The organism is Pseudomonas sp. 273 (assembly GCF_029201425.1).
Taxonomy (GTDB): Bacteria; Pseudomonadota; Gammaproteobacteria; order Pseudomonadales; family Pseudomonadaceae; genus Pseudomonas; species Pseudomonas delhiensis.
Genome location: NZ_CP116775.1, coordinates 954,849 through 1,392,162 on the forward strand (window position 1 = coordinate 954,849; position 437,314 = coordinate 1,392,162).

Annotated in this window: 440 protein-coding genes, 6 tRNA genes and 17 pseudogenes; 255 read left to right on the plus strand and 208 right to left on the minus strand. The window is 66.8% G+C overall.

The genetic code is table 11. The features are described 5' to 3' along the window. Positions 1 to 52: 52 nt before the first annotated feature. From PKO50_RS04510 to plsB, 3 genes are all read right to left on the minus strand, one after another. The gene (locus tag PKO50_RS04510; protein WP_275628931.1) at positions 53 to 2,281 is read right to left on the minus strand and encodes a polysaccharide biosynthesis tyrosine autokinase; all 2,229 of its coding nucleotides are present in this window, start codon (positions 2,279 to 2,281) and stop codon (positions 53 to 55) included. 34 nt (positions 2,282 to 2,315) lie between these two features. Next, positions 2,316 to 2,762 (minus strand): low molecular weight protein-tyrosine-phosphatase, encoded by a 447-nt coding sequence (locus PKO50_RS04515; protein WP_275628932.1) that lies wholly within the window; start codon positions 2,760 to 2,762, stop codon positions 2,316 to 2,318. Positions 2,763 to 2,958: 196 nt separating this feature from the next. After that, on the minus strand, positions 2,959 to 5,451 hold the full coding sequence (gene plsB, locus PKO50_RS04520) for a glycerol-3-phosphate 1-O-acyltransferase PlsB (protein ID WP_275628933.1): 2,493 nt from the start codon (positions 5,449 to 5,451) through the stop codon (positions 2,959 to 2,961). Between the two features lie 301 nt (positions 5,452 to 5,752). On the opposite strand from plsB, the gene PKO50_RS04525 reads away from it, so the two are divergent. The 5 genes from PKO50_RS04525 (at position 5,753) to PKO50_RS04545 (ending at position 10,839) form a co-directional block, all read left to right on the plus strand. Then, positions 5,753 to 6,676, plus strand: a complete 924-nt coding sequence (locus tag PKO50_RS04525) for an ATP-binding cassette domain-containing protein (protein ID WP_275628934.1) — start codon at positions 5,753 to 5,755, stop codon at positions 6,674 to 6,676. Beyond that, entirely contained in the window at positions 6,673 to 7,407 is a 735-nt protein-coding gene (locus PKO50_RS04530; protein ID WP_275628935.1) for an ABC transporter permease subunit, read from the plus strand. The genes PKO50_RS04525 and PKO50_RS04530 overlap by 4 nt, the downstream gene beginning before the upstream one ends. A 10-nt stretch (positions 7,408 to 7,417) precedes the next feature. After that, entirely contained in the window at positions 7,418 to 9,259 is a 1,842-nt protein-coding gene (locus PKO50_RS04535) for a Gldg family protein (RefSeq protein ID WP_275628936.1), read from the plus strand. 10 nt (positions 9,260 to 9,269) lie between these two features. Then, positions 9,270 to 10,241, plus strand: a complete 972-nt coding sequence (locus PKO50_RS04540) for a DUF4340 domain-containing protein (protein WP_275628937.1) — start codon at positions 9,270 to 9,272, stop codon at positions 10,239 to 10,241. Positions 10,242 to 10,629: 388 nt separating this feature from the next. Continuing rightward, on the plus strand, positions 10,630 to 10,839 hold the full coding sequence (locus PKO50_RS04545; RefSeq protein ID WP_043249868.1) for a cold-shock protein: 210 nt from the start codon (positions 10,630 to 10,632) through the stop codon (positions 10,837 to 10,839). A gap of 112 nt (positions 10,840 to 10,951) precedes the next feature. Here the strand turns inward: PKO50_RS04545 and PKO50_RS04550 are convergent, their stop codons facing one another. The 4 genes from PKO50_RS04550 to PKO50_RS04565 all read right to left on the minus strand — a co-directional run bounded on the left by PKO50_RS04550 (position 10,952) and on the right by PKO50_RS04565 (position 16,683). Then, on the minus strand, positions 10,952 to 11,335 hold the full coding sequence (locus tag PKO50_RS04550) for a hypothetical protein (RefSeq protein WP_275628938.1): 384 nt from the start codon (positions 11,333 to 11,335) through the stop codon (positions 10,952 to 10,954). 11 nt (positions 11,336 to 11,346) lie between these two features. After that, complete coding sequence (locus tag PKO50_RS04555) at positions 11,347 to 12,156, minus strand: putative RNA methyltransferase (protein ID WP_109936096.1); 810 nt, start codon at positions 12,154 to 12,156, stop codon at positions 11,347 to 11,349. 170 nt (positions 12,157 to 12,326) lie between these two features. Next, positions 12,327 to 13,475, minus strand: a complete 1,149-nt coding sequence (dapE, locus tag PKO50_RS04560; protein ID WP_275628939.1) for a succinyl-diaminopimelate desuccinylase — start codon at positions 13,473 to 13,475, stop codon at positions 12,327 to 12,329. A 598-nt stretch (positions 13,476 to 14,073) separates the two neighbouring features. Further along, a complete protein-coding gene (locus tag PKO50_RS04565; protein ID WP_275628940.1) occupies positions 14,074 to 16,683 on the minus strand; it encodes a glycosyltransferase in 2,610 nt (869 codons plus the stop codon). Positions 16,684 to 16,898: 215 nt separating this feature from the next. Here PKO50_RS04565 and tcdA point away from each other — a divergent pair, with 215 nt between their 5' ends. Next, positions 16,899 to 17,717, plus strand: coding sequence for a tRNA cyclic N6-threonylcarbamoyladenosine(37) synthase TcdA (gene tcdA / locus PKO50_RS04570; RefSeq protein WP_275628941.1), 819 nt, complete (start codon positions 16,899 to 16,901; stop codon positions 17,715 to 17,717). A 277-nt stretch (positions 17,718 to 17,994) separates the two neighbouring features. Here the strand turns inward: tcdA and PKO50_RS04575 are convergent, their stop codons facing one another. The 4 genes and pseudogenes from PKO50_RS04575 to PKO50_RS04590 all read right to left on the minus strand — a co-directional run bounded on the left by PKO50_RS04575 (position 17,995) and on the right by PKO50_RS04590 (position 21,112). Next, complete coding sequence (locus PKO50_RS04575; RefSeq protein WP_275628942.1) at positions 17,995 to 18,414, minus strand: SufE family protein; 420 nt, start codon at positions 18,412 to 18,414, stop codon at positions 17,995 to 17,997. Then, on the minus strand, positions 18,411 to 19,508 hold the full coding sequence (locus tag PKO50_RS04580) for a cysteine desulfurase (RefSeq protein WP_275628943.1): 1,098 nt from the start codon (positions 19,506 to 19,508) through the stop codon (positions 18,411 to 18,413). The genes PKO50_RS04575 and PKO50_RS04580 overlap by 4 nt, the downstream gene beginning before the upstream one ends. Positions 19,509 to 19,697: 189 nt before the next feature. Further along, positions 19,698 to 20,731, minus strand: a pseudogene (gene dapD / locus PKO50_RS04585) (2,3,4,5-tetrahydropyridine-2,6-dicarboxylate N-succinyltransferase). A 30-nt stretch (positions 20,732 to 20,761) separates the two neighbouring features. After that, on the minus strand, positions 20,762 to 21,112 hold the full coding sequence (locus PKO50_RS04590; protein WP_275628944.1) for an ArsC family reductase: 351 nt from the start codon (positions 21,110 to 21,112) through the stop codon (positions 20,762 to 20,764). Positions 21,113 to 21,301: 189 nt separating this feature from the next. On the opposite strand from PKO50_RS04590, the gene PKO50_RS04595 reads away from it, so the two are divergent. Further along, positions 21,302 to 22,963, plus strand: a complete 1,662-nt coding sequence (locus tag PKO50_RS04595; RefSeq protein WP_275628945.1) for a Na+/H+ antiporter — start codon at positions 21,302 to 21,304, stop codon at positions 22,961 to 22,963. A gap of 296 nt (positions 22,964 to 23,259) precedes the next feature. Here PKO50_RS04595 and dapC read toward each other — a convergent pair whose 3' ends face one another. From dapC to map, 3 genes are all read right to left on the minus strand, one after another. Next, a complete protein-coding gene (gene dapC / locus PKO50_RS04600) occupies positions 23,260 to 24,456 on the minus strand; it encodes a succinyldiaminopimelate transaminase (RefSeq protein ID WP_275628946.1) in 1,197 nt (398 codons plus the stop codon). Positions 24,457 to 24,468: 12 nt separating this feature from the next. Beyond that, complete coding sequence (locus PKO50_RS04605; RefSeq protein ID WP_275628947.1) at positions 24,469 to 27,171, minus strand: [protein-PII] uridylyltransferase; 2,703 nt, start codon at positions 27,169 to 27,171, stop codon at positions 24,469 to 24,471. Between the two features lie 141 nt (positions 27,172 to 27,312). Then, the gene (map, locus tag PKO50_RS04610) at positions 27,313 to 28,095 is read right to left on the minus strand and encodes a type I methionyl aminopeptidase (protein ID WP_275628948.1); all 783 of its coding nucleotides are present in this window, start codon (positions 28,093 to 28,095) and stop codon (positions 27,313 to 27,315) included. A gap of 303 nt (positions 28,096 to 28,398) precedes the next feature. On the opposite strand from map, the gene rpsB reads away from it, so the two are divergent. From rpsB to PKO50_RS04730, 24 genes are all read left to right on the plus strand, one after another. Further along, a complete protein-coding gene (rpsB, locus tag PKO50_RS04615) occupies positions 28,399 to 29,139 on the plus strand; it encodes a 30S ribosomal protein S2 (protein ID WP_089391579.1) in 741 nt (246 codons plus the stop codon). A 123-nt stretch (positions 29,140 to 29,262) separates the two neighbouring features. After that, positions 29,263 to 30,132 (plus strand): translation elongation factor Ts, encoded by an 870-nt coding sequence (gene tsf / locus PKO50_RS04620; RefSeq protein WP_089391580.1) that lies wholly within the window; start codon positions 29,263 to 29,265, stop codon positions 30,130 to 30,132. Positions 30,133 to 30,336: 204 nt separating this feature from the next. Further along, entirely contained in the window at positions 30,337 to 31,074 is a 738-nt protein-coding gene (pyrH, locus tag PKO50_RS04625; protein ID WP_009616635.1) for a UMP kinase, read from the plus strand. 1 nt (position 31,075) lies between these two features. Beyond that, positions 31,076 to 31,633, plus strand: coding sequence for a ribosome recycling factor (frr, locus tag PKO50_RS04630; RefSeq protein WP_275628949.1), 558 nt, complete (start codon positions 31,076 to 31,078; stop codon positions 31,631 to 31,633). 16 nt (positions 31,634 to 31,649) lie between these two features. Next, positions 31,650 to 32,405, plus strand: a complete 756-nt coding sequence (uppS, locus tag PKO50_RS04635; RefSeq protein ID WP_275628950.1) for a polyprenyl diphosphate synthase — start codon at positions 31,650 to 31,652, stop codon at positions 32,403 to 32,405. Continuing rightward, a complete protein-coding gene (locus tag PKO50_RS04640) occupies positions 32,399 to 33,214 on the plus strand; it encodes a phosphatidate cytidylyltransferase (RefSeq protein WP_275628951.1) in 816 nt (271 codons plus the stop codon). The genes uppS and PKO50_RS04640 overlap by 7 nt, the downstream gene beginning before the upstream one ends. Beyond that, positions 33,211 to 34,401: a 1-deoxy-D-xylulose-5-phosphate reductoisomerase gene (gene ispC / locus PKO50_RS04645; protein WP_275628952.1), complete on the plus strand. Its 1,191-nt coding sequence runs from the start codon at positions 33,211 to 33,213 to the stop codon at positions 34,399 to 34,401. Before PKO50_RS04640 ends, ispC begins: the two co-directional genes overlap by 4 nt. 22 nt (positions 34,402 to 34,423) lie before the next feature. Next, positions 34,424 to 35,776, plus strand: a complete 1,353-nt coding sequence (gene rseP / locus PKO50_RS04650) for an RIP metalloprotease RseP (RefSeq protein ID WP_275628953.1) — start codon at positions 34,424 to 34,426, stop codon at positions 35,774 to 35,776. A 73-nt stretch (positions 35,777 to 35,849) separates the two neighbouring features. Beyond that, positions 35,850 to 38,237, plus strand: coding sequence for an outer membrane protein assembly factor BamA (bamA, locus tag PKO50_RS04655; protein ID WP_275628954.1), 2,388 nt, complete (start codon positions 35,850 to 35,852; stop codon positions 38,235 to 38,237). Positions 38,238 to 38,285: 48 nt separating this feature from the next. Further along, the gene (locus tag PKO50_RS04660; protein ID WP_109935171.1) at positions 38,286 to 38,789 is read left to right on the plus strand and encodes an OmpH family outer membrane protein; all 504 of its coding nucleotides are present in this window, start codon (positions 38,286 to 38,288) and stop codon (positions 38,787 to 38,789) included. Then, positions 38,789 to 39,850 (plus strand): UDP-3-O-(3-hydroxymyristoyl)glucosamine N-acyltransferase, encoded by a 1,062-nt coding sequence (gene lpxD / locus PKO50_RS04665; RefSeq protein WP_275628955.1) that lies wholly within the window; start codon positions 38,789 to 38,791, stop codon positions 39,848 to 39,850. The genes PKO50_RS04660 and lpxD overlap by 1 nt, the downstream gene beginning before the upstream one ends. 48 nt (positions 39,851 to 39,898) lie before the next feature. Continuing rightward, positions 39,899 to 40,339, plus strand: a complete 441-nt coding sequence (fabZ, locus tag PKO50_RS04670) for a 3-hydroxyacyl-ACP dehydratase FabZ (RefSeq protein WP_009616653.1) — start codon at positions 39,899 to 39,901, stop codon at positions 40,337 to 40,339. Then, positions 40,336 to 41,112, plus strand: a complete 777-nt coding sequence (gene lpxA, locus PKO50_RS04675) for an acyl-ACP--UDP-N-acetylglucosamine O-acyltransferase (RefSeq protein ID WP_109935169.1) — start codon at positions 40,336 to 40,338, stop codon at positions 41,110 to 41,112. Before fabZ ends, lpxA begins: the two co-directional genes overlap by 4 nt. 2 nt (positions 41,113 to 41,114) lie before the next feature. Continuing rightward, positions 41,115 to 42,257 carry a lipid-A-disaccharide synthase gene (gene lpxB, locus PKO50_RS04680; protein WP_275628956.1) on the plus strand — a complete coding sequence of 381 codons (1,143 nt, stop codon included), beginning with the start codon at positions 41,115 to 41,117 and terminating at the stop codon, positions 42,255 to 42,257. Next, positions 42,257 to 42,868, plus strand: a complete 612-nt coding sequence (rnhB, locus tag PKO50_RS04685; protein ID WP_275628957.1) for a ribonuclease HII — start codon at positions 42,257 to 42,259, stop codon at positions 42,866 to 42,868. Before lpxB ends, rnhB begins: the two co-directional genes overlap by 1 nt. 97 nt (positions 42,869 to 42,965) lie before the next feature. Then, the gene (gene dnaE, locus PKO50_RS04690) at positions 42,966 to 46,499 is read left to right on the plus strand and encodes a DNA polymerase III subunit alpha (RefSeq protein WP_275628958.1); all 3,534 of its coding nucleotides are present in this window, start codon (positions 42,966 to 42,968) and stop codon (positions 46,497 to 46,499) included. Between the two features lie 116 nt (positions 46,500 to 46,615). After that, positions 46,616 to 47,566 carry an acetyl-CoA carboxylase carboxyltransferase subunit alpha gene (locus tag PKO50_RS04695; protein ID WP_109935165.1) on the plus strand — a complete coding sequence of 317 codons (951 nt, stop codon included), beginning with the start codon at positions 46,616 to 46,618 and terminating at the stop codon, positions 47,564 to 47,566. Between the two features lie 311 nt (positions 47,567 to 47,877). Further along, complete coding sequence (tilS, locus tag PKO50_RS04700; RefSeq protein WP_346770514.1) at positions 47,878 to 49,179, plus strand: tRNA lysidine(34) synthetase TilS; 1,302 nt, start codon at positions 47,878 to 47,880, stop codon at positions 49,177 to 49,179. Positions 49,180 to 49,348: 169 nt separating this feature from the next. After that, a complete protein-coding gene (locus PKO50_RS04705) occupies positions 49,349 to 50,977 on the plus strand; it encodes a CTP synthase (protein WP_089394583.1) in 1,629 nt (542 codons plus the stop codon). A 2-nt stretch (positions 50,978 to 50,979) separates the two neighbouring features. After that, entirely contained in the window at positions 50,980 to 51,825 is an 846-nt protein-coding gene (kdsA, locus tag PKO50_RS04710) for a 3-deoxy-8-phosphooctulonate synthase (RefSeq protein WP_275628959.1), read from the plus strand. Between the two features lie 191 nt (positions 51,826 to 52,016). After that, complete coding sequence (gene eno / locus PKO50_RS04715) at positions 52,017 to 53,306, plus strand: phosphopyruvate hydratase (RefSeq protein WP_089394581.1); 1,290 nt, start codon at positions 52,017 to 52,019, stop codon at positions 53,304 to 53,306. Between the two features lie 75 nt (positions 53,307 to 53,381). Beyond that, positions 53,382 to 53,660, plus strand: a complete 279-nt coding sequence (gene ftsB / locus PKO50_RS04720) for a cell division protein FtsB (RefSeq protein WP_024128518.1) — start codon at positions 53,382 to 53,384, stop codon at positions 53,658 to 53,660. Then, on the plus strand, positions 53,657 to 54,370 hold the full coding sequence (gene ispD / locus PKO50_RS04725) for a 2-C-methyl-D-erythritol 4-phosphate cytidylyltransferase (protein ID WP_109935161.1): 714 nt from the start codon (positions 53,657 to 53,659) through the stop codon (positions 54,368 to 54,370). Before ftsB ends, ispD begins: the two co-directional genes overlap by 4 nt. A 4-nt stretch (positions 54,371 to 54,374) precedes the next feature. Next, positions 54,375 to 54,947, plus strand: a complete 573-nt coding sequence (locus PKO50_RS04730) for a hypothetical protein (protein ID WP_275628960.1) — start codon at positions 54,375 to 54,377, stop codon at positions 54,945 to 54,947. 428 nt (positions 54,948 to 55,375) lie between these two features. Here the strand turns inward: PKO50_RS04730 and yedF are convergent, their stop codons facing one another. The 3 genes from yedF to PKO50_RS04745 all read right to left on the minus strand — a co-directional run bounded on the left by yedF (position 55,376) and on the right by PKO50_RS04745 (position 57,775). Further along, positions 55,376 to 55,624 (minus strand): sulfurtransferase-like selenium metabolism protein YedF, encoded by a 249-nt coding sequence (gene yedF / locus PKO50_RS04735; protein WP_009616683.1) that lies wholly within the window; start codon positions 55,622 to 55,624, stop codon positions 55,376 to 55,378. Further along, positions 55,590 to 56,816, minus strand: coding sequence for a selenium metabolism membrane protein YedE/FdhT (yedE, locus tag PKO50_RS04740; protein ID WP_109935159.1), 1,227 nt, complete (start codon positions 56,814 to 56,816; stop codon positions 55,590 to 55,592). The genes yedF and yedE overlap by 35 nt, the downstream gene beginning before the upstream one ends. Before the next feature lie 68 nt (positions 56,817 to 56,884). Next, the gene (locus PKO50_RS04745; RefSeq protein WP_275628961.1) at positions 56,885 to 57,775 is read right to left on the minus strand and encodes a LysR substrate-binding domain-containing protein; all 891 of its coding nucleotides are present in this window, start codon (positions 57,773 to 57,775) and stop codon (positions 56,885 to 56,887) included. 190 nt (positions 57,776 to 57,965) lie between these two features. Here PKO50_RS04745 and PKO50_RS04750 point away from each other — a divergent pair, with 190 nt between their 5' ends. The 8 genes and pseudogenes from PKO50_RS04750 (at position 57,966) to rpoS (ending at position 65,003) form a co-directional block, all read left to right on the plus strand. Continuing rightward, on the plus strand, positions 57,966 to 59,078 hold the full coding sequence (locus tag PKO50_RS04750; RefSeq protein WP_275628962.1) for an S-(hydroxymethyl)glutathione dehydrogenase/class III alcohol dehydrogenase: 1,113 nt from the start codon (positions 57,966 to 57,968) through the stop codon (positions 59,076 to 59,078). 49 nt (positions 59,079 to 59,127) lie between these two features. Next, on the plus strand, positions 59,128 to 59,976 hold the full coding sequence (gene fghA, locus PKO50_RS04755; protein WP_089394575.1) for an S-formylglutathione hydrolase: 849 nt from the start codon (positions 59,128 to 59,130) through the stop codon (positions 59,974 to 59,976). Between the two features lie 56 nt (positions 59,977 to 60,032). Then, positions 60,033 to 60,506 carry a 2-C-methyl-D-erythritol 2,4-cyclodiphosphate synthase gene (ispF, locus tag PKO50_RS04760; protein ID WP_275628963.1) on the plus strand — a complete coding sequence of 158 codons (474 nt, stop codon included), beginning with the start codon at positions 60,033 to 60,035 and terminating at the stop codon, positions 60,504 to 60,506. Continuing rightward, positions 60,503 to 61,561, plus strand: a complete 1,059-nt coding sequence (gene truD, locus PKO50_RS04765; RefSeq protein WP_275628964.1) for a tRNA pseudouridine(13) synthase TruD — start codon at positions 60,503 to 60,505, stop codon at positions 61,559 to 61,561. Before ispF ends, truD begins: the two co-directional genes overlap by 4 nt. Then, positions 61,549 to 62,306 (plus strand): annotated as a pseudogene (surE, locus tag PKO50_RS04770) (5'/3'-nucleotidase SurE). The gene truD and the pseudogene surE overlap by 13 nt, the downstream one beginning before the upstream one ends. A 22-nt stretch (positions 62,307 to 62,328) precedes the next feature. Then, positions 62,329 to 62,963: pseudogene (locus PKO50_RS04775) on the plus strand (protein-L-isoaspartate(D-aspartate) O-methyltransferase). A 65-nt stretch (positions 62,964 to 63,028) separates the two neighbouring features. After that, positions 63,029 to 63,906 (plus strand): annotated as a pseudogene (locus tag PKO50_RS04780) (peptidoglycan DD-metalloendopeptidase family protein). Positions 63,907 to 64,001: 95 nt separating this feature from the next. Then, positions 64,002 to 65,003: an RNA polymerase sigma factor RpoS gene (gene rpoS, locus PKO50_RS04785; protein ID WP_009616703.1), complete on the plus strand. Its 1,002-nt coding sequence runs from the start codon at positions 64,002 to 64,004 to the stop codon at positions 65,001 to 65,003. A 748-nt stretch (positions 65,004 to 65,751) separates the two neighbouring features. Here rpoS and fdxA read toward each other — a convergent pair. From fdxA to PKO50_RS04925, 28 genes are all read right to left on the minus strand, one after another. Further along, entirely contained in the window at positions 65,752 to 66,075 is a 324-nt protein-coding gene (fdxA, locus tag PKO50_RS04790; protein ID WP_074985513.1) for a ferredoxin FdxA, read from the minus strand. A gap of 66 nt (positions 66,076 to 66,141) precedes the next feature. Continuing rightward, positions 66,142 to 68,742 carry a DNA mismatch repair protein MutS gene (gene mutS / locus PKO50_RS04795; RefSeq protein WP_177412036.1) on the minus strand — a complete coding sequence of 867 codons (2,601 nt, stop codon included), beginning with the start codon at positions 68,740 to 68,742 and terminating at the stop codon, positions 66,142 to 66,144. A gap of 19 nt (positions 68,743 to 68,761) precedes the next feature. After that, positions 68,762 to 69,742, minus strand: coding sequence for a tyrosine-type recombinase/integrase (locus PKO50_RS04800; protein WP_275628965.1), 981 nt, complete (start codon positions 69,740 to 69,742; stop codon positions 68,762 to 68,764). 10 nt (positions 69,743 to 69,752) lie between these two features. Beyond that, entirely contained in the window at positions 69,753 to 69,956 is a 204-nt protein-coding gene (locus PKO50_RS04805) for a DUF4224 domain-containing protein (RefSeq protein WP_109933395.1), read from the minus strand. Positions 69,957 to 70,002: 46 nt separating this feature from the next. Continuing rightward, the gene (locus PKO50_RS04810) at positions 70,003 to 70,167 is read right to left on the minus strand and encodes a hypothetical protein (RefSeq protein WP_153899563.1); all 165 of its coding nucleotides are present in this window, start codon (positions 70,165 to 70,167) and stop codon (positions 70,003 to 70,005) included. Continuing rightward, complete coding sequence (locus PKO50_RS04815) at positions 70,164 to 70,691, minus strand: hypothetical protein (protein WP_275628966.1); 528 nt, start codon at positions 70,689 to 70,691, stop codon at positions 70,164 to 70,166. Before PKO50_RS04815 ends, PKO50_RS04810 begins: the two co-directional genes overlap by 4 nt. Continuing rightward, on the minus strand, positions 70,688 to 70,957 hold the full coding sequence (locus tag PKO50_RS04820; protein ID WP_003158880.1) for a hypothetical protein: 270 nt from the start codon (positions 70,955 to 70,957) through the stop codon (positions 70,688 to 70,690). Before PKO50_RS04820 ends, PKO50_RS04815 begins: the two co-directional genes overlap by 4 nt. Next, positions 70,950 to 71,393, minus strand: a complete 444-nt coding sequence (locus tag PKO50_RS04825) for a hypothetical protein (RefSeq protein ID WP_237759474.1) — start codon at positions 71,391 to 71,393, stop codon at positions 70,950 to 70,952. The genes PKO50_RS04820 and PKO50_RS04825 overlap by 8 nt, the downstream gene beginning before the upstream one ends. Before the next feature lie 40 nt (positions 71,394 to 71,433). Further along, positions 71,434 to 71,715, minus strand: coding sequence for a hypothetical protein (locus PKO50_RS04830; protein ID WP_275628967.1), 282 nt, complete (start codon positions 71,713 to 71,715; stop codon positions 71,434 to 71,436). Next, positions 71,708 to 72,322 carry a hypothetical protein gene (locus PKO50_RS04835; RefSeq protein WP_275628968.1) on the minus strand — a complete coding sequence of 205 codons (615 nt, stop codon included), beginning with the start codon at positions 72,320 to 72,322 and terminating at the stop codon, positions 71,708 to 71,710. Before PKO50_RS04835 ends, PKO50_RS04830 begins: the two co-directional genes overlap by 8 nt. Next, positions 72,322 to 72,543 (minus strand): hypothetical protein, encoded by a 222-nt coding sequence (locus PKO50_RS04840; protein WP_275628969.1) that lies wholly within the window; start codon positions 72,541 to 72,543, stop codon positions 72,322 to 72,324. The genes PKO50_RS04835 and PKO50_RS04840 overlap by 1 nt, the downstream gene beginning before the upstream one ends. Beyond that, a complete protein-coding gene (locus PKO50_RS04845; protein ID WP_275628970.1) occupies positions 72,540 to 72,764 on the minus strand; it encodes a hypothetical protein in 225 nt (74 codons plus the stop codon). Before PKO50_RS04845 ends, PKO50_RS04840 begins: the two co-directional genes overlap by 4 nt. Beyond that, positions 72,764 to 73,684 (minus strand): hypothetical protein, encoded by a 921-nt coding sequence (locus tag PKO50_RS04850; RefSeq protein ID WP_275628971.1) that lies wholly within the window; start codon positions 73,682 to 73,684, stop codon positions 72,764 to 72,766. The genes PKO50_RS04845 and PKO50_RS04850 overlap by 1 nt, the downstream gene beginning before the upstream one ends. Continuing rightward, on the minus strand, positions 73,681 to 73,899 hold the full coding sequence (locus tag PKO50_RS04855) for a hypothetical protein (RefSeq protein WP_275628972.1): 219 nt from the start codon (positions 73,897 to 73,899) through the stop codon (positions 73,681 to 73,683). Before PKO50_RS04855 ends, PKO50_RS04850 begins: the two co-directional genes overlap by 4 nt. Before the next feature lie 57 nt (positions 73,900 to 73,956). After that, complete coding sequence (locus tag PKO50_RS04860; RefSeq protein ID WP_275628973.1) at positions 73,957 to 74,670, minus strand: DNA cytosine methyltransferase; 714 nt, start codon at positions 74,668 to 74,670, stop codon at positions 73,957 to 73,959. Between the two features lie 75 nt (positions 74,671 to 74,745). After that, positions 74,746 to 74,994, minus strand: a complete 249-nt coding sequence (locus PKO50_RS04865) for a hypothetical protein (RefSeq protein WP_275628974.1) — start codon at positions 74,992 to 74,994, stop codon at positions 74,746 to 74,748. Further along, a complete protein-coding gene (locus tag PKO50_RS04870) occupies positions 74,991 to 75,533 on the minus strand; it encodes a hypothetical protein (protein ID WP_275628975.1) in 543 nt (180 codons plus the stop codon). Before PKO50_RS04870 ends, PKO50_RS04865 begins: the two co-directional genes overlap by 4 nt. Beyond that, positions 75,530 to 77,113 (minus strand): YqaJ viral recombinase family protein, encoded by a 1,584-nt coding sequence (locus tag PKO50_RS04875; protein ID WP_275628976.1) that lies wholly within the window; start codon positions 77,111 to 77,113, stop codon positions 75,530 to 75,532. Before PKO50_RS04875 ends, PKO50_RS04870 begins: the two co-directional genes overlap by 4 nt. A 2-nt stretch (positions 77,114 to 77,115) precedes the next feature. Continuing rightward, the gene (gene bet / locus PKO50_RS04880; protein WP_275628977.1) at positions 77,116 to 77,904 is read right to left on the minus strand and encodes a phage recombination protein Bet; all 789 of its coding nucleotides are present in this window, start codon (positions 77,902 to 77,904) and stop codon (positions 77,116 to 77,118) included. Then, a complete protein-coding gene (locus tag PKO50_RS04885) occupies positions 77,901 to 78,359 on the minus strand; it encodes an HNH endonuclease signature motif containing protein (protein WP_009616744.1) in 459 nt (152 codons plus the stop codon). Before PKO50_RS04885 ends, bet begins: the two co-directional genes overlap by 4 nt. 165 nt (positions 78,360 to 78,524) lie before the next feature. Beyond that, positions 78,525 to 78,680 carry a hypothetical protein gene (locus PKO50_RS04890; protein WP_275628978.1) on the minus strand — a complete coding sequence of 52 codons (156 nt, stop codon included), beginning with the start codon at positions 78,678 to 78,680 and terminating at the stop codon, positions 78,525 to 78,527. Positions 78,681 to 78,786: 106 nt separating this feature from the next. Next, positions 78,787 to 79,164 (minus strand): hypothetical protein, encoded by a 378-nt coding sequence (locus PKO50_RS04895; protein ID WP_275628979.1) that lies wholly within the window; start codon positions 79,162 to 79,164, stop codon positions 78,787 to 78,789. Further along, on the minus strand, positions 79,161 to 79,340 hold the full coding sequence (locus PKO50_RS04900; RefSeq protein ID WP_275628980.1) for a hypothetical protein: 180 nt from the start codon (positions 79,338 to 79,340) through the stop codon (positions 79,161 to 79,163). Before PKO50_RS04900 ends, PKO50_RS04895 begins: the two co-directional genes overlap by 4 nt. Further along, complete coding sequence (locus tag PKO50_RS04905; protein WP_275628981.1) at positions 79,337 to 79,663, minus strand: hypothetical protein; 327 nt, start codon at positions 79,661 to 79,663, stop codon at positions 79,337 to 79,339. Before PKO50_RS04905 ends, PKO50_RS04900 begins: the two co-directional genes overlap by 4 nt. A 96-nt stretch (positions 79,664 to 79,759) precedes the next feature. Then, complete coding sequence (locus tag PKO50_RS04910; RefSeq protein ID WP_275628982.1) at positions 79,760 to 80,767, minus strand: hypothetical protein; 1,008 nt, start codon at positions 80,765 to 80,767, stop codon at positions 79,760 to 79,762. A 141-nt stretch (positions 80,768 to 80,908) separates the two neighbouring features. Continuing rightward, positions 80,909 to 81,166, minus strand: coding sequence for a hypothetical protein (locus tag PKO50_RS04915; protein ID WP_275628983.1), 258 nt, complete (start codon positions 81,164 to 81,166; stop codon positions 80,909 to 80,911). Positions 81,167 to 81,200: 34 nt separating this feature from the next. Continuing rightward, positions 81,201 to 81,527 carry a hypothetical protein gene (locus tag PKO50_RS04920; protein WP_275628984.1) on the minus strand — a complete coding sequence of 109 codons (327 nt, stop codon included), beginning with the start codon at positions 81,525 to 81,527 and terminating at the stop codon, positions 81,201 to 81,203. Between the two features lie 202 nt (positions 81,528 to 81,729). Continuing rightward, on the minus strand, positions 81,730 to 81,936 hold the full coding sequence (locus PKO50_RS04925; protein ID WP_275628985.1) for a hypothetical protein: 207 nt from the start codon (positions 81,934 to 81,936) through the stop codon (positions 81,730 to 81,732). A gap of 598 nt (positions 81,937 to 82,534) precedes the next feature. On the opposite strand from PKO50_RS04925, the gene PKO50_RS04930 reads away from it, so the two are divergent. After that, on the plus strand, positions 82,535 to 83,164 hold the full coding sequence (locus tag PKO50_RS04930) for a hypothetical protein (RefSeq protein WP_275628986.1): 630 nt from the start codon (positions 82,535 to 82,537) through the stop codon (positions 83,162 to 83,164). An 83-nt stretch (positions 83,165 to 83,247) separates the two neighbouring features. Here the strand turns inward: PKO50_RS04930 and PKO50_RS04935 are convergent, their stop codons facing one another. Further along, positions 83,248 to 83,688, minus strand: a complete 441-nt coding sequence (locus tag PKO50_RS04935; protein ID WP_275628987.1) for a type II toxin-antitoxin system YafO family toxin — start codon at positions 83,686 to 83,688, stop codon at positions 83,248 to 83,250. Positions 83,689 to 83,696: 8 nt separating this feature from the next. After that, a complete protein-coding gene (locus PKO50_RS04940) occupies positions 83,697 to 84,239 on the minus strand; it encodes a hypothetical protein (protein WP_275628988.1) in 543 nt (180 codons plus the stop codon). A gap of 242 nt (positions 84,240 to 84,481) precedes the next feature. On the opposite strand from PKO50_RS04940, the gene PKO50_RS04945 reads away from it, so the two are divergent. From PKO50_RS04945 to PKO50_RS04960, 4 genes are all read left to right on the plus strand, one after another. After that, on the plus strand, positions 84,482 to 84,718 hold the full coding sequence (locus tag PKO50_RS04945; protein ID WP_275628989.1) for a hypothetical protein: 237 nt from the start codon (positions 84,482 to 84,484) through the stop codon (positions 84,716 to 84,718). A 44-nt stretch (positions 84,719 to 84,762) separates the two neighbouring features. Further along, a complete protein-coding gene (locus PKO50_RS04950) occupies positions 84,763 to 84,996 on the plus strand; it encodes a hypothetical protein (RefSeq protein ID WP_275628990.1) in 234 nt (77 codons plus the stop codon). Between the two features lie 113 nt (positions 84,997 to 85,109). Next, the gene (locus tag PKO50_RS04955; protein WP_275628991.1) at positions 85,110 to 85,574 is read left to right on the plus strand and encodes an ImmA/IrrE family metallo-endopeptidase; all 465 of its coding nucleotides are present in this window, start codon (positions 85,110 to 85,112) and stop codon (positions 85,572 to 85,574) included. After that, positions 85,571 to 85,981, plus strand: coding sequence for a hypothetical protein (locus PKO50_RS04960; RefSeq protein ID WP_275628992.1), 411 nt, complete (start codon positions 85,571 to 85,573; stop codon positions 85,979 to 85,981). Before PKO50_RS04955 ends, PKO50_RS04960 begins: the two co-directional genes overlap by 4 nt. 17 nt (positions 85,982 to 85,998) lie before the next feature. Here PKO50_RS04960 and PKO50_RS04965 read toward each other — a convergent pair whose 3' ends face one another. The 5 genes from PKO50_RS04965 to PKO50_RS04985 all read right to left on the minus strand — a co-directional run bounded on the left by PKO50_RS04965 (position 85,999) and on the right by PKO50_RS04985 (position 88,697). Next, positions 85,999 to 86,244: a hypothetical protein gene (locus PKO50_RS04965; RefSeq protein ID WP_275628993.1), complete on the minus strand. Its 246-nt coding sequence runs from the start codon at positions 86,242 to 86,244 to the stop codon at positions 85,999 to 86,001. A gap of 178 nt (positions 86,245 to 86,422) precedes the next feature. Next, a complete protein-coding gene (locus PKO50_RS04970; RefSeq protein ID WP_058071195.1) occupies positions 86,423 to 87,325 on the minus strand; it encodes a hypothetical protein in 903 nt (300 codons plus the stop codon). A gap of 67 nt (positions 87,326 to 87,392) precedes the next feature. After that, positions 87,393 to 87,659, minus strand: coding sequence for a hypothetical protein (locus tag PKO50_RS04975; protein WP_058071194.1), 267 nt, complete (start codon positions 87,657 to 87,659; stop codon positions 87,393 to 87,395). 50 nt (positions 87,660 to 87,709) lie between these two features. Beyond that, a complete protein-coding gene (locus tag PKO50_RS04980; protein ID WP_275628994.1) occupies positions 87,710 to 87,898 on the minus strand; it encodes a hypothetical protein in 189 nt (62 codons plus the stop codon). Positions 87,899 to 87,947: 49 nt separating this feature from the next. After that, the gene (locus tag PKO50_RS04985) at positions 87,948 to 88,697 is read right to left on the minus strand and encodes a S24 family peptidase (RefSeq protein WP_275628995.1); all 750 of its coding nucleotides are present in this window, start codon (positions 88,695 to 88,697) and stop codon (positions 87,948 to 87,950) included. 87 nt (positions 88,698 to 88,784) lie between these two features. Here PKO50_RS04985 and PKO50_RS04990 point away from each other — a divergent pair, with 87 nt between their 5' ends. The 31 genes and pseudogenes from PKO50_RS04990 to PKO50_RS05140 all read left to right on the plus strand — a co-directional run bounded on the left by PKO50_RS04990 (position 88,785) and on the right by PKO50_RS05140 (position 107,592). Continuing rightward, on the plus strand, positions 88,785 to 88,997 hold the full coding sequence (locus PKO50_RS04990; RefSeq protein ID WP_275628996.1) for a YdaS family helix-turn-helix protein: 213 nt from the start codon (positions 88,785 to 88,787) through the stop codon (positions 88,995 to 88,997). Between the two features lie 2 nt (positions 88,998 to 88,999). Next, on the plus strand, positions 89,000 to 89,311 hold the full coding sequence (locus tag PKO50_RS04995; RefSeq protein WP_275628997.1) for a CII family transcriptional regulator: 312 nt from the start codon (positions 89,000 to 89,002) through the stop codon (positions 89,309 to 89,311). Position 89,312: 1 nt separating this feature from the next. Continuing rightward, positions 89,313 to 89,504: a hypothetical protein gene (locus PKO50_RS05000; protein WP_275628998.1), complete on the plus strand. Its 192-nt coding sequence runs from the start codon at positions 89,313 to 89,315 to the stop codon at positions 89,502 to 89,504. A gap of 3 nt (positions 89,505 to 89,507) precedes the next feature. After that, complete coding sequence (locus PKO50_RS05005; protein WP_275628999.1) at positions 89,508 to 89,906, plus strand: GIY-YIG nuclease family protein; 399 nt, start codon at positions 89,508 to 89,510, stop codon at positions 89,904 to 89,906. Between the two features lie 32 nt (positions 89,907 to 89,938). Further along, complete coding sequence (locus tag PKO50_RS05010) at positions 89,939 to 90,754, plus strand: hypothetical protein (RefSeq protein WP_275629000.1); 816 nt, start codon at positions 89,939 to 89,941, stop codon at positions 90,752 to 90,754. Next, a complete protein-coding gene (locus PKO50_RS05015; RefSeq protein ID WP_275629001.1) occupies positions 90,744 to 92,147 on the plus strand; it encodes a DnaB-like helicase C-terminal domain-containing protein in 1,404 nt (467 codons plus the stop codon). Before PKO50_RS05010 ends, PKO50_RS05015 begins: the two co-directional genes overlap by 11 nt. A 115-nt stretch (positions 92,148 to 92,262) precedes the next feature. Further along, the gene (locus PKO50_RS05020) at positions 92,263 to 92,475 is read left to right on the plus strand and encodes a hypothetical protein (protein ID WP_275629002.1); all 213 of its coding nucleotides are present in this window, start codon (positions 92,263 to 92,265) and stop codon (positions 92,473 to 92,475) included. Continuing rightward, on the plus strand, positions 92,468 to 92,743 hold the full coding sequence (locus PKO50_RS05025) for a hypothetical protein (protein ID WP_275629003.1): 276 nt from the start codon (positions 92,468 to 92,470) through the stop codon (positions 92,741 to 92,743). The genes PKO50_RS05020 and PKO50_RS05025 overlap by 8 nt, the downstream gene beginning before the upstream one ends. Next, positions 92,736 to 93,140, plus strand: a complete 405-nt coding sequence (locus PKO50_RS05030) for a recombination protein NinB (RefSeq protein WP_275629004.1) — start codon at positions 92,736 to 92,738, stop codon at positions 93,138 to 93,140. The genes PKO50_RS05025 and PKO50_RS05030 overlap by 8 nt, the downstream gene beginning before the upstream one ends. 106 nt (positions 93,141 to 93,246) lie before the next feature. Next, positions 93,247 to 93,888, plus strand: a complete 642-nt coding sequence (locus tag PKO50_RS05035; protein ID WP_275629005.1) for a recombination protein NinG — start codon at positions 93,247 to 93,249, stop codon at positions 93,886 to 93,888. Next, positions 93,888 to 94,130 carry a hypothetical protein gene (locus PKO50_RS05040; RefSeq protein WP_023127609.1) on the plus strand — a complete coding sequence of 81 codons (243 nt, stop codon included), beginning with the start codon at positions 93,888 to 93,890 and terminating at the stop codon, positions 94,128 to 94,130. Before PKO50_RS05035 ends, PKO50_RS05040 begins: the two co-directional genes overlap by 1 nt. 70 nt (positions 94,131 to 94,200) lie before the next feature. Then, on the plus strand, positions 94,201 to 94,773 hold the full coding sequence (locus PKO50_RS05045; protein ID WP_275629006.1) for a hypothetical protein: 573 nt from the start codon (positions 94,201 to 94,203) through the stop codon (positions 94,771 to 94,773). Between the two features lie 178 nt (positions 94,774 to 94,951). After that, positions 94,952 to 95,137, plus strand: a pseudogene (locus PKO50_RS34060) (putative holin); the annotation flags it as partial. Positions 95,138 to 95,251: 114 nt separating this feature from the next. Next, complete coding sequence (locus tag PKO50_RS05055; RefSeq protein WP_275629007.1) at positions 95,252 to 95,578, plus strand: phage holin family protein; 327 nt, start codon at positions 95,252 to 95,254, stop codon at positions 95,576 to 95,578. Then, complete coding sequence (locus tag PKO50_RS05060) at positions 95,575 to 95,832, plus strand: hypothetical protein (protein WP_043270573.1); 258 nt, start codon at positions 95,575 to 95,577, stop codon at positions 95,830 to 95,832. The genes PKO50_RS05055 and PKO50_RS05060 overlap by 4 nt, the downstream gene beginning before the upstream one ends. Positions 95,833 to 95,963: 131 nt before the next feature. Continuing rightward, positions 95,964 to 96,188 carry a hypothetical protein gene (locus PKO50_RS05065; RefSeq protein ID WP_275629008.1) on the plus strand — a complete coding sequence of 75 codons (225 nt, stop codon included), beginning with the start codon at positions 95,964 to 95,966 and terminating at the stop codon, positions 96,186 to 96,188. Positions 96,189 to 96,262: 74 nt separating this feature from the next. After that, complete coding sequence (locus tag PKO50_RS05070; protein WP_275629009.1) at positions 96,263 to 96,862, plus strand: hypothetical protein; 600 nt, start codon at positions 96,263 to 96,265, stop codon at positions 96,860 to 96,862. A 2-nt stretch (positions 96,863 to 96,864) separates the two neighbouring features. Further along, a complete protein-coding gene (locus PKO50_RS05075; protein WP_275629010.1) occupies positions 96,865 to 98,349 on the plus strand; it encodes a terminase in 1,485 nt (494 codons plus the stop codon). A gap of 8 nt (positions 98,350 to 98,357) precedes the next feature. Then, positions 98,358 to 99,782: a DUF4055 domain-containing protein gene (locus PKO50_RS05080; protein WP_275629011.1), complete on the plus strand. Its 1,425-nt coding sequence runs from the start codon at positions 98,358 to 98,360 to the stop codon at positions 99,780 to 99,782. Next, entirely contained in the window at positions 99,772 to 100,818 is a 1,047-nt protein-coding gene (locus PKO50_RS05085; protein ID WP_275629012.1) for a minor capsid protein, read from the plus strand. Before PKO50_RS05080 ends, PKO50_RS05085 begins: the two co-directional genes overlap by 11 nt. A gap of 98 nt (positions 100,819 to 100,916) precedes the next feature. Next, on the plus strand, positions 100,917 to 101,627 hold the full coding sequence (locus PKO50_RS05090) for a hypothetical protein (protein ID WP_275629013.1): 711 nt from the start codon (positions 100,917 to 100,919) through the stop codon (positions 101,625 to 101,627). Between the two features lie 14 nt (positions 101,628 to 101,641). Then, entirely contained in the window at positions 101,642 to 102,619 is a 978-nt protein-coding gene (locus PKO50_RS05095; RefSeq protein WP_058172781.1) for a major capsid protein, read from the plus strand. A gap of 48 nt (positions 102,620 to 102,667) precedes the next feature. Further along, positions 102,668 to 103,261: a hypothetical protein gene (locus tag PKO50_RS05100; protein WP_275629014.1), complete on the plus strand. Its 594-nt coding sequence runs from the start codon at positions 102,668 to 102,670 to the stop codon at positions 103,259 to 103,261. Positions 103,262 to 103,300: 39 nt separating this feature from the next. Next, on the plus strand, positions 103,301 to 103,693 hold the full coding sequence (locus PKO50_RS05105; protein WP_058172783.1) for a hypothetical protein: 393 nt from the start codon (positions 103,301 to 103,303) through the stop codon (positions 103,691 to 103,693). Positions 103,694 to 103,696: 3 nt separating this feature from the next. Next, complete coding sequence (locus PKO50_RS05110) at positions 103,697 to 104,077, plus strand: glutamate 5-kinase (protein ID WP_275629015.1); 381 nt, start codon at positions 103,697 to 103,699, stop codon at positions 104,075 to 104,077. Between the two features lie 2 nt (positions 104,078 to 104,079). After that, positions 104,080 to 104,634 carry an HK97 gp10 family phage protein gene (locus PKO50_RS05115; protein ID WP_275629016.1) on the plus strand — a complete coding sequence of 185 codons (555 nt, stop codon included), beginning with the start codon at positions 104,080 to 104,082 and terminating at the stop codon, positions 104,632 to 104,634. After that, a complete protein-coding gene (locus tag PKO50_RS05120) occupies positions 104,631 to 105,035 on the plus strand; it encodes a phage tail terminator-like protein (protein WP_058172786.1) in 405 nt (134 codons plus the stop codon). The genes PKO50_RS05115 and PKO50_RS05120 overlap by 4 nt, the downstream gene beginning before the upstream one ends. Positions 105,036 to 105,093: 58 nt before the next feature. Then, on the plus strand, positions 105,094 to 106,263 hold the full coding sequence (locus tag PKO50_RS05125; RefSeq protein ID WP_275629017.1) for a phage tail tube protein: 1,170 nt from the start codon (positions 105,094 to 105,096) through the stop codon (positions 106,261 to 106,263). Positions 106,264 to 106,323: 60 nt separating this feature from the next. Next, complete coding sequence (locus PKO50_RS05130; RefSeq protein ID WP_275629018.1) at positions 106,324 to 106,815, plus strand: hypothetical protein; 492 nt, start codon at positions 106,324 to 106,326, stop codon at positions 106,813 to 106,815. Between the two features lie 119 nt (positions 106,816 to 106,934). Continuing rightward, positions 106,935 to 107,150: a hypothetical protein gene (locus PKO50_RS05135; RefSeq protein ID WP_275629019.1), complete on the plus strand. Its 216-nt coding sequence runs from the start codon at positions 106,935 to 106,937 to the stop codon at positions 107,148 to 107,150. A gap of 265 nt (positions 107,151 to 107,415) precedes the next feature. Further along, entirely contained in the window at positions 107,416 to 107,592 is a 177-nt protein-coding gene (locus PKO50_RS05140) for a hypothetical protein (protein ID WP_275629020.1), read from the plus strand. On the opposite strand, the gene PKO50_RS05145 is transcribed toward PKO50_RS05140, so the two are convergent. Further along, positions 107,589 to 107,849, minus strand: coding sequence for a hypothetical protein (locus tag PKO50_RS05145; protein ID WP_275629021.1), 261 nt, complete (start codon positions 107,847 to 107,849; stop codon positions 107,589 to 107,591). The two genes, PKO50_RS05140 and PKO50_RS05145, sit on opposite strands and share 4 nt — an antisense overlap. A gap of 20 nt (positions 107,850 to 107,869) precedes the next feature. Further along, complete coding sequence (locus tag PKO50_RS05150) at positions 107,870 to 108,175, minus strand: Arc family DNA-binding protein (protein ID WP_275629022.1); 306 nt, start codon at positions 108,173 to 108,175, stop codon at positions 107,870 to 107,872. Positions 108,176 to 108,241: 66 nt separating this feature from the next. Between PKO50_RS05150 and PKO50_RS05155 the strand changes: the two genes are divergently transcribed. The 11 genes from PKO50_RS05155 to PKO50_RS05205 all read left to right on the plus strand — a co-directional run bounded on the left by PKO50_RS05155 (position 108,242) and on the right by PKO50_RS05205 (position 120,723). Continuing rightward, entirely contained in the window at positions 108,242 to 108,382 is a 141-nt protein-coding gene (locus PKO50_RS05155) for an Arc family DNA-binding protein (protein ID WP_275629023.1), read from the plus strand. 77 nt (positions 108,383 to 108,459) lie between these two features. Continuing rightward, complete coding sequence (locus tag PKO50_RS05160; RefSeq protein WP_275629024.1) at positions 108,460 to 109,380, plus strand: antA/AntB antirepressor family protein; 921 nt, start codon at positions 108,460 to 108,462, stop codon at positions 109,378 to 109,380. Positions 109,381 to 109,469: 89 nt separating this feature from the next. Further along, a complete protein-coding gene (locus tag PKO50_RS05165) occupies positions 109,470 to 110,252 on the plus strand; it encodes a hypothetical protein (RefSeq protein ID WP_275629025.1) in 783 nt (260 codons plus the stop codon). 56 nt (positions 110,253 to 110,308) lie between these two features. Next, entirely contained in the window at positions 110,309 to 113,581 is a 3,273-nt protein-coding gene (locus tag PKO50_RS05170) for a phage tail length tape measure family protein (RefSeq protein WP_275629026.1), read from the plus strand. Continuing rightward, the gene (locus PKO50_RS05175) at positions 113,581 to 114,042 is read left to right on the plus strand and encodes a transposase (RefSeq protein WP_275629027.1); all 462 of its coding nucleotides are present in this window, start codon (positions 113,581 to 113,583) and stop codon (positions 114,040 to 114,042) included. The genes PKO50_RS05170 and PKO50_RS05175 overlap by 1 nt, the downstream gene beginning before the upstream one ends. Beyond that, positions 114,039 to 114,527 carry a DUF1833 family protein gene (locus tag PKO50_RS05180; RefSeq protein ID WP_275629028.1) on the plus strand — a complete coding sequence of 163 codons (489 nt, stop codon included), beginning with the start codon at positions 114,039 to 114,041 and terminating at the stop codon, positions 114,525 to 114,527. Before PKO50_RS05175 ends, PKO50_RS05180 begins: the two co-directional genes overlap by 4 nt. 3 nt (positions 114,528 to 114,530) lie before the next feature. Next, entirely contained in the window at positions 114,531 to 114,938 is a 408-nt protein-coding gene (locus tag PKO50_RS05185) for a hypothetical protein (RefSeq protein ID WP_275629029.1), read from the plus strand. Further along, the gene (locus PKO50_RS05190; RefSeq protein ID WP_275629030.1) at positions 114,910 to 117,645 is read left to right on the plus strand and encodes a host specificity factor TipJ family phage tail protein; all 2,736 of its coding nucleotides are present in this window, start codon (positions 114,910 to 114,912) and stop codon (positions 117,643 to 117,645) included. Before PKO50_RS05185 ends, PKO50_RS05190 begins: the two co-directional genes overlap by 29 nt. Positions 117,646 to 117,705: 60 nt before the next feature. Then, positions 117,706 to 119,535 (plus strand): hypothetical protein, encoded by a 1,830-nt coding sequence (locus tag PKO50_RS05195; protein ID WP_275629031.1) that lies wholly within the window; start codon positions 117,706 to 117,708, stop codon positions 119,533 to 119,535. A 334-nt stretch (positions 119,536 to 119,869) separates the two neighbouring features. Then, positions 119,870 to 120,346, plus strand: a complete 477-nt coding sequence (locus PKO50_RS05200; protein ID WP_275629032.1) for a hypothetical protein — start codon at positions 119,870 to 119,872, stop codon at positions 120,344 to 120,346. Then, entirely contained in the window at positions 120,343 to 120,723 is a 381-nt protein-coding gene (locus tag PKO50_RS05205; protein ID WP_275629033.1) for a hypothetical protein, read from the plus strand. Before PKO50_RS05200 ends, PKO50_RS05205 begins: the two co-directional genes overlap by 4 nt. Before the next feature lie 169 nt (positions 120,724 to 120,892). On the opposite strand, the gene PKO50_RS05210 is transcribed toward PKO50_RS05205, so the two are convergent. Further along, complete coding sequence (locus PKO50_RS05210) at positions 120,893 to 121,327, minus strand: hypothetical protein (protein ID WP_275629034.1); 435 nt, start codon at positions 121,325 to 121,327, stop codon at positions 120,893 to 120,895. Positions 121,328 to 121,370: 43 nt separating this feature from the next. Further along, complete coding sequence (locus tag PKO50_RS05215; protein ID WP_058070567.1) at positions 121,371 to 121,655, minus strand: hypothetical protein; 285 nt, start codon at positions 121,653 to 121,655, stop codon at positions 121,371 to 121,373. Positions 121,656 to 121,771: 116 nt separating this feature from the next. On the opposite strand from PKO50_RS05215, the pseudogene PKO50_RS05220 reads away from it, so the two are divergent. After that, positions 121,772 to 122,031, plus strand: a pseudogene (locus PKO50_RS05220) (hypothetical protein). 187 nt (positions 122,032 to 122,218) lie between these two features. Here PKO50_RS05220 and PKO50_RS05225 read toward each other — a convergent pair. From PKO50_RS05225 to PKO50_RS05330, 22 genes are all read right to left on the minus strand, one after another. Next, a complete protein-coding gene (locus PKO50_RS05225) occupies positions 122,219 to 123,481 on the minus strand; it encodes a site-specific integrase (protein WP_346770494.1) in 1,263 nt (420 codons plus the stop codon). Then, positions 123,478 to 123,675 (minus strand): hypothetical protein, encoded by a 198-nt coding sequence (locus PKO50_RS05230; protein WP_064584059.1) that lies wholly within the window; start codon positions 123,673 to 123,675, stop codon positions 123,478 to 123,480. The genes PKO50_RS05225 and PKO50_RS05230 overlap by 4 nt, the downstream gene beginning before the upstream one ends. Continuing rightward, positions 123,672 to 123,866, minus strand: a complete 195-nt coding sequence (locus PKO50_RS05235) for a hypothetical protein (protein WP_275629036.1) — start codon at positions 123,864 to 123,866, stop codon at positions 123,672 to 123,674. Before PKO50_RS05235 ends, PKO50_RS05230 begins: the two co-directional genes overlap by 4 nt. A 119-nt stretch (positions 123,867 to 123,985) precedes the next feature. Next, positions 123,986 to 124,501, minus strand: a complete 516-nt coding sequence (locus PKO50_RS05240) for a hypothetical protein (protein WP_275629037.1) — start codon at positions 124,499 to 124,501, stop codon at positions 123,986 to 123,988. Beyond that, positions 124,498 to 124,620 (minus strand): hypothetical protein, encoded by a 123-nt coding sequence (locus PKO50_RS05245; protein WP_275629038.1) that lies wholly within the window; start codon positions 124,618 to 124,620, stop codon positions 124,498 to 124,500. The genes PKO50_RS05240 and PKO50_RS05245 overlap by 4 nt, the downstream gene beginning before the upstream one ends. Next, complete coding sequence (locus PKO50_RS05250; protein ID WP_275629039.1) at positions 124,613 to 124,810, minus strand: hypothetical protein; 198 nt, start codon at positions 124,808 to 124,810, stop codon at positions 124,613 to 124,615. The genes PKO50_RS05245 and PKO50_RS05250 overlap by 8 nt, the downstream gene beginning before the upstream one ends. Beyond that, a complete protein-coding gene (locus PKO50_RS05255) occupies positions 124,807 to 125,250 on the minus strand; it encodes an XF1762 family protein (protein ID WP_275629040.1) in 444 nt (147 codons plus the stop codon). Before PKO50_RS05255 ends, PKO50_RS05250 begins: the two co-directional genes overlap by 4 nt. Then, positions 125,247 to 127,082, minus strand: a complete 1,836-nt coding sequence (locus PKO50_RS05260; RefSeq protein ID WP_275629041.1) for a DNA cytosine methyltransferase — start codon at positions 127,080 to 127,082, stop codon at positions 125,247 to 125,249. The genes PKO50_RS05255 and PKO50_RS05260 overlap by 4 nt, the downstream gene beginning before the upstream one ends. Next, the gene (locus tag PKO50_RS05265; RefSeq protein ID WP_275629042.1) at positions 127,079 to 128,149 is read right to left on the minus strand and encodes an RNA-directed DNA polymerase; all 1,071 of its coding nucleotides are present in this window, start codon (positions 128,147 to 128,149) and stop codon (positions 127,079 to 127,081) included. Before PKO50_RS05265 ends, PKO50_RS05260 begins: the two co-directional genes overlap by 4 nt. Before the next feature lie 322 nt (positions 128,150 to 128,471). Next, positions 128,472 to 128,834 carry a four helix bundle protein gene (locus tag PKO50_RS05270; RefSeq protein ID WP_275629043.1) on the minus strand — a complete coding sequence of 121 codons (363 nt, stop codon included), beginning with the start codon at positions 128,832 to 128,834 and terminating at the stop codon, positions 128,472 to 128,474. Between the two features lie 14 nt (positions 128,835 to 128,848). Further along, the gene (locus PKO50_RS05275; protein WP_275629044.1) at positions 128,849 to 129,511 is read right to left on the minus strand and encodes a hypothetical protein; all 663 of its coding nucleotides are present in this window, start codon (positions 129,509 to 129,511) and stop codon (positions 128,849 to 128,851) included. 62 nt (positions 129,512 to 129,573) lie between these two features. Then, positions 129,574 to 130,191 (minus strand): DUF1566 domain-containing protein, encoded by a 618-nt coding sequence (locus tag PKO50_RS05280; RefSeq protein ID WP_275629045.1) that lies wholly within the window; start codon positions 130,189 to 130,191, stop codon positions 129,574 to 129,576. Further along, the gene (locus tag PKO50_RS05285) at positions 130,188 to 130,832 is read right to left on the minus strand and encodes a hypothetical protein (protein ID WP_275629046.1); all 645 of its coding nucleotides are present in this window, start codon (positions 130,830 to 130,832) and stop codon (positions 130,188 to 130,190) included. Before PKO50_RS05285 ends, PKO50_RS05280 begins: the two co-directional genes overlap by 4 nt. Positions 130,833 to 130,898: 66 nt before the next feature. After that, a complete protein-coding gene (locus PKO50_RS05290) occupies positions 130,899 to 131,708 on the minus strand; it encodes a DUF2303 family protein (protein ID WP_275629047.1) in 810 nt (269 codons plus the stop codon). A gap of 45 nt (positions 131,709 to 131,753) precedes the next feature. After that, the gene (locus tag PKO50_RS05295) at positions 131,754 to 132,101 is read right to left on the minus strand and encodes a hypothetical protein (protein ID WP_275629048.1); all 348 of its coding nucleotides are present in this window, start codon (positions 132,099 to 132,101) and stop codon (positions 131,754 to 131,756) included. A gap of 221 nt (positions 132,102 to 132,322) precedes the next feature. After that, positions 132,323 to 132,559, minus strand: a complete 237-nt coding sequence (locus PKO50_RS05300) for a pyocin activator PrtN family protein (protein ID WP_267853251.1) — start codon at positions 132,557 to 132,559, stop codon at positions 132,323 to 132,325. Continuing rightward, positions 132,556 to 132,924, minus strand: a complete 369-nt coding sequence (locus PKO50_RS05305; protein ID WP_275629049.1) for a hypothetical protein — start codon at positions 132,922 to 132,924, stop codon at positions 132,556 to 132,558. Before PKO50_RS05305 ends, PKO50_RS05300 begins: the two co-directional genes overlap by 4 nt. Further along, positions 132,921 to 133,205, minus strand: coding sequence for a hypothetical protein (locus PKO50_RS05310; RefSeq protein WP_275629050.1), 285 nt, complete (start codon positions 133,203 to 133,205; stop codon positions 132,921 to 132,923). The genes PKO50_RS05305 and PKO50_RS05310 overlap by 4 nt, the downstream gene beginning before the upstream one ends. Before the next feature lie 11 nt (positions 133,206 to 133,216). Further along, on the minus strand, positions 133,217 to 133,786 hold the full coding sequence (locus tag PKO50_RS05315) for a deoxynucleotide monophosphate kinase (protein ID WP_275629051.1): 570 nt from the start codon (positions 133,784 to 133,786) through the stop codon (positions 133,217 to 133,219). After that, a complete protein-coding gene (locus tag PKO50_RS05320) occupies positions 133,783 to 134,091 on the minus strand; it encodes a hypothetical protein (RefSeq protein WP_275629052.1) in 309 nt (102 codons plus the stop codon). Before PKO50_RS05320 ends, PKO50_RS05315 begins: the two co-directional genes overlap by 4 nt. Then, positions 134,088 to 134,297 (minus strand): hypothetical protein, encoded by a 210-nt coding sequence (locus tag PKO50_RS05325; RefSeq protein WP_275629053.1) that lies wholly within the window; start codon positions 134,295 to 134,297, stop codon positions 134,088 to 134,090. The genes PKO50_RS05320 and PKO50_RS05325 overlap by 4 nt, the downstream gene beginning before the upstream one ends. Before the next feature lie 82 nt (positions 134,298 to 134,379). Continuing rightward, positions 134,380 to 135,153 carry a S24 family peptidase gene (locus PKO50_RS05330; protein ID WP_052154701.1) on the minus strand — a complete coding sequence of 258 codons (774 nt, stop codon included), beginning with the start codon at positions 135,151 to 135,153 and terminating at the stop codon, positions 134,380 to 134,382. Positions 135,154 to 135,258: 105 nt separating this feature from the next. Between PKO50_RS05330 and PKO50_RS05335 the strand changes: the two genes are divergently transcribed. The 23 genes from PKO50_RS05335 (at position 135,259) to PKO50_RS05445 (ending at position 151,872) form a co-directional block, all read left to right on the plus strand. Next, the gene (locus PKO50_RS05335) at positions 135,259 to 135,492 is read left to right on the plus strand and encodes a YdaS family helix-turn-helix protein (RefSeq protein ID WP_033949974.1); all 234 of its coding nucleotides are present in this window, start codon (positions 135,259 to 135,261) and stop codon (positions 135,490 to 135,492) included. Further along, positions 135,489 to 135,794 carry a hypothetical protein gene (locus PKO50_RS05340; protein ID WP_275629054.1) on the plus strand — a complete coding sequence of 102 codons (306 nt, stop codon included), beginning with the start codon at positions 135,489 to 135,491 and terminating at the stop codon, positions 135,792 to 135,794. Before PKO50_RS05335 ends, PKO50_RS05340 begins: the two co-directional genes overlap by 4 nt. A gap of 166 nt (positions 135,795 to 135,960) precedes the next feature. Then, entirely contained in the window at positions 135,961 to 136,461 is a 501-nt protein-coding gene (locus PKO50_RS05345; protein ID WP_275629055.1) for a phage regulatory CII family protein, read from the plus strand. Next, positions 136,454 to 136,666, plus strand: a complete 213-nt coding sequence (locus PKO50_RS05350; RefSeq protein WP_275629056.1) for a TraR/DksA C4-type zinc finger protein — start codon at positions 136,454 to 136,456, stop codon at positions 136,664 to 136,666. Before PKO50_RS05345 ends, PKO50_RS05350 begins: the two co-directional genes overlap by 8 nt. After that, positions 136,659 to 137,357 (plus strand): Rha family transcriptional regulator, encoded by a 699-nt coding sequence (locus PKO50_RS05355; protein ID WP_275629057.1) that lies wholly within the window; start codon positions 136,659 to 136,661, stop codon positions 137,355 to 137,357. Before PKO50_RS05350 ends, PKO50_RS05355 begins: the two co-directional genes overlap by 8 nt. Continuing rightward, positions 137,338 to 139,869 (plus strand): bifunctional DNA primase/polymerase, encoded by a 2,532-nt coding sequence (locus PKO50_RS05360; protein WP_275629058.1) that lies wholly within the window; start codon positions 137,338 to 137,340, stop codon positions 139,867 to 139,869. The genes PKO50_RS05355 and PKO50_RS05360 overlap by 20 nt, the downstream gene beginning before the upstream one ends. Positions 139,870 to 140,130: 261 nt before the next feature. Beyond that, on the plus strand, positions 140,131 to 140,493 hold the full coding sequence (locus PKO50_RS05365) for a hypothetical protein (RefSeq protein WP_275629059.1): 363 nt from the start codon (positions 140,131 to 140,133) through the stop codon (positions 140,491 to 140,493). After that, entirely contained in the window at positions 140,490 to 141,053 is a 564-nt protein-coding gene (locus PKO50_RS05370) for a hypothetical protein (protein ID WP_275629060.1), read from the plus strand. The genes PKO50_RS05365 and PKO50_RS05370 overlap by 4 nt, the downstream gene beginning before the upstream one ends. Positions 141,054 to 141,246: 193 nt before the next feature. Further along, positions 141,247 to 141,615, plus strand: coding sequence for a putative holin (locus PKO50_RS05375; protein WP_267853238.1), 369 nt, complete (start codon positions 141,247 to 141,249; stop codon positions 141,613 to 141,615). Then, positions 141,608 to 141,898, plus strand: a complete 291-nt coding sequence (locus PKO50_RS05380; RefSeq protein WP_275629061.1) for a phage holin family protein — start codon at positions 141,608 to 141,610, stop codon at positions 141,896 to 141,898. The genes PKO50_RS05375 and PKO50_RS05380 overlap by 8 nt, the downstream gene beginning before the upstream one ends. Before the next feature lie 2 nt (positions 141,899 to 141,900). After that, entirely contained in the window at positions 141,901 to 142,647 is a 747-nt protein-coding gene (locus PKO50_RS05385; RefSeq protein ID WP_275629062.1) for a hypothetical protein, read from the plus strand. Positions 142,648 to 142,883: 236 nt separating this feature from the next. Continuing rightward, the gene (locus tag PKO50_RS05390) at positions 142,884 to 143,414 is read left to right on the plus strand and encodes a terminase small subunit (RefSeq protein ID WP_064584032.1); all 531 of its coding nucleotides are present in this window, start codon (positions 142,884 to 142,886) and stop codon (positions 143,412 to 143,414) included. A 43-nt stretch (positions 143,415 to 143,457) separates the two neighbouring features. Next, positions 143,458 to 145,344, plus strand: coding sequence for a terminase gpA endonuclease subunit (locus PKO50_RS05395; protein WP_275629063.1), 1,887 nt, complete (start codon positions 143,458 to 143,460; stop codon positions 145,342 to 145,344). A gap of 9 nt (positions 145,345 to 145,353) precedes the next feature. Continuing rightward, positions 145,354 to 145,569 (plus strand): hypothetical protein, encoded by a 216-nt coding sequence (locus PKO50_RS05400; protein ID WP_275629064.1) that lies wholly within the window; start codon positions 145,354 to 145,356, stop codon positions 145,567 to 145,569. A 2-nt stretch (positions 145,570 to 145,571) separates the two neighbouring features. Further along, positions 145,572 to 147,182 (plus strand): phage portal protein, encoded by a 1,611-nt coding sequence (locus tag PKO50_RS05405; protein WP_275629065.1) that lies wholly within the window; start codon positions 145,572 to 145,574, stop codon positions 147,180 to 147,182. Positions 147,183 to 147,184: 2 nt separating this feature from the next. Then, a complete protein-coding gene (locus PKO50_RS05410) occupies positions 147,185 to 148,411 on the plus strand; it encodes a S49 family peptidase (protein WP_275629066.1) in 1,227 nt (408 codons plus the stop codon). 11 nt (positions 148,412 to 148,422) lie between these two features. Beyond that, positions 148,423 to 148,773 (plus strand): head decoration protein, encoded by a 351-nt coding sequence (locus tag PKO50_RS05415; RefSeq protein WP_275629067.1) that lies wholly within the window; start codon positions 148,423 to 148,425, stop codon positions 148,771 to 148,773. A gap of 15 nt (positions 148,774 to 148,788) precedes the next feature. Next, on the plus strand, positions 148,789 to 149,820 hold the full coding sequence (locus PKO50_RS05420) for a major capsid protein (protein ID WP_275629068.1): 1,032 nt from the start codon (positions 148,789 to 148,791) through the stop codon (positions 149,818 to 149,820). A gap of 1 nt (position 149,821) precedes the next feature. Beyond that, positions 149,822 to 150,073 carry a hypothetical protein gene (locus PKO50_RS05425; RefSeq protein ID WP_275629069.1) on the plus strand — a complete coding sequence of 84 codons (252 nt, stop codon included), beginning with the start codon at positions 149,822 to 149,824 and terminating at the stop codon, positions 150,071 to 150,073. A gap of 2 nt (positions 150,074 to 150,075) precedes the next feature. Beyond that, positions 150,076 to 150,396 (plus strand): hypothetical protein, encoded by a 321-nt coding sequence (locus tag PKO50_RS05430; RefSeq protein WP_275629070.1) that lies wholly within the window; start codon positions 150,076 to 150,078, stop codon positions 150,394 to 150,396. Further along, positions 150,393 to 150,833, plus strand: coding sequence for a hypothetical protein (locus tag PKO50_RS05435; RefSeq protein ID WP_275629071.1), 441 nt, complete (start codon positions 150,393 to 150,395; stop codon positions 150,831 to 150,833). Before PKO50_RS05430 ends, PKO50_RS05435 begins: the two co-directional genes overlap by 4 nt. Before the next feature lie 47 nt (positions 150,834 to 150,880). Beyond that, positions 150,881 to 151,096, plus strand: coding sequence for a glycogen branching protein (locus PKO50_RS05440; protein ID WP_275629072.1), 216 nt, complete (start codon positions 150,881 to 150,883; stop codon positions 151,094 to 151,096). A 29-nt stretch (positions 151,097 to 151,125) separates the two neighbouring features. Continuing rightward, a complete protein-coding gene (locus PKO50_RS05445; RefSeq protein ID WP_275628825.1) occupies positions 151,126 to 151,872 on the plus strand; it encodes a hypothetical protein in 747 nt (248 codons plus the stop codon). 22 nt (positions 151,873 to 151,894) lie between these two features. On the opposite strand, the gene PKO50_RS05450 is transcribed toward PKO50_RS05445, so the two are convergent. Then, complete coding sequence (locus PKO50_RS05450) at positions 151,895 to 152,242, minus strand: hypothetical protein (RefSeq protein ID WP_275628826.1); 348 nt, start codon at positions 152,240 to 152,242, stop codon at positions 151,895 to 151,897. 217 nt (positions 152,243 to 152,459) lie between these two features. Between PKO50_RS05450 and PKO50_RS05455 the strand changes: the two genes are divergently transcribed. From PKO50_RS05455 to PKO50_RS05490, 8 genes are all read left to right on the plus strand, one after another. After that, positions 152,460 to 155,738: a tape measure protein gene (locus PKO50_RS05455; RefSeq protein WP_275628827.1), complete on the plus strand. Its 3,279-nt coding sequence runs from the start codon at positions 152,460 to 152,462 to the stop codon at positions 155,736 to 155,738. After that, positions 155,738 to 156,163: a hypothetical protein gene (locus PKO50_RS05460; RefSeq protein ID WP_275628828.1), complete on the plus strand. Its 426-nt coding sequence runs from the start codon at positions 155,738 to 155,740 to the stop codon at positions 156,161 to 156,163. Before PKO50_RS05455 ends, PKO50_RS05460 begins: the two co-directional genes overlap by 1 nt. After that, the gene (locus PKO50_RS05465) at positions 156,154 to 156,459 is read left to right on the plus strand and encodes a hypothetical protein (RefSeq protein ID WP_275628829.1); all 306 of its coding nucleotides are present in this window, start codon (positions 156,154 to 156,156) and stop codon (positions 156,457 to 156,459) included. The genes PKO50_RS05460 and PKO50_RS05465 overlap by 10 nt, the downstream gene beginning before the upstream one ends. A gap of 66 nt (positions 156,460 to 156,525) precedes the next feature. Beyond that, positions 156,526 to 160,035: a hypothetical protein gene (locus PKO50_RS05470; protein ID WP_275629073.1), complete on the plus strand. Its 3,510-nt coding sequence runs from the start codon at positions 156,526 to 156,528 to the stop codon at positions 160,033 to 160,035. A 61-nt stretch (positions 160,036 to 160,096) separates the two neighbouring features. Further along, positions 160,097 to 161,056 (plus strand): hypothetical protein, encoded by a 960-nt coding sequence (locus PKO50_RS05475; protein WP_275629074.1) that lies wholly within the window; start codon positions 160,097 to 160,099, stop codon positions 161,054 to 161,056. A gap of 68 nt (positions 161,057 to 161,124) precedes the next feature. Beyond that, positions 161,125 to 161,820, plus strand: coding sequence for a hypothetical protein (locus PKO50_RS05480; protein WP_275628831.1), 696 nt, complete (start codon positions 161,125 to 161,127; stop codon positions 161,818 to 161,820). Positions 161,821 to 161,974: 154 nt separating this feature from the next. Continuing rightward, positions 161,975 to 163,582, plus strand: a complete 1,608-nt coding sequence (locus PKO50_RS05485) for a hypothetical protein (protein WP_275629075.1) — start codon at positions 161,975 to 161,977, stop codon at positions 163,580 to 163,582. Continuing rightward, complete coding sequence (locus PKO50_RS05490) at positions 163,582 to 163,818, plus strand: hypothetical protein (RefSeq protein WP_275629076.1); 237 nt, start codon at positions 163,582 to 163,584, stop codon at positions 163,816 to 163,818. Before PKO50_RS05485 ends, PKO50_RS05490 begins: the two co-directional genes overlap by 1 nt. On the opposite strand, the gene PKO50_RS05495 is transcribed toward PKO50_RS05490, so the two are convergent. Further along, complete coding sequence (locus PKO50_RS05495) at positions 163,819 to 163,971, minus strand: hypothetical protein (RefSeq protein ID WP_275629077.1); 153 nt, start codon at positions 163,969 to 163,971, stop codon at positions 163,819 to 163,821. Positions 163,972 to 164,062: 91 nt separating this feature from the next. On the opposite strand from PKO50_RS05495, the gene PKO50_RS05500 reads away from it, so the two are divergent. Then, complete coding sequence (locus PKO50_RS05500) at positions 164,063 to 164,476, plus strand: cell wall hydrolase (protein ID WP_275629078.1); 414 nt, start codon at positions 164,063 to 164,065, stop codon at positions 164,474 to 164,476. Between the two features lie 20 nt (positions 164,477 to 164,496). Here PKO50_RS05500 and PKO50_RS05505 read toward each other — a convergent pair whose 3' ends face one another. Continuing rightward, positions 164,497 to 164,682 (minus strand): hypothetical protein, encoded by a 186-nt coding sequence (locus PKO50_RS05505; RefSeq protein WP_275629079.1) that lies wholly within the window; start codon positions 164,680 to 164,682, stop codon positions 164,497 to 164,499. 124 nt (positions 164,683 to 164,806) lie between these two features. Between PKO50_RS05505 and lysC the strand changes: the two genes are divergently transcribed. Further along, a complete protein-coding gene (lysC, locus tag PKO50_RS05510) occupies positions 164,807 to 165,058 on the plus strand; it encodes an Rz1-like lysis system protein LysC (RefSeq protein WP_275630426.1) in 252 nt (83 codons plus the stop codon). A gap of 72 nt (positions 165,059 to 165,130) precedes the next feature. Here the strand turns inward: lysC and PKO50_RS05515 are convergent, their stop codons facing one another. Together PKO50_RS05515 and PKO50_RS05520 are read right to left on the minus strand one after the other, a co-directional pair. Continuing rightward, positions 165,131 to 165,844, minus strand: a complete 714-nt coding sequence (locus tag PKO50_RS05515) for a hypothetical protein (RefSeq protein WP_275629080.1) — start codon at positions 165,842 to 165,844, stop codon at positions 165,131 to 165,133. Positions 165,845 to 165,876: 32 nt separating this feature from the next. Then, the gene (locus tag PKO50_RS05520; RefSeq protein ID WP_275629081.1) at positions 165,877 to 166,287 is read right to left on the minus strand and encodes an Arc family DNA-binding protein; all 411 of its coding nucleotides are present in this window, start codon (positions 166,285 to 166,287) and stop codon (positions 165,877 to 165,879) included. Between the two features lie 281 nt (positions 166,288 to 166,568). Between PKO50_RS05520 and PKO50_RS05525 the strand changes: the two genes are divergently transcribed. Continuing rightward, entirely contained in the window at positions 166,569 to 167,456 is an 888-nt protein-coding gene (locus tag PKO50_RS05525; protein ID WP_275629082.1) for a BRO family protein, read from the plus strand. Between the two features lie 137 nt (positions 167,457 to 167,593). Here the strand turns inward: PKO50_RS05525 and PKO50_RS05530 are convergent, their stop codons facing one another. After that, a complete protein-coding gene (locus PKO50_RS05530) occupies positions 167,594 to 167,950 on the minus strand; it encodes an SLOG family protein (protein ID WP_275629083.1) in 357 nt (118 codons plus the stop codon). A gap of 382 nt (positions 167,951 to 168,332) precedes the next feature. Between PKO50_RS05530 and PKO50_RS05535 the strand changes: the two genes are divergently transcribed. From PKO50_RS05535 to recX, 3 genes are all read left to right on the plus strand, one after another. Further along, positions 168,333 to 168,845 carry a CinA family protein gene (locus PKO50_RS05535; protein ID WP_109937112.1) on the plus strand — a complete coding sequence of 171 codons (513 nt, stop codon included), beginning with the start codon at positions 168,333 to 168,335 and terminating at the stop codon, positions 168,843 to 168,845. Between the two features lie 87 nt (positions 168,846 to 168,932). Then, positions 168,933 to 169,994, plus strand: coding sequence for a recombinase RecA (gene recA / locus PKO50_RS05540; protein WP_109937113.1), 1,062 nt, complete (start codon positions 168,933 to 168,935; stop codon positions 169,992 to 169,994). Between the two features lie 8 nt (positions 169,995 to 170,002). Then, positions 170,003 to 170,467, plus strand: coding sequence for a recombination regulator RecX (gene recX / locus PKO50_RS05545; protein ID WP_275629084.1), 465 nt, complete (start codon positions 170,003 to 170,005; stop codon positions 170,465 to 170,467). Between the two features lie 476 nt (positions 170,468 to 170,943). On the opposite strand, the gene PKO50_RS05550 is transcribed toward recX, so the two are convergent. Next, entirely contained in the window at positions 170,944 to 172,035 is a 1,092-nt protein-coding gene (locus PKO50_RS05550) for an LOG family protein (RefSeq protein ID WP_089394567.1), read from the minus strand. Between the two features lie 85 nt (positions 172,036 to 172,120). Next, positions 172,121 to 173,542, minus strand: coding sequence for an MBL fold metallo-hydrolase (locus PKO50_RS05555; RefSeq protein ID WP_109937115.1), 1,422 nt, complete (start codon positions 173,540 to 173,542; stop codon positions 172,121 to 172,123). 128 nt (positions 173,543 to 173,670) lie between these two features. Between PKO50_RS05555 and PKO50_RS05560 the strand changes: the two genes are divergently transcribed. Beyond that, positions 173,671 to 176,076, plus strand: a complete 2,406-nt coding sequence (locus PKO50_RS05560) for a xylulose 5-phosphate 3-epimerase (protein ID WP_275629085.1) — start codon at positions 173,671 to 173,673, stop codon at positions 176,074 to 176,076. 14 nt (positions 176,077 to 176,090) lie between these two features. Here PKO50_RS05560 and PKO50_RS05565 read toward each other — a convergent pair whose 3' ends face one another. Then, the gene (locus PKO50_RS05565) at positions 176,091 to 176,312 is read right to left on the minus strand and encodes a DUF3820 family protein (protein WP_109937117.1); all 222 of its coding nucleotides are present in this window, start codon (positions 176,310 to 176,312) and stop codon (positions 176,091 to 176,093) included. 10 nt (positions 176,313 to 176,322) lie between these two features. After that, positions 176,323 to 176,730 (minus strand): quorum-sensing-regulated virulence factor family protein, encoded by a 408-nt coding sequence (locus PKO50_RS05570; RefSeq protein WP_109937118.1) that lies wholly within the window; start codon positions 176,728 to 176,730, stop codon positions 176,323 to 176,325. A gap of 167 nt (positions 176,731 to 176,897) precedes the next feature. Between PKO50_RS05570 and PKO50_RS05575 the strand changes: the two genes are divergently transcribed. After that, on the plus strand, positions 176,898 to 177,638 hold the full coding sequence (locus tag PKO50_RS05575) for a tRNA-uridine aminocarboxypropyltransferase (RefSeq protein WP_109937119.1): 741 nt from the start codon (positions 176,898 to 176,900) through the stop codon (positions 177,636 to 177,638). A 3-nt stretch (positions 177,639 to 177,641) separates the two neighbouring features. Here the strand turns inward: PKO50_RS05575 and PKO50_RS05580 are convergent, their stop codons facing one another. Continuing rightward, a complete protein-coding gene (locus PKO50_RS05580; protein ID WP_275629086.1) occupies positions 177,642 to 178,523 on the minus strand; it encodes a DMT family transporter in 882 nt (293 codons plus the stop codon). 226 nt (positions 178,524 to 178,749) lie between these two features. Here PKO50_RS05580 and erdR point away from each other — a divergent pair, with 226 nt between their 5' ends. Further along, positions 178,750 to 179,400 carry a response regulator transcription factor ErdR gene (gene erdR, locus PKO50_RS05585; protein WP_089394560.1) on the plus strand — a complete coding sequence of 217 codons (651 nt, stop codon included), beginning with the start codon at positions 178,750 to 178,752 and terminating at the stop codon, positions 179,398 to 179,400. 81 nt (positions 179,401 to 179,481) lie between these two features. Then, complete coding sequence (locus PKO50_RS05590; RefSeq protein ID WP_089394559.1) at positions 179,482 to 179,853, plus strand: diacylglycerol kinase; 372 nt, start codon at positions 179,482 to 179,484, stop codon at positions 179,851 to 179,853. Positions 179,854 to 179,957: 104 nt separating this feature from the next. Here PKO50_RS05590 and PKO50_RS05595 read toward each other — a convergent pair whose 3' ends face one another. Further along, a complete protein-coding gene (locus PKO50_RS05595) occupies positions 179,958 to 180,884 on the minus strand; it encodes a LysR family transcriptional regulator (protein WP_275629087.1) in 927 nt (308 codons plus the stop codon). 234 nt (positions 180,885 to 181,118) lie between these two features. On the opposite strand from PKO50_RS05595, the gene fpr reads away from it, so the two are divergent. Both fpr and PKO50_RS05605 read left to right on the plus strand, forming a co-directional pair. Continuing rightward, a complete protein-coding gene (fpr, locus tag PKO50_RS05600) occupies positions 181,119 to 181,895 on the plus strand; it encodes a ferredoxin-NADP reductase (protein WP_089394557.1) in 777 nt (258 codons plus the stop codon). Positions 181,896 to 182,010: 115 nt separating this feature from the next. After that, entirely contained in the window at positions 182,011 to 183,342 is a 1,332-nt protein-coding gene (locus tag PKO50_RS05605) for an IS4 family transposase (RefSeq protein ID WP_275629088.1), read from the plus strand. 296 nt (positions 183,343 to 183,638) lie between these two features. Here PKO50_RS05605 and tsaA read toward each other — a convergent pair whose 3' ends face one another. From tsaA to rimO, 5 genes are all read right to left on the minus strand, one after another. Beyond that, positions 183,639 to 184,334, minus strand: a complete 696-nt coding sequence (tsaA, locus tag PKO50_RS05610; RefSeq protein WP_275629089.1) for a tRNA (N6-threonylcarbamoyladenosine(37)-N6)-methyltransferase TrmO — start codon at positions 184,332 to 184,334, stop codon at positions 183,639 to 183,641. Positions 184,335 to 184,374: 40 nt separating this feature from the next. Then, positions 184,375 to 185,145 (minus strand): SDR family oxidoreductase, encoded by a 771-nt coding sequence (locus PKO50_RS05615; RefSeq protein ID WP_275629090.1) that lies wholly within the window; start codon positions 185,143 to 185,145, stop codon positions 184,375 to 184,377. An 85-nt stretch (positions 185,146 to 185,230) separates the two neighbouring features. Then, positions 185,231 to 185,596: a DUF2784 domain-containing protein gene (locus PKO50_RS05620; RefSeq protein WP_109937124.1), complete on the minus strand. Its 366-nt coding sequence runs from the start codon at positions 185,594 to 185,596 to the stop codon at positions 185,231 to 185,233. Between the two features lie 15 nt (positions 185,597 to 185,611). Further along, complete coding sequence (locus PKO50_RS05625) at positions 185,612 to 186,073, minus strand: DUF1456 family protein (RefSeq protein WP_275629091.1); 462 nt, start codon at positions 186,071 to 186,073, stop codon at positions 185,612 to 185,614. 222 nt (positions 186,074 to 186,295) lie between these two features. Next, positions 186,296 to 187,618, minus strand: a complete 1,323-nt coding sequence (rimO, locus tag PKO50_RS05630) for a 30S ribosomal protein S12 methylthiotransferase RimO (protein ID WP_089394080.1) — start codon at positions 187,616 to 187,618, stop codon at positions 186,296 to 186,298. Positions 187,619 to 187,868: 250 nt separating this feature from the next. Here rimO and PKO50_RS05635 point away from each other — a divergent pair, with 250 nt between their 5' ends. After that, the gene (locus PKO50_RS05635; protein WP_109932199.1) at positions 187,869 to 189,773 is read left to right on the plus strand and encodes a potassium transporter Kup; all 1,905 of its coding nucleotides are present in this window, start codon (positions 187,869 to 187,871) and stop codon (positions 189,771 to 189,773) included. Between the two features lie 645 nt (positions 189,774 to 190,418). Here the strand turns inward: PKO50_RS05635 and PKO50_RS05640 are convergent. The 5 genes from PKO50_RS05640 to PKO50_RS05660 all read right to left on the minus strand — a co-directional run bounded on the left by PKO50_RS05640 (position 190,419) and on the right by PKO50_RS05660 (position 195,450). Further along, entirely contained in the window at positions 190,419 to 190,982 is a 564-nt protein-coding gene (locus PKO50_RS05640) for a cytochrome b (protein WP_089394078.1), read from the minus strand. Positions 190,983 to 191,101: 119 nt separating this feature from the next. Continuing rightward, entirely contained in the window at positions 191,102 to 192,382 is a 1,281-nt protein-coding gene (locus PKO50_RS05645; protein ID WP_275629092.1) for an AcvB/VirJ family lysyl-phosphatidylglycerol hydrolase, read from the minus strand. Between the two features lies 1 nt (position 192,383). Next, the gene (gene mprF / locus PKO50_RS05650; RefSeq protein ID WP_275629093.1) at positions 192,384 to 195,017 is read right to left on the minus strand and encodes a bifunctional lysylphosphatidylglycerol flippase/synthetase MprF; all 2,634 of its coding nucleotides are present in this window, start codon (positions 195,015 to 195,017) and stop codon (positions 192,384 to 192,386) included. Between the two features lie 163 nt (positions 195,018 to 195,180). Then, positions 195,181 to 195,257, minus strand: a tRNA-Met gene (locus PKO50_RS05655). Positions 195,258 to 195,373: 116 nt separating this feature from the next. Then, positions 195,374 to 195,450: transfer RNA gene (locus PKO50_RS05660), tRNA-Met, on the minus strand. 212 nt (positions 195,451 to 195,662) lie between these two features. Here PKO50_RS05660 and dinB point away from each other — a divergent pair. The 5 genes from dinB (at position 195,663) to gcvT (ending at position 203,088) form a co-directional block, all read left to right on the plus strand. Then, a complete protein-coding gene (gene dinB / locus PKO50_RS05665) occupies positions 195,663 to 196,724 on the plus strand; it encodes a DNA polymerase IV (RefSeq protein WP_109936791.1) in 1,062 nt (353 codons plus the stop codon). A gap of 112 nt (positions 196,725 to 196,836) precedes the next feature. Beyond that, a complete protein-coding gene (locus PKO50_RS05670) occupies positions 196,837 to 198,363 on the plus strand; it encodes a sigma-54-dependent transcriptional regulator (RefSeq protein ID WP_089394074.1) in 1,527 nt (508 codons plus the stop codon). Positions 198,364 to 198,628: 265 nt separating this feature from the next. Next, complete coding sequence (gene gcvH / locus PKO50_RS05675; protein WP_043271120.1) at positions 198,629 to 199,006, plus strand: glycine cleavage system protein GcvH; 378 nt, start codon at positions 198,629 to 198,631, stop codon at positions 199,004 to 199,006. 14 nt (positions 199,007 to 199,020) lie between these two features. Then, entirely contained in the window at positions 199,021 to 201,882 is a 2,862-nt protein-coding gene (gcvP, locus tag PKO50_RS05680; protein ID WP_275629094.1) for an aminomethyl-transferring glycine dehydrogenase, read from the plus strand. 93 nt (positions 201,883 to 201,975) lie between these two features. After that, entirely contained in the window at positions 201,976 to 203,088 is a 1,113-nt protein-coding gene (gene gcvT, locus PKO50_RS05685) for a glycine cleavage system aminomethyltransferase GcvT (protein ID WP_275629095.1), read from the plus strand. Between the two features lie 294 nt (positions 203,089 to 203,382). Here gcvT and PKO50_RS05690 read toward each other — a convergent pair whose 3' ends face one another. The 4 genes and pseudogenes from PKO50_RS05690 to PKO50_RS05705 form a co-directional block, all read right to left on the minus strand. Beyond that, entirely contained in the window at positions 203,383 to 203,784 is a 402-nt protein-coding gene (locus tag PKO50_RS05690; RefSeq protein ID WP_109936794.1) for an META domain-containing protein, read from the minus strand. Beyond that, positions 203,781 to 204,221, minus strand: coding sequence for a hypothetical protein (locus PKO50_RS05695; protein ID WP_109936795.1), 441 nt, complete (start codon positions 204,219 to 204,221; stop codon positions 203,781 to 203,783). The genes PKO50_RS05690 and PKO50_RS05695 overlap by 4 nt, the downstream gene beginning before the upstream one ends. A gap of 73 nt (positions 204,222 to 204,294) precedes the next feature. Beyond that, entirely contained in the window at positions 204,295 to 205,284 is a 990-nt protein-coding gene (locus PKO50_RS05700) for a 2-hydroxyacid dehydrogenase (RefSeq protein ID WP_275629096.1), read from the minus strand. Positions 205,285 to 205,292: 8 nt separating this feature from the next. Next, positions 205,293 to 208,072 (minus strand): annotated as a pseudogene (locus PKO50_RS05705) (response regulator). A 140-nt stretch (positions 208,073 to 208,212) separates the two neighbouring features. On the opposite strand from PKO50_RS05705, the gene PKO50_RS05710 reads away from it, so the two are divergent. Both PKO50_RS05710 and PKO50_RS05715 read left to right on the plus strand, forming a co-directional pair. Next, positions 208,213 to 208,923, plus strand: a complete 711-nt coding sequence (locus tag PKO50_RS05710; RefSeq protein WP_275629097.1) for a response regulator transcription factor — start codon at positions 208,213 to 208,215, stop codon at positions 208,921 to 208,923. Continuing rightward, positions 208,901 to 210,280 carry a sensor histidine kinase gene (locus PKO50_RS05715; protein WP_275629098.1) on the plus strand — a complete coding sequence of 460 codons (1,380 nt, stop codon included), beginning with the start codon at positions 208,901 to 208,903 and terminating at the stop codon, positions 210,278 to 210,280. Before PKO50_RS05710 ends, PKO50_RS05715 begins: the two co-directional genes overlap by 23 nt. Before the next feature lie 22 nt (positions 210,281 to 210,302). Here PKO50_RS05715 and PKO50_RS05720 read toward each other — a convergent pair whose 3' ends face one another. Further along, a complete protein-coding gene (locus tag PKO50_RS05720) occupies positions 210,303 to 212,531 on the minus strand; it encodes a TonB-dependent receptor (protein ID WP_275629099.1) in 2,229 nt (742 codons plus the stop codon). A 332-nt stretch (positions 212,532 to 212,863) separates the two neighbouring features. Here PKO50_RS05720 and cysM point away from each other — a divergent pair, with 332 nt between their 5' ends. From cysM to mazG, 4 genes are all read left to right on the plus strand, one after another. Next, on the plus strand, positions 212,864 to 213,763 hold the full coding sequence (gene cysM / locus PKO50_RS05725) for a cysteine synthase CysM (protein ID WP_109936800.1): 900 nt from the start codon (positions 212,864 to 212,866) through the stop codon (positions 213,761 to 213,763). A gap of 1 nt (position 213,764) precedes the next feature. Beyond that, positions 213,765 to 215,129, plus strand: coding sequence for a 23S rRNA (uracil(1939)-C(5))-methyltransferase RlmD (gene rlmD / locus PKO50_RS05730; protein ID WP_275629100.1), 1,365 nt, complete (start codon positions 213,765 to 213,767; stop codon positions 215,127 to 215,129). Between the two features lie 90 nt (positions 215,130 to 215,219). Then, a complete protein-coding gene (gene relA / locus PKO50_RS05735) occupies positions 215,220 to 217,478 on the plus strand; it encodes a GTP diphosphokinase (protein ID WP_275629101.1) in 2,259 nt (752 codons plus the stop codon). After that, entirely contained in the window at positions 217,471 to 218,304 is an 834-nt protein-coding gene (gene mazG, locus PKO50_RS05740) for a nucleoside triphosphate pyrophosphohydrolase (RefSeq protein ID WP_275629102.1), read from the plus strand. The genes relA and mazG overlap by 8 nt, the downstream gene beginning before the upstream one ends. Before the next feature lie 544 nt (positions 218,305 to 218,848). Here the strand turns inward: mazG and PKO50_RS05745 are convergent. Next, complete coding sequence (locus PKO50_RS05745; protein ID WP_275629103.1) at positions 218,849 to 219,781, minus strand: aspartyl/asparaginyl beta-hydroxylase domain-containing protein; 933 nt, start codon at positions 219,779 to 219,781, stop codon at positions 218,849 to 218,851. A 164-nt stretch (positions 219,782 to 219,945) separates the two neighbouring features. Here PKO50_RS05745 and PKO50_RS05750 point away from each other — a divergent pair, with 164 nt between their 5' ends. After that, positions 219,946 to 220,485: a DUF2058 domain-containing protein gene (locus PKO50_RS05750; RefSeq protein WP_109935659.1), complete on the plus strand. Its 540-nt coding sequence runs from the start codon at positions 219,946 to 219,948 to the stop codon at positions 220,483 to 220,485. 57 nt (positions 220,486 to 220,542) lie between these two features. Here the strand turns inward: PKO50_RS05750 and PKO50_RS05755 are convergent, their stop codons facing one another. From PKO50_RS05755 to purM, 3 genes are read right to left on the minus strand one after another with little or no spacing between them, the layout of a single operon-like run. Next, positions 220,543 to 221,259, minus strand: a complete 717-nt coding sequence (locus PKO50_RS05755) for a DUF3108 domain-containing protein (protein WP_275629104.1) — start codon at positions 221,257 to 221,259, stop codon at positions 220,543 to 220,545. A 10-nt stretch (positions 221,260 to 221,269) separates the two neighbouring features. After that, positions 221,270 to 221,920 (minus strand): phosphoribosylglycinamide formyltransferase, encoded by a 651-nt coding sequence (gene purN / locus PKO50_RS05760; RefSeq protein ID WP_275629105.1) that lies wholly within the window; start codon positions 221,918 to 221,920, stop codon positions 221,270 to 221,272. Further along, complete coding sequence (purM, locus tag PKO50_RS05765) at positions 221,920 to 222,981, minus strand: phosphoribosylformylglycinamidine cyclo-ligase (RefSeq protein ID WP_275629106.1); 1,062 nt, start codon at positions 222,979 to 222,981, stop codon at positions 221,920 to 221,922. The genes purN and purM overlap by 1 nt, the downstream gene beginning before the upstream one ends. Before the next feature lie 214 nt (positions 222,982 to 223,195). Between purM and PKO50_RS05770 the strand changes: the two genes are divergently transcribed. Together PKO50_RS05770 and hda are read left to right on the plus strand one after the other, a co-directional pair. Then, complete coding sequence (locus PKO50_RS05770; RefSeq protein WP_275629107.1) at positions 223,196 to 224,236, plus strand: DUF2066 domain-containing protein; 1,041 nt, start codon at positions 223,196 to 223,198, stop codon at positions 224,234 to 224,236. 146 nt (positions 224,237 to 224,382) lie between these two features. Continuing rightward, positions 224,383 to 225,090: a DnaA regulatory inactivator Hda gene (hda, locus tag PKO50_RS05775; protein ID WP_009616904.1), complete on the plus strand. Its 708-nt coding sequence runs from the start codon at positions 224,383 to 224,385 to the stop codon at positions 225,088 to 225,090. 575 nt (positions 225,091 to 225,665) lie between these two features. On the opposite strand, the gene PKO50_RS05780 is transcribed toward hda, so the two are convergent. Genes PKO50_RS05780 through arsC form a run of 3 tightly spaced genes read right to left on the minus strand, consistent with a single transcriptional unit; the run spans position 225,666 to position 227,032 of the window. Continuing rightward, on the minus strand, positions 225,666 to 226,085 hold the full coding sequence (locus PKO50_RS05780) for a DUF2069 domain-containing protein (RefSeq protein ID WP_109935654.1): 420 nt from the start codon (positions 226,083 to 226,085) through the stop codon (positions 225,666 to 225,668). Continuing rightward, positions 226,086 to 226,682 carry an NAD(P)H:quinone oxidoreductase gene (wrbA, locus tag PKO50_RS05785; protein ID WP_009616906.1) on the minus strand — a complete coding sequence of 199 codons (597 nt, stop codon included), beginning with the start codon at positions 226,680 to 226,682 and terminating at the stop codon, positions 226,086 to 226,088. Then, positions 226,679 to 227,032 (minus strand): arsenate reductase (glutaredoxin), encoded by a 354-nt coding sequence (arsC, locus tag PKO50_RS05790; RefSeq protein WP_109935653.1) that lies wholly within the window; start codon positions 227,030 to 227,032, stop codon positions 226,679 to 226,681. Before arsC ends, wrbA begins: the two co-directional genes overlap by 4 nt. A gap of 113 nt (positions 227,033 to 227,145) precedes the next feature. Between arsC and PKO50_RS05795 the strand changes: the two genes are divergently transcribed. Next, entirely contained in the window at positions 227,146 to 228,375 is a 1,230-nt protein-coding gene (locus PKO50_RS05795; RefSeq protein WP_109935652.1) for a YihY family inner membrane protein, read from the plus strand. A gap of 158 nt (positions 228,376 to 228,533) precedes the next feature. Further along, positions 228,534 to 228,731: a hypothetical protein gene (locus PKO50_RS05800; protein WP_109935833.1), complete on the plus strand. Its 198-nt coding sequence runs from the start codon at positions 228,534 to 228,536 to the stop codon at positions 228,729 to 228,731. 3 nt (positions 228,732 to 228,734) lie between these two features. Here PKO50_RS05800 and PKO50_RS05805 read toward each other — a convergent pair whose 3' ends face one another. Together PKO50_RS05805 and PKO50_RS05810 are read right to left on the minus strand one after the other, a co-directional pair. Then, entirely contained in the window at positions 228,735 to 229,133 is a 399-nt protein-coding gene (locus PKO50_RS05805; RefSeq protein ID WP_275629108.1) for a hypothetical protein, read from the minus strand. Positions 229,134 to 229,311: 178 nt separating this feature from the next. Continuing rightward, a complete protein-coding gene (locus tag PKO50_RS05810; RefSeq protein WP_109935650.1) occupies positions 229,312 to 230,724 on the minus strand; it encodes a PilZ domain-containing protein in 1,413 nt (470 codons plus the stop codon). A gap of 30 nt (positions 230,725 to 230,754) precedes the next feature. Between PKO50_RS05810 and PKO50_RS05815 the strand changes: the two genes are divergently transcribed. Continuing rightward, positions 230,755 to 231,225 (plus strand): TlpA disulfide reductase family protein, encoded by a 471-nt coding sequence (locus PKO50_RS05815; protein WP_109935649.1) that lies wholly within the window; start codon positions 230,755 to 230,757, stop codon positions 231,223 to 231,225. After that, a complete protein-coding gene (locus tag PKO50_RS05820) occupies positions 231,225 to 231,500 on the plus strand; it encodes an acylphosphatase (RefSeq protein ID WP_109935648.1) in 276 nt (91 codons plus the stop codon). Before PKO50_RS05815 ends, PKO50_RS05820 begins: the two co-directional genes overlap by 1 nt. A 34-nt stretch (positions 231,501 to 231,534) precedes the next feature. Here PKO50_RS05820 and PKO50_RS05825 read toward each other — a convergent pair whose 3' ends face one another. The 3 genes from PKO50_RS05825 to PKO50_RS05835 all read right to left on the minus strand — a co-directional run bounded on the left by PKO50_RS05825 (position 231,535) and on the right by PKO50_RS05835 (position 235,718). Beyond that, entirely contained in the window at positions 231,535 to 232,485 is a 951-nt protein-coding gene (locus PKO50_RS05825; RefSeq protein ID WP_275629109.1) for a hypothetical protein, read from the minus strand. Positions 232,486 to 232,493: 8 nt separating this feature from the next. Beyond that, positions 232,494 to 234,209 (minus strand): proline--tRNA ligase, encoded by a 1,716-nt coding sequence (locus PKO50_RS05830; protein ID WP_109935646.1) that lies wholly within the window; start codon positions 234,207 to 234,209, stop codon positions 232,494 to 232,496. Between the two features lie 171 nt (positions 234,210 to 234,380). Beyond that, a complete protein-coding gene (locus tag PKO50_RS05835) occupies positions 234,381 to 235,718 on the minus strand; it encodes an OprD family porin (protein ID WP_275629110.1) in 1,338 nt (445 codons plus the stop codon). 705 nt (positions 235,719 to 236,423) lie between these two features. On the opposite strand from PKO50_RS05835, the gene PKO50_RS05840 reads away from it, so the two are divergent. Both PKO50_RS05840 and PKO50_RS05845 read left to right on the plus strand, forming a co-directional pair. Beyond that, positions 236,424 to 236,846: an HIT domain-containing protein gene (locus PKO50_RS05840; RefSeq protein ID WP_089394045.1), complete on the plus strand. Its 423-nt coding sequence runs from the start codon at positions 236,424 to 236,426 to the stop codon at positions 236,844 to 236,846. 5 nt (positions 236,847 to 236,851) lie between these two features. Continuing rightward, positions 236,852 to 237,058, plus strand: a complete 207-nt coding sequence (locus PKO50_RS05845; RefSeq protein WP_089394044.1) for a SlyX family protein — start codon at positions 236,852 to 236,854, stop codon at positions 237,056 to 237,058. A 982-nt stretch (positions 237,059 to 238,040) separates the two neighbouring features. Here PKO50_RS05845 and PKO50_RS05850 read toward each other — a convergent pair. The 3 genes and pseudogenes from PKO50_RS05850 to PKO50_RS05855 all read right to left on the minus strand — a co-directional run bounded on the left by PKO50_RS05850 (position 238,041) and on the right by PKO50_RS05855 (position 239,324). Next, positions 238,041 to 238,271, minus strand: coding sequence for a cold-shock protein (locus PKO50_RS05850; RefSeq protein ID WP_134163507.1), 231 nt, complete (start codon positions 238,269 to 238,271; stop codon positions 238,041 to 238,043). A gap of 60 nt (positions 238,272 to 238,331) precedes the next feature. After that, a pseudogene (locus tag PKO50_RS34065) lies at positions 238,332 to 238,637 on the minus strand (cold shock domain-containing protein membrane protein); the annotation flags it as partial. Positions 238,638 to 238,853: 216 nt separating this feature from the next. Continuing rightward, positions 238,854 to 239,324: a Dps family protein gene (locus PKO50_RS05855; protein WP_275629111.1), complete on the minus strand. Its 471-nt coding sequence runs from the start codon at positions 239,322 to 239,324 to the stop codon at positions 238,854 to 238,856. 217 nt (positions 239,325 to 239,541) lie between these two features. Here PKO50_RS05855 and PKO50_RS05860 point away from each other — a divergent pair, with 217 nt between their 5' ends. From PKO50_RS05860 to PKO50_RS05935, 16 genes are all read left to right on the plus strand, one after another. Beyond that, a complete protein-coding gene (locus PKO50_RS05860; RefSeq protein WP_109935641.1) occupies positions 239,542 to 239,805 on the plus strand; it encodes a zinc ribbon domain-containing protein in 264 nt (87 codons plus the stop codon). A gap of 43 nt (positions 239,806 to 239,848) precedes the next feature. Then, complete coding sequence (gene aspS / locus PKO50_RS05865) at positions 239,849 to 241,627, plus strand: aspartate--tRNA ligase (RefSeq protein WP_275629112.1); 1,779 nt, start codon at positions 239,849 to 239,851, stop codon at positions 241,625 to 241,627. A gap of 65 nt (positions 241,628 to 241,692) precedes the next feature. After that, the gene (locus PKO50_RS05870; protein ID WP_009616929.1) at positions 241,693 to 242,439 is read left to right on the plus strand and encodes a YebC/PmpR family DNA-binding transcriptional regulator; all 747 of its coding nucleotides are present in this window, start codon (positions 241,693 to 241,695) and stop codon (positions 242,437 to 242,439) included. 84 nt (positions 242,440 to 242,523) lie between these two features. Continuing rightward, positions 242,524 to 243,048, plus strand: a complete 525-nt coding sequence (ruvC, locus tag PKO50_RS05875; RefSeq protein ID WP_089394039.1) for a crossover junction endodeoxyribonuclease RuvC — start codon at positions 242,524 to 242,526, stop codon at positions 243,046 to 243,048. A 26-nt stretch (positions 243,049 to 243,074) separates the two neighbouring features. Beyond that, positions 243,075 to 243,680: a Holliday junction branch migration protein RuvA gene (gene ruvA / locus PKO50_RS05880; RefSeq protein ID WP_043267535.1), complete on the plus strand. Its 606-nt coding sequence runs from the start codon at positions 243,075 to 243,077 to the stop codon at positions 243,678 to 243,680. 3 nt (positions 243,681 to 243,683) lie between these two features. Further along, positions 243,684 to 244,748, plus strand: a complete 1,065-nt coding sequence (gene ruvB, locus PKO50_RS05885) for a Holliday junction branch migration DNA helicase RuvB (RefSeq protein ID WP_109935638.1) — start codon at positions 243,684 to 243,686, stop codon at positions 244,746 to 244,748. 52 nt (positions 244,749 to 244,800) lie between these two features. After that, positions 244,801 to 245,247 (plus strand): tol-pal system-associated acyl-CoA thioesterase, encoded by a 447-nt coding sequence (gene ybgC, locus PKO50_RS05890; RefSeq protein ID WP_074981475.1) that lies wholly within the window; start codon positions 244,801 to 244,803, stop codon positions 245,245 to 245,247. 1 nt (position 245,248) lies between these two features. Continuing rightward, positions 245,249 to 245,944, plus strand: coding sequence for a protein TolQ (gene tolQ / locus PKO50_RS05895; protein WP_109935637.1), 696 nt, complete (start codon positions 245,249 to 245,251; stop codon positions 245,942 to 245,944). A gap of 18 nt (positions 245,945 to 245,962) precedes the next feature. Then, positions 245,963 to 246,427 carry a protein TolR gene (tolR, locus tag PKO50_RS05900; protein ID WP_089394036.1) on the plus strand — a complete coding sequence of 155 codons (465 nt, stop codon included), beginning with the start codon at positions 245,963 to 245,965 and terminating at the stop codon, positions 246,425 to 246,427. Further along, on the plus strand, positions 246,427 to 247,476 hold the full coding sequence (tolA, locus tag PKO50_RS05905; RefSeq protein WP_275629113.1) for a cell envelope integrity protein TolA: 1,050 nt from the start codon (positions 246,427 to 246,429) through the stop codon (positions 247,474 to 247,476). The genes tolR and tolA overlap by 1 nt, the downstream gene beginning before the upstream one ends. A gap of 53 nt (positions 247,477 to 247,529) precedes the next feature. After that, positions 247,530 to 248,774, plus strand: coding sequence for a Tol-Pal system beta propeller repeat protein TolB (gene tolB, locus PKO50_RS05910; RefSeq protein WP_218281440.1), 1,245 nt, complete (start codon positions 247,530 to 247,532; stop codon positions 248,772 to 248,774). Positions 248,775 to 248,826: 52 nt separating this feature from the next. Then, positions 248,827 to 249,333, plus strand: coding sequence for a peptidoglycan-associated lipoprotein Pal (gene pal, locus PKO50_RS05915; RefSeq protein ID WP_009616943.1), 507 nt, complete (start codon positions 248,827 to 248,829; stop codon positions 249,331 to 249,333). 6 nt (positions 249,334 to 249,339) lie between these two features. Beyond that, a complete protein-coding gene (gene ybgF, locus PKO50_RS05920; RefSeq protein ID WP_109935634.1) occupies positions 249,340 to 250,164 on the plus strand; it encodes a tol-pal system protein YbgF in 825 nt (274 codons plus the stop codon). Between the two features lie 444 nt (positions 250,165 to 250,608). After that, positions 250,609 to 251,256 carry a 7-carboxy-7-deazaguanine synthase QueE gene (queE, locus tag PKO50_RS05925; protein WP_089394032.1) on the plus strand — a complete coding sequence of 216 codons (648 nt, stop codon included), beginning with the start codon at positions 250,609 to 250,611 and terminating at the stop codon, positions 251,254 to 251,256. A 24-nt stretch (positions 251,257 to 251,280) separates the two neighbouring features. After that, positions 251,281 to 251,955, plus strand: a complete 675-nt coding sequence (gene queC / locus PKO50_RS05930; protein WP_275629114.1) for a 7-cyano-7-deazaguanine synthase QueC — start codon at positions 251,281 to 251,283, stop codon at positions 251,953 to 251,955. 59 nt (positions 251,956 to 252,014) lie between these two features. After that, positions 252,015 to 252,090 (plus strand) — tRNA-Lys (locus PKO50_RS05935). A gap of 54 nt (positions 252,091 to 252,144) precedes the next feature. On the opposite strand, the gene PKO50_RS05940 is transcribed toward PKO50_RS05935, so the two are convergent. The 3 genes from PKO50_RS05940 to PKO50_RS05950 all read right to left on the minus strand — a co-directional run bounded on the left by PKO50_RS05940 (position 252,145) and on the right by PKO50_RS05950 (position 256,605). Then, complete coding sequence (locus PKO50_RS05940; protein WP_275629115.1) at positions 252,145 to 253,041, minus strand: TauD/TfdA family dioxygenase; 897 nt, start codon at positions 253,039 to 253,041, stop codon at positions 252,145 to 252,147. 191 nt (positions 253,042 to 253,232) lie between these two features. Then, the gene (locus PKO50_RS05945) at positions 253,233 to 254,135 is read right to left on the minus strand and encodes a TauD/TfdA family dioxygenase (RefSeq protein ID WP_275629116.1); all 903 of its coding nucleotides are present in this window, start codon (positions 254,133 to 254,135) and stop codon (positions 253,233 to 253,235) included. A gap of 70 nt (positions 254,136 to 254,205) precedes the next feature. Beyond that, entirely contained in the window at positions 254,206 to 256,605 is a 2,400-nt protein-coding gene (locus tag PKO50_RS05950) for a TonB-dependent receptor (RefSeq protein WP_275629117.1), read from the minus strand. 345 nt (positions 256,606 to 256,950) lie between these two features. Between PKO50_RS05950 and PKO50_RS05955 the strand changes: the two genes are divergently transcribed. Continuing rightward, a complete protein-coding gene (locus PKO50_RS05955) occupies positions 256,951 to 257,871 on the plus strand; it encodes a LysR family transcriptional regulator (RefSeq protein WP_109932312.1) in 921 nt (306 codons plus the stop codon). Between the two features lie 782 nt (positions 257,872 to 258,653). On the opposite strand, the gene PKO50_RS05960 is transcribed toward PKO50_RS05955, so the two are convergent. After that, the gene (locus tag PKO50_RS05960) at positions 258,654 to 259,715 is read right to left on the minus strand and encodes an ABC transporter substrate-binding protein (protein WP_109933588.1); all 1,062 of its coding nucleotides are present in this window, start codon (positions 259,713 to 259,715) and stop codon (positions 258,654 to 258,656) included. A gap of 241 nt (positions 259,716 to 259,956) precedes the next feature. On the opposite strand from PKO50_RS05960, the gene PKO50_RS05965 reads away from it, so the two are divergent. From PKO50_RS05965 to PKO50_RS05975, 3 genes are all read left to right on the plus strand, one after another. Then, entirely contained in the window at positions 259,957 to 261,561 is a 1,605-nt protein-coding gene (locus PKO50_RS05965; RefSeq protein ID WP_275629118.1) for an ABC transporter permease, read from the plus strand. After that, a complete protein-coding gene (locus PKO50_RS05970; protein WP_089393134.1) occupies positions 261,558 to 262,385 on the plus strand; it encodes an ABC transporter ATP-binding protein in 828 nt (275 codons plus the stop codon). The genes PKO50_RS05965 and PKO50_RS05970 overlap by 4 nt, the downstream gene beginning before the upstream one ends. 128 nt (positions 262,386 to 262,513) lie before the next feature. After that, the gene (locus tag PKO50_RS05975; protein ID WP_275629119.1) at positions 262,514 to 264,124 is read left to right on the plus strand and encodes an arylsulfatase; all 1,611 of its coding nucleotides are present in this window, start codon (positions 262,514 to 262,516) and stop codon (positions 264,122 to 264,124) included. Positions 264,125 to 264,594: 470 nt separating this feature from the next. Here the strand turns inward: PKO50_RS05975 and PKO50_RS05980 are convergent, their stop codons facing one another. The 3 genes and pseudogenes from PKO50_RS05980 to PKO50_RS05990 all read right to left on the minus strand — a co-directional run bounded on the left by PKO50_RS05980 (position 264,595) and on the right by PKO50_RS05990 (position 266,548). Further along, on the minus strand, positions 264,595 to 264,996 hold the full coding sequence (locus PKO50_RS05980; protein ID WP_009616955.1) for a biopolymer transporter ExbD: 402 nt from the start codon (positions 264,994 to 264,996) through the stop codon (positions 264,595 to 264,597). Position 264,997: 1 nt separating this feature from the next. Next, a complete protein-coding gene (locus PKO50_RS05985) occupies positions 264,998 to 265,714 on the minus strand; it encodes a MotA/TolQ/ExbB proton channel family protein (RefSeq protein WP_275629120.1) in 717 nt (238 codons plus the stop codon). A 31-nt stretch (positions 265,715 to 265,745) separates the two neighbouring features. Continuing rightward, a pseudogene (locus tag PKO50_RS05990) lies at positions 265,746 to 266,548 on the minus strand (energy transducer TonB). A 375-nt stretch (positions 266,549 to 266,923) separates the two neighbouring features. On the opposite strand from PKO50_RS05990, the gene PKO50_RS05995 reads away from it, so the two are divergent. Further along, a complete protein-coding gene (locus tag PKO50_RS05995; protein ID WP_275629121.1) occupies positions 266,924 to 267,673 on the plus strand; it encodes a class II aldolase and adducin N-terminal domain-containing protein in 750 nt (249 codons plus the stop codon). Here PKO50_RS05995 and PKO50_RS06000 read toward each other — a convergent pair. The 3 genes from PKO50_RS06000 to PKO50_RS06010 form a co-directional block, all read right to left on the minus strand. Further along, positions 267,661 to 268,689 carry a GlxA family transcriptional regulator gene (locus PKO50_RS06000; protein ID WP_089393128.1) on the minus strand — a complete coding sequence of 343 codons (1,029 nt, stop codon included), beginning with the start codon at positions 268,687 to 268,689 and terminating at the stop codon, positions 267,661 to 267,663. The genes PKO50_RS05995 and PKO50_RS06000 overlap by 13 nt on opposite strands. A gap of 112 nt (positions 268,690 to 268,801) precedes the next feature. After that, the gene (locus PKO50_RS06005) at positions 268,802 to 270,463 is read right to left on the minus strand and encodes a choline dehydrogenase (RefSeq protein ID WP_275629122.1); all 1,662 of its coding nucleotides are present in this window, start codon (positions 270,461 to 270,463) and stop codon (positions 268,802 to 268,804) included. Between the two features lie 11 nt (positions 270,464 to 270,474). Continuing rightward, complete coding sequence (locus PKO50_RS06010; protein WP_275629123.1) at positions 270,475 to 271,629, minus strand: aromatic ring-hydroxylating dioxygenase subunit alpha; 1,155 nt, start codon at positions 271,627 to 271,629, stop codon at positions 270,475 to 270,477. 217 nt (positions 271,630 to 271,846) lie between these two features. Here PKO50_RS06010 and nadA point away from each other — a divergent pair, with 217 nt between their 5' ends. After that, on the plus strand, positions 271,847 to 272,905 hold the full coding sequence (gene nadA, locus PKO50_RS06015) for a quinolinate synthase NadA (protein WP_089393125.1): 1,059 nt from the start codon (positions 271,847 to 271,849) through the stop codon (positions 272,903 to 272,905). Between the two features lie 239 nt (positions 272,906 to 273,144). Here the strand turns inward: nadA and PKO50_RS06020 are convergent, their stop codons facing one another. Beyond that, entirely contained in the window at positions 273,145 to 274,581 is a 1,437-nt protein-coding gene (locus tag PKO50_RS06020) for a M48 family metalloprotease (RefSeq protein ID WP_109936544.1), read from the minus strand. A gap of 203 nt (positions 274,582 to 274,784) precedes the next feature. Between PKO50_RS06020 and PKO50_RS06025 the strand changes: the two genes are divergently transcribed. Both PKO50_RS06025 and PKO50_RS06030 read left to right on the plus strand, forming a co-directional pair. After that, positions 274,785 to 275,036 carry a sulfurtransferase TusA family protein gene (locus tag PKO50_RS06025; protein WP_089393123.1) on the plus strand — a complete coding sequence of 84 codons (252 nt, stop codon included), beginning with the start codon at positions 274,785 to 274,787 and terminating at the stop codon, positions 275,034 to 275,036. Between the two features lie 50 nt (positions 275,037 to 275,086). Continuing rightward, positions 275,087 to 276,165 (plus strand): annotated as a pseudogene (locus PKO50_RS06030) (AI-2E family transporter). A gap of 32 nt (positions 276,166 to 276,197) precedes the next feature. Here the strand turns inward: PKO50_RS06030 and PKO50_RS06035 are convergent. The 3 genes from PKO50_RS06035 to PKO50_RS06045 all read right to left on the minus strand — a co-directional run bounded on the left by PKO50_RS06035 (position 276,198) and on the right by PKO50_RS06045 (position 278,704). Beyond that, complete coding sequence (locus tag PKO50_RS06035; protein WP_275629088.1) at positions 276,198 to 277,529, minus strand: IS4 family transposase; 1,332 nt, start codon at positions 277,527 to 277,529, stop codon at positions 276,198 to 276,200. Positions 277,530 to 277,645: 116 nt separating this feature from the next. After that, entirely contained in the window at positions 277,646 to 278,119 is a 474-nt protein-coding gene (locus PKO50_RS06040) for a peroxiredoxin (RefSeq protein ID WP_275629124.1), read from the minus strand. A 27-nt stretch (positions 278,120 to 278,146) separates the two neighbouring features. Further along, positions 278,147 to 278,704, minus strand: a complete 558-nt coding sequence (locus tag PKO50_RS06045) for a glycine cleavage system protein R (protein WP_058072912.1) — start codon at positions 278,702 to 278,704, stop codon at positions 278,147 to 278,149. Between the two features lie 171 nt (positions 278,705 to 278,875). Here PKO50_RS06045 and dapA point away from each other — a divergent pair, with 171 nt between their 5' ends. From dapA to PKO50_RS06080, 7 genes are all read left to right on the plus strand, one after another. After that, positions 278,876 to 279,754, plus strand: a complete 879-nt coding sequence (dapA, locus tag PKO50_RS06050; RefSeq protein ID WP_089393120.1) for a 4-hydroxy-tetrahydrodipicolinate synthase — start codon at positions 278,876 to 278,878, stop codon at positions 279,752 to 279,754. Positions 279,755 to 279,766: 12 nt separating this feature from the next. Continuing rightward, the gene (gene bamC / locus PKO50_RS06055) at positions 279,767 to 280,963 is read left to right on the plus strand and encodes an outer membrane protein assembly factor BamC (RefSeq protein ID WP_089393119.1); all 1,197 of its coding nucleotides are present in this window, start codon (positions 279,767 to 279,769) and stop codon (positions 280,961 to 280,963) included. Beyond that, positions 280,902 to 281,660, plus strand: coding sequence for an MBL fold metallo-hydrolase (locus PKO50_RS06060; RefSeq protein WP_089393118.1), 759 nt, complete (start codon positions 280,902 to 280,904; stop codon positions 281,658 to 281,660). The genes bamC and PKO50_RS06060 overlap by 62 nt, the downstream gene beginning before the upstream one ends. 31 nt (positions 281,661 to 281,691) lie before the next feature. After that, the gene (gene purC / locus PKO50_RS06065) at positions 281,692 to 282,402 is read left to right on the plus strand and encodes a phosphoribosylaminoimidazolesuccinocarboxamide synthase (protein WP_009620599.1); all 711 of its coding nucleotides are present in this window, start codon (positions 281,692 to 281,694) and stop codon (positions 282,400 to 282,402) included. A 95-nt stretch (positions 282,403 to 282,497) separates the two neighbouring features. Then, a tRNA-Ser gene (locus PKO50_RS06070) sits at positions 282,498 to 282,587 on the plus strand. A gap of 330 nt (positions 282,588 to 282,917) precedes the next feature. Then, a complete protein-coding gene (locus tag PKO50_RS06075) occupies positions 282,918 to 283,166 on the plus strand; it encodes a type II toxin-antitoxin system Phd/YefM family antitoxin (protein ID WP_275629125.1) in 249 nt (82 codons plus the stop codon). A gap of 6 nt (positions 283,167 to 283,172) precedes the next feature. Further along, complete coding sequence (locus PKO50_RS06080) at positions 283,173 to 283,514, plus strand: type II toxin-antitoxin system RelE/ParE family toxin (RefSeq protein ID WP_089393116.1); 342 nt, start codon at positions 283,173 to 283,175, stop codon at positions 283,512 to 283,514. Positions 283,515 to 283,591: 77 nt separating this feature from the next. On the opposite strand, the gene PKO50_RS06085 is transcribed toward PKO50_RS06080, so the two are convergent. The 3 genes and pseudogenes from PKO50_RS06085 to PKO50_RS06095 form a co-directional block, all read right to left on the minus strand. Next, positions 283,592 to 283,888 carry an immunity protein Tsi6 family protein gene (locus PKO50_RS06085; protein WP_275629126.1) on the minus strand — a complete coding sequence of 99 codons (297 nt, stop codon included), beginning with the start codon at positions 283,886 to 283,888 and terminating at the stop codon, positions 283,592 to 283,594. A 41-nt stretch (positions 283,889 to 283,929) separates the two neighbouring features. After that, entirely contained in the window at positions 283,930 to 284,130 is a 201-nt protein-coding gene (locus tag PKO50_RS06090) for a hypothetical protein (RefSeq protein ID WP_139210215.1), read from the minus strand. A gap of 277 nt (positions 284,131 to 284,407) precedes the next feature. Next, positions 284,408 to 285,243 (minus strand): annotated as a pseudogene (locus PKO50_RS06095) (5'-nucleotidase, lipoprotein e(P4) family). 281 nt (positions 285,244 to 285,524) lie between these two features. Between PKO50_RS06095 and PKO50_RS06100 the strand changes: the two are divergent. After that, entirely contained in the window at positions 285,525 to 286,574 is a 1,050-nt protein-coding gene (locus PKO50_RS06100; RefSeq protein ID WP_275629127.1) for a diguanylate cyclase, read from the plus strand. Here the strand turns inward: PKO50_RS06100 and PKO50_RS06105 are convergent. The 3 genes from PKO50_RS06105 to PKO50_RS06115 all read right to left on the minus strand — a co-directional run bounded on the left by PKO50_RS06105 (position 286,562) and on the right by PKO50_RS06115 (position 287,905). Further along, positions 286,562 to 286,933, minus strand: a complete 372-nt coding sequence (locus tag PKO50_RS06105; protein WP_275629128.1) for a hypothetical protein — start codon at positions 286,931 to 286,933, stop codon at positions 286,562 to 286,564. The two genes, PKO50_RS06100 and PKO50_RS06105, sit on opposite strands and share 13 nt — an antisense overlap. A 75-nt stretch (positions 286,934 to 287,008) precedes the next feature. After that, positions 287,009 to 287,350 carry a carboxymuconolactone decarboxylase family protein gene (locus tag PKO50_RS06110; protein WP_089393110.1) on the minus strand — a complete coding sequence of 114 codons (342 nt, stop codon included), beginning with the start codon at positions 287,348 to 287,350 and terminating at the stop codon, positions 287,009 to 287,011. Between the two features lie 72 nt (positions 287,351 to 287,422). Continuing rightward, a complete protein-coding gene (locus PKO50_RS06115) occupies positions 287,423 to 287,905 on the minus strand; it encodes a GreA/GreB family elongation factor (protein ID WP_109936595.1) in 483 nt (160 codons plus the stop codon). 128 nt (positions 287,906 to 288,033) lie between these two features. Here PKO50_RS06115 and PKO50_RS06120 point away from each other — a divergent pair, with 128 nt between their 5' ends. After that, positions 288,034 to 288,486 carry a hypothetical protein gene (locus PKO50_RS06120; protein ID WP_275629129.1) on the plus strand — a complete coding sequence of 151 codons (453 nt, stop codon included), beginning with the start codon at positions 288,034 to 288,036 and terminating at the stop codon, positions 288,484 to 288,486. Between the two features lie 6 nt (positions 288,487 to 288,492). Here PKO50_RS06120 and PKO50_RS06125 read toward each other — a convergent pair whose 3' ends face one another. Beyond that, on the minus strand, positions 288,493 to 288,933 hold the full coding sequence (locus PKO50_RS06125) for an RcnB family protein (protein WP_275629130.1): 441 nt from the start codon (positions 288,931 to 288,933) through the stop codon (positions 288,493 to 288,495). Between the two features lie 289 nt (positions 288,934 to 289,222). Between PKO50_RS06125 and PKO50_RS06130 the strand changes: the two genes are divergently transcribed. The 4 genes from PKO50_RS06130 (at position 289,223) to rmuC (ending at position 292,535) form a co-directional block, all read left to right on the plus strand. After that, on the plus strand, positions 289,223 to 289,591 hold the full coding sequence (locus PKO50_RS06130) for an antitoxin Xre/MbcA/ParS toxin-binding domain-containing protein (protein WP_043271094.1): 369 nt from the start codon (positions 289,223 to 289,225) through the stop codon (positions 289,589 to 289,591). Next, positions 289,592 to 290,362 (plus strand): RES family NAD+ phosphorylase, encoded by a 771-nt coding sequence (locus tag PKO50_RS06135; protein ID WP_275629131.1) that lies wholly within the window; start codon positions 289,592 to 289,594, stop codon positions 290,360 to 290,362. A gap of 75 nt (positions 290,363 to 290,437) precedes the next feature. Next, positions 290,438 to 290,644 (plus strand): hypothetical protein, encoded by a 207-nt coding sequence (locus PKO50_RS06140; protein ID WP_109936600.1) that lies wholly within the window; start codon positions 290,438 to 290,440, stop codon positions 290,642 to 290,644. 526 nt (positions 290,645 to 291,170) lie between these two features. Continuing rightward, entirely contained in the window at positions 291,171 to 292,535 is a 1,365-nt protein-coding gene (gene rmuC, locus PKO50_RS06145) for a DNA recombination protein RmuC (RefSeq protein WP_275630427.1), read from the plus strand. A gap of 328 nt (positions 292,536 to 292,863) precedes the next feature. Here rmuC and PKO50_RS06150 read toward each other — a convergent pair whose 3' ends face one another. Beyond that, entirely contained in the window at positions 292,864 to 293,751 is an 888-nt protein-coding gene (locus PKO50_RS06150) for a metal-dependent hydrolase (protein ID WP_109936601.1), read from the minus strand. Between the two features lie 10 nt (positions 293,752 to 293,761). Next, positions 293,762 to 295,537 (minus strand): SDR family oxidoreductase, encoded by a 1,776-nt coding sequence (locus tag PKO50_RS06155; protein ID WP_275629132.1) that lies wholly within the window; start codon positions 295,535 to 295,537, stop codon positions 293,762 to 293,764. Positions 295,538 to 295,877: 340 nt separating this feature from the next. Here PKO50_RS06155 and PKO50_RS06160 point away from each other — a divergent pair, with 340 nt between their 5' ends. Next, positions 295,878 to 296,699, plus strand: coding sequence for a MerR family transcriptional regulator (locus tag PKO50_RS06160; protein ID WP_275629133.1), 822 nt, complete (start codon positions 295,878 to 295,880; stop codon positions 296,697 to 296,699). 128 nt (positions 296,700 to 296,827) lie between these two features. Here the strand turns inward: PKO50_RS06160 and PKO50_RS06165 are convergent, their stop codons facing one another. Next, positions 296,828 to 297,742, minus strand: coding sequence for a LysR substrate-binding domain-containing protein (locus tag PKO50_RS06165; protein ID WP_275629134.1), 915 nt, complete (start codon positions 297,740 to 297,742; stop codon positions 296,828 to 296,830). Between the two features lie 81 nt (positions 297,743 to 297,823). Between PKO50_RS06165 and PKO50_RS06170 the strand changes: the two genes are divergently transcribed. Further along, on the plus strand, positions 297,824 to 298,282 hold the full coding sequence (locus tag PKO50_RS06170) for a DMT family transporter (protein WP_109936604.1): 459 nt from the start codon (positions 297,824 to 297,826) through the stop codon (positions 298,280 to 298,282). 1 nt (position 298,283) lies between these two features. Here PKO50_RS06170 and PKO50_RS06175 read toward each other — a convergent pair whose 3' ends face one another. After that, the gene (locus PKO50_RS06175; protein WP_275629135.1) at positions 298,284 to 299,543 is read right to left on the minus strand and encodes an MgtC/SapB family protein; all 1,260 of its coding nucleotides are present in this window, start codon (positions 299,541 to 299,543) and stop codon (positions 298,284 to 298,286) included. A 347-nt stretch (positions 299,544 to 299,890) separates the two neighbouring features. Beyond that, positions 299,891 to 303,370, minus strand: coding sequence for a hybrid sensor histidine kinase/response regulator (locus PKO50_RS06180; RefSeq protein ID WP_275629136.1), 3,480 nt, complete (start codon positions 303,368 to 303,370; stop codon positions 299,891 to 299,893). Between the two features lie 251 nt (positions 303,371 to 303,621). Between PKO50_RS06180 and PKO50_RS06185 the strand changes: the two genes are divergently transcribed. From PKO50_RS06185 to PKO50_RS06195, 3 genes are all read left to right on the plus strand, one after another. Then, positions 303,622 to 304,191, plus strand: a complete 570-nt coding sequence (locus PKO50_RS06185; protein ID WP_089393099.1) for a GNAT family protein — start codon at positions 303,622 to 303,624, stop codon at positions 304,189 to 304,191. A 9-nt stretch (positions 304,192 to 304,200) separates the two neighbouring features. Continuing rightward, positions 304,201 to 305,061: an AraC family transcriptional regulator gene (locus PKO50_RS06190; RefSeq protein WP_275629137.1), complete on the plus strand. Its 861-nt coding sequence runs from the start codon at positions 304,201 to 304,203 to the stop codon at positions 305,059 to 305,061. Positions 305,062 to 305,525: 464 nt separating this feature from the next. Continuing rightward, entirely contained in the window at positions 305,526 to 307,400 is a 1,875-nt protein-coding gene (locus PKO50_RS06195; protein WP_275629138.1) for an MFS transporter, read from the plus strand. 49 nt (positions 307,401 to 307,449) lie between these two features. Here the strand turns inward: PKO50_RS06195 and PKO50_RS06200 are convergent, their stop codons facing one another. The 4 genes from PKO50_RS06200 to rdgC form a co-directional block, all read right to left on the minus strand. Further along, positions 307,450 to 307,659 (minus strand): cold-shock protein, encoded by a 210-nt coding sequence (locus tag PKO50_RS06200; protein ID WP_009620558.1) that lies wholly within the window; start codon positions 307,657 to 307,659, stop codon positions 307,450 to 307,452. Positions 307,660 to 307,853: 194 nt separating this feature from the next. Next, positions 307,854 to 308,168 (minus strand): quaternary ammonium compound efflux SMR transporter SugE, encoded by a 315-nt coding sequence (sugE, locus tag PKO50_RS06205; protein ID WP_109936608.1) that lies wholly within the window; start codon positions 308,166 to 308,168, stop codon positions 307,854 to 307,856. A gap of 139 nt (positions 308,169 to 308,307) precedes the next feature. Next, positions 308,308 to 309,252 (minus strand): bile acid:sodium symporter family protein, encoded by a 945-nt coding sequence (locus tag PKO50_RS06210; protein ID WP_109936609.1) that lies wholly within the window; start codon positions 309,250 to 309,252, stop codon positions 308,308 to 308,310. A gap of 62 nt (positions 309,253 to 309,314) precedes the next feature. Continuing rightward, a complete protein-coding gene (rdgC, locus tag PKO50_RS06215) occupies positions 309,315 to 310,235 on the minus strand; it encodes a recombination-associated protein RdgC (RefSeq protein WP_109936610.1) in 921 nt (306 codons plus the stop codon). Positions 310,236 to 310,416: 181 nt separating this feature from the next. Here rdgC and PKO50_RS06220 point away from each other — a divergent pair. The 7 genes and pseudogenes from PKO50_RS06220 to PKO50_RS06250 all read left to right on the plus strand — a co-directional run bounded on the left by PKO50_RS06220 (position 310,417) and on the right by PKO50_RS06250 (position 313,676). Next, positions 310,417 to 310,492, plus strand: a tRNA-Val gene (locus PKO50_RS06220). Between the two features lie 15 nt (positions 310,493 to 310,507). Further along, a tRNA-Asp gene (locus tag PKO50_RS06225) sits at positions 310,508 to 310,584 on the plus strand. A gap of 232 nt (positions 310,585 to 310,816) precedes the next feature. After that, positions 310,817 to 311,515, plus strand: a pseudogene (locus tag PKO50_RS06230) (FKBP-type peptidyl-prolyl cis-trans isomerase); the annotation flags it as partial. Between the two features lie 406 nt (positions 311,516 to 311,921). Then, positions 311,922 to 312,347: a YkvA family protein gene (locus tag PKO50_RS06235; protein WP_109936612.1), complete on the plus strand. Its 426-nt coding sequence runs from the start codon at positions 311,922 to 311,924 to the stop codon at positions 312,345 to 312,347. 170 nt (positions 312,348 to 312,517) lie between these two features. Further along, positions 312,518 to 312,838, plus strand: a complete 321-nt coding sequence (locus PKO50_RS06240) for a helix-turn-helix transcriptional regulator (protein WP_109936613.1) — start codon at positions 312,518 to 312,520, stop codon at positions 312,836 to 312,838. Beyond that, positions 312,835 to 313,200 carry a hypothetical protein gene (locus PKO50_RS06245; protein WP_009620544.1) on the plus strand — a complete coding sequence of 122 codons (366 nt, stop codon included), beginning with the start codon at positions 312,835 to 312,837 and terminating at the stop codon, positions 313,198 to 313,200. Before PKO50_RS06240 ends, PKO50_RS06245 begins: the two co-directional genes overlap by 4 nt. Further along, entirely contained in the window at positions 313,197 to 313,676 is a 480-nt protein-coding gene (locus tag PKO50_RS06250; RefSeq protein WP_275629139.1) for a sel1 repeat family protein, read from the plus strand. Before PKO50_RS06245 ends, PKO50_RS06250 begins: the two co-directional genes overlap by 4 nt. A 7-nt stretch (positions 313,677 to 313,683) precedes the next feature. On the opposite strand, the gene PKO50_RS06255 is transcribed toward PKO50_RS06250, so the two are convergent. Then, entirely contained in the window at positions 313,684 to 315,432 is a 1,749-nt protein-coding gene (locus PKO50_RS06255) for a GGDEF domain-containing protein (RefSeq protein ID WP_275629140.1), read from the minus strand. Between the two features lie 96 nt (positions 315,433 to 315,528). Beyond that, on the minus strand, positions 315,529 to 317,610 hold the full coding sequence (locus PKO50_RS06260) for a carboxy terminal-processing peptidase (RefSeq protein WP_109936616.1): 2,082 nt from the start codon (positions 317,608 to 317,610) through the stop codon (positions 315,529 to 315,531). Positions 317,611 to 317,762: 152 nt separating this feature from the next. Between PKO50_RS06260 and PKO50_RS06265 the strand changes: the two genes are divergently transcribed. Further along, positions 317,763 to 318,725 carry an NAD(P)H-quinone oxidoreductase gene (locus PKO50_RS06265; RefSeq protein WP_275629141.1) on the plus strand — a complete coding sequence of 321 codons (963 nt, stop codon included), beginning with the start codon at positions 317,763 to 317,765 and terminating at the stop codon, positions 318,723 to 318,725. Positions 318,726 to 319,028: 303 nt separating this feature from the next. On the opposite strand, the gene PKO50_RS06270 is transcribed toward PKO50_RS06265, so the two are convergent. From PKO50_RS06270 to PKO50_RS06295, 6 genes are all read right to left on the minus strand, one after another. Beyond that, positions 319,029 to 319,682 (minus strand): HAD family hydrolase, encoded by a 654-nt coding sequence (locus PKO50_RS06270; RefSeq protein WP_089393087.1) that lies wholly within the window; start codon positions 319,680 to 319,682, stop codon positions 319,029 to 319,031. Beyond that, positions 319,682 to 320,677 (minus strand): ABC transporter ATP-binding protein, encoded by a 996-nt coding sequence (locus PKO50_RS06275; RefSeq protein WP_089393086.1) that lies wholly within the window; start codon positions 320,675 to 320,677, stop codon positions 319,682 to 319,684. The genes PKO50_RS06270 and PKO50_RS06275 overlap by 1 nt, the downstream gene beginning before the upstream one ends. Continuing rightward, positions 320,674 to 321,462: an ABC transporter permease gene (locus tag PKO50_RS06280; protein WP_275629142.1), complete on the minus strand. Its 789-nt coding sequence runs from the start codon at positions 321,460 to 321,462 to the stop codon at positions 320,674 to 320,676. The genes PKO50_RS06275 and PKO50_RS06280 overlap by 4 nt, the downstream gene beginning before the upstream one ends. Continuing rightward, entirely contained in the window at positions 321,446 to 322,288 is an 843-nt protein-coding gene (locus PKO50_RS06285) for an ABC transporter permease subunit (RefSeq protein ID WP_275629143.1), read from the minus strand. The genes PKO50_RS06280 and PKO50_RS06285 overlap by 17 nt, the downstream gene beginning before the upstream one ends. Beyond that, positions 322,285 to 323,094, minus strand: coding sequence for an alkaline phosphatase family protein (locus PKO50_RS06290; protein WP_275629144.1), 810 nt, complete (start codon positions 323,092 to 323,094; stop codon positions 322,285 to 322,287). The genes PKO50_RS06285 and PKO50_RS06290 overlap by 4 nt, the downstream gene beginning before the upstream one ends. A gap of 66 nt (positions 323,095 to 323,160) precedes the next feature. Further along, a complete protein-coding gene (locus PKO50_RS06295) occupies positions 323,161 to 324,219 on the minus strand; it encodes an extracellular solute-binding protein (protein ID WP_275629145.1) in 1,059 nt (352 codons plus the stop codon). Positions 324,220 to 324,568: 349 nt separating this feature from the next. Between PKO50_RS06295 and PKO50_RS06300 the strand changes: the two genes are divergently transcribed. Beyond that, on the plus strand, positions 324,569 to 325,285 hold the full coding sequence (locus tag PKO50_RS06300; protein ID WP_089393081.1) for a UTRA domain-containing protein: 717 nt from the start codon (positions 324,569 to 324,571) through the stop codon (positions 325,283 to 325,285). A 295-nt stretch (positions 325,286 to 325,580) separates the two neighbouring features. On the opposite strand, the gene PKO50_RS06305 is transcribed toward PKO50_RS06300, so the two are convergent. From PKO50_RS06305 to minC, 5 genes are all read right to left on the minus strand, one after another. After that, positions 325,581 to 326,870, minus strand: a complete 1,290-nt coding sequence (locus PKO50_RS06305) for a M18 family aminopeptidase (protein WP_275629146.1) — start codon at positions 326,868 to 326,870, stop codon at positions 325,581 to 325,583. A gap of 304 nt (positions 326,871 to 327,174) precedes the next feature. Further along, a complete protein-coding gene (locus tag PKO50_RS06310; protein WP_275629147.1) occupies positions 327,175 to 327,810 on the minus strand; it encodes an RluA family pseudouridine synthase in 636 nt (211 codons plus the stop codon). A 66-nt stretch (positions 327,811 to 327,876) separates the two neighbouring features. Continuing rightward, the gene (gene minE, locus PKO50_RS06315) at positions 327,877 to 328,131 is read right to left on the minus strand and encodes a cell division topological specificity factor MinE (RefSeq protein WP_009620516.1); all 255 of its coding nucleotides are present in this window, start codon (positions 328,129 to 328,131) and stop codon (positions 327,877 to 327,879) included. Next, positions 328,128 to 328,943, minus strand: a complete 816-nt coding sequence (gene minD / locus PKO50_RS06320; RefSeq protein WP_109936627.1) for a septum site-determining protein MinD — start codon at positions 328,941 to 328,943, stop codon at positions 328,128 to 328,130. Before minD ends, minE begins: the two co-directional genes overlap by 4 nt. A 60-nt stretch (positions 328,944 to 329,003) precedes the next feature. Next, the gene (gene minC, locus PKO50_RS06325; RefSeq protein WP_109936628.1) at positions 329,004 to 329,861 is read right to left on the minus strand and encodes a septum site-determining protein MinC; all 858 of its coding nucleotides are present in this window, start codon (positions 329,859 to 329,861) and stop codon (positions 329,004 to 329,006) included. Between the two features lie 159 nt (positions 329,862 to 330,020). Here minC and PKO50_RS06330 point away from each other — a divergent pair, with 159 nt between their 5' ends. Next, a complete protein-coding gene (locus PKO50_RS06330) occupies positions 330,021 to 330,950 on the plus strand; it encodes a lipid A biosynthesis lauroyl acyltransferase (RefSeq protein WP_275629148.1) in 930 nt (309 codons plus the stop codon). A gap of 122 nt (positions 330,951 to 331,072) precedes the next feature. Continuing rightward, positions 331,073 to 332,221: a patatin-like phospholipase family protein gene (locus PKO50_RS06335; protein ID WP_109937340.1), complete on the plus strand. Its 1,149-nt coding sequence runs from the start codon at positions 331,073 to 331,075 to the stop codon at positions 332,219 to 332,221. A 235-nt stretch (positions 332,222 to 332,456) separates the two neighbouring features. Here PKO50_RS06335 and PKO50_RS06340 read toward each other — a convergent pair whose 3' ends face one another. The 4 genes from PKO50_RS06340 to PKO50_RS06355 all read right to left on the minus strand — a co-directional run bounded on the left by PKO50_RS06340 (position 332,457) and on the right by PKO50_RS06355 (position 336,198). Next, positions 332,457 to 333,314 (minus strand): pirin family protein, encoded by an 858-nt coding sequence (locus PKO50_RS06340; protein WP_275629149.1) that lies wholly within the window; start codon positions 333,312 to 333,314, stop codon positions 332,457 to 332,459. A gap of 110 nt (positions 333,315 to 333,424) precedes the next feature. Continuing rightward, positions 333,425 to 334,255, minus strand: coding sequence for a VacJ family lipoprotein (locus tag PKO50_RS06345; RefSeq protein ID WP_109936631.1), 831 nt, complete (start codon positions 334,253 to 334,255; stop codon positions 333,425 to 333,427). Further along, the gene (locus tag PKO50_RS06350) at positions 334,256 to 335,602 is read right to left on the minus strand and encodes a serine/threonine protein kinase (protein WP_109936632.1); all 1,347 of its coding nucleotides are present in this window, start codon (positions 335,600 to 335,602) and stop codon (positions 334,256 to 334,258) included. Between the two features lie 110 nt (positions 335,603 to 335,712). After that, entirely contained in the window at positions 335,713 to 336,198 is a 486-nt protein-coding gene (locus tag PKO50_RS06355; protein WP_275629150.1) for a GNAT family N-acetyltransferase, read from the minus strand. Positions 336,199 to 336,368: 170 nt separating this feature from the next. Here PKO50_RS06355 and PKO50_RS06360 point away from each other — a divergent pair, with 170 nt between their 5' ends. Then, positions 336,369 to 336,740 (plus strand): hypothetical protein, encoded by a 372-nt coding sequence (locus tag PKO50_RS06360; protein WP_109936634.1) that lies wholly within the window; start codon positions 336,369 to 336,371, stop codon positions 336,738 to 336,740. Between the two features lies 1 nt (position 336,741). On the opposite strand, the gene PKO50_RS06365 is transcribed toward PKO50_RS06360, so the two are convergent. Next, entirely contained in the window at positions 336,742 to 338,325 is a 1,584-nt protein-coding gene (locus PKO50_RS06365; RefSeq protein WP_275630428.1) for a beta (1-6) glucans synthase, read from the minus strand. Positions 338,326 to 338,601: 276 nt separating this feature from the next. On the opposite strand from PKO50_RS06365, the gene PKO50_RS06370 reads away from it, so the two are divergent. From PKO50_RS06370 to PKO50_RS06415, 10 genes are all read left to right on the plus strand, one after another. Next, positions 338,602 to 339,459 (plus strand): glycine betaine ABC transporter substrate-binding protein, encoded by an 858-nt coding sequence (locus PKO50_RS06370; RefSeq protein WP_109936635.1) that lies wholly within the window; start codon positions 338,602 to 338,604, stop codon positions 339,457 to 339,459. 514 nt (positions 339,460 to 339,973) lie between these two features. Then, positions 339,974 to 340,285 carry a DUF485 domain-containing protein gene (locus PKO50_RS06375; RefSeq protein WP_089393139.1) on the plus strand — a complete coding sequence of 104 codons (312 nt, stop codon included), beginning with the start codon at positions 339,974 to 339,976 and terminating at the stop codon, positions 340,283 to 340,285. Further along, positions 340,282 to 341,937 (plus strand): cation acetate symporter, encoded by a 1,656-nt coding sequence (locus tag PKO50_RS06380; protein WP_275629151.1) that lies wholly within the window; start codon positions 340,282 to 340,284, stop codon positions 341,935 to 341,937. The genes PKO50_RS06375 and PKO50_RS06380 overlap by 4 nt, the downstream gene beginning before the upstream one ends. A gap of 78 nt (positions 341,938 to 342,015) precedes the next feature. Next, complete coding sequence (locus PKO50_RS06385) at positions 342,016 to 343,806, plus strand: DUF294 nucleotidyltransferase-like domain-containing protein (RefSeq protein WP_275629152.1); 1,791 nt, start codon at positions 342,016 to 342,018, stop codon at positions 343,804 to 343,806. After that, entirely contained in the window at positions 343,803 to 344,429 is a 627-nt protein-coding gene (locus tag PKO50_RS06390) for a 3'-5' exonuclease (RefSeq protein WP_109936638.1), read from the plus strand. The genes PKO50_RS06385 and PKO50_RS06390 overlap by 4 nt, the downstream gene beginning before the upstream one ends. Before the next feature lie 146 nt (positions 344,430 to 344,575). Continuing rightward, positions 344,576 to 344,728 (plus strand): DUF3309 family protein, encoded by a 153-nt coding sequence (locus PKO50_RS06395; protein WP_009620484.1) that lies wholly within the window; start codon positions 344,576 to 344,578, stop codon positions 344,726 to 344,728. Positions 344,729 to 344,842: 114 nt separating this feature from the next. Next, complete coding sequence (locus PKO50_RS06400) at positions 344,843 to 345,148, plus strand: hypothetical protein (RefSeq protein WP_089393064.1); 306 nt, start codon at positions 344,843 to 344,845, stop codon at positions 345,146 to 345,148. Positions 345,149 to 345,276: 128 nt separating this feature from the next. Further along, positions 345,277 to 346,089, plus strand: coding sequence for an SDR family oxidoreductase (locus PKO50_RS06405; RefSeq protein ID WP_275629153.1), 813 nt, complete (start codon positions 345,277 to 345,279; stop codon positions 346,087 to 346,089). 233 nt (positions 346,090 to 346,322) lie between these two features. Next, entirely contained in the window at positions 346,323 to 346,748 is a 426-nt protein-coding gene (locus PKO50_RS06410) for a hypothetical protein (protein WP_089393062.1), read from the plus strand. Between the two features lie 17 nt (positions 346,749 to 346,765). Beyond that, positions 346,766 to 347,095, plus strand: a complete 330-nt coding sequence (locus PKO50_RS06415; RefSeq protein WP_089393061.1) for a YnfA family protein — start codon at positions 346,766 to 346,768, stop codon at positions 347,093 to 347,095. 305 nt (positions 347,096 to 347,400) lie between these two features. Here PKO50_RS06415 and PKO50_RS06420 read toward each other — a convergent pair whose 3' ends face one another. The 4 genes from PKO50_RS06420 to PKO50_RS06435 form a co-directional block, all read right to left on the minus strand. After that, entirely contained in the window at positions 347,401 to 347,631 is a 231-nt protein-coding gene (locus tag PKO50_RS06420; RefSeq protein ID WP_109937343.1) for a YheU family protein, read from the minus strand. A gap of 78 nt (positions 347,632 to 347,709) precedes the next feature. Next, complete coding sequence (locus tag PKO50_RS06425) at positions 347,710 to 348,912, minus strand: osmoprotectant NAGGN system M42 family peptidase (RefSeq protein ID WP_275629154.1); 1,203 nt, start codon at positions 348,910 to 348,912, stop codon at positions 347,710 to 347,712. Further along, positions 348,909 to 350,681 carry an N-acetylglutaminylglutamine synthetase gene (gene ngg, locus PKO50_RS06430; RefSeq protein WP_275629155.1) on the minus strand — a complete coding sequence of 591 codons (1,773 nt, stop codon included), beginning with the start codon at positions 350,679 to 350,681 and terminating at the stop codon, positions 348,909 to 348,911. The genes PKO50_RS06425 and ngg overlap by 4 nt, the downstream gene beginning before the upstream one ends. A gap of 63 nt (positions 350,682 to 350,744) precedes the next feature. After that, positions 350,745 to 352,514, minus strand: coding sequence for an N-acetylglutaminylglutamine amidotransferase (locus PKO50_RS06435; protein ID WP_275629156.1), 1,770 nt, complete (start codon positions 352,512 to 352,514; stop codon positions 350,745 to 350,747). 141 nt (positions 352,515 to 352,655) lie between these two features. Here PKO50_RS06435 and PKO50_RS06440 point away from each other — a divergent pair, with 141 nt between their 5' ends. Beyond that, positions 352,656 to 353,126 (plus strand): MarR family transcriptional regulator, encoded by a 471-nt coding sequence (locus tag PKO50_RS06440; protein WP_275629157.1) that lies wholly within the window; start codon positions 352,656 to 352,658, stop codon positions 353,124 to 353,126. 271 nt (positions 353,127 to 353,397) lie between these two features. Here PKO50_RS06440 and PKO50_RS06445 read toward each other — a convergent pair. Together PKO50_RS06445 and mnmC are read right to left on the minus strand one after the other, a co-directional pair. Further along, a pseudogene (locus PKO50_RS06445) lies at positions 353,398 to 354,146 on the minus strand (sulfite exporter TauE/SafE family protein). A gap of 38 nt (positions 354,147 to 354,184) precedes the next feature. Continuing rightward, a complete protein-coding gene (gene mnmC, locus PKO50_RS06450; RefSeq protein WP_275629158.1) occupies positions 354,185 to 356,143 on the minus strand; it encodes a bifunctional tRNA (5-methylaminomethyl-2-thiouridine)(34)-methyltransferase MnmD/FAD-dependent 5-carboxymethylaminomethyl-2-thiouridine(34) oxidoreductase MnmC in 1,959 nt (652 codons plus the stop codon). Between the two features lie 107 nt (positions 356,144 to 356,250). Here mnmC and pap point away from each other — a divergent pair, with 107 nt between their 5' ends. Further along, entirely contained in the window at positions 356,251 to 357,741 is a 1,491-nt protein-coding gene (gene pap / locus PKO50_RS06455; protein WP_275629159.1) for a polyphosphate:AMP phosphotransferase, read from the plus strand. A 16-nt stretch (positions 357,742 to 357,757) separates the two neighbouring features. Beyond that, a complete protein-coding gene (locus PKO50_RS06460) occupies positions 357,758 to 358,090 on the plus strand; it encodes a tryptophan synthase subunit beta (protein WP_109933603.1) in 333 nt (110 codons plus the stop codon). Positions 358,091 to 358,451: 361 nt separating this feature from the next. Here the strand turns inward: PKO50_RS06460 and lapD are convergent. After that, positions 358,452 to 360,400: pseudogene (gene lapD / locus PKO50_RS06465) on the minus strand (cyclic di-GMP receptor LapD). Positions 360,401 to 360,409: 9 nt separating this feature from the next. Beyond that, positions 360,410 to 361,105, minus strand: coding sequence for a cysteine protease LapG (gene lapG / locus PKO50_RS06470; RefSeq protein WP_109933605.1), 696 nt, complete (start codon positions 361,103 to 361,105; stop codon positions 360,410 to 360,412). A gap of 191 nt (positions 361,106 to 361,296) precedes the next feature. On the opposite strand from lapG, the gene PKO50_RS06475 reads away from it, so the two are divergent. From PKO50_RS06475 to PKO50_RS06490, 4 genes are read left to right on the plus strand one after another with little or no spacing between them, the layout of a single operon-like run. After that, entirely contained in the window at positions 361,297 to 362,421 is a 1,125-nt protein-coding gene (locus PKO50_RS06475; RefSeq protein WP_275629160.1) for an efflux RND transporter periplasmic adaptor subunit, read from the plus strand. Continuing rightward, positions 362,418 to 365,507, plus strand: a complete 3,090-nt coding sequence (locus PKO50_RS06480) for a multidrug efflux RND transporter permease subunit (RefSeq protein ID WP_275629161.1) — start codon at positions 362,418 to 362,420, stop codon at positions 365,505 to 365,507. Before PKO50_RS06475 ends, PKO50_RS06480 begins: the two co-directional genes overlap by 4 nt. Positions 365,508 to 365,553: 46 nt before the next feature. Next, a complete protein-coding gene (locus PKO50_RS06485) occupies positions 365,554 to 366,246 on the plus strand; it encodes a heavy metal response regulator transcription factor (RefSeq protein WP_275629162.1) in 693 nt (230 codons plus the stop codon). After that, positions 366,243 to 367,661 carry a heavy metal sensor histidine kinase gene (locus tag PKO50_RS06490; RefSeq protein WP_275629163.1) on the plus strand — a complete coding sequence of 473 codons (1,419 nt, stop codon included), beginning with the start codon at positions 366,243 to 366,245 and terminating at the stop codon, positions 367,659 to 367,661. The genes PKO50_RS06485 and PKO50_RS06490 overlap by 4 nt, the downstream gene beginning before the upstream one ends. Before the next feature lie 3 nt (positions 367,662 to 367,664). Here the strand turns inward: PKO50_RS06490 and PKO50_RS06495 are convergent, their stop codons facing one another. After that, positions 367,665 to 368,066, minus strand: a complete 402-nt coding sequence (locus tag PKO50_RS06495; RefSeq protein WP_109933610.1) for a YbaN family protein — start codon at positions 368,064 to 368,066, stop codon at positions 367,665 to 367,667. 9 nt (positions 368,067 to 368,075) lie between these two features. Further along, a complete protein-coding gene (locus tag PKO50_RS06500; RefSeq protein ID WP_089393041.1) occupies positions 368,076 to 368,663 on the minus strand; it encodes a YecA family protein in 588 nt (195 codons plus the stop codon). Between the two features lie 843 nt (positions 368,664 to 369,506). On the opposite strand from PKO50_RS06500, the gene recQ reads away from it, so the two are divergent. The 6 genes from recQ to PKO50_RS06530 all read left to right on the plus strand — a co-directional run bounded on the left by recQ (position 369,507) and on the right by PKO50_RS06530 (position 377,222). Beyond that, a complete protein-coding gene (gene recQ, locus PKO50_RS06505) occupies positions 369,507 to 371,651 on the plus strand; it encodes a DNA helicase RecQ (RefSeq protein ID WP_109932674.1) in 2,145 nt (714 codons plus the stop codon). A gap of 85 nt (positions 371,652 to 371,736) precedes the next feature. Then, positions 371,737 to 372,021, plus strand: coding sequence for a hypothetical protein (locus PKO50_RS06510; protein WP_109932672.1), 285 nt, complete (start codon positions 371,737 to 371,739; stop codon positions 372,019 to 372,021). A 34-nt stretch (positions 372,022 to 372,055) separates the two neighbouring features. Then, entirely contained in the window at positions 372,056 to 373,213 is a 1,158-nt protein-coding gene (locus PKO50_RS06515) for a GGDEF domain-containing protein (RefSeq protein WP_275629164.1), read from the plus strand. 94 nt (positions 373,214 to 373,307) lie between these two features. After that, positions 373,308 to 374,324 carry a DUF2804 domain-containing protein gene (locus PKO50_RS06520; protein WP_275629165.1) on the plus strand — a complete coding sequence of 339 codons (1,017 nt, stop codon included), beginning with the start codon at positions 373,308 to 373,310 and terminating at the stop codon, positions 374,322 to 374,324. A 94-nt stretch (positions 374,325 to 374,418) separates the two neighbouring features. Further along, positions 374,419 to 374,853, plus strand: a complete 435-nt coding sequence (slyA, locus tag PKO50_RS06525) for a transcriptional regulator SlyA (protein WP_109932667.1) — start codon at positions 374,419 to 374,421, stop codon at positions 374,851 to 374,853. Positions 374,854 to 375,134: 281 nt separating this feature from the next. Next, positions 375,135 to 377,222, plus strand: a complete 2,088-nt coding sequence (locus PKO50_RS06530) for a FimV/HubP family polar landmark protein (RefSeq protein WP_275629166.1) — start codon at positions 375,135 to 375,137, stop codon at positions 377,220 to 377,222. Positions 377,223 to 378,001: 779 nt separating this feature from the next. Here the strand turns inward: PKO50_RS06530 and PKO50_RS06535 are convergent. Further along, positions 378,002 to 380,188, minus strand: coding sequence for a patatin-like phospholipase family protein (locus tag PKO50_RS06535; protein ID WP_109936433.1), 2,187 nt, complete (start codon positions 380,186 to 380,188; stop codon positions 378,002 to 378,004). A 65-nt stretch (positions 380,189 to 380,253) separates the two neighbouring features. Here PKO50_RS06535 and PKO50_RS06540 point away from each other — a divergent pair, with 65 nt between their 5' ends. The 3 genes from PKO50_RS06540 to PKO50_RS06550 all read left to right on the plus strand — a co-directional run bounded on the left by PKO50_RS06540 (position 380,254) and on the right by PKO50_RS06550 (position 382,290). Next, positions 380,254 to 380,538, plus strand: coding sequence for a SelT/SelW/SelH family protein (locus PKO50_RS06540; RefSeq protein WP_009620440.1), 285 nt, complete (start codon positions 380,254 to 380,256; stop codon positions 380,536 to 380,538). Between the two features lie 106 nt (positions 380,539 to 380,644). Next, positions 380,645 to 381,643, plus strand: a complete 999-nt coding sequence (rfaD, locus tag PKO50_RS06545; RefSeq protein WP_275629167.1) for an ADP-glyceromanno-heptose 6-epimerase — start codon at positions 380,645 to 380,647, stop codon at positions 381,641 to 381,643. Between the two features lie 161 nt (positions 381,644 to 381,804). Continuing rightward, positions 381,805 to 382,290, plus strand: a complete 486-nt coding sequence (locus PKO50_RS06550; protein WP_275629168.1) for a hypothetical protein — start codon at positions 381,805 to 381,807, stop codon at positions 382,288 to 382,290. A 454-nt stretch (positions 382,291 to 382,744) separates the two neighbouring features. Here PKO50_RS06550 and PKO50_RS06555 read toward each other — a convergent pair. The 3 genes and pseudogenes from PKO50_RS06555 to PKO50_RS06565 all read right to left on the minus strand — a co-directional run bounded on the left by PKO50_RS06555 (position 382,745) and on the right by PKO50_RS06565 (position 384,824). Continuing rightward, positions 382,745 to 383,592 (minus strand): annotated as a pseudogene (locus PKO50_RS06555) (DMT family transporter). A 66-nt stretch (positions 383,593 to 383,658) separates the two neighbouring features. Further along, positions 383,659 to 384,000 carry a tRNA-binding protein gene (locus PKO50_RS06560; RefSeq protein WP_089393024.1) on the minus strand — a complete coding sequence of 114 codons (342 nt, stop codon included), beginning with the start codon at positions 383,998 to 384,000 and terminating at the stop codon, positions 383,659 to 383,661. Between the two features lie 62 nt (positions 384,001 to 384,062). Further along, complete coding sequence (locus PKO50_RS06565; RefSeq protein ID WP_275629169.1) at positions 384,063 to 384,824, minus strand: AraC family transcriptional regulator; 762 nt, start codon at positions 384,822 to 384,824, stop codon at positions 384,063 to 384,065. Positions 384,825 to 384,948: 124 nt separating this feature from the next. On the opposite strand from PKO50_RS06565, the gene PKO50_RS06570 reads away from it, so the two are divergent. After that, on the plus strand, positions 384,949 to 385,761 hold the full coding sequence (locus PKO50_RS06570) for a UDP-2,3-diacylglucosamine diphosphatase (RefSeq protein WP_275629170.1): 813 nt from the start codon (positions 384,949 to 384,951) through the stop codon (positions 385,759 to 385,761). Further along, on the plus strand, positions 385,758 to 386,780 hold the full coding sequence (locus tag PKO50_RS06575) for a glycosyltransferase family 1 protein (RefSeq protein ID WP_275629171.1): 1,023 nt from the start codon (positions 385,758 to 385,760) through the stop codon (positions 386,778 to 386,780). The genes PKO50_RS06570 and PKO50_RS06575 overlap by 4 nt, the downstream gene beginning before the upstream one ends. A gap of 3 nt (positions 386,781 to 386,783) precedes the next feature. Here PKO50_RS06575 and PKO50_RS06580 read toward each other — a convergent pair whose 3' ends face one another. Continuing rightward, on the minus strand, positions 386,784 to 387,035 hold the full coding sequence (locus PKO50_RS06580; protein WP_009620418.1) for a hypothetical protein: 252 nt from the start codon (positions 387,033 to 387,035) through the stop codon (positions 386,784 to 386,786). 210 nt (positions 387,036 to 387,245) lie between these two features. Here PKO50_RS06580 and PKO50_RS06585 point away from each other — a divergent pair, with 210 nt between their 5' ends. Then, positions 387,246 to 388,370, plus strand: a complete 1,125-nt coding sequence (locus tag PKO50_RS06585) for a GNAT family N-acetyltransferase (RefSeq protein ID WP_275629172.1) — start codon at positions 387,246 to 387,248, stop codon at positions 388,368 to 388,370. A gap of 91 nt (positions 388,371 to 388,461) precedes the next feature. Here the strand turns inward: PKO50_RS06585 and PKO50_RS06590 are convergent, their stop codons facing one another. The 6 genes from PKO50_RS06590 to PKO50_RS06615 form a co-directional block, all read right to left on the minus strand. Beyond that, entirely contained in the window at positions 388,462 to 388,728 is a 267-nt protein-coding gene (locus PKO50_RS06590; protein WP_089393019.1) for a DUF2790 domain-containing protein, read from the minus strand. Positions 388,729 to 389,252: 524 nt separating this feature from the next. Continuing rightward, the gene (locus tag PKO50_RS06595) at positions 389,253 to 389,717 is read right to left on the minus strand and encodes a transposase (RefSeq protein WP_275629173.1); all 465 of its coding nucleotides are present in this window, start codon (positions 389,715 to 389,717) and stop codon (positions 389,253 to 389,255) included. A gap of 138 nt (positions 389,718 to 389,855) precedes the next feature. Continuing rightward, positions 389,856 to 391,688 carry an ABC transporter ATP-binding protein gene (locus PKO50_RS06600; RefSeq protein ID WP_275630429.1) on the minus strand — a complete coding sequence of 611 codons (1,833 nt, stop codon included), beginning with the start codon at positions 391,686 to 391,688 and terminating at the stop codon, positions 389,856 to 389,858. A 72-nt stretch (positions 391,689 to 391,760) separates the two neighbouring features. Beyond that, positions 391,761 to 392,321, minus strand: coding sequence for a peptidylprolyl isomerase (locus PKO50_RS06605; protein WP_275630430.1), 561 nt, complete (start codon positions 392,319 to 392,321; stop codon positions 391,761 to 391,763). Between the two features lie 30 nt (positions 392,322 to 392,351). Next, positions 392,352 to 393,143, minus strand: coding sequence for an alpha/beta hydrolase (locus PKO50_RS06610; RefSeq protein ID WP_275629174.1), 792 nt, complete (start codon positions 393,141 to 393,143; stop codon positions 392,352 to 392,354). 15 nt (positions 393,144 to 393,158) lie between these two features. Further along, positions 393,159 to 394,082: a LysR family transcriptional regulator gene (locus PKO50_RS06615; RefSeq protein ID WP_109934399.1), complete on the minus strand. Its 924-nt coding sequence runs from the start codon at positions 394,080 to 394,082 to the stop codon at positions 393,159 to 393,161. 55 nt (positions 394,083 to 394,137) lie between these two features. Between PKO50_RS06615 and PKO50_RS06620 the strand changes: the two genes are divergently transcribed. The 4 genes from PKO50_RS06620 to rarD all read left to right on the plus strand — a co-directional run bounded on the left by PKO50_RS06620 (position 394,138) and on the right by rarD (position 397,370). Then, a complete protein-coding gene (locus PKO50_RS06620) occupies positions 394,138 to 394,452 on the plus strand; it encodes a 3-phosphoglycerate kinase (RefSeq protein WP_109934398.1) in 315 nt (104 codons plus the stop codon). Between the two features lie 149 nt (positions 394,453 to 394,601). Continuing rightward, positions 394,602 to 395,201, plus strand: a complete 600-nt coding sequence (locus tag PKO50_RS06625) for an FMN-dependent NADH-azoreductase (protein ID WP_275629175.1) — start codon at positions 394,602 to 394,604, stop codon at positions 395,199 to 395,201. Between the two features lie 403 nt (positions 395,202 to 395,604). Then, on the plus strand, positions 395,605 to 396,468 hold the full coding sequence (locus PKO50_RS06630; RefSeq protein ID WP_275629176.1) for a carboxylate/amino acid/amine transporter: 864 nt from the start codon (positions 395,605 to 395,607) through the stop codon (positions 396,466 to 396,468). Beyond that, positions 396,465 to 397,370 carry an EamA family transporter RarD gene (gene rarD, locus PKO50_RS06635; RefSeq protein WP_109934395.1) on the plus strand — a complete coding sequence of 302 codons (906 nt, stop codon included), beginning with the start codon at positions 396,465 to 396,467 and terminating at the stop codon, positions 397,368 to 397,370. Before PKO50_RS06630 ends, rarD begins: the two co-directional genes overlap by 4 nt. 849 nt (positions 397,371 to 398,219) lie before the next feature. Here the strand turns inward: rarD and PKO50_RS06640 are convergent. From PKO50_RS06640 to PKO50_RS06660, 5 genes are all read right to left on the minus strand, one after another. After that, complete coding sequence (locus PKO50_RS06640) at positions 398,220 to 398,822, minus strand: C40 family peptidase (protein WP_089393656.1); 603 nt, start codon at positions 398,820 to 398,822, stop codon at positions 398,220 to 398,222. 368 nt (positions 398,823 to 399,190) lie between these two features. Further along, positions 399,191 to 399,598 carry an NUDIX domain-containing protein gene (locus tag PKO50_RS06645; RefSeq protein ID WP_275629177.1) on the minus strand — a complete coding sequence of 136 codons (408 nt, stop codon included), beginning with the start codon at positions 399,596 to 399,598 and terminating at the stop codon, positions 399,191 to 399,193. A gap of 8 nt (positions 399,599 to 399,606) precedes the next feature. Next, positions 399,607 to 400,137, minus strand: a complete 531-nt coding sequence (locus PKO50_RS06650; protein ID WP_109936934.1) for a dihydrofolate reductase family protein — start codon at positions 400,135 to 400,137, stop codon at positions 399,607 to 399,609. Positions 400,138 to 400,234: 97 nt separating this feature from the next. Continuing rightward, complete coding sequence (locus tag PKO50_RS06655) at positions 400,235 to 401,554, minus strand: mechanosensitive ion channel family protein (RefSeq protein WP_275629178.1); 1,320 nt, start codon at positions 401,552 to 401,554, stop codon at positions 400,235 to 400,237. A 138-nt stretch (positions 401,555 to 401,692) separates the two neighbouring features. After that, positions 401,693 to 403,057, minus strand: a complete 1,365-nt coding sequence (locus tag PKO50_RS06660) for an MFS transporter (protein WP_109936936.1) — start codon at positions 403,055 to 403,057, stop codon at positions 401,693 to 401,695. A gap of 134 nt (positions 403,058 to 403,191) precedes the next feature. Here PKO50_RS06660 and PKO50_RS06665 point away from each other — a divergent pair, with 134 nt between their 5' ends. Next, positions 403,192 to 404,556 (plus strand): DEAD/DEAH box helicase, encoded by a 1,365-nt coding sequence (locus PKO50_RS06665; protein WP_275629179.1) that lies wholly within the window; start codon positions 403,192 to 403,194, stop codon positions 404,554 to 404,556. A gap of 299 nt (positions 404,557 to 404,855) precedes the next feature. On the opposite strand, the gene PKO50_RS06670 is transcribed toward PKO50_RS06665, so the two are convergent. Continuing rightward, entirely contained in the window at positions 404,856 to 406,676 is a 1,821-nt protein-coding gene (locus tag PKO50_RS06670) for an acyl-CoA dehydrogenase C-terminal domain-containing protein (RefSeq protein WP_275629180.1), read from the minus strand. A gap of 150 nt (positions 406,677 to 406,826) precedes the next feature. Here PKO50_RS06670 and PKO50_RS06675 point away from each other — a divergent pair, with 150 nt between their 5' ends. The 4 genes from PKO50_RS06675 to PKO50_RS06690 all read left to right on the plus strand — a co-directional run bounded on the left by PKO50_RS06675 (position 406,827) and on the right by PKO50_RS06690 (position 409,248). Next, positions 406,827 to 407,243, plus strand: coding sequence for a MarR family winged helix-turn-helix transcriptional regulator (locus PKO50_RS06675; RefSeq protein WP_275629181.1), 417 nt, complete (start codon positions 406,827 to 406,829; stop codon positions 407,241 to 407,243). A gap of 76 nt (positions 407,244 to 407,319) precedes the next feature. Continuing rightward, positions 407,320 to 408,516, plus strand: a complete 1,197-nt coding sequence (locus PKO50_RS06680; protein ID WP_275630431.1) for an MFS transporter — start codon at positions 407,320 to 407,322, stop codon at positions 408,514 to 408,516. Next, entirely contained in the window at positions 408,513 to 408,635 is a 123-nt protein-coding gene (locus PKO50_RS06685; RefSeq protein WP_275629182.1) for a hypothetical protein, read from the plus strand. The genes PKO50_RS06680 and PKO50_RS06685 overlap by 4 nt, the downstream gene beginning before the upstream one ends. A 58-nt stretch (positions 408,636 to 408,693) precedes the next feature. Further along, positions 408,694 to 409,248, plus strand: coding sequence for a glutathione peroxidase (locus tag PKO50_RS06690; protein WP_089393648.1), 555 nt, complete (start codon positions 408,694 to 408,696; stop codon positions 409,246 to 409,248). Between the two features lie 902 nt (positions 409,249 to 410,150). Here the strand turns inward: PKO50_RS06690 and PKO50_RS06695 are convergent. The 3 genes and pseudogenes from PKO50_RS06695 to PKO50_RS06705 form a co-directional block, all read right to left on the minus strand. Next, positions 410,151 to 411,429, minus strand: a pseudogene (locus tag PKO50_RS06695) (outer membrane protein transport protein). 176 nt (positions 411,430 to 411,605) lie between these two features. Next, positions 411,606 to 412,085 (minus strand): hypothetical protein, encoded by a 480-nt coding sequence (locus tag PKO50_RS06700; RefSeq protein ID WP_089393646.1) that lies wholly within the window; start codon positions 412,083 to 412,085, stop codon positions 411,606 to 411,608. 250 nt (positions 412,086 to 412,335) lie between these two features. Next, complete coding sequence (locus PKO50_RS06705) at positions 412,336 to 413,190, minus strand: sulfurtransferase (protein WP_109932442.1); 855 nt, start codon at positions 413,188 to 413,190, stop codon at positions 412,336 to 412,338. Positions 413,191 to 413,296: 106 nt separating this feature from the next. On the opposite strand from PKO50_RS06705, the gene PKO50_RS06710 reads away from it, so the two are divergent. After that, positions 413,297 to 414,094 carry a lysophospholipid acyltransferase family protein gene (locus PKO50_RS06710; RefSeq protein WP_275629183.1) on the plus strand — a complete coding sequence of 266 codons (798 nt, stop codon included), beginning with the start codon at positions 413,297 to 413,299 and terminating at the stop codon, positions 414,092 to 414,094. Between the two features lie 6 nt (positions 414,095 to 414,100). Here PKO50_RS06710 and PKO50_RS06715 read toward each other — a convergent pair whose 3' ends face one another. After that, complete coding sequence (locus PKO50_RS06715; protein WP_275630432.1) at positions 414,101 to 415,159, minus strand: SMP-30/gluconolactonase/LRE family protein; 1,059 nt, start codon at positions 415,157 to 415,159, stop codon at positions 414,101 to 414,103. Between the two features lie 141 nt (positions 415,160 to 415,300). On the opposite strand from PKO50_RS06715, the gene rnd reads away from it, so the two are divergent. The 3 genes from rnd to PKO50_RS06730 all read left to right on the plus strand — a co-directional run bounded on the left by rnd (position 415,301) and on the right by PKO50_RS06730 (position 417,886). Further along, complete coding sequence (gene rnd, locus PKO50_RS06720) at positions 415,301 to 416,434, plus strand: ribonuclease D (RefSeq protein WP_275629184.1); 1,134 nt, start codon at positions 415,301 to 415,303, stop codon at positions 416,432 to 416,434. Then, positions 416,431 to 416,724 (plus strand): YcgL domain-containing protein, encoded by a 294-nt coding sequence (locus PKO50_RS06725; RefSeq protein WP_043312776.1) that lies wholly within the window; start codon positions 416,431 to 416,433, stop codon positions 416,722 to 416,724. Before rnd ends, PKO50_RS06725 begins: the two co-directional genes overlap by 4 nt. 229 nt (positions 416,725 to 416,953) lie before the next feature. Beyond that, positions 416,954 to 417,886 (plus strand): D-2-hydroxyacid dehydrogenase, encoded by a 933-nt coding sequence (locus PKO50_RS06730; protein ID WP_109932438.1) that lies wholly within the window; start codon positions 416,954 to 416,956, stop codon positions 417,884 to 417,886. A gap of 32 nt (positions 417,887 to 417,918) precedes the next feature. On the opposite strand, the gene PKO50_RS06735 is transcribed toward PKO50_RS06730, so the two are convergent. Continuing rightward, positions 417,919 to 418,512 carry a nitroreductase family protein gene (locus PKO50_RS06735; protein ID WP_109932436.1) on the minus strand — a complete coding sequence of 198 codons (594 nt, stop codon included), beginning with the start codon at positions 418,510 to 418,512 and terminating at the stop codon, positions 417,919 to 417,921. A gap of 211 nt (positions 418,513 to 418,723) precedes the next feature. Between PKO50_RS06735 and PKO50_RS06740 the strand changes: the two genes are divergently transcribed. Continuing rightward, complete coding sequence (locus tag PKO50_RS06740; RefSeq protein ID WP_089393640.1) at positions 418,724 to 419,173, plus strand: YcgN family cysteine cluster protein; 450 nt, start codon at positions 418,724 to 418,726, stop codon at positions 419,171 to 419,173. Between the two features lie 439 nt (positions 419,174 to 419,612). Here PKO50_RS06740 and PKO50_RS06745 read toward each other — a convergent pair whose 3' ends face one another. Beyond that, entirely contained in the window at positions 419,613 to 421,664 is a 2,052-nt protein-coding gene (locus PKO50_RS06745; protein ID WP_275629185.1) for a S9 family peptidase, read from the minus strand. 98 nt (positions 421,665 to 421,762) lie between these two features. Between PKO50_RS06745 and PKO50_RS06750 the strand changes: the two genes are divergently transcribed. From PKO50_RS06750 to PKO50_RS06760, 3 genes are all read left to right on the plus strand, one after another. After that, a complete protein-coding gene (locus tag PKO50_RS06750; RefSeq protein ID WP_089393638.1) occupies positions 421,763 to 422,239 on the plus strand; it encodes an MFS transporter in 477 nt (158 codons plus the stop codon). A 172-nt stretch (positions 422,240 to 422,411) separates the two neighbouring features. Further along, positions 422,412 to 423,185, plus strand: a complete 774-nt coding sequence (locus PKO50_RS06755) for a class II glutamine amidotransferase (RefSeq protein WP_275629186.1) — start codon at positions 422,412 to 422,414, stop codon at positions 423,183 to 423,185. 13 nt (positions 423,186 to 423,198) lie between these two features. Continuing rightward, positions 423,199 to 423,723 (plus strand): DUF2937 family protein, encoded by a 525-nt coding sequence (locus tag PKO50_RS06760; protein WP_009623586.1) that lies wholly within the window; start codon positions 423,199 to 423,201, stop codon positions 423,721 to 423,723. A 119-nt stretch (positions 423,724 to 423,842) separates the two neighbouring features. On the opposite strand, the gene PKO50_RS06765 is transcribed toward PKO50_RS06760, so the two are convergent. Continuing rightward, positions 423,843 to 424,472, minus strand: coding sequence for a cysteine hydrolase family protein (locus PKO50_RS06765; protein ID WP_275629187.1), 630 nt, complete (start codon positions 424,470 to 424,472; stop codon positions 423,843 to 423,845). Positions 424,473 to 424,593: 121 nt separating this feature from the next. Between PKO50_RS06765 and PKO50_RS06770 the strand changes: the two genes are divergently transcribed. Then, entirely contained in the window at positions 424,594 to 425,547 is a 954-nt protein-coding gene (locus PKO50_RS06770) for a helix-turn-helix domain-containing protein (RefSeq protein ID WP_275629188.1), read from the plus strand. A gap of 292 nt (positions 425,548 to 425,839) precedes the next feature. On the opposite strand, the gene aceK is transcribed toward PKO50_RS06770, so the two are convergent. From aceK to cysK, 4 genes and pseudogenes are all read right to left on the minus strand, one after another. Then, positions 425,840 to 427,564 carry a bifunctional isocitrate dehydrogenase kinase/phosphatase gene (gene aceK / locus PKO50_RS06775; RefSeq protein ID WP_275629189.1) on the minus strand — a complete coding sequence of 575 codons (1,725 nt, stop codon included), beginning with the start codon at positions 427,562 to 427,564 and terminating at the stop codon, positions 425,840 to 425,842. A 115-nt stretch (positions 427,565 to 427,679) separates the two neighbouring features. Further along, positions 427,680 to 428,573, minus strand: coding sequence for a DMT family transporter (locus tag PKO50_RS06780; RefSeq protein WP_109936145.1), 894 nt, complete (start codon positions 428,571 to 428,573; stop codon positions 427,680 to 427,682). Positions 428,574 to 429,005: 432 nt separating this feature from the next. After that, positions 429,006 to 430,099: pseudogene (locus tag PKO50_RS06785) on the minus strand (polyamine ABC transporter substrate-binding protein). Positions 430,100 to 430,273: 174 nt separating this feature from the next. After that, entirely contained in the window at positions 430,274 to 431,248 is a 975-nt protein-coding gene (gene cysK / locus PKO50_RS06790) for a cysteine synthase A (protein ID WP_109936143.1), read from the minus strand. 285 nt (positions 431,249 to 431,533) lie between these two features. Here cysK and PKO50_RS06795 point away from each other — a divergent pair, with 285 nt between their 5' ends. The 3 genes from PKO50_RS06795 (at position 431,534) to PKO50_RS06805 (ending at position 434,856) form a co-directional block, all read left to right on the plus strand. Then, complete coding sequence (locus PKO50_RS06795; protein WP_009623574.1) at positions 431,534 to 432,379, plus strand: MoxR family ATPase; 846 nt, start codon at positions 431,534 to 431,536, stop codon at positions 432,377 to 432,379. Positions 432,380 to 432,492: 113 nt separating this feature from the next. Further along, positions 432,493 to 433,674, plus strand: a complete 1,182-nt coding sequence (locus PKO50_RS06800; RefSeq protein WP_275629190.1) for a VWA domain-containing protein — start codon at positions 432,493 to 432,495, stop codon at positions 433,672 to 433,674. A gap of 162 nt (positions 433,675 to 433,836) precedes the next feature. Next, on the plus strand, positions 433,837 to 434,856 hold the full coding sequence (locus tag PKO50_RS06805) for an AraC family transcriptional regulator (RefSeq protein ID WP_275629191.1): 1,020 nt from the start codon (positions 433,837 to 433,839) through the stop codon (positions 434,854 to 434,856). A 393-nt stretch (positions 434,857 to 435,249) separates the two neighbouring features. Here the strand turns inward: PKO50_RS06805 and PKO50_RS06810 are convergent, their stop codons facing one another. Together PKO50_RS06810 and csiR are read right to left on the minus strand one after the other, a co-directional pair. After that, positions 435,250 to 436,293: a class I SAM-dependent methyltransferase gene (locus PKO50_RS06810; RefSeq protein ID WP_275629192.1), complete on the minus strand. Its 1,044-nt coding sequence runs from the start codon at positions 436,291 to 436,293 to the stop codon at positions 435,250 to 435,252. Positions 436,294 to 436,534: 241 nt separating this feature from the next. Continuing rightward, a complete protein-coding gene (gene csiR / locus PKO50_RS06815; RefSeq protein ID WP_176450341.1) occupies positions 436,535 to 437,236 on the minus strand; it encodes a DNA-binding transcriptional regulator CsiR in 702 nt (233 codons plus the stop codon). Between the last annotated feature and the right edge of the window lie 78 nt (positions 437,237 to 437,314).

Sequence of the window (437,314 nt, forward strand, 5' to 3'; positions counted from 1 at the left end):
GCCCGCTATGCGGACGGGTATATGGATAAGGCCTTCCCTGGCCTTTCCTCAATCAGGCTTTGTCTGATTTGTATTCGTAGTGGTAATAGCCGTAGCCGCCATAGCCGTAGGAGGCCGAGGCACGTTTCTCTACGCCGTTGAAGATGGCGCCCTTGAGTTCGATGCCGTTCTGTGCGAAGCGGCGGATGGTCAATTCGATTTCCCGTGCCGGGTTCAGGCCGAAGCGGGTGACGATCAGGCTGGTGCCGGACTGACGGCCGACGATGGCTGCGTCGGTGACCGCCAGCAGCGGCGGAGTATCCAGGATCACCAGATCGAAATGCTGGCTGGCCTCTTCGAGGAAGGCCGTGAAATTGGGGTGCATCAGCAGTTCGGACGGGTTCGGCGGGATCTGGCCGCGCGGGATGAAGTGGAATCCCTCGATCTCGGTGGTGCGTACAGCGGTATTGAGGTCGCAGCGCTTGACCAGGATGTCGGACAGACCATTTTCTTCCCCGCTATTGAGCACCTTGTGCAGGTAACCCTTGCGCATGTCCACGTCCACCAGCAGCACGCGTTGGCCGGTCTGGGCGATGACGGCTGCCAGGTTGGAGGAAACGAAGGTCTTGCCCACCGCGGGGCTGGGGCCGGAAATCATCAGGCGGTTGTTGCCGGCTTCCAGCATGGCGAAGTGCAGGCTGGTGCGCAGGCTGCGCAGGGACTCGATGGCCAGGTCGGTGGGGTGGCTGATGGCGAGCAGAGGAGCTGCCTTGGCTGCGCGGCCACGGCCCTTGTCGCGTCTGTCTTCCTCGGCCTTCTGCAGAACGCTGTAGGGGATCGAGGCATAGACGGGCAGGCCCAGTTGCTCGATGGCGTCTGGCGTTTCGATACCGCGATTCAATGCCTTGCGCAGCAGGACCAGGCCGACGGCGAAGAACAGGCCCAGTAGCGTGGCTACTAGGACAATCATGGCTTTCTTGGGTTTGACCGGCTTAGTGATATCGACATCCGCGGAGTCAATGATGCGGACGTTACCTACCGCGCCCGCGCGCATGACGTCCAACTCCTGGGCCTTGTTCAGCAGTTGGGTGTAGATGGCGGTGCTGACTTCAACGTCGCGAGTCAGGCGCAACAGTTCCTGCTGGGTTTCCGGTAGACCTTCGACTTTGTGGGTGAGACCGTTCTGTTTCGAAGTCAATTCGCCGATCTGGGTCTGCAGGGCTTGGTAAGCCGGGTGCTGGCGAGTGAACTTGCGGTCCATTTCCGCTTGTTGCAGTTTCAGTTCGGAGATGTTGGTGTCCAGCGCCACAATCTGGTCGAGCAGGGCCTTGGTTTCCAGGCTGATGTCCGCGGATTTGGACTTGGTTTGATAGGCGCTCAGGGCATCCTCAGCCTTTTCCAACTCGCGGCGTACATCGGGCAGTTGGCCGCGCAGGAATTCCAGGCTGGAAGCTGCCTCCGCGGAAGCACGCTCCACGTTCTGCCGGACGTAGAGCTTGCTGATCTCATCCAGTACCTGCAGGGCGCGGGCCGGTTCGTCGTTTTCCAGCGACAGGCTGATGATGCCGGACTCCTTGCCGGTCTCGGCGACGTTCAGGTTGTCCTGGTAGCGCAGGATGGTGGTCAGGCGGCGTTCGCGCGTCACATTGAAGTGCGTGCCGGGGTTGGCATGCAGCGCCTCGACCTGGATTTTTACGCCATGCTGGTCATAGGCTTCGCCTACCTTGCCCTCGACAAGCACATTGTCGTCATCGTCCAGCAGGGTATAGGTGCCATGCTCGCCAGCGATCAGCGTGAGAGTTTTTTCCAGCAGAGCAGTCGGCACATCGAGCTGGAAGACCTTCAGTTCCTCCCCACCCCAGCCAAAACGGCTCAGGCCGAACAGCGGTGTCGCGATTTCATCCGGAGTCTCCGGACTGAAGTGTCGAGCCAGGAAGCCCCCGACCACCGGAAACCGCGACGGCTCCACCACGATATTCAGCTTGAGGTTATCTACCGCCTTGCCAATAACCGCGCGCGAAGTCAGCAGTTGAATCTCTGTAATGGCCTCCGACTGTGCCCCCAGCAGGTCGCCCATATCCGACAATCCGGGAATGCTGGGCTTTTTCTGCTCCACCTGCACGATCGCATCCGATCGGTAGATCGGCGTAGCCAGCAGCGCATAGGCAACGCCCACGGCCATGAAGCCCGCGGTGATGCCGGCGATCAGCCATTTGTGGTCGATCAGGGTGCCGAGCAGACCTAGCAGGTCGATCTCGTCATCGTCTTTGTCGTGAATGGCTACCGGGGCTTGCTGTTGCATGGGCGTGCTTCTTTTGCTTCTTCGTCAGTGAGGCTTAGCGGTTCGGGCGAATGCGTTTGGCCCAGGCGTCGACGCCCTGTTCGATCAGCGCGTAGGCGTGCTCGAACACGGCTGTGCTCTGGCGGTAGGGGTCGGGGACTTCCAGGTCTTCCTGCCACTTGCCGAGCAGGAAGGTCTTGCCGCGGGCTTCCGGGGCGATCTGGGTGACGCCTTGCAGGTGGCGCTTTTCCATGACCAGGACCAGGTCGGATTCGCGCAGCAGGCTGGAAGTCAGTTGGCGGGCACGGTGTTCGTGCGGCTCCTCGCCGTGTTGCTGGAGAACGGCCAGGGCATGTTTTTCGATGGGTTTGTCGACCAAGGCGCCGAGGCCAGCGGAGCTGACCTGGATGTCGCTGCCGGCCAGGCGCTGGCGCAGCAGATGTTCTGCGGTAGGGCTGCGGCATATGTTGCCGACGCAGACGACCAGAATCCGTTTGAACACAGGGACTTCCTTGATCCTACAGACGTGTATGTATGAAGGCGGGGAATGTAAGAGTCGGGGCTTTCTGAGTCAAGGCTGGCAATCGGAATGTGACGAGTTTCAGATTCTTCCAGGCGTGGCCATGTGCCATGCCGTTGCTGCCTTACAGCGCGGACAGCCGTTTGTCGGCTGGCTGTCCGCGGGGGAGGGGGGATGCCTATTCGGCGTTTGCCTGAGGGGCCTCCTGGGGCGGCCGTTCCAACGCTACCTGCCGGATCGATAGCCGAATCTCCGCCGGCAACACCCGCTTGGCGGCGCCTTCGACGACTTCGCCGAGCTTCTCGTGGTAGCTCAGCTTGCCTGCCTCGTCCTTGCGCAGCACGCGCTGCTCGAGCAGGGCCTGGATGAAGTTGCGGAACAGCGTCTTGTCGAAGAACTCCGGGGCGTTCAGGCCGTGGAGGATGGACAGGCGCTGGGCCATGACGGTGCACAGGTTCTCCAGCTCCTCGGCGCTGAGCTGGCGCTGGCCGGCGTTGAGCAGCAGGGCGATGGCCATGTAGAAGCGTTGCAGCGTCTGGGTGATGGCGCGGGCCAGCAGCGTCAGCAGCACGTATTCGCGCGAGCTGGGGGCCGGGCGCACGTAGGCGTCGCCGTCCTGCTTCAGCAGGTTCTGCTCCACCAGCGCAGCCAGCCACTGGTCGATCACGGTGTCGAGCTGGTCCAGGTCCCAGCGGATGAACAGTTCCTGCTGCAGGAAGGGGTAGAGCGCGCGGGTGTAGTTCAGCAACTGCTCGCGGCTGATCCGCGCGTTGCTCTGGAAGAAGCTGGCGATCAGCGCCGGCAGGGCGAATACGTGCAGGACGTTGTTGCGGTAGTAGGTCATGAGGACGGCGTTCTGCTCGTCCAGGTAGAGGATGCGGCCCAGGGCGTCCTTCTGTTCGGACAGCAGGTTCATGCTCTTCACGTATTCGATCAGCGCCTTGCCGTCGCCGTCGGGCAGGGTGGCGCTGGGCGAGTAGGGCACCTTGCGCAGCAGCGCCAGGTAGAGGTCGAGCACGCGCTCCAGGGCGCGTTCGTCCAGGGCCAGGCGGCTGGTGGAGAGCAGCGCCAGGGCCACCAGGTTGACCGGGTTGATGGCCGCCGCGTCGTTGAGGTGGCGGGCCACTTCGCGGGCCAGCTGGTTGGTGGCATCCGGCAGCCAGGTGGGGCGGTACTCCGGCCCCAGTTCCTGCTTGCGCCAGCCGGGTTCGTGCTGGTCGAGGAAGCTGTCCAGGTGGATCGGCTCGCCGAAGTTCACCCACACCTGGCCGAAGCGCTGGCGCAGCGCGCCCACCACCTTGAACAGGTCGAAGATGGACTCCTTCTTCTTCGCCGCGCCGCGCAGCTCGCCCAGGTAGGTGCGGCCTTCGAGCACGCGCTCGTAGCCGATGTACACCGGGACGAAGACGATCGGCCGGCGCGAGTCGCGCAGGAAGCTGCGCAGGGTGATGGCGAGCATGCCGGTGCGCGGATGCAGCATGCGCCCGGTGCGCGAGCGGCCGCCTTCGACGAAGTATTCGGTGGAGAAACCGCGGCTGAACAGGGTGTGCAGGTACTCGTTGAACACCGCGGTGTACAGCTGGTTGCCCTTGAAGCTGCGGCGCATGAAGAAGGCCCCGCCGCGGCGCAGGATGGAGCCCACCACCGGCATGTTGAGGTTGATGCCGGCGGCGATGTGCGGCGGCGTCAGGCCGTTGCGGAACAGCAGGTAGGACAGCAGCAGGTAGTCGATGTGGCTGCGGTGGCAGGGCACGTAGACGATCTCGTTGCCCTGGGCCACGTCCTGCACGCGCTCGATGTGGTTGACCCGCACGCCCTCGTAGAGCTTGTTCCAGAACCAGGTGAGGGTGACTTCGAGGAAGCGGATCACCGGGTAGGACACGTCCGCGGCGATCTCGTTGGCGTAGCGCAGGGCCAGGGCCTCGGCCTTTTCCTGGGTGATGTGCTGGGTGTCGACCTCTTCCTGGATCGCCTGGCGCACCAGGGGCGCGCGCAGCAGGCCCTTGACCAGGGTGCGGCGGTGCGAGAGGTCCGGGCCGATGACCGCGGTCTTCTGGTTGCGGAAGTGCACCCGCAGGATGCGCTGGACCATGCGCAGGGTGCGCTCCTGGCCCTTGCCCTGGTCGACCAGCTCGCGCAGGTGGATGGGGGCGGAGAACTGCACCCGCGTCTTGCGCCCGAGGATGAGGATGCGCGCCAGCTTGCGCAGGCGCCCAGTCACCGCCCAGTTGTCGGCGAACAGCAGCTTCCAGGCGCTCTTCTCGCTGTCTGGGGACTGCCCCCAGAACACGCTGACCGGGACGATCTGCGCATCGTCCACGCCGTTCTGGCCGATGGCCGCGAGCATCCGCACCAGCGCCGGCGGCGCCCCGCGCTTGTCCTGGCGGCCGAGCCAGTCGGGCTCCGGCGTCAGGTAGAAGAAGGCCGCCGGCTCGATGCTGCTGCCCACCGCCACCGGCATCACCGGGCGCGGCAGGCCGGCCTTGCGGCATTCCGTGTCGACTACCGCCAGGTCGCTCACCGAAGGCTGCTGCAGCACGTAGAGCACCGGCTTGCTGCGGTCGATCTTCAGGCTCAGGGACGACTGGTTGATGGTTTCCGAGCGCACCCAGAGGTAGAGCAGGCGGCGCAGGACGCCAAAACCGAAGCGGCGGAACGGGTAACGGGGCATACGGGCTCGCAGGCAGTTTGACGGGGCTCGGTGGCGACCGAGCGGACGCTAGTGTGCCGCAACGGCACCGCCGGCAAAAGGGCGGGAAGGCTGGCCCCGGGGCTGGTCGCGGCGCCTTCTCCCTGAAAGGATGGCAGCATTCCTGAAAAAAAATTTCATGCACGACGACGTACTTTTTCGTCACAGTCTCCATCTTGCACTGCCACCCGTCGGTTCCTATAGTCCCGGCGGCATTTGTAGGAGCCTGTCTCCACTGCGTGTTGCGAGTGTCGAGGCGGCTCTTGGCGCAACGGTGAGAGAAATGATCGAAATAAGCAGACTCACGAAGCGATTCGCGCAGCACACCGCGGTGGACGACCTGTCCTTCAGTGTGCAACCGGGGGAAGTCCTGGGCTTTCTCGGCCCCAACGGCGCCGGCAAGTCCACCACCATGAAGATGCTCACCGGGTTCCTCGCCCCCACCTCGGGCACCGCGAGCATCCATGGCTTCGACATCCAGACGCAGACCCTGCAGGCCCAGCGCCTGATCGGCTACCTGCCCGAGGGCGCGCCCTGCTATGGCGACATGCGCGTGCGCGGCTTCCTCGAGTTCATCGCCGAGGTGCGCGGCTACCGCGGCGCGCAGAAGCGCGAGCGGGTGGCGCGGGTGGTCGGGCAACTGGAGCTGGAGCGCGTCCGCGAGCAGTCCATCGAGACCCTCTCCAAGGGCTTCAAGCGCCGCGTCGGCGTGGCCCAGGCGATTCTCCACGACCCGCGGGTGCTGATCCTCGACGAGCCCACCGACGGCCTCGACCCGAACCAGAAGCACCAGGTCCGCGAGCTGATCCGTGGCCTGGCGCGGGACCGCATCGTCATCATCTCCACCCACATCCTCGAGGAGGTCACCGCGGTCTGCACCCGCGCCGTGGTGATCGCCAACGGCCGCCTGCTGGCAGACGGCACGCCCTTCGAGCTGGAAAGCCGCTCGCGCTACCACCAGGCGGTGACCCTGGTCGCCGACGACGAGCTGGACCGCGCGGCCCTGGCCGCCCTGCCGGGCGTGGCGGCGCTGGAGGAGAACCCGCTGGAGCGCAGCCTGACGCTGCTGGCCAGGCCGGGCGAGGTGATCTTCCCGCAGGTGAACGCGCTGATCGCCGAGCGTGGCTGGCGCATCCGCGAACTGGACGTGGAGCGTGGCCGCCTCGACGAGGTGTTCCGCAGCCTGACCAAGGGGGAAGCGGCATGAAGCAGTTGCCGGTGATCTTCAAGCGCGAGCTGGCGAGCTACTTCGCCACCCCGCTGGCCTACGTCTTCATCGTCATCTTCCTGGTCCTGTCAGGGGTTTTCACCTTCTACCTGGGCAATTTCTACGAGCGTAACCAGGCGGATCTGACAGCCTTTTTCAACTTCCATCCCTGGCTCTATCTGTTCCTCATCCCGGCGCTGGCCATGCGCCTGTGGGCCGAGGAGCGCAAGTCCGGTTCCATCGAGCTGCTGATGACCCTGCCGATCACCCGCTTCGAGGCGGTCACCGGCAAGTTCCTCGCCGCCTGGGTGTTCGCCGGCATCGCCCTGCTGCTGACCTTCCCCATGGTGCTCACGGTCAACTACCTGGGCGAGCCGGACAACGGCGCCATCCTCGCCGGCTACCTCGGCAGCTGGCTGCTGGCCGGCGGCTACCTGGCCATCGGCTCGTGCATGTCGGCGCTGGCCAAGAACCAGGTGATCGCCTTCATCCTCGCCGTGGTGATGTGCTTCGTGTTCATCGTCAGCGGCTTCCCCCTGGTGCTCGACGCCTTCAACGCCTGGGCCCCGCAATGGCTGCTGGACGCGGTGGCCTCGATGAGCTTCCTGACGCGCTTCGACGCGATCAGCAAGGGCGTCATCGACCTGCGCGACCTGCTGTTCTTCGCCAGCCTGATCGTCGCCTGGCTCGCCGCCACCGCGGTGGTGGTCGACCTGAAGAAAGCCGACTGAGGAAGCCCGCATGAAGAAACTGATGTATTCCGCCGCCGGGCTGCTGGTCATCGCCCTGCTGTTCCTGGCCTTCAACCTGGTCTCCGGGCTGGCCTTCACCGGTGCGCGCCTGGACCTGACGCAGCAGAAGCTCTACACCATCTCCGACGGCACGAAGAAGGTCCTGGGCTCCATCGGCGAGCCGATCAACCTGTACTTCTTCTTCTCCGACAAGGGCAGCAAGGACCTGGTCCCGCTGCGCAACTACGCCAAGCGCGTGGAGGAGCTGCTCAAGGCCTACGAGCGCGAGGCCGACGGCAAGATCCGCCTGCACGTCATCGACCCGCAGCCGTTCTCCGAGGAAGAGGACAAGGCCGCCGAGTTCGGCCTGCAGGCGGTGCCGCTGAACCAGGGCGGCGACACCCTGTACTTCGGCCTGGCCGGCACCGATGCCCTGGACAACACCCAGGTGATCCCGTTCTTCCAGCCGGACCACGAGGAATTCCTGGAGTACGACGTCAGCCGCCTGGTCAACGCCCTGGCGCACCCCAAGCGGCCGGTGGTGGGCGTGCTCAGCACCCTGCAGATGACCGGCGGCTTCGACATGCAGACGCAGCAGCCCAGCTCGCCCTGGATGCTGCTCGACGAGGTGCGCCAGCAGTTCGACCTGAAGAGCCTCAAGCCCGACGTCGACGCCATCCCGGACGACGTCAGCGTGCTGTTGCTGGTGCACCCCAAGCACCTGCCGCAGCAGACGCTCTACGCCATCGACCAGTTCGTGCTGCGTGGCGGCAAGCTGCTGGTCTTCGTCGACCCCTTCAGCGAAGCCGACAAGTCCTCGCCCATGGCCGCGCTGGACGGCCCCGGCGACCAGGCTTCGGACCTCGAACCGCTGTTCAGGGCGTGGGGCGTGCAGCTGCTGCCGGGCAAGGTGCTCGGCGACGGCAGCTACGCCATGTCGGTAAGCATGGGCCAGGGCCAGGGCCAGCGCGCCGCGCACCACCCGGCCTGGCTGAACCTCGACGCCAGGGCCCTGGACGCCGACGACGTGAGCACCGCCGGGCTGGAGAACCTGACCCTGGCCACCGCCGGCATCCTGGAGCCGCTCAAGGACGCGAAGACCCGCTTCACTCCGTTGGTCCGCAGCTCGACCCTTGCCATGCCCTTCGACGCCCAGCGCTTCGCCGGCCTGCGCGATCCCGGCGAGCTGATGGCCCAGCTCAAGCCCACCGGCCAGCGCTACGCCATGGCCGCACGGATCCAGGGGCCGGCGCAGAGCGCCTTCCCCAATGGCATCGAAGGCCGCAAGGATGGCCTGAAGAGCGCCGACAACATCAACGTCATCGCCGTGGCCGATACCGACCTGCTCACCGACCGCATGTGGGTGCAGGTGCAGGACTTCTTCGGCCAGCGCGTGCCGCAGCCCTGGGCCGACAACGCCAGCTTCGTGATCAACGCGCTGGACAACCTGGCCGGCTCCGACGCGCTGATCAGCGTGCGCTCGCGCGGGCGCTTCAGCCGCCCGTTCACGGTGGTGGACGAACTGCAGCGCCAGGCCGAGACGCGCTTCCGCGAGAAGGCCGACGCGCTCAAGGCGCGCCTGGCGGACACCGAGCAGAAACTCGCCGCGCTGCAGAACCAGGACCCGGCCAAGGTCCTGGAGCTGACCCCCGAGCAGCAGGGCGCGGTGCAGCAGTTCATCCAGGAGCGGGTGCGCATCCGCAAGGAGCTGCGCGACGTGCAGTTCCAGCTCAACGCGGACATCGAGTCCCTGGGCCGCACCCTGAAAATCGTCAACATCGCCGCCGTGCCGCTGCTGCTGACCCTGGGCGTGCTCGCCCTGTGGTGGTGGCGCCGCCGGCGCCAGGCCTGAGGAGGCGACCATGCAGCGCAAGAGTCTGATCCTGCTGGTGGCCCTGGTGCTGGCGCTCGGCGGCCTCTACGCCTGGCTGCAGCGCGAGCCGGAGCGCGTGGCGCCGAAGGAGGCGCGCTATTTCCCGGGCCTGGATGCGCAGCAGGTGAGCGCGGTGACGGTGCGCCGCCCCGGCCAACCGGACATCCGCGTGGCGCGCCAGGACGGGCGCTGGGTGATGCCGGCCAAGGCCGGCTACCCGGCGGCCGGGCGCCTGGTCGGCGACCTGCTGCACGACCTGGCGCAGGCGCGCAAGGTCGAGGCGAAGACCCGCGAGCCGGCCAACTTCGCCCAGCTCGGCGTCGCCGACCAGGGCGAGGGCGCCGCCGTGCGCCTGAGCCTGGAACGCAGCGGCGGCGCGCCCCTGGACCTGTTGGTGGGCAAGGCCGCGCAGCAGGGCGGGCGCCTGGTGCGCCAACCCGGCGACGACCAAGTATGGCTGATCGACAAGGACCTGCGCCTGCCGCCCGACGAGCTGGACTGGCTGGACCGGCGCATCACCAGCATCCCCTTCGAGAAGATCGCCGAGGTGTCGGTGAGCTACCCCGGCGGGGAAACCCTGACGGTGTTCCGCGACCAGGCCGGGGAGCCCAACCTGCGGGTGCGCCAGTTGCCCAGGGATGCCAAGCTCGCCTACGAGTCCATCGCCAACGGCATGGCCACGCCCTTCGGCGGGCTGACCTTCAGCGAAACGGCGCCGCTGGACCAGGTGCAGTTCAAGGGGCCGACGCGGCTGAACCTGGCGCTCAGGACCCTCGACGGCGGCAGCCTGGGTGGGCGCGTGCTGGAGCAGGGCGGGCAGAACTGGCTGTTGCTGGAGCGCATCGAGGGCTTCGCCGACGGGCAGATCCAGGCGCGCAAGGGCTGGGCCTATCGCATCGAGCCCAATCAATACGAGGCGCTGGCCCGGCACCTGGCCGATTTCACCACGAAGAAACCTTGAGTGTCCGGCATTGCCGGCCGGAGGAAATTCCGGCCGGCAGCCGTTGCCTGCCAGTGCGTAAATGTGCACTACAGCACACTCGGAATGACAAAACTTACATCTCCCTTATATCGCCAGAACGCACCAAAATGGCCTTGGAAGCCCCGTAGAATGGCACTTTGGCCAGATTGGCGAGGGTGCCGGCACGAAGACGAAAAAGTGCTTTCCAGCTGTAACTTTTGATTTATATACTCGGGATCGCGGTCGTCATTGGGGTGTTATTCGAATTGCCCATCCAGCGGCTAAGGCCCTGGACGGTCAACGCGGACAACCTTCCGCCTGTCGAGCCGTTGCAGTCCTCATTCCCGGGGGCCACCCAAAAAATAATAGCAAGTTGGAGAGTGTGGTAATGGCTGATCGTGAGGTCGGAACCGTCAAGTGGTTCAATGACGCCAAGGGTTATGGATTCATTCAACGCGACAGCGGTCCGGACGTTTTCGTCCACTACCGCGCCATTCGTGGCGAAGGTCACCGCTCCCTGGTCGAAGGCCAGAAAGTGGAGTTCTCGGTGATCCAGGGTCAGAAAGGCCTCCAGGCGGAAGACGTCGCCAAGGTCTGAGCCCCCGAAATCAAAGGCCCGTCGCGAGACGGGCCTTTGTTTTCCAGCCGGCGCCTGGCGCACGGCTGTTCAATGACGGCGCCGCGTACCGCGGAAGCGCCGCTTTCGTGCTTCAGCCGGTACGCCAGGTGATCTCGGCCACGCCCTCGGCGGTCACCTTCAGCCAGCGGTCGGCGTCTTCCTCGCCCTGTTCCTCGCTCCAGCCGCCCGGCGCGCAGCGCACCTCCACGCCCAGCGCGGCGTTGGCCGCCTTCGCGCAGGCCAGGTCGTCGTCCCAGGGCGTGGCGTCGCTTTCGATGAACAGGCTGTGCCACTTGCCCACCGCCTGTGGCAGCCAGGTCAGCGGGATCATCCCGCGCGGGCTGTCGGCCAGGCACTTGAAGGTCTCGCCCTGGCGCCGCCAGTCGCTGCAGGGGCCCAGCGCCTCGGCCAGCCAGGCGCCGACGGCGGCCTGGTCGGCGTCCTTCAGGTAGATCTCGATATCCGGTTGGCGCATGGGCGTCCTCGTCAGGGGGTTTGGCGTTCCAGCCAATCGTAGCGTACCGCCACCGTGACCTCGAAGGGCTCGGCGAGGATGCGCTCGCGGCGCTGCGGGTTGACCCGCCAGCCGTGCGGCGTCATCGCCAGCAGTGTCTCTCGGGCTTCGCGGCTGTCCAGGGCCAGGCGGAAATTCAGGCTTTCCGTATGGGCCAGGGCCAGGCTCGGCGGCAGGTCGGCCAGGTGCTTGTCGTCGACGTACTCGCGCACCTCGTCGTACAGGCGCTGGCGCAGTTCCAGCAGGTGGTCGCGGGCCGGGCCCAGGCGCAGCACGCCGCCACCGGCCGGCAGCAGGCGGGCCGCCTCGTTCCAGTCGATGGGGCTGAACACGCTGGCCAGCAACTGGCAGCTGGCGTCGGCCAGGGGCACCCGGGCCATGCTGGCGACCATCCAGGTCAGTTGCGGGGCGCGGCGGCAGGCGGCCTTCACCGCCTCGCGGGAGATGTCCAGGGCGTAGCCGTCGCTGTCGGGCAGGGCCTGGGCCAGTTGCGCGGTGTAGTAGCCCTCGCCGCAGCCGATGTCGAGCCAGCGTGCCGGTGCGCGTTCGGCGGCGAGCTCGGCCAGGCGCCGGGCCAGCGGGGCGTAGTGGCCGGCGCCGAGGAACTGGCGGCGGGCCTCGACCATGGCGGCGTTGTCGCCCGGGTCGCGGCTCTTCTTGTGCTGCACCGGCAGCAGGTTCAGGTAGCCCTGGCGGGCGCGGTCGAAGCTGTGCCCGGCGGGGCACTTCACGCCGTTGTCGAGGCGCTCCAGGGGCGCCTGGCAGATCGGGCAGGTGAGCATTTCAGTCCTTGCGCTGCGTGCGCAGCGGGCTCAGCACCGTGAGCAGCGGCAGGCTGCGCTGGCGCAGGTTGAGCTGGTAGCTGCGCAGGGCGTAGCGGCGCTCGGGGCCGGCGTCGGCGGTGGGATGTCGGGTTGGGTGGCGGCCAGGCAGAAGCCTTTCTTCACGTCGCTCATGCCAGCAGCCGCACCAGGGTCTGGTAGTAGATTTCGCTGAGCAGGTCGAGGTCGCTGGCCAGCACCCGCTCGTTGACCTGGTGGATGGTGGCGTTGACCGGGCCCAGCTCGACCACCTGGGTACCCAGGGTGGCGATGAAGCGGCCGTCGGAGGTGCCGCCGGAGGTGGAGGGCTGGGTCTTGCGCCCGGTCACCGCCTGGATGCTGGCGGCCACGGCGTCGAGCAGCTCGCCCGGTTCGGTGAGGAACGGCAGGCCGGACAGCGCCCAGTCGATATGCCAGTCCAGGCCGTGCTTGTCGAGGATGGCGGCGACGCGCTGCTGCAGCCCCTCCGGGGTGGATTCGGTGGAGAAGCGGAAGTTGAACACCACCACCAGCTCGCCGGGGATGACGTTGGTGGCGCCGGTGCCGCCGTTGATGTTGGAAATCTGGAAGCTGGTCGGCGGGAAGAAGGCGTTGCCGTCGTCCCAGTGCTCGGCGGCCAGTTCGGCCAGGGCCGGGGCGGCCAGGTGGATGGGGTTCTTCGCCAGGTGCGGGTAGGCCACGTGGCCCTGTACGCCGCGTACCCTGAGGACGGCGCCGAGGGAGCCGCGGCGGCCGTTCTTCACCACGTCGCCCACCAGGGTGGTGCTCGACGGCTCGCCGACGATGCACCAGTCCAGGCGCTCGTTGCGCGCGCGCAGGCGCTCGACCACGGCCTTGGTGCCGTGCTGGGCCGGGCCTTCCTCGTCGCTGGTGATCAGGTAGGCGATGCTGCCGCGGTGGTCCGGGTGCTCGGCGACGAAGCGCTCGGTGGCGATGATCATGGCCGCCAGGCTGCCCTTCATGTCCGCCGCGCCGCGTCCGCAGAGCATGCCGTCGGCGTCGATCCGGGCGTCGAACGGCAGGTGCTGCCAGGCCTGCTCGGGGCCGGTGGGGACCACGTCGGTGTGCCCGGCGAAGCACAGCACCGGGCCTGCGCCACCGTCGCGGCCGGCGCGGCGGGCCCAGAAGTTGTCCACTTCTTCGATGCGCATCGGCTCCAGGTCGAAGCCGCAGGCGGCCAGGCGCTGCATCATCAGCTGCTGGCAGTCGGCATCGACGGGGGTGACGGAGGGCCGGCGGATCAGCTCGCAGGCGAGGGCCAGGGTCGGCGACAGGGACATGGGCAAGGCATCCAGGGTGAAACGGAAAAGGCGCACATCTTAAAGCAAAAGCGCGGGGCCGGCGCGTCGTCCGGTCGCACCGGGGGCCTACAAGGTGTGCGGTGTGTTGGATGGCGCGGGCCCTGCCCGCGATTTCGCGCGCAGGGCGCGCTCCTACAGGGGAATGGTGCGGTGGGGCGGCGTAGGAGCGGATCTTATCCGCGAAACGCGCCGGAACCACCGGGTATCGCGGACAAGGTCCGCTCCTACAGGGGGATACCGTGCCTCACGGCGAACTGTAGGAGCGGGCCCTGCCCGCGATTTCGCGCGCAGGGCGCGCTCCTACAGGAGAATGGTGCGGTGGGGTGGCGTAGGAGCGGATCTTATCCGCGAAACGCGCCGGAACCGCCGGCTATCGCGGACAAGGTCCGCTCCTACAGGGGAATGGTGCGGTGGGGCGGCGTAGGAGCGGATCTTATCCGCGAAACGCGCCGGAACCACCGGGTATCGCGGACAAGGTCCGCTCCTACAGGGGGATACCGTGCCTCACGGCGGATTGTAGGAGCGGGCCCTGCCCGCGATTTCGCGCGCAGGGCGCGCTCCTACAGAGGCACGGTGCTCAACCCACCTGCTCGGACCCGCTCAGCACCTCTTCCTCGCGTGGGCGCGGCAGCGAGGAGAGCAGGGCCATGATCAGCGCCGCCAGGTAGGGCAGCGACTGCACCAGCAGCATCACCACCCAGAACATCAGGTCCGGGCTGGGCACGCCCTGCACCAGCACGATGCCCAGGGCCGCGCCCCACAGCAGGAGCATGATGAACACTTCCTCGCGGGCCTCCGCCAGGGCCACCAGCAGGCCGTGGCTGGAGCGCATCTTCGGCGTGCGGAAGAAGGGGATGGAACGGGTGACGAAGCCGTACAGCACCGCCTTGGCGATGGTGTGCGACAGCGACAGCCCGGCCAGCGCGGCGAACAGTGCGTCGCGCAGGTTCACGCCCACGGTGCGGCGGTAGAGGAAGAGGATCTTGCCGACCTTGAAGGCGAACAGCGTCAGCGGCAGGATCGCGAAGATCAGCAGCGGCGGGTCGACGCGCTTGGGCACGATGATCATCGCCGCCGACCAGAGCAGCGCGCCGAGGGTGAAGAAGATGTTCATGCCGTCGGCGATCCACGGCAGCCAGCCGGCCACGAAGTGGTAGCGCTGGCCGCCGGTCAGCTTGCTGCCGTCCGGGCCGCGGCCGCGCAGCAGGGCGTCGGTGTGGCGCTTCATGATCTGGATGGCGCCGTAGGCCCAGCGGAAGCGCTGTTTCTTGAAGTCGATGAAGGTGTCGGGCATCAGGCCCTTGCCGTAGCTGCGCTCGAAGTAGGCCGCCGAGAGGCCGCGCTCGAACACCCGCAGGCCCAGCTCGGCGTCCTCGGTGATGCACCATTCGGCCCACTTCAGCTCGTCCAGCACCTGGCGCCGGACCATGGTCATGGTGCCGTGCTCGATGATCGCGTCGCGGTCGTTGCGGGTGACCATGCCGATGTGGAAGAAGCCCTTGTACTCGGCGTAGCAGAGGCGCTTGAAGGTGTTCTCGTGCTGGTCGCGGTAGTCCTGGGGCGACTGCACCACGGCGATCTGCGGGTCGGCGAAGTGCGGCACCATGTGCTTGAGCCAGTCCGGCTCGACGCAGTAGTCGGAGTCGATCACCGCGATCACCTCGGCGTCGGGCGCGACGAACTGCAGCGCGTAGTTCAGCGCGCCACCCTTGAAGCCGGCCAGGGGCGCCACGTGGAAGAAGCGGAAGCGCGGGCCGAGCAGTTCGCAGTGGGCCTGCACCGGCTCCCACACCGCCGGGTCCTTGGTGTTGTTGTCGATCACCAGGACCTCGAAGTCCGGGTAGTCGAGCTTCGCCAGGGCGTTCAGCGTCTCCTTGAGCATTTCCGGCGGCTCGTTGTAGCAGGGCACGTGGATGGAGACCTTGGGCCGGTAGGCGTCGGCCGCGGTGACCGGCAGGAACAGGCGGCGGCGCTTGCGCGTCCATACCGCCTCGGCCAGCTCGTGGGCCTCGGTGAACAGCACTATCACCACGCCCAGCGCACCGATGCCCAGCAGCACGCCGACGGTGATGCTGAACCAGGTGCTGTACTGCTGGCTGTAGTCGTAGCCGATCCACACCAGGATGGACGCGCAGACGAACGAGACCACGGCGAGGAAGGTCCGCCCGCGCTGGCGCAGGGCGCTGCTGTCGATCAGCAGCAGGGTGAAGGTGAGCAGCGCCAGCACCACCGAGGCGATGGCCAGCACGCGCCACTTGGGAATGGCCACCACCGGGCCCTGGAAGTTGAACTTGGGCTGGCGCGCGGCGTTGAACACGCCCCAGTAGGCGCCCACCGAGCCTTCGTCGGTGTACTTCCACGGCTGGTCGAAGGCTTCGACCACGAAGTAGTTGTAGCCCTTCTTGTTCAGCGCGTTGGTCAGCTCGCGCAGGAAGATGGCCTGGTCCGCCTGGGTGGCGGTGGCGCCGCCGCGCATGCGGCCGTTGCTGGGCCAGCCGACCTCGGCCAGCAGCAGCGGTTTTTTCGGGAACTTCAGGCGCAGGTCGCGGGCGCGCTCCAGGACGAACTGCACCGAGTCCTGCATGGGCACGAATTCCCAGTAGGGCAGTACGTGGGCGGCGATCAGGTCGACGTGCCGGGCCAGTTCCGGGTACTTCTCGTAGATGTGCCACTGCTCGGCGGTGGTCACCGGCACCTTCACCGCGGCGCGGACGCGGTCGAGGTAGCCGATCAGCTGGTCCTTGGTGACTTCGCGGCGGAACAGCGCCTCGTTGCCGACTATCACCCGCACCACGCTGCGCGAGCGGTTGGCGATCTCGATGCCGCGGGCGATCTCCGCCTCGTTCTCGGCCTCGTCGGCGCTGATCCAGATGCCCAGGCTGACGCGCATCCCGTACTCCTCGGCGAGGAAGGGGATGTCGGCCAGGCTGCCCTTGGTCGAGTAGGTACGGATGTTCTCGGTCATCCGCGAGACCAGCTCCAGGTCCGAGCGGATTTCCTCGTCGCTGGGGAAGCGGCCGCTCTGCGGGCTCTGGTCCAGGCGGAAGGGCGAGAAGGAGAAGCCGGAGATGCTTTCCGGCCAGTCCGGCGCGCTCACCGGGCGGTTGTACAGGGCCCAGACGCCGGTGAGCAGGGCGGCCAGGGCGACCAGGACGACCAGGTTGAGGCCGAATTTGCGTGATGGCATGGAGCGATCGGGTTCCTGTCGGTGTTTCGGGGCCGGGAACGGGTCGGCGCGCATCCTACCCCGCACCCCCCTGGGTGTATAGCTCCCGTCCGGCGCCCCGGGGCCGGCGTAGAATGTCAGCAGCGCCCGGCAGCGGTCTTGCCGGGGGTCAATTCGGCCGGCCCTGGCGCCCGCCTTCCTATAGAATGCCGGGCGTTTTTTGCGGAGACACTGTGATGGTAGTGGACGATCAGCGTTTCGGGGGCATCGCCCGCCTCTACGGCACCCAGGGGCTGGAGCGCCTGGCCGCGGCCCACGTGGCGGTGGTCGGCATCGGCGGTGTCGGCTCCTGGGCGGCCGAGGCCCTGGCGCGCACCGGCGTCGGCGAGATTTCCCTGTTCGACCTGGACGACGTCTGCGTGACCAACACCAACCGCCAGGTCCACGCCCTGGACGGCGCCGTGGGCAAGCCCAAGGTGGAGGTGATGGCCGAACGCATCCGCGCCATCAACCCGGCGTGCAAGGTCCACGCGGTGGCCGACTTCGTCACCCGCGAGACCATGGCCGAGTGCATCACCCCCGACATGGACTTCGTCATCGACTGCATCGACAGCGTGCCGGCCAAGGCGGCGCTGATCGCCTGGTGCAAGCGGCGCAAGATCCAGATCGTCACCACCGGCGGCGCCGGCGGCCAGGTCGATCCGACCCAGGTCCAGGTGGCCGACCTGAACAAGACCTTCAACGACCCGCTGGCGGCCAAGGTGCGCTCGCTGCTGCGCCGCGACTACAACTTCTCGCGCACGCCGGGCCGCCACTACAGCGTGCCCTGCGTGTTCTCCACCGAGCAGTTGCGCTACCCCAAGCCGGACGGCAGCGTCTGCCAGGCCAAGGGCTTCGTCGGCGAAGGGGTGAAGCTGGACTGTGCGGGTGGTTTCGGGGCGGTGATGATGGTTACGGCCACCTTTGGCATGGCTGCGGCGGCGAGGGCTGTGGATAAGTTGGTGGCGGGGGCGCGGCGGCCTTCGGAGCGTAGCGCGGCTGGAAATCCCTTGTAGAAGCGAGCCTGCTCGCGAATGGCGACGTCAAGCTCGGCTCCGGAGCGATGTCGAAGTCTGCACCCTCTCCCCAGCCCTCTCCCTGAAGGGAGAGGGGGCATGTCCGTGCCGACGGACAGGCATGGTTTCAACCTGCAGTTTCGTGTCCGGCTAATACCGAGATATCCGACTCTGCCCAACGGTCCCCTCTCCCTTCAGGGAGAGGGTTAGGGAGAGGGGCGGTGTACCAGCCAGCACTTTGATAGCCGGCGAATACCGTTCGCGAGCAAGCTCGCTCCTACGAACGGCGGTGTGTACCGATCAGCTCCTGCATCCGTTTCAGCACCGCATTCAAGCCATTGCTGCGTGACGGGGAGAGTTGGCGGCCCAGGCCGAGGTCGCTGAACCACTGCCCCAGGTCCAGTTGCGCCAGTTCCTCCCCCGGCAACCCCTGCACCCGCACCAGCAGCAGCGCGATCAGCCCGCGCAACAGCCGCGCATCGCTGCTCGCGCGGAAATGCCAGGCGCCATCTCGCTGTTCCGCCACCAGCCACACCAGGCTTTCGCAGCCGTGGACGCGGTTGGCTTCGTTGCGCTCTTCCTCGCCCAGGGGTTCCAGCTTGTCGCCCCACTGCATCAGCAGGCGCGCGCGCTGTTCCCAGGAAGGCTGGCCGGTGAAGGCCCCCAGCGCCTGGAGGGCAGCTTCGGGCAGGCTCATCGCAGCAGCTCCAGGGCGCCGTCCAGGGCATGGAAGAAGCGTTCCAGGTCGGCGCCGTCGTTGTACAGGCCCAGGGAGACGCGGATGGCGCCGGGCAGGCCCAGGCGCTTGAGCAGCGGCATGGCGCAGTGGTGCCCGGCGCGCACCGCCACGCCCTGTTCGGTGAGCAGGTGGGCGAGGTCGGCGCTGTGCACGTCCCGCACCACGAAGCTGGCCAGCGCCGCCTGAGGCTCGCCCAGCAGGCGCACGCCGTCGCGGGCGCGCAGGCCAGCCAGCAGTTGCGCATGCAGCACGGCCTCGTGGGCGGCCAGCTCCGCGGCGTCCTGGCGGGCCAGCCAGTCCAGGCTGGCACCCAGGCCGATCACCGCGCCAATGGCCGGGGTACCGGCCTCGAAGCCCAGCGGTGCCGGGCGGAAGTGCGCGCTCTGGTAGTCGGCGTTCTGCACCATCTCGCCACCGAACTGCCAGTGGCGCAGGCGCGCCAGCGCCTCCGTGCGGCCCCAGAGCAGGCCCAGGCCCTCGGGGCCGTAGAGCTTGTGGCTGGAGAACACGTAGAAGTCGCAACCCAGGGCGGACAGGCTGTGGCGGCCATGGACCACGCCCTGGGCGCCGTCCACCACGCTCAGCGCACCCTGGGCGCGGGCCAGGGCCAGCAGTTCCGGCAGGGGCTGCCAGGTGCCGAGTACGTTGGATAACTGGCTGACGGCCAGCAGCCGGGTGCGCGGGCCGATCAGTTGCCGGGCGACCTCGAGGTCGATCACCCCGCGGTCGTCCAGCGGCAGCACCACCAGCTTCGCCCCGCGGCGCAGCGCCAGTTGCTGCCAGGGCAGCAGGTTGGCGTGGTGCTCCAGGGCGCTGACGGCGATCTCGTCGCCTTCGCCGAACAGCGGCTCCAGGCCGTAGGCCAGCAGGTTCAGTGCCTCGGTGGCGCCATGGGTGAACACCAGCTGTTCCGGGCTGCCCGCATCCAGCCAGTGCGCCAGGCGCGTACGCGTCGCCTCGAAGGCGCGGGTGGCGCGCTCGCCGGGCAGGTGCTGGGCGCGGTGCACGTTGGCGGCGCCGCTGGCGTAGTAGCCGGCCAGGGCGTCGAGCATGGCCTGGGGCTTCTGCGCGGTGGCGGCGCTGTCCAGGTAGGTCTGCTCCTCGGCCGCCAGCGCGGCGAGGGCAGGGAAGGCGGAGCGCCAGGGGAATGAATGGACATGCTGGCCTCAGGCTGCAGGCCCCAGGCTGCAGGCAAGAGCGCTCTTGCCTGGCGCTTGCAGCCTGCAGCCTGTCGCCGCTCGTCAGTTATGCGCGTGCAGCGCTTCGTTCAGCTCGATGGCGGTCTTGTTGGTCTTGCACTCCACCGCGCCGGTCTGGGAGTTGCGGCGGAACAGCAGGTCCGGCTGGCCGGCCAGCTCGCGGCCCTTGACCACCTTGACCAGGTTGTTCTGGTCGTCCAGCAGGGCGATCTTGGTGCCGGCGGTGACGTACAGGCCGGCCTCGACGATGTTGCGGTCGCCCAGCGGGATGCCGATGCCGGCGTTGGCGCCGATCAGGCAGCCTTCGCCGACGCTGATGACGATGTTGCCGCCGCCGGACAGGGTGCCCATGGTCGAGCAGCCGCCGCCCAGGTCCGAGCCCTTGCCGACGAACACGCCGGCGGAGACGCGGCCTTCGATCATGCCCGGGCCTTGGGTACCGGCGTTGAAGTTGACGAAGCCTTCGTGCATCACGGTGGTGCCTTCACCGATGTAGGCACCCAGGCGCACGCGGGCGGTGTCGGCGATGCGCACGCCGGCCGGGACCACGTAGTCGGTCATTTTCGGGAACTTGTCCACCGAGAAGACTTCCAGCAGCTTGCCCTTCAGGCGCGCTTCCAGTTGCAGCTCGGCCAACTCGGCCAGGTCGACCGCGCCGATGTTGGTCCAGGCCACGTTCGGCAGCAGCGGGAAGATGCCCGACAGGTTGACGCCGTGCGGCTTGACCAGGCGGTGCGAGAGCAGGTGCAGCTTCAGGTAGGCCTCGGGGTGGAGGCGGGGGCCGCGTCTTCGGCCAGCAGGGTGGCGACCAGCGGCTTCTGGCTCTCGGCCAGGCGGTTGAGCAGCGCGGCCTGGGCCGGGGCCAGGGTCTTCAGGGCGTCGGCCAGCTGGTAGGCCTGCTGGTTGCTGAAGGCGATGGCCTGGTTGCCGGCTTCGTAGCCGAGGATCGGCGCGACGGCGGCGACCAGCTCGGCGGCCGGGTTCAGCAGCGGTTGCGCGTAGAAGACTTCCAGCCAGGCGTCCTGGCGGTTCTGGGTGCCGACGCCGAAGGCCAGGCTGAACAGGGATTGGGACATGTGCGGTTCCTCGAAAAACGGTGGAAGGTGTCAGGCCAGCGCAGCGGCGTAGGCGTCGGGCTTGAAGCCGACCAGGGTGCGGTCGCCGAGGTCGAGCACCGGGCGCTTGATCATCGACGGCTGGGCGAGCATCAGCTCGATGGCGCGGGCTTCGTCGAGGTCGGCCTTCTGCGCCTCGTCGAGCTTGCGGAAGGTGGTGCCGGCGCGGTTGAGGACCGTCTGCCAGCCGTGCTCGGCGCACCATTGCTGCAGGTGCGCGCGGTCTATTCCGCTAGTCTTGTAGTCGTGGAAGGCATACTCGACGCCATGTTCCTCCAGCCAGGTGCGGGCTTTCTTCATGGTGTCGCAGGCCTTGATTCCGTAGATGGTCCGCTGGGTCACGGGCGGCGCTCCTCGTCGTTCCTTTGGCAAGCGCGGGATTATGCCATTTTCCCGCGAAGTTGCGGGTGGCGGGGAAGGCGCGGCGGACCTTTCGTCATTGCAATAGTCTATTGCTCGACCGGGAGCTGATGGAAAGCATCTCTGGATGTTTCAATGTGGCGCCGCGAACTGACGACCGGGAGATCGTCGATGCAAACCGTGTATACCGTGCTCATCCTCTTGCTGGTGGTCGGGGGCACCCGCCTGGTGGCGCAGTTGCTGCCCTTGCCGCTGCCGCTGATCCAGATCGCCTCGGGGGCGATCCTGGCCTGGCCCAGCCTGGGGTTGCACGTGGCGCTGGACCCGGAACTGTTCATGTTCCTGTTCATCCCGCCGCTGCTGTTCGCCGACGGCTGGCGCATGCCCAAGGGCGAGTTCTGGCAGATGCGCTGGCCGATCCTGACGCTGGCCTTCGCCCTGGTGCTGTTCACCGTGGCCGGCGGCGGGGCCTTCATCCACCTGCTGATTCCCGAGATTCCCTGGGCCGCCGCCTTCGCCCTGGCCGCGGTGCTGTCGCCCACCGACGCCCTGGCGGTGTCGGCCATCGCCCAGAACCGCCTGCCGCGGCGGCTGATGCACGTGCTGCAGGGCGAGGCGCTGATGAACGACGCCTCGGGCCTTGTGGCCTTCAAGTTCGCCATCGCGGCGGCCATGACCGGGGCCTTCTCGCTGCTCGACGCCAGCCTCAGCTTCCTCCTCGTGGCCATCGGCGGCCTGGCCTGCGGCGTGGTGCTGAGCTGGCTGCTGGGGCGCATCCGCGGCTGGATGATCCGCCGCGGCTGGGACGACCCGGCCACCCACGTGGTGCTGATGCTGCTGCTGCCGTTCGCCGTGTACATGGTCGCCGAGGAGTTCGGCGTGTCCGGCATTCTCGCGGCGGTGGCGGCGGGCATGATGCAGAGCTGGACCGACTTGCTGCCGCGGCAGACCAACACCCGCGTGCTCAACCGCAGCGTCTGGTCGATGCTGGAGTTCGCCTTCAACGGCGTGGTGTTCCTGCTGCTGGGCCTGCAGCTGCCGGACATCCTCAAGTCGGTGACGCACCACGCCGGCGACAGCCTGTGGCGTTCCTCGCTGCTGCTGTTCTACGTGCTGGCGGTGTACGCGGTGCTGATCCTGCTGCGCTTCGCCTGGGTCTGGTGCTACTGGAAGCTGTCGCTGCGCTTCGAGCGCTGGTGGGGCATCGAGCTGGGCGGCAAGCCCGGCGAGCCGGTGCTGCGGCTGTCGGCGATCTCGGCGCTGGGCGGGGTGCGCGGGGCGGTGACCCTCGCCGGCGTGCTCTCGGTGCCGCTGCTGCTGGGCAGTGGCGAGCCCTTCCCGCAGCGCGACCTGATCATCTTCATCGCCGCCGGGGTGATCCTGGTCTCGCTGCTGGCGGCCACCCTGGGCCTGCCGGTCCTGCTCAAGGGCCTGCCGGTGGCCAGCAACGACCAGTCGGAGCTGGAGTTCCGCTCGGTATGGCGGCACACGGCGGTGGCGGCCATCCACATGCTGGAGAAGGAGGAAATGCCGGCCGGCGAGAAGGTGGATGCCGAGGAGGCGACGCGTCTGGCGGAGGTGAAGGCGCGGCTGATGGCCGAGTACCGCCAGCAGCTGGACCCGGCGCCGGACAGCGCCGAGGCCCGGCAGCGCGCGCGCAGCCTGGAGGTGGCCGACCAGGCCCTGCGCATCAAGGCGCTGCGTACCCAGCGCCTGGAGTTGTACCGCCTGCGCCGGGAGAACCTGGTGGACGACGAGACCATGCGCAAGGTGCTGGCCGACCTGGACTCCCAGGAGGCCTGGCTGACCAGCAAGGCTGCGCGCTGGGTGTAGGGCGGCTACAGGCGGCAGGCGGCAGGCGGCAGGCGGCTTCGAGCTTGACCACGGCGCAGGCTGAAGCCCAGGTGAAACGGCGTATAACCGCGAACGGTTATACGCCCTACGTCAAGGGTGGGCTCGGCGTAGGGCGAATAACGCTCCGCGTTATCCGCCGTTTGGCCTTGGCTACAGGCGGCTCCGAGGTTGACCTGGGCGTAGGAGGCTCTTCGTAGGAGCGAGCTTGCTCGCGAACAGACTCCGCTGCGGGTCCGTTCGCGAGCAAGCTCGCTCCTACAGGGGCGGGGAGGGCGTTACCTGGCCTGGACGAACCGCTTGATCCGCTCGGCCGCTTCCACGCACTCGGCCAGCGGGGCCACCAGGGCCATGCGCACGCGGTTGGCGCCGGGGTTCTCGCCGTCCACTTCGCGCGACAGGTAGGAGCCCGGCACCACGGTGACGTGCTGTTGGTCGAACAGGCCGCGGCAGAACTCGGTGTCGGCGATGGGCGTCTTCGCCCACAGGTAGAAGCTGCCGTCCGGGCGCTGCACGTCGAGCACGCCCTGGAGGATGTCCAGCACCGCGTCGAACTTCTCGCGGTACAGGTCGCGGTTGGCGCGCACGTGGTCCTCGTCCTGCCAGGCGGCGATGCTGGCCAGTTGCGTCTGCACCGGCATGGCGCAGCCGTGGTAGGTGCGGTAGAGGAGGAATTTCTTCAGCACCTCGGCGTCGCCGGCGACGAAGCCCGAGCGCAGGCCCGGCAGGTTGGAGCGCTTGGACAGGCTGTGGAACACCACGCAGCGCCTGAAGTCCGAGCGGCCCAGCTCGGCGCAGGCGCTGAGCAGGCCGGGCGGCGGGTTGCCTTCGTCGAAGTACAGCTCGCTGTAGCACTCGTCGGCGGCGATCAGGAAGTCGTACCGGTCGGCCAGGGCGATCAGCTTCTTCAGGGTGTCCATGGGCACCAGCGCGCCGGTGGGGTTGCCCGGGGAGCAGAGGAAGAGGATCTGGCAGCGCTGCCAGACCTCCGCCGGCACCGCGTCGAAGTCCGGGTTGAAGCCGTTCCCGGCGCGGCAGGCCAGGTAGTGCGGCTGGGCGCCGGCCAGCAGGGCCGCGCCTTCGTAGATCTGGTAGAAGGGGTTGGGGCTGACCACCAGGCCCTGTTGGCCGCGGTCGACCACGGCCTGGGTGAAGGCGAACAGCGCCTCGCGGGTGCCGTTCACCGGCAGCACGTGGCGCGCCGCGTCCAGCCAGCCGGCGGGGACGCCGAAGCGGCGCCCGCACCAGGCGGCGATGGCTTCGCGCAGGGCCGGCAGGCCCAGGGTGGTCGGGTATACCGCCAACTGGTCGAGGTTGTCGGCCAGGGCCTTGGCCACGAACGCGGGCGAGCGGTGCTTGGGCTCGCCGATGGACAGCGCGATGTGCGGCAGCCCGGCCGGCGGCTGGGCGCCGGCGAGCAGGGCGCGGAGCTTCTCGAAGGGGTAGGGCTGGAGCAGGTCGAGGTCTGGGTTCATGTAAGTCGCTCGTCAGATGCTGATGCGGACCGGAACGGTTTCCTGGCCGTTGGCCTGTGACAGTTGCTCGACCAGGGCTGCCTGCAGTCGCTTGCACAGGTCCGGGTCGGAGAGTGGCTGGTTGTGCGCGTCGGTGACGTAGAACACGTCCTCCACGCGCTCGCCGAGGGTGGCGATCTTGGCGTTCTGCACCGACAGGTCGAAGTCCAGGAACAGCCCGCCGATGCGCGCCAGCAGGCCCGGGCGGTCGGGGGCGATGACCTCGAGCACGCTGACCTGGCGCGAGGCGTCGGTGGAGATGGTCACCAGCGGCGCGAAGGCGAAGTGCTTGAGCTGCCGGGGCACGCGGCGCTGGATGATGGTCGGGTAGTCGTCGGGGTTCTTCAGCGCGTCCACCAGGCCCTGGCGGATTTCGGCGATCCGCTGGGGATTGTCGCCGATCGAGCCGCCATCGGCGTCCAGCACTATGTAGGTGTCGAGGGTGAACAGGCTGGTGGAGGTGATGATCCGCGCGTCCTGGATGTTCAGGTTGAGCTGGTCCATCGCCGCCACGGTCACGGCGAAGAAGTCGTGCTGGTCGGCGGCGTAGATGAAGATCTGGGTGCCGCCCTCGAACTCGCGCTGGGTGGTTTCCTTGATCAGCACCAGCGGCGTGCCGTCGTGCGGGTGCTGGAGGATGGCCTCGGTGTGCCAGGCCACGTCGGCGGCGCTGTGGCGCAGGAAGTAGTCGTCGCCCAGCTGGCTCCAGAGCTGCTCGGCGTCGTCCTGGTCGATGCCGTCGCGGACCAGGATGTCGATGGCCGCGCTCTGCGTCTGGCGGATCTGCTCCTCGCGGTCCAGCGGGTTCTCCAGGCCGCGGCGCAGGGCGCGCTTGGTCTCGGTGTAGAGCTGGCGCAGCAGGCTGGCGCGCCAGGAGTTCCACAGGCTCGGGTTGGTGGCGTTGATGTCGGCCACGGTGAGCACGTAGAGGTAGTCCAGGCGCGTCTGGTCGCCCACCAGCTGGGCGAAGTCGAAGATCACCTGCGGGTCGGAGAGGTCCTTGCGCTGCGCGGTGGTGGACATCACCAGGTGGTTCTGCACCAGCCAGCTGACCAGTTGGGTGTCCCACTGCGGCAGTTGGTGGCGCTGGCAGAACAGCTCGGCGTCCACCGCGCCCAGTTCGGAGTGGTCGCCGCCGCGGCCCTTGGCGATGTCGTGGTAGAGGCCGGCGAGGTAGATCAGCTCCGGCTTGGGCAGGCGCTCCATGATCTTGCTGGCCAGTGGGTACTTCTCGGCCATGTCCGGGCGCTGCAGCTTGCGCAGGTGCTTGATCAGGTTGAGGGTGTGCGCGTCCACCGTATAGATGTGGAACAGGTCGTGCTGCATCTGCCCGATGATCAGGCCGAACTCCGGCAGGTAGCGGCCGAGGATGCCGTAGCGGTTCATCCGCCGCAGGTTGCGGTGGATGCCTTCCTTGCACTTGAACAGCTCGATGAACAGGCTGGTGTTGCGGATGTCGTGGCGGAAGTCGTCGTCGATCAGGTGCCGGCTGTCGCGCAGCAGGCGGATGGTGTCGGCGCGCACGCCCTTGATCTCCGGGTGCTGGGCCATCAGCACGAAGATTTCCAGCAGGGCGAAGGGGGTGCGCTTGAAGACGTTGGCGTTGGTCACCTCCAGGTAGCCGTCGCGGACCTGGAAGCGGCTGTTCAGCGGCGTCACATTGCCGCCTTCGCCGGCGCGCAGGATGACCTCCTCGAAGTGTTGCATGATCAGGTCGTTCAGCTCGGAGACCGCCATCACCACCCGGTAGTACTTCTGCATGAAGCGCTCGACGGCCAGCTTGGCGTCGCTGTCCTGGTAGCCGAGCATGCCGGCGATGCGCCGCTGGTGGTCGAACAGCAGGCGGTCCTCGGCGCGCCCGGCGAGCATGTGCAGGGCATAGCGGACCTTCCAGAGGAACTCCTGGCAGGAGGCCAGCACGCTGGACTCGCTTTCCACCAGGAAGCCTTCCTTGACCAGCGCGTGCAGGTTGAGGCTGCCGAAATGGCGGCGGGCCACCCAGAGGATGGTCTGGATGTCGCGCAGCCCGCCGGGGGAGCCCTTCACGTTGGGCTCCAGGTTGTATTCGGTGTCGTTGTACTTGGTGTGGCGGTGGATCTGTTCCTTGCGCTTGGCCATGAAGAACTGCCCGCTCGGCCACATCTGGCTGGGCGCGGTGGCCTCGAGCATGCGCAGGCGCAGGTGGTCGGGGCCGGAGATGGTCCGGCACTCCATCAGGTTGGTCACCACCGTCAGGTCGGCGCGCGCCTCCTCGGCGCATTCGGCCACCGATCGCACGCTCTGGCCGACTTCCAGGCCGATGTCCCAGAGCAGGGTGAGGAAGCCCTCGATGGGCTCGCGGAAGACTTCCTGGTCCTCGCTGTCGAGCAGGATCAGGATGTCGATGTCCGAGTGCGGGTGCAGTTCGCCACGGCCGTAGCCACCCACCGCCACCAGGGCGATGTCGGCGTCCTCGCTCCAGTCCAGGCGCTGCCAGGCCTGCTGCAGGATCTGGTCGACGAACCAGGCGCGGTCCTCGATCAGCCGGCGGATGTCGCGGCCGCCGTTGAAGCGCGCGTCCAGCACCTCGTTGGCCTGGCGGATGGCCTTCTTGAAGGCGGGGATGGGGCTGGATTTCAGGGCCAGTTCCGCCTGGAACTGCCCGCGGTCGAACAACTCGGGATCCACCTGCGGCATGGCGGCCTTCCTAATGCTGGGATGGGGGAGGGCAGGGGCAAGAGACCGGCCGGGCCTGGGCGCGTGGCGCCAGGCCCGGCGCTGGTGCCGGGCCGGGTTTTCTATGTTCTACCCAGCCGTCGGCGAGATTGCAAACGCCGCTCACGCGTTGGTGCGCGGGAAGCTCTCGTCGTTGCGCAGGGTGAGGATCTCGTAGCCGTCGGCGGTCACCAGCACGGTGTGCTCCCACTGGGCGGAAAGCTTGCGGTCCTTGGTGATGGCGGTCCAGCCGTCGCCCAGCAGGCGGGTTTCCGGGCGGCCCTGGTTGATCATCGGCTCGATGGTGAAGATCATCCCTTCCTTGAGCTCCAGGCCGGTGCCGGCGCGGCCGTAGTGCAGCACCTGGGGCTCCTCGTGGAACACCTTGCCGATGCCGTGGCCGCAGTACTCGCGCACCACCGAGAAGCCGTTCTTCTCGGCGTACTTCTGGATCACCTCGCCGATGTCGCCCAGGCGCGCGCCGGGCTTGACCACGGCGATGCCCTTGTACATGCATTCCTGGGTGATCTGGCACAGGCGGTCGGCCCATTCCGGGGTCTTGCCGACCAGGAACATCTTGCTGGTGTCGCCGTGGTAGCCGTCCTTGATGACGGTGATGTCGATGTTGACGATGTCGCCTTCCTTGAGCGGCTTCTCGTTGGGGATGCCGTGGCAGACCACGTGGTTGATCGAGGTGCAGATGGACTTGGGGAAGCCCTTGTAGTTCAGGGGCGCGGGGATGGCCTGCTGGACGTTGACTATATAGTCGTGGCAGATGCGGTCCAGTTCGTCGGTGGTGACCCCGGGCTTGACGTGCTCGCCGATCATTTCCAGCACCTCGGCGGCCAGGCGGCCGGCGATGCGCATTTTCTCGATGTCTTCGGGCGTCTTGATGGTGACGGTCATAGAATTCTCGGACGCGGGCGGAAAAGGGCAATGGTAACAGTTTCGAGGGCGGCAGGCTGCAGGCGGCAGGCTACAGGCAGGAGCGGGGGTGTAGCGGGGCGCTTTGCGCTTGGCCTGCAGCCTACCGCCTGTAGCCTGCAGCAGCTTTCTGTGATATAAAGCGCCCCGCTTTTGCAGGCTATGGCCTGTTCAAGCCTAACCCACACATGCATCGACACGATGACCTGGGTGCCTTCTCGCCACGTGCGGAGGGTTGGTCATTGGGATGCATGGAGGCCCAACCCGACTTATCGAGGAACTATCATGTCCCAAGTCAACATGCGCGATATGCTGAAGGCCGGTGTGCACTTCGGCCACCAGACCCGCTACTGGAACCCGAAAATGGGCAAGTTCATTTTCGGCGCGCGCAACAAGATCCACATCATCAACCTGGAAAAGACCCTGCCGATGTTCAACGAGGCCCTGACCTTCGTTGAGCGCCTGGCCTCGGGCAAGAACAAGATCCTGTTCGTCGGCACCAAGCGTTCCGCCGGCAAGATCGTTCGCGAAGAAGCCGCCCGTTGCGGCATGCCGTACGTCGACCACCGTTGGCTGGGCGGCATGCTCACCAACTACAAGACCATCCGTCAGTCGATCAAGCGCCTGCGCGAGCTGGAAACCCAGCAGCAGGACGGCACCTTCGACAAGCTGACCAAGAAAGAAGCCCTGATGCGCACCCGTGATCTGGAAAAACTGGATCGCAGCCTGGGCGGCATCAAGGACATGGGCGGCCTGCCGGACGCCCTGTTCGTGATCGACGTCGACCACGAGCGCATCGCCATCACCGAAGCCAACAAGCTGGGTATCCCGGTCATCGGCATCGTCGATACCAACAGCAGCCCGGAAGGCGTCGACTACGTCATCCCCGGTAACGATGACGCCATCCGTGCCGTGCAACTCTACCTGAGCTCGATGGCTGAAGCCGTACTGCGCGGCAAGCAGAACGCCGTGGGCGGCGCCGACGAGTTCGTCGAGGAAGCGCCGGCCGAATCCGCCGAAGGCTGATTCCGGGGCGTCCAGACGTCCAGCGGTGCGCAAAAAGGGGCCTGGCCCCCTTTTTGCCACTCCCGAATTCCGCCCGGCCCGCCGGGCGATCTGGTTTTGAGAGCAACTCAAGAGGATTTGCAAATGGCAGAGATCACTGCAGCACTGGTTAAAGAACTGCGCGAGCGCACCGGCCAGGGCATGATGGAGTGCAAGAAGGCCCTGGTTGCCGCTGAAGGCGACATCGAGAAGGCCATCGACGACATGCGCGCTTCGGGCGCCATCAAGGCTGCCAAGAAGGCCGGCAACATCGCCGCCGAAGGTTCCATCGCGGTGAAAGTGGCCGACGACGCCAAGGCCGCCACCATCATCGAAGTCAACTCGCAGACCGACTTCCTGGCCCTGCAGGACGACTTCAAGAACTTCGTCGCCGCCAGCCTGGACAAGGCTTTCGCGCAGAAGCTGACCGACGCCGCTCCGCTGATCGCCGAGCAGGAGTCCGCCCGTGAGGCCCTGGTCGCCAAGTGCGGCGAGAACGTCAACATCCGTCGTCTGGCCCGCGCCGAAGGCGACGTGGTTGGCGCCTACCTGCACGGCCACCGCATCGGCGTACTGGTCACCCTGAAAGGCGGCAACGCCGAACTGGCCCGTGACATCGCCATGCACGTGGCTGCCAGCAACCCGCAGTTCCTGGACCCGTCGCAGGTTTCCGAGGACGCCGTGGCCAAGGAAAAGGAAATCTTCCTGGCGCTGAACGCCGACAAGATCGCCGGCAAGCCGGAGAACATCGTCGAGAACATGGTCAAGGGCCGTATCGCCAAGTTCCTCGCCGAAGCCAGCCTGGTCGAGCAGGCGTTCGTCAAGGACCCGGAAGTCAAGGTCGGCGACCTGGCCAAGAAAGCCGGTGCTGAAATCGTCTCCTTCATTCGTTTCGAAGTAGGCGAAGGCATCGAGAAGGTCGAGGCCGACTTCGCTGCCGAGGTTGCTGCTCAAGTAGCTGCATCCAAGCAATAAGACGGTTTCCACCGTCGCCCCGGAAGAGGCTGCCCGCTCGCGCGTGCGGCCTCTTCGTCAAAGTGGGGAGGCCATTCGGGGCGGTCTCCGCGGCTTCGCACCGTTCGTCGGCTCGCGGCGCTGCTAGCCTGGTAGGGCCAGGCTTCCCCGACAGGCGCCCGGTCAGGCGCCCCGCATTCCACATCGCCGCAGGAGAAAAAGGTCATGGCTCAGCAGCTGAGCGCACGTCAACCTCGCTATAAACGCATTCTTCTAAAACTGAGCGGCGAAGCCCTGATGGGCAGCGAAGAGTTCGGTATCGACCCGAAAGTCCTGGACCGCATGGCCCTGGAGATCGGCCAGCTGGTCGGCATCGGCGTCCAGGTCGGCCTGGTCATCGGCGGCGGCAACCTGTTCCGCGGCGCGGCCCTGTCGGCGGCCGGCATGGACCGCGTCACCGGCGACCACATGGGCATGCTGGCCACCGTGATGAACGGCCTGGCCATGCGCGACGCCCTGGAGCGCTCGAACATCACCGCCATCGTCATGTCGGCCATCAGCATGGTCGGCGTCACCGACCATTACGACCGCCGCAAGGCCATGCGCCACCTCGCCAGCGGCGAAGTGGTGATCTTCTCCGCCGGTACCGGCAACCCCTTCTTCACCACCGATTCCGCCGCCTGCCTGCGCGCCATCGAAATAGATGCTGACGTGGTGCTGAAGGCGACCAAGGTCGATGGTGTGTACACTGCCGATCCGTTCAAGGACCCGAACGCCGAGAAGTTCGAGCGCCTGACCTACGATGAAGTGCTCGACCGCAAGCTGGGCGTGATGGACCTGACCGCCATCTGCCTGTGCCGCGACCAGAAAATGCCGCTGCGGGTGTTCAACATGAACAAGCCGGGCGCGCTGCTGAATATTGTTGTTGGTGGTGCCGAGGGCACCCTGATCGAGGAGGATTGACATGATCAACGAGATCAAGAAAGAAGCGCAGGAGCGCATGGGCAAGACCCTGGAGGCCCTGGGCCACGCCTTCGCCAAGATCCGCACCGGCCGTGCGCACCCGAGCATCCTGGACAGCGTCATGGTGTCCTACTACGGCTCCGACACCCCGCTGCGCCAGGTCGCCAACGTCACCGTCGAGGATTCCCGCACCCTGGCCCTGAACGTGTTCGACAAGAGCATGATCCAGGCGGTCGAGAAGGCCATCATGACTTCCGACCTGGGCCTGAACCCGGCCACCGCCGGCACCACCATCCGCGTGCCGATGCCGGCCCTGACCGAGGAAACCCGCAAGGGCTTCACCAAGCAGGCCCGCGCCGAGGCCGAGCAGGCCCGCGTCTCCGTGCGCAACATCCGCCGCGACGCCCTGGCCCAGCTCAAGGACCTGCAGAAGGAAAAGGAAATCAGCGAGGACGAAGAGCGTCGCGCCGGGGACGAGGTGCAGAAGCTCACCGACAAGTTCGTCGCCGAGATCGACAAGGCCCTCGAGGCCAAGGAAGCGGATCTGATGGCCGTCTGACGGCCAGGTTGCAGTCATGGACAAGACCAAGCTGGTGGCCGCGGTGCCACGTCACGTGGCCATCATCATGGACGGCAACAACCGCTGGGCGAAGAAGCGTCTGCTGCCCGGCGTCGCCGGGCACAAGGCCGGCGTCAGCGCGGTTCGTGCGGTGGTCAAGACCTGCGCCGAGGCCGGTGTCGAGGTTCTGACGCTGTTCGCCTTCTCCAGCGAGAACTGGCAGCGCCCGGTCGACGAGGTCGGCGCGCTCATGGAACTGTTCCTCATGGCCCTGCGCCGCGAGGTGCGCAAGCTCGACGAGAACGGCATCCGCCTGCGCATCATCGGCGACCGCAGCCGCTTCCATCCGGAGCTGCAGGCCGCCATGCGCGAGGCGGAGAACCTCACGGCCGGCAACAAGGGGCTGCTGCTGCAGGTGGCGGCCAACTACGGCGGCCAGTGGGACATCACCCAGGCCGCCCAGCGCCTGGCCCGCGAAGTGCAGGCCGGGCACCTGGCGCCGGACGACATCAGCCCCGAGCTGATCCAGGGGTGCCTGACCACCGGCGACCAGCCGCTGCCGGACCTGTGCATCCGCACCGGCGGCGAGCACCGCATCAGCAACTTCCTGCTGTGGCAGCTGGCCTACGCCGAGCTGTACTTCTCCGATCTCTACTGGCCGGACTTCAAGAGCGCGGCGATGCGCGAAGCGCTGGCCGACTACGCCACCCGCCAGCGTCGCTTCGGCAAGACCAGCGAGCAGGTGCAGGCCGAGGTCCCCCCGTCATGCTGAAACAACGGATCCTCACGGCGCTGGTGCTGCTGCCCGTCGCGCTGGGTGGTTTCTTCCTCCTCGATGGCGCCGCCTTCGCGCTGTTCATCGGCCTGGTGGTGACCCTCGGCGCCTGGGAATGGGCACGCCTGGCCGGCTACAACGAACAGCCGGCCCGCGTCGGCTATGCCGGCGTGGTCGCGTTGCTCATGCTGCTGTTGTACTGGCTGCCGCAGCTGGCCGGCGCCGTGCTGCTGCTGGCGGTGCTCTGGTGGCTGCTGGCGACCGTGATGGTGCTGACCTACCCGGACAGCGCCTCCAGCTGGGGCGGCCGCTGGCGCCGCCTGCTGATCGGCCTGCTGATCCTGCTGCCGGCGTGGCAGGGCCTGGTAGTGCTCAAGCAGTGGCCGCTGGCCAACTGGCTGATCGTCGCGGTCATGGTCCTGGTCTGGGCCGCCGACATCGGCGCCTACTTCTCCGGCAAGGCCTTCGGCAAGCGCAAGCTGGCGCCGCGGGTCAGCCCCGGCAAGAGCTGGGAAGGCTTCTACGGCGGCCTGGCGCTGAGCCTGGCGATCACCTTCGCGGTGGCCATCTACCGCGACTGGTCGGTGCGCGAACTGCTGCTGGCGCTGCCCTGCGCGGCCGTGGTGGTGGCGCTTTCGGTGGTCGGCGACCTGACCGAGAGCATGTTCAAGCGCGAAGCGGGCCTGAAGGACAGCAGCAACCTGCTGCCGGGCCACGGCGGCGTCCTCGACCGCATCGACAGCCTCACCGCGGCCATCCCGGTCTTCACCGTGCTGCTCTGGGCCACCGGTTGGGGTACGCCATGAGCGCGCCGCAGCAGGTCTGCGTGCTGGGTGCCACCGGCTCCATCGGCCTGAGTACCCTGGACGTCCTCGCGCGGCATCCGCAGCGTTACAGCGTCTTCGCCATCACCGGGCACTCCCGCCTCGCCGAGCTGGAAGCCCTGTGCCTGGCCCATCGGCCGCGCTTCGCGGTGGTCGCCAGCGACGAGCAGGCTCGCCACCTGCAGGGTGCCCTGCGGGCGGCCGGCCTGGAGACCCGCGTGCTGGTGGGCGAGCCGGGGTTGTGCGAGGTCGCTGGCCATCCCGAGGTGGACGTGGTCATGGCCGCCATCGTCGGCGCGGCCGGCCTCAAGCCGACACTGGCGGCGGTGCAGGCCGGCAAGCGCGTGCTGCTGGCCAACAAGGAGGCGCTGGTGATGTCCGGCGCCCTGTTCATGCACGAGGTGCAGGCCCATGGCGCGGTGCTGCTGCCGATCGACAGCGAGCACAATGCCATCTTCCAGTGCATGCCCGGCGACTACGCCCGCGGCCTGGGTGCGGTCGGCGTGCGGCGCATCCTGCTGACCGCCTCCGGCGGCCCGTTCCGCGAGACGCCGCTGGAGCGGCTGGCGGAGGTCTCCCCGGAGCAGGCCTGCGCCCACCCCAACTGGTCCATGGGGCGGAAGATCTCCGTCGACTCGGCCAGCATGATGAACAAGGGGCTGGAGCTGATCGAGGCCTGCTGGCTGTTCGATGCCTCGCCGTCGAAGGTCGAGGTGGTGATCCACCCGCAGAGCGTGATCCATTCCCTGGTCGACTACGTGGATGGCTCGGTGCTCGCCCAGCTGGGCAACCCCGACATGCGCACGCCCATCGCCCACGCCCTGGCCTGGCCCGAGCGCATCGACTCCGGGGTATCCCCGCTGGATTTGTTCAGCATCGCCCGCCTGGACTTCCAGGCGCCCGACGAGCAGCGCTTCCCCTGCCTGCGCCTGGCGCGCCAGGCGGCCGAGGCGGGCGGCAGCGCGCCGGCGATGCTCAATGCCGCCAACGAGGTGGCGGTGGCCGCATTCCTCGAACGGCGCATCCGTTTCACCGAGATCGCGGTTATCATCGACGAGGTGCTGAACCGCGAGGCGGCCACGCCGGTCGAAAGCCTCGACGTGGTGCTGGAGGCCGACCGCCGCGCGCGCGAAGCCGCGCAGGCCTGGTTGCACGGGCGGGCTCGCTAGGCCCTGAGCCTTGGAGGTAGAGATGAGCGCACTTTACATGGTCGTCGGGTTGATCATCGCCCTCGGCGTCCTGGTGACATTCCACGAGTTCGGCCACTTCTGGGTGGCGCGCCGCTGTGGGGTCAGGGTGCTGCGCTTCTCGGTGGGCTTCGGCACGCCCCTGGTGCGCTGGCACGACCGCCACGGCACCGAGTTCGTGGTGGCCGCCATCCCGCTGGGTGGCTACGTGAAGATGCTCGACGAGCGCGAGGGCGAAGTGCCCCTCGACCAGCTCGACCAGGCCTTCAACCGCAAGACGGTGTTCCAGCGCATCGCCATAGTCGCGGCGGGCCCGGTGGCCAACTTCCTGCTGGCCATCCTGTTCTTCTGGATCCTCGCCATGCTGGGCACCCAGCAGGTGCGCCCGGTCATCGGCGCCATCGTGCCCGACAGCCCGGCGGCGCTGGGCGGCCTGGCCGCCGGCCAGGAAGTGCTGGCGGTGGACGGCGAGCCGGTGGACGGCTGGGCGGCGGTCAACCTGCGCCTGGTGCGGCGCCTGGGCGAGACCGGCGAGCTGGCCGTCAGCGTGCGCGAGCCGGGCTCCTCGGCCCAGAGCCTGCACCAGTTGCCGATCAAGGCCTGGCTGAAGAGCGCCGACAACCCCGACCCCATCGGCGGCCTGGGCATCCAGCCGTGGCGCCCGGCGATGCCGCCGGTGATCGCCGAGCTGGACCCGCAGGGCCCGGGCAAGGCCGCGGGCCTGGCCATCGGCGACCGTCTGCTGCGGGTGGACGGCCAGGCGGTGGACGACTGGCAGCAGGTGGTCGACAAGGTGCGTGCCCGTCCGGAGCAGTCGGTGAGCATCGCCCTGCTGCGCGACGGCCAGGAGCGTGAGCTGACGCTGAAATTGGCGGCCAAGGGCGAGGGCAAGGCCCGTGCCGGTTACCTGGGGGCCGGTGTCGCCGGCGGCCAGTGGCCGGCGGAAATGCTCCGCGAAGTCCGCTTCGGCCCGGGCGCCGCGGTGGGGGAGGCGCTCTCCCGGACCTGGTCGATGAGTCTGCTAACCCTGGATTCTCTAAAGAAAATGGTGCTGGGCCAGCTCTCGGTAAAAAACTTGAGCGGGCCGATAACCATTGCTAAAGTGGCGGGCGCTTCAGCCCAGTCCGGCGTAGGGGATTTTCTGCATTTCCTCGCCTATCTGAGCATAAGTTTGGGGGTTCTCAACCTGTTGCCGATTCCCGTCCTCGATGGCGGGCATCTGTTGTTCTACCTGGTCGAGTGGGTGCGTGGCCGCCCATTGTCAGAGCGGGTCCAGGCTTGGGGGATGCAGATCGGCATCAGCCTGGTCGTTGGGGTCATGTTGCTGGCCCTGGTCAACGATCTGAGTCGACTGTAGCTGCCATTGGGTTTCGGATCTGCCGCCTCACGCGGCAGATTCTTTATTTGTCAGTTGGAAAAAAAAGGACTCCATGAAACGCTTTCTGTTACCCGCGGCTCTTTCCGCGTTGATGATCGCCCAGGTTCACGCAGAGTCCTTCACAGTTTCCGACATCCGCGTCAACGGCCTGCAGCGCGTATCCGCGGGTAGTGTATTCGCCGCCCTGCCGCTGAACGTCGGCGACCAGATCGACGACCGCCGTCTGGTCGAGGCGACCCGCTCGCTGTTCAAGACCGGCTTCTTCCAGGATATCCACCTCGGCCGCGATGGCAACGTGCTGGTCATCGACGTGGTCGAGCGCCCGTCGATCTCCAGCATCGAGATCGAAGGCAACAAGGCCATCAGCACCGAAGACCTGATGAAGGGCCTCAAGCAGTCGGGTCTGGCCGAAGGCGAGATCTTCCAGCGCGCCACCCTCGAAGGCGTGCGCAACGAGCTGCAGCGCCAGTACGTGGCCCAGGGCCGCTACTCGGCCAACATCGAGACCCAGGTCACCCCGCAGCCGCGCAACCGCGTGGCGCTGAAGATCACCGTCAACGAAGGCACGGTCGCGGCCATCGCCCACGTCAACGTGGTCGGCAACACCGTGTTCTCCGACGAGGACCTGACCGGCCTGTTCGAGCTGAAGACCACCAACTGGCTGTCCTTCTTCAAGAACGACGACAAGTACTCCCGCGAGAAGCTCTCCGGCGACCTGGAGCGCCTGCGCTCCTACTACCTGGACCGCGGCTACATCCACATGGACATCGCCTCCACCCAGGTGTCCATCACCCCGGACAAGAAACACGTCTACATCACCGTCAACATCAACGAGGGCGAGAAGTACAAGGTCCGCGAGGTGAAACTGACCGGCGACCTCAAGGTGCCGGAAGAAGAGATCAAGAAGCTGATGCTGGTCGAGCCGGGCCAGGTGTTCTCGCGCAAGGTGATGACCTCCACCTCCGACCTGATCACCCGCCGCCTGGGCAACGAGGGCTACACCTTCGCCAACGTCAACGGCGTGCCCGAAGCGCACGACGACGACAAGACCGTGTCCATCACCTACGTGGTCGACCCGGGCAAGCGCGCCTACGTCAACCGCATCAACTACCGCGGCAACACCAAGACCGAAGACCAGGTGCTGCGCCGCGAGATGCGCCAGATGGAAGGCGGCTGGGCCTCCACCTACCTGATCGACCAGTCCAAGCAGCGCCTGGAGCGCCTGGGCTACTTCAAGACGGTCAACGTCGAGACCCCGGCGGTGCCCGGCACCGACGACCAGGTGGACGTCAACTACAGCGTGGAAGAGCAGCCCTCCGGCTCCATCACCGCCAGCATCGGCTTCGCCCAGGACGCGGGCCTGATCCTCGGCGGCTCGATCAGCCAGAACAACTTCCTGGGTACCGGCAACAAGGTCAGCATCGGCCTGACCAAGTCCGACTACCAGACCCGCTACAACTTCGGCTTCGTCGACCCCTACTGGACCGTCGACGGCGTGAGCCTGGGCTACAACGCCTTCTACCGCAAGACCGACTACGACAAGCTCGACGTCGACGTCTCCGACTACTCGGTGAACAGCCTCGGCGCCGGCGTCAGCATCGGCTACCCGATCAGCGAGACCTCGCGCCTGACCTACGGCCTGACCGTGCAGCGCGACACCATCGACACCGGTGCCTACACCGTCGACGAGATCTTCGACTTCCTCGAGAAGGAAGGCGACAACTTCACCAACTTCAAGGCCTCCATCGGCTGGTCCGAATCCACCCTGAACAAGGGCGTGCTGGCGACCCGCGGCCATTCCCAGAGCCTGGTGCTGGAGTCGACCATCCCCGGCAGCGACCTGTCGTTCTACAAGCTGGACTACCGCGGCCAGATCTTCGCGCCGCTGTCCGACACCTACACCATGCGCTTCCACACCGAGCTGGGCTACGGCGATGGCTACGGCTCCACCGACCGCCTGCCGTTCTACGAGAACTACTACGCCGGCGGCTTCAACTCGGTGCGCGGCTTCAAGGACAGCTCCCTCGGCCCGCGCAGTACGCCGAGTGTCGCCGACCCCGCGACCAGCATCGCAGCGGGTGGACCTGACGCCCGTGGCCGCTACACCGACCCGGACCAGGACCCGCAGGCCTTCGGTGGTAACGTGATGATCACCGGCGGCGCCGAATTGCTGTTCCCGCTGCCCTTCGTCAAGGACCAGAGCCAGCTGCGTACCGTCCTGTTCTGGGACGTGGGCAACGTGTTCGACTCCGACTGCCCGCTGTCCAGCACCCAGGGCTGCGACGGCATCAAGCTCAACGACATGGCCATGTCCGTGGGCGTGGGCCTGACCTGGATCACCGCGCTGGGCCCGCTGAGCTTCAGCCTCGGTACCCCGATCAAGAAGCCGGACAACGCGGAAACCCAGATCTTCCAGTTCTCCCTGGGGCAGACCTTCTAATTCGCCGTATTGTTGTATAGACAACCTAGCTTTGTGCAGGAGTGCAATGTGCGTAAGTTGACCCAGTTCGTCCTGATCACCGCCGCCCTGATGGCGAGCCCCGCGTTCGCCGACATGAAGATCGCGGTGCTCAACTACCAGATGGCACTCCTCGAGTCCGATGCGGCCAAGCAGTATGCCGTCGACGCCGAGAAGAAGTTCGGCCCGCAGCTGACCAAGCTGCGCGCCCTGGAAAGCGACGCCAAGGCCCTGCAGGACAAGCTGGTCAACGGCGGCAGCAAGCTGTCCCAGTCCGAGCGCGACAAGGCCGAGAACGACTTCAAGCAGAAGGCCCGTGACTTCCAGTTCCAGTCCAAGGAGCTGAACGAAGCCAAGGCCTCCGCCGACCGCGAGATGCTCAAGAAGCTCAAGCCGAAGCTGGACCAGGCCGTCGAGGAAACCATCAAGAAGGGCGGCTACGACCTGGTGGTCGAGCGCGGCGCGGTGGTCGACGTCAAGCCCCAGTACGACATCACCCGCCAGGTCATCGAGCGGATGAACCAGCTGCGCTGATGATGAGCCCGCGGTCCCATACCCTCGCCGAACTGGCAGCGCAGCTCCAGGCGGAGCTGCGCGGCGACCCGGCCGTGGTCATCCACGGCCTGGCCACCCTGCAGGACGCAGGCCCCGAGCAACTGAGCTTCCTGGCCAACCCACAGTACCGCAAGTTCCTGGTCGACAGCCGGGCCGGCGCGGTGCTGCTCACCGCCGCCGATGCCGAAGGCTTCGCCGGCAACGCGCTGGTGGTGCCCGACCCCTACCTGGCCTACGCCGGGCTGTCGCACCAGTTCGATCCCAAGCCCAGGGCGCCCGCCGGCATCCACCCCACCGCGGTGGTCGATGCCAGCGCCAGCGTCGATCCCACGGCCAGCATCGGCCCCTACGTGGTGATCGAGGCCGGCGCGCAGATCGGCGCCGGCGTCACTCTCGGCGCCCACTGCTTCGTCGGCGCGCGCAGCGTGATCGGCGACGGCGGCTGGCTGGCCCCGCGCGTGACCCTCTACCACGACGTGCGCATCGGCAAGCGCGTGGTCATCCAGTCCGGCGCCGTGCTCGGCGGCGAAGGCTTCGGCTTCGCCAAGCAGCAGGGCGTCTGGCAGAAGATCGCGCAGATCGGCGGGGTGACCGTCGGCGACGACGTCGAGATCGGCGCCAACACCACCATCGACCGTGGTGCGCTGTCCGATACCCTGGTTGGCAACGGCGTCAAGCTGGACAACCAGATCATGATCGCGCACAACGTGCAGATCGGCGATCACACCGCCATGGCCGGCTGCTGCGGGATTTCCGGCAGCGCCAAGATCGGCAGGCATTGCATGCTCGCCGGCGGCGTCGGCCTGGTCGGGCACATCGAGATCTGCGACAACGTCTTCGTCACCGGCATGACCATGGTCACCCGCTCGATCACCGAGCCGGGCGCCTACTCATCCGGCACGGCCATGCAGCCCGCCGCTGAATGGAAGAAGAGCGCCGCCCGTATTCGCCAGCTCGACGACATGGCCCGTCGTCTGCAACAGCTGGAAAAGCGCCTGGCCGCCGTGACCCCGAGCGGAGACACTCCATCTGATGCGTGAGTCACGCATTTTTTGGCGTTTCCCTTTTCTGAACAGGCTCCCCTGAACATGATGGACATCAACGAGATTCGCGAATACCTGCCTCATCGCTACCCTTTCCTGCTGGTGGACCGGGTGGTGGAGCTGGACATCGAGGGCAAGCGCATTCGCGCCTACAAGAATGTCAGCATCAATGAGCCCTTCTTCAACGGCCACTTCCCGCAGCACCCGATCATGCCCGGCGTGCTGATCATCGAGGCCATGGCCCAGGCGGCCGGCATCCTCGGCTTCAAGATGCTCGACGTGAAGCCGGCCGACGGCACCCTGTACTACTTCGTCGGCTCCGACAAGCTGCGCTTCCGCCAGCCGGTGCTGCCGGGCGACCAACTGAACCTGCATGCCCAGTTCATCAGCGTGAAGCGCGGCATCTGGAAGTTCGACTGCCACGCCACCGTCGATGACAAGCCGGTGTGCTCGGCCGAAATCATCTGTGCGGAACGCAAACTATGAGTTTGATCGATCCTCGCGCCATCATCGATCCGCGGGCAAGGCTGGCCGACGACGTAGAGGTGGGCCCCTGGTCCATCGTCGGGCCGGATGTGGAAATCGGCGAAGGTACGGTGATCGGTCCGCACGTGGTGCTCAAGGGCCCCACGAAGATCGGCAGACACAACCGGATTTTCCAGTTCTCCAGCGTCGGCGAGGACACTCCCGACCTGAAGTACAAGGGTGAGGCGACGCGCCTGGTGATCGGCGACCACAACGTGATCCGCGAGGGTGTGACCATCCACCGCGGCACCGTCCAGGACCGCTCGGAAACCACCATCGGCGACCACAACCTGTTCATGGCCTACGTCCACGTCGGCCATGACAGCGTGATCGGCAACCACTGCATCCTGGTCAACAACACCGCGCTGGCCGGGCACGTGCACGTGGACGACTGGGCGATCCTCTCCGGCTACACCCTGGTCCACCAGTTCTGCCGCATCGGCGCCCACAGCTTCTCCGGCATGGGCACCGCCATCGGCAAGGACGTACCGGCCTACGTGACCGTCTTCGGCAACCCCGCCGAGGCGCGCAGCATGAACTTCGAGGGCATGCGCCGCCGCGGCTTCAGCGCCGAGGCCATCCATGCCCTGCGCCGGGCCTACAAGGTGGTGTACCGCCAGGGCCTGACCGTGGAGGAGGCGCTCGCCGAGCTGGCCGAATCCGCCGCGCAGTTCCCGGAAGTCGCGGTGTTCTGCGCTTCCATCCAGAGCGCCACCCGCGGCATCACCCGCTGACCATGGCTGCGGGCACCGGCAAGCTGCGCGTCGCCCTGGTGGCGGGCGAGGCCTCGGGGGACATCCTCGGCGCCGGCCTGATGCAGGCCCTGCGCGAGCGCCATCCCGAGGTCGAGTTCATCGGCGTGGGCGGTGCGCGCATGCAGGCCCAGGGCCTGGTCTCGGAATTCCCCATGGAGCGCCTGGCGGTCATGGGCCTGGTCGAGGTTCTCGGCCGCCTGCGCGAGTTGCTGAAGCGCCGCAAGGACCTGATCCGTACCCTGATACTCGCGCGCCCCGACGTCTTCATCGGCATCGACGCGCCGGACTTCAACCTCGGCCTGGAACTGCAACTGCGCCGCGCCGGCATCCGCACCGTGCACTACGTCAGCCCCTCGGTCTGGGCCTGGCGGCAGAAGCGCGTGCTGAAGATCAAGCAGGCCTGCGACCTGATGCTGGCGCTGTTCCCCTTCGAGGCGAGGTTCTACGAGGAGCACGGCGTGCCGGTGCGCTTCGTCGGCCACCCGCTGGCCAACACCATCCCCCTGGAAGCCGACCGCGCCGCCGCGCGCGCGCAGCTCGGGCTGCCGGCCGACGCCCAGGTGGTGGCGCTGCTGCCGGGTAGCCGGGGCGGCGAGGTGGGCAAGCTCGGTGCGCTCTTCCTCGACACCGCCGAACGCCTGCTGCAACAGCGGCCGGGCCTGCGCTTCGTGCTGCCCTGCGCCAGCCCCGAGCGGCGCGTGCAACTGGAGCAGATGCTGCAGGGCCGCCAGTTGCCGCTGCAACTGCTCGACGGCCAGTCCCACGAGGCCCTGGCCGCCTGCGACGCGGTACTGATCGCCTCCGGCACCGCCACCCTCGAGGCGCTGCTGTACAAGCGGCCGATGGTGGTCGCCTACAAAGTCGCGCCGCTGACCTACAAGATCCTCAAGCGCCTGGTGAAGAGCCCCTACGTCTCGCTGCCCAACCTGCTCGCCGGGCGCCTGCTGGCCCCCGAGCTGATCCAGGACGCGGCGACCCCCGAGGCCCTGGCGCAACACCTGCTGCCGCTGCTGGACGACGGCAGCGCGCAGACCGAATCCTTCGACGCCATCCACCGCGCCCTGCGCCAGGATGCGTCCGCGCAGGCCGCCGAAGCGGTGCTCGCCCTGGTGGAGAAACGCTGATGCAGATGGGCCTGGATTTTGACCTGGTCGAGGAACTGGTGGCCGGTGTCGACGAGGTGGGCCGCGGCCCGCTCTGCGGCCCGGTGGTCACCGCCGCGGTGATCCTCGACCCGGCGCGGCCGATCATCGGTCTGAACGACTCGAAGAAGCTCAGCGAGGTGCGCCGCGAGGCGCTGTTCGACGAAATCCGCGAGAAGGCCCTGGCCTGGTGCATCGCCCGCGCCGAGGTCGAGGAAATCGACCAGTTGAACATCCTCCACGCCACCATGCTCGCCATGCAGCGCGCGGTGGAAGGCCTGAGCGTCATTCCGAAACTGGCGCTGATCGACGGCAACCGCTGCCCGAAACTCAGGGTGCCGGCGGCCCCGGTGGTGCAGGGCGATGCCAAGGTGCCGGCCATCGCCGCCGCCTCCATCCTGGCCAAGGTCTCCCGCGACCGCGAGATGCAGGAAATGGAAGCCCTCTATCCCGGCTACGGCATCGGCGGGCACAAGGGCTACCCGACCCCGGTGCACCTGGAGGCGCTCAAGCGCCTGGGCCCGACGCCCATCCACCGGCGCTCCTTCGCCCCGGTGCGCGTGCTGCTGGAAAGCCCGACCGGCATCTTCTGAGCGCCACACGGCGGCAGTGGCGATCTGAAGCCTGTAGCTTTGCGGAGCGGGCCGGTACAATCGGCCGCTTATCGTTTCCGTGTTGCATAGGACCGTCATGACCGCCTCTTTCGTCCACCTGCGTCTGCACTCCGAGTACTCCCTGGTCGACGGCCTGGTCAGGGTCAAACCGTTGTGCAAGGCGGTGGCCGGCGCCGGCATGCCGGCAGTGGCGATCACCGACCAGAGCAACATGTGCTCGCTGGTGAAGTTCTACAAGACCGCCATGGGCGCCGGCATCAAGCCGATCTGCGGCGCCGACATCTGGCTGGCCAGCCGTGACGAGGACGGTCCGCTCAGCCGCCTGTCGCTGCTGGCGATGAACGCCAAGGGCTACCGCAACCTCACCGAACTCATCTCCCGCGGCTGGCAGGACGGCCAGCGCAACGGCGAGATCATCATCGAGCGCGACTGGCTGAAGCAGGCCGCCGAGGGCCTGATCGCACTGTCCGCGGCCAAGGAAGGGGAGATCGGCCAGGCCCTGCTCAGCGGCGACGACGCCCTGGCCGACTCGCTGCTGGCCGAATGGATGGAAGTCTTCCCGGACCGCTTCTACCTGGAAGTGCAGCGCACCGCGCGGGTCAACGACGAGGAGCACCTGCACGCCGCCGTGGCCCTGGCCGAGCGCAGCGGCGCGCCGCTGGTGGCCACCAACGACGTGCGCTTCATCAAGCAGGACGACTTCGAGGCCCACGAGACCCGCGTGTGCATCGGTGAAGGCCGCGCCCTGGACGACCCGCGCCGTTCGCGCAACTACTCCGACCAGCAGTACCTGAAGACCCCGGCGGAAATGGCCGAGCTGTTCAGCGACCTGCCCGAGGCCCTGGAGAACACCGTCGAGATCGCCAGGCGCTGCAACATCGAGGTGCAGCTGGGCAAGTACTTCCTGCCCAACTTCCCGATTCCCATCGAAGGCATGGACATCAACGACTACCTGCGCCATGTCTCCTACGAAGGGCTGGAGGAGCGCCTGGAGGTGCTGCTGCCCAAGGACACGCCGAACTACGAGGAAAAGCGCCAGGTCTACGTCGACCGCCTGGAGTTCGAGCTGGGCACCATCATCCAGATGGGCTTCCCCGGCTACTTCCTGATCGTGATGGACTTCATCAAGTGGGCCAAGAACAACGGCGTGCCGGTGGGCCCCGGCCGGGGTTCGGGCGCAGGTTCCCTGGTGGCCTACGTGCTGAAGATCACCGACCTCGACCCGCTGGCCTACGACCTGCTGTTCGAACGCTTCCTCAACCCCGAACGTATCTCCATGCCCGACTTCGACGTGGACTTCTGCATGGAAGGCCGCGACCGGGTGATCGACTACGTGGCCGACGCCTACGGGCGCAACGCGGTGAGCCAGATCATCACCTTCGGCTCCATGGCCGCGAAGGCGGTGGTGCGCGACGTGGCGCGGGTGCAGGGCAAGTCCTATGGCCTGGCCGACAAGCTGTCGAAGATGATCCCCTTCGAAGTCGGCATGACCCTGGACAAGGCCTTCGAGCAGGAAGAGATGCTTCGCGACTTCCTCAAGTCCGACGAGGAAGCCCAGGAAATCTGGGACATGGCCCTGAAGCTGGAAGGCGTCACCCGTGGTACCGGCAAGCACGCCGGCGGCGTGGTGATCGCGCCGACCAAGCTCACCGACTTCTCGCCGATCGCCTGCGACGAGGAAGGCGGCGGCCTGGTGACCCAGTTCGACAAGGACGACGTGGAAGCCGCCGGCCTGGTGAAGTTCGACTTCCTCGGCCTGCGCACCCTGACCATCATCAAGTGGGCGATGGAGATCATCCATCGCATCCAGCGCAAGGCCGGCGTCGCCGAGGCGGAGCTGGTCGACATCGACCGCATCGCGCTGGACGACAAGAAGACCTACGACCTGCTGCAGAAGGCCGAGACCACCGCGGTGTTCCAGCTGGAATCGCGCGGCATGAAGGAGCTGATCAAGAAGCTCAAGCCGGACTGCCTGGAAGACCTGATCGCACTGGTGGCGCTGTTCCGTCCCGGCCCGCTGCAGTCGGGCATGGTGGACGACTTCATCAACCGTAAGCACGGTCGCGAGGAAATCTCCTACCCGCACCCGGACTACCAGTACGCCGGCCTCGAACCGGTACTCAAGCCCACCTACGGCATCATCCTGTACCAGGAACAGGTGATGCAGATCGCCCAGGTGATGGCCGGCTACACCCTCGGCGGCGCCGACATGCTGCGACGCGCCATGGGCAAGAAGAAGCCCGAGGAGATGGCAAAGCAGCGCGGCGGCTTCATCGAGGGCTGCGCCAACAACGGCATCGACGGCAACCTCGCGGGCAACATCTTCGACCTGGTGGAAAAGTTCGCCGGCTACGGCTTCAACAAGTCGCACTCGGCCGCCTACGGCCTGGTTTCCTACCAGACCGCCTGGCTGAAGACCCACTGGGCGGCGCCCTTCATGGCCGCGGTACTCACCGCGGATATGCAGAACACCGACAAGGTGGTGACGCTGATCGAAGAATGCCGGCACATGAAGCTGCGCATCGTCGCCCCGGACGTGAACAACTCCGAGTTCCGCTTCACCGTCGACGACGACAACCAGATCGTCTACGGCCTGGGCGCGATCAAGGGCGTCGGCGAAGGCCCGGTGGAAGCCATCACCGAATGCCGCAACGAGGGTGGGCCGTTCAAGGACCTGTTCGACTTCTGCGACCGCATCGACCTCAAGCGCATCAACAAGCGTACCCTCGATGCGCTGATCCGCGCCGGCGCCCTGGACCGCCTGGGCCCGTACTTCCATGACGAGCCCAAGGCCTACCTGGCCGACATCGACCGCAACCGCGCGGTGCTGCTGGCGTCCATGGAGGAAGCCATCCAGGCCGCCGAGCAGACCGCGCGCAGCCACGACAGCGGCCACATGGACCTGTTCGGCGGGCTGTTCGCCGAGCCCGAGGCGGACGTCTACGCCAACCACCGCAAGGCCAAGGAACTCACCCTCAAGGAACGCCTGAAAGGCGAGAAGGACACCCTCGGCCTGTACCTCACCGGCCACCCGATCGACGAGTACGAGGGCGAGGTGCGCCGCTTCGCCCGCCAGCGCATCGTCGAACTGAAGCCGGCGCGCGACACCCAGACCGTGGCCGGGCTGATCGTCAACCTGCGGGTGATGAAGAACAAGCGCGGCGACAAGATGGGCTTCGTCACCCTCGACGACCGTTCCGGGCGCATCGAGGCCTCGCTGTTCGCCGAGGCCTTCGCCGCCAACCAGGGCCTGCTGCAGACCGACGCCATGGTGGTGATCGAGGGCGAGGTCAGCCAGGACGACTTCTCCGGCGGCCTGCGCCTGCGCGCCAAGCGCATCATGGGCCTGGAGGAGGCGCGCACCGCGCTGGCCGAGAGCCTGCGGCTGAAGGTCGCGGCGGACGCGCTCAAGGGCGACCGCCTGCGCTGGCTGGCCGACCTCTGCACCCGCCACCGCGGCAACTGCCCGGTGACCGTCGACTACAGTTCCAGCGACGCCCGTGCCCTGCTGCAGTTCGGTGACGACTGGCGCATCGACCCGGCCGATGCGCTGATTCAAGCCCTGCGTGACCAGTTCGGGCGCGACAACGTCTTCCTCAACTACCGCTAGCGTGAGCCGGTGGCCCCGTGCCGCCGCCCGCCAGTCTCGACCCTGGGCGCCCGATACCGTAAGGTAGGGCGCCATACGGACCAGGCCCTGCCGCCATTCAGCACGACGGATAGCCCATGAACCCGAACTTCCTCGATTTCGAACAGCCGATCGCCGACATGCAAGCCAAGATCGAAGAGCTGCGTCTGGTCGGCAACGACAACTCCATCAACATCAGCGATGAAATCGCCCGCCTGGAAGACAAGAGTCGCGCGCTGACCGAGAACATCTTCGGCAACCTGAGCAGCTGGCAGATCGCCCAGCTCGCGCGCCACCCGCGCCGGCCCTACACCCTGGACTACATCGAGCACATCTTCAGCGAGTTCGAAGAGCTGCACGGCGACCGCCACTTCGCCGACGACGCCGCCATCGTCGGTGGCGTCGCTCGCCTGGACGACCAGCCGGTGATGATCATCGGCCACCAGAAGGGCCGCGAAGTGCGCGAGAAGGTGCGCCGCAACTTCGGCATGCCGCGCCCCGAAGGCTACCGCAAGGCCTGCCGCCTGATGGAAATGGCCGAACGCTTCAAGATGCCGATCCTGACCTTCATCGACACCCCCGGGGCCTACCCGGGCATCGACGCCGAAGAGCGCGGCCAGAGCGAGGCCATCGCCTGGAACCTGCGCGTGATGGCGCGCCTGAAGACGCCGATCATCGCCACCGTCATCGGCGAGGGCGGCTCCGGCGGCGCCCTGGCCATCGGCGTCTGCGACAACCTGAACATGCTGCAGTACTCCACCTACGCGGTGATCTCCCCGGAAGGCTGCGCCTCGATCCTCTGGCGCACCGCCGAAAAGGCCCCGGAAGCCGCCGAGGCCATGGGCATCACCGCGGCCCGCCTGAAGGACCTGGGCATCGTCGACACCGTGATCCCCGAGCCCCTGGGCAGCGCCCACCGCGACCCGGCCGCCGCTGCGCAGAACATCCGCAACGCCATCAAGGCGCAACTGGGCGCCCTCAAGGGCCTGAGCGTCGACGAACTGCTGGCGCGCCGCTACGAGCGGCTGATGAGCTACGGGATTGCCTGACGGCGGCGGCAGGCTTCAGGCGGTAGGCTGCAGGCAAGAGCGAAGAGCACGCCCCCGGCAGGATGACGCCTCACTCCCAAACCGCTCCGAACAGCCCCCTCTCCCTTCAGGGAGAGGGTTGGGGAGAGGGAACAGCGTCAATCCCCCACGCCGCAGCTACCGGAAAACTCCATTCGCGAGCAAGCTCGCTCCTACGAAGAGCCTGCGGAGCCGCCGGTTATGCCATACGCTCTTCGCCTGTAGCCTGTAGCCTGTAGCCTGTAGCCTGTAGCCTGTAGCCTGTAGCCTGTAGCCGCCCTCATGCCCCTACGATCCCGCCTGCTCACCGCCCTGGCCCCTGGCGCCAGGTCCCTGCATGGCGGGTGGGCTTCTCCGGCGGGCTGGATTCCACGGTGCTGCTGCACCTGCTGGCCGAGCTGGCCAGGATCGAGTCCCTGCCGCCGCTCTCCGCCATTCACGTCCACCACGGCCTGCAGGCCGCGGCCGATGCCTGGCCGGCGCACTGCGAGGCGTTCTGCCTTGAGCTGGGCGTGCCGCTGGCGGTCGAGCGGGTGACGGTACCGGCGGGCGCCAGCCTGGAGCAGGCCGCGCGCCGCGCACGCTACGAGGCTTTTGCGAAACACCTGAAAACGGGCGACTGCCTGCTGGCCGCCCAGCACCGCGACGACCAGGCCGAGACCCTGCTGTTCCGCCTATTGCGTGGCGCCGGTGTGCGCGGGCTGGCCGGCATGCCGACGGCCCGGCCGCTGGGCGCCGGCATGTTGCTGCGGCCGCTGCTGGATGTCTCCCGCGCCGAACTCGAAGCCTACGCCCTCGAACATGGCCTGCGCTGGATCGAGGACCCGTCCAACGCCGACACCGGTTTCGCCCGCAACTACCTGCGCGAGCGCGTGCTGCCGCTGCTCGCTGAGCGCTGGCCGCAGGCGCCGGGCAACATCGCCCGCAGCGCCGCGCACCTGGCCGAGGCCGAGGCGCTGCTGGCCGAACTGGCGCAGCAGGACCTGGCCGCGGCGCGGCCCGGCAACCCATTCGGCTGGCTGGACGTGCCCTCGCTGGCCCTGGCGCCGCTGCTGGCGCTCGGCGAAAGCCGCCAGCGCAATGCCTTGCGCCACTGGCTGGCGCCCTTCGCGCCGATGCCGGACAGCGCCCACTGGGCCGGCTGGCAGGCCCTGCGCGATGCCGCCGGGGATGCCGAACCGGTCTGGCGCCTGGCCACAGGCGAGTTGCAGCGCAGCAGCGGGCGGCTCTGGTGGCTGTCCGGTGCCTGGTTGCAGGAGGCAGCGTGCGAGCTGAACTGGGACGACCCGACGCAGCCCCTGGCGCTGCCCGGCAATGGCCTTCTGCACCTGGAAGGTGCACCGCCCGTCGGGCCGCTGCGGGTGAGCCTGCGCCGCGGCGGCGAGCGGCTGGAACTGGCCCGGCGCGGCCATCGCGACCTCAAGCGGCTGCTCAACGAAAGCGCCGTGCCGGCCTTCGTCCGGCCGCGGCTGCCGCTGCTCTGGCGTGGTGGGCAACTGCTCGGCGCGGCCAACCTGCCGGCGCTGCGCCGGGCCGGCGAGACGGGCTGGCGCCTGTGCTGGACGCCCCCGACGAGTGACCCGGGTTTGAGATGAAAGGGCCTTTCCGGTAGACTACGCTCCCGTCTTGTACCGCTCCCGCCGATTCCCACGGAATCAGCGGGAGTACGCTATTTTGAGCGGCATGCGCCGCGGTTTGGGCCGCGGCCCATTCATCGCTTCCCCGGCGGCACAGCCGCCTAAACGCTGACATTCAGGGCTTTTCATGACGCGCTACATCTTCGTCACGGGTGGTGTTGTTTCTTCATTGGGGAAAGGCATCGCCTCGGCTTCCTTGGCTGCCATTCTGGAAGCGCGTGGCTTGAAGATCACGATGCTCAAGCTGGACCCCTACATCAACGTCGATCCGGGCACCATGAGCCCGTTCCAGCACGGCGAGGTGTTCGTCACCCACGACGGCGCGGAAACCGACCTCGACCTGGGCCACTACGAGCGCTTCGTGCGCACCACCATGACCCAGAACAACAACTTCACCACCGGCCGCGTCTACATGGACGTGCTGCGCAAGGAGCGCCGCGGCGACTACCTCGGCGCCACCGTGCAGGTGATCCCGCACATCACCGACGAGATCAAGCGTCGCATCATCAAGGGCGCCGGCGATGCCGACGTGGCCCTGGTGGAAGTCGGCGGCACCGTCGGCGACATCGAGTCGCAGCCGTTCCTCGAGGCGATCCGCCAGCTGCGCGTGGAAATCGGCTCGCGCCGCGCCATGCTCATGCACCTGACCCTGGTCCCGTACATCGCCACCGCCGGCGAGACCAAGACCAAGCCGACCCAGCACTCGGTCAAGGAACTGCGCTCCATCGGCCTGCAGCCGGACGTGCTGGTCTGCCGCTCCGACCACCCGGTGGACGTCTCCTCGCGCCGCAAGATCGCCCTCTTCACCAACGTCGAAGAGCGCGCGGTCATCTCCCTGGAAGACGTCGACACCATCTACCGCATCCCCTCGGTGCTGCACGCCCAGGGCCTGGACGACATCGTCGTCGAGCGCTTCGGCCTGGAGTGCGGCCCGGCCGACCTGTCCGAGTGGGACCGCGTGGTCGACGCCAAGCTCAACCCCGAGCGCGAAGTCACCATCGCCATGGTCGGCAAGTACATGGAACTGCTCGACGCCTACAAGTCGCTGATCGAGGCCATGACCCACGCCGGCATCCAGAGCCGCACCAAGGTCAACCTGCGCTACATCGACTCCGAGGACATCGAGCAGCAGGGCACCGGCCTGCTCGACGGCGCCGACGCCATCCTGGTCCCGGGCGGCTTTGGCCTGCGCGGCGTGGAAGGCAAGATCACCGCCGTGCAGTACGCCCGCGAGAACAAGGTCCCCTACCTGGGCATCTGCCTGGGCATGCAGGTGGCGGTCATCGAATACGCCCGTAACGTACTGGGCTGGAAAGACGCCAACTCCACCGAGTTCGACAAGGCCAGCGGCCACCCGGTGGTCGGCCTGATCACCGAATGGCAGGACTCCACCGGCGCCACCGAAGTGCGCACCGAGGCCTCCGACCTGGGCGGCACCATGCGCCTGGGCGCCCAGGAATGCCAGCTCGAAGCCGGCACCCTGGTCCACGACTGCTACGGCAAGGACGTGATCGTCGAGCGCCACCGCCACCGCTACGAAGTGAACAACAACCTGCTGCCGCAACTGCGGGAAGCCGGCCTGAAGATTTCCGGCCGCTCCGGCGACGGCGCCCTGGTCGAAGTGGTCGAGGCCCCGGACCATCCGTGGTTCGTCGCCTGCCAGTTCCACCCGGAGTTCACCTCCACCCCGCGTGATGGCCACCCGCTGTTCAGCGGCTTCGTCAACGCCGCCCTGAAGCAAGCCGGGAAGGCCTGAGCATGACCCAGAAGATCATCCGCGTCGGCGACATCCAGATCGGCAACGAACTGCCCTTCGTGCTGTTCGGCGGCATGAACGTGCTGGAGTCGCGCGACCTGGCCATGCAGGTCTGCGAGGAATACGTGCGGGTGACCGAGAAGCTCGGCATCCCCTACGTGTTCAAGGCCAGCTTCGACAAGGCCAACCGCTCGTCCATGCACTCCTTCCGCGGCCCGGGCATGGAAGAGGGGCTGAAGATCTTCGAAGAGATCAAGCGGACCTTCAAGGTGCCGGTGATCACCGACGTCCACGAGCCCTTCCAGGCCGCCCCGGTGGCCGAAGTGTGCGACATCATCCAGCTGCCGGCCTTCCTCTCGCGGCAGACCGACCTGGTGGTGGCCATGGCCCGCACCGGCGCGGTGATCAACATCAAGAAGGCCCAGTTCCTCGCGCCCCAGGAGATGAAACACATCCTGGCCAAGTGCGAGGAGGCCGGCAACGACCAACTGATCCTCTGCGAGCGTGGCTCCTCCTTCGGTTACAACAACCTGGTGGTGGACATGCTCGGCTTCGGCATCATGAAGCAGTTCCAGTACCCGGTGTTCTTCGACGTCACCCACGCCCTGCAGATGCCGGGCGGGCGCGCCGATTCCGCCGGCGGCCGCCGCGCCCAGGTCACCGACCTGGCCAAGGCCGGCATGAGCCAGGGCCTGGCCGGCCTGTTCCTGGAGGCCCATCCGGACCCCGAGCACGCCAAGTGCGACGGTCCGTGCGCCCTGCGCTTGAACAAGCTCGAGCCTTTCCTGTCCCAGCTCAAGCAGCTGGACGACCTAGTGAAGCATTTCCCCACCATCGAGACCGCCTGAGAACCTGACAATGTCTGCCTGCGCTTGCCCATGCTGCGTTGGAAACAATCGAAAAGATGCTCATTTACTCTATGTAAACTGCGCTTTTTCGCTTGCTTCCGCCTTGCCTGGGCTGCGCTCGGCGAGACCTTGAACAGGTTCTAAAGTCTCACCAGCCGCCCCGTTTATCTATCTTCGGAGTGTTATCAATAATGGCAAAGATCGTCGACATCAAGGGCCGTGAGGTCCTGGACTCCCGCGGCAACCCGACCGTTGAAGCGGACGTGATCCTGGACAACGGCATCGTCGGCAGCGCCTGCGCCCCGTCCGGTGCTTCCACCGGTTCCCGCGAGGCACTCGAACTGCGCGATGGCGACAAGAGCCGTTACCTGGGTAAAGGCGTGCTGAAGGCCGTGGCCAACATCAACGGCCCGATCCGCGACCTGCTGCTGGGCAAGGACCCGGTCGAGCAGAAGGCGCTGGACCAGGCGATGATCGAACTCGACGGCACCGACAACAAGGCCAAGCTGGGCGCCAACGCCATCCTGGCCGTGTCCCTGGCTGCCGCCAAGGCTGCCGCACAGGCCAAGGGCGTACCGCTGTATGCGCACATCGCCGACCTGAACGGCACCCCGGGCGTGTACTCCATGCCGGTGCCGATGATGAACATCATCAACGGCGGCGAGCATGCCGACAACAACGTCGACATCCAGGAGTTCATGGTCCAGCCGGTCGGCGCCAAGACCTTCGCCGACGCCCTGCGCATGGGCGCCGAGATCTTCCACCACCTCAAGGCCGTGCTGAAGGCCCGTGGCCTGAGCACCTCGGTGGGCGACGAAGGCGGTTTCGCCCCGAACCTGGCGTCCAACGAAGAAGCCCTGGCCGCCATCTCCGAAGCCGTGGCCAACGCCGGCTACAAGCTGGGTGACGACGTGACCCTGGCCCTGGACTGCGCCTCCAGCGAGTTCTTCAAGGACGGCAAGTACGACCTCGAAGGCGAAGGCAAGGTGTTCGACGCCGCCGGTTTCGCCGACTACCTGGCCGGCCTGGCCGAGCGCTTCCCGATCATCTCCATCGAAGACGGCATGGACGAGTCCGACTGGGCGGGCTGGAAGGTCCTCACCGACAAGATCGGCGGCAAGGTCCAGCTGGTCGGCGACGACCTGTTCGTGACCAACACCAGGATCCTCAAGGAAGGCATCGAGAAGGGCATCGGCAACTCCATCCTGATCAAGTTCAACCAGATCGGCTCGCTGACCGAGACCCTCGAAGCCATCCAGATGGCCAAGGCCGCCGGCTACACCGCGGTGATCTCGCACCGCAGCGGTGAAACCGAGGACAGCACCATCGCCGACCTGGCCGTAGGCACCGCCGCCGGCCAGATCAAGACCGGCTCGCTGTGCCGTTCCGACCGCGTGTCCAAGTACAACCAGCTGCTGCGCATCGAAGAGCAGCTGGGCGCCAAGGCGCCGTACCGTGGTCGCGCGGAATTCCGCGGCTGACGCTAGTCTGGTACGGTGAAGGGGTGGCAGGAGCCACCCCTTCGCACATGGAGCCCACAATTGCGTCTCAGTAAGCTGCGCAGCCCCTACTGGCTGTTCCTCGTCCTGCTCCTGGGCCTCGCCGGCCTGCAGTATCGCCTGTGGGTGGGGGACGGCAGCCTGGCGCAGGTGCGCGAGCTGGAGAAGCAGATCGCCGACCAGCAGGGCGAGAACCAGCGCCTGCTCGAGCGCAACCGCATCCTCGAGGCCGAGGTGGCGGAACTGAAGAAAGGCACCGAGACGGTCGAGGAGCGTGCCCGCCACGAGCTCGGCATGGTCAAGGACAAGGAAACCCTCTACCAGCTGGCGCAATGAAATTCCGCGACATCTCCCTGCCGGCCTTCTGGGCCGTGATCCCCGCCGCGGGCATTGGCTCGCGCATGCGCGCCGATCGCCCCAAGCAATACCTCGACCTCGCCGGTCGCAGCATCCTCGAACACACCCTCGACTGCTTCCTCGGCCATCCCATGCTCAAGGGCCTGGTGGTTTGCCTGGCGCCTGACGACCCCTGGTGGCCGGAGCTGCCCTGCGCCGCCGACCCGCGCATCCTGCGCGCCGAAGGCGGCTGCGAGCGCGCCGACTCGGTGCTCAACGGCCTGCTGCTGCTCAACGAACAGGGCGCCGCCAGCGACGACTGGGTGCTGGTGCACGACGCGGCGCGGCCGAACCTCAGCCGTGGCGACCTCGATCGCCTGCTGGGCGAGCTGGAGAACGACGCCGTCGGCGGCCTGCTCGGCGTGCCGGCGCGGGATACGCTCAAGCGCGTCGGCGCCGATGGCCGGGTGCTGGAAACCGTCGACCGCAGCGTGGTCTGGCAGGCCTACACGCCGCAGATGTTCCACCTCGGCGCCTTGCACCGCGCCCTGGCCGACGCCCTGGTGGCGGGCGCCGCCATCACCGACGAAGCCTCGGCGATGGAGTGGGCCGGCAGCGCGCCGAAGATGGTCGAGGGCCGCGCCGACAACATCAAGGTCACCACCCCGGAAGACCTGCAGCGGCTGCAACGGACTTTCGGAAAACGCTGAAACCATGAAGCGCCTTGCGAGGTTCCTGCCCAGGCTCGAAGGCGACTTGCACCGCATCCTGCGCTGGGCCGGCGACGGCTGGCGCATGCCCTGGCTGTGCCTGGGCCTGGCGCTGCTGGGTACCTGCAGCGCCGCCTACCCGATCACCTCAGTGGTGGTGCCGGCGGTCCTCGTGGCGCCACGGCGCTGGGCCGGCATAGCGCTGAGCGCCGCCCTGGGCAGCGCACTGGGGGCCCTGCTGCTGACGATCGTCCTGCACCACATGGGCTGGGCCAGCCTGTACGCCCACTTCCCGCAATTGCTGCAGGACCCGAGCTGGGCGCGGGTGATGGACTGGACCCACCGCTACGGCCTGCTGGCGCTGTTCCTGGTGTCCATCTCGCCATTGCCGCAGACGCCGGCGCTGGTGGTGCTGTCCAACGTGCCGCTGCACTATCCCGGCGTGCTGCTGGCGATCTTCACCGGCAAGCTGCTCAAGTACCTGGCGTTCGCCTGGGTCGGTTCGCGCTTCCCCGGGCGCATCCACGCCTTCCTGCACCGCCACGGCCGCCATGCCGGCCGTGGCGATTCGGCCTAGAGACGGCGCGCCGGGATATCCGGCCATCGCGAACGAGAAACGCCATGCCGCACGGCAACCTGTAGGAGCGGACTCCGTCCGCGATTTCGCGCGCAGGGCGCGCTCCTACAAGGGGATGGTGCGGCGGGGCAGCGTAGGAGCGGATCTCATCTGCGAACCGCGCCGATACGTCCGGCTATCGCGGAAAAGTTCCGCTCCTACGGGGGGAGGGATATACCGTGCCTCATGGCAATTGTAGGAGCGGGCCCTGCCCGCGAATCGCGCGCAGGGCGCGCTCCTACAGGGGATGGTGCGGAGGGGCAGCGTAGGAGCGGATCTCATCCGCGAACCGCGCCGATACGTCCGACTATCGCGGACAAGGTCCGCTTCCGCAGGGGCAGGCTTTTCGCTCTTGCCTGCCGCTTGCAGCCTGCCGCCTGCCGCCGCTTTCACCCCAACAACGGCACCTCGATGAGGAAGCGGAACAGCGCGCCATGCTGCTCCACCGCCAGGCAGTTGTAGCCGTGGCGCTTGGTGTCCTCGGGGATGCCGTGCACCGACTGCGAGCAGTCGGTGACTACCTCCAGCAGGTCGCCCGGCTTCAGCGTCTCCAGGGTTTCCAGGGTGGCGATGGCGTTGTACGGGCAATGCTCGCCGCGCAGGTCAAGCGACAGCGTCGGCGTCTTGTTCGCGCTCATTGGCGGTTTTCCTCGAACGGGTGAAACGGTTGGCGTTCAGCTGCACCAGCAGCATGCACAGCGCAAGGCCGGCGAAGGTCAGCAGCAGGCCGCCGCCGGGGCCGAAGATCTGCAGCAGGTTGAGCTTGGGATAGGGCAGGGCGAGTGCGCTGCCCAGCGAATCCCAGTACACCGCCACTAGGGTGCCGCCGATCACGTTGCCGACGCCGACCACCCAGAAATGCACCTGGCCTTCCATCGAGCGGTACATCCAGCCGGTCTCGCAGCCGCCGGCGAGGACGATGCCGATGCCGAACAGCACACCGCCGATCACCGCGTTGGGGCCCATCCAGAAGGTCTTCGGCGCCACGCCCAGGTGGATCGCCGCGAAGGTGCCGACGCAGGCCGCGGCCATGCCCAGCAGGATGCCGAAGGCTGCCTTGGTTCTGCCGGTGGTCCAGAGGTCGCGGGCGGCGCTGGTGAAGCAGATCTGCGCGCGCTCGATCAGGCCGCCGAACAGCAGGCCGAACAGGGTGGCCAGGCCTAGCACCAGGGACACCTCGAAGCGCCAGGCGGCGAACAGCGCGGCCACGGCCAGCACCGCCAGGCCCAGGCGCCATTGCACCTTGGCGCGGCGGGCCAGGCTCGCCGCGTCGGGCAGGCTGGCGGCCTTGCCGGTGACCTTCAGCGGCGTGCGCAGGAACGGCAGCAGGCTCAGCTTCACGCCGAACCAGGCGCCGATCACGGTGGACAGCATGAAGGCCCAGGCATGCACCGAGAACATCGGGATGCCGGTGAAGAAGGCCGCCAGGTTGCAGCCCATGGCCAGGCGCGCGCCGAAGCCGGCGACGATGCCACCCACCAGGCCCTGCAGCAGGCGCCGCCGGCTGGTCGGCCAGCGCAGGCTGACGTTGCCGGCCCAGAGCGCGCAGCACAGCGCGCCGAGGAACATGCCGATGATCATCACGCCGTCGATGCGGTCCAGCGGCGTGCCCTGCAGGCCGATGATCTTGAAGTAGCTCCAGTCCTGCACCGGCACGCCGAACCAGGACAGCACGTGGCCGCCCCAGCGGGTGAATTCCCCGGTGACGGCCCAGAAGGTCCCGGTCAGGGCGAAGTAGTAGGCGGAGGCGACGCCGAGCGCGACCAGCGTCGGCAGTGGCGACCAGAAGCGCAGCAGGTAGCGTTCGCGGAAGGCGGCAAGAGTGGGCATGACGGCATCCTTGGCAGGGTAGCGGGTAAAACGACAAGTTTAACCGAATCGCCGGAACCAGCCTTGCCTCAGGGCATGCCGGGGTGGATGCGCTGCAGGCCATCCTTGAGGAAGTCCACCAGCTGGCGCACCTTCGGCGACAGGTGCCGCTGCTGCGGGTAGAGCGCCCAGACCGCGGTGTTCGGCGGCTGATGGTCCGCCAGCAGGGAGACCAGGCGGCCGCTGCGCAGGTGTTCCAGCACGTAGTAGTCCGGCAGCTGGCACAGGCCGAAGCCGCGCAGCGCGGCGTCGAGCACCGCCTGGCCGCTGTTGCAGCGCCAGTTGCCCTGGACCCGGTGCTGCGTCTCGCGGCCGTCCTCCAGGAAGCTCCACAGGTCGCTGCTGCCCACCAGGCAGTTGTGCTGCGCCAGTTCCGCCGGCGACTGCGGCGCGCCGTGGTGTTCCAGGTAGCCGGGCGTGGCGCACAGGTACATCACCCGCGGCGCCAGGCGCGTGGCCACCAGGCGCGAGTCGCTCAGGCGGCCGAGGCGGATGGCCAGGTCGAACCCCTCGTGGAGCAGGTCGAGCTGGCGGTTGGACAGCTCGATGTCCACCCGCAACTGCGGGTAGTCGGCCATGAAGGCATTCACCAGCGGCACCACGAAGCGCTCTCCGTAGGCCACCGCGCAGGTCATGCGCAGCAGGCCCTTGGGTTCGGCGGAGAGGTCGCTGACCGCCCGCAGCGCCTCGTCGCGGGCATCCTGCAGGCGCTGGCAGTGCTGCAGGAAGGTCTGCCCTGCCTCGCTCAGCGAAACGCGCCGGGTGCTGCGGTAGAGCAGGCGGGCCTGCAGGCGCTCCTCCAGCCGGGCGATCTGCCGGCTGACATGGGAGGAGGAGACGCCCAGGCGTTCGGCGGCGGCGGTGAACTGCCCGGTTTCCGCCACCGCGACGAATTCGTCGAGGCCTTCCCAGCGATTCATCTGGATTATCCCTGCATGGCAATAATGTTTTGATTATTGCCTGATTATTTCTTTCCAGGCACTTTTCTACACTTTCAAGGCTGTGCCCCGCGCTTTTCGCCGGGGCCGCCCGGTTTCCGCCGGCGTCCTTCGCCGGCCGCTTCCGCCCCGCAGGCGGAAGCCCATGCATCAACCCGCCAGGAGTTCCGAGATGATCAAGTCCCGTGCCGCCGTCGCCTTCGCCCCCAACCAGCCGCTGCAGGTGGTCGAGGTGGACGTGGCGCCGCCGAAGAAGGGCGAGGTGCTGGTACGCATCGTCGCCACCGGGGTCTGCCACACCGACGCCTACACCCTGTCCGGCCAGGATTCCGAAGGCGTGTTCCCGTGCATCCTCGGCCACGAGGGTGGCGGCATCGTCGAAGCGGTGGGCGAGGGCGTGACCTCGCTGCAGGTCGGCGACCACGTGATCCCGCTGTATACCGCCGAATGCCGCGAGTGCAAGTTCTGCAAGTCCGGCAAGACCAACCTCTGCCAGGCCGTGCGCGCCACCCAGGGCAAGGGCCTGATGCCCGACGGCACCTCGCGCTTCTCCTACAACGGCCAGCCGGTCTACCACTACATGGGCTGCTCGACCTTCTCCGAGTACACCGTGCTGCCGGAAATCTCCCTGGCGAAGATTCCCAAGGACGCGCCGCTGGAGAAGGTCTGCCTGCTCGGCTGCGGCGTCACCACCGGCATCGGCGCCGTGCTCAACACCGCCAAGGTGGAAGAGGGCGCCACCGTGGCCATCTTCGGTCTGGGCGGCATTGGCCTGGCGGCAATCATCGGCGCCAGGATGGCCAAGGCCTCGCGGATCATCGCCGTCGACATCAACCCGGCCAAGTTCGACATCGCCAGGGAACTGGGCGCCACCGACTTCGTCAACCCGAAGGACCACCAGAAGCCGATCCAGGACGTCATCGTCGAGATGACCGACGGCGGCGTGGACTACTCCTTCGAGTGCGTCGGCAACGTGCAGCTGATGCGCGCGGCGCTGGAGTGCTGCCACAAGGGCTGGGGCGAGTCGACCATCATCGGCGTCGCCGGCGCCGGCCAGGAGATCAGCACCCGGCCGTTCCAGCTGGTCACCGGCCGCGTCTGGCGCGGTTCGGCGTTCGGCGGCGTGCGCGGCCGTACCGAGCTGCCCAGCTACGTGGAGAAGGCGCAGAAGGGCGAAATCCCGCTGGACACCTTCATCACCCACACCATGGGCCTGGACAAGATCAACGAGGCCTTCGAGCTGATGCACGAAGGCAAGAGCATCCGCTCCGTCATCCACTATTGATCGAGCCGCCGGGGCCACGGCCCCGGCTTCACGACACAAGGAGACTGCCATGACGGAATCCATCGAACTGCTCAGCAGCCAGAAGAGCTTCGGCGGCTGGCACCAGCGCTACCGCCACCATTCCCCGACGCTCGGCTGCGACATGGTGTTCGCCATCTACCTGCCGCCCCAGGCCGAGCCCGAGGCCGGCCTGCCGGTGCTCTACTGGCTGTCGGGGCTGACCTGCACCGACGAGAACTTCATGCAGAAGGCCGGCGCCCAGCGCCTGGCCGCCGAGCTGGGCCTGGTGATAGTGGCGCCGGACACCAGCCCGCGCGGCCCCGAGGTGCCCGGTGACGCGGAAGGCGCCTGGGACTTCGGCCTGGGCGCGGGCTTCTACCTCAACGCCACCCAGCAGCCCTGGGCGCGCAACTACCGCATGCACGACTACGTGGTGCACGAGCTGCCGGCGCTGATCGAGGACAACTTCCCGGTCTCCGCCCGCCGCGGCATCGCCGGCCACTCCATGGGCGGCCATGGCGCGCTGGTCTGCGCGCTGCGCAACCCGGGGCGCTACCAGTCGCTGTCGGCCTTCGCGCCGATCAGCCATCCCAGCGACTGCCCTTGGGGCCAGAAGGCCTTCGGCCGCTACCTGGGCGAGGACCGCAAGGCCTGGGCCGAATGGGACGCCTGCGAGCTGCTGGCCGGCGCCGGCGAGCGCCTGCCGATCCTGGTGGACCAGGGCGAGCGCGACGACTTCCTCGCCACCCAGCTCAAGCCCGAGGCCCTGCGCCAGGCGGCGGAAGCGGCGGGGCACCCGCTGGAGCTGCGCCTGCACCCGGGCTACGACCACAGCTACTACTTCATCGCCAGCTTCATCGACGACCACCTGCGCCACCATGCGCGGGCGCTGTCCTGAAGGCGCCGCGGCTTTCCGGTAGAATCGACGCCCTGACTGACTCAGGGCGTTTTTCTATGCGTATCGGCCATGGCTACGACGTGCACCGCTTCGGCGAGGGCGACTTCATCACCCTCGGCGGCGTGCGCATTCCCCACAAGTTCGGGCTCATCGCCCACTCCGACGGCGACGTGCTGCTGCACGCGCTGAGCGATGCGCTGCTCGGCGCCTGCGCCCTGGGCGACATCGGCAGGCACTTCCCGGACACCGACCCGCGCTTCAAGGGCGCCGACAGCCGCGCGCTGCTGCGCCACGTGGTGACCCTGGTGCACGAGAAGGGCCATGTGATCGGCAACGTCGACGCCACCATCATCGCCCAGGCGCCGAAGATGGCGCCGCACATCGAGGCCATGCGCGCCGCCATCGCCGAGGACCTGCAGGTCGATATCGAACAGGTCAACGTCAAGGCCACCACCACCGAGAAGCTCGGCTTCACCGGGCGCGAGGAAGGCATCGCGGTGCACGCCGTCGCCCTGCTGGTCCGTCCATGACCGAACTGGAGCTGCTGGGCCCGCGCGCCCATGGCGAGCCCTGCGGCCGCGCGGTGCTCAAGGCGGTGGCCGAGGACTTCCAGGTCGACGAGGTGCTGGACATCCCGCTGTCCGGCGAGGGCGAGCACCTCTGGCTGTGGGTGGAAAAGCGCGGGCTGAACACCGAGGAGGCCGCGCGCCGCCTGGCCCGTGCGGCCGGGGTGTCGCAGCGGCTGATCAGCTACGCCGGGCTCAAGGACCGCCAGGCCCTGACGCGCCAGTGGTTCAGCCTGCACCTGCCGGGCAAGGCCGACCCCGACCTGGCCGCGGCCGAGGACGACAGCCTGCGCATCCTCAAGCGCACCCGCCACCAGCGCAAGCTGCAGCGCGGCGCCCATGCGGCCAACGGCTTCACCCTGCGCCTGACGCAGTTGCAGGGTGAGCATGAGGCACTCGACGAGCGGCTGCGGTGTATCGCTGCCGAGGGCGTGCCCAACTATTTCGGCAGCCAGCGCTTCGGCTTCGACGGCGGCAACGTCGTGGATGCCCGCAGCTGTGCCGAGCGCGGCATCCTGCCCGGGCAGCGCAACCTGCGTTCGCGCCTGCTCTCGGCCGGGCGCAGCTACCTGTTCAACCGGGTGCTGGCGCGACGGGTGGCCGACGGCAGCTGGAACCGCGCCCAGGTCGGCGACCTGCTGGCCTTCACCGACAGCCGCAGTTTCTTCCCGGCGGGCCAGGCGGAATGCGACGACCCGCGCCTGGCCGCCCTCGACCTGCACCCCACCGGGCCGCTCTGGGGCCAGGGCGCCTCGCCGGCCGGCGACGCCAGCGGCGAGCTGGAAAATATCGTGGCGGCCGCGGAGGTGGCGCTTTGCCAGTGGCTGGGCAATGCTGACCTGGCGCACGAACGGCGCATCCTGCGCCTCCCCATCCAGGCCCTGGCATGGCATTATCCGGCCCCTGACATTCTGCAACTGGAATTCGTCCTGCCGGCAGGCTGCTTCGCCACCGTCGTCGTGCGCGAGCTGGTCGAGCTGGTACCGGCAGGGCAAACGGAAAACCCATGCGCATACTGATTGCCAACGACGACGGGGTGAACGCACCCGGTATCGCCGCGCTTTACGACGCGCTGAGCGAAGATGCCGAATGCGTGGTGGTCGCTCCCGAACAGGATCGCAGCGGCGCCAGCAGCTCGCTGACCCTGGACCGGCCGCTGCACGCGCAGCGGCTGAGCAATGGATTCATCGGCATCGACGGCACGCCGACCGACTGCGTGCACCTGGGCCTCAACGGCCTGCTGGAGACGCTGCCGGACATGGTCGTCTCGGGCATCAACCTGGGCGCCAACCTGGGCGACGACGTGCTCTATTCCGGCACCGTGGCCGCCGCCATCGAGGGCCGCTTCCTGGCGCGCCCGGCGTTCGCCTTCTCGCTGCTCTCGCGCCAGCCGGACAACCTCTACAGCGCCATGCACTTCGCCCGCCTGCTGGTGCAGAACCACGAGCGGCTCGAGCTGCCGCCGCGCACCGTGCTCAACGTCAACATCCCGAACCTGCCGCTGGAGCGCATCCGCGGCATCCAGCTGACCCGCCTGGGCCATCGCAAGCGCGCCGCGGCGCCGGTCCGGGTGGTCAACCCGCGGGGCGCGAAGGCTACTGGATCGCGGCGGCCGGCGACGCCGAGGACGGCGGCGAGGGCACCGACTTCCATGCGGTGATGCAGGGCTACGTCTCGGTCACGCCGCTGCAACTGGACCGAACCTTCCGCGAGGCGTTCAATGGACTGCAGGACTGGATCGGAGGGCTGGACCATGGCCGATGAACTGAGTCGCCGCGGTATCGGCATGACTTCCCAGCGTACCCGCGAACGGCTGATCCAGCGCCTGTACGAGGAAGGCCTGTCCAACGCCCGGGTGCTCGAGGTGATCCGCCGCACGCCACGCCACCTGTTCGTCGACGAGGCGCTGTCGCACCGCGCCTACGAGGATACGGCGCTGCCCATCGGCCACAATCAGACCATCTCGCAACCCTTCATGGTGGCGCGGATGACCGAACTGCTGCTGGCCGCCGGCCCCTGGACAAGGTACTGGAGATCGGCACCGGCTCCGGCTACCAGACCGCGGTGCTGGCGCAACTGGTCGAGCGGGTCTTCTCCGTCGAGCGGATTCAGGCGCTGCAGGACCGCGCCAAGGAGCGACTTGCGGAGCTAAACCTGAGAAATGTTGTCTTTCGCTGGGGGGATGGCTGGGAAGGCTGGTCGGCGCTGGCACCGTACAACGGTATCATCGTCACCGCGGCAGCCGCCGAGGTCCCGCAGGCGCTGCTCGACCAGCTGGCGCCGGGCGGGCGCCTGGTGATCCCGGTGGGCAGCGGCGAAGTGCAGCAACTGATGCTGATCGAGCGCACCGGCGACGGATTCGACCGGCGCGTGCTGGACTCGGTGCGCTTCGTTCCCCTGCTCAACGGCCCCCTGGGCTGAGCGGCGGCGGGAGCGCCGTCGCACGGCCAGGGGGAGCATAACGGCGAGATGCCGGCACATATTCGATGGATAAGGGGGAAGGGGTGAGCCCTATCGCGGCCCAGAAACAATGGATCTGGATTCGGAGCGGCGTCCGCTTGCTGCTGGCGGCAGCATTCTGTTCCCTGCTCGCGGCCTGCGCATCCTCCTCCGGGGGCAAGGTCAAGGTGGTCGACCGCAACCAGGCCGACCGCACGCCGGCGACCACCAGCGGCCAGTACGTGGTGCGCCGCGGCGACACCCTGTACTCCATCGCCTTCCGCTACGGCTGGGACTGGAAGGCCCTGGCCGCGCACAACAACATCCCGCCGCCCTACACCATCCGCCCGGGGCAGGCCATTCGCTTCGGCGGTGCCGGCTCCAGTACGGCGGCACAGCCGGTGGTCGCCAAAACCGCGCCGTCCGTCGTGCCAGTGGTGGCCGGCAAGCCCACCGCCGGTTCTCCGGCACCGGCCAAGCCCGCGCCCGCGGCCACCGTCAGCAATACGACACCCCCGCCAGCAGTGCTCCTTCCCAGGCTTCGGGCAAGGGCGCGGAGGGCTGGATGTGGCCGACCAATGGCACTTTGATAGGCCGCTTTGCATCAAACGGCAGTTTGAATAAAGGGATTGATATAGCCGGGCAATTGGGCCAGCCTGTCCTGGCTGCGTCGAATGGCACGGTTGTGTACGCCGGTAGTGGTTTGCGGGGCTACGGCGAACTCGTGATCATCAAGCACAGCGATACCTACGTGAGTGCCTACGGCCACAACCGCAGGCTGCTCGTTCGGGAAGGGCAACAGGTCAAAGTCGGGCAGAGCATTGCCGAGATGGGCTCCACAGGCACGGACCGGGTGAAGCTGCACTTCGAGATTCGCCGTCAGGGCAAACCCGTGGACCCCTTGCAATACCTGCCACCTCGTTGATCGACCGCCGCATCCCGCGTGGGTGAGCGGGCTTGGACGTCCCAAGGATATGGATTCGTCCGGGCTTGTTGTCGAACTCAGCAAGGGATAACGACATGGCACTCAAAAAAGAAGGGCCGGAGTTTGACGTGGATGACGAGCTGCTGCTTCTGGAGCCCGCCATCACATTCGACGAGTCACTTGCCGAAGAGCAGGTCTCACTTCAGGTCACCGGCAAGGCAAGCTCGCTGTCATCGAAGCAGCACAAGCACATCGATTACAGCCGCGCGCTGGATGCCACCCAGCTCTACCTCAACGAAATCGGTTTTTCCCCCCTGCTGACTCCCGAGGAGGAGGTCCACTTCGCGCGGCTCGCGCAAAGGGGCGATCCCGCCGGGCGTCGGCGCATGATCGAAAGCAACCTGCGCCTGGTGGTGAAGATCGCCCGGCGCTACGTCAACCGCGGCCTGTCCCTGCTCGACCTGATCGAGGAAGGCAACCTGGGGTTGATCCGGGCGGTGGAGAAGTTCGATCCGGAACGGGGTTTCCGCTTCTCCACCTACGCGACGTGGTGGATTCGCCAGACCATCGAACGGGCCATCATGAACCAGACCCGCACCATCCGCCTGCCGATCCACGTGGTCAAGGAACTCAACGTCTACCTGCGCGCGGCCCGCGAGCTGACGCACAAGCTGGACCACGAGCCGTCCCCCGAGGAAATCGCCAACCTGCTGGAGAAGCCGGTCGACGAGGTCAAGCGCATGCTCGGCCTCAACGAGCGGGTGACTTCGGTGGACGTGTCCCTCGGCCCGGATTCGGACAAGACGCTGCTGGACACCCTGACCGACGACCGTCCCACCGACCCCTGCGAACTGCTGCAGGATGACGACCTGAGCCAGAGCATCGACCAGTGGCTGTCCGAGCTGACCGACAAGCAGCGCGAGGTGGTGATACGCCGCTTCGGCCTGCGCGGCCACGAAAGCAGCACCCTGGAAGAAGTCGGCCAGGAAATCGGCCTGACCCGCGAGCGGGTGCGGCAGATCCAGGTCGAGGCGCTCAAGCGCCTGCGGGAAATCCTGGAGAAGAACGGTCTGTCGAGCGACGCGCTATTCCAGTAAGGCACCACCCGTAGCGAAAAAAGCCCGGAGCATCCCTCCGGGCTTTTTCGTCTGTGGCGTACCTGCCGCGGTTCGCGCGCAGGGCGCCGCTCGTGAATGCAGCGTAGGAGCGGACTCCGTCCGCGATTCCGTCGGCAAGGCCGGCGCCTGATCCGGCACGGCGATGGGTATCGCTTCGCTCGACCCATCCTACGAGGAGCGCTCCATACCTCCTCGCTGAAGCCGCATTGTAGGGCGCATAACGCCTACGGCGTTATCCGCCATTGTCCGCCGGTGTTGCGGCTAACGGCGGATAACCGCGAACGGTTATACGCCCAACGGAATTCCCGTTTCCCTGCCCGTTGGAGCAGGCGAGACAGCACTTTTTAAGTTTGGTTTTGTAAGCCATCGCTTACATATGCTGTGAGCCTTTGACGATTCGGCCTGCCGGTCAGGGGCTCTTTTTCCTGGCTTTTATAATTAACTTATTGAATAAAAAGGATTTTATTTTTGCCTGCGCTCGACCTGCACATCGCCGGGTGCGACCCGCAGCCGCTTGCGGCGTTCGTACGGATGGCTAATATCACTCCTGCGTACAGGGAATGACGCAGGCCGACAGGGATGCCGGTCGGGACGTCGCGGGATGCGACTCATCAGGATGATGGGGTAGGGAAAAAAGGGCGGGCCATCCCGCCCCTTTTTTTGCCTGCGAAAAAGTGCCGTCACAGATGGTACAAGGCCCGCGCTAGGCGGGCCTTGGAGGAAGCGGTCAACGCTCCAGGTGCTTGAGCTTGTCGGCGACGCCGTCCCACTCTTCCGCGTCCGGCAACGAGTCCTTCTTCTCGGTGATGTTCGGCCAGACCTCGGCCAGATCCTTGTTCAGCTCGATGAATTCCTGCATGTTCTCCGGCACTTCGTCTTCGGAGAAGATCGCCTGGGCCGGGCATTCCGGTTCGCAGAGCGCGCAGTCGATGCACTCATCCGGGTGAATGACCAGGAAGTTCGGGCCTTCGTAGAAGCAGTCCACCGGGCAGACTTCCACGCAGTCGGTGTATTTGCACTTGATGCAGTTGTCGGTGACGACGAAGGTCATTTTCTAGTTCTCTCCTCAGGCGGGCGGCTAAGCGCGCGCGATTCTAGCAGCTTGTTCCGCTATCCGTCAGATTCGCGTCTTCCATGCATATAACAAATCGAGCGCCTGGCGTGGGCTCAGGTCATCGGGTTTGAGGCGTGCGAGCTCGTCGATCAGCGGGTGCGGCAGGCTGGCGAACAGGTCGCTCTGCATCGGCGCGGTGGGCTTGCCGGCCTCCTGGCGGGGGGCCTCATGGGGCAGGCTGGTGGTCTCCAGGCGTGCCAGGTGCTCGCGGGCGCGCAGGATCACCGGGCCGGGCACGCCGGCCAGCTGCGCCACCGCCAGGCCGTAGCTCTGGCTCGCCGGGCCGGGCAGCACGTGGTGCAGGAAGACGATGCGCTCGTTGTGCTCGGTGGCGTTCAGGTGCACGTTGGCCACCACCGGCTCGCTCTCCGGCAGCACTGTCAGCTCGAAGTAGTGGGTGGCGAACAGGGTGAAGGCGCGCAGGTGCGCCAGGTGCTCGGCGGCCGACCAGGCCAGCGACAGGCCGTCGAAGGTGCTGGTGCCGCGGCCCACTTCGTCCATCAGCACCAGGCTGCGGTCGGTGGCGTTGTGCAGGATGTTGGCGGTTTCGCTCATTTCCACCATGAAGGTGGAACGGCCGCCGGCGAGGTCGTCGGAGGAGCCGATACGGGTGAAGATGCGATCCACCAGCGACAGCTCGCAGCGCGCCGCCGGGACGAAGCTGCCGATATGCGCTAGCAGCACAATCAGTGCCGTTTGCCGCATATAGGTGGATTTACCGCCCATGTTCGGACCGGTGATCACCAGCATGCGGGTGTCTTCGTCGAGCTTCAGGTCGTTGGCCACGAAGGGCGTTTCCAGCACCTGCTCCACCACCGGGTGGCGGCCCTGCTCGATGAGGATGCCCGACTCCTCGACGAAGCGCGGGCGGTTCAGGTCGAGGTTCAGCGCGCGCTCGGCCAGGTTGGCCAGCACGTCCAGTTCGGCCAGGGCGGCGGCGGTGTCCTGCAGCGGCGCCAACTGGGCGATCAGCAGTTCCACCAGTTCCTCGTAGAGCTGCTTCTCCCGCGCCAGGGCGCGGCTCTGGGCGGACAGCGCCTTGTCCTCGAAGGCCTTCAGCTCCGGGGTGATGAAGCGTTCGGCGCCTTTCAGCGTCTGCCGCCGCTGGTAGTCGGCCGGCGCCTGCTCGGCCTGCATGCGCGGCAGCTCGATGTAGTAGCCGTGGATGCGGTTGTAGCCGACCTTCAGGCCCGACAGCCCGGTACGTTCCTTCTCGCGGATCTCCAGGTCCATCAGGTACTGGCCGGCGTTCTCGCTGAGGGTCTGCAGCTCGTCCAGCTCGGCATCGTAGCCGCGCTTGATGACGCCGCCGTCGCGGATCACCGCCGGCGGGTTGTCGATGATCGCCCGGGCCAGCAGCTCGGCCAGTTCCGGGTAGGTGCGGATGCTCGCGGCCAGCTCGCCCAGGTGCGGGGCCTCCAGCTCGGTCATGCCGCGCTGCAGCTCCGGCAGGGCGGCCAGGGCGTCGCGCAGGCGCGCCAGGTCGCGCGGGCGGGCGTTGCGCAGACCGATACGGGCGAGGATGCGCTCGACGTCACCGATTTCCTTCAGCTGTGGCTGCAGGGTCTCGAAGCGGTAGCGTTCCAGCAGGCAGGCGATCGACTCCTGGCGCGCCTCCAGCACGGCGCGGTCGCGCAGCGGGCGGTTCAGCCAGCGGGTCAGCAGGCGGCTGCCCATGGCGGTCTGGCAACGGTCCACCACCGATTGCAGGGTGTTGTCGCGGCCGCCGGAGAGGTTGGTGTCCAGCTCCAGGTTGCGGCGGCTGGCGCCGTCGAGGATGACGGTGTCGTCCAGGCGCTCGTGGCGCAGGCTGCGCAGGTGCGGCAGGGCGGTGCGCTGGGTTTCCTTGGCGTAGGCCAGCAGGCAGCCGGCGGCGCCGATGGCCAGGGTCAGGTCCTGGCAGCCGAAGCCCTTCAGGTCCTGGGTGGCGAACTGCTGGCAGAGGCTCTTGAACGCCGAGTCGCGGTCGAAGTCCCAGGGCGCGCGGCGCCGCACGCCACGGCGCTTCTCCGCCGGCAGGCCGGCGGGCCAGTCGTCGGGGATCAGCAGTTCCGCGGGGTTCAGGCGCTCCAGCTCGGCCAGCAGGGTTTCCCAGCCGCGGATTTCCTGGACGCTGAAGCGGCCGCTGGTGATGTCCAGCACCGCCAGGCCGAACAACCGCTCGTCGCCGAGCAGGGCGGCCAGCAGGTTGTCGCGGCGCTCGTCGAGCAGCGCCTCGTCGCTGACCGTACCGGGGGTGATGATGCGCACCACCTGGCGTTCCACCGGGCCCTTGCTGGTGGCCGGGTCGCCGATCTGTTCGCAGATGGCCACCGACTCGCCCAGCTTGACCAGCTTGGCCAGGTAGCCCTCCACGGCGTGGAAGGGGATGCCGGCCATGGGAATCGGCGTGCCGGCGGACTGGCCGCGGGTGGTGAGGGTGATGTCGAGCAGCTTGGCGGCCTTCTTCGCGTCCTCGTAGAACAGCTCGTAGAAGTCGCCCATGCGGTAGAACAGCAGTTGTTCCGGGTGCTGTCTCTTCAGCTTCCAGTACTGTTGCATCATCGGGGTGTGAGCCGCAAGCCCATCGCCATTGGGCTCCGGGAAGGTCTGTCTTTTTGACATAGGGGTATTTGTCTAATACTCAGCGCACTTTGATGGGCATTGTCGGGGCCTGAGCGATCTTCGGCAACCGCCCGCGGAGGTATCGCGCAGTCATCTTAGGATCGGAATGGCCGCCAAGGGTTTGGGCGTTCTTGCCTTCCTTGTCGGCATCCGTCAAGGACTTCGCCCTGATGTCGTGGATGGTAACGTCGGTGATACCCGTCCTCTCGCGCAGCACTCTGAAGGCCATCTTCACCGTGGCGTAGCTGACGGGCTTGCCGGCGCGCGAGCAGAACAGCGTGAGGGTGCGGACCTTTCGTGGCAGCGCCTTTGCCCGAGCAATCACCTCTTCGAGGTCTGGCGTCATGGCCACTATGAGCTTGGCGCCAGTCTTCTGCTGGGTGAACGCCACGCCATCCGGGGAGATGTCACTCAGGTGGATGGACAGCACGTCGCTGATGCGCTGGCCGGTCAGGTAAGCCATTTCGAGGATGCACCTGATGTAAGGGCTGGCCGCATTGAGCAAAGCCGCGAACTCCCCGTCCGTGATGTAGCGATCGCGCCTTCCCTCCTCGTGGCGGCTAACCCCAACGCAGGGGTTCGAGTCCACCTCCTGCCACTCCAGCCCATAGCCGAAGATGATCCGGGCAACGGACAGAATCCGGTTACACATGTTTGGCGTGTCTACCAGGTCCGCCTTCACCGCCGCGATGTGCTTCGGCATGACCTGCTTCGGGTTGAACTCGGCGAAGATATCCTTCAGGCGCTCCGCCGCCGCTTCATACTGCAGCACGGTGTTGGCCGCCAGCTTCTTCTTTTTGAAGTGGTACTTCATGGCTCGGTCGATCAGGTCCGGCATGCCTCCCTGAGTTGCCTGCGACATTTTGCGGGCATACTCCAGAAGCGATTCCTGGTAGTCCTCGCCTAGGCGCAACCACTTTCCTTTTCGCACCAGGTAGTAGGCCCCGTGCTTGTGGTACATGCATTGCGGCAAGTGCCGGTCCTTCTTTCTCGGGCGCATGCCTCCCTCCTCACGAGCCCGTCAAGCGCAGGCGCGGCTCTTTCTTCTGCTGCTGATTTGATCCTAGTCGGGAAAGCACAACCTCCCGCAGAACCTTGGGGCGACCATCGGCGCCGACCACGTAGCCGAAACGATGCTCGTCGAGCCAGCGAATTTGCGCGCTGGCACGGGTGCGTCCTGTCAGGTCGGCCACCTCTTCAGGTGTCATGAACATGGCAATACCTCATCGCGCCGCTGGTGCGGCGATGGTGGAATGGTGATCAGAACTTCGGCTGCAGGTAGAACCAGCGACCGCGGATGAACTCGGCGCGCTCAGCCCGGGAAGGCCAGCGCTGGCCGATGGCGCCGCACTTGCTGCAGCGGATGTGCAGGGGTGTCGTGAAGGTCCAGACGTGGCGGTCTGGAGGGCACGGTGGGTCGCTCATTTCCCGCCTCCTTCCAGGGCTGCGTCGATAATCCTGTCGATCTCGTCGCAGTGGTCGTAGATGTCGTTCGGGTGGCTGCCATTCTTCACGCCGCTGACCATGTTCACGAGGTCGCGGGTGAGAGGGCGGATGTTTCCGTCCACTTCTGCATGCACGGCCTGGAGCGCAACCTGCATCTGCTCAATCCGCTCCTTCATGAGCCATATCTTGTTCTCGTGCAGGTACTGCCATGCCTGAAGCGCAGCGTCTTGCTCGCCGATCCAGTGAGTGGCATCGTCCTTCAGCCATTCATCGAACGACTCGTAAACGATCTCCTTGAACCACTTCTTGTAGTGCTCGGCTATTTCTTGCTGTCGCACTTCAAGCCTTCGCAGCCGCTCTACCTCGGAAATCAGCCCGAGGATGGCCTGGAGGTTGGCGGCGCTGCGGAACTCAGTGATGGCCGCAGAGTGTTCGAGACTGGGGGTTCCATGCAGTGCAGAAGCCCGTTCCGCCAGTTCCTTCAGCTTGGTGATGTCGGTCATGGCCGAATCTCCAGGGCACCCTTGAGCAGCCAGCGGGCCAGACGCTCACGCCATGTCATATACCGAGACTCGCCGCGAGCATTGGTTATCAGAAGACCAGGGAAGTCCTCGGACACGCGCACAGCATGTTTGTCGAGCGCGTGCGATGCTTCATGCAGGACGTGCTTCGCCTCGGCCTCATGCTTCGGGCCGTTGTAGCTAAGGCACTGGGCGGCACCCTGGCACTTGCTGGCCAGTTCGGATTCATAGGAAATTTCGTCAGGCACGGTCGTTCTCCTCAAGGCGCTTCCAGCCTTCCTGATCATCCTCGCGGCCGCCCCATTCGATCTCGGGCTTGCTCCAACTCTTGATCAGGCCATCGACGCCCACCTTGAAGATGATGTAGTCGCCATAGCCGTTCTCGGTCGGGCAGAGGAAGTCGTCCGGTACGTAGTAGCCGGCCCACTGGGCGACACGTTGCCGGTTGTCATCGAGCAGCCAATACTGACCGGCATCGCAGACCTTGTAGTGGATGTCGGCGATCATGCCGGCCGGCCAGTCCATCACCATGCCATCTTCCAGGCGGATCACTGGACACCAGAGGTCGTCACGACGGAACGGCACCAGAGAGCCGTCACTGTCCTCCTGCCCGTTGATCTTGGCGTCTTCCCAATAGCGCACTTCGGCGCTCACTTCGATGTAGGTTGCTTGAATGTCAGGCACGGTAATGCCTCCCATATGGGTGTGCGGTTAAGGGGAAGGGTTACGGCTGGAGAAGGGCGCGGAGTTCGTCGGCAAGATCGGATGCAATGGATGCACTTGGTGATCCAATCGCGTCGTACTCGATGTGATCCTGCAAGCGCTTCAATAGCTCGATTGGCACCAGCACCTGGTCGGCGGGGATTTTGTAGAGCGGCACATCGTAGCTATGCGCAACCCTGGCCGGAGATCCGCCGAACTCGATGTTGTGCTCCCTGATTCGATTCAGGATCGTTGATGTCGGGTTTCCACTCTGCGCCCAGGAATGAGGCTTAAGTTCAGGCATGGCCGTCTCCCTGCTTCCCCTCGCTGAGCAGAGTACGCAGTTCTTCCATCACTTGCCCGGCGTAGTATTCACCAGCATCAACAGGCGCATGACCGTCGCCGATGCCGTGGGAATCGACCGCCGATCCGCACATGCAATGGCCTTCACTGAAATCCCCGTGCTCCATCAGTTCGAGCCACTTGCGCAACAGCCTCTCGCTCACCACCTTGCCGTTGAGGCGCGCTAGTTCGTCGAGGCAGTCGTTCCAGCCTTCGGCTTGATCCTTAAGTGAGTGATGCGCATAGGTCGGAGGCGCGAATCGATCCGGCACAACAACCACCCTTGCGCGCAGGTCTTCAACCTTGCGCGTCAGCTGCTCGACCTCGCTCTGCCGGTGCTTGGCGCCCATACGGCGCCCTTCGTCGTAGCCGGACTGGTAGCTGTTGGCGTCGGACTGCAAGGCTTTGACCTGATCCCTGAGCGCCTGGGCCTCGGCCTTGGCCAGCACCAGGTCGGTGATGGCTCGAAGCATCGGATCGACGCCGGGGTAGCTGGTGAAGCCGAGCAGAGACATGATCGCGCTCAGGTCGAGCGATGCAGACTCGAATGCGGCTTTGTAGTTGGGCATTAAGCACCTCCCTGATCTGGCTCTTCCAGCCGCAGCGTGGCGACAACTGCGCCATCGCAGGTGATATCGAAGCTGCCGCCGTGGTGCTTGAGCTTGTCGATCACAGCCTTCAGTACGTCGCTGGTGACGTCCTTCGGTGTGCCAGTGAACGAGTCGCCGGCCCTGTTCACGCGACCGGCCATGATGCGGCCAGCGATGGCGGTGCAGGCTATGCGGATCATTCAGCACCTCCCTGCGCCGGCCGGCGCGCTGCGTACTTATCGGAAACCCAGTACCTATCCGGCCTGCCAAGGCGGCGCAGATACCCCGGCTCAGTGCGGCCAATTACCTCCCGCGTGCTCACGTCCTCCCATATCGAGCAATCACGCTCAGGACTGGGATGTACATTGCGCGGGCCGATGATGCCGAAGAACTCGGCTTTGCTGACTTCGACGAAGGCCATCACACCCCCTCCTTGCCGGGCGCGGCGGCTATGTACGCATCCAGCAACTTCTGCGTATCGGTGCGGGCGACGCCCTTGTACAGCAGCGCCATCACGGCATCATGCATTGCCTCCGTCTCGCGAACCGGGATCAGGGCATAACCCTCCGGCACGCTGTGCTGAGCCTGGGCGGGCGTGGCGGCGTAGAGCTGATTTTTACCTTTCGGAAGAAGTCTTTTCCCATGGAAATTGTAGGGGCCATAGTCCCTGTCAATGACTTCTACCCAAGCCACCGGCTCCTGCCCCTCCAACTCGGCGAGCCTGGCCTGGGCGGCGTCATGCGCTTCGCACTTCTCCAGCATGTAGCGCAGTGATGCGAGCAGTTCGCCTTTGTCCGGGTTCATACCGATGTCGTGGCCGATGGCTTCCCACGCTTCCAGCACGGTGATCACCTCAGAGCGGAAACCGGCGTACCAGAGCTTGACCGCCTCTTCCTTGGCGAGCGGGTAGCCAAGTCCGGCTGCTTCAAGTTCGTCCTCAGTCGGAAGTTCCGGCGCCGGGGAGGGTTGCGCCTCGGCTAAAACATTCAGCACGCGCCCTTCTGCATCCTGGCGAGTGACGGCAAGGATGGCGCCGGAGTCGTTCAGGGTTACGACAACTTCGTCCCATGCCAGGGAGGGTTGCGCCAGGGCGGCGCGGGCTTGTGCGCAGCTGCACCTCCGATCACGGAACCCATTAAGTTCTGGATCGCAGGCAGGATTGCAGGGCGGCCAGTGCGGAAGCGCCTCCCGCTCCTGCGCGCCCTCAGCCTGCTCCGCAAGAACCTGCTGTGCCATCCAGATTTCGTTCCCAGTGATGTAGACCTGGGTGAAGTCACCCTTGATCGCCTTGCCGCTGTAGAGGCCGGCGATGTGTCGGATCAGTTCCATTGCCATGGTCATGGTTTCGTCCTCGTATGCTTGGCGATGAACTCAGCAGCCTCTGTGCTCAGCTGCTGGCCGCCGATTCCGTTGGTGAGGTGGGATTTCAGGCGTCGGATCAGGTCGAGGGCCTGCTGATGGAACAGGGCTTCCTCCAACTGGGCCTGGTAATGCGCGTGCGGGTTAGCGCAAAGCTCAGCGATTCGGTGCTGAGCCGCGGATTCGTCGAGGGGCATGGGGTAACCTCGTGCCGTAGTGGCGCAATGGCAGGGAGTGGGGTAGGTCAGGCGGCCTCAGAGCCAGCCTTCAGAAAGCATCGAGAATGCTGCAGCAGCCACGCGCGGGTCTTGGCCGTCTCCAATGGCGCGGTTCCGGTCCATCCGATCGGCCATCCCATCAGGCTTTCCCAGAAATCCGGGTTCACATACAGCTTGCCGATGGGCGTTCCACGCAATTTGTTCTTGCTGCCGCCCACCTCCTGGAAGGTTCCGCCCCAGTGGCTGGAGCCATGGCATGGAGTCGGCCAGGATCCACGTCCGCTTGCGGAAGTGGTCGGCGCCGATGTCGTCAGATCCGAGCACACACCATCGCGCATCGAACCCCAGTTCGGCCAGGTCCCCGAGAACTCTGCCAAGCCCTCGATGAGGCAGCTCTGCCGCGTTTTCCAGGAACGCGAATCGGGGCTGTACCTCGCGAAGGATGCGGGGTACTTCCACCCATAGCCCGCTGGCCTCTCCCTCGATCCCTTCCTTTGTCCCGGCGCGGCTGATGTCCGTGCAGGGAAACCCTGCCGATACCAGGTCAACAAGGCCGTGCCATGGGCGTCCGTCGAAGGAACGAACATCGTCCCAGATGGGGAATGGTGGAAGGTGTCCTTCATTTTGGCGCTGCATGAGTCGGCGCGCGCGGTAGGGATTGATTTCCACGGCACACATGGTTCGCCAGCCAAGCAACTTGCCGGCGAGAATTCCCCCACCAGCGCCCGCGAAAAGTGCCAGCTCATTCATGGTTTCTCCAGGTAGAGCGCCGCCGCGCCGCGAGTGCAGCGGATGGCGAAATTGGTGTGTGACATGGCGGCGTGACTAGTAGCTGGTCAACTCGGCCAGGGACTCGTCGTCGAGGCGATCTGCGCCATGGATGAGGCGTTGGATCACGTCCTGCGGCTCGTCGATACCAAGCCGTGCCATGGTGCGAATCAGCGCCATGTCCGTGGACTTGTAGAGGTCCAGGCTGATGCGGCGGGAGAGGAGGCGAGCAAGACGCTCCTCCTCCTTCATCCTGTCCCGCTCCCTCTTTTCGGCTTGGCGCTGGGCGGCGGTCTTGGCGGTCATTGCGACACCCCAAGCGTGATGCCGAACTCGCGGGCGATCTTGCGCACCGTGGTCTCGCTGACGCCGCAGCGGATAGCACAGGTCGCAACCCCGAGATGGGCGTAGGCTTCGATCTTGGGCGCCAGTGCTCGACGCGCCTCGGCCATCTTGTCCGACTTCGACTTGGCCAGTTCGGCGACATCCGGGAAGACGATGTTGTTCTCGAAGCACAGGGCCATGAACAGCATCTTGCCGATGCCGGCGGTTTCTCTGGCCTGGGTTCTGGACTGGCCGAGTTCGGCGGCCACCTTGATCAGTTCGATCAGCCTCGCCTCTTCCTCGATGGTGATGCGGTGCTTCTTGGGCGCTTCCCGGCGGCGCGGAGGTTTCGGAGTAGCCGTGACAACCTGCCGTGACGGGAAGGGGATGCGCTCGACGAAGCCTGGGAGTTCGGTGATGTGTCCACCTCCGGCCAGGTACTGCTCAACCTGGCCGGCCAGTTGCTCCCGCCGATCTTCCAGAGGATGGCGGGTGCGGTAGTCGATGGGGATCATGCTCATGCTGCGACCTGCTGCCCGGCCTGTGCCTGCTGGATGTGGGCGATCAGCGCTGCACAAATACGCTGGAAGTCGGCGGCGCGGTACAGCACCGCTGCACGCTCGCGGCCGGCTGGCTCAAAGCCGATGGAGCGAAGGAAGTCGGCAGTCAGCGCGAAGCCTAGGCGGTTGTTGATGTCGCCCAGCTTGATGCGCTGGCCGTCGTCCTCCGTCGGCGTAACTACGGCCACCGGCACCGTCTGGCGCTGCGGCACTGGCTCGGCAGCAGGCTGCGTTACTGTCGCAGCGCGCTTCTCTTCCAGGCGCTTCTGCTCGGCTTCGTGCTCAGTGATCCTAGACTTTACTGTCGCCACCAGGTCATCACTGGGCTTCAGTACCAGTTGCTGCAGGTCGGCGAACAGGGATGCATGATCCCCGGCCAGTTCGTCGAAGCTGCGCAGATTGGCGCGGATGCCGTCGGCCACCTGGCTGGCTTCGATCTTCGCCCTGGCCAGCTCGGTGTTTGCAGCGTCCTGCAGGCTGGCGACGGTCTTCTTGCCCTTGATGGCGCCGGCGAAGTCAGCAGTGATTGCCGGCATCACGACTCGGCTGCCCAGCGTCTCGTTGATCTGCGCGATGTGCTCACGCAATGCGGTGCCGGCCTTGGTGACGATGTCGGTGCGGATTTTCTCCTTCCGAGTTTTCACCAGCTTGTCGAGTTCCAGGCGCTTGGCGCGGGCCTCGGCGGAAATCTCGTCGATGGCGCGGAAGAGGGCGTCGATGCTCTCGGTCTGGCTCAGCGCATGCTGCTTGGCGGCTGCCAGGCGTTCCTCGACGTCGCCGCACCATTTCACCGTCTGCTCGGCGTTGGCAAAGTCCTGGTCGGTCTGCAGCTCGGTGTTGATGCCCTTGAAGATCGCCAGGGCGTGTTCCTTGAAGGCATCGAGGTTGCTGGCGGTGACCATACCGGTGACTTCGATGCGCAGCGCTGGCAGAGCGCCGGGGGCACGGCCAACGGCTTCTACCTTGGCTTCCTGCGGGGAGAACTCGGCCAGGTCCTGCTCGAACTGTGCCCAGCCAGCCAGCAGTTGCTCACGGCGCCCGGCCACCGGGCGGTATTCCATCTGAACCATGTTGTCCTCGGAGCCGTCGGAGCAGACGAAGATCGCACGCTCAGCTCCGGTGACCAGCAACTGCTGTTCCAGCTGCCAGTAGTAGTGCGGCTCCAGGTCTCCGGCGCGCACTTTCTCGGCCAAGCCTTCGTTCCACAGCTTGTGCTCGAACACCACGGTGCCGAGCGAGTCCATGCCGTCCACGCTGGCGAGCAGGTTGCCCTCAGTGGCCACAACCGGGAACAGGTCTTCGCCGATCTGGGCCTCAATGATCGCGCGGGCCAGAGCCTCGGTCTCGTGGCCGCGGTCGAACAGTCGCTGCTGGGACTCGCTGACTTCCGGTACGATGCCGGTCCTCTTCTGCTTCAGCAGGTCGCTGCGCGACTGGTACTTCGAGGCGCCCATCATCGCCGGCGCCTCGGAGGCAGTGAAGTAGTTGGCTCGCAGGGCGTGCCACTCCGGCGCGCCCTGGGTGACGTTGTGGATCTGCATGATCATTCTCCTTCGATGGGATCGAGCGCCTTGATCTGGGCGACCTGCTCATCGCTCAGGACGTATTTGCTGCTGATGGTGTTGATCAGGTGGTCGGGCGACGTCTTGCTCTGCTCGATGGCTTGGCGCCATTTCGGCAGGTTCTCGGCCAGCTGTTCGTCGGTGTAGGCCGGTTTGTCCTGCTCCAACTTCGGCGACAGAGGCGTGATGTCCTTCTCGCCAACGATACGTTCGGCTTCATCCTGGTCGAAGATGCCGGTGTAACCGAAAGCCAGGCGAGCCGCCTGGATCATTGTCTTGTGGCGCATGAAGCGTTTGGTATGTGTCTGCCAGGGGCCGTCTACCTGGTAGCCGTTGTCTTTCTTGAATGGCGCGCGGTACACCTCGTCCAGGTACTCGCGGATGGTGATCGGGCGGCTTCGATCCTTGCGATAGATAACGCACTCCATCCACTCGGGCGCCGGGTTCTTAGCGCCTTCCATTGTTACCATGCTGTCTGACTGCCGAAATTCCATGCCATCGAACTGTGGGTGCTCGTTGATGATGCGCGACCAGCCATCCACGCCAACCACCGGAACGATGCCGTTCTGCTTGTCAGGGAAGGCATAGATCTCCTTCGTCCATGGGTTCAGGCCATATTGGTTGGCTACCACCATCAGGGCAGTCATCTGCGCGTCGGTGACCTGCCCTTTGAAGGCTGTGGCCTTTAGGGTTTCGATTAGCTGTGATCCGTCGCCCATATCGAGGCGGTCGGCCAGCTTCTGCGTGAGGGTAGTAAGTGCAGTGGTCATGCTTTGGCCTCGTGGTTCAAATGCTCCCAGCGTTTCCCGTTTAGGATCATGCTGATGAGTGATTGGGTGACACCGTGCTGCCTTGCCAGGGCGTACTGATTGGCATCCTTGGATCGCGGGCGGTAGGCGTCGCGAATCGCATTGATCTGTTCTTCGGTTAGCTTGGAGTTGCCGACAAGTTCGCCACGCACTCGGCGACCTCTATCGGTCATATCGTTCATGTTTTCCTGAGTCGTCCCCGGCTCGAGGTGATCCGGATTGACACAGGAAGGGTTGTCGCACTTGTGCCGAATCACGACTCCCTTGATTTGTTCCGGCTCGATTCCGGATGCCATGCAATAGGCGAGTCGATGCGCAAGGATTTGGCGCCCCTTGTACTGGGTGCGACCGTAGCCCGTTCGCATCTTCCCGCCGGCGTGTTCGATGCACTCAGCGCGGATTGTGATTGCGTTCACGATGAGTCCTTGCCGCGCGGCGCGCAGCTGGTAGAGGGAAGGGGGAGGCGCTTACGGCGCCACTCGGCCAGGTCGCTCGGGCGTATAGCAGGGCGCTCCGAGCCTTGGCTGCCGGGGTTTTTCACACCTGGCACTATCCGGCTGATCCAGTCGCAGATATCCGGTTTACCGGCCCGCTGCGCTCGGGTGCGTGATTGGGTACTGAGGCGACTCGATGCTGTACCGCCCCGTGATGGAGTCAGCGAACTCGATGGCCTTGAAGAACAGCAACATGGAAACGATGGCGAGGATCAGGCCGTTGCGGAGGGCTTTCTTCATCATGGCGTCACCATCCCCACAAAAGCCCAGGCGAAGGCCAGAACGCTGCCAAGAAAAAGGCCGCCGAAGATGATGGTCTTGGCGGCCTTGGTAAGGTCGATAGTGATGGTCATTCGCTTGCCTCCTCGAACAGACGGTTGGCGTCCCAGAAGACTTCGGATGCTTCGCTTGGCGTGGCGTATTCCGAGAATCGGTAGTCGCCGTCATGGCTATAGTCCCAGCCAAGCTGAAAGCTGCCGATGCTGCCGTCGTCTCGCCTATGGACGCGGAACAGGCTCACGTAGCTGTGGCATACGAAGCTGGGCTGCTCAAACATATCGCTCTCCGGCTTGAAGTGCTGGAAGCTCGGGTGATCCTGGTAGATGTACAGGTAGACGCACCAACGGTTTTCGTTGGTGATGCCAGAAAGATGCCTACTCACAACAACGCAAAACCCTTTGCCTTCGCGCTTCCATTCATCCTTGTGACGCCAGTTTTCCATGTTCATGACGCCTCCTGCACCTGACGCGCGGTTACCTTCTTCGGCGAACCACGGTAACCATCGCGGGCCGCTTCAATGGTCGCCTCGGTGATCGCCTGGGACTTGCTGACAGCTTCCAGGGTTATTCCGTACACCGGCAGTCGTAGCGTTTTCGGGTAGGTCAGTTCGACGTAGTACCTCATGCTGCACGCTCCATGATGATCTGCTCGGCCAGGGCGACGATGTGTTCGCGAAGCCTGGCGTGGTAGATGGCCGATGCAAGCTCTTGGTTTTCCTGTTCCAGGGCGATGAGGATTTGCACCACTGGACATTCTCGACCGCCGAGTTCTCCCAGCAGTTCCATGACCGCATCAGCGAAGCCCTGGACGACATTCGGTCGCGTCTTGGTGAAGAACAGGACGTTGTCGGCGTCGTTGCCCTTGAGCAGTTGTGCCACCTGTTCGGTGAGGTATTCGCGGCGGAGCGAGTCTTCTTCCTCCGCCTTGAAGTGCTGGACTGCGTTCATGGCTTCCTCCTGGGAGAAATTAGGGCGAACGCCGGGCACTTCCCCGGATGTGTCAGGTCTGGCTGCGCTAGCCCCTCGACTCGTTCGCTGTTCTGGTCATTCGTCGACTTCGACGAACTCGCCTTCGGAATTCAGCTGGTACCAGGTGTCCGGCTTGATGCCGTCCTGTCCGGCGATGGCTGCCTTGATGTGTACGATTCGGGCGTAGTCATCGTCCCACGCATCGGTGTCGCGGTAACAGAGAACGATGGCGCTGCCGGCGGATGCCCTGGCTTTGCCTTCGATGCCGGTGGCCAGAGCCACCGAGTGCCGGCCGGTGCTCGACGCCGCGCCCTGGTAGCCGGTGCTCGACGCCGCGCCCTGGTCGCCGGTGCTCGACGCCGCGCCCTGGTAGCCGGTGCTCGACGCCGCGCCCTGGTAGCCGGTGCTCGACGCCGCGCCCTGGTAGCCGGTGCTCGACGCCGCGCCGTAGTCGCCGGTGCTCGACGCCGCGCCCTGGTCGCCGGTGCTCGACGCCGCGCCCTGGTCGCCGGTGCTCGACGCCGCGCCCTGGTAGCCGGTGCTCGACGCCGCGCCCTGGTCGCCGGTGCTCGACGCCGCGCCCTGGTAGCCGGTGCTCGACGCCGCGCCCTGGTAGCCGGTGCTCGACGCCGCGCCGTAGTCGCCGGTGCTCGACGCCGCGCCCTGGTCGCCGGTGCTCGACGCCGCGCCGTAGTCGCCGGTGCTCGACGCTGGCGACTCAGGATCAACTGGCGTACAGCGGCTGGTAGTGTACTCGATGGCCGCCTTCACCAGGCCCGCGATGGTCAACTCGGCCTTGATGGATATCTTGCGGCTGGCGACCTTCGAATCGCCGTCGTGGCGACTCAGGTCGCCGGACTGCTCGACCAGCGCGAAGCGGCTACCTACAGGGTGGTAGTAGCCCAGCACATCCAGCGGATACTCGCAGGCGTGGAAGCCGGAGGCACATGCCTCGACATCCCCTTCGTGCTTGTAGGTGCCGCCGATCTCGAACTGGTAGCCCCGGCAGGTCAGGTCTTGTTTGAAGCCCTTGTAGGCGGTGACGATCTCTTCAGCAGCCTCGGTCTTTTTCTTGCGGGTCATGGTGCGTTCCTTTTGAGTGCGGATGCCCTTGGCCGAGGGCTGGTGCGCGCTTTCGGCTGCCGGCGATGCGTCGGCATGCGAAAGAGGGCGAAAAGAAGCCCGCATGAAGCGGGCTAAGAGGTGGCGTCCTTGCCGGGGAAGTCAGTCGGCTGGATCATCCGGCAGATGCATCCACTTGGTTGGAACTTCACTGCCTTCCAAGCGATTTGCGTCAGGCCATTGAGTGAACCAGGACTCGGAGAAGAGTGTCTCTTCGTCCATGGAATCAATCTCTGCCTGAGTCAGGTGAAATGCGTCTGCCGACGTGTAACTGGCAATGAACTGACCGCGGTGTTGGTGCCAAACTAGAATCTCTGTCCCATCCTTCGGCGCCGTTTCAATCGGTTGCCAATCGCTCATCTCGTCTCCAGTGTGTGTATGCGCAAGGGCGCGGTTAGGTGGTGGCCTTGTCGATTGCAGCGCGAGCAATACACCACGCGCATTCCTGCTCGCCGTTATCGATACAGTCGTGATAAGCCGGAGCTTCTTCGCTAATGACCAGTTCGAGAGCCGAGAGAAGATCGGGAGCCGCAGCAATTAGGCGAGCATCAGCCATGTCTTGCTCAGCATCGTCCGCGTGGTAGCAGTAGTCGGGAATCTCCGCGATCAGCTTGTTGTTCTGGTTGCAGAAGATCTCGCAGATCTGGGTTTCTTTGGTGTCGCCGTAGCGCAGAACACTGGCCTCGGAAAGAATCCAAGGACCGGGACGGTGCTTGCTCATCTCTTTCTCCTGACTGTGCGGAGCCATGGGGGAGCGGACCGAGAGGCTTATGCGCCTCTAACCGCCGTATCTGTTGCGGCGCGATCCGCTGGCAGCTAACCGGTGTTCGCGTTCCGGCCGATCAGCTCGCCCGCTGGCTTGGTCATGTGCTGCTCACTGGCGAAGATGCGGCAGCCCCGCATAGGCTTGAAGAACTGGTACATCACGCATGCATCCGCACGGTGATGTAGCCGTTGCTGGCGACTACGTGGTCCCAGCGTTTGAACCAGATGAGGTCGCCGAACTTCTTCATGGCGGCCTGACGTACTTTGATCAGTACGTCTTCCGGTGTTTCGCCGTCTTCCGGCAGTGCGAGCCAGTCAAGGCGCTCGCCGTTGCTCAGGTGTCCATCGACGTTGAACTTGGCCATCTAACGTTACTCCTGGTTGGTTTCCCAGATGCCACCCTCTGGATGGCATCGAGGAAATCGGTGTTCTCCGCGTTCGCCTAACTGGGCTTCTACAACCCGCGGGTGGTGCTTCTGGTGTCGTGTTAACCGTGGCGCCGGCATGCCGCACGCTGCAGTCGTCTTTCCTGGGCACCGTTACCCGCCACCTGTGCCTGGGCGATGATTTCTGTTCTCACTGCAAGCGCTTTCGGCGCCTGTCCGCTGTGCCGGTACTGATCCCCGTTCTCAAGGGCTCCGGCAGGGAGCGTTAGCAGTGCAGACCCTCGGCGCGCGATTCCAGATGCAGCGCGTCAGCTTTGAGCCTGGCCGGCTACCAGAGGCCGGCATGGGTTCCCGAATTGTGAAAAGAGCGTTCCGGCTTCGCCGAGGCATCTCTGCCTTGCCAGCGCGGTGGATTGCGTTGGTGTGAGGTGAATATAGGAGTTCCTATTTTACGAGTCAATAGGAACTCCTATAAATTTCTCGCAAGAAGTCGAAAGCTCCTGCAAGTCGATGCAGGTCTGTGTCATGAGCGGCGTTGGCGGTTAGAATCCGCCGCTAAAGATGGAGGCGAATTGCCATGGAAAACGACGAGAAGAAGTGCCCGTTCTGCGCTGAGGCGATCAAGGCCGAAGCTATCAAGTGCAAACACTGCGGCTCGATGCTGAGCGCCAGTCCTTCAGTCAGGGTTCCAGCTAAAGGGGGAATTGGGCCTTTGGGATGGACAGTGGCTATCGTGCTGGTCGGGGGAGCGGTGTTCCTCGGCTACGGTGCATATATCAACTCAACGCCAGAGGGGGCTGCTCGTAGCCGGGCGCGAGCAGCGATTGAGCTTTGCCATAAGGACCTGGATCGATGGCCTAAAGGAAGCCAAGAGTGGCAGATCGTCTACGGTGCCTGCGAAAAACTAGAGAACGATCTCAGAACAGGTAACCTGGCTAGGTACGGAAATAGCCAATCCAGCGAGCCGAAGCTGAAGGAGTATCCAGCGGCGAAAGGAAACAGGATGGATCTACAGGTTGGACAGCAATCTGCCCCGCTTAAGTCCGCTGTTCCACTACGCGATTCTCCGGACCTGACCGCAGCGGTAGTCCGAGAGACTAAGCGTGGGGAGCGACTTACCGTGCACGAGATCAAGGATGGCTGGATTCAGGTATCCGCAGATCCTGCTCGAAAGGAATGGGCGATGCCGGAGCTGTTGGACTGGTGACCGAGCACCTGCATGAGGAGGCGCCGTTCTAGATCGGGCAGCGGGGCGGGCTCAGGATTCGGCATCAGGCGGGGAGGGGTGGATCAGTATTTATCGCGGAATCGGCTTGCGACACGAGCAAGGCAGGTCATCATCTCGCGCTGGCGAGCCTTGCCATGGGCGTCAGGGTGAAGGAGGGCAAGCAGGGAGTAGCGGTTTTCCTCGAATAGCCCCTGGACGTAAACCAGGGCGGCGTCCTGTTGCGGAGCACCGTTCGGGCAGGTTCTGTCACGCTGAGGTCGGTTGACCGGGAATACCGTGGGCGGAATAGCGATGTGGATGTGCATCAGGCCGGCGCGATAAGCCTCCTGCGGCACGACATATGGCACATCGCGCCCGAAATAGGGTGGCAGCCAGAGACGATCAGATTCGATGTAGCGGGCAAAGTCGCGGCAGAGGCCATCAAGGAGAGAAGGAAAATCCTTCAGGACGTCCTGGAAGAGCTCGGCGTAGGTTTCTGGATTGAACTCGACAATCACCGCCATCCTGGTGATCAGCTCACCAGGCGATGCAGGCGTTCGGTACCGAGGTCGGCCAGAGATTTGAGTCCTTCACCGCTTACGTCACTCTGGAAGACTTCAGGAATGGTGATTTGCTGCTTGAAGAGAATCTCGTTCTGCACGGCCATTGCGCGAACCTTAGCCAGATTGCGGCGCAGGGCGTCGTACTCTTCGCCGATTACTGGCAGGCTGGACAGTGCGCTGTCCGCAGGTACGGCTTCTTCGAGCTGGCGCAAGGTCTGCACGATCTCGGTGAAGGGCTGTTCATTGATCAACGAGTCAGGCACCTTCTGCTCCAGCATGATCTTGCAGGAAGCCTCAAGGGTGTCGCGAAGTTGGCCGAGAGCGGCCATGGCGCGCTTAATGCGTTCGCGAATCTTGGCCTTCTGGGCAAGTTCCTGCTGCTGGTGTTGCCTGCCGGCCTTCTGGCTGTCCAATTGGGGGGTTGCAGCTGCCAATTGGGCGCACGAGGTCGAAACGCTCAGCGCCAGGCTGAGCATCGCCACCTTGGAGAAAGGAACCTTCGTGCGGGCCATGCGGCTCTCCCGAGCAAACTACGAGCCAAAGCATATATCTAGTGGCACTACAACTCAATGCGAGGCCTGGGCTACCTGGCCCGAACTGCAGATTAAATTCAGCTATAACCCGCATGGTTACTGGATCGGAACCTGGCCCAACACCTTGGCCTAGAAACGAGAAGCCCGCCCGGGGTGGCCGGATTCGTCGTCAGGCATCCTCACCCCATCAGGTACAATCCCTCCCTCAAACCGGAGGGCTTATGAGCTACAACCTTGCAAACCTACCGATGGACGAACGCCGGGCGATGGAAGACGAGAAGTCGGAGTTGTTCGCCTACTGGCAGCAGAACCTGGACAGAGCGAAGGGAGAGGCCGCGCGCATCCTGGGCGAGAAGGATCGGCGGAAGGGGAAGTGGCGGGAGTGGGCCGCAGAGCAGATCGAGGCCCTACAGCCCGAGCAGTATCGGGAGATGGTCAAGAGGGAAGTGGGGCGCTGAGGCGAGAAACAGCCATGTCATCTACTGAAGACCTCGAACTACAGATGCGCGAAGCCCTGGGCATAGTCCCGGCGAGAAAGAAGACGACAAAGGACGCCAGCAGGCCGGTTGGCGGCTACTTGGTGGTCTTGAGCGTGAGGGAAGCCAGCGGCCCGGCGTTCCGCTTCGAGCACCGCTCGCGGAGCATCAGCCGGACCGAGGCAATATTGGCGGCCGAGAAGCAGGCCAAGGCGCAGGGGCTGCGGCCCTGGGCGCTGCTGGACGTCGAGCAGTTCTGACTCATACTGCCCTTGCAAACAATGCCAATTGCGCCCAAATTGACTATTATGGCGGTGCAAGCATAATGTCGCCGCCAAAAGCTTGTCATCATCCATAGAGAGAGGAGGGACGCATGAGATACAGCACCGCGCTTGACGTCCTGAAGGCTCATTGGGACTTCAAGCTTCCAGTCGACCCCATCGCCATTGCCGAGAGGATGGGCATTGAGGTTCAGGCAGGTTCGCCGCTTGACCGCGAAAGCGGCCATTACAGCTATCGCGATGGTGATCCGCTGATTACCTACAATCCTGCTGATTCCACAGTACGCCGTCGCTTCACGGTAGCTCATGAGATCGGGCATCACATAAATGGCGATGTTGACGCCCCACGTGATACCGACAAGCAGATGAGCGCTAGCGTGCGCGACCCTAGAGAGGTTGCGGCAAACCGCTTTGCTGCATCGCTTCTGATGCCTGCCGCCTTGGTGAAGCACATGATTTTCGAAGAGAAAGTTGCCGATCTTAAAAAGCTGGCCGCTACCTTCGGTGTTTCGACCGCCGCAATGGAATATCGCCTGAGAAACCTCGGCATCCTATGAGCAACGACGACCAGGGATTGGCCGAAGGCGAAAGCTCCGTAGATCCAAGAATCCTTCAGAACTATCTGAGAAAGGAGATTTGGCGCTTCGAATGGGAGCAGAAGCTGGCCCGGCGAGCCATGCAATTGGTTGGGTTTTTCTACCTTATGCTGGTTGGGTTCATCTTTCTCGGTAATGGTCGCTTCGTCTTTGGGAAGTGGTATGTCGTGCTCAGTTTTAAGTCCCATGCAGCCACTGACATTCCTATCATTCTGGCTTTGGCATCTATACCAACGGTCCTGCTCATAGCTTTGATGCGTTACTTCCACCATCGGGAGAAAGCATCAGAGGGGCAGGACTCGCCGCTGCCATTGAGCATGCAAACGGCAAAGGACCTTCTCGACATCATGAAGGACCAAAAGCAGTAGCCCGCAGCGGGGCTTTGCTATCTCTCTTCTTCGCGCGCGATCAGCTCCACCAGCGCCTCCGAAATGAAGTCCGCGTTCTCGATCAGCGTCTCCAGGTGGAGCTTCACGGCATCGAAGGTCTCGGTCGAGCCTCGTTGCTCAACCCAGATCGCCAGCTCTTCGACAGCCGAGCCAATGGCGTTGATGTTCAGGTTGAGGCGGTAGAGCAGGGCAGGGAGAGGGGAGGGGAGGGGAGGGGAGGGGAGGGGAGGGGAGTCGGCCATGGTAACCTCCAGAGCGGAGGACTCAGCTTAGGCCGGAAACGAAAAGGCCGCACTCAATGGCGCGGCCTTGTCCTGATAGCTGCTGTCTTCCCAGCTCCAGGGCAGGGAAAATTTACCAAAACGAGTAGGACGGTCAAGGGGCAGAAACGAAAAGCCCCGCGGGTGCGGGGCTCAGATCTTACTGAAGCTGAGGCGGCTCTTTGTATGAAGAGATGGCAATCTGCGCGAAGGATACAGGCAGCGCCTTGTCCTTCACCTTTCCTTTCAGGTAGGTCTCAAACTTCCCGGCCCCCACATAGACTTCCCGGAACCATCTTCTGAATTCGCCCAGGGCAGACTCCGGATAGCAATTGGATTCCTGTGGATTCGAGAGCGCCTGAGGGAAGTATTCCGGATAGTTGTGGGCGTACTTGATGCGTGGGCCGAAGGTCTGCTCAAGGCCTGAGTCGTTCCAGTGCCTGGCCCAGTGCTGGCCGACGCTGATGTCCGGAACGAAGCTGCTGTCGATATGGAGCCCGCTCTGCCCGAGATGCACCACCATGTCGGCGATCTCTTTGAAGACGCCGAAGTACCCGGCCGGAGCTGCGTTGTACACCAGGGACATCCGGTCATGGAATTGCTTCCACTGGGATGGTACGTGGTTGTCAGGATCGTATCCGACCTGAGCGTAAATGAAGTCTCGGAGCGCCTTCCCGGCCAGAAGGCGGAAATTCATCAGCGCTTCTTCTTTCCGATTCTGCCCCGCATCGAATGCGTAGTACTCCAGAATCGCCAAGCAAACGCCGTCCGGATAGGCATTGAAGGCGCCAGAGCTATCAGTCACAGCGGTATATGGGCGCTCGTAGTAGAGACCATGCGTGCCAAGGATCTCCTGAATCCTAGCGATGGCAGGCTTGTTGGTATCCCAGTTCGCTGCGACGTCCTGAATCACCTTGTGGTGAACGCCGCAAAGACGAGCTAAGCCCCTCCCATTGAGGAATGGCGTGCCATCCGAAAGGACGCCCATCCCAATCCCATTCACTTCGGCCTGTTTGTCGATGGCCAGCGGCATTTGGCTGGCGGGCATTGGCACACCTTTCATGCTTAACTCCTTGTTTTACATGCAATTATCCTGGCGGTCTGCATCCATCACTCCCCCACGATCTGCCTTAGCTATCGTCCTTCGCTTTTGCCGGCGCAGAGAACCACTTGCGGAACCACCAACCAACCAGCCCCATGATGGCTCCGCTGATGAGCTTCATGATGAGTGCGTCGTCACTGGGGTTGCGAAGCAGGAAAAGAGACACGCCGAAAATCGCCACCGCTGAAATCAGGGCAGCAAGCCATGCTTTCCTGAAAATCACGCCGATCACGATACCGATCACCCAGGCAACCGGATCAAGGAATGATGCGACGATCAGCGCAAAGGTCGACATAGACAAGGCCTCCAGTGTGACTAATCAGTTCCCCATGATCTGCCTATAGCTCACGAGAAGAGTGGCCGGAGGACAGCCCAGTAGAGCGGCCAGATGCCAGATAGAAATTCATTCACAGGCAGAGCAATCATCCAATTCCACCAGTTGTAGTGGTAGTCGTCGAAGAACGTCAGCTTGATGAAGGTGCCGACGTTGCCGATCCAGTAGATTGCCCAGAGAACGACTTTCAGCCAGTCCATTGCCACTCCTTGTCTGTCTACAAATCCCCGCCGCGCCAGATGACCTGGCTCAGAACTTCTGCCCATTCCAGCCGTAGATCACCTGGGCGAAGATCGTCAGTTCTTCCTCGCGCTCGGCGGCAATTTCAACCGGCTTGTACCGATCGTTGTCCGAAAGGATTGTGAGCCCATCCAGGTGCCGCTGAATCCTCTTGATTTGCAACTGCCTCCCCATCAGGAAGAAGTAGATGGCATCGCATTCGACCGAGGTGATGCCCACGTCTACCAGCAGGGGATCGCCATTCTTGATGGTCGGCGACATGCTGTCGCCCCGGCCGGAAATCAGCTTGATGTTCTCGACCGCCGTGTAGACCAGGTTCTGGCGCACCCAGGCCGCGTCTAGCGTCATTGAATCGACGATGTTGTGCAGGTCTGGCGGCTCGGTCCCAGGCCCCATCGAGCCGGCTACATCGAAGCGATCGATGCTTACCTTGGATCGATAGCTGCTGATTTTCTGGGCGAGAGGAGCGGGAAGCGAGGAAACATCAATCCCGTCCTGATCCAAGTGCCTTACATCCAGATTCTCAGAGCCGGATGGCGGATTCTGAGAATCTACGACCATTGCACCCTCTTCTCGCTCCAACCAAAGCGCGCTTATTCCACAAGCTTTCGCAATGCTGGCGTTGTATGAGGAGGAGACGGATTTGCCTCTCTCAAGGTCTGAGATCGAGGTTTGAGTGATGCCAACGGCCTTGGCCAATCCAGCCTGGGTGAGCTTGGCATACCGGCGCGCGGCCTTTAAACGGTCTTTGTATTCCATCACAGCCTTATATAGGTGCGCCTATATCCTTGCAAACAGGATTGCCTATGTGTAGATTTATAGGAAATCCTATAAGGAGGATTGGCGATGAATGTTTTCGAGCGCCTTGTTGAGCACTTCCATGGTCAGGTGAAGACCGCCGAAGCGCTCGGAGTGAAGCAAGGCACCGTATCTGGCTGGGTGTCCGGCCGACACGGCATGAGCGCTGTAACTGCGCTTCGTGCAGAGGCTGAAACCCTTGGCGCGTTCAAGGCTATTGAGCTGTGCCCGGCGCTTAGCCGCGCCTCTATGGCCGCCTAACCATGACCGCCAACCAATTAAGCCCTGACCTGGACACAAGGGCACGGGACTTCGAAGCGCTGCTCTTGAGCAGGCTTTTGTCCGTTGGGCAGAGGACCGTGGCCGACGCAATCGGCGTGAGCGAGTCCACGGTCAGCCGCTGGAAGGAAGGCGAGATCGAGCGCTGGTGCAAGGTGCTTGCGCATCTCGGCCTGCAGCTGGTGCCTGAGCAGGCGGTGGTGGTGAACGCGGACTATCTGCGCTCGCTGGAGACGCTGGCAGAGCTTGGGCTGCGCGCCGAGAAGAAGCGGCCGGGCCCGCTGGGGTGGGACTGAAATGGTCCGCCAACGCCTCACCGCTGAAGACTATGCCGCCATGGCAGTCGCTGCTGAAGAGCTGGTGGAACGGAGCGTTGGCGTTCGGAAGGAAATGAACAAGGCCCTGAGCGAGCGCTACAGGGCCTTGTCGGTGCGTGGCTCGGTGGCAGCCGAGAAACGCGTGGAAATGCAACTGACACAGGAAGCATAACCCATGAATTACGGGTTCATCTACTGCCTGTCCAATCCCTCGATGCCTGGCATCTACAAGGTTGGAAAGACTGATCGTGCACCATCACAGCGGTGCTTCGAGCTCTCCAATTCAACATCGGTCCCCGAGCCTTTCGACATTCTGTTCTACGTCGAAGTGGATAGCGCCCTCCAGACGGAACGCGCTCTGCATCGTGAGCTTGATGCAGTTCGGGTATCTCCGAATCGTGAGTTTTTCCACTGCAACCCGCTGGTTATCTACAACTGGCTGCTCAGCAACTGCGATATCGAAACTGAATGGCTGGACGGCGATATGCAATACGAGCTGATCAAGGAGCGGGAGGCTAAGGCTGCCACCGCGACTTCCCAGTTGGCTCCAACTGAAACTGGGGAGGACTGGTAATGGCACGAGCTCGCAATATCAAGCCGGGAATCATGGCCAACGAAGACCTAGCAGAGCTAGATCCTCTCACTCGCCTGCTGTTCATCTACCTCTGGATGCTGGCCGACCGGGAGGGGCGTCTTGAGGATCGCCCGAAGCGGATCAAGGCCGAGGCTCTTCCCTACGACAACGTAGATGCTGACCTGATGCTGGATAACCTCGCCAAGGCCGGGTTCATTCATCGTTATGAGATTGCCGAGGCCAAGCTCATTCAGGTGCTGAACTTTGCCAAGCATCAGACACCTCATGTCCGCGAGCAGGCAAGCTCTCTTCCTGGCAATGCCCCTGAGCAGCCAAAGAAAGAACAAGGCACAACCAAGGCAGTGCCTGAGCACAACCAAGGCAGTGCCGAGCAATCGCCAGGATCGCCTGATTCTCTGATTTCGGATTCTCTGATTCCAGAGAAAGAGCATGTCGACGCTGACGCCTCGACCCATGCCGATCCGCAGCAAGCAGCAGAGCAAGAGCCGGACTCCGGCCAGACCGCCCAGCTGTTCCAGCTTGATCGCATCCCCTACGAGAAAATTCGCGACCTGTACAACCAGATCCTTGGTGGGAAGCTCAAGCGCTGCATGGGCGTCACCGAGGCACACCGCAAGCACATCCGCGCTGCGTACAACCTGAAGCTCGACGGAGGATTCCCAGTCCGCGATGGCGGCCTGTCGTTTTGGGAAGGGCTGTTCAACGACGTCCTGGATTGCCCATTCATGCTGGGCAACAACAACCGCGGGTGGCGCGCTGACTTCGAGTTCCTGACCACTGCCAGCAAGATTCAGCGCTTCATGGAGGGCAAGTACGATGCTGCATGAGCGCCCCCTGATCGCCATGGAAGCCGAGCACGGCGTTCTCGGCGCCCTGATGAAGCGCCCCGATCTCTGCGAAATCGTCGGTGCCTTCCTGTCGCCGGCCGACTTCAGCGAAGCTGACAACGCCCTGCTGTACACGATGATCCTCGGCTGCCACTCCAAGAAGGTTGTCCCTGATCCGCTGTCCCTGGCTGAAGTCCGTGCAGAGCTGCCCAGTGGCGAATACACGATGGTCTACGCCACCGAGATATGGCAGAACGTCGCCAGCGCCGCCAACGCCGAGAGTTATGCACGCGTCGTGGTCGAGCGCTCCAGGGCGCGTAACCTCTATGCCGCTGGAGAGCGCCTGATGGAAATCGCCATGCAGCGCGGCAAGATTCCGGAGCAGATCGCCGAGGCACAGAGCATCGTTCTTGATCTCAACGCCCAGGACGAAACGCCTGACGTTGTGACGCTGCGCGAGGCCATGCTGCCCGTCTTCGACGAGATGGAAACCCGCTGGAGAGGAACTCAGTCGGTTGGTCTGAAGTTCAACCTGCCCGACCTGGATGCGGTTGTTCAAGGCCTACGCCCGGGGAACCTGGCGATCATCGCCGGTCGTCCTGGAACCGGTAAGACCGTTCTCGGAGTTGGGCTGGCCGATGAGATTGCCGTTCGGAACCAGGGAGCAGCACTGATCTTCTCGCTGGAGATGTCGCAGGCCGAACTTGCGAAACGTTCGCTTGCTGCTCTGTCCGGCGTCTCCCAGGCAGCCATTGATTCCGGCAAGGCCCTGGAATGCGAAGACTCCATCACCCGCATGACGGCTGCCGTGAACCAGGTTGCCAATGGGGACGTCCGCATTTGCGACAAGGGTGCCCTGACGTTCAGCCGCATCTGCTCCATTGCACGTTTCCAGCACCGCGCCAAGCCGCTCAGCCTGATTGTGATCGATTACTTGGGCCTGATCGCTCCGGAGCCGAATAGTCGGCACCAGAACCGCAACCAAGAGCTTGGCGCGATCAGCCGCGGACTGAAGGCGCTGGCCAAGGAACTTGGAATCCCTGTCGTGGCGCTGGCGCAGCTCAACCGGAGCATCGAAACCCGCGCCGACGCCAAACCGAAGATGAGCGACCTGCGCGACTCCGGCGAGATCGAGCAGGACGCCGACGTAATCATCATGGCGCACCGCGACATGAACTCTCCGCAGGGCCAGAACGGAATCACCGAACTCGACGTCGTGAAGTGCCGGCACGCGAAGCCAGGTTTCTGCCTGCTGCAGTTCCAGGGTGAATTCGCCCGGTTCGTTAGCTGCGCCCAGGCGCGAGAAGAACAGCAGGAGCAGCAGGTGCGTCCGCAACGGAAGTCCGCCCGCTCCATGGTCGCCGACTTCAAACCGCGAGGTGCCCAACAATGAAACGCTCCTGGAACGTCATCATCCCCGGCCGCGCGCCCTTCGTGATGATCCTGATGGAAGACTGCGACCCGCTCGCAGTGGTTCGTTCGATTTGGCCGACTGCGGAGGTGGAGTGATGGCTGTTCTCATTCCTGCAGCGAAGCATCCCGCCGACCTGGTTGCCCTGCGCGACGAGATCGCCATGCGCACTCTGCAGACGCTCATCATGAAAGGCACTTGGGGCGTCACTGGCGACGATGGCACCCATATGCCCTACAAGAACATGCGCGAGTACAGCAGGGCTGCCTACGAATTCGCGGACCAGATGCTGGAGGCGCGCAATGTCTGACTTCATTGATCGCCTCAACAGCCCGACAACTCAGGTATCTGACGGCCCCCTTCCCGGCAAGAAAGGCTGGGGCAAGGCTCCGTTCTGCGGGAACAAGGCCCACTACTTCGAGCTCATCTACGCCGACAGTATCGGCCCGCATGGGCGCGAGAAGTACTGGGTAGCTCTCTGCGGTGTGGATGCCGTCACCGCGGACAGGGTGCCGATGTTCTCGGCCGGCAGTTGGAAGCGCTGCAAGAACTGCGAGCGGAGGGCGAATAATGGCTAACCCCCGATTCCCCATCCGCAACGAGACCGACCGCCAGCGCGCCATAGCGATCCTGCAGCGCATCGACCTGGCCGAAGGAAAGACCTGGAGCCTGCATGACGAAGCCCGCAGTGACGCGCAGAACAGGCGCATGTGGGCCATGTTGCGCGACATCTCCAACCAAGTGGAGTGGTACGGCCGGAAGCTGGACGACGAGAGCTGGAAGCACATCTTCAGCGCCGCGGTTCAGCAGCAGGATGCCGTTCCGGGCATCAACGGTGGGTTCGTGGTCCTGGGCGTCTCCACCCGCAAGCAATCCAAGAAGTGGTTCAACGAGATGTTCCTGGTGATGGAAGCTTTCTCGGCCGAGCACGGCGTGAAGTTCACCACGCGGGATTACTGGGAGGGTGCGGCATGAGCAAGTTCACCATCTTCCTTCTCGGTATGACCTTTTTGTCGCTCATCACTGGTCAGATTTCATCGGCTCTTTGGTTCGCCTCGGCTGCGCTGATTTGGGAGTTCGTATGAACCTATCTACCCGCCAGCCCCGCCCGAAAAAGTGCCAGAACACCGAATGCGGCACCAAGTTCATCCCGCAGCGCCTGGGGCAGCGCGTGTGCTCCCCAGCCTGCGCCCTGGCCACCAAGGACAAGCACCAGGCTCCGGCCAGGAAGGCCATCGCCGACCGCAACCGCCGGGAGATCAAGGCGCGGAAGGAGAAGCTGAAGAGTCACAGCGACTTCGTGAAGGACGCCGAGAAAGCGGTTCGCGACTACCGCCGCACCTACGAGCTGTCCATCGGTAGTGGCTGCATCAGCTGCGGGAAGTCTCAGGCAGAGATCCAGGCGGCCCAGGGGTGGAAGACCGGTGGCGCCTTCGATGCCGGTCACTTCCTCGGTAAGGGAGCCCGTCCTGAGCATCGCCTGGAGCCGTCCAACATATGGCTGCAATGTAAAGCCTGTAACGCCGGCTCCAGCAAGTACGCCAGGAAGGGGCTGACCGTTTCCCAAGGGTTCCGTGAGGGCCTGATCGAACGCATCGGCCTGGAGGCGGTAGAGGCCCTGGAAGCCGATCACCAGCCTCGCAAATACACCAACGATGAGCTGAAGGCCATCACGGCCGAGTACCGCGCCAAGCTGCGCGAACTGAAGAAGAGGACTGCCTGATGTGCCTTTGGCTTGCCGTGACTGTGAACGGTGAATGCATCGATTGCGCGACCGATACCGACGAGCTCGCCGCAGCAATTGGCTGCCAGATTGCGGATCTGGTTTCCATGTCTGGCGATGCCATGGAGGGCCAGCAGTGTCTTTGCGACCTGGATACTGAAAAGACCGCCTTGAAGTTCGGGTTCTCGGTCAATTGGGCTCCAGAGTTCGGTGAGGTCGAAATCTTCAAGGTGACGGGATGAATTTCGAAGACTGGATCGCCCAGCAATGGGCAATCCTTCGAGAGTACGGGCTGATCAAGGGGGAAGGGGAATGATCTACACCAGCGTTCTTGCCGCGGTCGTATCGGCTCTCGCCGCCGAGACCATCGACAACACCAGCAAGCAGGCCTGGCAGAAGCTCTACCGGCCTGGGTATCAGGATGGGCTTGATCTAGCCACGCTCGCCGGCCGAGGAATAGAACTGGCGCGCAATGACGTGGATTGCTGGGTATTCGCCCGCCTGCACAGCCAGCTCAAGCCAAGGCATTGGGATGCCCTGGTGGCGCGCTACAGCACGCACAAAGCAAGGAAGATTCAGTCCATTGGCCGACTCTGCCCTCTGATCGCCAGCCATGCACCGCAGCTGTTTATTCAGAAAGCAGTGACGGCTTGGGCGATTCCTCCACTCCGGGGCGCTGAGGGAAAGCGCTCGACCGACATGATTGTTCTCAAGGACATTTTCTACGACATGAACACCTGGGATCTGGATGGTCGGCCGGAATCAACTCGTCGTCGCTGGAGGGGTGACATCCGCAAGAAGCTGGATGAGATGGAGGAAGAAGCTGTGATCGCCGCCGGAGAGATTCTGACAGCCGAGGGGCTGCTATTCGAAGCGGTGGCATAGGGCTATTGCAATTAGCGATCATATGAGCGATATTTTATTCATCCTGCCGATCTTGCGTATGAAGGATTGGCAATAAATAAACCCGGCCCAAGAGCCGGGTTTTCCATTTCTGGAGTAGCCAATGTCCGATACCGGAGCCGCAGCAGTCGTCGGCCTGATCGGCATCAGCGGCGCATCCATGTTCCCCGGCATTGACCTGAACGCGGTGATCGGCGCTTTCGCCGGCGCCATGTTCTTCGTCGTCTATGCCAAGGATCTCTCCCATTGGGGGCGTCTGGGGTACTTCATCGCCTCATGGATCGTGGGGTACTACGTTGCCAGCGAAGCGGTAGGGCGCGACTGGGCCAAGACATCCGGCCTCGTCGCCTTCGGTGGCGCGCTTTTCTGCGTCGTGGTGGGCACCAGCTTGCTGGAGTGGGTGCAGGGGGTAAGACGCCAGGTTGGCTCCGCTTCATCGCGGACCGCTTTGGAGGTCGCAATGGTTGATCCCTGGGCGTTGGGCGCTGCGTTCATCTGCAGTGCCATTTGCGTTCGCATCGCCGCTTACCGCAGGGAAGGTGCACGCTACCGGGCTGGCGTTTCGCTACTAGCCTACCTGCTGTGTGTAGGGACCGGCTGCTACTCGCTCTCGGTCTACCTCGACATGCTGCATGGCCACCCCCAACCGAGCCTTTCCCCCTGGCTGCTGATCATCCTGCTGGTTCTCGCTGTGCTGGTATACCGGGCCCGCGGAAACGTAGCCAGGATCATCCGCATCGACTGGGACCAGCGCTGGAATGGCGCTGAGCGCCGGAGGGCGAAATGAGCGCAGACCTCAAGGTCGTTCAGTTCCAGCGCGAAGGCTGGAGAGACGCAGTTCAGGCCCTTGAGAGCGTCATCGAACAGCTGAAGAGCGGCGATCTTTCTCCCTGCGAGATTGGCGCACTGGCGATGATGGGCGAGAACGGTCAGGTCGAGATATTCGGATTCGGTCCCAAGGCAGACGACCTCCAAGTTCTGGCCATGTTCAGGCTGGGCGAGGCTTCTTGGATGGATTACGTGCTCTCACGGGAAGACTGATGCCGAGGCCCATGACTGATCGAGCACAATTTCAGGAGCGCCGAGTCGGAGGGCGCGTGATGGCAATCCATTCCGTCATTATGACTGTTCGGTTATCGTGAAGGCTCAATTGTTCCTGCAGAGGATCGAGAATGGCGAGCCGACACGAAGAAACCAGGGAAGAGGTGTTCAGGGCGAAGGATGATTCCGGAAGGGAGTACACCATCGTCCGATACCAAGAATGGATCATTGATTTTGATGGTGACCGTATTCCATCGCTTGCTAGATACGCTCTGGCAACTGGCGGAGCCGTAAACCGAATCGATAACGATACCTTCGAAATAGTCAGCCTTGGTATCGAGGTAAAGCGCGCCTGAGCCGCTGTATTCACTCCAAGGCTATGCCCCGCTCAGGCGGGGTTTTTTATTTACAAGCAGCGATAGGGATCAATATGGACGCCAAGCAACCTGACTGGGAGGCAATCGAACGCGCCTACCGGGCGGGCGCTTTGTCCATTCGCGCTATCGCTGAGCGACAGGGTGTCAGTGACACTGCCATCCGCAAGCGTGCCAAAGCCGGTGGATGGGAGAGAGACCTATCCGAGCAGGTCCGCAAGGAAGTTCGCAACAAGTTGGTTCGCGGCGAGGTTCGCGATGACCAACCTGCGAACCCTGAGAACGATGCCGAGATCATCGAGGAGGCAGCCCAGGAGGGCGCCACCGTAGTTCGCTCGCATCGGCGCGACATTCGCAAGGCCGCGAACCTTGCTGATCTGCTGATGGACGACCTGCTGCTGACCATCCGCAAGCGGGAAGAGATCGAGGACGCGATCGAGGACGAGACGCGCGAGGACAAGAACGGAATGCGCCGGGCCAGCATGCTCGCCGCGGTGGCGCTCCCCAGCAATGCCAAGACCTTGTTCCAGCTGTCCTCTGCCATGAAGAACCTGCAAATCCTGGAGCGCCAGGCATTCGGCCTGGACGACAAGGACACCCCGACCGATTCGGACGAGCTGTCCAAACTGATGGATGAGCTATCGAAGGAAGCCTAAGCATGAAACCCGAGCACTTGAAGCTGCTCAGGGACAAGCAATGGCGCCTGAACAACCTCTACTTCATCACGGACCGGCACGGTAAGAAGGTCCGGTTCCGGATGACGCCGGAGCAACTCGATTACTTCGAGGGGTTGCATACCCGGAACATTATCTTGAAGGCCCGGCAATTGGGCTTCACGACTGAGCAATGCATCATCCAACTGGATGCGGCGCTGTTCGAGTCGGCCAAGTGCGCACTGATCGCTCACACGCTGAACGACGCCAAGCGCCTGTTCCGCGAGAAGGTGAAGTACGCCTACGACCATCTGCCTGAGCAGATCAGGAAGGCGAACCCTGCGAGGAATGATGCGGCCGGTGAGCTGGTATTCGCCAAGGGCGGCTCGCTGTACGTCAGCACCTCGTTCCGCGGCGGCACCTTGCGTTACCTGCACGTCTCTGAGTTCGGGAAGATCTGCGCCAAATACCCGGACAAGGCCCGGGAGATTGTCACTGGCGCCTTCGAGGCGGTGGCCGCTGATTGCGTCGTCACCATTGAGTCGACGGCAGAAGGTCGGGCCGGCTACTTCTTCGACTTCAGCCAGGCGGCGGAGAAACAGAAGATCACCGGCGCGCCGCTGGGCAAGCTGGACTGGAAGTTCTTCTTCTTCCCGTGGTGGCGGAGCCCTGAGTACCAGGTTGAGCCGCTTGCACCTGCACCGCAGCGCCTGCAGGACTACTTCAGGGAGCTTGAGGCCAAGCACGGCATAAAGCTGAGCGAAGGCCAGAAGGCCTGGTACGTCGCCAAGGAGCGCACCCTCGGCGACGACATGAAGCGGGAATACCCGTCGACGCCGGCGGAGGCCTTCCAGCAGTCGGTCGAGGGCGCCTACTACGCCAAGCAATTCGCCAAACTCTACGCCGCCAAGCGCATTGGCCAACTGCCCGACAACAGCCATCAGCCGGTTCACACCTTCTGGGACATCGGCGTTGGCGATTCCACCGCGATCTGGTTCGTTCGGGAAGTTGGCGAAGAGTTCCACGTCGTCGACTACTACGAGAACAGCGGCGAAGGCCTGCGGCACTACATGAAGGTGCTGAAGGACAAGGCCTACCAGTACGGCGAACACTGGGGGCCGCACGACATCGATAACCGCGAGTTCGGCAGCGACGGCAAGACACGCCGTGAATTGGCGAAGGAAGGCTACGAGATCGACGGCCAGCGATACGCTATCAAGTTCAACGTGGTCCCGAAGCTGGGTGTCGACGAAGGCATCGAGCAGGTCCGCGAGATTCTGCCGCGCTGCGCCTTCGACGAGGCGATGTGCGAAGAGGGCCTGAACGCCCTGGAGAACTACCGCAAGGAGTGGGACGAGAAGCACGGGTGCTGGAAGGACAAGCCCCTGCATGACTGGTCTTCCCACGGATCAGATGCATTCCGTTATTTCGCTGTGGCGAAGACCAAGCGGTCCACGGTCAAGCACGTACCTGTGACATTCACTTTCTGAGGCCACCCATGCCGAACTTCACTCCCCGGGCAGAGTATTCGGAGGCCTTGCCCGGCTGGCTGCTGGTCAAGCGCTGTGTGGCCGGCGCACGCGAAGTGCGCAAGCACGACGAATACCTGCCGATGCCTGATCCGGAGAACAAGTCTCCCGAGAACCTGGCACGCTACAAGCAGTACAAAAAGCGGGCGATGTTCCTGAACATCACTGGCCGCACGCGCACCGGCCTGCTGGGCGCGGTATTCCGCAAGACTGCCGAGCTGACTCTGCCAGCCGGAGTTGAATATCTGAAGGAGAACGCCAGCGGCGACGGCACGAGCCTGGAGCAACTGTCGAAGGACTCCGTAGGTGAGTGCCTGGATACTGGGCGCGGTGGATTCTTGGTGGATTTTCCGGCCGTCGAAGGCGTTTCCTCGATGGCGGACATGCAGGGGCGCCGCGCCCTGATTCACCACTACGGTGCCGAATCGATCATCGACTGGGATGAACAGGTCATCGACGGCGTGAAGCGCCTGGTCTATGTGTGTCTGCTTGAGTGCGTATCGGAGTTCAGCGTCGAGAATCTGGAACGGACCACCGGTACTCAATATCGCGTTCTATTGCTGGTCGGCGGCCGATACGTTCAGCGCGTCTATGCAGAGGATGGGAAGAGCTACACAGAGACGCAGCCGCTCGATAAGAACGGCAAACCCTTCGATCACATCCTGTTCAGCTTCTACGGCTCCCAGAACAATGACGCCAGCATCGACAAGTCGCCGCTTGAAGACTTGGCCGACGTGAACATCCTCCACTATGGCAACAGCGCCACGGTGGAAGAGAGCGGCTTCATCAGCAGCCAGCCCACGCTGTTCATCACCACTGACATCGATGCGGACTCGTTCGCCAAGCTGAACCCGAACGGCATCCACATTGGCTCTACCAGAGGATTCAATCTCGGCAAGACCGGATCGGCCGACCTTGTTCAGGCGGAAGAGAGCCAGCTTGCCCGCACGCTGATGAAGGACAAGGAAGAGCAGATGCTGATGATCGGCGCCCGCATCGTCCAGAAGGCAGGCGGCGCTGAGACAGCCGAGGCCGTGCGCATCCGCTACAGCTCTGACAACAGCGTGTTGGGAACCATTGCCGGAAACGTGTCTGAGGCCTTGAAGCGAGCAATTCTCGACGCCGAGCGCTTCATGATTGGCGAGCCAGACGATGCCGGGACGGTGTTCTGGCTCAATCAGTCGTTCTTCGACGAGACGATGACCGCCCAGGACATCCTGGCCCAGGTCCAACTGTGGCAGCAGGGCATCATCGCCAAGTCGGATGTGCGCACCAACCTGCGCCAGGGCGGCGTCCTGGAGGCGGATCGCAGCGACGAACTGATCGACGAGGAACTGGAACAGCAGCCGCCGGTAACGGGTGACGGCCTTGAAGGTGGCGGAGATGAGCAGTGACGGCTATCTGTCCGATGCTGCTACCCGCCACCAGGTCCATGTCCAGCACTATGCCGGGGGTAGCCTAAAGCGCCTGGCCAAGTTCATAACGAAGGCCATCAGCACCGCCAAATCGCGCGTATCAGAGGGCTTGAGCCGTTATGGTACCCAGCGGTACGAGAAGCAGATTTCGACGCTCCAGGGCGATTTGGCGCAGATCTACGGTGAGATGAAGCGGCAGGCCGTGCTCGACCTGACTGATTTCGCCGGCTACGAAGCCGAGTTCAACATGACTCTGCTGGGCAAGGTCGTGAAGACGGTTGTCCAGTTGAACAAGCCGAGCATCGAGCAGGTGACCGCGGCGGCACTGGCTGACCCGCTAGACCTGGAGGTCGGCAAGGGCCGGCAGCGCATCAGCATCGCCGGCGCGCTCGACCAGTACGGCACGAAGAAGAGCGCCGAGATCATCAGCGAGATCCGCATGGGCTCGGCGCTTGGCGAGACGACTGGGCAGATTACCCGCCGGCTCACCTCCCTGGGCGTGCAGCAGCGCGACCAGGCCGGGGCACTGGTGCGGACCATGACCAACCATATCGCCACCTCGGCGCGGGCGCAGGTCATGGCCGACAACGACGACATTCTCAAGGGAAAACGTCGTGTCGCCACGCTCGATAGCAGGACAACGCCTCTCTGCCGAGCACTGGACGGCACTGTGGTGCCCATGACCGCGCCGTCGCCGCCGTTCCACTGGAGCTGCCGGACCACTGAGATACCGGTGCTCAAGGATGAGTTTGCTCGGGATATCCCTGGCTCGACTCGCCCAGCTGTTGGCCCGGACGGCGCCGAGCAGGTGAGCAGCAAGACAACCTATGGCGAATGGCTCTCCAGGCAGCCGGCAGCGTTCCAGGAGGACGTGCTTGGCCCTGCCCGCTACAAGCTGTTCAGCAAGGGCGAGCTGACCATAGACCGGTTTGTCGACGACGACGGCCGGACCTTGACGCTCAAAGAGTTACGCGAGCGTGAGCCCATGGCCTTTGAACGTGCTGGCATGAATTGATCTATCCGCAGCACCAACAGACATATCCAAGCCCTGGCCGAGCCGGGGCTTTTTTGTATCCGCAGGCAGGGCCTGCTCAACGTCTCTGGGAGACAGCAATGACCTTGAAATACCAGATTGACAGCCTCGAAGGCCTCGATGAATCCATCCAGGCCATGTACGCAGAGAAGGATGGAAAGTTTGTCCTGGCCATCGAGGGCCTGCCGCAGCAGGAGGACGTGTCCGGCCTGAAGGCCAAAGTCCAAGAGCTGCTGGATGAGAAGAAGGTCGAAGCCGACAAGCGCAAGGCAGCAGAAGAGCAGGCTCGCCTGGAGCGCGAGGAGGCCCTGCGCAAGTCGGGCAACGTCGAGGAGCTCGAAAAGTCCTGGTCGGAGAAGTACAGCCGCCGAGAGGCCGAACTGACCTCCGCCCTGGAAACTGAGCGCACCACCCTGCAAGGCCAGATCCGGGATCTGACCGTGGGGCGCACAGCAACCGAGATCGCCACCACCCTGGCTGTCCCTGGAAGCGCCAAGGCATTGCTTCCCCATATCGAACGCCGGCTGAGCGTCGAGCAGCGCGACGGCAAACCCACCGTTGTCGTACTGGACGCCGCCGGCAAGCTCTCCGCGGCAACTCTGGATGAGCTGAAAGCAGAATTCACCAACGATCCGGCCTTCGCGCCGCTGATCGCTGGCAGCAAGGCATCTGGCGGCGGGGCCGGCGGTGCTGGAAAAGGCGGCGGGGCCGCGAAAGGCAACATCGGCGGTACCAAAGAGGAGCGCCTGGCAGCGATTTCTAGCCGGTTCCCCGACCTTCCAGTCAAGTAAAAGGAGCTACACCCATGTCCCTGTCGCAAATGCAGGTTTTCAACGAGTACATCATGCCGGCGACCATCGAGACGCTGGATCAGATGCTCGTTGCGTTCAACGCCGCCAGCCGCGGCGCCATCGTGCTGTCCCCGGACGGCTTCACCGGCGACTTCCTCCAGGAGTCGTTCTTCCAGACCCTGGCCGCTGCCCAACGCCGCGTGGATCGCTACGCCGCTAACGGTGCCGCACCGATCACCGACCTGACCGAGCTGAAAAACACCTCGGTGAAGGTGGCTGGCGGCTTCGGCCCGGTTCGCTACGAGCCGTCGCAGATGACCTGGCTGGAGCGCCCGACCGCCCAAGGCATCGAAGTGGCATCCCGCGCGTTCGCCGAGATCCTGCTGAAGGACCAGCTGAACACCGCCATCGCCGCCCTGGTGGCCGCGATCACCGCCCAGGCTGCAGCCGTCAATGACGTATCGGCGACTGCCGGCATCAGCCAGGCCGGCCTGAACAACGCTCACGCGAAGTTCGGCGATGCCAGCCAGAACCTGATCACCCAGGTGATGCAGGGCACCACCTACCACAAGCTGATCGGCCAGGCCCTGGCTAACAGCGAACAGCTGTTCCAGGCCGGTAACGTTCGCGTGGTGGACATCCTGGGCAAGGTGTCTGTGGTCACCGACGCCCCGGCGCTTATGCAGGCCGGCGCGGGTGAGGATCCTGACCTGGAGATCATCCTCTCGCTCGTGCAGGGTGCGGCACTGGTCCACGATGGTCGCGACCTGATCAGCAACGTCTCGACCACCAACGGCAAGGAACGCATCGAGACCACCCTGCAGGTCGACTACACCTTCGGCCTGGGCCTCAAAGGCTATACCTGGGACCAAACCAACGGCGGCAAGTCCCCGACCGATGCCGAGATCGCTACTGGCTCGAACTGGGACAAGACGGCCACCAGCATCAAGCACACCGCCGGCGTCGCTCTGATCGGTGACGCTTCCAAGTAACGCTGATGGCGGGCCAGGTGTAATGCCTGGCCCGCCGAGGGCTATTGCATGAGCAAGAACAATATCTGGTACCTGCCAGGGCCATTTCATCGGTACCAGGAAGACGTGAAGGCGCTGGCCAAGGAACATGGACTGGTCATCGTAGATGCGAACGTGGCGCCCAACCGCAATGGAGAGGCCGACGACGTGCCCAAGGTCACCATTCGCGAAGGCCTGCGCCAGGCGATCGTGGTTGTCGAGGCTGATGACCCGAGTCGGGACGCTATCGATCGTCTGACTGCCGAATTGGCGTCTGTCGGCGTGATCGTTGAGTCGTTCGCAGCGCAGCGACTGGAGCGCCCTGAAGGCGAGCTGGGTGAAACCGCCGAGCGACTGTTCCAGGTTCTGGAAGCCGTCAATGCAGGCATCTCTAGGCTGCAGCGCGAACGCGACGGCGAATTCGAGAAGGCCGATCTGCTGCAAAAGCAGGTGGATGATCTGCTGGCTCAGGCGGTTAAGCGCGAGAATGAGGCCGAAGAGGATCGTGAAGCCATGGATGTGGCTGAACTGAAGGCGCGCCTCGACGAGGCCGGCGTCACCTACCGCGCCAACGCCTCGAAGGAATCGCTGCAAAAACTGGTCGCCGAACTCGGGCAGCAGTAACCCCTGGACTCTAGTCCAATTCATTCAAGCGGAGGCCTGATGGCTATCTACATCACCGTGGCCGACGTGGATGAAATCCTCGGGGCTGACTGGGCGCCTGACGCCGACAAGGACGAAGCGGTCTTCGAGGCAAACGCCTATCTGACCGCCCTGAACCTGGTCGGCATCGACATGGACAGCATCCCTGATGATGTGAAGCAGGCCGGTGCCCGGCTGGCCAAGTGTGCCTCCCAAGGCAAGCTATACCAGCAGCAGACCGAGGGATCGCTTGAGGCGAAGATGGTCAAGGCCGGCTCGGTTACGACCAGCAAGACGTTCGGATCGATTGACCTGACCAGTACCGCCGCGCAGCCTGCATGCGTGCAGTTGGCCCTGGCCTTGCTCACGCCCTGGCGCAGCAATCCCTTCGCATTCCGTGTGGACAGGGGATAGGACATGGGCCTTCGAGACGATATCCAGGCCGACCTGGCCGAGGCCTTTGACGAAGACCTAGCAGACGCTGTTTCCACATTCACAGGGAGCTACATGGGGCCTGGCGTCTGGGATCCGGTCAGCGAAACGACCACTGCCCAGCCTGTCACCTACACAGGCCGCGGCGTGCTCGACAGCTACGACAGCCGGCGCATCGACGGCCTCAACATCCTGGTGGGCGACGTGCTGCTGATCTGCCTGACAAACGAGGTCACCGACAAGCCGGCAGTGGGGCACCAGATCACTGTCGGCGACCTGATCACGGGCGATCCGGTCACGTACCGAGTCGTCAATCCCGGTATCGACCCGGCCAAGGCGCATTACGAAATCCAACTGAGGAAGTGACCATGGCCAAGGGGAGAACATGGAGCACGCCTCCCTCGATGTTTCGCGAGAAGATCGATTCAGCAGTAGCTGAGCGAACTCGCGTTATCGCTATGGCCATGCTTCAAGAGGTAGTTCTGAGGTCTCCGGTTGGAAACCCTGACCTGTGGAAGGTCAATCAGGAGCGCAAGGCTAACAACATAGCGATGGCCGACGCATACGACACCATGGCTGCGCAACTGGGCAACAAGAAGCTGACCAAGAAGGAGCGCGAGCAGAACTTCTTCGTGAAAGACCTGGCCGCCGGCAAGGGGTATGTCGGCGGCCGCTTCAGGGCCAACAACATCGTGACAGTTGGCGACCCGAGCTATGCGCAGACCGATTCCGTTGATCCATCAGGCGCTACCACGATCAGCAATGGCGCAACTGTGATTCAGTCGGTAGGGCCTTATTCGGTCGTCTACATCCAGAACAACCTCCCATACAGCGAGGCCCTTGAGGACGGTCATTCGACTCAAGCGCCTGGTGGCATCTATGCCGTGTCGTTCCATGGCGTTTCCCAGGCCTATAGCTCATGACCTTCGAACAGATCCGTGCAGTCATCATCGGGCGCATGCAGGACTGGGCAGGAATCCCTTCTGCGAACATCGATTACCCGAATAATTCCCAGCCGTTTGACACTGCGGGGAAAAGCATCTGGGCACGCCTGACGGATATCCCTGGCCTGTCCAGTGCGCCGGAGATTGGCATCGGCCCATGTGTGCGTCGAACTGGGATAGTCATCATTCAACTGTTCGTGCCCAGCTATAGCGGCACACTAGCTATCACCAAGGCAGCCGACACCCTGGTGGAGCACTTCCAGTTCTACACGGCGCCAGAAGGACCGCTCGACTTCTTCGCAGCCTCTGCCAGCGTCATCGGTGATGACGGAAACAACTGGTACCAAGTGAATATCCAGATTCCATACCGGGCCTACTGAGGCCTCCCTTCCACCGCCAGCCCGGCGGTTTTTTTCGCCTACACAGGAGAATCGCCCCATGAGTTCTGGCGCGAAGGTCCAGCTCGCCTGGATCAAAGAGGTAACCCCCGGCGTCACCCCGGCCGGCAACTGGAACACGCTGACCCGCATCAGCAACGGCGTGACTCCGACCTACAACACCGAGGAAAACAACGAAATCGGCGCCGACCGGATGGCCCAGGGCACCGCCCAGACCACCGTGGACGTGGGCGGTGACATCGAGACGAAATGGCGCTATGGCGCGCTCGACGAGTTCATGGCCTCGTGCTTCGGCAAGGCCTGGGCCGCCAACGTGCTGACCATGGGGAATGACCGAATCACCTTCTCCCTGGCCACCTACGCGGCGGACATCGGCGTGGCTGGCATCGCCCGCGGCGCCCAGGTCGCCACCATAGCCTTTGACTTCCCCGGAGACAACGAGGTTACCGTCACCACGACCTTCGCTGCCCGCGACTGGGCGGACAAGGCCGACGACACCTCCTACATCGTCAGCGCCCAGCCTGAGGCCTCGCAACGCCGCTTCGGCTTCAAGGACATCAGCGGCCTGAAGATCGACGGCATCCAAGTGGGTGAGGACAACGCCTGCGTCGATTCCTTCACCCTGCAGTTCGACAACGCCGTTCAGACTCAGCGCTGCATCGGCAACGGCAACCCGTTCCCGGGCAATATCATCCCTACGACCTTCACTCCGTCTGGATCGATCACTATCGCCTGGTCGAAGCTGGCCTACCAGAACTGGAAGAAGCAGCAGACCGGCGATGCGATCAGCCTGGAGTTCACCATCAGCAACGCCGATGGCGGCTATTCCATCCTGCTGCCGGAGCTCGAGGTCAGCGGTGGCTGGCCCGACGCCGGTGCTCAGGAGATCGTGCAGGTCGAACTGAACTACACCGGCCGCCGTGTGCCGCCCACCATCACGCGCCTGCCGGCGCCGGTGACCATCGCGAGCGTCACCGTCACCCCGGACACCGTTTCGGTAGCCGTCGGCGACGAGGTGGACCTGGAAGCCGCCGTGCTGCCGGTCGGCGCGAGCCAGACCGTCACCTGGTCTTCCTCGGACACCACCAAGGCGACCGTCAGCGAGACTGGCCTGGTCACCGGTGTTGCCGTCGGCAGCGCCACTATCACCGCCACCAGCGTGGCCGATCCTACCAAAACCGACACCTGCGCGATCACCGTAACCGCGTAATTCACCTTGCCTGGCGCGCCCTGCGGTGCGCGTCGGGCCTTTTTACCGCAGAGGAACACCATGGCCATCACCCTGAAGAAGAAACCCGAGCTCGACCTCAATGGCACCCGCTGGGTGCACTTCAAGCTGGACGAGGAGGGCGAGCACCTGCTGCTGGTTGACATGGAGGATGGCGCCGACCTTTCGCTACTGGTCTGTTCCACCGCCAACCCGCTGTTCCGCTCGCACCATGCCCTAATCCAGCGCCATATGGCCTCGATCGATGCGCAGGCCCGCGTCGGCACTCGCGACTTCAACCCCGTCATCTTGGAGCCGGTCAAATTCGACTCCATGGACGACATGCTGATCGGCTTGGTCGCCAAGCACCTGATCCGGGATTGGAAAGGTGTGCAGGAGGAGGAAGAGAAGGGCGTTCCTGCCGAGTACACCCCGGAGCGTGGGCGCGTGCTGCTCGGCCAGTATCCGGAGTTGTACTGGTCCGCCCTGAAGGTCGGCACCGATATCGCCACCAGGGCCGCAGAACGCACCCAGGAGACTGTGGGAAAGTCCTGAGCGCATATCGCTGGGCCAGGGAGTGGGCTGGGCCAGACAATGAGAAGAAGCGCTGGCAGCACGAGCGATTCAAGCTGCCGGTTCCACCCGAGCCAAAGATAGATGAGGTCTGTGCGGAGGTGCTGGAAGCGTACAACCGAATCAGCCGGGGGCGGCAGTACATCGGCATGATCGGCGCCCCCGCAGCGCTCTCTCATCGCGATATCGACGCCTATCTCCAGAGGTTTCCCACTGCAATCCCCCGCGAGGAAGTAGAGGAAGCCGTCCTCGCCCTCGATGATGAGTTCCGTGCTCAATGGGCAGCGGAGAACGAGAAGAAGGAGCAGAAGGACTGACCTGGCTCCAGATGAAAAGCAAAAGCCCCGAGCGTTCGCAGCGCCCGGGGCTTTTTGTTTCCACCCCTTGGAAGGACAAGGAGCAGAACATACGTGGATTTTAACGTTAACCGAGAGGTGCGCAAAGTGTTTGAGCTTCTCGCTTCTAACCAGAGCCTGCGCAGGCTGGCCTGGGGCTTTTGGTTCGTCGCGATGGTGTGGGCGCTCCCGCCACTGGTCGCGGCCATCCGCTGGTGGTGAAGGCGCCATGACGAAGGAGAAGACAATGCACGCCGAGCTAGAGGAAAGCGTCATTCGAATGGCAGCGATGCTGAAGAGTGGCGCCTGGGGTCCCATGAACCTCACCGGCCCCGCGGCTGATCTGCACGAGGAAATCACCCGGCTGCACATGGACCTGGAAGAGGTTGCGGCCGAGCGGGATGGGCTGACAAAGCCAGATTAAATCTGGCCAGTGATTTCGAAGATTCGCTGACGCCCCTTTGGCGTCAGATGCTCAGAGCCGGTGAATCGCAATCTATACCTGCCGCTCGTCATCTTGGTGACGATGCAGTTGATGAGTCCGTCGGCGGCTAGTTGGTGGGCCGCTTCGTAGTCGAGCGATTGCATGAATTCGACATGCTGATCCGGTGAGTAGCTGTCGAACTGCAGGAGCGTTTCATCGAGCCGGTCTTGGCGTGGATTGTGAATCGTAACGGACATGGCCTCATCCTTGGTTGCGGCTAGTTGTTTGGCGAGCTGAGCATCTTCAGCAAGATTTCCAACAGCTTCTCCAGTTCCGCCCGGCTTTCCGGCCTAGACATGCGATTGGCCCAGGCCTTGGCGGCCTCATCTGTCGTTGAGAATCCCATTTCCCGCAGATCGCCGCCGAAGCCTGAGTCGTTCGGTATCTGGGTTTTCCTGAAGCTCTCTTCCAGGCGAGCGACTAGCTCGGCGTTGACCGAGCGGCGATTGGCATCTGCGGAGGCCTTGAGCTGCTCATACAGCGGGTATGGCAGCCTGAATTGTGAGCGGTAGATTTCATCCATGTCACTAGGTTGACACTACGGAAAGTGGTTCGTATAGTGACTGAGTGTCACTAGTCGGAGGCTGAAATGAAGCAGATGACCAGAACCCAGGTCAGGATTCCGAGCGACCTGATGGACTGGGTAAAGCAGCAGGCGAAAGAGCAGAACCGCTCCATGAACAGCCAGTTGGTGGAGCTCCTGTCGCAACTGAAGCGGCAGGCGGCCTGATGGCCAGAAACGAAGAAGCCCCAGGTGCTGGAACACCTAGGGCTTCGGGTGTGAAAACTTTGGAAGGAGTTCACGAGATGAATGCTACCGCAATTTCAGTAGAAAACAACGTCCAGAGCGAGACGGAGCAGGCCGTGCCTGTCTTTGTTGGCACTCTCAGGGACGAAAAGGCGCAGTTGGTGGATGCGCGCTCGCTGCATCGCTTTCTTTCAGTGGATGCGCGCTTCAACGACTGGGCTACTCGGCGCATTGCCGAATACGGCTTCCAGGATGGGGAGGACTTTTACTCATTTCTGAGTAAAAGCTCCGGTGGACGTCCGAGCCGCGAATACCACATCACCCTGGACATGGCCAAGGAACTGTCGATGGTGGAGCGCAACGACAAGGGACGCCAGGCGCGCCGTTACTTCATCGCTTGCGAGAAGCGCCTGCAGCAGATCGCCCCGCAAGATGTCGCCACCATCCGCGGCCAGACCATCGGCACCGACGGCTTCCATTGCCTCGCTGCCGTCCTGGATGGAAAGCTTCGCCTGCTGAAGGGCGGCGCCAAGCGTGCGGCGAAGAACCACATCTGGCAACAGGTGCATCGGGCGTTCAGCGTGGTGCGCGCCGAGGACATCCCGGCAGAGCAGTTGGACAGCGCTCGGAACTTCATCGCCTCGTACAGCGTGAAGGAAGGGGAGTGGTTGCCGAGGCAGGAAAAGCCCGGCGCCTTCGTGCTGGATCAATACGCAGCGCGGTACGTTGACAACCTCATCCACTACACCTATTGGGTGTGCTACCGCTGGGATCAGGGTATTGGCAGCGCGGTGAAGGCTTTGAACCCGAAGTTCCACGCCCAAACCTGGGAGTTCTTCCGGGAGATGCAGAATAGTGCGGAGATGTTCGAGAGAGCGGCGCCAGAGCTGGTTGCATATTTTCGCAACCGCGAAGGGAGTGCATTACGTCCGCAGGACTGCATCGCCAAGGGCTGCCCGGTAGGTCATCCGGCCGACTGATCGACATCGTAAAGTCCAAAACCCAGCCCAGGCTGGGTTTTGGTGCTGGTGGCATGGTAGATTCTGCGCCTCAATGGAATGGAGGCGCTATGCGAATTCTAATCACTCTTATCATCGCATCAATATTAACCGCATGTGCCTCACAAGGCGGCGTAGCAGGAAAAAATCAAATATATGCGCCATTTGCTGAAGTTAAGAGTCCTTCCTCGCTAAGAGCTATAAGCCCTGCCGAACTGATATCCATTGCTAAATCGCTCGGAGGGGCGCAAGGTAAATTTGAAACCAATGAGGCATATTTCAAAAGGGTTGGAAAAGTCGGCGATTTTGAAGTGTGCAAAAAGATATCTGATGCAAATCTGAAGTTTGATCAGGCAACCGGGATGACCAGTTATAATGAGTATCTATATGATGCTCAGATAGCGGGATATCGTGACTCCCCTTCCGATATTGTCTCTAATGTTGATGTTTTAATTCCCGCGGTTGACGTCGCTTTTAACTCGGAAAAGGTAGGGCAATATGAAGGTCAGAATGCATTTGGAGCTACCGCCTCGGTAGAGGTTTTTAGCGCGGATAGCGTTCATCTGGTTTTTGATCCTATACCAAAAAAACCTCTTCTGTTTTTGAATCCATTCCTGTTTTCTGATCCCTGGAGTGGAGCAAAAGATGGAAATTATTCAATATGTATAACGTCAGTTCCTGTTGCTCCGTACTACATGGAATCTGTCAGGGGTGGGAGCCCTACGCTATCCAATCCGAATGATGGTGTCGTTTACCACCGCTTTTTTAGGGTGAAAATCGCCGGGATGAGTATCGTTGACTCTCAAGGGAAAGTGGTTCCTGTCCGCGTTGGAATAAGCCCTGGCGCAATGTAGCCAAGAGAATTTTTATAAACCCGCTTCGGCGGGTTTTTTATTGGCCGGAGAAAAATATGGCGGATGAAAGTCGCCTCAGCATAACCATTGACTCGCGTGGTGCTGAGAAGAATGCCGACAACCTCAGCGATGCCCTGGATCGCGTAGAGGAGAGCGGGAACGAGGCCTCTGCCAGCACCTCTCGGCTGAGCGAAGTAACGCTGAAGCTCGGCTCGAACATGAGCAAGGCCGCAGCCGCCACGGTGGCTTCGCTTTCTCGCATCGAGAGTGCAACCGTATCCACCAGTGCTCAGCTGACGGCTCTTGTCTCGCGCTCTGTCGCGCTTGAGAGCGCCATGACGGCCGTAGGCCAGGGCGTCGGTCGGCTCGACTCCGGGATCACCCAATCGAACGCCCAACTCGGCCAGTTGAACACCCAGATGGCGCATCTGGTCACGACTTTCGGCTCCTTCTCGCAAGGGCAAAGCGCAATCAACGCGCAGCTGACCCGCATCGCCGCGAACATGTCGCAGGCGGCCGATGAGGCACAGAACCTTGACCAGGCGACCAGTCGGGTTGGGCGCAGTTCTCGCTCGACGGAACAGAGCATCGACGAAGAGCGGGCCGGCTTGGTGAAGCTGCTCGGGCAGATCAACCCGACGGTTGCCGCACTTGATCGCCTGGACGCGATGCAGGAGAAGCTCGCCCGATACAAGAAGCTCGGCCTGGTCGATGCGGAAACCGTGGCAGAGGCGAACGCCCGGCTTAAGGCCATGCGTGACGCCTTGAGCGATACGTCCGATGGACTGAATAAAACCGGCCTGTCGGCCAAGCAGATGGCCAACAACCTGCGCATGCTGCCGGCGCAGATCACCGACATCACTGTTGGTCTAGCAAGCGGACAGGCGCCGTTCACGGTCCTGCTGCAGCAGGGCGGCCAGCTCAAGGATATGTTCGGCGGCATAGGTCCTGCTGCGAAGGCGGTGGGCGGCTATGTTGCTGGGTTGGTCAATCCGTTCACCCTGGCGGCCGCGGCTGTCGGCGCCCTTGGCGTGGCCTATTACCAGGGTTCCGAGGAAACGGAGCGCCTCACGACTGCCATCATTGCGAACGGGAATGCAATTGGATCTAGCGCTGACCAATTGGCAAACTTTGCGCGCCAGGTTGGCGCTGGCGATGCCACGATTGCTGCCGCTTCCGACGCAATCGCGCAGTTGGCTGAGGGCGGTAATCGGCTTACTGGCCTATATCCAAAAATCGCATCTGCTGCTCTTAGTTGGTCCAAGCAGACCGGCCAATCCGTTCAGGACGTAATCGGTAACTTCAATGACTTGGCAAAGAATCCAGCCCAAGCAGTCAAGAAGCTGGACGATCAGTTCAACTTCCTGACCGCTAGTCAGTACGCGAATATTCAGACTCTCCTTGAGCAAAAACGCACCACGGAAGCGGCTACGGTAGCTACGGAGACATTTGCTGATGTCATGGATAGGCGTGCTGGGAATATCAAGGAAAACCTCGGCGACGTTGAGCGAGCATGGCAGGCTATTACCAGGGAAGCCGCCAAGGCCTGGAATGCAATGCTCGATGTTGGGCGCGCCAAGACTCTTGAGCAGCAGCTCGATGATGTGGAGACGAAACTAGCCAATGCACAGAAAGGAATATCCACTAGCGGGAGAGCGAAAAACCAGCTTGGACTTCCAGTCGATAGTGTTTCTACGTTAGAGGCGGAACGTGATCGTCTAAAGATTGCAATTCAGGAACGTAATCTTGGAGTTGAGACGGAGAGACTTAGGGCCGAGGGCGAGGCGCGGTCGAAGAAGTTTATCGATGCTACTAATAGCGCGTACAACTCGACACTTCCGCAAGTTAAAAAGCTTCAGGACCTGCTCGATGACCTCAAAAAACAGCATGATGAGAATGCAAAGAATGGGGCGGTTGATGCGGTAACGGAGACCAAGTACGCGACTGCACGGAAGAACATCGAGCAGCAGATCGCCGACATCAAGGAGCGTGAGGCCAAGAAGAACGCGCCGAAGGGGCAGAACAAGGGCGTTGCCGAGGCGGAAAACACCTTTGCTCGCCTGTATGGCCAGTACGACCCAGCGGCCCAGGCCGCCCGGGCGCTGACCAAAGAGCAGACACAACTCGATCTGGCGCTGAGCAAGGGCAAGATCACCCAGGAAGAGTACGGCAAGGCGCTGGCGCAGGCTTCGATGAACTACTCCGCGGCGATCAAGGGGGCTCAGGGGCTCACCCAGGCCGAACAGTATCGGGCTCAGCTTCAGAAGCAGTTGGACAGCGAGAAATCCCAGTACAGCCTTGAAGCGGCCGGCGTCGGCATGGGCGACCTGCAGTTCGAAAGGATGCAGAAGCGTATCCAGCTCGAGCAGCAAACCAACGACCGCATCAAGCAGCTTAGAACCGAGCTCGCGAATGCGACGACCGCCAAACAGCGGGAGGAACTGCAGAAAGAGATCGATCAGGAAAACGAGTTCTTGCCGAAGAGATTGGCAGCTCTGCAAAACGGATTTGCCCAGTACGACGAGGCAATCAGGAATCCCATCAATGGCTGGACCGCTGCCATCCAGAACTTCGGCGACCAGGCGGCAAACATCGCCGGGCAGGTGCAGAGCACTTTCGAGTCCGCCTTCAATACCATCACCGGAGACATCACCAGCAGCATCATGGAAGGCGGTCTTTCCATGAAAACGTTGGGCAGCATTGGGCAATCGGTGGCGAAGGATGTCATCGAAGGCTTCGTCAAGATTGGAGTTCAGATGCTGGCGAACGCCGCGCTTAGCTCCACGCTGCAGGCTGCCGAGGTGGCCAAGGCCGCCACCACGGGTGGAGCAATTGCAACTGCCATGACGCCCGCCGCCGGTATGGCGTCTATCGCCTCATTTGGCGGTGCGGCAGCGGCCGGCCTTGCTGCCATGACTGCGGCGCTGCCAAAGATGTTCTCGCTGATCGGCTTCGCGGATGGCGGTTTCGTGAGCGGCCCTGGCACATCTCGCTCCGACAGCATCCCGGCTATGCTGAGCAACGGAGAGTTCGTGGTGAATGCTGCCGCCACGCGCCGTAACCGCGCGCTGCTGGAAGCGATCAACTCCAACGACAGGACGATAACGTCGAGCGGATCGTCCGCCGGATCGGCTCCTGTAGGGGGTTACAACGTCGACATTTACAACTACGGCCCGACTCCAGTTGAAACAAACATGGGAGATGACGGGCGCCTGAAGGTGATCATCAGGGCGGTTGAGGATCACCTGACCAACAGCATCTACTCCGGCACTGGCAAAATGAACGGGGCTGTGGAATCGGCCTATGGACTGAAGAGGAGGGGCGGCTGATGGCTGAGAACATCCAGTACCCATCCCAGCTGCCGCCGCCGCTACAGGACAGCTACGGCCTGACCACGGCGGACCCGAAGCTGAGCACCACGCTGGTAACTGGTCGCGTGAGAGAGCGCCGCCGGTTCACCACGGTGCCGACGACGGTTAGCGTCCGCTGGAACATGGACCAGACGCAAGCCTCCTACTTCGAGACCTGGTTCCGGGAAATCCTGGTGGACGGTTCGCTGTGGTTCGATGCTCCGCTGAAGACGCCATTGGGGTTCGAACTGTACAGCTGCCGAATCCGCGGCATGTACTCCGGGCCGACGCTGGTGCAGGTCAACCGCTGGGAGTTCACGGCCACGCTGGAACTGAAGAAGCGTCCGATGATGCCGGACGGGTGGGTTAACTTCCCGGACCTCTGGTTCAACATGAACCTGGTAGACCTTGCCGTGAACAGGGAATGGCCTGAAGCATGACGATCCTTGAGCGTGTGTATGCCTCTGGTGGTCCGGAGGTGGCGATTGCCACCCTGGAACTGTCCTGTGACGCCTGGGCGGATTCGCTGTTCCTGTGCCAGGGGTTTGAGGATCAGGTGTTCACCACCGAGGACGCCAGGACGGTGACCTTCCAGGCTGCCGGCATCGACGTGGCGATTCCGAAGCGGGACAACTCCGGCGCGCAGGAAGTTGGCTTCGCCATCGACAACGTGACCGGGGAAGCTCAGCAGCGAATCGATGCCGCACTGGATGCTGGCGCGAAGATTTTCTTGACGCTGCGCATCTTCCTCGACACCGACCGCAGTGGACCTGCAGAGCCGCCCTACCGGATGGTCGTGAAGAGCGGAAAGTGCTCGGCGGCCACTCTTGAGGTGACGGCCGGGTACTACGACCTGATCAATACCGCATGGCCGCGGGACGTGTACACCACGACCTTCGCGCCTGGCCTCAAGTACATCGGCTGATCCATGTTCGACAGATACCTGACGGCCACCTACGTCGAAGGTGGTCGCGCCTGGCCGCACGTGGATTGCTGGGGGCTGGTGATTCTCGCGCGCTGCGAACTGTTCGGGCTGCCGCGTTTGAGCGACTTCGGCGCAGTCACCCGGCACACGCCGGTCGACATGCAGCGCGCCTACCGTGCCGAGGTGGAACGCGCCCTGGTCGAGTGTCGTCCTGGGCCTGGAGTAATCGCTGCCGCCATGCGCGGGGTGATGTGCATCCACGTCGGCCTGGTGGTGGAGAAGGAAGGCCGCCTGCGCGTGCTGGAGATCAACCCTCGCTCCACCCCGTCCCTCCCGCTCCTCGAAGATTTCGAGGCGCGCTACCTGCGAGTGATCTACTACCGTGATCGAGATCTATCCGTCGCGCCTTGAGGGCGAGCCGCTGGAGCGGCACCCGATCATCCGGCCGGTGACCATCCGTGACTGGCTGGTGGCCAACGTGCCGAGCTTCGGCGACCGTGAGGTGCATCCGATCAGCATCGGCCTGATCCCTGCGGAATTCGCCTGCCGGTCCGACCTGACCGAACGCCAGATCAACGCGGAAGAGCGCGTGGTCCCAGCGGAGGACTGGGCGGACACGCTGCTACAGCCGCAGGACACGCTCCGCATCTACATCGAGCCTAGGGGCACCGATCCGTTCACCATCACCGTCGCGCTGTTCAAGGGCGCGCAGTCGGTGTTCAGGTCGTTCATGCCGAAGATACCGGGTGTTTCTTCGGTTCCTGGTTCTGGCGAGTCGCTGACCGATTCCAATGCAGATGCGAACAAGGTCAAGCTGGGCGATGTGATCCCCGAGTTGGCTGGGAATCCGAAGCGTTACCCGGACTATCTCGTGCCGCCAAGGAAGTATTTCGCCGGCCCCCGTGAACAGTGGATGGAAGTGCTGCTGTGTGTCGGGAAAGGTGAGTACCAAATTCCAGCCAGTTCGGTGCTGATCGGCGATACCGCGCTGCTCGCCCTGGGCGCCGATGCGCGTTACACCATCTACGGTCCAGGTGAGGACCTGTCTGCCGAGACCGGAGCCGAGTGGTGGCACACCGCGACGGAAGTGGGAGCTACTTCCACCGGTACGGCCGGCCTGGAGCTGACGGTGGCCACCGACGTAACGCAATCGCCCACCGCGAGCGCGTACCAGTTCAGCGGATTCACGATCACCATCCCGACCGGCCAGGGCTCCTTCCCCGAGGACTGGGAGGAAGGTCAGGTAATCCGGGTGATCGCACCCTACAGCTACACGGTCACCGATGGGACGCCGCGCGACGTGATCACCGGCCCGCTCGGTATGCTCAATGCCGAACCGGGTGATGAGATCGAGGTAGTGGGCGTCAACGGCGGTTTCTACACGGTCGAAGACTTCGATGTCTCCACAGGGATGACGCTGGACTACGAGTGGGGCGATCCGGCTGACCAACTGGCGCTGGGTACTGGCCTGGCTACCATCGGGCCGAAGGGACTGCTCTACCGCATCGTGACGATCAGCGAAGACCTGCAGGTCATCACCGTCGAGCGCCTGGACTCCAGTGGTTCCACCGATACTGGCTGGCCTGGGTTCGATGCCATGACCAGTTCGTCGGCGGTCATCAGCCTGGACCTGAGCGGTTCCGAGGGCGGTTACCGCGGGCCGTTCCCAGCCTGCCCGGAGTACGAGAAGACCTCTCTCATTGAGGTTGACGTGTTCATGCCGGAAGGCCTCTGTGGTGTGGGCCGGGAAGGGCAGTTCTACCAAATCAGTGTCTTCTACGACGTGGAGTGGAGGGATATGGCTGTCGGCGGCGCCTGGACCGTGGTCAGCTTCAGCCATGCGGGGAACTCACTCGACCAGCAGGGGTTCACCGACCAGATCGCGCTGCCCTATGCCATGCGTCCCGAGGTTCGCATCCGCAAGGTATTCGTCAACCAAGGTGGTAATTCGACGAGCGAGTACCGCGATACCGCGCAATGGTATGGGCTGCGCGCCAAGATGCAGGGGAAAACCAGCTACGCCGGAGTCACCACTATCGCGGTCAAGGTAAGGTCCTCTGACCGCATCTCCTCGATGACGGACAACAAGATATCGATGAGGCCGGTGCGCATCTTGCCAACGCGCAGTGGTGGGGCGTGGACAAGCCCGCAACCAACTCGCGACATCGTGCCCTGGGTGGCCTATGTCGCGAAGTCCATCGGGTACACCGATGCGGACCTGGACTTGGCCCAGCTCGATGCCCTGGATGCCATCTGGAAGTCCAGGGGAGACACCTACGACATCGCGATCACCGATGCCGGGACGGTAAAGAGCAACATCGAGGATGCATTGGACGCTGGATTCGCCGAGCTGACGATTAAGCGCGGCAAGATCTCACCCGTGCGCGACCAGCCGCGGTCGTCGTTCGATCACATGTACACGCCGCAGAACATGACCGAGGCGCTGGTACGGAGCTTCACCGCTCCAGGGCCTGACGATTATGACGGCGTGGATGTTGAGTACACCGACCGCGACACCTGGGAAACGGCAACAGTCGAATGCCGCATCGCCGGCGATGTTGGAAGGAAAGTCGAGAAGATCAAGGCGCCGGGCGTCATCGACCGAGACCGCGCGTATCGAATTGGCATGCGGCGCCGGATGGTGCAGCTATACCGCCGCTGGGATTACACCTGGTCGACGGAACTGGATGCGCTCAACAGCGATTATCTCAGCTACTGCGTAGTGGCAGACGACGTGCCTGGGTACGCGCAGAGCGCGCTACTGCTGTCGTATCAGATTTTGTCCGGCGGGGTGGTTCAGTTGGAATCCAGCGAGCCGCTGGACTGGTCATCCACTGCCCCGCACGTCGTGGCGGTGCGCCGGCCTGATGGAACTGTTTCTGGTCCTTACGTTGCGACACGGCTGGATGACTACACGCTCACCATCCCATCCCTGGACTTCACCCCGGATGTCTCGTGGGATATCGAGCCACCGCACCTGCTGTTCGGCTCCTTCTTCCGTTGGGCTTATCCGGTTCTGATCACCTCAATCGAGCCCGACAGCAATGTTGGCGCCTCGGTATCCGCTGTGAACTACGACTCGCGCATCTATCAATACGACGACGCGACCGCCCCATAACAACCGAACAACCTCCCTGAACCCGCCACCTGGCGGGTTTTTGCATTCTGGAGCACACGCATGGCTTACACGCCTTTCAATACCGGTAACCCGATTGGCACCTGGGGCTCAGTCGATCCACGCGATCTGGTGGACAACGCGGCCATTCTTGACCGGTGGGTGAATGACCAGACGATCACCCAATGGCGCGATAGATTTGGCGTGCAGCGTCTGACCTGGAACGGCATGGAGATCGCCTTCCAGCAGGCTCAGGATGATCGGCAGGATGCTTTCGACGCCGAGCAAGCCGAGCATCAGGCCGATTTCGATGCCGCCCAAGTGCAGCGCGAGTCGGAATTCAATGCGTTCCTGCTGGCATCCGGATATCAATTCATCGGCGATTACGACACCGATGGCCCGCTGACCATCACCCAGGTCAATCAGATTTTCAGTAAGGACGGCGAGTTCTGGCGCGCCGGCGCCGCACTGACGCTGCCTTACACCACGGTGAATGATTGGGAGATCGACGAAGCAAACTTTGTGTCGGTCGGCGATGCGGCATTGCGCCAAGAGTTGGCCGAGGATGATGGCGCAAACAAGGTTGGTTGGTCTCGCCATTCGCTTTCCAGCGCGATCTCCAATGTCCATCAGGCCCTGGATGGTCTGGAACTCAACCTGTGGGAATTTGCCGGGTTCATCACCAGCAAACCCACTGCAGACCCGGCGACCTGGGACTGGAGTCCGGCCATCAACGCGGCGAATGCGGTGATTACCTCACTCTCACCAAACGGTGGTGCCATCTTTGCGCCGCGTGGCAGCTATGGTCTTGGTTCGACGGCTGTCATCAACGGGCTCGGCCGCGTGCTAAAAGGCGAAGGCGTACACGCTACAACCTTCGTCGCCTTGCATACCGGCGATGTGATCAACTTCACGGAATCCAGCTATTGCACCATCAAGGAGCTGAAGGTCATCGGTACCGCTGGCGCCACGCAGAAAGGCGTGTTCTTTCCATATCGCACCGATATCGGCGTCACCCTGCAAAACCGCATTCTCGATGTGCAGGTTGAGAAATGCGCGCACGGTATCTATCTGGAAAACCCGGTGCACTGCTCGGTTGAGCGGGCGCGCACGCTGGATGACAACGTGCTGTCGGGCCTCACCTCGCAGTTCGTGGCTGGAGTCGGCGCTGGCCAGGGTGGCACCAACCTCAACCTGCGCTCCTGCTGGTTCCAATGCGCTGTCACGGGGGAGGCCTGCGCGATCTTCTCCAACTGGCAACCGGTAATCGATGGCTGTCAATTCGAACGCGGACGGACAGGCCTGCATTTGCGTTCCGTTCCGGGTGCCACCATCCTCTCGCCGCAGTTCGAAGACAACGGCCAGCACATGCTACTGGAAGGCTGCACCAATCCGATTGTCCTCACGCCGACGCTAGACAGCGCCTCGACTCCGGATATTGGTATTACGATTCAGTCCATCATTAATATCGACGGCGGATCTGGCGCCAAGATATATGGTATCCGCTCGATCAACGACAGCGCCGCGCACATCGATTTCCTAGTAAGGTTCCTGAATGCCTCGTTCGGTACCTTCCCGACCGACGTATTGATCGATGGGTACGCGTCGGATTCTGGTAAGGGCTTCTCCGGCTCGGCCAGTGTGACCCGGCTGCAGCTGAAGCGGGCTGGAGCGAACTCCATGTTGGGACAAACCCTAACAAGCATGCGGATACAGCTCGATGTACTTTCTACGGCACCTTCTGACCCAAGAGTAGGGGAAGAATTTCTGGCGGACGGCGTCGGTTGGAATCCAGTAACGGGGGTAGGGCAAAGGTCATCTACTCCGGCTCTGGCATATACACGAAAGTCGTCAACTTTTAATTTGAAAAGGGGTATATGGCATTCAAAGTAGACACCACGTACAAAGGAATTCCCCTGCAGGGAACTTACGCAAAAGTTGTTTATCTCGCCATATCGGACGATAAGCCCAGCCAGTCCTTTGCTGTTATGTTCCAGGTAACACAAGGAGATGAGGCATTCACAATTATTCCTTATTTTGGCCAATACATATTGGACGGGCCAAACGCATTCATTCAGGCATACGAATACCTGCGAACTCTTCCAGAGTTTTCGGAAGGATCGACTGCTAACTAGTTTCTGATAAAGGCCCGCCCAGTGCGTAATGCTGTTCACTTAAGCGGAACAGCATTACGCACTGGGCGGGCTTTTTCATTTCTGGAGAGTCCATGGAACTGATCAATATCCGCCACTCGATCATCGAGCCGGCGCTGTCGCTGCTGCCTGCGCGGATGAACAGTCCCCATGCCCTGGCGATGCTGCTGGGCATTGGCCTGCAGGAGTCGCATTTCGAATACCGCCGCCAGCTCGGCAACGGGCCCGCACGGGGCCTGTGGCAGATGGAACGCGGCGGCGGCGTGCATGGCGTGCTCCGGCATGAGGCCTCGGCGAAGCTCGCCGCCGGCATCTGTGCCCAGCGCGGCGTTGAGCCGACCGACCAAGCTGTATGGGCCGCGCTCGAGCGCGACGACATCCTGGCCGCGGCGCTGGCACGCTTGCTGCTCTGGACCGATCCGCAGCCGCTCCCCGCGCTGGGTGACACCGCCGGCAGTTGGGCCCTCTACGCCCGCGTCTGGCGCCCTGGCCGGCCCCGCCCCGCGGAGTGGCCGGCGAACTACCTGCGAGCTGTGGGAGCTGCAGCATGAGCGAGCTTCTCGCGAAACCGCTGGCCCTGGTGCTGGCCGCGCTGCTGCTGGTCACCGTCGGCGCCGGTCTGGGCGTGTGGCTAGCCGCCGGGCACTACCGACCTCAGCTCGATCAGGCCGCCAAGGACCTGGCCGCCTGCCGCGCCGCTCGGGGCAACCTCGAGGCACTGGTGGGCGACCAGAACGCCGCCATCGCTGGCCTGGCCAACCAGGCCGAGCAGCGGCAGGCGAAGGCGGCCCAGGCCGTGGCCGATGCCCAGCAGCAGGCCGGCCAGCACTTCGCCGCCGCGCAGCGCCTGCAGCAGGAGCGCACCGAGGGTGATCAGTGCGGCGCCACCGAAGTAGTTATTGATCACGAACTGGGGCTTGGCAACTGAGTCTTCAGCAGGAATAGTTCCCACAGGCCGGGGTGCATACGCCTGTCTCCGGCCTCCCACTGCTGCCAGGTTCGCAGGCTGCTGTGCACCAACGCAGCGGCTGCCGTCTGAGATAGGCCGACCGCCTTGCGGGCGGTGAGGATTTCTGCGGGATCAGGAGTAGCGCTGCTCATGCTCGTCCCGGTGCGTGGCTCACGTGCTGGCCAACTGCTTCCTCTGCGCGCACTTCGCTGAGCAGGTCTTCGGCGACCGGATCGGTAGCGCCGCCGCGCTGGCGGTGCGCCTGATACCAACTGATCACAAGACCGGCGACATTGTCCTCGGGGCCGTCGCGCAGCAACTCGACGGGCAGCCCGCTGGCGGCACAGATGCGCTCAATCACAGTCCAGTCAAAACTCACGCTGCCGTCGGTCTCGCGCGCCAGGCGTAGGTCGGAGAAGTCAAGCCCTTCGGGGATCGCCACGCGGGCGATTTGCTGCTGCATGTAGGCCTCCACGGCGCTAGCGATGTAGTCGGTGAGCCGCATGCCTGCGGCCCGTGAGGCGCGAACCCAACGCCCTTTCGTGGCCGCCTGGACTCGCAGGTGAATCAGGGATTCGGTCATGGTTCGGCCCAACGAAAAGCCAGGCAGGAGCCGGGCTTGATGATCAGATGACCCAGTTCCAGGGGCAGCGGTCCCAGGCGTCCATGCAGAAGACGTTGACGTCGTCCTTCAGGCTGCGCGCCGCGTCGTAGTCGGACTCATCATCGATCTCGACGACAACCGAGTAGGTGCTGTCGGCCTCGTTGATCTCGATCTCGGCACCAGGGAAGTTCTCGGCCAGTTCTTCGGCGATCCACTCGCGGTAGCCTTCGGCGTCAGCTTCCGAGCACTCGGCGCCGAAGTTGTAGTGGCTCTGGCCGTTCAGAGTGATCTTGGTGATTGCGGTCATGATGTTGCTCCTATCAGGAAGCCCGGTTCCGCCGGGGCGGTGGTCGGCGTTTACGCCTGCCATGGGTGTAGAATACGCTCAATGAGCGTATTTGCAAATCTTTTTGCGAGGACCACATGCGTTCGATGATTTTGATTTTCGCGGTCGCGCTGGCGGGATGCGCCGGCCAGGTCGAGCCTGAACCGCGCACGGTGCGCGTAGAGGTGCCGGTGGCGGTGCCCTGCCGGGCGCCGGCGGTGCAGGAGCCGAGCTGGGCTACAGCGTCGCTGCAGAAGGGGACAGCCTGCAGACCAAGGTCCGGGCATTGCTGGCAGAGCGGCAGCAGCACCTGGGCTACGAGGCGCTGCTGCGCGCCGCGGTGCAGGCCTGCCAGTAGGGCTGCGATCTGTCTAAAATTAACTCATCACTCGCCGAACTATGCGGCTTTCAGAGGGCCTATCTCGCGATTTTGTTTTGGACAGAGCCTGACTATTAGTCAGGCCCTGAGCGGCCTGGAGCTTGCTTCTTCCGCTACTGTTGCATCATCGGGGTATGCGCGGATAGATCGATTTTTTCGTGCTGCATCAAGTAGTTACGCTTACGGTCTCTAGTTTGTGGGGCAGCATTGGGGCAATTTTGTGGATGTTCTGCATGCCCTTCCAGATGCGGTTTAGCTCGCTGGGCGACTCGTCATCCATCCAGGCCGCATAGACTTTCACCAGCATCGTGAAATCCTTATGCCCCATCTGTTTGGCGATAAACGCAAGGTTACCATGCGCGGTTAGGCACCAGCAGGCATAGGTGTGGCGCGTCTGGTAGGGGCGGCGAGGGCGAATACCGGCGCGCCGCTGGATGTTGTGCCACTTCGAGTTCCAGGATGTGGGCCTGAACCAGGGATTCACTTTCTTCCTCGTTGCCTGCAGCAGCGGCGAAATCAGCGGGGTGACGTTGTCCACCCGCGACTCGTGCCGGTTGATCTGAACCGTGACTGCGTGCTGTGGAGCCGGGCTGGGAATGTCGAGCAGGATCCGGCAGGCTTCCAGCGCGGGCGGGAGCAGGAGTATCGTTCGCGCCTTCCCAGTCTTGGGGACCTTGAAGGTTCCGCTGTTCGTGATCGAGCGCCGCACTTCGAGTTTTCCGCTTTCCATGTCGATGTCTTCCCTTGCAACCCCGCAAAGCTCCCCAGGCCGCAGACCGGAATAGACGGCGAGTGTGATCGATGCCCCGTCCGCAGGATGCAGGCAGCCCTTCGTCCTCACCAGCTCGTATTCCGAGTAGTTCAGCGGATCGGGCGTTCTGTCGCTGACCTCGAAGCGGCTGCATTCCTCTGCCAGCCCCGGCCGGCAGTACTCATTTTTTTCGCACCAGGCCAGGAAGCCGGCCAGCGCCGCCAGGTAATGGTTGACCGTCGTCAGCTGTCGGCCGGCCAGCAGGTCGACGCGCAGGCGCTGGATGTCTTCCGAGAGAAGGATGCTGGCATACCGTTCCGGCCCAAGCAGGTCAATGCAGATATCCAGGGCCAGGCCGTAGCGGCGCTCGGTCTCATGGGTAATGTCGACCGCCTTGAGTGGTTTGTAGCGGGCGACCAGCACCTTGAGGCGTTCATCGCGAGTCCGGCTGACGTTCTTGGCATGCTTCGAGTCAGGGAAGTGCTTGGCATAATCGAAGGTTCCCTGGCCAATATCGTGGAGGACGGCCTCCCGTTTCCTGACGGCGAACTTGATGTTGGCCTTGGTCACCGGCAGGGACAGGGTTTCGCGGTAGCGATTAAGACGCCAGGTGAACGAGATACGCAGGGACTTCCCGTGAATCTCGACGCCCTCCGGCATCTCCACCTTCTCTTTCACGCCGCGTCCTGTGGGGCGCTCTCCACCCATCTGTCGACCTCCTCGATATTGATGAATACCCGGCCATCGTGACCTTTCCGCCAAATGCGGCCCTGAGCCCAGGTGCCGTTCTTGACCTTGTGGCGAATCGCGTCCTCGGAGTAGCCGGTCAGCTCCGCAGCGCGCTTGATCAATACCCATCGTGGAAGGCTCATTTGCGTCGACCTCCTCGCCGTGGCTTCCGGCCGCCGTGGGCGCAGGCGGTCCAGCCGAACTGAATGCAGGTGTTGCCGTTCTCCGCTGCCAGGGCGTCGATGCGCTCGCCAATGGCGGGCACCAGGTCGACGACCGTGCAGCCGGGAACGGTGATGCTGTGTGTGGTCTTCTCGCCATTCGGGGCGATCATCCAGACGCTTGCGGACCAGGTGACCGGCCGCCGGGGCTGGGTGCCGCGCACGGTAGCGCGGCGGTCCTCCCCGGGGCTTGGTTGGTCATGAAGCTGATGGTGCAGCTCATGGCGGCGGCCTACGGCAGTGCCGCCAGAGCGGCCTTGAACTTGCGCACGGCCTCGACGTCTGCCGCCAGGCGTTCGCGGTGCTGCTCTGCCGCTAGGGCTGCCTCCTCCAGGCGGCCGGCCAGGGCCTTGAGGCTGGCGGCCACCTGGTCGGCCAGGCTGGTGAGTTCGCTCGCCAGGGTGGCGAACAGTTCGATGGGATCGTGGTCAGCCGGTGCCGGCTGGCCGGTGACTGGGCGCTGTTCTTTGGCCATGGGCGGCTCCTTGTCCTTCTGGTTCGCGGCTGATGTGCGGGTGTCGACGCGGCGGAAGCGGCCATGGCTGGTCTCTTTGATGAGGCCGGCTTCCTTGAGGGTGCGCAGGCAGCCACGCAGGACGTGCATGTCGATGTTGCTCCGCGCCTGGGCGCGGAGCGTGGTCTGGATCTGGATCGGTTCCCAGGCATCCTGGATCGGGACCTGCTCGAACACCTTGCGGGCGACGTTGGGCAGGCCCTGGAGCAGGGCGGCCTGTTTGCTGGGCGTCATGGGTGGCACCCCCACAGCATGGCGACGAAGGCGGGGACCAGTGGGACTGCGATGATTGCGCCCGCTGCGGCCAGTCCGAGCAGGACGATGCCGGCGGCGATGAGCAGGCCGCTACGCATGGTGGTCTCCTTCGGTAGTAGCCGGTTGCGTTGCGGCGTTTAGCATGCGAATCGCCTTGGCCAGGGAGGATTGGGCAGCGTGGATATCCTTGCGTGTAGCCGTGAGCGACAGGTGGCATTCAGCGCTCAGGAGAGCGCCTTCGACCAGGTTGAGCAGATCGACCAGTTGTTTGATGTCGAGGGTGGTCATGCCGATGCCTCCCATAGTTGTTTCTGTCCTTGGTGCTTCCGCTCTACGCGTGGCCGGCTCGGGCAGTTCCAACTGCCGCCGCCAGCAGCGCCGAGTAGCCGCCAGCCGCTGGCGCGCAGACTGGCCCCTCGCTCACTGGCGAGGGTGTGGGTAATGAGGCGTAGGTAGCCGAGGGCTCGGGTGGCGCGCCAGGCCGCACCGTAGAGTTTCGAGCAGCCGTTGCGGGTGCCGTCAGTGCAGCAGCGCGTCACCTCCAGCGTGAGGCCGTCGTCGAGGTGGCGCGCAACAGGGCGGCCGACGATGGCTACCCCGACGATGTGGTTGCCGGCGGTCAGGCCCAGGCTGAACTTGTGACCCTGGACCGGGCCGTGGTGCCGGTGGTGTGTTGCAACGAAGGTGTTCGCCTCGACCAAGGTCAGAGGGCAGATGGATAGGCTCATGCGGCCTCCCTCCTGTACAGGTCAATCAGGTCCGCAGCGTTGGCGGCGATCAGGTCTTCCGATTCGCAGGGGCTGACGCTGTTGCCAATAAGGCGGATCTGGTCCGTGGTGTTGACGGGTTTGCGCACCAACTCGCCGGTGGCCTTGTCCTCGAACCATCCCCAGTCGGTGATGTAGTCCGGGTCGAAGCCCTGGGCGATCTTCAGCTCCATCGGTTTGAGCATGCGGAGGGTGAAGTCCACCAGGACGTAGTCGCCAAGCAGCACCATGTCGACCAACTGGGGGAAGTGCTCCGGCAGGTGCTTGTGCAGGAATGCCGCGCATCTCCGGGCCTTCTCCAGCAGCTCAGGCGGCAGGATCGATGCCGGCACCTTGACCACGGTGACTAGCGCCATGCGGTCCTTGGTCGGCACGGTGTGCATGGGCTCTGTCAGGCTCTGCCACTGGCCGCCGGTACTGTAGAACTTCACCAGGTAGGCGGTGGCCAGGCGCTGGTTGGAACCGGCCTGGGTGATGGTGCTGAGAGGGGTATCGGCAGCCCGGCCGGAGCCGGTGTAGAAGCCACCGTTGGCCTGCTCGAAGTGGCAGGCGGCGACAGCGCGGTGATTGGCCGGCAGCAAGGTACCCATCGGCTGAGTGACTGCTTGGGGTTTGCCGCTGAAGCTCGGGCCGCCCGCGCCAACCATCATCGCCGTGACCAATGCCTGTTCGCCGCGATTGGCTCCGGTGATGGTCCGCGTGGCCTCGGTCACCGGGTACCCAGCGCGGTCGCCATGGTGAGTGAGGTGCGTCAGGTGCGCAGCCGACAGGGCGAAGTGCCCACCTTTCACCTGGGCGACCTGGGTGCGCAGCGGTTCGTCGACGCTGAAGGTCCGCTGGTTGCTCGCGTTGGCGAACTCGGTGAGGTTGGCTGCCGCGAGGTGGTTGTTGTCCATCGGGACTAGGAAGGGCTTGTCCGCCATCACGGTGTGGCGCCAGAAGCCTTTGGCAACGCGGCGACAGGTATTGTCGGCGTGCGGGCGCTTCCGGTCGATCATGCTCTTGCCCAGGTTGCTCCAGTCGATGCACTCGGCTGCAGTACGCCAGGGGAGCTGGCCAGACTTTGGCTTCTCGTGGCGTTTCGGGGTGGTCCAGACGATGGGGCGGCCATCGGTGCGACCGATCATGAACAGGCGTTTGCGGATGGTCGGGGCGGCAGCATTCGAGGCTCGGCGCTCGCGCCACTCCACGTTGCAGCCCAGGCCGCGCACCAGAGCGCTTTGCGGTACCCACAAGCCGATGGCGTCCATGATCTCGGGCATGTCCGGGTGATCGGCCGGCAAGCCGGTGGTGAGGCAGGCGATGAAGGCCTGGAAGGTGCGTCCCTCCTCGTCCTTGATCGGCTGTCCATGCTCGTCGAGCGGTCCCCATTTCTGGAACTCCTCGACGTTTTCGAGGAAGAACAGGCGCGGCCTGGTGGCGTGCACCCAGCGGACAACCACCCAGGCCAGCGAGCGGACCTGCGGGCTGCGCGGTGCGGCGCCCTTGGCCTTGCTGAAGTGGCGGCAGTCCGGTGAGGCCCAGAGGATGGCGACGGGCTGCCCGCCGGTGGCCTCCAGCGGATCGACATCGAAGACGTCGGTGATGAAGGTCTTGGTGCTGGGGTGGTTCGCCTTGTAGACCGCAATGGCGACGGGGTTGTGGTTGATGGCGATGTCCGGTTCGCGGTAGACCTTGCGGCCGCCACTACTCGCGCCGCCCAGACCGGCGAACAGGTCGACGTACAGTTCCCGGGTAAAGGGTAGCGGCTGCTGTTGGGAGTTGGTGGTGTTGATTTTGCGGAGGGACGTCATGCGGCCCCCTTGAACGTCTTGCGCAGGGTAGCGGCCACAGCCCGGCCGCGGCGCTGCACGATCCTGGCGAGTTGCCGGCGGTCGTTGTGGCTGTGGCTGGCCTGGCCCAGCAGGCCGAAGTAGCTATTGGCGGTTTCGCGCAGTTGCTCGGCTGGTGCGGAGGCTGTCCGCTGCAGGGCGGTGTCAACTGTGCGGGGGCGAGTGACGCGGCGGTGCGGCAGGATCACCTGGCCGACGAAGTCGATGCCCCGGGCAACGGGTTGGCGCACGGTCTTCGAGGGGTTGAGTCGAGCGTGCAGCTTGTCGGTCAGGAAGGTCTCGATCTGGTCGTGCCAGATGTTCAACTGCTTGGCCGACTCGTGCAGCAGGACGAAATCGTCGACGTAGCGGATGTAGTGCTTCACCCGCAGTTGGTGCTTCACGAACTGGTCCAGCGCATCGAGGTAGATGTTGGCGAAAAATTGCGAGGACAGGTTGCCGATGGGCAGGCCCAGGTGGGCCGGCTGGGCCGTCAGGCGCTTGTGCTGCGGTACGCGGTTCAGCAGGCGGGCCGGGCTGCGGGTTTCGTAGTTGGTCCGGGGATCGTGCCAGAGGATCTGCAGCGCGAGCGCGCACCAGCTGGGCTCGGTGATCCGTGCCACCAGCTGCTGCTCCAGCACCCGCTTGTCGAGGCTGACGAAGAAGTTCGCCAGGTCGCACTTCAGGTAGGCCGCGGGGCGGCTCCAGTTGTGGGTGATGCTGCGTACCTTTTTCTCCAGGCGTTGCGCGCCGTAGAGGGTGCCGCGGCCCTTGATGCAGGCGCAGCTGTCAGCGATGAAGGTCCGCTCGATGCCTGGGCCGATGTGGTTGTATAGGAGGTGATGGACAATCCGGTCAGGGAAGGTGGCGGCCCATACCTCGCGGGGCTTCGGGTGGGTGACGACGAAGCAAATTGAGGCGCCGGGTTGGTAGGCGCCGGTGTTCAGCTCGTGGTGGAGTTGCATGATGTTGCGCTCCAGGTTGAACTCGAATGCAAGCGCCGACTTGCTGTTGCGCTTGCTGCGTCGGCAGTCGTAATAGGCCTGCATGAGTGCCTCGATAGAAAATCCAGCATGGCCGCCGGTGACACCGTTCGATGCTGCGGACGGCGAAAGCGGGCCGGGCGTTGTCCTTGTGGTCGTTGTTCTGGTTGCCATCGTCGAAGTTCTGGATCCACGCGTTGTTCGGGCCGTTCTGCGCCAGGTCGTGCTATCTACGTCGCGCTGCCGAAGGCTGGGGCCGATCAGCGGCGAGACTGCGCGGGGCCTGCCGGGACGATGCCCGGCGGTTCCCCTGGTGCGCATGGCGGTGGCCTTGTGGGCCAGCGGCACGACCAGAATCAAAATCGCTCTGGTGTGAGGGCCGTAGCGCTCACACGGCTGGCGATGCGGCGGCATTTCGTTTCCACCCCGTGGCCTGCCGGCCTATGTCGTCGGTGATCTGAATGGCTCGGCCGTGCTGGGCTCCGGTGAGCAGACCGAGGTCGACCGAGAGGCGCAGCATCAGCTCGACGACCTGGATGCGCTCCAGGATCTGCTGGATGTGGGCTGCTCGTTCCTGGCCGCCGGCCGTGTTGGCGCGGAAGACCAGGATCGACACGTCGATGCACTCGTTGAGCACCTTTTCTCCGAGGGTGCGCTTGAAGTCGCGGCGCCAGTTCTTGGAGAAGTCGGCCACAAGTCGTGCCAGTTCTCCGGCGCGCTTGTAGATCGGCAGGTGTTGGGCGATGGCCATGCTGGAAAACTCGCTTACCGCGCGCTGCGCGCGCGGTCGGTCAGAGCGTTAAGGGGTGAAGGGATGAGGATTCTGCGGACGGCGAAAGCGGGCCGGGCGAAGTCCTTGTGGCCGTCGGTCTGGTTGCCAACGACGAAGTCCTGGATCCACGCGTAGCTCGGGCCGTACTGCGTGCTGGTCAGCCACCAGCCCTTGTCCTCGAACTGTTCGGGGATGTTCGCCCAGCACAGGTAGGCCTCTGCTCGCGCCGGCAGGTAGAGGTCGGCATGCCCTTCGGCCTGCTGCTCGGTAGCCCAGCGGGCGGCGGGGTGGTCGATGTTGTGGGCCATCAGCGCCCGGGTGTTGGCCAGGCCGTCGCGGATGTGGTCGGCGCCGGAGATGCGATAGCCGCTGCCGCCGAAGGTGATCGAGGCGATCTGTGCGTGCTTCGGTGCGATCAGGTGGTAGTCCGGCTCGCCGTTCTCGCCGCGCATCACGCCGACGTAGGTGCCGCCCTGGCCGTGCCAATGCTGGCCAATGGCGGGCGGTATCAGGTACTGGTCCAGGCTGATCAGCTCACCGGCAATGCCGGCGAACGGTACCAGGCCGGTTTCTTGCTCCAGCACCTGGCGAGCGAGCTGCGCGTTGGTGGTGCTGAGCGTGGTGTTGCCGACCGCGAGATTGATTTCGTGCTGCATGGTTCAGGCCTCAAAAATTGGAGCCGACCGCGCGCTGCGCGCGCGGCAGGGAAGCGAAGTGGTCAAGGGGTGACTTTGATTCTGCGGACGGCGAAAGCGGGCCGGGCGTTGCCCTTGAGGTCGATGCCCTGGCCGCCATCGTCGAAGTACTGGATCCACGCGAAGTCCGGGCCGTACTGCGTGCTGGACCAGTAGTCTCTGCCCTCCAGGGCTTCCTCTCCGCCTTCCTGGAAGAGCGCGATGGGGCTCTGCGCCGGCGATTCCTCGGTGTACGGGTAGCCCGGCGGGAGGCTGCTGGGGTTGTCCCCGTCGCGGAAGCTGCACCAGTTCTCCTGCGCGGTGGGCTTGCAGACGCGATAGACGAGTTCGTTCTCGTCACGGGCGCCCAGGTACCAGTCTTCGTGGCCGTCAATCGTCAGGCTGAGCGCCCAGGCACCCAGTTCGCAGCCGGCCTCGGCCATGGCGCGGGTGTTCGCCAGGCCGTTGCTGAAGCTGTTGGCGCCGGGGATCAGGATGCCGGCCTCGCCCCAGCGGGTGGGGGCATGGAAGCCCAGGGCCTTCGGGGCGCGGATCAGGGCGAAGCGCTCGCCCTCGTCCTGGAACTGGCCCATGTAGAAGCCGCCGCCGAACGGGGTGCCGTGGACGGTGGGGATGGCGTTGATGCTCAGTGCGCTCTTCATGCTGCAGCCTCCATTGCTTCCTGCTGCCGGGCGTAATCAATGGCGGCGCGGAAGGTCTCGGTGCCCGGGAAGGTCTGGCCAACCGTGAAGTGCAAGGTGAAGGTGCCGAAGTCGGCGCCGCCGCTGGCGGTCTCTTCCAGCCAATCGAGGCGGGCGGTATCAGGCAGGGGCGGCGCCGGCTCGGCGGCGGCTTCCAGCACCTGGCGGATGCGCTCGGCCAGGGCCTTGGCGTTGTCCGCCGCCTTGAGCGCCCAGGCGCTGTGCTCCGCGGCGCCGACGCGCTGTGCCATGACGGCGGTCACCTTCAGTTGGCCGCTGATCTTCATCAGCTCGATGGCGTCCTCGGCGGTGAAGGGGTTGGCGCGGCGGGCGTAGGCGGCGACCAACTCGTCGGTGGCTCGGGCCAGCTCTTCCGCCTTCACCTGGTGCTCGGCATCGGCCAGGCGCAGCTGCGAACGGAGCAGGCTCAGGTCCTCGTGGAGAGCGTTGATGTGCTTCTGGTGGTGGCGGTCGGCATCGGCGTGGCCGAGGTCGTAGCCCTTGGCGTACTCGCTGCGGGCGGTGCGCCAGGCCACCAACAGGGTGGTGGCGAGTGCCAGGGCCAGGGCGCCGACGATGAGGTAGAGAATGGTCTGTTGCATGTGCTGTGTCCTCGTAGGGCCCGCCGCCGGTGTAGAGCCCGGCGGCGGGGTGCTGCGTGGTAGGGGTTACTCGCCGACCTTGAAGGTGCCGATGGTCAGGTCGGTGGAGGTGATGTCGGCGGACAGCAGGTCCTTGAACTCCTGCGCGATCTCCTCGCGCACCTGCTGCTCGGCCACCCAGCGCGGCTTGAGCACCGGCTTGGCTTCGCCGGTCAGCACCGACAGACGCAGGACGAAGTTGCGCAGCGGCAGGCCGTCGTACGGCTGGCAGGTGAAGATGAGCGAGCCGGGCAAGGTGTCCTGGCTGTCGGCCTCGATCTGGTCCATGGCGCTGCGCGAGGCGTTGAAGTTGCCCTCGACGGTGGTGCGCTCGCTGGAGGCCTTGATGGTGATGTTGCGAACGGCAGCGATGGCCTGGACCAGGTTCATTTCCTGATCGTCCGGGGTGACCGCTTTCAGGAAATCGCGCCAGTCTTCCATCCACTCGGCCAGGTCCTTCTGCGACAGGCGCTGCCCGGCGATGGCCTGCAGGGCGGCGTAGGCGGCAGTCGGCTGCAGAGCCAGGGTGGCGATGTCGTCGCCGTGCCCGGCCTGGTCGGTGTCGCCCAGGTTGAAGATCACGCGGCAGGACATGCTGTCCTTGTCGACGAAGCCGCGAGTCTCCTCGTTGGCGCGCTCATTCACGTAGGTGACGAAGTCCGCCAGCGAGGAGGTGGTCAGGGCGCCGCGGAAGCGGTTGCGGCGCATGTTCAGGCGCTCCAGGCTCTGGAGCTTGAAGCCCTCCGGGACGACCGCCATTTCCCCGGCCGAGCCGGTGATGCGGGTGCCGGCGGCAGCGATGGCGTTGGCGAGGACCAGTTGCAGTGCTTCTTTCATGTGCTGTGTTCCTTGATGCAGTAGAGGTTGCGGTTGATGGACGGGTTAAACGTCCTGGGGTACGACCGGCGCCTGCTGGCGGTTGAACAACTGCTCGGTCGGGTTGGTCTGGAACAGCTCCAGGCCGTTCGGGGTGACGTACATCGGGGTATCCAGCGAGGTGTCCTCGCTGCGGCTGCCGCGTTTGGTGGGCACCTTGTAGTCGAGCTTGTGGTTCACCTTGACCTGGTTCGATTCGCCGATCTGGCTGAACTCCAGGGTGATGACCACCTTGCCTTTCTTGCCGAAATCGACCACGCCGGCGCCGACGTCGGAGAGGGCGGTGCCGATCTGGTTGGCGAAGACGCCCGCATTCAGCGAGCTGAAGAAGTCGTTCACGTCGGTCTTTTTCATGTGCTGTGCCTCGTTGGTGGTGGTTGGTGTTTCCCCAGGGCGCTCTCGTTGAAAGCGCCCTGGGGAAGGCCCGTCGCCAGGCCCTCCTGACTCACGTACGCCGCCGTATGTGAGCGAATCGAAGCTCGGCCGGGGTGTGTCCGGCCTGCTCGTTGCGTTGTCGGTTACATGGCTGCCACCCCTCCCTGTCGTTCCACCCGGTTGCGCCGGGGCGCTGTCGTTCAAGCTGCCTTGATGCCCTTGGCGTCGAGGAACTCGGCCAGGTCCGTCAGGTACACCAGCGGTTCCTCCAGCCGGGACGTCGTGAGCTTGCGGGTGACCAGGGCCACCTCGCCGCTCTTGATCAGCGCCCGCAGGCGCTTGTCGGTCTTCAGGTGCGGGAAGTACGCGGCACGGACCTGGGTGAGGGTGAGCGTGGCTGTACCCCACTGCTGGTAGAGCTGCTCCAGTGTCGTCATCGAGCCTCCCCGCACCCCGCCGGCAGGCGGGCCGACACCAGGGCGACGAGGCCCTCCACGGTCTTGCCGGCGCCGCGGGCGGCGATGTTGCCGGCCTCGTCGGTTACCACGGCGCCGAAGGGGCGCACCGCGTCGGTGGTCAGCGTCACGTGTGGCAGCCAGCCGCGCGGGGTGATCGCGACCAGCGCCGCGTAGAGCAGGCCCAACTGGGCGGCTTCCTGGGGCAGGGCGCCCAGGCGGTCGATGCACTCGTCCGCGGCGGCCTGCAGGACGTCGGCCGGGTAGGCGGTCGGCGCAGCGAAGTGCATGCCGACCAGCTTGAGCGTGCCGACGGCATCGGCGATGGGGTTCGGAGTCGGAGTCATGCCACGTCGTCCTTGTGCTGGGTGACGGTGATGGACACGCCCAGGCGCTTGGCCAGGTAGGCAATGCCGGCTTCGGTGACCATCACCACGCTGTAGTGGGTGTACTGGCCCAGGCGCGGGTTCCAGCGCGAGCGGGGATCCATGAACAGGTGGCCCTGGCCGACGTGCTTGGCCGCCAGGGTGCCGTCCTGGTTAAGGTCCTTGTGCTGCCGCAGGTGGTCGCGCAGGGCTCGCTCGCTGACGCCCAGAGCGGCAGCTGCATGGCGGATATCCCGGTTCATGGCGGGCCCTCTCAGGCTGCGTTCGGTGCTCGGAGCTGGAGCGCGAGCGTCACGTCGTCCAGGGCCCTGTAGAGGTCTGCCAGGTCGCCGTCGTTGACCACGAACAGGTCGCCCTCGCGCAGCGTGACGCCCGACTCGCTGCTGTGCGCGGCGACCGCGGTGGCGTCCGGGCGCCGCAGGTGGACGACGACGCCGCCCTTGGCGCGGATCCAGTCCGCCTCGTTGTCGAAGCGCACGTCGCTGATGACGAAGCCCCGGGCCTGCGGGCTGGCCTCCAGGTGGTTGGCCAGGTTCATCTCGGCGAGCATTAGCCAGAGTTGCGGGTGCACCAGGTTGCGGCCCCACTCGGTGCCCAGCAGTTGCATCAGCTCGCGGGGCGACTTGCCCAGCCAGGGCAGGGGCTGTTCCTTGGCGGCGCCCTCCAGGGCAGCGGCCGGCAGGTTCAGCATGTCGAGCAGGGCGAGCTTCAGCGGCGAGGCCAGGGCATAGATCAGCAGGCCGAACTGGGCGGCGAGGTAGCTCGCGGCGGTGTCCTTGCCGGAACGGGCGCGGCCAGTCAGGCCGATGAGGATGGTCTTCATGCCGCGGCCTCCATGCTGAGGTAGCGCTGGGTGAAGGTCAGGAGCATCGACAGGTTCTGCCGGGCCTCGTCCTCAGTGAGGTTCCTGCGCCGGCCCCGGGTGTCGGAGCCGATGAAGGCGTACTCGTAGGCGTGGGCAACGCGGTCGCCCAGCGCGGTGGTGTCGTCGGCCCGGTAGATCGAAACGGAGACGTCCGCGTCGAGGCTGGACGTGTAGAAGGTGGCCTTCCATTTGCCCTGGCTGCCGATCAGCAGGCAGGTGGACAGGATCTGCAGCAGCAGTTCCTCGATGGTGGGCTTGTTCATGCAGCACCTCCCCACGGGCCGCTGGCGGCCTCCGCGCTGGGGGCGACAGGGCGCGGCTGGTAGAGGCAGGCGCGCTGGGAGGTGCCGACGATCACCAGCAGGCCGGTTTGGGCCTGGATGGCCTCAATTGCGGCGGGGCTGGTGGCCGCGGCCGGGGGCAGGTACACCGGGCAGCGGGCTTTGTGCATGTGCTGTGTCGGTTGCATCTCGTACTCCGGGGTAGAGGTGGGTACGAGCAGACAATAGCAAGAGCTAACACATCATGCAATAGCATGAGCTATTACGTGTTTAGTAGGGGAGATCTAGATACTTGGACGACTTGATGATGCCGGCCACGTAGTGAATTTTCTCCACCTCGCTTTCATCAAGGAAGACTGGTGGGTACTCGCTGTTGACGCTGTCGAATCGATACTGGCCGTCACGTAAGTATATGAATTCTTTGATCATGCATTTGCCATCGCGTGTCTTTACCAGTACCTCGTCCCCGTTCAGGAAGGGGTGATTCGGCTCGATGAGCACAAGCTCACCGCTCTTGATTCGAGGGTGCATGCTATTCCCGACGACGCGCAGTGCATAAGCGTTTTCATCGTCACTGCGGACGTCCAGGTAGCCATCTCCATGTCCTGTTGGGAATTCCATTGCGTCGAAATAGCCGTTGGTTCCGAGCATTGCTTTGCCTACGACAGGGATCATCCGTTGCCGAAGTTCATGCCGGTGCTGTTGAGCTGCTTGGTCATCCGCCACGCGCTGCGCGGTCTCGGTGATGTTCATATTGAAGAAGGCAGGGTGCGGTAGCACCGGCCGATCAAGCCCCACGGAATCCCATTTCTGCTTGATCGTGGGCAGGTCCTCAACCGTATAGCGTCCTGTCACAAGCAGGCCGCTCGGTAGTCCCAGCTTTTGTTCAAGGTTCCCGGCAGCGCGGTCCCCGAGACGTCGATGGCCATTCAGTAGCTGCGACAGGTATGACGCATCCACATCGTGCGCGTTGGCGAAGTCCTTGAGCGTGTTCGTTGCAATCAAGGCTCTGAGAAGGGTGACGCGGAGTTCGTATATGTCCATGCCTCTATCGTCGAGACCTGTTAGCAGATTGTAAATTCCTTTGGGCTATCACGCTATTGCGCTATCTAATAGCGGTTGCTATCTTGGCTGCCTGCGGAGGTGCTTATGACTCTTCTCGAATACATGAAACAGCTCGAAACGAAGACGGATGTGAGCGACCTGGCATCCAAGTGCGGGACTTCCGTAGGACAGTTGAAACAGGTTGCTTATGGTCACCGCAGGGCCAGCGCCTCCCTGGCGATCGATCTAGATAGAGAGACCGGCGGTGTCGTGGCATGCGAAGAGACAAGGCCGGACATCGACTGGGCTTATCTCCGCGGGAGGCAGCGAGCGGCATGAAGTACGAACCAATGCGGTTCACCCTGGGCCTGGAGGTCGCTGGGATCACCCTCGACCTGACGGTTCGTATTTCTTCTGAAGGTTTTCAATCCTTTGTTGCAGCTCCAGCACCTGCTGAGTCGCTCGAAGATACGACAGCCGGAACTTTGGTGTTTGATCCTCAACCCTTGATGCATTCAGTGCAGCAAACGCTCGTTCAAGGCCTTGAATCGCTTCGTGGAAGTCTGGCTGAGCAGGCATTGGCAATCCTTGGCAAGCAAATCGACGAACAGCGGAGGGCGCGCGAGCAATCCACATCCTGAAAGAAGGTGGCCGGCGCGGGCCTCTACACCCGCGCCGGCCGGGTGCCGGTCAGGGCCTCTACACCCTGGTCCGGCGTACGACGACACAGCACATTGCATCGGTCGTGGTCATAGAGTAGGGCCTGCCCTGCTCGATGGCTACACCGTAAAAGGAGTATTTACGGTTATGAGCCGGAAAGACCTGTTGCCGGGCGCAGGCCCGGTGTTGAGCCTGCGCGAGGCGCTGTACCGCAGCGGGCGCGACTACCTGGGCGGGCTGACCAAGCTGGCCCTGGACATGATGGTCCCCTACGAGGACCTGCAGAAGAAGTTGAAGCTCGACGAGGAGCGGCGCTGGCCCACCCCGGACGAGTGGGAAGACATCATCGGGCGCACCCGTGATCCACGCTTGCTGGATGCCCTGCTGCGCCCCGCCGGTGTCGTCTGGTACCAGCCCGAGCCAGTGGATGCGACCACCGCGGCGCTGAAGGCCGTGGGCGAACTGCTGCAGCGCGAGGGCGAGTTCGTCGCCAGCCTGCACAAGGGCGCCGAGGACAACCGCTGGCAGCCCCACGAAGTCGCTGACCTGGAATACCACGGCGCCAACGTGATCCGGGCCGTGCTGGGCATCATGGCCGGCGCCCGCGCCTCCATGCAGCAACTGCTGGAGGGCCAGGCCAATGGCTGACCTCCTCGACATGGCGGCAGAGCAGGAAGAGAACCGCCTGCAGGGCCTGCTGGCCACCCGGCAGCGCCCGGCGCCGGACTACACCATCAGCGAAACCCATTGCGTGGAATGCGGCGCCGAGATTCCGGCTGCGCGGCGTATCGCCGTCCCCGGCTGCGAGTGCTGCGTGTTCTGCCAAGAATTGCGGGAGGTGCGCCGTGGCTGAAGTGATGGCGGGCGACCTGCAGGTCATCGATGGGCGAGTGATGGTCACTTCGTTGCAGGTGGCGGAGCGCTTCGGCAAACGCCACTGCGATGTCCTGAAACGCATGCGGACCTTGGACTGCTCCCCGGAATTCACACTACGCAATTTTGCGGAGTGTTCCCGGCCCGGGGCGAACAACAAGCCGGAGCCCTACTGGCGCATGACTCGCGACGGTTTCACCTTCCTCTGCTGGGGCTTCACCGGCAAGCGGGCTGCGGAGTGGAAAGAGGCCTACATCGATGCGTTCAACCGCATGGAGCGGATGCTGCAACAGGGCCAGGCGCCCACTGCGCTGCAATCCTCGCGCGGTCTGCGCGTCCTGCTGACCGTGGACGATGCGCTCGGCCGCAAGGCCGAGGTGCTGCCCGATGATGCCTGGATCGTCCGCGGCGCCGATATGCCGGCCTGGGTATCCGAGTCGCCGGACATGTCGTTCGCACAGCTGAAAATGCTCGGCGAGGCGGCGCTGCGGCGCCTCGTGGCAGTCGGTGGCGAGCGCGCCGTGCGGGAGGTGCTGGTCCAGATCAACCCGCGCTGGATGCTGGTGGACGGCGCGCAGATCGGCCACCTGCAGAACGCGCTGACCTTCATGCTCATGGAGCAGCCGGCAGCCAAGAACCTGGAGGGCGTCGATGTCGACATGGACGCCTGATCCTGATGGCCCACGCAGTGAGTGGGCCCGGCGGTATGTAGAGCGGGGCCTGGCTGTGGTGGGTATCCCGCCCGGCGAGAAGGGGCCGCGCGACAAGGGTTGGCAACGCCCGGGCGGCCAGATCACCGACGCGGCGAAGGCCGAGGCCTTCTGGACCAAGAACCCGGAGCACAACATGGGGGTGGTGCTCGGGGCGAGTGGCATCTGCTCGCTGGACGTCGACGACGTGCCGGCGGCTCGCCAGGTGTTGTGGGACCTGCTGGGGCTCGATCTCGACGCGCTGCCGGTGGCCTACCCGACCGTGGTGGGCAACCCGGCGCGCTTCCGCGTGATGTTCCGCGTGCCCGAGGGTGTCGAGCTGAGCCGCCACTCGTTGAACTGGCCCAACGAGAACGACCCGGACGGCAGCAAGCTGAAGCTGACGCAGGCGGCGATCCTGGCGGCCAAGGAACGGGGCGACAAGGAGCAGTTGGAGAAGATGCAGGCCCAGGCTGACAGCCTGAAGCGCTTCACCGTGTTCGAGCTGCGCGCTGGCCAGGTCCAGGACGTGCTGCCGCCCTCCATCCACCCGGGGACGGGCAAGCCCTACACCTGGCGCAAGCCACCCAGCGGTGATGGGCTGCCGGTGCTGCCGAACGAACTGCTGAGCATCTGGCAGAACTGGGACATCTTCAAGCGGGACGCCGAGGCGGACTGCCCGTGGGCGCCCCAGGCGCCGGCGCCGAAGAAGGCCGCGAAGCCGAAGCCCAAGGCGCCCGGGCGGGCCGGCAGCTCGCGCTCGGTGATCGATGCCTTCAACCAGGCCCACGACGTGGAGTCGCTGCTGGCCGCGCACGGCTACACCCAGCGCGGGAAGAAGTGGTTATGCCCGCACAGCAGCACCGGGTTGCCGGGGGTGACCATCAGCGAGGGCCGGGTGTACTCGCACCACGGCTCCGATCCGCTGGCCAACGACCACCAGAACGATGCCTTCGACGTGTTCTGCATCCTCGACCACAACGGCAACCAGTCCGAGGCGGTCAAGGCCGCGGCGCGCCTGTTGGGCATCGAGCGCGAGCCGAGGCGCGAGGAACCCCCGCCCGAGGGTGTTCCTCGCGAGGCTGGCCAGCAGCCCCCCGTGCCCCAGGCGCCGCCGGAAGAACCGGAGGACTCTCTTCCCTGCGCCCCTTCTCTTGAGTGCGGCCCGGAAGCGGCCGATCTGCCGGGCGCTCCCACTCCGGGGGGCGCGGGGGGCTTCCGCATCAGCGAGCAGGAGCTGCTGCAGGACTTCGTCGTCATCTACGGGACGGACACCGCCTGGGACCGCAAGCGAGCGCGGCTGATCAAGCTCTCCGCGATTCGGGAGGCCGTAGGGCGCACCCGCTACAAGTGGTGGCAGGAAAGCGAGCATCGGCAGATGGCCCAGGACGTGGTCTTCGATCCGACCGAGCGATGCGATCCCGTGATGCTCAACCTGTACGACGGGTTCAAGGTTACCCCCGATCCTCGAGGGGCGGACGGCTGCGTGCTGATCCGCAAGCACCTGGGCCTGCTGTGCAACAACCGCGCGGACGAGTACCTGTTCCTGCTGAAGTGGATCGCCTACCCGCTCCAGTACCCCGGCGCGAAGATGGCCACGGCCGTGGTGATGTTCGGGGCCGAGGGCCCGGGCAAGAGCTTGCTGTGGGAGCAGGTCGTCCGGCGGATCTACGGCGAATACGGCACGACCATCGGTCAGGCCCAGTTGGAAAGCCAGTTCACCGGCTGGCAGAGCCGAAAGCTGTTCGCCCTTGCCGAGGAGGTGGTCAGCCGCGAAGAGATGCGGCACTACAAGGGCGTGCTGAAGCACCTGGTGACCGGCGAGACCTTGCAGATCAACGAGAAGAACATGCCGGTGCGGGAGGAAGCCAACCACCTCAACTTCGTCTTCCTCTCCAACTCCACGGTGCCGATGGCCCTGGACGATGGGGACCGGCGCTACCTGGTCCTGTACGTCGACCGGGTGCCGCCGGCGGGCTACTTCCAGGCGCTGGTGGGCGAAATCGAGAGCGGCGGCATCGAGGCCTTCTACCACTACCTCATGAACCTGGACCTCACGGGCTTCGGGCCGCACAGCAAGCCGCCGCTGAACGACGAGAAGCAGGCGCTGATCGATGGCAGCCTGGCGGCGCCGCGGTACTTCGTGCGGCGCTGGATGGCCGGCGAGACCGAGTTCCCTGTCACGGGGGCAGTGACGCAGGCTGACCTGTGGCAGGCGTTCTGCCGATGGTGCGAGGGGGCCAACGAGTTCAAGCGTCGGGAGCGGGACTTCCTGCAGGAGGCGGCGAGGGACTTGCTCCGCGAGCGGCCCGACATCCGCTATCCGACCGACCGAGATGACTTCAGGACGGCGCGGATCTTCGTGACGCCGGAGTTCGCGGCGAGCAAGGCCGAACTGGGGCGCAATTGGGCGGCCGAGGCGGGGAAGGAATGCCGGAAGTTCGGCACCCACTTCAATCGACGGTCGATCCCTGTCCCGGGAGAGCTGGACTGATGATTCCGACATTCCGACAGTATTCCGACAGCATTCCGACGGGCGCTACGCCTAGTGCCACTAGGTTTCCGACATTCCGACGGACTTTTTGAGGTTTTCTCACGTGCGCGTGTACGCGCGCATACACACGTGAGGCTTTTTCAAATTACCTGTCGGATTGTCGGAATCAGGCTTAAGTAACTGTTTTTATTGGAAAAATAATTCCGACAGTATTCCGACAGTTATTCCGACATTCCGACAGAAGAGAAGGGGAGAAGAGAGATGGCGGTATACGGGTTCAAGAACGGTCAGTTCCAACGCGTCGCGGAGTCGATGGAAGCTTTCGATAGCGGCTTCAAGGATTGGGAAGGGGCGACCAGCGAGTTCGCGGCCAAGCGCGGCATGCTGTACCACGACGACGTGGATGGGGTTTACGACCTGTACCTGCGCGATCCCAGTGGCAAGACGTTCAGCCGACTCCGCGACTACCGCTGGTGGTTCCGTGTCTACGATGGCGTCTTCATGTTCGACGACGTGCTGGTACCGGATAGCCTGCCGGATTACCTGGCCTTCATGGCGCTGCTCCAGCCGGTAGTTGCCCGGGCAGAGGCGGTGGCCAGGGAAGTTCGGGAGGCCGCCCGATGATCGAGGAAGTCGAAGTGCTGATGCGGCACTGGGGCGAGCAGATCGGCCGGTGTGGAACCGGCGCCGGCGGCTCGCTCTCCAGCACCCTGGCCGGCTTCATCGAGTGGCAGGGGGCGCCGCCGCGCGGCGAGCCGGGGACGCGTGATCCAGCCGGCGGCGGCAGCATGGATCACCGGGCCCGCGAGGTGCAGGCCTGCGTCGACGCCGTGGAGCGGCAAGGCGAGCGGGGTAAGCACCTGGTGCGCCTCGCGCGGCTGCGCTACCTCGGCGACCGTCCGGTGGCCGTGCAGATGGCGGCGCTCGAAATGCCTGTCGGCGCCGACCGGACCTACCGCAATCACGTCCACCGGCTGCACGAACTGGTGCTGGCTGAGCTGCAGCGGCGCCACGCGGGCACCCTGGAGGCGCTGCGGCGGCTGCCGAGCCAACTGGAGAAGCAACGGCGCCAGGCAGCGCGGCGGGCGAAACTGGCCGCCAAGGGCGTTGCTGGGCGCTACCGTTCGTCGGACGCATCTCCCCCGCCAGCCCCCGTGCGCCCCCGCCAGCCCCCGTCGGAATAACCGATAAATCCCCCCTTTCGGTTTTTCCGGTCGGGGGTACAAAGTCGCCACGCTGTTCGAGGTCCGCACAGAAGGCCCGAACCAACCGATGCACGTGCTGTGCAGACCACCCGGGCGATGCCCTCCCCGGGAAACCTGAAAGCCCCTCCCCGGAGGGGCTTTCCCTTTTCAGCCCTCGGCATGGAGTTGAGCGATGGGAGAGCCTGCGAGCACGACCGCTGCTGTTGTCGCCGGCGCCGCGGGCGTCGGCTTTGCTGGATACCTGGCCGGCTTCGATGCGTGGGCCGCTGTGGGGGCGCTGTTCGGTGCGTTGATCTACTCGACCACCACCCAGGAATTCCCGACCTGGCAGCGCCTACTGTTCCTGGTCGCGTCGTTCGTGATGGGCTACGTGATCGCCCCCGGTATCCGTGAGGTCGAGGTCTACGGTTACCGCCCCTTCCAGTACACCGGGATTGCCGCCTTCGTCGCCGCCCTGTTGGTGGTGACGCTCTCGCTCTGGTTGATCCAGCGCGGGAAGTCTGGCCCCGGCGCGGTCTCGCGAGGAGGTCAGGATGGGTAACCACCTGGTGCAACTGATGCTGACGCAGGCCACGTTCTGGCTCTGCGTCGTGTTGTTCCTGCGGCTGTTCACCTTCCAGCGCGGCGACGCCCGTTTCCGCCGCAGCATCTCGTGGATGGCCTGGGCGGTGATGGGCTGCGCCGGCTCGGTGGTGCTGTTCATCATCAAGGGGCTGCTGATCATGCCCGCGAACAGTTGGCCACTGGTGATCCTCCTCGGCGTGTTCACCTTCGCCGTGCTCAAGGCCCGGGGCAACATGGCCCAGGTCTGGCGGGTGCAGTAGCCATGCGCGGCAGCATCAGCGCGGCGGACCTCGATGACGCCGTGGCCTCCCTGGCGGCGCTGGGCGGCGATCTGCCCAGCAAGGCGCTGGCCCATGCCCTGAACCACACGGCCAACCAGGCCAACCAGGCGCTGGTCGCGGAGATAGACGACGTCTTCGACCGGCCCACCTCGTTCACCCGCAATGCCATTCGCATCCTGCACGCGACGGCGAAGCGCCTGGAGGCGTCGCTGTGGGTGAAGGATGAGAAGGACAACAACTCCAAGGCCCAGGCACCTGAGGACTGGGTGGCGCCGCAGGTGTTCGGTGGGCCCAGGGTGGACAAGGCCTCGGAGCGCAACCTGCGGTCCAAGGGCATCCTGCCCAAGGGCATGTTCATCGTCCCGGCCGAAGGAGCCCGTCTGGACCAGTACGGCAACATGAGCCGCGGCCAGATGATCCAGATCCTCTCCGGCCTGGGAGCGCTGGAGTATGTGGCGGGCGCCACCCAGAACGCCACGCAGAGCGCCAGGTCTCTGGCCAAGGGGCACGCCCAGGCCTTCTTCGTCATGAAGCGCGGCAAGCGGCCCATCGGCATCGGCGAGCGCCGGGGCGAGAACTTGGTCATGGTGCTCGCCTTCGTGCGGCAGCCCCAATACCGCGAGCGATTCCGCTTCTTCGATGTCGTCCGGCGCATTGCCGAGGACGATGCACTGCTAGAGGCGAACATCGAGAAGGCCCTGGCTCTGGCGATGCAGTCGAAGGCGTGACCGGCGCTGCTTGCCCGCACCGTTCTGGTGCGTCTCTAGAGTGATTAAGGACAAAACCTCAAAACAGCTGGAAACCTCGTGATCAAAAAATCGCGATATGGGGAAGGCTGTAGACGAAAAAGTCGCGATAGGGCGGGTCCTCCCCGCCGGCCGGCCCCCTACACGGGTAATTCGAACCGCGTTTCGTCTCTAGCTGAGATTTGCCCAGGGATGTCCGTCTTTTCAAGGAGTTAGCAATGGGGCGCAAGGTCTCGAAGGCCGAGTTGAGTGAAATCCTCGGCCGCGATGAACGCACCCTGACGCGCTGGCAGGACGATGGTCTGCCAGTCCTGGAATACGGCGTCGGGCGCGGCAACGAAAACCAGTACGACACCGAGGACGTGATCCAGTGGCTGATGCAGCGCGCCGCGCTGAACGGCAGGAAGGAGAGCGCCCGGGACCGCCTCGACCGTGTGAAGGCTGACCGCGAGGAACTGGCCTTGGCCAAGGACCTGGAGGAAGTGGTCGTGGCCGCCGAGCTGATCGAGCGCTTCGAGGCCATGGTCACCGCGGCCAAGGTCGAGCTGATCAACACCTTGCCGGATCAGCTGGCCGCCGATCTCTCCGCGCGCTACGGCGTGGAGATCGATGACGAACTGATCCGCGAGCCCATCGCGGGGATCCTGGGGAACATGGCCAAGTATGACCTTGACGATGACGAAGACCCTCTCGACGGGGATTCTGAGCAACCGGACGATCCGCCGTTTGCTGAGGAAGACGACGACTAAAGCCCTGTCGCGTATCGCGCGGAAGTGGGCCCCGCCCCCTCGCATGACCACCATCGAGTGGGCAACCAAGTACCGCTGGCTGTCCCCTGAGGAAACCGCCCGGCCTGGCAAGTACCGCTTCGACGTGACGCCCCACCTGGTGTGGCCTGGGGGCCCACTGGAAGCCCTCGACGATCCGAACGTGCATGAGATCGTCTGCCGCAAGTCAGCCCAGGTTGCCTGGACCTCCGGCGTTCTCGGCAACGCCCTGGGGAAGTGGATCGACATCGATCCGTCGCCGATCCTGGTGCTGTTCCCGAAGGCGGACGCCGCCAAGCAGTATGTGGCCGAGAAGCTGGAGCCGATGATCGAGGCCACGCCGCGGCTGAAAAAGAAGGTTGACCTGCGCAGTCGCAAGCTGCAGCAGCGGCAGGACTTCAAGAAATTCCCGGGCGGGTTCCTCAAGCTGGTGGGCTCCAACAGCCCGGCCAGTGTGAAGTCCACGCCGGTACCGCGGGTTGCGGTGGAGGAACCGGACGACTGCAACCTGAACCTGCGGGGGCAGGGGGACAGCATCAAGCTGGCGAAGGAGCGCCTGAAGACCTTCCGGCGCTCCAAGATCATCATCGGTGGAACCCCGACCATCAAGAGCTTGTCGGCCATCGACGCTGAACTGGAACTGTCCGACAAGCGTCTCGGCCTGGTGACCTGCCACGACTGCGGCCTGGAACACGCCCTCAGCTTCGAGAATCTGCACTGCCCAGAGGACCCGGACTACCACCACGAGGTCTACGGGAACAAGCGGCCGGAGGCGACCTACTACGCCTGCCCGCACTGCGGTTCGGTATGGGACGACAACCAGAAGAACGCGAACCTGAAGCACGGGCGCTGGGTTGGCACTGCCGAGTTCCGCGGTATCGCCGGCTATATCCTGAACGAGCTGTATGCCACGTTCTACGGCTCGCGCTTCGCCGTGTTGATGGAGAAGAAGCTGCAGGCCGAGCACGCGGCGGCGCAAGGCAACATCGGGCCGATGATCGCCTACGTGAACAGTTCGGAAGGGGAGAGCTACGAGTACAAGAGCGACGCACCGAAGACCGACGAACTGGAGAAGCGCGCCGAGGCTTATGCCGAGCTGACCGCGCCGAATGGCGTGTTGCTGGTGACGGCCGGCGTCGACATCCAGGGCGACCGCATCGCCGCGTGCATCGTGGGGTGGGGCCGCGGTGAAGAGTCCTGGCGGCTGTACTGGGGCGAACTCCAGGGTGATCCGAAGGATACCTCCGACGGGGTGTGGCGGGAGCTGGACAAGTTGCTGGCCACGGCGATCCCCACCGAGAACGGCCACCGGCTGGCAATCTCGGCGGTCAGCATCGACAGCTCGGACGGCAACAGCAGCCACGCCGTATACACCTATGTCCGTGACCGCCAGCGCTTCAACATCATGGCGATCAAGGGCGCCTCGGTGGACAACAAGGATAAGGAGATCTTCACCAAGCCCCCGGCTTCGGTGGATACCACCCAGGACAACACCAAGGCCGCGAAGTACGGGCTGCGCGTGTTCATCATCGGTACGCACAAGGCCAAGACGCTGATCGACTCGCGGCTGCGCCTGAAGGGCTCGGGCCCCGGGCGCATGCACTGGTACAGCGAGATCCGCTCGGACTACTACGAGCAGCTGACCAACGAGGTGCTGGCCCCGCACCCGCGGCAGCCCACCAAGATGATCTGGCAGAAGAAGGCCGGCCGTCGCAACGAGGCGCTGGACTGCGAGGTGTACGCCTTGCACGCCGCACGAAGCCTGAAGACCCACCTGCTGCGAGATGCAGAGTGGGACCAGTTGGAGCAGCAGTTGCTCCAGCCCACCCTGTTCACCAGCGACGAACCCACCGCTCCAGTGCCACGCCGTGCTGTGGCGCGCCGGGGTACGCGTAGCCGCGCTGGCCGTTAGAGGTAAACCATGAGTGAAGCCACCGAACGCCTGGCGCGCATCCGCGCGTCCATTGAGCAGGTCCTGACCAAGGGGCAGCGCTTCCGCAAGGGCGACCGCCAGTTGGACCGTGCAGAACTGGCAAGCCTGCGCATGCTGGAGGCGCAGACCGCTGAAGAAGTGGCGCGCGAGCAGGCCGCCCAGGCCGGCAAGAGCCGCAACCGCATCAGTTACGTCAGGATTTGACCATGGGCTGGTTTCGAAAATCACCCGCCGAACTGCTGATGCGCGAGGCGCTGAAGCTGGCCCAGGCGACGGCCCAGCCCGGCCAGGTCAGCGCCCAGGGCGGTGGCGGCGGGGTGGAAACCCGTTGGCGTGGCGCCTCGCGCATGCTGCGCAGCATGGCCAGTTGGATCCCCGGCCTTGCCAGCCCGCGACGCGACCTGCCGGTCGGCGAGCGTCGCATGCTGGTGGCGCGTTCCCGCGATGCCATGCGCAACCACCTGCTGGCTCTGGCTGTGCTGCGCCGGATGCGTACCAACGTGGTCGGCACCGGTCTGGTGTGTCGCGCCCAGGTGGACGCCGGCGCCTTGGGGATCACCCCGGAGGAGGCCGACCGCCTGAATGAAGTGTTGGATCGTACCTGGAGCCTGTACGCCGACAACCCGCAGGAATGCGATGCCGAGGCGATGCTGAACCACTATCAGCAGCAGGCCCTGGTGCTGATCTCGGCGCTGGTCAGCGGCGACCTGCTGGTGGCAACGCCGGACAGGGAGCGCCCCGGTTGCCTATTCAGCACCCGTCTCCAACTGATCGAGGGCGACCGGGTATGCAACCCCAACCTGTCTCTCGACACCGACAACCTGGTCGATGGTGTGGAGTTCGACGACCTCGGTGCGCCTGTGGCCTACCACGTCTGCCGGGGTTACCCCGGCGAGTACAACTCGTCCAGCAGCCTGACCTGGGATCGGCTGGAGGTGTTTGGCGCGGAAACCGGCCGGCGGCGCGTGTTGCATGTGATGGCCGACAAGGACCGGCCCGGGCAGAAGCGTGGTGCACCTTTCCTGGCGCCGATCCTGGAGCCGCTCCAGAAGCTGGAGCGCTACAGCAGTGCCGAGCTGATGGCCGCCGTGGTCTCCGCGATGTTCACGGTGTTCATCAAGAAAGGCTCGGACTTCGAGACCGGCAACCTGCCGCTCAGCGCCTTGGTGAACGAGGGCGGCGGGGCCACCACGGAAGACGATGGTGGCGGTGATATCGAACTGGGCGAGGGTGCCATCGTTGACCTAGGCCGCGGCGAAGAGCCAGTGACCGCCAACCCAGCACGGCCGAATGCGCAGTTCGACCCCTTCTTCGTGTCGGTGGTCAAGCAGATCGGCGCCGCCCTGGAGCTGCCCTTGGACGAACTGCTGCTGCACTACAGCAGCAGCTACAGCGCGGCGAGGGCGGCGATGCTCCAGGCCTGGCGCTTCTACAGCCTGCGGCGCTGGTGGCTGACGTGTGACTTTTGCCAGCCCTCGCGTGAGCTGGTGATCGACGAGGCAGTGGCCCGGGGAATGATCTCGCTCCCTGGCTATGGCGATCCGGCGAAGCGGCGAGCCTACCTGCAGGCCCTCTGGATCGGCCCGGCGCGCGGCGCCATCGACGAGTTGAAAGAGGCCAACGCTGCCGGCAAGCGAATCGAGATCGGCGTGAGCAACGAGACGTTGGAGACCGCGGCGATGACCGGCGAGCCCTGGCAGCAGGTGTACAGCCAGCGGCGCCGGGAAATCACCCAGCGCCGGCAGGACGGCACCTACACACCGCCCAAGGGCGCCGAGGTCATGGCGCCCGAGCCGGCCCCCACGAACGAGGAATAACCATGCTCCGAGCATTCGAGCTGGCTGCATCGCAGCCCTGGCTGATGTTGCCCTGCGCGCTCGACAACCTGTTGGCGATTGCCAACCGCCTGGGTGATCCCTCGGCGCTGGTGACCAAAGAGGGGGAGCGGCTGGACAACACCCGGCGCGTCAGCATGCGCAATGGCGTTGCCGTCGTGCCGGTCACCGGGCCGATCTTCCGCTACGCCAACCTGTTCAGCGAGATCTCCGGCGCGACCAGCACCCAGGTGCTGGCCACCGACATCCAGGCGGCCCTGGACGACCCGAAGGTCAAGGCCATCGTGCTCAACATCGACAGCCCTGGTGGTGTCGTTGCAGGCATCAACGAGCTGGCCGAGCTGGTGTACGCGGGCCGCGAGCGCAAACGCATCGTTGCCTACGGCAGCGGCACGGTGGCCAGCGCGGCCTACTGGATCGCCTCGGCGGCGAGCGAAATCGTCCTGGATGACACCGCCATGGCCGGCAGCATCGGCACCGTGGTGGAAGCCGTGGTCCAGGGCGAAGGCGCCAACGGCGCCAAGCGCTACGAGATCGTCAGTCGCAACGCCCCGAACAAACGCCCCGACCTTTCGACGGAGGAGGGGCGGGCAAAGATCGGCGAGACCATCAACGCCCTGGCCGACGTGTTCGAAGCCAAGGTCGCGCGGAACCTTGGTGTCCCCATCGAGAAGGTCCCCGAAATGGGCGACCAGGGTGGCCTCCGCGTTGGCGCCTCTGCCGTCGAGCATGGCCTGGCCCATCGGCTGGGCTCGCTCGAATCCCTGATCAATGAACTGGCCAGCCCGGCCGCCAACACCCCGAGGAAACCCAGCATGACCATCGTCAAAAGCACGGCGGAACTGCAGGCGGCCATCGCCGCCGGCACCGACCCGAAGGATATCCAAATCGCAGCCAGCCCCGACGTCGACGCACTGCAGGCTGCAGCCCGCACCGAAGGCGCCGCGGCCGAGCGTAACCGTCTGAAGGGCATCAGCGCACTGGCCTCGAAGGGCTTCGAGAAGGAAATCGAGGCCGCCATCGAAGACGGCAGCAGCGTCGAAGCAACTGCCCTGCAGCTGTTCAAGGCCGCTCAGGATCGCGGCATTACCCTGGCCGGCATCAAGTCGGACAGCACTTCCACCTCCACTGCTACCCCGCCTGCCGGCGCCAAGGAAGCCGAGGAACGCAAGACCGCCGCTTCCTGGATCGCCGCTGGCGCTGCCCGCTGAGGACAACCGAAATGCCGAACCCCGAACGCAATACCTACGAGCCGGAGCAACTGCTGGCCGGCGACTTCCCGATCATCAAGCGCCCCGGAGTGATTGCTGCCGGGCAGGTGCTCGCCCGTGGCGCCGTCCTCGGTGAGGTCACCGCCACCGGCGAGTACAAGCTGTCGGCCAGCGCGGCCAGCGACGGCTCGCAGTCGCCGGTGGTGATTCTGGATGCCGCCGTCGACACCACTGAGGGTGCGCTGCCCGGCGTGCTGATGCTGACCGGCGAGGTACGCGGCGCCGAGCTGCAGCTGGGCGCTGGTCACACCATTGCCAGCGTCACCGAGGCGCTGCGCCCCCTTTCCCTGTTCGTTCGCTGATAGGAGCGACTATCCATGGATTTGTTCGATACCCGAACCATGCTCGATGCCATCGAGGAGATGAAGCTGCCGCGTACTTTCCTGATGCGCACCTTCTTCAACGGTGGCTCCCCGAAGACCTTCGCCACCAAGACCGTCGAAATCGACGTCGTGAAGGGCAAGCGCAAGATGGCGCCCTTCGTACACCCGCGTCTGCCGGGCAGCCTGGTGTCGCGCGAGGGTTTCCGTCAGGACACCTATACCCCGCCCTACATCCAGCCGAAGATCCCGACCGAGGCCGAGTTGATCCTGAAGCGCTCCCCCGGCGAGAACCCGTATGCGAGCAAGCCGCCGGAGCGGCGAGCCGCCGAACAGTTGGGCAAGGACATCGCCGAACTCGACAGCCAGATCATTCGCCGTGAAGAGTGGATGTGTGCCCAGACCTTGACCACGGGCCGCCTGCGTGTTCTGGGCGAGGGGCTGGACGACACCATCGATTTCCTGATGTCGCCCTCGCACAAGATCACCCTGAGCACCGAAAAGTGGGACGCATCGGGTTCCGACCCCATCGGCCACCTGCGCCAGTGGAAGCGCGGCCTCATCGCCAAGGATTCCGGGCGTACCGCGAACGTCGCGGTGCTCAGCGGCGAGGCTGTCGATGCGTTCCAGAAAAACGAGCTGGTGATGAAGCAACTGAGCACTCGCCGAGCTGAGTTGGGCATCATCAAGCCCGAGACGCTGCCGGATGGTGTGACCTACCTCGGTTACCTCAACGATCCGGGCGTCGACCTGTACAGCTACGACGAATGGTTCCTCGACGACGACGGCAACGAGCAGCCGATGATCCCGGCCGGCGGAATGATCCTCGGGGCCACCAACACCCGCAACGCCATGCTCTATGCCGCCATTCAGGACCTGGAGGCCATCGAGAGCGGCCTGGTGGAGGCGGCGCGCTTCCCGAAGAGCTGGGTTACCAAAGAGCCCAGCGTTCGCTGGCTGAAGCTGCAGGCCGCGCCGCTGGCTGGCTTCCTGGAACCCGACGCGTTCGTCTACGCGAAGGTGGTGTGACATGGCGAAGAAAGCCGAATACATCGTCATCGACGGTTGCATCCAGGAAGGCAAGAAGGTCTTCCTGCCGGGGCAGCCCTACAGCCCACCGACCACCGAGATTCGCGACGACCTGGTCACCCGCAAGGTCATCGCGGTGATCACCGATCCGGCCGCTCAAGCTGCTGCGCGAGCCGCCAGCGCCTCGGCGCCGACCGACGATGCCGCGGGCGGTGCCAGCAATGATCTCCTGCAGCAGGGTGGCGGTTCCTGACCATGGCCTTCTTCGACGACCTGGTCGAGGAGATGGATGCGGATCTTCTGGAAGTGCTCGGTGATGGCCAGGTCGCCTATCTGGACCGGCAGGGGGCGGTCATCGCCGAGGCCCTGCCGGTCGAGATCAACGACGGTGTGATCCCGAACGATTTGGTAGAGCGAGCCGTCGACCGGCTGCGCACGATGGGCGTCCAGAAACATCGGCTCCAGCCCTACGACCAGGAAGGAGCTTTCCGGGATGAGGGCGGCCGGCTCTGGTACATCGACGGCATCCATGAGGATGACGGCCACCTGATCACCTTCTACGTGGTGCCCGAATGAGCGAAGACATCATCGACGTGCAGGCCGCAATCATCGACCAGTTGCAGCAGCGACTCGCCGTTGTGCCAGGGTTTGGCAGTGTGGTCCGGGAGGGCCACGTCCAGGCTGTGATGGACGCCGACGGCGAGGCCGAACCTGAGCAGCAGATCCTGCTGCAGGACGGTGACACCGTCGAAGAGGAGCGGACGCCCAGCGGTGTCAGGGAGTCCTGGACCATCAACATCGTGGCGATGAGCCGCAAACGCGGTGCGGCGCCGGCGCTCCGCGTGGCGCGGCTGGCCATCAAGCAGGCCCTCAAGGGGCTCAAGGCCGGTGTGGAAGTGCCCGGGCTTGTGAAGGTCAGCTTCCCTGTCTCGGCCGGGCAGCTTCCCGCACCTGGCCGCCGCTGGGGGCTCCGCGTGATCCCCATCACCTTCACCTACCACCAGAAACTCTGACCTCTCAAGGCCGCCTCCGGGCGGCCTTCTCATTTCAGGAGGGCGCCATGCCCAAGATCAAGATCGACAAGGCCTTCATCTATCGCGAAGCGGGCCAGCCGACGCACTACGCCAAGAGCACCGAGCCCGTCGAGGTTTCCGAGGCTGTGGCTCAACACGCCTGGGCCCATGGCTTCGCGCCCAAGCCCAAGGCCGAGAAGGCCGCCGCCCAGCCCGTTGCGCCCGCCCCGGCGCCGACCACTGAAACCAGCGGCGCCAAGTAAGCGCCGGCCAATCCCTCGAGGAGACCTACATGCTCCAGCCCATTGATCGTTCCTTCATCGGCGAGGGCCAGCCCTTCGCCCGCCTGTACGGCTCGCAGGATGGCCTGCTGCCGTTCGGCAACTGCGACGCCTTCAACGTCAGCTATGCCACCGACCGCAAGGCCCTGCCGAACTACATGGGCGGCGGCGGCAACCGCAACGTGCGCACCCGGCCCACCGACGTGACCGGCTCCATCGGCCTCTACGACATCACCCCGGAGAACGTGGCGGCGATCACTCGCGGCACCATCACCGTGGCACCCACCGCGGCGATCACCGGCGAGGCTCACACCTCCGCCGGCGTGGCCTTCGAGCTGATCCCGTTCAAGTACATGCCGGACATGACCAAGACCATCACCGTCAAGACCGCCGGCGGCGATCCCCTGGCGGCTGGCACCGACTACCTGCTGACGCCCCACGGCATCCAGGTGCTGTCCGGCACCACCATCGACGAGACCGGCGTGCTGGTTGACTACACCCCGCGCAAGAGCACTGCCGTGCAGATGCTCAACAGCTCGGAGAAGGAGTTCGAGATCTTCATCGCCGGCCTGAACGACGCTCAGTCGGGCGAGCCCTACGCGTTGCGCATCCGCCGCGCCAAGTTCGGCCTGCTGCAGGAGATGCCGATCCTGGGCCAGGACTACCTGAAGCTGACCGGCCCCATCGAGCTGCTCGCCGATCCGACCGTTGTCGCCGACGACATCTCGAAGTTCCTGCAGATGGACCTGGCGGCCTAAGGCGGCCTGGCCATGGATGGCCTCATCCGCCGAAGAGCATTGCTTTGCCGTAATCGAGGATCGACTCGGTGCAGTACCCCAGCAGCCAAAGCCCGATGCCGCCGCTGGCCACAAGAGTGCGGTGCCACCAAGTGCTACGCCTGATTTCATCCTCCAGCTCATCCGCAAAGAGACGACCTTTAGTGGTTATTCCTTGCCACACAAGGTTGGCGATGTCGTTCGGTTGTGCCCGGTTGCGGAGATATTTCCCTTTGGCTAGCTGCTCATCTAGCAGTTCAGAGGCCAGAGCATAGTCATTCGTAGATGCGGGGCCATTGAGCAAAATGCGCAGATATTCTTTTCTCCACGTCTTCTTCTTCCTCTTGTTCACCATTAGCTCCTGCTTGCGAGTAGGCCCTTACATTGCGTCGGTATCCGCCTGGACTGCCGAGTGGGCCTTCTATATCGGCTTTCTTGTGGTTTGGCTATTGCTCGGCCGGTTCGTGTTTATCCCGTTGTTCCTCTGGCTCAGCCGGCGCCTGGGTTTCCACGATTTTGAATGACATCAGCCCGCCATCTGGCGGGCTTTTTCTTACCCGAGGATATCCATGGCCAATCCAGTTCAACGCCTGATTCAATTCGTTCTGCGCGGCAAGGACGAGATGTCTCCCGCCGCCAAGCAGTCCGCCGAGGCGCTGGAGGCGCTGCGCGCCAAGGCCAGCCAGCTCGGCGAGGCCCTCGACAATGCCAAGAGCGCCCGCGGCCTGATTAACGCTCTGTCGAGCACCCAGCGCGCGGTAGGTGTCACCGAGACCTCGGTGAATCGTGCCGAGAAGTATGTCAACGACCTGCGAGAGGCACTGAACAAGGAGCCCGGCAACAAGGGGCTGGAAGTTGCGCTGAAGGCTGCCGAGAAGGACGCAGCCACCCTGCGGCGCACCCTGGACGCCCTCAACGCCAAACTGGCCGACCAGCAACAGGCCGCCCGGGCTGCCGGCATCGACACCGACAAGCTGGCCGACGAGGAGCGGCGCCTGGCGGCCGAGGTCACGCGTACCAAGGAGGCAATCAGCCAGAACGCCAAGGAGCTGCGTGACCTGGAGCGAGACCAGGCCCGAGCGGCTCGCGAGGCCGCCAACCATGTTTCGCGCGTGGATGCGCTCCGCTCTGCGATGTCCGCTGGCGTGCGCCAGGCCGTTGGGTATGCGGCCGCCTTCGTGGGGATCAATGCTGCCTTCGGCCTGATCGGGCGCGGCGTCGGCGCGGTACGTGATGGCATCGTCTCGATGCTGAAGACAGGCGATGAGTTTGAAGGCCTGCAAACTCGCCTGACGTCGCTGATGGGCTCGGTGGAGAAAGGGCAGGAGGCTGCCGCCTGGATCACCAAGTTCGCCAAGGACACCCCCTTGCAACTGCAGGAGGTCACCGATGCCTTCGCGCTGCTGAAGGCCTACGGCATCGATCCGATGGATGGGACCTTCAAGGCCCTGGAGGACCAGTCGGAGAAGTTGGGCGGCGGCATGGAGCGCCTGGAGGGGATCGCTACGGCGGTTGGCCAGGCCTGGGCCAAGCAGAAGCTGCAGACCGAGGAAATCCTGCAGCTCGTCGAGCGCGGCGTGCCGGTGTGGGACATGCTGTCCAACGTCACCGGGAAGAACGTCGAGCAATTGCAGGAGCTGGCGAGCAAGGGCAAGCTCGGCCGCGACGTGATCAAGGCCCTGATCGACGAAATGGGCCGCACCTCGGGCGGTGCTGCCGCGGCGAACATGAGCCGCCTGAGCGGGTTGATCAGCAACCTGCAGGACACCGCCACCAACTTCCTCAACCGCATCGCCAACGCGGGGGCGCTGGACTACGTCAAGGGCAAGCTGCAGGCCCTGGCCGACACCATCGCGCAGATGGATGCTGACGGGCGCCTGGACAAACTGGCCAAGGGCCTGTCGGACGCCTTCGTGCAGGGCGCCGAGTGGGTTGGCGACTTCATCAAGCGCCTGGGGGAGGTGGACTTCAAGGCGCTGGTCGACAACACCTCAACCTGGCTCAGCGGGTTCCGGTCGGAAATCGACGAGATGGCCACCCGGGTGCAGTTGTTTATCGCGCCCTTCCGCACGTTGTTCAACGGCATCACCTCGGGCCTGAGTACGCTGGGGCTTACCTGGGCCAGCACGATGGGCCTGATGGTCTCCGGTATTGAGAAGATCGCGGCGAAGATTCCTGATGCCCTGGGAGGCGAGAAAATCCGTGCCTCGGTGGCCGGCGTGCAAAACATACTTACCGGCCTGAGTGCGACCTTCAAAGCGCAGATCGAGCAAGATGCCAAGGACATTGCGGCAGCCTGGGACACCAGCACCAAGGACACGGCGAGCGCGGCCGGCGAGCAGAGCCAGGTCATTACCGAGCACTTCGAGAACCTGAAGACCGGCGCGCAGGACGCCAGCGCTCAGGCGGTTCAGGCCGTCACCGGCCTGCAGAACGCGCTGGACCAGATCAGCACGGCCACTTCGGTGGGCCAACTGACCAAGCTGCAGGAGGAAATGCGCAAGGCCTACCAGGCCGGCAATCTCAGCCAGCAGGAATATGCCAACGGTGCCGGCGTACTGAACGCCAAGCTGAAGGAACTGCAGAAGGCAGCAGGCGGTGCGGCCCTGGGTGTCTCTGACCTGAGCACAGGCCTGGAGTCGCTAAAGGATGTACAGAACGCCATCGCCAATGCCAGGACCTCGGCGGATATCTCGAACATCCGCACCGCGCTGAATAAGCTGTACAACGACGGCAAGATCAAGGCGGACGAGTTCAACCGCTCGCAGAAGGAGCTCAGCGAGAAGATCGCCGAGATGAAGGCTGCCGGCACCACTGGCGCCCAGGGCATGGATGCCTTCGCTGAGTCGACGGACAAGGCCACCGACTCCCTGGAGGCGCAGCGCAAGGCCATCGGCGACGCCATGGAGGAGGAACGCAAGTCGGTGGGGTTTGTGAAGGAGGACATGTCCGACTTCGCGAATTTCTTCTCCGGCGTGATCAGCTCCACCCGCGCGCCGCTGGCCCAGCTCAGCGCCGAGGCGCTGGCGGCCTTCGACCAACTGCGCGGCCTCTCCAGCGCGGCCCCACAGATCGACACCAGTTCGCTGGAGAGCACCACCGAGTCGCTACAGCGCGTGCGCGAGGAGATGGGCAAGGTCGAGGCCGCTGCCTCGATGCCTGGCGTTTCCAGCCTCGGGAAGTGGGCCCTGTCGATGAAGGCCGACAGCGACAGCGTGGCGGTGTCGTACCTGGAGCAGAAGCGGCAACTGCTAAGCCTGCTCGATGGCTACGAGACGGGCGAGATCACCTTGCGTCAGTTCCTGGAGCAGGCCAAGGCCGCGCGCAATGGCATGAACCTGTTGGGCGACTCCGACTTGCGGCAGTTGGAGAGCAGCATTGACTCGGCCAAACAGCGGATGCAGCAGCTGTCCGAGGGCTCGCGCGACACCCTGGCGAGCCTGCGGGAAGAGCTGGCGGGCCTGCGCGGCGAGCAGGATGCGGTGGACCGTAGCAGGTTCAACAGCCGCAAGCAGGACCTGACGACGCAGTTGGCCGACGCACAGAAGGCCGGCGACCTCAACGCCGTGCAGAACCTGATGCAGGCCTTGGCCACGCTCCAGCAGATCCAGGCCGAGACCGACGCCAAGCGCCAACTGGCGGACCAGCAGGCGCGCGTCGACGCCCAGAACGCTGCGCAGGCACAGGCTCCCGCGCCGGCCGCGGCGGCTCCTGCAACTGCAGCACCTTCCCAGCCGATGAAGACCATCCGCCTCGAGGTCCAGGGGCGGAGCGTAGATGTCGGCGTCACCGATGACGGTAGCCAACTGCTCGACGTGCTCGGCAAGGCTGCCTTGAGGACTAGCTGATGATGCTCGACAGCATCGAACTGGATGACCAGCTCGAATGGACCGATGAGTTCACCTGGGACTCGGTGGCGCAGGAGCAGGAGCGCTCCATCACCGGCGCCCTCCTGGTGCAGGAGGGCATCAAGCTGCACGGTCGGCCCATCACCCTGCAGGCCAACGGCGGCGCCTGGACGCCGTTGTCGGTCGTGCGGCAGCTGGAGGCCCTGCGCGACCAGCGGCTGAAGGTCATGGACCTGGTGCTGCCGGACGGCCGGGAGTTCTCGGTGACGTGGAACCGGGCCAACGGCCAGGCGCCCCTGGAAGCCTCCCAGGTGCACCGCACGGTGAACCCGGGGCCAGCCGAGGACTACGAAATCACCCTGCGCTTGATCACAGTGGCCCCCCGCCCCCGAAACACCCTGACCCGGAGAACACCATGCAACTGATTGCCTACTGGATGGGCGGCAGCATCGTGGCCGCTCGTTCGCCGCTGGGCGCTGTCGCCATCATGGAGCAGCACGAGCCCGCCGGCCGCTGGTTGGTCGACGATGCCGTGCCGCTGACCGAGGCCGAACTGGCCCTCCAGGTCAGCCCGGACTCCCCCGAAACCATCGCCCAGGCCCTGGCGCGCTGTCAGGGCGAGCCCGCCCGCGGAGGCAGCCGTGCCGATTCCCGGCTTGCCCAGGCCAGCGAGGGCGGCGGTCGGCCGCAGCTGATCCGCTGGGACTTCCCCGTCGCCTGATCCCTCTCTCTTCCCCCCTTTCCCAAACCCGCTTCGGCGGGTTTTTCGTTTCTGGCTGGAGCACACATGGCCATCAGCAAAAGCGACATCAAGCTGCTCAAGTCCCAGCGCCTGACCGACGAGTCGGACGGCGGCGGCCGAGCCACCGGGCAGGCCGTGGTGGATGCCGAAGTGAACAACTTGTTCCCGGACATCTCGCGCCTGGACCGCACCATCGGCCGCATCAACCTGCGCAAGGCCTTCGCGGGCGTCCAGTCGACCAACAGCGACAGCTACCTGGGCGCCCACGCCATCCTCACCCAGGCCCCGGCCGATCCGCGCGTGTCGGTGCTGCTGTTCGGCGGCACCCAGACCGACGAGCGCGCCGACGCCCGCAACGCCATCGAGTCCTACGTCGTGCCGGCGGTGATCGCGCCGTTCGATCTGTTGGGCAACCAGTTGCAGGGCCAGCGCGCTATCGCCTGCATCCAGCGAGAAGAGCAGCGCCTGCCGGAGATCGGCGAGGTTTACCAACTGGTGAACGGCGCCCTGTCGCAGTACGTGCGGATCACCAGCGTGGACGCCCGTCTGGAGAGCTTCACGTACGACTATGGCAACGGCAACTTCGTCAACTTCACCCGGCGCCGCCTCGACCTGTCGATCAGCTCGCCGCTGCTGAGCACGTTCCCGGGCGGCCAGCCGACGCCGGCCGGCACCGCGATGCCTTCCGGCTCCAGTGGCACCAAGAGCCAGATCCTGACCACCCAGGTCGCCGACGCCGCGCACTACTACGGCATCAGCCCGCTGGCCCAGGGCATCGCCCAGGGCGCCCTGAGCGTGCGGGTGAAATCCGTCTACGCCCAGCTGGTGCCGTCGAGCACCCGCGAGAACGCGCTGATCGACCAACTGGCCGGCTACCAGCGTCGCATCGTGCTTGCCACCGGTCCGGCGCGCTCGGTCAACCTGACGTTCGCCCTGGTCAGCGGCGGCCAGTCGCGGACCTTCCTCGGCACCGGCTGCGCCCCGAGCACCCTGAGCTTGTCCGTCAACGGCGGCACCTTCGCCGACGACAGCAAAGGTGGCATCCGCTTCGTGTCGGGCAGCAACTGGATTACAAGCGGCACCATCGACTACGAGACCGGCGAAATCAACCTGGTGCGCACCGGGGCCGGCTATACCGGCGCGGCCACCGCCAGCCACCAGCCCGGCGCCGCGGCGACCGGCGAGACCGTCACCGGCGAGATCCCGGTCGACCTGTCGAACCGTGGCTACGTGTACACGCTGAGCCTGTCCGACGCGCCACCCATGCCGGGCACGCTCGAGATCTCCTACATGGCCTTGGGCAAGTGGCAGACCTTGCGCGACCAGGGCAACGGCGAGCTGGCCGGGGAGGGCACCGGGACCATCCAGTTCGGCACGGGCTCGGTTTCGCTGACACTGAACGCCCTGCCGGATGTCGGTAGTTCGGTGATCTGGGCATACGTGGGGCAGAACAGCGCCGCGTTCACCCAGCGCACCGGCGTGAGCATCCAGGCCAAGGCGAAGGTCAACCGCACGCTGCCCCACCAGGGGCTGCTGCCGGGCTCCTACGTTGCCACCTTCAAGGTCGGCGGGGTGAACAAGACCATCACCGACGCCGGCAACGGCACCCTATCCGGCACCGGCGGTAGCGGCGTCATCAACTACGCCGCCGGCACCGTGTCGATGGAGTTGACCGCCACCCCGGACGCCGGGACGGCGATCACCCACACCTACCAGCAAGGTGCCTTCACCGACACCCCGCTGGCGGTGACCTCGGACGGCACCGGCATGACCACGTTCACCATCCCGGGCGCGCCGCTGAAGCCGGGTTCGGTGCAGATCAGTTGGATCACCAAGCAGCGGCAGGCCGTGCCGGCTATCGACCACGGCGTGCTGGAGAGCGGCAACAGCCTGCCGGTGTACGAGTCCGAAGTGCTGGTCAACAACGCCGTCAGCGACAACACCGCCGGCGGCTGGAGCGGTGGCCGGGCCGGGAGCATCAACTACTCGACCGGCGCCTGCTCGCTGCAGGTGGCGCGGACCTACACCTACAAGGAATTCACCTACGCGACGGAGAAGCACGGGTTCAACCCGGACACCATCGAACTGGTCAGCACCGACCGCAGCGAGATGGAGGCCTTCGGCGGCACGCTGACCATCCGCGCGCAGTCGAACGGCCAGAGCTACGGCGACCAGACCGACACCCAGGCCGTGGTCCCGGTCACCCTGGACCTGCTGCCGGGCGTTGCCGAGACGATCCTGCCGGGCTCGCTGGTGTTCACGTATGCCGGTGAGACCTATGTGGACCGCTCCGGCGTGCTCTACAAGAACGTCAGCAGCACCACGAACGCCGGGGTGGCGGTCGGCTCGGTGGACTATGCCGGCCGCGCGGCCACGCTCAGCACCTACCCGGCCGGCGCTGCGGCGGCCGTCACGCTGCTGGCGTGCCTGACCACGAACTCCGGGTTCGCGGTCAACGCCATGACGTTCCGCACGCCAGGGGCGCCGCTGCGGCCGGCGAGCCTGCAGGTCACTGCGGTGCGCGTCGACACCGCCCAGGTGGTGACGGCCACGGCCGACGCCAACGGCGTGCTGAGCGGGGCGGTGATCAAGGGCACGGTGGACATCGCGACGGGCATCGTCAGGCTGCGGTTCACCAGCAACCTGGACGACCAGACCGGGGCCAGCGACATCCCGGTGATCCCGATCCTGCTGCGCTACAACGCGGTGGTGTATTCCACCCTGCCGCTGGACGCCAACCTGATCGGCCTCGATCCGGTGCGTCTGCCGGCAGATGGCCGGGTGCCGCAGTTCCGCGAGGCCGACGTGCTGGTGATCCGCCACGTCGCGGAGACCGTAGTCGCCTCGCCTGTGGCCGGTGGCACCCTGGCACTCACGCGGCAGCAGCAGGCCGAGATCGAGGTGTTCGACGCCAACGGCACCGCCCTGCGCGCCGCCAGCTTCACGGCGAACCGCGCGGCGGGAACGGTGACGTGGGCCAACCCGCTGGTCCTGCAGGACGAGGCCGGCAACCCGCTGACGCTGCCGCTGGTGGTGCACGACCGCGTCGAGCACATGACGCTGTGCACCGAGGTGCAGATCAGCGGCGAGATCGGCCTGGCCTCGCCGGTGCCCTGGGACATGCCGGCGAACGAGGCGACGGTGAGCAGCGCGCTCAGCTGGGGCGACCTGCAGGCGCGCTATCACCACTGGTTCACCCAGAAGGCCTGGAACACCGGGGCGCCGAACTGGACGGACGCGCCCGTCGGCGAGACCACCACGGCGAACTACAACCTGCTGAGCTACCCGCCGGTGATCACCAACATGGGCGCCATCGACGGGAAGTGGGCGCTGGTGTTCACCTCGGCAACCACCTTCAACGTGGTGGAAGAGAAACTGGGTGTCATCAGCTCCGGGAGCGTGGCATCTGACTGCTCACCGATCAATGCGGAGACGGGAACCCCGTATTTCACAATCCGCAAGGATGGCTGGGGGCGGGCTGGGCGGCTTCCAACGCGGTGCGCTTCAACACCGATTCGGCATTGGGCCCTGTCTGGCTGGCGCGCACGGTGCTGAGCGGGCAGGGCACGGTTGAGGACGATGAGTTCCGTCTGCAGATTCGAGGGGATGCTGACTAATGGCACGAATCTACCACTGGCAAGACACAGGCAGCCCGAGCCGAACCCTGACCGGTACTGTTGCCAACAAGCTCAGGACGATCTTGTTGGCCTGCCTGGTCAATGGTTATCAGGACAAGCCGGGGGCGGGGTGGACGTTGGTGCATGATGCCACCGGCGGATTCAGCCTGCGCAACGGGCCGGGCACCGGGATCATCAACATTTCGGACTACGACAGTTCTACGTACATGGTCATTAAGGTCACGCTGCTGGAGACGATTACTGGCGACCTGACCAAGTCGATTCCGAGTGGGGACAACCTCCGCTCCGGCCAGGGGGCACCGTCGGCAACGCCGCATTTACTCCCGCTCTATGGTTTCCAGCAGAACCTTTCCACGGCGGTTTGGACGGTTGTCGCTGATGAGCGCTCCTTCTGCATGTACATGGGGGGTGGGGCGCAGGACGCAACGTCTACGGGGTATGCCACCCTCCGGGCGGCCTGGTTGTATGCGGGCGAGACCAGCAACGGAACCTTTGTTGCCTTTGGCGGGACACTGACTGGCTCGCCTTCGTCGCCCTCATACGACGGTGACGGCTACACCGTACTACGTGATCCAGTCACCGGATTGGTAATTTCTGGAGCGGGCCTGGAGCTGACTTCGGGCGGTGTCTCGACTGTACAGGCAACGCTGGCGATGACTGACCCTGTTGGTGGGTTGGACTTGCTTCCGTATCCGCTGCTCTATGGCGACCGGGTTTCCGGCTCAGCGGTCTCAGTCGGCAGCTTGCGGGGCGTGGTGGTCAGCCCCAGGCATTTGCGGATGAACGATAGTTCGGCGGAGGCGTTGCTTGGTTTGCCCGTCAGTGGTGACAGTCGCGGCAAGCCGATGACCATCGACGGCATAACCTTGTGCCCGGTAGCCGGTGGCCTTCCTGCGCGTTGCCGCTGCTTCCTTACAGACCATGCGGACTATTGGTGATGGCTACGATTCAACAGGCTCGCCAGGTACAAGGGGCGGCTGCCAGCATGCCGCCGAGGATCGTCAGCATGCGCTTTCTGCGGGATGGCGAGGGAACCCTGAGCTACAAGAAGGCCAAGCTGTTCAGCAACGCTGATGACATGACACTGCTCGCGATTTTCCAGGCATCGGATACTGAGTCGACTTTGCCCCAGCGGTTCCTGGCTTCGGCGATAGATGGCCAATGTCTGATGTTGGCCGTAGACAGTGCAGCGCCTCGCCTGGCCAGGGCCGCCTACCTGGAGATCGGTGCCGACGTGGAGCTGCTGGTGGACATCACCAGTGGTGATTCGTCGGGTGGGATTCCTGCGCAGTTGGAGGCTAGGGTTCGAGTAGATGGCGCGCCGGCCGACCGGGAGGTCGTAGCATTGGAGCGCCCGCTAAACGGCGAGTGGCGGGTGGCCGGTTATGGCAAGACCGAGGCCGGTGAAGCCATATTGTCGCTTCGGGTTACTGGTAGCGGGCGAATCTACACGCTGAGCCCGGACAGTTGGGGGGAGGCGTTCCAGCCGTCCCTCAACGTGGCCGAGGGCGACCTGATCCGGCCCACGGTGTTCATGGGCTGGATCTACCAGGTCACCCAGGCCGGGCAACTGCCCGCCGTAGAGCCGGCCTGGTGGGATGACAGTCTGCAGGGGCCGCAACCGCTGGGCACGGCCCGCGCCGAAGTGCACCGCTACTACCCACCGCAAGGGCGCGGTCCCATTCCTGTGGAGTTGACCTGATGCTGACGCATGACGCGGTGGCGGGCTGGAGCAAGGCCCGCCGCCAGCTCGATCCTGCGCGCCATTCGGCGTGGGGGACGGTCGCCGCCAGGGAGGTGGCCACCTCGGCGCCCTGGGGGGAAGGCGAGACGCGGAACGCCGACCTGGCGGGGCGATGGAACACGGTGGCGCAGGCCGACCAGGGCCACGGCGGGCGCTGGGGGAGGGTGGGGCGCTGGAGGCGGATGCCGCCAGCCGCTGGGACACCGTGGCGCAGAAGGACCTGGCGCAGCGCCTGGGCTGGGATCGTTCGATCAAGCCCCAGGACACCCGCCTGCGCCTGCTCTACAACCCCAGGCCTGCGCGCAAGGACATATCCAGCGGGCAGGCGTGGTTCCGCTGTGATGAGTTCGGCCAGCGCTTCGACGCCGCGGCCGAGCGCGCCGCCAGCCTCTACGTGCCCACGCCGGGCCTGGTGGACTTCAGCTTCGGTGGGGAACGCTACGTGCCCAGCACGTCGGCAATCGTGTTCTTCGACTTCCGCTACAGCCCGCAGCCGCATGCCATCCAGCCGGTGGACAGCGGCGCGGTGGTGCGCTTCACCCCGGCGCGCATCATCGACCAGATGCGGACCATGCCCTGGGGCTGGGGCACGCCGACCGATCCGCGCCCGACGGGCATCGTATACCCGGACTACCCCGGACCCGTGGTCGTCATCGACCCGCCCGAGGAGCCGACCATCCTGGAGACCTACATGATCGCCAACACGGTCACCCTGGTGGAACTGGCCGGCGGCACGCCGCTGGACGCCAGCAACATCCGCATCGGCCTGGACATCGACTCGTTCGCCTGGACGTTCAGCGCCGACCTGTTCGGCCGCACCTCGCTCAACCTGGTGCTGCAGGATGCCGACGGGCCGAAGACCGTCGAGCTGGTGGTCAACGGCTGGACCTGGCACTTCCTGGTCGAGCGCTACAGCGGCACCGGCAAGTTCCCGGAGGAGCGCTACACGATCAGTGGCAGCAGCCGCACCCAACTGCTGGCGGCGCCCTATGCGCCGAAGCGCAGCGGGCTGAACACCGCAGCGATCAACGCCCGCAACATCGTCGACGACCAGCTGGAGTACACCGGCTTCACCGCCAGCTGGGACACGGTGAACATGGGCCCGCCGGACTGGACGCTGCCGGCGGGCGCGTTCAGCCACAGCGAGATGACCGCCATGGAGGTCATCCACCGGCTGGCCGAAGTCGCCGGCGGCATCGTGCGCCCGGCCCTGGCCGGTGACGCCTTCACCGTGCTGCCGCGCTACCGCGAGGCGACCTGGTACTGGGACAGTGCCATCCCCGACTGCATCGTGCCCGCGGAGATCGTGGCGGAGTGGGGCAGCGAGTGGTCGCCGCAGCCGGAGTGGAATTTCGTCTACGTCAGCGGCACCAACTACGGGGTGAGCGTGCAGGTGCGGCGCGCCGGCACGGCCGGCGACGAGCCAGCGGCGGACGTCATGGAGGACTGGATGACCGGCACCGACGTGGCCCGCGCCCGTGGCATCTGCGAGCTGTCGAAGGGCGGCAGCCAGGCCATCGAGACGCGGCGCATCCCGCTGTTCGCGGACGGCGACAACACCCCGGGCCTGGTGCAGCCGGGCATGATCGTGGAGTTCCGCGACCCGGACGCCACCTGGCGCGGCCTCTGCCTGGGCGTCGACATCACCGCCGACGGCGTGGGCGCCTCGCGCGTCTGGCAGACGCTGCGGATCGAACGGCACTACGGGAGCAGCAGCTGATGGCCACGGTGAATCCCTGGAAGAAATTCATCGGTCTGCTGCCGGGCGGCTCCCGCACGGTGGGCGAGGTGGTCAGCGTCGACGCCGTCGCCGGCACCAGCGTGGTGGAGCTGCGCACCGGCACCCGGGTGCTGGTGCGCGGTGCCTCGGTGGCCATCGGTCAGAACGCGTTCATCAGCGACGGCCAGGTGATGGGGCAGGCGCCGAGCCTGCCGCAGTACGACTTCGAGGTGTAGTCAGCGCTCGCTGACCAGCATTCCGTGCCGGTAATACAGCCGGTGCGGGCCGCGCTTCAGCGCGAGCGGTTCGAGAGAGGTGATTCGCCAGCCCTGGTTCAGGAGCTGGTGTATGTGGGCGAGCAGCCCACGCAACTGCCGCTGATCCTTCATCGGGAGGCCTCCTGTAGGCGATCCCAGGATACCAAAGCATTTCCCATCCAAGCCCGCCGATAAGCGGGCTTTTTCGTTTCTGGAGGTAGCTGTGACGCAAGAGCGCGACGTAGACGTGTTGGCCCGAACCCTGTGGGGTGAGGCCCGTGGCGAAGGCACAACCGGCATGGTGGCGGTCGGCTGGACCATCAAGAACCGCGCCGCCCAGCCGGGCTGGTGGGGCAGGGATATCCAGACCGTTTGCCAGAAGCCCTACCAGTTCAGTTGCTGGAACAAGGACGACCCGAATTTCCCCTACCTGAGCGGTGCCAAGCAAATTCCGGCCGCCCAATACCTGCAGGCCCGCGAGGCGGCGCTGGTCGTGCTGGCGGGCAAGCTGCCAGATCCCACCTGCGGCGCAACCCACTATTACTCCACCAGCATGCCCAAGCCGCCTGCCTGGGCGGCATTGGCCAAGCGCACGGTGAAGATCGGCCGACACATCTTCTTCCGCGACGTGCCGTAGGGGGAGCCATGGGATCGCTTCTATCCCGGGCCTGGGTTCAGGTCCTCGTGGCTGTACTGCTCGTCGCGCTCGGCGCCGGGCTCGTCTGGTGGGGGCTGGGCCCGCGCATCGATCTCCAGGCCCAGCGGGCTGATGCCGCGGAGCAGGCCGCCGGCAAGGCGCAGAAGATGGTTGACCTGCAGGCTGGCGTACTGGCCGAGCAGCAACGCCAGATCGGCCTCATCACCGAAGTGGACCAGCGCATGCGCACGTTGGCTCAGACCGTTTCCAGCAACGCCAGGGCCCAGGGTGCGGCCCTTGAGGAGTTACGCCGCAATGACCAGGCTGTCGATGAGTATCTGCGCGGGCTTGTGCCTGCTGGCCTTGGCCGGCTGTACGCTCGCCCCGAAACAACCGATCCCGCCGCCTACCGTAGCCCGGCAGTTCTGCCCGCTAGTGGCGTGCGTCCTGCCGGCGCGCCCGGCGGTGCTGGTGAACGACCAGTGGCGGCAGGCCCTGGATGACACCGAGGCCGCGCTGCTGAACTGCGCCAACCAGGTGCTGGAGTGCATCCAGCGCCAGGACGCCCAGCGTCCGAAATGAAGGTGCGGCTCAGGGGAGCAGTTTGAAGAGTCGGAGCATTCTTACCGACTCTTCAGGCTGGCTGGTAATTTGTTAGCCTTTTTCGGCGAAGCGTTTTGACATATATCCGAGAAGATCCTCGCAGTCGCTACTTGGGGCTCCTTGCAATCGCGAAATCTTCGAGCACAGCTTGAGGATGGTCTCTCTCCCTTGGGTGGGGTGCTGCTTGTTCAATCGTCCAGTAATTAGTTTAAATGTCTGGTTTAATCCGGGCTCAATACTGTTCGAGAGATCAGAAGTAAACGGCGCCACTAGTTCCTCAGATATTCGCGAGTCACCGGATGTTTTCTGGCAAATGAGCCGGATTATCTTGGCTTGCTCGCGCAGGTTCAGGCCTGCGCTTACTGCTACATGCAATGCAGCGCGTATTGTGTCGATGTGTTTGTTGGCAACTGTATTGAACGAGAAGTCAGGCGATTTTTCGTACAGGGCGTTGAGATGGTCATAAACGTTTGCAATGGGGTTTCCTGTACTTGAGTCAATGCATTGCCTGATCTTATCGATTTTGAAGGAGCGATCCGCGGCACGTAGTCGGCAGTATCCATACAGCATGGGGCCGTAAGGAGTATCCGCGAACAGCCGAACATCTACGGTGCGCTGACTTTCATCACCGTTTCTATCGACGTATCTGAAGTTCAATACTGCCGAAGCCGGAAGTCCATAGTCGTTCCAATACTCGGCAAATTCATCGGATTGCTCAGAATTGTTTTGGTCTTCTAGTTCTAACTGGTCAAAGTCTTGAGTCATAGCTGGCTGTTCCCTTTGCCGATATTGCGTGGCTATTGTTCTGAGCGCTTACCTTTCTGAGTCAGTTTGAACTGCTCAATCATGTACTCGATGCGGGATTCGATCTTGTCCAGGCGCTCGTCGGTGTAAGAGAGTTGGTTGCGCAGATCTTTGGCATGGACCTCTAGGTTCATCTGCTGCAGATCGTCTATTGCCTCCGAGCGCTCTTGGGCAAGATCAATCAGCATCTGCCCAACCTCGTGTAATGGGCACCCGGAAGCCATGAGACTCAGCGCCTCTTCAATGGAGATGGTTGCCTCAAGTCTGGCGACGATTTCAGCGTTGAGGGACCGTCTATTTTCTTTGGCCGACTGATCTACCTTGTTGCGTATCTCTGGCGGCATGCGCAATGCAAAAGGGGTTATCTCTCGGCTCATAGCTGTCACTCTGAAATGGTGAGTCACGATAGCTTCACCGTCTGTTGACAGCAATGAGTCACCGTGAATATAGTTTCACCGTGACTCACATGGAGGCATCATGAAACGACGCGATATCACCCCTTCGGATTGCGCCTGCAGCCAGCCCTTAGAAAAAGGGCGAAGTGCGAGGCCGAACAAAACCGACACAGCATGAATACTGAGATCGAGATGCTGATCGAGGATGGATTCAGGTGGCGAGAGATGCAAAGCAAGCAGGCAGTAGCCTGAAAAGACGAAGCCCCGGCGGGCAGGCCAGGGCTTCGAGGGTGAACGTCGAAACTTACGAGGTAAACAACGTCATGGGTAATGCTACCGCAATTCCAGTAGAAAACAATGTCCAGGCTGCGATAGCGCAGATCATCCCGTTCCGGTTTGAGTCTCGCGATGTGCGTACCCTGGTGATCGATGGTGAGCCGTGGTTCGTTGCGGGCGACATCTGCAAGGCTCTCGGCCTGACCAATGCCAGTATGGCGATGCAGGCTCTGGATGATGATGAACGGTCTAAGTTGAACTTAGGTCGTCAGGGAAATTCCCATATCGTCAACGAGTCTGGGTTGTTCACCTTGATCCTTCGCAGCCGCGAAGCGACCACTGCCGGGACACCTCAGCACCGCTTCCGCAAGTGGGTGACCGCCGAGGTGCTGCCGTCGATCCGCAAGCATGGGCGGTACGAAGGCGCTGACAACCGCATGGCCACGCTCGTAGGCCAGACCATCGGCACCGATGGCTTCCACATGCTCGGTTCGCTAATCAAGGGCAAGGTGTCCTCGCTGCCGGCGCCAGTGCAGCGCCGGGCCACCGCGAAAATCTGGTCACAGACACATGCCGCCTTCGGCGTTCGTACCGCTACCGACATTCCCGCCGAGCAGCTCGATGCCGCCCGGAACTTCATTGCGGCGTACGCCCTGCCGGGTGAGTGGATTCCAAAGGAGTTGTGGAGGCCGAAGGGAGAATGCGAAAGCCCTGGCCATCTTTTGCCCCCGGCGCAGGCTAAGGAAATCTTGGATCGTCTAACCCGGCTCGGCCAACTGTTCCATCCGTTCAGCAATCAGTTCGGGGACGTTATTGGTATCGGCCGCGCTCTGCGCGGTCTGCATCCTCGAATCGGTGTGCATGAGCCGGGCTACCGGCAGGTCATTCCGCGTATCGGCTGATCCGCCGCTGCGCAACCGTTAGGGCTGGTGCTCCTCGCCGGCCCTGGCCACCGCATGATTCGCACCAGTTCGGACCAACTCTCGTACTGCGCAACTCGCCCGCACATAGGTCACCTCCTTCTTGGGAGGGTAGCCGGTCATCGCGGCGCGGGGAGGATCCGGTATCGGTCAGGGAGAATGCCGGGCGGTGGTGCGTGGTAGACCGGCAGTCCGGCCTGTCTCGCGGCCGCCAGGACGGCCGCTGTCTTGGTCTTCCCTGGCCACGCCACAACGCCATCGGGTTGCAGCGCGAACATATCCAGCACGTTCCTGCAGGTGATCACCTGGCAGTGCCTGGATCGAGCCCAATACCTCGCCCAGTGCTCCGTTCCCCAGCCCCCGGTTTGGATGATCGCGTCGATGCCGCGCATGTCGTGTACGTGCTCGAGCACGATTCGGACATGGTTGTGGTCACTGTAGTCGCGAGCGCCGCAGACGATGATTCGAACAGGCATGGTGATTTCCTCCCGAGCGATGGGGAGGTGAAGGATACTGTTCGCATATACAGTTTCAAGGCGAGGCGACAGGAGGGCGGGAGCGTATTGCGGGCGAGCGGGCCGGGCGGGTAGGGGCCAGCGTTTGGGGCAATGTTGGGGCAAATCACGCGCCAAACTATGCCAATCCATGCCATTTATCGGTGTTGTTTGCTCCGTTTGAAATGGCACCCGCGCCAGTAATGGCGCGGGGTGTAGCCATTTTTAGCTATCCTCTTCGCCCACAATCGGGGTGTGAGCAGAAAGGTCGCTTTGGCTCATGACTTTGGGCGGTCCGTCTTCTATATGCAAAAGCGCCTAGTGTACGGTATCCGGCCTGACGGCTTAAGTACCGGAGTACGCAATGAGCATCAGCGACGAAGGCATCACCGACCTGGCCGCGCGCCTGGGCGCGCAGTTGCAGCGGCTGGGCGCGCGGGTCTGCACCGCGGAATCCTGCACCGGCGGCGGCATCGCCGAGGCGATCACGCGGATCGCCGGCAGCTCGGCCTGGTTCGATGCCGGCTACGTCACCTATTCCAACGCGCAGAAGACCGCCCAACTGGGCGTGCCCGACGAACTTTTCCCACAGGTCGGCGCGGTCAGCCGCGAGGTGGTCGAGGCCATGGCCCGTGGCGCACAGGCGCGCAGTGGCGCGCGTTTCGCCGTGGCGGTCAGCGGTATCGCCGGGCCGGACGGTGGTTCACCAGAGAAGCCTGTAGGAACCGTCTGGTTGTGCTGGGCCGACGGCGAAAGGCTGCTCCCGGCGTGCCTGCATTTCGCCGGCGACCGCCTCGCGGTGCGCCGGCAGGCGGTGGCGGCCGCTCTGGACGGGGTGTTGCGACTGGCCGTCGGGGAAAATCCCGTCCGGGGGTAGGCGAGCGCCTTGCCCTGTGAAATAATACTGTCTACTTATACAGTTGTTCGTGGCCCATCCCGGCCGCCTGACTTCGCGAGGACTTCAATGGACGACAACAAGAAGCGCGCCCTGGCCGCGGCCCTGGGACAGATCGAACGCCAATTCGGCAAGGGCGCGGTGATGCGCATGGGCGACCACGAGCGCCAGGCCATCCCGGCCATCTCCACCGGCTCCCTGGGCCTGGACATCGCCCTGGGCATCGGCGGCCTGCCGAAAGGCCGGATCGTCGAGATCTACGGCCCGGAATCCTCGGGCAAGACCACCCTGACCCTCTCGGTCATCGCCGAAGCCCAGCGCCAGGGCGCCACCTGCGCCTTCGTCGACGCCGAGCACGCGCTGGACCCGGACTACGCCGGCAAGCTGGGCGTCAACGTCGACGACCTGCTGGTCTCGCAGCCGGACACCGGCGAGCAGGCCCTGGAAATCACCGACATGCTGGTGCGCTCCAACGCGGTGGACGTGATCATCGTCGACTCCGTGGCGGCCCTGGTGCCCAAGGCCGAAATCGAAGGCGAGATGGGCGATGCCCACGTCGGCCTGCAGGCCCGCCTGATGTCCCAGGCGCTGCGCAAGATCACCGGCAACATCAAGAACGCCAACTGCCTGGTCATCTTCATCAACCAGATCCGCATGAAGATCGGCGTGATGTTCGGCAACCCGGAAACCACCACCGGTGGTAACGCCCTGAAGTTCTACGCCTCCGTGCGCCTGGACATCCGCCGTACCGGCGCGGTGAAGGAAGGCGACGAGGTGGTCGGCAGCGAAACCCGCGTCAAGGTCGTGAAGAACAAGGTCGCTCCGCCGTTCCGCCAGGCCGAGTTCCAGATTCTCTACGGCAAGGGCATCTACCGCACCGGCGAGATCATCGACCTGGGCGTGCAGCTGGGCCTGGTGGAGAAATCCGGCGCCTGGTACAGCTACCAGGGCAGCAAGATTGGCCAGGGCAAGGCCAACGCCGCCAAGTTCCTGGAAGAAAACTCGGAAATCTGCGCGGTGCTGGACAAGGCCATCCGCGAGCAACTGCTGAACAACCAGCCGGCGCCGACCAAGGCCGAGCTGGCTGCAGCCGAAGCCGCCGAGGCCGCTGAAGCCGACCTCGACTACTGATCCCGCCGATGCCGACCGTGCTCGATACGCCCGTCGCCGTGCGACGGGCCGCCATGGACCTCCTGGCGCGGCGCGAGCACGGTCGCGCCGAACTCGTCCGCAAGCTGCGCCAGCGCGGCGCACCTGCGGAACTCATCGAGCCCGCCCTCGACCGCCTGGCCGAGGAGGGGTTGCTCAACGAATCCCGTTACCTGGAAGCCTTCATCGCCAGCAAGGCGCGCAACGGCTATGGCCCCTTGCGCATCCGCGACGAACTGAGCCAGCGCGGCCTGCCCCGCGGCGAGATCGAGAAGGCCCTGGGCGAGGCCGACGTCGACTGGCAGGCGCAACTTCGGGACGCCTGGCGCCGCAAGTTCCCCCGTCTACCCCAGGATGCCCGCGAGCGTGCCCAGCAAGGGCGTTTCCTCGCCTATCGGGGGTTTTCCATGGAAGCCATCAACCGCCTGTTCAGCGGGCGCGGCGGGGACGACTGAGCCCTGCGCGCGCTGGCCGGCCTGTCGGTCGGATCGCGGACGGAGTCCGCTCCTACGCCATTCACAACCACGTTCCCCTGGCTTGTCCGCGATAGCTGGCGGTATCGGCGTGGTTCGCGGATAAGATCCGCTTGCACACACGCGGGCACGGCTTCTCGTAGGAGCGAGCTTGCTCGCGAATAAACCCCGCAGCGGAGTCTGTTCGCGAGCAAGCTCGCTCCTACAGAGAACATCTCGGCGTAGTCGGCAAGACAGTTGCCCCTACGCCATTTCACACACCGTTCCCCCGGAATCACGCGCCAGCGCGGTGTCACGTCGGGCCAACGGCGTATAACCGCGAACGGTTATACGCCCTACGGTTGGGCGTGGGCGTAGGAGCGGACTACGTCCGCGATCGCCGGAACCACCGGTGCGATTCGCGGATGAGATCCGCTCCTACACCACCCACCCGCGCCATCCCATGTAGGAGCGGTGGCCTATGCAGGAACGGGACAAGCCTCGGTCCAGTTCTGCTTGTCATTGATGAAATTCACCAACTCGCGCAGGCGGCCGTGGTCGCGGCCGTTGAAGGCGAAGGCCAGGCGCGTGAGCTTGGTGAATTCCGGTTCGTCCTTCTCCAGTTCGCCGCAGGCCTGCTGGTGGAAGCCGTCGTGCAGGCAGAGGTTGCCGAACTCCTCGTGCAGGCGCTGCATGGCGCTGTCGCTGAGGCGGTGGTTGAGGCGGATGACGAAGTTGTCCTTGAGCCAGCGGCTGGAGTGGAAATTGCTGTAGAAGTGGGCGATCTCCCCGACTGCGTCCTCCACCGAGCGGGCCAGCTTCATCAGGTGCATGTCGCTGGGCAGGATGTAGCGGTTGTCCAGCAACTGCTCCTGCATGAACTGCAGCGCCTGCTCCCAGTAATGCCCGCCGGGCTGGTCGAGCAGCACCACCGGCACCAGCGGGCTCTTGCCGGTCTGGATCAGCGTCAGCACTTCCAGCGCCTCGTCCAGGGTGCCGAAGCCGCCGGGGCAGAGCACCAGGGCGTCGGCTTCCTTGACGAAGAACAGCTTGCGCAGGAAGAAGAAGTGGAACGACAGCAGGTTGTTGGTGCCGGCCACCGTGTGGTTGGCCTGCTGCTCGAAGGGCAGGGTGATGTTGAAGCCCAGGCTGTTCTCCAGCCCGGCGCCTTCGTGGGCGGCGGCCATGATGCCGCCGCCGGCGCCGGTGACGACCATCAGGTCGTAGCGCGCCAGGGTGCGCCCCAGGTCCCTGGCCAGGGCGTACAGCGGGTGGTCCGGGGGCGTGCGTGCCGAGCCGAACACCGTGACCTTGCGCCGGCGCTTGAACTGCTCGAGGGTGGCGAAGGCGTGCTCCATCTCGCGCAGCGTCTGCAGCATGATCTTGGCGTCCCAGCGGTTGCGGTCGGCCTGGGCCATGCGCGCCACGGTGAAGAGCATCTCGCGGTACAGCGGCAGGTTCGGGCTGTCGCCCGGCGCGGCGAGGGCGGCCAGCTCCTCGACCTTCTGCGTCAGGTCGGTGCCGCTGGTCTGGAAGTGCCTGGAGAGGTAGTCCTCGGGTTCATAGGGCATGGGGATACTCCTTGTTCTTCAACCCCTTGTCGTAGGCTTGCGCCAGTCTGACATGCCGCCGACGGCAGTCGGCGATGACCCTGTTTCAGATTGCGATGCGGTCCCCCTGTTCGGGAATGTTGGCTTTCCAGTCGAGGCGTTCGAGCAGTGCGGCCTGCAGGGCATCCATCTTTTCCCGCTCGCCATGTATCAGGTATAGCTCGGGTTTGTTCTCGAAGTGGCCAACCCACTGAATCAATTGCGATTGTCCGGCATGGGCGGAGAAGCCGCCGAGGGTGTGGACCTTCGCCCGCACGGCGATGCGCTGGCGCAGCACGCGCACGCTCTCGGCGCCGTCGACGATGGCGCGGCCCAGGGTGCCCTTGGCCTGGAAGCCGGGGAAGACGATGTGGCATTCCTCGCGCCAGAGGTTGTGCTTGAAGTGGTGGACGATGCGCCCGCCGGTGCACATGCCGCTGCCGGCGATGATAATGGCGCCGCTCTTGATGCGGTTGATCGCCATGGAGTCTTCCGGCGTCTGCGTGGTGCGCAGCAGCGGCAGCCATTCGGACAGCTTCACGGTGCCGGTGCCGCGGATGTATTCGCGGTCGCTATCGGAGAATTCGCCGGAGTGGCGCAGGTAGATGTCGTTGGCCCGCGCGGCCATGGGGCTGTCGAGGAAGACCATCTGCTGCGGCAGGCGGCCTTCCTGGTAGAAGCGCCCGAGGTAGAACAGCAGGTCCTGGGTGCGGCCGACGGCGAAGGCGGGGATCAGCACGTTGCCGCCGTCCTTCTGCGCCTGTTCGAGGATGTCCGCCAGTTCCAGCAGCGTCTCGTTGTTGTCGCGGTGGTCGCGGTCGCCGTAGGTGGACTCCAGCAGCACCACGTCGGCGCGGCTCAGCGGCGTCGGCGTGCGCATCAGCGGCGAGCAGGTGTTGCCCAGGTCGCCGGAGAACACCAGGCGGCGCGTCAGGCCCTGCTCGTGGATCTCGATCTCGACGATGGCCGAGCCGAGGATGTGCCCGGCGTTGTGGAAGGTCACGCGGATGCCTGGCGCCACTTCCACGGTGCTGCCGTAGCTGACGCCGCGGCGCAGGGCCAGGGCCTTCTCGGTGTCTTCGACGGTGTAGATCGGGGTGGTCGCCGGCTTGTTCAGGCGGGCGCGCCACTTGTTCTCCCACTCGGCGTCCTTTTCCTGGATGTTGGCCGAATCCATCAGCATCAGTTCCAGCAGCTCGCAGCAGGACTCGGTGGCGTAGATCGGCCCCTTGTAGCCTTCCTTCGCCAGGCGCGGCAGTAGCCCGCTGTGGTCGATGTGGGCGTGGGAGATGACCACCGCGTTCAGGCTCTTCGGATCGAAGGGGAAGGGCGTGCGGTTGCTAGCTTCATTGTCGCGGGTGCCCTTGCCGTTGCTGCGGCCCTGGCGCATGCCGCACTCGAGCAGCACGCGCGCGCCATCCCGGGTTTCCAGCAGGTAGCAGGAGCCGGTGACTTCCTGGGCTGCGCCGATGAAAGTGAGTAGGGCCATGGGGCCTCCTTAGCAGGATTCGGTATTTCAGACTCGCGTAGCTGGAACGAAATGGCGTTGATACAGGTCAGCGCCGCTCCCATCCGGCGACCTAGACTTCCCCCATAGTCCAAGGGAGAACGTCGAGCATGTCGCAGATACTGCCCAGTCCGGAGGAGCTGGCCGCGCACGCGGCGGAGCAGCCGGCATTCGCCGAATGGCTGAGCGGATACGGTCCGCTTGAGCATAGCGCGCAGACCCAGGCTGCGGTCTTCCGCATGGCTCATCAATTGGTCCAAGCCGGCCTGCAGCCGGACTTGCCCAGCGTCTATCGGATGTTCCGCGCGCTGGACCGGCTGACCTGCGCCGGGCTCTGGCTGGTGGTGCACATGACCTACGCGCGGCGCGTGCACCTGGACGGCGCGCCGCTGCAGGCCGAGGACTTCAAGGCCAGCCCCGAGGGCCACACCGGCGGCGCCCTGAACATGGTACCGGCCTACGCCGGCTACCTCGCGCTCAATGCCCTGACCGCCACCACCCGCGGCTGGCTGATGGGGCAGGGGCACTGCGTGGCGGCCATCGAGGCGCTCAACGTGCTGACCAGCAACCTGCACCCCGAGCAGGCACGGCGCTACGGCATCGACGCCGCCGGCCTGGAGCGCCTGGTGCAGGACTTCTACAGCTACGCCCAGGCGCCGGACGGCAGCGTCGCCGCGCCCCTGGGCAGCCACGTCAACCCGCATACCGCCGGCGGCATCGCCGAAGGCGGCTACCTGGGCTTCGCCGAACTGCAGTACGCGCACCTGCCGCTGCCCGGCGAGACCCTGGTGGCCTTCCTCTCCGATGGCGCCGCCGAGGAACAGCGCGGCAGCGACTGGATGCCGCGCTGGTGGCGCGCCGAGGACTGCGGCGTGGCCCTGCCGGTGATGATCGCCAATGGCCGGCGCATCGAGCAGCGCACCCAGCTGGGCACCCGCGAGGGCCTGGAAGGCTTCAAGCACCACCTCGGCGGCTGCGGCTTCGACCCCCTGAGTTTCGATGGCCGCGACCCGGCCGCCTTCGCCTGCGCCCTCTGGGAAATGGAGCAGCGCCTGGCCCATCGCGTCCACGAGAAGAACAGCGGCATCCTGCATTACCCGCTGCCGATCCCCTACGGCATCGCCGAGACGGTCAAGGGCTTCGGCTTCTACGGCGCCGGCAGCAACGCCGCGCACAACCTGCCGCTGCCGGGCAACCCCAGCGAGGACGAGAACGCCCGGGAGCTGTTCAACCACCACGCGGCGCAGTTGTGGGTGCCGGAGGTCGAGCTGGACGCCGCCTGCGCGCTGTTCGCCGCGAGCCGCCAGGGGCGCCTGCTGGAGCGCGACAACCCGCTGGCGGTGCGCCGGCCCATCGAGCCCAGCCTGCCGCAACTGCACTACCGCAACGACCAGTGCTCGCCGATGCTGGCGCTGGACCGCTTCTTCACCGAGCTGTGCGCGGCGAACCCGGACCTGCGGGCCCGCGTCGGCAACCCCGACGAACTGGCCAGCAACCGCCTGGGCGGCGTGCTCAAGGCGCTGAAGCACCGCGTCTGCCAGCCGGAGAGCGTGCTGGAGGCCATCGACGGGCGGGTCATCACCGCGCTCAACGAGGAGGCCGTGGTCTCCGCCTGCCTGGCCAACCAGGGCGGGCTCAACCTGGTGGCCAGCTACGAGGCCTTCTGCGTGAAGATGCTCGGCGCGGTGCGCCAGGCGCTGATCTTCGCCCGCCTGCAGAAGGAGGCCGGGCGCCCGGCCGGCTGGCTCGGCTGGCCGTTGGTGGCCACCTCGCACACCTGGGAGAACGGCAAGAACCAGCAGTCGCACCAGGACACCACTTTCTGCGAGAGCCTGCTCGGCGAGATGAGCGACATGGTGCGGGTGCTGTTCCCCGCCGACCACAACAGCCTGCTGGCGCTGTTGCCGCAGATCTACCGCAGCCGCGGGCAGCTGGCCTGCCTGGTGGCGCCCAAGCGCGAGCGGCCGAACCTGTTCGACCGGGCCCAGGCCGAGCAACTGGCGCGCGACGGCGCCATCGTGGTGGAGGAACACCCGGGCAGCGACCCACTGCTGCTGATCGCCAATGGCAGCTACCAGCTCGGCGAGATGCGCCGCGCTGCGGAGCGCCTGGCCGAGGCCGGCTACCCGTACCGCCTGGTCTACCTGCAGGAGCCCGGGCGCTTCCGCGCGCCCAGGGACAACTGGGAGCTGGCGGCGGTGGCCGACGAGGCGCTGATCGAGCAGTTGTTCCCGGATGCCTATGGGCGCCGCGTGCTGCTCACCCACATGCGCCCGGAGGTGGCGCGCGGGCATCTCTGGCCGATCCTGCCGGATGCGCTGCGCAGTTCGGTGCTGGGGTATCGCAACCGCGGCGGGACCCTCGACGAGCCCGGCATGCTGTTCGCCAACCGGGCCAGCTGGGGCGATGTACTGGCAGCCTGCGCGCGCCTGCTGGAAGTGCCGCGCAGCGCGCTGCTGACCGCCGAGGAGGTCGCGGCGCTGGCCGGCAAGGGGGACCCGCGGGCCCTGCGCTGAAACGCTGGGGCGTCTTAGCGCTTCAGCGGTTTGACGAGGGCGTCGAGGCCCTCGACCTTCAGCTCCAGCACTATCTGCATCAGGCGGCCCAGCTCGCCCTTGGGAAAGCTGTCATTGCGCTGGAACCACAGCAGGTATTCCTCCGGCAGGTCCACCAGCATGCGCCCCTGGTACTTGCCGAAGGGCATCGGCGTGCGGGCGATCTTCAGCAGGTTGAGCTTTTCCGACTCCAGCATGGCGCCGGCTTCACTTCTGCAGCTTGATGCGGCAGCTGCCGGCGTCGAAGCGCTCGACGGCCACCGGGGCGTTGGTGTGGTACTCGGTGAAGTCGTAGGTGAGGACCGCGCCCTGGGCCAGCAACTGGCGGTAGCCGGTATTGCTGCACACGCTGTCACCCAGCTGGCTGCGCACCTTCTCGGGGTTGGCGCGCATTTTCGCGGCGTGGCTGGCACGCACGCTGAGGTGGTTGATCAACTGGTTGCCCTGGACGGTGTAGCCCTGGTCGAGGATATCCTCGTTGATCGCGCGCGGAGTGCCTTCGCTGCTTTCCTTGGCGACTTTCTCCAGTGTCTTGGCCAGTTCGAAATTCTTGAGCGACGCGGCGTGGGCCGCGGGCAGGACGAGGCAGAGGGCGAGGGCGGTTAGGCGCAGCATGGGTATCTCCTGGCATGGGTGCCTGTTCGACCGCGCGGACCCTTCTGGGTTCGGCGGATGGATGCGGGCGCCATTGTCCCCGAAAACCGCCTGGCTGCCGAGCGGCCTGGGCGCGCAGGGGCTCTGCTACAATCGCCGCCCGCCGTGATCGCCCGCCCGAGTCGCCGATGTCGCCCGCCCATCCCGCCGCCAAGAACCATGCCGTCGCCCGCCTGCGCGCCGAGCGCCTGGCCCGTTGCGTGAAGCCCTTCGTGGCCCGCGGCTCGCGTTCGCCGCGCTGCGCCGGCTGCCGCCTGCGCCCGGACTACTGCATGTGCGCCTGGCAGCCGCGGGTGCAGGCCAATGCCGGGATGTGCCTGGTGATGTTCGACACCGAGCCGTTGAAGCCGAGCAACACCGGCTGGCTGATCGCCGAGACGGTGCCGGACACCTGGGCCTTCGGCTGGTCGCGGATTGAGGTCGACCCGGCCCTGCTGGCGCTGCTGGACGACCCGCAGTGGCAGCCCTACGTGGTGTTCCCCGGCGAGTTCGTCGCCGCCGAGCGGGTGGTGGAGCGGGTGGAACCGGCGCCCGGCAAGCGCCCGCTGTTCATCCTGCTGGACGCCACCTGGAACGAGGCGCGCAAGATGTTCCGCAAGAGCCCCTACCTGGACCGTTTCCCGGTGCTGAGCATCACCCCCGAGGCGCTGTCGCGCTACCGCCTGCGCCGCTCCAAGTTCGACGAGCACCTGTGCACCGCGGAAGTGGCGGCGCTGTGCCTGGGCCTGGCCGGCGACCGGCGCGCGGGGGATGCGCTGGACGCCTACCTGGATGTGTTCAGCGAGCGCTACCTGGGCGCCAAGCACCAGCGCGGCCTGGACGAGCAGAGCCCGGCGCACCAAGCCCTGCGGCCCTATACCGCACTCTAGGGCTCAGGCCGCCGCGGCCTTCTTCTGCGGCCACAACTGGGCCACCAGCATGCCGGCGAGCATCAGCGCGCAGCCGATGTAGCCGCGCGTGTGCAGGCTCTCGTCGAGGAAGATCGCCCCGGCGATGGCGGCGAACACCGCCTCCAGGGACAGGATGATCGCGGCGTGGGAGGCGATGGCGTGCTTCTGCGCGATCACCTGCAGGGTGAAGCCGGTGCCGACGCCCAGCAGGCCGCCGTAGAGCAGGGCCGGGCCGGCCTGGACGATGGCGTCCCAGTGGATTTCCTCGAAGATCACCGCCAGCACCATGCTCACCACCGAGCAGGTGGCGAACTGCAGGAAGGCCAGGCGGATCGGGTCGTAGCGGCTGGCGAACAGGCCCACCAGCAGCACGTGGCAGCCCCACACCAGCGCGCCGGTCAGCTGCAGCCAGTCGCCGGAGGCCACCTGGAAGCCCGGGCCGATGCTCAGCATGGCCATGCCGATCACCGCCAGCGCGGCGCCGAGCCAGGTGCCCATGCCGGTGCGGTGGCCCAGCAGCAGGCCGAGCAGCGGCACTATGATCACGTACAGCCCGGTGATGAAGCCGGAGTTGGTCACGCTGGTGAACAGCAGGCCGACCTGCTGCAGATTGATGCCGAGGGTCAGCGCGGTGCCGATGGCCAGGCCCGCCAGCAGCAGGCCGCGGTTGAACGGCTGGGCGCCGCGCCTGGCCGACCAGGCCAGCAGCGGCAGCAGCATCAGGGCGCCGAGGGCGAAGCGCAGGCCGGTGTAGAGGAAGGGCCCGATGGCATCCATCCCCAACCGCTGCGCGACGAAGGACACCCCCCAGATCATGGCGGTGACCAGCATCAGGATATCGGCGCGCAGGGCGTGGCTCTTCATGGTGTTCTCGGCAGGCAAAAAAAGAGCGCAACTCTGCCGCAAGCCGGGGACTTTGAAAAGCTGTCCAACCTGTCAGCGGGAGCGCCGGGAATGGGGGCGGGGCGCATTCTGCACGGGCATCGGCCGATGCATTTGCGTACAATGCGGCAATCAGGTTACGACCTTTCCCACGCTGGCCCCGCCGATACCCTTGGCCGGGATCGAGCCTGGCCACCAAGGAACTTACATGGCTTCCTACGAAATCCTGATCGCTGACGATCACCCGCTGTTCCGTAGTGCCCTGCACCAGGCCCTGACCCTCGGGTTGGGTCCCGACGCGAAGCTGGTGGAGGCGGCGAGCATCGCCGAGCTGGAAGCCAGGCTCAACGACAAGGCCGACTGGGACCTGGTCCTGCTCGACCTGAACATGCCCGGCGCCTACGGTTTCTCCGGCCTGGTGCTGCTGCGCGGGCAGTACCCGCAGATTCCGGTGGTGATGATCTCGGCTCAGGAGGACGCCGCCGTGGTGCAGCGCTCCCGGGAGTTCGGCGCCAGCGGCTTCATTCCCAAGTCCAGCGACATGGCCACCCTGCAGCAGGCGGTGCGCGCGGTGCTCGACGGCGATGTCTGGTGGCCGCCGCAGGCCGACGCGGTGACCGAGCTCAGCGAGGAAGTGCGCGCCGCCAGCGCCGGCCTGGCCAGCCTCACGCCGCAGCAGTTCCGCGTGCTGACCATGGTCTGCGAGGGCCTGCTGAACAAGCAGATCGCCTTCGAGCTGAGCGTCTCCGAGGCCACCGTGAAGGCCCACGTCACGGCCATCTTCCGCAAGCTCAACGTGCGCACCCGTACCCAGGCGGCGCTGTTGCTGCAACAGATGGAAACGGTTCCGGGCGCCTGAGCGGCTGCCCGTGACCTTCGTTTCACACTTTCCTACGGCGCCTGGTTTAGAGTGCCGCGTCTTTTTCGCAGAGAGCCCTTCGTGACTTCCTCCCCCTTCAAGGGCCAGACCGGCCTGAAGCGCATCCTCAATGCCGCCGGCTACTCCATGGCCGGCTTCGTCGCCGCCTTCCGTGGCGAGGCGGCCTTCCGCCAACTGGTGCTGATCAACGTCATCCTCGTCCCGCTGGCGTTCTTCTGCGACGTCACCCGCGGCGAGCGCGCGCTGATGATCGCCGTGTGCCTGCTGGCGCTGATCGTCGAGCTGCTCAACTCGGCGGTGGAGGCGGTGGTCGACCGCGTCTCCCTGGAGCGCCACCCGCTGTCGAAGAACGCCAAGGACATGGGCAGCGCCGCGCAGTTCGTCGCGCTGACCATCATCACCGTGACCTGGGCGGTGATCCTGCTGGGTTGAGCCGGCGTCGCTCCCTGTAGGAGCGGGCCCTGCCCGCGATTCGCGCGCAGGGCGCGCTCCTACAGGTCGATGCCGAATTTTCCCGTGTATGCCGGGCTGCCGCCTCAGGGAATCACCGGCAGCACGATCTCGTCGCTGCGGCTGATGCCCGCCGTCTCGCTGCGGCACAGGTCGAGGAATTCGCGCATGGTCGCGGTCTGGTACTTCTGCCGGTGCCAGATGAAGTAGAACTGCCGGCGCAGGTCCAGCTGCGGGGTATCCACCGGCACCAGGCTGCCGCGGCGGAAGGCGTCGCGCAGGGCCAGGCGCGAGATGCAGCCGATGCCCAGGCCGGATTCCACGGCGCGCTTGATCGCCTCGGTGTGCTCCAGCTCCAGGCGGATGTTCAGCGGCTCGAGGTGGTGGCGCATGGCCTGGTCGAAGGTCAGGCGGGTGCCCGAGCCCTGCTCGCGGAGGATCCAGGCCTCGCTGCTCAGGCGCTGCAGGTCCGCCGGCCCGGCGCCGGCCAAGGGGTGCTGCGGCGCGCAGAACACCACCAGCTCGTCCTCCATCCATGGCTGCACCTCGATGTCCGGGTGCTGGCAGTCGCCCTCGATCAGGCCCAGGTCCAGCTCGTAGTGGGCGATGCGCTGCACCACGTGGGCGGTGTTGTGCACGTGCAGGCGTACCCGGCAGTCCGGCTGGCGCTGCATGAAGGTGCCGATCAGCAGGGTGGCCAGGTAGTTGCCGATGGTCAGGGTGGCGCCCAGGTCCAGGGAGCCGAAGGCGCTCTTGCCGTTGAGCAGCGTCTCGATCTCGCTGCCGCGGTCCAGCAGCGCCACCGCCTGGGGCAGCAACTGGCGGCCCAGGGCGTTCAAGGTCAGGCGCTTGCCGGCGCGGTCGAACAGCTTGCAGTCGAACTGCCGCTCCAGCTCGCCCAGCGCGGTGCTGGTGGCCGACTGCGACAGCGACAGCGCTTCGGCGGCGCGCGAGACGCTTTCCTGCTGGGCCACGGCGACGAAGACTTCCATCTGGCGCAGGGTGAATTTCATCGGTTCGGGGGGCTCCGTGGCGGGCGAGAGGCGCGACATTCGGTCGCCCCTGGCGGGGCGGTGCGCGGGAGTAATCTGGCGCGCGCTGGCCGCCAGGCGTCCCTTATCTGCGTTTTGGATTAGCAATATCCAGATAATTTATTTTGCGGATATTCTCGCCCCCTATAAAATGTCGCGCAATCGCGCTACGTCCGGGATCTGCTGGGGTGCGCCACGAATCTCTAGGAGTCCTTGATGAGCAACCTGTACACCGAGCGCGTTCTCAGCGTCCACCACTGGAACGACACCCTCTTCAGCTTCAAGACCACCCGTAACCCGGGCCTGCGCTTCAAGACCGGCCAGTTCGTGATGATCGGCCTGGAGGTCAACGGTCGCCCGCTGATGCGCGCCTACTCCATCGCCAGCCCGAACTACGAGGAGCACCTGGAGTTCTTCAGCATCAAGGTCCCGGACGGCCCGCTGACCTCGCGCCTGCAGCACCTGAAGGAAGGCGACGAGCTGATGGTCAGCCGCAAGCCCACCGGCACCCTGGTGCTGGACGACCTCAAGCCCGGCAAGCACCTGTACCTGCTGAGCACCGGCACCGGCATGGCGCCGTTCCTGAGCGTGATCCAGGACCCGGAAGTCTACGAGAAGTTCGAGAAGGTCATCCTGGTCCACGGCGTGCGCTGGGTCAGCGAGCTGGCCTACGCCGACTTCATCACCAAGGTCCTGCCGGAGCACGAGTACTTCGGCGACATGGTGAAAGAGAAACTGATCTACTACCCCCTGGTCACCCGTGAAGAGTTCCGCAACATGGGCCGCCAGACCGACCTGATGCGCAGCGGCAAGCTGTTCGCCGACATCGGCCTGCCGCCGATGAACCCGCAGGACGACCGCGCCATGATCTGCGGCAGCCCGAGCATGCTGGACGAGACCAGCGAAGTGCTCAACGGCTTCGGCCTGCAGATCTCCCCGCGCATGGGCGAGCCGGGCGACTACCTGATCGAGCGCGCCTTCGTCGAGAAGTAAGCACGATCCGCTGAAAAAGCCCGCCACCCGGCGTAATGCTGTTCACTTAAGCATTTGAGCCTCAGCGGGGCCTTCCCTGAAAATCCGATGCCAGACTTCTGGCATCGGATTTTTTATGTCTTTCCAACAGCATCTGCTCGACTTGGGCGACCTGTTCAACTTCTCCGATCTGAGTACCTTCACCCAGAACATTCCGGTCGAGTGGGTGGAATCCGCGCTGCACCTTTCCTCGCAGGCCACCATCCGGCGGCGGCGCCTGCCTGCCGATCAGGTGCTCTGGTTGGTACTGGGCATGGCGCTATTCCGCGATGAGCCCGTCCATGAAGTGGCCAGGCGCCTGAATATCTGCGCCCAGGGCCTGGCTTCCGACCACCTGCTGGCGAGAAGTGGTGTCAGCGAGGCCCGCAAGCGGCTCGGCGCCGATCCGGTCGAATGGTTGTTCCGCAAGACCGGCAACCAGTGGGGATGCGAACGCCATGACGGTGATACCTGGCAGGATCTGCGTGTCCTGGCGGTGGATGGCGCGCTCCTGCGCACCCCGGATACCCCCGAGCTGCGCGAGCATTTCGGCTCCGGCAACACCGCCACTGACCGCCAGACGCCGTTTCCCATGATGCGCCTGGTCGCGTTGATGAACGTGCGCTCGCACGTGATTCTGGATGCCCAGTTGGGCCCCTACCGACGCAGCGAAATGCGCCTGGCTGACGAGTTTCTTCAACAGATCCCCGATCACTCGGTGACACTCTTCGACAAGGCCTTCTGGAGTGCCGATTTACTGCTGAGCGTCGCCACTGCAGGCGAGAACCGCCACTGGTTGATTCCTGCTCGCAAGGGTCTGGTCAGCGAAGAACTGGTCCGTTACGGCAAGCAGGACCGCCTGCTGCGCATGAAGGTGTCGGCGCAGGCGCGAAAACGTAACCCGGAACTGCCGACCCACTGGGAGGTGCGCGAAGTTAGCTACGAACGCCAGGGCAAGCTGAAAACCGTGCTGACCTCGTTGCCGGCCGATCGCTACAGCGCCAAGGCCCTTGCCGACCTGTACCAGGAGCGCTGGGAGATTGAACTGGGCTTCCGGGATATCAAGAGCTCCCTGCAGCAGAACGCGGTCACCCTGCGCAGCAAGAAGGTCGAGCTTATCTATCAGGAAGTCTGGGGGTTGCTGCTGAGCTACAACGTCATTCGCCGTGAGGCGAGTCAGGCAGCGGTGGCCTTCGGCCGCTCAGCATCCGAGATACGCTTCAAGCCGGTAGCCCACTACATCGCCGTTCAACTGATCGTGATGGCAGCGGCCAATCCGATTTCTGCTACCGGAAGGCGATTGACGGAGTTGCGGGCCGGGATCGGCGGGCTGTTTCTGGATCGCCGTCCAAGGCCTACCAGGCCAAGGACGGTGAAGATCTCAAAGACTCGCTACCCGGTGAACCGCAAGGCCGCTCCGCTTAAGTGAACAGCATTACGCCACCCGGCGGGCTTTTTCGTTCATGGCGGATACGGGAAATGCCATGCCCCGGGTGTGCTGTAGGAGCGGGCCCTGCCCGCGAATCGCGCGCAGGGCGCGCTCCTACAAGGTGCACCCTATATCCGCAGCGCGTAAGGCGCATAACCGTTCATGCCGCCGTGGCGTCCGGCGTGGCCGGTAAGTCCAATCGCGGACGGAGTCCGCTCCTACGACCGTGCTTCCCGGAACCGTAGGAGCGGACTCTGTCCGCGATTCGGCGGATAACGCCGTAGGCGTTATCCGCCCTACGGGCAGGCTTGCACGTCCAGCACCCGGATCATCCCCGCTTCGGGGTAGTGCCAGTGCACGTCCAGGTCCCACAGGCGTGCGCCGTAGCGGCGTTCGGGCGTGGGCTGCTGGTAGGCCGGGCGCGGGTCCTGGGCCAGGCACTGCTCGATCAGCTCGACCACCGGCTCGCCCAGGCGCAGGGCCTGCTCGCGGGCCTGGGCCAGGGCGGCGTCGCTCCACTGCACCGGGATCGGCGCCGGCGGCGCCTCGGCGATGGCGTTGCGCGCGTCGGCCACGGCGTCGGCGTAGGGCACGTAGGGCTTGATGTCGAGCACCGGGGTGCCGTCCAGCAGGTCGATGCCGGACAGCCAGAGGCGCCCGGGCTCGACCTTCTCCAGGCGCACCACCGACTGGCCGATGCCGTTGGGGCGGTGCGTGGCGCGGGTGGCGAACACGCCCAGGGAGCGGTTGCCGCCCAGGCGCGGCGGGCGCACCTTGAGCCGCGGCTTGTCTTCCAGGGCCTGGTGGAAGAGGAACAGCAGCCACACGTGGCTGACCTGCTCCAGGCCTTCCACCGCCTCGCCGCCGTCGAACGGCGGCAGCAGCTCCAGCACGCCGCGCGCCGCCGGGGCCAGCTGCGGCTGGCGCGGGATGGCGAACTTCTCCTTGAAGCAGGAGCGGATGTGGCCGATGGGGGCGACGGAGTAGGACATGGCGGCACGCGCGTGGAGCAGGGGCCGCCATGTTACCCGATCAGAGGTGGAAGCCGCCGTCGATGGGGATGATGTTGCCGGTCATGTAGGCGCCGGCGCTGCTCGCCAGGGCGATGGCCAGGGCGGACATCTCTTCCTCGCGGCCCCAGCGCTTCATGGGAATGTGCGCGGTGTCGCCGGCGAGCGCCTCGGGATCATTGGCGATGTGCCGGGTCATCCTGCTGGGGAAGCGCCCCGGCGCGATCACGTTGACGTTGATGTGCTGGCCCACCAGCTCGCGGGCCAGCATGCGCGACAACTGGTGCAGAGCGGCCTTGCTCGGGCCGTAGGCGTAGGCCTGCTCGCCGAAGGCGCTGAGCCCGGCCACCGAGCCGATGTTGATGACGCGCGCCGGGTTGTCCGCGCTGCCGGCCTTGCGCAGCAGCGGCAGCAACTGCTGGATGCAGCTGAACACGGCGGTGACGTTGAGCTGCATGACCTTCTCCCAGCCCGCGGCAGGGTAGCTTTCCAGCGGCGCGCCCCAGGTGGTGCCGGCATTGTTGACCAGGATGTCCAGGCGCTCGATGCGGGCCTGCAGGGCTTCGGCCAGGGCGCGGGCGCCTTCCTCGCTGGCCAGGTTGGCGGCCAGGGCGTGGCACTCGCCGTAGCTCGACAGCTCGGCGGCGGTGGTGGCACAGGCCTCGCCATCGCGGGCGCAGATGAACACGCTGGCGCCGGCTTCGAGCAGGCCCCGGGCGATCATCCGGCCGATGCCGCGGGTGCCGCCGGTGACCAGCGCGGTACGCCCGGCCAGGCTGAAGTAGGGATGCATGGGAAATCCTCGCTGCTGGATGGTTCTGGCACCCTAATGCGCCGGCGGCGCCGGGCGCAGCACTATCGAGCGGGAGAATGCCGGGTCATCGGCGCAGCCTGCGCAGCAGCAGCCAGCCGTAGCAGGCCAGGGTGAGCGCGGCGACCAGCGTGCCCAGCAGCAACTGCACGGCGGGCGTCAGGCCGGGCGGGTAGATCAGCGGGATCAGGTAGTGTTCGACGAAGCCGCCGCCGTAGCCCTGTTCGCCGGCGGCGCGGCGCAGGCGGTTTTCCAGCGGCGTCAGCGGGCAGACCAGTTGCAGCCACTCCACGGTCACGCCCCAGGCCGCGGCCGGCAGGTGCAGCCAGGCCAGGCGTGGCCAGCGCAGCACCAGCGGGCCGCCGAGCACGACGAAGAGGATGAAGGCCAGGTGCAGCAGCACCACGGCGTCGGCGGCCAGGCGCATCAGCACGGGCGCGTTCCCGGTTCAGCGCTTCCCGCGCCGGGCCAGGCCCTTGAGGAAGTTGCGCAGCAACTGGTCGCCGCAGGGGCGGTAGTTGCTGTGGCCGGGGGCACGGAACAGCGCATTGAGTTCGGCCTTGGTCATCACCAGCCCGGCGTCGTCGAGGATCGCCAGCAGGTCGTGGTCGCGCAGCTCGAAGGCCACCCGCAGCTTCTTCAGCACCAGGTTGTTGGTCAGCGGCAGTTCCAGCGGCGGCAGCGGACGACTGTCGTCGCGGCCGCGGCGGTGGATGATCAGGCCGTCGAGGAAGCGCGCCAGCACTTCGTCCGGGCAGTCGCGGTAGCCGGGTTCGTCCTCGCGGGCCAGCAGCGCGGCGACTTCGGCCTCGTCCAGCACAAGGCCGGCCAGGCCGGCGATGGTGGCGACCTCGCGGTCGGCGATGTCGAGGCTGTAGCGCAGGCTGCGCAGGATGTCGTTGTTCAGCATGCGCTGGTTTTCCTCGGTTGGAAAAGTGAAAGCCCCGCCGGGCAGGCTGTGTGAAAAACCGAGTGGCTCTTCGAAGAGCGCGTTCCTACGTGAAATCTGAAGAGGCTTGGCTATTCAGCCAATCCAGAATCCACGTAGAAACGCGAAATCCAGGTTGTTTTTTAACCAGTGGGACCGATCCTGAGGTTTTCACACAGCCTGCGGGGCGGGGCTTTCGGTGCCTCAGGCCAGCTCGGCCCAGAGATCGTACTCGTCGGCGTCGGTGATGCGCACGCGCACCTTGTCGCCCGGCTTCACGTCGAAGCTGTCGATGTAGACGGCGCCGTCGATCTCCGGGGCGTCGGCCCAGGAACGGCCCACCGCGCCTTCGGCGTCCACCTCGTCGATCAGCACGTCGATTTCCTTGCCGATCTTCAGCTGCAGGCGCGCGGCGGAAATCGCCTGCTGGTGCGCCATGAAGCGCTCCCAGCGCTCCTGCTTGACGTCATCGGGCACCGGCTCCAGGCCCAGGTCGTTGGCCGGGGCGCCTTCCACCGGGGAGTACTGGAAGCAGCCGACGCGGTCGAGCTGGGCTTCGGTCAGCCAGTCGAGCAGGTACTGGAAGTCTTCCTCGGTCTCGCCGGGGAAGCCGACGATGAAGGTGGAGCGGATGGTCAGCTCGGGGCAGGTCTCGCGCCATTTCTTGATGCGCGCCAGGGTCTTGTCCTCGAACGCCGGGCGCTTCATGGACTTGAGCACCTTCGGGCTGGCGTGCTGGAAGGGGATGTCCAGGTAGGGCAGCAGCTTGCCCTGCGCCATCAGCGGGATGACGTCGTCGACGTTGGGGTAGGGGTAGACGTAGTGCAGGCGCACCCACACACCCATGCCCGACAGCGCCTCGCACAGCTCCAGCATGCGCGTCTTCACCGGCTGGCCGTCCCAGAAGTCCAGCTTGTACTTCAGGTCCACGCCGTAGGCGCTGGTGTCCTGGGAGATCACCAGCAGTTCCTTGACGCCGGCCTTGACCAGGCGCTGGGCCTCGCTGAGCACGTCGCCCACCGGGCGGCTGACCAGCTTGCCGCGCATCGACGGGATGATGCAGAAGCTGCAGCTGTGGTTGCAGCCCTCGGAAATCTTCAGGTAGGCGTAGTGGCGCGGGGTGAGCTTGATGCCCTGTGGCGGCACCAGGTCGATCAGCGGGTTGTGCTCGGCCTTCGGCGGGATCACCTCGTGCACGGCGCTGACCACCTGCTCGTACTGCTGCGGGCCGGTGACCGCCAGTACGCTGGGGTGCACGTCACGGATGCTGTCCTCGGAAACGCCCATGCAGCCGGTGACGATGACCTTGCCGTTCTCGGCGATGGCTTCGCCGATGGCGTCCAGGGATTCGGCCTTGGCGCTGTCGATGAAGCCGCAGGTGTTCACCACAACGACGTCGGCGTCCTCGTAGGTGGGCACGATCTCGTAGCCCTCCATGCGCAGCTGGGTGAGGATGCGTTCGGAGTCGACCGTTGCCTTGGGGCATCCGAGGCTGACAAATCCGACTTTGGGCGTTGCGGTGGACATGGGCGGCTAACCTCTAAGGGCGCGCTGGCGGCGCCTCTGATCAAAAAGTGCGCAATTCTAGCGACAGCCCGCGCGCTTGACCAGCCTCCGTGAGACAAGCTGCCGCAGCGCCCCGCGAAAGCGCCGCCGGGCACAGGGTAAGGCCGCCGAACACCCTCTATAGTCATTCAGATCGAGCTTTCGCGGCGCTTGCATCGCCGAGTCCGTCGGCGCAGGATGCGCCGAATTTTTCCTAGAGGAATTTTGTTACATGTCCAACGCCAGCGCTGGAACCGCGGAGCAGCAGGAAAACCATTCAAGCTCCGCCCTGGGCATGATGGTGGCCGCGGTGGGCGTCTGCTACGGCGACATCGGTACCAGCCCGCTGTACACGCTCAAGGAAGTCTTCGTCGGCGGCTATGGCGTGCAGGTGGGGCACGACGCCATCCTCGGCATCCTTTCGCTGATTTTCTGGTCGCTGGTGTGGGTGGTCTCGATCAAGTACGTGATCTTCGTCCTGCGCGCCGACAACCAGGGCGAGGGCGGGGTGATGGCGCTGACCGCGCTGGCGCGCCGCGCCGCCCACGACTACCCCAGGTTGAGCGCGGTGCTGGTGGTGCTGGGCCTGTTCGGCGCCTCGCTGTTCTACGGCGACAGCATGATTACCCCGGCGATCTCGGTGCTCTCGGCGATCGAGGGCCTGGAGATCGCCTTCGACGGCCTGGAGCACTGGGTGGTGCCGCTGGCGCTGGTGGTGCTGGTCGGCCTGTTCCTCATCCAGCGCCACGGCACGGCGCGCATCGGCATCCTGTTCGGCCCGGTGATGGTGATCTGGTTCGTGGTGCTCGGCGCGCTGGGCCTGTACGGCATCTACCAGCACCCGGTGGTGCTCAACGCCATGAACCCGTACTGGGCGGTGAATTTCTTCGTGGTCCATCCGGGCATCGGCGTGGCCATCCTCGGCGCCACCGTGCTGGCGCTGACCGGCGCCGAGGCGCTGTACGCGGACATGGGCCACTTCGGCCGCAAGCCGATTTCCCGCGCCTGGTTCGCCCTGGTGCTGCCGGGCCTGGTGCTGAACTACTTCGGCCAGGGCGCGATGATCCTCTACAACCCGGAAGCCGCGCGCAACCCCTTCTACCTGCTGGCGCCGTCCTGGGCGCTGCTGCCGATGGTGGCGTTGTCCACCGTGGCCACGGTGATCGCCTCCCAGGCGGTGATTTCCGGGGCCTTCTCGCTGACCCGCCAGGCCATCCAGCTGGGCTTCGTGCCGCGCATGTTCGTGCAGCACACCTCCAGCCAGGAGCAGGGGCAGGTCTACATCGCCGGGGTGAACTGGGCGCTGATGGTCGGCGTGGTGCTGCTGGTGCTGGGCTTCGAGTCCTCCGCGGCGCTGGCCTCGGCCTATGGCGTGGCGGTGACCGGGACCATGCTGGTGACCACCCTGCTGATGGGCGTGGTGCTCTGGCTGCACTGGAAGTGGCCGCTGTGGCTGGCCATTCCGTTCTTCTGCATGATGCTGCTGGTGGACGTGCTGTTCTTCTCGGCCAACCTGCCGAAGGTGGTGCAGGGTGGCGCCTTCCCGGTGATCGCCGGTATCGCCCTGTTCATCCTGATGACCACCTGGAAGCGTGGCCGCCAGTTGCTGGTGGAGCGCCTCGACGAAGGCTCGCTGCCGCTGCCGCTGTTCATCGCCAGCATCCGCTCGCAGCCGCCGCACCGGGTACAGGGCACCGCGGTGTTCCTCACCGCGCGTTCCGACGCCGTGCCGCACGCGCTGTTGCACAACCTGCTGCACAACCAGGTGCTGCACGAGCAGGTGGTGCTGCTCACGGTGGTCAACGAAGACAGCCCGCGGGTCGCCACCGACCGCCGCTTCGAGGTGGATGCCTATGGCGAGGGCTTCTTCCGCGTGCTGCTGCACTTCGGCTTCATGGAGGACCCGGACATCCCGGCGGCGCTGAAGTACTGCCACCTCAACGAGCTGGACTTCAGCCCGATGCGCACCACCTATTTCCTCAGCCGCGAGACGGTGATCCCGTCCAGGCGCATCGGCATGGCGCGCTGGCGCGAAGGCTTGTTCGCCTTCCTGCTGAAGAACGCCAACGGCAACCTGCGCTACTTCAACCTGCCGCTGAACCGGGTGATCGAGCTGGGGACGCAGGTGGAGATCTGAGGGGCGCGCTGTGAGGGAGAACCCGTAGGGCGCATAACCGTTCGCGGTTATGCGCCGTCGGCCAGGGCAGCGGTGCCGGGGCGATGGCGGATAACGCCGTAGGCGTTATGCGCCCTACGGGTGCGCGGTGCGACAACCTGAGCGGATCTCATCCGCGAACCGCGCCGGGACATCCGGCTATCGCGGACAAAGTCCGCTCCTACAGGCGAAATTCCATGCCCCACGGCAACCTGTAGGAGCGGGCCCTGCCCGCGATTCGCGCGCAGGGCGCGCTCCTGCATGGGAATGGCGTGGGTGGGGTTGCGTAGGGGCGGATCTCATCCGCGAACCGCGCCGGGGTATCCGGCTATCGCGGAAAAGTTCCGCTCCTACGGGGAAATGCTGTGCCTCGGCAACCTGTAGGAGCGGGCCCTGCCCGCGATTCGCGCGCAGGGCGCGCTCCTACATGGGAATGGCGTGGGTGGGGTTGCGTAGGAGCGGATCTCATCCGCGAACCGCGCCGGGGTATCCGGCTATCGCGGAAAAGTTCCGCTCCTACGGGGAAATGCTGTGCCTCGGCAACCTGTAGGAGCGGACTCTGTCCGCGATTCGCGCGCAGGGCGCGCTCCTGCATGGGAATGGCGCGATGGGGCGGCGTAGGCCCGCCTACTCCGGCCGCGCCTCGCCGGCGCCGGGCAGCATGCGCACCAGGGTGTTGTCGCGGCTGATGAAGTGGTGGAACAGCGCGGCGATGGCGTGCAGGCCGATGAGGAAGTAGCCGATGTTGCCGACGGTCTCGTGGACGGCCTTGACCTGCTTGGCCAGGTCCGGGTTCTCCGCCACCAGCGGCGGCAGTTCCAGGCCCCAGAAGGGGATCGGCTTGCCGGCGGCGCTGAGGATGGTCCAGCCGGCCAGGGGCAGGCCGATCATCATCGCGTAGAGCGCCAGGTGCACGGCCTTGGCCAGCAGCATCTGCCAGGCCGGCGGGGCGGGCACGATCGGCGGGGTGGGGTAGATGAAGCGGCCGATCAGGCGCAGCCAGACCAGGCAGAACACGCTCAGGCCGAGCATGAAGTGCCATTGGCTGAGCAGTGCGCGGGTGTCGCTGCCCTTGGGGTAGTTGCCCTTCAGCTCGATGCAGGCGTAGACGCCGGCGATCAGCACCAGCATCAGCCAGTGCAGGGCGATGGACAGGCTGCCGTAGCGGCGCGGGTAGGGGGGCTGGCTCATGGAAACTCCTTCTCTTCAGGCTGTCCCGCTCGTGGCGGCGGGTCCGGGCACCTTGCCTCTTCAGCCTGAAGCCAGGCTGAAGAGGCGGCCAATGCCTGAAGTGTAAGCCAGCCTTCGGCTCAGGACTCGTTCGGCGGCACCTGGCGCGCGCGGATGGCGTTCACCAGGCGCTTGGCCAGGGCCGGGTAGTTCTCGTCGAAGTGGTGGCCGCCGGGCAGCTCGAGGTTCTCGCCGATGGCCTGGGGCTGGGTGCAGCCGCTCTCGTCCTTCTCGTCGATGCCGTACACGCAGAGCACCTTGGGCCCGGGCATGCGCGCCAGTTCCGGGCCGGTGGCGGCTTCCTGGCCGGCCTTGCCCAGCCAGCCCTGCACCTCGATCTCGAAGCTGCCGCTGCGCGCCAGGGCCAGCAGCAGCACGGCGCTGACCTGTTGCTTGTCGGCCTCGGGCAGGCGGTTGTAGATGGCCGGCAGCACGTCGGCGCCGAAGGAGTAGCCGGCCAGCACGAAGTGGGTGGCGCCCCACTTCTCGCGGTAGTGCTGCATCAGCAGGGCGAGGTCGGCGGCGCTCTGCTCGGGGCTCTTGTGCTCCCAGAAGTAGCGCAGCGCGTCGATGCCCACCACCGGGTAGCCCAGCTCGGCCATCTGCCCGGCGACGTCGCGGTCCAGGTCGCGCCAGCCGCCGTCGCCGGAGTAGAACAGGGTGACGGTGGGCGACGGCTTGGCGGCCGGCACCTCGACCACCGGGAAGTCGTCGCCGCTGCCCTGGATCAGGCGCTTGAGCTGGTCGTCGAGAACCACCGGCAGGCTGTCGTAGTAGTTGGCGATGACGGTCTCGGCGTTCTGCTGGGTGCGGGCGAAGCGCGCGGTCTCGTCGTCCGGGTTGTCGTTCCAGGCCGCGGTCCAGTGGCCGTGGGGCGCGCTCTGCGGCAGCCTGGGCGTGGCGCAGTCGGGCTTGTCGAGGGCGAAGCCGACCGACAGGGCCTTGGCCTTGTCGCTGTTCTGCCCGGCCAGCCAGCGCCAGGCCCAGGCGCCGCCCTGGTGCACGCCGGCGACCAGGGTGGGCTGGGCGTCGAGCAGGTTCAGCGCGGCCTGCACGCGGTGCTGCTGGGCCACGCAATCGTTGTCCGGGAACAGGAACTGCACCACCCGCGCGCCATTGTCGTGGGCCAGGGCCAGCAGCTGGGCGTCGTCCAGCTTGTTGTCCTGGGGCACCGCCAGCAGCACGGTGGCGGTCGGATGCCTGGCGGGGATGGCCAGGCTCACGGGGCTGCCGTCGGGCAGCTTGCCGTGCTCCAGGCGCGCCTGGGACAGCGGGTGGAGCCACAGCAGCACGGCAGCGGCAGCAGCGGCGATTACCAGTAGCAGGACGATGGCCAACAGGCGCCAGCGACGTTTCGACATATCAGCGTTTCACCAGTCCGGACAGGCCGCCCGCGATCAGGGCGGCGGTATCGGCCAGCGCCACCAGCGGATCCAGTCCGGCGGGCACGGCCAGGTAGCGGGGTTCCCAGTCGGGCTGGAACTTGTCCTTGAAGCGACGCAGCCCCTGGAAGTTGTAGAACTGTTCGCCGCGGTGGAACACCAGCGCGCCCAGGCGCTGCGTCAGCGGCGCGCCACGGCGCGGCTGCAGGCCCGAGAGCGGCACCATGCCGAGGCTGAAGCGGGCGTAGCCGCGTTCCTTGTAGTGCAGGATCAGGCCGAGCATGAGGAATTCCATGGTCATCTTCGGCGCGTCCGGCACCACCCGCATCAGGTCCAGGCTGGCCAGTTCGTGGCTGGCGGTCTCCAGCAGGTTGACGAAGGCCACCGCGCGGCCCTGGTGGCGCACCACGGCGACGCGGAAGTAGCGCAGGTACTCGGGGGTGAAGCGGCCCAGGGAGAAGCCCTTCTCGCGGGTGGCCTTGCCGCCCAGCCAGGCGTCGGAGATCGCCTTGAGCTCCTCCATCGGCGCCTGCCCGGCGTCGTGGAACTCGATGGCCAGGCCGTCGCGCTGGCCGCGGTTCCAGGTGTAGCGCAGGTCCTTCATGTCCTTGCCCTTGGCTTCCAGGTCGAAGCGGCGCAGGTCCACGCGCGCCTCCTCGCCGAGCTTGAGGGCGGTCAGGCCGATGTCCATGTAGAACGGCAGGTTCTCCGCGCGCACCTGGTAGAACACCGGGCGCGCGTGGTGCAGGTCGCAGAGGTCGCGGAACTGCCAGATCAGCTCGGCGCGGGCCTGGGTCGGGCCGATCGGGTCGTACAGCGCCACCAGGCTGCGGCCGCGGCGGGCGTACATGAGGAAGGCGTCCTGGCTGGGGTGGAACAGCAGGGCCTTGTCGCCGGACAGCGCCAGGCCGCCGTCGGGCTGCTCGGAACGGGCGAGGATGGCGGCGGCGCGGTCCAGTTCCTCGGCGCTCGGCTCGTGGATCGCCGGCGGCGAGGTGCGCAGCAGCCAGGTCAGGCCCACCGCGGCCAGCAGCAGGCAGCTGCCCAGGGCCGCGCGCAGGCCACGGGGGGCGTCGGCGTCGAGGGCGAACTGCCACCACAGCTCGTGGCTGTAGGGCACGTCCTGGTAGGCGAACAGGAACAGCCAGATGGACGCCGCCACCACGCAGGCGGCCGCCGCCAGGTACAGCGGCGAGAAGGGCACTTCCATCAGCCGGCTGCGGCGGTAGAAGGAGCGGCGGAAGATCGCCAGCAGCAGGGCGGTGACGCCGAGGATCAGCGCTTCCTCCCAGTCCACGCCCTTGAGCAGCGACAGCACCGCGCCGCTGAGCAGCAGCACCAGGGTGATCGCCCAGGCCGCCGACAGCCGCCGGCGCAGGCCCTGGGCCAGCAGCAGGCAGAGCACGCCGATCAGGCTGGCGGCGAAGTGCGAGGCATCCACCAGGCGGTGCGGGACCAGGAAGTCCAGCTCGTCCAGGCGGGTATCGATGGACGGGGTGGCGCCGGAGAACAGCAGGACGATGCCGGAAATGAACACCAGCACCGCCAGCACCGGCGCGGCCAGGCCGGACGCCACGCGCATCGCCTGGCGCGCCAGGAGCATGCGCCGCGCCTCGACCACCAGCAGCAGCAGGCAGGCCAGCAGCAGCGGCAGCACCACATAGATGAGGCGATACATCAGCAGGGCGGCGGCCAGGGGCGCGGCGCCCAGTTGGCCGGCGAAGGCAGCCAGCAGGATCGCCTCGAACACCCCGACGCCGCCGGGCACGTGGCTGAGCACGCCGGCGGCCAGGGCGATCATGTAGACCAGCAGGAAGGCGCCGAACGGCGGCGCCTCGGGCAGCAGCAGGTAGAGCACGGTGGCGGCGGCGGCCACGTCCAGCGCGGTGATCACCAACTGCAGCAGCGACAGGCGCAGGCCCGGCAGGCGCACCGTGCGGCGGCCGATGCGGATCAGTTGGCTGTCCGGCGACGGTTGCTCCGGCTCGCGGCGTCGCTCCATGCCGACTACCAGCAGCACGCAGAAGGCCAGGATGGCCACCGCCAGGGTCGCCACCAGCCACTGCGGCAGGTTCAGCGCCAGGGCGGCGTCGGGCAGGTCGCTGAGCGCCGCCATGGCCGCCAGCACCGGCAGCGCGCAGCCCAGGGACAGGCTGGCGAACAGCGTCATGCGCGCCACTTCCATGGCGTTCAGCCCGGCGCGGGCGTACAGGCGGTAGCGCACCGAACCGCCGGAAAGCATCGACAGGCCCACCGCGTTGCCGATGGCGAAGGCGCTGAAGCCGCCGGTCAGCAGCGTCGGCAGCGGCAGCTTCACCCCGGCGAAGCGGGTGGCCGACCACTCGTAGCCGAGCAGGCAGATGAACCCCGCGACCGTCGCGGCCAGGGCGCCGAACAGCGCGTCGCCGGGGATGTCGAGGATGGCGTCGTGCAGGGAATAGGGATCGATGTCGCGCAGCAGGTGGTAGCAGGCCACCAGCGCCAGGGCGAACAGCAACAGGGTGACGCCGACGCCGATGGCCTGGCGGTGGGCGCCGAGCCGTTCGATCAGGCGGGGGCGGGAAGGGGCGCTGGCAGTTTCCGGAGTCTCAGGCGCGGTGGAGTCGACGCGCATCGGGCACCTCATGGCTGTTGCGCGACAGGTGGGGGCACCCTCGCGAATTCCCAAGTCCGTGGGAACAAATGACTGCAATTATGGGGGGCGCAGCCTGGATCAGGCTCGGTCTTTTTCCGCTGTAACGAAAAAAGCCACTCCGCAGAGTGGCTTTTTTCTATGTTGGTTGCGGGAGCTGGATTTGAACCAACGACCTTCGGGTTATGAGCCCGACGAGCTACCAGACTGCTCCATCCCGCGCCGGCCATTCTACTCGGGCTGAACACCCTGTCAATCGATTTTTGCTTTCCGATCAATTATTTAAATTGAGCGCAAACGAAAAAGGCCACTCCGAAGAGTGGCCTTTTCCTTGTGTCTGGTTGCGGGAGCTGGATTTGAACCAACGACCTTCGGGTTATGAGCCCGACGAGCTACCAGACTGCTCCATCCCGCGGCGGCCATTCTACTCAGGACAGCCACCCTGTCAACCGTTTTCTCGGAAAAACTGGTTTTTCTTCAGATGCTTAGCGAAGCAGGGCGGCCCAGGGCGGGCGGCGCGGGCGTTCGCACCGTTTTGCATTACCATGGTGCCTTCACCGAGCACTCAGGAACGGCAGGGGCATTTCCCCGGTGTTCCGGTGCAATTCCGTCCGAGCAGGTTCCGCGTTGAGTTCCCGGCAGCGAAAGATCATCCACATCGATTGCGATTGCTTCTACGCCGCCATCGAGATGCGCGACGACCCCAGCCTTGCGGGCAAGCCGCTGGCCGTGGGCGGTTCGCCGGACAAGCGCGGGGTGGTCGCCACCTGCAACTACGAGGCGCGCGTCTACGGCCTGCACTCGGCCATGGCCATGCGCACCGCGGTCAAGCTGTGCCCGGACCTGACCATCGTGCGCCCGCGCATGGACGTCTATAAAGGCGTGTCGCGGGAAATCCACGGGATCTTCCGCGACTACACCGACCTCATCGAGCCGCTGTCCCTGGACGAGGCCTACCTGGACGTCAGCGACTGCCAGCAGTTTTCCGGCAGCGCCACGCGCATCGCCCAGGACATCCGCCGGCGCGTCTGGTCGTCGCTGGGCATCACGGTCTCGGCCGGGGTGGCGCCGAACAAGTTCCTGGCCAAGATCGCCAGCGACTGGCGCAAGCCCAACGGCCTGTTCGTCATCACCCCCGAGCAGGTCGAGGAATTCGTCGCCGAACTGCCGGTGAAGAAGCTCCACGGCGTGGGCAAGGTCACCGCCGAGAAGCTGGCGCGCCTGGGCGTGCAGGACTGCCAGCAGCTGCGCGACTGGTCGCGCCTGGCGCTGGTGCGCGAGTTCGGCGGCTTCGGCGAGCGCCTGTGGAACCTGGCCCGCGGCATCGACGAGCGCCCGGTGCAGGTGGACAGCCGGCGCCAGTCGATCAGCGTGGAGAACACCTTCGACCGCGACCTGCCCGACGTCGACGCCTGCCTGGCCGAGCTGCCCGGGCTGCTCGACGAGCTGCAGCGGCGCATGCAGCGCCTGGACGCCAGCTACCGGCCGGGCAAGCCCTTCGTCAAGCTGAAGTTCCACGACTTCACCCAGACCACCCTGGAGCAGGCCAACGCTAGCCGCGACCTGGACAGCTACCGGCAACTGCTGAACCAGGCCTTCCAGCGCGGCGCGCGGCCGGTGCGGCTGATCGGCGTGGGCGTGCGCCTGGTCGACCTGCGCGGCAGGGCCGAGCAGCTCAGCCTGTTCTGAGAACCTGCCTGCGATCTGCTGCGCGTCGGCATAACTGCGTCAACGGGTTCTGAGCGTTGTCTGCGCCGGGCAAAAGTCCGATCATGCGCAGCGCGTAGCCAGGGCCCCGAGCATGCGAATCCACGTCACCTTCACCGACCGCGTCGGCATCACCCAGGAAGTCCTGGCGCTGCTGGGCGCGCGCAACCTGAACCTGGACGCGGTGGAGATGGTGCCGCCGAACGTCTATATAGATGCCCCCGAGCTGCGCCAGGAAGTGCTCCACGAGTTGCATGGCGCGCTGCTGCGGGTGCGCGGCGTGCTCTCGGTGCAGATCGTCGACATGCTCCCCGGCCAGCGCCGCAGCCTGCACCTGGACGCGCTGCTGGCGGCCATGGGCGACCCGGTGCTGGCGGTGGACGCCCAGGCCCGGGTGCTCTTCGCCAACCCCCGGCTCATCGACCTGTGCGGCCGCCAGCCGGCCGGCGAGTCGCTGTCCACCCTGTTCGACGAACCGGGCCTGGCCGAGCACCTGGTGGAGAAGGGCTTCCGCCTGCCGATGCACGAGGTCAGCCTCGGCGGCCAGCCGCTGCTGCTGGACGCCACGCCGATCCGCGGCGCCGGCGATGCCCTGGATGGCGGCCTGCTGACGCTCTACCCGCCGAGCCGCATCGGCGAGCGCCTGTCGCTGCTGCACCACGACCACGCCGAGGGCCTGCAGGGCCTGATCGGTCGCTCGCCGCCGCTGATGCAGTTGAAGGCGCGGGTGCGCAAGGTCGCCGGGCTGGACGCGCCGCTGCTGATCCAGGGCGAGACCGGCACCGGCAAGGAACTGGTGGCGCGCGCCTGCCATGCCTTGAGCGCACGCCGCGAAGAACCCTTCCTGGCGCTGAACTGCGCGGCGCTGCCGGAGAGCCTGGCCGAGAGCGAGCTGTTCGGCTACGCCTCGGGTGCCTTCACCGGCGCCCAGCGCGGCGGCAAGCCGGGCCTGCTGGAGCTGGCCGACCGCGGCACGGTGTTCCTCGACGAAGTGGGCGAGATGTCGCCCTACCTGCAGGCCAAGCTGCTGCGTTTCCTCAGCGACGGCTGCTTCCGCCGCATCGGCGGCGAGCGCGAGGTGCGGGTGAACGTGCGGGTGCTCTGCGCCACCCACCGCAACCTGGCGAAGATGGTCGGCGAGGGCAGCTTCCGCGAAGACCTCTACTACCGCCTCAACGTCCTCAACCTGCAGGTGCCGCCGCTGCGCGAGCGCGGCCAGGACATCCTGCTGCTGGCCGAGCACTTCCTGCGCCTGGCCTGCACGCAGATCCAGCGCCCGCCGTGCCGCCTGGCGCCGGAAACCCACCCGCTGCTGCTGGGCAACCGCTGGGCCGGCAACGTGCGCCAGCTGCAGAACAAGATCTTCCGCGCCGCGGCCATCGGTGAGGGCGAGGTGATCGGCGTCGAGGACCTGGAAGTGGCCGGCACCGAGCTGGACACCCGCCAGGCCGCCGACGAGGAGGTCACCAGCCTGGAGGAGGCCGTGCAGCAGTTCGAGAAGTCGCTGCTGCAGCGCCTCTACGCGGCCTACCCTTCGACGCGGCAATTGGCCGCGCGCCTGCGCACCTCGCACACCGCCATCGGCCAGCGCCTGCGCAAGTACGGGATCGGCGAACGCTGAGGGTGGAACGGTTTCGCTCCGGTGGAGCGGTTTCGTTCCATTTGGTGGCGGCCGCGCCAGCCGGGGCCCTGATGCGCTAAAAGCCAGGAGACTCGCTGGTTTTCGTGGAATGATTTCGTTCCAATGGTTGGTTCGCGTCTGATGGCGTTGTTTTTCAACAAATTGATTTATAAGGATTTTATTTGTCTTGGCATCACCCTTGCTCTCGTGCCGGGAAAAATCGCGAGCCACCCGACGGCTCCAGACGAGACCAAGAGGACGATCCATGACCACCCTGCGCTTCACACCCGACCATGAATGGCTGCGCCTCGAAGCTTCCGGCGAAGTGACCGTCGGCGTCACCGACTATGCCCAGGAAGCCCTCGGCGACGTGGTCTACGTCCAGCTGCCGGAGCTCGGCCGCCATGAGCAGGGCGCAGAAGTGGCGGTGCTGGAGTCGGTGAAGGCCGCCAGCAATATCGTCATGCCGCTGGCCGGCGAGGTCACCGAGGTCAACCCCGCTCTGATCGACGGCCCGGAGCTGGTCAACCAGGCGCCGCTGGCCGACGGCTGGTTCTTCCGCATCCGCCTGGATGACGCCGCCGCCCTCGACACCCTGATGGACCAGGCCGGCTACGAAGCCTACCTGTCCGCCCGCGCCTGAACCGGGGAGCCCGCATGAGCAAGGTCCAACTGAGCACCAGCAACGAATTCATCGCCCGCCACATCGGCCCGCGCGAGGCCGACACCCAGGCCATGCTCGAGCTGGTCGGCTACGCCAGCCTCGACGCCCTGACCGACAGCGTCATCCCCAACAGCATCAAGGGCACCAGCGTGCTCGATGGCAGCGCGGGGCAGGGCGAGGCCCAGGCCCTGGCCGACCTGCGCGCCATCGCCGCGAAGAACCAGCTCTTGCGCAACCACATCGGCCAGGGCTACTACCCCTGCCACACCCCGGCGCCGATCCTGCGAAACCTGCTGGAAAACCCGGCCTGGTACACCGCCTACACCCCCTACCAGCCGGAAATCTCCCAGGGCCGCCTGGAAGCCCTGCTGAACTTCCAGACGCTGATCGGCGACCTGACCGGCATGCAGATCGCCAACGCCTCGTTGCTGGACGAAGCCACCGCCGCCGCCGAGGCCATGACCTTCTGCAAGCGCCTGTCGAAGAACAAGGCCGCCCAGGCCTTCTTCGCCTCCGCGCACTGCCACCCACAGACCCTCGACGTGCTGCGCACCCGCGCCGAGCCGCTGGGCATCGAAGTGGTGGTCGGTGACGAGGCCGCGCTGCAGGACTTCTCCGCCTACTTCGGCGTGCTGCTGCAATACCCGGCCAGCACCGGAGCGGTCATCGACTACCGCGAGCTGATCGAGCGCGCCCACGCCGCCGGCACCCTGGTGGCGGTGGCCGCCGACCTGCTGGCCCTGACCCTGCTGACGCCGCCGGGCGAGTTCGGCGCCGACGTGGTGCTCGGCAGCGCCCAGCGCTTCGGCGTGCCGCTGGGCTTCGGCGGCCCGCACGCGGCCTACTTCGCCACCCGCGATGCCTTCAAGCGCGACATGCCGGGCCGCCTGGTGGGCATCTCCATCGACCGCTTCGGTAACCCGGCGCTGCGCCTGGCCATGCAGACCCGCGAGCAGCACATCCGCCGCGAGAAGGCCACCAGCAACATCTGCACCGCCCAGGTGCTGCTGGCCAACATCGCCAGCATGTACGCCGTCTACCACGGCCCCCGGGGCCTGAGCGACATCGCCCGGCGCGTGCACCGGCTGACCGCCATCCTGGCCGCTGGCCTGGCGCAGCTGGGCCACAAGGTCGAGCAGGCATACTTCTTCGACACCCTGAGCGTCGCCACCGCGCGCCCGGCCGCCGAAGTCCACGCCGCCGCCCAGGCTGCCGGCCTCAACCTGCGGGTGATCGACGACGGCCGCGTCGGCGTCTCCCTCGACGAGACCTGCGAGCAGGCCGCCGTCGAAGCCCTGTGGGTGGTGTTCGCCGCCGGCCAGGCGCTGCCGGACTTCGCCGCCCTGGCCGCCAGCGTCGGCGACCAGCTGCCGCAAGCCCTGCTGCGCACCTCGGCCTTCCTGCGCCACGAGGTGTTCAACCGCTACCATTCGGAAACCGAGCTGATGCGCTACCTGCGCAAGCTGGCCGACAAGGACCTGGCGCTGGACCGCAGCATGATCCCGCTGGGCTCCTGCACCATGAAGCTGAACGCCGCCAGCGAGATGATCCCGATCACCTGGGCCGAGTTCGGCAACCTGCACCCCTTCGCCCCGGCCGAGCAGGCCGAAGGCTACCGCGCCATGACCCAGGAGCTGGAGGCCATGCTCTGCGCCGCCACCGGCTACGACGCCGTGTCGCTGCAGCCCAACGCCGGCTCCCAGGGCGAGTACGCCGGCCTGCTGGCCATCCGCGCCTACCACGCCAGCCGTGGCGAGGGCCACCGCGACATCTGCCTGATCCCGTCCTCGGCCCACGGCACCAACCCGGCCACCGCCCAGATGGCCGGCCTGCGCGTGGTGGTCACCGCCTGCGACGCACGCGGCAACGTCGACCTGGCCGACCTCAAGGCCAAGGCCGAGGAGCACCGCGAACGCCTGGCGGCGATCATGATCACCTACCCGTCGACCCACGGCGTGTTCGAGGAAGGCATCCGCGACATCTGCGCCATCGTCCACGACAACGGCGGCCAGGTGTACATCGACGGCGCCAACATGAACGCCATGGTCGGCCTGTGCGCGCCGGGCAGGTTCGGCGGCGACGTCTCGCACCTGAACCTGCACAAGACCTTCTGCATCCCCCACGGCGGCGGCGGCCCGGGCGTCGGCCCGATCGGCGTGAAGGCGCACCTGGCGCCCTTCCTGCCCGGCCACGGCGAGCAGCTCGAACGCAAGGCCGGCGCGGTGAGCGCGGCGCCCTTCGGCAGCGCCAGCATCCTGCCGATCACCTGGATGTACATCCGCATGATGGGCGGCCAGGGCCTCAAGCGCGCGTCCCAGGCGGCCATCCTCGGCGCCAACTACATCGCCCGCCGCCTGGAAGAGCACTACCCGGTGCTCTATACCGGTGAGAACGGCCTGGTGGCCCACGAGTGCATCCTCGACCTGCGCCCGCTCAAGGAAACCAGCGGGATCAACGTCGACGACGTGGCCAAGCGCCTGATCGACTTCGGCTTCCACGCCCCGACCATGTCCTTCCCGGTGGCCGGCACGCTGATGGTGGAACCCACCGAGAGCGAGTCGAAGCAGGAGCTGGACCGCTTCTGCGACGCCATGATCCGCATCCGCGAGGAAATCCGCGCGGTGGAGCGCGGCGAGCTGGACAAGGACGACAACCCGCTGAAGAACGCCCCGCACACCGCGGCGGAGCTGGTCGGCGAGTGGTCGCACCCTTACAGCCGCGAGCAGGCGGTGTACCCGCTGGCCAGCCTGGTGGACGCCAAGTACTGGCCGCCGGTGGGCCGCGTGGACAATGTCTACGGCGACCGCAACCTGGCCTGTTCCTGCCCGTCGATCGCCGACTACCAGGACGCGTGAACCCTTAAGTCCCTGCGCCCGCTCCGGTGGGCGCCGTGGCCGCGGTTGGCGCCGGACGCGCCGGCGCGGCCTTTTTTTCGCCAAGGAGTTGCCATGAGCCTCGCCAAGACGCCGCTGTACGACCTGCACCTGGAACTGGGTGCGAAGATGGTTCCCTTCGCCGGCTACGAGATGCCGGTGCAATACCCCCTGGGCGTGCTCAAGGAGCACCTGCATACCCGCGCCCGGGCCGGCCTGTTCGACGTCTCGCACATGGGCCAGCTGCGCCTGCGCGGCGCGGATGCCGCCGCGGCGCTGGAAAGCCTGGTGCCGGTGGACATCCTTGACCTGCCGGTCGGCCAGCAGCGCTATGCGCTGTTCACCAACGCCGAGGGCGGCATCCTCGACGACCTGATGGTGGCCAATGCCGGCGACCACCTGTTCCTGGTGGTCAACGCCGCCTGCAAGGACCAGGACCTGGCGCACCTGCGCCAGCACATCGGCGACCGCTGCGAGATCGAGTCGCTGTTCGACAGCCACGCCCTGCTGGCCCTGCAGGGCCCGGCGGCGGCCGAGGTGCTGGGGCGCTTCGCCCCGGCGGTGAAGGCGCTGACCTTCATGCAGGTGGCCACGGTCGAGCTGCTCGGCGTGCAATGCAACGTCAGCCGTTCCGGCTACACCGGCGAGGACGGCTACGAGATTTCCGTGCCCGTGGCCCAGGCCGAAGCCCTGGCCCGCGCCTTGCTGGCCGAGGAAGAGGTGCAGCCGATCGGCCTGGGCGCGCGCGACTCGCTGCGCCTGGAAGCCGGCCTGTGCCTGTACGGCCATGACATGGACAGCGCCACCACCCCGGTGGAAGCGAGCCTGGGCTGGGCCATCTCCAAGGTGCGCCGCGCCGATGGCGCGCGCGCCGGCGGCTTCCCCGGCGCCGAGCGGATCTTCGCCCAGCAGCGCGAAGGCGTGGCCAGCAAGCGCGTCGGCCTGCTGCCGCAGGAGCGCGTGCCGGTGCGCGAAGGGGCGGAGATCGTCGACGCCGATGGCGCGGTGATCGGCAAGGTCAGCAGCGGCGGCTTCGGCCCGAGCCTGGGCGCGCCGGTGGCCGTGGGCTACGTGGCCGGCGCCCATGCCGCGCTGGACAGCGAAGTCTTCGCCATGGTCCGCGGCAAGCGCGTGCCGATGAAGGTGGCGCGCACGCCCTTCGTGCCGCAGCGGTATTACCGCGGCTGAAGCGCATCGCGGACGGAGTCCGCTCCTACGACCGTGCTTCCTGGAACCGTAGGAGCGGACTCTGTCCGCGATTTGGCGGATAACGCCGTAGGCGTTATGCGCCCTACGCCAAGCCTTCCCATGACGTAGGGCGAATAACCGTTCGCGGTTATCCGCCGTTGGCCGTGTCACCGGGATGTCCGGCGTGGCCGGTGAATCCAATCGCGGACGGAGTCCGCTCCTACGACCGTGCTTCCTGGAACCGTAGGAGCGGACTCTGTCCGCGATCATGGCGAATAACGCCGTAGGCGCGCCTCAATCCTCCGGCCACATCCGCAGCGCGCGGCTGTCGGCCGAGAGCAGGCGCAGTTCGCCCTTGTCTGTTATTTCCCAGCGCTGCACTTCGCCCAGGGCCTGGAAGAAGCGCTGTTCCTGCTCCATCAGCGCCGGCGCGCACATCCGCCGGGTGCTGCCGGGCTGGCCGAAGCTGAGCTGCTCGCCATCGATCTGGTAGCTGGCGAACCAGTGGTTGCAGCCGGCGTTGCCGAACGCCCGGCCCTGGCCGTCGAAGGTCAGGCTGACGTGGCTGCGGCCCACCAGCGGGCGCTTGCCGATCCATTCCACGCGGTAGGCCTGGTCGCTTTCCGGCTCCGTCGGGTGCTGGGCGCAGCCGGCCAGCAGCAGGGCGCCGAGCAGGGCTGTCAGCGTCTTCTTCATGCTTGCTCCCGGGCCTGGCAGGCGGGGCAGAGGTGGCGGTCGCCGTCCACGCTCCAGCCCAGCTCGGCGATCCGCGCGGTGGCGGCGGGGGCGTGGGCGGCCTTGCCGAGGCTGGCGTCGACGGCGAACTCGAAGTCCAGCATGGTCCCGCAGCCGTCGCACTTGACCTGCCAGTTGAGGATCGACAGCTCCTTGAACACCGGCCCCCTGGCCACCGCGGTCCATTGCCCCGGCGGGTTGATCAGGTGGCGCACCTTGTCCACCGTCAGCGTCATGCTCAGGTCGCGGCTGCCCTTGAGGCTGACCAGCAGGGTGTCGCCGTTCTGGATCGAGCCACCGTTGCCGGTGACCTGGTAGAGGCCCGGGCCGAGCGCGCGGCACTCGTTCAGCGTGTGTTGCGGGTTGAGCAGGTTGTAGCGGAAATCGTGTTGAGCCATGGGTCCTCCGAAAGTCCGCCCATAGTAGGGGAAGTGGCCCGGACTCGCGACCGTGGCGGCGTGGCCACGGCCCTCAGGGTTCGACGAGGTTGACAGGAGCACCTTGGCGCCAGGCGGCGATGTTGTCCAGCGTGGTCCCGGCGATGGCCGCCAGCGCCTCGCGGGTGAGGAAGGCCTGGTGCGCGGTGATGATCACGTTGGGGAAGGTCAGCAGGCGCGCCAGCACGTCGTCCTGCAGCGGCAGGTCGGAGCGGTCGGCGAAGAAGATCTCCGCTTCCTCCTCGTAGACGTCCAGCCCCAGGTAGCCCAGCTGGCCGCTCTTGAGCGCCTCGATCAGCGCCGGGGTGTCCACCAGCGCGCCGCGGCCGGTGTTGATCAGCATGGCGCCGCGCTTCATGCGCTGCAGGCTGTCGGCGTTGACCAGGTGGCGGGTGGCGTCGTTGAGCGGGCAGTGCAGGCTGATCACGTCGGACTCGGCGAGCAGTTGGTCGAGGCCGACGAAGCGCCCGCCGAGGGCCTCGATGGCCGGGTTGGGGTAGGGATCGTAGGCCAGTATCCGGCAGCCGAAGCCGTGCATGATCTGCGCGAACACCTGGCCGATCTGGCCACTGCCGACCACCCCGACCGTCTTGCCGTGGAGGTCGAAGCCGGTCAGCCCGTGCAGCGAGAAGTCGCCTTCGCGGGTGCGGTTATAGGCGCGGTGCAGGTGCCGGCACAGCGCCAGGACCAGCCCCACGGCATGCTCGGCCACCGCGTGGGGCGAGTAGGCCGGCACCCGCACCACGGTCAGCCCCAGGGCGTGGGCGGCGGCCAGGTCGACGTGGTTGTAGCCGGCCGAGCGCAGGGCGATCAGCCGCGTGCCGCCGGCGGCCAGGTGTTCCAGCACCGGCCGCGAGAGGTCGTCGTTGACGAACGGGCAGACCACCTCGAAGCCCATGGCCAGGGCGACGGTGTCCGGGCGCAGCGGGCTCTGCTGGAAATGCAGCTCGAAGCCGTGCCCGGGGTTGGCGGCGAGGAAGCTGTCGCGGTCGTGGTTCTGGCTGCTGAACAGGATGATGCGCATGGCCGGCCTCAGTGGGTGTCGTGGGGCGCGCGCTGCCCGGTGTGGCTTTCGGTGGCGCGGGTCAGCTCGCCGATGGCGTGGTCCAGGTCCTCCAGCGCGCCGCCGGCCTGCGGGTCGTTCTGCTTGAGCAGGGTTTCCGCGCGCTGGCAGGCGGCGCGCAACTGCGGCACGCCGCAGTAGCGGGTGGCGCCGTGCAGGCGGTGCACGCGCTCGATCAGGGTGGCGCGGTCGTTGCGCTCGCGGGCCAGGTGGATGGCCTGGCGGTCGGCGGCCAGGGAGGCGAGCAGCATGGCCAGCATGTCGGCGGCCAGGTCGGCCTTGCCGGCGGCCAGGCGCAGGCCTTCCTCGGCGTCGAGCACGGCCAGGCCGTCGGCGGCGCAGCGCCCGCCCTGGGCCGCCATGCCGCGGCCGGCCAGGGCCAGGCCGGTCCACTTGAGCACCACCTGGGCCAGCTGGCGCTCGTCGATCGGCTTGGTCAGGTAGTCGTCCATGCCGCCCTGCAGCAGGGCGCGCTTCTCGTTGGCCAGGGCGTGGGCGGTGAGGGCGACGATGGGCACCGGGCTGACCTCGCGCTGGGCCTCCCAGTGGCGGATCGCCTCGGTGGCCTGGCGGCCGTCCATGCCGGGCATCTGCACGTCCATGAAGACCAGGTCGAAGCGCTCGCGCTGCACCGCTTCCACCGCGGCCAGGCCGTTGTCCACCGCGGTGACTTCCGCGCCCAGGTCGCCGAGCAGGGTCTGCACCAGCAGCAGGTTGGCCGGGTTGTCGTCGACGCACAGCAGGTGCGGCACCTGGCGCTCGGCCCGCGGCGAGGGCTTGTCCTTGCGCGCCGGGCGCAGGTGCAGGAGCTGGTCGAGGGCGTGCTGCAGCTTGCGCGTGCAGGCCGGCTTGCTCTGCACCTGGCCCTCGGGCAGCACGGCGTTGTACTGCGACTGGTCGACGGTGGGGCACAGCACCAGGGTCTTGCAGCCCTTGAGCTCGAAGTCGCGGATGGTCTGGCGCAGCACGTCCGGCTGGCTGTCGGCGAGGTTGACGCCGAGCACCGCCAGCTCGATCGGCGCGCTGCCCGCGGCGGGCTTGTCCAGGGCTTCGCGCAGGGCGTCGAGGCCGTCGAACTCGTGCACCTCCAGGCCGCAGTCCTCCAGTTGGTGGTGCAGCGCGGCGCGTGTCAGCTCATGGGGTTCGCAGAGTGCCACATGGTGGCCGCTGGGCGGCGCCGGCAGGCCATCGTCGCTGTCCTCGCGGGCCTTGGGCAGGCTCAGGCTGATCCAGAATTCCGAGCCTTCGCCGGAGCTGCTGTCGACGCCGATCTCGCCGCCCATCTGCTCGATCAGGCGCTTGGAGATCACCAGCCCCAGGCCGGTGCCGCCGGCCTGCCGCGACAGCGAGTTGTCGGCCTGGCTGAAGGCCTGGAACAGCGCGCGCAGGTCGGCGTTGGTCAGGCCGATGCCGGTGTCGCGCACGCTGATGCGCAGCTGCGCGCGCTCGTCGTTCTCGTCCTCGAGCATGGCGCGCACGGCGATGGTGCCTTCGTGGGTGAACTTGATGGCGTTGCTCACCAGGTTGGTCAGCACCTGCTTCAGGCGCAGCGGGTCGCCCACCAGGTTCAGCGGGGTGTCGCGGTAGATCAGGCTGACCAGCTCCAGGCGCTTCTCGTGGGCGGCCGGGGCGAGGATGGTGAGGGTGTCCTGGACCAGCTCGCGCAGGTTGAACGGGATGTTCTCGAGGATCAGCTTGCCGGCCTCGATCTTGGAGAAGTCGAGGATCTCGCTGATGATCCCCAGCAGGCTCTCGGCGGACTTCTGGATGGTGCCCAGGTAGTCCTGCTGGCGCACGGTGAGGTCGCTCTTCTGCAGCAGGTTGGTGAAGCCGATGATGCCGTTGAGCGGGGTGCGGATCTCGTGGCTCATGTTGGCCAGGAACTCGGACTTGATGCGGCTGGCCTCCAGGGCCTCCTTGCGCGCCAGGTCCAGTTCGATGTTCTGGATCTCGATGGTCTCCAGGTTCTGCCGCACGTCCTCGGTGGCCTGGTCGATGTTGTGCTGCATCTCTTCCTGGGCGCTCTGCAGCGCCTCGGCCATGCGGTTGATGCCGCCCGCCAGCTCGTCCAGCTCGTGGCTGCCCAGGGCCGGCAGGCGGGTCTCCAGGCGGCCTTCCTTGAGCTGCGCGACGCCCTGGGCGATCTGCCCCAGGGGCGCGCTGATGGCGCGGCTCATGCGCAGGGAGAGCAAGGCGGTGACCACCAGGCCGCTGACGATCAGCAGCAGGCTGGTGAACAGGCTGCGGTAGCCGCGCAGCAGGGTGCCGTGGTGCGAGAGCTCCAGCTCGACCCAGCCGAGCAGGCGGTTGGCGTCCTCCTCCGAGGTGCTGGACAGGCTGCGGTGGCGGCCCAGCACCGGCAGCAGGAAATGCGTGGTGTCCAGGCTGCTGACAAGGCTCAGGTGGGTGGCGTCGCCGCCGGGCATGGGGGTGAGGATGCTCGGTCCGGCATGGACCAGGCGCGTGCGCTCGGGCCCCAGGAAGGTCACCGCGCGCACGTCGGGCTGGTCCAGGGCCTCGTTGGCGATGCGTTCCAGCAGCGGCAGGTCGCCGTGGTCCAGGGCGGAGGCCGACAGCGGGGCGAGCTGTTCGGCGATCAACTGGCCGCGCTCGATCACTCGATCAGTTGCACGCGCATGTCCGACAGCTGCACCCAGGTGAAGTAGCCGCCCAGCACCAGCGTCAGCAGGCTGGTGGGCAGCAGGGTGAGCAGCAGCACCCGCCCCTTGATGCCGAGATCCTTGAACACGCGCGTCCTCCTAAGCGGTTTCGGGGCAGTTTAGCGGGTCGCCGGGCGGGAATCCCGCACATTGACCGCCGGACGGCTGCGCTTGCCCTGGGTAGGTGCTGTCATGAATACTTGTCGTTCGCGAATAAGTCTTGTTTGCCATGATCCAGACCACCACCAGCCAACCCCGCCTGCTGACCATCGAGGACGACCCCACCCTGGGCGCGCACCTGCACAGCCACCTGAGCCAGCGCGGCTTCGCCGTGACCTGGTGCCGCGATGGCCGCGAGGGGCTGGACCAGGCGTTGAGCGAGGCCTTCGACCTGGTCCTGCTGGACGTCATGCTGCCCGGCTGCAGCGGCCTGGAAGCCCTGCGCCAGCTGCGCCGCGAGCAGCGCGTGCCGGTGATCCTGATGTCCGCCCTGGGCGCCGAGCAGGACCGCATCGCCGGTTTCTCCCAGGGCGCCGACGACTACCTGCCCAAGCCCTTCAGCCTGGCCGAGCTGAACGTGCGCATCGACGCCATCCTGCGCCGCGTCGCCCTGGAACGCGGCAGCCTGCTGCCGGCGGGCCCGGAGGACGCGGGGCTGCGCCTGAGCGAGGAGCCCTGCGAGGTGGCCTGGGAAGGCCAGAGCGCCGGCCTCACCGCCACCGAGCACCGCCTGCTGGAGACCTTCCTCGGCAACGTCGACGAGACCCTGAGCAAGCCGTTCCTCTACCAGCACGTGCTGCACCGTGGCTTCACCGCCCACGACCGCGGCCTGGACATGCACGTCAGCCACCTGCGCCGCAAGCTGCAGTCCATCGGTTACCTGCGCCATCAACTGCGCGCGGTCTGGGGCAAGGGTTATGTTTTCGCTAGCGCCGAGTGAGCGGCGCCCGCGCCAGCTGCTGCCCGGCCGCCATTCGCTGTTCTGGCGCCTGGCGGTGCCGGTGGTGCTGCTCTGCCTGCTGCTGATCTGGCTGTCCTGGACCTGGGGCCGCCAGGTCGAGCGTCGCGGCTACTTCCTCGATACCCAGGCCCAGGTCGTGCTGCGGGGCTACGCGGCCGACCTGGAGCGGGCCTGGAACACTGGCGGCGAGGCCGCGGTGGATGACTGGCTGGCCCGCATGCGGGCCAGCGAGCAGACCTGGATGGTGGCGCTGGACGGCCGCCTGCAGCCCCTGGGCAGCCAGCCGCTGAGCATCGAGGAGGCCACCCGCCTGACCTTCCAGCGCGGCCTTGACTGGCCGGTGAGCAACCGCAGCCGGAGCCTGCCCTACATCGGCATTCCCTTCCCCGGGCACCCCGCCGACGGCCGCCTGGTGCTGCAGCTGCCGCAACGCTTCAAGCCCGGCGGCTACTCCGTGCTGCTGCGTTTCTTCACCCATGGGCTGGTGCCCGCCGGGCTGGCGCTGCTGCTGTGTATGCTGCTCTACCGCCAATTGATCCACCCGCTGGCGCGCCTGCGCGAGCACGCCAACGCGTTGCGTGCCGACGACCTGGGTTCGGGCGCCGCCCGCGAGGTCAGCGTCCGCCGCGACGAGCTGGGCGAACTGGGCCGCGCCTTCGACCACATGGCCCAGCGCCTGAGCGGCCACGTGGAGTTCCAGCGCCAGTTGCTGCGCGACCTGTCCCACGAGCTGCGCACCCCGCTCAGCCGCCTGCGCGTCGCCGCCGAGAGTGCGCCGGCCGAGGACCCGTTGCGCCTGCGCCTGGAGCGCGAGGTGGAGGTCATGCAGCGCCTGGTGGCCAACACCCTGGACCTGGCCTGGATGGACACCGAGCGGCCGCGCCTGCCCCTGGAGGACGTCGCCATCCTGCCATTGTGGGAGCTGCTGGTGGAGGACGCCGGCTTCGAGTCCGGCTGGGCGCCTTCGCGCTTCCACTGCGAGGTGCCGGCGGACTGCGTCGTCCGCGGCCATCTCAACGGCCTGGCGCAGGCCCTGGAGAACCTGCTGCGCAACGCCATCCGGCATTCCCCGGAAGGCGGTTGCATCCGCCTGCTCGGCCAGCGCGAAGGGGACTTCTGGCACCTCTGCCTGGCCGACCAGGGGCCGGGGGTGGCGGCCGCCGACCTGGAGCGCATCTTCCTGCCCTTCACCCGCCTTTCCGCGGCGCGGTCCGGCGAGGGCTTCGGCCTGGGGCTGAGCATCGCCCGCAGCGCCATCCGCCTGCAGGGCGGCGAGCTCTGGGCCGAGCGCGGCGACCCCGGCCTGCGCATGCACCTGCGCCTGCCCGCCGCCTGAGGCGGGCAGGCGCGGGCCGGCCTCAGAACTCGAGCACCGCCGACAGCCACAGCCGCCGGCCCTGTTCCAGGGTGCCGGTGGTGGCCTGGGCCGTCTGGATGTAGTGGGAGGCCCAGGCGGTGCCGCCGTTGGCGGTCGTGTAGTGCTCGCCGCCCAGGAAGTCCTTGTCCAGCAGGTTGTACACGGCGGCATTGAGGGTCAGGTTCTGGCTGGCCTTGAACGAGCCGCCGAGGTGGAACACCTGGTAGGCGTCCAGGTCGCCGACCTGGCGGGCGATGGCCTGGTTGGCCGCGCTGAGGTTGGCGTAGCGCGAGGTGAAGCGCGCCCGCTCGCCGTGGTGCTCGCCCTTGAGCCAGAGCTTCAGGCGTTCGTGCGCCTGCCAGTCGAGCCGGGCATTGGCCAGGTGCCTGGGGGTGTTGGTCAGCGGGGCGCCCTTGTCGTCGCCGCTGAGCTGCTCGCTGTCGGTGTAGGTGTAGTTCAGCGCCAGCGCCCAGGCCGGGGCGAAGGCCCAGCGCCCGGCCAGCTCCACGCCCTGGGTGCGGGCCTTGCCGATGTTCACCTGCTGGGCGAAGTTCTCCTGCAGGAAGCCGCTGCCCAGGTCGACGCAGCCGGGCTGGTTCGGCGCGTCCGGCCAGTTGCAGTTGGCCACTGGGGTGCCGGTGTCGATCTTGTCCTCGAAGCGGGTGTGGAACAGCGTGAGGTTGGCGTTGAAGTCGGCGAGGTTGTCGTAGTAGATGCCGAACTCGGTGCTGGTGGAGGTTTCCGGGTCCAGGTCGGGGCTGCCGATGGTGATGATCTGGCCCTGGCCGCTGACGCCGTTGATGCCGTCGTGCAGCTGGTTCAGCGTGGGCGTCTTGTAGCCCTGGCTGACGCCGCCCTTGAGCGTCCAGCTGGGCGTGGTGTTCCACACCAGGTAGGCGCGCGGGCTGAAGTGCCCGCCGAAGGCCTCGTGGTCCTCGTAGCGGCCGCCGAGGGTCAGCGCCAGGTCCTCGCGCAGGTGCCACTCGTCCTCGGCGAACAGCGCCCAGGAACTCTGCCGGAAGTCTTCGTTGACGATGCCGTCCTCGACCTTGGCGTCCCAGTACTGGCCGCCGAGAGTGAAGACGTGCGCCTCGCCCAGGGGCATCACCAGCTTGCTGTCCAGCACCAGGTCGGTGGATTTCAGCTTGCGCGCGTCGCCGCCGACGATCGACGGGTAGCCGCTGTAGGGCACGCCCATGGTGCCGGGGATGGTGCGCCCGAGTGTCTCGGTGGCGATGTGCGTCAGGCTGCTGTCCAGGGTGCCGAAGCCCAGGCGGCCGGTGTGGGAGAGGGCGAACTGGTCGCGCTCGAAGCGCAGCTCGTCGGCGTAGCCGTTGGCCCGCGTCGGCGCGTCGCGGCTGCAGCCGTCGGTGGCGCTGCCGCCGGCCTTGCCATCGAGGTTGCCCAGTTGGCAGTCGTCGTTGTTGTACGCCTGGCGGCCGCGCTCGAAGTCCAGGGAGATGTCGTGCTCGGCGTTGGGGGTGAAGGTCAGGCGGCTGCCGATGTTGTAGTTCTGCCCCTCCACCGGGGCGGCGCCGCGGCGGCTGACGGTGGCGCCGTCGTCGAAGCTCAGGTCCGAGGCGCTGCGGTCGAGGAAGCTGCCGCGCAGGTTCAGGCCGAGCCTGTCCGCCACCAGCGGGCCGCTGGCGTACAGGCTGGTGCCGCTGCTGTCGCCGTAGTCGCGGTGTTCCTGGACGGTGTGGTCGAGGCTGAGGGTGGCGCCCCACTCGGGGGCCACCTTGCGGGTGATGATGTTGACCACCCCGCCCATGGCGTCGGAGCCGTAGAGCGTGGACATCGGGCCGCGGATCACCTCGATGCGCTCGATGGCCGAGAGCGGCGGCATGAAGCTGGTGGATGTCTCGTTGAAGCCGTTGGGGGTGATGTTGCCGGCGCTGTTCTGCCGGCGGCCGTCGATGAGGACCAGGGTGTAGTCGCTGGGCATGCCGCGGATGCTGATGTTCAGCCCGCCGGTCTTGCCGGTGCCCTGGCCGATGTCGACGCCCTCGACGTCTTCCAGGGCCTCGGCCAGGTTGCTGTAGCGCTTCTGCTCCAGTTCCTCGCGGCTCAGCACGCTGATGCTGGCCGGCGCCTCGGTGACCTTCTGCTCGTAGCCGGCGGCGGTGACGACGGTGTCGCCCAGGCTCAGGGTGTCGTTGCCCTGGGCCTGGCTGGCGATGGCCAGGGCGACGGCGCCAGCCAGTGCATTGCGGGAAAGGGGGAGGGACATCTGTTGGCTCCTGACTGCTCGTGATGGCGGCGGAGCCTGTGGGTAACGCAAATCATTTTCATCTTCACGAAAGTTACCGCATATGTCGACGGAAGCCTCCGGTTGTGCTGCAGCCCACGGCTCATGGGCACTTAAGCACTTTGTGGCAACATGTGAATTGCGGAGCTTTCCTACGCGAATGTTCAGGTGTTCATATAAGGATTCCGCAGCCTAGACGCCGGGGCCGACAGGGCCGCCGATGCCACTCGCTGCGCTTGCCGATATGGCCGGCGGCGGTTTACCGGTATCATAGGCCGTTATCCAGATCCGCCTTGCTGACGACGAGCGACTCCATGACCGTGCAGTACCCCACCATCGCCGAGTGCATCGGCAATACTCCGCTGGTGCGCCTGCAGCGCCTGCCCGGGGAAACCTCCAACACCCTGCTGGTGAAACTCGAAGGCAACAACCCGGCCGGCTCGGTGAAGGACCGCCCGGCGCTGTCGATGATCACCCGCGCGGAGTTGCGTGGCGACATCCGTCCCGGCGACACTCTGATCGAGGCCACCTCCGGCAACACCGGCATCGCCCTGGCCATGGCCGCGGCGATCAAGGGCTACCGCATGATCCTGATCATGCCGGACAACTCCACCGCCGAGCGCAAGGCGGCCATGACCGCCTACGGCGCCGAGCTGATCCTGGTGAGCAAGGAGCAGGGCATGGAAGGCGCCCGCGACCTGGCCGACCAGATGCAGCGCGAAGGCAAGGGCAAGGTGCTGGACCAGTTCGCCAACGGCGACAACCCGGTGGCCCACTACCAGGGCACCGGCCCGGAGATCTGGCGCCAGACCGGCGGCGAGATCACCCACTTCGTCAGCTCCATGGGCACCACCGGCACCATCATGGGCGTGTCGCGCTACCTCAAGGAGCAGAACCCGGCGGTGCAGATCGTCGGCCTGCAGCCGATGGAAGGCTCGTCGATCCCCGGCATCCGCCGCTGGCCGCAGGAATACCTGCCGAAGATCTTCGACGCCAGCCGCGTCGACCGCGTGGTGGACATGCACCAGAGCGAGGCCGAGGACGTCATGCGCCGCCTGGCCCGCGAGGAAGGCATTTTCTGCGGCGTGTCCTCGGGCGGCGCGGTGGCGGCCATGCTGCGCCTGTCCCGCGAGCTGGAGAACGCCGTGATGGTGGCGATCATCTGCGACCGCGGCGACCGCTACCTGTCCTCCGGAATCTACGACTCCAACTGACATGGCCAAGCAGAGAAGCGGGCTGCGCTTCCAGCCCAGCGGCGGCGCCCGCAACACGGGCGTGCCGGTGGGCAAGAAGCAGCGCCTGCGCATCGAGCGCCTGGCCCATGACGGCCGCGGCATCGCGCACCTGGAAGGGCGCACCTGGTTCGTCGCCGGCGCTTTGCCCGGCGAGGAGGTCGAGGCCCGCGTGCTGGCCGCGCGCAGCCAGGTGGTGGACGCCCGCGGCGAACGCATCCTGGCCGCCGCGCCGGAGCGCCGCGCCGAACCCTGCCCGGTGGCCGGCAAGTGCGGCGGCTGCACCCTGCAGCACCTGCCCCACGCCGGACAATTGGCGCTCAAGCAGCGCACTCTAGCCGAGCAGTTGCAGCGCTTCGGCGAGATCGTCCCCGAACACTGGGCAGAGCCCCTGGCCGGCCCCGAATTCGGCTATCGCCGCCGGGCCCGCATCGCCGTGCGCTGGGATGCCAAGGCCCAGCGCCTGGAGGTCGGCTTCCGCGCCGCCGCCAGCCAGGCCATCGTCGCCTTCGACGACTGCCTGGTGCTGGTGCCCGAGCTGCAGGCGCTGGCCCGCGAGCTGCCGGCGCTGCTGCAGGGGTTCCAGCGGCCGCGGGCCATCGGCCACGTCGAGCTGTTCCACGGCACCGCCTGCGCCTTGCTGCTGCGCCACACCGAACCTTTGCCCGGCGCCGACCTCGAACGCCTCCAGGCCTTCTGTTCGGCACGGGATGTGCAACTGTGGCTGCAGGGCGACGGCGAACCGACGCCGGCCGACGGCGAGGGGCGACTGGGCTACCGCCTGGACGCCTGGGACCTGGCCCTGGCCTACCGGCCGGGGGACTTCGTCCAGGTCAATGAACCGGTCAACGCGGCCATGGTCGCGCAGGCCCTCGACTGGTTGGCTCCCGCGGCGACGGAACGGGTGCTAGACCTGTTCTGTGGGCTGGGCAATTTCGCCCTGCCGCTGGCCCGAAGTGCCGCCTGCGTGGTGGGCGTGGAGGGCGTGCACAGCATGGTCGCGCGCGCCGCGGCCAACGCCCGGGCCAATGGCCTGGACAACGCCGTGTTCCACCAGGCCGACCTGGCGCAGCCGCTTTCCGCGGCGCGCTGGTTCGCCGGGGACGCGGCCAAGGGATTTTCCGCCGTGCTGCTCGACCCGCCGCGTGACGGCGCGCTCGAGATGGCACGGGGCATGCGCGCCCTGGGCGCCGAGCGGGTACTCTATGTGTCCTGCAACCCGGCGACCCTGGCGCGCGACGCCGGCGAACTGGCCCGTCAGGGCTATCGCCTGAAGCGTGCCGGAATCCTCGACATGTTCCCGCAGACGGCGCATGTGGAGGCGATGGCTCTGTTCGAGGCAGGTTAGGACGACCTGCGCAATCCGACCGGCCCACGCCAGAAAGGCCGGCGCAGTCGAGCGGTGTGCCGTGGCACACCGTGGGGAAGGGTAGACAAGATGGTACAGGTGAGAGCGCACCAGCCGGTCAACACCGACGGCAGCATCAACCTCGAGGCCTGGCTGGACCACGTCCAGACCCTGGTCCCGGTGCTGGATCGCAAGGTCCTGCTTCAGGCCTGCGAGTTCGCCCGCGAGGCCGAGAACAAGGCCGTCAGCCAGGTGGAAGCCGCCTGGGCCGATGGCACCTCGAGCTTCCAGACCGGCCTCGAGATCGCCGAGATCCTCGCCGACCTCAAGCTCGACCAGGAATCCCTGGTGGCCGCGGTGATCTACCGCGGCGTGCGCGAGGGCAAGGTCAAGCTGGAGGAAGTGCAGCAGCGCTTCGGCCCGGTGGTGGCCAAGCTGATCGAGGGCGTGCTGCGCATGGCGGCGATCAGCGCCAGCCTCAACCCGCGGCAGTCCATGGTGCTCGGCACCCAGGCGCAGATCGAGAACCTGCGCAAGATGCTGGTGGCCATGGTCGACGACGTGCGCGTCGCGCTGATCAAGCTGGCCGAGCGCACCTGCGCCATCCGCGCGGTGAAGAACGCCGACGAGGAGAAGCGCATGCGCGTCGCCCGCGAGGTGTTCGACATCTACGCGCCGCTGGCGCACCGCCTGGGCATCGGCCACATCAAGTGGGAGCTGGAGGACCTGTCCTTCCGCTACCTGGAGCCCGACCAGTACAAGCAGATCGCCAAGCTGCTGCACGAGCGCCGCCTGGACCGCGAGCAGTACATCGCCACCGTGATGCAGCAGCTCAAGGACGCCCTGGCCGCCACCGGCATCAAGGCCGACCTGTCCGGCCGCGCCAAGCACATCTACTCCATCTGGCGGAAGATGCAGCGCAAGGGCCTGGACTTCAGCCAGATCTATGACGTGCGCGCGGTGCGCGTGCTGGTCCCGGAGATGCGCGACTGCTACACCGCGCTGGGCATCGTGCACACCCTGTGGCGGCACATTCCCAAGGAATTCGACGACTACATCGCCAACCCCAAGGAAAACGGCTACCGCTCGCTGCACACCGCGGTGATCGGCCCCGAGGGCAAGGTGCTGGAAGTGCAGATCCGCACCCACGCCATGCACGAGGAAGCCGAGCTGGGCGTGTGCGCGCACTGGCGCTACAAGGGCACCGACGTCAAGTCCGGCTCCAACCACTACGAGGAGAAGATCTCCTGGCTGCGCCAGGTCCTGGAGTGGCACGAGGAACTGGGCGACATCGGCGGCCTGGCCGAACAGCTGCGGGTCGACATCGAGCCCGACCGGGTCTACGTGTTCACCCCCGACGGCCACGCCATCGACCTGCCCAAGGGCTCCACGCCGCTGGACTTCGCCTACCGCGTGCACACCGAGGTGGGCCACAACTGCCGCGGCGCCAAGATCAACGGCCGCATCGTGCCGCTGAACTACAGCCTGCAGACCGGCGAGCAGGTGGAAATCATCACCGGCAAGCACAGCGGCCCGAGCCGCGACTGGCTGAACCAGAACCTCGGCTACGTCACCACCTCGCGGGCGCGGGCGAAGATCGTCCACTGGTTCAAGCTGCAGGCCCGCGATCAGAACGTCGCCGCCGGCAAGGCCATGCTCGAACGCGAGCTGGGGCGCCTGGCGCTGCCGCCGGTGGACTTCGAGAAGCTGGCCGAGAAGGCCAACTACAAGACCGGCGAGGACCTCTTCGCCGCCCTCGGCGCCGGCGACCTGCGCCTGGCCCACGTGGTCAGCTACGCGCAGCAACTGGTGGAGCCGGAGCGCGGCAACGAGCAGCTCGAACTCATCCCGCGCAAGCCCAGCCGCATCGGTCACGGCAAGCGCGGAGACATCCAGATCCAGGGCGTGGGCAACCTGCTGACGCAGATGGCCGGCTGCTGCCAGCCGCTGCCGGGCGACCCCATCGTCGGCTACATCACCCTCGGCCGCGGCGTCACCATCCACCGCCAGGACTGCGCCACCGTGCTGCAGCTGGCCGGCCGCGAGCCGGAGCGGATGATCCAGGTGAGCTGGGGCCCGGTGCCGGTGCAGACCTACCCGGTGGACATCGTCATCCGCGCCTACGACCGTTCCGGCCTGCTGCGCGACGTGTCCCAGGTGCTGCTCAACGAGCGCATCAACGTGCTGGCGGTCAACACCCGCTCGGACAAGGACGACAACACCGCGATCATGCGCCTGACCATCGAGATTCCCGGCCTGGAGTCCCTCGGCCGCCTGCTGGCGCGCATCTCGCAACTGCCCAACATCATCGAGGCGCGGCGAGACCGCGCGGGTGGCAAGGATGTATAAGCTCGACGACCTGCTGCACCTCATGGCCCGCCTGCGCGACCCGCAGCACGGCTGCCCCTGGGACCTCAAGCAGGACTACGCGAGCATCGTCCCCTACACCATCGAGGAGGCCTACGAGGTCGCCGACGCCATCGAGCGCGGCGACTTCGGCCACCTGCGCGAGGAGGTCGGCGACCTGCTGTTCCAGGTGGTCTACTACGCCCAGCTGGCCCGCGAGGAAAACCGCTTCGACTTCGACGAGGTGGTCCACGGCATCACCGCCAAGCTGGTGCGCCGTCATCCCCATGTGTTCCCCGACGGCGACCTGTACGGCGAGCCCGACCCGGCGAAGCTGGAAGAGGCGGCGGTGAAGCAGCGCTGGGAAGAGCTCAAGGCCGAGGAACGCGCCGCCAAGGCCGCCGAGCCGGTGCAGCTGTCGCTGCTGGACGACGTGCCCGCGGCGCTGCCGGCCCTCAGCCGCGCGGCCAAGCTGCAGAAGCGCGCGGCCCAGGTCGGCTTCGACTGGCCGGAGGCGCTGCCGGTGGTGGACAAGCTGCGCGAGGAGCTGGACGAGGTGCTGGAAGCCATGGTCGACGGCGACGCCGAAGCCCAGGCGGAGGAGGTCGGCGACTTGCTGTTCGTGGTGGTCAACCTGGCCAGGCACCTGAAGGTCGACCCGGAAACCGCCCTGCGCGCGGCCAACGGCAAGTTCGAAAGGCGCTTCCGCTACATCGAGAGCGCCCTGCGCGACCAGGGCCGCAAGGCCGAGGAATGCAGCCTGGAAGAGCTGGATGCACTCTGGGGCGAGGCCAAGCGCGAGGAGAAGAACCCGCTGGGGTGTGGCTAGGTTCGCCGGCGTTACGAAAAAGCCCCGCGGTGCGGTAATGCTGTTCACTTAAGCGTTTAACGTTTGGCGGGCTACTCCAGAAACCCGCTGCCAGTCATCTGGCAGCGGGTTGTTTGTATGTTTTTCAGCCACTCCGAGGGGGCTCGACACCAGAATCGACCCACAGAGGCTAGAAAACAGACCAAGAAAAACGCCGCGACTCCCATGGGAGTCGCGGCGTTTTTCTTAAGTGAACAGCATTACCGCGGTGCGGGGCTTTTGCTTTTCGTAGGAGCGAGCTGGGCTGTTCGTGCCACCGGGGCGTCCAATCGCGGACAAAGTCCGCTCCTACCCCGCCACCGCTGTCCCACCTGTAGGAGCGCGCCCTGCGCGCGATTCGCGGGCAGAGCCCGCTCCTACGCCCGTGCTTCCTGTAGGACTCTGTCCGCGATTCGGCGGATAACGCCGTAGGCGTTATGCGCCCTACGCGGACTGTCCTGGAACGTAGGGCGAATAACCGTTCGCGGTTATCCGCCGTTGGCCGGAACGCCGGGCTCGGGACGGTTCAGCCGAACATCCAGCGCAACAGCAGCACCAGCAGCACCACCGCCAGGATCGGCCGGCCGATGCGGTAGGCCTTGGGATAGCGGCGCTTGAACTTCTTCACCTGGGCGCCCACGGCGTTGCCCAGGCGGATCAGCACCGAGTAGGCCTGGTTGATCCCGCCGACGCGCTCGCCGTCGACGTTCTGCGGCGCGGTGGCGCGGCCGAGGAAGGCGCTGACGCGGCGGTTGATGCGCGTCAGCAGTGGCGACCTGAGCGGGCGCTCGACGTCGCAGAAGAGGATCAGGCGTGATTCGTCGGTCTCGTTCTTCACCCAGTGCACGAAGGTTTCGTCGAACATCACGTCCTCGCCGTCGCGCCAGGCGTAGGGCTGGCCGTCGACGAAGATGCGGCAGGCGTCCGAGTTCGGCGTGGCCAGGCCCAGGTGGTAGCGCAGGGAGCCGGCGTAGGGGTCGCGGTGCTTGTTCAGGTGGCTGTTCGGCGGCAGGCGGGTGAACATCGCGCCCTTGACGTTGGGGATGCTGCTGACCAGCTCCACGGTCTTCGGGCACAGGCGCTGCGCGGAGGGCAGGGGGCCGTCGTACCAGGTCAGGTAGAAACGCGTCCAGCCCTTCTTGAAGAAGGAACCGAAGCCCGCCTCGTTGTTGTTCAGGGCATCGCGGATGTAGCCCTCGTCGAACAACTGCTCGGCTTCCTCGCGGATCATCTGCCAGTTGTCGCGCAGCTTGTCGAGTTCCGGGAAGCGCTCGCGGTCCAGGTACGGCTTGGAGGGTACGCTGGAATTCAGGTACATCAGCGAGTTGTACGGGGCGAACCAGGCCGAGTGGTTGACCACCTGGCGCAGGAACGGCAGGCGTACCTTGCCGCGCAGGTGCACGTAGAGGATGGCGACGAGGAAGATGGCGAGGATCGCGAGGACGAGGAGCTTGATCATGGGGTGGCGAGTCCGCCCTGTTTGACTGAAATACGGCCGGCCACTTGCGCAATGCCGGCACAGGCCCGAGGATTATACCCTCAGCGCGCGTCGCCGCTGAATTTTCCGCCACGTTAGAATTGTCCTGCGTCAAAGTTCGCGGGCTGTCGGAGAGTCGTTAGCCAATGAGCATGTCATTGCGTGACCAGCTGCTGAAAGCCGGGCTGGTCAACGAAAAGCAGGCCAAGCAGGCCAGCAAGCAGAAGCAGAAACAGCAGCGCCTGGAGCACAAGGGCCAGGCCGAGAAGGACGATAGCCAGCGCCAGGTCGCGCTGCAGGCCCAGGCCGAGAAGCTGGCCCGTGACCAGGAGCTGAACCGCCAGCAGCAGGAGAAGGCCGAGAAGAAGGCCCGCGTCGCGCAGATCAAGCAACTGATCGAAGGCACCCGCCTGCCCAAGATGGAGGGCGACGACTACTACAACTTCGTCGACGCCAAGAAGGTCAAGCGCATCGCGGTGAACGCCCTGATCCGCGACAAGCTCAGCCGCGGCAGCCTGGCCATCGTCAGCTACGACGGGCGCTACGAGATAGTCCCGCGCGACGCCGCACTGCGCATCCAGGAGCGCGACGAGCGCCGCGTGGTGCTGCTCAACGAGCCCAGCGGCGAGCCGGACGAGGACGATCCGTACAAGGACTACGTGGTGCCCGACGACCTCATGTGGTGACACGGGCAGAAACGAAAAAGCCGGGCGGATGCCCGGCTTTTTTCGTTGCGGTGGCGCTTACGAGCCCTTGACCTGCTTGCCGTCGACGGTGCCGTCCTTGAGCATGATCTGGTACTCCTTGCCGTCGGTCTCCTGCTGGTACAGGCGCACGAGCAGGTAGTCCCAGTCCTTGGCGAACCAGAGGACGGTCTTGCGGTTGCTCTTGGTCGGGTCGCGCACGCGCTCGACCTTGATGGCGTCGATCTGGCCGGCCTGGGTGGCGACCTTCTCCTCGCCGAGCACGCGGAAGTCGTAGGTATCGGTGTCGGTACCCTCGATCACCTGGTAGCTCATGCTCTTCTTGCCGACGGCGACGTCATGCTGCAGCACCAGCTGGTAGGTGGACTTGTCGAGCTGGCCGCGGTTCAGCGGCAGGCGCACGGTGTCGCCGCGGTCGCTGCCGGTGACCTGTTTCTGCGCCCAGTTGAACTGCAGGTCGGTGGACTTGTTCTTGCCCAGGCCCTCGCGGGCCCAGTGGTAGGTCTGCGGCAGGTAGGTGTCGCCCTCGATCTTGAAGGAACTGTTCTCCTTCAGGCTGGCGAGCAGCATGGAGGCCTGGAAGTCGAGTTCCCAGCTGCCCCCGTCGCCTTGTTTGAGGCTGCGGGAAGCGGTCCCGCTCAGCGGCATCTGTTTCCAGTCCGCGGTGTAGCTGGCCTCGAACGGCTTGATCTGGAACGAGGCGGCATGGGCCGGCAACGTCAGCAGGGCCATCAGGAACAGCAGGACTCTACGCATCGCGAATCTCCTAGGTTCGGAACGGGTAGCCGGTGGCCGGCAGCGCCTGGCCATCCAGCATGGCGCCTCGCTCGCCCAGGCGCAAACGGCCTTCGGCGAACCAGCGCATGGCCAGCGGGTAGATCAGGTGCTCCTGCACGTGCACCCGCGCGGCGAGCGTCTCCGGCGTGTCTTGCGACTCTACCGGGATTGCCGCCTGTACGACCAGAGGGCCGCCGTCGAGTTCCTCGGTGACGAAGTGCACCGAGCAGCCGTGCTCGGCGTCACCGGCCTGCAGCGCGCGCTGGTGGGTGTGCAGGCCCTTGTACTTGGGCAGCAGCGAGGGATGGATGTTCAGCAGGCGGCCGTGGTAATGGCGCACGAAGGCCGGGCTGAGGATGCGCATGAAGCCGGCCAGGACCAGCAGGTCCGGGGCGTGGGCGTCGATGCGGCGGATCAGCTCGGCGTCGAAGGCTTCGCGGTCGGCGAAGCCCTTGTGGTCCAGGACCTCGGTGGCGATGCCGGCGGCGGCGGCGCGCTGCAGGCCGTAGGCATCCGCGCGGTTGGAAATCACCGCGCGGATGGTTGCCGGCGTGGCGCCGTCGGCCAGGCTGTCGATCAGTGCTTGCAGATTGCTGCCGGAGCCGGAAATCAGCACCACGACCTTGCAAGGATGGGACATCAGTGGCCTTTCAGGTTGTTCAGCACCACGCGCTCGGCGTCGGCGGCGCAGGCGTCGATACGGCCGATGACCCAGGGTTGCTCGCCGGAGGCGCGCAGCGAGGCGAGGGTGGCGTCGACCTGGTCCTGGGCGACGCAGATGACCATGCCCACGCCGCAGTTCAGCACGCGGTGCATCTCGTGCTCGTCGACGTTGCCTTTCTCCTGCAGCCAGTCGAACACCGCCGGGCGCTGCCAGCTGGCCACGTCGATGACCGCCTGGGCGTTGTCCGGCAGTACCCGCGGGATGTTGTCCAGCAGGCCGCCGCCGGTGATGTGGGCCATGGCCTTGACCGCGCCGGTCTGCTTGATCAGTTGCAGCAGCGGCTTGACGTAGATGCGCGTCGGCGCCATCAGCAGGTCGGCCAGGGGCTTGCCGCCCAGCTGGGTGGCCTCGATGTCGGCGCCGGCGACCTCGATGATCTTGCGGATCAGCGAGTAGCCGTTGGAGTGCGGGCCGGAGGAGGGCAGGGCGATCAGGGCGTCGCCGGCGACCACTTTCGAGCCGTCGATGATCTCGGCCTTCTCCACCACGCCGACGCAGAAGCCGGCCAGGTCGTAGTCCTCGCCCTCGTACATGCCGGGCATCTCGGCGGTTTCGCCGCCCACCAGGGAGCAGCCGGCCAGCTCGCAACCGGCGCCGATGCCGGTCACCACGGTGGCGGCGACGTCGACGTTGAGCTTGCCGGTGGCGTAGTAGTCGAGGAAGAACAGCGGTTCGGCGCCGCAGACCACCAGGTCGTTGACGCACATGGCGACCAGGTCCTGGCCGATGCTGTCGTGCTTGTTCAGGTTCAGCGCCAGGCGCAGCTTGGTGCCGACGCCGTCGGTGCCGGACACCAGCACCGGCTGCTTGTAGCCGGCCGGGATTTCGCAGAGCGCGCCGAAGCCGCCCAGGCCGCCCATGACTTCAGGACGCGCGGTGCGCTTGGCGACGCCTTTGATGCGTTCGACGAGGGCTTCGCCGGCGTCGATGTCCACACCGGCGTCCTTGTAGCTCAACGAGGGTTGCTTGCTGCTCATGTATCCAGGCCTGTAGATAGGAGTGATTCGTCTGCCGGCCGCGGCGCGAAGGATTCGCGGCGACCTCGCGGGAGGCGCGGGATTTTATCAGGCTTGCCCGGCAGCGGCCATCTCGCGCTGTTGCCGCTGACCGGAGGGCTGTTTAAGGTATAGGCCTTCCGGAGGGGCTTGCCAGGTGCCGTTCCCTTCCTTTTCCGTTCGTCGAGAGCCTGTCATGCGACTTACCGCCCGCCTGTTGATCCTCTGCCTGTCGTTGCTCGCCCTGCCGTCCTTCGCCGCCGCGCCGGGCGACCTCTACCAGGTGCACGAGCCGGTGGCCTCGCAGCAGCCGGACGAGCGCAGCGCCGGCCTGTCCCGCGCGCTGCAGACCCTGGTGCTGCGCCTGACCGGCGACCCCCGCGCCATCCAGAGCGGTGCGCTGGCCGGCTACTTCAAGGACCCGCAGCAGCTGATCAGCCAGTACGGCTACGAGAACGGCCCGCCGCTGGCCCTGGTGGTGGACTTCGACCCCACCTCGGTGAACAACGCCCTGCGCCAGGCCGGCCTGCCGGTCTGGGGCGCCAACCGCCCGAGCCTGCTGGCCTGGTGGCTGAACGAAAGCGCCGCCGGCAGCAGCCTGGTGGGCGACAGCCAGGAGGGCGCCGCGCCGCTCAACCGCGCCGCCCAGCGCCGTGGCCTGCCGCTGCTGCTGCCGATGGCCGACCTCTCCGAGCAGGGCGTGGGCACCGCGCAGAACATCACCGCGGCGCAGCCCGATGCGCTGCGTGCCGCCTCCGAGCGCTATTCCGCCGACGGCCTGCTGGCGGTCGACGCCAAGGAAGACGGCGGCAAGTGGCAGGCCCAATGGCGCCTGTGGCTGGGCGACTCCCGCGAGCAGGGCCAGGCCCAGGGCGACAGCCCGGACGCCCTGGCCGATGCCGTGATGCTGGCGGTCAGCCAGCGCCTGGCGCCGCGTTTCGTCGGCGCGCCGGGCGCGGCAAGCGCCCTGACCCTGCAGGTGCAGGGTGCCAACCTCGAACGCTACGCCCAACTGCAGAAGCTGCTCGACCCCATGGGCGCGAAGCTGCTGCTGGCCCAGGGCGACAACCTGCAATACCGCCTCAACGCCAGCCCCGACCAGCTGCGCGCCCAACTGGGCCTGGCGCACCTGCAGGAGGCCCCGGCCGAGCCGGCCCAGCCCGCGCTCGACGCCAACGGCCAGCCGCTGCCGGCGCAGCCCGCGGCGCCGAGCAACGTCATGCGTTTCCGCTGGTAGCGACGCCGCGGGTGGGCCTGGCGCCGGATTCGCAGTATGCTGCGCCTCCGGCGCCTTTTCGGATGCGCCAAAATGATGATTTGGTTACACTTTTGATCCGTACGGCTTCACTGTAAGCGTTTTCGAAGAAAAGCCCCGCCCGGCACATGAAACAACCTATGCAGCTCCCCCTGGGCATCCGCCTACGCGACGATGCCACCTTCGCCAACTTCTACCCCGGCACCAATGCCGCGGCGCTGGGGTATGTCGAGCGGCTGTGCGACTGCGACGCCGGCTGGGCGGAAAGCCTCATCTACCTGTGGGGCGTCGAGGGCGTGGGGCGCAGCCACCTGCTGCAGGCGGCCTGCCTGCGCTTCGAGCAGTACGGCGAGACCTCGGTGTACCTGCCCATGGCCGAACTGGTGCAGTATGGCCCGGCGATCTTCGACGACCTCGAACAGCTGGAGCTGGTCTGCCTCGACGACATCGAGGCCCTGGCCGGCCTGCCGGAGTGGGAGGAGGCGCTGTTCCACCTGTTCAACCGCCTGCGCGACGCTGGCCGCCGCCTGCTGCTGGCGGCCTCGATGCCGCCGCGCGAGCTGCCGGTCAAGCTGCCGGACCTGAAGTCGCGGCTGACCCTCTCGCTGATCTTCCAGCTGCACCCGCTGACCGACGAGGAAAAACTCCGCGCCCTGCAACTGCGCGCCTCGCGCCGCGGCCTGCACCTGACCGACGAAGTCGGGCGCTTCATCCTCACCCGCGGCGCACGCAGCATGGAATTCCTCTTCGACCTGCTGGACGAGCTGGACAAGGCCTCGCTGCAGGCGCAGCGCAAGCTGACCATTCCCTTCCTCAAGGAAACGCTGGGTTGGTAGGCCCCTTCGGGGAGCGGAAAGCCTCAAGCCAAAAGCTGCAAGTAGGGTGGGGCGTATAACCGTTCGCGGTTATACGCCGTCGTCTCGAGCGCCATGGCCACCCGGGTGGCGGATGAACCATCTGGTCGGCGGATAACGCTTCGCGTTATTCGCCCTACGGAGCCGTGGGCCACGGTATTTCTCCGGAGGAGCGGGTTCATCCGCGATTTCGCAGCGGGGCTCGGCCTATCGCGGACGGAGTCCGCTCCTACGACCGTGCTTCCCTGGAGCCGTAGGAGCGGACTCTGTCCGCGATGCCAGCCTCAATCCTCTCCAGTAGGGTAGGGCGTATAACCGTTCGCGGTTATACGCCGTCGTCTCGAGCGCCATGGCCACCCGGGTGCCGGATGAACCGTCCGGTCGGCGGATAACGCTTCGCGTTATTCGCCCTACGGAGCCGGGGGCCACGGTATTTCTCCGGAGGAGCGGGTTCATCCGCGATTTCGCAGCGGGGCTCGGCCTATCGCGGACGGAGTCCGCTCCTACGACCGTGCTTCCTGGAACCGTAGGAGCGGACTCTGTCCGCGATGCCAGCCTCAATCCTCTCCAGCAAGCTTGCGCTCGTACTGGAAGCGCCAGCGGGTGTAGAGCAGCGCAGCGCAGAACAGGCTGACGCTGAGCAGCACCTCGGCCCAGCCGTAGATGCGCTGGCCCGGTTCGAAGGTGTTGAGCACCCCGGTGATGAAGTACAGGTTCACCACGTAGCAGGCCCAGGCGTGGCCGCGGGCGCTACCGAGCAGCATGCCCGGGGCGATGATCAGCAGCGGCAGCAGCTTCAGCGCGGTCCACACCTTCGGCACCCAGTCCGGGGCGCCGTGGGCGTCGGTGAACAGCAGGCCCCAGATGAGGATCAGCAGGACCAGCGCCAGCAGGCTGCCCAGGCTCACCGCGCGGCTCGCGGCCAGGCGCGGGCGCAGGTGCTCGAGGGAGGGCAGGGGTTTCTTCTTGCGGGCCATTCAGCGCTCCAGTTTGCCGGCGACCTCGGCCAGGCGCTTGCCCAGCGCGCGGCACAGGGTGATCTCGTGTTCGTCCAGGGCGCGCTTGCCGTCGGCGCCGGCGAAGTGGCTGGCGCCATAGGGCGTGCCGCCGCCGCGGGTCTCCAGCAGGGCCGGTTCGCTGTAGGGGATGCCGGTGACCAGCATGCCGTGGTGCAGCAGCGGCAGCAGCATGGACAACTGGGTGGTCTCCTGGCCGCCGTGCAGGCTGGCGGTGGAGGTGAACACCGCCGCCGGCTTGCCCACCAGGGCGCCGGTCAGCCACAGGCTGCTGGTGCCGTCGAGGAAGTACTTCAGCGGCGCGGCCATGTTGCCGAAGCGCGTCGGGCTGCCCATGGCCAGGCCGGCGCAGTCCTTGAGGTCGTCCAGGGTGGCGTAGAGCGCGCCTTCCTCGGGCAGGTCCGGGGCCACCGCCTCGCACTCGGTGGACACCGCCGGCACCGTGCGCAGGCGCGCCTCCAGGCCACCCTGCTCGATGCCCCGGGCGATCTGCCGGGCCATCTCGGCGGTGGCGCCGTGGCGGCTGTAGTAGAGCACCAGGATGTAGGGCGCGCTCAAGGCAGGATCTCCAGCACCTTCTCCGGCGGCCGGCCGATCACCGCCTTGTCGCCGGCCACCAGGATGGGCCGTTCGATCAGCTTCGGATGGGCGGCCATGGCCTCGATCAGCTGGGCGTCGCTGAGCTGCGGGTCGTCCAGGCCCAGTGTCTTGTATTCCTCTTCGCCGGTACGCAGCAGCTGGCGCGCGCCTATGCCCAGCTTGCCGAGCAGCGCCTGGAGTTCGGCAGCGCTGGGCGGCGTCTCCAGGTAGCGCACGATGGTCGGGGCCAGGCCGCGCGCCTCGAGCAGTTCGAGGGCGCCACGGGACTTGGAGCAGCGCGGGTTGTGGAAAAGTGTCAGTTGGCTCATATCCATGGGCTCGCTGGGCCGTTAAAGTGGCGGCTATTCTAACCGCCTCCCGAGGGTTGGCTGAACCATCGGCGTTCGGCCGGGCCGGCGGCCCCGCGACTTAAGGACACAGCATGCACCCGCGCCTGCAGAACCTGATCGAGTTCTGGCGTTATCTCCTCCAGCGTTTCCGCGCCGACCGCGTCAGCAGCCACGCCGCCGCGCTGACCTACACCACGCTGTTCGCCGTGGTGCCGATGATGACCGTGACCTTCGCCATCGTCTCGGCAATTCCCGCCTTCGAAGGCATGGGCGAGCGCATCCAGCTGTTCATCTTCCACAACTTCGTGCCGTCCACCGGCGAGGCGGTGGAGACCTACCTGCGCGCCTTCATCGTCCAGGCGCGCCACCTGACCTGGCTGGGGGTGGCTTTCCTGGCGGTCACCGCGTTCAGCATGCTGGTGACCATCGAGCGCGTGTTCAATGAAATCTGGCGGGTACGCAAGCCGCGCCGCGGGGTGACGCGCTTCCTGCTGTACTGGGCGATCCTCAGCCTGGGGCCGCTGCTGCTGGGCGCCGGCTTCGCGGTTTCCACCTACGTCACTTCGCTGTCGCTGCTGTCCGGGCCCCATGCGCTGCCCGGCGCCGGCATGCTGCTGAAGTTCATGCCGCTGCTGTTCAGCGTGGCGGCCTTCACCCTGATCTACGCCGCGGTGCCCAACGCCCGCGTGCCGCCACGCCATGCCCTGGCCGGCGGCGCCCTGACGGCTTTCCTGTTCGAGGCGGCCAAGTCGCTGTTCGGCCTCTACGTCGGCCTGTTCCCCGGCTACAAGCTGATCTATGGCGCTTTCGCCACGGTGCCGCTGTTCCTGCTGTGGATCTACCTGTCCTGGCTGATAGTGCTGTTCGGCGCCGAGCTGGTCTGCAACCTGTCCTCGACGCGCCTGTGGCGGCGCAGGGCGTTGCCGCGGCTGCTGGTGCTGCTGGGCGTGCTGCGGGTGTTCTACGAGCGCCAGCGGCAGGGCGAGGCGACGCGCCTGGCCCACCTGCACCGGGCTGGCTGGATGCTGCCGGAGGACGAATGGGAGGAGATGCTGGCCTTCCTCGAACGCGAGCAGATGGTCTGCCGCTCGGGCGGCAGCGACGATACCTGGGTGCTCTGCCGCGACCTGGGCAGCTACAGCCTGCATCGCCTGCTCAACCGCTGCCCCTGGCCGCTGCCCTGCCTGGAAACGCTGCCGGACAGCCTGCCGGACGACTGGTACCCGCCGCTCCGCGAGGCCTTGCAGCGCTATCAGGCGGAGCGCGAGGCGCTGTTCGGCGGCAGCCTCGCAGAATGGTTGAGTCCGTCACATTCCAGGTGACGTAAAAGGTCAGTTTGCGGCGAAACGGAATGCCGGTAGCGGCGGGACGGGGATGGAAATGCGTGGAATCGCGGGCCTCGAAAGTTTGGCACGCTTCTGGCTATAGCCGGTTCAGGACAGTGGTGTTCCCCAGAAGTTCCGAGAAGGCCCGCATCTTCATGAACAAAGACCTGAACAAAGTCGTACACCTGCACCAGCGCGACCCGCAGAGCGCCCTGGAGCGGCTGAATAGAATCACCGGTCTGCAGTTCAGCAGCTGGCCGGAGTCCCTGCTGCCCAGCGTCCATGCCGCGCTCGAGGAGCAGGCTGCCGGCAGTGCCGAGCCCGTTGGCGAACCCGCCCGTCAGCTGGGCTGAAAGCTACGACAGCTGGCCGGCGTTGATCCGCTGGTCGCTGGCGATCTGTTCCACCGCCTGGACGAAGAGTTCTTCCACCGTCAGGCGCGAGAGTCCCACCGCCGAACGCAGCCTGATCTGCAGGTTGTCGATCCTGTACCGGTACGGTAGCCGCGCGATGCCCGACAGCAGTATGCGTCCGCTGGCATTGAGGGTGCCGTGGTCGATCACCACCTCGTGCTGCCGCTCGCCGTCGCCGTAGCAGGCCAGCAGCGTCACCGGCAGCTGGGCCATGCCCGGCACCTGCAGCCAGGCGGCGACGTTGTAGTCGCAAGCCCGGCCGCCGTTCCCCATGCCGAGGGGCCTGGCATTGGCCACGATGTGTTCGGGCACCCGGCTGACGATCTGATCCGTGGGCTGCATCGGTCTATTCCATGAATGGGCATCGGCCGGCGTACATTGCGCCAGCATGTTCTTCGACAGGGCGTGTAGGACATGCGGAAAGTAGATTTCCGCAAGCCTCGGCATTATAGGAAGCGTCAAGCCGGCAAAACGTGCATGTTGCCGATCCCGGCTGTGATCTGGTTCCCAATTGGCGACATCAGCCCAGCCGCAGCGGATGCCGGCTGACCAGTGGCGTGGTCAGGTTGGCCGTGGGCAGCGGGAGGATGGTCTGGTTGTCGAAACTGGCCAACTGCAGCCAGAGGTTCTCGCCCTCGACGAATTGCCCCTGGGGCAGCCAGATGCCGTGGTACCAGCCGTTGCCCGGTTCGGGGGTGCTCTGCAGGACCGCCGGGTGACGTTGTGCGTCAGGCGTGCGGCGCAGCCACGCCGGCCGTGGCAGGCCCTTGAGGAAGCGCAGGCCCAGGTGCAGGCCGTCGCCGTTGAGGTGGCGCCAGCGCACCATCGCCAGGATCGGCGAACCCGGCTGGTCGAGGATCAGCAGCAGTTGCCCGACCGGCAGGCGCTGCGCCTGGCTGCCCTGGCAGACGATGCGGGCCCCGCCGGGGCTGCAGTCGGCCATCTGCGCCTCGCAGCTGCTGGCGGCGCCAGCTAGCAGGTGGGCCTGGATGGCCGTCAGGCCGATCACCACCTGGCAGCTCGCCTGCTTCTCGGCGCGGGTATGGCGGCGCGGCTGGTGGCCCAGCCAGTGGGGCCGGACCCGCTCCAGCAACTGGTTCTCTGCCGCCGGGCGCAGGGGTGCCGGGTCGTGCAGGGCGATCAGCAGCGCGCCCAGTTCCAGGCGGCGCAGTTGTTCGGCCGGTGCCGCGGGCTTCTGGTCGAAGCCCAGGCAGGGGCGATCGTCGCCCAGGTCCACCAGGTAGCCGTCCTGTTCCTCTTCCTCGTCGTCCCAGTCCTGCAGCCGGGCCAGGCCGGCCAGCGGGGCGAGGGCGCTGAACAGGTGTGGCGCCTCGCCCTCGGTGAGGTGGAAGGGGTTGCTCAGCGCCAGCAGCAGGGACTGCTGGTACAGGCCCCGCAGGGTGCCGGCCGGGGTGGGTTCGAAGGCGGCGGCGATGGGTTCGTCGAGGCACTGCTGGTACTCGCCTATCCAGTACAGCAGGTGGCTGTCGCGCCACAGCGAGCCCGGCGGCTGCTGGTACTGCTGGTAGTGGCGCAGCAGGGCCTGGGCGAGGAAGTGCTCGGCCATGTACAGGCACCAGGCCAGGTGCGGGCGCGAGGGCTTGTGGCCGTTGAGTATCTGCAGCAGCAGGCGCTTGAAGCCGGCGGCCAGTTCGCCGCACAGGTGCACGAAGAGCGCCGGGGGCGCCTTCTCGGCGCGGATCAGCCGGGTGTAGTGGCGATATTCTTCGGCGAGGCTTTGCAGCGCGCGCTGCCTTTCCAGTAAGGTCAGGGCGCAACGGTTGAGCCGGAAGAGGACGCCCAGGCAGTGCTGCAGACCTTCGTGCAAGGGCAGCCGCCGGGCTTGCGCCAGTCCTGCCGCCAGGTTGCTCGCTGCGTCGCCGTTGTCTTCCAGGATGTCCGGCACTTCCAGGCGCAGGGCTGAGAGCATCATGACCACCCCGCATACACGAGGACTGAAGGCATGGGAGTACGGCTCCGTTTTGTCAGTGGACTGTTGGCCGGCCTGATCCTGGCCGGCTGCTCGGCGGATTACGGCGTCGATCAGTATGGAAAGAAGGTACCCACAGCAAGCCTAGATGGCCAGTGGCTAGTCATCAATTACTGGGCCGACTGGTGCGTGCCCTGCCGCAAGGAAGTGCCCGAGCTCAATCGCCTGGCGGAGGACAATCGGGACAAGGGCGTGCGGGTGCTGGGCGTCAACTACGATGGCCTGCGTGACGCCGAGCTGAGCAAGGCCGCGCAGGACCTGGGCATCCGCTACACGGTGCTGGCCGACGACCCGGCGCCGCGCTTCAAGTTGCCGCACAGCGAGGCGCTGCCGGTGACCTACATAGTCGACGCCAAGGGCCAGGTGCGCGAGCGCATGCTGGGCGAACAGACGGCCAGCGGCGTACAGGCGCGCCTGCTGGCCCTGCAGGAGGAGAAACGCTGATGGCGAGAATCTGCATGCATGGCTTTGTCAGTGGGTACGTGCAGGGTGTCTATTACCGCCAGGGCACCCAGGAGCAGGCCGACCGGCTGGGCATCGACGGCTGGGTGCGCAACCTGCCCGATGGGCGGGTCGAGGTGCTGATCGAGGGGGAGGAGAGTGCCGTCCACGCGCTGCGCGAGTGGCTGCACCAGGGGCCGGAGAAGGCCCAGGTGACGGACGTGGCGTTGCAGGACATGCCGGCCCAGGGCATCACCGGCTTCATCGTCCGGCGTTGAACCCGGCGCCGGCGCCCGATGCGCCGGCGCGGGCTCAGTTGTTGGCGCCGGGGTCCGCAGCCAGGCGGCCGGCGTCGCTCAGCAGGTGCTGGAGGAATTCCTTCTGCAGCTCCGGATCGTTGCGCGTCAGCTCGATCAGGCTCTGTTCCAGCTCGCTGGCTTCCTCTTCCAGGCCGAGGTCGGACAGGCGCTTGACGCGGTGCACCCAGTGCTGCACGTCTTCGCCTTCCAGGTCGTCGTAGATCAGCGCGTGGGCTTCGTGCAGCTTGCCCCGCAGCGTCGGGCTGACCAGCAGGCCGGCTTCGGCATGGGCACTGTCCTGGGCATCGCGTACGCTCAGTTGCAGGCGCCCGGCGCGGTACACGGCGTCGTCGCTGAAGGGGCTGTCCAGCAGGTTCAGGCGCAGGATGCCGTGGCGGTCGGTCAGCAGTTCCTGGGTTTCCTTGCCCACGCTCACCTGCACCGGACGCTCGGCCCAGGGCAGGCTGGAGTACTCGGTGTGCCTGTTGCGCCGCTGCTCGTCGATGCTGGCCAGGTTCTGCTCGGCGCGGCCGTTGGACTGCACGTTCATGAACGGGTTCATGCCGTCGATGCCGTAGCTGATCCAGCCGCGGGTGACGCTTTCCGGCAGGTTGCCCAGGGCGAACACGTTGACCACGTTGGCGCCGATGCCGGCGACGAAGGTCACCGCGCCCAGCGGCACTTCGTAGAATTCGCGCCAGCCCTGGTAGGGCGTGTAGCGGTCGTAGCGGCGGGTGACCTCGAAGGTGGTGACCTCGAAGGTCTTCTGCTCCTGCACGCGCACGCGGCGCTGCGGCAGCTGCAGGACGCCGGGCTCGCCGACGTCGATCTGCAGGCTGTGGTCGAGCAGCTTGCGCTCGACGCGTTCCTCGTGCTCGCTGCGCTGCGACATCTGGTTGGCGCAGCCGCTCAATGCAAGGCTGCCGCACAGGGCGGCAACCTTGAGGGTGGTGCTTCGGGACATCGCGCTGCTCAGTTGCCGATCTTCGCCTTGAGGAAGTCCATGACATCGGCCACGGCGACGTTCTGCGACTCGCTGTCGCGACGGCCCTTGTACTCCAGGGTGCCTTCGCCCAGGCCGCGGTCGCTGACCACGATGCGGTGCGGGATGCCGATCAGCTCCATGTCGGCGAACTTCACGCCGGGGCTGGTCTTCTTGTCGCGGTCGTCCAGCAGCACCTCGTAGCCGGCGGCGGTCAGCTCGGCATAGAGCTTGTCGGTGGCCGCGCGCACGCTTTCGGTCTCGTACTTCAGCGGCACGATGGCGACCTGGAAGGGCGCCAGGGCGGCCGGCCAGAGGATGCCGCGCTCGTCGTTGTTCTGCTCGATGGCCGCGGCGACCACGCGGGATACGCCGATGCCGTAGCAGCCCATGATCAGGGTGACCGGCTTGCCCTGCTCGCTGAGCACGGACAGGCCCATCGCCTCGCTGTACTTGGTGCCGAGCTGGAAGATGTGGCCGACCTCGATGCCGCGGCGGATCACCAGGGTGCCCTTGCCGTCGGGGCTGGGGTCGCCGGCGACGACGTTGCGCAGGTCGGCGACTTCCGGCAGCGGCAGGTCGCGTTCCCAGTTCACGCCGAAGTAGTGCTTGTCGTCGAGGTTGGCGCCGATGGCGAAGTCGCTCATCAGGGCCACCGAGCGGTCGACGATGCAGGGCAGCGGCAGGTTCAGCGGGCCGAGGGAGCCGGGGGCGGCGCCGATGGCGGCCTTGATCTCGGCTTCGCTGGCCATCTGCAGGGGGCTGGCGACCAGGGGCTGGTTGGCGGCCTTGATCTCGTTCAGCTCGTGGTCGCCACGGACCACCAGGGCGACCAGCTTGCCTTCCTCGGCGCCACGCACCACCAGGGTCTTGATGGTCTTCTCGATGGCCAGGCCGAACTTCTCCACCAGGTCGGCGATGGTCTTGGTGTCCGGGGTGTCGACCAGGCGCAGTTCCTCGGTGGCGGCGCCGCGCACGGTTTCACGCGGGATGGCCTCGGCCTTCTCGATGTTGGCGGCGTAGTCGGAGCTGTCGCTGAAGACGATGTCGTCCTCGCCGGAGTTGGCCAGCACGTGGAATTCGTGGGAGCCGCTGCCGCCGATGGAGCCGTTGTCGGCCTGCACGGGGCGGAAATCCAGGCCCAGGCGGGTGAATATCTTGCAGTATGCCGCGTACATGCCGTCGTAGGTCTGCTGCAGCGATTCCTGGTTCATGTGGAAGGAGTAGGCGTCCTTCATGATGAACTCGCGGCCGCGCATCAGGCCGAAGCGCGGACGGATCTCGTCACGGAACTTGGTCTGGATCTGGTAGAAGTTGATCGGCAGCTGCTTGTAGCTGGACAGTTCGTTGCGCGCCAGGTCGGTGATCACTTCTTCGTGGGTCGGGCCGACGCAGAACTCGCGGTCATGGCGGTCCTTCAGGCGCAGCAGCTCGGGGCCGTACTGCTGCCAGCGGCCGGACTCCTGCCACAGCTCGGCGGGCTGCACGGCCGGCATCAGCACTTCCAGGGCGCCGGCGGCGTTCATTTCCTCGCGGACGATGGTCTCGGCCTTGCGCAGCACCCGCAGGCCCATCGGCAGCCAGGTGTACAGACCCGAGGCCAGCTTGCGGATCATGCCGGCGCGCAGCAGCAGCTGGTGGCTGATCACCACGGCATCGGCAGGGGTTTCTTTCAGGGTGGACAGCAGGTACTGACTGGTACGCATGGTTGGCCGTTATTCGATAGCGAGGAAAAGAAAGGGACGGGGCATTGTACGGTGCGTGCCCAGCGCCGTACAGGGCGCGGCCGGGGGAGCCGGATATCGCGGCGGGACGAGGCGCGGAAAAGGAAAAGCCCGGCGCGGGGCCGGGCTTTTCTTGACCTGCGGTCGTTCCGGTTACAGAACGGACAGCGGGTAGTCGACGATCAGGCGGAACTCGTTGTTGTCGCCTTCGGCCTGGTCGGTGTTGGCGCGGTGCCAGGCTTGGCGGATGCGGAAGGACAGGTCCTTCGCCGGGCCGCTCTGAACCACGTACTTGGCTTCCAGGTCGGTTTCGTGGTGCTTGCCGTCTTCGCCGTAACCGTAGGCTGCATACACGCTGGTCGGGTCGATGTGGGTGCCATCGATATCCTTACCAGTGATGTAGCGGGTCATGAAGGTCAGGCCGGGTACACCGTATTCAGCCATGTTCAGGTCGTAGCGAGCCTGCCAGGATTTTTCGCCCGGGCCGTTGAAGTCGGAGTACTGGACGGAGTTGGCGAGGAAGATCGAGTCGCCGCCGGCGTTGTTGTCGCCTACGCCGAGGTAGTCGAACGGGGTATCGCCGTTGACCTTCTGGAAGGCCAGGGTGAAGGTGTGTGCGCTGAGGGTGTAAGCGGCCGCCAGCGAGAAGGTGTTGTTGTCGATGTCGCCTGCTTTCGCGCTGCCGGAATCGGTGGTGCGATAGTAGTTGAAATCGAAGCCCAGGGACTGATCGTCAGCGATCGGCAGGGTGTAGTTCAGGTTGGTGTAGTACTGGTTCCACACGTCCTTGAACTTGGAGCCGTACAGCGAGGCGCTGAAGTTGTCGGTGAAGGCGTACTTGCCGCCAACGAAATCGACAGTGCGGGCGTCCAGGTTTTCGTCACCGTACCAGGCGTAGGTAGCGGTCAGCTTGCCGTCGCGGTTGGTGGTGTCCTGGCCGGTACCGGAATAGTAGTGACCGGCTTCCAGGTCGAGGCCCTGGATTTCGCTGCTCATCAGGCTGATGCCGCTGGCGGTTTGCGGCAGCAGACGGGTACCGCCGACGGCGAATACCGGAGCGGTCGGCTGCATGTCACCCAGTTTCAGCTCGGTTTTGGATACGCGAATCTTCAGCGCAGCGCCGGCCTTGCCGAAGGAGTCTGCTTTTTCGCCGTCATCATGGACCGGCAGGTTGCCGGTGCCGCCATAACCGCTGCCGCCATCGAGTTTCAGACCCAGATAGCCGAAGGCGTCAACACCGAAACCTACGGTACCTTGGGTGAAACCGGAACTGAAGTTACCCCAGAAGCCCTGGGTCCAGTCGCGCTGGTCAGTGCTACCGTTCTTGTTGTCACGGTTGAAGTAGTAGTTGCGGACCAGGAAGTTCAGGCTGCTGTCTTCGACAAAGCCTTTGGACTCCGCTTGATCGCTGACGAAGGCTTCGGCCATGGCCAGTTGCGAGGTGGCTGCAGAAATCGCCAGGGCAATGGCGCTCCACTTCATCACTTTCATCGTGATTGCTCCTTTGGTTTTGAAATTATCTGCCATCACTTATGTGCCGCGGTGACGGCTCGTTCTTCTTGTCGGCGCTAACTTATAGCACGCGTGTTGTCTTGGCGATAGTTGCCGGAAACTTCAAACGGTTTCTTTATGGCACTGTCGCAAACATGTATGACAAGTGTCGCTTCCAAGTAGGTCTCATCTTGAGAATCTGGTTATGCGACGACTTGACGCTCGCTTGTTTTATTTCCCCTTGGTGGTGTCGCGTATCTTCTGGTTGTTTTTTGTTCAATTGCGATCCGCGCTTTTGTTGTTCTTCCCGGTGGCGAGCATCTAGCAACATCCGTGCTCAAAAGCCGTTTCGGCTCCGCGAAGGTTTCGCCATCGCTCCGGATGCTGCACGGTGTATGCCGTTGGCGCGCGGATTTCAAGATGTTGCGGAAATATTTGCGACTTCTCCTACACGCCCGGCGCTTGTCCGGGGTTGCAGGTTCGTTCGAGAAGCCGGGGTTTTCCTGCCAGGTTCCTTTCAGTAGACAGCAGATGCCTCTGCTTCCCTGTTGTCGGAAAGTGCCCCGATTTGGCGCAGTGCACGAATAGGGTGCCGCGCAACTGCGCCGTGGCTGCCGTTCCGCGCCTGCCTCTAGTATCCTGCGCGCCCAGCGCCCCGAGGGGGCTAAGCTTCCCTTCAAAGACTGGTCGAACAGGAGAAGTCAGATGTTCGTCTTGGATTCCCGCCTGCAGCAGGACACCATCGCGCTGGGCGACTTTCCCCTGAGCCGCCTGCTGCTGATGAACGATGCGCAGTACCCCTGGTTCATCCTCGTGCCGCGCCGCGCCGATGTCAGCGAGATCTTCCAGCTGGCGCCGGACGAGCAGCAGGAGCTGTGGCGCGAGGCCACCCACCTGGCGGAAGTGCTCAAGGACACCTTCAAGGCCGACAAGATGAACGTCGCCAACCTCGGCAACGTGGTCAGCCAGCTGCACATGCACGTGATCGTGCGGCGCCGGGACGACGCGGCCTGGCCGGGCCCCGTCTGGGGCCGGCACCCGGCGCGCCCCTACACCGCCGAGGAACTGCTGGCGGTGCGCGGCAAGCTGCGCATGGCGCTGGGCGACGGCTTTCGTTTCGAGGAGTGAATGCCATGAACCTTGAAGAGCGGGTGACCGACCTGGAGAGTCGCCTGGCGTTCCAGGACGATGCCCTGCAGACGCTGAGCGACGTGGTCTACGAGCAGGAGCGCCTGATCGAGCGCCTGCGTCTGCAGATGCAGGCGCTGCTCAAGCGCCTGGACGACCTGCAGGGGCAGGTCGGTATCGCCGAGGACGAGGCGCCGCCGCCGCACTATTGATGGTGGTCGTGGGTGGCGTAATGCCGTTTATGTGGGGTGTTGTGTCTGGTGTCTGCCGGTGGGAGTGGGTTTTGGGGTTGAGCCCGCTCCCTCTCCCCAACCCTCTCCCGCAAGCGGGAGAGGGGGCTGTCCCGAGCAAGCGGATAACGCAGCGTCAGCCGGCAAGTCCGTAGGGCGAATAACCGTTCGCGGTTATCCGCCGCCGTCCGTGCCACCGGGGTGTCCGGCGTGGCCGGGGAGTCCAATCGCGGACAAAGTCCTACCCCGCCACCGCTGTCCCACCTGTAGGAGCGCGCCCTGCGCGCGATTCGCGGGCAGGGCCCGCTCCTACAATTGGGCGACATGTGAGACGCGAATTTCGATCCAGTCACTCCCGCGAACGACGGAGCCCAGAAGACGGTTGCCCCTACGATCGTGCTTCCTGGAACCGTAGGAGCGGACTCCGTCCGCGATTTGGCGGATAACGCCGTAGGCGTTATGCGCCCTACGGGTTTCCAGCGAAACCTCCGCGCGCACCGGAACGCCCCTTCAGAAGGCCGAGCGAAACCGGCGCTCAGGAGGTCATGCGACATGGATGTCGCGAGAGCCCCGATGGGCTACAGGGACGTACCCTCGGGGCGGGCCTCCGTGGCGGGGGAGTTCGCGAGGGTAGCCCGGCTCCATCGGGCCCGTATGCGGGGCAAGCCTTCTTGGTTACTTCTTTGGCGTTTGAAAGAAGTGACTCGCCCGAGGGGGCGAAACGAGAGACATCCGAGCACTCGGAGCGGCGCGTTACACCCAAGCCCGACATCCTTGGGTTTCCGCATTCGCGGGAATGACGAGGGGCGGAGCATGAGGTCGGGACAAGGGACGAAGGCCCTGCGAGCAGAACCATGACCCCACCCCACATGAAAATGCCGTTTCCCCATAAGAAGAAACGGCATCCTGTTTTAAGCAAACAGCATTACACCCATCAACGGGCTTCCGCGTTTCTGCTTGCCCGTCAGCGGCGGCCGGGCAGGGCGGCGATCACGTCCTCCGCCTGCAGGCCCTTGTCGCGTTGCACCACGGAGAACTCCACGCGCTGGCCCTCGATGAGGATGCGGTGGCCTTCGCCGCGGATGGCGCGGAAGTGCACGAAGATGTCCTCGCCGGTGTCGCGGGAGATGAAGCCGAAGCCCTTGGAGGTGTTGAACCACTTCACGGTGCCGGTCTCGCGGTTCTCGTCGCTGATCGGGGCTTCGGGCTCTGCGCTCGCGCTGGGGCGCTTCTGCAGCCGGCCGGCGAGTTGCAGGACCACGGCGATGGCGAGGATCAGCAGGGGCAGGACGATGGCGGGCTGGTCGCCGATGGAGGGCAGCGGGGCCAGCAGGATGAGGATCTGCAGGACCACGGCCAGGGCGATCAGCGCCGATACCAGGCTCTGCAGCTGTTGTACCCGCTGGCTGGCGGGGGTGAGCAGCAGGGCGGTCAGGCCGAGCAGGGCCAGGTAGACGGCATCGGCATTTTGCAGGTAGGGGATGGCATCGGCGCGCAGCGAAGGCGCGAAGGACAACACGAGGGCGGCAACGCCCGTCAGCAGGTGGACGATTTTCAGCATGTTATGGATTCACCTTGAGCGGTAAGCGTAAAGAGAAGCAGCCGGTCGGGCGGTCTGGTTCGCAGCGATGAAGATGACCTGAAAGAGGCCGGCAGCCTATGCGCGGTACGCACGGGCGGTATTTAACAGCAAACCGGTAACCTTCTCAAATCAACCGCTTAGCGCCTTGGGCGGGGGAGGTGAGCCCGGCGTGATGCCGGGCTCGGTGGGGTGGTTTCAGTGGGCAAGCAGGCTGCGCAGCATCCAGGCGGTCTTCTCGTGGACCTGCATGCGTTGCGTCAGCAGGTCGGCGGTGGGTTCGTCGGATGCCTGGTCGGCCAGCGGGAAGATGCTGCGCGCGGTGCGCACCACGGCTTCCTGGCCCTGGACCAGCAGGCGGATCATTTCCTGGGCGTCCGGCACGTCCTGCTCTTCCTTTATAGAGGAAAGGCGGGCGTAGGCGGCGTAGGTGCCCGGCGCCGGGAAGCCGAGGGCGCGGATGCGCTCGGCGATGCCGTCCACCGCCAGGGCCAGTTCGGTGTACTGCCCCTCGAACATCAGGTGCAGGGTGTTGAACATCGGCCCGGTGACGTTCCAGTGGAAGTTGTGGGTCTTCAGGTAGAGGGTGTAGGTATCGGCCAGCAGGCGCGAGAGCCCTTCGGCGATGGCGGCGCGGTCCTGTTCGGCGATGCCGATGTCGATTTCCATGGCGTCTTCCTCTTGGTGAAAATTCCTGGTCAGGCTATCACGCACGCGGGTGCGCCCATCCTGGTTTGAATCAAAGCATCCGATAGTCGATTTCTATCAGGGGCTGCGACGCGGCCGCCGCCGGAGGGCGGCTGCAAGTCATGGTTTTTTCAGGCTATAATCCGCGCCTTTGCCGCGGGATGCGGGCCCGCGGCCAGATAGCAGCCAAGGTGTCCCGATGCCGATTTACGAATACCAGTGCCGTTCCTGCGGCCATCAGCTGGAAGCCATGCGGAAGCTCAGCGATGCGCCGCTGGTCGATTGCCCGGCCTGCCAGGCCCCGGAATTGAAGAAGATGGTCTCCGTCCCCGGTTTCCGCCTGAGCGGCGGCGGCTGGTACGAAACCGACTTCAAGACCGGCGCGAAGAAGAACCTGGCGTCCGCCGAGTCCGCCTGCCCCGCCACGGGCTGCGGCTCGGGCGCCTGTGCCGCCGGCGAATGAGCGGTTCCCTCGAATCCAAGACTTGCGAGAAGCGAAACACACCATGATGCGCAGCCACTATTGCGGCCAATTGAACGAGAGCCTGGACGGCCAGGAAGTCACGCTTTGCGGTTGGGTGCACCGCCGCCGCGACCACGGCGGGGTGATCTTCCTCGACATCCGTGACCGCGAAGGCCTGGCCCAGGTGGTGTTCGACCCCGATCGCGCGGAAACCTTCGCCAAGGCCGACCGCGTGCGCAGCGAGTACGTGGTGAAGATCACCGGCAAGGTGCGTCCGCGTCCGTCCGGCGCGGTCAACGCGAACATGGCCTCCGGCGCCATCGAGGTGCTGGGCTACGAGCTGGAAGTGCTGAACCAGGCTGAGACGCCGCCGTTCCCGCTGGACGAATATTCCGATGTTGGCGAGGAAACCCGCCTGCGCTACCGCTTCATCGACCTGCGCCGCCCGGAAATGGCCGCCAAGCTGAAGCTGCGTGCGCGCATCACCAGCAGCATCCGCCGCTACCTGGACGACAACGGCTTCCTCGACGTCGAGACGCCGATCCTCGGCCGCCCGACCCCCGAGGGCGCGCGCGACTACCTGGTGCCCAGCCGCACCTACCCGGGCCACTTCTTCGCCCTGCCGCAGTCGCCCCAGCTGTTCAAGCAACTGCTGATGGTGGCCGGCTTCGACCGCTACTACCAGATCGCCAAGTGCTTCCGCGACGAGGACCTGCGCGCCGACCGCCAGCCGGAATTCACCCAGATCGACATCGAGACCAGCTTCCTCGACGAGAGCGACATCATCGCCATCACCGAGAAGATGGTGCGCCAGCTGTTCAAGGAAGTGCTGGACGTCGAGTTCGACGAATTCCCGCACATGCCCTTCGAAGAGGCCATGCGCCGCTACGGTTCGGACAAGCCGGACCTGCGCATCCCGCTGGAGCTGGTGGACGTCGCCGACCAGCTGAAGGACGTGGAGTTCAAGGTCTTCTCCGGCCCGGCCAACGATCCCAAGGGCCGCGTCGCCGCCCTGCGCGTGCCGGGCGCCGCCGCCATGCCGCGCAGCCAGATCGACGACTACACCAAGTTCGTCGGCATCTACGGCGCCAAGGGCCTGGCCTACATCAAGGTCAACGAGCGCGCCAAGGGCGTCGAGGGCCTGCAGTCGCCGATCGTCAAGTTCATCCCCGAGGCCAACCTGAACGTGATCCTCGATCGCGTCGGCGCCGTGGATGGCGACATCGTGTTCTTCGGCGCCGACAAGGCGAAAGTCGTCTGCGACGCCCTGGGCGCCCTGCGCATCAAGGTCGGCCATGACCTCAAGCTGCTCACCAAGGAGTGGGCGCCGATGTGGGTCGTGGACTTCCCGATGTTCGAAGAGAACGACGACGGCAGCCTGACCTCGCTGCACCACCCGTTCACCTCGCCCAAGTGCAGCCCGCAAGAGCTGGAGGCCAACCCGGCCAGCGCGCTGTCCCGCGCCTACGACATGGTGCTCAACGGCACCGAGTTGGGCGGCGGCTCCATCCGTATCCACGACAAGGGCATGCAGCAGGCGGTGTTCCGCGTGCTGGGCATCGACGATGCCGAGCAGGAAGAGAAGTTCGGCTTCCTCCTGGACGCCCTCAAGTACGGCGCGCCGCCCCACGGTGGCCTGGCCTTCGGCCTGGACCGCCTGGTGATGCTGATGACCGGCGCCGCGTCGATCCGCGAAGTGATCGCCTTCCCGAAGACCCAGAGCGCCGGCGACGTCATGACCCAGGCGCCGGGCACCGTGGACGGCAAGGCCCTGCGCGAGCTGCACATCCGCCTGCGCGAGCAGCAGAAGGCCGCCGAGTAATTCCAGATGAACCGCGGCGGCGCAACCCCTGCGCCGCCGCCGCAACAAGCTAGACGGAGTGAGTTATGGCTGGTCATTCCAAATGGGCCAACATCAAGCACCGCAAGGAGCGTCAGGACGCCAAGCGCGGGAAGATCTTCACCAAGCTGATCCGCGAACTGACGGTCGCCGCCAAGCAGGGCGGCGGCAACCCGGCTGACAACCCGCGTCTGCGCCTGGCCGTGGACAAGGCGCTGACCGCCAACATGACCCGCGACACCATCGACCGCGCGATCGCCCGTGGCGCGGGCTCCAACGACGCGGACAACATGGAGGAGCTGACCTACGAAGGTTACGCGCCCAGCGGCGTGGCGATCATCGTCGAGGCCATGACCGACAACCGCAACCGCACCGCGGCGGAAGTGCGCCATGCCTTCAGCAAGTGCGGCGGCAACCTCGGCACCGATGGCTCGGTGGCCTACATGTTCGACCGCAAGGGGCAGATCAGCTTCGCCCCCGGCGTCGACGAGGATGCCCTGATGGAGGCGGCCCTGGAGGCCGGCGCCGACGACGTGGTGACCAACGACGACGGCTCCATCGACGTCTTCACCAGCTTCGCCGACTTCATCGCGGTGAACGAGGCGCTGACCGCCGCCGGCTTCAAGGGCGAGGAAGCGGAGATCTCGATGATCCCCTCGACCACCGCTACCCTGGACCTGGAGACCGCGCAGAAGGTGCTCAAGCTGATCGACATGCTCGAGGACCTGGACGACGTGCAGAACGTCTACTCCAACGCGGACATCCCCGAAGAGGTGATGGCGCAGCTTGGCTGACGCCATCCCCGACAGGGGCCTCGGGCCGGAAGCCGGAGCCGTCGGATTCGACCGCTCCGGCTTCCTGCTTCTGGTTTCCGGCATATGACCCTGATCCTAGGCATCGACCCCGGCTCGCGCATCACTGGCTTCGGCGTGGTGAGGGACACCGGCCGCGGCTGCGAATACGTCGCCTCCGGCTGCATCCGCACCGGCAGCGGCGCCCTGCATGAGCGCCTGCAGATCGTCTTCCGCGGCGTGCGCGAGGTCATCCAGACCTACCACCCGACCATGATGGGCATCGAGCAGGTGTTCATGGCGCGCAACGCCGACTCCGCGCTCAAGCTCGGCCAGGCCCGCGGCGCGGCCATAGTGGCGGCGGCGGAGGAGGGGCTGGAGATCGCCGAATACACCGCCAGCCAGGTCAAGCAGGCCATCGCCGGTACCGGCGGGGCCGACAAGCTGCAGGTCCAGATGATGGTCATGCACCTGCTGAAGCTGACGCAGAAGCCGCAGATCGACGCCTCCGACGCCCTGGCCATCGCCCTGTGCCACGCCCACACCCGGCAGAGCCTGGTGCCCCATGGCCTGACGACGGCGCGCCGTCGCGGCGGGCGCCTGCGTCTGTAACCGACAACCTGCAAGGACCCTGAGCCGTGATTGGACGCCTGCGTGGCACCCTGGCGGAAAAGCAGCCGCCGCACCTGATCCTCGACGTCAACGGCATCGGCTACGAGCTGGAAGTGCCGATGACCACCCTTTATCGCCTGCCCGCCCTCGGCGAGCCGGTGACCCTGCACACGCACCTGGTGGTGCGCGAGGACGCCCACCTGCTCTACGGCTTCGCCGAGAAGCGCGAGCGCGAGCTGTTCCGCGAGCTGATCCGGCTCAACGGCGTCGGCCCCAAGCTGGCGCTGGCCCTGATGTCGGGCCTGGAAGTGGATGAGCTGGTGCGTTGCGTGCAGGCGCAGGATACTTCCACCCTGGTGAAGATCCCCGGGGTCGGCAAGAAGACCGCCGAGCGCCTGCTGGTGGAGCTCAAGGACCGCTTCAAGGCCTGGGAGAACATGCCGACCATCGCCCCCCTGGTGACGGAACCGAAACTGGCCGCAACAGTCTCAAGCGCCGAGGCGGATGCCGTCAGCGCGCTGATCGCGCTAGGCTTCAAGCCCCAGGAGGCGAGCCGCGCCGTGGCCGCCGTGGAGGAAAAAGATTTGTCCAGCGAAGAACTCATCCGCCGCTCGCTCAAGGGCATGGTCTGATCCATGATCGAGACCGATCGCCTGATTTCGGCCGCCACCGCCGGCCCTCGCGAGCGCGAGGAACAGCTGGACCGCGCCATCCGTCCGCTGAGCCTGTCCGACTACATCGGCCAGCCCAGCGTGCGCGAGCAGATGGAGCTGTTCATCAGCGCCGCCCGCGGCCGCAAGGAGGCCCTGGACCACACGCTGATCTTCGGCCCGCCGGGCCTGGGCAAGACCACCCTGGCGAACATCATCGCCCAGGAGATGGGCGTGGCCATCAAGAGCACCTCCGGCCCGGTGCTGGAGCGCCCCGGCGACCTGGCAGCGCTGCTGACCAACCTCGAGCCGGGCGACGTGCTCTTCGTCGACGAGATCCACCGCCTCTCGCCCATCGTCGAAGAAGTGCTGTACCCGGCGATGGAAGACTTCCAGCTCGACATCATGATTGGCGAAGGGCCGGCGGCGCGCTCCATCAAGCTCGACCTGCCGCCCTTCACCCTGGTCGGCGCCACCACCCGCGCCGGCATGCTGACCAACCCGCTGCGCGACCGCTTCGGCATCGTCCAGCGCCTGGAGTTCTACAGCGTCGACGACCTGGCGACCATCGTCGCCCGTTCGGCCGGCATCCTCGGCCTGGACATGGACCCGGCCGGGGCCTTCGAGATCGCCCGCCGCGCCCGTGGCACGCCGCGCATCGCCAACCGCCTGCTGCGCCGCGTGCGCGATTTCGCCGAGGTGCGCGCCAGCGGCGCGATCAGCAGCGAGGTGGCGGACAAGGCGCTGAACCTGCTGGACGTCGACGAGCGTGGCTTCGACCACCAGGACCGGCGTCTACTGCTGACCATGATCGACAAGTTCGACGGCGGGCCGGTGGGGCTGGACAACATCGCCGCGGCCATCGGCGAAGAAAAACATACGATCGAGGACGTGCTGGAGCCCTATTTGATCCAGCAAGGCTATATCATGCGCACGCCGCGGGGACGGGTCGTCACCCGGCATGCCTACCTGCATTTCGGTCTGAAACTGCCGAAGCGGATGGGGGAGGATGCGATGCCGGATCTTTTCTCGTCTGAAGATGGTAATTAATTGCATTTGTGGCTGATTGCCGATTGGCAAAGCCCCAACTTGGTTCTAGAGTATGCGCGCGCAACACGGGGGTCAGCCGTTCGAGCATCGATTCCGGGTCTATTACGAGGACACCGATGCGGGCGGCATCGTCTACTACGTCAACTACCTCAAGTTCATGGAGCGGGCTCGCACCGAGCGGCTGCGGGCTCTGGGCTTCGCCCAATCCCAGCTGGCAGGTGAGAACCTGCTTTTCGTCGTTCATTCGGCCGAAGCGCGCTACCACGCGCCGGCCCGTCTGGACGACGAGCTGGTCGTCAGCGCCGAGGTCGAGGAGTTGAACCGCGCGAGCCTGCGTTTCCGTCAACAGGTTCGTCGAGCGTCGGATTCGGCCTTGCTATGCGAAGGCCGCTTCCTGGTGGCGTGCGTACGGGCTGACAACCTCAGGCCCCGCGCCATCCCCGAAGTGTTGCGTGCGGCATTTGCCGGCACTCCGGACACCCTTTCAGCAGGAGAATAACGTGGAACCGAACGTCGTCGACCATACCTCCATGTGGAGCCTGATCAGCAACGCCAGTATCGTGGTGCAGCTGGTCATGCTCACCCTGGTGGCCGCCTCGGTCACTTCTTGGATCATGATCTTCCAGCGCAGCAACATGATGCGCTCGGCCAAGAAAGCCCTGGATGGCTTCGAAGAACGCTTCTGGTCGGGCATCGACCTGTCCAAGCTGTACCGCCAGGCCGGCAGCAACCCCGACCCGGACTCGGGCGTGGAGCAGATCTTCCGTGCCGGCTTCAAGGAGTTCTCGCGCCTGCGCCAGCAGTCCGGCGTCGACCCGGACGCGGTGATGGAAGGCGTGGCCCGTTCCATGCGCGTGGCCATCTCCCGTGAGGAAGAGAAGCTGGAAACCAGCCTGCCGTTCCTCGCCACCGTCGGCTCCACCAGTCCGTACATCGGCCTGTTCGGCACCGTCTGGGGCATCATGAACTCCTTCCGCGGCCTGGCCGCCGTGCAGCAGGCCACCCTGGCCACCGTCGCCCCCGGCATCGCCGAGGCCCTGGTCGCCACCGCCATCGGCCTGTTCGCCGCGATCCCCGCAGTCATCGCCTACAACCGCTTCGCCGCGCGCTCGGAAATGCTGATCGGCCGCTACTACACCTTCGCCGACGAGTTCCAGGCCATCCTGCACCGCAAAGTCCACGCCAGCGACGATTGACCAGAGAGGTGAGCCGACATGGCAAGGGTCCGTCATAAACGCAAGCCGGTCGCTGAAATGAACGTGGTGCCATACATCGACGTGATGCTGGTACTGCTGGTCATTTTCATGGTGACCGCACCGATGCTGAACCAGGGCGTCAAGGTCGACCTGCCCAAGGTCTCCAGCGAAGTGCTCCCGCAGGACAACGACTCGCGGGTGCTGACCATTTCGATCAAGGCCGACAAGACCTATTACTGGAACATGGGTTCGGAAGTCGACCCCGACCAGGGCAAGGGCAGTCAGACCGCGGTGGCGCTGGACCAACTGGTCAGCGCGGCAACCGCCATCCTGGCCCAGAACAGCAGTCAGGGTAAGAAAGTGCAGGTCTTCGTGCGTGGCGACAAGGCTGTCGACTACGGCTCCGTCATGGCTGTCATGGGCGGATTGCAGAAGGCCGGCGTAGGTAACGTCGGGCTGATTACCGAGGCGCCCGGAACTTGATGCAACGCGAACACTCCCCATCGGAAAGCTACTTCTGGCCGGTCGTACTGGCGGTAGCGCTGCACGTCCTGATTTTCGCGATGCTCTTCGTCAGTTGGGCCATGACGCCCGAGCTGCCGCCTGCGCGTCCGATCGTCCAGGCTACGCTCTACCAGCTCAAATCCAAGAGCCAGGCCACGCAGCAGACCAACCAGAAGATCGCCGGGGAGGCGAAGAAGACCTCTGCCAAGCAGTACGAACAGGAACAGCTGGAGCAAAAGAAGGTCGAGCAGGAAGCCGTAGCCGCGGCGAAAGCTGCGGAACAAAAGAAAGCCGATGAGGCTCGAAAGGCTGCGGATGCCGAGAAAGCTGCGGAAGCAGCCAAGGCAGCCGAGGCGAAGAAGGCCGCAGACGCCGCCAAGAAGGCGGCCGAGGCCAAGGCCGCTGCGCAGAAGCAGCAGGCCGACATCGCCAAGAAGAAGGCCGAGGAAGAGGCCAAGAAGCAAGCCGAGGAAGAAGCCAAGAAACAAGCCGCGGAGGAGGCCAAGAAGAAGGCCGCCGAAGAGGCCAGGAAGAAAGCCGAGGAGCAGGCCAAGAAACTCGCCGCCGCGGAGGACGCCAAGAAGAAGGCTGCCGCCGACGCCGCGAAGAAGAAGGCCGCTGCCCAGGCTGCGGCGAAGAAGGCTCAGGAAGACAAGAAGGCCCAGGCCCTGGCCGAACTGCTGTCCGACGACACGCAGCGCCAGCAGGCCCTGGCCGACGAACAGGGCAACGAGGTGGCAGGCAACTTCGACGACCTGATCCGCTCCCGGGTATCCGAGGGCTGGTCGCGTCCGCCATCGGCCCGCAACGGCATGAGTGTTACCGTGCAGATCAGCATGCTGCCCGATGGCACCATCACCAATGCGACCGTCGTCCGCTCCAGCGGCGACAAGGCGTTCGACAATTCCGCGGTGAACGCCGTGAGGAACGTCGGTCGCATTACTGAAATGCAGGGCCTGAGTCCCAAGGACTTCAATCCCTACCGTTCCTTCAAGATGACCTTCACGCCTGAGGACCTCACGCTGTGATCAAGATTTTCAGAGGATTGCTCGTCGCCCTGCTCTGCGTGGCAGGCGTAGCGATGGCAGATGAGAAGAACATTCTGGTGACCAGCGGGGCCGACCGGGCCGTGCCGATCGCCGTGGTGCCCTTCGGCTGGCAGGGTGGCAACGTCCTGCCCGACGACATGGCCAACATCATCGGCAACGACCTGCGCAACTCCGGCTACTTCGAGCCGATCCCGCGGCAGAACATGATCAGCCTGCCGGCCCAGGCCAGCGAGGTGATCTACCGCGACTGGCAGGCCCTCGGCGCGCAATACGTGCTGATCGGCAACATCACCCCGGCCGGCGGCCGCCTGCAGGTGCAGTACGGCCTGTTCAACGTCGCCACCCAGCAGCAGATCGTCACCGGCAGCGTCGGCGGCAGCGTCGAGCAGCTGCGCGACATGTCGCACTTCATCGCCGACCAGTCGTTCGAGAAGCTCACCGGCATCAAGGGCGCCTTCTCCACCAAGCTGCTCTACGTGACCGCCGAGCGCTTCTCCGCCGACAACACCCGCTTCACCCTGCAGCGCTCCGACTACGACGGCGCGCGCCCGGTGACCCTGCTGCAGTCGCGCGAGCCGATCCTCTCGCCGCGCTTCTCGCCGGACGGCCGCCGCATCGCCTACGTGTCCTTCGAGCAGAAGCGCCCGCGCATCTTCATGCAGTACGTCGACACCGGCCGCCGCGAGCAACTGACCAACTTCGAGGGCCTCAACGGCGCCCCGGCGTTCTCCCCGGACGGCAACCGCCTGGCCCTGGTGCTGTCGCGCGACGGCAACCCGGAGATCTACCTGATGGACCTGGGCTCGCGCCAGCTGCGCCGCCTGACCAACAACGCGGCCATCGACACCGAACCCTTCTGGGGCAAGGACGGCTCGACCCTGTACTTCACCTCGGACCGTGGCGGCAAGCCGCAGATCTACAAGATGAACGTCAACAGCGGCGCTACCGACCGCGTGACCTTCACCGGCAACTACAACGCCAACCCGAAACTCTCGGCCGACGAGAAGACCCTGGTGATGGTCCACCGCCAGGAAGGTTTCACCAACTTCCAGATCGCCGCCCAGGACCTGCAACGCGGCAATCTGCGGGTACTTTCGAACACAACCCTTAACGACTCGCCCACTGTCGCGCCAAATGGCACGATGATAATATACGCGTCCCGCCAGCAGGACCGGGGCGTGTTGATGCTGACCAGCATCAACGGACGTGTTCGGTTACCGCTACCCACCGCTCAGGGCGACGTGCGCGAGCCTTCCTGGTCCCCTTACCTGAACTGACGGTTGCCAACTGTTTCAAACTTATACACTGGGGTTCATTAGGAGTTACATGATGGAAATGCTGAAATTCGGCAAATTTGCCGTTATCGCCCTCGCCATGGCCGTAGCCGTAGGTTGCTCGTCCAAGAAAGGCGATGCTACTGGTGAAGGCGCCAATGGCGGCGTTGACCCGAACGCTGGCTACGGCGCCAACAGCGGTGCCGTTGACGGCAGCCTGAGCGACGAAGCCGCCCTGCGTGCGATCACCACCTTCTACTTCGAGTACGACAGCTCCGACCTGAAGCCGGAAGCCATGCGCGCTCTGGACGTACACGCCAAAGACCTCAAAGGCAGCGGCCAGCACGTTGTCCTGGAAGGCCACACCGACGAGCGCGGCACCCGCGAGTACAACATGGCTCTGGGCGAGCGTCGCGCCAAGGCCGTTCAGCGCTACCTGGTGCTGCAGGGTGTTTCCCCGGCTCAGCTGGAGCTGGTTTCCTACGGTAAGGAGCGTCCGGTTGCCACCGGCCACGACGAACAGTCCTGGGCTCAGAACCGTCGCGTCGAGCTGAAGAAGTAAGACCCTATGCGCCTGCGATTTCTGACCTTGATGGTCTGCGGCCTGCCGCTGATGGCGGCGGCCGCGGTTCCGGTGGTGGATGGTAACGATGGCGGCTACGCCAGCGCGCCGCCCGCGGGGTACGGCACCGCAGGCACTGATGGTGCTTATGCCGGTGGCGGGGCGGCTGCGGCCGCTCCCGTCTCCGGGCAAGCCCAGCTGTTCCTGCAACTGCAGCAGATGCAGGACGAGATCGCCCGCCTGCGCGGCACCCTCGAAGAGCAGCAGAACCAGATCCAGCAGCTGAAGCAGGAAAGCCTCGAGCGTTACCAGGACCTCGACCGTCGCCTTTCCTCCGCTCCGGCGGCACAGAACTCCTCCACCGACGGCAGCGCCGCCGGTGCGGGCGCAGCGGCCGGCGCCGCAGCCGCCCAGCAGCAACAGGCCCAGCCCGCGAGCAGCGAGCCGGGCGATCCGGCGAAAGAGAAGCTCTACTACGACGCGGCTTTCGACCTGATCAAGGCCAAGGACTTCGACAAGGCCAGCCAGGCCTTCGGCGCCTTCCTGCGCAAGTACCCCGGCAGCCAGTACGCCGGCAACGCCCAGTACTGGCTCGGCGAGGTGAACCTGGCCAAGGGCGACCTGCAGGGCGCCGGCCAGGCCTTCGCCAAGGTCAGCCAGGCCTACCCGAGCAGCCCCAAGGTGCCGGACTCGCTGTACAAGCTGGCCGACGTGGAACGCCGCCTGGGCAACAACGACAAGGCCCGCGGCATCCTCCAGCAGGTGGTCGCCCAGTACCCGGGCAGCTCCGCCGCGCAACTGGCCCAGCGTGACCTGAAGAGCCTCAAGTAAGCCTCTTGTCGCTCATCTGAAAACGCCGTTTCTTCCAGCAGGGGGAAACGGCGTTTTTCATTGCTACCGGGATGTCCGGCGTGGCCGGTAAATCCGATCGCGGACCCTACGCCGCCCCACCCACGTCATCCCCTTGTAGGAGCGCGCCCTGCTCGCGAATCGCGGGCAGGGCCCGCTCCTACGTCACCGGCCAGGAGCGAGCCTCCCTGGAACTGTAGGAGCGGACTCCGTCCGCGATTGCGTTGAACCCCACCATCGCCCGAATGAACAACATTCCGCGCCGGGCGCCGGTTTTTTCGCTAGAATCGCCGCCACCCGGAGCCGCGGAGCGGTTTCAGCTCGGCTGATGTCTGCCCGCCCGGGGTTCCCGGACGCCTGTCGCGTTCGCTCATTACACCGCAACGGAGGCGGATGGCCTGTACAGCCGTCACGCCCGTGGCTGATATGCAACAGACCCTGCGAATCACCGAGATCTTCTACTCGTTGCAGGGGGAAGCGCGCACCGTCGGACTGCCGACCGTGTTCGTGCGCCTGACCGGCTGCCCCCTGCGCTGCCAGTACTGCGACTCCGCCTACGCCTTCAGTGGCGGCGAGATCCGCAGCCTGGACAGCATCCTCGAAACCGTCGCCGGCTACCGGCCGCGCCACGTCTGCGTCACCGGCGGCGAACCGCTGGCGCAGCCCAACTGCCTGCCGCTGCTGCAGCGCCTGTGCGATGCCGGCTATGCGGTATCGCTGGAAACCAGCGGCGCGCTGGACATCTCCGCCACCGACCGCCGCGTCAGCCGGGTGCTCGACCTGAAGACCCCGGGCTCCGGCGAGGTGCGCCGCAACCGCTACGAGAACATCGCCCAGCTCACCGGCAACGACCAGGTCAAGTTCGTCCTCTGCTCCCGCGAGGATTACGACTGGGCGGTCTCCAAGCTGATCGAGTACCGCCTCGACGAGCGTGCTGGCGAAGTGCTGTTCTCGCCGAGCCACCACCAGCTGGCGCCGCGCGAGCTGGCCGACTGGATAGTCGCCGACAACCTGCCGGTGCGCTTCCAGATGCAACTGCACAAGCTCCTCTGGAACGACGAACCGGGTCGCTGAGACGCGGACGGGAAGGGTAATCACATGACTCAGAAGAAAGCCATCATCCTGCTCTCCGGCGGGCTCGACTCCGCCACCGTGGTGGCCATGGCCAAGGCCGAGGGCTACGCCTGCTACAGCATGAGCTTCGACTACGGCCAGCGTCACCGCGCCGAACTCCAGGCCGCCGAGCGCGTCGCCCGCCAGCTGGGCGTGGTGGAACACAAGGTCATCGGCCTCAACCTCAACGGCATCGGCGGCTCGGCGCTGACCGACAGCAGCATCGCCGTGCCCGAGGCGCCCAGCGAGGGCATCCCGGTCACCTACGTGCCGGCGCGCAACACCGTGTTCCTTTCCCTGGCCCTGGGCTGGGCCGAGGTGCTCGGTGCGCGGGACATCTTCATCGGCGTCAACGCCGTGGACTATTCCGGCTACCCGGACTGCCGCCCCGAGTTCGTCGAGGCCTTCGAGCGCATGGCCAACCTGGCCACCAAGGCCGGTGTCGAGGGCGACGGCTTCCGCATCCAGGCGCCGCTGCAGTTCCTCTCCAAGGCACAGATCATCCAGGCCGGCGTGGCCCGCGGCGTGGACTACGCGCTGACCGTGAGCTGCTACCAGGCGGACGACGAAGGCCGCGCCTGCGGCAAGTGCGACAGCTGCCGCCTGCGTTCGGAAGGCTTCGCCGCGGCGGGGATTTCAGACCCTACGAGATATTTCTGAAAAATTTTTCGTAAGGGTGTTGTTTTTGCGTTAGAAATCAGTATTATACGCCTCGCGTTGGGTCGTTAGCTCAGTCGGTAGAGCAGTTGGCTTTTAACCAATTGGTCGTAGGTTCGAATCCTACACGACCCACCACTTCGCAAAGCCCCTGGCCATAGGCCAGGGGCTTTTTCTTTGCCCGCGAAAAACTCAGAACGGCCGGCTGCCGCCCAGGCTGATGCGCTTGAGGCGCCGCCGCTCGCTGGCCGGGAAGGCGTTGCGGCCGTGCAGGGTGGCCTGGTTGTCCCACCAGACGATGTCGCCCACTTTCCATTTGTGCGTGTAGCTCAGCTCCGGGCGCTGCAGGTGCGCGCGCAGCCGCTCGATCAGCGCCTTGCCCTGCTGCGGCTCGTGACCGGGGATTTCCACCTCGGTGTGCACGCTGAGGTAGAGCACGCGCTTGCCGCTTTCCGGGTGGGTGCGCACCAGCGGGTGCTCGGTGCCCTGGATCGGCTCGATGTCCGGGGTGCGGTAGGTGACGAAGCCGCCGGCGTAGCCGTTCTTCAGGCGCACGAAGGGGTTGTAGTTGATCAGCCGCAGGCCGTCGATCTCCTGGCGGGTGGCCTCGTCCAGGCTTTCATACGCCAGCGCCAGGTTGGTGAAGTGCGTCTCGCCACCGCTGTTCGGCACTTCCAGGGCGTAGAGGAAGGAGCCGGAGGAGGGCAGCGGCGTCCACTGGTGGTCGACGTGGGCGGGCAGGGCGAAGTTGCCCAGCTCGCCATCGCCGGTGTTGGCCACCTTGACGATGTCCGGGGCCTTGCCGTCGGCGCCGGAGGACAGCACCGGCACGTCCGCCGGCGGCTGGAACACCGCGCCGAACAGGGTGGCGAAGCGCAGGTACTGCTCGTCGTCCAGCTGCTGGTCGCGGAAGATCAGGATGTGGTGCTCGCGGTGGGCCTGCCTGATCGCCAGGATTTGCTCCGGCGTCAGTGGCTGGCGCGCGTCCAGGCCGCGGACCTCGGCGCCCAGCGGGGCGTCGAGGGGGATGATGGCGAAGGGTTCGATCAGGGTTTCTTGCGGTGCCTTGAGGGCGGCGGATTGGCTCATGGTTTGGTTCTCCGTGTCAGGCTTGGGTCACCCTCTCCCCGGCCCTCTCCCTGAAGGGAGAGGGGGTATCCGTGCGAAGCGCGTCTTCTGTGCTGTCCTGCTACCGCGTCTGCAGGATCCAACCATGGTTTCGCTTCACGCCGATCCAGTCCCCTCTCCCTTCAGGGAGAGGTTAGGGAGAGGGTGTGCTTTCAGGCTTTCTTGACGGTCCGGCTACGCTGCCCGTCCACCCCCACCGGCACCTCGCCGGCCAGGGTCACGCGGCGCACGATGCGCGGCTGGGTGCCGTAGTCGTCCACCGCGTAGTGCTGGGTGGCGCGGTTGTCCCAGATGGCCACGTCGCCGGCCTGCCAGCGCCAGCGCACGGTGTTCTCCAGGCGGGTGACGTGGCTTTGCAGCACCGCGAAGAGGTGCTGGGAGTCGTGCTGCGACAGGCCCTTCAGGCGCTTCACGAAGTGCCCCAGCAGCAGGTTGCGTTCGCCGCTGATGGGGTGCACGCGCACCACCGGGTGCTCGGTCTCGTAGACGGTGGAGGTGAACACCTTGCGGTAGTGCTCCAGGCGCGCCGGGTCGGCGTTGGGCTTGGCCGCGGCGTAGTCGTATTCGTTGCTGTGCACGGCCCAGAGCTTGTCGGCCAGCGCCTTGAGCTCGTCGGTGAGGTCGTCGTAGGCGCTGGCGGTGTTGGCCCATACGGTGTCGCCGCCGGCTTCCGGGGCCACTACGTTGCGCAGGATGGAGGCCTTGGGGTAGGCCTCGACGAAGGTCACGTCGGTGTGCCAGGAGTTGGCCCGGCGGCCTTCGGCGCCATCCAGTTCGAGCAGGTACTCGGTGCCGTCGCGCACCGGCACCGTCGGGTGCGCCACCGGCTCGCCGAGCAGCTTGGCGAAGGCCTCCTGGCCCTGGTCGTCGAGCTGGCCCTGGCCGCGGAAGAAGATCACCTTGTGCTCGACCAGGGCGGCCTGGATGGCCTCGACCGTGGCGGCGTCCAGGCTGCCGGACAGAGTCACCCCGCGGATCTCGGCGCCGATGCGCCCGGCCACCGGGTGGATGTCGAGTCGTACGGCGGGTTGTACGGCGTGTGCTGCGTTGCTCATCTGGTTTTCCTCATTGCTGTAGGTGGTACTGCAAGGGGCCGCGCGGGACTGCGCCGCGCGGTGAGTGGGATCAGAAGTCGTAGCGGACCGAGGCGCCCAGGGTGCGCGGCTGGCCCACCGAGGCGGTGTAGGAGCCGTTGATGCTGGCGAAGGCGGCCAGGTAGTAGTCCTTGTCGAAGGCGTTCTTCAGCCAGACCGAGGCGTCCAGCTGGCCGTCGCCGAGGTCGTGGCGCACGCCGACGGAGAAGTTCGCCAGGCCGTAGCCGGGGATCTTCGAGAGGTCGGAGTCGTCCAGGGTGCCCTCGGCCTCGGAGCGGTACGAGTAGCTGGCGTTGACGTAGGGTTCGAAGCGGTTGGCCAGCTGCCACTTGTATTCGCCGTTGAGGTTGGCGATCCATTTCGAGGCGCCGACCACGCGCTTGCCGGTGAGGTCGCAGCTGGCCGGGGCTCCGGGCTGGGTGCTGATCTCCGCCGGGCACGGGGCGTCCTTGAACGACAGGTAGGTGACGTCGTTGTAGGAGCCGTTGAAGTTCAGCGTCAGGCCGCGGATCGGCAGGGCGGTGGCCTCCAGTTCAAGGCCGCGGGAGCGCACGCTGCCGGCATTGGAGAGCACCTGCACCAGCTGGGAGGAGCCGGCCGGCTGGTACAGGGTGGTGGCCTGGTAGCCGTGGATGCCGGTCCAGAAGAGGTTGGCGTTGAGCTGCAGGCGGCGCTCGAACAGCGTCGATTTCAGGCCCAGCTCGGCGTCGTTGGCCCGCTCCGGGCCGACCAGCAGGGAGTCGGCGCCGGCGCTCGGCGCACTGGCCACCGCCAGGTTCACCCCGCCGGACTTCTCGCCATGGGACAGCGAGGCGTAGCCCAGCAGGTCGTCGCTGAACTGGTAGCTCAGGCTGAGCAGCGCCGAGGGGGCGAAGCTGTACACGCTGAGGTCGCCGGAGTCGTAGGCGCCCAGCTGGCCGTTGCGCACCACCGCGCCGGCGCCGGTCACGGGGGCGCCGCCCACCGGGGCGTAGCGCTTCACCTTGGCGTCCTTCTCCTCGTAGGTGCCGCGCAGGCCGGCGGTGAAGTCGAGCTTGTCGGTGAGGTGCCAGGTGCCCTGGGAGAAGAGCGCGAAGCTGTCGGTCTCGATCTTGCCGTTGGCCTTGCTGGAAGCGTTGTTCAGCGCGTTGAGGTTGGTGCCCAGCAGGTAGCTGTCGGCCAGCGGGCCGTAGTCGGTGAAGGTCTTGTTGCCCAGGTTCTGGTTGAACGCGTAGGCGCCGACCACGTAGTCGAAGGCGCCGCCGGTGGGCGAGGCCAGGCGGATCTCCTGGGAGAACTGGCGGTCGCGCACCGCCACCCCGGTGTTGCGGATCGCCGAGACGTTCAGCTGCTCGTCGTTGGCCGGGGTGAAGTTCCAGAAGCGGTAGGCGCTGATGGAGGTCAGGGTGAAGTCGTTGGCCAGCTTCCAGTTGGCCTCCACCGAGCTGCCGCCCTGGTGCACGCTGACGTGCTGGCGGCTGTCGATGTTGACCTTGTGCCGGTCCGGGTCGGCGATCGGCGAGGCGCCGACCAGCGCGGCGCGCTGCCAGAAGCGCGGTGCGGCGCCGTAGACGACCATGCTGCCGTTGCTGGAGTCCTCCTCGTTGTACTCGCTGATCCAGCGCAGGCTGAAGTCCTCGCCGGGCTTGTACAGCAGTTGCCCGCGGATGCCCTGGCGCTCGCCGCCGTTGAGCTTGTTGTCGTCGTGGATGTTGGTGATGTAGCCGTCGCTGCGGGTGCGGTAGGCCGAGACGCGCCCGGCCAGCTCGTCGGTGAGCGGCCCGGAGACGGTGCCGCGGCCCTGGAAGTAGCCTTCCTGGCCGCCGGAGACCTCCACCGTGCGCTCGGGGGTGAAGGTCGGCGCGCGGGTGCTGATGTTGAGCACGCCGGCGGTGGTGTTCTTGCCGAACAGGGTGCCTTGCGGGCCGCGCAGCAGTTCCAGCTGCTCGATGTCCAGCAGGTCGAACACCGCCATGCCCGGGCGGCCCAGGTAGACGTTGTCCAGGTAGACCCCGGCGGAGCCTTCCAGGCCGTCGCTGGCCGGGTTGTTGCCGATGCCGCGCACGGCGATGCTCGACTGGCGGGCGTGGATGTAGGCGACGTTCACGCTGGGCAGCACCTGCTGCAGGTCCTGCACCTTGGTGATGCGCTGGTTCTCCAGGGTGGCGCCGTCGAGCACGGTGATGGGCGTGGGCACCTTCTGCGAGTCTTCCTCGCGGCGCCGGGCGGTGACCGTGACCTTGCCCAGGGCGGCGGCCTGGGTAGTGGTGTCCTTGTCGGCGGCGCTGGCGGCCTCGGGCGTGGCGCCGGTGGTGTCATCCTGCTCGGCGGCCTGCAGCGGCAGCGCGCCGCCCAGTGCGAGCAGCAGGACCAGGGCGTAGTCGGGGGCGCCGGGCCGGGTTCGGCCGGGGCGGGGCGTGAACGGGGATTGCAGCGAGGCACTCAGGCTCATGGTTTTTTCCTTGCATCAGGCACTGCCCGGCTGGGTGCGGGCAACAGGGGGCCGTGCCATGCAAGGCATGGCGTGAACGGCTCTCTTCGATTCGGTGGGCGTCTGGGCGACGCCGGGCATTCAGCGGCTACAGCCGCGAGGCGGAAGCATTCGTGCCGGCAGCAGGCGCGGGGCGAAAGGGTGCAAGGCCATCGGGGGCTCCTGGTCGAGGGGCATATTCTTATTTCTTAAAAGAATAAATTTAAGTTTTATTCTTCGTTGACGGAATAAGAGCTTGCATTTAAAACCAGCGCATCCCCCACGGCAAATGCCTTTGTCCAATATTTTCAATGCCGGTAAAGCATCATGGATCTGCGCCAACTGCGTTACTTCATCGCCCTCACCGAACACCGCAGTTTCGTCCGCGCGGCCGATGCCATGGGCATCACCCAGCCGGCCTTCAGCCGCAGCATCCAGGGCCTGGAGCAGGAGCTGGGCTGCCAGCTGGTGGACCGCGGCAGCAAGGAGCTGCGCCCCACGCCCGAAGGCCAGGTGGTGCTGCAGCACGCGCTGCGCTTGGTGCAGGGCGCAGCCAACCTGACCCAGGAAATCACCCAGCTGAACAAGCTGGACGCCGGCGAACTGCATTTCGGCTGCGGGCCGGCGCCGGCGCAGAAACTGGTGCCCGACGCCGTGGCGCGGCTGATCCGGCGGCACCCGCGGCTGCAGATCGACTTCCAGGTGGACAACTGGGAGCGCCTGTCGCGCAGCCTGCTGCGCGACGAGATCGAGTTCTTCATCGCCGACATCCGCCACTTCGAGGCCGACCCCGGCTTCCAGACGCGGCCGCTTAGCCCGCGCCGGGGTTTCTTCTTCTGCCGCACCGGGCACCCGCTGCTGGCCAAGGAGAGCCTGTCCACCAACGACCTGTTCGCCTATCCCCTGGCTTCCGCGCGGATGCCGCCGGGCATCCGCAAGCTGCTGGCCAACCTCAGTGGCAAGAGCGACCTGCAGGCGAACATCCAGTGCGAGCACCTGGGCTCGCTGGTGCGCATCGTCAGCCAGACCGACGCCATCGGCGTGGGCAGCGAGGACGGCCTGCGCCAGGCGCTGGCCAACGGCGAGGTGGCGCGCCTGCACCTGCGCAACCTGCCGCACAACATCGACAGCCTGCAGGCGCGCTGCGGCATCGTCAGCCGTACCGGCTACCGCCTTTCGGCGGCGGCGCGGGCGCTGATCGAGACGTTGGTGGAGCTGGACGAGGAAGAGCGGAGCGCGGTGGCGTGAAGCGACCGGCGGGGCGGGGGTGATTCTGTAGGAGCGAGCTTGCTCGCGAACCTTGGGCCTGTGCTCCGATCTCCCCTTCGCTATTCCCGCGAACGCGGGAACCCAATTGGCTTGGGGGCTTGGTGTAGCGCGCCGCTCCGAGTACTCGGATGTTTTTTGTTTCGCCCCTCGGGCGAGTCACTTTTGTCAAACGCCACAAAAGTAACCAAAAAGGCTTGCCCCGACATACGGGCCCGATGAAGCCGGGCTACCCTTGCGAATTCCCCCGCCACGGAGGCCCGCCCCGACAGCACGTCCCTGTACTGATCGGGGCTCTAGCGACATCCATGTCGCATGACCTCCTGAGCGCCGGTTTCGCTCGGCCTTCTGAAGGGGCGTTCCGGTGCGCTCGGTTGTTTCTCTGGAAATCCAAAAACCAGAGCAAGAGCCGGCGTGCTCTTCGTAGGAGCGAGCTTGCTCGCGAACCCTGGCTCCGCTCCCCCTCCCTAACCCTCCCCCGCAAGCGGGAGAGGGGACCGTTCGGCGTGAAGTGGAATCACGAAGCTCCCGGGCTCCCCGTAGGGCGCATAACGCCTATGGCGTTATCCGCCAAATCGCGGACAGAGTCCGCTCCTACGGTTCCAGGAAGCACTGTCGTAGGAGCGGACTCCGTCCGCGATTGGATTCACCGGCCACGCCGGACGCCTCGGCGGCACGGCCAACGGTGGATAACCGCGAACGGTTATACGCCCTACGGTCGGGCATGGTTGCAGGCTGCCCAGGGCTACCCGGCGGCACCTGGATCACTGCACCTGCGCCACCGGCTGTGCCGCAGCCAGCTTGGCGGCGGCTGCCAGGTAGTCCGGCTTGGCCCAGTCGGCGGCTTTGAAGTCGCGGCGGATCAGGCCGTACTGCTTGGCGGCCTGGATCGAGGCGTCGAGCTGGCCGAGGAAGCCGGCGTCCAGCTGCGGCGACAGGGCGTCGGCCAGCGGGCGGTCCTTGTATTCGGTCTGCAGGATGATCGGCGGGTAGCCGGCCTGGTTCGACACCAGGTCGATGAAGGCCGCGTGGTTGGCTTCGGCACCGGCCCAGGCCAGGGCCTGCAGTTCCACCTTGAGCAGGCGCTGGGTGATCTCCGGGTGGGCGTCGACGAAGGCGCCATTGCCTACCAGCACCGCCTGCAGGGTGCCGGCGCCGCCGAGGTCGCGGGTGCTCAGGGGGATTTCCGCCAGGCCTTTCTCGCGCAGGGCGAAGAGGCCGGCCAGGCCCCAGGTGGCGTCGATCTGCTTGGCCGCCAGGGCGGCCAGCGATGCGTTGAAGTCCAGGCTGATGACCTTCAGGTCCTTCTCGCCCAACCCGACGCTGGCCAGGGCGTTGTCGAACGACAGCTGGCTGGCGGTGCCGCGGAAGAGACCGACGCGCTTGCCCTTGAGGTCGGCCAGGGTCTTGATCCCCGAGCCCGGCTGCACGCCCAGGTAGTGGTTGACGCCGCGCCCGGTGGCGGCCAGCAGGCGGGTGTCCAGGCCGCTGGCCTTGCCGATGATGGCGGCCAGGTCGCCGAGGTAGGCGAAGTCCACCTGGCCGTTGGCGAAGGCCTCGTTGATCACCGGGCCTGCGCCCTTGAAGTAGGTCCACTTGATCTCGATGCCGTCGTTGGCGAACTCCTTCTCCAGCAGCTTGCGGGTATAGAGCACGTCGACGATGCCGCCACCGGAATGGTTCTGCCCGGCGCCCACGTCGGGCACGGCGATGCGGATTTCCTTCGGCGCCTCGGCGGCGCTGGTGAACGGGGCGTAGGCGCCGAGCAGCCCGGCGAGCACCGGGGCGGCGAAGAGCGACAGCAACTGGTGGGTGAGGGCCTTCATGGCGCCTGCCTCCTGCGGGGGAATGGGAGGGGCACTAAGGCAGGTCGCGGCCGATTAATAAAATAATAAAAATTCATTTTTTAATAATTTAAAGAGATAAGTCAGCCGCCATCCGCGCTGCCGGGCGAATGCGCGCAAGGCATAAAAAATATTCGTCGAATGCATTGGCCGCACCGGGGAGGCTTCCCTTAAATGGGACTTCTTAGCTCATAAATGCATTGATAGATTTTTTCATATTCCAATGAAGAATATTTCTAAGGCGCTCGCCTTGCCTGTGCCCAGCCCCTCAAGCGCCGTCGCCTCGCAGCGTCTGGCGCGCCTCGCCCCGCGCCTGCTGCCCTGGCTGTTGCCGCTGGCGCTGTTCGTCCTCTGGTGGCTGGCCGCCGCCCAGCACTGGATGTCCGCGCAGATACTGCCGGCGCCGACGCTGGTCTGGCAGAGCGCCCGCGAGCTGTTCGCCGGCGAGCTCTGGCAGCAACTGTGGATCAGCCTGCAGCGGCTGTTCTGGGGCCTGCTCGCCGGCATCGCCAGCGGCGCGGCGCTGGGTGCCTGGCTGGGTTTCAGCCGCAGCGCCGAGCGCTTCGTGCTGCCGACCTTCCTGGCCCTGGCGCAGGTTCCCACGCTCGCCTGGATTCCGCTGTTCATGCTGTTCTTCGGCATCGGCGAACTGCTCAAGCTGGTGGTGCTGGTCAAGGCGGTGATAGTCCCGGTGGCGCTGCACACCCTGGTCGGCGTGCGCGATGCCCAGCCCAAGCTGCGCGAGGCCGCCGCCGTGCTGCGCCTGCCGACGCCGCTGCTGGTGCGCCGGCTGCTGCTGCCGGCGGCGCTGCCGGCCTTCCTCACCGGCGTGCGCCTGGCCCTGGCCCAGGGCTGGACCTCGCTGCTGGCGGTGGAGCTGCTGGCCTCCAGCGAGGGCATCGGCTACCTGATGGTGCAGAGCCGCCAACTGTTCATGCTCGACGTGGTATTTGTCTGCATCCTCGTCGTCGGCCTGGTGGGCGCGGCCATGGACCAGGGCATCCAGGCCCTGGAGCGGCGCCTGGTGCACTGGCCGCAACAGGCTGCCGGCGAGTTCCGCCGCGGCGCCCGCGGCCAGGGCTGGCAGCGTCTGCAGCCCTGGCTGCTGCCGCTGGCGCTGCTCGGCCTGTGGCAGGCGGCGAGCATCGCCCGGTGGGTCGACCCGGCGATCCTCGCCAGCCCCGCCGCGGTGGTCGAGGCCACCTGGCAGGGCCTGCTCGACGGTAGCCTGCCCACGGCCCTGCTGGCCAGCCTGAAGCGTTCGCTGCTGGGCCTGCTGCTGGGCGGCGGCGCCGGCTTCCTGCTGGGCCTGGCGCTGGGCCTGTGGCGCCCGGCGGAGCGCCTGCTCGGCCCGTCGTTCTCGGCCCTGCGCCAGGTGGCGATCTTCGCCTGGGTGCCGCTACTCACCGCCTGGTTCGGCCTGGGCGAGGCGGCCAAGGTGGTGTTCGTCGCCCTGGCCAGCTTCTTCCCGCTGCTGCTGGCCACCCAGCGCGGCATCGCCAGCCTGCCGGCGCAACTGGGCGAGGCGGCCCGGGTGCTGCGCCTGTCGAGCTGGCAGCGCCTGCGCCGGCTGGTGCTGCCGGGGGCGGCGCCGTCGATCTTCGCGGGCCTGCGCCTGGGCCTGATCTACGCCTGGCTGGGCACCATCGGCGCCGAGTACTTCATGCCCTCGGACGGCGGTATCGGCAGCCTGATGATCGGCGCCCAGCAGCTGTTCCGCATGGACCTGGTCAGCGCCGGGATGCTCCTGGTCGGCCTCACCGGCGCCCTGCTCGGCGCCCTCGGACAACGCATCGAAGCGCGCGCCACGCGCTGGAGACACGCATGAACGCTTTCACTTCCGCGCCGCTGGTGAGCTTCCGCCAGGTCGGCAAGAGCTTCCCGGTGGACGGCCGGCAACTGGAGGCCATCCAGCGCTTCGACCTGGACATCGCCGAGGGCGAGTTCATCGCCATCGTCGGCGCCAGCGGCTGCGGCAAGTCCACCCTGCTGCGCCTGCTGGTGGGCCTGGACCGCGAGTATCGCGGCGAGATCCGCATCGGCGACAAGGCCATCGACGGCATCGGTGGCGAGCGCGGCATCGTGTTCCAGGAGCACCGCCTGTTCCCCTGGCTGACGGTGGAGCAGAACGTCGCCCTGGGCCTGGTCAACGAGCCGCTGAGCGAGACCGGCAAGGCGCGCAAGGTCGCTGACTACCTGGAGCTGGTGGGCCTGTCGGCCTTCCACCGCGCCTACCCGCACCAGCTTTCCGGCGGCATGGCCCAGCGCGTGGCCATCGCCCGCGGGCTGGTGGCCAGCCCGCGCATCCTGCTGCTGGACGAACCCTTCGGCGCCCTCGACGCGCTGACCCGCCAGCAGTTGCAGGAGGAACTGCTGCGCATCCGCGAGCGCGAGCGCATCACCACCCTGCTGGTGACCCACGACGTGGAGGAGGCGCTGTTCCTGGCCGACCGCGTGGTGGTCATGGCGCCGCGCCCGGGGCGCATCAAGCGCATCGTCGAGGTGCCCCTGGCACACCCGCGCGAGCGCGGCGGCTTCGACTTCCTGCGCCTGCGCGAGGAGCTGCTGCACGAGCTGACCGGCGATGGCGACTACGTCGCGCCGCAGCCTAGGCGGGTGGAGAACCTGCCGTTCGAGTTCATCGCCTGCTGAGGCGTCTCTTCTTTTCGTAGGAGCGAGGGGGACGCCTAGTTCTTGCTCGCGAACAAACGCAGTGCCATGCGGTTCGCGAGCAAGCTCGCTCCTACAAGGCCTACCCCAAACACCGACCGAGTCCCGACATGAGCAAACGCCCCAACTTCCTGGTGATAGTCGCCGACGACCTCGGCTTCTCCGACATCGGCGCCTTCGGCGGCGAGATCGCCACGCCCAACCTCGACGCCCTGGCCCATGCCGGCCTGCGCCTGACCGACTTCCACACCGCGCCGACCTGCTCGCCGACGCGCTCGATGCTGCTCACCGGCACCGACCACCACATCGCCGGCATCGGCACCATGGCCGAGGTGCTGACCCCGGAGCTGGAGGGCAAGCCCGGCTACGAGGGCTACCTCAACGACCGCGTGGTGGCGCTGCCCGAACTGCTGCGCGAGGCCGGCTACCAGACGCTGATGGCCGGCAAGTGGCACCTGGGCCTGAAGGCCGAGCAGGCGCCCCACGCGCGCGGCTTCGAGCGTTCCTTCTCGCTGCTGCCCGGCGCCGCCAACCACTACGGCTACGAGCCGCCCTACGACGAAAGCACGCCGCGCATCCTCAAGGGCACGCCGGCGCTCTACATCGAGGACGACCAGTTCATCGACCAGTTGCCCGAGGGCTTCTATTCCTCCGATGCCTTCGGCGACAAGCTGCTGCAGTACCTCAAGCAACGCGACCAGGCGCGGCCGTTCTTCGCCTACCTGCCGTTCTCCGCGCCGCACTGGCCGCTGCAGGCGCCCAAGGAGGTGGTGGACAAGTACCGCGGGCGCTACGACGCCGGCCCCGAGGCGCTGCGCCAGGAGCGCCTGGCCCGGCTCAAGGAACTGGGCCTGGTGGCGCACGACGTCGAGGCGCACCCGGTGGTCGCCATCAGCCGCGAGTGGGAGGCGCTGAGCGACGAGGAGCGGGCGAAGTCGGCGCGGGCCATGGAGGTCTACGCGGCCATGGTCGAGCGCATGGACTGGAACATCGGTCGGGTGGTCGACTACCTGCGCCAGCAGGGCGAGCTGGACAACACCTTCGTCCTGTTCATGTCCGACAACGGCGCCGAGGGTGCGCTGCTGGAGGCCTTCCCGAAATTCGGTCCGGACCTGCTGGGCTTCCTCGACCAGCACTACGACAACAGCCTGGACAACATCGGCCGCGCCAACTCCTACGTCTGGTACGGCCCGCGCTGGGCCCAGGCGGCCACCGCGCCGTCGCGGCTGTTCAAGGCCTTCACCACCGAGGGCGGCATCCGCGTGCCGGCCTTCGTGCGCTACCCGCAGCTGTCTCGCCAGGGCGTGATCAGCGAGCAGTTCGCCACCGTCATGGACATCACCCCGACCCTCCTCGACCTGGCCGGCGTGCGCCACCCCGGCAAGCGCTGGCGTGGCCGCGAGGTCGCCGAGCCGCGCGGCAAGTCCTGGCTGGGCTGGCTGTCCGGCGAGACCGAGCGCGCCCACGACGAGAAGACCGTGACCGGCTGGGAGCTGTTCGGCATGCGCGCCATCCGCCAGGGCGACTGGAAGGCGGTGTACATCCCCGCGCCGGTGGGCCCGGCCAGTTGGCAGCTGTACGACCTGGCCAAGGACCCGGGCGAGGTCCACGACCTGGCCGAGGCCCAGCCGGGCAAGCTGGCCGAGCTGATCGAACACTGGAAGCAGTACGTCAACGAGACCGGCGTGGTGGAGGGGGCGTCGCCGTTCCTGGTGCGCTGAGCCGCGGTCGACGAAAAGCGAAGCCCCGGGCAGCGATGCCCGGGGCTTTTTTGTTTTCGCTGCGGGGAGGCCGGCGCAGCCGGTGAGATCAATCGCGGACGGAGTCCGCTCCTACAGGTTGACACCGAACCTTCCGCCCACGCCGGACAGCCCCTCTCCCTTCAGGGAGAGGGTTGGGGAGAGGGGCGGAGCCAACCCCAGGCACCGTGGCCGCCGGGAAACGCCATTCGCGAGCAAGCTCGCTCCTACGAAGAGCACCTCGGCGCGGCCTGCAAGACAAGGACGGCAAGCCTCGTAGGAGCGGACTCCGTCCGCGATGATAGGCCGTTGAAAACGGCGGATAACGGTGGCTCCGTGGCTTTTCGTGCGGATAAAAAAAGGCCGCTTTCCCCTGCCTGAGTTGAAGAAAGCGACCTGGAAGAACGGATGTTTCGATGGGGTATTGCAACGAAGAACAGCGATGAAACGCCTTAGCGCGCCGTGATCACCGACAGCTTGGTGATCCCGGCCTTCTCGATCGAGGCCATGGCCTTGGCCACCTGGCCGTAGTTCACGCCCTCGTCGGCCTGCAGCTGCACGCGCAGCTCCGGTTCCTTGGCCTTGGCCGCCTCCAGGCTGCCCTGCAGCAGCTCGGGTTGGATTTCATCCTTGTTGATGAACCACTTGCCGGCGCCGTCGATGCTCACCACCAGCGGGTCCTTCTGTTCCGGCGGGGCCACCGATTCGGTCTTGGGCAGGTTGATCGGGATGGCGTTGGTCAGCAGCGGCGCGGTGACGATGAACACCACCAGCAGCACCAGCATCACGTCCACCAGCGGAGTGACGTTGATCTCGGAGAGAACCTCGTCGCTGTCCTGGGTCGAGAAGGCCATGTCAGCTCGCCTCCTTCACGTTCTTGCCGACGCTGGGCTTCTTGGCCGCGGCAGGGTGGACGATGACGCGGAAGGCGCTCTTCTGGGCGAGGCTGTAGAAGTCGTGGGCGAAGTCGTCGAGGTCGGCCGCGGTGAGCTTCAGGCGGCGCAGGAAGTAGTTGTAGACCAGCACCGCGGGCACGGCGACGGCGATGCCCACGCCGGTGGCGATCAGCGCCGAGCCGATGGGGCCGGCCACGGTCTCCAGGCTCGCCGAGCCTGCGGCGCTGATGCCCTTGAGCGCCTCCATGATGCCCCACACGGTGCCGAACAGGCCGATGAAGGGCGAGGTGGAGCCGATCGAGGCGAGCACCGCCAGGCCCGATTCCAGGGAGCGGCGCTCGCGCTGGATCTGCTGGCGCAGGGCGCGTTCCAGGCGGTCCTGGTGGTTGATCGACTGGGCCAGGTCGTGCTGGTTGCCGTCGGGCACCTGGATGGCGGCGAAGCCGGCCTGGGCCACCCGGGCGCCGGCACCGGGCTGGCCGGCGGACTGCTCGCCGGCCGATTCGAGGCTGGTGGCGCCCCAGAACTGCTTCTGGAAGCGACGGTCCTGGGATTTCTGGCGGCCGAACTGGATGCCCTTGACCAGGGCCAGGCTCCAGGTGAGGACGGAGAAGCCGGCCAGTAGCCAGATCACCGCGCCTTCGACGGATTCCACGGGGTTGAGGGGCAGACTCATGGGGTTCTCTCCTGTGCGAACTCGTCGCAGATCAATTCAGTTTGAAGTCGATGGGCACGCTGACCCAGCCGTCCTGGGCCACGTCGCCGCGTTTGGCGGGTACGAACTTCCAGCGCTGCACGGCCTTGATCGCCGCCTGGTCGAGGGCCTCGCGGCCGCTGGAGGTCTGCACCTGGATTTCGCTCGGGCCGCCGCTGGCCAGCACGTGGACGCGCAGCAGCACCGTGCCTTCCCAGCCGCGGCGCTGCGCCAGGGCCGGGTATTCCGGCGCCGGGTTGTGCAGGTAGCCGGCGTGGGCCGAGGGCGGGGTGACCGGGGCCGGCGCCGGTGGAGCCGGGGGCGCGGGCGGTGCCGGCGGGGTCTCCGCCTTGGGCGGCGCGGGCGGCTGTTCCACCGGCTTGGGTTTGGGCTTGGCCACCGGTTTCGGCTTGGGCTTGGGCACCGGCTTGGGCGGCGGCGGTTTCACCGCGTTCTCGTCCACCACGGGCGGCGGCGGTTCTTCCACCACCGGCGGCGTTGGCTCGGGCGGCGGCGGCTCCACCACCGGCGGGGTGGGGGCGCTGAATTCGATGGTCATGGGCGGTACCTGCGGCGGCACCTCGGGCAGCCTGGGCGTGGGTTGCTGGCCCAGCCAGTAGGCCACGGAGCCATGCAGGGTCAGGACCAGCAGGCCGAGCAGCAGCGCTTCGCGGCGGCCCAGCACGCTGTGCTTCGCCGGCACGTGGCGCACCAGCTGCAGGGGGGGCGCGGCGGCCGGCCCAGCTCGACCCTATCGCCACCGGGCGCAGGGCGCAGGCGCGGGTCTTGCGCGACGGCTGGCTGGGGGTTGGCCATGGACGATCTCCTCGGGTTTCTAGCGACGACCTGGAAAAGCGCGGCGCCGTGGGGGCGCCGGGTTCGGACTGGATGATTGAGGGAGAGCCTTAGCTGTTAAAGTAATTGTTTGCCTTATTTAAATTTCCTTAGGGAATAAGCGATTCGCGCGGACCGCTGCAGGCGGCGTGGCACTAAGGCTTGGCGGATTCGCCGGATGCCCTCATGCCTTTGCGGCATGAAAAATATGCCCGCAGGGCAGGGCGCCGAGGCCCGTTCCAGAGCCTTCGCGACAGGGGCCGTCGCATCGCGTCAAGCCGACGCCGGCCCGCTCCCTAGACTCGGGGCCAACGGATGCGCGCCCGCCGGGTGCGCCCGTTTCGAGGAGCCGCCGCCATGCACAACGAAGCCATCGCCTTTCCCGAGGCCCATGCCCCGGCCCGCGCCGAGCTGGCCTGCGCCTTCCGCTGGGCCGCGCGCCTGGGCCTGCACGAGGCCATCGCCAACCACTTCAGCCTGGCCGTGTCCGAGGACGGCCGGCGCTTCCTGATCAACCCCTACGGCCGGCACTTCTCGCGCATCCGCGCCCGCGACCTGCTGGTGCTGGACGCCGACGACCCATCGGCGCTGGAGCGCCCCGACGCCCCGGACATCACCGCCTGGGCGCTGCACGGCGCGCTGCACTGGCGCCACCCCCATGCCCGCTGCATCCTCCACGTGCATTCGAAGTACGCCACCGCGCTGGCCTGCCTGGCGGACTCGCGGCTGCCGCCCATCGAGCAGAATGCCATGCGCTTCTTCGAGCGCGTGGCCATCGACGAGGGCTTCGACGGCATGGGCCTGGGCGACGAGGCCGAGCGGGTGAGCCGCCAACTGGGCGACAAGCCGATCCTGCTGATGGGCAACCACGGCGTGCTGGTGGCGGCGCCCAGCGTGGCCCAGGCCTTCGACGACCTGTACTACTTCGAGCGCGCCTGCGAGCTCTACCTCACCGCGTTGGCCACCGGCCGCCCGCTGCGCATCGCCAGCGACGAAGTGGCGCGCAAGACCGCGCGGCAGTGGCAGGACTACCCGGACTTCGCCCTGCGCCACTTCGCCGCGCTGCAGGGCATCCTCGACGAGGAGGAGCCGGACTACCGCAACTGAGCGGGCAGCCGGTCGTGCGCCAGGGGCTGGCGCATGACCGGCGCCTCCAGGCTCTGCGAGCGGTCGTTGCTCGGCGCGCAGCCGAAGCGCGCGCGGTAGGCGCGGGAGAAGTGCTCCAGCGAGCCGAAGCCGGCGCTGGCGGCGACCTGGGCGACGCTCATGCGCGTCTGCTGCAGCAGGTTGTGGGCCCGCGCCAGGCGCAGGGCCAGGTAGTACTTCAGCGGCGTCAGCCCGGTGTGCTGCATGAACTGCCGCTCCAGCTGGCGGCGCGACAGGCCGACGCGCTTGGCCAGCGCCTCGCAGCTCAGCGGCTCCTCCAGGTGCTGCTCCATCAGCGCGATGGCCCGCCCCAGGCGCCCGGCCTGGGCGTGCAGGCGGTGCTGGAAGCCGCTGACCTGGCCGACCTGGGGCTCGCGCACGCGCTCCACCAGCATGTGCATCGCCACCTCGCGGGCCAGGCCGGCGCCGGCCGCGCCCTCCAGCCAGCCCAGCATCATGTCCAGCACCGCGGTGGCGCCGGCGCAGGTCAGGCGCTTGCGGCCGACGCTGTATAGCTGGGCGCGGGCCTGCACGCGCGGGTAGCTTTCCTGGAAGCCCTGCAGGTTGTCCCAGTGCACCGCGGCGGGGTGGCCGTCGAGCACGCCGGCGGCGGCCAGCAGCTCGCTGCCGGTCTCGACGCCCATCAGCACCGCGCCGAACGCCGCCTGGCGCTTGAGCCAGGCCTTGAGCGCGGCGTCGCGGGCGTGGCGGTGCACGTCGAAGCTGGCGATCACCGCGCAGACGTCGAACTCGCCCGGCTCGCCGATGCCCTGCTGGGCGGCGGCGAGCAGGCCGTTGCTGGCCGGCACCGGCTTGCCGTCGAGCGACAGCAGCGTCCAGTCGAACAGCTTGCGCTGGGCCAGCCAGTTGGCGATGGACAGCGGTTCGATCAGCGCCGCCAGGCCGAAGCTGGAGAAGCACGGCATCAGCAGGATGCCGATGCGCTGGGGCTGGTTGGCGCGGTCTGTGGTGATCATGGCTGCATCCGGCACTGTGCTGGGCGGCGGCTGCTTCGGCCGGCGCCTCGTGGAGGGGAAAGGCCCGCGGCCTCTATGCAAAGGCAGCGGGCCGGGTTTGGCAAGGGCCGCGTCAGCGCTGGCAGTCGCGCCAGCGCGGGTGCAGCCATACCGGCGCGTCGCTGGGCGGCAGCGGTGTGCGGCCGAGGATCAGGTCGCTGGCCTTCTCGGCGATCATCACCGTCGGCGCGTTGGTGTTGCCGCTGACGATCTCCGGCATGATCGACGCGTCCACCACCCGCAAGCCGCGCAGGCCGTGCACCCGCAGCTGTGGGTCGACCACCGCCTCGGCGTCGCCGGCCGGGCCCATCTTGCAGGTGCCGCTGGCGTGGTAGCCGGTTTCCGTGACGCGGCGGGCCCAGGCGTCGAGTTGGGCATCGCTGAGCTGGTCGGCGCCGGGCACCAGTTCCTCGCCGGCGAAGGCGCGCATCGCCGGCTGCGCCAGCACCTCGCGCACCAGGCGGGCGCCGGCGCGCATGTCCTCGCGGTCGCGCGCGGTCTTCAGGTAGTTGAAGAGGATGCGCGGCGCCTGGCGCGGGTCGGCGCTGGCGAGCGCGACGCTGCCCAGGCTGGTGGGGCGCATCAGGTCGATGTGCACCTGGAAGGCGTGGCCGGGCACCAGGTCGACGCTGCCCGGCTGCACCGCCAGGGGCATGAAGGTCAGCTGCAGGTCGGGGTGCTCGACGCCGGCCCGCGAGCGGATGAACGCGCCCACCTCGAAGTGGTTGCTCGCCGCCAGGCCGTCGTGGCGGGCGAACCAGCGCGCGCCCACCAGCCATTTGCCCGGCGCGCGGGTCCAGGGGTAGATGCTCACCGGGCGCTTGCAGCGGTACTGCACCACGGTGTCCGGGTGGTCGTTGAGGCGCTGGCCGACGCCGGGCAGATCGTGCAGCGGCCGGATGCCCAGGCGCTGCAGGTCCTCGGCCGGACCGACGCCGGAGAGCATCAGCAACTGCGGCGAGTTGATCGCCCCGGCGCTCAGCAGCACCTCGCGGCGCGCGCGGACCTGCCGCAGCTGGCCGTCCATCTCGAACTCCACGCCGCAGGCCGTGTCGCCGTCGAAGAGGATGCGCCGGCTCAGCGCCGAGGTCGCCACCGTCACGTTGCCGCCGGCCAGGGCTTCGGCCAGGTAGCCGCGCGCGGTGCTCCAGCGCCTGCCGTCGCGGGTGGTGCGGTCCACCGGGCCGAAGGCTTCCTGGCGCTCGCCGTTGAGGTCGGCGCTGTAGCCGTAGCCGGCTTCCTGGCCGGCTTCGAGGAAGGCCCGGCACAGCGCTGGCGAGACGTCGCCGGGGGTGACGTGCAGCGGCCCGTCGCCGCCACGGTAGGCGTCGGCGCCGTCGCGGTGGCTCTGCGCGCGGCGGAAGTAGGGCAGCACCTCTCGGTAGCTCCAGCCTTCGCAGCCGCGCGCGGCCCAGCCGTCGTAGTCGCGGGCATGGCCACGGATGTAGACCATGCCGTTGATCGACGAGGAGCCGCCCAGGGTGCGCCCGCGCGGGGTGCCGATGCGCCGGCCGTCGAGCCAGGGCTCCGGCTCGCTGGCGTAGCTCCAGTTGTAGCGGGTGCCGCCGACCACTATGCCCACCGCCGAGGGCATGTCGATGGTCCAGCTGCGGTCCGCCGGGCCGGCCTCCAGGACCAGGATGCGCAGCGTCGGGTCCGTGCCCAGGCGCCGCGCCAGCACGCAGCCGGCCGAGCCGGCGCCGACGATGACGTAGTCGTACTCCTTGGCGAGCATGGCCTGTCTCCTCAGCGGATGCCGTCGAACACCAGCTTGTGGAAGTGGTGCACCAGGTGCTCGCTCTCGTTGCTGCGCTCGGCGTCGATCATGTAGCGGCCCTGGTCGTAGCCCAGCGAATGCAGGCCCTTCTGCACGCTGACGTTGAGCTCGATGTCCTCCGGGCCCAGTTCCTCGTTCATCCATGTCATGCAGGCGCGGGACACCGCCGGCGCTTCCTCGTGGGGGCTGTAGTAGCCGAAGCGCAGCAGCGAGCGCTCGGCGTCCAGCGGGATCATGATGAAGGTGCCGAGGAACTCGGAGAACGGGAAGGTGTAGAAGGTGTTGTTCGGCCACAGGCCGATGTTGAAGAAGCGCTCGTCGGGGTTGCGCGCACCCGTCAGCTTCACCCCGTAGGCCTCCTCGGCGGCGAGGTTGGCCGGGGCGATGTAGGTCCACCAGTTGTCGCGTTTGGTCAAGCGGTAGCCCTTGAAGTCGATGAGTTTGGCCAGATCTATGTGGCAGGGCCCGGAGAGCTTGAAGTGGTAGCCCTCGATGGAGTTGTCCATGATGACTTTCCAGTTGGCCGGGACTATCACGTCCTGCTCCTCGATCAGGCGCATCCTGCCAAGGTCCGGGAAGACCTCGCGCATTTCCTGGTCGGCGCCGGGGAACAGCTCGGCCATCGACGGCGCCTGCGCGTCGAAGTTGAAGTAGACGAAGCCACCGAGTTCCTCGACGCGCAGTTTCGGGATGTTGAACCGCTGCTTGTCGAAGGCGATCAGCCGCTCGCTACGCGGCGCGCTGCGCAGGCTGCCGTCCATCTCGTAGCACCAGGAGTGGTAGGCGCAGCGCAGCACCCGGGTGTCGGCGCCGCGGCGCACGTCCAGCAGGCGGTTGCCGCGGTGCTGGCAGACGTTGTGGAAGGCGTTGACCTTGCCGTCGTTGCCGCAGGCCACCACCACGCTCTGGTCGAAGATGTCGCAGACCACGAACTGCCCGGGCTCGGCGAATTCGTTGCGGTGCCCGGCCAGGTGCCAGGCGCTCATGAAGATGCGGTCGCGCTCGGCGGCGAAGATGGCTGGGTCGAAGAAATAGCGCGAGGGGAGGGTGAAGGCTTCCTCCGGGCGCTGCTCGGCCCAGCCTTCGACGCGGGTGCTGTGCTTGATCTGCTCGACGGATTGCATGTCTGGTTTCCTCCAGGCACCGCCCCTCGGGATGGGGGCTCGTTGAGGAGCAATCTAGGGGAGCCCAACCGCGGGCTCTTGATGGAATGCGACAAGTTCCCGCAGCCGGCCGGCGCTTGCCTCCCGGCGGCTTTCCCCGCAAGATCGCGCGCTCGCTTTCGCGGCGATGTAAAATCGCCCCCATAGCTGGTCGTACCCCCGCAGGTGCAGTGAAGACATGACGCAGATATCCGAACGCCTCCTGGTCCAGGCCCACCTCGCCGCCAAGCAGCCCCGTGTGCTGAGCGCGCAGGAAGAGGCCGAGTACCGCGCGGCCATCGCCGCCGAGCTGAAGGCGCAGAACGCCGTGCTGGTGGCGCACTACTATTGCGACCCGGTGATCCAGGCCCTGGCCGAGGAGACCGGCGGTTGCGTCTCCGACTCCCTGGAGATGGCCCGCTTCGGCAACCAGCACCCGGCGCAGACCGTGGTGGTGGCCGGGGTGCGCTTCATGGGCGAGACGGCGAAGATCCTCAACCCCGAGAAGCGCGTGCTGATGCCGACCCTGGACGCCACCTGCTCGCTGGACCTGGGCTGCCCGGTGGAGGAGTTCTCGGCCTTCTGCGACCAGCACCCGGAACGCACCGTGGTGGTCTACGCCAACACCTCGGCGGCGGTGAAGGCGCGCGCCGACTGGGTGGTGACCTCCAGCTGCGCGGTGGAGATCGTCGAGCACCTGATGGACAACGGCGAGCCCATCCTCTGGGCCCCCGACCAGCACCTGGGGCGCTACATCCAGCGCGAGACCGGCGCCGACATGCTGCTCTGGGACGGCGCCTGCATCGTCCACGAGGAGTTCAAGGCCAAGCAACTGGAAGACCTCAAGGCGCTGTACCCGGACGCGGCCATCCTGGTCCACCCCGAATCGCCCGAGGCGGTGGTCGAGCTGGCCGACGCGGTGGGCTCCACCAGCCAGCTGATCAAGGCCGCGCAGACCCTGCCGAACAAGCGCTTCATCGTCGCCACCGACCGCGGCATCTTCTACAAGATGCAGCAGCTGTGCCCGGACAAGGAATTCATCGAGGCCCCCACCGCCGGCAACGGCGCGGCCTGCCGCAGCTGCGCGCACTGCCCGTGGATGGCCATGAACACCCTGGAACGCACCCTGGCCTGCCTGAAGGAAGGCAGCGGCGAGATCTTCGTCGACCCGGCGCTGATCCCGCGGGCCATCCGCCCGCTCAAGCGCATGCTGGAGTTCACCCAGGCCGCCAGGCTGAAGGTGGCGGGCAACGCCTGAGCCTTCCAGCGGACATGAAAAAGCCCGGCGATGCCGGGCTTTTCTTTTACTGTAGGAGCGCGCCCTGCGCGCGAATCGCGGGCAGGGCCCGCTCCTACAGGGGAATGGCGCGGGTGGGGTTGCGTAGGAGCGGATCTCATCCGCGAATCGCGCCGGGACGTCCGGCTATCGCGGACAAGGTCCGCTCCTACAAAGAGCCCGCAATCGCTCCTACGACCGCGATCCGGCCGCCAGGCCGGTTAACCGCGCATCATTTCCTTGAGGATCTTCTCCTGCTCGCGGAACGCCTGCTGGCGCGCGTCCAGCTTGGCCGCCAGGGTGAAGTTGCCGCCGGCGCGGCGCTTGGCGAAGTCCAGCTGCTCGATGGCCGAGGGGTAGTCGCCGGTCAGCGCCAGGTACTCGGCGCGGGCCTGGTGCACGCCGATGGCGTTGCCGTCGATGGTGCGGGCGTCGGCCAGACGGCTCCAGACGTCCGGGTCCAGCGGGCGGTCCTGGCTCAGCTTGAGCAGGATCTTCTCGGCGTCGGCGGCCTTGTTCTGCTTGATCAGGATGTCGGCCTGGGCCTGGATCAGCGGGTAGTTGCCGGGGTACTGGCCGAGCAGGCGCTGCACCCGGGCGAGGGCGTCGCCGAGCTTGTTCGAGGTGATGTCCAGGTCGACCTGGGCCAGGTTGTAGGGCACGTCGTTGGGTGCCTTGGCCAGCAGTTGCTGGAGGGTGGCGCGGGCATCGTTGAGCTGGCCGACGCGGATCTGCGACAGCGCCAGGCCGTAGCGCGCGGCGTCGAGCTTGGGGTTGTCGTCGAGCATGGCGCGGAAGCGCTTGCCGGCGATGCCCGGGGTTTCCTCGAAGAGCAGCTGCACGCGGGCGCGCATCTGCTGGTAGCGCAGCGAGTCTTCCTTGCCGCCTTGCGGGTACTGCTCGGCGCGGTTGCGGGTGTCGGCGATACGCGAGTCGGTCACCGGGTGGGTGAGGAGGAATTCCGGCGGCCGGGCGTCGTAGCGGTACTGCCGCGCCAGGCGCTCGAACATGGTCGGCATGGAGCGCGGGTCGTAGCCGGCGCGGACCATGTTGGTCACCCCGACGCGGTCGGCTTCCTGTTCGTTCTGCCGGGAGAAGCGCAGCTGGTTCTGGATCGCCGCCGCCTGGGTCGAGGCGATGGCGGCGATGCCGGCGTCCCCGGCGCCCGCCGCGGCGGCCACGATGCCGGCGAGCATCGCCGCCATCACCGGCAGTTGCATCTGCTTCTGCGCTTCCAGGCCACGGGCGAAGTGGCGCTGGATCAGGTGGCCGAGTTCGTGGGCCAGCACCGCGGCGTACTCGCCTTCGGTCTGGGCGTAGAGGAACAGGCCACCGTTGACGCCGATGACGCCGCCGGGGGCGGCGAAGGCGTTGATCTGCGGGTCCTTGATCAGGATGAAGGCCAGGCGGTGGTCCTGCAGGTCGCTGGTTTCCGCCAGGCGGTAGACGCTGCTTTCGACGAAGTCCTTGAGCTGGGTGTCGTTGATCGAGTCGACCTGGTTGCGCAGCATGCTCAGCCAGGCGCGGCCGAGCTGGAACTCCTGCTCCGGCGAGACGATGGACGAGCTGGCGTCGCCCAGGGCGGGCAGGTCGTCGGCCAGGGTGGGCATGGCCAGCAGGCAGGCAAGCGACAGCAGGGCGGGGCGCAGTACTTTCATGTACAAGGGCTCGATCCGGGAAAGCCTCTACTTTAGCCGCAGGCCGTCGCCACTGCCTAGGTTGGCGGACGCTGGCCGCGCGGCCGGGCACGGGCCCGATGGTTCGTTGTAGCCCGCGCGCATGAAGGTTTGCTTAAAGCCGCGGGCCGGGCAGTTTTCCAACGGATTCGGTATTCTTGAGCGCCCACTGCGGAGTGTTCGCCATGCCTTCTGTCTCGTCCGCTGAAATCTCTTGTGACGCGGAACTGGACGCCAGCGGTCTCAATTGTCCCTTGCCCCTGCTCAAGGCCAAGCTGGAACTCAACCGCCTGGCCAGTGGCCAGGTGCTCAAGGTGACGGCCACCGACGCCGGCTCGCAGCGCGATTTCCGCGCCTTCGCCCAGTTGGCCGGGCACCAGTTGCTGCGCGAAGAGGTCGAAGACGGCCTGTACCGCTACTGGTTGCGCAAGAAATAGCCCGCCCCGGGGCGCCCGGGACGGCGCCCTCATCGATCGCAGGAACCCCGATGCTCAAAGTTCTGCAAGGCTGGATGCAGCGCTACTTTTCCGACGAGGAAGCAGTGGTGCTGGCGGTCATCCTGGCCCTTGGCTTCACCGTCATCCTGGCCTTCGGCAGCATGCTCGCGCCGGTGCTCGCGGCCATGGTCATCGCCTTCCTGATCAAGGGCCTGCAGGGCCACCTGGAACGCCTGCGGGTGCCGCGGCTGTTCGCCCTGTGGCTGGTCTACGCGCTGTTCCTGGGCATGCTCGCGCTGTTCCTGCTGGTGCTGGTGCCGCTGGTCTGGAAGCAGCTGTTCACCCTGTTCAACGAGCTGCCGCGGATGTTCGGCGAATGGCAGTCGGTGCTGCTGATGCTGCCCGAGCGCTACCCGGCGATGGTCACCGAGGAGCAGGTGCTGCGCCTGATCGAGACCGCGCGCAGCGAACTGGGCCAGCTCGGCCAGTGGGCGCTGACCTTCTCCCTGTCGGGCCTGCCGGTGGTGGTCAACGTGATGATCTACCTGGTGCTGGTGCCGATCCTGGTGTTCTTCTTCCTCAAGGACCGCCGGCGCTTCTACAACTGGTTCCGCAGCTACCTGCCGCGCGAGCGCGGGCTGATGAAGCAGGTGTGGGCGGAGATGGACAAGCAGATCGCCAACTACATCCGCGGCAAGGTGATCGAGATCATCATCACCGGCGGCGTCACCTACGTGGCCTTCGTCGCCCTGGGCCTGAACTACGCGGCGCTGCTGGCCCTGCTGGTCGGCCTGTCGGTGGTGGTGCCCTACATAGGCGCGGTGGTGGTGACCGTGCCGGTGGCGCTGATCGCCCTGTTCCAGTGGGGCTGGAGCGACCAGTTCATCTACCTGATGGCCGCCCACGCGGTGATCCAGGCGCTGGACGGCAACGTACTGGTGCCGCTGCTGTTCTCCGAGGCGGTGAACCTGCACCCGGTGGCGATCATCTGCGCGGTGCTGCTGTTCGGCGGCCTGTGGGGCTTCTGGGGGTGTTCTTCGCCATCCCCCTGGCCACCCTGGTCAAGGCGGTGCTCGACGCCTGGCCGCGACAGGCGGAGCCGCAGCCCCAGGTCAGCCCGATGATGTGAACGAAAAAGGCCGCTCGAAAGCGTAATGCTGTTCACTTAAGCGGAGCGGCCTTGCGGTTCACCGGGTAGCGAGTCTTTGAGATCTTCACCGTCCTTGGCCTGGTAGGCCTTGGACGGCGATCCAGAAACAGCCCGCCGATCCCGGCCCGCAACTCCGTCAATCGCCTTCCGGTAGCAGAAATCGGATTGGCCGCTGCCATCACGATCAGTTGAACGGCGATGTAGTGGGCTACCGGCTTGAAGCGTATCTCGGATGCTGAGCGGCCGAAGGCCACCGCTGCCTGACTCGCCTCACGGCGAATGACGTTGTAGCTCAGCAGCAACCCCCAGACTTCCTGATAGATAAGCTCGACCTTCTTGCTGCGCAGGGTGACCGCGTTCTGCTGCAGGGAGCTCTTGATATCCCGGAAGCCCAGTTCAATCTCCCAGCGCTCCTGGTACAGGTCGGCAAGGGCCTTGGCGCTGTAGCGATCGGCCGGCAACGAGGTCAGCACGGTTTTCAGCTTGCCCTGGCGTTCGTAGCTAACTTCGCGCACCTCCCAGTGGGTCGGCAGTTCCGGGTTACGTTTTCGCGCCTGCGCCGACACCTTCATGCGCAGCAGGCGGTCCTGCTTGCCGTAACGGACCAGTTCTTCGCTGACCAGACCCTTGCGAGCAGGAATCAACCAGTGGCGGTTCTCGCCTGCAGTGGCGACGCTCAGCAGTAAATCGGCACTCCAGAAGGCCTTGTCGAAGAGTGTCACCGAGTGATCGGGGATCTGTTGAAGAAACTCGTCAGCCAGGCGCATTTCGCTGCGTCGGTAGGGGCCCAACTGGGCATCCAGAATCACGTGCGAGCGCACGTTCATCAACGCGACCAGGCGCATCATGGGAAACGGCGTCTGGCGGTCAGTGGCGGTGTTGCCGGAGCCGAAATGCTCGCGCAGCTCGGGGGTATCCGGGGTGCGCAGGAGCGCGCCATCCACCGCCAGGACACGCAGATCCTGCCAGGTATCACCGTCATGGCGTTCGCATCCCCACTGGTTGCCGGTCTTGCGGAACAACCATTCGACCGGATCGGCGCCGAGCCGCTTGCGGGCCTCGCTGACACCACTTCTCGCCAGCAGGTGGTCGGAAGCCAGGCCCTGGGCGCAGATATTCAGGCGCCTGGCCACTTCATGGACGGGCTCATCGCGGAATAGCGCCATGCCCAGTACCAACCAGAGCACCTGATCGGCAGGCAGGCGCCGCCGCCGGATGGTGGCCTGCGAGGAAAGGTGCAGCGCGGATTCCACCCACTCGACCGGAATGTTCTGGGTGAAGGTACTCAGATCGGAGAAGTTGAACAGGTCGCCCAAGTCGAGCAGATGCTGTTGGAAAGACATAAAAAATCCGATGCCAGAAGTCTGGCATCGGATTTTCAGGGAAGGCCCCGCTGAGGCTCAAATGCTTAAGTGAACAGCATTACGCTCGAAAGCGGCCTTTTTCATGGGCGTCGGGATCAGGCCTTGGCCAGTTCCTGCGCGGCGCCGAGCACCTCGTCGACGTGGCCGGGCACCTTGACCCCGCGCCACTCGCGGCGCAGCACGCCCTCGGCGTCGATCAGGAAGGTGCTGCGGTCCACGCCCAGGTATTCCTTGCCGTAGAGCTTCTTCAGCTTGATCACATCGAACAGCTGGCACAGCGCCTCGTCCTTGTCGCTGATCAGCTCGAAGGGGAAGCACTGCTTGGCCTTGAAGTTCTCGTGGGACTTCAGGCCGTCGCGGGACACGCCGAAGATCACCGTGTTGGCCTTGGCGAAGGCCTCGATCTTGTCGCGGAAGCCCTGGCCTTCGGTGGTGCAGCCCGGGGTGCTGTCCTTGGGGTAGAAGTACAGCACCACCTGCCGGCCCTTCAGGGCCGAGAGCTGCACCTGCTGGCCGCTGGTGGCCGGGGCCTGGAAATCGGCGACGGGTTTGTCGAGTTCGACAGCCATGGGGCTCTCCTTGGAAACAATGGGGCCTTACGGGTGCTGCGGGCGCCAGGGCTCGATCAGCGCGTCCAGGTTCAGGGCGTCGGCGAAATCGAGGAACTGGTCGCGCAGCCAGCTGATCTGGGTGCCGGCCGGCAGCGTCACGGTGATGGTGGCGTTGAGCATGCTGGTGTTGGTGTGCGGCGCCTGGTAGGTGTCGCAGGTGAGGTTCTCCAGCTCGATGTTGTGGTCGATGAAGAACTGGCACAGCTCGTTGAGGATGTCCGGGCGGTACACCGCGCTGACGTACGCCACGTAGGGCAGGGCCTGGGCGCGGGTGACGTGGGCGTTGCTGCGGGTGACGCTGAGGGTGAAGGCGTGGCGCTTGGCCAGCGCCGGCAGGCCGCCCTCGAGGCGGGCCAGGGCGTCCCAGCTGCCGGATACCTGGAGCACCAGCGCGCTGAACTCGCCATGGCGGGTCAGGCGGCTGCTGACGACCGAGCAGCGGTTGTCCACGCAGGTGCGGCAGAGCACGCTGGTCAGCTCCATGGGGTTGGGCCCCAGGGCACTGATCAGCAGGAATTGTTCACGGGGGTGTGAGGCGGACATGCAGCTTTCCTGGGATGGGCGGCCAAGAGGGCCGCGTCGACAAAGGGGAAAGGGTAGCGAAAAGCGGCCGCCAGGGGAATGTCCGGCGTGCGCCGCACGCCGTGCTCAGCTTGTGCAAGGCAGGTGGCACCAGTACCATTACGGCTTTCTTTTTCCGGCAGGAGCGGTTGCATGATTGCGGGCAGTATGGTGGCGCTGGTCACCCCCTTCGATGCTCAGGGTCGACTGGACTGGGACAGCCTTGCCAAGCTGGTGGACTTCCACCTGCAGGAAGGTACCAACGCCATAGTCGCCGTCGGCACCACCGGTGAGTCGGCGACCCTCGACGTGGCCGAGCACCTCGAGGTCATCCGCCGCGTGGTCGACCAGGTCAAGGGCCGCATCCCGGTGATCGCCGGTACCGGCGCCAACTCCACCCGCGAGGCGGTCGAGCTGACCGAGGCGGCCAAGAGCGGCGGCGCCGATGCCTGCCTGCTGGTCACCCCGTACTACAACAAGCCGACCCAGGAAGGCCTGTACCAGCACTTCCGCCACATCGCCGAAGCCGTCGCCATCCCGCAGATCCTCTACAACGTGCCCGGCCGCACCGCCTGCGACATGCTGCCGGAGACCGTCGAGCGCCTGTCCAAGGTGCCGAACATCATCGGCATCAAGGAAGCCACCGGCGACCTGCAGCGCGGCAAGGAAGTGCTGGACCGCGTCGGCAAGGACTTCCTGGTCTACTCCGGCGACGACGCCACCGCCGTCGAGCTGATGCTGATGGGCGGCAAGGGCAACATCTCGGTGACCGCCAACGTCGCCCCGCGCGCCATGAGCGAGCTGTGCGCCGCCGCCATGCGCGGTGACGCCGCCGCCGCGCGCGCCATCAACGACCGCCTGATGCCGCTGCACAAAGCGCTGTTCATCGAATCCAACCCCATTCCGGTGAAATGGGCCCTGCACGAGATGGGCCTGATCCCCGAGGGCATCCGCCTGCCCCTGACCTGGCTCAGCCCCCGTTGCCACGAGCCGCTGCGTCAGGCCATGCGCCAGACCGGCGTGCTGGCCTGAGGAGCATCGCGCATGAAGCGACTGGCAGGACTGACCGCGCTCGCCCTGGTCATCGGCAACACTTCCGGCTGCGGCTGGCTGTGGGGCAAGGATGGCTATTTCCGTGACCGTGGCACCGACTACCTGGATTCCCGGCAGACCGGGCCGATGAAGGTGCCCGAAGGGCTGCAGAGCAAGCAGCTCGACCCGCTGCTGCCGATCCCGATGAACATCGCCGACAGCCACGAGAAGGCCGGCGAGTTCGAGGTGCCGCGCCCGGTACCCCTGGCCAACGCCGCCAGCTCCAGCGACTACAGCCTGCAGAAGAGCGGCGACTCGCGCTGGCTGATCGCCCAGCGCCCGCCGGCGGAAGTCTGGCCGGTGGCCCACCAGTTCTTCCAGGACAACGGCTTCTCCTTCGCCGACGAGCGCCCGCAGACCGGCGAGTTCTCCACCAACTGGCAGCCGCTGACGCAGCTCTCCGCGCCTCTGGCCCGCCGCCTGGGCAGCCGCGTCGCCGGCGTCGACCCGAGCAGCGAGGCACGCGTGCGCGTGCGCATCGAGCCGGGCGTGCAGACCAACACCAGCGAAGTCTACGTCCTCAGCGAAACCCGTCCGGCCGGCAGCAGCGCCAGCGCCGACTGGCCGAGCAAGCCGGCGGTGCCGGCGCTGGACGCCGCGCTGCTCGACGAAATGCTCGCCAACATGTCCACCAGCGCCGAGAAGGGCGGTTCGGTGTCGCTGCTGGCCGCGCATTCCACCTACGATACCCCCGGCAGCGTGAACCTGGAGAAGGACGGCAACGGCAACCCGATGCTGACCCTCGACTCCGACTTCGACCGCGCCTGGGTCAGCGTCGGCCGCGCCCTGGAACGCGCCGACATCCGCGTCGACGACCTCAACCGCAGCCTGGGCGTTTACTACGTGAACGTCGCCGAGGGCGCGAAGAAGCTCGAGGAAGCGAAGAAGCCCGGCTTCTTCAGCCGCCTGTTCGGCGCCAGCGAAGAGAAGGCCAAGGCCGAGGAAGATGCCAAGGCGCAGCGCTACCAGGTACGCCTGACCACCGTGAGCAACACGGTGCAGGTCACCCTCGACAAGGACATCAACACCTCCGCGCCGGCCGACGTCGCGCAGAGCGTCCTGGAAAAACTTCAAGAGAGCATGCGCAATGCGTTTCGCGGTCCTGGGGAGCGGAAGCCGGGGCAATTCGGCCTTGGTGACCAGTTCTGACACCCGGGTACTGATCGATTGCGGCTTTCCGCTGCGTGAAACCCTGAAACGACTGGCTCGCCTGGGTGTACAACCCGGCGAGCTGGACGCCATCCTGGTGACCCACGAGCATTCCGATCATGTCCACGGCGTCGAACTGCTGGCTCGGCATTACGGTACGCCGGTGTACCTCAGCGACGGCACCCTGCGCGGGCTGCGCAAGCCGCTGCAGCCGGCGGGCCTGCTCAAGGCCGGCCAGCGCCTGCAGCTCAAGGGCCTGGAAGTGACCGCGGTGGGTGTGGCCCACGATGCCCGCGAGCCGTTGCAATACGTGATTTCCGATGGCCGGCGGCGTTTCGGCCAGCTCACCGACCTGGGCAGCGTCACCGCCGAGGTACTGGAGTGCTATCGTGGCCTGGATGCCCTGGTGGTGGAGGCCAACCACGACAGCGACATGCTGGCGCGCGGCCCCTATCCCTACCCGCTGAAGGTCCGCGTGGGCGGCCAGTGGGGACACCTGAACAACCAGCAATCCGCGCAGTTCGTCGCGGAATTGGGCTGGGAAGGGCTGCAGCACCTGGTGCTGGCCCACCTCAGCGAAAAGAACAACACGCCGCAACTGGCCCGGCAATGTTTCGTCGACACCCTCGGGTGCGACCCGGACTGGCTGCAGGTAGCCGATCAGCATTCGGGGCTGGACTGGCGCGAGATCGCCTGACCCCCTTCCAACCTAGCAAGCGGAGCCCATCATGGAAAAACGCGAAGAACTCTATCGCGGCAAGGCCAAATCGGTTTACACCACCGACGACCCCGACCGCCTCGTCCTGCTGTTCCGCAACGACACCTCGGCGTTCGACGGCAAGCGCATCGAGCAGCTGGACCGCAAGGGCATGGTGAACAACAAGTTCAACGCCTTCATCATGCAGAAGCTGGAAGCAGCGGGCATCCCGACCCAGTTCGACAAGCTGCTGGCCGACAACGAAGTGCTGGTGAAGAAGCTGGCGATGATCCCGGTCGAGTGCGTGGTGCGCAACTACGCCGCCGGCAGCCTGGTGCGCCGCCTGGGCGTGGAAGAGGGCCTGCAGCTCAACCCGCCGACCTTCGAACTGTTCCTGAAGAACGACGCCCTGGGCGACCCGTTCATCAACGAATCCCACGTCCAGGCCTTCGGCTGGGCGACCCTGGAACAGCTGGCACAGATGAAGGCCTACTCCTTCAAGGTCAACGAAGTGCTGAGCAAGCTGTTCGACGACGCCGGCCTGCTGCTGGTGGACTTCAAGCTGGAATTCGGCGTGTTCCACGGCCAGATCGTCCTGGGCGACGAATTCAGCCCCGACGGTTGCCGCCTGTGGGACAAGGAAACCCGCAAGAAGATGGACAAGGACCGCTTCCGCCAGGGCCTGGGCGGCGTGATCGAGGCCTACGAGGAAGTGGCGCAGCGCCTGGGCGTACCGCTCTGACCCGTTCCAGGCGCGCAAGCATCTGATAGCACGCGAAAATTTCTCGAAAGAAGGCTTCGCGTTCGCCAATCAAGCTGGTATGATGCGCGCCGCACGGAGAGATGCCGGAGTGGTCGAACGGGACGGATTCGAAATCCGTTGAGTCAGCAATGGCTCCTAGGGTTCAAATCCCTATCTCTCCGCCATTACATATGGCCGAAGCCCCTGAAATGCTTAGCGTTTCAGGGGCTTTGTCTTTTCCGGGATCCGTTTAGGACAGTTTTAGGACGGGCTCGTGTCCCAAATCCCTCCTGATCCCTCCATGCCGAGTTTCGGAATCCCATTGCCAGAGAAACCAGGCGGCCTATGACATGATCGCCAGGCCTGGCTGTGGTTGCTATTCGGTCTGAATTCAGACTACGCTGCCACTTCATCCCGGCCAGCTTCATTGGGAAGATCGTTTTCCCATGCTCGCCAGGCATCATTTGCGCTGCACAGTCCGAATATCTCGGCGCTCTCTGTGAGGAGGCCTGCCCATGCGGGTCGAGACAATCAGCTATTTGAAGCGACACGCTGCGGACCTGGAGCTTGACGAGCCCATGGTCGTTACACAGAACGGCGTGCCCACCCTGGTGGTGGAGTCCTACGCGGAGCACAAGCGTCGCGACCAGGCGATTGCCTTGGTCAAGCTGCTTGCCATGGGCTCGCGTGAGTACACCGAAGGCAAGCATTGCTCCGTTGATGAGCTGAAGGCCCGCCTGGCCAAAAGGCGCGCACAGCAGTAAGCGCCAATGACGGGACTCGATGTTCGCTTCACCGAGACCGCAGCCTTCAGTCTCCAAGACCAGGAAGACCACCTGGCGGAGCACCATGCCGCCGAAACCGCTGCGGCCAAGATCGATGCATTGATCGACACCATCCTGACGAAGCTGCAGGCCGCTCCCGTGGGTTATCCGGTCAGCCGCCAGGCGAGCGACTTCGGGATTACTCGTTACCGAGAGCTCAACCACGACGGATACCGCGTGTTCTACGAGGTGTTCGAACGCGACAAGGCTATTGCCGTCGAGCTGGTTCTACGGCAGAAGCAGGATGTCGAAGCCGCGCTTATCCGCTACTGCCTGATCGGGATCTGACCTTCGACCCCTGTCGAAAGCAAATCGTGTTTGAGGCTATCTGTATTCATGTGCCGCCCTGGCTGAAACATCGCCAGTCAATCGGGTAGCTGAATCTTCAAGCCGCGGGCCGACTGTATGGCCACGTAATAAGCGTCCTTCAGGGCCCTGGCTAGTTCTGGATCGTTTTCTTCGAATTCCTTCGATGCAATGGCACCGATGCTGAGTTGGGGAAGTTTGGATTTGTCCTGTTCCCGCCCTTCGAATACGGCTTTTACATAATCGAGTTGGTCAAGCAACGTTCCATGCATTGGGTTGCGCGGGCAGGCCTTGTTCCGCTCCGCTGTGAGATCGATCGCCCTCTGCACATAGGCGAGGGGGGTTGTGGGTTTCATGGGGTTCCCGGTGCTATCAGTGGATGGAAGGGGCAATTGATTCAGATGTCACGCGATTGCGAATCCGCATCGGACCTCAGTGCCTTGAGCTTTCGCTGCAACCGGATGTTCTGGCAGCCCAGGGCTATGATGAGTGCAGCCGAAAAGAGAGACCAGGCGTTCTGCCCAAGGTAATGGAAGAATGCCCAGGCGAGCCCGGCCGCCAGCAGGCTCGCAAGAATCAGCAGGATACGGTCCTTCACACGTAGGCCCTCCATGTCATGGCTCGTCATGCGCCTGGCGGCATGGTTCGATCATACAGGCCGGGGTTGTTCCTGATACCGGGTGCACTTCGAAACTGTACAACCCCTCGACTCATGGGCATTTTTCTCTTCAGCGTAATGGACCGGTATGCAGGCGCCTTCCTGTTGATTTGTAGGAAAGGCATGGCTTCGATCCGTATGCAGAACAGCTGAGCCCTGAGGCGCGTTCCGCACATTCAGGACTCCTGCTCTTGCTGGACTGCTTCCCGCGCAACCCTCAGTCCTGCACCTTCCACGCCCCCGAAGCCGCCGCGGCGCGGAACTTGGCGCGGTTGGCCGGGGTGTCGGCCGGTTCCGACTCGCCGAAGATCGCTTTCATCCAGTGGCCGTCGGTGGGGTTGGGGAAGAGGATGAACCTGTCGCCGAACTGGGCGCGGTCCTCGTCCAGCAGGGCGGCGCGCTGGCTGGCGTCGTCGACGTAGTAGCGGCGTTTGAAGTCGTTGAGGTTGTCGCCCAGCATCAGCAGCACGTCGTAGCGTTCGGCGATGGCTTTCTGCGCGGGTTCCTTGTTGGAGCTTTCGCGCAGGATGGTGACATGTTCCTTGTCGGCGAAGGGCACCTGCAGGTTGCGCAGGTTGTTCAGGGCGTATTCGTCGGTCCTGTCGCCCTGGTCGCGGCTGGAGACGTAGAAGATTTCCACGCCCCGGGATTTCGCATAATCGAGGAAGTCCAGCGCGCCGGGCGTCAGGGGGGGCCGTTGGCGGCTACCCAGCGGTCCCAGAGGGCGTCGTCGAAGAAGTCCTTGCCCTGGCTGATCAGGGCGCCCCAGTAGCTGTTGCTGCTGAGGATGGTGTCGTCGAGGTCGCTGATGATCGCCGGCGGCCTGGCGCCGGGCTTGCGTTCGGCCAGCGCCTGGTCCAGGCGCAGCTTGGCCAGGTTGAAGCCCTGGTAGTACAGGGCGCGGTACTCGGCGGCCGTCTGCCGCCAGGCGACGGCGGCGGTCAGCAGGTTGGGCGAGGCGGTGTCGGTGTTCGCCGTGTCGGCCAGCGCCAGTTGGAAGGGCGCGGCGAGCAAGAGCATGGCTGCGGCGATTGTCGTTCTTGGATTGGGCATGGTGACGTTCCTTGTGGCTCCGCGCCGTGGCGGCGGGACTGGGGTTCTCATACCCCAGGTGGGGGCGGGCCTCAATCGGGGCGACGCATATCCGTAAGGAGTTGGCGTGGTTGCGGAAGGAATTCGGGCGATAACCCGGATCCCCGATGCGCCATGGGATTGGCGCTGCCGCCGGGGGATGGCGCTGGCCAGAAATAATGTCAAATTGCCGCCAATGCACGTAGGCGCTTTCCCGCCGATCTGCTAGCGTGCTCTACCAGATGCCTGGATCAGGATGATTTATGGGTGCTGTGGTCGGTAAGGGGTTGTCTTTCGCCAGGCGCATCTATCTGCCGCGCATGGTCGGCTTGGTCATCGGCTTCTTCTGCGTGGCGGCGGCGCTGGCGCCGTTGCAGCGGCCGGGCTGGGCCTGGGGGCTGCTGGTGGCCAACGGTTTCCTCTGGCCGCACCTGGCCTACCAGCTGGCGCGCCTGTCGCGGGCGCCGTACCAGGCGGAGCGGCGCAACCTCCTGCTGGATTCGCTGTTCGGCGGCTTCTGGGCCGGGGCCATGCAGCTCAACCCGCTGCCGAGCGTGACCATCCTGTCGATGATGGCGATGGACAACATCGCCGCCGGCGGCCTGCGTTTCTTCCTGATGGGCAGCGTGGCGCAGCTGCTGGGCGTGTTGCTGGCCTGGCTGTGCTTCGGCATCGCCTTCAGCGCCGTGGCCACGCCGCTGCAGGTGTACGCCTGCCTGCCGATGCTGGTGGTCTACCCGCTGGCGGTGGGTGGGGTGAGCTACAGCCTGGCCAGGCGCCTGTCCGAGCACAAGCAGGCGCTGCGTGCGGTCAGCCGCACCGACAGCCTCACCGGGCTGCTCAACCACGGTTCCTGGATGGACCAGCTGGAGAACGAATTCCAGAAGTGCCGCCAGCAGCACACCCGGGCCAGCGTGGCGCTGATCGACATCGACCACTTCAAGGGCATCAACGACCGCTTCGGCCATGTGCTGGGCGACATGGTCATCACCGAGCTCAGCCACCTGCTCACCCATTCGCTGCGCGACACCGACACCCCGGGGCGCTATGGCGGCGACGAATTCTGCGTGATCCTGCCCGGCACCACCCAGGTGCTGGCGGTGGAGATCATGGAGCGCCTGCGCCAGGGCTTCGCCGAGAAGCACTACCAACTGGCGGCGGACCTGTCCGTCGGCCTGAGCATCGGCGTGGCGTCCTACAGCCCTTACCAGGTGGATGCCAGCGCCTGGCTGGGCGAGGCGGACAAGGCGCTGTACCGGGCCAAGCACCAGGGCCGCAACCAGGTGGTGGGCGCCGAGCCTCAGCCGCAGTAGCCGTCCATCTTCAGCCGGTTCTTCTCGCTGGGGTCGGCCTGGTACTGCTGGCGCCAGAACTGGCAGGGCGCGCTGTTGAAGCGCCGCTCACGCTCGCTCTGCTCGACCTGCCGGCCTTGCTCGGCCTGGGCCTTGCGCTGGTTCTCCAGGTACTGCTGGAACATCGCCGCATTGGCATCCTGGCCGGGCGCCGGGGTGGTGGCCGGCGCCGGCGACAGGCGCGCCGGCAACGGCAGGGGCGCGCCGGGCCACAAGCGCAGGAGCAGCACGCAGCTCAGGGCCACGGCGACGAAGCCCAGCCAGATGCCGGCGGCGATGCCGAGGGCGAGTTTCCAGAAGCTGAGGCTGGGCGAGGACATGGCGGCTCCATTGCGCGGGAATGCAATGGATAACCCAATTCCCGCGCCGGAGAAAGCCTTGGCCGCACCAGCACCTCAGCCCTGCGGCTGTTCGAAGGCTTCCAGGGCGCGCAGCGAGTAGACGTAGGCGGCGCCGGCGTTCATGGCGATCGCCGTGGCCAGCGCCTGGGCCACTTCGGCCTCGCTGGCGCCGGCCTTGCGCGCGGCCTCGGCATGCACGCCGATGCAGCCGTCGCAGCGGGTGGTGATGGCCACCGCCAGGGAGATCAGTTCGCGGGTCTTGGCGTCCAGTGCGTCGCCGTCCGCCGCGGCGGCATCCAGCGCCTGGTAGGCGGCGATCATCTTCGGATGCTTCTTGCCCAATGCACCGAAGGCCTTCTTCACCGCGGGAACGTATTCGGACCAGTTGAACAGCATGGCGGCATCTCCTTTTCGGGTTGACGGCCATGCAGCTTAGTCCGGGTTGCGCCGGTCTGCGGGCGGGCCCGCTCAGAACGCCTCGACGATCTCGTAGGCCTGGCGCGCCGAGCCCTGGCCGACCTCGACCTCGTCGCCGGGGTGGCGGCCGAGCAGGGCGCCACCCAGCGGCGAGCGCGGGGTGATGACCAGGACCTCGTGGCCGTCCAGAGCGATCTTCAGGCCGGCGGCGTCCGGGCCGAGGAACAGCCAGCGGCGGCGGTCGTCGCGGTCGGCTAGCTCGACCAGGGCGCTGGTCTGGATGCCCAGCTCGGCGTCGAAGTCGCGCAGCACCAGGCCCTGGAACGAGGCGAGCGCCTGGCGGATCTCCTCTACCCGGCGTGATTGCCCGGCGGCCAGGTAGGCCGCCTCGAGGCCAAGGGTGTCGTACTTGTTCTCGGCGACGTTTTCCTCGTGGGTGGCGGCCTCGTGGGCGGTGCGCGCGGCGCGGACGGCGACTTCGAGGTCGGCGTCGAGGCGTTGGAGGATCAACTGGTGGGCGCGTTGCTTGTCCATGGTGACGGCTGTCTGGGCATGAAGGGGCCTATCCTAGGGCCTTTGCCTGGTGTCGGCGAATGGTCTTTCAAGTTTTTCCTACGGCAGTCGATAGCGGGGCAGAACACCCGGAACAAGGAACCTCGGGCATGAACCTTTCCCTGACGCCCTCCAGCCAGACCTTCGCCGGCTCGTTGCGGATAGCGGCCAGCAGCGACGATGGCAGCACGGCGACCGGCGTCGCCCAGGATGACAGTGCCACGACCACCCGCAACGTCGCCTCCGCAAGCCCGGGTGGCAAGCAGGGCGCGGGCGCGGCCGCCGGCGGCGGCGAAAGTGGCGGCAGCTCCAGCGTTGCCGTCGAGCAGTTGCAGAAGCGCCTGCAACAGCTGCAGAAGCAGTTGCAGCAGGAGCAGCAGGAATTGGCGGCGGCGCAGGCGCGGGAATATTCCTCGGAAAACGAGCGCACCGCGATCGTGATGGCCCTGCAGAGCCGCATCGCCAGTACCAGCGCCGCCATGCAGGCCACGGCGGCGGCGCTGGCCGAAGCGATCCGCAATGGCGGCGGTGGCGCCGGTGCCTTGCTCAGCACCAGCGCCTGAGGCGCCTCAATAGCCGGCCAGGATGTTGACGATCACCCCGGTGGCGATGGCCACCAGCACGTAGTCGCCGTTGACGTACAGCCAGCGATGGTCGCGCGGCGGCGCGTAGAGGTGACGGGCGCGCCAGTCGGTGACCCAGTAGCGGTCGCTGCGGTAGACCGGCTGCACCACCACGCCACGGCGCCATTCGCGATGCGGCACCGGCATGCCGGCCTGCGGGCGGAAGTGCGGGTCGCGGTAGTAGCGCGGGTCGGCGTGACCCTGGCGGCCCTGCTGGTAGTGACCGCCCTGGGGGCCTTTCTGCGGCTGATGTTGCGGCTGGTGCTGCTGCGGACGGTTGTCCGGGCGGTTCGGGCCGTGGTCCTGGCTGGGGCCCTGCTGGGCGAAACTCGCCAGCGGGCTGCCAAGCATCAGGGCGGCACAGAGCAGGGCGACGGTCTTCTTCATGCTGTTCTCCTGGTGCGGCCGCCGGATGCGGCGCGCACTGCGTATCGGTCGATCCCGGCACCGGGCGCAGCCGGTTCGGGTACTTCATGAGACCGCACGGCCAGGTCAAGAAACGCCAATGCCGGGTAAAGGTCCGGTAAAGAATGCGTCGGTTTTGTCATGACGTTGATACATGGCCGCCCGAATATCGCCCCGCAGCCTCCACCGGGACGGGCCGCGGCGAAGGGTGCTTTGTGTGGTTTACACATTTGATGGTATGTTTGCATCAAGTGCACGAAAGAGGTACGGCATGAGCGCACTCATCCGGGAAACCCCGTCGGCCGACCTGGTACTGGCCAAGGCGGTACTGGCGGCCCGTGAGCAACTGGGCATGACGCAGCAGGAGCTGGCCGCCATCGTCGGCGTCGATCGCAGCGCGGTGAGCCGCTGGAAGAGCGGCGGCCTGCGGGTGGGCAGCAAGACCGGCGAACTGGCGCTGCTGCTGGTGCGCGTGTACCGCGCACTCTTCGCCCTGTTCGGCGGCAACCTGGAAGACATGCGCCACTTCCTGCGCACCCCCAACCGCCACCTGAGCGGCGTGCCCCTGCAGAGGATGGAGCAGGTGCAGGGCCTGGTGCAGGTGGTCGAGTACCTCGACGCCATCCGGGGCAAGATCTGAATGGCGCCCGACGTCGGCGCCGAGCTGTGGCGCGAATGCCGGGGCGAGCAGGCCATCGCCCCGCTGCGGGGCAAGCTGGTGCGCCTGGTGGAAAGCCAGGAGCAGGTCGCCACCCTGCAGCTGGTGGATACCCTGGAGGAACAGGCCCTGCTGGAAGAGCTGATCGAGACCAGCAAGCCGCACCTGCCGCCCTCCAGCGAAACCCTGCACTACCTGCTGAAGACACCGTTCCGCTACCCGCCGCTGCGCTGGGGCTCGCGCTTCGGCCGGCGCCACGAGCCCAGCCTGTTCTACGCCGCGCTGCGCCTGGAGACGGCCATGGCCGAGGGGGCCTATTACCGCTTCGTGCTCTGGGAGGGCATGGCCAGCCCGCCGCCCAGCGGGCGCATCCTGTCCGAGCACGCTTCCTTCGAGGCGCGTTTCCAGGTGCAGCGGGGCATCCGCCTGCAGGCGCCGCCCTTCGACCGCTACGCCGAGCGCCTGCAGGACCCGCGGGACTACCACCTGAGCCAGGCGCTGGGCAGCGCCATGCGCGCCGCTGCGGTGGAAGCCTTCGAATACCGCTCGGCGCGCTGCCCGGAAGGGGGGCTGAATGCCGCGCTCTTCGTGCCTTCGGCCTTCGTCGACAAGCGCCCGCGCAACCTCATGCCCTGGCTCTGCGAGACCACCGCCGACTACGTGGCCTTCAAGCACGCCCAGGTGCCGGGTGCGCCGCGGCTGTTCCCGCGCGCGGGGTTCCTGGTCGAGGGCGACCTGCCGCACCCGGCCTGACCGTCCGTCGTCCTGCCCGCCCGGGGCGGGACGAACGCGCTAGCTTATGGCGCTGGCCAAGCAACGGAGTGCGCCATGGACATTCGCCTGGAAGCCCATCCCCATGACCGCCGACAGTGGCGCGTCTACCTCAACCAGTATTTCTTCCAGTACCCCGACAGGCCCACCGCGCTGCGCATGTACGAGCACGTGCTGGAGTCCTTGGGCCGGGCCGCGCCTGCCGCCCAGGCGGCCAGCATCCCGCGCCAGGAACGTCGGCGCAGAGCCCGCGAATGCGTCTGATTCGCCCCTGAGCCTTGCCTGAAAACACCTTCAGAATGCCCCGAAATGAGGCGGTTTGCCCTTGTCCGGCGCGGACTTGTGCACAATGTTGGGGGCTGTTGTCAAGCACCGGAAACATTCCTCCGTAAGCGCTTGATTTTTCGTCGAGCATTTGTAAATTATTGTTTTTAAATGACTTTATGGATTGGTGAAAAAACCACCAATCTAAGCTGCAGCCACAGCGGGCAAGGCGTATAAGACGTTTTCATCACCTTATCCACGAGGTTATCCACAGCTTCTGTGGATTGTCCCAAGCGCTTGCTTTCCTCTGGCGTTGTCAAGAGCCATTGCGGCAAAAGCTGCACTGAATTCTCACTCGCGGCTGCTACCATGGCGCGAATTTTCCTGCGACTGCCAGCCCTGGAGCGCCTCAATGCCCGTCGACCTGCCCAACCTGCTGATCGGACTGCTGGCCGCAGCGCTGCCGCTGGGCTGGTTGGCCTGGCACCTGCGCGAGCGCGCGGTGGAGCAGGAGAGCGAACTGGTGCTGCTGCGCGAGCGCCTGGCCACCGCGCAACTGGCCCAGGACGGCCTGGGTGCGCAACTGGAGGCCGAGCGCGAAGCCTTCCAGCGCCTGAGCGGCCGCCATGGCGAACTGGCCGGCGAGAGCGCGGCCCTGCGCCGCGAGGTGGACCTGGGCCGCGCCGAGCGCGAACGCCAGCAGCAGGCCGAGCGCAACTGGCAGGCCGAGCGCGAGGGCCGCGAAGAAGAGCTGCGCCGGCTGTCCGCCGAGCGCGCCGCGCTGGCCGCCGAACTGCGCGAGCAGCAGGAGGGCCACCAGCAGCGCCTGGGCGACCTGCAGGCGGCCCGCGACGAGCTGCGCGCGCAGTTCGCCGAGCTGGCCGGGAAGATCTTCGAGGAACGCGAGCAGCGCTTCGCCGAGGCCAGCCAGCAGCGCCTGGGGCAGTTGCTCGACCCATTGAAGGAGCGCATCCAGTCCTTCGAGAAGCGTGTGGAAGAGAGTTATCAACAAGAGGCCCGCGAGCGCTTCTCCCTGGGCAAGGAACTGGAGCGCCTGCAGCAGCTCAACCTGCGCCTGGGCGAGGAGGCGACCAACCTGACCCGCGCCCTCAAGGGCCAGAAGACCCAGGGCAACTGGGGCGAGCTGGTGCTGGAGCGCGTGCTGGAGCATGCCGGCCTGGAGAAGGGCCGCGAGTACGAGACCCAGGTGAGCCTGCGCGCCGCCGATGGCGAGCGCTTCCAGCCCGACGTGCTGATCCGCCTGCCCGGCGACAAGCAGGTGGTGGTGGACGCCAAGGTCAGCCTCACCGCCTACCAGCAGTTCGTCGCCAGCGAGGACGAGGTGATCCGCCAGCAGGCGCTGAAGCAGCACGTGCTGTCCCTGCGCAGCCACGTGAAGGGGCTCTCCGGCAAGGACTACCGGCGCCTGGAAGGCCTGCACAGCCTGGACTTCGTGCTGCTCTTCATGCCGGTGGAGGCAGCCTTCTCGGTGGCCCTGCAGGCCGAGCCGAACCTGTTCCAGGAGGCTTTCGAGCGCAACATCGTGATCGTCAGCCCGACCACCCTGCTGGCCACCCTGCGGGTGATCGACAGCCTCTGGCGCCAGGAGCGGCAGACGCAGAACGCCCGCGAGATCGCCGAGCGCGCCGGCGCGCTGTACGACAAGTTCGTGCTCTTCGTCCAGGACCTGGACGAGATGGGCTCGCGCCTGCAGCAGCTGGACAAGGCCTACGCGGCGGCGCGCAACAAGCTCTGCGAGGGCCGTGGCAACCTGATCAGCCGCGCCGAGCAGGTCAAGCTGCTCGGCGCCCGGGCCAGCAAGAGCCTGCCGGGCGACTGGCTGGAGCGGGCGCTGGGCGACGAGCCGCAGGTGGTGGAAGAGGGCAAGTAGTCCCAGCGTTTCTCCGTGCGAACCGTAGGGCGAATAACCGTTCGCGGTTATCCGCCGTACGATGCTGCGCTTTTCGTAGGAGCGAGCTTGCTCGCGAACCCTAGGCTGTGGCACGAGGATTGAGTCCGCTCCCTCTCCCCAGCCCTCGGCTGCGCGCCCCGCCCTGAAGGGAGAGGGGGCTTGTCCGTGCCGGCGGATGGGCATGGTTTCAACCTGCAACTTCGCTTCCGGCTAACGCCGAAACACCCGAAACGGTCCCCTCTCCCTTCAGGGAGAGGGTTAGGGAGAGGGTGCTCTTCCTCTTACCCGGAATTACCCGAAATTCCCCTCAACCCCGAGCCGCCCGACTCGCCGCCGGGGAGCTCGCCAGGTAGTCCAGGGCCTCCTGGGTGTTGGCCTCGTGGTCCGGGTGGTACCAGGGCTTGAAGTAGCGCAGGAAGCTGGCGCCCACCGCGGACATCCTGGGCAGCAACCCGCGCTTCTCGCTGTCGCGCCAGATGCGCCAGAAGCTGCGTGGCTTGCCCAGGCTCGGGTCCTGGCGGGCGAGGGTGCGGGTGCCGAAGGCGAACAGCCAGATGATCAGCGGCCAGACCACGAGCATCCACAGCTGGCGGCTGACGAAGCTGCCGCCCAGGTGCACGTGCAGGTCGTGGGCGACGTTGCGGTGCTCCACTTCCTCGGCGCCGTGCCAGCGGAACAGGTCCAGCAGCACCGGGTCGGAGCCGGCGCGGTCCAGCGCCTCGGCCTCCAGCACCCACTTGCCGAGCACGCAGGTGAAGTGCTCGACCGCGGCGACTATGGCGCAGCGCTGGCCGATCCACCAGCGGCGCAGCCAGGGCCTTTCGTTGAACAGCTGCAGCCCCAGCGGGGTGTCGCTGAGCAACTGCTCGAACAGGTAGTCCATGGCCTTCAGGTAGCGGCTGGAGTCGATGCCGTGCACCGTCAGGTAGCGCTCCACGGCGCCGGAGTGGGCGCGGGCATGCATCGCTTCCTGGCGGATGAAGCCCTGCACGTCGTCGCGCATGCGCGCGTCCTTCACGAAGGGCAGGGCCTTGTTGTACAGGCGGCAGAACCACAGCTCGCCGGCCGGCAGCATCATGTGGATGACGTTGATGACGTGGGAGGCCTCGGCCTCGCCGGGGATCCAGTGCAGCGGCGAGCCGCTGTAGTCGAACTGCACCTTGCGCTGCACCAGGCGGTGATGATGGTCGGTCATGGACGGGGCCTCAGGAAGTCAGGTCGAAGCGGGCGAACAGGCGCGACAGGCCGGGCAGCAGGCGCCACTGCCAGCGCGCCAGGTGCACCTCGGCGCCGGCGGCGACCACCGGCTGGTTGCGCTGCACGGCCTGGACGATCTTCTCGCCCACCCTGTCCGGGCCGAGCCGGCGGCGGCGGTAGAAGCGCTGTACCTTGGCCCGGCGGCGGGCCTGCTGTTCCTCGCTCAGGCCGGCGAAGCGGGTGGCCTGGACGATGCCGGTGTCGACGAAGCCGGGGCAGGCGGCGCTGACGCCGATGCCGTGCCCGGCCAGTTCGGCGCGCAGGCATTCGCTGAGCATCAGCACCGCCGCCTTGCTGGTGGCGTAGGCCGGGTAGTTGCGCGAGGGCGCGAAGGCCACGCCGGAGGCGACGTTGACCAGGTGCCCGGGCTTGCCGGCCTCGACCATCTGCCGGCCGAACAGGCGGCAGCCGTCGATGACGCTCCACAGGTTGACGCGCAGCAGGCGCTCCCAGTCCTGCGCGCTGGTGTCGAGCATGGCGCCGGCCAGGCCGGTGCCGGCGTTGCTGACCACCACGTCGGGCACGCCCAGGCTGCTTTCCACCCAGGCGGCGAAGCGCTCCATGGCGGCGCTGTCGCCGACGTCCACGCAATAGCTGAAGGCCGTGGCGCCGAGGTGGCGGGCCTGGGCGGCGCTGGCTTCGGCGGCGGCCGGGTCGATGTCCGCGGCGAGCACGCTGGCGCCCTGTCCGGCGAAGCGCAGCAGGGTGGCGCGGCCGATGCCGCCGCCGGCGCCGGTGACCACCACCAGCTTGCCGGCGAAGGGCCCGGCGCCGGGCTTCTGCAGGGCGCGCTGCAGCGGCTGGCTGGCCTCGCCGCCGTCGATGTGGCGGGCGAATTCGTCGATCCAGCCGGCCAGCTGCCGCGGCTCGGCGAGCAGTTGCCAGTGCCCGGCGGTCACCTCGCGGCGCCACAGCCGCGGCGCCCACAGCGAGAGCTGCTGGAACAGCTGCTGGCCGACGTAGCGGTCGCGGGTCGGCACCACCAGTTGCACCGGCACCTCGGTGTGGCGCTTGCGCGGCCGGAAGATCGAGCCGATGAAGTTGGCTCGGTACAGTTTCACGCCGTGCTCGCCGTCGCTGGCCTGGTGCGGGTTGCGCCCGGGGTTGCGGATGCCCTCGACCTTGCGCAGGTACCGCGGCCACAGGCGCGCGGCGCCCAGGCGCCAGGACAGCGCCGGCAGCAGTGGCAGGTGGAAGTAGTAGATGTACCAGGAATGCAGCAGCTGGCTGAGCATCTGCAGCAGCGCGGCCGGGCGCCTGCGCCGCAGGCGGTCGCGCATCCAGTGGCCGACGTGGTCCAGGCAGGGCCCGGAGATGCTGGTGTAGGAGGCGATGCGTTCGCGCAGCGCCGGGTCGGTGACGCTCTCCCAGGTCTGGATCGAGCCCCAGTCGTGGGCCACCAGGTGCACCGGGCGCCTAGGGCTGACGGCATCGAGCACGGCCTTGAGGTCCTGGCTGAGCAGCTCCAGGCGGTAGTCGCGGGTGCGCCGCGGCTTGTCCGACTCGCCGGCGCCGCGCACGTCGTAGGCCACCACCTGGTAGCGGCCGAGCAGGCGGGCGATCAGCGGCAGCCAGACCTCGTGGTTGTCCGGGTAGCCGTGGACGAACAGCAGCATCGGCTTGTTCGCCTCGCCCCAGCGGTACACCGCCAGGCGCACCGCGCCGGACTGCACGTCGAGGCGTTCGGCCGGCGGCAGGCCGGGGTTCTCGAGCATGGCGTTCATGCGGCCTCCCGTGCTTGCGGCGGGAGCGGATGGGCGGACGGGGTGCCTCGGGGCATGACGTTCTCCAGGCCATTGTTGTTGTGTGGAGCGACCGTGACATCGTTCGATGTCATGATCGATGCTGACCGATTCGCATCACCCGCGCCATGCCCGGCGGCGGTGTTACCGATACGGGCAGTGGCCTGTGGCCCAGGCGCCATGCGGGTTCGGCGCTGCGGGTGGGTGGGGCGGGAAACTGAAGTCCCGCCTTTGGTTGGGCGCACCGGCCCGCCGCGCCTGTGCTTTCGTATCGATGCTTTCCGGTTGTGGCCGGCGCCGGGCGCTGGCTATGATTGCCGCCATGAGCACGCCCCTGAGCCTCCTGCAGCGCCTGCTCCAGCGCCCCGAGCAAAGCCCGCGGGCGCTGGAGGACGAGCGCGAATTCAGCGTCGACGAGCTGGCCCGCGAGGCCGGCAGCACCGTGCGCAACGTGCGCGCCTACCAGGACCGCGGCCTGCTGCCGCCGCCCGAGCGGCGCGGCCGCAGCGGCGTCTACTTCGCCAGCCACCTGCGCCGCCTGCGCCTGATCGGCGGCCTGCTGGAGCGCGGCTACGGCCTGTCGAACATCAAGGAGCTGCTGGAAAGCTGGGAACGCGGCCACGACCTGGACCACGTGCTGGGCCTGGACCAGGCCATCCTCGGCGCCTGGAACCTGGAGACGCCGGGGCAGATCGGCTTCGACGAACTGCAGGCGATCTTCGGCGACGAACTGGACGACGAGGTCATCGACCGCGCCCTGCAACAGGGCCTGCTGCAGTTCGACGGCGAGCGCATCGGCATTCCCAGCCCGCGGCTGTTCAACGCCGGCGTCGAGCTGTACCGCTCGGGCATTCCCCTGGCCGCGCTGCTGGAACACCTGGCGGTGCTGCGCAGCGACACCGAGCACCTGGCCGCGGGCATCGTGCGCCTGATGGTCACCCACCTGGTGGACAGGCGCGGCGCCGAGCTGCTGCCCGGCGCGGCCGACCTGGAGCAGCTGGCCGAGGTGTTCATGCGCCTGCGCCCGCTGGCCGAGCAGGTGGTGCTGGTGGAGCTGGCGCGGGGCCTGAAGCTGTCGGCCAACGAGATGCTCGGCGAGCGGGTGGGGGAGATCCTGCGGCAGTTCGAGCAGCCGCGTACCTGATGCAGGGCGTACAACCTTTCGCGGTTGTACGCCGTTATGCTGCATCTTGAACAGGCGCTTCGTGGTCGAATCCGCAGCGCGCCCGGGGCCGAGGCCAGGCGGCGGATGACCGCGAACGGTCATTCGCCCTACGAAGAACCTTGTGCCGCGTGCTGCAGGCGGTCGTGCAGCCAGGCGCGGGCCGGGTCGCGTTCGGCGTCCTCGCGCCAGATCTGCACGAAGTCGAAGCGCGGCAGCGCCAGCGGCGGTTCGAACACCGCCAGGGAGGCGGGCAGCTCCAGGCGTTCCAGGCAGCGCGCGGCTATGGTCAGGACCAGGTCGGTGCCTTCCAGCAGCGCCGGGGCCACGGTGAAGTGCGGCAGGGCCAGCGCCACCTGGCGGCGCAGGCCGAGCTTGCCGAGGGCGCCGTCGATTTCCTCCAGCGAGTCCTGCAGCGCCACCCGCACGTGGGCCGCCGCCAGGTAGGCCAGCAGCGACAGGCCGTCGGCGCGGTCCAGCAGGTCGCGCCGGCATACGCAGACGAAGCGTTCCTCGAACAGGCGCCAGGCGCGCACTCCGGCCGGCAGCACCGGGAACACGCCGAGGGCGCCGTCCAGCTCGCCTTCGGCGACCTGCCGGGCCATCTCCAGGCGCGATTCCTGGCTGACGCCGAGGCTGACCTGCGGCGCGCATTGGCGCAGGTCGCGCAACAGGCGCGGCAGCAGCACCCAGGCGCCGTAGTCGGACATGCCCAGGCGGAAATGGCGGTGGCTGGAGGCCGCCTCGAACGCCGGCCCGCCCAGCAGGCCGCGCACGCCGTCGAGCACCTGGACCAGGCGCGGCGCCAGCTCCAGGGCGCGGGCGGTGAGCCGCATCTCGTTCTTCACCCGCACCAGCAGCGGGTCGCCGAGCTGCTCGCGCAGGCGCGCCAGGGCATGGCTCACCGCCGGCTGCGACATGGCCAGGCGCTCGGCGGCGCGGGACACGTGGCGTTCGGCGAGGAGGGCGTCGAGGATCACCAGCAGGTTGAGGTCCAGGCGGCGCAGGTCATGAATGTCATGCATATGGGCTGTATCGAATGTGCATTTCCATTCGTGAAGTGGATAGCAAAGGATGGGCCCGTCCACAAGCAACGGAGTCCATCCATGTCGAAGATCCTGCTCATCAGCCTGGCCATCTCGGTCGGCGGCCTGGTCGCCCTGCAGGCCGGCAGCAACGCCTTCCTCGGTCGCCAGCTGGGCCACCCGCTGAGCGCCAGCCTGGCCTCGCTCGGCGTCAGCCTGGGCGTGGTGGTGCTGGCCCTGGTGATCATGCGCGTGCCCCTGCCGGCCGGCGCCGGGGTGGCGGCTACGCCCTGGTGGAGCTGGCTCGGCGGGCTGTTCGGCGCGGCCTACCTGACGGTGGCGGTGATGCTGGCGCCGCGCCTGGGCGGGGCGACCTTCCTGGCCTGCGTGGTGGCCGGGCAGATGCTGGTATCGGCGCTGTGCGACCAGTTCGGCTGGGTCGGCTTCCCGGTGCGCCGGCTGAGCGCCGAGGGCGTGCTGGCGCTGCTGCTGATCGTGGCCGGGGTGCTCCTGCTGCAATGGCGCGGGCGGCTCGCCTGAGTCACATGAGGAACAGCGTCAGCGCCCCCGCGGCCAGGCCCGCGACCATCACCGGTACGCTGCGCAGGGCCAGCTGGCCGCCGCCGACCAGGGCGATCAGGACGGCCTTGACCAGGCTGTTGCTGGCCACCGCGAGGACGATGCCGCGCCCGGCCACCTCGGCGTCCAGCCCGCCCATGGCATTGCTGGCCAGGGACAGGGTGATGGCGTCGACGTCGGCCAGGCCCGAGAGCAGCGCCACCAGGTACACGCCGATGTCGCCCAGGTAGCGGTGCCCGGCCTCGACCAGGAACAGGATCAGCGCCAGCAGGGCGGCGAAGCGCAGGGCCGGGCCCAGCTCGAAGGGGTTCTTCAGCGGCGGTTCGCTGGCGGCGGGCGCCTCGTCCCGGCTGGCGCGGCGCCAATACAGCAGCGCGCCGCCGGCGTAGACCAGGGTGGCGACGATCAGCGGCGGCAGCAGGTTCGGCAGCAGCTCGGCGTTGACCAGGCCCACCTCCAGCGCCACCCGCGGGAACATCAGCGCCGAGGTGGCCAGCAGGCCGGCGGCCAGCAAGGGTTGCAGGCGGCGCTGCTCGTGCATGCCGGCAAGGGTGAGGGTCATCGCCGTGGACGACACCAGGCCGCCGAGCAGCGCGGTGATCAGCAGGCCGTGGCGGGTCCCGGTGAGGCGCACGGCGACGTAGGCGGCGAAGCCCAGGCCGGCGATCAGCACCACCATCCACCAGCTGGCGTAGGGGTTGAACACCTGCCAGGGGCCGTAGCCCTGGTTGGGCAGCACCGGCAGCATCACCACCGAGATGAACAGCAGCTTGAAGGCCGCCGACAGTTCGCGGGCATCCAGGTGCTTCAGTGCCGCGTGCAGGGACTCCTTCAGGCTCAGCAGCAGCGCCACCACCACACCGCCGCCGGCGGCCAGCAGGCGGCTGTCGGCCACCGCCAGGCTGCCCAGCAGGAAGGTGGCGAGCAGGGCCACCTCGCTGGTCATGCCCTGGTCGCCGCTGCGGCCTACGTCGGCCAGGTAGCCGGCCACCGCCAGCAGGCCCACCAGCAGCGCCATCACCACCCAGGCCCAGACGCCGAAGTGCCCGGCCAGCAAGGCACTCAGGCCGCCCAGCAGGCCGGCCAGGGTGAAGGTGCGGATGCCGGCGACCTGGCGGATGTCCTCGAAGTCGCGCTCGCGCCAGCCGCGCTCGGTGCCGACCAGCAGGCCGATGGCCAGGGCGGTGGTGAGGTCGAGGACGAGTTCCATGTGGTCCAGCATCGTGGGCGGGCTCCGTGCGGGGATGCTGGGAGTCTAGAAGCTGGTGGTGTGGAGGAGGTGTTCCAGGTCAAGCCGGGGATGCCATTCCCCTGTAGGAGCGCGCCCTGCGCGCGAAATCGCGGGCAGGGCCCGCTCCTACAAAGAGCACCCCGGCGCGGACTGCAAGACAGTTGCTCCTACGGGGGAGGAATACCGTGCCTCCCGGAACCGTAGGGCGGATAACCGTTCGCGGTTATCCGCCGATACACCGGGGGCACAGCCAACGCCAAGGTCAACCCCGGAGCCGCCGGCAAGCAAGGCCAAGCGGCGGATAACGCCGTAGGCGTTATGCGCCCTACGACGTCCGGTCAGCGCAGGCTCAGGTGCCGGCTCAGCAGCGCCCGCAGCGCCGCTGGCTTCACCGGCTTGGCGAGGAATTCCAGGCCGGCGGCGTGGATCTGCGCCACCAGCTCGGGGCGGGCGTCGGCGCTGATCACCACGCCGGGCACCGGCTCGCCCAGGCGGGCGCGCAGCCAGGCCATCAGCTCGGCGCCGGTCTCGCCGTTGTCCAGGTGGTAGTCGATCAGCGCCAGCTCCGGGCGCGCGTCGCTGTCCAGCAACTGCTCGCACTCGGCCTTGCTGCGCGCGGTGAGCACGCGGCAGCCCCAGCGGCTGAGCAGGCTGTTCATGCCGACCAGGATGCTGTCCTCGTTGTCCACGCACAGCACCTGGGCGCCGTTCAGCTCGGTGGGCACCTCGGCCTTGTGGCCGTTGAGCTCGGCCGGCGCCGGCTGCCGCGCCAGCGGCACGCTGACGCTGAACACGCTGCCCTTGCCCGGCCAGGAGCGCACCTGCAGGCGGTGGCCGAGCACCTTGCACAGCCGGTCGGCGATCGCCAGGCCTAGGCCCAGGCCTTTCTCGGCGCGGGTCTGGTGGCTGTCCAGGCGCTTGAATTCCTCGAAGATCACGCTGAGCTTGTCCTCCGGGATGCCCGGGCCGCGGTCCCAGACCTCCAGGCGCAGGTGCCCGTCCTCGCGGCGCACGCCCAGCAGCACGCGGCCCTTGGCGTAGCGGAAGGCATTGGTCAGGAAGTTCTGCAGCACCCGGCGCAGCAGCTTGATGTCGCTGTCCACCCGCAGCTTGCTGCCGCGCAGGTGGAAGTCGATGCCCTGTTCCTGGGCCAGGGCGCGGAACTCGGCGCCCAGCGGGTCGAGCAGGGCGCTGAGCGGGAAGGCCGCGCGCTCGGCGCTGACGCGGCCGCTTTCCAGGCGCGAGATGTCCAGCAAGTCGGTGATCAGGTCCTCGGCCGAACGCAGCGAGGAATCCAGGTGGCGCACCAGGTCGCTGGCCTCGCCGGACATCCCGCCTTGGTGCGCCAGCGCCGCGGAGAACAGCCGCGCGGCATTCAGCGGCTGCATCAGGTCGTGGCTGACCGCGGCGAGGAAGCGCGTCTTCGACTGGTTGGCGGCCTCGGCGGTGCCCTTGGCCTCGGTCAGCGCCTGGTTCAGCTGCGAGAGCTCCTGGGTGCGTTCCTCGACGCGCTGCTCCAGGCTCTCGTTGGCTTCCTTGAGGCCGTGCTCGGCGTCGCGGAACGCGGTGATGTCGGTGAAGCTCATGACGAAGCCGCCGCCGGGCATGGGGTTGCCGATCAGCTCGATGACGCGGCCGTTGGGGAACAGCCGCTCGGAAGTGTGCGGGGTGCCCTGGCGCATCCAGTACAGGCGCTTGGCCACGTGCAGGTCGGGGTCGCCGGGCCCGCACAGGCCGCGCTCGGCGTTGTAGCGGATGATGTCGGCGATCGGCCGGCCGACGTGGATCAGCCCGTCGGGGTACTCGAACAGCTCGATGTAGCGGTGGTTCCAGGCCACCAGGCGCAGCGACTGGTCGACCACGCTGATGCCCTGGGTGATGTTCTCGATGGCGCCCTGCAGCAGGGCGCGGTTGAACTGCAGCACCTCGGAGGCTTCGTCGGCGATCTTCACCACGTCCTCCACCTGCATCTCGCGGCCCTCGATGGCGGCCTTGACCACCGCGCGCGCCGAGGAGGCGCCGAGCACGCCGGCGAGCAGGCGCTCGGTGTGGGCGATCCACTCGTCGTTGGCGTTCTGGCTGGGCACGAAGCCCTTGCCCTGGCGGTAGGCGAAGCGGATGAAGCTCTGCCGCGCGCGCTCCTCGCCGACGAAGCGCGCGGCGAGCATCAGCAGGTCTTCCAGCTGGACCGCCAGCATCGAGCGCGAGCTGAGCCGCTGGGAGATTTCCTGGCCGATGAAGCGGCTGGCCTGCCAGTGCTCGGAGACGCGGGTGCGAGAGAACACCGAGACCAGGCCGAACAGGGCGAAGTTGCCGATCAGCGAGAGCAGCACGCCGAGGGTCAGCGGCTCGATGTTGACGCCGAAGGGGTGGCCGGCCAGCCAGGTCAGCCCGGGGAAGTGCTCCAGCGGCCAGCCCAGGCTGCGGGCGATCACCGGCAGCACCAGGGTGTAGGCCCAGAGCGCGGAGCCGGCGGCCAGGCCCGCGAACACGCCGCGGCGGTTGGCCTGCTTCCAGTACAGCGCGCCTATCATCGCCGGGCCCAGCTGGGCGATGGCGGCGAAGGCGATCTGGCCGATGGTCGCCAGGCTGGCGGTGGAGCCCAGCAGGCGGTAGCTGACGTAGGCCAGCAGGAGGATCAGGGCGATGCTGACCCGGCGCACGGTGAGCAGCCAGTGGCGGAACACCTCGAAGGGCTGCTCGTCGTTGCCGCCGCGGCGGCGCAGCAGCCAGGGCAGCAGCATGTCGTTGGAGACCATGGTGGACAGCGCCACGCTGGCCACGATGACCATGCCGGTGGCCGCCGAGGCGCCGCCGATGAAGGCCAGCAGCGCCAGCGCCGGGTGCGCCTCGGCCAGCGGCAGGCTGATCACGAAGGAGTCGGGGATGACCCCCGGCGGCAGCTGCATCTGCCCGGCCAGGGCGATGGGCACCACGAACAGCGCGGCCAGCACCAGGTAGGCGGGGAACACCCAGCGCGCCAGGTTGAGGTCGCGCGGCTCGATGTTCTCCACCACCAGCACGTGGAACTGCCGCGGCAGGCACATGATGGCGGTCATGGCCACGCCGGTCTGCAGCAGCATGGCCGGCCAGTGCACGGTTTCCTGCCAGTACTCGGCCAGCTGCGGGGCGTCGCGGGCCTTGTCCAGCAGGTCGCCGAAGCCGTCGTAGAGGCCGAAGGTGACGAAGATGCCCACGGCGAGGAAGGCGGCCAGCTTGACCAGCGACTCGAAGGCGATGGCCAGCACCATGCCGCGGTGGTGCTCGGTGACGTCCAGGCTGCGGGTGCCGAAGACGATGGTGAACAGCGCCAGCACCAGCGAGACGATCAGCGCCGTGTCCTGGGCGCGGCTGCCGCCGGAGTCGGCGCCGGCGCCGATCAAGAGGTTCACGCCCAGGACGATGCCCTTGAGCTGCAGGGCGATGTAGGGCAGCACGCAGACCACGCAGATCAGCGCCACCACCACCGCCAGGGCCTGGGACTTGCCGTAGCGCGCGGCGATGAAGTCGGCGATGGAGGTGATGTTCTCCTGCTTGCTGATCATGATCATCTTCTGCAGCACCCAGGGCGCGAAGAGCATCAGCAGCACGGGGCCGATGTAGATCGGCAGGAACGACCAGAGCTGGCCGGCGGCCTGGCCGACGGCGCCGAAGAAGGTCCAGCTGGTGCAGTACACCGCCAGGGACAGGCTGTAGACCCAGGCGCGCAGGCGCGGCGACAGGGGCGCGCGGCGGCGGTCGCCATAGAAGGCGATGGCGAACAGGATGGCCATGTAGAGAAAGGCGACCGTGGCGATCAGCCCGCTGGACAACGACATGCGAACTCCGAGAAATCGACGCGCTCCCCCGCAGGAGCTGCTGGGATGCAGTTTCGCACCAAAGTCCGATGCTGTCAGAACCCCTGCGACCAAGGTCTCAGAGGCCGCTTGCCGCAGTGGGAAAGCGCTGGTAGCTTTGCCGGCCGTTTCGCCCAGGGCCCGTCCGCCGCGCCCTGGCGCCGCTGTGGCACTATTGCCGGGCGCCGGGTTCCGATAGGGGCTGGCGGAACGCCGAGGTACGAGGAGGGGCCATGTTCAGACCGTCACCCATCACCCTGCAGCGCGGTGCGCTGCGCCTGGAACCCATGGTCGAGGCCGACGTGCCCGAGCTGGTGGCCCTGGCCGAGGCCAACCGCGAGGCGCTGAGGTTCATGAGCGCGCCGCAGCGCCCGGACTGGTACCGCAACAGCCTCGCCGAGCAGCGCGAGGGCCGCGCCCTGCCGCTGGTGGTGCGCCTGGGCAACCAACTGGTGGGCACCACCCGCTTCATGGACTTCCTCCCGGCGCTGCCGGCCTGCGAGATCGGCGGCACCTGGCTGGACGCGGCGCAGCACGGCACCGGGCTGAACGCCAGCATCAAGTACCTGATGCTGCGCCAGGCCTTCGACAACTGGAAGATGGTCCGCGTGCAGCTCAAGACCGCCGCCAGCAACCTGCGCTCGCAGCGCGCCATCGAGAAGCTCGGCGCGCTGCGCGAGGGCGTGCTGCGCAACCACCGGCGCCTGGCCGGCGGGCGCCTGGACGACACCGTCCTCTACAGCATCACCGACCTGGAGTGGCCGCAGGTTAAGGCCGCCCTGGAAGCCGGCTTCATCGGCTGAGCACCCGGCATGCCCCTCGACAGCGCCCACGGCGAGCAGACGCGCTTCTGGCGGGCCCAGGAACTGGGCGGCCTGGAGCTGCTGCACGCACGCTTCATCGAGCAGCGCTTCGCCCCCCACGTCCACGAAGGCTTCGCCCTGGTGCTGATCGAGCAGGGCGCCCAGCGCTTCCGCCACCGCGGCGCCGAGCACCTGGCGCCGACCGGCAGCCTGGTGCTGATCAACCCCGACGAGGTCCATACCGGCTCCAAGGCCCACGAGGCGGGCTGGCTGTACCGGGGGTTCTATCCGGAGATCGAGCAGGTCGGCAGCGTGCTCGACGAGCTGGAGCTGGGCGGCCGAGGCCTGCCGACCTTCGATGCCAGCGTGCTGCACGACGCGGAGCTGAGCCGCGCCTTCCTGCATGTGCATCGTCTGCTGGAATCCAATGCCAGCAGCCTGGAGCGCCAGACCTGCTGGCGCGAGGCGCTGCTGTTGTTGTTCCAGCGCTACGCGCGGGTGCCCGAGGCACGCCCGGCCGGGCAGGAACCGCTGGCGGTGGCCCGCGCCCGCGAACTGCTGGCCGCCCGGCTGGTCGAGCCGCCATCGCTGGAAGAACTGGCGGCGGCGGTGAACCTGTCGCCCTTCCACTTCGCCCGGGTGTTCCGCAAGGCCACCGGCCTGCCGCCCCATGCCTGGATCAAGCAACGCCGCCTGGAACAGGCCCGCGCCCTGCTCAAGGGCGGCTGCGCGCCGGCCTCGGTGGCGGCGCAGCTAGGTTATGCCGACCAGAGCCACCTCAGCCGCCAGTTCAAGCAGGCCTACGGCGTGGCGCCGGGGGAATACCGCCTGGCGTGCGGGCGCTCAGACATGCCAGCCGGTAACCCGTAGGAGCGGGCCCTGCCCGCGATTTCGCGCGCAGGGCGCGCTCCTACAGGGAATGGCGTGGGTGGGGTGGCGTAGGAGCGGATCTTATCCGCGAATCGCGCCGGGGGTTCCGGCTATCGCGGACAAGGTCCTCCTACCATTCCGGTGGGCACGGCTTCTCGTAGGAGCGAGCTTGCTCGCGAATGAGCCCCGCAGCGGAGTCTGTTCGCGAGCAAGCTCGCTCCTACGAAGGGCACATCGGCGCGGTCTGTAAGGCAGTTGCTCCTTCGGGGGAGAAATGCGCTGCTTTCCGGCAACGCACTCCGTCCGCGATTTCGCCCCGGCCTGTCCGGTCATGCGAGAGGCAATTCGGAATTTTTGCCCGCGGATGTGGCCAGAGGCACCGCAGTTGCAGTCAAATCTGCGACGGACGCCGCGGCGTCCTCCCGGCCCGCTTTCGGGGTCGCCTGACCAGGTACACACGGACGATGAGCCAACACTCGCAATTCGCCCTGCTGGGCACCCGGCGCTTTTTGCCGTTCTTCATCACCCAGCTGTTCGGCGCCTTCAACGACAACATCTTCAAGCAGTCGCTGATCCTGGCGATCCTCTACCACCTGAGCATCGGCGGTGACCGCAACCTGCTGGTCAACCTCTGCGCGCTGCTGTTCATCCTGCCGTTCTTCCTGTTCTCCGCCCTGGGCGGGCAGTTCGGCGAGAAGTTCAACAAGGACGCGCTGATGCGCGCGCTGAAGCTGGCCGAGGTGGTCATCATGCTGGTGGGCGCCGCGGGCTTCCTGCTCGGCAGCCTGCCGCTGCTGTTCCTCGCGCTGTTCGCCATGGGCACCCACTCGGCGCTGTTCGGCCCGGTGAAGTACTCGATCCTGCCGCAGCACCTGCGCGACGACGAGCTGGTCGGCGGCAACGCCCTGGTGGAGATGGGCACCTTCCTGGCCATCCTCGCCGGCACCATCGGCGCCGGTGTGCTCATGTCGCGCCAGGCCTACGCCCCGGCGGTGGGCATCGCCGTGGTGCTGGTGGCCGCTTGCGGCTACCTGGCCAGCCGCGGCATTCCCCGCGCCGCCGCCGCGCTGCCGCAGCTGCAACTGGACTGGAACATCTTCCGGCAGTCCTGGAGCATCCTGCGCCTGGGTCTCGGCCAGCGCCCGGCGGTGTCGCGCTCGCTGGTGGGCAACTCCTGGTTCTGGTTCCTCGGCGCGGTCTACCTGACGCAGATCCCCACCTACGCCAAGGAGCTGCTGCACGGCGACGAGAGCGTGGTGACGCTGATCCTCACGGTGTTCTCGGTGGGCATCGCGCTGGGCTCGATGCTCTGCGAGAAGCTCTCGGGCAAGAAGGTGGAGATCGGCCTGGTGCCCTTCGGCTCCATTGGCCTGAGCCTGTTCGGCATCCTGCTGTGGTGGCACAGCGGCGGCTTCCCCGTCGGCGCCGCGCCATTCACCTGGCTGGAGGTGCTGGAGCACCCGCAGAGCTGGGCGGTGCTCGGCGACATCCTCGGCATCGGCGTCTTCGGCGGCTTCTACATAGTGCCGCTGTACGCGCTGATCCAGGCGCGCACCGAGGAGGACAAGCGGGCCCGGGTGATAGCCGCGAACAACATCCTCAACGCGCTGTTCATGGTGGTGGCCGCCATCGTGTCCATCCTGCTGCTGTCGGTGGCCAGGCTGAGCATCCCGCAGCTGTTCCTGGTGCTGTCGCTGATGAACGTCGCGGTGAACGTGTACATCTTCAGGATCGTGCCCGAGTTCACCATGCGCTTCCTGGTCTGGCTGCTCAGCCACTCCATGTACCGCGTCGACCACCAGAACCTCGAGGCCATCCCCGACGAGGGCCCGGTGGTGCTGGTGTGCAACCACGTGTCCTTCGTCGACGCGCTGCTCATCGCCGGCTCCATCCGCCGCCCGGTGCGCTTCGTGATGTACTACAAGATCTTCCGCCTGCCGGTGCTCAACTTCATCTTCCGCACCGCCGGCGCCGTGCCCATCGCCGCGCGCCACGAGGACGAGCGCATCTACGAGGAGGCCTTCCGCCGCGTGGCGCAGTACCTGGAGGACGGCGAGGTGGTGTGCATCTTCCCCGAGGGCAAGCTGACCGCCGACGGCGAGATGAACGAGTTCCGCGGCGGGGTGGAGCGGATCATCGAACAGACCCCGGTGCCGGTGATCCCCATGGCGCTGCAGGGCCTGTGGGGCAGCTTCTTCAGCCGCGACCCGGGCAAGGGCTTCTTCAGGCGCATCTGGTCGCGCGTGCGCCTGGTGGCGGGGCAGCCGCTGCCGCCGCAGCAGGCCCGGCGCGAGCACCTGCAGGCGCTGGTGACGGACCTGCGCGGCAACGCCCGCTGAAACGAAAAAGCCCCGGCAGAGCCGGGGCTTTTTCACAGGGGCGCGAGGTTCAGATGACCTGAACTTCGTCCGCCTGCAGGCCTTTCTGGCCTTCTACAACGATGAAGGAGACCTTCTGGCCTTCCTGCAGCGACTTGAAGCCATTGCCCTGGATGGAACGGAAGTGAACGAACAGGTCGCCACCGTTTTCCTGGGTGATGAAGCCAAAGCCCTTGGCATCGTTGAACCATTTGACGGTGCCGGTCTGACGATTCGACATGGAATTACACCTTGAACGTTGTGGATTGCTGCTGCACGGCGTTACCGCCGCCTGTTCTGAGTTGCAAGGTGTGGGCCGGGCCGGACGAAGAGCGTCGCCGCCTTCAGGTCATCAGCCGTGACGATCCTGGCAAGCACAGTCGCCGCAGCATACCGGGACTTTTCCGGGAAAGCGACAGGGCGGACATGCCGATTTCAATGGCTTAACTTCAACCCGACCAGGCCGCAGAGGATCAGCGCGATGCTGAGCAGGCGTAGCGGGGCGACGGATTCGCCGAACAGCAGGATGCCGAGGGTCACGGTGCCCAGCGCGCCGATGCCGGTCCAGATGGCGTAGGCGGTGCCCAGCGGCAGCTGTTTCATGGCAAGGCCCAGCAGGCCGATGCTGGCGGCCATGGCCAGTGCGGTCAGCACGCTGGGCCACGGGCGGGTGAAACCTTCGGTGTATTTCAGACCGACGGCCCAGGCCACTTCGAACAGGCCGGCGGCGAACAGGATGAACCAGGACATGGGGACCTCCGGGACGACTGATGGGCAGGGCCGTCCCCGTCGGTGCACCTGGCGGTGGTGAGGTCGTCCTCACGATGCGCAGTATTTTGCACATTCTGGCCCGGGCGGCAACCTGTGGTCGCGCCCGGGCCGGCGGCCCTCAGGAAGCCTGGTCGGGCTTGTCCGTCAGGCGGCGGAACCAGCTCGACAGGGTAGCCCCGGAGATGTTGTGCCAGACGCTGAACAGCGCGCTGGGCACCGCCGCCAGCGGCGAGAAGTGGGCGCTGGCCAGGGCCGCGCCGAGCCCGGAGTTCTGCATGCCGACCTCCAGCGCCAGCGACTTGCGCTGCGCCAGGGGCAGGCCGAAGGCGCGCCCGGCGAGGTAGCCGAGGAGGAAGCCGAAGCCGTTGTGGAGGATCACCACGGCCATGATCAGCAGGCCGGACTCGGCGATCTTCGCCTGGCTGGCCGCCACCACCGCCGCGACTATCACCACGATGCAGACCACCGAGACCAGCGGCAGCGCTTCCACCACCTTGCCCACCCGCGCGCCGAACAGGCGCTGGGCAACCACGCCCAGGGCGATGGGCAGCAGCACCACCTGGAGGATCGACCAGAACAGCTCGGCGAAGGACACCGGCAGCCAGGCCGAGGCCAGCAGCCAGATCAGCGCCGGGGTCAGCAGCGGGGCGAGCAGGGTGGTCACCGCGGCGATGGCCACCGACAGCGCCAGGTCGCCGCGGGCCAGCCAGGTCATGACGTTGGAGGCGGTGCCGCTGGGGCAGCAGCCGACCAGGATCACGCCCACGGCGATTTCCGCCGGCAGTTGCAGCAACCGGCACAGCAGCCAGGCCACGCCGGGCATGATGACGAAGTGGGCGACCACGCCCAGGCACACGCGCCAGGGGTGGCGGGCCACCTCGGCGAAGTCTTCCAGCTTCAGCGTCAGGCCCATGCCGAACATGACGATGCCGAGCATCGGCACTATCGCCGGTGCCAGCGGGCGGAACCACTGCGGGGCGAGGAAGGCCAGCACGGCGAACAGCAGTACCCAGAGGGCGAAGGTGTTGCCGACGAAGCGGCTCAGCAAGGCGATGGCGCGCATGGGTGGCGCTCCTTGTGGTTACTGTCGGGGCCGGCGCCCGGGGGCGCCGGCCGGGACGGGGGTTAGATGCCCTGGGGGATTTCCTCGCCACCCAGCGCCTCGAACAGCGCCGGCAGGAACTGGCCGAAGGTCAGCATCATCAGGATGAAGCTGGCGTCGAGCTGGCCGAGGGCGTCGTCGCCGCCGTCCTTCTCGGCCTGTTCCTGCAGCAGTTCCTCGAAACGCAGGCGCTTGATCGCCAGCTTGTCGTCGAGCACGAAGCTGAGCTTGTCCGACCAGGCCAGGGCCAGCTGGGTGACCAGCTTGCCGGAGGACAGGTGCAGCTGGATCTCGTCGCTGGTCAGGTCCTGGCGCTTGCAGCGCACCACGCCGCCGTCCTCGTGGGTGTCGCGCAGCTCGCACTCGTCGAGCACGAAGAAGTCGCCGGCGGCTTCCTGGGTCTTGACCCAGTCGGTGAGGGTGGCGCTGGGCGCGACCTTGACGCTGAGCGGGCGCACCGGCAGCGAGCCGAGGGCCTCGCGCAGGGTGGAGAGCAGGTCCTCGGCCTTCTTCGCGCTGGCGCTGTCGACCAGGATCAGGCCCAGCTCCGGGGCGATCGCGGCGAAGGTCGAGGATCGGCGGATGAAGGCGCGCGGCAGCAGGCTCTGGACGATCTCGTCCTTGAGCTGGTCGCGCTCCTTCTTGTAGACCTTGCGCATCTGCGCGGTCTCGATCTCGTCCACCTTGTCCTTCAGCGCGTCACGCACCACGCTGCCGGGGAGGATGCGTTCCTCCTTGCGCGCGCTGATCAGGTAGAAGCCCTGGCTGGCGTGGGCCAGGGGCGCGTCGGGGCCCTTGCCGAAGGGGGCGGTGAAGCCGTAGGTGGTCAGTTCCTGGCTGGCGCAGGGGCGCGCCGGCTTGCTGGCCAGGGCTTTCTCGAGGGCATCGGCATCGATCTGCAGATCCTGGGTGAGGCGGTAGACGAGCAGGTTACGGAACCACATGAGGATCAAACTCCCGGGACACGAAAGGTCCGCATTATTCCGCTAGCGGCTCTCCAGGCCAACCCCGTTACCGACTTCGTCGACATTTCCTAAGCCTTTGGAACATCTGAAAATTTTTTTCACTCAGGGGCTTGCCAGGGTGAAAATGCGCCCGTAGAATGCGCCCCACTTCGAGAGTGAAGGGTGATTAGCTCAGCTGGGAGAGCATCTGCCTTACAAGCAGAGGGTCGGCGGTTCGATCCCGTCATCACCCACCAATCTCGTGGTCCGACGCAGCGGTAGTTCAGTCGGTTAGAATACCGGCCTGTCACGCCGGGGGTCGCGGGTTCGAGTCCCGTCCGCTGCGCCATATTCCAAGCCCTCAGGCAGAAATGCCTGGGGGCTTTGTCTTTCCCGGCCCCGGGAAAGTCGCCCCGCGCGACGCCGTTCGCAGCGCCTATCCTCTTAATTTTTCTATAAGTTTGCCGTGGGAACTTATCCCCCGGCGGCGGTTCCTATTGCCCATAGCCATTGGCCGCGGCGCCCTGATAAGCTCGCGGTTTCATCGAAATGCCAGCATGGCAATCAGACAAGGAATCAGCATGAAACAACATCGGTTGGCGGCAGCGATCGCACTGGTCGGCCTGGTTCTCGCGGGCTGCGATCAGCAGGCTGCCAATGTGGAGCTCAAGACGTCGGCGCAGAAGGCTTCCTACGGCATCGGCCTGAACATGGGCAAGAGCCTGGCCCAGGAAGGCATGAACGATCTGGACTCCAAGGCCGTGGCCCAGGGCATCGAGGATGCCATTGGCAAGAAGCCGCAGCGCGTCACCGATGAAGAGCTGACCCAGGCGTTCACCGACCTGCAGAAGCGTTCCGAGGAACGCATGGCCAAGCTGAGCGAGGAAACCCTCAAGGCCGGCAAGAAGTTCCTCGAGGACAACGGCAAGCGCGAAGGCGTGGTCACCACCAAGTCCGGCCTGCAGTACGAAGTGGTGAAGAAGGCCGACGGCCCGCAGCCCAAGGCCACCGACGTGGTCACCGTGCACTACGAGGGCAAGCTGACCGACGGCACCGTGTTCGACAGCTCCATCCAGCGCGGCAGCCCCATCGACCTGCCGGTCAACGGCGTGATCCCGGGTTGGGTCGAGGCCCTGCAGCTGATGCACGTGGGCGAGAAGATCAAGCTCTTCATCCCCAGCGAACTGGCCTACGGCTCGCAGAGCCCGAGCCCGACCATCCCGGCCAACTCGGTGCTGGTGTTCGACCTGGAACTGCTGGGCATCAAGGATGCCAACCAGGCCGGCGGCGAGCAGCCGCAAGCCCCGGCGCAGAACTGAGTACATTAGTACCAAGAGGACGCCCCGCCCCTGCGGGGCGTTCCTGTTTCTGCAGGATGATAGCGCTGCTCTGCGGCTGACCAGGCGGTCGGAAAGGGCGAAGTCCGGTGCGGGATGTTACCCTTATGCACATATATGTCGCAGCCGTGGTTACGGCCGGTGCTTGACAGCGAAGGGTGATATCGAATAGCCGCAACTGTATGATTTTTATAAGGTTTCCTAAGCTGAACAAAAAATCGCCGATCTGTCTGTAGGCCGCTGGCGACGGGCTTTCCGGCGTGGAGACCGGATACTTTCAACAGAGTTATCCACAGGAAAGGTGGATAACCCCCAAGCCCCCGGCGACACCGCCGGGACGAGGTGCCCGATGAAGAAACCCGCCGGTTTCGACCGTTATCTGGCCCTGGCCGAACGCTTTCTCGCCCGGGGTCGGGTACCGGCCCTGCTGTTCGCCGTGGCGCGCAAGAGCGCGCGGCTGAAACTGGTCAAGGCCGACCTGCGCCTGCTGCAGGAACTGGCCCTGGCCACCGTGCGCGGGCAGTATCGCCAGCTCAACCCCAGGGCGCTGCTGGCGGTGGTGGCGGCGCTGCTGTATTTCCTCTCGCCGCTGGACATGATCCCCGACTGGCTGCCCGGCGTGGGCCTGCTGGACGACCTGGCGGTGCTGGCCTGGGTGGTGCGCCACTGGCAGGCCGAGCTGGATGCCTTCAAGGTCTGGCGCGATGCGCAGAGCCGCGAGATACGCCAGTCCCTGGCGCTGTTGCCGGGGCCGGAGCGGCCGGCCCGCGGCTGAGTCGCCGGCCAGCGAAGCGTGCGCGGCTTCGCGATGCCGCGCGTGGTGATGCGCCCGATGAGGCCGAGCGGCGTTTCATGGGCGATACTGTGAAAGGTCGGAATGCCGGGCAGGCGCCAGGGTTTGCCGTCTTTGCCCGTTGAAATGCCGGCATGCAAGGAGTGTTGTCGATGAATGTGCAAGTGATCACGCGAGACGGCGAAGCGGAGTACGCCGTGCTTCCCTGGGCCGACTACCAGGCGCTGCTGGCCGCTGCCGGCGCCCGCGCCGCCCAGCCCCCCGCAGTTGCCGCCCCGGTTGCCGCACCGAGCGCCTCCTGGCGCGAGCTGCGCGAGGCGCGCGGCCTGTCCCTGGAGAGCGTGGCCCGCGAGGTGGGCATCAGCCCGTCCTACCTGGGGATGATCGAAAGCGGCGAGCGCGAGGTCAGCGAAGCCATCGAGCATGGCCTGCGTCGCGCGCTGGGCGCAGCGAAGTCGGAGTCGGCATCTTGAGCGTGCATATCAGCCGCAAGCATTGGCAGGGCTTGCTGGACGAGCTGGAAGACGCGCGCCGCCAACGCCACCTGTTGACCTACCGGGCGCTGATCGAGCGCCTGCAACTGCCCACGCCGGCCATGACCACCCTGACCGCGGCCCTGGAGCACCTGGCGCAGCTCGATGCCCGCGCCGGCCGGCCGCTGCGCAGCTCGCTGGTGATCAGCCAGGGCGCCAGCCGCCTGCCGCGCACCGGGTTCTTCGAATGCGTGGAGCGCCTGGGGCGTTTCTCCGGCGCCTCGGACGGCCCCGCGGCGGCGGGCTGGCACGCCGCCGAGGTGGTGCGGGTGTTCGAGTTCGACTACCCGGAAGAGCCGTGAGCCGCGAGTTCGTCTGGCGCCTGCGCGCCCGCCTGGCCTACGCCGTGGCGCGACGCCTGATGGGCTGGCCCTGGCTGGTCCGCCAGCCGCGCGCCTGGCAGTGGATGCAGGGGCAGTTCTCGCGCATGGCCAACCTGGGCGACGTGCCCGCCCAGAGCTTCTATGGCCACCTGCTGCTGTTCCGCGGCCAGGGCTTCGGCGCCCGCGAGGAGGGCCTGCGCCTGCTCGCCCTGGCGGCCGCCGGCGGCGATGCCAAGGCCGCCTACCAACTGGGTGTGCAGGCCCTGCAGGGCAGCGCGCAGCGGCAGCCGGACGGCGCCGCCGCGGCGCGCCACTGGGCCCGCGCCGCGGAGGCCGGGCACCCGCTGGCCGCGCGGCGCCTGGCCGAGCTCTACCGCGACGGGGCCGAGGGCCTCGCCGCGGATTCCGAGCAGGCCGCGCGCTACCAGGCCCTGGCTGCGCGCCTGGGCCTCTGAGCGGCTTCTATTCCAGCGTGATGACGTGCCGGCTGTAGCCGGGGACTTCCTTGGCGTGGCGCTTGGCCTCCGAGGCGATGCCCGCCAGCTGCGCCGCGTCCAGGCGCTCGCTGGCGCCGGGCTTCAGGTGCACCACGCCGATCGATAGCGACAGCAACGGGAATTCCTGGCGCTGGCCGCGGCGGTTGTAGGCGACGAAGCAGCCGGCCTGCAGGTGCTCTTGGTTGTAGAAGCGCCGGCACTGGCCCTGGAAGTCCTCCAGCAGGTGGTTGAGGCGGTTGCGCCAGTCCTCGGAGGTGAACACCAGCATGAAGTCGTCGCCGCCGATATGGCCGACGAAGTCGCAGCTGGGGTCCACCCGGTCGCTCAGGCACTGCGCCAGGCACAGCAGCACTTCGTCGCCGCGGGCATAGCCGTAGAGGTCGTTGAAGGGCTTGAAGCTGTCGATGTCGACGTAGCACACCGCCGCCTCGCGGTCCTGCTGCAGCAGGCGCGCCAGGCACTGCTGGATGGGCACGTTGCCCGGCAGCAGGGTCAGCGGGTTGGCGTAGCGCGCCTGGCGGATCTTCAGTTCGGTGATCAGCTTGAGCACGTCGATCACCCGGCCCAGGCCGAGGTAGCGGCCGCCCTGGGTGATGATGAAGTCTTCCTCGATGCGCTGCCGCGCGCGGCTGGTGAGCAGGCGGCTGACCTGCTGCAGCGACTGGCTGCGCTCCACCGCGAGGAAGTCGTCGCTCATCAGCCGGCTGATCGGCTTGCGCGCATACAGTTCGGTGCCGAAGGGCTTGAGCAGGGCATCGGAGAGCGCGTGGCGGTGGACGATGCCCACCGGCTGCTGGTGCTCGTCGAGCACCGCCAGGGCGTTCAGGTTGGCCTGGGCGCGGAAGGCTTCGAGCACCTCGGCGATCGGCGTGTCGCGGCCCACCGCCGGCTGCTCCAGCAACAGCGGGCGCAGGTCGGCCTGTTCCTCGCCGTGCAGGGTCTCCACACGGTCGAGGTCCGGCAGCAGGCTGCGCACCTCGCGCGCCGGTTGTTCCTGCGGGCGGCCGATGAGGTAGCCCTGGACCAGGTCGACGCCCATTTCCGAGAGCACCGCCAGCTCCTCCGGCAGTTCGATGCCCTCGGCTATCACCTGGGCGCGGGAGGCGTGGGCCATCTTCAGGATGGAGCCGACGAACTCGCGCTTGACGCCGTCCTGGTGGATGCCGTCGATGAAGTGGCGGTCGATCTTCACGTAGTCCGGGCGCAGTTCCGACCACAGGCGCAGGCTGGAATAGCCGGCGCCGAGGTCGTCCAGGGCGATGCAGAAGCCCATGGCGCGGTAGTGGTGCAGGGCGGTGTCGAGCAGGCCGAAGTCCTCGATGGGCGCCTGTTCGGTGAGCTCGATGACCACGTCGCCCGGCGCTATGCCCAGTGTCTGCAGCAACTGCAGGGTGCGGCCGGGCTGGTGGTTGGGGTCCAGCAGCGACTCGGGGGCGACGTTGAGGAACAGCTTGCCGGCCAGCCCCAGCTCGTGGAAGCGCTGGCAGGCGCGGCGCCGGCAGAGCACGTCGAGCTCGCTCAGGCGGCCGGCGTGGCGCGCGGTGCTGAACAGGGTGAGAGGCGAGTGCAGCGGGCTGTTGGAGGGGCCGCGGGTGAGGGCCTCGTAGCCCACCAGGCGTCGCTCGGAGAGCGACACTATGGGTTGGAACAGACAATGCAGGTCGCCGTGAGCGAGGATCTGGGCCAGCGCGCTCAACTGCTCGGTGACGGTCATGACGGTTCTCTGTGGGTGAAAAGACGAAGGGCCGGTCTCCCGGCCCTTGCGCATTTCACTACTGAGTCATGACTGTTTCGTGACGACTCCGCTCTTTCAGTGCTTGGCCACCGCCGAGCTGAGCGTCAGGTAGTCCAGCAGGATGTGCCCGGACTCGGTGAGGTAGGCGTCGTCCTGGGGCTTGGTCTTGTCGTCGTCCGGCAGGGCGTTGTCGTCTTCCTGCTTGAGCTCCTTCAGCGGCTCCTGGCCCTTGGATTTGCGCAGCGCGTTCTCCATGGCCAACTGGCGGCCCTCGATGCTGCTCTGCTGGGCGCGGCGCTTGGCCTCGTTCAGGCTGACGGTCTTCTCCTTCATCAGCTCCTGGGCCAGGGCCAGGCGCTGGCGGGCGTAGACGAAGTCGGCGTTGTGCTCGGTGCGCGCATCGTGCTGGATCTTCAGCTGGTCGAGGAACGGCTTGAACGGGTCGCTCTGCGCCGACAGCACCGGGCGGATGGTGTCCCAGGGCATGGAGTCGGGCAGGGCGCTCTCGCCGATTTCCTTGTCGTCGACGATGGACGGATAGCTGATGTCCGGGATCACGCCCTGGTGCTGGGTGCTCTGCCCGGAGACGCGGTAGAACTTGGCCAGGGTCAGCTTCAGCTCGCCGTGGTTGAGCGGCTGGATGGTCTGCACGGTGCCCTTGCCGAAGGTTTGGCCGCCGACGATGAGCGCGCGGTGGTAGTCCTGCATGGCGCCGGCGAAGATCTCCGAGGCCGAGGCCGACAGGCGGTTGACCAGCACGGTCATCGGCCCGGTGTAGAAGGCCTGGCCCTCGTCATCGTTGAGCACGTCGACGCGGCCGTCGCTGTTGCGCACCAGCACGGTCGGGCCCTGGTCGATGAACAGGCCGGTCAGCTCGGTGGCTTCCTGCAGGGAGCCGCCGCCGTTGTTGCGCAGGTCGATGACGATGCCGTCGACCTTGTCCTTCTGCAGCTCGCCGATGAGCTTCTTCACGTCGCGCGTGGTGCTCTTGTAGTTCGGGTCGCCCGCCCGGTAGGCCTTGAAGTCCAGGTAGAAGGCCGGCACGTCGATCACGCCGAGCTTGTAGCTGCGGCCGTCGTGGTCGAGGGTGATCTCCGACTTCTTCGCCGCCTGGTCTTCGAGCTTCACCGCCTCGCGGGTGATGGTGACGATCTTGCTGGTCTGGTCGTTCGGCGCGTTGCTCGAGGGGATGACCTCCAGGCGCACCTGCGAGCCTTTCGGGCCGCGGATCAGCTTGACCACTTCGTCGAGTCGCCAGCCGACCACGTCGACCATCTCGCCCTTGCCCTGGGCGACGCCGATGATCTTGTCCGAGGTGGCGATCTGCTTGCTCTTCTCGGCCGGGCCCGCCGGCACCAGGCGCACGACCTTGACGTAGTCGTTGTCGCTCTGCAGCACGGCGCCGATGCCCTCGAGGGACAGGCTCATGTTGATGTCGAAGTTTTCCGCGCTGTCCGGCGACAGGTACTGGGTGTGCGGGTCGTAGGTCTGCGCGAAGGCGTTGATGTAGGCCTGGAAGATGTCCTCGCTGCGCGTCTGTTCCAGGCGCATCAGCTGGTTCTTGTAGCGCTTGGTCAGCTGTTCCTGGATGGCCTTGTCGTCCTTGCCGGCGATCTTCAGGCGCAGCACCTCGTCCTTGACCTTCTTGCGCCAGAGGTCGTCGAGTTCGGCGCTGTTCTTCGCCCACGCGGCGTTCTCGCGGTCGATGGTCAGGCTCTCGTCGACCTTGAAGTCGATCTTGTCGACGCCCTTGCCGAGCGTCGCCAGGGCGAAGTCCAGGCGCTCCTTGAGGCGGTCCAGGTGACGCTTGTAGATGGTGAAGCCGGGGTCCAGCTCGCCGCTCTTGAGGAAGTCGTCGAACTGGGTGCGCCAGGGCGTGAACTGGGCGATGTCGCTGGCGGTGAAGTACATCCGCGACGGGTCCAGGGCCTTGATGTAGGCGTCGTAGATCTTCGCCGAACGGTCGTCGTTGAGCGGCGGCTTGCTGTAGTGATGGCGCTTGAGCAGCTCGACGATGTTCAGGCTGGCGATCACCTGGTCACGGTCCGGCTGCAGGCCGTCCCAGGAGTTCTGGCCGGCGGAGGGCGCGGCGAACGCGGACAGGGCGCTGGCGCCAAGGACCAGCAGCAGGGCGGTGCGGGGCAGAAATCGCTTCATGCTTAATCGACTGGGTGCGGAGTTATGACGCATATTAGGCCGTATCTGGCGTCGCCGGGTTCCAAGCTGCTCGAGATTGGGCTCTGGCGCGACGAGCGAAGAGAAAGGCCCGACCGACGTGGTGCGGGCCGTGCAAGCACTATGGAGGTAGCGTGAACGCATTGCAAGGTATCGAAGGGCGGGTGGAGTGGGCCGAGCGCCCGGCGCCGACCTGCGGGGCGGGGCAGGTGCGCATCCGCGTGGCTGCAGCCGGGCTCAACCGTGCCGACCTGCTGCAGCGCGCCGGGCTCTACCCGCCGCCGCCGGGGGCCAGCGACATCCTCGGCCTGGAATGCGCCGGGGTGGTCAGCGAAGTGGGCGCCGGCGCCACCTGGCAGGTGGGCGACCGCGTCTGCGCGCTGCTTGCCGGCGGCGGCATGGCCGAGGAAGTGGTGGTCGATGCCCGCCACGTGCTGCCGGTGCCCAACGGCCTGTCGCTGGCCGAGGCGGCGGGGCTGCCGGAGGTCTATGCCACGGCCTGGCTCAACCTGTTCCAGCTGGCGGGCCTGCAGCCGGGCGAGAAGGTCCTGCTGCACGCCGGTGCCAGCGGCGTGGGCTCGGCGGCCATCCAGCTGTGCAAGGCCTTCGGCAGCCCCTGCTGGGTCAGCGTCGGCTCCGCCGAGCGCCTGGCCTACTGCGAGGCCCTCGGCGCCGAGGGCGGCGTGCTGCGCGGCGAGGCGCTGGAGTCGCTGCGCGACTTCGCGCCCTTCGACGTGATCCTCGACCCGGTGGGCGCCAACTACGCGGCGCTCAACCTGCAGGTGCTGCGCCAGGACGGTCGCTGGGTGGTCATCGGCCTGATGGGCGGGCGCAAGGCCGAGCTGGACCTGGCGCTGCTGCTGGGCAAGCGCATCCAGCTGACCGGTTCGACGCTGCGCAGCCGCGACGCCGACTTCAAGGCGCAACTGATCGCCGAGCTGGGCACCCGCGTCTGGCCGCTGTTCGCCAGCGGCCAGCTGCAGCCCCAGCTGGAGCGCCAGTTCGTGGCCAAGGACGCCGAGCAGGCCTTCGAGGCCCTGGCCAGTAACCAGGTGCAGGGCAAGGTGGTGGTGCTGGTCGACCAGAGCCTGGCCTGACGCACGCTCCCGCATGCGACGTAGGGCGAATGACCGTTCGCGGTCATCCGCCGTTGGCCCGGGCGCCGATGCCCGGGAATGGCGGCGGATAACGCCGTAGGCGTTATGCGCCCTACGGCCCTGCCGGGTAATTCCATGGCACCGTAGGGCGAATAACCGTTCGCGGTTATCCGCCGTTGGCCTGGGCGCCGGTGCCCGGGGATGGCGGCGGATAACGCCGTTGGCGTTATGCGCCCTACGGATTCGACCGCACACGATGTTTCCCCGCACCTGTAGGAGCGGACTCCGTCCGCGATTCGCGCCTCAGCGCCAGGCGAGGATTTCCCAGCCGTGTTTTTCCGCCTCGCCGCGCAACACCGGGTCGGGGTTGACCGTGTGCGGGTTGCCGACGCGGCGCAGCAGCGGCAGGTCGTTGCGCGAGTCGGAATAGAAGTGCGTGCTGGCCAGCGCGCTTTCGTCGCCGCCGAGCCAGTCGAGCAGGCGGATGATCTTGCCGTCGCGGTAGGTCAGCACGCCCTGGGTGCGGCCGCTGTAGTGGCCGTCCACCACCTCCAGGTCGATGGCCAGCACGTCCTGGATGCCGATGCGCTCGGCGATCGGCTGCACCAGGTGCACGCCGGAGGCGGAGATCACCAGTGGCCGGTCGCCGGCGGCGCGGTGCCGGGCCAGGGTGCGGCAGGCGTCGTTGTAGATCAGCGGTTCGATGACGTCCTCGACGTAGGCTTCCACCTCCCGTTCCACTTCCTCGACGCTGCGCCCGGCCATGGGCTCCAGGCTGAAGGCCATGTAGGCCTCCATGGACAGCTCGCCCAGGGCGTAGCGCGCCATCAGCTCGGTGTCGCGGCGGATGAAGGACTCGCCGTCGACCCAGCCCAGCTCGGCCATGCGCCGGCTCCACAGGCTGGCGCAGTCGCCGTCGATGAGGGTTTCGTCAAGGTCGAAGATCACCAGGGCCATCAGGCCACCTCCCGGATGCTTTCATGATCGATCGCCAGCGCCAGGTGGGCGCCGGCCGGATACAGGCGTTCCGCGCTGCGGTTGAGCACGTCCACCGTGAGTTCGACGCCGTTGGCCCGCACCCGGTAACGGATGACGTTGCCCAGCAGGCTGTGGGACAGCACCTGGGCGGCAATGCCGTCGCCGGCATCCAGGCTCAGGCGCAGGGATTCCGGGCGGATCGCCACCTGCCCGGCGAAGGGCCGGCCGAGCAGGCGGCCGGCCTGCTCGGCGTCGAGCAGGTTGTAGTTGCCGATGAAGCCGGCGGCGAAGGCGTCGGCCGGCGCGGTGTAGAGGGTTTCCGCGTCGCCGCTCTGGACGATGCGCCCGGCGTTCATCAGCACGATGCGGTCGGACAGCGTCAGCGCCTCCTCCTGGTCGTGGGTGACGAACACCGTGGTCAGCTGCAACTCCTGCTGGATGCGGCGGATCTGCTCGCGCAGGTGCTTGCGGATGCGCGCATCCAGGGCCGACAGCGGCTCGTCGAGCAGCAGCAGGCGCGGGCGGGTGACCAGCGAGCGGGCCAGGGCCACGCGCTGGCACTGGCCGCCGGAGAGCTGGTGCGGGTAGCGCGCGGCGTACTGGCCCAGCTCGACCATCTCCAGCACCTCGGCCACCCGGGTGGCGGCTTCGGCAGAGGGCACCTTCTGCATGCGCAGGCCGAAGGCGACGTTCTGCTGCACGGTCATGTTGGGGAACAGCGCGTAGCTCTGGAACACCATGGCGATGCCGCGCTTCTGCGGCGGCAGCGGCACCAGGTCCTGGCCGTCGATCAGGATGCGCCCGCTGTCCACCGCGGTGAGCCCGGCGATGCAGCGCAGCAGGGTGGACTTGCCGCAGCCGCTGGGGCCGAGCAGGGTGACGAACTCGCCGCGCCGGGCGGCGAAGTCGATGTCCTGGAAGACCCGGGTGTCCCCGAAGCTCTTGTTCAGGCGTTCGACGCTGAGGAAGCTCATGTGCGGTCCTTGTTCAGGCGGTTGGCGGCCCAGGTCAGCAGCAGGATGAAGAGGAAGTAGGAGACCACCACCGCGCTGGTGTAGTGGCCGCTGCTGTTGCGCATGTTGTTGAGGAAGACCTGCAACGTCTCGTAGCGGGTGCCGACCAGCAGGTTGGCGAACACGAACTCGCCGATGAGGAAGCTGAAGGACAGGAACAGCGCCACCATCAGGCCCTTGCGCAGGTTCGGCAGCACCACCAGCAGGGCCGCCTGCCAGGTGCTGGCGCCGAGCAGTTGGGCGGCGTCCATCAGGTCGTGCAGGTTGATCGCCTGCAGGTTGTTGCCGATGGCCCGGTACATGAACGGCAGGGCGATGCTGAAGTAGCAGCCGACGAGGATCCAGGGCGTGCCGGTCAGCGGCAGGGGGCCCGAGGCATAGAGCTGCAGCAGGCCCACCGAGGAGACCACCGGCGGCACCGCGAAGGGCAGCAGGATGAGCACGTTCATCAGCGCGTCCAGGCGCGGGTAGTGGTAGTGCACCACGAACATCAGCGGCAGGATCAGCAGCACGCTCAGCAGCAGCGCGCCGAAGCACACCAGCAGCGACTGGCCGAAGGCGGTGAGGAAGCGCGGGTCGGTCCACAGCGCCAGGTACCACTTCAGCGTCAGGCCGTCGGGCAGCACGCTCGCCGACCACTGGGTGGCCAGGGAGTAGAGCAGGGTGGCGGCCAGGGGCAGCAGCAGGATCAGGAACAGCGCGTAGACCACCAGCCGGTGGTACAGCGGGCTAGCGTTTCTCGACATGGTAGCTCCGGCGCAGCAGCCACTGGTGGGCCAGGGTGATGACGGTCATCAGCCCGACCAGGATCATCGCCAGGGCGCTGGCCATGTTCGGGTCGAGGAAGACGTCGCCGGAGACCAGGCCGGCGATGCGGATCGGCACCACGTTGAAGTTGCCGGTGGTCAGCGAGTAGACGGTGGCGTAGGCGCCCAGGGCGTTGGCCAGGAGGATCACGAAGGTGCCCAGCAGCGCCGGCGTCAGCACCGGGATGCCGATGTGCCGCCAGAACTGCCAGTGGTTGGCGCCCAGCAGCGCCGCCGACTCGCGCCAGTCCTCGCGCAGGGCGTCGAAGGCCGGGTAGAGCAGCATCACCCCCAGGGGAATCTGGAAGTAGGTGTAGAGGATGATCAGGCCGGTCTTGGAGTAGAGGTTGAAGTCCTCGATCAGCCCGGCCTGCTTGAGCAGCAGGGTGATGGCGCCGTTGAAGCCGAGGATGATGATGAAGGCGAAGGCCAGCGGCACCCCGGCGAAGTTGCTGGTCATGTTGGCGAAGGCCATGACGAAGTCGCGCAGGCGGCTGTCCACCTGGCGCAGCGAATAGCTGCCGAGCACGGCGATGGCCAGGCCGATCAGGCTCGACCACAGGGAAATCTCCAGGCTGTAGCGGATCGCCTGCAGGTAGAAGGGCGAGGCGAATATCTCGGCGAAGTTGCCCAGGCCCCAGGCCTCTTCGCGGCGCAGGCTGTTGACCGCCACCCACAGCAGCGGCGCGATCTGGAAGGCGAAGAAGAACAGCGCGAAGGGCAGCAGGCAGAGCAGGGCGAGGCGCTTTCCGCGGTTCGCGCTCATGGCCGCAGCAGCCCGTCGCAGACCGGCTTGTCGTGGGCCGCGCCGAGTATTTCGCAGAGGCTGCCGCACAACTCCACCTGGCGCGGGCGCACCTGGTCGTCGAGACTGAAGGCCTCGCCGAAGACGAACAGCGGCACCTCGCGCTCCTCGGGGAGGATGCCGCCGTGGCTGCGGTCGTCGTTCATGCCGTGGTCGGCGGTGACCATCACCTGGTAGCCGGCGGCCAGCCACTGGTGCAGGTATTCCGAGAGCAGCACGTCGGCCTGGCGCGCGGCGTTGCGGTACTGGGCGCTGTTCAGGCCGTGGCGGTGGCCGGCGTCGTCGATGTTCATCGGGTGCGCCAGCAGCATGTCGGGGGCGTGGCGGCGGCGCAGGTGCTCGGCGTCGGCCAGCAGGTGCGAGTCGGGGTAGTGGTCGGTCCAGTAGAAGTGGCCGTACTGGATCGGCAGCGCCGCGTCCTCGGTGTGGCGGTCGCGGGCCGCGTCGAAGGGCGAGCGGTTGTACAGCTCGCTGACCCAGTGGTAGGCCGCCGCCGCGGTGGTCAGGCCGGCGTCGCGGGCATAGTGGAACAGGCTGCGCTCCTTCGACAGGCGCGAAACCTGGTTGTGCAGGATGCCGCTGTCGATCGGCGCAACGCCGGTGAGCAGGCATTCGTAGAGCGGCCGCGACAGCGACGGCAGCTCGCACTGCAGGCGGTAGAGGCGGCCGCGGCCGGCGTTGCAGAGCGCCTGCAGGTGGCCCATGCAGTCATGGGCGACGCCGTAGTTGAGGCCGTCGAGTATGACCAGGATGACGGGACGGGACATCGTAGCTGCCTGTGCTGGGGGAAACCGGAACGGGCGCCCCCGGCCATGGCCGGGGGCGGCGCTGCGTCACTGCATGTTGATGATCACGCTCTCCTGCCACATGCGCGGCAGGCGCTTGGAGGTCGCTTCCCAGGCCTGGCCGTCCCTGATCGGCTGGGCCCTGGCGTACTGCTCGTTGGGCAGCAGCTTGGCCTTGACCTCGGCCGGCAGGTCCAGGTGCTCGGCGCGGATCGGCCGGGCGTTGCCCTTGGCCAGGTTGATCTGCCCGGCGTCGCTGAAGATGTACTCGCGGGCCAGCTTGGCGGCGTTGGGGTGCTTGGCGTACTTGTTGATGATGGTGGTGTAGCCGGAGATCACCGAGCCGTCGGAGGGGATCAGCACCTCGAAGCGGCTGGAGTCGATCTGGTCGCGGTAGCTCAGGCCGTTGAAGTCCCAGACGATGCCGACTTCCACCTCGCCCTTCTCCAGGGTGTTGATCACCGGGTTGGTCAGCGACAGGCGGCCCTGCTTGGCCAGCTGGGCGAAGAACTCCAGGCCCGGCTTGACGTTCTTCTCGTCGCCGCCGTTGGCGATGGCCGCGGCGAGCACGCCGTTGACCGCCTGGGCCGCGCTGCTGACGTCGCCGATGGTGACCTTGTACTTGCCCTTGAGCAGGTCGGCCCAGCTGTGCGGCACGTCCTTGACCAGCTGCTTGTTGACGATGAAGGCGATGGTCCCGGTGTAGGCCAGGGCCCAGTGGCCATCCTTGTCCCTGGCCCATTCCGGGACCTGGTCCCAGGTGCTGGGCTTGTAGGGCAGGCTGACGTCCTGCTGCACGGCGATGGGGCCGAAGGCGGCGCCGACGTCGCCGATGTCGGCGCTGGCGTTCTCGCCCTCGGCCTTGAACTTGGCCAGCTCCTGGGCCGAGCTCATGTCGGTGTCCATGTGCTTGAGCCCGTACTTGCTCTCCAGGTCCTTCCAGGTGTCCTTCCAGTTCGCCCAGCTGTCGGGCATGCCCACGCTGTTCACCTGGCCTTCCTTGCGCGCGGCCTGTTCCAGCGCCTGCAGGTCGGCCTCGGCGGCCATGGTGGTCGCGCTGCCCAGGGCAATCGCGGTTCCCAGCAGTGAAGCAAGCAAGCGTTTCATTCGGTGCTCCTTCGGTCATCGGGTTCTGGCATTGGGGGCCGCGCCCCGGTCGGGCGTGGCGCGTCGCTGGTCTAGATCAGCAAGACCCAGGCCAATCTACGAAGCGGGCATGACAATTTCGTGTCCGGGCGCCGGCATGCGGGTCGGCAGGCAGCACCCGGATACAGCCTAGACCATGCACAAGACCTTGATGCGGCTGGGCTATGCTGTGGCGCGGAGCTGGCATGGGGCCTGCTTGCCATGGCACTGTCACCGGACGGTCACCGTGGATTCCTACAGTGGAAAGGGTTACCGGTTGCGGTGAAGTGCCCCAGGTTGGGGCTGGTCTAGTCCAAAAGAGGGAAACAGCATGCGCGACGAGGCGCTACCGACGGTGACGGCGATCTGCCGGGCGCTGCTGGAACAGATCGACAGCGGCCTGCTGCCGGCCGGCGGCAAGCTGCCGGCGGAGCGGCGCCTGAGCGAGCTGTTCGACACCACGCGCATCACCCTGCGCGAGGCGCTGACGCAGCTGGAGGCCCAGGGCCTGATCTACCGCGAGGAGCGCCGCGGCTGGTTCGTCTCGCCGCCGCGGCTGCTGTACAACCCGCTGGTGCGCAGCCACTTCCACGCCATGGTCGCCGGCCAGGACCGGGTGCCGGCCACCGAGGTGCTGTCGGCGCGCCAACTGCCGGCCAGCCCGGCGATCTGCGCGCACCTGGAGCTGCCGGCGCTGTCCAGCGTCTACCAGATCCGCCGCGCCCGGCGGGTGGACGGGCGCCTGGTGCTGTACGTGGAGCACTACCTGAACCCGGCCTATTTCCCCGGCATCCTCGACTGCGACCTGCGCCAGTCGCTGACCGACCTCTACGCCAGCCGCTATGACATCCGCTACGGCCGCGTGCGCTTCGACATGGTGCCCACCGCCCTGCACGGCGAAGCGGCCAGCGCCCTGCGAGTGGCCGAGGGCAGCCCGGCACTGCGCATCACCCGCATCAACCGCGACCAGCACGGCCGGGTGATCGACTGCGACCTGGAGTTCTGGCGGCACGATGCGATTCACGTGAGCGTGGAGGTGCCGGATTGAGGGAAGGGCTCTTCGTAGGAGCGAGCTTGCTCGCGAACCCTTGACCTAGGCACCCGGGAGCCAGTCCGCCCCTCTCCCCAGCCCTCTCCCTGAAGGGAGAGGGAGCTTGCCCGTGCCGGCGGCCAGGACAGTGCTAACCGGCCGCACCGCAATGGCCGACGAGTGCTGAAGTAACGCTTGATGCCGAACGGTCCCTCTCCCTTCAGGGAGAGGGTTAGGGAGAGGGAGCCAGGGCCGGCCCCACACACGAAGGCCCAGGTTCGCGAGCAAGCTCGCTCCTACGAAAACCCAAGCCTCAAGGCAGCTCGGCACTGCCATAGAAAGCCCCCAGCACCTTGGCCAGGTAGCGCAGGTCATGGCTGCCGGCCAGCTCGCGGATGCTGTGCATGGCGAAGGTCGGCAGGCCGATGTCGACGGTGCGCACGCCCAGCTGGCTGGCGGTGATCGGGCCGATGGTGGAGCCGCAGCCCATGTCGCTGCGGGTCACGAAGCTCTGCACCGGCACCTCGTTCTCCAGGCACAGGTGGCGGAAGTAGCCGGCGGTCTCGCTGCTGGTGGCGTAGCGCTGGTTGCTGTTGACCTTGATCACCGGGCCGCCGTTGAGCAGCGGGCCGTGGTTGCCGTCGTGCTTGTCGGCGTAGTTGGGGTGCACGCCGTGGGCGTTGTCGGCGGAGACCAGCAGCGAGCGCTGGATCACCCGCACGAAGGCGTCGCCGTCGGGCAGCAGGCGGCGCAGCACCTGTTCGAGGAAGGGGCCGTCGGCGCCGCAGGCCGAGCAGGAGCCGACCTCCTCGTGGTCGGTGCAGACCAGCACCGCGCTCTGCTCGTCGCCGCTGGCCAGCAGGGCCTCCAGGCCGGCATAGCAGGACAGCAGGTTGTCCAGGCGGGCGCCGGCGATGAACTCGCCGCCCAGGCCCACCACCGCGGCGCGCTGGGTGTCGTAGAAGCTCAGTTCGTAGTCGAGGATGGCGTCGGCGATGATGCCGTGCTCGTTCTGCAGCTGCTCGCCGAGCAGGTCGCGGAAGTCGCGGGTTTCGCCGGCGGCCAGCTGGGCGAGGATCGGCGGCAGCTCGGTCTGGGCGTTGATCGCCCAGCCCATGTTGGCCTCGCGGTTGAGGTGGATGGCCAGGTTGGGGATCACCGCGATGGGCGCGCGGAAGTCGATCAGGCGGCTTTCCACCTTGCCGGCCAGGCGGAAGGTGACGCGGCCGGCCAGGGACAGGTCGCGGTCGAACCAGGGCGCGAACAGGGCGCCACCGTAGACCTCGACGCCCAGCTGCCAGTAGCCCTTGCGGGCCAGTTCCGGGTTCGGCTTGACGCGCAGGCAGGGGCTGTCGGTGTGCGCGCCGACCAGGCGCAGGCCATGCTCCAGCGGCGCGTTGCGGCCGAGCTTGAAGGCGATCAGCGAGGAGTCGTTGCGCGTCACGTAGTAGCGCCCACCGGCCTCGGTGCGCCAGGCGTCACGCTCGTCGAGGCGCTGGTAGCCGCCCTCCTCGAGGCGCCGGGCAAGGCTGGCGGTGGCGTGGAACGGCGTCGGCGAGGCCGCGAGGAAATCGATCAGGCCCTGGTTGAGATCTGCACGCATGGGAAACTCCGGACAACGATGGCGGAAGTTTATCGCAAATGGCAGGGACGGCGGGCCCCCGCGGAATCGCGCAGGCCGTGTTCCCGCACGGGAATGGCGCAGGTGGGGCAGCGTAGGCGCGGAATACCGTGCCCAACTGCAACCTGTAGGAGCGGGCCCTGCCCGCGATTTCGCGCAGGGCGCGCTCCTACATGGGGAATGGTGTGGGTGGGCAGCGTAGGCGCGGATCTTATCCGCGAATTGTGCCGATACGTCCGGCTACCGCAGGCAAGCCCATCCAAGGACAGGGTAAGGCGACTCCCACTCAGAAAGGCGCCGGCGACTCGAAGCGCAGGCGCTCGCCGGTCTGTGGGTGGGTCAGGCACAGCAGGCTGGCGTGCAGGCACAGGCGGTCGCGCAGGGTGAGGGCTTCGCCTTCGGCGTAGAGGCGGTCGCCGAGCAGGGGGTGGCCGATGGACAGCATGTGCACGCGCAGTTGGTGCGAGCGGCCGGTGATCGGCGTCAGCTCCACCCGGGCGTACTGGCCGCAGCGTTCCACCACGCGCCAGAAGGTCAGTGCGTGGCGGCCGTGCTCGTGGTCGACGATGTGCCGCGGCTTGTTCTCCGGGTCGTAGCGCAGCGGCAGTTCGATGCGCCCGCTGTCCAGCTCCGGCTCGCCCCAGCACAGCGCGGTGTAGGCCTTTTCGGTCTCGCGGTCGTGGAACTGCCGGGACAGCTCGCGGTGGCTGTCGGCGTCGCGGGCCAGGACCATCAGGCCGGAGGTTTCCCAGTCCAGGCGGTGGACGATGCGCGCTTCCGGGTAGCCGTTGTCCTGCAGGCGGGTGACCAGGCAGTCCTTGTTGTCCTCGGCGCGGCCGGGCACCGAGAGCAGCAGGGTGGGCTTGTTCACCACCAGCAGGGCGGCGTCCTGGTGGACGATCTGGATGTTCGACAGCGGCATGGGGCCTCGCCAGCGGCTAGAAATGACTGCGGCGGCCGAGGCCGCCGCAGTTCACCCAGCGGACGATCAACGTTCCGGCAGGGTGATGTTGAGTTCCAGGATCGAGCAGCTGCCCTGGTTGGCCAGTTCCACCTGGACCTGTTCCTGGTCGATCGGCACGTACTTGCGGATGACTTCCAGCAGGTCTTTCTGCAACTGCGGGAGGTAATCCGGTTGCGAGCGGTTGCCGCGCTCGTGGGCGACTATGATCTGGAGTCTTTCCTTCGCGATGGAGGCGCTGTTCGGCGCTTTCCGGCTGCGAAAGAAGTCTAAAAGGCTCATTCACGTCCTCCGAACAGTCGTTGCAGGAATCCTTTCTTCTGCACATCGAGGAACCGATGTGGCATCTCTTTGCCCAGCAGGCGGTCGACCGCGTCGCTGTAGGCCTGGCCGGCGTCGCTCTGGTCGTCGAGGATGACCGGTACGCCCTGGTTCGAGGCCTTGAGCACGGCTTGCGACTCCGGGATCACGCCGAGCAGGCGGATCGCCAGGATTTCCTCGACGTCTTCCACGCCGAGCATCTCGCCCTTGGTGACGCGCTCGGGGTTGTAGCGGGTCAGCAGCAGGTGTTCCTTGATCGGCTCCTCGCCCTTCTCGGAGCGCGCCGACTTGCTGGCCAGCAGGCCGAGCATGCGGTCGGAGTCGCGGACCGAGGAGACTTCCGGGTTGGTCACGACGATTGCCTCGTCGGCGAAGTACATGGCCAGGTGGGCACCCTTCTCGATGCCGGCCGGGGAGTCGCAGATGATGTATTCGAAGTTCTGCTTGAGTTCTTCCATGACCTTGCCGACGCCTTCCTGGGTCAGGGCGTCCTTGTCACGGGTCTGGCTGGCGGCCAGGACGAACAGGTTCTCGAGGCGCTTGTCCTTGATCAGGGCCTGGGTCAGGGAGGCTTCGCCGTTGATGACGTTGACGAAGTCGTAAACCACGCGGCGTTCGCAGCCCATGATCAGGTCGAGGTTACGCAGGCCCACGTCGAAGTCGACGATGACGGTCTTGTGGCCGCGCAGGGCCAGGCCGGTGCCGATGGCGGCGCTGGTGGTGGTTTTACCGACGCCACCCTTACCGGAAGTGACTACGAGGATCTTGGCCAAGGTGATTCACCCCAATGAAAAACGAAGAATTCAGGTCCCTGAAATTCGCGGCAGTATCCGTTAAAGGCGGGTGATGTTCAACACGTCTCCCGACAGGCTGACGTGTACCGCCTGCCCCCATTGCGGACTGCGCCTAAGGTCTTCTGCAACCTTGTAATTCCCGGCGATGGAGACCAGTTCGGCACCCAGCTGCTGACAGAAGATTCGCGCGCTGGTGTCGCCTTTGACGCCCGCCAGGGCCCTGCCGCGCATCGGACCGTATACGTGGATGTTGCCGTCGGCCAGAAGTTCCGCACCGGGGCTCACGGGGGCCAGGACGATGAGGTCGCCGCCGGCGGCGTAGATCTGCACGCCGCCGCGCACCGGGGTGGTCACCAGCTTAGTCGGACGGACGGCCGGGGCGGAGGGCTCGGCAGGCTTTTCAGGGGCTTTTTCAGGCGCCTTGTCCGCCGTCTTTTCGCTGGCCTTGTCGATGGCTTTCTCGACCACCGGTTCGGCCAGCTTCTCGCTGCGCGGGCGGCGCACTATGCCCTCGGCCGGGGCGGCAGCGGCGGCGTCCTTCGGCTCCAGCGGGCGGTCGCGGGAGCCGGACGGCGGCAGCACCGGGATGTCCAGCATGGTCGCCAGGCGCAGGTCTTCCTCGCGGTTGGCGCGGATGGCCAGGGTACGCAGGCCGTGGCGCCGGCAGATGTCCAGCACGCCCTGCAGGTCGAGCTGGCCTTCGCCGCCGGGCAGCTTGTCCAGGGCCAGGACCAGGGGGGTGTCGCGGAAGAAGTTGGGAGCCTGGGCGACCTTGTCGGCGAGCTGACGGTCCAGGCGCGACAGGTCGTTGTGCGCCAGTTCCAGCACGGTGACGGCGAGCATGCTGCCCTTGAGCTGGAAAACGGGATCTTGGTCGAGGAGGTCGGCTTGGCTCATGGTCGCACTGCATCGCTAAATGGCCTCGACTTATAGCGAACCCTCCCGGCAGCCGCAAGCCTGGCGCGGGGCCAGGTGCGATAGTGGCACCGGGGCGGCGGCGCAAAGGCGGCGCTCGCGGTAGAATGCCGCCTTTGCCCGTCATTTCCGGAATCGTTCATGGACCGTCCCCGCTTTCGCACCGCCTTCCTCCATCCGCGCTACTGGCCGCTGTGGCTGGGCCTGGGCGCGCTGTGGCTGGTGGTGCAACTGCCCTATCCGGCGCTGCTGGCGCTGGGGCGCGGCCTGGGCGCGGTGATGTACCGCGTGGTCGGCAGCCGCCGGGCGATCGCCGCGCGCAACCTGGAGCTGTGCTTCCCCGAGCTGTCCGCCGCCGAGCGCACCCGGCTGCTCAAGGCCAACTTCGCCTCCACCGGCATCGCCTTCTTCGAGATGGCCATGAGCTGGTGGTGGCCGCGGGCGCGCCTGGCCAGGCTCGCCCATATGGAAGGCCTGGAGCACCTGCGCCAGGCCCAGGCCGAAGGCAAGGGCGTGATCCTCATGGCCATGCACTTCACCACCCTGGAGATAGGCGCGGCGCTGCTGGGCCAGGTGCAGACCATCGACGGCATGTACCGCGAGCACGACAACCCGGTGTTCGACTACGTGCAGCGCCGCGGCCGCGAGCGGCACAACCTGGACGCCACCGCCATCGAGCGCGAGGACGTACGGGCCATGCTCAAGGTGCTGCGCGCCGGGCGCGCCATCTGGTACGCCCCGGACCAGGACTACGGCGCCAAGCAGAGCCTGTTCGTGCCGCTGTTCGGCATCCAGGCCGCCACCGTCACCGCCACCACCAAGTTCGCCCGCCTGGGCCGCGCGCAGGTCATGCCCTTCACCCAGACGCGCCTGGCCGACGGCTCCGGCTACCGCCTGGTGGTCCACCCGCCGCTGCGGGACTTCCCCGGCGAGAGCGAGGAGGCCGACTGCCTGCGCATCAACCAGTGGGTGGAGGCGGAGATCCGCCAGCAGCCCGAGCAGTACCTGTGGGCCCATCGCCGCTTCAAGAGCCGCCCGGAAGGCGCGCCGAAGCTCTACGACAAGCGCTGAGTGCGGCGGCGGGCTTTACCGCGGCGGCCGGCGCTGCATACTGAAAAGTGCAGGACGCATCCAGGACTCCCGTCGTGACTGAATCCGCCGAGCCGCAACCAAACCCCCGCACCGACCGCGCCATCACCGGCCTCATCCTCTCCGGCGGCGGTGCCCGCGCCGCCTACCAGGTGGGTGTGCTGGCGGCCATCGCCGAGCTGCTGCCGGAGGGGGCGGCCAATCCCTTCCCGGTCATCGTCGGCACCTCGGCCGGCGCCATCAACGCCGTGGGCCTGGCCTGCGGCGCGCTGTCCTTCCGCGAGGCCATCCACAGCCTGACGCGGGTGTGGAAGGGCTTCCACACCGGCCAGGTGTACCGCGCCGACTTCACCGGGGTGCTGGGCCAGGCCCTGCGCTTCCTCGGCCACAGCCTGCTGGGCCTGGGCCGGCGGCGGCCGGTGGCGCTGCTCGACAGCACCCCGTTGCGCCACCTGCTGGCCCGCGAGATGGACTTCTCCGGCATCAGCGCCGCCCTGCAGCAGCGCAAGCTGCGAGCCGTGGCGGTGACCGCCTTCGGCTACGACTCCGGACAGGCGGTGACCTTCTACCAGGGCCGCGCCACCATCGAGCCCTGGCTGCGCCACCGGCGCATCGGGGTGCCGACGCGGCTGCACCTGGAGCACCTGCTGGCCAGCTCGGCGATCCCGCTGCTGTTCGCCCCGGTGCGCATCAAGCGCGAGTACTACGGCGATGGCGCGGTGCGCCAGCAGGCGCCGATCAGCCCGGCGCTGCACCTGGGCGCCAACCGCGTGCTGGTGATCGGTGTCAGCGGCAACCCGGCGCGCAACGGGCCCGACGAAAGCGCCGTCGGCGAGGGCAGCGAGCGCCCGCCGAGCCTGGCGCAGATGGGCATCCACCTGCTCAACAGCACCTTCATCGACAGTCTGGAAGGGGATATCGAGGTGCTGCAGCGCGTCAATTACCTGGGCTCGCTGGTGCCGCAGGAGCGCCGCTGCCACGAGTCTGGGCTGCGCGAGGTGGAGGTGCTGCTGGTATCGCCGTCGCGGCCGCTGGACGAGATCGCCGCCCGCCACCGCAAGGAGCTGCCCTGGGCGGTGCGCCTGTTCCTGCGCGGCCCGGGCGCGACGCGGGCGAGTGGGGCGGGGGTGCTGAGCTACCTGCTGTTCGAGCGCGGTTATTGCCACGAGCTGATCCGCCTGGGCTACAAGGACGCCATGGACAAGCGGGCGGAGCTGGTGCGCTTCCTCGGGCTGGAGGAGCATTGCCTGTAGGGGAGGATCGCGGACGGAGTCCGCTCCTGCGAGCGTGCCCGACCGTAGGGCGAATAACCGTTCGCGGTTATCCGCCGTTGGCCGTGCTACCGGGGCGTCCGGCGTGGCCGGTGAATCCAATCGCGGACGGAGTCCGCTCCTACGCTGCCCCACCCACGCCGTAACCATGTAGGAGCGCGCCCTGCGCGCGATTTCGCGGGCAGGGCCCGCCCCTACAATCCGTGACTCCGGCGGCTCAGATCGCCAGCACCCCGTCGCGGTAATCGCGCAGGGCCTGTTCGATTTCCTCGCGGCTGTTCATCACGAAGGGCCCGTACTGCACGATGGGTTCGCGCAGCGGCTTGCCGGCCAGCACCAGCACGCGCGCGCCCTGGTCGCTGTGCAGCTTCACCGCGTCGCCCTCGCCCAGGCGCGCCAGGCGGTTGGTACCGACCTCGCCGCCGCGCTCGGCCTGCACCTGCAGGCTGCCTTCGTAGACGTACAGCAGCACCTGGTGGCCGCTCGGCAGGTTCAGGTCGATGTCGGCGCCGGCCGGCAGCTTCAGGTCGTAGTAGTGCGGCTCGGTGTCCGGGCGCTGCACGGCGCCGTCGAGTCGCACCTGGCCATCGTCGAAGCGCCCGGCGATCACCGTCGCTTCCACGCCGCCGGCGGTGGTGGTGCGCGGGACGTCTTCCGGCTCGATGTCGCGGTAGCCGGCCGAGCCGAGCTTGCTCTTGCCGGGCAGGTTCAGCCACAGCTGGAAGCCGCGCATGGCGCCTTGCTCCTGCTCGGGCATCTCGCTGTGGATGATGCCGTGGGCGGCGGTCATCCACTGCACGCCGCCGGGCTTGAGCAGGCCCTCGTTGCCCAGGTGGTCGCGGTGGCGCATGCGCCCTTCGAGCATGTAGGTCACCGTCTCGAAGCCGCGGTGCGGGTGGTCGGGGAAGCCGGCGATGTAGTCGTCGGGGTTCTGGGTGTCGAACTGGTCGAGCATCAGGAAGGGATCGAAGCGTTCGATGCCCGGGCCGCCGATCACGCGGGTCAGGCGCACGCCGGCGCCGTCGGAAGCGGGGCGGCCGATGTGCAGGTCGATCAGGTTGCGCAGCTGGGTCATGGTGGACCTCCTCGTTCAGGCATGGAGGCCATGATAGTCCCAGGAACTGGATGGATGGTTGCGAGTTTTGCGGGTTGAATATCGAATTGTTCGATATTCAACCCGCGTGCTCATTCGCCGATCTGCAGCTTGCGCGACTCGGTATAGAAGTAGCGCAGCTTCTCGTACTCGAAGGGGGTGTTCATCTGCCCGTAGCGGAAGCTATTGCTGTAGCGCCGGTCAATGACCTGCAGGGTGGGGATTTCCCAGTGGTCGCCGCTGGCGCTGGCCACGCCCAGGTAGTCCACCTGCTGGCCGGCGACGAAGTCGGTGACCAGCCCGCCGGTGTCGCGCAGGTTGGACGGGCCGAGGATCGGCAGCATCAGGTAGGGGCCGGCGGGCACGCCGTAGAAGCCGAGGGTCTGGCCGAAGTCCTCGGTCTGCCTGGGCAGGCCCATGCGGGTGGCCGGGTCCCACAGGCCGAGCACGCCGAAGGTGGTGTTGAACAGCAGCCGCGCGGTGGTGTTCATCGCCCGCTTGCCCTTGAACTGCAGCAGGCTGTTGAGCAGGCTCGGCACCTCGGCGACGTTGCTGAAGAAGTTGCTCACGCCGCTGCGCACGAAGCGCGGGGTGACGTATTCGTAGCCGTGCACCACGGGCAGGAACACCCACTCGTCGAAGCGGTAGTTGAAGTGGTAGACGCGGCGGTTCCACGACTCCCAGGGGTCGTAGACGTTGAGCGCGCTGAGGGTGGCGCGCTCGAACTCGCGCTGGTCCAGGCCGGGGTTGAACTTGAGGGCGTCCAGCGGGTGCTTGAAGCCGTCGTCGTCGGGCGCCAGCTGCACCTGCTTGGCGGCCGAGGGCGGCACGGCGGGCGCCGGGCCGAGGTCGGAGGCGTTGTCGGCGTGGGCCAGGCCGCAGCCCAGCAGCAGGGCGAGCAGCCAGGGGGATCGGCGGGTCATCTAGCGCTTTCCTGTGTCGGCGGCGGCCTGCAGCGTGGCGTCCTGGCCGCGGAAGAAGTTCAGCATGTCCTGGGCGTTGACCCGGTAGTTGAGGTTGCCGCAGTGGCCGCCCAGCGGGTACAGCGTCAGCCGGTCGCCGAAGGTGCGGCGCAGGAAGCCGATGTCGCCGGGGCCGAGGATGACGTCGTCGGCGTTGTGCATCACGGCGATCTTCGGGCTGTCGTGCAGGTACTGCTGCAGGGCGTACAGGCTGGTCTGCTGGATCAGCTGCGGCAGGCTGCCGCCGCCATGGCGCTTGCGCCACATGGGGATCAGTTGCTCGACCATGTAGCAGTCGAAGTCGCATTGCAGGGCGCGCTTGAAGAAGGGTTCCAGGCTGGTGCCCTCGTTGATCGGGTAGTGCGGCGGGGTGACCAGCCCGCGCTGGTTGATCAGGTCCGAGGTGAAGGCGATGTCGGCCGAGGAGAAGCGGAACACCGTGCCGATCAGCATGGCCATCTCTTCGTTGGTCAGGTGCTGCCTGGAGTGCTGGAAGTCGTAGAGGAAGGCATCGTTGAGGTCGATGTAGCCCTTCTGCTGGAAATAGCGCGTCAGCTTGCCGAGCACCAGCTGGTAGTAGGTCCGGGAGTCGGTGATGCCCTTGACCTGGGTCTGCACCAGGCGGTCCAGGTTGCTCACCGAGGTGTAGAGGTTCACCGGCGGGTTGAGCAGCAGCACGCGCTTGAAGTTGAAGCTGCGGCGGGTTTCGTCGAGGTGGCTGACGAAGGCCGCGTGCAGGGCGCCGAGGCTGTAGCCGGTGAGGTAGTAGTCGGTCACCGGCAGGCTCGGGTGCTGGGCGCGCACCGCCTGCATCACCCGGTACAGGTCGTCGGCGTCGTCGGGGCTGTAGCCGGGGGTGGCGCGCATCGAGGCGCCGGCCATGAAGTCCCAGCTGGTCGGCGAGGAAATCTGCACCACGTGGTAGCCGGCGCCGTAGAACAGGCCCTTGAGGTACTCGGGCGTGTTGCTGAGGTAGCTGGCGCCGGTGCCGGCGATGATGAACACCAGCGGCGCCGGGTGGTCCTGGCGGGCCAGTCGGTAGTGCAGCTTCTTCACCGGCCAGAAGTTGTCCGGCAGCTCGAACTCGCGCTCCGGGCGCAGCTTGAGGGCGTAGTCCTGCTGGTCGATGTCGGCGGGGTCCGGCAGCTGCGGGCGCAGCTCCACCGGGGTGGTGGCGATGGTCGCTTCGAAGGGGTTGCCCAGGGGGTAGCCGTAGCTGGCCGGGTCGACATCCCTGGCGAGCGCCGGGCCTGCGAAGCCCATGACGAGGCTGCCGAGCAGGGCAGCCACGCGCGTAAGCAGAGGCATGGGGTGGATTCCTTTCAGGGGGACGCGAAATGCAGTGAAACCGAGCACTCTGACAAGCGCAAGTGCTTCAAGTGCTGTAGGACGCGTCAGAAATCCACTCCAGCGGTCGTTCAGTCGCGCTGGCCGAGGCGGGCGAGGGCATCGCCGGCCAGGCGGTAGACGGTCCATTCGTCCAGGGGCACGGCGCCCAGGCTGCGGTAGAAGCCGATGGCCGGTTCGTTCCAGTCCAGCACCGACCACTCCAGGCGCCCGCACTTGCGTTCCACCGCCAGGCGCGCCAGTTCGCTCAGCAGCGCCTTGCCCAGGCCCAGGCCACGGGCGCTGGGGCGCACGTAGAGGTCTTCGAGGTAGATGCCGGGCTGGCTCAGCCAGGTGGAGTAGTTGTGGAAGAACAGCGCGAAGCCGGCGCCGACGCTGTCCACTTCGCCGATCAGCACCTCGGCGTAGGGGCGCGGGCCGAACAGGTGCTCGTGCATGCGCCCGGCGTCGGCCTTGTTCTCGTGGGACAGGCGTTCGTACTCGGCCAGCTCGGCGATCAGTTCGAGGATCAGCGGGACGTCGTCGGGGCGGGCGGGGCGCAGCTGGATGCGGGACATGGCGATCTCCTTGAAGCGGACCGCCGAGCATGCCGTGCCGGCCCGGCGCTGGCAACCTCGGCGGTGGGGGATGCACAGCTGCTGCAGCCGCCCACGCCAGGGGGCTGCGCCTCTTGCATCGGCCCCCGCGCTGGTTATGCTGGGCGCCCTTCGCCTGCGGAAGTGGCGCCATGCCCCATCGTTCGTCGCTGATCCTGCTCTGCCTCGCCGCCCTCTGGCTGGCCGCCTGCTATGGCGTGCGCTTCGGCCTGCTGGAGAACGCCAGCTGGGTGGACGTGTGCGCCGAGGACGCGTCGCTGTGGGCCTGCCAGGCGCGCTCCGGGCTGGGCCTGCTGATCCATTTCGGGGTGTTCGGCCAGGCGGCGCTGGCGGCGTCGGTGCCGGCCTTCCTGGTTCCCGGGCGCATCGGTTGGTGGCTGGCGGCGCTGGCGCTGTTCGTCGGCCTGCTGGCGCTGGTGTTCTACAGCGTGAGCATGGCGGTGTTCGCCGTGGTGCTCGCCGGGCTGCGCCTGGTGCGCCAGCCGCGCCCGGCGCGGGCCTGAATCAGGCGGCTGGAGCCGGGGCCGCGGCGGCCAGGGTGTTTTCCTGGCGCAGGCCGCGCCACAGGGCCGCGCCGAGCAGCAGCGCGACCCCCGCCCAGGTCAGCGCCTGGCGGTTGTCCAGCCCTTCCAGCAGCAGCTGCGGGACGATGCCGGCGACTATCAGCAGCGCCAGCAGGCCGGCCTCGCGGCGCGGCGCCGCCACGGGGCGGCAGAGGTAGACCAGCGCCGGGAACAGCAGGGCCGCGTTGGGGAAGTTGCGGTAGCGCGCGTCGAACACCAGGGCCAGCATCCACACCGCGCCGGCGAAGCCGCTGGCCAGCAGCCACCAGCTGCCACGAGCCTCCAGCCAGGCCAGCAGGCGCGCGCGCCAGCCGGCGCCGGTACCCAGGGCCAGGGAGAGGTGCAGCAGCACCAGCAGGTTGAGCAGCACCAGGTAGGCCGCCCACAGCCACTCGTCGAGGAAGGTGCAGATCACCTGGGCCTGGGCGCCCCACAGGCCGACGCAGGCGGCGCCGAGGGCGGCGGCCAGGGGCTGCAGCAGGGCGTCGCGGGCGTGGGCCGGGCGGCCGCCGAGCAGCAGGGCGGCGCCCCACAGCGCCAGCGACAGAGTCAGCCAGAGCGGCCAGTCCGGCTGGTTGGAAACCGGCCCGGCGAGCACGTTCTTGTCCTGCCGGTCGGCGTCGAACAGGCCCCAGTAGCCGCCCACCGCGCCCTCGATGCGGCGCTTCCACGGCTGGTCGAAGGCCTCGATCAGGTTGTAGCGCCAGCCGTGCTCCTCGGCCAGGCGCACGAAGCCGCGGATGTAGCGCGCCTCGTTGACGCGGCTGGGCAGGGCGGTCTGGCGCTGGCGGCCCTCGCTGGGCCAGCCGGTCTCGCCGATCAGGATGGCCTTGCCGGGGAAGGCGTGGTCGAAGCGCCGGCGGATGTCCGCGACGTGCTCCAGGGCGCCGTCGATGCCGCTGGGCTGGTTGTCCCAGTAGGGCAGCAGGTGCAGGGTGATGAAGTCGACGCCGGCGGCCAGCTGCGGGTGCTTCAGCCAGTACTCCCAGACCTCGGCATAGGACACCGGCTGGCGCACCTGGCTCTTCACCCGTGCCAGCAAGCCCTCGAGGTACTTGCTGGTGACCTCCTGGCGCAGCAGCGTCTCGTTGCCGACGATCACCGCCTGGACCACGTCGGGGTAGGCGTTGGCCGCCGCCACCAGCTTCTGTACCTCGCGCTCGCTGTCGGCGGGGATGGCGTTGATCCAGGCGCCGAGGATCAGCTTCAGGCCGTGCTTGCGCGCCAGTTCGGGAATGCCTTCCAGGCCGCTCATGGAATAGGTGCGCACGCAACCGAAACGCGTCGCCAGCAGCGCCAGGTCGGCGTCCATCTGCGCCGGGCGCAGGGTGAAGGGCTGGTCGAAGGGCGACTGGTCCTTGCCGAAGGGGCTGTAGGAGGCGCACTGCAGCTTGTGCGTGGGGCCGGCCGCGTCGGGCAGGACGATGGCGCGGCCCTGCAGGTACCAGGTGGCGCAGAGGGCCAGGGTGGCCAGGAGCAGGCCGAGGCAGTAGGCTGAAAAAGGATGGCGCTGGAATCTGGGCATGGGCGCGGTGCTTTCGAGCAGGTCGCGCATCTTAGCAATGCCCCGGCTCCGGCGTCTGCGCAGACGAGCGTGGGATGGCTCTCTGGCATCAAGGGTGGACACGAGCATGTCGCAAATGCTCCGTGGTTGTCGTAATCAGGCAGTCGTTGTCGCGTACCGGCAGGTTGCGCGTCGTTCTCGGAGCAGCCCGCCGGCCCCTCGCGCAGATGATGGAGGGGCGGCCAAGACCGTCCCGGAGCGCTCGTTCCGGTGAACCTAGAACAAGGGGAGACTCTTATGCGAATGATGCGACGACTAATGGGCCTGGGTGCGGGGCTCGTGCTGTCGGCGGCAGCGGGCCTGGCCGGTGCGGCGGCCAAGCCGGAGATCACCATCGGCTACGTCGATGGCTGGTCGGACAGCGTGGCCACCACCCACGTGGCGGCCGAGGTGATCCGCGAGAAGCTCGGCTACCCGGTCAAGCTGATGCCGGTGGCGGCCGGGATCATGTGGCAGGGCGTGGCCCGCGGCAAGCTCGACGCCATGCTCTCGGCCTGGCTGCCGGTGACCCACGGCGCCTACTACGCGAAGATGAAGGACCAGGTGGTCGACCTGGGCGTGAACTACCCGGGGGCGAAGATCGGCCTGATCGTGCCGGAGTACGTCAAGGCCAACAGCATCGAAGACCTCAAGGCGATGAAGGACGACTTCGGCGGCCGCATCGTCGGCATCGACGCCGGCGCCGGGGTGATGCTCAAGACCGACCAGGCGATCAAGGACTACGGCCTGGACTACAAGCTGGTGGCCAGCTCCGGCAGCGGCATGATCGCCGAGCTGACCCGCGCCGAGAACGACAAGAAGGCGGTGGCGGTGACCGGCTGGATCCCGCACTGGATGTTCGCCAAGTGGAAGCTGAAGTTCCTCGACGATCCGAAGAAGGTCTACGGCGACGAGGAGCATGTCGACAGCGTGGCCAACCCGGCACTGGAGAAGAAGGCCCCGGAAGTCTGGGCGCTGCTGAAGAAACTGCAGTGGAAGGACGGCGCCGAGATCGGCCAGGTGATGCTCGCCATCCAGGACGGCGCCAAGCCCGAGGAGGCCGCCAAGCAGTGGGTGGCCAGCAACCCGGAGCGGGTCAAGGAGTGGACGCAGTAAGCTGGCGCGGGTCGTTCCGGGGCTGTTGCCCGGTTCGATCCGGGGTATGACGAAAGCCGCTTTCCTCCAGGGGGAAGCGGCTTTTCTGTCTGGGCGTTCGGCGCGGCCGGTGAGCCCAATCGCGGACGGAGTCCTACCCTGCAGGGGGGCACGGCTTCTCGTAGCGAACAGGCTCCGCTGCGGGGCTTATTCGCGAGCAAGCTCGCTCCTACGAAGAGCACATCGGCGCAGCCGGCAAGACAGTTGCTCCTACGCCTGCACCCGACCGTAGGGCGAATAACCGTTCGCGGTTATCCGCCGCAGGCTCCAGCGCCGGAGTCGAGGGCAATGGCGGATAACGCCGTAGGCGTTATGCGCCCTACCTGTCCGACATTGCCTTCGCACCGTGGCCGAAGGCTCTATCCCGCACCTTCCAGCCCGCTACGACTAAAGTCGTCTGGAGGCCTTGCACCAGAGTCCTAAAGTGGGGATCGACGACATCCGCGTCATCCCCCGCTGTGAGGACAAGAACAAAATGAACGACAGCATCTACCAGCGGATTGATACCAATCCGCGCTTCAAGGAACTGGTGGCCAAACGCGAGCGATTCGCCTGGCTGCTCTCACTGATCATGCTGGGCCTGTACGTGGCCTTCATCCTGCTGATCGCATTCGAACCGCAAGTGCTGGGTGCCAAGGTGAGCCCCGATTCCTCGGTGACCTGGGGCATTCCCATCGGCGTCGGGCTGATCGTGTCCGCCTTCGTCCTCACCGGCATCTACGTGCGCCGCGCCAATGGCGAGTTCGACCGCCTGAACCAGGAAGTCCTGAAGGAGATCCAGCAATGATCGCCCGCCTGTTCGCGGCCCTCGGCCTGGCCGCCTTCGCCCCCGCCCTCTGGGCCGACGCCCTGACCGGCGACGTGCAACGCCAGCCGATCAACATCCCGGCGATCGTCATGTTCGTCGCCTTCGTCGGCTTCACCCTGTGCATCACCTACTGGGCCTCCAAGCGCAGCAAGTCGGCCGCCGACTTCTATACCGCCGGCGGCAGCATCACCGGCTTCCAGAACGGCCTGGCGATCGCCGGCGACTACATGTCCGCCGCGTCCTTCCTGGGTATTTCCGCGCTGGTGTTCGCCTCGGGCTACGACGGCCTGATCTACTCCATCGGCTTCCTCGTGGGCTGGCCGATCATCCTCTTCCTGATCGCCGAGCGCCTGCGCAACCTCGGCAAATACACTTTCGCCGACGTGGCCTCCTACCGCCTCAAGCAGAAGAACATCCGCACCCTGTCCGCCTGCGGCTCGCTGGTGGTGGTGGCCTTCTACCTGATCGCGCAGATGGTCGGCGCCGGCAAGCTGATCGAGCTGCTGTTCGGCCTGAACTACCACGTCGCGGTGGTCATGGTCGGCATCCTGATGGTGCTCTACGTGCTGTTCGGCGGCATGCTCGCCACCACCTGGGTACAGATCATCAAGGCCGTGCTGCTGCTGTGCGGCGCCTCCTTCATGGCGATCATGGTGCTCAAGCACGTCAACTTCGACATCAGCGCGCTGTTCTCCGAAGCCATCAAGGTACACCCCAAGGGCGAGGCCATCATGAGCCCCGGCGGCCTGGTGAAGGACCCGATCTCGGCCTTCTCCTTGGGCTTCGCGCTGATGTTCGGCACCGCCGGCCTGCCGCACATCCTGATGCGCTTCTTCACCGTCAGTGACGCCAAGGAAGCCCGCAAGTCGGTGTTCTTCGCCACTGGTTTCATCGGCTACTTCTACATCCTGACCTTCATCATCGGCTTCGGCGCCATCGTGCTGGTGAGCACCAACCCGGCCTTCAAGGACGCCGCCGGCGCCCTGATCGGCGGCAACAACATGGCCGCCGTGCACCTGGCCGACGCCGTGGGCGGCAGCCTGTTCCTGGGCTTCATCTCCGCGGTGGCCTTCGCCACCATCCTCGCGGTGGTCGCCGGCCTGACCCTGGCCGGTGCCTCGGCGGTGTCCCACGACCTGTACGCCAGCGTGATCAAGGGCGGCAAGGCCAACGAGAAGGACGAGCTGCGCGTGTCGAAGATCACCACCGTCGCCCTGGGCGTGGTCGCGATCATCCTCGGCATCCTGTTCGAGAAGCAGAACATCGCCTTCATGGTCGGCCTGGCCTTCTCCATCGCCGCCAGCTGCAACTTCCCGGTGCTGCTGCTCTCGATGTACTGGAAGAAGCTGACCACCCGCGGCGCCATGATCGGCGGCTGGCTGGGCCTGATCACCGCGGTGGTGCTGATGATCCTCGGCCCGACCATCTGGGTGCAGATCCTCGGCCACGAGAAGCCCATCTACCCGTTCGAATACCCGGCGCTGTTCTCCATGGCCGTGGCCTTCGTCGGCATCTGGTTCTTCTCCATCACCGACAAGTCGGCGGCGGCGGACGAGGAGCGCGCACGCTTCTTCCCGCAGTTCATCCGCTCGCAGACCGGCCTGGGCGCCAGTGGCGCGGTAGCCCACTGATGCCTCGCGGCTGACCCCGACGAAGCCGGAGGCCCGCCTCCGGCTTCGCCTTTTACGCACTGCCACAAGGGGCTCGCGATGCCCGAGAGCTTCAACTTCTCCGCGCCGCCGTTCGACCAGCTGCGCGCGAGCGAGCGCCAGGCCTTCGCCGAGGCCCTGAGCGTCGCCTACTACACCAGTGGCGAGACCGTGCTCGAAGCCGGCGCCGCGGTGCCCTGCCTGTTCATCGTGCTCAAGGGCGTGGTCGAGGAGCGCGGCGAGGACGGCAAGCTGTTCGCCCAGTACGCCGGCGACGACCTCTTCGACATCCGCGGGCTGTTCTCCGGCAGCAGCAAGCACGACTACCGTGCGGTGGAGGAGAGCATCCTCTACGAACTGCCGGCCAGCACCTTCCACCAGCTGTGCGGCGACAACCCCGGTTTCGCCCGCTTCTTCCAGGCCGACCTCGCGGCCAAGCGCCAGCTGGCGCGGCGCGACGGGCAGAACCTGGCCGAATTCATCCTTACCCGCATCGCCCGCGAGCACCTGCTGCCGGCCCTCGAGGTGGACGCCGGGCTGCCCCTGGGCGACGCCGCGCGCCTGCAGCTCAGCCACGGCGCCGACGCCCTGCTGGTGCGCAGCGCCGGCGAGCTGGGCATCGTCACCCGCACCGACCTGATGCGCGCGCACTTCCGCGACGGCCGCGCCGAGGACGAGGCCATAGGCCCGCTCGCCCACGGCCCGCTGGCCAGCGTCGAGCTGGGCGACTTCCTGTTCGATGCCATGATCCTCATGACGCGCCTGCGCATCGAGCGCGTCGCGGTGCGCGAGGACGGCGAAATGGTCGGCCTGCTGCACCTGACCCAGGTGCTCAGCCTGTTCTCCACCCACTCCCACGTGCTGGCGCTGCGCATCGCCCGCGCCGAGACCGAGGAGGAGCTGCGCGCCGCCGCCGAGACCCTGCACACCCTGATCGCCACCCTGGCCGGCAACGGCATCCGCCTGCGCTTCATCATGCAACTGGTCGGTGCGCTCAACGAACAGCTGCTCGAACGTCTCTTCGAACTATTGATACCGCCGCCGTTGCGCAGCCGCTGCTGCCTGGTGGTGATGGGCAGCGAAGGCCGCGGCGAGCAGTTGCTCAAGACCGACCAGGACAACGCCCTGATCCTCGCCGACGACTTCCCCCGGGAGCAGGCCCTGGCGCTGATGCAGCGCTTCAGCGATGCCCTGCTGGCCTGCGGCTACCCGCCGTGCCCCGGCGGCGTCATGGCCAGCCATGCGGACTGGTGCAAGCCGCTGGCGGCCTGGCAGCGCGAGCTGAACACCACGGCCCTGGAAGGGCGCCCGGAGCAATTGCTGCGCCTGTCGATCCTCGCCGACGCCTGGCCGGTGGCCGGCAACCGCCAGCTGTTCGAGAGCCTGCGCCAGGGCCTGCTGGGCTTTGCCGCGGACGGCGAGCGCTGGCTGGCGGACATCGCCGTGGCGGCCCTGCAGTTCGACACGCCGCTGACCTTCCTCGGCCAGCTGAAGACCCGCGAGGAACACCTGGACATCAAGCGCGGCGGCATCTTCCCCATCGTCCATGGCTGCCGCGTGCTGGCCCTGCGCGAGGGCCTGGAGGTCCGCGGCAGCCTGGCCCGGCTGGAGGCGCTGCAGGCGCGCGGGGTGCTCGACGAGGGCCTGGCGGAAAACCTCGCCGAGGCCTTCGAACTGTTCCTGCAACTGCGCCTGACCCAGCAACTGGCCGGCGAGCGCGACGGCCGCCAGCAGGGCCTGGACGTGGCCCGCCTGAGCCGCCACGAGCGCGACATGCTGCGCTTCGGCCTGCACGCGGTGAAGAAATTCAAGCAGAGCCTGGAAAGGCAGTTCCACCTGGAGAGCCGATGAACGCCCTGGTGAAGATTCCCGACCAGCACTGGTCCGGCTGGCGCCGCCGGCTGTACTGGTACCTGCACGCCCCGGAGGAGGCCGAGGAAATCGTCTCCCTGGACCTGGAGACCACCAGCCTCGACCCGCGCAAGGCGGACATCCTGAGCATAGGCGCGGTGCTCATCCGCCGCGGCAAGCTGGTGCTCGGCGAGCGCCTGGAACTGCTGGTGGAGCCGCCGGCCAGCCTCGACGGCGAATCGATCCGCATCCACAAGCTGCGCCGCGCCGACCTCGAAGGCCAGCTGCCGCTGGACGAGGCGCTGCGCCGGACGCTGGCCTTCATCGGCGACCGCCCGCTGCTGGGCTACTACCTGTCGTTCGACGTCGCCGTGCTGCGCCGCCACCTGCGCGAGCGCCTGGGCGAGGCCCTGGTCAACCCGCGCATCGAGGTCTCCGCGCTGTACCAGCGCAAGATGGCGCGGCGCTACCCGGACCTGCACCTGGACCTGCGCTTCGACACCCTGGCGCGCACCCTGGGCATCCCCGTGGAAGGCCGCCATACGGCGCTGGGCGATGCGCGCAGCGTGGCGCTGATGTTCCTGCGCCTGCGCAAGGGCTCGCTGCCCGACCTGCAGCACTGAGCGCCGGGCCCGCGGCGCAGAAAAACTGAATCCCGGCGCAGCGGCGCCAGTCCCAATAGCAGGTGGGCAGCCCCGTGCGCTGCCCGTTCCGCGGACGCGGGCCCGCAGCGCAGGCCCGCCGCCCGACTGCCTACGGGAGACGCACCATGGGAACCATTCTGCTGGTCATCCTCATCCTTCTGCTCATCGGCGGCCTGCCGGTGTATCCCTATTCACGCAGCTGGGGCTACGGGCCCTCGGGGATCCTCGGCGTGGTCCTGGTGGTGTTGCTGGTCATGCTGTTGCTGGGCTACGTGTAGCGTGAACCCTTCGCGGTTCGCCGCAGGCTGGAGGGGCGCAAAGTGATCCAGGACACAGCCGGGCATCCCTCCACGTCCTACCATGATGGCCTTTTGGGGGACGGGGGAAAGGGAATGCTCGGAGTCGTACTGGTCGCCCTGGGCAGCCTGTGGCTGCTCGGCCAGTTGTTCAGCGGCCTGGTGGCGCTGCCGGCGGCGGACTGGCTGGCGCGGGAGAGCGATCCGCAACGCTACTGGCAGTTCGTCTACTTCGCCCCCGCCCTGTTGCTGGCGCTGGGGGCCTTTCTGTTGCGCTACCGCGTGCACTCGTTCGCCGGCCTGCGCCGCGAGAAGGTCAATTGCGCGACCTTCCTGCTGATCTTCGCGGGCGTCGCCCTGGTCCTCGGGAAGCTTTCCTGCCTGCTTCTTCCATTGTTCTGAAGGCCGCGTCCGCCCTGGCTGTGGCGCCGGTTTGCCGGCGCCATTCAGCAGCCTGATTAAAGCGCAGCGCGGGTGGAGCCTTGGCTACACTGCCGGACAATTCCCCGGACAAGACAAGGCAACCCCCTATGCAAAACCGCATGATGATCACCGGCGCCGGTTCCGGCCTGGGCCGCGAAATCGCCCTGCGCTGGGCCCGCGAAGGCTGGCGCCTGGCCCTGGCCGACATCAACGACGAAGGCCTGGCCGAAACCCTGCGCCTGGTGCGCGAGGCCGGCGGCGACGGCTTCACCCAGCGCTGCGACGTGCGCGACTACAGCCAGCTCACCGCCCTGGCCCAGGCCTGCGACGAGAAGCTCGGCGGCATCGACATCATCGTCAACAACGCCGGCGTGGCCTCCGGCGGCTTCTTCGAGGAGCTGTCGCTGGAAGACTGGGACTGGCAGATCTCCATCAACCTGATGGGCGTGGTCAAGGGCTGCAAGGCCTTCCTGCCGCTGCTGGAGCGCAGCCACGGGCGGATCATCAACATCGCCTCCATGGCGGCGCTGATGCAGGGCCCGGCGATGAGCAACTACAACGTGGCCAAGGCCGGCGTGGTGGCGCTCTCGGAGAGCCTGCTGGCCGAGCTGAGCCTGGTGGACGTGAAGGTCCACGTGGTCTGCCCGTCGTTCTTCCAGACCAACCTGCTGGACTCCTTCCGCGGCCCCAGCCCGGAAATGAAGAGCCAGGTGGGCAAGCTGCTGGAAGGCTCGCCGATCAGCGCCGCCGACATCGCCGACTACATCCACCAGGAAGTCGGGCGCGGCAGCTTCATGATCCTGCCCCACGAGCAGGGCCGCCTCGCCTGGCAGGTCAAGCAGCAGAACCCGCAGGCGATCTACGACGAGATGACGCGCATGGCGCAGAAGATGAAGGCCAAGCAGCGCAGTCCGGCCTGAGTTTCTGCACCGCTTCGGTGCAAGCGAAAACAGGGCTTGCCCAGGGCGGTGCAAAAGCGTAGTTTGGCTTCACCGGCCTGCCTGCCGATGTATGTTGGACCCCAGTGAAAGCCCCGCCTCCATCGCGGGGCTTTCGCTTTTCCGGGCCGGCCACGCAACATTGCCGCCTGCTGCTTTCCCGGCGCCGGCGCCTGTGCTAGAAGGCAGCGTCGTCCACAGGGAGTCTCAGCGTCTTGCAGTCCGAATCCATCGTCTATGGTTGCATCCGCGACTGGCCCGGCGACTCCATGGAGCGGCGCCTGCGCCGCGCGGCCAACCGCAAGGTGCTGGACAGCCTGCCGGTGGGCGAGGCCTGGCCGTTCCTCGGCCGCGAGATGTTCAGCCGCTGCGAGCAGGAAGGCGCCGGCCTGTACCAGTCGCAGGTGATCCACTTCGGCGCCAGCTACCCGGCCATCGAATACGAGTGGAACCTGTGGGTGGAACAGTTCGAGGCACTGCTCAAGCGCCTGTACTGGGCCAGCGCGGTGGTCCACCTGGAAACCGAACTCAACGGCTGCCACACCTTCCGCTGGGAATCCGAACGCGGCTTCCACAGCCCCCGGGAAGGCGACCTGCGGGTACGCTGCGCCTGGGAACGCGAGGGCGGCCTGCGCGGCTGAGCCCCAAGGAAAGCGAGATGCTCAACTACCTCTGGTTCCTCCTCGCCGCCTTCTGCGAGATCGCCGGCTGCTACGCCTTCTACCTCTGGCTGCGCCTGGACCGTACGCCCCTGTGGATAATTCCCGGATTGTTCAGCCTGCTGTGCTTCGCCCTGCTGCTGACCCGCGTCGAGGCGGCCTATGCCGGACGCTCCTATGCGGCCTATGGCGGCATCTACGTGGCCGCGTCGCTGTTCTGGCTGGCCTACGTGGAGAAAAGCCGGCCGTTGTGGAGCGATTGGCTGGGCGTGGCGCTGTGCATCGTCGGCGCGAGCGTGGTGCTGCTGGGGCCGAAGCTGGCGCCTTGATGGAGGCTGGCTTTTCGTAGGAGCGAGCTTGCTCGCGAATGGTGTTTGCCGGGGATTTCAGGTGCTGGGCTTTAGAGCACCCTCTCCCCAGCCCTCTCCCTGAAGGGAGAGGGGGCCGTTCGGTGTCTGGGGTGGTTTCTATGCCCGCCGGCAATGCTGGAGTTGCCGGCAAGCACTGTCGTTTCGGTATGCACGGATAGCTCCCTCTCCCTTCAGGGAGAGGGCGGGGGAGAGGGTTGCAAGGGTCAGCTGAGCACCAGGAGCCAGGTTCGCGAGCAAGCTCGCTCCTACGAAAAGCAGCCCCCTCAATCCTCCAGCCACTCCTTGGGCACTTCCACCTTGAGCATCAGCTGGCACTGCTGGCTCTCCGGGTCGAACACGATCACCGCCTCGCCGCGCTTGAGCGCGTGGCGGGCGCGTTCGACGCGGGTGGCCAGGGGCGTGTCGTCGCCGTTGTCGGTGCCTTCGCGGGTGACGAAGTCTTCCAGCAGGTTGTTGAGGGTCTCGGCTTCGAGCAGGTCGTGGGGGATCAGCATGGCGGACATTCATCGGCATGGGGCGGAACAGGCGGCGATTCTAGTCGCGCGCGGGCTTGCCGGCGAGCCCGGGGCGCCTCAGTGGCGCCCCTTCTCGTCGTCCTTGCCGTTGTCCAGCAGCTCGCCCACCGGTTGCACGTGGGTGGTGCTCTCCATGTGCACCGGGTGTTCCAGCTGCTTGCTGAAGCGCTCGATGGCGCCTTCCTGGGGCTCGGCGTCGCTGTCGAACACCGGCGGGCTGAGCAGGTAGGCGCAGAGCAGCCGGGCCAGGTTGGACAGGCTGTCGATGTGGGTGCGCTCGTAGCCGTGGGTGGCGTCGCAGCCGAAGGCCAGCAGGGCAGTGCGGATGTCGTGGCCGGCCTCGATCGCCGACTGGGCGTCGCTGTGGTAGTAGCGGAACAGGTCGCGGCGCACCGCCACCTCGTGGCGCTCGGCCAGGCGCAGCAGGTGCCGGGAGAGGTGGTAGTCGTAGGGGCCGCCGGAGTCCTGCAGGGCCACGCTCACCGCGTGCTCGCTGGAGTTCTGCCCCTCGGCCACCGGGGCGATGTCGATGCCGACGAATTCGCTGACGTCCCAGGGCAGGGCGCCGGCCGCGCCGGAGCCGATCTCCTCGGTGATGGTGAACAGCGGGTGGCAGTCGATGGGCGGTTCCTGGCCGCTTTCCACCACCGCCTTGAGCGCCGCCAGCAGCGCCGCCACGCCGGCCTTGTCGTCCAGGTGGCGGGCGCTGATGTGGCCGCTGTCGGTGAACTCCGGCAGCGGGTCGAAGGCCACGAAGTCGCCGATGGACACGCCCAGCGCGGCGCTGTCGGCCGGGCTCACGGTGTAGGCGTCCAGCCGCAGCTCGACGTGGTCCCAACTGATCGGCAGGCTGTCCACCGCGGTGTTGAAGGCGTGCCCGGAGGCCATCAGCGGCAGCACGCTGCCGCGCAGCACGCCGTTGTCGCAGAACACGGTGACGCGGCTGCCCTCGGCGAAGCGGCTCGACCAGCAGCCCACCGGGGCCAGGGCCAGGCGGCCGTTGGGCTTGATCTCGCGGACGATGGCGCCGATGGTGTCCAGGTGCGCCGAGACCGCGCGGTCCGGGCTGTTGCGCCGGCCGGCGAGGGTCGCGCGGATGGTTCCGCGGCGGGTCATCTCGAAGGGGATGCCGATCTCCTCCAGGCGCTCGGCCACGTAGCGCACGATGGTGTCGGTGAAGCCGGTGGGGCTGGGGATGGCGAGCATCTCCAGCAGCACCCGCTGCAGGTAGTTGAGGTCCGGTTGCGGCAGTCGGCTCATGCGGGCACCTCGCGTTCCAGGGGTTCGCGGCTGAGCGGGAAGAGCAGGTCGAGGAAGCGCTCGGCGGTGGGTTGCGGCTCGTGGTTGGCCAGGCCCGGGCGCTCGTTGGCCTCGATGATCACGTAGGCCTCGCCTTCCACGTCGGGCACCAGCAGGTCCAGCCCGGTGACCGGGATCTCCAGCGCCCGCGCGGCGCGGATGGCGGCCTCGCGCAGGGCCGGGTGGAGCTTGTCGGTGACGTCTTCCAGGGTGCCGCCGGTGTGCAGGTTGGCGGTGCCGCGCACGGCGAGGCTGCGGCCCTCGGGCAGCACGTCGTCGTAGCCGAAGCCGGCGGCGTGCAGGGTGCGCTCGGTCTCGCCGTCCAGCGGGATGCGGCTTTCGCCGCCGGTGGCGGCCTGGCGCCGGCGGCTCTGCGCCTCGATCAGCTGGCGGATGCTGTGGCGGCCGTCGCCGATCACCGTGGCCGGGTGGCGCACCGCCGCGGCCACCACTTCGTAGCCGATCACCAGCACGCGCAGGTCCTGGCCGGGGTGGTAGCTCTCCAGCAGCACGCGGCCGTCGAACTGGTGGGCATGCTCGATGGCCGCCTCGACCTCCTCGATCTTCGTCAGGTTCACCGCCACGCCCTGGCCCTGCTCGCCGTCCACCGGCTTGACCACCAGCGCGCCGTGCTCGGCGAGGAACGCGGCGTTGTCCCTGGCGCTGCCGGCCAGGCGCTGCTGCGGCTGCTTCAGCCCGGCGCGGGCGAGGGCGCGGTGGGTCAGGCGCTTGTCCTGGCAGAGGGTCATGCTCACCGCGCTGGTCAGGTCGCACAGCGACTCGCGGCAACGGATGCGCCGCCCGCCCTGGGTCAGGCTGAACAGCCCGGCGGCGGCGTCCTGCACCTGCACCTCGATGCCGCGGCGATGGGCCTCGTCGACGATGATCCGGGCATAGGGGTTCAGGCCCTGCTCGGGGCCCGGGCCGAGGAACAGCGGCTGGTTGATGCCGTTCTTGCGCTTGATGGCGAAGGTCGCCAGTTCGCGGAAGCCGAGCTTGCGGTACAGCGCCTTCGCCTGCTGGTTGCTGTGCAGCACCGACAGGTCGAGGTAGGCCAGTTCGCGGCTCATGAAGTGCTCGATCAGGTGGCGCACCAGCGCCTCGCCGACGCCCGGGCGGCTGCACTGCGGGTCCACCGCCAGGCACCAGAGGCTGGAGCCGCGCTCGGGGTCGTGGAAGGCCTTGGTGTGGTTCAGGCCCATGACCGCGCCCACGGCGTTGCCGGTGGCGCTGTCCTCGGCCAGCCAGTAGGTGGGGCCGCCCTGGTAGTGCGGGGTGAGCCGCTCGGCGTCCACCGGCAGCATGCCGCGCGCCAGGTACAGGCGGTTGACCGCCGCCCAGTCGTCCTCGCCGTGCACCCGGCGGATGCGGAAGCCGCGGAAGGAGCGGTGCGCCGGCCGGTAGTCGGTGAACCACAGGCGCAGGGTGTCGGAGGGGTCGAGGAACAGCTGCTGCGGGGCATGGGCCAGCACCTGCTGCGGCGCCGCCACGTAGAGCGCGATGTCGCGCTCGCCGGGGCGCTCGTTGAGCAGCTCGGCGGCCAGCGCGTCGGGTTCGGCGAAGGTGTGCCCGATCAGCAGCCGGCCCCAGCCGCAGTGCAGGCTGTGGGGCTCGCAGCCGGGCTGCTCGTGGTCCTCGGCGAAGCGCGCCTGCAGGCGCTGGTAGGTCGGCACCTGGCCACGCAGCAGGCGCTGGTTGTGCGGATGGGGCAGGTTGAAATGGCTTTTCATGGTTCGCTCCCTGGTGGGCGGGCCGCCGGTACGGTGCCGGCGGCCCGCGCGCTGCTGGCTGGGTCAGATTCCCTGTTCGGTCAGCCAGAGGTTGAGGGCGGCCAGCTGCCAGAGCTTGGAGCCGCGCAACGGGGTGAGGTCGTCCTGCGGGCTGCCGAGCAGGCGGTCGATCTGCGCCGGCTCGAACAGGCCGCGGTCCTGGCTGGGGTCCAGCAGCAGCTCGCTGACCCAGGCACGGGTGTTGCCCTGCAGGTGCTTGAGCCCCGGCACCGGGAAATAGCCCTTGGGCCGGTCGATCACCTCGGCCGGGATCACCCGCCGCGCCGCGGCCTTGAGCACCTGCTTGCCGCCGTCGCCGAGCTTGAAGCGCGCCGGGATGCGCGCCGAGAGCTCGGCCAGGCGGTAGTCGAGGAACGGCACGCGGGCTTCCAGGCCCCAGGCCATGGTCATGTTGTCGACGCGCTTGACCGGGTCGTCCACCAGCATGATGGTGCTGTCCAGGCGCAGCGCCTTGTCCACTGCATCGCTGGCGCCGGGCATGGCGAAGTGCTCGGCGACGAAGGCCTGGGCCACGTCCTCCACGCGCATGGCCGGGCGCACGGTGCTCTGGTATTCGCCATGGCTGCGGTCGAAGAAGGCCGCGCGGTAGGCATGCAGCGGCGAGGCGGCGTCGACCATGGGCGGGTACCAGTGGTAGCCGGCGAAGAGTTCGTCGGCGCCCTGGCCGCTCTGCACAACCTTGCAGTGCTTCGATACCTCTCGGGCGAGCAGGTAGAAGGCGATGCAGTCGTGGCTGACCATGGGCTCGCTCATGGCGCGGAAGGCCGCCGGCAACTGCTCGATCACCTCCTTCTCGGCGATGCGCAACTGGTGGTGGCGTGTGCCGTAGCGGCGGGCGATGAGGTCGGAGTAGTGGAACTCGTCGCCGCGCTCGCCGCCGGCATCCTCGAAGCCGATGGAGAACGTCAGCAGGTCTTCCACCCCGGCCTCGTGCAGCAGGCCGACCAGCAGGCTGGAGTCCACCCCGCCGGAGAGCAGCACGCCCACCTCGCGGGCCGCGCGCTGGCGGATGCCGACGGCTTCGCGCAGGCTGTCCAGCACGCGGTCTTCCCAGTCTTCCAGGCGCAGTTCGCGCTCGTCCTCGCGGCAGCCGTATTCCAGGCGCCACCAGCAGTGCTGCTCGCTGCGGCCGTCGGCGTCGATGCTCATCCAGGTCGCCGGCGGCAGCTTGCGCACGCCGTTGAGGAGGGTACGCGGGGCGGGCACCACGGCGTGGAAGTTCAGGTAGAGGTTGAGCGCCTCGGCATCCAGGCTGGTGTCGACGCCGCCACCCTGCAGCAGCGCCGGCAGGCTTGAGGCGAAGCGCAGGCGCTGGCCGTCGCGGGCGAGATACAGCGGCTTGATGCCCAGGCGGTCGCGGGCGATGAACAGCCGGCGGGCGTCACGCTCCCAGATGGCGAAGGCGAACATGCCATTGAGCCTGGGCAACAGGTCCTTGCCCCAGGCGTGGTACCCCTTGAGCAGCACCTCGGTGTCGCCGCCGGAGAAGAAGCGGTAGCCCAGCGCTTCCAGCTCCTTGCGCAGCTCGGGGTAGTTGTAGATGGCGCCGTTGAACACCAGGGACAGGCCCAGGGTGGTGTCGATCATCGGCTGGCCGGAGGCTTCGGCCAGGTCCATGATCTTCAGACGGCGGTGGCCGAGGGCCACCGGCCCTTCGCTGTGGAACCCCCAGGCGTCCGGGCCGCGGGGGGCGAGATGGTGAGTGATGCGTTCGACCGCCGCGAGGTCGGCCGGTTGCTCGTCGAAACGTAGTTCTCCTGCTATGCCGCACATTTTCCTTACCGGTTCTCCGTTGGGGATGAATGGGGGTCAGGCCGGGGCCCTTTTTTCGTGTTAACAGAAAGACTGTTTCATGTGAAAGTAGTTCTATGATTTTTTTATGAAAAAATGCCTGATGAGTTCGGATAATTGATTATGGCTGAAAGGAATATGTCCACGGAGGGCGCCTACGCGCTGTCCATGTTCCAGGCCCTGCGGCGGCTGCAGCAGGGTAGCGAGGTGCATGCCAAGCGCCTGGGCCGCTACGGCGGGCTGACGCCGCTGCAGCTGCTGATCCTGCAGGTGCTGCTGGTGGAGCGGGAGATCACCGCCAGCCGCCTGGCCAAGCGCGTGAGCCTGTCCCAGGCCTCGCTTTCCGGCGTCCTCGACCGCCTGGAGAGCCGTGGCCTGCTGGCCCGCCGGCGTGACGAGCAGGACAGGCGCAAGCAATGGCTGCTGCTGGAAGACGCCGGCCGCGACGCGCTGCAGTCGGCGCCGCCGCTGCTGCCGGAATACGTGCTGGCGCGCTTCGCCGAGCTGCCCGAGTGGGAGCGCCATGCGGTATTGGCGGGGTTGCTGCGGGCGGCGGAACTGTTCGAGTTGCCGGAGGAGGAAGAAGAGGAGTGAGGGGCCACGTCATGGCCTGGCTGGGGGGCTGATCGCGGACGGAGTCCGCTCCTACAGGTTGCCGAGGCACAGCATTTCCCCGTAGGAGCGGACTCTGTCCGCGATTCGCGCGCAGGGCGCGCTCCTACAGGAGAATGGCGTGGGTGGGGCACTGTAGGGCGAATAACCGTTCGCGGTTATCCGCCGTTGGCTGGAACACCGGGGCCGGCGCCCATGGCGGATAACGCCGTAGGCGTCATGCGCCCTACGATGTCGCCATTACCCTTGGCCTTCATGCCAACAGCTTCTGCGCCGCCAGCGACAGGCTCACCGCCAGCAGCATCACCGCGAAGATCCGTTGCAGGGTCGCCCCGCCCAGGCGCAGGGCCAGGCGGTTGCCGGCCAGCACGCCGAGGGCGCCGCCGGCGGCCAGGGCCGCCAGCAGCGGCATGGGCGGCTGGGCGTGGCTGAGGTAGAGCAGGAAGCCACCGCCGGAGACCAGGGCGATCACCGCCATGGAGGTGGCCGTGGCCGCCAGCATCGACAGCGGGGTGAACCACAGCAGCCCCGGCACTATCAGGAAGCCGCCGCCGACCCCCATCAGCCCCGAGAGCAGCCCCACCGCCAGGCCCAGGCCGAGCAGCGGCGCGTTGCCCGTGGCCTGGCCGGCGGTTTTCGGCATGGCCGCGCCGCGCCACATGCGCCAGGCCGACCACAGCACCAGGGCGCAGAAGCCGAGGATCAGCACCGCGTCGGGGATGAAGCGGCCGAGCCACTGGCCCAGGGCGTTGCCCGGCCAGCCGGTGAGGGTCAGCCAGAGCAGCGGGCGCCAGGCCACCTGGCCCTGGCGTGCGCGGGGATGGCGCCGATCAGGGCGGACAGCGCCACCGCGCCCAGGCTCACGCCGATGGCGTCGTGCAGCGGCAGGTGCAGGCTCAGCAGCAGCGGCAGCGCCACCAGCGAGCCGCCGGCGCCGGTGAGGCCCAGCAGCAGGCCGAGGATCAGGCCGATGGCGGTGGATTCGAAGAGCAGGGCATCCATCTGGCTCGGGGCTCCGGTGGTCCGGTGGCGCGGGGTGATCAGGACTTCTGGCCGCGCACCAGCTCGCGCAGGAAGAAGCGGTTGGGATGGCAGGCCTCGGCCACGGCACGGGGCAGGGGCAGCGGCTCGTCGTCCAGCCAGGCCGCCAGCAGTTCGCCGGCCAGCGGCGCGCTGATCAGCCCGCGGGAGCCGTGGGCGCTGTTCAGGTACAGGCCGTCGAGCCAGGGACAGGGGGTATCCGGCACCTGGCGGGCATCCTTGGCCAGCACGGCGTAGGCTTCGGCGAAGGCTTCGCGCGCGGCCAGCGGGCCGATCAGCGGCAGGTAGTCCGGGGTGGTGCAGCGGAACGCGGCGCGGCCTTCGAGGGCCGCCGGGTCCTGCGGGCCCAGGCGCTGCAGCAGGTCCGGGGAGATTTCCCGCAGCAGGTCGAGGTTGCCCTGGTGCTCGGCGACGGTGGGCTGCAGGTCGTCGCTGTGGAAGTCGAAGCTGGCGCCCAGGGTGTGTTCGCCCAGGCGCGGTGGGGCGACGTAGCCCTCGGCGCAGACCACGGTGCGCAGCGCCGCGCTGTCGGTGGTGGCCGGCAGGCGGCTGATCTGCCCGCGGATGCGCTTGAGCGGCAGGCTGGCCGCGCCGGGGAAGGCGCGCACCTCGGCGGCGGTGGCGAGGATGGCGACCGGCGCGCTGGCCAGGCGCCGCTCGCCACTGCAGGCATGCCACTGCCCGTCTTCGCGCTCCAGGCGCACTTCATGGCCGCTCAGCAGCTCGATGTCCGGGTGTTCGGCCAGGGCCCGGCACAGCGCCGGTGGATGCGCCCAGCCGGCTTCGGGGAAGAACAGCCCGCCAGCCGGCAGGGCGATGCCCGCGCGGACCTCGGCTTCTTCCTTCGACAGGGCTTGCAGCAGGTCTTCGGGGAAGGCTTCGGCCAGCGTCGCCTGGCGCTTGCCCTCGGCCTCGTCGAAGGCCAGCTGCAGCACGCCGCAGGCGTCCCAGTCGGTGCCGCGCCGCAGGCGTTCCAGCAGCCGGCGGGTATGGCCGAAACCGGCCAGCACCAGGCGCGACAGCGCCGTGCCGTGGGCCGAGAGCTTGAGGTAGAGCACGCCCTGGGGGTTGCCCGAGGCTTCCGCGGCCAGCTCGCCATGGCGTTCCACCAGGCTCACCCGCCAGCCGCGCGCGGCCAGGCTGGCGGCCGTGGCGCAGCCGGCCAGGCCGCCGCCGACCACCAATGCACGGCGCTCGCCCGCGGGCGCCGGCGGGCGCGCGTACCAGGGCCTGGCGGCGTCCTGCGGTTGGCCCTGGAACTGGCCTACCAGCATCTCGCGCTTCTGCCCGAAGCCCTTGACCCGCTGCATGGCGAAGCCGGCGGCGATCAGCCCGCGACGGACGAAGCCGGCGCTGGTGAAGGTGGCGAGCGTCGCGCCGGGGGCGGCCAGCCGCGCCAGTTCGGCGAACAGCGGCTCGGTCCACATCTCCGGGTTCTTCGCCGGGGAGAAACCGTCGAGGAACCAGGCGTCGATGCGCGCGTCCAGCTCCGGCAGGGTTTCCAGCACGTCGCCTACCAGCAGGGTGAGCACCACCCGGCCACCGGCGAAGACCAGGCGCTGGAAGCCGGGGTGGATGGCGTGGTACTGCGCCAGCAACTGCTCGCTCCAGGGCCGCAGTTCGGGCCACAGGGCCAGGGCGCGGACCAGGTCGTCGCGGCGCAGCGGGTACTTTTCCACGCTGACGAAATGCAGACGCGCGTCCGCCGGGGCCAGGGCCTCGAACTGGCGCCAGGCGCAGAGGAAGTTCAGGCCGGTGCCGAAGCCGGTCTCGCCGATGCACAGGCGCCCGCCCGCCGGCAGTGCGGCGAAGCGCCGCGGCAGCTGGTTGCCGTCGAGGAACACGTGGTGGGTTTCCGCCAGGCCCGAGGCACGGGAGAAGTACACGTCGCCGTAGGCGCGCGACAGGGGCTGGCCGTTGTCGTCCCAGTCGAGCTGGGCGCTGTGGATATCGGGCATGGGCGTACCGGCAGTAAAGCGAAGCGCGCATTTTAGCCGATCCCCCGCGCAGACAGTCTGCGTCACATCCGCTACCTTCAATGCAACCCGCAGTCAGGAGGCAGTGCATGTTCGAATCCGCCGAGATCGGCCATTCCATCGACAAGGAAACCTACGAGAGGGAAGTCACGGAGCTGCGCGAAGCCTTGCTGGAGGCCCAGTACGAGCTCAAGCGGCAGGCGCGGTTCCCGGTGATCATCCTGATCAACGGCATCGAGGGGGCCGGCAAGGGCGAGACGGTCAAGCTGCTCAACGAGTGGATGGACCCGCGGCTGATCCAGGTGGACAGTTTCCTCTGGCCCACCGACGAGGAACTCGCGCGCCCGCCACAATGGCGCTTCTGGCGGCGCCTGCCGCCCAAGGGGCGCACCGCGATCTTCTTCGGCAACTGGTACAGCCAGATGCTCCACGCGCGGGTCAACGGCGACATCAAGGACAGCCGCCTGGACGTGGCCATCGACGCCGCCGAGCGTTTCGAGCGCATGCTCTGCGACGAGGGCGCGCTGATCTTCAAGTTCTGGTTCCACCTGTCGAAGAAGCAGCTCAAGGAGCGCCTGAAGACCCTGGAGAAGGACCCGCAGCGTTCCTGGCAGCTGAGCGAGATCGACTGGCAGCAGAGCGAGGTCTACGACAAGTTCGTGCGCTACGGCGAGCGCGTGCTGCGCCGCACCAGCCGCGACTACGCGCCCTGGTACGTAGTCGAGGGCGTGGACGAGCGCTACCGCAGCCTGACCATCGGCCGCACCATCCTCGAAGGCCTGCAGGCGGCGCTCGACGTCAAGGACCGGCCCCGCCGCCAGCCCCACGCCGCGCCGCTGGTGGCCAGCCTGGACAACCGCGGCCTGCTCGACAGCCTCGACCTGAGCCTGGCGTTGAGCAAGGACCAGTACAAGACCCAGCTGGCCCAGGAGCAGGCGCGCCTGGCCACGCTGATCCGCGACAAGCGCTTCCGCCAGCATTCGCTGATCGCCGTGTTCGAGGGCAACGACGCCGCCGGCAAGGGCGGCGCCATCCGCCGCGTAACCGACGCCCTGGACCCGCGCCAGTACCACATCGTGCCCATCGCCGCGCCCACCGAGGAAGAACGCGCCCAGCCGTACCTGTGGCGCTTCTGGCGGCACATGCCGGCGCGCCGGCAGTTCACCATCTTCGACCGTTCCTGGTACGGCCGGGTGCTGGTGGAGCGCGTCGAGGGCTTCTGCCCGCCGGCTGATTGGCTGCGTGCCTACTCGGAGATCAACGACTTCGAGGAGCAACTGGTGGAGTTCGGCATAGTGGTGGTGAAGTTCTGGCTGGCCATCGACAAGGACACCCAGTACCAGCGTTTCAAGGAACGCGAGAGCATTCCCTTCAAGCGCTACAAGATCACCGATGAAGACTGGCGCAACCGCGACAAGTGGGACCAGTACGTCGACGCGGTGGGCGACATGGTGGACCGCACCAGCACCGAGATCGCGCCCTGGACCCTGATCGAGGCCAACGACAAGCGCTTCGCCCGGGTCAAGGTGCTGCGCACTCTCAACGATGCGCTGGAGGCGGCGTACAGGAAGGACAAGTGAAGGAGGCGAGGCGGCGATGGTCTACGTGCAACGCGATGAGAACGGCCGCCTGGTGCGGGTCGAACGCGAACCCTTCGCCGGCGGCCAGGGCGTGCCGGCCGACGACCCCGAAGTGCTGGGCTGGCTGAGCGGGGCGCTGGACGCGCGCCTGCAGTCCCTGCAGCGCTCGGACCTGGAACTGGTGCGGGTGATCGAGGACCTGGTGGGCGTGCTGGTGAGCCGCGGGCTGATCCGCTACACCGACCTGCCCGAGGCGGCCCGGCGCAAGCTGGAGGACCGCGCCACCACCCGCGCCGGGCTGGATGGGCTGGGCGCCCTGGTGGAAGAGGAAGACGAGCGGTTGTTCTGAGGGCCCTGCGCGGCCGGCGGAGCCGATCGCGGACGGAGTTCTCCTACAGGTGGAATGCGAACCTGTAGGAGCAGGCCCTGCCTGCGATTTCGCGCGCAGGGCGCGCTCCTACAAAGGCACGGTGTATGGGCAACCCGTAGGAGACTCTGTCCGCGATAGGCCGGGCCCCATTGCGAAATCGCAGATGAATCCGCTCCTACGGGGCGGGTGGCACGGTTTCCGACTGCACCGAAGCGCTCTTCGTAGGATGGGTTGAGCCTTGGCGAAACCCATGCGGTCGTGGCGATGGGTATCGCTTCGCTCAACACCATCCTACGGAACCACAACTCTCCCCGGCGCGGACGCCGTCCGCGATTTCGCCCTAGCCCTCTTCCCCCCACGGCGCCGGCGCGCCGATCAGGCGGCCCATGGCCCCTTGATCCCCATCTCGCGCAGTACCCGCAGTTCCCCCTCGCTTTCCACCATCTCCGCGATCAGCGGCAGGTCGATGCTGTTGGTGGCGCGGAACACCGCCTCGATGAACAGGCGCTTGGCCTGGTCCTGGTCGATGGCGCGGATGTAGCTGCCGTCGAGCTTGAGGTAGGCCAGGCCCAGGTGGGTGAGGTTGCCGATCAGGCTGAAGCGCCCGCCGAAGTGCTGCAGGCCGAGGCTCGCGCCGGTTTCGCGCACGGCCTGGCCGAGCTGCTCCAGCTCGGCCGGCGGCGGCAGGTAGCGTTCGTCCAGCTCCAGGGTCAGCAGGGCGGCCTGTTGCGGGTTGGCCTTGATGGCATCGAGCAGTTGCCGCAGCGCCCGGGGCTCGCGCACGCTGGCGGCCGACAGGCTCAGGGCCAGGGGCTCGGGGTGCCTCGCCAGGTGGGCCAGGGCGTGTTCGAGCATGGCCTGGTCCAGGCGCGCCGCCCAGCCGAAGCGCTCCACCCAGGGCAGGAACTGCCCGGCGGCCACCGCCTGGCCCTGCGGGTCGAGCAGCCGCGCCAGCAGCTTGCGCTGCAGCAGGGCGCCGTCGGCGCAGCCGCGCACCGGCTGGAACCACAGTTGCAGCTGGCTCTTCTGCAGCGCGCTGTCGATCCAGGCGTGCCAGGCGTGGCTGTCCTGGGCCGGCTGGCCGCTGGATTCGTCGAGGCGCTGCCACGGCCGTTCGGCGCTGGCCTGGGCGCTGGCCAGGGCCTGGTCGGCGCGGGCCAGGACGCCGGCCGCCGCCTCGCCCGGGCGGAAGGCCGCCAGGCCCAGGTGCGCCACTGGCTGGACGTCGCTGGCGCCGGTGCGCTGGAGGCTTTCCAGCTGGTCGCTGAGGGCTTCGGCCAGGCGCTCGGCGCCGTTGCCGTCCAGCCCCGGGGCGAGCAGGGTGAACTCGCCGCCGCGGCTGCGCGCGGCCAGCCAGTCGGGCTTGCCGTGCTGGGCCTGGGTGCCCTGCAGCAGGCCGGCCACCTCGCGGATCAGCGCATCGGTGCGCTGGCCGCCCAGGCGCTGGTTGAGCCCGGCCAGGTCGTTCAGGCGCAGCAGCAGCAGGTAGCCGGCGGCGCTCTGCTCGCCGGGCGTCAGCTGGGCTTCCAGGCGGGCGTCGAACAGCCGGCGGTTGGCCAGGCCTGAGAGGCTGTCCTGGTAGGCCTCCTCGCGCAGTTTCTCGCTGCGCGAGGCTTCCTCGGCGAACAGCGCCTTGAGCTTCTCGACCATCTGGTTCATCGCCTGCACCACCCGGCGCAGCTCCGGGGTGCGCGGCTCGCGGGGCAGGGTGAGGAATTCGCGGCGGGTGATGGCCCGGGCCTGCTGCACCATCTGGTCCAGCGGGCGCAGCTGGGCGCGCAGCAGCCAGCCGCCGAGCAGGGCGCTGACCACCCCGCAGCCGAGCAGCCAGGCCAGGCTGCCCAGGGCGCCGTCCCACAGCCGCGCCAGGGCGAATTGCGGGTGGCTGACCACCTCGACCCGCGCCGCCTGTTCCCAGCCGCGCATGATCAGGGCGTCGCCACCCTCGGCCTTGAGGTCCACCAGGCGGGCGAACCAGCCAGGCACCTCGCCGTTGCCGGGGGCGGCCTTGCGTTCCACCAGCACCTGGCCGTCGGCGATGCGCACCACGCGGATGCTGGCGAAGTAGCCGCTGTCGAAGATGGAGCTGACCATCAGCTCGATCATCGCCGGGTCGTCGACGTGGGGCGTCAGCGACAGCCCCAGGGCGGTGGCGGCGTCCTGGGCGTGGGAGCGCAACTGGCTGATCAGCTGCTCGCGGGAACTCTCCAGGCTGGTGGCGAAGCTGCCGGCGAAGGCCACCACCAGGAACAGGCAGATGGCCAGGAAGAGTTGCTTGAGTAGCGACATGCATGCCTCCTAGCGCGTCTCGTCGAGGACCAGCCCCTCGCCGCGCATCTTGGTCAACAGGTCCTGCCAGCGCGACAGCTGCTTGCTGCTGCCGCTGCGCTTGCCGCCGCCGGGGCCGGGCAACCACAGCCCCTCGGCGTTGAAGGCGTAGACCGGGAGCAGGTCCTGGCGCTGCGAGGCGGGGCGGATCTGCGGGATGAGGTTGTCGAGCACCAGCGGCTCGGCGTCGGCTCTGGCGTACCAGGTCAGCACCATGTGCGCCTGGTTCAGGCGCAGCGCCTTGACGTAGGTGATGCGCAGCCGCTCGCCGGGGATGCCGAGCTGGCGCAGGGTGACGTACTTGGCGATGGCGTAGTCCTCGCAGTCGCCGGCGCCCTTGTACAGCGCCTCGACGGGCGTCGCCCAGTAGTCTTCCTGGCCCCACACGCTGCGGTCGTCGCGGAAGGCCAGGCTGGCGTTGAAGAAGTCGTTGGCGGCCTTGAGCTTGCCGGCCTCGTCCAGGCCCTGGCTGCGCTGCAGCAGCTCGCCCCAGTCGCGGATGCGCTGGCGCGCCGGGCCCAGGTCGCCCCAGCGCTGCTCGGCCTTGCGCAGGATGGCGTCGAAGTCCCACTGCGCCTGGAGGCCCAGGGCCAGGACGAGGAGCAGCGCCAGGCCGGCCCCGGACGGGCGGACGAACAGCCGGAGGGCTCCTTGCAGTGGCCGCATCGCCGGGGCTCCAGGGGGAATGAGTGAAGTCTAGGCGCTGGGTGGCGGCTGTCGATGGCGGCGAAACTGTCAGCATTGTCATCTTCGGGTCAGGGTGGGGTCCCGCGGCCTGGCCTATAAACGCAGGATGCGGTCCGCCGGGCCGCGGCGACGAGGAGGGCGGCATGCAGGCGCAAGGCAGGCGGATAGGGATGGCGGCTGGGCTGCTCGGGGTGGTGCTGGCGGGCGCCCTGGCCTGGGGGCTCGGCGCGCGCCAGGACGAGCCGCGGGCGGCCGCCGCGGCGCCCGGGGTGCCGGTGACCCTGGTGCGGGTGGTGCGCGAGGACCTGGCGCAGAACCTCGCCGGCATCGGCACCGTCACCTCGCTGCACAGCGTGCTGCTGCGGCCCCAGGTCGAGGGCCAGCTGACCGCACTGCTGGTGGAGGAGGGGCAACTGGTCGAGCGTGGCCAGTTGCTGGCGACCATCGACGACCGCGCCATCGCCGCCGCCCTGGAGCAGGCCGAGGCCACCCGGCAGAGCAACCAGGCGCAGCTGCGCATCATCGAGCAGGACCTGCAGCGCTACCGCACCCTGATCGAGCGCGGCTCCATCTCCCGGCAGATACTCGAGCAGCAGGAGGCCCAGGCCGCGCAGCTGCGCGCCACCCTGCGGGCCAACCAGGCGACCATCGACGCCGAGCGCGTGCGCCTGTCCTACACCCGCATCACCTCGCCGGTGGCCGGCCGCGTGGGCATCCGCAACGTCGACGTCGGCAACCTGCTGCGCACCAACGACGACAGCAGCCTGTTCAGCGTGACGCAGATCGCGCCCATCTCGGTGGTCTTCGCGCTGCCCCAGGAAAGCCTGCCGCGGCTGCAGCCGCTGCTCGGCGGCGACACCCCGGTCAGCGCCTACAGCCGCGATGGCGGCCAGCTGCTCGGCGAGGGCCGCCTGCGCAGCATCGACAACCAGGTGGCCAGCAGCACCGGCACCATCCGTGTGCGCGCGGTGTTCGACAACCCCGAGGGCAGGCTCTGGCCCGGCCAGTTCGTCGCCATGGAGCTGCGCACCGGCGTGCTGCGCGACGGCCTGCTGCTGGACAGCCGAGCCGTGCGCCGCGGCCTGGAAGGCGCCTTCGTCTACCGGGTGGTGGACGGCAAGGCCGAGGTAGCGCCGGTGCGGGTGCTGCAGGAAGTGGACGGGCGCAGCCTGGTGGAAGGCCTGGAGGCCGGCGAGGCGGTGGTGCTCGACGGCCACTCGCGGCTGGCGCCCGGCGCCCGCGTCGAGGTGCTGGGCGAGGCGCCGGCCCTGGCCCTGCGCCGGAGCCGGCCATGAACGTGCGCGCCGGCATGTCCGGCTGGTGCGTGCGCCACCCCATCGCCACCTGCCTGCTGACCATCGCCTCGCTGCTGCTCGGCCTGCTGGCCTTCCTGCGCCTGGGCGTGGCGCCGCTGCCGCAGGTGGACTTCCCGACCATCCAGGTCAGCGCCCAGCTGCCCGGCGGCAGCCCGCAGACCATGGCCTCGGCCGTGGCCACGCCGCTGGAGGTGCAGTTCAGCGCCATCCCCGGCATCGCCGAGATGACCTCCAGCAGCGCCCTGGGCTCCACCACCCTGACCCTGCAGTTCGAGCTGGAGAAGGACATCGACGTCGCCGCCCAGGAGGTCCAGGCCGCCATCAACGCCGCCTCCGGGCGCCTGCCGGCGGACCTGCCGAACCTGCCCACCTGGCGCAAGGTCAACCCGGCGGACAGCCCGATCATGATCCTGCGGGTGAATGCCGAGCTGCTGCCGCTGATCGAGCTGAGCGACTACGCCGAGGTGCTGCTGGCGCGCCAGCTCAGCCAGGTCGCCGGGGTCGGGCAGATCTTCGTGGTCGGCCAGCAGCGCCCGGCCATCCGCATCCAGGCGCAGCCGGAGAAGCTCGCCGCCTACCGCCTGACCCTCGCCGACCTGCGCCAGGCGCTGCAGTCGGCGAGCGTCAACCAGGCCAAGGGCGCGCTCTTCGGCGACGGCCGGGTGTCCACCCTGGCGGCCAACGACCAGTTGTTCAGCCCCGCCGAGTACGACGACCTGGTGGTGGCCTACCGCGCCGGCGCGCCGGTGTTCCTGCGCGACCTGGCGCAGGTGGTCAGGGCGCCGGAGGACGACTACGTGCAGGCCTGGCCCGAAGGCCGCCCCGGCGTGGCCCTGGTGATCCTGCGCCAGCCGGGGGCGAACATCGTCGAGACCGCGGACGCCATCCAGGCGGCCCTGCCGCGCCTGCGCGAGATGCTCCCGGCAGGCGTCGAGGTGGAGGTGCTCAACGACCGCACCCGCACCATCCGCGCCTCGCTGCACGAGGTGGAGCTGACCCTGCTGCTGACCATGGGCCTGGTGGTGCTGGTGATGGGCCTGTTCCTGCGCCAGCTGTCGGCGACGCTGATCGTCGCCACGGTGCTGGCGGTGTCGCTGAGCGCCAGCTTCGCCGCCATTTACCTGCTGGGCTTCACCCTGAACAACCTGACCCTGGTGGCGCTGATCATCGCCGTGGGCTTCATCGTCGACGACGCCATCGTGGTGGTGGAGAACATCCATCGCCACCTGGAACAGGGCAAGGACCGCGTGCAGGCGGCCCTGGACGGCGCCGCGGAGATCGGCTTCACGGTCATCTCCATCAGCTTCTCGCTGATCGCCGCGTTCATCCCGCTGCTGTTCATGGGCGGCATCGTCGGCCGGCTGTTCCGCGAGTTCGCCGTCAGCGTCACCGCGGCCATCCTGCTGTCGGTGCTGGCCTCGCTGACGGTGGCGCCGATGCTCGCCTCGCGCTTCATGGGCGCGCCGAAGCACGACGGCCACGGCGGCCTTTCCGAGTGGCTGCTGGCCCGCTACGCCCGCGGCCTGGACTGGTCGCTGCGGCGCCAGCGCACGGTGCTGGCGAGCTTCGGCCTGTGCATCGCGGTGGCGGTGGCCGGTTACATGGGCATCCCCAAGGGCTTCTTCCCGCTGCAGGACACCGCCTTCGTGTTCGGCACCACCCAGGCCGCCGAGGACATTTCCTATGCCGACATGGCCGAGAAGCATCGCCAACTGGCCGAGATCGTCGCCGCCGACCCGGCGGTGCAGAGCTACAACCACGCCATCGGCATCACCGGCGGCAGCCAGAGCCTGGCCAACGGGCGCTTCTGGATCGTGCTCAAGGACCGCGGCGAGCGCGACGTCTCGGTGGAGGAATTCATCAACCGCCTGCGCCCGCAGCTGGCCCGGGTGCCCGGCATCGTCCTGTACCTGCGCTCGGCCCAGGACATCAACCTGGCCACCGGCCCGGTGCGCACCCAGTACCAGTACGCCCTGCGCAGCAACGACAGCGCCGAGCTTGCGCTGTGGGCGCAGCGCCTGACCGAGCGGCTGAAGCAGGAGCCGGGGCTGGCCGACGTGTCCAACGACCTGCAGGTGGGCGCCAGCGTCACCGCCCTGGAGATCGACCGGGTGGCCGCGGCGCGCTTCGGCCTGAGCGCCGAGGACATCAGCCAGACGCTGTACGACGCTTTCGGCCAGCGCCAGGTCGGCGAAATCCAGACCGAGGTCAACCAGTACAAGGTGATCCTCGAGCTGGACGCCCGCCAGCGCGGCCGCGCCGAGAGCCTGGCCTGGTTCCACCTGCGCTCGCCGCTGACCGGCGAGATGGTCCCGCTGGCGGAGGTGGCCAGGGTCGCGCCGGCGCGTTCCGGGCCGCTGCAGATCAACCACAACGGCATGTTCCCGGCGGCCACCCTGTCCTTCAACCTGGCCCCGGGCACGGCCCTGGGCGAAGCGGTGCGCCTGGTGCAGCGCGCGCAGCAGGAGATCGGCATGCCGGCCAGCATCGGCGGCGACTTCCAGGGCGCGGCGCGGGCCTTCCAGAGCTCCCTGGCGAGCCAGCCGCTGCTGATCCTGGCCGCGCTCTTCGCCGTGTACGTGATCCTCGGCGTGCTCTACGAGAGCTTCGTGCACCCCCTGACCATCCTTTCCACGCTGCCCTCGGCGGGCATAGGCGCGGTGTTCCTGCTCTGGGGCTGGGGCCTGGAGTTCTCGGTGATGGCGCTGATCGGCCTGGTGCTGCTGATCGGCATCGTCAAGAAGAATGGCATCCTGATGGTCGACTTCGCCCTGGCCGCCCAGCGCCAGCGCGGCCTGTCGCCTGCCGAGGCGATCCGCGAGGCGTGCCTGGCGCGCTTCCGCCCGATCATGATGACCACCCTGGCCGCGCTGCTGGGCGCCATCCCGCTGATGATCGGCTTCGGCACCGGCTCGGAGCTGCGCCAGCCGCTGGGCGTGGCGGTGGTCGGCGGGCTGCTGGTGAGCCAGGCGCTGACGCTGTTCAGCACCCCGGTGGTGTACCTGGCGCTGGACCGCCTGTTCCACCGCAAGCCGGCCGCCGTGGCCCTGGGAGGTGCGGCATGAGGCGGGGCTGGTTAGCATGGCCGCACGCAGCGAACGGAGGCCGGGCATGCGCGTACTGATAGTCGAAGACGAGAGCAAGACCGCGGACTACCTGCAGCGCGGCCTCAGCGAGCAGGGCTTCACCGTGGACGTGGCGGCCGACGGCATCGACGGCAGGCACCTGGCGCTCAACGGCGAGTACGACGTGATAGTGCTGGACGTGATGCTCCCCGGCATCGACGGCTACGGCGTGCTGCGCGCCCTGCGCGAGCGGCGGCAGACGCCGGTGATCATGCTCACCGCCCGCGAGCGCGTGGAGGACCGCGTGCGCGGCCTGCGCGAGGGCGCCGACGACTACCTGATCAAGCCGTTCTCCTTCCTCGAACTGGTGGCCCGCCTGCAGGCCCTGACGCGCCGCGGCGCGCACCTGGAGAGCGCCACCCAGATGCGCATCGCCGACCTGTCCATCGACCTGGTCAGCCGCCGCGTGTTCCGCGGCGCCACGCGCCTGGAGCTGACCGCCAAGGAATACGCGCTGCTCTGCGTGCTGGCCCAGCGCAGCGGCGAAATCCTTTCCAAGACCGCCATCGCCGAGCTGGTCTGGGACATCAACTTCGACACCGACACCAACGTCGTCGAGGTCGCCATCAAGCGCCTGCGCGCCAAGCTCGACGGGCCCTTCGAGACCAAGCTGCTGCACACCATCCGCGGCATGGGCTACGTGCTGGAGAGCCGCGCCGGCCAGGAGGGTGGCGGATGAAGGGCCTGTCGCTGTCCGCCCGCCTGGCCGGCATGTTCGCCATCGCCGCGCTGGGCGCCTTCCTGCTCATCGGCTCGGCGCTGTACTGCGTGCTCGACCGGCAGATCGAGCGCCTGCAGCGCTCTGAGCTGGACACCCGCTTCAACATGGTCGCGCGCATGCTCGACAAGCCCGACCTGGTGCAGCGCTGGCCGCACCTGCAGGGCAAGCTGAACACCCTGAGCCAGGAGTACGAGCTGATCCGTTTCTGGATCGACAGCGACGATGCGAACCTGCGCTACGGCCAGGCCAGCGAGCCGGTGCGCCGCCTGCTGGCCGCCGGCAGCGGCTACGGCGAGCTGGAGTTGCCGGAGCACGGCTCGCCGCTGTCCACCCGCGTCGGCCGCCTGCCGGCCAGCGGCGAGCGCCCGGCGCTGGTGCTGCTCACCGCCATCGACAGCGTGGCCTTCCAGCACGCCCGCCAGGCCACCCTGGTGGCGCTGTTCGGCCTGTCGACGCTGGGCATCGCCCTGGCCTCGCTGTGCGGCCACTGGATCGCCCGCGTCGGCCTGCGGCCGCTGCACCGGCTGAGCGACGAGGCGCGGCAGATCAGCCCGAAGCAGCTGTCCCAGCGCTTGCGCCCGGAGCACCTGCCGGCCGAGCTGTCGGCCCTGGCCCAGGCCTTCAACGAAGCGCTGGACCGCCTGGAGCAAGCCTACCTGCGCCTGGAATCGTTCAACGCCGATGTGGCCCACGAACTGCGCACGCCCCTGGCCAACCTGATCGGCCAGAGCCAGGTGGCGCTGTCCCGCGAGCGCAGCGCCGGGGACTACGAAGAGGTGCTGCAGTCCAACCTGGAAGAGCTGGAGCGCCTGAGCGCCATCGTCAACGACATGCTGTTCCTCGCCCGCGTCGACCAGGGCAGCCTGGCCGCCGAGCGGGTGGAGACCTCGCTGCGCGCCGAAGTGGGCAACACCCTGGACTTCCTCGAGGTGATCTTCGACGAGCAGGGCGTCAGCGTGGCGCTGCACGGCGAGGCCCGCGCCAGCGTCGAGCGCGCCCTGTTCCAGCGCGCGGTGACCAACCTGCTGTACAACGCTGCCCAGCACACCGCGCCGGGCGGGCGCATCGAGGTGCGCCTGAGCGGCGAGGGCGGTACGGCGCGGGTGGAGGTGAGCAATCCCGGCGCGGCCATCGGCGAGGAGGAGCGCGCCCGGCTGTTCGAGCGCTTCTACCGCGTCGACGCGGCGCGGGCCAACAGCCGGAGCAGCCACGGCCTGGGCCTGTCCATCGTCAAGGCGGTGGCGAGCATGCACGGCGGCAACGTCTTCGTGCGCAGCGAGGCGGGGGTGAACACCTTCGGCTTCAGCGTGGTCGCCGTGCCGGCGCCACCGGGGCCGGACGGGGAGGGCGGCGGGGAGCCGCTGCCGGCCTGAGCCTCAGATGCGGCGGGTCTTCACCTTCAGCAGGATGTACAGGCTGACCAGCACCGCGCTGCTCAGCATGAACACGCGGGCCCAGAGGTGCGGGACCAGGTAGCAGGAGAAGCCGATGCTGATCCACATCAGTCCCACCGTGTAGAGCTTGCCCTTGAGCGGGATGCCGTTGCCTTCGAGGTAGTCGCTGATCCAGGGGCCCAGCCTGGGGTGGCTCACCAGCCAGTCGTAGAAGCGCTGCGAGCTGCGCATGAAGCAGGCCGCGGCGAGCAGCAGGAAGGGCGTAGTGGGCAGCAGCGGCAGGAAGATCCCGGCCACGCCGAGCGCCACGCTGAGCCAGCCGACGGCCAGCAGCAGGTAGCGCACCCAGGCGTGGCGGCTATGGCGGATTTCCCGCGCTGCCATAGCGCCGGATCAGTGTTGGCGGGGCTTGAGCAGCGCCGGTTTTTCTTCCGGGGCCTGGCAGAGCAGGAACAGGTTGGTCAGCAGTTCCGGGATCTGCGCGACCATGTCGTCCACCAGGTGGCGGTCGCGGGCGATCTCGTCGAACTCCGGCTGCTCGTCGAACAGCCCGGAACCGACCATGATCGGCAGCAGCAGCTCGCTGACCTCTTCCTCGGCCTGCTCGAACCACACGGCCTCGCGCAGGAACACGCCTTCCATGAAGCCGATGCACCAGCCGCGGATATCGGAATCGTCCGGCTCGTCGCCCAGATAGGGCTCACAGGGCAGCTCCAGCTCTTCGTCGCTGGCCAGCTGGCGGGTGATGTGCGCCTTGAGCAGCAGCAGGGAGCCCTCGATTTCCTCGCGCTCGGCGTCGCTGCGGTAGTGCGGCGGCTCGGCGAAGAGCGCGTCGATCCACTCGCGGTCGGGCACCTGGTCGGGGCAGATCGCCAAGGCGGTCAGGTAGCCGTGGGCCGCGACATAGTCCAAGGCTTCCTCGTGCAGGTCATCGGCATCGAGAAAGGCTTGCAGGCGGGCCAGTTGGTCGGCGAAGGACATCGGTTACTACCTCGGCGGGGATGCGGGCCTGAATTGTAGTCTTTCCGCGGCCCGCGGGCCAGCCACGGGGCTTGGCGGGCGGTGGCCGTCGGGCTTTTCCCTGGCTTTTCGTAGGAGCGAGGGGACGCCTGGTTCTTGTAACCTGGTTATTCCCGCGAACGCGGGAAGCCAATAGCTTTGGGGTCTGGTGTAACGCGCCGCTCCGAGTGCGTTGATGTCTCTCGTTTCGCCCCCTCGGGCGAGTCACTTTTGTCAATCGCCACAAAAGTAACCAAAAAGGCTTGCCCCGCATACGGGCCCGATGGAGCCGGGCTACCCTCACGAATTCCCCCGCCACGGAGGCCCGCCCCGACAGCACGTCCCTGTGCTGATCGGGGCTCTAGCGACATCCATGTCGCATGACCTCCTGAGCGCCGGTTTCGCTCGGCCTTCTGAAGGGGCGTTCCGGTGCGCTCGGTTGTTTCTCTGGAAGTCCAAACGCCAGAGCAAAAGCGCTTTTGCTTTTCGTAGGAGCGAGCTTGCTCGCGAACGGACTCCGCAGCGGGGTTTATTCGCGAGCAAGCTCGCTCCTACGAAGAGCATTTCGGCGCGGGCTGCAAGACAGTTGCTCCTGCGCCGCCCCACCCGCGCCATTCCCATTGTAGGAGCGCGCCCTGCGCGCGAAATCGCGGGCAGGGCCCGCTCCTACAGGTTGCTGGCAGGCACGGCATACCGTCTTCCCGCAGGAGCAGACTCCGTCCGCGATCATGCCCCTTCGCATCCGTCATCCTCGTCCGTTGCGACGGCTGACCCACCCCCATCGCCCCGCTTGCGTATAATGCCCGGCTCGAAACGGAGTCCCCCATGCTCGACCAGGCCCAGCGCATCCTCAAAGACGTATTCGGCTACGACGCCTTCCGCGGCAACCAGGCGCGCATCATCGAACGCGTGGCCAGTGGCGGCGACGCGCTGGTGCTGATGCCCACCGGCGGCGGCAAGTCGCTGTGTTTCCAGGTGCCCGCGCTGCTGCGCGAGGGCCTGACCGTGGTGGTCTCGCCGCTGATCGCCCTGATGGAAGACCAGGTCGCCACCCTCGACGAGCTGGGCGTGCCGGTCGCCGCGCTGAATTCCTCGCTCAGCCCCGAGGCGCAGCGGGACATCGCCGCGCGCCTGCAGCGTGGCGAGATCAAGCTGCTCTACCTGGCCCCGGAACGCCTGGTGCAGCCGCGCATGCTGGACTTCCTGCAGCGCCTGAACGTCGGCCTGTTCGCCATCGACGAGGCGCACTGCGTATCGCAGTGGGGCCACGACTTCCGCCCCGAATACCTGCAGCTGGGCCAGCTCGCCGAGCTGTTCCCGCACGTGCCGCGCATCGCCCTGACCGCCACCGCGGACATGCGCACCCGCGAGGAGATGATCCAGCGCCTGCACCTGCAGAACGCCGAGCAGTTCCTCTCCAGCTTCGACCGGCCGAACATCTTCTACCGCATCGTGCCCAAGGAGCAGCCGCGCAAGCAGCTGCTCGGCTTCCTCACCGAGCGCCGTGGCGATGCCGGCATCGTCTACTGCCTGTCGCGCAAGAAAGTCGAGGAAGTCGCCGAGTTCCTTTCCAACCAGGGCTTCCCGGCGCTGCCTTACCACGCCGGGCTGTCCAACGAGTTGCGCGCCTTCAACCAGAAGCGCTTCCTCAACGAGGAAGGCCTGATCATGGTCGCGACCATCGCCTTCGGCATGGGCATCGACAAGCCCAACGTGCGTTTCGTCGCCCACCTCGACCTGCCCAAGAGCCTCGAGGCCTACTACCAGGAAACCGGCCGCGCCGGCCGTGACGGCCTGCCGGCGGACGCCTGGATGGCCTACGGCCTGCAGGACGTGCTGCTGCTGCGGCAGATGATGCAGAACTCCGAGGGCGACGAGCGCCACAAGCGAGTGGAGCGGCACAAGCTCGAAGCCATGCTGGCGCTGTGCGAGGAGACCCGCTGCCGGCGCCAGGCGCTGCTGGCCTACTTCGACGAGGTGATGCCCAACCCTTGTGGGCATTGCGACATCTGCGTCGATGGGGTGGAAACCTGGGACGCCACCGAACCCGCGCGCCAAGCCCTGTCGGCGATCTACCGCAGCGGCCAGCGCTACGGCGTAGGCCATCTGGTGGACATCCTCCTCGGCAAGGAGACCGAGAAGGTACGCAGCGTCGGGCACCAGCACCTTGCGGTGTTCGGCATCGGCAAGGCGCGCGGTGAGGAGGAGTGGCGCACGCTGTTCCGCCAGTTGGTCGCCCGTGGCTTCGCCGATGTGGACGTCGACGGCTTCAACGGCTTGCGCCTGACCGAAGCCTGCCGCCCGCTGCTGCGTGGCGAGGAGACGCTGGCCCTGCGCCGCGATCCCAAGCCGCAGCGCAGCAAGTCCTCGTCCTCCGGCGGCGCCAGCCCGGCCAGCCAGTTGGTGCGCCAGGAAGAGCGCGAGATGTGGGAGGCCCTGCGCACCCTGCGGCGCAAGCTGGCGCAGGAGCATTCGGTGCCGCCCTACGTCATCTTCCCCGACGCCACCCTGCTGGAAATGCTGCGCAGCCAGCCGACCACGCTCACCGCCATGGCCCAGGTCAGCGGCGTCGGCGCGCGCAAGCTGGAGCGCTACGGCCAGGCCTTCCTCGACGTGCTCACCGAATCCGAGGCGGCGCCCGCCACGCCGGCGCCGGTGGTCGACCTCAGCCACGAACTGGTCAGCCTGGCCCGCGCCGGCATGACCCCGGCGCAGATCGCCCGCCAGCTCGACTGCACCGAGAAGAACGTCTACAACCTGCTGGCCGAGGCCATCGCCGCGCAGCAGCTGAGCCTGGAACAGGCCCTGGACCTGCCCGAGGAGCTGCTTGCCGAAGTGCAGGACGCCTTCCTCGACGAGGAGGGCGAGTTGCCGCCGGTGGCGGCTCTGGCCGAGCGCTTCGAGGGCCGCGTGCCGCAGGGCGTGCTGCATTGCGTGCGCGCCGCGCTGCAGACCGAACTGGAAGTCTGAGAGAAGGGCTTTCGGATTCGTCCCATTTCCCCGTACGGCGGCGGCTTGCAAGCTGGACGTACTAAGGAAGGGAGGAATCGTTGCCATGTGGCGTCTGGTTGCCGTACCCGTGGTGCTCGCCGGCTTGTGCGGGTTGCTCGCCCTGGAGCTTCCGGAAGGGCGCGCAGGGCCGGCTGCGCTGCTGCGCGGGCTGGGCTTCGTCGCCCTGTGCGAAATCCTGCTGTTGCTGCTGACGGCGGAAAGAACGCCGCAGGCGAGCGCGCCGCCCCTCCGGCTCGCCGCTCGTGGAAGCGGTGATGGCCCTGTGATAGCTGACAAGGAAATGGCGCAGGAAAGCGACAAACTTGTGACGCGCGTCGCTAACGGCTAAGGTGTGGCCAAGACCTCCACCAGAAGAGGCGAACGTGCCCCACCATGCCTGGCTCGACGACGTGCGCGCCAACCCCTATGCCGAACAGCTCGCCCGCGGCTTCCGCCGCCTGCGCTTCGACGCGCCGCTGGAGGGCGAGTACCGCGCCTACCTGCTGGAAGACAACTTCGCCCTCAAGTGCAGCGCCCTGGGCTTCGCGGTGCTGGCCTGGCTGGCGCTGGCGGCCATCGACCTGCTGCTGATCCCCGCCCCGCAGCACTGGGACCTGCTCGCCGTGCGCGGCGCGGTGCTGGTGCTGCTGGTGATCTGCGGCGGGCTGATCCTGCAGCGCCGCTTCGTGCGGCTGATGGTGCCGTTGAGCATCGCCTGCATACTCGCCGTGGGCATCGGCGCCGCCGTGGTGGTGGGCATCGCCCACCGCGTCGACCCGGGCTACCCCTACGAGGGCCTGCTGCTGGTGAGCATGGCCGCCTACTTCCTGGTCGGCCTGCGTTTTTCCGAGGCGCTGGGCTCGGCCTCGCTGATCCTCCTGGCCTACCTGGGCTGCGAGCTGTACGCCGGCCTGGCGCCGGCCAAGCTGCTGAACAACCTGGTGTTCCTGCTGCTGGGCAACCTGGTCGGCGCGGTGGGCTGCTACCTGCTGGAGTACAAGTCCCGCGAGCACTTCCTGATCAGCCGGCTGATGCGCCAGATGGCCGACCACGACGCCCTGACCGGCCTGCACAACAGGCGCAGCTTCGACCGCCAGCTGGAGCGCCTGTGGCGCCAGGCCCAGCGCGATGGCACGCCGCTGTCGCTGCTGCTCTGCGACGTCGACCACTTCAAGGCCTACAACGACCGCTACGGCCACCAGGCCGGCGACGAGGTGCTGCGCAGCATAGGCGCGGCGCTGGCGGCCAGCGCGCGGCGGCCGCTGGACATGGCCGTGCGCCTGGGCGGCGAGGAGTTCGCCGTGCTGCTCTACGGCACCGACCTGGACGAGGCCCGGCAGCGCGCCGAGGTGCTGCGCCAGGCGGTGCAGGACCTGGGCATCAGCCACGAGGATTCGAGCACGGCGGCGGAGGTGACGCTGTCCATCGGCGTCTCCTGCCTGCAGCCCGGCGCGCCCTCGGCCCTGCAGGCGATCTACGCCCATGCCGACCGCGCCCTCTACGAAGCCAAGGCGTTCGGCCGCAACCAGGTGGTGGCCTGACCCATTCGGTCCCTCGCCCTGGCGCCGCCGGTGACTGCGTGCCCTGGCACGCCGGTGCTAGGATGCCGCCGACCCCGCAGCCGAGCGTTTCCCCATGGAGCGACTGATCCAGGCCAACGGCCAGCCCCACTACGGGGTGTTCGCCGAAACCCCGCAGGCCATCAACCACCGCGACTTCGACTACCGCTCGCCCATGGGGCGCAAGCTGGGGGCGCTGAGCAAGTGGCGCAACTTCCACCAGTTCCAGTACTTCGGCCTGATCAGCCCGCAGCTGATCGGCGGCTGCGCCCTGGCCGAGCTGAGCCTGGTGGCCGTCGGCTTCGTCTACCTCTACGAGCCGCGCAGCGGGCGCATGCTCGAACGCCGCTTCAAGTGCCCGCTGGGCATCGGCACGCACTTCTCGCAACGCCCGGACGACGGCGCCTGCGAGCTGCGCCAGGGGCGCAACCAGCTGCGCCTGGAGAACGCCGCCGGGCCGCTGCGCAAGCGCCTGCTGGTGGAGCTGGACGACGGCACGCGCATCGATGCGAGCTTCGATGAACAGCAGCCGGCCTTCCAGCCCATGAGCCTGTGCACGCCCACGGCGGTGAACGGCTGGGTGTACGCGCGCAAGGTCGCCGGGGTGCGCTGCGAGGGCCAGGTGCGCAGCGCGCTGGGCGACTTCGACCTGGGCGCCATCGACGCCTTCGCCCACCACGACTGGTCGGCCGGCTACATGCGCCGCGAGACCTTCTGGAACTGGGCCTGCCTGTCCGGCGAGGCGCAGGGCCGGCGGGTGGGGCTGAACCTGTCGTGCGGGGTCAACGAGACCAGCTTCACCGAGAACTGCTTCTGGCTCGACGGCGAACTGTGCAAGGTCGACAGCGTGCGCTTCGCGTTCGACCGCGACCAGGAACTGGGGCTCTGGCGCATCAGCTCCTTCGACGGCCAGGTGGACCTGGCCTTCGAGGCCCGCGGCCTGCACCGCGAGCGCCTGAACCTGGGCCTGCTGGCGAGCAACTTCAAGCAGATCTTCGGGCGCTTCCGCGGCGAGCTGCGCCCCCATGGGTGTGCGCCGGTGGTCATCGACGATCTCTGGGGGTTCGTCGAGGACCAGTACGCCAAATGGTGAACTGGCAAAGCCCTGCGACAAAATGTCATTGTACGGCCTTGATTAGCCGACTAATAATTAGCCAAATCAATTAGCCTGAAACTGCTACAGCACAATGACAGATAAAGACAAGCACTACTTCGGCACCCAGCTGGCCCAGGCCTCGCGTGCATGGCGCGCCGAACTCGACCGCCGCCTCAGCCACCTGGGGCTTTCCCAGGCCCGCTGGCTGGTGCTCCTGCACCTGGCGCGCAATTCCGGCATCCCCACCCAGCGCGAACTCGCGCAATCGGTCGGCGTCGAGGGCCCGACCCTGGCGCGCCTGCTCGACGGCCTCGAAGCCCAGGGCCTGGTGCGCCGCCAGGCGGTGGCCGAGGACCGCCGCGCCAAGCGCATCTGCCTGACGCCCAAGGCCGACGTGCTGATCGCCGACATCGAGAGCATCGCCGCCAGCGTGCGCAACGACGTCCTGGCCGGCATCGACGAGGCGGACATTGCAACTTGTCAGAAACTCCTCTCCCGCATCCTCTCCAACCTGGAAAAGAACTGAGCGATTCTTCACACTTTTTCGAGTAGAATTGCCAAACTTCTGACGGCTCCTGCGGGGGCCGTCATTCATTCAGGGGTGCATTCAGGCATTTCGCCAGCTTTCCGACGAATTGTCTTGACCTAGAACGGGCCTGTATCTAATCGTGATGGCAACGGGCCGCCATGGCATCGCCCGGCAACCCCACGCTCCGGATGGGCGTCTATATTGCATGGACAGCATGACCGACTGCACCGCTGGGTCACGGATGGCCTGCAGACCTGGACACAACTGGGATGGGACCTATGGCTCGACTCACTCGCTTGCCGCTGGCAATGGCCGTTCTCTCGGCTCTCATGACTTCCCAGGCCCACGCGTTGGGGCTCGGGGACATCACCCTGCACTCGGCGCTGAACCAGCCGCTGGATGCGGAGATCGAGCTGCTGCAGCCCGGTGACCTGGGCAGCGACGAACTCATCGCCCGCCTGGCCGACGTGGCGACCTTCGAGCGCATGGGCGTGGACCGCACCACCTTCCTGCAGAACCTGCGCTTCACCCCGGTGATCCGCAACGGCCGCGGCTACATCCACGTGGTGTCCACCCAGCCGATCCACGAGCCCTACCTGAACTTCCTCCTCGAGCTGGAGCGCCCCAACGGTCGCCTGCTGCGCGAGTACACGCTGCTGATCGACCCGCCGGGCTACACCGGCGGCACCTATGCCCAGGGCACCCCCGCACGCGGCGCCGACAGCGGGCCGGCGGCCAGCCGCCCGGCCAAGCGCAGCGCGGCGCCGCGCCCGGCACCTGCGCCGAGCGCGCCCATCGCCGCGGGCGAGGGGCGCTACACCACCGCCGCGGGCGACACCCTGTGGAGCATCTCCGGGCGCCTGGGCGCCAAGGGCGCCGCCCGCCAGGAACTGATGGCCCAACTGCAGCAACTGAACCCGCAGGCGTTCATCGGCGGCAACCCGCACCGCCTGCGCCTCGGTTACCCACTGGTGCTGCCCGCCGGCCAGGCCGCGCCGGCGGTTGCCACGAATACCGCTGCCGCCAGTGCACCGACCGGCGCCACGCCTGCCGCGCCGGCGCCGAGCGAAGCGGCCGTGGGCCAGGCGCAGGACGAGCTGGCGGGCCTGACCGCCGAGCGCGAGCGCCTGAACCAGCGCATGGACACCCTGCAGCAGCAGCTCGACACCCTGCAGAAAGCCCTGGAAAGCCGCGACCAGCAGGTGCAGGCGCTGCAGGCCGAACTGGCGCAGCGCCAGGCCGAACAAGCGGCTGCCCCCGCCAGTGCCCCGGCCGCGGAGGCCACCCCCGCCGCCCCGGCGGCAGCGCCTGCCCCAGCCCCCACTGCCGCCGCACCGGCAGCCGAAGCCGCCAAGCCGGCGCCCCAGGCGCCCGCCGCGGTGGATGAGGAAGGCACCGTCCTGACCCGCTACTGGCCCTGGGCCGCCCTGGCAGCCCTGGTGTTGGCGCTGGGCCTGGTCTACAGCCGGCGGCGCAAGCCCGACGACGAGCCGCCGCAGCTGCAAGCCGAGGCCGCCAGCCTGCCGCCGCTGGCGCCGGCCCGCCCGGTAGAGCCGGCCAAACCGGTGGTGGCTTCTGCCGTCGCGCCGCTGGCCGGCGCCAACGAAGCCTCCCTGGCCCGCTTGCCGGCCGCCAGCAGCGACAGCCTGGAAGGGGCGAACATCTACATCGCCTACGGCCGCTTCGGCCAGGCCCGCGACATGCTGAGCAAATCCGTCGCCGCCGAGCCACAGCGCCGCGACCTGCGCCTGAAGCTGCTGCTGGTGCTCGCCGAACTCGGCGACCTGGCCGGTTTCCGCGAGCAGGAGAGGGCGCTGCAGGCGATGGGCGGCGACCAGAAGCAGATCGACCAGCTCAAGGCCCGCTACCCCGCCATGCTCGAGCGTGACGACGAGCAGGCCATCAGCGACGGCCTCGGCGAGTGGGAAGGCCTGGAGCTGGGCGACGTCGGCGAGCACCCCGCGCCGGCACAGCCACCGCTGGGCGACACCGCCGATCTGAACCTCGGCGAACTGTCCCTGGACCTGGACTGGAACAGCCTGGACGCCTTCGATTCGCCCAAGGGCTCTTCTGCCAAGGGCGGCAAGGACGACACCGAAGACCTCCTGAAGGACTTCCGCAGCAACCTGCGCGAGCTGCCAGAGGTCACCGAGTTCGACCTGGACGACGAGCAGGCCGGCGCCTTCGGCCTGCCGAGCCGGGCCGGCGGCGAGCAGGACAAGCTGCTGGCCAGCCTCGACCGAGCCCGCGCCTGCATCGACCGCGGCGACCTCGACGAGGCCTACCGGATCCTCGAACAGGTGCTGCAGGAAGGCGACAAGCAGGAACAGGAAGAAGCCCGCGAGCTGCTGGCGCGGATTGCCTGAGGCATCCTGAGTCACCTGGAGCCCGGCCCTGTGCCGGGCTTTTTCATGCCGGCAATCCGCAGCGTGCCCTGCCGGTGATCGCGGACAAAGTCCGCTCCTACAGGGAAATGCCACGCCTTCCGGCAACCTGTAGGAGCGAGCTTGCTCGCGAACGGACTCCGCAGCGGGGTTTATTCGCGAGCAAGCTCGCTCCTACGAAGAGCATTTCGGCACGGGCCGCAAGACAGTTGCTCCTACGACCGTGCTTCCCTGGAACTGTAGGAGCGGACTCTGTCCGCGATTATGGCGGATAACGCCGTAGGCGTTATGCGCCCTACGGGTTTCCAGCGAAACAACCGAGCGCACCGGAACGCCCCTTCAGAAGGCCGAGCGAAACCGGCGCTCAGGAGGTCATGCGACATGGATGTCGCGAGAGCCCCGATGGGCTACAGGGACGTACCCTCGGGGCGGGCCTCCGTGGCGGGGGAATTCGCGAGGGTAGCCCGGCTTTATCGGGCCCGTATGTCGGGGCAAGCCTTCTTGGTTACTTCTTTGGCGTTTGAAAGAAGTGACTCGCCCGAGGGGGCGAAACGAGAGACATCCGAGCACTCGGAGCGGCGCGTTACACCAAGCCCCCAAGCCAATTGGGTTCTCGCGAACACGGGGAGCCAGGGTTCGCGAGCAAGCTCGCTCCTACAAGAGCGTTTTCCAGAGAAACATCGGTGCGTAGGGCGAATAACCGTTCGCGGTTATCCGCCGCCGGCCCGGACACCGGTACCCGAGGATAACGGCGGATGCCGTCAGAAGTTGCGCCCCAGGTTCAGGTACACCGCATGCTCGTCGGCGTCGTTCAGGCCGTAGCTGAACGACAGCGGCCCCAGCGGCGTCTCGAAGCCCAGCATGATGCTCATGGCGTTGATGTAGCCGGTGTCGTAGCTGTTGTCGTTGTTCCACACCCGGCCGCGCTCCAGGCTGCCGCCGAGGTAGAAGGGGAAGTCCAGGGGCAGGAAGGAGCGCTCGGTCATGCGCCGGTAGTAGATCACCCGGCCGAGGCTGTAGTTCTGCCCGGCCAGGGCGTCCTGGCGGAAGCCGGAGAGCTCGCGCGCGCCGCCGAGCAGGAAGCTCGACACCACCACGTCGGCGTCGTCCAGGGTGCGCCCGTAGCCGCCGCCCAGCACCCAGGTGTTCGGCCCGCTGCTCAGCGCCTTGTCCAGGCGCAGTTCCCACTGGCGGTAGCGGTCGTCGTCGCCCAGCGACGGCGTGTGCTCGCGGTAGCCGGCCTGGATGTCCTCGCCCTCGCGGGGGAAGTCGACGTTGTCCATGGTGTCGAAGGAGTACTTCAGCTCGGCGTAGCCTTCGTTGAAGTGGAAGTCCGGCAGGTCCCGCTGGCCCACGCGCACGTCGGCCTTGCCGAAGGCCTGGGCCACGCCCAGGCGGATCTCGCCGTTGTTGGCGATCTGCCGGCCGAGGTTGAGGCCGTAGCCGTAGCGTTCCAGGCGGTACTCGGCGATGGGGTCGTCGTTGTCGGTGGCCTCGACGTTGCGCGCCTCGTTGAACACGTAGGGCGCCACGAAGTAGCGCGAGCCGGCGTCCAGCGGCTGGTAGAACTCGCTGTAGAGCTCCTGCTGGTCGCCGATCTGCAGGCGCGTCAGCCATTCCGCGCCGAGGCGGTTGATGCCGTTGACGCGGTAGCTGGCGCCGACGTTGAAGGTGCTGTCGCCGCGCAGGTCGTCCGACAGGTTCAGGCCCAGGCGCAGGTAGTCGGTGCCGCTGCGCTTGCCCAGGGCGTGGATGACCAGGGCGTTGCCGTCCTTCTCGCGGACCACCCGGTACTGCACCTGGTCGAAGTAGTCCAGGCCGTAGAGGGTGCTCATGTCGCTCTGCAGACGTTCCAGGTCCAGCGGCTGGCCCAGCGGCTGGCGGATGTAGTGGCGGATCACCTCGTCGCCGACCTTGGAGTCGTTCTCCACGCGGATGCTGCCGATCACCGGCGTGCGCTCGTCGGGCGTGCGCGCCTCGGCCAGGGCCACGGCTTCCTGGTCGCGGGGCTTGCGCAGGGCCGCCAGGCGCGTGGCGAGGATGCTGGTGGCGCGGTAGCCGGCGTCGATCAGCTGCGGCACGCGGCCGAAGTCGGTGGAGCTGTAGCCGCTGAGCGGCGGCTGGATGAGCACGTCGTCGGGCTTCAGGGTGGCCAGCTGTGCCTCGGAGTTCTTGCGTGTCATCAGGGTGACCGACTGGTTGAGCATGTCGACCACCGTGGTCAGCTGCTTGCGTTCGAGCAGCGGGTTGCCGATGTCGACCACGATGACCAGGTCGACGCCCATCCTGCGCGCCACGTCCACCGGGATGTTGTCGACCATGCCGCCGTCCACCAGCAGCTTGCCGTCGTACTCCACCGGGGCGAACACCGCCGGGATCGACATGCTGGCGCGGATCGCCTGGGGCAGGTGGCCGTGGTCGAACACCACCTTCTCGCCGGTGGAGATGTCGGTGGCCACGGCGCGGAAGGGGATGGCCAGCCTGTCGAAGTCGCGGGTGCCGCTGGTGTGCACCAGCAGGCTCTCCAGGAGCATGGTCAGGTTCTGCCCCTGGATGGCGCCCAGGGGCAGGCCGAGGGAGCCGTCGTCGCGGAAGCTGAGCTTCTGCTTGACCAGGAAGTCGCGGTCGTCCTGCTTGCGCCGGAAGGGTACGTCCACCCGCGGCGGCGAATCGGACAGCGCTTGCTGCCAGTCCAGGCCGAGGGCGATGCGCTCCAGTTCCCTGGGCGTGTAGCCGGCGGCGTAGAGCCCGCCGACCACCGCGCCCATGCTGGTCCCGGCGATGGCGTCGATGTGGATGCCCTGTTCGTCCAGGGCCTTGAGCACGCCGATGTGGGCCAGGCCGCGGGCGGCGCCGCCGGACAGCACCAGGCCGATCTTCGGCGGGTGCCCGGCGGCGAGGGTGGACAGCGGAAGGAGCAGCAGGAGGGCGAACAGCAGGCGGCGCATTGGGCGGGTCCGATGGGGCTTCCAGGCGGCTATTATAGGCATCCCAGAGCAGGAGCCCGGACGCCATGAGCCAGCCCAGAGCGGAAATCGTCATCACCTATTGCACCCAGTGCCAGTGGCTGCTGCGCGCCGCCTGGCTGGCCCAGGAACTGCTCAGCACCTTCGCCGACGACCTCGCCCGGGTGAGCCTGGAGCCCGGCACCGGCGGGGTGTTCCGCATCACCTGCGACGGCGAGCAGATCTGGGAGCGCAAGGCCGATGGCGGCTTCCCCGAGGCCAAGGTGCTCAAGCAGCGGGTGCGCGACCGCATCGACCCGCAGCGTGACCTGGGGCACAACGACCGGCCCTGATGGCACTTCGTTAGCAAGCTAACATTCCTTGCCTTGTATCAACGGCCGCCGGCCCTGCCGGGAATAGCCTGTGGGCACTTCATTCTCCGCTGGGGAGTGTTCCCACATGAGCATCATCGTCACCGGCGCCGCCGGCTTCATCGGCAGCAACCTCGTCAAGGCGCTGAACCTGCGGGGTGAGTCCGACATCATCGCGGTCGACGACCTGACCGAAGGCGACAAATTCCACAACCTCGCCGACTGCGACATCGCCGACTACCTGGACAAGCGCGACTTCGTCGAACGCTACGCCCGCGGCGGCTTCGGCGTGGTCCGCGCGCTGCTCCACCAGGGCGCCTGCTCCAGCACCCTGGAGGGCGACGGGCGCTACCTGATGGATAACAACTACCGCTACAGCTGCGACCTGCTGGAGGCCAGCCTGAAGCTGGGCGTGCCCTTCCTCTACGCCTCCTCGGCGGCGGTCTACGGCGGCGGGCGCGACTTCCGCGAGCTGCGCGAATACGAGCGGCCGCTGAACGCCTACGGCTATTCCAAGTTCCTCTTCGACCAGCGCGTGCGCCGCGCCCTGCCGCAGGCGCGCAGCCAGGTCGTCGGGCTGCGCTACTTCAACGTCTATGGCCCGCGCGAGCAGCACAAGGGGCGCATGGCCTCGGTGGCCTTCCACTGCTTCGAGCAGTTTCGCGCCAGCGGCAAGGTGCAACTGTTCGGCGAATACGGCGACTACCCGGCCGGCGGCCACCTGCGCGACTTCGTCTCGGTGGAGGACGTGGCCCGGGTCAACCTGCACTTCCTCGACAACCCCGGCCGCAGCGGCATCTTCAACCTCGGCAGCGGCCGCGCGCAGCCGTTCAACGACGTGGCCCTGGCGGTGATCAACAGCCTGCGCGCGCAGCAGGACCTGCCGCCGCTCAGCCTGCAGCAGGCCATCGCCCAGGGGCTATTGGAATACATCGACTTCCCCGACGGCCTGCGCGGCAAGTACCAGTGCTACACCTGCGCCGACATCGCCTTCCTGCGCGAGGCCGGCTACCGGGCGCCGATGCTGGGCGTGGCGGAGGGCGTCGAGCGCTACTGCCGCTGGTTGCTGGAGCAGGAAACGGCCTGAGCAGCCGAGCTCTTCGCATGAGAGCCTTCCATTCGTGCGGATGTATCGGTTGTTTTACCCAGTCTTTACCAAGCGCTGACAACCGACAGGCCCCGGACGAGCGATGATAGGCACCATGAAAGGCGGGTGCTCGGGCGCCCGTGTCCGGAGGTGCAATCAATATGTCGTCACAAGCCGTGCTCAAGTCGATCGCCGCTGCCCTGGCGCTGAGCCTGTCGGCCGCCGCCGTGGCCGGGCCGCCCGGTTATGGTCCCGGCCCGGGGCATGGTTGGGGTCCGGGCCCCGGGCATGGCCATGGCCTGCCGGATTACGCGCGGTCGCTGTGGATCGGCAGTGCGCTCTACTTCGTGGCCGCGGGTACCTACTACCTGTGGAATGCCGATCGCCGTCAGTACGTGGTGGTGGAGCCGCCACCGGCGGTGCAGCAGGCCCCGGCTGGTGTGAGCTATGACGTGATCGCCTACCCGGCGCGCGGGCAGACCCCCGACCAGCAGAGCCGCGACCGCTACGAGTGCCACACCTGGGCCGTGGGCCAGAGCGGCTTCGACCCGGCCGCGGCCAGCCAGGCGCCGGCACCGGGCGTGGCGGACACCTACCGGCGGGCGCTGGGCGCCTGCCTGAACGGGCGCGGCTACAGCATCAACTGAAACAACCGGCCCCTAGGCCGGACCGAACAGGCCGCTTCGCAGGCAATCGTGCGGTGAGTCCTTGGCAATCCCTCCCCGGGGCAAGGAGTCGGGTTACGCATGCTGCGAGGCGGCCTTCTTATTTGCGCTGGGAATGATGGTTCGCGAGCAAGCTTGCTCCTACGAAGAGCAGGTCCAAGGCCGTGCCACTGGGGCGGTCTGGCGTGGCCGGTGAGTCCAATCGCGGACGGAGTCCTACACCCGTGCTTCCCTGGAATGTAGGAGCAACTGTCTTTTGGGCTCTGTCGTTCGCGGGAGTGACTGGATCGAAATTCGCGTCTCCCATCTCGCCCCATTGTAGGAGCGGGCCCTGCCCGCGAATCGCGCGCAGGGCGCGCTCCTACAGGTGGGACAGCGGTGGCGGGGTAGGACTCTGTCCGCGATCCGGCGCATAACGCCGTGGGCGTCATGTGCTCTAGGTTGCGCTGCGCGCGCTGAGGAAGGTGGCGAAGATGATCAGCGCGCCGCCGGCCAGCATGCGCAGGCTCGGCTGTTCGCCGAACAGCACGGCGGCGAAGGCGATGCCGTAGACCGGCTCCAGGGCGAAGATCACCGCCGCGGTGCGTGCCTTGATCAACTGCAGGCTGGCGACGAACAGGCTGTGCGCCACCCCCGTGCACAGCCCCCCAGCAGCACCAGCCACAGCCAGTCCAGCGCGCGCACCGCGGGCAGCTCGAACACGGCCAGCGGCGCCAGGCACAGGACGATGGTGAGGTTCTGGGCGAAGGCCGAGAGGATCGGGTCCAGCCCGCGCACGCTGGCGCGGTTGGCCAGCGACAGCAGGGCGAACAGCAGGCCCGAGGCGATGCCCCAGAACAGCCCGGCGGTGGCGCCCTGGCTGAAGTCCAGGTTCGGCGTCACCAGCACCAGGCCCAGGCACACCAGGCCCACCACCAGGTACTCGGCGCGGCGGATGCGCTCGCGGAACAGCAGCCCTTCCAGCAGCACGGTGAAGGCCGGGAAACTGGCGAAGCCGAGGGTGGCCACGGCGACGTTGCCCACCTTCACCGCCAGGAAGAAGGTCAGCCAGTGGGCGCACAGCAGCAGCCCGCTGCCGGCCAGCGCGGCGGCCTGGCGCAGGCCCGGCCGCGGTTGCGCGGCCAGGTGCCCGGCGAAGGCGCCGCCCAGGGCCAACAGGCCGAACAGCGCGCGGCCGAAGACGATCACCAGCGGGGCGGCGAGGATGAGTTTGCCGAAGATGCCGCTCAGGCCGAACATCAGGGCGCCTACGTGCAGGCCCACCAGGGCCGAGCGGGGTGTCAGTCGGGGAACGCGCATTGCTTCTCTATCGTGGATGCCGGGGAGCCAGTCGCCTGGCGATGGAAGGCCTCAGGCCAGGCGCGCGCCGTTGGGCAGCGGCTTGTCGAAGCCGGCCAGCACCACCTTGTCGTCGCTGTCGTAGGCGCCGGTCACCAGCACCTCGGAGCGCACCCCGGCGATGGACTTGGGGGCGAAGTTGCAGACGCACAGGACCTGGCGCCCGAGCAGTTCCTCGATGGCGTAGTGCGCGGTGACCTGCGCGCTGGAGGTCTTCAGCCCCAGCGGGCCGAGGTCGACCTGGAGAATGTACGCCGGCTTGCGCGCCTTCACGTTGGGTTCGGCGTGGACGATGGTGCCCACGCGCAGTTCGACGCGCTCGAAGTCCTGCCACTCGATGGTGTCTGCCGACATCGCTGATCTCCTTGATGATGGCGGCAGTCTAGGGCGTGGCGGGGCTTTTGTCTGTCGGCGGACTAGCGGGAATTGTCGCGCGCCTCGCGGCGGATCTGCCGCGGGGTGCTGCCGAACTGGCGGGCCAGCGCGGCGGTGAAGGCGCTCTGCGAGGCATAGCCGACCCGCGCGGCGATCTCGCCCACCGCCAGGTGCGTGCTGCCGAGCAGCTCGCGACCCAGTTGCAGGCGACGCTGGCGCACATAGTCCATGGGCGTCTGCCCGGTCTCGGCGAGGAAGCGGGCGTGGAAGCGCGCCGCCGACAGCCCGGCGATGCGCGCCAGGTCGGCGACCTGCAGCGGGTGCCCGGCGTGGCGGTCGATGTAGGCGTCCAGGCTGGCCAGCGGCAGCTGCGCCGGCGCCTCGGCGGCGTGCATGCCGGCCAGGCTGGCGAGCAGCAGCAGGGCGCCCTGGCGGGCGATCACCGGGTCCTGCAGGGGGCTGGCGGCCAGCCAGTGCACCAGTTGCCCCTGGGCCGGGTTGAGGGCGAGGGCGGCGGGGCGTTCCAGCAGGCGGCGGATGCTCTCGGCGTGGTCGCCCAGGCCGCGCAGCAGCAGGTCTTCGTCTTCCAGGTCGAACACCAGGCACTGGCTGCCGCCGGGGGCGGCGCAGGCATGGTGCGTGCCGCGCGGGACCACGGCGAAGCGCTGGCGGGTGACGCGGCTGCCCAGGCCGGCGACCTCGAACTCCAGGTCGCCGGACAGGCCCAGGACCAGCTGCGCGTGGTCGTGGCTGTGGGCGAGGTGTTCGTGGCTGTAGCGGCGCAGGGAGAGGATCTGGCTCATGGCGGGCTCCGGGGGCAGGCCCACAGTCTAGCGCGGCGCAGGCTGTCACGGGACTGTCGCGCGGCCGTCATTGTCGGGTCACCCCCTGGCCGGAGAATCGGCTAAACCCCGCCGGAGGCCGCCCATGACCAGCGCCCAACGCCTGATGCCGACCAAGAAACAACGGGTGCGCACCCTGTGGATATCCGACGTCCACCTGGGCACGCGCGACTGCCAGGCCGAGCACCTGGCGGGCTTCCTCAAGCGCTACCACGCCGAGCGCATCTACCTGGTGGGCGACATCATCGACGGCTGGAAGCTGCGCGGCGGCATCTACTGGCCGCAGGCGCACACCAACGTGATCCGCCGCCTGCTGACCATGAGCAAGCGCGGCACCGAGGTGATCTACGTCACCGGCAACCACGACGAGTTCCTGCGCCGCTATTCCACGCTGCTGCTGGGCAACATCCGCCTGGTCGACGAGATCGAGCACACCACCGCCGACGGCCGCCGCCTGTTGGTGATCCACGGCGACCAGTTCGACGTCATCACCCGCTACCACCGCTGGCTGGCGTTCCTCGGCGACTCGGCCTACGAGTTCACCCTGACTCTCAACCGCTGGCTGAACCACTGGCGCAGCCGCTACGGTTATGGCTACTGGTCGCTGTCGGCGTACCTGAAGCACAAGGTGAAGACCGCGGTGAACTTCATCAGCGACTTCGAGGAGGCGATCGCCCACGAAGTCCACAAGCGCGGGCTGAACGGCGTGGTCTGCGGGCACATTCACCATGCCGAGATCCGCCGCATCGGCGAGGTGGAGTACCTCAACTGCGGCGACTGGGTGGAATCCTGCACGGCGCTGATCGAGCACTGGGACGGCAGCATCCAGCTCTACCGCCTGGCCGATGAGCAGGCCCAGCGCGCCACCGAGACGGTCGTCGCCGAGCCGGTGGCATGAGGCTGCTGATCGTCAGCGACGCCTGGGCGCCGCAGGTGAACGGCGTGGTGACCAGCCTGCGCGCGCTGGTGGCCGAGCTGCAAGCCATGGGGCACCAGGTGCGCCTGCTGTCGCCCGTGGAATTCCGCAGCCGGCCCTGCCCGAGCTACCCGGAAATCCCCCTGGCCTGGGACCTGTGGAAGGTCGGCCCGGCCATCGAGGCCTTCGCCCCGGACTGCGTGCACCTGGCCACCGAGGGCCCGCTGGGCTGGGCCGCGCGGCGCTGGCTGCTGCGCCGCGGGCTGGCCTTCACCACGGCGATCCACACGCGCTTCCCGGAATACCTGAACAACCGCTGGCCCTGGCTGCCGCTGTCCTTCGGCTATGCAATGCTGCGCCGCTTCCATGGGCCCAGCGCGGCGGTGCTGGTAAGCAGCGAGCGCATGCGCGGCGCCTTCGCCGACTGGGGCGTGCAGGGCCTGGCGTTGTGGCGCAAGGGCGTCGACACCACGCAGTTCCTGGCGGGCGCAGCGCCGGCCGTGGGGCCGGTGTTCCTCTATGTGGGGCGCCTGGCGCCGGAGAAGAACCTGGAGGCCTTCCTCGGCCTGGACCTGCCCGGCCTCAAGCGCGTGGTAGGTGACGGCCCGCTGCGCAGCGAACTGCAGGCACGTTATCCCCAGGTGGAGTTCCTCGGCTACCGCCATGGCCAGGCGCTGGCCGAGGCCTATCGCGCGGCCAGCGTGCTGGTGTTCCCCTCGCGCACCGACACCCTCGGCCTGGTGATGTACGAGGCCCTGGCGTGCGGTACGCCGGTGGCCGCCTTCCCGGTGCCGGGCCCGCTGGACGTGCTGGAGGACGGCGTCACCGGCGCCATCGATATCGACCTGGGCAAGGCCTGCCGGCGCGCCCTGCTGCTGGACCGCCAGGCCTGCGCCGAGTGGGCCGCCGGGCAGTCCTGGCGGCTCTCGGCGCAACAGTTCCTGGCCCTGCAGCGGCCGCTCGGCGAGCCGGGCGGGGTGGTCGAGGCCCTGGCCGACTGAGGCCTAGTGGAACAGGTCGCGGTCGCTGTCCAGGCTCTGGTCCACCAGCCACTTGCCGTGGGCGATGGAGGCGTGCTGCGCGGCGTCCAGGTCGGCGAGGAAGGCCATCTTCGTCGGCAGCGGCTGGCGCCGTGTGCTGCGTCCGTCCGGGGCGATGATCTGGCAGCCGCCGGCATAGGGCGTGGGCAGCCCCGGGTGCTCGAAGACGCGGGCGATGATGGTGTAGTCGCGATGGGTGCATTGCAGGGTTTGCATGGAATGGACCTCGCTGTCGGGCCAGGGGCGCCGCCCGCGCCATTGCCGGCGCCAGGCGCCGCGCCGCTCTGGCGTGGCTGTCCCGCCGGGGGCGGGGCCTGTGCTTTCGCGTAACCCCACCTTAGAACAGCGGGCCGGGCGCGCAAGGACGGGGCGACGAAGGGCGTCGCGGCACTTTTCTTCCGTCGCGCCCGGCGCCAGACTGTCGGCATGCCTATCCACAGACTTTCCCGCCTCGGCGACCTCGCGCCCGGCCAGTGGGATGCCCTGCTGCCGGATGCCCAGCCATTCCTGCGCCACGCCTTCCTCGCCAGCCTGGAGGACAGCGGCAGCGTCACCGCGCGCACTGGCTGGCGCCCGGCGCACCACGTGTTGCTGGACGACGCGGGCCGGCTGCGCGCGGCCCTGCCGGCCTACGTGAAGGCGCATTCCTACGGCGAATACGTGTTCGACTGGGGCTGGGCGGACGCCTGCCAGCGCGCCGGCATCCGCTACTACCCCAAGCTGCTGGTGGGCGTGCCCTTCTCGCCGGTGAGCGGCGCGCGCCTGCTCGGCACGGACGACGGCATCGCCGAACTGCTGGGCGTGCTGGCCGAGGGCACCGCGGAAGGCGTCTGGTCCGGCGTGCACGTGAACTTCACCGACCCGCGCGCTGACGGCCTGATCGCCGCGCAGGACGGCTGGCTGGAGCGCCTGGGCTGCCAGTACCACTGGTTCAACCGCGGCTACCGGGACTTCCAGGATTTCCTCGACGCCCTGGCCTCGCGCAAGCGCAAGCAACTGCGCAAGGAGCGCGAGCAGGTGGCCGGGCAGGGCATGGAGTTCCGCTGGATGGAAGGCCCAGAGCTGGCCGAGGCCGACTGGGACTTCGTCTACGCCTGCTACGCCAGCACCTACGAGGTGCGCGGCCAGGCGCCATACCTGACGCGGGAGTTCTTCAGCCTGCTGGCCGAGCGCATGGGCGCGATGATCCGCGTAGTCTTCGCCCGCCGGAACGGCCGGCCGGTGGCCATGGCTTTCAGCCTGGTGGACGGCGACACCCTCTACGGGCGCTACTGGGGTTGCCTGGCGGAGTACGACCGCCTGCACTTCGAGACCTGCTTCTACCAGGGCCTGGACTACGCGCTGGCCAACGGCCTGCGCCGCTTCGACGCCGGCGCCCAGGGCGAGCACAAGCTGGTCCGCGGCTTCGAGCCGGTGCTCACGCGCTCCTGGCACCAGCTCGGGCACCCGGGCCTGCGCGCCGCGGTGGCCGACTTCCTCGAACAGGAACGCGCCGGCATCCGCGCCTACGCCGAGGAGGCGAGGGCGGCGCTGCCCTATCGGCAGGCGTAGCTGGGGAAGTCGGGAAGAAGGTCGGCCCCCGGCCGCTACGACAGGCTCGCGGGGTGGCCAAGTCGGCCAGGGACCGAGACCGGGTGGGGGCTCAGACGTGGCTCGCCTGGCCGCCCCATTCGAGGAAGCGCACGCGGTGCGTCTCGCCGTCGTGGTCCTGGTACACCAGGTAGGCGGGGACCACGCCCACCCTGTGCGAGTTGTCGGTACGGTGCAGCACCTTGTCGATGTCCAGCGGCATGCCGTAGTGGTATTCGACCGTCGGAAGGTCGGCGCCCGGCTCCTTGATCGCGTCCTGGGCGAAGGCCATGGGAGCGAGGCTGGAAATCACCGCCGATACGACAGAAGCAATCTTCATTCTGGTGGTCCTCATAGCGAAGGGGATGAAGCCCCGCCCTGGAGCACTGGCATCCGATGTCTGGCCGCGGGTCCGGGGGCGGGCAGGGGGCGATGCGTCAGGCGTCCACCGCATGGCGGGGCGTGGAACAGATATGACCACCGAACCACCCCAGGCGAGAAATTGATGTGCTTGCTAATGATCATCGACCGGGGTGATGCGGCGACTTGTCGCAGGGTTCCGGGTCGAGGCTTAAGGCTTCATTAACGGACTGGGCGATACGCCGCAGGATTCCTGTAGGAGCGGGCTCTGCCCGCGATTTCGCGCGCAGGGCGCGCTCCTACAAGGTACGGTGCCTCACGGGCTGTTCGATGTGGGCGGGAGATTCGGCGTCAACCTGTAGGAGCGGGCCCTGCCCGCGATTTCGCGCGCAGGGCGCGCTCCTACAAGGTACGGTGCCTCACGGGCTGTTCGGTGTGGGCGGGAGATTCGGCGTCAACCTGTAGGAGCGGGCCCTGCCCGCGATTCGCGCAGAGGGCGCGCTGCTACAGCCAGACCGCGTTCCAGAAGGGGTAATCGCCAACCTTGGTCGCCAGGCCGGCACGTAGGGGATTGGCGATGACATAGCGTGCGGCGGCACGTAGGTCCTCATCTCGGCGTAGTGCGCGATCATGATACGCCCGTGCCCATAGTGTTCCGGACCTGCCCAGGCACTGGTTCACGTGCCGGGCACTGCATGATTTCAGACGGTTCACAAGACTGTTCAAGCTCGCCCCAGAACCGATCTGGAGCAGCCAGTGGGCATGGTCGGGCATCAGTACCCAAGCCAGCATATGGCAGTCGTCAAGAAGCCTCGGGTCGCCAAAGCAGCGTGCAGCCGCACAGGCGGCAGGAAAACAACGAAAAATGGGTGTGCGGTCGCGAGTGGTTGTTGTAACCAGGTAGATCGTATGAGGCTGGGAAAACCGACCTTTGCGCAGCGCCGAATGGCCTGGGGATTGTTCGTCCATATTCCGTCCTCAGGGGAAAGGACTGAATATCGCTTCCAATCCCTGAGGAAAGAGCGCTGGCCGCTACCGAATGCGCTGCCTGCCCTGTAGGAGCGGGCCCTGCCCGCGAAATCGCGCGCAGGGCGCGCTCCTACAGGGTTAATCCACGCCCACGAACCCCCCGGTCTGGTGCCGCCACAGGCGGGCGTAGAGGCCGCCGTGTTCGATCAGCTCGGCGTGGCTGCCGCTTTCGACGATGCGGCCGTGTTCCAGCACCACCAGGCGGTCCATGCGGGCGATGGTGGAGAGGCGGTGGGCGATGGCGATCACCGTCTTGCCCTGCATCAGTGTCTCCAGGCTTTCCTGGATGGCCGATTCCACTTCCGAGTCCAGCGCCGAGGTGGCTTCGTCGAGGATCAGGATGGGCGCGTCCTTGAGCAGCACGCGGGCGATGGCGATGCGCTGGCGCTGGCCGCCGGAGAGCTTCACGCCGCGCTCGCCGACGTGGGCGTCCAGGCCGGTGCGGCCCTGGGCGTCGTACAGTTGTGGGATGAACTCGCTGGCGCGGGCCTTGTGGATCGCTTCCTGCACTTCCGCCTCGCTGGCGCCGGGGCGGCCGTAGAGCAGGTTGTCGCGGATCGAGCGGTGCAGCAGCGAGGTGTCCTGGGTGACCATGCCGATCTGCGCGCGCAGGCTCTCCTGGGTCACGTGGGCGATGTCCTGGCCGTCGATGAGGATGCGCCCGCCCTCGATGTCATACAGGCGCAGCAGCAGGTTGACCAGGGTCGACTTGCCGGCGCCGGAGGGGCCCACCAGGCCGATCTTCTCGCCCGGGCGCACCACCAGGTCGAGGCCCTGGATCAGGCCGCTGCCCTTGCCGTAGCTGAAGTCGACGTGGTCGAAGTTGACCTCGCCATGGTCCACCACCAGCGGCTTGGCGCCGGGCGCATCGACTACCTGGCGGGGGATGGCGATGGTCTGCATGCCGTCCTGCACCTGGCCGATGTTCTCGAAGATGCCGCCGACCACCCACATGATCCAGCCGGACATGTTGTTGATGCGGATCACCAGGCTGGTGGACAGGGCGATGGCGCCCACCGAGATCAGCTCCTGGCTCCACAGCCACAGCGCCAGGCCCGTGGTGCCGGCGATGAGGATGCCGTTCATGATGGTGATGCTGACGTCCATGGAGGTCACCACGCGCCCGGCGCGCTGGGCCTTGTGCGTCTGCTCGGCGATGGCCTCGCGGGCGTAGTCCTCTTCCTGGCGGGTGTGGGCGAACAGCTTGAGGGTGGTGATGTTGGTGTAGCCGTCGACGATGCGCCCCATCAGCTTGGAGCGCGAGTCCGAGGCGGCCACCGAGCGGCGCTTCACCTGCGGTACGAAGTAGGCGAGGGCGCCGACGTAGGTGAACACCCAGAGCACCAGGGGGATCATCAGCAGCCAGTCGGCCTCGGCGAACAGCACCAGGGCGCTGATGGTGTAGATCGCCACGTGCCAGAGCGCGTCCACCACCTGCACCGCCGAGTCGCGCAGCGAGTTGCCGGTCTGCATGATGCGCTGGGCGATGCGCCCGGCGAAGTCGTTCTGGAAGAAGCCCAGGCTCTGCTTGAGCACGTAGCGGTGGTTCTGCCAGCGGATCAGGTTGGTCATGCTGGGGTTGATGCTCTGGTGCACCAGCATGTCGTGCAGGGCGTTGAACAGCGGGCGCAGCACCAGCGCCACCACGGCCATCCAGGCCAGTTCGTTGCCGTGCAGGCGGAAGAAGTCGGCCGGCGCGGTGTTCTGCGCCAGGTCGACGATGCGCCCCAGGTAGCTGAACAGCGCCACCTCGATCAGGGCGACGACCAGGCCGACCACCAGCAGGACCGAGAACACCGGCCAGACCTGGCGCAGGTAGTAGGTGTAGAAGCGCCAGACGTCGGCCGGCGGCATGCGCTCGGGGGCATCGCGGAAGGGGTCGATGAGCTTTTCGAAGCGGCGGTACATGATGTCTCTCGGTTGTCGCGGGCCCTTCCTGGGCCCGCCGTTTCAGGCCTCCGTCAGCGCGGGAATCGGGGATTCTCAGAGACGCTTGGCGGAGAGTATGACCACCGGCTCGGCGGGCACGTTCTGGTTCATGCCGCGGTTGGTGGTGGGCACCTTGGCGATCATGTCGACCACGCCCATGCCGCGCACGACCTTGCCGAACACGGCATAGCCGAAGTCGCGCTGGCCGTGGTCGAGGAAATCGTTGTCGGTCAGGTTGATGAAGAACTGGCTGGTGGCCGAGTCCACTTCGCTGGTACGCGCCATGGCCAGGGTGCCGCGGGCGTTGAGCAGGCCGTTGTCGGCCTCGTTCTTGATCGGCTCGCCGGTGTCCTTCTCCTGCATCTTCTCGGTGAAGCCGCCGGTCTGGACCATGAAGCCGGGGATCACGCGGTGGAAGATGGTGCCGTTGTAGAAGCCGCTGTCGACGTAGCCGAGGAAGTTCTTCACGCTGATCGGCGCCTTGGCGCTGTCGAGTTCGACCTCGATCTCGCCCAGGGTGGTGGACAGCAGCACGTGAGGTTTGGCCGGGTCGGCGGCGAGCGCCGAGGTGGCCAGGACGAGGGTACAGGCGGCGAGCAGGAAGCGTTTGAACAGGGTCATTTGGCGGATGTTTCCTGAGGTGTTTTAGGAATGGTCTACGTGCTCGAGGAAGTCGAGCAGGGTGCTGTTGAAGGCTTGCGGCTGGTCCAGCGGGGTGGCGTGGCGCGAGTCCTCGATCACCACCAGGCGCGCGTTGGGCAGGCGCTCCACGTAGGCCTGCTTGAGCGTCACCGGGGTGTAGTCGCGGTCGGCACTGACCACTAGCGTCGGACAGGTTATGCGCCCGAGGCGCTCCTGCACACCCCAGCCGATGATGGCGTGCAGGCTGGAAAGGTAAGCGCGTTTGTCGTTCTGCGGCCAGCGCTCCCGGATCTTGCGCCGCAGGTCGGCCTGCTCCGGCTTGGGGAACAGCAGCTTGCCCAGGGCCTTGCCCACGGTGTCCAGCCCCAGCACGTGGGCGAGGAACAGCCGGCGCGCCACTTCCAGGTACTCGCGCGGGGTGCGCGGTTTCACTTCCGGGGCGCTGTTGACGATGGTCAGGCTCTTGAGCAGTTCCGGCCGGCGGGTGGCCAGCTCGAAGCCGATCATCCCGCCCATGCTGATGCCCACCAGGTGCACCGGGGCCAGGCGCAGCTGCTCGATCAGCGCCGCCACGTCCGCGGCGAAGCCGGCGATGCTGTAGCGCTCCCGCGGCTTGTCGGACTGGCCGTGGCCGCGCACGTCGAGGGTGATCACCCGGTGCCGCTTGAGCAGCTCCGGCACCTGGTACTCCCAGTCGCGGCTGCTCGAGCCCAGGCCGTGGACCAGCAGCACGGGCGTGCCCTGGCCGCTGTCCTCGAAGTACAGGCGCTGGCCGTCGTGGTGCAGGTAGGGCATCGGCGGTTCTCCCGGTCAGGCGCTCGGCGGCGCGGCGAAGGGGGCGTCCAGGGGCACGTTGGCGAAGGTCTTGAGCAGCTCGACGAGAATCTGCGTGGCCGGGCCCAGGGGCTTTTCCTTGTTCGGGTAAAGATAGAAGCGGCTCTCGCGGGTGACGCCCTGGATCAGCGGCAGCGGCTTGAGCGAGCCGTCGCGCAGCTCGCGCTCGATCATGTGCCGCGGCAGCCAGGCGAAGCCCAGGCCGTTGCCGACGAAGGTGGCGGCGGTGGCCAGGCTGCCCACCGTCCAGCGCTGCTCGGCGCCCAGCCAGCCGACGTCGCGCGGCTGCAGGCGGCCGGAATCGCGGATCACCACCTGCATCTGGGTTTCCAGGTCCTGGTGCGTCAGCTCGCGTTGCAGGCGGTGCAACGGGTGGTCCGGATTGGCTACTGCGATGAATTCCACGGTGCACAGGTCGGCGCCCAGGTAGCCGGCGATGTTCAGGCCGCTGATGGCCAGGTCCGCGTGGCCCTGCTGCAGCGCCTCCTCGACGCCGGAAAGCACCTCCTCGCGCAGCAGCACGCGGCAGCCGCGGCTCTGCGGCACGAAGGCGGACAGCGCGCGGACCAGGCGCAGGGTGGGGTAGGCGGCATCCACCACCAGGCGCACTTCCGGTTCCCAGCCCTGCTCCATGTGGTGGGCCAGTTCCTCCAGCTGCCCGGCGCTCTTCACCAGTTGCCGCGAGCGCCGCAGCAGCACCTCGCCGGCCTCGGTGAGCACCGCCTTGCGGCCGTCGATGCGCAGCAGCGGCACGCCGAGCTGCTCCTGCATGCGCGCCACCGTATAGCTGATGGAGGACTGCGAGCGGTGCAGGGCCTCGGCGGCCTGGGCGAAGCCGCCGTGGTCGACCACCGCCTGCAGCGTTCGCCATTGATCCAGGGTAACGCGGGGCGCTTTCATCCTCGCCTCCTCTTGTCTAATCTGGCGCTCTGCCTGAACCGAGCGAGACCGCCACATGAAAAGAATCTGCTGTGCGTTGCTGCTGTCGCTGCCGTTGACCGCCCTGGCCTATCCGATCGAGGTGGAAAAGTCCCTCAACGGAACGGAGATCGACGTCCAGACCCAGGACATCGGCGACAGCATGGGCGCCGTGCTGCTGCAGAACTACGGCAAGCAGGACGTCGCCTGCACCGCGGTGTTCCAGAACGGCCCGGAGACGCCCAAGGTGCGCAAGACGGTGCTCGCCGCCGGCAAGAGCAGCAACCTCACCGCCAGCTTCGGCCGCGCCATCATCAAGCTGCGCATCAAGCTGACCTGCAAGCCGGCCTGAGGCCCCGGCACATGTCCTCCAGACTAGGAGCAGACAAGATACAAATCAACTAAATCGATATTTTGAAGCAATTATTTCTGCTTTTTTATCGATCTGCTCCGCCCTAAGCTGACCTCCATCGACGCAATCGACCGCTGGAGGTCAAGCCCATGTCCCGTGTCCTGGTCATCGAAAGCAGTGCCCGCCAACAAGGTTCGGTCTCCCGCCAGTTGACCGCCGAATTCATCGCCAACTGGCGCGCTGCCCACCCGGCCGACGAGATCCAGGTCCGCGACCTGGCCGTGGAACAGGTGCCGCACCTGGACGCCGACCTGCTGGGCGGCTGGATGAAACCGGCCGAGCAGCACAGCGCCGCCGAGCAGGCCGCGCTGCAGCGCTCCAACCTGCTCACCGAGGAGCTGCTGGCCGCCGACGTGCTGGTGCTGGCCGCGCCCATGTACAACTTCGCCATCCCCAGCACCCTGAAGTCCTGGCTGGACCACGTGCTGCGCGCCGGCGTCACCTTCAAGTACACCGAGACCGGCCCCCAGGGCCTGCTCGGCGGCAAGCGCGCCTACATCCTGACCAGCCGCGGCGGCGTCTACGCCGGCGGCCCGCTGGACCACCAGGAACCCTACCTGCGCCAGGCCCTGGCCTTCATCGGCATCCACGACGTCACCTTCGTCCACGCCGAGGGCCTGAACATGGGCGCCGAGTTCGCCGAGAAAGGCCTGGCCAAGGCCCGCGAGCAACTGGCCGCGGTGGCCTGACCGCCGCGCGGATTCCCGCTTTCCGCTTGCGCGCCCGTCGCTCCTGGGCGCGACGCCCGGTCGACGCACTTCCCCCGCGAATGTCGACCGGGCTTTTTCTTTGCCGGGGTTCGCGAGCAAGCTCGCTCCTACGAAAAGCGCTGGGCTCCTGTAGGAGCGAGCTTGCTCGCGAATGAGGTTTTCCGTGATGACATGGGGCGCCGGCCCTGCCGGCGGGATCGCGGATGAATCCTAGCCACGTCGTTCCCATGTAGGAGCGCGCCCTGCGCGCGAATCGCGGGCAGGGCCCGCTCCTACAGGTTGACGCTGAACCTCCCGTTCATGCCGGACAGCACCCTGGCCCTTTCTTCGCCCCGGCAAAACCGCTATTTTCCACGCCCCTTTTCGGTGCGCCTGTCCGGTCATGCCTTACCTGCTTTTCGTAACCGTCCTCTGGGCGTTTTCCTTCAGCCTGATCGGCGAGTACCTCGCCGGCCAGGTCGACAGCTATTTCGCCGTGCTCACCCGGGTGCTGCTGGCCGGCGCGGTGTTCCTGCCGCTGACCCGCTGGCGCGGGGTGGCGCCGCGCTTCATCGCCGGGGTGATGCTGGTCGGCGCGCTGCAGTTCGGCATCACCTACGTCTGCCTGTACCAGAGCTTCCGGGTGCTGACGGTGCCCGAGGTGCTGCTGTTCACCGTGCTCACGCCGCTGCACGTGGCGCTGATCGACGACGCCCTGAACCGCCGCTTCAATCCCTGGGCGCTGCTGGCCGCGGCGGTGGCCGTGCTGGGCGCGGCGATCATCCGCTACGACGGCGTCAGCGGCGACTTCATCGAGGGCTTCCTGCTGCTGCAGCTGGCCAACGCCACCTTCGCCGCCGGCCAGGTGCTGTACAAGCACCTGGTGGCGCGCTACCCGTCGGACATCCCGCAGTACCGGCGCTTCGGCTACTTCTTCGTCGGCGCGCTGCTGGTCGCGCTGCCCGGCTGGCTGCTGCTGGGCAACCCGGCCAAGCTGCCGACCACCGAGGTGCAGTGGCTGGTGCTGCTGTTCATGGGCCTGCTGGCCACCGCCCTGGGGCAGTTCTGGTGGAACAAGGGCGCTACCCTGGTGGACGGCGGCACCCTGGCGGTGATGAACAACCTGCACGTGCCGGTGGGGCTGCTGATCAACCTGCTGATCTGGAACGAGCACGCCGACCTGGCCCGCCTGGCCCTGGGCGGCGCGGTGATAGTGGCCTCGCTCGGGGTGAACCGCCTGGGGCTGGCGCGGAGGGCCGTGGCATGAACATCTCCGGTCGCGGCGTGGCCCTGTCCCTGGCCGCCTCGGTACTCTTCGTCACCCTGCCGGGCTACCTGCGCTGGCTGGCGCCGCTGGACAGCATCCAGATCGTGGCGCACCGGGTGGTCTGGTCGATCCCCATGGTCCTGCTGCTGGTGGCCTTCACCGGCCAGGGCGAGGTGCTGCGCGCGGCCGGCCGGCGCCTGCTGCGCGAGCGCTGGCTGCTGCTGTGCTTCCCGCTGAGCGCGGCGATGATGCTGGTGCAGTGGGGCGTGTTCATCTACGCGCCCATGGTCGGCCAGACCCTGCAGCTGTCCCTGGGCTACTTCCTGCTGCCGTTGACCATGGTGCTCTGCGGCCGGCTGTTCTATGGCGAGCGCCTGACGCCGCTGCAGGGCATCGCCGTGGCCTGCGCGCTGGTCGGCGTGCTCCACGAGCTGTGGCTGACCCGCGCTTTCTCCTGGTTCAGCCTGATCACCGCCCTGGGTTATCCACCGTATTTCATGCTGCGCCGGCGCATGGGCGTGGACGCGCTGTCCGGCTTCGTCTTCGAGATGCTGGTGCTGCTGCCCTTCGCCCTGTGGACCATCTGGCACTTCGGCGACCGCCAGGTGTTCGCCGAAACGCCGCGCCTGTGGGCGCTGCTGCCGATGCTCGGGCTGATCAGCGCCCTGGCCTTCGCCGCCATGATGGCGTCCAGCCGGCTGCTGCCCATGGGGCTGTTCGGCATCCTCAGCTACGTCGAGCCGATGCTGTTGTTCCTGCTGGCGGTGCTGTTCCTCGGCGAGGCGTTCCAGCCGCAGCAGTTGTGGACCTACGGGCCGATCTGGCTGGCCATCCTGCTCACCGGCTGGGACAGCGCGCGGCTGCTGCGCAAGCAGGCGCGGCGTGAGCGGCGGGGTGAGTAGGGTGGATAATCGTTCGCGGTTATCCGCTCTACATATCGTCATTCCCGTGAACGCGGGAACCAAAAAAAGATGTCGGGTTTGGGTGTAACGCGCCGCTCCGAGTGTTCGGATGTTTCTCGTTTCGCCCCCTCGGGCGAGTCACTTTTGTCAGTCGCCACAAAAGTAACCAAAAAGGCTTGCCCCGGCATACGGGCCCGATGAAGCCGGGCTACCCTCACGAACTCCCCCGCCACGGAGGCCCGCCCCGACAGCACGTCCCTGTGCTGATCGGGGCTCTCGCGACATCCATGTCGCATGACCTCCTGAGCGCCGGTTTCGCTCGGCCTTCTGAAGGGGCGTTCCGGTGCGCTCGGATATTTCTCTGGAAATCCTGCTCTTCGTAGGAGCGAGCTTGCTCGCGAAGGGAGTTTCCCGGCAGCTGCGGTGTTTTGGATCGACTCCGCTCCCTCTCCCTAACCCTCTCCCTGAAGGGAGAGGGGACCGTTCGGAGCGCTTGGGTATTCGTGAGTCAGCCGGCAACGCCGAAAGCTTCCGGCTGAAACCATGCTTTCTCTCGGCACGGACAAGCCCCCTCTCCCTTCAGGGAGAGGGCTGGGGAGAGGGCTCTCTTTGCAGAGCCCAACCTCCGCCTCAACCCCATCGGAAGTCCGTAGGGCGGACTCCGTCCGCGATTGGATTCACCGGCCGCGCTGGACGCCCCGGTGGCACGGCCTGGGTTTTCGCGTCAGGGGGAGGTTGGCGTGTGCGGAGCAATATCCGCGAGCAAGGAGCGGGCGTCCTTCTCTCGCCCACAAAAAACGCCGTTTCCCCTCACCGGGAAAACGGCGTCCTGTCTTGCGGCGCAGGCCCTTACTCGAAGCGGTTGCCCGGCAGGTCGGCCTTGGCCAGGGTCTCCGGCAGCACGCGCTTGGCCGCCAGGTAATGGCGTTGCCAGTACTTGTCGTTGAGGTTGGCCACCTTCACCTTCTGCCCGCGGCGCGGGGCGTGGACGAAGCGGTCGTTGCCGACGTAGATGCCCACGTGGTCGACGTTGCGGCTGCGGATGCGGAAGAACACCAGGTCGCCGGGCTGCAGGTCGCGGCGCGCCACCTTGGGGTTGCTGCTCTGGTAGATGGCCCGGGCGGTGCGCGGCAGCTCGACGTCGTCGACGTCGCGGAACACGTACTTGACCAGGCCGCTGCAGTCGAAACCCTTGGGCGAGGTGCCGCCCCAGCGGTAGGGCGTGCCGATCATGCTGAAGGCACGCTGGGTGACCTGGTGGGCGTCACTGGGCTGCGGCTTCGCCGGCTGGGCGATGCTCAGCAGCTCCTTGCCCTGCACCGGGACACGGAGTTCGAGAGGGGCGGGCGCGTAGGAGCGCGTGGCCCGTGGGGAAGCTTCCACCCCGGTTACAACGGCGGCCAAACTGGCTGCCAAGCCTATGGAAAGGCATGTCAAAAGGGTACTGCGCATTCGGCATGTCTTCTTTCTGGTTGTGGATGTAACCCAGACTCCGCTGGATCGCCGTTGCTCTTCGGCGGGCGATGGTTTCCTTTGGTCCGCGAAAAATTCCGCGCATTCTGACCGACTTTTCGTGACTGTGTTTTGACCGTCCGTCGCTTGTGGGGAGCGCCGTGTGACTCGGCGGGCATTCGATGACATGTGTCCGGAGCGCCCGGTGGGGTGCCGGCCTTATAGCTGAAAGCCCTATGCCAGGCAGCTTGCCGGGAGATGGCCAAAGGCCGCGCGAGGGCGGGAAGAAGGGGGCGGGGGAGGCGTGGAGTGGGACCTCATGTCGCAGGGAAAAACCCGACGAAATGCAGGTCATCTGACGATTTTCGTCAGTCGGCGAGGTGTTCGCGCAGCGCCGGCAGGACTTTTTCGCGCAGCAGCGGAGCCAGCGGCTCGGGGTGGCGGCCATCTTCCAGCCAGGCCAGTTCCTCCAGTTCGGCGGCGGCGCTCACCGGGTGCGGCAGGCTGGCGACGAAGACGTGGGCGTCGACGCGGGTATCGGCTTCGTTGGCCGCGGCGGCCTGGAAGTTGCCCAGTGGCTGCAGGGCGCTGGCCGGCAGGACGAGGCCGAGTTCTTCCTGCAGTTCGCGCAGCAGCGCCTGCTGCGGGCTTTCGCCGGGTTCGCGCTTGCCGCCGGGGAGCATGAAGGCGCGGGTGCCGCGCTTGCGCACCAGCAGCAGGCGGCCGCTGGCGTCGAGCAGGCAGGCGGCGGCGATGTCGAGGGTGGTCTGGGGCATGCGCGGGCTCACTTGAGGACCTGGTAGCGCACCTGCACGATGCCGCTGGGGAAGCTGCGCTGTTCCAGCAGTTGCAGGCGCCGTTCGAGCCCGATGCCGAACAGCGGGATGCCGGCGCCGAGCAGGTGCGGAATGATGCTGACGATCACCTCGTCGAGCAAGTCCGCCGCCAGGCAGTTGCCGGCCAGGCTGCCGCCGCCCACCAGCCAGATGCGCTGGCAGCCGCGGGCCTCCAGGTTGGCCAGGGCCTCGCTGGGCGAGCAGTGCAGCAGTTCCACCTGGGGGGCTGCCAGCGGCAGATGGTTGGCGCGGGTGAGGACGATGGCCGGCTTGTCCGGGTAGGGCCATTCGCCGAAGTCGAGGCATTGCAGGTAGGTGCCGCGGCCCATCAGCAGGCCATCGATGCCGGCGTAGAAGGCGGCGTAGCCATGGTCGTCGTCCTGGCTCTGGAAATACTTCAGCCAGTCGACGCTGCCGTCGGGACGGGCGATATAGCCGTCCAGGCTGCTGGCCACGTAATAGATGAGGGTGGCGGGCACGGCGTGTCTCCGGGAAAGGCGCGCGGAAGCGCGCGCCTGCATTGAGCATGGCATCGCCCTGGCCAGGCGGCCAGGGCGGCTGCTGTCGCCCGTCCGATCAGGCCTGCTCCACTTCCAGCGCCGGATGGCGTTCGCCGCGCGTTGCTGCCGGCTGCAAGCCCTGCAGGCCGCCGCGCAGGTCCTGGCCGCTGGGCTGCTGGTAGACGCCCAGGCCGAACTCCGGCAGCACCGCCAGCAGGTAGTCGAAGAGGTCGCCCTGGATGCGCTCGTACTCCAGCCAGGCGGTGGTGCGGGTGAAGCAGTAGATCTCCAGGGGCACGCCCTCGGCGGTGGGCTGCAGTTGGCGGACCATGCAGGTCATGTGCGGGTGGATCTCCGGGTGGGCCTTGAGGTAGGCCTCGGCGTAGGCGCGGAAGGTGCCGATGTTGGTCAGCCGCCGGCGGTTGGCCGACAGCGGCACGTTGCCGGCGTTGGCCTGGTTCCACTCGCTCAGCTCGTCCTGCTTGCGCTGCAGGTAGTCGGTCAGCAGGCGCACGCCGGACAGTCGCTGCGCCTCGGCTTCGTCGAGGAAGCGCACCTGGCTGGCGTCGAGGTACAGGCTGCGCTTGATGCGCCGCCCGCCGGACTGCTGCATGCCGCGCCAGTTCTTGAACGACTCGGACATCAGGCGCCAGGTGGGCACGGAGACGATGGTCTTGTCCCAGTTCTGCACCTTCACCGTGTGCAGGGTGATGTCCACCACGTCGCCGTCGGCGCCGACCTGGGGCATCTCGATCCAGTCGCCCACGCGCAGCATGTCGTTGCTGGTCAGTTGCACGCTGGCGACGAAGCTCAGCAGGGTGTCCTTGTAGACCAGCAGCAGGACCGCGGACATGGCGCCCAGGCCCGAGAGCAGCAGCATCGGCGAGCGGTCGATGAGGATGGAGACGATGACGATGCCGCCGAACACGAACAGGAACAGCTTGGCCAGCTGCACGTAGCCCTTGATCGAGCGGGTGCGGGCGTGTTCGGTGCGCGCGTAGATGTCCAGCAGGGCGTCGAGCAGGGCGCTCAGGGCCAGCAGCAGGAACAGCGCGGTGACCGCCATGGCCAGGTTGCGCAGGAAGGCCTCGGGCCGGCCGGTCAGGTTGGGGATCAGCGCCAGGCCGAACTGCACCACCAGCGACGGTACCGTCTGGGCCAGGCGCATGAACACGCGGTTGTCGCGCAGGTCGCTGAGCCAGCCCAGCGCCGGCTGGCGGGCCAGCAGGTCGGCTATGCGGCGCACCAGGTAGCGCGCCAGGCGGCCGAGCAGCCAGGCCACGCCCAGCAGCAGGGCCAGGCCGAGGCCGGCGCTGGCCAGCGGTTGTTGGTCGAGTAGGGCCCAGTAGCCCTGGAGGGTAGCGAGGGGGAGGAAAGGTCCATAGGCCGGAAACATCCTTTGGATCGGGGCGCCAGTGCGGGGTGGCGCGTATTGCGGAGGCTACGGGGTAGCCGCGAAGGCCCGGCCGCGTTGGCCGGGGTGAGTGCGGCATTGTAGCGGCTGGGGCGGGGAGGAAATTTCCGAAATGTAACTTCAGCCTGCCAGCTCCTCCAGGGTGCGCCCGCGGGTCTCGATGCCGAAGCCCCAGACCACCGCGGCGGCCACCAGGAAACACAGCGCGCCGAGGGTGAACACGCCGCCCTGGCCGGCCACCGGCAGCACCAGGCCGCTGATGGTGGGCCCCAGCAGCGAGCCGACCCGGCCCACCGCCGAGGCGAAGCCCGAGCCGGTGGCGCGCGCCGAGGTGGGATACAGCTCCGGGGTGTAGGTGTAGAGCACCGCCCACATGCCGAAGAGGAAGAACTGCATGGCCAGGCCGAAGCCGATCAGCAGCGCCAGGCTGCCGCCGAACACCGCGGTCTGGCCGTAGGCGTAGGCCATGGCGCCGCCGCCCAGGAGCATCAGCACGCAGCTCGGCTTGCGCCCCCAGCGCTCCACCAGCCAGGCGGCGCAGAGGAAGCCGGGGATGCCGGCCAGGGAGATCAGCACCGTGTAGTACACCGACTGGGTCACGGCGAAGCCGGATTGCTGCAGCAGGGCGCTGAGCCAGGAGGTCAGGCCGTAGAAGCCGAGCAGGGCGAAGAACCACAAGCTCCAGACTGTCAGGGTGCGACTGCGGTAGGCCGGCGACCAGAGTTCGGCGAAGGCGCTGAAGAAGCCCGGGCGGCTCGGTTCGGGACGCGCCAGCGGCTGCGGTTCGGGCAGGCTGGATAGCTTCAGCGAGGCCATCACCCGCGCCTCGATGCGTTGCAGCGAGCGTTCGGCCTTGTCCGCCAGCCCGGCCTGTTCCAGCCAGCGCGGCGACTCCGGCACCATGAAGCGGATGGCCAGCACGAACAGGGCGGGGAAGGCCAGCAGCAGGAACAGGCTGCGCCAGCCGGCGACCGGCAGCACGAAGTAGGACAGGCAGCCGGCGGCGATGAAGCCCAGCGGCCAGAAGCCGTCCATCAGCGCGATGTAACGGCCGCGGGCCCTGGCCGGGATCATCTCCGAGAGCAGCGACTGGGCGATGGGGAACTCCATGCCCATGCCGATGCCCAGCAGCACGCGGTACAGCGTCAGGCTCTGCACGTCGCCGGCGGTGGAGCACAGGTAGCTGGCCAGGCCCCAGAGCACGATGCTCCACTGGAACACCGGCTTGCGCCCGAAGCGGTCGGCGAGCATGCCCGACAGCGCCGCGCCCAGCACCATGCCGAAGAAGCTGGAGCTGGCCAGCAGCCCGGCCTGGGCGCTGGACAGGCCGAACTCGGCTTTGATCGAGCCGAGCAGGAAGGTCATCATCGCCAGGTCCATGGAGTCGAAGAAGAACGCCAGGGCGATGATCACGAAGATCAGGCGGTGGTAGGGGCTCAGCGGCAGGCGCTCGAGGCGCTCGGCGGCGGTGGGGCGATGCGGCATCTCGACACTCCTCGGGCTGTCCTGCGGCCAGTCTGGGATGGGCCCCGGCGGCGGACTTGCCCGAGGGCGACACGGGGCGTGCGGATCGCGACCGGCGAATAAAACCTGCGCGCGCGCGCGGCAACCGTTACGCTATGCAGCTATTTGTTCCTTTCGTCTTCCCGAGGTCTGCCTTGTTCGCCCAATTCGCCCTCCACGAACGCCTGCTCAAGGCGCTGGAAACCCTGTCCTTCACCGAGCCGACCGCCGTCCAGGCCGCGGCCATCCCGAAGGCGCTGGAGGGCCGCGACCTGCGCGTGACCGCGCAGACCGGCAGCGGCAAGACCGCCGCCTTCGTGCTGCCGCTGCTGCACCGCCTGCTCAGCGAGGAGAAGCCCAGAAGCGGCGCCCGCGCGCTGATCCTGCTGCCGACCCGCGAGCTGGCCCAGCAGACCCTCAAGGAAGTCGAGCGCTTCGCCCAGTTCACCTTCATCAAGGCCTGCCTGATCACCGGCGGCGAGGATTTCAAGGTGCAGGGCGCGCGCCTGCGCAAGAACCCGGAGATCATCATCGGCACCCCCGGCCGCCTGAACGAGCAGTTCAACGCCGGCAACCTGCCGCTGGGCGACGTCGAGGTGCTGGTGCTGGACGAGGCCGACCGCATGCTCGACATGGGCTTCGCCGAGGACGTGCTCAAGCTCGCCGGCCAGTGCCCGGCGCAGCGCCAGACCCTGCTGTTCTCCGCCACCGCCGGCAGCGGCCTGCGCGAGATGATCGAGCAGGTGCTGCGCGAGCCGGAGCACCTGCTGCTCAACCGCGTCGGCGAGATCAACGAGGAAGTCAGCCAGCAGGTCATCCTGGTGGACGAGGGCGAGCACAAGGAAGCCGTGCTGTTCTGGCTGCTGCAGAACGAGCCCTATGAGAAGGCCATCGTCTTCACCAACACCCGCGTGCAGGCCGACCGCCTGACCGGCCGGCTGATCGCCGCCGGGCACAAGGTCTTCGTGCTGCACGGCGAGAAGGACCAGAAGGACCGCAAGCTGGCCATCGAGCGCCTGAAGCAGGGCGCGGTGAAGATCCTCATCGCCACCGACGTGGCCGCCCGCGGCCTGGACGTGGACAACCTGGACCTGGTGGTGAACTACGACGTGCCGCGCAAGGGCGACGAGTACGTGCACCGCATCGGCCGCACCGGCCGCGCGGGCGCCGCCGGCACCGCGATCTCGCTGGTGGCGCACACCGACTGGAACCTGATGTCGAGCATCGAGCGCTACCTCAAGCTGCGCTTCGAGGCCCGCAGCATTCCGGGCCTGAAGGCCGGCTACAAGGGGCCGAAGAAGCTCAAGGCCTCGGGCAAGGCCGCCGGCACCAAGAAGAAAAAGACCGACGCCGGCAAGAAGGCCGGGGCCAAGCCCGCCGCCAGGCGCAAGCCGGCGAACAAGCCGAAGGCGGCGCCGTCCGCGGTGGTCAGCAACGACGGCATGGCGCCGCTCAAGCGCAGGAAGCCGGCTGCCGAGTAAGTTCTCGGCACCGAGGCTCTTCGTAGGAGCGCGCCCTGCGCGCGAAATCGCGGGCAGGGCCCGCTCCTACAGGTTGACGCCGAATTTCTCGCCCACGCCGAACGGCCCCCTCTCCCTTCAGGGAGAGGGTTGGGGAGAGGGCGCCCTCAGGCCAACGGCGTATAACCGCGAACGGTTATACGCCCTACGGTGCTCCGGCCCGCGCGCGAAATCGCGGACGGAGTCCGCTCCTACGCCCCCGTAGGTACGGCATTCCCCTGTAGGAGCGGACTTTGTCCGCGATAGGCGGGCGTCCCGACTCACTCGAAGGCGAAATGCTCCGCCTTCAGCCCCATCACCGACCGCACCGGCTTGCCCATGGCCGCCGCGTGGCCCTTGGCGCGGGGCAGCAGGCGGGCGAAGTAGAAGTCGCTGGTGGCGATCTTGGCCTTGTAGAAGTCGCCGGACTCGCTGCCGCCCTGGCGCAGGCGCCTGCGCGCCGTGGCTTCCTGCAGCGCCCAGGCGTAGGCCAGGGCCACGTAGCCGGAGAACATCAGGTAGTCGTGGCTGGCCGTGCCCACCAGGTCGCGCTCCTTGCGGGCGCTCAGGGCGATGCGCAGGGTCAGCAGGTTCCACTGCGCGCACAGCTTGAGCAGCGTCAGCGCGCGGCCGCGCATGGCCGGTTCCTCCCGGAGCAGCCCGGTGGCGAACTTCGCCACCACCCTGGTGAAGTCGCGCACCGCCTTGCCCTGGGTCATCAGCAGCACCTTGCGCCCCAGCAGGTCCAGGGCCTGGATGCCGGTGGTGCCCTCGTAGAGGGTGGCGATGCGCGCGTCGCGGACGATCTGCTCCATGCCGTGCTCGCGGATGTAGCCGTGGCCGCCGAACACCTGCATGCCCAGGTTGGCGCTTTCCAGGCCCAGCTCGGTGAGGCAGCCCTTGAGGATCGGGGTGAGGAAGCCGAGCTTGTCGTCCCAGCGCTCGTACTCGGCGTCGTCGTTGCTCAGCAGGCCCTGGATCATCTTGTCGGCATACTGCGTGGCCAGGTAGACCAGCGCGCGGCCGCCCTCGGCCACGGCCTTCTGCGTCAGCAGCATGCGCCGCACGTCGCCGTGGTGCATCAGGCTGTCGGCCACCTGTTCCGGTTCCTTGGTGCCGGACAGCGCGCGCATCGAGCGGCGCTCGCGGGCATAGGCCAGGGCGCCCTGGTAGGCCAGCTCGGCGGTGGCCACGCCCTGGATGGCAGTGCCGATGCGCGCGCTGTTCATGAAGGTGAACATGCATTCCAGGCCCTTGTTCGCCGGGCCGATGAGGAAGCCGCGGGCCTCGTCGAAGTTCATCACGCAGGTGGCCGAGGCCTTGATGCCCATCTTCTTCTCCAGCGCGCCGCAGCTCACGCCGTTGCGCGGGCCGAGGCCGCCGTCTTCGCCGGGCAGGAACTTGGGCACGATGAACAGCGAGATGCCGCGGGTGCCCCTGGGCGCGTCGGGCAGGCGGGCCAGGACGATGTGCACGATGTTCTCGGTGAGGTCGTGCTCGCCGGAGGAAATGAAGATCTTGGTGCCGGTGATGGCGTAGCTGCCGTCGGCCTGGGGTTCGGCGCGGGTCTTCACCTGGCCCAGGTCGGTGCCGCACTGCGGTTCGGTGAGGCACATGGTGCCGCCCCAGCGGCCTTCGGTGAGGGGCGTGAGGTAGGTGCGCTTCTGCTCCTCGGTGCCGTGCTGCATCAGGGTGTTCATGGCGCCCAGGGACAGCCCCGGGTACATGGAGAAGGGCCAGTTGGCGGTGCCGAGCATCTCCTGCTTGAGCGCGCCCAGGCTCATCGGCAGGCCCTGGCCGCCGTATTCCACCGGGTGCGACAGGCCCTGCCAGCCGCCGGCCACGTAGGCGTCGTAGGCCTCCTTGAAGCCCTTGGGCGTGCGCACCTCGCCGTTCTCCAGGTGGCAGCCTTCCTCGTCGCCGGAGTGGTAGAGCGGGGCGATCACCTCCTCGCAGAGCTTCGCGCATTCGCCGAGGATGGCGTCGACCATGTCCGGGGTGGCTTCGGCGCCGTTGATCAGGTTGCGGTAGTGCTCGGGAAAGTCGAAGACCTCGTTGAGCAGGAAGCGGGTGTCGCGCAGCGGGGCTTTGTAGACGGGCATCGGGGTGATCTCGGGGGGACTGTGGGCGCAGTTATACGGCCGCGCACCCCGCCTGGCCTTGGCAGCGGCAACAGCCGGCGCCTGGCAGATCGGACAATCGACCGTCATCGCGATTGACCGCCGCGGGTATCGCGGGTATATACACGTATCATGCTGATCACCCAATGCCTCTGCACCCAGTTGCGCCGTGCCGCCCGTGGTGTCACCCGCGTCTATGACGATGCCCTGCAGGGCATCGGGCTGACGGTCGCGCAGTTTTCCCTGCTGCGCCACCTGGCGCGCCTGGAGCAACCGAGCATTTCCGAGCTGGCCGAGGCCATGGGCCTGGACCGCAGCACCCTGGGCCGCAACCTGCGGCCGCTGCAGGCCGAGGGCCTGGTTGTGCTGCAGGGCGATGCCGGTGACCAGCGCAACCGCCTGGTGCTGCTCACCGCCGCCGGGCGCGAGCGCCTGGAGCAGGGCGCGCAGCCGTGGGAGGCGGCGCAGCGGCGGATGTACGAACGCCTGGGCGCGGAACGCCGCGAGCAGCTGATGGCCTTGCTGGGGGAGCTGGAAGCCCTCGATTGAGCCCCTTTGCCAAGGGCCTTTGTCTGGATGAATGCGGGTATATACCCCTGTTGGAGCGAGAAGAACAATGTCCAAGCTGTCGCGTGCGGGTTTCTGGATACTGCTGTCCGGCGCCCTGATCCTGGCCCTGTCCCTGGGCGTCCGCCACGGCTTCGGCCTGTTCCTCGCGCCCATGAGCGCGCAGTTCGGCTGGGGCCGCGAGGTGTTCGCCTTCGCCATCGCCCTGCAGAACCTCATCTGGGGCATCGCCCAGCCGTTCACCGGGGCCCTGGCCGACCGCTTCGGCGCGGCCCGCGCGGTGCTGGTGGGCGGCCTGCTGTACGCCCTGGGCCTGGTGCTGATGGGCTATGCGGACTCCGCCGCCAGCCTGTCGCTGTCCGCCGGGTTGCTGATCGGCATCGGCCTGTCCGGCACCTCCTTCTCGGTGATCCTCGGCGCCGTCGGCCGCGCCGTGCCGCTGGAGCGGCGCAGCATGGCCATGGGCATCTCCGCCGCCGCCGGCTCCTTCGGCCAGTTCGCCATGCTGCCCGGCACCCTCGGCCTGATCGGCTGGCTCGGCTGGTCGGCGGCGCTGCTCGCCCTGGGCCTGCTGGTGGCGCTGATCGTGCCGCTGGCCGGGCTGATGCGCGACAAGCCGCTGCCGGCGCAGTCCCACGAGCAGTCCCTGGGCGATGCGCTGCGCGAGGCCTGCGGGCATTCCGGCTTCTGGCTGCTGTCGCTGGGCTTCTTCGTCTGCGGCTTCCAGGTAGTGTTCATCGGCGTGCACCTGCCGGCCTACCTGGTGGACCGCCACCTGCCGGCCACCGTCGGCACCACGGTGCTGGCGCTGGTAGGGCTGTTCAACGTGTTCGGCACCTACATCGCCGGCTGGCTCGGCGGGCGCTTCAGCAAGCCGAAGCTGCTGACCGGCCTGTACCTGGTGCGCGGCCTGGTGATCCTGGCCTTCCTCTGGGCGCCGCTGACGGTGTGGACGGCCTACGCCTTCGGCATCGCCATGGGCCTGCTGTGGCTGTCCACGGTGCCGCTGACCAACGGCACCGTGGCCACGCTGTTCGGCGTGCGCAACCTGTCCATGCTCGGCGGCATCACCTTCCTCTTCCACCAGATCGGCGCCTTCCTCGGCGGCTGGCTGGGCGGCTACGTCTACGACCACACCGGCAACTACGACCTGGTCTGGCGGATCGCGATCCTCCTCTCGCTGCTCGCCGGCCTGCTCAACTGGCCGGTGCGCGAACGCCCGGTGGCGCGCCTGGGCGCCGCGGAGGCGGCATGAGCCCGGCCCTGCGCCTGGGCGCGGCGCTGCTGGCCGTGGCGCTGCTGGGCTTGGCCTGGTGGGGCTGGCGCCATGGCGGCCTGGCGCTGCTGCAGGCGGGCCTGGGCCACTGCTTCTGAGGATTGCCGAGCGCGGGGCAGGGGAGTAGCGTCCTGCGATCGAAGAAGGAGAATCGCCATGTCCCGCCATCTGTTCCTCGGCCTGCTGTGCTGCCTGCCGCTGGCCGCCCAGGCCGCCGACTGCCCGCCGCTGCTGGCGCAGCAGGGGCACCTGCAGAAGCTGCGCTCGAAGGTCGACCTCGACCTGTGCGGGCTCTACGCCGGCAAGCCGTTGCTGGTGGTCAACACAGCCAGCCACTGCGGCTTTACCCCGCAGTTCAAGGGCCTGGAGGCGATCTACCAGCGCTACAAGGGCCAGGGCCTGGAAGTGCTGGGCGTGCCCTCGGACGATTTCAAGCAGGAAGCCGACGACGCCGCCGAGACCGCCCAGGTCTGCTACGGCAACTACGGCGTGACCTTCAACATGACCCAGGTGCAGCCGGTGCGCGGCGACGACGCCATCCCGCTGTTCCGCGAGCTGGCGCGCCAGGCCGACCAGGCGCCGCGCTGGAACTTCTACAAATACGTGGTGGACCGCCAGGGCAAGGTGGTGGCGCAGTTCCCCAGCCTGACCAAGCCGGATGATCCGGCCTTGCAGGCGGCCATCGAGAAGGCCATCGCCAGCCAGCCGTGAAGATGGAAGAGCTGGGGGATGTTTGGTTCAGCTTGTGGGTGGCAAGCTTGGCTCCGCGCCCTCACCCCAGCCCCTCTCCCGGAGGGAGAGGGGGTCGTTCAGAGTTAGCCGGTGAATCCAATCGCGGACGGAGTACGCCCAACGGATTTCCGATGGGGTTGAGGCGGAGGTTGGGGCTCTGCAAAGAGAGCCCTCTCCCCAGCCCTCTCCCTGAAGGGAGAGGGGGCTTGTCCGTGCCGAGAGAAAGCATGGTTTCAGCCGGAAGCTTTCGGCGTTGCCGGCTGACTCACGAATACCCAAGCACTCCGAACGGTCCCCTCTCCCTTCAGGGAGAGGGTTAGGGAGAGGGAGCGGAGTCGATTCAAAACACCGCAGCTGCCGGGAAACGCCATTCGCGAGCAAGCTCGCTCCTACGAAGAGCACGCCCGCTCTTGCTCTGGTTTTTTGGACTTCCAGAGAAACGTCCAAGCGCACCGGAACGCCCCTTCAGGAGGCCGAGCGAAACCGGCGCTCAGGAGGTCATGCGACATGGATGTCGCTAGAGCCCCGATCAGCACAGGGACGTGCTGTCGGGGCGGGCCTCCGTGGCGGGGGAGTTCGTGAGGGTAGCCCGGCTTCATCGGGCCCGTATGTCGGGGCAAGCCTTCTTGGTTACTTCTTTGGCGTTTGAAAGAAGTGACTCGCCCGAGGGGGCGAAACAAGAGACATCCGAACACTCGGAGCGGCGCGCTACACCAAGCCCTAAAGCCATTGGGTCACGCGTTGGGGATCGGAGTGCAGGGCCAGAACAGCAAACGAAGCCCCCTATGAAAAATGCCGTTTCTCCCATGGGAAGAAACGGCATTCTTCAAGGGAACAGCATCAGGGCATCTGCCCGGCTTCTCCCCGTGCGCTCGCGCCTATCAGAAGCGATAGGTGACTTGCGCGGTCAGGCCGTGGGCGCTGTTGTCGTACTTGGCGCTATAGGCCGGTTGTACGTTCAGGCCGAGGACGCTCGGGCCGTCGGGCTGGTTCACGCCTGCGGTGTTTTCCCACAGGTAGGCGTAGGCCATGTCGACGGTCAGGTCGGCGTTCGGCGACCAGCCGGCGCCCAGGGTGAAGATCTTGCGATCGCCCACCGGGATGCGCACGTTGCGGTCGGCGTTGCTGGTCGGCGACGGATCGTAGGCGAAGCCGGTGCGCAGCACCCATTCCGGGGTCAGCTGGTAGGAGGTGCCGACGGCCACGGACCAGGTGTCCTGCCAGTTCAGCTCTTCGCCGATGGTGTTGAACTGGGCGACCGGGGCGCCCTGGTTGCGCACGCTGATTTCCTTCAGGCGGCTCCAGCGGGTCCAGGTGGTGCCGCCGTAGACGGTCCACTTGTCGTCCAGCTTCTGGGTGATGGACATGTCCACCGACTCGGGCAGGGTGATGTCCAGCTTGGCGTCCATGCGCGAGTCGAACAGGCCCAGCGGCGAGCCGGACACGGTGGTGTGGCCGCCCAGGTGGTAGTCGACCTTGGAGTGGTAGGTCAGGCCCAGGCTGGTGCTGTCGGTCGGGGTGACCAGCACGCCGACGTTGTAGCCGATGGCGGTGTCGTCGCCCTTGATGCTGATCTTGGTGTCGTTGGCGGCGCCGGCCAGGCCGGCAGTGGCCAGGTAGTTCTCCAGCTTGCCGTCGATGCGGTTGAAGGTGGGGCCGAAGCCGACCGACACGACATCGTTGAACTTGTAGGCGATGGTCGGCTGGACGGTGATCACCTGGACCTTGCTGTAGGAGCCGTGGGCACGGCCCTGGAAGCCGCTTTCGTAGTCGTTGATGATGCCGTAGGGCACGTAGATGCCCAGGCCGAAGGTGAAGTCTTCATTGATCGGCGTGGAGAAGTAGCCGAACGGAACGGCGGCCAGGGGAACCGAGTCGCCCTTGTTGGTACCGGTGCCGCCACCGTGGGCCTGGCTGATGTCGTCCTTGGCGTCGACGATGGCCAGGCCGCCGCTGACTTCGGTGCGCTTGAGCTTGGACAGGCCGGCCGGGTTACCGTAGATGGTGCTGGCGTCGAGTGCCGAGGAAGCGCGGCCCGCGTAGGCGGTGCCGGCGCCGCTGGCGCTCTGTTCGTTGATCGCGATGCCGTTGGCCAGGGCCTGGGCAGAGGCAGCGCTGATGGTCAGAGCGAGGGGTGGTTTTGAGCCATGTTGTTTTCATTGTAAGAGCAACTCCTGTGGTCAACGGCGCGCAAGCTACCAAGATTCCCAGGCCTTTGGTAGTACCCCAAAGGGGCTCTACGTCGGGCTTTTGCGCGCAAAGGGCCGCCGTTGGGCGAGCCTTTAGCTTCGTTAATGTATGTAAATGAAAGCTGACTGATCGGTCATTGATCGAGGTCAGGCCGCGAGCAGCGGATCGCCGATGTATGCCTGCCAGGCGTCGAGGAAATCACGCAGGTGGCCATGGGGCCGGAACACCCGGCGCCAGACCCTGGCCTGGCCGAGGTGGTCGGTGGGGGCGGGCAGTGGCAGGCGCTGGGCCTCCACCAGCATCCAGGCGATGGCGGTGCTGTAGCGCAGGTTCACGGTCAGTTCCAGGTGCGGGGCGTCGAGGAAGGCGTGCTGGCTGGCCAGGCCGCGCACGCGGCTGGCGAGGTTCGGGTCCAGGGCCAGGTAGCGATCCCAGAGCTGTTGGTGGCGGTATTCGTCGATGCGGAACAGGCCGTGTCCGTGGCCGTTGTCCAGGCTGCTGCCAAGCGCCGATTGACAGGCCGCCGCTCCCAGCAACAGCGCCTCGGCCTCCCCGCTGTGACGTTCCAGGTACAGCAGGGTGGGCCGGATGACGTGCTGTCGCAGGTCGCAGGCGGCGATTCCCATGGTCTTGTCCCTCAATGAACGGCGGGGCTGGGCGTCTTGGCAGCTTCTGATGTTCTCCTGGGCCCCGCCGTAAGCGGACTTAGCCGCTCGATTTGAAGTGTAGTGCGACAAATCCGCTGTAAAGGACTGTTTTTAAATTGTTTTGACTTTCTGCAGCGCAGGCATATTCCTCGATGTGATTAACCGGGAATGGGTTACCGCGTCGGGAAAGGAGCCCCGGGCCGCGCCAGATGCGGCCTGGGGCGGGGCGTCAGGCGCCGGTGGCCACCGGGTGCCGCGGGTCGGTGATCCATTCGCTCCAGGAGCCGGCGTAGAGGCGGCCCAGGGGGTAGCCGGCCAGGCTCAGGGCGAACAGGTTGTGGCAGGCGGTGACGCCGGAGCCGCAGTAGGCCACCAGCTCCTGGGCCGGGCGGCCGCGCAGCAGGTGGGCGAAGCGCTGGTGCAGCTGCGCCGGCGGCAGGAAGCGGCCGTCGCTGCCGAGGTTGTCGGTGAAGGCCGCGCACTGGGCGCCGGGGATGTGGCCTGCGACCGGGTCGATGGGCTCCACCTCGCCGCGGAAGCGCGGCTCGGCGCGGGCGTCGATCAGCGGTAGCTGCGGGTCGGCGAGCAGCGCCGAGAGTTCGCCGGCGTCGATCAGCAGGCCGTTGTCCGGCTCGCCGTGGAACGCGCCCCGGGGCACCGCCGGCTCGGCGGTGGTCAGCGGCAGGCCGGCGGCGCGCCAGGCGTTCATGCCGCCGTCGAGCAGGTACACGCCGTCGCGCTTGCCCAGCCACAGCAGCAGCCACCAGGCGCGGGCGGCGAAGGCGCCGGGGCCGTCGTCGTAGAGCACCACCTCGTCGCTGTTGTCCAGGCCCCAGGCGCGCAGGCGCTGGATCAGCGCATCGGCGTCGGGCAGCGGGTGGCGGCCGGTCACGCCCTTGACCACCGGCGCGGAGAGGTCGCGCTCGAGGTCGGCGTACTGGGCGCCGGGGATGTGGTTCTCGGCGAACACGCGGGCGCCGTAGCCCGGGTCGTCCAGGGCGAAGCGGCAGTCGAGGATCAGCAGGCCGGGTTCGTCCAGGCGGGCTGCCAGTTGTTGCGGGCTGAGCAGGCGGGCGAGTGACATCGTGCGGGTTCCTGTGTCGTGACGGTTTCCTCGCGCATCATAAGGCTTGTGCAATGGAAAACGCCGGTCTGCGGCGGCTTTCTTCGATCCGATGGAGTTTTCGCCCATGTCCAGTCTGCAACCGGCGACCCAGGCGGCCTCGCGGGCGCGCGTCTGCGCCATCGCCCTGGCGACCGGCCTGATCACCCTCTACTACAGCCTGCTGGTGCTGTCCCTGGCCGCCATCGGCCGCCTGCGCCGCGAGCGCGTGGACCGCTACACCCGCCAGTGGTCCGGCCTGCTGCTGCGCCTGGTGCGCATGCGCCTGAGCGTGCACGGGGCCATGCCGGACTTCGGCGACGGGCGGCGCTACATGATCCTCTGCAACCATTCCAGCCACTACGACATCCCGGCCAGCTTCGCCGCGCTGCCCGGTTCGATCCGCATGCTGGCCAAGCGCGAGCTGTACCGCATCCCGGTGCTCGGCCGGGCCATGCGCGCCGCCGAGTTCCCTTCCATCGACCGGCACAACGGCCAGCGCGCCCGCGACGACCTGCAGCGTGCGCGGCAAATGATGGAGAGCGGCATCGTGCTGTGGGCGGCGCCGGAGGGCACCCGCTCGGACGACGGGCGCCTGCTGCCGTTCAAGAAGGGCTGCTTCCGCCTGGCGCTGGACACCGACGCGGTGATCGTCCCGGTGGCCATCCGCGGCATCCACCGGGTGCTGCCGGCGCGCACCTTCGACCTCAACCTGGGTCAGCCGGTGGACCTGCTGGTGGGCCGCCCGGTGGATGCCGCGGCCTTCCGCGGGCAGGGCCTGGAAGCCCTGATGGGCGAAGTCCGCGGGCGCATGCAGGAACTGCTGGAGCCGGGCGCCGCGAAGTGCGCCGAAGCGGCCCGCGAGGAGCCGCTGGCGCTGGGCTGAGGCGCCTCAGCGGAGCTTCAGGCGGCCGATGCGGTCGTTTTCCAGACTGCCGAAGTACAGGTAGTCGCCCACCGGCTTGGCCGAGGTGATCATGCGCAGGTGCTGGCCGCTGGTGTCGTGCAGGCTGCGCACTATCTGGCCGTTCCCGTCCAGGGCGATGACCAGCCCGTAGGGCACCGGCTTGGGCAGCAGCGCCCGCGGCAGCTTGGTCAGCTGGCGCTTGAGCCAGGGCTGGCCGAGGATGAAGTCGGCGTCGGCCTTGCGCGGCGTCGGCAGGGCCACCCAGAAGGTGCCCTTGCGGTCGCCCTGGAGGTTGTCCGGCAGCCCCGGCAGGTTGTCGATGAAGATGTCCTGCTGCCCGGCCTTCGGGCCCTTCAGCCAGTAGCGGGCGATGCGGTAGCGGTAGGTCTCGTTGACCAGCACGAAGTCCTCGTTGGCCGACAGCGCCACGCCGTTGGCGAAGTACAGGTCCTTGAGCAGCACCTCAGCCTTGCCGGTCGCCGGGTCGTAGCGCAGCAGGCGGCCGTGGGGGCGGGTCTCCAGGTAGTCGAGGATGTAGTCGGGCTGGCGGAAGCGGTTGGAGGCGTCGCTGAAGTAGATGCGCCCGTCGCTGGCGATGTCCAGGTCGTCGGTGAAGGCGAAGGGCACGCCGTCGGCCTCGGTGGCCAGCACGCTGACCTGGCCCCGGGGGTCGATCTTCAGCAGGCCCTTCCAGGCGTCGGCGACGATCAGGTTGCCCTGGGCGTCGAAATCCATGCCCAGCGGGCGGCCGCCGGTCTCGGCGAAGGTGCTGACCTGGCCGTTGTCCAGGCGCACCACGCGGCCGTCGTCCAGGCCGGCGTAGAGGCGGCCCTGGGCGTCCACCGCGGTGTCTTCCGGGCCCTTCACCTGGCCCAGGCCGAGCAGCTCGGCCTTCATCAGGGTGTCGTTGGGCTCCAGCACGCCGGTCATCGGCGGCGCCGGCGGCGGGTTCCAGGCCACGGGGTCGATGGGGCTGGGGGTGATGGCGAGGTAGACCGCGGCGGCAGCGATCAGCAATACCAGCAGGGTTGCGAGTTTCTTCATCATGAAGGCTTCTTGTCGGGGATCCTGGGGCGGGAAAGATAAGCCTTCGTCCGCATCTGTACAGCCTTGTAGGCAAAAGCGGAATGCTCGTACATCATCCGGCCCGATATAATGCGCCCTACGTGAAGCAAGGAGATGTTCGTGAGCGCCCTCGATATCCGGTGGATCCGCGACGATGCCAGCCTGGCGCAGCAATGCCGGGACTGGAAACAACGGCCGTACCTGGCACTCGATACCGAGTTCATGCGCGTCGATACCTTTTACCCCGGAGCCGGCCTGGTGCAGGTCGGCGACGGCGAGCGGGCGTGGCTGATCGACCCGCTGCTGATCCGCGACTGGACGCCCTTCGCCGAGGTGCTGGAGGCGCCCTCGGTGGTCAAGGTGTTCCATGCCTGCGGCGAGGACCTGGAAGTCTTCCAGCGCCTGACCGGCAGCCTGCCGCAGCCGCTGTTCGACACCCAACTGGCCGCCGCCTACCTGGGCATGGCGCATTCCATGGGCTACTCCAAACTGGTGCTGGAGATGCTCGGCCTGGACCTGCCCAAGGACGAGACGCGCTCGGACTGGCTGCAGCGCCCGCTGACCGAGATGCAGGTGCGCTATGCCGCCGAGGACGTGCAGCACCTGGCCGAGGTCTACGTGAAGCTGGCGCCGCGCCTGCCCGAGCACAAGCTGGCCTGGCTGCTGGCCGATGGCGCCGACCTGGTCGCCAACCAGACCCGCGTCAGCGACCCGCGCGAGGCCTGGCGCGACGTCAAGCTGGCCTGGAAGCTGGCCCCGCAGCAGCTCGCGGTGCTGCGCGAGGTCTGCGCCTGGCGCGAGGAGCAGGCGCGCCTGCGCAACCAGCCGCGCAACCGCATCCTGCGCGAGCAGACGCTGTGGCCGCTGGCGCGCCTGCAGCCGAAGGACAAGCAGGCACTGGCGCGCATCGACGAGATGCACCCGCGCACCGTGCGCCAGGATGGCGACACCCTGCTGGCGCTGCTCGCCCATGCCGCCGCGCTGCCCGCCGAGCAATGGCCCGAGCCGCTGCCCGAGCCGCTGCCGCGCGAGGTGACGCCGCTGCTCAAGCGGCTGCGCGAGGTCGGCCAGCGCGAGGCCGAGCGCCAGGGCATGGCCCCGGAGCTGATGCTGCGCAAGAAGATTCTCGAGGCGCTGCTCAAGAGCGGCTACCCCGACGGCCCCTACCGCCTGCCCGATTCCCTGCAGGGCTGGCGCCGTGAACTGATGGGCCAGGCCCTGCTGGATTGCCTGGCCACCCCGGAGAGCCCATGAAACGCATCTGCTCCATCTACAAGAGCCCGCGCAAGAACGAGATGTACCTGTACGTCGACAAGCGCGAGGCCCTGAGCCGCGTGCCCGAGGCCCTGCTGGCGGCGTTCGGCGCGCCGCAGCACGCCTTCGACCTGGTGCTCAGCCCCGAGCGCAAGCTGGCCCGCGAAGATATCCACAAGGTGCTGGAGAACATCGAGAAGCAGGGCTTCCACCTGCAGATGCCGCCGGCGGAGGAGGAGTACATCGAGCACCTGCCCGAAGAGCTGCTGCGGATGAATGATCCTCTTTGAGGCGTCGAAAAGCCGACGCCTACGCGAATTGGTGCGAAATTGCTGTGCAAGTTGTGGGTGCAAGAGCATTATTGCGTCAGAAAATGCCTGGTTAAGCGGAACGCCTAGGCTTCCAGCCGGTCTACAGGCCCTCCGTTCAACTCGCACAGAATCGCCGCTGCACGCAGGGACGATAACGACAATGCCAACCAACGTGCCTCCGCCTTGCCCCACGGGTGCGATTTAAACCATGCGCCTGCTCATCCTCGATCGCGAACATACCCTCTACGCCGCGCTGACCATGGCTGCCGAGCCCAGCCTCAGCGTGGTATCCGGCGACAAACCCGACAACCTCGTCGAGGCCGCCGCCGAATGCCCGGTGTGGCTGGGCGAGCCCGACCTGGTGGCGCAACTGCTGCGCAAGGGCGTGCACCCCGTCTGGGTGCAGTCCACCTGGGCCGGCATCACCCCGCTGCTGGCCGACGACCTGCCCAAGGACTACGCCCTGAGCCGCGCGGTGGGCATCTTCGGCCAGGTGATGAGCGAATACCTGCTGACCTACATGCTGGCCCACGAGCGCCAGTTCCTCGGGCGCCTGGCCAGCCAGGTGGGCAGCCAGTGGGACGACCGCGCGCCCGGCAGCCTGCGTGGCCGCCACGTGCTGCTGGTGGGCACCGGCGAGATCGGCCTGGCCGTGGCGCACATGCTGGCCGCCTTCGGCGTCGAGCTGACCGGCGTGGCGCGCACCCCGCGGCCGCTGCAGCCGTTCCAGCGGGTGGGCTCGCTGGCCGAGCTGCCGCGCCTGGTGGAGACCGCCGACTACGTGGTCAACCTGCTGCCCGACACCCCGGACACCCAGGACATCTTCGACCTGGCGCTGTTCCAGCGGATGAAGCCCTCGACGCTGTTCATCAACGCCGGGCGCGGTGTCGCGGTGGTCGATGCCGACCTGATCAGCGCCCTGGAAAGCAACCGCCTGGCCGGCGCCGTCATCGACGTCTGCCGCCAGGAGCCGCTGCCGCCGCAGCACCCGTTCTGGAGTGCGCCGCGGCTGCTGCTCACCGGCCACACGGCCGCGCCGACGCTGCCGGGGCCGATGGTGGAGCTGTTCCGCGAGAACCTGTCGCGCTTCTGGGCCGGGCAGCCCATGCGCGGCGAAGTGGACTTCACCCGCGGCTACTGACGTCGGGCGCCCCGCGCGGGGCGCCCTGTCCCTCACAGGCTGAAATCGCCCTCGGCGGCCAACTGCTCCAGCGGCCGGCGCGGGCTGGGCGTTTCGCGCGCCTGCAGGCTTTCCGGGAGGATCGCCTTGTCGCCGAGCTTGCCGATGGCGATGGCAGCGTGGATCTCGTGGTCGTCCGGCACCTTCAGCTCGACGCGGGTGGCCTCGCGGTCGAAGCCGGCCATGCCGTGGCTGTGCCAGCCGGCCAGGCTCGTCTGCAGGGCCAGGAAGCCCCAGGCAGCGCCGGTGTCGAAGGTGTGCCAGAGCGCCGGTTTCTCTTCGCTGGAGCCGGGCGGGGCGAAGGTGGTCTTGGACAGCACTATCACCAGCGCCGCGGCGTTCTGCGCCCAGCCGCGGTTGAATTCGCCCAGCAGGTCCAGGTAGCGCTGCCAGTTCGGCGTGTCGCGGCGCGCGTAGAGGAAGCGCCAGGGCTGCGAGTTGAACGAGGAGGGCGCCCAGCGCGCGGCTTCGAGGAAGCCCAGCAGGGTTTCCTCGGGGATGCTCTCGCCGCTGAAGGCGCGGGGCGACCAGCGATTGATGAACTGCGGGTCGATGGGGTAGTCGGCAACGCGGGGATTGGCGCTCATGGCGGCTCCTGCTGGAAAAGGGGATGGTGCCGTGGACGGCTGGGCATCGCGGATCGTGAGTGAAGCGAACGGCCCGTTCGGGCCTGACGGTGGAGGAAAGCTACCCAGCCGCGCGGCCCCTGGCAAGCGCTCCGGTGGTCACCTGCGCTTGGCCGGCGCGGCGCCTGGGCATAGACTTGGCGCCCCGTGAAAAGCCCCACCTAGAAAAACGATGGCCGCCAAAGTCGAACCCTTCTGGAAACGCAAGACCCTCGAGCAACTCGATCAGCAGGAGTGGGAGTCGCTGTGCGACGGCTGCGGCCTGTGCTGCCTGCAGAAACTCGAGGACGAGGACGACGGCACCGTCTACTACACGCGCATCGCCTGCAAGCTGCTGGACCTGAAGACCTGTCGCTGCACCGACTACGCCAACCGCCGCGCCAGCGTGCCCGACTGCATCCAGCTCACCCCGGCCCAGGCCGACGAGTTCCGCTGGCTGCCGCCGACCTGCGGCTACCGCCTGGTGGCCGAGGGCAAGGACCTGCCGCTGTGGCACCACCTGGTCTGCGGCGACCCCGACGCGGTGCACCACGAGCGCATCTCGCAGTCCGGGCGGATGCTCAGCGAGACCGCGGTGGCCGAGGACGACTGGGAAGAGCACCTGATCTTCCGGGCGGGGTGATATCGCCTGGGAGAATCGCGGACGGAGTCCGCTCCTACGCCGCCCCACCCACGTCATTCCCCTGTGGGAGCGGACTCCGTCCGCGATCGACCCGGCGCAGGCCGTAGGGCGCATAACCGTTCGCGGTTATCCGCCGCTGGCCGCAACGCCGGTGCCCGCGAGTGGTGGCGGATAACGCCGTAGGCGTTATGCGCCCTACGGTTATGGCTCGGTCGTAGCGCCGTAGGGCGAATAACCGTTCGCGGTTATCCGCCGCTGGCCGCAACGCCGGTGCCCGCGAATGACGGCGGATAACGCCGTAGGCGTTATGCGCCCTACGGTTATGGCTCGGTCGTAGCGCCGTAGGGCGGATAACCGTTCGCGGTTATCCGCCGATGGCTGGAACACCGATGCCCGCGGATGACGGCGGATAACGCCCTAGGCGTTATGCGCCCTACGGTTATGACAGGCCCAGCACCTTGAACACGAAGGCGTATTCCAGGGCCACGTCCTTGAGTCCCTGGTAGCGCCCGCTCATGCCGCCGTGGCCGGCGCCCAGGTCGGTCTTGAGCAGCAGCAGGTTGTCGTCGGTCTTGCTGGCGCGCAGCTTGGCCACCCACTTGGCCGCTTCCCAGTACTGCACGCGGCTGTCGTTGTAGCCGGCCACCACCAGCAGCGCCGGGTAGTCCTGGGCGCAGACGTTCTCGTAGGGCGCGTAGGCACGGATGCGCTCGTAGACCTCGTGCTCCTGCGGGTTGCCCCACTCGTCGTACTCGGTGACGGTCAGCGGCAGGTCCGGGTCGAGCATGGTGTTGAGCACGTCGACGAAGGGCACCTCGGCGATGCAGGCGGCGAACTGCTGCGGGCGCTGGTTGAGCACCGCGCCCATCAGCAGGCCGCCGGCGCTGCCGCCGCTGATCACGGTCTGCGCCGGAGTGCTGTAGCCCTCGGCGCAGAGGTGCTCGGCGCAGGCGATGAAGTCGCTGAAGCTGTTCTGCTTGTGCGCCAGCTTGCCGGCGCGGTACCAGGCCTCGCCCAGCTCGCCGCCGCCGCGCACGTGGGCGATGGCGAAGACGAAGCCGCGCTCCAGCAGGCTCAGGCGGGCGTGGGAGAACCAGGGATCGAGGCTCGCCCCATAGGCGCCGTAGCCGTACAGGTACAGCGGCGCCGGGCGGCCGGCGGCGATGCCTTGCAGTACCTCGCGGCGCGCCACCAGGCTGATCGGCACCTGCACGCCATCCACGCTGCTGGCCCAGAGCCTGCGGCTCTCGTAGGCGTCGGCGTCGAAGGGGCCTTCCACCGGGGTTTCCTTGAGCACCTGCTGGGCGCCGTCGAGCAGGCCCAGCTGGCGGATCTGCGCCGGGCGGTTGAGCGCCTCGTAGCGCAGGCGGATGACCTGGCTGTGGAATTCCAGGCTGTCCTGCACATACAGGTTGTAGGCCGCGTCGGGCAGCTCCACGCGGCGCGGGGCCTGGCCCTGGGCGTGCACTTCGATGATCGGCAGGCCGCCCTCGCGCAGGCTGAGGGTGAAGGCGTCCTGGTTGAGGGTGACGTCTTCGAGCATCACGCTGTCGCGGTGGGCGATCAGTTCGCGCCAGTGCTCGCGGTCGGGCTGCGCTTCGCTGGCGCTGTAGAGGGCGAAGTTGATGCCGCTCTGGTTGCTGCGGATGAACCAGGTCCATTGCTGGCCGAGCAGGCCATGGTCGACGTGGTATTCGTGCTCTTCCTGGCGCGGCGCCAGGCAGCGGAAGTCGCCGCGCGGCTGTTCGGCGTCGAGCACCCAGGCCTCGCTGGTGGTCTTGCTGCCCAGCAGCAGCACCAGCTGGCGCTCGGAGCTGGCGCGGTAGCAGTGCAGGAAGAAGCGCCCGTCGGGCTCCTCGAACACCAGTTCGGCGCCGGGCTCGCCCAGGGTGTGGCGGTACAGCTTGTGCGGGCGGTGGGTTTCGTCCAGCTCGCCGAAGAACAGGGTGCGGCTGTCATTGGCCCAGGTCATGCTGCCGTCGCAGTCGTCGAAGGGCAGTTCTTCCACGGCGCCGCTGGCCAGGTCCTTGACGTACAGGCGGTAGATCTCGTCGCCGCTGGTGTCCAGGCTGTAGGCCAGGCGCGAATGGTCGGGGCTGATGCTGAAGGCGCCGAGGGAGAGGAAGCCGCCGGCGGCCAGTTCGTTGGGGTCGAGCAGCAACTGCTCGGCGCTTTCGTCCACGACCAGAGAGTCGCCGGACGGGCGCGGGCAGCGGTAGTGGCGCGGGTACTCGTCGCCGGCGGTGGTGCGCTGGTAATACAGCCACGGGCCCCAGGGCGAGGGCAGCGACAGGTCGGTCTCGCGGATGCGGCCCTTGATCTCCTGGAACAGCTGCTCGCGCAGTTCGGCCTGCCCGGCCAGCTCGGTTTCGAGGTAGGCGTTCTCCGCCTTGAGGTAGTCGAGCACTTCGGCGCTGTCGCGCTGCTGCAGCCAGGCGTAGGGATCGGCGGCGGCTTCGCGGCGGGCGATGGGGGGCTGGCGGTGGGTCATGGCGGCTCCTTGGCGGGGCAGGGGTGACGCCCGGCTGCGCACCCGTGGGGAAAAGCGGCTATCATAAGCCCCCCTCTGCCGCCATCGCACGCACGCGCATGAACGAACACGATTATCAACTCGCCTGGGGCGTCTACCTGTTCGCCGCTTTCGGACTCTTGGTCGTCTGGTTCCTGATGACCGGCTGGATGTGGCGCTGGCTGCGCGAACCGCTGCGGGTGATCGTCCTCGTGCTGCTGTTCACGCCGACGCCGGTGGACCCGGCCAACAACGAATACGCCCCGGCCATCGCCATCACCGCCCTGGACGTGCTGTTCAAGGTGGGCAACAACGCCTGGCGCGCGGTTTCCGACCTGGCCCTGGTGCTGCTGGCGGCCTTCGTCGTGTACCTGATCTTCGTCGCCGTGCGCTGGCCCATCGAGCGCGCCGCGCGCAACCGCCGCCAGCGCGCCGAGGCGGAGAACGAGCCGACCATGCGCCAGCTCATGCAGCCGCAGCTGATGCCCGACGTGGACGACAGCCGCGCCGACGAGCGCGCCGGCAACCGCGGCATGCGCATCGAGCCGCGCCTCTGAGCGAAACCGGCGCCGCCCTTGCGCGGCGCCGGATGGGCGTTCAGCATGACGGCATTGCCGTAGCGGAACGAGCCCGAATGCAGCCCCAGACCTTCGCGCCAGGCCGGCGCCTGATTTCCCTTGCCACCTTCCAGTCCGTGCCGGGCCTGTGCCTGCCACAGGAGCGCTGACCATGTGCGAACTGCTCGGCATGAGCGCCAACGTCCCTACCGACATCGTCTTCAGCTTCACCGGCCTGATGCAGCGCGGCGGCCGCACCGGCCCGCACCGCGACGGCTGGGGCATCGCCTTCTACGAGGGGCGCGGCGTGCGCCTGTTCCAGGACCCGACCGCCAGTGTCGACTCGGAGGTGGCGCGCCTGGTGCAGCGCTACCCGATCAAGAGCGAGACGGTGATCGGCCACATCCGCCAGGCCAACGTCGGCAAGGTCTGCCTGTCCAACACCCACCCCTTCGTGCGCGAGCTGGGCGGGCGCTACTGGACCTTCGCGCACAACGGCCAGCTGGCCGACTTCGCACCGCCGCCGGGGTTGTACCGGCCGGTGGGCGACACCGACAGCGAGGCGGCCTTCTGCGACCTGCTCAACCGCGTGCGCCGGGCCTTCCCCGAGCCGGTGCCGGTGGAGGTGCTGCTGCCGACCCTGGTGTCCGCCTGCGCCGAGTACCGGCAGAAGGGCGTGTTCAACTGCCTGCTGAGCGACGGTGACTGGTTGTTCACCTTCTGCTCCAGCAAGCTCGCGTACATTACCCGCCGCGCGCCCTTCGGCCCGGCGCGGCTGAAGGACGCCGACCTGACCGTGGACTTCCAGTCCGAGACCACGCCCAACGACGTGGTCACGGTGATCGCCACCGAGCCGCTGACCGACAACGAGCACTGGTCGGTGCAGCAGAGCGGCGAATGGATGCTCTGGTGGCGCGGCGAGATTCTCGACCAGGGCCGCGTCTGAGAGGGGGACCCCCATGTTGCGCAGCTACATCCGCCTGGTGCTTTTCGCCCTCGGCCTGCTGGTCGGGGTGCAGGTGCCGGGCTTCATCAAGGACTATTCGATCCGCGTCGACGCCCACCGCCAGGAGGCGCTGCAGGCCCTGGAGGGCTACCGCAACACCGCCGGCCAGTACTTCCAGGGCGACCTCGACGCCCTGGTGGCGCACTACCGCGGCAGCCCGGACCCGGTGTTCCAGCGCGACGGCGACAACGTCGAGCGCCTGCTGCGCCGCGCCAAGCTGTTCGACAACGAATGGCAGGCCCTGCAGGGCCCCTGGTACGCCCGCGCCTGGCACCTGCTGAGCGCGCCCAACCGCGAGCTGCTGCAGGAAACCCTGGACGGCTACAGCTACCAGGTGGTGCTGGCGCCGGAAGCCATCGGCTGGGCCCTGGGCGGCGGCTTGCTGCTGGCCTGGATCGTCGAGCTGCTGATCGTTTCGGTCGGGGCCCTGGCGGGGTTGGGTGACAACCGCAATGTGGCGCGCCGGCATTGGAGTTGAACGCCGCGCGGGACGGGGAGTGCGGTCAGGCGGCGGATAACCGCGAACGGTTATTCGCCCTACGTCCATGATGGTCCTCGGGTAGGGCGAATAACGCCACGGCGTTATCCGCCGTTTCCTCAGCCCCGCGCCGCGAGGGCCCGTTGGTTGGAGGCGTAGATGTTGTCGCGCTCCAGGGCCTTGCCGCTTTCCACGGCCGCCAGCCATTGCGCCGTGCTGCCCACGGCGGCGAAGGACGACTGCAGCACCACGCTGAACACCCGGTGGATTTCCTCGGCGCTGGCCGCGCCCGCGCTGTTGGCGTAGGGCAGCGAGCCGCTGGCGTCGTCGAGGAACTCCACCTGCCAGCCCTCGTGGGCGGCCTGGCGGGCGGTGGAGTCGTCGCAGTTGTGCGTCATGTAGCCGACGATCGTCAGGGTGTCGACGCCGCGCTCGTGCAGCCAGTCGCCCAGCCCGGTGCCGCTGAGGGCGCTGGCCTTGCTCTTGTCCAGCAGCAGGTCGTGGGGGCGCCCGGCCACCTGCGGGTGCAGTTCCACGCCGTGGCTGCCGGGGGCGAAGATGGGCGCGCCGGCCGGGGCCTGGTGGCGCACCACCACCACCGGGATGCCGGCGGCGTGGGCGGCGTCCATGGCGCGCAGGACGTTCGGCAGCGAGTCGCCGACCGGCGGGTATTCGATGCGCAGGTTGCCGCTGAAGTACTCGTTCTGCACGTCGACGACGATCAGGGCGCGTTTCGGGGCGTTGCTCATGCTGGGTGTCTCCGCTGGAGTGGGGATGGGGCCATTCTGCGCAGGGGCCGGCGGTCGGCGTGAGTGGCCCGCAAGACAGCTTTCGCTAGAATCGGGCCAAACCCTTGCCCGGAGGATGCCCATGGAAACCCACCGCGTGGCCGTGGTGGCCTTCGACCAGATCAGCCCCTTCCACCTCTCGGTGCCCTGCCTGGTGTTCGGCGAGGGCGACCCGGGCGGGGCGCGCACGCGCTTCGAACTGCAGGTCTGCGCCGCCGAGCCGGGGCCGCTGAACACCACGGCCGGCTTCGCCATCGATACGCGCCACGGCCTGGAGGCGCTGGAGAGCGCCGATACCCTGATAGTGCCGAGCTGGCGCGACCCCGCGGAGCCGGCGCCGCCGGCCCTGCTCGATGCCCTGGTGGCCGCCGAGGCCCGTGGCGCGCAACTGGTGGGCCTGTGCCTGGGCGCCTTCGTCCTGGCCGAGGCCGGCCTGCTCGATGGGCGCCGCGCCACCACCCACTGGCTGTGGGCGGAATTCTTCGCCCGGCACTATCCGCGGGTGCAGGTGGAGCCGGACGTGCTCTACGTCGACGATGGCCCGATCCTCACCTCCGCCGGCACCGTGGCCGGCATCGACTGCTGCCTGCACCTGCTGCGCCAGCGCTGCGGCGCCGGCCTGAGCAACCAGCAGGCCCGCCGCCTGGTGGTGGCGCCACACCGCCAGGGCGGCCAGGCGCAGTTCATCGAGCAGCCGCTGCCGGCCACCGCGCGGGACAACCGCCTGTCCGGCCTGCTCGACTGGGTGCGCGAGCGCCTGGACCGGCCCCACGACCTGGACAGCCTGGCCGAACGCGCGCTGATGAGCCGGCGCAGCTTCAGCCGGCACTTCCGCCAGCTTACCGGCAGCACCCTGGGCGACTGGCTGCGCGGCGAACGCCTGGCCCTGGCGCAGCGGCTGCTGGAGTCCACCGAGCAGCCGATCCCGGAGGTGGCGAGCCTGGCGGGCTTCGGTTCGGTGGCTTCGCTGCGGCAGCATTTCAGCGCGGCGCTGGGGGTGTCGCCGAGCGCCTATCGGCAGGCGTTTCGGGGGTGAGGCGGGTTTCGTGGGGGGCGAGATTGCTCGCGAATGGGGTTTGCCGGTTGCGTCGGTTCGGGGCTGGGCCACGCTCCCTCTCCCCAGCCCTCTCCCGCAAGCGGGAGAGGGGGCTTGTCCGTGCCGGTGGATAGCAATGGTTTCAACCTGAAACGTCATTTCCGGCTGACGCCGAAATATCCACATTCACCTAACGGTCCCCTCTCCCTTCAGGGAGAGGGTTAGGGAGAGGGAACGGAGTTCACCCGAAACACCATAGTCACCGGGAAACCCCATTCGCAAAAACAAGCGCCTACTCCGCCAGCGCCTTCTCCGGCAGCTCATTGCGCCGGTAGGGGAACACGTCTATCACCTTGCCCGCCCGTATCTGCGCCTGCAGGCTCTTCCAGTAGTCGGCGTCGTAGAGGTCGCCGTGCAGCTTGGCGAACAGCCGGCGCAGCTTCAGGTCGACGAACAGGAAGCGCGGGAATTCCTCGGGGAACACGTCCATCGGCCCCACCGAGTACCAGGGCTCGGACGACATCTCGTCCTCCTCGTAGCGCGGCGGCGGGATGTGGCGGAAGTTCACCTCGGTGAGGTAGCTGATCTCGTCGTAGTCGTAGAACACCACGCGGCCGTGGCGGGTGACGCCGAAGTTCTTCAGCAGCATGTCGCCGGGGAAGATGTTCGCCGCCGCCAGCTGCTTGATGGCCAGGCCGTAGTCGTACAGCGCCTCGTGCACCTGGGCCTCGGTGGCGTGCTCCAGGTAGAGGTTGAGCGGGGTCATGCGGCGTTCGGTCCAGCAGTGGCGGATCAGCACCACGTCGCCCTCCAGCACCACGGTGGAGGGCGCCACCTCCAGCAGCTCGGCCAGGCAGTCGGGGTCGAACTTGCCCACCGGGAAGCGGAAGTCGGCGAACTGCTGGGTGTCGGCCAGGCGGCCGACGCGGTCGTGGTTCTTCACCAGCTGGTATTTCTGCACCACGGTGGCGTGGTCGACGGTCTTGGCCGGGTTGAAGTTGTCCTTGATGATCTTGAACACGGTGTTGAAGCCGGGCAGGGTGAACACGCTCATCACCATGCCGCGCACCCCGGGGGCCATGACGAAGCGGTCGTCGGTGGTCGCCAGGTGGTTGATCAGGGCGCGGTAGAACTCGCTCTTGCCCTGCTTGTAGAAGCCGATGGAGGTGTACAGCTCGGCGATGTGCTTGCCCGGCAGCAGGCGCTTGAGGAAGGCCACCAGCTCCGCCGGCACCGGCACGTCGACCATGAAGTAGGAGCGGGTGAAGGAGAAGATGATCGACACCTCCGCCTCGTCGGTGATCACGGTGTCGAAGCGGATGCCCTGGCCTTCGCGGTGGATCAGCGGGAACACCAGCGGCCACTGCTCGTCCGGGGTGTACAGGCGGCCCACCAGGTAGGCGCCCTTGTTGCGGTAGAACACCGAGCCGATCAGCTCCAGGGCCAGGTCCGGGTCCTTGCACACCCAGTCGGGCAGGTTGCTGTGCAGCAGGGCGTCCAGGCGCGCCAGGTCGCCTTCGGCGTCCTCGTAGGGCACCTGGAAGCGGTAGTCGGCGAAAACCTGCTGCAGCGCCCGCCGCAGGTTGCCCTGGGGCCGGTAGAGGCGGGTGTGCGGGTCGCGGGTGTGGGCGCGCAGCGACGGCCGCGTGGTGTGCACGAACATGGTGCCGTCGCTGATGTTGTCGTGGCTGAACAGCCCGCAGAAGATCGAGTTGAACCAGGTTTCCGCCAGCTCGTCGTCGTTGCGCGGGTCGATCAGGCCGATGTAGGCGCTCTTGATCAGCGGCCAGCGCTCCACGTCCAGCAATGCCCCCGGGTCGAAGTCGGCGGTGACGCGGGCCACGGTCTCGCCGACCTTTTCCTCGTAGAGGTTGATGCGCTCGGCGGAGGTGCGCTGGATTTCCTGCCACTGCGCCCGCTCGAAGCGTTCCTGGGCGTCGTCGGTGATCTGCTTGAAGCGCTCGCGGTAGATGTCGAAGCCGTCGAGGATGGTCTGGGCGATCTGGGCGTGGAGCATGGCGCGCCTCTCGTGCGTGTCCTGTGCAGCGAGCTTAGCCAGACTCCGTGGGCGGCGAAAGCGCCGCGGGTGAGCGGGCGGTCGGGGAAGCGGGGGCGCTGCCGCCCCCGTCCGTTCAGCGTCGCTCGGCCAGTGCCTCGGCGCGCTCCGGCCGCGGGCGGAACACCAGCAGCAGGCCGAGCACGATCAGCCCCATGCCCAGCAGGCTGAGGGCGCCCAGGCGGTTGCCGAAGGCCAGGTAGTCCAGCAGCGCGGTCACCGCCGGCACCAGGTAGAACAGGCTGGTGACCTGCACCAGGTTGCCGCGCGCGATCAGCCGGTAGAGCAGCAGGGTGGCGCCCACCGAGATCAGCAGGCCCATCCACAGCAGGCTGGCGATCAGCTCCAGGCTCCAGTCGAAGTGCAGCGGCTGCGTCGGCAGCAGCACCAGGCACAGCGCGAGGCCGGCCACGTACTGCAGCGGCAGGCTGCCCAGCGGGCTTTCGCTCAGGCCCTTCTGCAGGAGGGTGCCGAGGGTGATGCCCAGCAGCGCCAGCAGCGCGCAGCCCAGGCCGGCGAAGGACAGCCCGGCCAGGCCCATGCCTTGCCAGACCACCAGTACCAGCCCGCCCAGGCCGAGCAGCAGCCCGGCCAGGCGGGTGGCGCCGAAGCGCCGTTCGGTGAGCAGGCCGGTGAGGATCGGCTGCACGCCGAGCAGGGTGGCGATCATCCCCGGGGTGACCTGCAGCTGCAGGGCCCAGACGTAGAAGATCGGGTAGAAGCCCAGCAGCACCAGGCCGGTGAGCAGGGCGCGGCGGCGCTCGCGCGGCTGCCGCGGCAGGCGCAGGCCGAGCAGCGGGCCGAGGGCCAGCAGGGCGGCCAGGGCGATGGCGAAGCGGCCGATGAGGAAGGCCAGCGGCGAGGCATGGGCCAGGCCCCACTTGGAGGCGATGGCGGCGCTGCTCCAGAGCAGCACGAAGAGGCTGGAGCTGGTCACGCCGACCAGGGTGGAAGCGTTGATTCGGGACATGTCGTCACCTGTCTTGCAAGCGGTGGCCGGCTGGCGGGCAGGCGGCCGGGTGCAGTCCGCGGCGCGCGGGCGCGGCGGCGATGCGTTCAGGAAAGGCGCTGGGGCGCTGTCAGAAGGCGCTGGCGCCCGGCGGCGGGCAGGCCGCTACGCACGGGGGCGGAGGCGCTGCGACAGCAGCGACGACGGGAGGCGACAGGAGGGCGACGGCACCACGCGGGCGCGCACCGGCCTCGCCGCGGGCGGCGATGGAGAGGGCGAGGTTCGCGTGGGAGAGGGGCATGGCCGGGCTCTGGCTGGTGGTGGCGTCGAGGCAGACTATAGCGGCGCCTGTGGGCGAAGGCGAGGGGGAACGAGAGTTTCGCGCCAGGCGCGCGAGCCCGGCGACGATTCGCCAGGCAACGGGCCCCCGCCGCGGCGGGAGCCCGTGGGGCCTTACTTGCCGGTCTTGACGTTGGTCCAGATGCGGGTGCGCAGGCGGTCGATCTTCATCGGCATGGACTGCAGGGCGAACAGCTTGGCCATCTTGTCCTGCGGCGGGTAGATCGCCGGGTCGGCCTTGATCGCCGCGTCCACCAGCGGCTCGGCGGCCAGGTTGCCGTTGGCGTAGTGCACGTAGTTGCTGATGCCGGCCATGACGTCGGGGCGCAGCAGGTAGTTCATGAAGGCGTAGGCGGCCTTCTCGTCGGGCGCGTCGGCCGGCATGGCGACCATGTCGAACCACAGCGGCGAGCCTTCCTTGGGCGTGGAGTAGTGGATCTCGATGCCGTTGTTGGCTTCCTTGGCGCGGGTGGCGGCCTGCAGGATGTCGCCGGAGAAGCCGACGGCCACGCAGATGTTGCCGTTGGCCAGGTCGCTGACGTACTTCGAGGAGTGGAAGTAGGCGATGTAGGGGCGCACCTTCAGCAGCGCCGCCTCGGCCTTCTTGTAGTCCTCGGGTTCTGGCTGTGGTGCGGCAGGCCCAGGTAGTTCAGGGCGATGGGCAGCAGCTCGGGGCCGTTGTCCAGCACGGCGACGCCGCACTTGGCCAGCTTCTGCATGTACTCGGGCTTGAAGAACAGGTCCCAGGAGTCGACCGGTGCATCTGCGCCCAGCACTTCCCTGACCTTGGCCGGGTTGTAGCCGATGCCGGTGGTGCCCCACAGGTAGGGGAAGCCGTACTGGTTGCCCGGATCGTTGACCTCCAGGGCCTTCATCAGCACCGGGTTGAGGTTCTTCCAGTTGGGCAACTGGCTCTTGTCCAGCTTCTTCAGCGCGCCGGCCTGGATCTGCTTGGCCATGAAGTGGTTGGACGGCACCACGATGTCGTAGCCGGACTTGCCGGTCATCAGCTTGCCATCCAGCGTCTCGTTGCTGTCGTAGACGTCGTAGGTGGTCTGGATGCCGGTTTCCTTGCCGAAGGTGGCGACGGTGTCCGGGGCGATGTAGTCGGACCAGTTGTAGATCTTCAGTGTCTCGGCCTGTGCGCCGGCGGCGCCCAGGGTGAAGGAAAGCGCGAGGGCACTGGACAGCGGTGCGGTCGTTTTCATTGTTGTTTCCTGACGGCAAGCGGTAGTGGCGCGGCTGGGGTTGGGCCACGGCTGCTCAAGGAATAACCGGATTGCCGGAGGATGTGGAGGGGGCGCGGTTGCCCGCGGGTCCGCAGACAGTGGCAAAGGGCCGCCGGGCGGGGCGCCGCCCCGGAGCGGGGCGGCGCGCAGGGCCTACTGGACCATTTCCTGTTCTTCGAACACGCCCTCGAAGAGCATGCTCGACAGGTAGCGCTCGGCCGAGTCGGGCAGGATGACCACGATGGTCTTGCCCTGCATCGTCGGCTCCTCGGCCAGGCGCACGGCGGCGGCCATGGCGGCGCCGCAGGAGATGCCGCAGAGGATGCCTTCCTCGTGCATCAGGCGCTGGGCCATGCTGCGGGCCTCGTCGTCGCCGACCAGCTCGACGCGGTCGACCATGGCCAGGTCGAGGTTCTTCGGCACGAAGCCGGCGCCGATGCCCTGGATCTTGTGCGGTGAGGGCTTGACCTCCTCGCCGGCGAGGGTCTGGCTGATCACCGGCGAGCTGGTCGGCTCCACCGCCACCGAGAGGATCGGCTTGCCCCTGGTGTTCTTGATGAAGCGCGACACGCCGGTGATGGTGCCGCCGGTGCCGACGCCGGCCACCAGCACGTCCACCGCGCCGTCGGTGTCGTTCCAGATCTCCGGGCCGGTGGTCTTCTCGTGGATCGCCGGGTTGGCCGGGTTGTCGAACTGCGCCGGCATGAAGTACTGCCCGGGGTTCTCGGCCACCAGTTCCTCGGCCTTGGCGATGGCGCCCTTCATGCCCTTGGCCGGCTCGGTGAGGACCAGTTCGGCGCCCAGGGCCTTGAGCACCTTGCGCCGCTCCAGGCTCATGGAGGCGGGCATGGTCAGCACCAGCCTGTAGCCGCGCGCGGCGGCGACGAAGGCCAGGCCGATGCCGGTGTTGCCGGAGGTCGGTTCGACGATGGTCATGCCCGGTTTCAGCCGGCCGCTGGACTCGGCATCCCAGATCATGCTGGCGCCGATGCGGCACTTCACCGAGTAGCCGGGGTTGCGGCCCTCGATCTTGGCCAGGATGGTGACGCCGCGCGGGGCCAGGCGGTTGATCTGGACCAGCGGCGTGTTGCCGATGGACTGCGCGTTGTCTGCGAAGATGCGGCTCATGATGGGTGTCCTTGTGGATCGATGCTGACCCACCAGCCTATTCCCCGGCGCCCTGGCCGTAAAGCCGTGAAACCGGCGGAAAGATCGGTCCCGCGACGGCGGCGGGATGCGAGGGTGGAGCGGCGCCGACGGCGTTCGACGAATGGATTGGCGGCCGTGCATTCAGTGACTGAATGCCATGCCTGCGTTCACAGTCGCCCGAACTGCGCGGTATAGTCGCAGTCTGTCCCCCCTGTTCCCGCAGCCCGGGCCGCGGCCCGGCCGATACCGTTCGAGGATTCCCCGATGAAGTTCGAAGGCACCCAGTCCTACGTCGCCACCGACGACCTCAAGCTGGCGGTCAACGCCTCCATCACCCTGCAGCGCCCGCTGCTGGTGAAGGGCGAGCCGGGCACCGGCAAGACCATGCTCGCCGAGCAGCTGGCCGAAGCCTTCGGCGCCAAGCTGATCACCTGGCACATCAAGTCCACCACCAAGGCCCACCAGGGCCTCTACGAGTACGACGCGGTGAGCCGCCTGCGCGACTCGCAGCTGGGCGTGGACAAGGTCCACGACGTGCGCAACTACATCAAGAAGGGCAAGCTCTGGGAGGCCTTCGAGGCCGACGAGCGCGTCATCCTGCTGATCGACGAGATCGACAAGGCCGACATCGAGTTCCCCAACGACCTGCTGCAGGAACTCGACAAGATGGAGTTCTACGTCTACGAGACCAACGAGACCATCAAGGCCAGGCAGCGCCCGATCATCATCATCACCTCGAACAACGAGAAGGAGCTGCCCGACGCCTTCCTGCGCCGCTGCTTCTTCCACTACATCGCCTTCCCCGACCGCGAGACGCTGCAGAAGATCGTCGACGTGCACTACCCGGGCATCAAGGCCTCGCTGGTCAGCGAGGCGCTGGACATCTTCTTCGACGTGCGCAAGGTGCCGGGCCTGAAGAAGAAGCCCTCCACCAGCGAACTGGTGGACTGGCTGAAGCTGCTGATGGCCGACGACATCGGCGAGGCGGTGCTGCGCGAGCGCGACCCGACCAAGGCCATCCCGCCGCTGGCCGGGGCCCTGGTGAAGAACGAGCAGGACGTGCAGCTGCTGGAACGTCTCGCCTTCATGAGCCGCCGCGCTTCGCGCTGAATTTGACCGGCTCTTCGTAGGAGCGAGCTTGCTCGCGAAGCTCTTTGCGGGTTCGCAGGGTTCGCGAGCAAGCTCGCTCCTACAAGAGCAATGCTTCATGAGAGGGTGCAGCCATGCTGCTCAACCTGTTCAACGAAATGCGCGCGGCCAAGGTGCCGGTGTCGGTGCGCGAGCTGCTGGACCTGATCAATGCGCTCCAGCAGCGCGTGGTGTTCGCCGACATGGACGAGTTCTACTACCTCGCCCGCACCATCATGGTGAAGGACGAGCGCCATTTCGATAAGTTCGACCGGGCCTTCGGCGCCTACTTCAAGGGCCTGGAGAAGCTCGACGACCACCTCAAGGCGCTGATCCCCGAGGAATGGCTGCGCAAGGAGTTCGAGCGCCTGCTGACCGACGAGGAGCGCGCGCAGATCCAGTCCCTGGGCGGCCTGGACAAGCTCATCGAGGAGTTCAGGAAGCGTCTCGAGGAGCAGAAGGAACGCCACGCCGGCGGCAACAAGTGGATCGGCACCGGCGGCACCAGCCCGTTCGGCTCCGGCGGTTTCAACCCCGAGGGCATCCGCGTGGGCGATGCCGGCAAGCGCCAGGGCAAGGCGGCCAAGGTGTGGGACCAGCGCGAGTACAAGAACCTCGACGACCAGGTCGAACTGGGCACCCGCAACATCAAGATCGCCCTGCGCCGCCTGCGCAAGTTCGCCCGCGAGGGCGCGGCGGAAGAGCTGGACATCGACGGCACCATCGACCATACGGCGAAGGACGCCGGGCTGCTGAACATCCAGATGCGCCCGGAACGGCGCAACACCGTGAAGCTCCTGCTGCTGCTGGACATCGGCGGCTCGATGGACGCCCACGTGAAGGTCTGCGAGGAGCTGTTCTCGGCCTGCAAGACCGAGTTCAAGCACTTGGAGTACTTCTACTTCCACAACTTCATCTACGAATCGGTGTGGAAGAACAACCTGCGCCGCGGCAACGAGCGCACCGCCACCTTCGACCTGCTGCACAAGTACGGGCCGGACTACAAGGTGGTGTTCGTCGGCGACGCGGCCATGGCGCCCTACGAGATCACCCAGGCCGGCGGCAGCGTCGAGCACTGGAACGAGGAAGCCGGCTACGTGTGGATGCAGCGCTTCATGGAGAAGTACAAGAAGCTCATCTGGATCAACCCCTACCCGAAGGACACCTGGAGCTACACCGCCTCCACCAACCTGGTGCGCGAGCTGGTGAAGGACCAGATGTACCCGCTGACCCTGCGCGGGCTGGAAGAGGGGATGCGCTTCCTTTCGCGTGGGTGAGCCCACTGCACTGCGCCAACCATCGCGCTCCCCTGTAGGAGCGCGCCCTGCGCGCGAATCGCGGGCAGGGCCCGCTCCTACAATTGCCGCCTTTGCCTTGCCAAATCCCATGCCCGCGACGGTAACATCGCGGGCACGGCGCAGCGCACCGATGGGCAAGACATGACCGGAACCAGCTTCTCCCGCAACACCTGGCTCAACTCCCTGCACATGACCACGCTGACGGTTTCCCTGCTGGAAGCCGAAGGCCATGAACGCGACAGCATCCTCGAAGGCAGCGGCATCACCGCCGCCGACCTGGTGGACCTGCGCCGGCTGGTCAGCCCCTGGCAGGAGCAGCAGGTGTTCGCCAACGCCGAGCGCCTGGCCGCCGAGCCCGCCCTGGGCCTGCGCCTGGGCCTGCGCACACGGATTTCCGCCTACGGCCTGCTGGGCTACGCGCTGCTCTCGGCGCCGACCCTGGGCGAGGCCCTGCGCATCGGCCTGAGCTACCCGGTGCTGCTGGGCACCTACTTCCACCTGTCGCTGCAGGTGGAGGGCGAGGTGGCCTGGCTGGTGGCCACCGGCTACAGCGAGGACGAGGCCCTGCGGCCGTTCAACACCGAGCTGTGCCTGGGTTCGATGAAGGTCACCTGCGGCGACCTGCTGGGCCAGCCGCTGGAACTGCTGTGCGCGGAGTTCGACTATGCCGGCCCGCCCGAGCGCGAGGCCGCCTACGCCGAAGGGTTCGGTTGCGAGCTGCGCTTCGGCGCCTCGCGCAGTGCCTTCGGCTTCCCCGCTACCTGGTTGGAACGTCGCCTGCCGCTGGCCGACCCGGTGACGCACCGCGAGATGCTCGAACAGTGCCGCCGCCAGAACGTCGACCTGGCCGCCCGCCGCGCCTGGCTGGACAAGGTCCGCGGCATCCTCGGCGAGCGCCTGCAGTCGCCGCCGGGCCTGGAGGAGCTGGCGCGGCGCCTGAACTGCTCCTCGCGCAGCCTGCGCCGCCACCTGCAGCAACAGCAGACCAGCTACCAGCAGCTGCTCGACGAACTGCGCTTCGCCCGCGCCAAGGAACTGCTGCAGGATGGCGACATGCCCATCTACCGCATCGCCGAGGAACTCGGCTTCAGCGAAACCGCCAGCCTGCGCCACGCCTTCCAGCGCTGGAGCGGCCAGCCGCCGAGCCATTTCCGGGCCTGAGTGGCACCCACCCACGCCATTCCAACCCGTAGGGCGCATAACGCCTATGGCGTTATCCGCCGTTGTCGTCGGGCAGCGGTGTTTCGGCCAACGGCGGATAACCGCGAACGGTTATTCGCCCTACGCAATTCCACCTGCGCCATTCCCATGTAGGAGCGCGCCCTGCGCGCGAATCGCGGGCAGGGCCCGCTCCTACAGGAGGCACGGTGCCGGGAATGGCGTAGGAGCGGATCTTATCCGCGATAGCCGAACGTACCGGCGGGCACGGCTTCTCGTAGGAGCGAGCTTGCTCGCGAACGGAACCCCGCAGCGGAATCTGTTCGCGAGCAAGCTCGCTCCTACGAAGAGCAGCCCGGCGCGGCCTGCAAGGCAGTTGTTCCTACGACCGACCCCTCATGGCCGCGCTTCGAGGATCAGGTTGAACGGCGTTTCCGCCGCCCGGCGGAAGCGGCTGAAGCCGGCTTCTTCGAACACCGCGCGCAGCCTTGCCTCGCCGGCCTGGGCGCCCAGGCCCAGGCCCACTTCCTGGGACAGCGAGTTGGGTGTGCAGATGAAGGTCGAGGCGGCGTAGAACAGCTTGCCGATGGGCGTCAGGTTGTCCTCCAGGCGGTCGCCGGCGTAGGGCTCCACCAGCAGCACCGTGCCGTCCGGCGCCAGGTGGCGCAGGGCGTGGCGGGCGGCGCCCACCGGGTCGCCCATGTCGTGCAGGCAGTCGAAGTAGCAGATCAGGTCGTACTCGCCCAGGTAGTCCTTGGCGCTGGCCCTGGCGAAGCTCACCCGGTCCTCGACGCCGGCCTCGCGGGCGCGCTGGCTGGCGGTTTCCACCGAGGGGGCGTGGTAGTCGAAGCCGGCGAAGCGCGAGGCCGGGAAGGCCTGGGCCATGATCACCGTGGAGGCGCCGTGGCCGCAGCCGATGTCGGCCACCTGGGCGCCGCGCTGCAGCTTGGCCACCACGTCGTCCAGCGCCGGCAGCCACTCCTCTACAAGATGCGCGCGGTAGCCGGGGCGGAAGAAGCGTTCGGTGCCGCGGAACAGGCAGGGGTGGTGGTCACCCCAGGGCAGGGCGCCGTTGCCGCGCATGGCGGCCACCAGCTTGTCCTTGTCCTGGTACAGCGAGGCCAGCACGCTGGCGCCGCCGGCCACGTACACCGGCGAGTCCTCGACGGCCAGGGCCATGGCCTGTTCCTCGGGCAGGCGGAAGTTGCCGCCTTCGTGTTCCAGGTAGCCGGCGGCGGCCTGGGCGCTGAGCCATTCGCGCAGCAGCCGCGGGTTGCAGCCGGTGCGTTCGGCCAGGGCCTGCGGGCTTACCGGCTGGTTGTCGGCCATGGCCCGGTACAGGCCCAGTTCGTCGCCGAGGATGACGTTCGCCAGCATGGCCGCGCCGCCCATGTCGGCGACCAGGCGGCCCATGAAGTCGTTGAGTTTGGCTTCGTCCATGGTAGCTCCTCCGCTGTCGGGCGCCCGCGCGGCGGCGGGGCTCCGGGTGGATGGCGGGAGGTGCCGGTTCTCCGTACGCGAGGCGAACGACGGGGCAAGGCAGGCGCTGGCCCGGGACGGGCGCGTGCCGGCAGCCGCGGTTCGCGCGTCATTGCCGGCCCGGGGCGGGCGGCCCCTCGGCGGGGCGTCGTTTCAGTCTAGCGCGGCGGCCGCGGCGGGTGGCGCCGGCCGACGCCCGGCGTCAGCGGGCGGCTTCGCCCAGGCCGCCGTTGCGCATGATCTGCGCGATGATCGGCACCGGCGTCATCAGGTGGTTGCGCATCATCTCGCTGGCGCGCGCGGCGTCGCGGGCGAGGATCGCCTCGACCAGCGCGGCGTGTTCCTGGCGCTTGAGCTCCAGGGCTTCCTCCGAGAACACCGTGTGCGTCAGCCACAGGTGGCGGTAGCGCTCGGCCTGGTCGAACAGGTAGGTGCGCGCCTGCAGCAGGTGCTTGGAGCCGCAGCCCTGGGCGATGGCCGTGTGGAAGGCCTTGTGCCGCTCGTCCCAGACGTCCAGGCGCTGCTCGCGGGTCTTCACCTCCACCACCTTGGCCAGGGTGTGCGAATGCGCCAGCACCTGCGCTTCCCAGGCGTCGTCGCCGCGCTGGATGGCCAGGCCGACGATCATCGCCTCCAGGTTGGCGCGGGCGTCGTAAATGTCCTTCATCTCCTCCAGCGACATGGGCGCGACGCGGTAGCCCTTCTGGCTGATGGCGACCACCAGGTGCTCGGCCACCAGTTGCGACAGGGCCTCGCGCAGCGGGCCCACGCCCAGGTCGTAGCGCTCCTTCAGGGTGCTCATCAGCAGCTTCTCGCCCGGTTTGAAGACGCCGCGGATGATGTCCTTCTTGAGCCACTCGTAACCGCTGACGGCGGAGTTCTGTCGGGGGGCGATCGCTTCCAAATCCAGCTCCTGTGGGGATTTGCGCTGGATCATACCCAAATGTCGTATGGACGAAAAACAATAGACAAGGCGAGTGTT

What these genes read in the sequence shown, in the direction of transcription:
- PKO50_RS06625 (WP_275629175.1), top strand. Translation starts at nt 394,602, where the DNA reads ATGTCCCGTGTCCTGGTCATCGAAAGCAGTGCCCGCCAACAAGGTTCG.
- PKO50_RS05565 (WP_109937117.1), bottom strand. Translation starts at nt 176,312, where the DNA reads ATGCTGGAGTCGGAAAAGCTCAACCTGCTGAAGATCGCCCGCACGCCG.
- PKO50_RS04510 (WP_275628931.1), bottom strand. Translation starts at nt 2,281, where the DNA reads ATGCAACAGCAAGCCCCGGTAGCCATTCACGACAAAGACGATGACGAG.
- yedE (WP_109935159.1), bottom strand. Translation starts at nt 56,816, where the DNA reads ATGCCCACTCTTGCCGCCTTCCGCGAACGCTACCTGCTGCGCTTCTGG.
- cysK (WP_109936143.1), bottom strand. Translation starts at nt 431,248, where the DNA reads ATGAGCCGCATCTTCGCAGACAACGCGCAGTCCATCGGCAACACGCCG.
- recA (WP_109937113.1), top strand. Translation starts at nt 168,933, where the DNA reads ATGGACGACAACAAGAAGCGCGCCCTGGCCGCGGCCCTGGGACAGATC.
- map (WP_275628948.1), bottom strand. Translation starts at nt 28,095, where the DNA reads ATGACCGTCACCATCAAGACGCCCGAAGACATCGAGAAAATGCGCATC.
- PKO50_RS04540 (WP_275628937.1), top strand. Translation starts at nt 9,270, where the DNA reads ATGCAGCGCAAGAGTCTGATCCTGCTGGTGGCCCTGGTGCTGGCGCTC.
- PKO50_RS06435 (WP_275629156.1), bottom strand. Translation starts at nt 352,514, where the DNA reads ATGTGCGGCATAGCAGGAGAACTACGTTTCGACGAGCAACCGGCCGAC.
- PKO50_RS06610 (WP_275629174.1), bottom strand. Translation starts at nt 393,143, where the DNA reads ATGCCCTACCTGCACCACGACGGCCAGCGCCTGTACTTCGAGGACAGC.
- PKO50_RS04815 (WP_275628966.1), bottom strand. Translation starts at nt 70,691, where the DNA reads ATGACCGACATCACCAAGCTGAAGGAACTGGCGGAACGGGCTTCTGCA.
- tsf (WP_089391580.1), top strand. Translation starts at nt 29,263, where the DNA reads ATGGCAGAGATCACTGCAGCACTGGTTAAAGAACTGCGCGAGCGCACC.
- gcvT (WP_275629095.1), top strand. Translation starts at nt 201,976, where the DNA reads ATGAGCCTCGCCAAGACGCCGCTGTACGACCTGCACCTGGAACTGGGT.
- PKO50_RS05095 (WP_058172781.1), top strand. Translation starts at nt 101,642, where the DNA reads ATGTCCCTGTCGCAAATGCAGGTTTTCAACGAGTACATCATGCCGGCG.
- PKO50_RS05105 (WP_058172783.1), top strand. Translation starts at nt 103,301, where the DNA reads ATGGCTATCTACATCACCGTGGCCGACGTGGATGAAATCCTCGGGGCT.
- sugE (WP_109936608.1), bottom strand. Translation starts at nt 308,168, where the DNA reads ATGTCCTGGTTCATCCTGTTCGCCGCCGGCCTGTTCGAAGTGGCCTGG.
- fdxA (WP_074985513.1), bottom strand. Translation starts at nt 66,075, where the DNA reads ATGACCTTCGTCGTCACCGACAACTGCATCAAGTGCAAATACACCGAC.
- PKO50_RS05290 (WP_275629047.1), bottom strand. Translation starts at nt 131,708, where the DNA reads ATGAAAGAAGCACTGCAACTGGTCCTCGCCAACGCCATCGCTGCCGCC.
- PKO50_RS05055 (WP_275629007.1), top strand. Translation starts at nt 95,252, where the DNA reads ATGGTTGATCCCTGGGCGTTGGGCGCTGCGTTCATCTGCAGTGCCATT.
- PKO50_RS05030 (WP_275629004.1), top strand. Translation starts at nt 92,736, where the DNA reads ATGGCTAACCCCCGATTCCCCATCCGCAACGAGACCGACCGCCAGCGC.
- PKO50_RS05955 (WP_109932312.1), top strand. Translation starts at nt 256,951, where the DNA reads ATGGATCTGCGCCAACTGCGTTACTTCATCGCCCTCACCGAACACCGC.
- PKO50_RS06620 (WP_109934398.1), top strand. Translation starts at nt 394,138, where the DNA reads ATGAAAAGAATCTGCTGTGCGTTGCTGCTGTCGCTGCCGTTGACCGCC.
- PKO50_RS05075 (WP_275629010.1), top strand. Translation starts at nt 96,865, where the DNA reads ATGAAACCCGAGCACTTGAAGCTGCTCAGGGACAAGCAATGGCGCCTG.
- PKO50_RS04840 (WP_275628969.1), bottom strand. Translation starts at nt 72,543, where the DNA reads ATGATCCGCATAGCCTGCACCGCCATCGCTGGCCGCATCATGGCCGGT.
- PKO50_RS06485 (WP_275629162.1), top strand. Translation starts at nt 365,554, where the DNA reads ATGCGCGTACTGATAGTCGAAGACGAGAGCAAGACCGCGGACTACCTG.
- pap (WP_275629159.1), top strand. Translation starts at nt 356,251, where the DNA reads ATGTTCGAATCCGCCGAGATCGGCCATTCCATCGACAAGGAAACCTAC.
- PKO50_RS05110 (WP_275629015.1), top strand. Translation starts at nt 103,697, where the DNA reads ATGGGCCTTCGAGACGATATCCAGGCCGACCTGGCCGAGGCCTTTGAC.
- PKO50_RS05070 (WP_275629009.1), top strand. Translation starts at nt 96,263, where the DNA reads ATGGACGCCAAGCAACCTGACTGGGAGGCAATCGAACGCGCCTACCGG.
- PKO50_RS05280 (WP_275629045.1), bottom strand. Translation starts at nt 130,191, where the DNA reads ATGAAGAGCGCACTGAGCATCAACGCCATCCCCACCGTCCACGGCACC.
- PKO50_RS05310 (WP_275629050.1), bottom strand. Translation starts at nt 133,205, where the DNA reads ATGAACCGGGATATCCGCCATGCAGCTGCCGCTCTGGGCGTCAGCGAG.
- lpxD (WP_275628955.1), top strand. Translation starts at nt 38,789, where the DNA reads ATGATGAGCCCGCGGTCCCATACCCTCGCCGAACTGGCAGCGCAGCTC.
- PKO50_RS06285 (WP_275629143.1), bottom strand. Translation starts at nt 322,288, where the DNA reads ATGAGCGCGAACCGCGGAAAGCGCCTCGCCCTGCTCTGCCTGCTGCCC.
- PKO50_RS05210 (WP_275629034.1), bottom strand. Translation starts at nt 121,327, where the DNA reads ATGACCGAATCCCTGATTCACCTGCGAGTCCAGGCGGCCACGAAAGGG.
- PKO50_RS05295 (WP_275629048.1), bottom strand. Translation starts at nt 132,101, where the DNA reads ATGAAAAAGACCGACGTGAACGACTTCTTCAGCTCGCTGAATGCGGGC.
- PKO50_RS06255 (WP_275629140.1), bottom strand. Translation starts at nt 315,432, where the DNA reads ATGACCGTCACCGAGCAGTTGAGCGCGCTGGCCCAGATCCTCGCTCAC.
- PKO50_RS05745 (WP_275629103.1), bottom strand. Translation starts at nt 219,781, where the DNA reads ATGATCAAGCTCCTCGTCCTCGCGATCCTCGCCATCTTCCTCGTCGCC.
- PKO50_RS06155 (WP_275629132.1), bottom strand. Translation starts at nt 295,537, where the DNA reads ATGAACGCCATGCTCGAGAACCCCGGCCTGCCGCCGGCCGAACGCCTC.
- PKO50_RS05235 (WP_275629036.1), bottom strand. Translation starts at nt 123,866, where the DNA reads ATGATCGCCCCGAATGGCGAGAAGACCACACACAGCATCACCGTTCCC.
- PKO50_RS06045 (WP_058072912.1), bottom strand. Translation starts at nt 278,704, where the DNA reads ATGTCCGCCTCACACCCCCGTGAACAATTCCTGCTGATCAGTGCCCTG.
- PKO50_RS05815 (WP_109935649.1), top strand. Translation starts at nt 230,755, where the DNA reads ATGGGAGTACGGCTCCGTTTTGTCAGTGGACTGTTGGCCGGCCTGATC.
- kdsA (WP_275628959.1), top strand. Translation starts at nt 50,980, where the DNA reads ATGACCCAGAAGATCATCCGCGTCGGCGACATCCAGATCGGCAACGAA.
- dnaE (WP_275628958.1), top strand. Translation starts at nt 42,966, where the DNA reads ATGACCGCCTCTTTCGTCCACCTGCGTCTGCACTCCGAGTACTCCCTG.
- rimO (WP_089394080.1), bottom strand. Translation starts at nt 187,618, where the DNA reads ATGTCCACCGCAACGCCCAAAGTCGGATTTGTCAGCCTCGGATGCCCC.
- PKO50_RS05490 (WP_275629076.1), top strand. Translation starts at nt 163,582, where the DNA reads ATGGCCACGGTGAATCCCTGGAAGAAATTCATCGGTCTGCTGCCGGGC.
- PKO50_RS04545 (WP_043249868.1), top strand. Translation starts at nt 10,630, where the DNA reads ATGGCTGATCGTGAGGTCGGAACCGTCAAGTGGTTCAATGACGCCAAG.
- PKO50_RS06810 (WP_275629192.1), bottom strand. Translation starts at nt 436,293, where the DNA reads ATGGACGAAGCCAAACTCAACGACTTCATGGGCCGCCTGGTCGCCGAC.
- PKO50_RS06765 (WP_275629187.1), bottom strand. Translation starts at nt 424,472, where the DNA reads ATGAGCAACGCCCCGAAACGCGCCCTGATCGTCGTCGACGTGCAGAAC.
- PKO50_RS04640 (WP_275628951.1), top strand. Translation starts at nt 32,399, where the DNA reads ATGCTGAAACAACGGATCCTCACGGCGCTGGTGCTGCTGCCCGTCGCG.
- PKO50_RS04975 (WP_058071194.1), bottom strand. Translation starts at nt 87,659, where the DNA reads ATGTCGACCTTTGCGCTGATCGTCGCATCATTCCTTGATCCGGTTGCC.
- mprF (WP_275629093.1), bottom strand. Translation starts at nt 195,017, where the DNA reads ATGCGCGTCGACTCCACCGCGCCTGAGACTCCGGAAACTGCCAGCGCC.
- PKO50_RS04930 (WP_275628986.1), top strand. Translation starts at nt 82,535, where the DNA reads ATGGAAAACGACGAGAAGAAGTGCCCGTTCTGCGCTGAGGCGATCAAG.
- PKO50_RS04985 (WP_275628995.1), bottom strand. Translation starts at nt 88,697, where the DNA reads ATGGAATACAAAGACCGTTTAAAGGCCGCGCGCCGGTATGCCAAGCTC.
- PKO50_RS04925 (WP_275628985.1), bottom strand. Translation starts at nt 81,936, where the DNA reads ATGGCCAAGTTCAACGTCGATGGACACCTGAGCAACGGCGAGCGCCTT.
- PKO50_RS05255 (WP_275629040.1), bottom strand. Translation starts at nt 125,250, where the DNA reads ATGAGCCTATCCATCTGCCCTCTGACCTTGGTCGAGGCGAACACCTTC.
- PKO50_RS05965 (WP_275629118.1), top strand. Translation starts at nt 259,957, where the DNA reads ATGAAGAATATTTCTAAGGCGCTCGCCTTGCCTGTGCCCAGCCCCTCA.
- PKO50_RS06075 (WP_275629125.1), top strand. Translation starts at nt 282,918, where the DNA reads ATGCGGGTCGAGACAATCAGCTATTTGAAGCGACACGCTGCGGACCTG.
- PKO50_RS05090 (WP_275629013.1), top strand. Translation starts at nt 100,917, where the DNA reads ATGACCTTGAAATACCAGATTGACAGCCTCGAAGGCCTCGATGAATCC.
- PKO50_RS05555 (WP_109937115.1), bottom strand. Translation starts at nt 173,542, where the DNA reads ATGGCCCTACTCACTTTCATCGGCGCAGCCCAGGAAGTCACCGGCTCC.
- hda (WP_009616904.1), top strand. Translation starts at nt 224,383, where the DNA reads ATGAAACAACCTATGCAGCTCCCCCTGGGCATCCGCCTACGCGACGAT.
- rpsB (WP_089391579.1), top strand. Translation starts at nt 28,399, where the DNA reads ATGTCCCAAGTCAACATGCGCGATATGCTGAAGGCCGGTGTGCACTTC.
- PKO50_RS05175 (WP_275629027.1), top strand. Translation starts at nt 113,581, where the DNA reads ATGGCTGAGAACATCCAGTACCCATCCCAGCTGCCGCCGCCGCTACAG.
- PKO50_RS06040 (WP_275629124.1), bottom strand. Translation starts at nt 278,119, where the DNA reads ATGGCTGTCGAACTCGACAAACCCGTCGCCGATTTCCAGGCCCCGGCC.
- PKO50_RS04580 (WP_275628943.1), bottom strand. Translation starts at nt 19,508, where the DNA reads ATGCTCGACGCCCTGGCCGGCTACTACGCCAGCGGCGCCGCCAACGTG.
- PKO50_RS06495 (WP_109933610.1), bottom strand. Translation starts at nt 368,066, where the DNA reads ATGGCAGCGCGGGAAATCCGCCATAGCCGCCACGCCTGGGTGCGCTAC.
- PKO50_RS04970 (WP_058071195.1), bottom strand. Translation starts at nt 87,325, where the DNA reads ATGAAAGGTGTGCCAATGCCCGCCAGCCAAATGCCGCTGGCCATCGAC.
- PKO50_RS05830 (WP_109935646.1), bottom strand. Translation starts at nt 234,209, where the DNA reads ATGCGTACCAGTCAGTACCTGCTGTCCACCCTGAAAGAAACCCCTGCC.
- PKO50_RS05325 (WP_275629053.1), bottom strand. Translation starts at nt 134,297, where the DNA reads ATGCAACCGACACAGCACATGCACAAAGCCCGCTGCCCGGTGTACCTG.
- PKO50_RS06175 (WP_275629135.1), bottom strand. Translation starts at nt 299,543, where the DNA reads ATGCTGGACCACATGGAACTCGTCCTCGACCTCACCACCGCCCTGGCC.
- PKO50_RS05825 (WP_275629109.1), bottom strand. Translation starts at nt 232,485, where the DNA reads ATGTCCCGAAGCACCACCCTCAAGGTTGCCGCCCTGTGCGGCAGCCTT.
- PKO50_RS05425 (WP_275629069.1), top strand. Translation starts at nt 149,822, where the DNA reads ATGGCGAAGAAAGCCGAATACATCGTCATCGACGGTTGCATCCAGGAA.
- PKO50_RS06490 (WP_275629163.1), top strand. Translation starts at nt 366,243, where the DNA reads ATGAAGGGCCTGTCGCTGTCCGCCCGCCTGGCCGGCATGTTCGCCATC.
- PKO50_RS05445 (WP_275628825.1), top strand. Translation starts at nt 151,126, where the DNA reads ATGCTCCAGCCCATTGATCGTTCCTTCATCGGCGAGGGCCAGCCCTTC.
- PKO50_RS06560 (WP_089393024.1), bottom strand. Translation starts at nt 384,000, where the DNA reads ATGTCGGCAGACACCATCGAGTGGCAGGACTTCGAGCGCGTCGAACTG.
- minC (WP_109936628.1), bottom strand. Translation starts at nt 329,861, where the DNA reads ATGAGCCAAGCCGACCTCCTCGACCAAGATCCCGTTTTCCAGCTCAAG.
- purC (WP_009620599.1), top strand. Translation starts at nt 281,692, where the DNA reads ATGGAAAAACGCGAAGAACTCTATCGCGGCAAGGCCAAATCGGTTTAC.
- PKO50_RS04835 (WP_275628968.1), bottom strand. Translation starts at nt 72,322, where the DNA reads ATGCCCAACTACAAAGCCGCATTCGAGTCTGCATCGCTCGACCTGAGC.
- PKO50_RS04890 (WP_275628978.1), bottom strand. Translation starts at nt 78,680, where the DNA reads ATGATGAAGAAAGCCCTCCGCAACGGCCTGATCCTCGCCATCGTTTCC.
- PKO50_RS04860 (WP_275628973.1), bottom strand. Translation starts at nt 74,670, where the DNA reads ATGAATGAGCTGGCACTTTTCGCGGGCGCTGGTGGGGGAATTCTCGCC.
- PKO50_RS05580 (WP_275629086.1), bottom strand. Translation starts at nt 178,523, where the DNA reads ATGAAGAGCCACGCCCTGCGCGCCGATATCCTGATGCTGGTCACCGCC.
- PKO50_RS05820 (WP_109935648.1), top strand. Translation starts at nt 231,225, where the DNA reads ATGGCGAGAATCTGCATGCATGGCTTTGTCAGTGGGTACGTGCAGGGT.
- fpr (WP_089394557.1), top strand. Translation starts at nt 181,119, where the DNA reads ATGAGCAACCTGTACACCGAGCGCGTTCTCAGCGTCCACCACTGGAAC.
- PKO50_RS05200 (WP_275629032.1), top strand. Translation starts at nt 119,870, where the DNA reads ATGGAACTGATCAATATCCGCCACTCGATCATCGAGCCGGCGCTGTCG.
- PKO50_RS06795 (WP_009623574.1), top strand. Translation starts at nt 431,534, where the DNA reads ATGAAGTTCGAAGGCACCCAGTCCTACGTCGCCACCGACGACCTCAAG.
- aceK (WP_275629189.1), bottom strand. Translation starts at nt 427,564, where the DNA reads ATGCTCCACGCCCAGATCGCCCAGACCATCCTCGACGGCTTCGACATC.
- tolR (WP_089394036.1), top strand. Translation starts at nt 245,963, where the DNA reads ATGGCAAGGGTCCGTCATAAACGCAAGCCGGTCGCTGAAATGAACGTG.
- queC (WP_275629114.1), top strand. Translation starts at nt 251,281, where the DNA reads ATGACTCAGAAGAAAGCCATCATCCTGCTCTCCGGCGGGCTCGACTCC.
- aspS (WP_275629112.1), top strand. Translation starts at nt 239,849, where the DNA reads ATGATGCGCAGCCACTATTGCGGCCAATTGAACGAGAGCCTGGACGGC.
- PKO50_RS05810 (WP_109935650.1), bottom strand. Translation starts at nt 230,724, where the DNA reads ATGATGCTCTCAGCCCTGCGCCTGGAAGTGCCGGACATCCTGGAAGAC.
- PKO50_RS04965 (WP_275628993.1), bottom strand. Translation starts at nt 86,244, where the DNA reads ATGGCCGACTCCCCTCCCCTCCCCTCCCCTCCCCTCCCCTCCCCTCTC.
- PKO50_RS06305 (WP_275629146.1), bottom strand. Translation starts at nt 326,870, where the DNA reads ATGCGTGCAGATCTCAACCAGGGCCTGATCGATTTCCTCGCGGCCTCG.
- PKO50_RS05040 (WP_023127609.1), top strand. Translation starts at nt 93,888, where the DNA reads ATGTGCCTTTGGCTTGCCGTGACTGTGAACGGTGAATGCATCGATTGC.
- PKO50_RS06800 (WP_275629190.1), top strand. Translation starts at nt 432,493, where the DNA reads ATGCTGCTCAACCTGTTCAACGAAATGCGCGCGGCCAAGGTGCCGGTG.
- PKO50_RS06715 (WP_275630432.1), bottom strand. Translation starts at nt 415,159, where the DNA reads ATGAAGAAACTCGCAACCCTGCTGGTATTGCTGATCGCTGCCGCCGCG.
- rdgC (WP_109936610.1), bottom strand. Translation starts at nt 310,235, where the DNA reads ATGTGGTTCCGTAACCTGCTCGTCTACCGCCTCACCCAGGATCTGCAG.
- PKO50_RS05360 (WP_275629058.1), top strand. Translation starts at nt 137,338, where the DNA reads ATGTCGACATGGACGCCTGATCCTGATGGCCCACGCAGTGAGTGGGCC.
- PKO50_RS05345 (WP_275629055.1), top strand. Translation starts at nt 135,961, where the DNA reads ATGAGCCGGAAAGACCTGTTGCCGGGCGCAGGCCCGGTGTTGAGCCTG.
- PKO50_RS05485 (WP_275629075.1), top strand. Translation starts at nt 161,975, where the DNA reads ATGGAACACGGTGGCGCAGGCCGACCAGGGCCACGGCGGGCGCTGGGG.
- PKO50_RS06185 (WP_089393099.1), top strand. Translation starts at nt 303,622, where the DNA reads ATGTTCAGACCGTCACCCATCACCCTGCAGCGCGGTGCGCTGCGCCTG.
- PKO50_RS06200 (WP_009620558.1), bottom strand. Translation starts at nt 307,659, where the DNA reads ATGTCGAATCGTCAGACCGGCACCGTCAAATGGTTCAACGATGCCAAG.
- PKO50_RS04605 (WP_275628947.1), bottom strand. Translation starts at nt 27,171, where the DNA reads ATGCCGCAGGTGGATCCCGAGTTGTTCGACCGCGGGCAGTTCCAGGCG.
- PKO50_RS04990 (WP_275628996.1), top strand. Translation starts at nt 88,785, where the DNA reads ATGAATGTTTTCGAGCGCCTTGTTGAGCACTTCCATGGTCAGGTGAAG.
- tolB (WP_218281440.1), top strand. Translation starts at nt 247,530, where the DNA reads ATGGCAGATGAGAAGAACATTCTGGTGACCAGCGGGGCCGACCGGGCC.
- PKO50_RS05755 (WP_275629104.1), bottom strand. Translation starts at nt 221,259, where the DNA reads ATGCGTAGAGTCCTGCTGTTCCTGATGGCCCTGCTGACGTTGCCGGCC.
- PKO50_RS05720 (WP_275629099.1), bottom strand. Translation starts at nt 212,531, where the DNA reads ATGTCCCTCCCCCTTTCCCGCAATGCACTGGCTGGCGCCGTCGCCCTG.
- PKO50_RS06125 (WP_275629130.1), bottom strand. Translation starts at nt 288,933, where the DNA reads ATGAAGAAGACCGTCGCCCTGCTCTGTGCCGCCCTGATGCTTGGCAGC.
- fabZ (WP_009616653.1), top strand. Translation starts at nt 39,899, where the DNA reads ATGATGGACATCAACGAGATTCGCGAATACCTGCCTCATCGCTACCCT.
- PKO50_RS05145 (WP_275629021.1), bottom strand. Translation starts at nt 107,849, where the DNA reads ATGTCCGTTACGATTCACAATCCACGCCAAGACCGGCTCGATGAAACG.
- PKO50_RS04905 (WP_275628981.1), bottom strand. Translation starts at nt 79,663, where the DNA reads ATGAACGCAGTCCAGCACTTCAAGGCGGAGGAAGAAGACTCGCTCCGC.
- PKO50_RS05560 (WP_275629085.1), top strand. Translation starts at nt 173,671, where the DNA reads ATGTCGCAGATACTGCCCAGTCCGGAGGAGCTGGCCGCGCACGCGGCG.
- PKO50_RS05575 (WP_109937119.1), top strand. Translation starts at nt 176,898, where the DNA reads ATGTCGCCCGCCCATCCCGCCGCCAAGAACCATGCCGTCGCCCGCCTG.
- PKO50_RS06395 (WP_009620484.1), top strand. Translation starts at nt 344,576, where the DNA reads ATGGGAACCATTCTGCTGGTCATCCTCATCCTTCTGCTCATCGGCGGC.
- PKO50_RS05365 (WP_275629059.1), top strand. Translation starts at nt 140,131, where the DNA reads ATGGCGGTATACGGGTTCAAGAACGGTCAGTTCCAACGCGTCGCGGAG.
- PKO50_RS05415 (WP_275629067.1), top strand. Translation starts at nt 148,423, where the DNA reads ATGCCGAACCCCGAACGCAATACCTACGAGCCGGAGCAACTGCTGGCC.
- PKO50_RS05700 (WP_275629096.1), bottom strand. Translation starts at nt 205,284, where the DNA reads ATGCGCATCATCCTGTTCAGCAGCCAGAACCACGACCGCGACAGCTTC.
- yedF (WP_009616683.1), bottom strand. Translation starts at nt 55,624, where the DNA reads ATGAGCGCGAACAAGACGCCGACGCTGTCGCTTGACCTGCGCGGCGAG.
- mutS (WP_177412036.1), bottom strand. Translation starts at nt 68,742, where the DNA reads ATGTCAAAAAGACAGACCTTCCCGGAGCCCAATGGCGATGGGCTTGCG.
- PKO50_RS06770 (WP_275629188.1), top strand. Translation starts at nt 424,594, where the DNA reads ATGGAAACCCACCGCGTGGCCGTGGTGGCCTTCGACCAGATCAGCCCC.
- recQ (WP_109932674.1), top strand. Translation starts at nt 369,507, where the DNA reads ATGCTCGACCAGGCCCAGCGCATCCTCAAAGACGTATTCGGCTACGAC.
- PKO50_RS05350 (WP_275629056.1), top strand. Translation starts at nt 136,454, where the DNA reads ATGGCTGACCTCCTCGACATGGCGGCAGAGCAGGAAGAGAACCGCCTG.
- purM (WP_275629106.1), bottom strand. Translation starts at nt 222,981, where the DNA reads ATGAGCAGCAAGCAACCCTCGTTGAGCTACAAGGACGCCGGTGTGGAC.
- PKO50_RS04865 (WP_275628974.1), bottom strand. Translation starts at nt 74,994, where the DNA reads ATGACCGCCAAGACCGCCGCCCAGCGCCAAGCCGAAAAGAGGGAGCGG.
- PKO50_RS06355 (WP_275629150.1), bottom strand. Translation starts at nt 336,198, where the DNA reads ATGTCCCGCATCCAGCTGCGCCCCGCCCGCCCCGACGACGTCCCGCTG.
- ispD (WP_109935161.1), top strand. Translation starts at nt 53,657, where the DNA reads ATGAAATTCCGCGACATCTCCCTGCCGGCCTTCTGGGCCGTGATCCCC.
- PKO50_RS05805 (WP_275629108.1), bottom strand. Translation starts at nt 229,133, where the DNA reads ATGCAGCCCACGGATCAGATCGTCAGCCGGGTGCCCGAACACATCGTG.
- PKO50_RS05125 (WP_275629017.1), top strand. Translation starts at nt 105,094, where the DNA reads ATGAGTTCTGGCGCGAAGGTCCAGCTCGCCTGGATCAAAGAGGTAACC.
- PKO50_RS04955 (WP_275628991.1), top strand. Translation starts at nt 85,110, where the DNA reads ATGAGATACAGCACCGCGCTTGACGTCCTGAAGGCTCATTGGGACTTC.
- PKO50_RS05015 (WP_275629001.1), top strand. Translation starts at nt 90,744, where the DNA reads ATGCTGCATGAGCGCCCCCTGATCGCCATGGAAGCCGAGCACGGCGTT.
- lapG (WP_109933605.1), bottom strand. Translation starts at nt 361,105, where the DNA reads ATGCGGCCACTGCAAGGAGCCCTCCGGCTGTTCGTCCGCCCGTCCGGG.
- PKO50_RS05550 (WP_089394567.1), bottom strand. Translation starts at nt 172,035, where the DNA reads ATGCCCTATGAACCCGAGGACTACCTCTCCAGGCACTTCCAGACCAGC.
- recX (WP_275629084.1), top strand. Translation starts at nt 170,003, where the DNA reads ATGCCGACCGTGCTCGATACGCCCGTCGCCGTGCGACGGGCCGCCATG.
- PKO50_RS05410 (WP_275629066.1), top strand. Translation starts at nt 147,185, where the DNA reads ATGCTCCGAGCATTCGAGCTGGCTGCATCGCAGCCCTGGCTGATGTTG.
- PKO50_RS05530 (WP_275629083.1), bottom strand. Translation starts at nt 167,950, where the DNA reads ATGCCTGTTCGAATCATCGTCTGCGGCGCTCGCGACTACAGTGACCAC.
- PKO50_RS05385 (WP_275629062.1), top strand. Translation starts at nt 141,901, where the DNA reads ATGCGCGGCAGCATCAGCGCGGCGGACCTCGATGACGCCGTGGCCTCC.
- rnhB (WP_275628957.1), top strand. Translation starts at nt 42,257, where the DNA reads ATGCAGATGGGCCTGGATTTTGACCTGGTCGAGGAACTGGTGGCCGGT.
- PKO50_RS05305 (WP_275629049.1), bottom strand. Translation starts at nt 132,924, where the DNA reads ATGACTCCGACTCCGAACCCCATCGCCGATGCCGTCGGCACGCTCAAG.
- PKO50_RS06755 (WP_275629186.1), top strand. Translation starts at nt 422,412, where the DNA reads ATGTGCGAACTGCTCGGCATGAGCGCCAACGTCCCTACCGACATCGTC.
- PKO50_RS06210 (WP_109936609.1), bottom strand. Translation starts at nt 309,252, where the DNA reads ATGCGCGCCATCGCCTTGCTGAGCCGCTTCGTCGGCAACACCTTCGCC.
- PKO50_RS04565 (WP_275628940.1), bottom strand. Translation starts at nt 16,683, where the DNA reads ATGCCATCACGCAAATTCGGCCTCAACCTGGTCGTCCTGGTCGCCCTG.
- PKO50_RS04915 (WP_275628983.1), bottom strand. Translation starts at nt 81,166, where the DNA reads ATGAGCGATTGGCAACCGATTGAAACGGCGCCGAAGGATGGGACAGAG.
- queE (WP_089394032.1), top strand. Translation starts at nt 250,609, where the DNA reads ATGCAACAGACCCTGCGAATCACCGAGATCTTCTACTCGTTGCAGGGG.
- PKO50_RS05430 (WP_275629070.1), top strand. Translation starts at nt 150,076, where the DNA reads ATGGCCTTCTTCGACGACCTGGTCGAGGAGATGGATGCGGATCTTCTG.
- PKO50_RS06260 (WP_109936616.1), bottom strand. Translation starts at nt 317,610, where the DNA reads ATGAAGCGATTTCTGCCCCGCACCGCCCTGCTGCTGGTCCTTGGCGCC.
- PKO50_RS04935 (WP_275628987.1), bottom strand. Translation starts at nt 83,688, where the DNA reads ATGGCGGTGATTGTCGAGTTCAATCCAGAAACCTACGCCGAGCTCTTC.
- PKO50_RS05185 (WP_275629029.1), top strand. Translation starts at nt 114,531, where the DNA reads ATGTTCGACAGATACCTGACGGCCACCTACGTCGAAGGTGGTCGCGCC.
- mazG (WP_275629102.1), top strand. Translation starts at nt 217,471, where the DNA reads ATGTATAAGCTCGACGACCTGCTGCACCTCATGGCCCGCCTGCGCGAC.
- PKO50_RS05340 (WP_275629054.1), top strand. Translation starts at nt 135,489, where the DNA reads ATGAAGTACGAACCAATGCGGTTCACCCTGGGCCTGGAGGTCGCTGGG.
- PKO50_RS05045 (WP_275629006.1), top strand. Translation starts at nt 94,201, where the DNA reads ATGATCTACACCAGCGTTCTTGCCGCGGTCGTATCGGCTCTCGCCGCC.
- PKO50_RS06540 (WP_009620440.1), top strand. Translation starts at nt 380,254, where the DNA reads ATGAGCCAGCCCAGAGCGGAAATCGTCATCACCTATTGCACCCAGTGC.
- PKO50_RS06550 (WP_275629168.1), top strand. Translation starts at nt 381,805, where the DNA reads ATGTCGTCACAAGCCGTGCTCAAGTCGATCGCCGCTGCCCTGGCGCTG.
- arsC (WP_109935653.1), bottom strand. Translation starts at nt 227,032, where the DNA reads ATGAGCCAACTGACACTTTTCCACAACCCGCGCTGCTCCAAGTCCCGT.
- PKO50_RS06385 (WP_275629152.1), top strand. Translation starts at nt 342,016, where the DNA reads ATGCCCGAGAGCTTCAACTTCTCCGCGCCGCCGTTCGACCAGCTGCGC.
- PKO50_RS06135 (WP_275629131.1), top strand. Translation starts at nt 289,592, where the DNA reads ATGGCGCCCGACGTCGGCGCCGAGCTGTGGCGCGAATGCCGGGGCGAG.
- fghA (WP_089394575.1), top strand. Translation starts at nt 59,128, where the DNA reads ATGACGGAATCCATCGAACTGCTCAGCAGCCAGAAGAGCTTCGGCGGC.
- PKO50_RS05170 (WP_275629026.1), top strand. Translation starts at nt 110,309, where the DNA reads ATGGCGGATGAAAGTCGCCTCAGCATAACCATTGACTCGCGTGGTGCT.
- PKO50_RS06710 (WP_275629183.1), top strand. Translation starts at nt 413,297, where the DNA reads ATGTCCAGTCTGCAACCGGCGACCCAGGCGGCCTCGCGGGCGCGCGTC.
- PKO50_RS04980 (WP_275628994.1), bottom strand. Translation starts at nt 87,898, where the DNA reads ATGGACTGGCTGAAAGTCGTTCTCTGGGCAATCTACTGGATCGGCAAC.
- PKO50_RS06415 (WP_089393061.1), top strand. Translation starts at nt 346,766, where the DNA reads ATGCTCAACTACCTCTGGTTCCTCCTCGCCGCCTTCTGCGAGATCGCC.
- PKO50_RS06440 (WP_275629157.1), top strand. Translation starts at nt 352,656, where the DNA reads ATGGCTGAAAGGAATATGTCCACGGAGGGCGCCTACGCGCTGTCCATG.
- PKO50_RS06740 (WP_089393640.1), top strand. Translation starts at nt 418,724, where the DNA reads ATGGCCGCCAAAGTCGAACCCTTCTGGAAACGCAAGACCCTCGAGCAA.
- PKO50_RS06730 (WP_109932438.1), top strand. Translation starts at nt 416,954, where the DNA reads ATGCGCCTGCTCATCCTCGATCGCGAACATACCCTCTACGCCGCGCTG.
- PKO50_RS05375 (WP_267853238.1), top strand. Translation starts at nt 141,247, where the DNA reads ATGGGAGAGCCTGCGAGCACGACCGCTGCTGTTGTCGCCGGCGCCGCG.
- PKO50_RS05150 (WP_275629022.1), bottom strand. Translation starts at nt 108,175, where the DNA reads ATGGATGAAATCTACCGCTCACAATTCAGGCTGCCATACCCGCTGTAT.
- PKO50_RS06475 (WP_275629160.1), top strand. Translation starts at nt 361,297, where the DNA reads ATGGCGGCTGGGCTGCTCGGGGTGGTGCTGGCGGGCGCCCTGGCCTGG.
- PKO50_RS06585 (WP_275629172.1), top strand. Translation starts at nt 387,246, where the DNA reads ATGCCTATCCACAGACTTTCCCGCCTCGGCGACCTCGCGCCCGGCCAG.
- PKO50_RS06760 (WP_009623586.1), top strand. Translation starts at nt 423,199, where the DNA reads ATGTTGCGCAGCTACATCCGCCTGGTGCTTTTCGCCCTCGGCCTGCTG.
- lysC (WP_275630426.1), top strand. Translation starts at nt 164,807, where the DNA reads ATGAGTATCTGCGCGGGCTTGTGCCTGCTGGCCTTGGCCGGCTGTACG.
- PKO50_RS05570 (WP_109937118.1), bottom strand. Translation starts at nt 176,730, where the DNA reads ATGCTGCGCCTAACCGCCCTCGCCCTCTGCCTCGTCCTGCCCGCGGCC.
- PKO50_RS06670 (WP_275629180.1), bottom strand. Translation starts at nt 406,676, where the DNA reads ATGCCCGTCTACAAAGCCCCGCTGCGCGACACCCGCTTCCTGCTCAAC.
- PKO50_RS05060 (WP_043270573.1), top strand. Translation starts at nt 95,575, where the DNA reads ATGAGCGCAGACCTCAAGGTCGTTCAGTTCCAGCGCGAAGGCTGGAGA.
- PKO50_RS04960 (WP_275628992.1), top strand. Translation starts at nt 85,571, where the DNA reads ATGAGCAACGACGACCAGGGATTGGCCGAAGGCGAAAGCTCCGTAGAT.
- PKO50_RS05960 (WP_109933588.1), bottom strand. Translation starts at nt 259,715, where the DNA reads ATGAAGGCCCTCACCCACCAGTTGCTGTCGCTCTTCGCCGCCCCGGTG.
- PKO50_RS04875 (WP_275628976.1), bottom strand. Translation starts at nt 77,113, where the DNA reads ATGCAGATCCACAACGTCACCCAGGGCGCGCCGGAGTGGCACGCCCTG.
- ispC (WP_275628952.1), top strand. Translation starts at nt 33,211, where the DNA reads ATGAGCGCGCCGCAGCAGGTCTGCGTGCTGGGTGCCACCGGCTCCATC.
- PKO50_RS05165 (WP_275629025.1), top strand. Translation starts at nt 109,470, where the DNA reads ATGCGAATTCTAATCACTCTTATCATCGCATCAATATTAACCGCATGT.
- PKO50_RS05845 (WP_089394044.1), top strand. Translation starts at nt 236,852, where the DNA reads ATGAACCTTGAAGAGCGGGTGACCGACCTGGAGAGTCGCCTGGCGTTC.
- PKO50_RS05770 (WP_275629107.1), top strand. Translation starts at nt 223,196, where the DNA reads ATGCGACTTACCGCCCGCCTGTTGATCCTCTGCCTGTCGTTGCTCGCC.
- PKO50_RS06675 (WP_275629181.1), top strand. Translation starts at nt 406,827, where the DNA reads ATGCTGATCACCCAATGCCTCTGCACCCAGTTGCGCCGTGCCGCCCGT.
- PKO50_RS06360 (WP_109936634.1), top strand. Translation starts at nt 336,369, where the DNA reads ATGCCCCATCGTTCGTCGCTGATCCTGCTCTGCCTCGCCGCCCTCTGG.
- PKO50_RS05855 (WP_275629111.1), bottom strand. Translation starts at nt 239,324, where the DNA reads ATGGAAATCGACATCGGCATCGCCGAACAGGACCGCGCCGCCATCGCC.
- PKO50_RS05065 (WP_275629008.1), top strand. Translation starts at nt 95,964, where the DNA reads ATGGCGAGCCGACACGAAGAAACCAGGGAAGAGGTGTTCAGGGCGAAG.
- PKO50_RS05315 (WP_275629051.1), bottom strand. Translation starts at nt 133,786, where the DNA reads ATGAAGACCATCCTCATCGGCCTGACTGGCCGCGCCCGTTCCGGCAAG.
- PKO50_RS06340 (WP_275629149.1), bottom strand. Translation starts at nt 333,314, where the DNA reads ATGACCCAGCTGCGCAACCTGATCGACCTGCACATCGGCCGCCCCGCT.
- PKO50_RS06010 (WP_275629123.1), bottom strand. Translation starts at nt 271,629, where the DNA reads ATGCAATCCGTCGAGCAGATCAAGCACAGCACCCGCGTCGAAGGCTGG.
- frr (WP_275628949.1), top strand. Translation starts at nt 31,076, where the DNA reads ATGATCAACGAGATCAAGAAAGAAGCGCAGGAGCGCATGGGCAAGACC.
- PKO50_RS05605 (WP_275629088.1), top strand. Translation starts at nt 182,011, where the DNA reads ATGTCTTTCCAACAGCATCTGCTCGACTTGGGCGACCTGTTCAACTTC.
- rseP (WP_275628953.1), top strand. Translation starts at nt 34,424, where the DNA reads ATGAGCGCACTTTACATGGTCGTCGGGTTGATCATCGCCCTCGGCGTC.
- PKO50_RS05285 (WP_275629046.1), bottom strand. Translation starts at nt 130,832, where the DNA reads ATGCAACAGACCATTCTCTACCTCATCGTCGGCGCCCTGGCCCTGGCA.
- bamA (WP_275628954.1), top strand. Translation starts at nt 35,850, where the DNA reads ATGAAACGCTTTCTGTTACCCGCGGCTCTTTCCGCGTTGATGATCGCC.
- PKO50_RS06460 (WP_109933603.1), top strand. Translation starts at nt 357,758, where the DNA reads ATGGTCTACGTGCAACGCGATGAGAACGGCCGCCTGGTGCGGGTCGAA.
- PKO50_RS05000 (WP_275628998.1), top strand. Translation starts at nt 89,313, where the DNA reads ATGGTCCGCCAACGCCTCACCGCTGAAGACTATGCCGCCATGGCAGTC.
- PKO50_RS05840 (WP_089394045.1), top strand. Translation starts at nt 236,424, where the DNA reads ATGTTCGTCTTGGATTCCCGCCTGCAGCAGGACACCATCGCGCTGGGC.
- PKO50_RS06805 (WP_275629191.1), top strand. Translation starts at nt 433,837, where the DNA reads ATGACCGGAACCAGCTTCTCCCGCAACACCTGGCTCAACTCCCTGCAC.
- rlmD (WP_275629100.1), top strand. Translation starts at nt 213,765, where the DNA reads ATGGCCAAGCAGAGAAGCGGGCTGCGCTTCCAGCCCAGCGGCGGCGCC.
- PKO50_RS06375 (WP_089393139.1), top strand. Translation starts at nt 339,974, where the DNA reads ATGAACGACAGCATCTACCAGCGGATTGATACCAATCCGCGCTTCAAG.
- PKO50_RS06390 (WP_109936638.1), top strand. Translation starts at nt 343,803, where the DNA reads ATGAACGCCCTGGTGAAGATTCCCGACCAGCACTGGTCCGGCTGGCGC.
- PKO50_RS05945 (WP_275629116.1), bottom strand. Translation starts at nt 254,135, where the DNA reads ATGAGCAACGCAGCACACGCCGTACAACCCGCCGTACGACTCGACATC.
- PKO50_RS05465 (WP_275628829.1), top strand. Translation starts at nt 156,154, where the DNA reads ATGCAACTGATTGCCTACTGGATGGGCGGCAGCATCGTGGCCGCTCGT.
- PKO50_RS06150 (WP_109936601.1), bottom strand. Translation starts at nt 293,751, where the DNA reads ATGACCGACCATCATCACCGCCTGGTGCAGCGCAAGGTGCAGTTCGAC.
- PKO50_RS05275 (WP_275629044.1), bottom strand. Translation starts at nt 129,511, where the DNA reads ATGCAGCACGAAATCAATCTCGCGGTCGGCAACACCACGCTCAGCACC.
- PKO50_RS05535 (WP_109937112.1), top strand. Translation starts at nt 168,333, where the DNA reads ATGAGCATCAGCGACGAAGGCATCACCGACCTGGCCGCGCGCCTGGGC.
- tolA (WP_275629113.1), top strand. Translation starts at nt 246,427, where the DNA reads ATGCAACGCGAACACTCCCCATCGGAAAGCTACTTCTGGCCGGTCGTA.
- PKO50_RS04855 (WP_275628972.1), bottom strand. Translation starts at nt 73,899, where the DNA reads ATGCCCCTCGACGAATCCGCGGCTCAGCACCGAATCGCTGAGCTTTGC.
- PKO50_RS06280 (WP_275629142.1), bottom strand. Translation starts at nt 321,462, where the DNA reads ATGTCGAGAAACGCTAGCCCGCTGTACCACCGGCTGGTGGTCTACGCG.
- PKO50_RS06170 (WP_109936604.1), top strand. Translation starts at nt 297,824, where the DNA reads ATGTCGAAGATCCTGCTCATCAGCCTGGCCATCTCGGTCGGCGGCCTG.
- PKO50_RS06140 (WP_109936600.1), top strand. Translation starts at nt 290,438, where the DNA reads ATGGACATTCGCCTGGAAGCCCATCCCCATGACCGCCGACAGTGGCGC.
- PKO50_RS05780 (WP_109935654.1), bottom strand. Translation starts at nt 226,085, where the DNA reads ATGGCCCGCAAGAAGAAACCCCTGCCCTCCCTCGAGCACCTGCGCCCG.
- PKO50_RS04870 (WP_275628975.1), bottom strand. Translation starts at nt 75,533, where the DNA reads ATGAGCATGATCCCCATCGACTACCGCACCCGCCATCCTCTGGAAGAT.
- PKO50_RS05635 (WP_109932199.1), top strand. Translation starts at nt 187,869, where the DNA reads ATGTCCAACGCCAGCGCTGGAACCGCGGAGCAGCAGGAAAACCATTCA.
- PKO50_RS04920 (WP_275628984.1), bottom strand. Translation starts at nt 81,527, where the DNA reads ATGAGCAAGCACCGTCCCGGTCCTTGGATTCTTTCCGAGGCCAGTGTT.
- PKO50_RS06655 (WP_275629178.1), bottom strand. Translation starts at nt 401,554, where the DNA reads ATGTTTCCGGCCTATGGACCTTTCCTCCCCCTCGCTACCCTCCAGGGC.
- PKO50_RS06705 (WP_109932442.1), bottom strand. Translation starts at nt 413,190, where the DNA reads ATGTCACTCGCCCGCCTGCTCAGCCCGCAACAACTGGCAGCCCGCCTG.
- PKO50_RS05515 (WP_275629080.1), bottom strand. Translation starts at nt 165,844, where the DNA reads ATGACTCAAGACTTTGACCAGTTAGAACTAGAAGACCAAAACAATTCT.
- PKO50_RS05230 (WP_064584059.1), bottom strand. Translation starts at nt 123,675, where the DNA reads ATGAGCCTTCCACGATGGGTATTGATCAAGCGCGCTGCGGAGCTGACC.
- PKO50_RS05390 (WP_064584032.1), top strand. Translation starts at nt 142,884, where the DNA reads ATGGGGCGCAAGGTCTCGAAGGCCGAGTTGAGTGAAATCCTCGGCCGC.
- PKO50_RS05985 (WP_275629120.1), bottom strand. Translation starts at nt 265,714, where the DNA reads ATGAGTCTGCCCCTCAACCCCGTGGAATCCGTCGAAGGCGCGGTGATC.
- PKO50_RS06630 (WP_275629176.1), top strand. Translation starts at nt 395,605, where the DNA reads ATGCCTTACCTGCTTTTCGTAACCGTCCTCTGGGCGTTTTCCTTCAGC.
- PKO50_RS06425 (WP_275629154.1), bottom strand. Translation starts at nt 348,912, where the DNA reads ATGAGCCGACTGCCGCAACCGGACCTCAACTACCTGCAGCGGGTGCTG.
- PKO50_RS06180 (WP_275629136.1), bottom strand. Translation starts at nt 303,370, where the DNA reads ATGTCGTTGTCCAGCGGGCTGATCGCCACGGTCGCCTTTCTCTACATG.
- PKO50_RS05205 (WP_275629033.1), top strand. Translation starts at nt 120,343, where the DNA reads ATGAGCGAGCTTCTCGCGAAACCGCTGGCCCTGGTGCTGGCCGCGCTG.
- tcdA (WP_275628941.1), top strand. Translation starts at nt 16,899, where the DNA reads ATGGTAGTGGACGATCAGCGTTTCGGGGGCATCGCCCGCCTCTACGGC.
- PKO50_RS05860 (WP_109935641.1), top strand. Translation starts at nt 239,542, where the DNA reads ATGCCGATTTACGAATACCAGTGCCGTTCCTGCGGCCATCAGCTGGAA.
- PKO50_RS06745 (WP_275629185.1), bottom strand. Translation starts at nt 421,664, where the DNA reads ATGACCCACCGCCAGCCCCCCATCGCCCGCCGCGAAGCCGCCGCCGAT.
- PKO50_RS06080 (WP_089393116.1), top strand. Translation starts at nt 283,173, where the DNA reads ATGACGGGACTCGATGTTCGCTTCACCGAGACCGCAGCCTTCAGTCTC.
- PKO50_RS06480 (WP_275629161.1), top strand. Translation starts at nt 362,418, where the DNA reads ATGAACGTGCGCGCCGGCATGTCCGGCTGGTGCGTGCGCCACCCCATC.
- PKO50_RS05270 (WP_275629043.1), bottom strand. Translation starts at nt 128,834, where the DNA reads ATGGCCATCGCCCAACACCTGCCGATCTACAAGCGCGCCGGAGAACTG.
- PKO50_RS05130 (WP_275629018.1), top strand. Translation starts at nt 106,324, where the DNA reads ATGGCCATCACCCTGAAGAAGAAACCCGAGCTCGACCTCAATGGCACC.
- PKO50_RS05435 (WP_275629071.1), top strand. Translation starts at nt 150,393, where the DNA reads ATGAGCGAAGACATCATCGACGTGCAGGCCGCAATCATCGACCAGTTG.
- ngg (WP_275629155.1), bottom strand. Translation starts at nt 350,681, where the DNA reads ATGAAAAGCCATTTCAACCTGCCCCATCCGCACAACCAGCGCCTGCTG.
- PKO50_RS05330 (WP_052154701.1), bottom strand. Translation starts at nt 135,153, where the DNA reads ATGGACATATACGAACTCCGCGTCACCCTTCTCAGAGCCTTGATTGCA.
- PKO50_RS05835 (WP_275629110.1), bottom strand. Translation starts at nt 235,718, where the DNA reads ATGAAAGTGATGAAGTGGAGCGCCATTGCCCTGGCGATTTCTGCAGCC.
- ruvB (WP_109935638.1), top strand. Translation starts at nt 243,684, where the DNA reads ATGATCGAGACCGATCGCCTGATTTCGGCCGCCACCGCCGGCCCTCGC.
- bet (WP_275628977.1), bottom strand. Translation starts at nt 77,904, where the DNA reads ATGACCACTGCACTTACTACCCTCACGCAGAAGCTGGCCGACCGCCTC.
- PKO50_RS05250 (WP_275629039.1), bottom strand. Translation starts at nt 124,810, where the DNA reads ATGACCACCCTCGACATCAAACAACTGGTCGATCTGCTCAACCTGGTC.
- eno (WP_089394581.1), top strand. Translation starts at nt 52,017, where the DNA reads ATGGCAAAGATCGTCGACATCAAGGGCCGTGAGGTCCTGGACTCCCGC.
- PKO50_RS05615 (WP_275629090.1), bottom strand. Translation starts at nt 185,145, where the DNA reads ATGCATCCCTACTTCAGCCTGGCCGGGCGTACCGCGCTGGTCACCGGC.
- PKO50_RS06120 (WP_275629129.1), top strand. Translation starts at nt 288,034, where the DNA reads ATGAACCTTTCCCTGACGCCCTCCAGCCAGACCTTCGCCGGCTCGTTG.
- PKO50_RS05025 (WP_275629003.1), top strand. Translation starts at nt 92,468, where the DNA reads ATGTCTGACTTCATTGATCGCCTCAACAGCCCGACAACTCAGGTATCT.
- PKO50_RS06420 (WP_109937343.1), bottom strand. Translation starts at nt 347,631, where the DNA reads ATGCTGATCCCCCACGACCTGCTCGAAGCCGAGACCCTCAACAACCTG.
- PKO50_RS06615 (WP_109934399.1), bottom strand. Translation starts at nt 394,082, where the DNA reads ATGAAAGCGCCCCGCGTTACCCTGGATCAATGGCGAACGCTGCAGGCG.
- PKO50_RS06365 (WP_275630428.1), bottom strand. Translation starts at nt 338,325, where the DNA reads ATGCCCAGATTCCAGCGCCATCCTTTTTCAGCCTACTGCCTCGGCCTG.
- PKO50_RS05470 (WP_275629073.1), top strand. Translation starts at nt 156,526, where the DNA reads ATGGCCATCAGCAAAAGCGACATCAAGCTGCTCAAGTCCCAGCGCCTG.
- PKO50_RS06085 (WP_275629126.1), bottom strand. Translation starts at nt 283,888, where the DNA reads ATGAAACCCACAACCCCCCTCGCCTATGTGCAGAGGGCGATCGATCTC.
- PKO50_RS06020 (WP_109936544.1), bottom strand. Translation starts at nt 274,581, where the DNA reads ATGAAAGTACTGCGCCCCGCCCTGCTGTCGCTTGCCTGCCTGCTGGCC.
- PKO50_RS05300 (WP_267853251.1), bottom strand. Translation starts at nt 132,559, where the DNA reads ATGACGACACTGGAGCAGCTCTACCAGCAGTGGGGTACAGCCACGCTC.
- lpxA (WP_109935169.1), top strand. Translation starts at nt 40,336, where the DNA reads ATGAGTTTGATCGATCCTCGCGCCATCATCGATCCGCGGGCAAGGCTG.
- PKO50_RS06350 (WP_109936632.1), bottom strand. Translation starts at nt 335,602, where the DNA reads ATGCCTCTGCTTACGCGCGTGGCTGCCCTGCTCGGCAGCCTCGTCATG.
- PKO50_RS06595 (WP_275629173.1), bottom strand. Translation starts at nt 389,717, where the DNA reads ATGGACGAACAATCCCCAGGCCATTCGGCGCTGCGCAAAGGTCGGTTT.
- uppS (WP_275628950.1), top strand. Translation starts at nt 31,650, where the DNA reads ATGGACAAGACCAAGCTGGTGGCCGCGGTGCCACGTCACGTGGCCATC.
- PKO50_RS06310 (WP_275629147.1), bottom strand. Translation starts at nt 327,810, where the DNA reads ATGCCGCTGTCGAACATCCAGATCGTCCACCAGGACGCCGCCCTGCTG.
- PKO50_RS05155 (WP_275629023.1), top strand. Translation starts at nt 108,242, where the DNA reads ATGAAGCAGATGACCAGAACCCAGGTCAGGATTCCGAGCGACCTGATG.
- PKO50_RS06575 (WP_275629171.1), top strand. Translation starts at nt 385,758, where the DNA reads ATGAGGCTGCTGATCGTCAGCGACGCCTGGGCGCCGCAGGTGAACGGC.
- PKO50_RS06750 (WP_089393638.1), top strand. Translation starts at nt 421,763, where the DNA reads ATGAACGAACACGATTATCAACTCGCCTGGGGCGTCTACCTGTTCGCC.
- PKO50_RS05950 (WP_275629117.1), bottom strand. Translation starts at nt 256,605, where the DNA reads ATGAGCCTGAGTGCCTCGCTGCAATCCCCGTTCACGCCCCGCCCCGGC.
- PKO50_RS05940 (WP_275629115.1), bottom strand. Translation starts at nt 253,041, where the DNA reads ATGAGCCAATCCGCCGCCCTCAAGGCACCGCAAGAAACCCTGATCGAA.
- erdR (WP_089394560.1), top strand. Translation starts at nt 178,750, where the DNA reads ATGGCTTCCTACGAAATCCTGATCGCTGACGATCACCCGCTGTTCCGT.
- PKO50_RS05405 (WP_275629065.1), top strand. Translation starts at nt 145,572, where the DNA reads ATGGGCTGGTTTCGAAAATCACCCGCCGAACTGCTGATGCGCGAGGCG.
- PKO50_RS04595 (WP_275628945.1), top strand. Translation starts at nt 21,302, where the DNA reads ATGCAAACCGTGTATACCGTGCTCATCCTCTTGCTGGTGGTCGGGGGC.
- PKO50_RS06405 (WP_275629153.1), top strand. Translation starts at nt 345,277, where the DNA reads ATGCAAAACCGCATGATGATCACCGGCGCCGGTTCCGGCCTGGGCCGC.
- PKO50_RS06300 (WP_089393081.1), top strand. Translation starts at nt 324,569, where the DNA reads ATGCGCGACGAGGCGCTACCGACGGTGACGGCGATCTGCCGGGCGCTG.
- relA (WP_275629101.1), top strand. Translation starts at nt 215,220, where the DNA reads ATGGTACAGGTGAGAGCGCACCAGCCGGTCAACACCGACGGCAGCATC.
- PKO50_RS06190 (WP_275629137.1), top strand. Translation starts at nt 304,201, where the DNA reads ATGCCCCTCGACAGCGCCCACGGCGAGCAGACGCGCTTCTGGCGGGCC.
- PKO50_RS05240 (WP_275629037.1), bottom strand. Translation starts at nt 124,501, where the DNA reads ATGACGCCCAGCAAACAGGCCGCCCTGCTCCAGGGCCTGCCCAACGTC.
- PKO50_RS06520 (WP_275629165.1), top strand. Translation starts at nt 373,308, where the DNA reads ATGGAGCGACTGATCCAGGCCAACGGCCAGCCCCACTACGGGGTGTTC.
- PKO50_RS06510 (WP_109932672.1), top strand. Translation starts at nt 371,737, where the DNA reads ATGTGGCGTCTGGTTGCCGTACCCGTGGTGCTCGCCGGCTTGTGCGGG.
- PKO50_RS06035 (WP_275629088.1), bottom strand. Translation starts at nt 277,529, where the DNA reads ATGTCTTTCCAACAGCATCTGCTCGACTTGGGCGACCTGTTCAACTTC.
- PKO50_RS04750 (WP_275628962.1), top strand. Translation starts at nt 57,966, where the DNA reads ATGATCAAGTCCCGTGCCGCCGTCGCCTTCGCCCCCAACCAGCCGCTG.
- PKO50_RS06330 (WP_275629148.1), top strand. Translation starts at nt 330,021, where the DNA reads ATGGACCGTCCCCGCTTTCGCACCGCCTTCCTCCATCCGCGCTACTGG.
- PKO50_RS06115 (WP_109936595.1), bottom strand. Translation starts at nt 287,905, where the DNA reads ATGGACAAGCAACGCGCCCACCAGTTGATCCTCCAACGCCTCGACGCC.
- dapE (WP_275628939.1), bottom strand. Translation starts at nt 13,475, where the DNA reads ATGTCCCTGTCGCCGACCCTGGCCCTCGCCTGCGAGCTGATCCGCCGG.
- bamC (WP_089393119.1), top strand. Translation starts at nt 279,767, where the DNA reads ATGAAGCGACTGGCAGGACTGACCGCGCTCGCCCTGGTCATCGGCAAC.
- PKO50_RS05695 (WP_109936795.1), bottom strand. Translation starts at nt 204,221, where the DNA reads ATGGCTCAACACGATTTCCGCTACAACCTGCTCAACCCGCAACACACG.
- PKO50_RS06690 (WP_089393648.1), top strand. Translation starts at nt 408,694, where the DNA reads ATGTCCCGCCATCTGTTCCTCGGCCTGCTGTGCTGCCTGCCGCTGGCC.
- PKO50_RS04995 (WP_275628997.1), top strand. Translation starts at nt 89,000, where the DNA reads ATGACCGCCAACCAATTAAGCCCTGACCTGGACACAAGGGCACGGGAC.
- PKO50_RS04895 (WP_275628979.1), bottom strand. Translation starts at nt 79,164, where the DNA reads ATGAACATGGAAAACTGGCGTCACAAGGATGAATGGAAGCGCGAAGGC.
- PKO50_RS06660 (WP_109936936.1), bottom strand. Translation starts at nt 403,057, where the DNA reads ATGCCGCATCGCCCCACCGCCGCCGAGCGCCTCGAGCGCCTGCCGCTG.
- PKO50_RS05080 (WP_275629011.1), top strand. Translation starts at nt 98,358, where the DNA reads ATGCCGAACTTCACTCCCCGGGCAGAGTATTCGGAGGCCTTGCCCGGC.
- PKO50_RS05335 (WP_033949974.1), top strand. Translation starts at nt 135,259, where the DNA reads ATGACTCTTCTCGAATACATGAAACAGCTCGAAACGAAGACGGATGTG.
- PKO50_RS05380 (WP_275629061.1), top strand. Translation starts at nt 141,608, where the DNA reads ATGGGTAACCACCTGGTGCAACTGATGCTGACGCAGGCCACGTTCTGG.
- PKO50_RS06275 (WP_089393086.1), bottom strand. Translation starts at nt 320,677, where the DNA reads ATGAGCTTCCTCAGCGTCGAACGCCTGAACAAGAGCTTCGGGGACACC.
- PKO50_RS05320 (WP_275629052.1), bottom strand. Translation starts at nt 134,091, where the DNA reads ATGAACAAGCCCACCATCGAGGAACTGCTGCTGCAGATCCTGTCCACC.
- PKO50_RS04555 (WP_109936096.1), bottom strand. Translation starts at nt 12,156, where the DNA reads ATGCTCACCTGCCCGATCTGCCAGGCGCCCCTGGAGCGCCTCGACAAC.
- PKO50_RS04940 (WP_275628988.1), bottom strand. Translation starts at nt 84,239, where the DNA reads ATGGCCCGCACGAAGGTTCCTTTCTCCAAGGTGGCGATGCTCAGCCTG.
- PKO50_RS06165 (WP_275629134.1), bottom strand. Translation starts at nt 297,742, where the DNA reads ATGCATGACATTCATGACCTGCGCCGCCTGGACCTCAACCTGCTGGTG.
- PKO50_RS06580 (WP_009620418.1), bottom strand. Translation starts at nt 387,035, where the DNA reads ATGCAAACCCTGCAATGCACCCATCGCGACTACACCATCATCGCCCGC.
- PKO50_RS06535 (WP_109936433.1), bottom strand. Translation starts at nt 380,188, where the DNA reads ATGCGCCGCCTGCTGTTCGCCCTCCTGCTGCTCCTTCCGCTGTCCACC.
- PKO50_RS05625 (WP_275629091.1), bottom strand. Translation starts at nt 186,073, where the DNA reads ATGCTGAACAACGACATCCTGCGCAGCCTGCGCTACAGCCTCGACATC.
- gcvH (WP_043271120.1), top strand. Translation starts at nt 198,629, where the DNA reads ATGACCACCCTGCGCTTCACACCCGACCATGAATGGCTGCGCCTCGAA.
- PKO50_RS05640 (WP_089394078.1), bottom strand. Translation starts at nt 190,982, where the DNA reads ATGAGCCAGCCCCCCTACCCGCGCCGCTACGGCAGCCTGTCCATCGCC.
- PKO50_RS05215 (WP_058070567.1), bottom strand. Translation starts at nt 121,655, where the DNA reads ATGACCGCAATCACCAAGATCACTCTGAACGGCCAGAGCCACTACAAC.
- nadA (WP_089393125.1), top strand. Translation starts at nt 271,847, where the DNA reads ATGACGCAGATATCCGAACGCCTCCTGGTCCAGGCCCACCTCGCCGCC.
- PKO50_RS06195 (WP_275629138.1), top strand. Translation starts at nt 305,526, where the DNA reads ATGAGCCAACACTCGCAATTCGCCCTGCTGGGCACCCGGCGCTTTTTG.
- PKO50_RS06000 (WP_089393128.1), bottom strand. Translation starts at nt 268,689, where the DNA reads ATGATCACCACAGACCGCGCCAACCAGCCCCAGCGCATCGGCATCCTG.
- PKO50_RS06240 (WP_109936613.1), top strand. Translation starts at nt 312,518, where the DNA reads ATGAATGTGCAAGTGATCACGCGAGACGGCGAAGCGGAGTACGCCGTG.
- purN (WP_275629105.1), bottom strand. Translation starts at nt 221,920, where the DNA reads ATGTCCCATCCTTGCAAGGTCGTGGTGCTGATTTCCGGCTCCGGCAGC.
- rpoS (WP_009616703.1), top strand. Translation starts at nt 64,002, where the DNA reads ATGGCACTCAAAAAAGAAGGGCCGGAGTTTGACGTGGATGACGAGCTG.
- PKO50_RS05460 (WP_275628828.1), top strand. Translation starts at nt 155,738, where the DNA reads ATGATGCTCGACAGCATCGAACTGGATGACCAGCTCGAATGGACCGAT.
- PKO50_RS05870 (WP_009616929.1), top strand. Translation starts at nt 241,693, where the DNA reads ATGGCTGGTCATTCCAAATGGGCCAACATCAAGCACCGCAAGGAGCGT.
- PKO50_RS05395 (WP_275629063.1), top strand. Translation starts at nt 143,458, where the DNA reads ATGACCACCATCGAGTGGGCAACCAAGTACCGCTGGCTGTCCCCTGAG.
- lpxB (WP_275628956.1), top strand. Translation starts at nt 41,115, where the DNA reads ATGGCTGCGGGCACCGGCAAGCTGCGCGTCGCCCTGGTGGCGGGCGAG.
- PKO50_RS05440 (WP_275629072.1), top strand. Translation starts at nt 150,881, where the DNA reads ATGCCCAAGATCAAGATCGACAAGGCCTTCATCTATCGCGAAGCGGGC.
- PKO50_RS05645 (WP_275629092.1), bottom strand. Translation starts at nt 192,382, where the DNA reads ATGTCGAAACGTCGCTGGCGCCTGTTGGCCATCGTCCTGCTACTGGTA.
- PKO50_RS05260 (WP_275629041.1), bottom strand. Translation starts at nt 127,082, where the DNA reads ATGACGTCCCTCCGCAAAATCAACACCACCAACTCCCAACAGCAGCCG.
- PKO50_RS06590 (WP_089393019.1), bottom strand. Translation starts at nt 388,728, where the DNA reads ATGAAGATTGCTTCTGTCGTATCGGCGGTGATTTCCAGCCTCGCTCCC.
- PKO50_RS05795 (WP_109935652.1), top strand. Translation starts at nt 227,146, where the DNA reads ATGCACCCGCGCCTGCAGAACCTGATCGAGTTCTGGCGTTATCTCCTC.
- PKO50_RS06370 (WP_109936635.1), top strand. Translation starts at nt 338,602, where the DNA reads ATGCGAATGATGCGACGACTAATGGGCCTGGGTGCGGGGCTCGTGCTG.
- PKO50_RS04530 (WP_275628935.1), top strand. Translation starts at nt 6,673, where the DNA reads ATGAAGCAGTTGCCGGTGATCTTCAAGCGCGAGCTGGCGAGCTACTTC.
- PKO50_RS06160 (WP_275629133.1), top strand. Translation starts at nt 295,878, where the DNA reads ATGAGCACGCCCCTGAGCCTCCTGCAGCGCCTGCTCCAGCGCCCCGAG.
- PKO50_RS06025 (WP_089393123.1), top strand. Translation starts at nt 274,785, where the DNA reads ATGCCTTCTGTCTCGTCCGCTGAAATCTCTTGTGACGCGGAACTGGAC.
- gcvP (WP_275629094.1), top strand. Translation starts at nt 199,021, where the DNA reads ATGAGCAAGGTCCAACTGAGCACCAGCAACGAATTCATCGCCCGCCAC.
- PKO50_RS05265 (WP_275629042.1), bottom strand. Translation starts at nt 128,149, where the DNA reads ATGCAGGCCTATTACGACTGCCGACGCAGCAAGCGCAACAGCAAGTCG.
- PKO50_RS06380 (WP_275629151.1), top strand. Translation starts at nt 340,282, where the DNA reads ATGATCGCCCGCCTGTTCGCGGCCCTCGGCCTGGCCGCCTTCGCCCCC.
- PKO50_RS06735 (WP_109932436.1), bottom strand. Translation starts at nt 418,512, where the DNA reads ATGAGCGCCAATCCCCGCGTTGCCGACTACCCCATCGACCCGCAGTTC.
- PKO50_RS05750 (WP_109935659.1), top strand. Translation starts at nt 219,946, where the DNA reads ATGAGCATGTCATTGCGTGACCAGCTGCTGAAAGCCGGGCTGGTCAAC.
- PKO50_RS04575 (WP_275628942.1), bottom strand. Translation starts at nt 18,414, where the DNA reads ATGAGCCTGCCCGAAGCTGCCCTCCAGGCGCTGGGGGCCTTCACCGGC.
- PKO50_RS06005 (WP_275629122.1), bottom strand. Translation starts at nt 270,463, where the DNA reads ATGCTCGCCAAGGAGTACGACTACGTCATCGTCGGCGCCGGCTCGGCC.
- PKO50_RS05120 (WP_058172786.1), top strand. Translation starts at nt 104,631, where the DNA reads ATGACCTTCGAACAGATCCGTGCAGTCATCATCGGGCGCATGCAGGAC.
- PKO50_RS06570 (WP_275629170.1), top strand. Translation starts at nt 384,949, where the DNA reads ATGACCAGCGCCCAACGCCTGATGCCGACCAAGAAACAACGGGTGCGC.
- plsB (WP_275628933.1), bottom strand. Translation starts at nt 5,451, where the DNA reads ATGCCCCGTTACCCGTTCCGCCGCTTCGGTTTTGGCGTCCTGCGCCGC.
- PKO50_RS06110 (WP_089393110.1), bottom strand. Translation starts at nt 287,350, where the DNA reads ATGCTGTTCAACTGGTCCGAATACGTTCCCGCGGTGAAGAAGGCCTTC.
- PKO50_RS04830 (WP_275628967.1), bottom strand. Translation starts at nt 71,715, where the DNA reads ATGCCTGAACTTAAGCCTCATTCCTGGGCGCAGAGTGGAAACCCGACA.
- mnmC (WP_275629158.1), bottom strand. Translation starts at nt 356,143, where the DNA reads ATGCCCGATATCCACAGCGCCCAGCTCGACTGGGACGACAACGGCCAG.
- PKO50_RS05495 (WP_275629077.1), bottom strand. Translation starts at nt 163,971, where the DNA reads ATGAAGGATCAGCGGCAGTTGCGTGGGCTGCTCGCCCACATACACCAG.
- minE (WP_009620516.1), bottom strand. Translation starts at nt 328,131, where the DNA reads ATGAGCCTTTTAGACTTCTTTCGCAGCCGGAAAGCGCCGAACAGCGCC.
- PKO50_RS06700 (WP_089393646.1), bottom strand. Translation starts at nt 412,085, where the DNA reads ATGGGAATCGCCGCCTGCGACCTGCGACAGCACGTCATCCGGCCCACC.
- PKO50_RS04525 (WP_275628934.1), top strand. Translation starts at nt 5,753, where the DNA reads ATGATCGAAATAAGCAGACTCACGAAGCGATTCGCGCAGCACACCGCG.
- PKO50_RS06640 (WP_089393656.1), bottom strand. Translation starts at nt 398,822, where the DNA reads ATGCGCAGTACCCTTTTGACATGCCTTTCCATAGGCTTGGCAGCCAGT.
- PKO50_RS04730 (WP_275628960.1), top strand. Translation starts at nt 54,375, where the DNA reads ATGAAGCGCCTTGCGAGGTTCCTGCCCAGGCTCGAAGGCGACTTGCAC.
- PKO50_RS05975 (WP_275629119.1), top strand. Translation starts at nt 262,514, where the DNA reads ATGAGCAAACGCCCCAACTTCCTGGTGATAGTCGCCGACGACCTCGGC.
- pyrH (WP_009616635.1), top strand. Translation starts at nt 30,337, where the DNA reads ATGGCTCAGCAGCTGAGCGCACGTCAACCTCGCTATAAACGCATTCTT.
- PKO50_RS04950 (WP_275628990.1), top strand. Translation starts at nt 84,763, where the DNA reads ATGCGCGAAGCCCTGGGCATAGTCCCGGCGAGAAAGAAGACGACAAAG.
- tsaA (WP_275629089.1), bottom strand. Translation starts at nt 184,334, where the DNA reads ATGTCCTACTCCGTCGCCCCCATCGGCCACATCCGCTCCTGCTTCAAG.
- PKO50_RS05595 (WP_275629087.1), bottom strand. Translation starts at nt 180,884, where the DNA reads ATGAAATTCACCCTGCGCCAGATGGAAGTCTTCGTCGCCGTGGCCCAG.
- cysM (WP_109936800.1), top strand. Translation starts at nt 212,864, where the DNA reads ATGACCGTGCAGTACCCCACCATCGCCGAGTGCATCGGCAATACTCCG.
- PKO50_RS05710 (WP_275629097.1), top strand. Translation starts at nt 208,213, where the DNA reads ATGATCCAGACCACCACCAGCCAACCCCGCCTGCTGACCATCGAGGAC.
- PKO50_RS05005 (WP_275628999.1), top strand. Translation starts at nt 89,508, where the DNA reads ATGAATTACGGGTTCATCTACTGCCTGTCCAATCCCTCGATGCCTGGC.
- ispF (WP_275628963.1), top strand. Translation starts at nt 60,033, where the DNA reads ATGCGTATCGGCCATGGCTACGACGTGCACCGCTTCGGCGAGGGCGAC.
- PKO50_RS05980 (WP_009616955.1), bottom strand. Translation starts at nt 264,996, where the DNA reads ATGGCCTTCTCGACCCAGGACAGCGACGAGGTTCTCTCCGAGATCAAC.
- PKO50_RS04910 (WP_275628982.1), bottom strand. Translation starts at nt 80,767, where the DNA reads ATGACCCGCAAGAAAAAGACCGAGGCTGCTGAAGAGATCGTCACCGCC.
- truD (WP_275628964.1), top strand. Translation starts at nt 60,503, where the DNA reads ATGACCGAACTGGAGCTGCTGGGCCCGCGCGCCCATGGCGAGCCCTGC.
- PKO50_RS05180 (WP_275629028.1), top strand. Translation starts at nt 114,039, where the DNA reads ATGACGATCCTTGAGCGTGTGTATGCCTCTGGTGGTCCGGAGGTGGCG.
- PKO50_RS05115 (WP_275629016.1), top strand. Translation starts at nt 104,080, where the DNA reads ATGGCCAAGGGGAGAACATGGAGCACGCCTCCCTCGATGTTTCGCGAG.
- PKO50_RS04945 (WP_275628989.1), top strand. Translation starts at nt 84,482, where the DNA reads ATGAGCTACAACCTTGCAAACCTACCGATGGACGAACGCCGGGCGATG.
- PKO50_RS06530 (WP_275629166.1), top strand. Translation starts at nt 375,135, where the DNA reads ATGGCTCGACTCACTCGCTTGCCGCTGGCAATGGCCGTTCTCTCGGCT.
- PKO50_RS06100 (WP_275629127.1), top strand. Translation starts at nt 285,525, where the DNA reads ATGGGTGCTGTGGTCGGTAAGGGGTTGTCTTTCGCCAGGCGCATCTAT.
- PKO50_RS06060 (WP_089393118.1), top strand. Translation starts at nt 280,902, where the DNA reads ATGCGTTTCGCGGTCCTGGGGAGCGGAAGCCGGGGCAATTCGGCCTTG.
- PKO50_RS05715 (WP_275629098.1), top strand. Translation starts at nt 208,901, where the DNA reads ATGTTTTCGCTAGCGCCGAGTGAGCGGCGCCCGCGCCAGCTGCTGCCC.
- PKO50_RS06290 (WP_275629144.1), bottom strand. Translation starts at nt 323,094, where the DNA reads ATGTCCCGTCCCGTCATCCTGGTCATACTCGACGGCCTCAACTACGGC.
- PKO50_RS04805 (WP_109933395.1), bottom strand. Translation starts at nt 69,956, where the DNA reads ATGTTCATGACACCTGAAGAGGTGGCCGACCTGACAGGACGCACCCGT.
- pal (WP_009616943.1), top strand. Translation starts at nt 248,827, where the DNA reads ATGGAAATGCTGAAATTCGGCAAATTTGCCGTTATCGCCCTCGCCATG.
- PKO50_RS06500 (WP_089393041.1), bottom strand. Translation starts at nt 368,663, where the DNA reads ATGTCCTTCGCCGACCAACTGGCCCGCCTGCAAGCCTTTCTCGATGCC.
- PKO50_RS04850 (WP_275628971.1), bottom strand. Translation starts at nt 73,684, where the DNA reads ATGACCATGGCAATGGAACTGATCCGACACATCGCCGGCCTCTACAGC.
- PKO50_RS04705 (WP_089394583.1), top strand. Translation starts at nt 49,349, where the DNA reads ATGACGCGCTACATCTTCGTCACGGGTGGTGTTGTTTCTTCATTGGGG.
- PKO50_RS04535 (WP_275628936.1), top strand. Translation starts at nt 7,418, where the DNA reads ATGAAGAAACTGATGTATTCCGCCGCCGGGCTGCTGGTCATCGCCCTG.
- ybgC (WP_074981475.1), top strand. Translation starts at nt 244,801, where the DNA reads ATGCGCGCGCAACACGGGGGTCAGCCGTTCGAGCATCGATTCCGGGTC.
- PKO50_RS05480 (WP_275628831.1), top strand. Translation starts at nt 161,125, where the DNA reads ATGCGCTTTCTGCGGGATGGCGAGGGAACCCTGAGCTACAAGAAGGCC.
- PKO50_RS06345 (WP_109936631.1), bottom strand. Translation starts at nt 334,255, where the DNA reads ATGACCCGCCGATCCCCCTGGCTGCTCGCCCTGCTGCTGGGCTGCGGC.
- PKO50_RS06665 (WP_275629179.1), top strand. Translation starts at nt 403,192, where the DNA reads ATGCAGCTATTTGTTCCTTTCGTCTTCCCGAGGTCTGCCTTGTTCGCC.
- PKO50_RS04745 (WP_275628961.1), bottom strand. Translation starts at nt 57,775, where the DNA reads ATGAATCGCTGGGAAGGCCTCGACGAATTCGTCGCGGTGGCGGAAACC.
- PKO50_RS05195 (WP_275629031.1), top strand. Translation starts at nt 117,706, where the DNA reads ATGGCTTACACGCCTTTCAATACCGGTAACCCGATTGGCACCTGGGGC.
- PKO50_RS04810 (WP_153899563.1), bottom strand. Translation starts at nt 70,167, where the DNA reads ATGAGCGACCCACCGTGCCCTCCAGACCGCCACGTCTGGACCTTCACG.
- PKO50_RS05690 (WP_109936794.1), bottom strand. Translation starts at nt 203,784, where the DNA reads ATGAAGAAGACGCTGACAGCCCTGCTCGGCGCCCTGCTGCTGGCCGGC.
- PKO50_RS05995 (WP_275629121.1), top strand. Translation starts at nt 266,924, where the DNA reads ATGCACAACGAAGCCATCGCCTTTCCCGAGGCCCATGCCCCGGCCCGC.
- PKO50_RS05035 (WP_275629005.1), top strand. Translation starts at nt 93,247, where the DNA reads ATGAACCTATCTACCCGCCAGCCCCGCCCGAAAAAGTGCCAGAACACC.
- PKO50_RS04845 (WP_275628970.1), bottom strand. Translation starts at nt 72,764, where the DNA reads ATGGCCTTCGTCGAAGTCAGCAAAGCCGAGTTCTTCGGCATCATCGGC.
- PKO50_RS05420 (WP_275629068.1), top strand. Translation starts at nt 148,789, where the DNA reads ATGGATTTGTTCGATACCCGAACCATGCTCGATGCCATCGAGGAGATG.
- PKO50_RS05020 (WP_275629002.1), top strand. Translation starts at nt 92,263, where the DNA reads ATGGCTGTTCTCATTCCTGCAGCGAAGCATCCCGCCGACCTGGTTGCC.
- dapA (WP_089393120.1), top strand. Translation starts at nt 278,876, where the DNA reads ATGATTGCGGGCAGTATGGTGGCGCTGGTCACCCCCTTCGATGCTCAG.
- PKO50_RS05455 (WP_275628827.1), top strand. Translation starts at nt 152,460, where the DNA reads ATGGCCAATCCAGTTCAACGCCTGATTCAATTCGTTCTGCGCGGCAAG.
- PKO50_RS06780 (WP_109936145.1), bottom strand. Translation starts at nt 428,573, where the DNA reads ATGTCCCGAATCAACGCTTCCACCCTGGTCGGCGTGACCAGCTCCAGC.
- PKO50_RS05475 (WP_275629074.1), top strand. Translation starts at nt 160,097, where the DNA reads ATGGCACGAATCTACCACTGGCAAGACACAGGCAGCCCGAGCCGAACC.
- PKO50_RS06645 (WP_275629177.1), bottom strand. Translation starts at nt 399,598, where the DNA reads ATGCCCCAGACCACCCTCGACATCGCCGCCGCCTGCCTGCTCGACGCC.
- PKO50_RS05670 (WP_089394074.1), top strand. Translation starts at nt 196,837, where the DNA reads ATGCGAATCCACGTCACCTTCACCGACCGCGTCGGCATCACCCAGGAA.
- PKO50_RS04900 (WP_275628980.1), bottom strand. Translation starts at nt 79,340, where the DNA reads ATGAGGTACTACGTCGAACTGACCTACCCGAAAACGCTACGACTGCCG.
- dapC (WP_275628946.1), bottom strand. Translation starts at nt 24,456, where the DNA reads ATGAACCCAGACCTCGACCTGCTCCAGCCCTACCCCTTCGAGAAGCTC.
- PKO50_RS06725 (WP_043312776.1), top strand. Translation starts at nt 416,431, where the DNA reads ATGAAACGCATCTGCTCCATCTACAAGAGCCCGCGCAAGAACGAGATG.
- ybgF (WP_109935634.1), top strand. Translation starts at nt 249,340, where the DNA reads ATGCGCCTGCGATTTCTGACCTTGATGGTCTGCGGCCTGCCGCTGATG.
- PKO50_RS05400 (WP_275629064.1), top strand. Translation starts at nt 145,354, where the DNA reads ATGAGTGAAGCCACCGAACGCCTGGCGCGCATCCGCGCGTCCATTGAG.
- PKO50_RS06105 (WP_275629128.1), bottom strand. Translation starts at nt 286,933, where the DNA reads ATGTCCTCGCCCAGCCTCAGCTTCTGGAAACTCGCCCTCGGCATCGCC.
- PKO50_RS05970 (WP_089393134.1), top strand. Translation starts at nt 261,558, where the DNA reads ATGAACGCTTTCACTTCCGCGCCGCTGGTGAGCTTCCGCCAGGTCGGC.
- PKO50_RS05800 (WP_109935833.1), top strand. Translation starts at nt 228,534, where the DNA reads ATGAACAAAGACCTGAACAAAGTCGTACACCTGCACCAGCGCGACCCG.
- PKO50_RS06295 (WP_275629145.1), bottom strand. Translation starts at nt 324,219, where the DNA reads ATGAAACGCTTGCTTGCTTCACTGCTGGGAACCGCGATTGCCCTGGGC.
- rfaD (WP_275629167.1), top strand. Translation starts at nt 380,645, where the DNA reads ATGAGCATCATCGTCACCGGCGCCGCCGGCTTCATCGGCAGCAACCTC.
- PKO50_RS05370 (WP_275629060.1), top strand. Translation starts at nt 140,490, where the DNA reads ATGATCGAGGAAGTCGAAGTGCTGATGCGGCACTGGGGCGAGCAGATC.
- PKO50_RS06270 (WP_089393087.1), bottom strand. Translation starts at nt 319,682, where the DNA reads ATGGCCCTGGTGATCTTCGACCTTGACGAAACCCTCATCGACGGCGAC.
- PKO50_RS05010 (WP_275629000.1), top strand. Translation starts at nt 89,939, where the DNA reads ATGGCCAACGAAGACCTAGCAGAGCTAGATCCTCTCACTCGCCTGCTG.
- PKO50_RS04800 (WP_275628965.1), bottom strand. Translation starts at nt 69,742, where the DNA reads ATGCGCCCGAGAAAGAAGGACCGGCACTTGCCGCAATGCATGTACCAC.
- PKO50_RS04695 (WP_109935165.1), top strand. Translation starts at nt 46,616, where the DNA reads ATGAACCCGAACTTCCTCGATTTCGAACAGCCGATCGCCGACATGCAA.
- PKO50_RS06130 (WP_043271094.1), top strand. Translation starts at nt 289,223, where the DNA reads ATGAGCGCACTCATCCGGGAAACCCCGTCGGCCGACCTGGTACTGGCC.
- PKO50_RS06400 (WP_089393064.1), top strand. Translation starts at nt 344,843, where the DNA reads ATGCTCGGAGTCGTACTGGTCGCCCTGGGCAGCCTGTGGCTGCTCGGC.
- ruvC (WP_089394039.1), top strand. Translation starts at nt 242,524, where the DNA reads ATGACCCTGATCCTAGGCATCGACCCCGGCTCGCGCATCACTGGCTTC.
- PKO50_RS06565 (WP_275629169.1), bottom strand. Translation starts at nt 384,824, where the DNA reads ATGAGCCAGATCCTCTCCCTGCGCCGCTACAGCCACGAACACCTCGCC.
- slyA (WP_109932667.1), top strand. Translation starts at nt 374,419, where the DNA reads ATGACAGATAAAGACAAGCACTACTTCGGCACCCAGCTGGCCCAGGCC.
- PKO50_RS05245 (WP_275629038.1), bottom strand. Translation starts at nt 124,620, where the DNA reads ATGCGTAGCGGCCTGCTCATCGCCGCCGGCATCGTCCTGCTCGGACTG.
- PKO50_RS04550 (WP_275628938.1), bottom strand. Translation starts at nt 11,335, where the DNA reads ATGCGCCAACCGGATATCGAGATCTACCTGAAGGACGCCGACCAGGCC.
- PKO50_RS05085 (WP_275629012.1), top strand. Translation starts at nt 99,772, where the DNA reads ATGAGCAGTGACGGCTATCTGTCCGATGCTGCTACCCGCCACCAGGTC.
- PKO50_RS06685 (WP_275629182.1), top strand. Translation starts at nt 408,513, where the DNA reads ATGAGCCCGGCCCTGCGCCTGGGCGCGGCGCTGCTGGCCGTGGCGCTG.
- PKO50_RS05140 (WP_275629020.1), top strand. Translation starts at nt 107,416, where the DNA reads ATGCACGCCGAGCTAGAGGAAAGCGTCATTCGAATGGCAGCGATGCTG.
- PKO50_RS05160 (WP_275629024.1), top strand. Translation starts at nt 108,460, where the DNA reads ATGAATGCTACCGCAATTTCAGTAGAAAACAACGTCCAGAGCGAGACG.
- rarD (WP_109934395.1), top strand. Translation starts at nt 396,465, where the DNA reads ATGAACATCTCCGGTCGCGGCGTGGCCCTGTCCCTGGCCGCCTCGGTA.
- PKO50_RS05100 (WP_275629014.1), top strand. Translation starts at nt 102,668, where the DNA reads ATGAGCAAGAACAATATCTGGTACCTGCCAGGGCCATTTCATCGGTAC.
- PKO50_RS06235 (WP_109936612.1), top strand. Translation starts at nt 311,922, where the DNA reads ATGAAGAAACCCGCCGGTTTCGACCGTTATCTGGCCCTGGCCGAACGC.